The 461373-nt window shown below is 60.6% G+C and carries 376 protein-coding genes, 4 pseudogenes and 1 riboswitch (2 of these 381 cut by a window edge); of the genes and pseudogenes, 203 read left to right on the top strand and 177 right to left on the bottom strand.

Annotated features, from left to right (window positions below):
- The 4 genes in view from efeU to efeO (OH720_RS15495) are tightly spaced (at most 27 nt apart) and all read left to right on the top strand, a layout consistent with a single transcriptional unit that may run on beyond the window.
- On the top strand, nt 1–803 hold the 3' portion of the coding sequence (efeU, locus tag OH720_RS15510; RefSeq protein ID WP_272606349.1) for an iron uptake transporter permease EfeU. 37 nt of this gene lie to the left of the window's left edge; 803 of the gene's 840 nt are visible here — the last part of the coding sequence; its start codon lies beyond the left edge, outside the window; its stop codon occupies nt 801–803.
- Nucleotides 804–811: 8 nt separating this feature from the next.
- Complete coding sequence (gene efeO / locus OH720_RS15505; RefSeq protein ID WP_272606348.1) at nt 812–2002, top strand: iron uptake system protein EfeO; 1191 nt, start codon at nt 812–814, stop codon at nt 2000–2002.
- 18 nt (nt 2003–2020) lie between these two features.
- Complete coding sequence (efeB, locus tag OH720_RS15500) at nt 2021–3319, top strand: iron uptake transporter deferrochelatase/peroxidase subunit (RefSeq protein WP_272606347.1); 1299 nt, start codon at nt 2021–2023, stop codon at nt 3317–3319.
- A 27-nt stretch (nt 3320–3346) separates the two neighbouring features.
- Nucleotides 3347–4171, top strand: a complete 825-nt coding sequence (gene efeO / locus OH720_RS15495; RefSeq protein ID WP_272606346.1) for an iron uptake system protein EfeO — start codon at nt 3347–3349, stop codon at nt 4169–4171.
- Between the two features lie 139 nt (nt 4172–4310).
- On the opposite strand, the gene pssA is transcribed toward efeO (OH720_RS15495), so the two are convergent.
- Nucleotides 4311–5654, bottom strand: coding sequence for a CDP-diacylglycerol--serine O-phosphatidyltransferase (pssA, locus tag OH720_RS15490; RefSeq protein ID WP_272606345.1), 1344 nt, complete (start codon nt 5652–5654; stop codon nt 4311–4313).
- Between the two features lie 215 nt (nt 5655–5869).
- Here pssA and OH720_RS15485 point away from each other — a divergent pair, with 215 nt between their 5' ends.
- Complete coding sequence (locus tag OH720_RS15485) at nt 5870–6433, top strand: TetR/AcrR family transcriptional regulator (protein ID WP_272606344.1); 564 nt, start codon at nt 5870–5872, stop codon at nt 6431–6433.
- Between the two features lie 56 nt (nt 6434–6489).
- Nucleotides 6490–6966: a nuclear transport factor 2 family protein gene (locus tag OH720_RS15480; RefSeq protein WP_272606343.1), complete on the top strand. Its 477-nt coding sequence runs from the start codon at nt 6490–6492 to the stop codon at nt 6964–6966.
- A 48-nt stretch (nt 6967–7014) separates the two neighbouring features.
- On the opposite strand, the gene sfnG is transcribed toward OH720_RS15480, so the two are convergent.
- Complete coding sequence (gene sfnG, locus OH720_RS15475) at nt 7015–8109, bottom strand: dimethylsulfone monooxygenase SfnG (RefSeq protein WP_272606342.1); 1095 nt, start codon at nt 8107–8109, stop codon at nt 7015–7017.
- Nucleotides 8110–8467: 358 nt separating this feature from the next.
- On the opposite strand from sfnG, the gene OH720_RS15470 reads away from it, so the two are divergent.
- Nucleotides 8468–9709: an acyl-CoA dehydrogenase family protein gene (locus tag OH720_RS15470; protein ID WP_272606341.1), complete on the top strand. Its 1242-nt coding sequence runs from the start codon at nt 8468–8470 to the stop codon at nt 9707–9709.
- 198 nt (nt 9710–9907) lie between these two features.
- Entirely contained in the window at nt 9908–10687 is a 780-nt protein-coding gene (locus tag OH720_RS15465; RefSeq protein WP_272606340.1) for a TSUP family transporter, read from the top strand.
- Here the strand turns inward: OH720_RS15465 and nudC are convergent.
- Both nudC and OH720_RS15455 read right to left on the bottom strand, forming a co-directional pair.
- Complete coding sequence (gene nudC / locus OH720_RS15460) at nt 10655–11485, bottom strand: NAD(+) diphosphatase (RefSeq protein WP_272606339.1); 831 nt, start codon at nt 11483–11485, stop codon at nt 10655–10657. The genes OH720_RS15465 and nudC overlap by 33 nt on opposite strands.
- Nucleotides 11486–11492: 7 nt before the next feature.
- The gene (locus OH720_RS15455; RefSeq protein ID WP_272606338.1) at nt 11493–12305 is read right to left on the bottom strand and encodes a crotonase/enoyl-CoA hydratase family protein; all 813 of its coding nucleotides are present in this window, start codon (nt 12303–12305) and stop codon (nt 11493–11495) included.
- Nucleotides 12306–12859: 554 nt separating this feature from the next.
- Here OH720_RS15455 and glgA point away from each other — a divergent pair.
- The 10 genes from glgA to OH720_RS15405 all read left to right on the top strand — a co-directional run bounded on the left by glgA (nt 12860) and on the right by OH720_RS15405 (nt 30676).
- A complete protein-coding gene (gene glgA / locus OH720_RS15450) occupies nt 12860–14446 on the top strand; it encodes a glycogen synthase GlgA (RefSeq protein ID WP_272606337.1) in 1587 nt (528 codons plus the stop codon).
- Between the two features lie 12 nt (nt 14447–14458).
- Nucleotides 14459–16255, top strand: a complete 1797-nt coding sequence (gene treZ / locus OH720_RS15445) for a malto-oligosyltrehalose trehalohydrolase (protein WP_272606336.1) — start codon at nt 14459–14461, stop codon at nt 16253–16255.
- The gene (gene malQ / locus OH720_RS15440) at nt 16252–18330 is read left to right on the top strand and encodes a 4-alpha-glucanotransferase (RefSeq protein WP_272606335.1); all 2079 of its coding nucleotides are present in this window, start codon (nt 16252–16254) and stop codon (nt 18328–18330) included. Before treZ ends, malQ begins: the two co-directional genes overlap by 4 nt.
- Nucleotides 18327–21101 (top strand): malto-oligosyltrehalose synthase, encoded by a 2775-nt coding sequence (locus OH720_RS15435; protein ID WP_272606334.1) that lies wholly within the window; start codon nt 18327–18329, stop codon nt 21099–21101. The genes malQ and OH720_RS15435 overlap by 4 nt, the downstream gene beginning before the upstream one ends.
- Nucleotides 21102–21122: 21 nt before the next feature.
- Nucleotides 21123–21446, top strand: coding sequence for a DUF2934 domain-containing protein (locus OH720_RS15430; protein ID WP_272606333.1), 324 nt, complete (start codon nt 21123–21125; stop codon nt 21444–21446).
- A gap of 117 nt (nt 21447–21563) precedes the next feature.
- The gene (gene glgX / locus OH720_RS15425; protein WP_272606332.1) at nt 21564–23723 is read left to right on the top strand and encodes a glycogen debranching protein GlgX; all 2160 of its coding nucleotides are present in this window, start codon (nt 21564–21566) and stop codon (nt 23721–23723) included.
- 188 nt (nt 23724–23911) lie between these two features.
- On the top strand, nt 23912–24670 hold the full coding sequence (locus tag OH720_RS15420; protein WP_272606331.1) for a PIG-L deacetylase family protein: 759 nt from the start codon (nt 23912–23914) through the stop codon (nt 24668–24670).
- An 880-nt stretch (nt 24671–25550) separates the two neighbouring features.
- Nucleotides 25551–26351 (top strand): endonuclease/exonuclease/phosphatase family protein, encoded by an 801-nt coding sequence (locus tag OH720_RS15415; RefSeq protein ID WP_272606330.1) that lies wholly within the window; start codon nt 25551–25553, stop codon nt 26349–26351.
- 230 nt (nt 26352–26581) lie between these two features.
- On the top strand, nt 26582–29296 hold the full coding sequence (locus tag OH720_RS15410; RefSeq protein ID WP_272606329.1) for an autotransporter family protein: 2715 nt from the start codon (nt 26582–26584) through the stop codon (nt 29294–29296).
- Nucleotides 29297–29608: 312 nt separating this feature from the next.
- Nucleotides 29609–30676, top strand: a complete 1068-nt coding sequence (locus OH720_RS15405; RefSeq protein ID WP_272606328.1) for an autotransporter domain-containing protein — start codon at nt 29609–29611, stop codon at nt 30674–30676.
- Between the two features lie 74 nt (nt 30677–30750).
- On the opposite strand, the gene glgB is transcribed toward OH720_RS15405, so the two are convergent.
- The 3 genes from glgB to OH720_RS15390 form a co-directional block, all read right to left on the bottom strand.
- A complete protein-coding gene (gene glgB, locus OH720_RS15400; RefSeq protein ID WP_272606327.1) occupies nt 30751–32985 on the bottom strand; it encodes a 1,4-alpha-glucan branching protein GlgB in 2235 nt (744 codons plus the stop codon).
- Nucleotides 32986–32987: 2 nt separating this feature from the next.
- Nucleotides 32988–36329 carry a maltose alpha-D-glucosyltransferase gene (treS, locus tag OH720_RS15395; protein WP_272606326.1) on the bottom strand — a complete coding sequence of 1114 codons (3342 nt, stop codon included), beginning with the start codon at nt 36327–36329 and terminating at the stop codon, nt 32988–32990.
- A 179-nt stretch (nt 36330–36508) separates the two neighbouring features.
- Complete coding sequence (locus tag OH720_RS15390; protein ID WP_272606325.1) at nt 36509–38503, bottom strand: alpha-1,4-glucan--maltose-1-phosphate maltosyltransferase; 1995 nt, start codon at nt 38501–38503, stop codon at nt 36509–36511.
- A 204-nt stretch (nt 38504–38707) separates the two neighbouring features.
- Here OH720_RS15390 and OH720_RS15385 point away from each other — a divergent pair, with 204 nt between their 5' ends.
- On the top strand, nt 38708–38875 hold the full coding sequence (locus OH720_RS15385; RefSeq protein ID WP_180201831.1) for a hypothetical protein: 168 nt from the start codon (nt 38708–38710) through the stop codon (nt 38873–38875).
- A 134-nt stretch (nt 38876–39009) separates the two neighbouring features.
- On the opposite strand, the gene OH720_RS15380 is transcribed toward OH720_RS15385, so the two are convergent.
- Nucleotides 39010–39519, bottom strand: coding sequence for an MgtC/SapB family protein (locus OH720_RS15380; RefSeq protein WP_272606324.1), 510 nt, complete (start codon nt 39517–39519; stop codon nt 39010–39012).
- 135 nt (nt 39520–39654) lie between these two features.
- Here OH720_RS15380 and OH720_RS15375 point away from each other — a divergent pair, with 135 nt between their 5' ends.
- The 3 genes from OH720_RS15375 to mapR all read left to right on the top strand — a co-directional run bounded on the left by OH720_RS15375 (nt 39655) and on the right by mapR (nt 43086).
- Entirely contained in the window at nt 39655–39888 is a 234-nt protein-coding gene (locus OH720_RS15375) for a DUF3203 family protein (protein WP_008055191.1), read from the top strand.
- 195 nt (nt 39889–40083) lie between these two features.
- On the top strand, nt 40084–41514 hold the full coding sequence (gene ccoG / locus OH720_RS15370; protein WP_272606323.1) for a cytochrome c oxidase accessory protein CcoG: 1431 nt from the start codon (nt 40084–40086) through the stop codon (nt 41512–41514).
- A gap of 162 nt (nt 41515–41676) precedes the next feature.
- A complete protein-coding gene (mapR, locus tag OH720_RS15365) occupies nt 41677–43086 on the top strand; it encodes a GntR family transcriptional regulator MpaR (protein WP_272606322.1) in 1410 nt (469 codons plus the stop codon).
- Between the two features lie 90 nt (nt 43087–43176).
- On the opposite strand, the gene OH720_RS15360 is transcribed toward mapR, so the two are convergent.
- The 7 genes from OH720_RS15360 to tpx all read right to left on the bottom strand — a co-directional run bounded on the left by OH720_RS15360 (nt 43177) and on the right by tpx (nt 56065).
- A complete protein-coding gene (locus tag OH720_RS15360) occupies nt 43177–43923 on the bottom strand; it encodes an SDR family oxidoreductase (RefSeq protein WP_272606321.1) in 747 nt (248 codons plus the stop codon).
- A gap of 91 nt (nt 43924–44014) precedes the next feature.
- A complete protein-coding gene (locus OH720_RS15355) occupies nt 44015–46096 on the bottom strand; it encodes a putative bifunctional diguanylate cyclase/phosphodiesterase (protein WP_272606320.1) in 2082 nt (693 codons plus the stop codon).
- 286 nt (nt 46097–46382) lie between these two features.
- The gene (locus tag OH720_RS15350) at nt 46383–47870 is read right to left on the bottom strand and encodes an efflux transporter outer membrane subunit (protein WP_272606319.1); all 1488 of its coding nucleotides are present in this window, start codon (nt 47868–47870) and stop codon (nt 46383–46385) included.
- Nucleotides 47867–50974 carry an efflux RND transporter permease subunit gene (locus tag OH720_RS15345; protein WP_272606318.1) on the bottom strand — a complete coding sequence of 1036 codons (3108 nt, stop codon included), beginning with the start codon at nt 50972–50974 and terminating at the stop codon, nt 47867–47869. Before OH720_RS15345 ends, OH720_RS15350 begins: the two co-directional genes overlap by 4 nt.
- Complete coding sequence (locus tag OH720_RS15340) at nt 50971–54075, bottom strand: MdtB/MuxB family multidrug efflux RND transporter permease subunit (protein ID WP_272606317.1); 3105 nt, start codon at nt 54073–54075, stop codon at nt 50971–50973. The genes OH720_RS15345 and OH720_RS15340 overlap by 4 nt, the downstream gene beginning before the upstream one ends.
- Nucleotides 54072–55388: an MdtA/MuxA family multidrug efflux RND transporter periplasmic adaptor subunit gene (locus OH720_RS15335; protein WP_272606316.1), complete on the bottom strand. Its 1317-nt coding sequence runs from the start codon at nt 55386–55388 to the stop codon at nt 54072–54074. The genes OH720_RS15340 and OH720_RS15335 overlap by 4 nt, the downstream gene beginning before the upstream one ends.
- A gap of 176 nt (nt 55389–55564) precedes the next feature.
- Nucleotides 55565–56065 carry a thiol peroxidase gene (gene tpx / locus OH720_RS15330; protein WP_020800095.1) on the bottom strand — a complete coding sequence of 167 codons (501 nt, stop codon included), beginning with the start codon at nt 56063–56065 and terminating at the stop codon, nt 55565–55567.
- Between the two features lie 231 nt (nt 56066–56296).
- On the opposite strand from tpx, the gene OH720_RS15325 reads away from it, so the two are divergent.
- A complete protein-coding gene (locus OH720_RS15325; protein ID WP_272606315.1) occupies nt 56297–56722 on the top strand; it encodes a YciI family protein in 426 nt (141 codons plus the stop codon).
- Nucleotides 56723–56883: 161 nt separating this feature from the next.
- Nucleotides 56884–57342 (top strand): annotated as a pseudogene (locus tag OH720_RS31700) (RHS repeat-associated core domain-containing protein); the annotation flags it as partial.
- Nucleotides 57343–57584: 242 nt separating this feature from the next.
- Here OH720_RS31700 and OH720_RS15315 read toward each other — a convergent pair.
- Nucleotides 57585–57857: a hypothetical protein gene (locus tag OH720_RS15315; protein ID WP_272606550.1), complete on the bottom strand. Its 273-nt coding sequence runs from the start codon at nt 57855–57857 to the stop codon at nt 57585–57587.
- Nucleotides 57858–57974: 117 nt separating this feature from the next.
- Between OH720_RS15315 and OH720_RS31880 the strand changes: the two are divergent.
- From OH720_RS31880 to OH720_RS15250, 14 genes and pseudogenes are all read left to right on the top strand, one after another.
- Nucleotides 57975–58076 (top strand): annotated as a pseudogene (locus OH720_RS31880) (DUF6124 family protein); the annotation flags it as partial.
- 286 nt (nt 58077–58362) lie between these two features.
- The gene (locus OH720_RS15310) at nt 58363–59154 is read left to right on the top strand and encodes a hypothetical protein (RefSeq protein ID WP_272606314.1); all 792 of its coding nucleotides are present in this window, start codon (nt 58363–58365) and stop codon (nt 59152–59154) included.
- Between the two features lie 9 nt (nt 59155–59163).
- Nucleotides 59164–60615 carry a DUF1254 domain-containing protein gene (locus tag OH720_RS15305; protein WP_272606313.1) on the top strand — a complete coding sequence of 484 codons (1452 nt, stop codon included), beginning with the start codon at nt 59164–59166 and terminating at the stop codon, nt 60613–60615.
- A gap of 43 nt (nt 60616–60658) precedes the next feature.
- Entirely contained in the window at nt 60659–61606 is a 948-nt protein-coding gene (locus OH720_RS15300; protein WP_272606312.1) for a SphA family protein, read from the top strand.
- An 8-nt stretch (nt 61607–61614) separates the two neighbouring features.
- Nucleotides 61615–62595 carry an AAA family ATPase gene (locus OH720_RS15295; RefSeq protein ID WP_272606311.1) on the top strand — a complete coding sequence of 327 codons (981 nt, stop codon included), beginning with the start codon at nt 61615–61617 and terminating at the stop codon, nt 62593–62595.
- Entirely contained in the window at nt 62592–63527 is a 936-nt protein-coding gene (locus tag OH720_RS15290) for a DUF58 domain-containing protein (protein WP_272606310.1), read from the top strand. The genes OH720_RS15295 and OH720_RS15290 overlap by 4 nt, the downstream gene beginning before the upstream one ends.
- Nucleotides 63524–64102, top strand: a complete 579-nt coding sequence (locus tag OH720_RS15285) for a DUF4381 domain-containing protein (protein ID WP_272606309.1) — start codon at nt 63524–63526, stop codon at nt 64100–64102. The genes OH720_RS15290 and OH720_RS15285 overlap by 4 nt, the downstream gene beginning before the upstream one ends.
- Nucleotides 64089–65081, top strand: a complete 993-nt coding sequence (locus tag OH720_RS15280; RefSeq protein ID WP_272606308.1) for a vWA domain-containing protein — start codon at nt 64089–64091, stop codon at nt 65079–65081. The genes OH720_RS15285 and OH720_RS15280 overlap by 14 nt, the downstream gene beginning before the upstream one ends.
- Before the next feature lies 1 nt (nt 65082).
- Nucleotides 65083–66663, top strand: a complete 1581-nt coding sequence (locus OH720_RS15275; RefSeq protein WP_272606307.1) for a VWA domain-containing protein — start codon at nt 65083–65085, stop codon at nt 66661–66663.
- Nucleotides 66660–68024, top strand: a complete 1365-nt coding sequence (locus OH720_RS15270; RefSeq protein ID WP_272606306.1) for a hypothetical protein — start codon at nt 66660–66662, stop codon at nt 68022–68024. Before OH720_RS15275 ends, OH720_RS15270 begins: the two co-directional genes overlap by 4 nt.
- A complete protein-coding gene (locus OH720_RS15265) occupies nt 68021–69049 on the top strand; it encodes an HAD family hydrolase (RefSeq protein WP_272606305.1) in 1029 nt (342 codons plus the stop codon). The genes OH720_RS15270 and OH720_RS15265 overlap by 4 nt, the downstream gene beginning before the upstream one ends.
- Before the next feature lie 70 nt (nt 69050–69119).
- Nucleotides 69120–70697, top strand: a complete 1578-nt coding sequence (locus OH720_RS15260; protein WP_008055158.1) for an arylsulfatase — start codon at nt 69120–69122, stop codon at nt 70695–70697.
- Between the two features lie 194 nt (nt 70698–70891).
- Nucleotides 70892–73405: a fused MFS/spermidine synthase gene (locus OH720_RS15255; RefSeq protein WP_272606304.1), complete on the top strand. Its 2514-nt coding sequence runs from the start codon at nt 70892–70894 to the stop codon at nt 73403–73405.
- Between the two features lie 198 nt (nt 73406–73603).
- Nucleotides 73604–75964, top strand: coding sequence for a tetratricopeptide repeat protein (locus tag OH720_RS15250; RefSeq protein ID WP_272606303.1), 2361 nt, complete (start codon nt 73604–73606; stop codon nt 75962–75964).
- A gap of 82 nt (nt 75965–76046) precedes the next feature.
- On the opposite strand, the gene OH720_RS15245 is transcribed toward OH720_RS15250, so the two are convergent.
- Entirely contained in the window at nt 76047–76526 is a 480-nt protein-coding gene (locus OH720_RS15245) for a DUF934 domain-containing protein (RefSeq protein WP_272606302.1), read from the bottom strand.
- On the bottom strand, nt 76523–78196 hold the full coding sequence (locus OH720_RS15240; protein WP_272606301.1) for a nitrite/sulfite reductase: 1674 nt from the start codon (nt 78194–78196) through the stop codon (nt 76523–76525). Before OH720_RS15240 ends, OH720_RS15245 begins: the two co-directional genes overlap by 4 nt.
- Nucleotides 78197–78533: 337 nt before the next feature.
- Here OH720_RS15240 and ccoN point away from each other — a divergent pair, with 337 nt between their 5' ends.
- Nucleotides 78534–79961, top strand: a complete 1428-nt coding sequence (ccoN, locus tag OH720_RS15235) for a cytochrome-c oxidase, cbb3-type subunit I (RefSeq protein WP_272606300.1) — start codon at nt 78534–78536, stop codon at nt 79959–79961.
- Complete coding sequence (locus tag OH720_RS15230; RefSeq protein WP_272606299.1) at nt 79961–80182, top strand: cbb3-type cytochrome c oxidase subunit 3; 222 nt, start codon at nt 79961–79963, stop codon at nt 80180–80182. Before ccoN ends, OH720_RS15230 begins: the two co-directional genes overlap by 1 nt.
- A 49-nt stretch (nt 80183–80231) precedes the next feature.
- Here the strand turns inward: OH720_RS15230 and OH720_RS15225 are convergent, their stop codons facing one another.
- The 4 genes from OH720_RS15225 to OH720_RS15210 form a co-directional block, all read right to left on the bottom strand.
- Nucleotides 80232–80726 carry a hypothetical protein gene (locus OH720_RS15225; protein WP_272606298.1) on the bottom strand — a complete coding sequence of 165 codons (495 nt, stop codon included), beginning with the start codon at nt 80724–80726 and terminating at the stop codon, nt 80232–80234.
- 92 nt (nt 80727–80818) lie between these two features.
- The gene (locus tag OH720_RS15220) at nt 80819–81340 is read right to left on the bottom strand and encodes a GNAT family N-acetyltransferase (protein WP_272606297.1); all 522 of its coding nucleotides are present in this window, start codon (nt 81338–81340) and stop codon (nt 80819–80821) included.
- A gap of 162 nt (nt 81341–81502) precedes the next feature.
- Nucleotides 81503–82480 (bottom strand): LysR family transcriptional regulator, encoded by a 978-nt coding sequence (locus OH720_RS15215; RefSeq protein WP_272606296.1) that lies wholly within the window; start codon nt 82478–82480, stop codon nt 81503–81505.
- Between the two features lie 73 nt (nt 82481–82553).
- Nucleotides 82554–82994 (bottom strand): carboxymuconolactone decarboxylase family protein, encoded by a 441-nt coding sequence (locus OH720_RS15210; protein WP_272606295.1) that lies wholly within the window; start codon nt 82992–82994, stop codon nt 82554–82556.
- 202 nt (nt 82995–83196) lie between these two features.
- Here OH720_RS15210 and pdxR point away from each other — a divergent pair, with 202 nt between their 5' ends.
- The 4 genes from pdxR to OH720_RS15190 all read left to right on the top strand — a co-directional run bounded on the left by pdxR (nt 83197) and on the right by OH720_RS15190 (nt 86570).
- Nucleotides 83197–84630, top strand: coding sequence for a MocR-like pyridoxine biosynthesis transcription factor PdxR (gene pdxR, locus OH720_RS15205; protein WP_008055140.1), 1434 nt, complete (start codon nt 83197–83199; stop codon nt 84628–84630).
- A gap of 100 nt (nt 84631–84730) precedes the next feature.
- Nucleotides 84731–85024 (top strand): antibiotic biosynthesis monooxygenase family protein, encoded by a 294-nt coding sequence (locus tag OH720_RS15200; RefSeq protein ID WP_180201869.1) that lies wholly within the window; start codon nt 84731–84733, stop codon nt 85022–85024.
- Nucleotides 85025–85219: 195 nt separating this feature from the next.
- Nucleotides 85220–85630, top strand: a complete 411-nt coding sequence (locus OH720_RS15195; RefSeq protein WP_008055137.1) for a cupin domain-containing protein — start codon at nt 85220–85222, stop codon at nt 85628–85630.
- Nucleotides 85631–85859: 229 nt separating this feature from the next.
- On the top strand, nt 85860–86570 hold the full coding sequence (locus OH720_RS15190; RefSeq protein WP_272606294.1) for an ATPase: 711 nt from the start codon (nt 85860–85862) through the stop codon (nt 86568–86570).
- 163 nt (nt 86571–86733) lie between these two features.
- Here OH720_RS15190 and OH720_RS15185 read toward each other — a convergent pair whose 3' ends face one another.
- A complete protein-coding gene (locus tag OH720_RS15185) occupies nt 86734–91623 on the bottom strand; it encodes an NAD-glutamate dehydrogenase (protein ID WP_272606293.1) in 4890 nt (1629 codons plus the stop codon).
- Nucleotides 91624–92256: 633 nt separating this feature from the next.
- Nucleotides 92257–93216 carry an RHS repeat-associated core domain-containing protein gene (locus OH720_RS15180; RefSeq protein WP_272606292.1) on the bottom strand — a complete coding sequence of 320 codons (960 nt, stop codon included), beginning with the start codon at nt 93214–93216 and terminating at the stop codon, nt 92257–92259.
- Between the two features lie 170 nt (nt 93217–93386).
- On the opposite strand from OH720_RS15180, the gene OH720_RS15175 reads away from it, so the two are divergent.
- The gene (locus OH720_RS15175) at nt 93387–93740 is read left to right on the top strand and encodes a hypothetical protein (RefSeq protein WP_272606291.1); all 354 of its coding nucleotides are present in this window, start codon (nt 93387–93389) and stop codon (nt 93738–93740) included.
- 170 nt (nt 93741–93910) lie between these two features.
- Here OH720_RS15175 and OH720_RS15170 read toward each other — a convergent pair whose 3' ends face one another.
- Entirely contained in the window at nt 93911–95305 is a 1395-nt protein-coding gene (locus tag OH720_RS15170) for a hypothetical protein (RefSeq protein ID WP_272606290.1), read from the bottom strand.
- 357 nt (nt 95306–95662) lie between these two features.
- On the opposite strand from OH720_RS15170, the gene OH720_RS15165 reads away from it, so the two are divergent.
- The 7 genes from OH720_RS15165 to OH720_RS15135 all read left to right on the top strand — a co-directional run bounded on the left by OH720_RS15165 (nt 95663) and on the right by OH720_RS15135 (nt 103135).
- Entirely contained in the window at nt 95663–96016 is a 354-nt protein-coding gene (locus OH720_RS15165) for a hypothetical protein (RefSeq protein WP_272606289.1), read from the top strand.
- Nucleotides 96017–96283: 267 nt separating this feature from the next.
- On the top strand, nt 96284–97243 hold the full coding sequence (locus OH720_RS15160; RefSeq protein ID WP_008055132.1) for an AAA family ATPase: 960 nt from the start codon (nt 96284–96286) through the stop codon (nt 97241–97243).
- A gap of 5 nt (nt 97244–97248) precedes the next feature.
- Entirely contained in the window at nt 97249–98193 is a 945-nt protein-coding gene (locus tag OH720_RS15155; RefSeq protein WP_008055131.1) for a DUF58 domain-containing protein, read from the top strand.
- On the top strand, nt 98190–98684 hold the full coding sequence (locus OH720_RS15150) for a DUF4381 domain-containing protein (RefSeq protein ID WP_180201875.1): 495 nt from the start codon (nt 98190–98192) through the stop codon (nt 98682–98684). Before OH720_RS15155 ends, OH720_RS15150 begins: the two co-directional genes overlap by 4 nt.
- Nucleotides 98677–99756 carry a vWA domain-containing protein gene (locus tag OH720_RS15145; protein WP_272606288.1) on the top strand — a complete coding sequence of 360 codons (1080 nt, stop codon included), beginning with the start codon at nt 98677–98679 and terminating at the stop codon, nt 99754–99756. The genes OH720_RS15150 and OH720_RS15145 overlap by 8 nt, the downstream gene beginning before the upstream one ends.
- Entirely contained in the window at nt 99753–101486 is a 1734-nt protein-coding gene (locus OH720_RS15140) for a vWA domain-containing protein (RefSeq protein ID WP_272606287.1), read from the top strand. Before OH720_RS15145 ends, OH720_RS15140 begins: the two co-directional genes overlap by 4 nt.
- On the top strand, nt 101483–103135 hold the full coding sequence (locus OH720_RS15135; protein WP_272606286.1) for a BatD family protein: 1653 nt from the start codon (nt 101483–101485) through the stop codon (nt 103133–103135). Before OH720_RS15140 ends, OH720_RS15135 begins: the two co-directional genes overlap by 4 nt.
- Nucleotides 103136–103141: 6 nt before the next feature.
- On the opposite strand, the gene OH720_RS15130 is transcribed toward OH720_RS15135, so the two are convergent.
- Entirely contained in the window at nt 103142–104725 is a 1584-nt protein-coding gene (locus tag OH720_RS15130) for an ATP-binding cassette domain-containing protein (protein ID WP_272606285.1), read from the bottom strand.
- A 376-nt stretch (nt 104726–105101) separates the two neighbouring features.
- On the opposite strand from OH720_RS15130, the pseudogene OH720_RS31875 reads away from it, so the two are divergent.
- Nucleotides 105102–105251 (top strand): annotated as a pseudogene (locus OH720_RS31875) (BatD family protein); the annotation flags it as partial.
- A gap of 99 nt (nt 105252–105350) precedes the next feature.
- Here OH720_RS31875 and OH720_RS15125 read toward each other — a convergent pair.
- Complete coding sequence (locus OH720_RS15125; protein WP_272606284.1) at nt 105351–106706, bottom strand: lytic polysaccharide monooxygenase; 1356 nt, start codon at nt 106704–106706, stop codon at nt 105351–105353.
- Between the two features lie 346 nt (nt 106707–107052).
- Between OH720_RS15125 and OH720_RS15120 the strand changes: the two genes are divergently transcribed.
- The 3 genes from OH720_RS15120 to OH720_RS15110 are packed head-to-tail and all read left to right on the top strand — an operon-like array spanning nt 107053 to nt 112528.
- Nucleotides 107053–108297, top strand: coding sequence for an exonuclease SbcCD subunit D C-terminal domain-containing protein (locus OH720_RS15120; protein WP_272606283.1), 1245 nt, complete (start codon nt 107053–107055; stop codon nt 108295–108297).
- Nucleotides 108294–111935: an AAA family ATPase gene (locus tag OH720_RS15115; protein WP_272606282.1), complete on the top strand. Its 3642-nt coding sequence runs from the start codon at nt 108294–108296 to the stop codon at nt 111933–111935. Before OH720_RS15120 ends, OH720_RS15115 begins: the two co-directional genes overlap by 4 nt.
- Nucleotides 111932–112528 (top strand): glutathione S-transferase, encoded by a 597-nt coding sequence (locus tag OH720_RS15110; protein WP_272606281.1) that lies wholly within the window; start codon nt 111932–111934, stop codon nt 112526–112528. Before OH720_RS15115 ends, OH720_RS15110 begins: the two co-directional genes overlap by 4 nt.
- Nucleotides 112529–112623: 95 nt before the next feature.
- On the opposite strand, the gene OH720_RS15105 is transcribed toward OH720_RS15110, so the two are convergent.
- The 9 genes from OH720_RS15105 to OH720_RS15065 all read right to left on the bottom strand — a co-directional run bounded on the left by OH720_RS15105 (nt 112624) and on the right by OH720_RS15065 (nt 119571).
- Complete coding sequence (locus tag OH720_RS15105) at nt 112624–112881, bottom strand: hypothetical protein (protein ID WP_272606280.1); 258 nt, start codon at nt 112879–112881, stop codon at nt 112624–112626.
- Nucleotides 112878–113090: a hypothetical protein gene (locus tag OH720_RS15100; RefSeq protein ID WP_272606279.1), complete on the bottom strand. Its 213-nt coding sequence runs from the start codon at nt 113088–113090 to the stop codon at nt 112878–112880. The genes OH720_RS15105 and OH720_RS15100 overlap by 4 nt, the downstream gene beginning before the upstream one ends.
- 115 nt (nt 113091–113205) lie before the next feature.
- Entirely contained in the window at nt 113206–113328 is a 123-nt protein-coding gene (locus OH720_RS15095; RefSeq protein ID WP_008066313.1) for a hypothetical protein, read from the bottom strand.
- Between the two features lie 200 nt (nt 113329–113528).
- On the bottom strand, nt 113529–113708 hold the full coding sequence (locus OH720_RS15090; protein ID WP_008066314.1) for a hypothetical protein: 180 nt from the start codon (nt 113706–113708) through the stop codon (nt 113529–113531).
- A gap of 155 nt (nt 113709–113863) precedes the next feature.
- Nucleotides 113864–115033, bottom strand: a complete 1170-nt coding sequence (locus tag OH720_RS15085; protein WP_272606278.1) for a lactonase family protein — start codon at nt 115031–115033, stop codon at nt 113864–113866.
- Complete coding sequence (locus tag OH720_RS15080) at nt 115026–115364, bottom strand: DUF5629 family protein (protein ID WP_272606277.1); 339 nt, start codon at nt 115362–115364, stop codon at nt 115026–115028. Before OH720_RS15080 ends, OH720_RS15085 begins: the two co-directional genes overlap by 8 nt.
- 148 nt (nt 115365–115512) lie before the next feature.
- Nucleotides 115513–117093: an aldehyde dehydrogenase (NADP(+)) gene (locus tag OH720_RS15075; protein WP_272606276.1), complete on the bottom strand. Its 1581-nt coding sequence runs from the start codon at nt 117091–117093 to the stop codon at nt 115513–115515.
- A 10-nt stretch (nt 117094–117103) separates the two neighbouring features.
- Complete coding sequence (gene araD1 / locus OH720_RS15070) at nt 117104–118096, bottom strand: AraD1 family protein (protein ID WP_272606275.1); 993 nt, start codon at nt 118094–118096, stop codon at nt 117104–117106.
- 152 nt (nt 118097–118248) lie between these two features.
- Nucleotides 118249–119571, bottom strand: coding sequence for an MFS transporter (locus OH720_RS15065; RefSeq protein ID WP_272606274.1), 1323 nt, complete (start codon nt 119569–119571; stop codon nt 118249–118251).
- A gap of 193 nt (nt 119572–119764) precedes the next feature.
- On the opposite strand from OH720_RS15065, the gene OH720_RS15060 reads away from it, so the two are divergent.
- Together OH720_RS15060 and OH720_RS15055 are read left to right on the top strand one after the other, a co-directional pair.
- Nucleotides 119765–121501 (top strand): IlvD/Edd family dehydratase, encoded by a 1737-nt coding sequence (locus OH720_RS15060; protein ID WP_272606273.1) that lies wholly within the window; start codon nt 119765–119767, stop codon nt 121499–121501.
- Between the two features lie 186 nt (nt 121502–121687).
- Complete coding sequence (locus OH720_RS15055; protein ID WP_272606272.1) at nt 121688–122407, top strand: FadR/GntR family transcriptional regulator; 720 nt, start codon at nt 121688–121690, stop codon at nt 122405–122407.
- 192 nt (nt 122408–122599) lie between these two features.
- On the opposite strand, the gene OH720_RS15050 is transcribed toward OH720_RS15055, so the two are convergent.
- The 8 genes from OH720_RS15050 to OH720_RS15015 all read right to left on the bottom strand — a co-directional run bounded on the left by OH720_RS15050 (nt 122600) and on the right by OH720_RS15015 (nt 133663).
- The gene (locus tag OH720_RS15050) at nt 122600–124984 is read right to left on the bottom strand and encodes an efflux RND transporter permease subunit (protein WP_272606271.1); all 2385 of its coding nucleotides are present in this window, start codon (nt 124982–124984) and stop codon (nt 122600–122602) included.
- A 28-nt stretch (nt 124985–125012) separates the two neighbouring features.
- Nucleotides 125013–126065, bottom strand: coding sequence for a WD40/YVTN/BNR-like repeat-containing protein (locus OH720_RS15045; RefSeq protein ID WP_272606270.1), 1053 nt, complete (start codon nt 126063–126065; stop codon nt 125013–125015).
- Between the two features lie 1080 nt (nt 126066–127145).
- Nucleotides 127146–129803 (bottom strand): aminopeptidase N, encoded by a 2658-nt coding sequence (gene pepN, locus OH720_RS15040; RefSeq protein WP_272606269.1) that lies wholly within the window; start codon nt 129801–129803, stop codon nt 127146–127148.
- Nucleotides 129804–129813: 10 nt separating this feature from the next.
- Nucleotides 129814–130644, bottom strand: coding sequence for a DUF2797 domain-containing protein (locus tag OH720_RS15035; protein WP_180201893.1), 831 nt, complete (start codon nt 130642–130644; stop codon nt 129814–129816).
- A complete protein-coding gene (locus OH720_RS15030; RefSeq protein WP_020799300.1) occupies nt 130641–130901 on the bottom strand; it encodes a YeaC family protein in 261 nt (86 codons plus the stop codon). The genes OH720_RS15035 and OH720_RS15030 overlap by 4 nt, the downstream gene beginning before the upstream one ends.
- Nucleotides 130902–130935: 34 nt before the next feature.
- Nucleotides 130936–131805, bottom strand: coding sequence for a rhomboid family intramembrane serine protease (locus tag OH720_RS15025; RefSeq protein WP_272606268.1), 870 nt, complete (start codon nt 131803–131805; stop codon nt 130936–130938).
- Nucleotides 131802–132776 carry a metallophosphoesterase gene (locus tag OH720_RS15020; RefSeq protein WP_442967316.1) on the bottom strand — a complete coding sequence of 325 codons (975 nt, stop codon included), beginning with the start codon at nt 132774–132776 and terminating at the stop codon, nt 131802–131804. Before OH720_RS15020 ends, OH720_RS15025 begins: the two co-directional genes overlap by 4 nt.
- Complete coding sequence (locus OH720_RS15015) at nt 132773–133663, bottom strand: NAD(+) kinase (protein ID WP_008062251.1); 891 nt, start codon at nt 133661–133663, stop codon at nt 132773–132775. The genes OH720_RS15020 and OH720_RS15015 overlap by 4 nt, the downstream gene beginning before the upstream one ends.
- Before the next feature lie 115 nt (nt 133664–133778).
- Between OH720_RS15015 and OH720_RS15010 the strand changes: the two genes are divergently transcribed.
- Entirely contained in the window at nt 133779–134729 is a 951-nt protein-coding gene (locus tag OH720_RS15010; protein ID WP_272606267.1) for a DUF1853 family protein, read from the top strand.
- A gap of 182 nt (nt 134730–134911) precedes the next feature.
- Here the strand turns inward: OH720_RS15010 and OH720_RS15005 are convergent, their stop codons facing one another.
- Complete coding sequence (locus tag OH720_RS15005; protein WP_272606266.1) at nt 134912–136015, bottom strand: DUF2855 family protein; 1104 nt, start codon at nt 136013–136015, stop codon at nt 134912–134914.
- 55 nt (nt 136016–136070) lie between these two features.
- Here OH720_RS15005 and OH720_RS15000 point away from each other — a divergent pair, with 55 nt between their 5' ends.
- Nucleotides 136071–136718 carry a TetR/AcrR family transcriptional regulator gene (locus OH720_RS15000; RefSeq protein ID WP_272606265.1) on the top strand — a complete coding sequence of 216 codons (648 nt, stop codon included), beginning with the start codon at nt 136071–136073 and terminating at the stop codon, nt 136716–136718.
- Between the two features lie 12 nt (nt 136719–136730).
- Here OH720_RS15000 and OH720_RS14995 read toward each other — a convergent pair whose 3' ends face one another.
- Complete coding sequence (locus OH720_RS14995) at nt 136731–137291, bottom strand: NADPH-dependent FMN reductase (protein ID WP_272606264.1); 561 nt, start codon at nt 137289–137291, stop codon at nt 136731–136733.
- A gap of 183 nt (nt 137292–137474) precedes the next feature.
- On the opposite strand from OH720_RS14995, the gene OH720_RS14990 reads away from it, so the two are divergent.
- Entirely contained in the window at nt 137475–137711 is a 237-nt protein-coding gene (locus tag OH720_RS14990) for a hypothetical protein (RefSeq protein ID WP_272606263.1), read from the top strand.
- Nucleotides 137712–137799: 88 nt separating this feature from the next.
- Complete coding sequence (locus tag OH720_RS14985; protein ID WP_272606262.1) at nt 137800–138693, top strand: LysR substrate-binding domain-containing protein; 894 nt, start codon at nt 137800–137802, stop codon at nt 138691–138693.
- On the opposite strand, the gene OH720_RS14980 is transcribed toward OH720_RS14985, so the two are convergent.
- The 5 genes from OH720_RS14980 to OH720_RS14960 form a co-directional block, all read right to left on the bottom strand.
- Nucleotides 138659–139273, bottom strand: coding sequence for a GNAT family N-acetyltransferase (locus tag OH720_RS14980; RefSeq protein WP_008062262.1), 615 nt, complete (start codon nt 139271–139273; stop codon nt 138659–138661). The genes OH720_RS14985 and OH720_RS14980 overlap by 35 nt on opposite strands.
- Before the next feature lie 14 nt (nt 139274–139287).
- On the bottom strand, nt 139288–141543 hold the full coding sequence (locus OH720_RS14975) for an Orn/Lys/Arg decarboxylase N-terminal domain-containing protein (protein ID WP_272606261.1): 2256 nt from the start codon (nt 141541–141543) through the stop codon (nt 139288–139290).
- Between the two features lie 189 nt (nt 141544–141732).
- Nucleotides 141733–142491, bottom strand: coding sequence for a DNA polymerase III subunit epsilon (gene dnaQ, locus OH720_RS14970; protein WP_272606260.1), 759 nt, complete (start codon nt 142489–142491; stop codon nt 141733–141735).
- 212 nt (nt 142492–142703) lie between these two features.
- Nucleotides 142704–143156, bottom strand: coding sequence for a ribonuclease HI (rnhA, locus tag OH720_RS14965; RefSeq protein WP_008062270.1), 453 nt, complete (start codon nt 143154–143156; stop codon nt 142704–142706).
- An 88-nt stretch (nt 143157–143244) separates the two neighbouring features.
- Nucleotides 143245–144003, bottom strand: a complete 759-nt coding sequence (locus tag OH720_RS14960) for a class I SAM-dependent methyltransferase (RefSeq protein WP_272606259.1) — start codon at nt 144001–144003, stop codon at nt 143245–143247.
- A 65-nt stretch (nt 144004–144068) separates the two neighbouring features.
- Between OH720_RS14960 and gloB the strand changes: the two genes are divergently transcribed.
- From gloB to fabI, 8 genes are all read left to right on the top strand, one after another.
- Entirely contained in the window at nt 144069–144836 is a 768-nt protein-coding gene (gene gloB, locus OH720_RS14955) for a hydroxyacylglutathione hydrolase (protein WP_272606258.1), read from the top strand.
- A 99-nt stretch (nt 144837–144935) separates the two neighbouring features.
- A complete protein-coding gene (locus tag OH720_RS14950; RefSeq protein ID WP_272606257.1) occupies nt 144936–146378 on the top strand; it encodes a transglycosylase SLT domain-containing protein in 1443 nt (480 codons plus the stop codon).
- 252 nt (nt 146379–146630) lie between these two features.
- Nucleotides 146631–148445: an extracellular solute-binding protein gene (locus OH720_RS14945; protein WP_442967315.1), complete on the top strand. Its 1815-nt coding sequence runs from the start codon at nt 146631–146633 to the stop codon at nt 148443–148445.
- Entirely contained in the window at nt 148442–150271 is a 1830-nt protein-coding gene (locus tag OH720_RS14940; protein ID WP_272606255.1) for an extracellular solute-binding protein, read from the top strand. Before OH720_RS14945 ends, OH720_RS14940 begins: the two co-directional genes overlap by 4 nt.
- A 4-nt stretch (nt 150272–150275) precedes the next feature.
- The gene (locus OH720_RS14935; protein WP_180201909.1) at nt 150276–151349 is read left to right on the top strand and encodes a microcin C ABC transporter permease YejB; all 1074 of its coding nucleotides are present in this window, start codon (nt 150276–150278) and stop codon (nt 151347–151349) included.
- Between the two features lies 1 nt (nt 151350).
- A complete protein-coding gene (locus OH720_RS14930) occupies nt 151351–152370 on the top strand; it encodes an ABC transporter permease (protein ID WP_180201910.1) in 1020 nt (339 codons plus the stop codon).
- A 1-nt stretch (nt 152371) separates the two neighbouring features.
- A complete protein-coding gene (locus OH720_RS14925) occupies nt 152372–153982 on the top strand; it encodes an ABC transporter ATP-binding protein (RefSeq protein ID WP_272606254.1) in 1611 nt (536 codons plus the stop codon).
- Between the two features lie 20 nt (nt 153983–154002).
- The gene (fabI, locus tag OH720_RS14920; protein WP_007937760.1) at nt 154003–154797 is read left to right on the top strand and encodes an enoyl-ACP reductase FabI; all 795 of its coding nucleotides are present in this window, start codon (nt 154003–154005) and stop codon (nt 154795–154797) included.
- A 44-nt stretch (nt 154798–154841) separates the two neighbouring features.
- Here the strand turns inward: fabI and OH720_RS14915 are convergent, their stop codons facing one another.
- The 4 genes from OH720_RS14915 to OH720_RS14900 all read right to left on the bottom strand — a co-directional run bounded on the left by OH720_RS14915 (nt 154842) and on the right by OH720_RS14900 (nt 161658).
- Nucleotides 154842–155969 carry an RHS repeat-associated core domain-containing protein gene (locus tag OH720_RS14915; RefSeq protein WP_272606253.1) on the bottom strand — a complete coding sequence of 376 codons (1128 nt, stop codon included), beginning with the start codon at nt 155967–155969 and terminating at the stop codon, nt 154842–154844.
- A 237-nt stretch (nt 155970–156206) separates the two neighbouring features.
- Nucleotides 156207–159863: an SET domain-containing protein-lysine N-methyltransferase gene (locus OH720_RS14910; RefSeq protein WP_272606252.1), complete on the bottom strand. Its 3657-nt coding sequence runs from the start codon at nt 159861–159863 to the stop codon at nt 156207–156209.
- A gap of 48 nt (nt 159864–159911) precedes the next feature.
- Nucleotides 159912–160577, bottom strand: coding sequence for a hypothetical protein (locus OH720_RS14905; protein ID WP_272606251.1), 666 nt, complete (start codon nt 160575–160577; stop codon nt 159912–159914).
- Nucleotides 160578–160803: 226 nt separating this feature from the next.
- Nucleotides 160804–161658, bottom strand: coding sequence for a LysR family transcriptional regulator (locus tag OH720_RS14900; protein ID WP_272606250.1), 855 nt, complete (start codon nt 161656–161658; stop codon nt 160804–160806).
- Between the two features lie 113 nt (nt 161659–161771).
- Here OH720_RS14900 and OH720_RS14895 point away from each other — a divergent pair, with 113 nt between their 5' ends.
- Nucleotides 161772–162197 (top strand): VOC family protein, encoded by a 426-nt coding sequence (locus tag OH720_RS14895; protein ID WP_272606249.1) that lies wholly within the window; start codon nt 161772–161774, stop codon nt 162195–162197.
- 140 nt (nt 162198–162337) lie between these two features.
- On the opposite strand, the gene OH720_RS14890 is transcribed toward OH720_RS14895, so the two are convergent.
- From OH720_RS14890 to OH720_RS14865, 6 genes are all read right to left on the bottom strand, one after another.
- The gene (locus tag OH720_RS14890; protein ID WP_272606248.1) at nt 162338–162910 is read right to left on the bottom strand and encodes a GGDEF domain-containing protein; all 573 of its coding nucleotides are present in this window, start codon (nt 162908–162910) and stop codon (nt 162338–162340) included.
- Between the two features lie 74 nt (nt 162911–162984).
- Entirely contained in the window at nt 162985–163566 is a 582-nt protein-coding gene (locus OH720_RS14885) for a hypothetical protein (RefSeq protein ID WP_272606247.1), read from the bottom strand.
- Nucleotide 163567: 1 nt separating this feature from the next.
- Nucleotides 163568–165736: a xanthine dehydrogenase family protein molybdopterin-binding subunit gene (locus OH720_RS14880; protein WP_272606246.1), complete on the bottom strand. Its 2169-nt coding sequence runs from the start codon at nt 165734–165736 to the stop codon at nt 163568–163570.
- A gap of 5 nt (nt 165737–165741) precedes the next feature.
- Complete coding sequence (locus tag OH720_RS14875; protein ID WP_272606245.1) at nt 165742–166197, bottom strand: (2Fe-2S)-binding protein; 456 nt, start codon at nt 166195–166197, stop codon at nt 165742–165744.
- A gap of 984 nt (nt 166198–167181) precedes the next feature.
- Nucleotides 167182–168336 carry an NnrS family protein gene (locus OH720_RS14870; protein ID WP_272606244.1) on the bottom strand — a complete coding sequence of 385 codons (1155 nt, stop codon included), beginning with the start codon at nt 168334–168336 and terminating at the stop codon, nt 167182–167184.
- A complete protein-coding gene (locus tag OH720_RS14865) occupies nt 168336–168584 on the bottom strand; it encodes a transmembrane sensor/regulator PpyR (RefSeq protein ID WP_272606243.1) in 249 nt (82 codons plus the stop codon). Before OH720_RS14865 ends, OH720_RS14870 begins: the two co-directional genes overlap by 1 nt.
- A 265-nt stretch (nt 168585–168849) precedes the next feature.
- Here OH720_RS14865 and OH720_RS14860 point away from each other — a divergent pair, with 265 nt between their 5' ends.
- Both OH720_RS14860 and OH720_RS14855 read left to right on the top strand, forming a co-directional pair.
- The gene (locus OH720_RS14860) at nt 168850–169353 is read left to right on the top strand and encodes a VOC family protein (RefSeq protein ID WP_272606242.1); all 504 of its coding nucleotides are present in this window, start codon (nt 168850–168852) and stop codon (nt 169351–169353) included.
- 33 nt (nt 169354–169386) lie between these two features.
- On the top strand, nt 169387–170220 hold the full coding sequence (locus OH720_RS14855) for an AraC family transcriptional regulator (protein ID WP_272606241.1): 834 nt from the start codon (nt 169387–169389) through the stop codon (nt 170218–170220).
- Here OH720_RS14855 and OH720_RS14850 read toward each other — a convergent pair whose 3' ends face one another.
- Complete coding sequence (locus tag OH720_RS14850; RefSeq protein WP_272606240.1) at nt 170221–170808, bottom strand: LysE family translocator; 588 nt, start codon at nt 170806–170808, stop codon at nt 170221–170223. It abuts the gene before it with no gap.
- 89 nt (nt 170809–170897) lie between these two features.
- Nucleotides 170898–172229 (bottom strand): aminotransferase-like domain-containing protein, encoded by a 1332-nt coding sequence (locus OH720_RS14845; RefSeq protein ID WP_272606239.1) that lies wholly within the window; start codon nt 172227–172229, stop codon nt 170898–170900.
- 88 nt (nt 172230–172317) lie between these two features.
- Here OH720_RS14845 and OH720_RS14840 point away from each other — a divergent pair, with 88 nt between their 5' ends.
- From OH720_RS14840 to OH720_RS14815, 6 genes are all read left to right on the top strand, one after another.
- Complete coding sequence (locus tag OH720_RS14840; RefSeq protein ID WP_272606238.1) at nt 172318–173214, top strand: DMT family transporter; 897 nt, start codon at nt 172318–172320, stop codon at nt 173212–173214.
- 90 nt (nt 173215–173304) lie between these two features.
- Nucleotides 173305–173925 (top strand): LysE family translocator, encoded by a 621-nt coding sequence (locus OH720_RS14835; RefSeq protein WP_272606237.1) that lies wholly within the window; start codon nt 173305–173307, stop codon nt 173923–173925.
- A gap of 32 nt (nt 173926–173957) precedes the next feature.
- Nucleotides 173958–174914, top strand: coding sequence for a Dyp-type peroxidase (locus OH720_RS14830; protein ID WP_272606236.1), 957 nt, complete (start codon nt 173958–173960; stop codon nt 174912–174914).
- A 70-nt stretch (nt 174915–174984) separates the two neighbouring features.
- Nucleotides 174985–176067, top strand: coding sequence for a bifunctional transcriptional activator/DNA repair enzyme AdaA (locus OH720_RS14825; RefSeq protein WP_272606235.1), 1083 nt, complete (start codon nt 174985–174987; stop codon nt 176065–176067).
- Between the two features lie 30 nt (nt 176068–176097).
- Nucleotides 176098–176910: an isocitrate lyase/PEP mutase family protein gene (locus OH720_RS14820; RefSeq protein ID WP_272606234.1), complete on the top strand. Its 813-nt coding sequence runs from the start codon at nt 176098–176100 to the stop codon at nt 176908–176910.
- A 4-nt stretch (nt 176911–176914) separates the two neighbouring features.
- Nucleotides 176915–177532 carry a DNA-3-methyladenine glycosylase family protein gene (locus OH720_RS14815; protein ID WP_272606233.1) on the top strand — a complete coding sequence of 206 codons (618 nt, stop codon included), beginning with the start codon at nt 176915–176917 and terminating at the stop codon, nt 177530–177532.
- Between the two features lie 168 nt (nt 177533–177700).
- Here the strand turns inward: OH720_RS14815 and OH720_RS14810 are convergent, their stop codons facing one another.
- The 3 genes from OH720_RS14810 to OH720_RS14800 all read right to left on the bottom strand — a co-directional run bounded on the left by OH720_RS14810 (nt 177701) and on the right by OH720_RS14800 (nt 180910).
- Entirely contained in the window at nt 177701–178798 is a 1098-nt protein-coding gene (locus OH720_RS14810; protein ID WP_272606232.1) for an extracellular solute-binding protein, read from the bottom strand.
- A 2-nt stretch (nt 178799–178800) separates the two neighbouring features.
- Nucleotides 178801–179925: an agmatine deiminase gene (gene aguA / locus OH720_RS14805; protein ID WP_272606231.1), complete on the bottom strand. Its 1125-nt coding sequence runs from the start codon at nt 179923–179925 to the stop codon at nt 178801–178803.
- A 100-nt stretch (nt 179926–180025) separates the two neighbouring features.
- Nucleotides 180026–180910, bottom strand: a complete 885-nt coding sequence (locus OH720_RS14800; protein WP_180201931.1) for a LysR substrate-binding domain-containing protein — start codon at nt 180908–180910, stop codon at nt 180026–180028.
- Between the two features lie 135 nt (nt 180911–181045).
- Here OH720_RS14800 and OH720_RS14795 point away from each other — a divergent pair, with 135 nt between their 5' ends.
- Nucleotides 181046–181534, top strand: a complete 489-nt coding sequence (locus OH720_RS14795) for a GFA family protein (protein WP_272606230.1) — start codon at nt 181046–181048, stop codon at nt 181532–181534.
- Between the two features lie 11 nt (nt 181535–181545).
- Here OH720_RS14795 and OH720_RS14790 read toward each other — a convergent pair whose 3' ends face one another.
- Entirely contained in the window at nt 181546–182154 is a 609-nt protein-coding gene (locus tag OH720_RS14790) for a tRNA-(ms[2]io[6]A)-hydroxylase (protein ID WP_272606229.1), read from the bottom strand.
- Between the two features lie 158 nt (nt 182155–182312).
- Here OH720_RS14790 and OH720_RS14785 point away from each other — a divergent pair, with 158 nt between their 5' ends.
- Nucleotides 182313–183176: a universal stress protein gene (locus OH720_RS14785; protein ID WP_272606228.1), complete on the top strand. Its 864-nt coding sequence runs from the start codon at nt 182313–182315 to the stop codon at nt 183174–183176.
- A 67-nt stretch (nt 183177–183243) separates the two neighbouring features.
- On the opposite strand, the gene OH720_RS14780 is transcribed toward OH720_RS14785, so the two are convergent.
- Nucleotides 183244–183714 (bottom strand): DUF1289 domain-containing protein, encoded by a 471-nt coding sequence (locus OH720_RS14780; RefSeq protein ID WP_272606227.1) that lies wholly within the window; start codon nt 183712–183714, stop codon nt 183244–183246.
- A 407-nt stretch (nt 183715–184121) separates the two neighbouring features.
- Here OH720_RS14780 and acnB point away from each other — a divergent pair, with 407 nt between their 5' ends.
- Nucleotides 184122–186722, top strand: coding sequence for a bifunctional aconitate hydratase 2/2-methylisocitrate dehydratase (gene acnB / locus OH720_RS14775; RefSeq protein WP_180201980.1), 2601 nt, complete (start codon nt 184122–184124; stop codon nt 186720–186722).
- A 200-nt stretch (nt 186723–186922) separates the two neighbouring features.
- Here acnB and OH720_RS14770 read toward each other — a convergent pair whose 3' ends face one another.
- Entirely contained in the window at nt 186923–188203 is a 1281-nt protein-coding gene (locus OH720_RS14770) for a serine/threonine transporter (RefSeq protein ID WP_272606226.1), read from the bottom strand.
- A 366-nt stretch (nt 188204–188569) separates the two neighbouring features.
- Here OH720_RS14770 and OH720_RS14765 point away from each other — a divergent pair, with 366 nt between their 5' ends.
- The 5 genes from OH720_RS14765 (at nt 188570) to OH720_RS14745 (ending at nt 192816) form a co-directional block, all read left to right on the top strand.
- A complete protein-coding gene (locus OH720_RS14765) occupies nt 188570–188953 on the top strand; it encodes a tautomerase family protein (RefSeq protein WP_110752056.1) in 384 nt (127 codons plus the stop codon).
- A gap of 29 nt (nt 188954–188982) precedes the next feature.
- Nucleotides 188983–189579 (top strand): TetR/AcrR family transcriptional regulator, encoded by a 597-nt coding sequence (locus tag OH720_RS14760; RefSeq protein WP_272606225.1) that lies wholly within the window; start codon nt 188983–188985, stop codon nt 189577–189579.
- Nucleotides 189580–189740: 161 nt separating this feature from the next.
- Entirely contained in the window at nt 189741–190706 is a 966-nt protein-coding gene (locus tag OH720_RS14755; RefSeq protein WP_272606224.1) for a 2-hydroxyacid dehydrogenase, read from the top strand.
- A 143-nt stretch (nt 190707–190849) separates the two neighbouring features.
- Complete coding sequence (locus OH720_RS14750; protein ID WP_272606223.1) at nt 190850–191917, top strand: phosphotransferase family protein; 1068 nt, start codon at nt 190850–190852, stop codon at nt 191915–191917.
- A 131-nt stretch (nt 191918–192048) separates the two neighbouring features.
- Nucleotides 192049–192816 (top strand): SDR family oxidoreductase, encoded by a 768-nt coding sequence (locus tag OH720_RS14745; RefSeq protein ID WP_272606222.1) that lies wholly within the window; start codon nt 192049–192051, stop codon nt 192814–192816.
- A 115-nt stretch (nt 192817–192931) separates the two neighbouring features.
- On the opposite strand, the gene OH720_RS14740 is transcribed toward OH720_RS14745, so the two are convergent.
- From OH720_RS14740 to OH720_RS14710, 7 genes are all read right to left on the bottom strand, one after another.
- A complete protein-coding gene (locus OH720_RS14740) occupies nt 192932–194950 on the bottom strand; it encodes a hypothetical protein (protein ID WP_272606221.1) in 2019 nt (672 codons plus the stop codon).
- 219 nt (nt 194951–195169) lie between these two features.
- A complete protein-coding gene (locus OH720_RS14735) occupies nt 195170–197194 on the bottom strand; it encodes a hypothetical protein (RefSeq protein ID WP_272606220.1) in 2025 nt (674 codons plus the stop codon).
- 596 nt (nt 197195–197790) lie between these two features.
- Complete coding sequence (locus OH720_RS14730; protein WP_008059297.1) at nt 197791–198042, bottom strand: DUF1652 domain-containing protein; 252 nt, start codon at nt 198040–198042, stop codon at nt 197791–197793.
- 181 nt (nt 198043–198223) lie between these two features.
- Entirely contained in the window at nt 198224–199711 is a 1488-nt protein-coding gene (locus OH720_RS14725; RefSeq protein WP_272606219.1) for a helix-turn-helix transcriptional regulator, read from the bottom strand.
- Between the two features lie 76 nt (nt 199712–199787).
- Nucleotides 199788–200681, bottom strand: coding sequence for a LysR substrate-binding domain-containing protein (locus OH720_RS14720; protein WP_272606218.1), 894 nt, complete (start codon nt 200679–200681; stop codon nt 199788–199790).
- A gap of 5 nt (nt 200682–200686) precedes the next feature.
- Nucleotides 200687–202891, bottom strand: a complete 2205-nt coding sequence (locus OH720_RS14715; RefSeq protein WP_272606217.1) for a xanthine dehydrogenase family protein molybdopterin-binding subunit — start codon at nt 202889–202891, stop codon at nt 200687–200689.
- Nucleotides 202891–203355 carry a (2Fe-2S)-binding protein gene (locus OH720_RS14710; protein WP_272606216.1) on the bottom strand — a complete coding sequence of 155 codons (465 nt, stop codon included), beginning with the start codon at nt 203353–203355 and terminating at the stop codon, nt 202891–202893. Before OH720_RS14710 ends, OH720_RS14715 begins: the two co-directional genes overlap by 1 nt.
- A gap of 118 nt (nt 203356–203473) precedes the next feature.
- On the opposite strand from OH720_RS14710, the gene OH720_RS14705 reads away from it, so the two are divergent.
- The 9 genes from OH720_RS14705 to OH720_RS14665 all read left to right on the top strand — a co-directional run bounded on the left by OH720_RS14705 (nt 203474) and on the right by OH720_RS14665 (nt 213987).
- Nucleotides 203474–204364 carry a LysR substrate-binding domain-containing protein gene (locus OH720_RS14705; RefSeq protein WP_272606215.1) on the top strand — a complete coding sequence of 297 codons (891 nt, stop codon included), beginning with the start codon at nt 203474–203476 and terminating at the stop codon, nt 204362–204364.
- A gap of 333 nt (nt 204365–204697) precedes the next feature.
- On the top strand, nt 204698–205627 hold the full coding sequence (locus OH720_RS14700) for an amidohydrolase family protein (RefSeq protein WP_180201946.1): 930 nt from the start codon (nt 204698–204700) through the stop codon (nt 205625–205627).
- 4 nt (nt 205628–205631) lie between these two features.
- Nucleotides 205632–206537, top strand: coding sequence for an amidohydrolase family protein (locus OH720_RS14695; RefSeq protein WP_272606214.1), 906 nt, complete (start codon nt 205632–205634; stop codon nt 206535–206537).
- A 141-nt stretch (nt 206538–206678) separates the two neighbouring features.
- Nucleotides 206679–208064, top strand: a complete 1386-nt coding sequence (locus tag OH720_RS14690) for a UbiD family decarboxylase (protein ID WP_272606213.1) — start codon at nt 206679–206681, stop codon at nt 208062–208064.
- Nucleotides 208061–208690: a UbiX family flavin prenyltransferase gene (locus OH720_RS14685; protein WP_272606212.1), complete on the top strand. Its 630-nt coding sequence runs from the start codon at nt 208061–208063 to the stop codon at nt 208688–208690. Before OH720_RS14690 ends, OH720_RS14685 begins: the two co-directional genes overlap by 4 nt.
- Nucleotides 208691–208783: 93 nt before the next feature.
- Nucleotides 208784–209830 (top strand): CobW family GTP-binding protein, encoded by a 1047-nt coding sequence (locus tag OH720_RS14680; protein ID WP_272606211.1) that lies wholly within the window; start codon nt 208784–208786, stop codon nt 209828–209830.
- Between the two features lie 88 nt (nt 209831–209918).
- Nucleotides 209919–211280: a nucleobase:cation symporter-2 family protein gene (locus tag OH720_RS14675; protein ID WP_272606210.1), complete on the top strand. Its 1362-nt coding sequence runs from the start codon at nt 209919–209921 to the stop codon at nt 211278–211280.
- 12 nt (nt 211281–211292) lie between these two features.
- On the top strand, nt 211293–212681 hold the full coding sequence (locus tag OH720_RS14670; RefSeq protein WP_272606209.1) for an amidohydrolase family protein: 1389 nt from the start codon (nt 211293–211295) through the stop codon (nt 212679–212681).
- 142 nt (nt 212682–212823) lie between these two features.
- Nucleotides 212824–213987, top strand: coding sequence for an XdhC family protein (locus tag OH720_RS14665; RefSeq protein ID WP_272606208.1), 1164 nt, complete (start codon nt 212824–212826; stop codon nt 213985–213987).
- Here OH720_RS14665 and OH720_RS14660 read toward each other — a convergent pair.
- From OH720_RS14660 to OH720_RS14650, 3 genes are all read right to left on the bottom strand, one after another.
- The gene (locus OH720_RS14660) at nt 213984–219833 is read right to left on the bottom strand and encodes a DUF3320 domain-containing protein (RefSeq protein WP_272606207.1); all 5850 of its coding nucleotides are present in this window, start codon (nt 219831–219833) and stop codon (nt 213984–213986) included. The genes OH720_RS14665 and OH720_RS14660 overlap by 4 nt on opposite strands.
- Nucleotides 219834–220032: 199 nt before the next feature.
- A complete protein-coding gene (locus OH720_RS14655; protein ID WP_272606206.1) occupies nt 220033–221307 on the bottom strand; it encodes a Zn-dependent hydrolase in 1275 nt (424 codons plus the stop codon).
- Between the two features lie 142 nt (nt 221308–221449).
- Complete coding sequence (locus OH720_RS14650) at nt 221450–222934, bottom strand: NCS1 family nucleobase:cation symporter-1 (protein ID WP_008059322.1); 1485 nt, start codon at nt 222932–222934, stop codon at nt 221450–221452.
- 541 nt (nt 222935–223475) lie between these two features.
- Between OH720_RS14650 and hydA the strand changes: the two genes are divergently transcribed.
- From hydA to preA, 3 genes are all read left to right on the top strand, one after another.
- Nucleotides 223476–224915, top strand: coding sequence for a dihydropyrimidinase (gene hydA, locus OH720_RS14645; RefSeq protein WP_272606205.1), 1440 nt, complete (start codon nt 223476–223478; stop codon nt 224913–224915).
- Between the two features lie 155 nt (nt 224916–225070).
- Nucleotides 225071–226438 carry an NAD(P)-dependent oxidoreductase gene (locus OH720_RS14640; protein ID WP_272606204.1) on the top strand — a complete coding sequence of 456 codons (1368 nt, stop codon included), beginning with the start codon at nt 225071–225073 and terminating at the stop codon, nt 226436–226438.
- Nucleotides 226439–227713, top strand: coding sequence for an NAD-dependent dihydropyrimidine dehydrogenase subunit PreA (gene preA / locus OH720_RS14635; protein WP_272606203.1), 1275 nt, complete (start codon nt 226439–226441; stop codon nt 227711–227713). It begins immediately after the preceding gene.
- Between the two features lie 122 nt (nt 227714–227835).
- Here the strand turns inward: preA and OH720_RS14630 are convergent, their stop codons facing one another.
- On the bottom strand, nt 227836–228456 hold the full coding sequence (locus tag OH720_RS14630) for a TetR/AcrR family transcriptional regulator (protein WP_272606202.1): 621 nt from the start codon (nt 228454–228456) through the stop codon (nt 227836–227838).
- Between the two features lie 268 nt (nt 228457–228724).
- Here OH720_RS14630 and OH720_RS14625 point away from each other — a divergent pair, with 268 nt between their 5' ends.
- The 7 genes from OH720_RS14625 (at nt 228725) to OH720_RS14590 (ending at nt 236027) form a co-directional block, all read left to right on the top strand.
- Nucleotides 228725–230023 carry an OprD family porin gene (locus OH720_RS14625; RefSeq protein WP_442967297.1) on the top strand — a complete coding sequence of 433 codons (1299 nt, stop codon included), beginning with the start codon at nt 228725–228727 and terminating at the stop codon, nt 230021–230023.
- 276 nt (nt 230024–230299) lie between these two features.
- Nucleotides 230300–231124, top strand: a complete 825-nt coding sequence (locus OH720_RS14615) for an NAD-dependent epimerase/dehydratase family protein (RefSeq protein WP_272606201.1) — start codon at nt 230300–230302, stop codon at nt 231122–231124.
- A gap of 50 nt (nt 231125–231174) precedes the next feature.
- Nucleotides 231175–232062, top strand: coding sequence for an SMP-30/gluconolactonase/LRE family protein (locus OH720_RS14610; protein WP_272606200.1), 888 nt, complete (start codon nt 231175–231177; stop codon nt 232060–232062).
- A 67-nt stretch (nt 232063–232129) separates the two neighbouring features.
- Nucleotides 232130–233101, top strand: coding sequence for a TRAP transporter substrate-binding protein (locus tag OH720_RS14605; protein WP_272606199.1), 972 nt, complete (start codon nt 232130–232132; stop codon nt 233099–233101).
- A gap of 79 nt (nt 233102–233180) precedes the next feature.
- Nucleotides 233181–233708, top strand: a complete 528-nt coding sequence (locus OH720_RS14600) for a TRAP transporter small permease (RefSeq protein ID WP_272606198.1) — start codon at nt 233181–233183, stop codon at nt 233706–233708.
- Nucleotides 233709–234989 carry a TRAP transporter large permease gene (locus OH720_RS14595; protein ID WP_180201964.1) on the top strand — a complete coding sequence of 427 codons (1281 nt, stop codon included), beginning with the start codon at nt 233709–233711 and terminating at the stop codon, nt 234987–234989.
- 132 nt (nt 234990–235121) lie between these two features.
- The gene (locus tag OH720_RS14590; RefSeq protein ID WP_272606197.1) at nt 235122–236027 is read left to right on the top strand and encodes an aldose 1-epimerase; all 906 of its coding nucleotides are present in this window, start codon (nt 235122–235124) and stop codon (nt 236025–236027) included.
- A gap of 100 nt (nt 236028–236127) precedes the next feature.
- Here the strand turns inward: OH720_RS14590 and OH720_RS14585 are convergent, their stop codons facing one another.
- A complete protein-coding gene (locus OH720_RS14585; RefSeq protein WP_272606196.1) occupies nt 236128–236934 on the bottom strand; it encodes a sulfite exporter TauE/SafE family protein in 807 nt (268 codons plus the stop codon).
- Between the two features lie 161 nt (nt 236935–237095).
- Between OH720_RS14585 and OH720_RS14580 the strand changes: the two genes are divergently transcribed.
- A complete protein-coding gene (locus tag OH720_RS14580; protein ID WP_272606195.1) occupies nt 237096–237959 on the top strand; it encodes an MBL fold metallo-hydrolase in 864 nt (287 codons plus the stop codon).
- Between the two features lie 13 nt (nt 237960–237972).
- On the opposite strand, the gene bkdR is transcribed toward OH720_RS14580, so the two are convergent.
- On the bottom strand, nt 237973–238461 hold the full coding sequence (gene bkdR / locus OH720_RS14575; protein ID WP_008059350.1) for a Bkd operon transcriptional regulator BkdR: 489 nt from the start codon (nt 238459–238461) through the stop codon (nt 237973–237975).
- A gap of 185 nt (nt 238462–238646) precedes the next feature.
- Between bkdR and OH720_RS14570 the strand changes: the two genes are divergently transcribed.
- The 5 genes from OH720_RS14570 to OH720_RS14550 all read left to right on the top strand — a co-directional run bounded on the left by OH720_RS14570 (nt 238647) and on the right by OH720_RS14550 (nt 244868).
- The gene (locus tag OH720_RS14570; RefSeq protein WP_272606194.1) at nt 238647–239882 is read left to right on the top strand and encodes a 3-methyl-2-oxobutanoate dehydrogenase (2-methylpropanoyl-transferring) subunit alpha; all 1236 of its coding nucleotides are present in this window, start codon (nt 238647–238649) and stop codon (nt 239880–239882) included.
- 1 nt (nt 239883) lies between these two features.
- Complete coding sequence (locus OH720_RS14565) at nt 239884–240942, top strand: alpha-ketoacid dehydrogenase subunit beta (RefSeq protein WP_008059354.1); 1059 nt, start codon at nt 239884–239886, stop codon at nt 240940–240942.
- A complete protein-coding gene (locus OH720_RS14560; protein ID WP_272606193.1) occupies nt 240943–242220 on the top strand; it encodes a dihydrolipoamide acetyltransferase family protein in 1278 nt (425 codons plus the stop codon).
- Between the two features lie 3 nt (nt 242221–242223).
- Nucleotides 242224–243606, top strand: coding sequence for a dihydrolipoyl dehydrogenase (gene lpdA / locus OH720_RS14555; protein ID WP_272606192.1), 1383 nt, complete (start codon nt 242224–242226; stop codon nt 243604–243606).
- A 242-nt stretch (nt 243607–243848) separates the two neighbouring features.
- Complete coding sequence (locus OH720_RS14550; RefSeq protein WP_008059358.1) at nt 243849–244868, top strand: branched-chain amino acid aminotransferase; 1020 nt, start codon at nt 243849–243851, stop codon at nt 244866–244868.
- A 66-nt stretch (nt 244869–244934) separates the two neighbouring features.
- Here the strand turns inward: OH720_RS14550 and OH720_RS14545 are convergent, their stop codons facing one another.
- Nucleotides 244935–245273, bottom strand: coding sequence for an FKBP-type peptidyl-prolyl cis-trans isomerase (locus OH720_RS14545; protein ID WP_272606191.1), 339 nt, complete (start codon nt 245271–245273; stop codon nt 244935–244937).
- A gap of 147 nt (nt 245274–245420) precedes the next feature.
- Between OH720_RS14545 and OH720_RS14540 the strand changes: the two genes are divergently transcribed.
- The 4 genes from OH720_RS14540 (at nt 245421) to OH720_RS14525 (ending at nt 249860) form a co-directional block, all read left to right on the top strand.
- Nucleotides 245421–246476, top strand: a complete 1056-nt coding sequence (locus OH720_RS14540; RefSeq protein WP_272606190.1) for a M4 family metallopeptidase — start codon at nt 245421–245423, stop codon at nt 246474–246476.
- Nucleotides 246473–246796, top strand: coding sequence for a protealysin inhibitor emfourin (locus tag OH720_RS14535; protein ID WP_272606189.1), 324 nt, complete (start codon nt 246473–246475; stop codon nt 246794–246796). Before OH720_RS14540 ends, OH720_RS14535 begins: the two co-directional genes overlap by 4 nt.
- 105 nt (nt 246797–246901) lie before the next feature.
- On the top strand, nt 246902–248710 hold the full coding sequence (locus tag OH720_RS14530) for a monovalent cation:proton antiporter-2 (CPA2) family protein (RefSeq protein WP_008059362.1): 1809 nt from the start codon (nt 246902–246904) through the stop codon (nt 248708–248710).
- 58 nt (nt 248711–248768) lie between these two features.
- Nucleotides 248769–249860 carry a DNA alkylation repair protein gene (locus tag OH720_RS14525; RefSeq protein ID WP_272606188.1) on the top strand — a complete coding sequence of 364 codons (1092 nt, stop codon included), beginning with the start codon at nt 248769–248771 and terminating at the stop codon, nt 249858–249860.
- Nucleotides 249861–250747: 887 nt separating this feature from the next.
- On the opposite strand, the gene OH720_RS14520 is transcribed toward OH720_RS14525, so the two are convergent.
- Entirely contained in the window at nt 250748–251644 is an 897-nt protein-coding gene (locus tag OH720_RS14520) for a LysR family transcriptional regulator (protein ID WP_272606187.1), read from the bottom strand.
- Nucleotides 251645–251764: 120 nt separating this feature from the next.
- Between OH720_RS14520 and OH720_RS14515 the strand changes: the two genes are divergently transcribed.
- Entirely contained in the window at nt 251765–253411 is a 1647-nt protein-coding gene (locus OH720_RS14515; RefSeq protein WP_272606186.1) for a GMC family oxidoreductase, read from the top strand.
- Nucleotides 253412–253625: 214 nt separating this feature from the next.
- A complete protein-coding gene (locus OH720_RS14510) occupies nt 253626–255248 on the top strand; it encodes an MFS transporter (protein ID WP_008059725.1) in 1623 nt (540 codons plus the stop codon).
- Between the two features lie 851 nt (nt 255249–256099).
- Here the strand turns inward: OH720_RS14510 and OH720_RS14505 are convergent.
- Nucleotides 256100–256468, bottom strand: coding sequence for a DUF427 domain-containing protein (locus OH720_RS14505; RefSeq protein ID WP_272606185.1), 369 nt, complete (start codon nt 256466–256468; stop codon nt 256100–256102).
- Between the two features lie 256 nt (nt 256469–256724).
- Between OH720_RS14505 and OH720_RS14500 the strand changes: the two genes are divergently transcribed.
- The 4 genes from OH720_RS14500 to OH720_RS14485 all read left to right on the top strand — a co-directional run bounded on the left by OH720_RS14500 (nt 256725) and on the right by OH720_RS14485 (nt 262275).
- Nucleotides 256725–258674 (top strand): DNA topoisomerase III, encoded by a 1950-nt coding sequence (locus OH720_RS14500; RefSeq protein ID WP_272606184.1) that lies wholly within the window; start codon nt 256725–256727, stop codon nt 258672–258674.
- A 203-nt stretch (nt 258675–258877) separates the two neighbouring features.
- The gene (locus OH720_RS14495) at nt 258878–260617 is read left to right on the top strand and encodes a dipeptidase (RefSeq protein WP_272606183.1); all 1740 of its coding nucleotides are present in this window, start codon (nt 258878–258880) and stop codon (nt 260615–260617) included.
- Nucleotides 260618–260846: 229 nt separating this feature from the next.
- Nucleotides 260847–261305, top strand: a complete 459-nt coding sequence (locus tag OH720_RS14490; protein WP_272606182.1) for an REP-associated tyrosine transposase — start codon at nt 260847–260849, stop codon at nt 261303–261305.
- 409 nt (nt 261306–261714) lie between these two features.
- Nucleotides 261715–262275 carry a lipid-binding SYLF domain-containing protein gene (locus OH720_RS14485; RefSeq protein WP_272606181.1) on the top strand — a complete coding sequence of 187 codons (561 nt, stop codon included), beginning with the start codon at nt 261715–261717 and terminating at the stop codon, nt 262273–262275.
- Nucleotides 262276–262365: 90 nt separating this feature from the next.
- Here OH720_RS14485 and OH720_RS14480 read toward each other — a convergent pair whose 3' ends face one another.
- From OH720_RS14480 to OH720_RS14470, 3 genes are all read right to left on the bottom strand, one after another.
- The gene (locus OH720_RS14480) at nt 262366–263619 is read right to left on the bottom strand and encodes an OprD family porin (RefSeq protein WP_272606180.1); all 1254 of its coding nucleotides are present in this window, start codon (nt 263617–263619) and stop codon (nt 262366–262368) included.
- Between the two features lie 94 nt (nt 263620–263713).
- The gene (locus tag OH720_RS14475) at nt 263714–265018 is read right to left on the bottom strand and encodes a CitMHS family transporter (protein ID WP_272606179.1); all 1305 of its coding nucleotides are present in this window, start codon (nt 265016–265018) and stop codon (nt 263714–263716) included.
- 173 nt (nt 265019–265191) lie between these two features.
- Nucleotides 265192–266274, bottom strand: coding sequence for a 4-oxalomesaconate tautomerase (locus tag OH720_RS14470; RefSeq protein WP_008059745.1), 1083 nt, complete (start codon nt 266272–266274; stop codon nt 265192–265194).
- A gap of 167 nt (nt 266275–266441) precedes the next feature.
- Between OH720_RS14470 and OH720_RS14465 the strand changes: the two genes are divergently transcribed.
- The 16 genes from OH720_RS14465 to OH720_RS14390 all read left to right on the top strand — a co-directional run bounded on the left by OH720_RS14465 (nt 266442) and on the right by OH720_RS14390 (nt 282823).
- Entirely contained in the window at nt 266442–267332 is an 891-nt protein-coding gene (locus OH720_RS14465; RefSeq protein ID WP_032831601.1) for a LysR family transcriptional regulator, read from the top strand.
- Between the two features lie 96 nt (nt 267333–267428).
- On the top strand, nt 267429–268100 hold the full coding sequence (locus OH720_RS14460; RefSeq protein WP_180206900.1) for a GntR family transcriptional regulator: 672 nt from the start codon (nt 267429–267431) through the stop codon (nt 268098–268100).
- 114 nt (nt 268101–268214) lie between these two features.
- Nucleotides 268215–269147: a 4-hydroxyproline epimerase gene (locus OH720_RS14455; protein ID WP_272606178.1), complete on the top strand. Its 933-nt coding sequence runs from the start codon at nt 268215–268217 to the stop codon at nt 269145–269147.
- Nucleotides 269144–270259 carry an NAD(P)/FAD-dependent oxidoreductase gene (locus tag OH720_RS14450; protein WP_272606177.1) on the top strand — a complete coding sequence of 372 codons (1116 nt, stop codon included), beginning with the start codon at nt 269144–269146 and terminating at the stop codon, nt 270257–270259. The genes OH720_RS14455 and OH720_RS14450 overlap by 4 nt, the downstream gene beginning before the upstream one ends.
- Nucleotides 270252–270488 (top strand): 2Fe-2S iron-sulfur cluster-binding protein, encoded by a 237-nt coding sequence (locus OH720_RS14445; protein WP_008059756.1) that lies wholly within the window; start codon nt 270252–270254, stop codon nt 270486–270488. Before OH720_RS14450 ends, OH720_RS14445 begins: the two co-directional genes overlap by 8 nt.
- Nucleotides 270485–271741: an NAD(P)/FAD-dependent oxidoreductase gene (locus tag OH720_RS14440; protein ID WP_272606176.1), complete on the top strand. Its 1257-nt coding sequence runs from the start codon at nt 270485–270487 to the stop codon at nt 271739–271741. The genes OH720_RS14445 and OH720_RS14440 overlap by 4 nt, the downstream gene beginning before the upstream one ends.
- Nucleotides 271742–271815: 74 nt before the next feature.
- The gene (locus OH720_RS14435) at nt 271816–272565 is read left to right on the top strand and encodes an AraC family transcriptional regulator (protein ID WP_272606175.1); all 750 of its coding nucleotides are present in this window, start codon (nt 271816–271818) and stop codon (nt 272563–272565) included.
- 230 nt (nt 272566–272795) lie between these two features.
- Nucleotides 272796–273614, top strand: a complete 819-nt coding sequence (locus OH720_RS14430) for an ABC transporter substrate-binding protein (RefSeq protein WP_272606174.1) — start codon at nt 272796–272798, stop codon at nt 273612–273614.
- Between the two features lie 10 nt (nt 273615–273624).
- On the top strand, nt 273625–275403 hold the full coding sequence (lhpI, locus tag OH720_RS14425) for a cis-3-hydroxy-L-proline dehydratase (RefSeq protein ID WP_272606454.1): 1779 nt from the start codon (nt 273625–273627) through the stop codon (nt 275401–275403).
- Nucleotides 275396–276061, top strand: a complete 666-nt coding sequence (locus OH720_RS14420) for an amino acid ABC transporter permease (RefSeq protein WP_180206907.1) — start codon at nt 275396–275398, stop codon at nt 276059–276061. The genes lhpI and OH720_RS14420 overlap by 8 nt, the downstream gene beginning before the upstream one ends.
- A 10-nt stretch (nt 276062–276071) precedes the next feature.
- Entirely contained in the window at nt 276072–276722 is a 651-nt protein-coding gene (locus tag OH720_RS14415) for an amino acid ABC transporter permease (RefSeq protein ID WP_180206908.1), read from the top strand.
- Nucleotides 276715–277437 (top strand): amino acid ABC transporter ATP-binding protein, encoded by a 723-nt coding sequence (locus tag OH720_RS14410; protein WP_272606173.1) that lies wholly within the window; start codon nt 276715–276717, stop codon nt 277435–277437. The genes OH720_RS14415 and OH720_RS14410 overlap by 8 nt, the downstream gene beginning before the upstream one ends.
- A 119-nt stretch (nt 277438–277556) precedes the next feature.
- Nucleotides 277557–278585 (top strand): trans-3-hydroxy-L-proline dehydratase, encoded by a 1029-nt coding sequence (locus OH720_RS14405; RefSeq protein WP_272606172.1) that lies wholly within the window; start codon nt 277557–277559, stop codon nt 278583–278585.
- Nucleotides 278586–278710: 125 nt separating this feature from the next.
- The gene (locus OH720_RS14400; protein WP_272606171.1) at nt 278711–279628 is read left to right on the top strand and encodes a dihydrodipicolinate synthase family protein; all 918 of its coding nucleotides are present in this window, start codon (nt 278711–278713) and stop codon (nt 279626–279628) included.
- 71 nt (nt 279629–279699) lie between these two features.
- A complete protein-coding gene (abaF, locus tag OH720_RS14395) occupies nt 279700–281094 on the top strand; it encodes a fosfomycin efflux MFS transporter AbaF (RefSeq protein ID WP_008059774.1) in 1395 nt (464 codons plus the stop codon).
- A 148-nt stretch (nt 281095–281242) separates the two neighbouring features.
- A complete protein-coding gene (locus tag OH720_RS14390; protein ID WP_272606170.1) occupies nt 281243–282823 on the top strand; it encodes an aldehyde dehydrogenase (NADP(+)) in 1581 nt (526 codons plus the stop codon).
- A gap of 32 nt (nt 282824–282855) precedes the next feature.
- On the opposite strand, the gene OH720_RS14385 is transcribed toward OH720_RS14390, so the two are convergent.
- Nucleotides 282856–283863 carry an Ldh family oxidoreductase gene (locus OH720_RS14385; protein WP_272606169.1) on the bottom strand — a complete coding sequence of 336 codons (1008 nt, stop codon included), beginning with the start codon at nt 283861–283863 and terminating at the stop codon, nt 282856–282858.
- A 305-nt stretch (nt 283864–284168) separates the two neighbouring features.
- Here OH720_RS14385 and OH720_RS14380 point away from each other — a divergent pair, with 305 nt between their 5' ends.
- Together OH720_RS14380 and OH720_RS14375 are read left to right on the top strand one after the other, a co-directional pair.
- The gene (locus OH720_RS14380; RefSeq protein WP_272606453.1) at nt 284169–285380 is read left to right on the top strand and encodes a patatin-like phospholipase family protein; all 1212 of its coding nucleotides are present in this window, start codon (nt 284169–284171) and stop codon (nt 285378–285380) included.
- A 39-nt stretch (nt 285381–285419) separates the two neighbouring features.
- Nucleotides 285420–285905 carry an adenosine-specific kinase gene (locus OH720_RS14375; RefSeq protein ID WP_272606168.1) on the top strand — a complete coding sequence of 162 codons (486 nt, stop codon included), beginning with the start codon at nt 285420–285422 and terminating at the stop codon, nt 285903–285905.
- A gap of 22 nt (nt 285906–285927) precedes the next feature.
- Here the strand turns inward: OH720_RS14375 and OH720_RS14370 are convergent, their stop codons facing one another.
- The 6 genes from OH720_RS14370 to OH720_RS14345 all read right to left on the bottom strand — a co-directional run bounded on the left by OH720_RS14370 (nt 285928) and on the right by OH720_RS14345 (nt 292287).
- Entirely contained in the window at nt 285928–286830 is a 903-nt protein-coding gene (locus OH720_RS14370) for a universal stress protein (RefSeq protein WP_272606167.1), read from the bottom strand.
- Between the two features lie 127 nt (nt 286831–286957).
- Complete coding sequence (locus OH720_RS14365) at nt 286958–287857, bottom strand: polysaccharide deacetylase family protein (protein ID WP_272606166.1); 900 nt, start codon at nt 287855–287857, stop codon at nt 286958–286960.
- 62 nt (nt 287858–287919) lie between these two features.
- The gene (locus OH720_RS14360) at nt 287920–288828 is read right to left on the bottom strand and encodes an NAD-dependent epimerase/dehydratase family protein (protein WP_272606165.1); all 909 of its coding nucleotides are present in this window, start codon (nt 288826–288828) and stop codon (nt 287920–287922) included.
- Nucleotides 288829–288867: 39 nt separating this feature from the next.
- Nucleotides 288868–289602, bottom strand: coding sequence for an SDR family NAD(P)-dependent oxidoreductase (locus OH720_RS14355; RefSeq protein ID WP_272606164.1), 735 nt, complete (start codon nt 289600–289602; stop codon nt 288868–288870).
- Between the two features lie 42 nt (nt 289603–289644).
- A complete protein-coding gene (locus tag OH720_RS14350; protein WP_336299070.1) occupies nt 289645–290925 on the bottom strand; it encodes an APC family permease in 1281 nt (426 codons plus the stop codon).
- A 447-nt stretch (nt 290926–291372) separates the two neighbouring features.
- A complete protein-coding gene (locus tag OH720_RS14345; RefSeq protein ID WP_272606162.1) occupies nt 291373–292287 on the bottom strand; it encodes a LysR family transcriptional regulator in 915 nt (304 codons plus the stop codon).
- Nucleotides 292288–292372: 85 nt separating this feature from the next.
- Between OH720_RS14345 and OH720_RS14340 the strand changes: the two genes are divergently transcribed.
- The 5 genes from OH720_RS14340 to OH720_RS14320 all read left to right on the top strand — a co-directional run bounded on the left by OH720_RS14340 (nt 292373) and on the right by OH720_RS14320 (nt 297332).
- Nucleotides 292373–293434 carry an LLM class flavin-dependent oxidoreductase gene (locus OH720_RS14340; protein ID WP_272606161.1) on the top strand — a complete coding sequence of 354 codons (1062 nt, stop codon included), beginning with the start codon at nt 292373–292375 and terminating at the stop codon, nt 293432–293434.
- Between the two features lie 65 nt (nt 293435–293499).
- Complete coding sequence (locus tag OH720_RS14335) at nt 293500–294039, top strand: flavin reductase family protein (RefSeq protein ID WP_442967294.1); 540 nt, start codon at nt 293500–293502, stop codon at nt 294037–294039.
- A 72-nt stretch (nt 294040–294111) separates the two neighbouring features.
- The gene (locus OH720_RS14330; RefSeq protein WP_272606160.1) at nt 294112–295503 is read left to right on the top strand and encodes a spinster family MFS transporter; all 1392 of its coding nucleotides are present in this window, start codon (nt 294112–294114) and stop codon (nt 295501–295503) included.
- A gap of 8 nt (nt 295504–295511) precedes the next feature.
- A complete protein-coding gene (locus OH720_RS14325) occupies nt 295512–295925 on the top strand; it encodes a GFA family protein (RefSeq protein WP_272606159.1) in 414 nt (137 codons plus the stop codon).
- Between the two features lie 33 nt (nt 295926–295958).
- Entirely contained in the window at nt 295959–297332 is a 1374-nt protein-coding gene (locus OH720_RS14320) for a DUF1329 domain-containing protein (RefSeq protein WP_272606158.1), read from the top strand.
- A 63-nt stretch (nt 297333–297395) separates the two neighbouring features.
- Here the strand turns inward: OH720_RS14320 and OH720_RS14315 are convergent, their stop codons facing one another.
- From OH720_RS14315 to OH720_RS14240, 16 genes are all read right to left on the bottom strand, one after another.
- Nucleotides 297396–298682, bottom strand: coding sequence for an OprD family porin (locus OH720_RS14315; RefSeq protein ID WP_272606157.1), 1287 nt, complete (start codon nt 298680–298682; stop codon nt 297396–297398).
- A 54-nt stretch (nt 298683–298736) separates the two neighbouring features.
- A complete protein-coding gene (locus tag OH720_RS14310; RefSeq protein ID WP_272606156.1) occupies nt 298737–300053 on the bottom strand; it encodes an MFS transporter in 1317 nt (438 codons plus the stop codon).
- A 65-nt stretch (nt 300054–300118) separates the two neighbouring features.
- Nucleotides 300119–300643: a gamma carbonic anhydrase family protein gene (locus OH720_RS14305; protein ID WP_008059817.1), complete on the bottom strand. Its 525-nt coding sequence runs from the start codon at nt 300641–300643 to the stop codon at nt 300119–300121.
- Nucleotides 300644–300655: 12 nt separating this feature from the next.
- Nucleotides 300656–301846 (bottom strand): CaiB/BaiF CoA transferase family protein, encoded by a 1191-nt coding sequence (locus tag OH720_RS14300; protein ID WP_272606155.1) that lies wholly within the window; start codon nt 301844–301846, stop codon nt 300656–300658.
- A gap of 25 nt (nt 301847–301871) precedes the next feature.
- The gene (locus tag OH720_RS14295; RefSeq protein ID WP_272606154.1) at nt 301872–302801 is read right to left on the bottom strand and encodes a hydroxymethylglutaryl-CoA lyase; all 930 of its coding nucleotides are present in this window, start codon (nt 302799–302801) and stop codon (nt 301872–301874) included.
- Nucleotides 302802–302907: 106 nt separating this feature from the next.
- Nucleotides 302908–303819, bottom strand: a complete 912-nt coding sequence (locus OH720_RS14290) for a LysR family transcriptional regulator (RefSeq protein ID WP_272606452.1) — start codon at nt 303817–303819, stop codon at nt 302908–302910.
- A 399-nt stretch (nt 303820–304218) separates the two neighbouring features.
- Nucleotides 304219–304905 carry an arginine deiminase family protein gene (locus OH720_RS14285; RefSeq protein ID WP_272606153.1) on the bottom strand — a complete coding sequence of 229 codons (687 nt, stop codon included), beginning with the start codon at nt 304903–304905 and terminating at the stop codon, nt 304219–304221.
- 179 nt (nt 304906–305084) lie between these two features.
- Nucleotides 305085–306032 (bottom strand): citrulline utilization hydrolase CtlX, encoded by a 948-nt coding sequence (ctlX, locus tag OH720_RS14280; protein WP_442967293.1) that lies wholly within the window; start codon nt 306030–306032, stop codon nt 305085–305087.
- A gap of 119 nt (nt 306033–306151) precedes the next feature.
- A complete protein-coding gene (locus OH720_RS14275; protein WP_272606152.1) occupies nt 306152–307585 on the bottom strand; it encodes an OprD family outer membrane porin in 1434 nt (477 codons plus the stop codon).
- A 157-nt stretch (nt 307586–307742) separates the two neighbouring features.
- A complete protein-coding gene (locus tag OH720_RS14270; protein ID WP_272606151.1) occupies nt 307743–308861 on the bottom strand; it encodes an ornithine cyclodeaminase in 1119 nt (372 codons plus the stop codon).
- Between the two features lie 383 nt (nt 308862–309244).
- Nucleotides 309245–310009 carry an ABC transporter ATP-binding protein gene (locus OH720_RS14265; RefSeq protein ID WP_272606150.1) on the bottom strand — a complete coding sequence of 255 codons (765 nt, stop codon included), beginning with the start codon at nt 310007–310009 and terminating at the stop codon, nt 309245–309247.
- A 16-nt stretch (nt 310010–310025) separates the two neighbouring features.
- Complete coding sequence (locus tag OH720_RS14260) at nt 310026–310736, bottom strand: ABC transporter permease (RefSeq protein WP_272606149.1); 711 nt, start codon at nt 310734–310736, stop codon at nt 310026–310028.
- Nucleotides 310733–311461: an ABC transporter permease gene (locus OH720_RS14255; protein ID WP_272606148.1), complete on the bottom strand. Its 729-nt coding sequence runs from the start codon at nt 311459–311461 to the stop codon at nt 310733–310735. Before OH720_RS14255 ends, OH720_RS14260 begins: the two co-directional genes overlap by 4 nt.
- A 106-nt stretch (nt 311462–311567) precedes the next feature.
- A complete protein-coding gene (locus tag OH720_RS14250; RefSeq protein ID WP_272606147.1) occupies nt 311568–311756 on the bottom strand; it encodes a hypothetical protein in 189 nt (62 codons plus the stop codon).
- A 348-nt stretch (nt 311757–312104) separates the two neighbouring features.
- Nucleotides 312105–312884 carry an ABC transporter substrate-binding protein gene (locus OH720_RS14245; protein WP_272606146.1) on the bottom strand — a complete coding sequence of 260 codons (780 nt, stop codon included), beginning with the start codon at nt 312882–312884 and terminating at the stop codon, nt 312105–312107.
- Nucleotides 312885–312935: 51 nt separating this feature from the next.
- Entirely contained in the window at nt 312936–314114 is a 1179-nt protein-coding gene (locus OH720_RS14240; RefSeq protein WP_272606145.1) for a M20 aminoacylase family protein, read from the bottom strand.
- Nucleotides 314115–314245: 131 nt separating this feature from the next.
- Between OH720_RS14240 and OH720_RS14235 the strand changes: the two genes are divergently transcribed.
- On the top strand, nt 314246–315199 hold the full coding sequence (locus OH720_RS14235) for a LysR family transcriptional regulator (protein WP_272606144.1): 954 nt from the start codon (nt 314246–314248) through the stop codon (nt 315197–315199).
- 149 nt (nt 315200–315348) lie between these two features.
- Here the strand turns inward: OH720_RS14235 and OH720_RS14230 are convergent, their stop codons facing one another.
- Nucleotides 315349–316227: a LysR family transcriptional regulator gene (locus OH720_RS14230; RefSeq protein ID WP_272606143.1), complete on the bottom strand. Its 879-nt coding sequence runs from the start codon at nt 316225–316227 to the stop codon at nt 315349–315351.
- 145 nt (nt 316228–316372) lie between these two features.
- On the opposite strand from OH720_RS14230, the gene OH720_RS14225 reads away from it, so the two are divergent.
- From OH720_RS14225 to OH720_RS14185, 9 genes are all read left to right on the top strand, one after another.
- Nucleotides 316373–317110 carry an AzlC family ABC transporter permease gene (locus tag OH720_RS14225; RefSeq protein ID WP_272606142.1) on the top strand — a complete coding sequence of 246 codons (738 nt, stop codon included), beginning with the start codon at nt 316373–316375 and terminating at the stop codon, nt 317108–317110.
- Nucleotides 317107–317433: an AzlD domain-containing protein gene (locus tag OH720_RS14220; RefSeq protein ID WP_272606141.1), complete on the top strand. Its 327-nt coding sequence runs from the start codon at nt 317107–317109 to the stop codon at nt 317431–317433. Before OH720_RS14225 ends, OH720_RS14220 begins: the two co-directional genes overlap by 4 nt.
- A 102-nt stretch (nt 317434–317535) precedes the next feature.
- On the top strand, nt 317536–318063 hold the full coding sequence (locus OH720_RS14215) for a Csu type fimbrial protein (RefSeq protein ID WP_272606140.1): 528 nt from the start codon (nt 317536–317538) through the stop codon (nt 318061–318063).
- 107 nt (nt 318064–318170) lie between these two features.
- Complete coding sequence (locus OH720_RS14210) at nt 318171–318701, top strand: Csu type fimbrial protein (protein ID WP_272606139.1); 531 nt, start codon at nt 318171–318173, stop codon at nt 318699–318701.
- A 19-nt stretch (nt 318702–318720) separates the two neighbouring features.
- Nucleotides 318721–319257, top strand: a complete 537-nt coding sequence (locus tag OH720_RS14205; RefSeq protein WP_272606138.1) for a Csu type fimbrial protein — start codon at nt 318721–318723, stop codon at nt 319255–319257.
- 4 nt (nt 319258–319261) lie between these two features.
- On the top strand, nt 319262–319762 hold the full coding sequence (locus OH720_RS14200; protein WP_272606137.1) for a Csu type fimbrial protein: 501 nt from the start codon (nt 319262–319264) through the stop codon (nt 319760–319762).
- Nucleotides 319763–319806: 44 nt separating this feature from the next.
- Nucleotides 319807–320595: a fimbrial biogenesis chaperone gene (locus OH720_RS14195; protein ID WP_272606136.1), complete on the top strand. Its 789-nt coding sequence runs from the start codon at nt 319807–319809 to the stop codon at nt 320593–320595.
- A 94-nt stretch (nt 320596–320689) separates the two neighbouring features.
- Nucleotides 320690–323047 carry a fimbria/pilus outer membrane usher protein gene (locus OH720_RS14190; RefSeq protein ID WP_272606135.1) on the top strand — a complete coding sequence of 786 codons (2358 nt, stop codon included), beginning with the start codon at nt 320690–320692 and terminating at the stop codon, nt 323045–323047.
- Complete coding sequence (locus OH720_RS14185) at nt 323044–324006, top strand: Csu type fimbrial protein (protein WP_272606134.1); 963 nt, start codon at nt 323044–323046, stop codon at nt 324004–324006. Before OH720_RS14190 ends, OH720_RS14185 begins: the two co-directional genes overlap by 4 nt.
- 49 nt (nt 324007–324055) lie before the next feature.
- On the opposite strand, the gene OH720_RS14180 is transcribed toward OH720_RS14185, so the two are convergent.
- Nucleotides 324056–325180, bottom strand: a complete 1125-nt coding sequence (locus OH720_RS14180; protein ID WP_272606450.1) for an agmatine deiminase family protein — start codon at nt 325178–325180, stop codon at nt 324056–324058.
- A gap of 481 nt (nt 325181–325661) precedes the next feature.
- On the opposite strand from OH720_RS14180, the gene OH720_RS14175 reads away from it, so the two are divergent.
- Nucleotides 325662–326678 (top strand): GlxA family transcriptional regulator, encoded by a 1017-nt coding sequence (locus OH720_RS14175; RefSeq protein WP_272606133.1) that lies wholly within the window; start codon nt 325662–325664, stop codon nt 326676–326678.
- A 127-nt stretch (nt 326679–326805) separates the two neighbouring features.
- On the opposite strand, the gene OH720_RS14170 is transcribed toward OH720_RS14175, so the two are convergent.
- The 3 genes from OH720_RS14170 to OH720_RS14160 form a co-directional block, all read right to left on the bottom strand.
- A complete protein-coding gene (locus OH720_RS14170; protein ID WP_008059874.1) occupies nt 326806–328146 on the bottom strand; it encodes an MFS transporter in 1341 nt (446 codons plus the stop codon).
- Nucleotides 328147–328372: 226 nt separating this feature from the next.
- The gene (locus tag OH720_RS14165) at nt 328373–329584 is read right to left on the bottom strand and encodes a M24 family metallopeptidase (protein WP_180206232.1); all 1212 of its coding nucleotides are present in this window, start codon (nt 329582–329584) and stop codon (nt 328373–328375) included.
- A 227-nt stretch (nt 329585–329811) separates the two neighbouring features.
- Entirely contained in the window at nt 329812–330891 is a 1080-nt protein-coding gene (locus OH720_RS14160; RefSeq protein WP_272606132.1) for a GlxA family transcriptional regulator, read from the bottom strand.
- Nucleotides 330892–331106: 215 nt separating this feature from the next.
- Here OH720_RS14160 and OH720_RS14155 point away from each other — a divergent pair, with 215 nt between their 5' ends.
- The gene (locus OH720_RS14155) at nt 331107–331553 is read left to right on the top strand and encodes a hypothetical protein (RefSeq protein WP_272606131.1); all 447 of its coding nucleotides are present in this window, start codon (nt 331107–331109) and stop codon (nt 331551–331553) included.
- A 59-nt stretch (nt 331554–331612) separates the two neighbouring features.
- Entirely contained in the window at nt 331613–332038 is a 426-nt protein-coding gene (locus OH720_RS14150; protein ID WP_272606130.1) for a transporter, read from the top strand.
- A gap of 60 nt (nt 332039–332098) precedes the next feature.
- Here the strand turns inward: OH720_RS14150 and OH720_RS14145 are convergent, their stop codons facing one another.
- Nucleotides 332099–332326, bottom strand: a complete 228-nt coding sequence (locus tag OH720_RS14145) for a YMGG-like glycine zipper-containing protein (RefSeq protein WP_008059889.1) — start codon at nt 332324–332326, stop codon at nt 332099–332101.
- Nucleotides 332327–332337: 11 nt separating this feature from the next.
- Nucleotides 332338–332715 carry a hypothetical protein gene (locus OH720_RS14140; RefSeq protein ID WP_272606129.1) on the bottom strand — a complete coding sequence of 126 codons (378 nt, stop codon included), beginning with the start codon at nt 332713–332715 and terminating at the stop codon, nt 332338–332340.
- Between the two features lie 345 nt (nt 332716–333060).
- Here OH720_RS14140 and OH720_RS14135 point away from each other — a divergent pair, with 345 nt between their 5' ends.
- Nucleotides 333061–333465, top strand: coding sequence for a DUF6632 domain-containing protein (locus OH720_RS14135; protein ID WP_272606128.1), 405 nt, complete (start codon nt 333061–333063; stop codon nt 333463–333465).
- Nucleotides 333466–333669: 204 nt separating this feature from the next.
- Here the strand turns inward: OH720_RS14135 and OH720_RS14130 are convergent, their stop codons facing one another.
- The 3 genes from OH720_RS14130 to OH720_RS14120 all read right to left on the bottom strand — a co-directional run bounded on the left by OH720_RS14130 (nt 333670) and on the right by OH720_RS14120 (nt 335688).
- Complete coding sequence (locus OH720_RS14130) at nt 333670–334041, bottom strand: hypothetical protein (RefSeq protein ID WP_272606127.1); 372 nt, start codon at nt 334039–334041, stop codon at nt 333670–333672.
- 98 nt (nt 334042–334139) lie between these two features.
- The gene (locus OH720_RS14125) at nt 334140–335081 is read right to left on the bottom strand and encodes a hypothetical protein (RefSeq protein WP_272606126.1); all 942 of its coding nucleotides are present in this window, start codon (nt 335079–335081) and stop codon (nt 334140–334142) included.
- Between the two features lie 142 nt (nt 335082–335223).
- Entirely contained in the window at nt 335224–335688 is a 465-nt protein-coding gene (locus OH720_RS14120) for a response regulator transcription factor (RefSeq protein ID WP_272606125.1), read from the bottom strand.
- A 497-nt stretch (nt 335689–336185) separates the two neighbouring features.
- On the opposite strand from OH720_RS14120, the gene OH720_RS14115 reads away from it, so the two are divergent.
- The 11 genes from OH720_RS14115 to OH720_RS14065 all read left to right on the top strand — a co-directional run bounded on the left by OH720_RS14115 (nt 336186) and on the right by OH720_RS14065 (nt 349477).
- On the top strand, nt 336186–337094 hold the full coding sequence (locus OH720_RS14115; protein ID WP_272606124.1) for a peptidylprolyl isomerase: 909 nt from the start codon (nt 336186–336188) through the stop codon (nt 337092–337094).
- Nucleotides 337094–338092, top strand: a complete 999-nt coding sequence (locus OH720_RS14110) for a HupE/UreJ family protein (RefSeq protein ID WP_272606123.1) — start codon at nt 337094–337096, stop codon at nt 338090–338092. Before OH720_RS14115 ends, OH720_RS14110 begins: the two co-directional genes overlap by 1 nt.
- Before the next feature lie 39 nt (nt 338093–338131).
- Nucleotides 338132–340348: a DUF3604 domain-containing protein gene (locus tag OH720_RS14105; RefSeq protein WP_272606122.1), complete on the top strand. Its 2217-nt coding sequence runs from the start codon at nt 338132–338134 to the stop codon at nt 340346–340348.
- A 68-nt stretch (nt 340349–340416) separates the two neighbouring features.
- A complete protein-coding gene (locus tag OH720_RS14100) occupies nt 340417–340548 on the top strand; it encodes a hypothetical protein (protein ID WP_272606121.1) in 132 nt (43 codons plus the stop codon).
- A 165-nt stretch (nt 340549–340713) separates the two neighbouring features.
- Entirely contained in the window at nt 340714–342426 is a 1713-nt protein-coding gene (locus tag OH720_RS14095; RefSeq protein ID WP_272606120.1) for a copper resistance system multicopper oxidase, read from the top strand.
- Between the two features lie 10 nt (nt 342427–342436).
- Complete coding sequence (locus OH720_RS14090; RefSeq protein WP_272606119.1) at nt 342437–343300, top strand: copper resistance protein B; 864 nt, start codon at nt 342437–342439, stop codon at nt 343298–343300.
- 364 nt (nt 343301–343664) lie between these two features.
- On the top strand, nt 343665–344711 hold the full coding sequence (locus OH720_RS14085; RefSeq protein ID WP_272606118.1) for an RHS repeat-associated core domain-containing protein: 1047 nt from the start codon (nt 343665–343667) through the stop codon (nt 344709–344711).
- Between the two features lie 412 nt (nt 344712–345123).
- Entirely contained in the window at nt 345124–346290 is a 1167-nt protein-coding gene (locus tag OH720_RS14080) for a DUF1624 domain-containing protein (RefSeq protein ID WP_272606117.1), read from the top strand.
- A 33-nt stretch (nt 346291–346323) separates the two neighbouring features.
- Nucleotides 346324–346518: riboswitch (cobalamin riboswitch) on the top strand.
- Nucleotides 346519–346662: 144 nt separating this feature from the next.
- Nucleotides 346663–347676 carry an ABC transporter substrate-binding protein gene (locus tag OH720_RS14075; protein ID WP_272606116.1) on the top strand — a complete coding sequence of 338 codons (1014 nt, stop codon included), beginning with the start codon at nt 346663–346665 and terminating at the stop codon, nt 347674–347676.
- A gap of 8 nt (nt 347677–347684) precedes the next feature.
- Nucleotides 347685–348689 carry a FecCD family ABC transporter permease gene (locus tag OH720_RS14070; RefSeq protein WP_272606449.1) on the top strand — a complete coding sequence of 335 codons (1005 nt, stop codon included), beginning with the start codon at nt 347685–347687 and terminating at the stop codon, nt 348687–348689.
- Nucleotides 348686–349477: an ABC transporter ATP-binding protein gene (locus OH720_RS14065; RefSeq protein WP_272606115.1), complete on the top strand. Its 792-nt coding sequence runs from the start codon at nt 348686–348688 to the stop codon at nt 349475–349477. The genes OH720_RS14070 and OH720_RS14065 overlap by 4 nt, the downstream gene beginning before the upstream one ends.
- A gap of 7 nt (nt 349478–349484) precedes the next feature.
- Here OH720_RS14065 and OH720_RS14060 read toward each other — a convergent pair whose 3' ends face one another.
- The 3 genes from OH720_RS14060 to OH720_RS14050 form a co-directional block, all read right to left on the bottom strand.
- Nucleotides 349485–350288, bottom strand: a complete 804-nt coding sequence (locus OH720_RS14060) for a helix-turn-helix domain-containing protein (protein WP_272606448.1) — start codon at nt 350286–350288, stop codon at nt 349485–349487.
- Nucleotides 350289–350413: 125 nt separating this feature from the next.
- Nucleotides 350414–351646 (bottom strand): ethanolamine utilization protein EutH, encoded by a 1233-nt coding sequence (gene eutH, locus OH720_RS14055; protein ID WP_272606114.1) that lies wholly within the window; start codon nt 351644–351646, stop codon nt 350414–350416.
- Nucleotides 351647–351727: 81 nt separating this feature from the next.
- Complete coding sequence (locus OH720_RS14050) at nt 351728–352492, bottom strand: SDR family NAD(P)-dependent oxidoreductase (RefSeq protein ID WP_272606113.1); 765 nt, start codon at nt 352490–352492, stop codon at nt 351728–351730.
- Nucleotides 352493–352650: 158 nt separating this feature from the next.
- On the opposite strand from OH720_RS14050, the gene OH720_RS14045 reads away from it, so the two are divergent.
- From OH720_RS14045 to OH720_RS14035, 3 genes are all read left to right on the top strand, one after another.
- Nucleotides 352651–353259, top strand: a complete 609-nt coding sequence (locus OH720_RS14045) for a trimeric intracellular cation channel family protein (protein WP_272606112.1) — start codon at nt 352651–352653, stop codon at nt 353257–353259.
- Nucleotides 353260–353324: 65 nt separating this feature from the next.
- A complete protein-coding gene (locus tag OH720_RS14040; RefSeq protein WP_272606111.1) occupies nt 353325–353690 on the top strand; it encodes a hypothetical protein in 366 nt (121 codons plus the stop codon).
- Nucleotides 353691–353862: 172 nt separating this feature from the next.
- Nucleotides 353863–354372: a YkgB family protein gene (locus OH720_RS14035; protein WP_272606110.1), complete on the top strand. Its 510-nt coding sequence runs from the start codon at nt 353863–353865 to the stop codon at nt 354370–354372.
- Between the two features lie 45 nt (nt 354373–354417).
- Here OH720_RS14035 and OH720_RS14030 read toward each other — a convergent pair whose 3' ends face one another.
- The 17 genes from OH720_RS14030 to OH720_RS13950 form a co-directional block, all read right to left on the bottom strand.
- Complete coding sequence (locus OH720_RS14030) at nt 354418–355263, bottom strand: AraC family transcriptional regulator (protein ID WP_272606109.1); 846 nt, start codon at nt 355261–355263, stop codon at nt 354418–354420.
- 28 nt (nt 355264–355291) lie between these two features.
- On the bottom strand, nt 355292–356107 hold the full coding sequence (locus OH720_RS14025) for an avidin/streptavidin family protein (RefSeq protein ID WP_272606108.1): 816 nt from the start codon (nt 356105–356107) through the stop codon (nt 355292–355294).
- Nucleotides 356108–356175: 68 nt separating this feature from the next.
- On the bottom strand, nt 356176–357540 hold the full coding sequence (locus OH720_RS14020) for an MFS transporter (protein WP_272606107.1): 1365 nt from the start codon (nt 357538–357540) through the stop codon (nt 356176–356178).
- A gap of 62 nt (nt 357541–357602) precedes the next feature.
- Complete coding sequence (locus tag OH720_RS14015) at nt 357603–358424, bottom strand: aspartate/glutamate racemase family protein (RefSeq protein ID WP_272606106.1); 822 nt, start codon at nt 358422–358424, stop codon at nt 357603–357605.
- Between the two features lie 21 nt (nt 358425–358445).
- Nucleotides 358446–359336 carry a hypothetical protein gene (locus OH720_RS14010; RefSeq protein ID WP_272606105.1) on the bottom strand — a complete coding sequence of 297 codons (891 nt, stop codon included), beginning with the start codon at nt 359334–359336 and terminating at the stop codon, nt 358446–358448.
- Between the two features lie 55 nt (nt 359337–359391).
- Nucleotides 359392–360777, bottom strand: a complete 1386-nt coding sequence (locus OH720_RS14005; protein WP_272606104.1) for an aminopeptidase P family protein — start codon at nt 360775–360777, stop codon at nt 359392–359394.
- A gap of 20 nt (nt 360778–360797) precedes the next feature.
- Nucleotides 360798–362456, bottom strand: a complete 1659-nt coding sequence (locus tag OH720_RS14000) for a hydantoinase B/oxoprolinase family protein (RefSeq protein WP_272606103.1) — start codon at nt 362454–362456, stop codon at nt 360798–360800.
- A gap of 12 nt (nt 362457–362468) precedes the next feature.
- Nucleotides 362469–364553 (bottom strand): hydantoinase/oxoprolinase family protein, encoded by a 2085-nt coding sequence (locus OH720_RS13995; protein ID WP_272606102.1) that lies wholly within the window; start codon nt 364551–364553, stop codon nt 362469–362471.
- 179 nt (nt 364554–364732) lie between these two features.
- On the bottom strand, nt 364733–367384 hold the full coding sequence (locus tag OH720_RS13990; RefSeq protein WP_272606101.1) for a LuxR C-terminal-related transcriptional regulator: 2652 nt from the start codon (nt 367382–367384) through the stop codon (nt 364733–364735).
- Between the two features lie 110 nt (nt 367385–367494).
- Complete coding sequence (locus OH720_RS13985; protein WP_272606100.1) at nt 367495–370188, bottom strand: LuxR C-terminal-related transcriptional regulator; 2694 nt, start codon at nt 370186–370188, stop codon at nt 367495–367497.
- Nucleotides 370189–370355: 167 nt separating this feature from the next.
- The gene (locus tag OH720_RS13980; protein WP_272606099.1) at nt 370356–371924 is read right to left on the bottom strand and encodes a long-chain-fatty-acid--CoA ligase; all 1569 of its coding nucleotides are present in this window, start codon (nt 371922–371924) and stop codon (nt 370356–370358) included.
- 149 nt (nt 371925–372073) lie between these two features.
- Nucleotides 372074–373225, bottom strand: a complete 1152-nt coding sequence (locus OH720_RS13975) for an acyl-CoA dehydrogenase family protein (protein WP_272606098.1) — start codon at nt 373223–373225, stop codon at nt 372074–372076.
- Between the two features lie 19 nt (nt 373226–373244).
- A complete protein-coding gene (locus tag OH720_RS13970) occupies nt 373245–374075 on the bottom strand; it encodes an SDR family NAD(P)-dependent oxidoreductase (protein ID WP_272606447.1) in 831 nt (276 codons plus the stop codon).
- A gap of 62 nt (nt 374076–374137) precedes the next feature.
- Complete coding sequence (locus OH720_RS13965; RefSeq protein WP_272606097.1) at nt 374138–374572, bottom strand: MaoC family dehydratase; 435 nt, start codon at nt 374570–374572, stop codon at nt 374138–374140.
- Between the two features lie 10 nt (nt 374573–374582).
- A complete protein-coding gene (locus OH720_RS13960) occupies nt 374583–375023 on the bottom strand; it encodes a MaoC family dehydratase N-terminal domain-containing protein (RefSeq protein ID WP_272606096.1) in 441 nt (146 codons plus the stop codon).
- Nucleotides 375024–375088: 65 nt separating this feature from the next.
- Nucleotides 375089–376276, bottom strand: a complete 1188-nt coding sequence (locus OH720_RS13955) for a lipid-transfer protein (RefSeq protein WP_272606095.1) — start codon at nt 376274–376276, stop codon at nt 375089–375091.
- 149 nt (nt 376277–376425) lie between these two features.
- Nucleotides 376426–377553 carry a CaiB/BaiF CoA transferase family protein gene (locus OH720_RS13950; protein ID WP_272606094.1) on the bottom strand — a complete coding sequence of 376 codons (1128 nt, stop codon included), beginning with the start codon at nt 377551–377553 and terminating at the stop codon, nt 376426–376428.
- A 247-nt stretch (nt 377554–377800) separates the two neighbouring features.
- Between OH720_RS13950 and OH720_RS13945 the strand changes: the two genes are divergently transcribed.
- Nucleotides 377801–380533, top strand: a complete 2733-nt coding sequence (locus tag OH720_RS13945) for a LuxR C-terminal-related transcriptional regulator (RefSeq protein WP_272606093.1) — start codon at nt 377801–377803, stop codon at nt 380531–380533.
- Between the two features lie 6 nt (nt 380534–380539).
- Here the strand turns inward: OH720_RS13945 and OH720_RS13940 are convergent, their stop codons facing one another.
- The gene (locus tag OH720_RS13940) at nt 380540–383041 is read right to left on the bottom strand and encodes a LuxR C-terminal-related transcriptional regulator (protein WP_272606092.1); all 2502 of its coding nucleotides are present in this window, start codon (nt 383039–383041) and stop codon (nt 380540–380542) included.
- 1273 nt (nt 383042–384314) lie between these two features.
- On the opposite strand from OH720_RS13940, the gene OH720_RS13935 reads away from it, so the two are divergent.
- From OH720_RS13935 to OH720_RS13915, 5 genes are all read left to right on the top strand, one after another.
- Nucleotides 384315–386147, top strand: coding sequence for a DUF1302 domain-containing protein (locus tag OH720_RS13935; protein ID WP_272606091.1), 1833 nt, complete (start codon nt 384315–384317; stop codon nt 386145–386147).
- Between the two features lie 27 nt (nt 386148–386174).
- Nucleotides 386175–387542, top strand: coding sequence for a DUF1329 domain-containing protein (locus OH720_RS13930; protein WP_272606090.1), 1368 nt, complete (start codon nt 386175–386177; stop codon nt 387540–387542).
- Nucleotides 387543–387735: 193 nt separating this feature from the next.
- Nucleotides 387736–389538 (top strand): acyl-CoA dehydrogenase, encoded by a 1803-nt coding sequence (locus OH720_RS13925; protein WP_272606089.1) that lies wholly within the window; start codon nt 387736–387738, stop codon nt 389536–389538.
- 177 nt (nt 389539–389715) lie between these two features.
- Nucleotides 389716–391827, top strand: a complete 2112-nt coding sequence (locus OH720_RS13920) for a 3-hydroxyacyl-CoA dehydrogenase NAD-binding domain-containing protein (protein WP_272606088.1) — start codon at nt 389716–389718, stop codon at nt 391825–391827.
- A gap of 53 nt (nt 391828–391880) precedes the next feature.
- Nucleotides 391881–392657: an SDR family NAD(P)-dependent oxidoreductase gene (locus tag OH720_RS13915; protein WP_272606087.1), complete on the top strand. Its 777-nt coding sequence runs from the start codon at nt 391881–391883 to the stop codon at nt 392655–392657.
- A 217-nt stretch (nt 392658–392874) separates the two neighbouring features.
- Here the strand turns inward: OH720_RS13915 and OH720_RS13910 are convergent, their stop codons facing one another.
- The 10 genes from OH720_RS13910 to OH720_RS13865 all read right to left on the bottom strand — a co-directional run bounded on the left by OH720_RS13910 (nt 392875) and on the right by OH720_RS13865 (nt 404845).
- Nucleotides 392875–394164, bottom strand: coding sequence for a DUF1214 domain-containing protein (locus OH720_RS13910; protein ID WP_272606086.1), 1290 nt, complete (start codon nt 394162–394164; stop codon nt 392875–392877).
- A 984-nt stretch (nt 394165–395148) separates the two neighbouring features.
- Nucleotides 395149–395919: an SDR family NAD(P)-dependent oxidoreductase gene (locus OH720_RS13905; RefSeq protein WP_272606085.1), complete on the bottom strand. Its 771-nt coding sequence runs from the start codon at nt 395917–395919 to the stop codon at nt 395149–395151.
- 49 nt (nt 395920–395968) lie between these two features.
- A complete protein-coding gene (locus OH720_RS13900; protein WP_272606084.1) occupies nt 395969–397060 on the bottom strand; it encodes an alpha/beta fold hydrolase in 1092 nt (363 codons plus the stop codon).
- On the bottom strand, nt 397061–397456 hold the full coding sequence (locus OH720_RS13895; RefSeq protein ID WP_272606083.1) for a phasin family protein: 396 nt from the start codon (nt 397454–397456) through the stop codon (nt 397061–397063).
- A 20-nt stretch (nt 397457–397476) separates the two neighbouring features.
- Entirely contained in the window at nt 397477–398793 is a 1317-nt protein-coding gene (locus tag OH720_RS13890) for an alpha/beta hydrolase (protein ID WP_272606082.1), read from the bottom strand.
- Nucleotides 398794–398928: 135 nt separating this feature from the next.
- The gene (locus tag OH720_RS13885) at nt 398929–400656 is read right to left on the bottom strand and encodes an ABC transporter ATP-binding protein (RefSeq protein WP_272606081.1); all 1728 of its coding nucleotides are present in this window, start codon (nt 400654–400656) and stop codon (nt 398929–398931) included.
- A gap of 58 nt (nt 400657–400714) precedes the next feature.
- The gene (spt, locus tag OH720_RS13880) at nt 400715–401917 is read right to left on the bottom strand and encodes a serine palmitoyltransferase (RefSeq protein ID WP_272606080.1); all 1203 of its coding nucleotides are present in this window, start codon (nt 401915–401917) and stop codon (nt 400715–400717) included.
- The gene (locus OH720_RS13875) at nt 401904–402164 is read right to left on the bottom strand and encodes an acyl carrier protein (protein ID WP_272606079.1); all 261 of its coding nucleotides are present in this window, start codon (nt 402162–402164) and stop codon (nt 401904–401906) included. Before OH720_RS13875 ends, spt begins: the two co-directional genes overlap by 14 nt.
- Nucleotides 402165–402200: 36 nt before the next feature.
- Entirely contained in the window at nt 402201–403118 is a 918-nt protein-coding gene (locus OH720_RS13870) for an NAD-dependent epimerase/dehydratase family protein (protein WP_272606078.1), read from the bottom strand.
- A complete protein-coding gene (locus tag OH720_RS13865; protein ID WP_272606077.1) occupies nt 403115–404845 on the bottom strand; it encodes a fatty acyl-AMP ligase in 1731 nt (576 codons plus the stop codon). The genes OH720_RS13870 and OH720_RS13865 overlap by 4 nt, the downstream gene beginning before the upstream one ends.
- Before the next feature lie 632 nt (nt 404846–405477).
- Between OH720_RS13865 and OH720_RS13860 the strand changes: the two genes are divergently transcribed.
- The 9 genes from OH720_RS13860 (at nt 405478) to OH720_RS13820 (ending at nt 413674) form a co-directional block, all read left to right on the top strand.
- The gene (locus OH720_RS13860; protein WP_272606076.1) at nt 405478–406407 is read left to right on the top strand and encodes an N-acetyltransferase; all 930 of its coding nucleotides are present in this window, start codon (nt 405478–405480) and stop codon (nt 406405–406407) included.
- On the top strand, nt 406391–407221 hold the full coding sequence (locus OH720_RS13855) for a nucleotidyltransferase family protein (RefSeq protein WP_272606075.1): 831 nt from the start codon (nt 406391–406393) through the stop codon (nt 407219–407221). The genes OH720_RS13860 and OH720_RS13855 overlap by 17 nt, the downstream gene beginning before the upstream one ends.
- An 18-nt stretch (nt 407222–407239) precedes the next feature.
- A complete protein-coding gene (lptF, locus tag OH720_RS13850; protein ID WP_336299069.1) occupies nt 407240–408367 on the top strand; it encodes an LPS export ABC transporter permease LptF in 1128 nt (375 codons plus the stop codon).
- Complete coding sequence (gene lptG / locus OH720_RS13845) at nt 408364–409446, top strand: LPS export ABC transporter permease LptG (protein WP_272606074.1); 1083 nt, start codon at nt 408364–408366, stop codon at nt 409444–409446. The genes lptF and lptG overlap by 4 nt, the downstream gene beginning before the upstream one ends.
- Nucleotides 409447–409599: 153 nt before the next feature.
- Nucleotides 409600–410706 carry a CDP-alcohol phosphatidyltransferase family protein gene (locus OH720_RS13840; protein ID WP_272606073.1) on the top strand — a complete coding sequence of 369 codons (1107 nt, stop codon included), beginning with the start codon at nt 409600–409602 and terminating at the stop codon, nt 410704–410706.
- A complete protein-coding gene (locus OH720_RS13835; protein WP_336299068.1) occupies nt 410696–411667 on the top strand; it encodes a diacylglycerol/lipid kinase family protein in 972 nt (323 codons plus the stop codon). The genes OH720_RS13840 and OH720_RS13835 overlap by 11 nt, the downstream gene beginning before the upstream one ends.
- 87 nt (nt 411668–411754) lie before the next feature.
- Complete coding sequence (locus tag OH720_RS13830; RefSeq protein ID WP_272606072.1) at nt 411755–412648, top strand: hypothetical protein; 894 nt, start codon at nt 411755–411757, stop codon at nt 412646–412648.
- A 40-nt stretch (nt 412649–412688) separates the two neighbouring features.
- Nucleotides 412689–412841, top strand: coding sequence for a hypothetical protein (locus OH720_RS13825; protein WP_272606071.1), 153 nt, complete (start codon nt 412689–412691; stop codon nt 412839–412841).
- Complete coding sequence (locus OH720_RS13820) at nt 412838–413674, top strand: metallophosphoesterase family protein (protein ID WP_272606070.1); 837 nt, start codon at nt 412838–412840, stop codon at nt 413672–413674. The genes OH720_RS13825 and OH720_RS13820 overlap by 4 nt, the downstream gene beginning before the upstream one ends.
- A 20-nt stretch (nt 413675–413694) precedes the next feature.
- Here OH720_RS13820 and OH720_RS13815 read toward each other — a convergent pair whose 3' ends face one another.
- A complete protein-coding gene (locus OH720_RS13815; protein WP_272606069.1) occupies nt 413695–414504 on the bottom strand; it encodes a phosphocholine cytidylyltransferase family protein in 810 nt (269 codons plus the stop codon).
- 210 nt (nt 414505–414714) lie between these two features.
- Here OH720_RS13815 and OH720_RS13810 point away from each other — a divergent pair, with 210 nt between their 5' ends.
- Nucleotides 414715–417075: an ELM1/GtrOC1 family putative glycosyltransferase gene (locus tag OH720_RS13810; RefSeq protein ID WP_272606068.1), complete on the top strand. Its 2361-nt coding sequence runs from the start codon at nt 414715–414717 to the stop codon at nt 417073–417075.
- A 149-nt stretch (nt 417076–417224) separates the two neighbouring features.
- Here OH720_RS13810 and OH720_RS13805 read toward each other — a convergent pair whose 3' ends face one another.
- Entirely contained in the window at nt 417225–419285 is a 2061-nt protein-coding gene (locus OH720_RS13805; protein WP_272606067.1) for a TonB-dependent receptor, read from the bottom strand.
- A 295-nt stretch (nt 419286–419580) separates the two neighbouring features.
- Between OH720_RS13805 and OH720_RS13800 the strand changes: the two genes are divergently transcribed.
- Nucleotides 419581–421212, top strand: a complete 1632-nt coding sequence (locus OH720_RS13800; protein ID WP_272606066.1) for a cyclic peptide export ABC transporter — start codon at nt 419581–419583, stop codon at nt 421210–421212.
- A gap of 141 nt (nt 421213–421353) precedes the next feature.
- Here the strand turns inward: OH720_RS13800 and fhuF are convergent, their stop codons facing one another.
- Nucleotides 421354–422043 (bottom strand): siderophore-iron reductase FhuF, encoded by a 690-nt coding sequence (fhuF, locus tag OH720_RS13795; protein WP_272606065.1) that lies wholly within the window; start codon nt 422041–422043, stop codon nt 421354–421356.
- 199 nt (nt 422044–422242) lie between these two features.
- Between fhuF and OH720_RS13790 the strand changes: the two genes are divergently transcribed.
- Both OH720_RS13790 and OH720_RS13785 read left to right on the top strand, forming a co-directional pair.
- Nucleotides 422243–423946, top strand: coding sequence for an ABC transporter ATP-binding protein/permease (locus OH720_RS13790; RefSeq protein ID WP_272606064.1), 1704 nt, complete (start codon nt 422243–422245; stop codon nt 423944–423946).
- Nucleotides 423947–424161: 215 nt separating this feature from the next.
- Complete coding sequence (locus OH720_RS13785; protein WP_272606063.1) at nt 424162–425625, top strand: sensor histidine kinase; 1464 nt, start codon at nt 424162–424164, stop codon at nt 425623–425625.
- Here the strand turns inward: OH720_RS13785 and OH720_RS13780 are convergent.
- The 8 genes from OH720_RS13780 to OH720_RS13745 all read right to left on the bottom strand — a co-directional run bounded on the left by OH720_RS13780 (nt 425622) and on the right by OH720_RS13745 (nt 433399).
- The gene (locus OH720_RS13780) at nt 425622–427025 is read right to left on the bottom strand and encodes a DHA2 family efflux MFS transporter permease subunit (protein WP_272606062.1); all 1404 of its coding nucleotides are present in this window, start codon (nt 427023–427025) and stop codon (nt 425622–425624) included. The genes OH720_RS13785 and OH720_RS13780 overlap by 4 nt on opposite strands.
- Nucleotides 427026–427098: 73 nt before the next feature.
- Nucleotides 427099–428466 (bottom strand): sensor histidine kinase, encoded by a 1368-nt coding sequence (locus OH720_RS13775; RefSeq protein WP_272606061.1) that lies wholly within the window; start codon nt 428464–428466, stop codon nt 427099–427101.
- On the bottom strand, nt 428463–429125 hold the full coding sequence (locus OH720_RS13770) for a response regulator (protein ID WP_008061647.1): 663 nt from the start codon (nt 429123–429125) through the stop codon (nt 428463–428465). The genes OH720_RS13775 and OH720_RS13770 overlap by 4 nt, the downstream gene beginning before the upstream one ends.
- An 11-nt stretch (nt 429126–429136) precedes the next feature.
- Nucleotides 429137–429781: a tetratricopeptide repeat protein gene (locus tag OH720_RS13765; RefSeq protein WP_272606060.1), complete on the bottom strand. Its 645-nt coding sequence runs from the start codon at nt 429779–429781 to the stop codon at nt 429137–429139.
- Nucleotides 429778–430587 (bottom strand): SDR family oxidoreductase, encoded by an 810-nt coding sequence (locus OH720_RS13760; RefSeq protein WP_272606059.1) that lies wholly within the window; start codon nt 430585–430587, stop codon nt 429778–429780. Before OH720_RS13760 ends, OH720_RS13765 begins: the two co-directional genes overlap by 4 nt.
- The gene (locus OH720_RS13755) at nt 430574–431248 is read right to left on the bottom strand and encodes a TenA family transcriptional regulator (RefSeq protein WP_272606058.1); all 675 of its coding nucleotides are present in this window, start codon (nt 431246–431248) and stop codon (nt 430574–430576) included. Before OH720_RS13755 ends, OH720_RS13760 begins: the two co-directional genes overlap by 14 nt.
- Nucleotides 431245–432732 carry an AMP-binding protein gene (locus OH720_RS13750; protein ID WP_272606057.1) on the bottom strand — a complete coding sequence of 496 codons (1488 nt, stop codon included), beginning with the start codon at nt 432730–432732 and terminating at the stop codon, nt 431245–431247. The genes OH720_RS13755 and OH720_RS13750 overlap by 4 nt, the downstream gene beginning before the upstream one ends.
- Complete coding sequence (locus OH720_RS13745; RefSeq protein ID WP_272606056.1) at nt 432722–433399, bottom strand: thermostable hemolysin; 678 nt, start codon at nt 433397–433399, stop codon at nt 432722–432724. Before OH720_RS13745 ends, OH720_RS13750 begins: the two co-directional genes overlap by 11 nt.
- Nucleotides 433400–433572: 173 nt before the next feature.
- Here OH720_RS13745 and OH720_RS13740 point away from each other — a divergent pair, with 173 nt between their 5' ends.
- A complete protein-coding gene (locus tag OH720_RS13740) occupies nt 433573–433998 on the top strand; it encodes a potassium channel family protein (RefSeq protein WP_272606055.1) in 426 nt (141 codons plus the stop codon).
- Nucleotides 433999–434053: 55 nt separating this feature from the next.
- Here the strand turns inward: OH720_RS13740 and OH720_RS13735 are convergent, their stop codons facing one another.
- A complete protein-coding gene (locus tag OH720_RS13735) occupies nt 434054–434938 on the bottom strand; it encodes a universal stress protein (protein ID WP_272606054.1) in 885 nt (294 codons plus the stop codon).
- A gap of 21 nt (nt 434939–434959) precedes the next feature.
- Nucleotides 434960–435874, bottom strand: coding sequence for a universal stress protein (locus tag OH720_RS13730; protein ID WP_272606053.1), 915 nt, complete (start codon nt 435872–435874; stop codon nt 434960–434962).
- A 175-nt stretch (nt 435875–436049) separates the two neighbouring features.
- Here OH720_RS13730 and OH720_RS13725 point away from each other — a divergent pair, with 175 nt between their 5' ends.
- On the top strand, nt 436050–436613 hold the full coding sequence (locus tag OH720_RS13725; RefSeq protein WP_272606052.1) for a GNAT family N-acetyltransferase: 564 nt from the start codon (nt 436050–436052) through the stop codon (nt 436611–436613).
- Nucleotides 436614–436690: 77 nt separating this feature from the next.
- Here OH720_RS13725 and OH720_RS13720 read toward each other — a convergent pair whose 3' ends face one another.
- The gene (locus tag OH720_RS13720; RefSeq protein WP_272606051.1) at nt 436691–438046 is read right to left on the bottom strand and encodes a dicarboxylate/amino acid:cation symporter; all 1356 of its coding nucleotides are present in this window, start codon (nt 438044–438046) and stop codon (nt 436691–436693) included.
- A gap of 106 nt (nt 438047–438152) precedes the next feature.
- Entirely contained in the window at nt 438153–439208 is a 1056-nt protein-coding gene (locus OH720_RS13715; RefSeq protein WP_272606050.1) for a tartrate dehydrogenase, read from the bottom strand.
- Between the two features lie 136 nt (nt 439209–439344).
- On the opposite strand from OH720_RS13715, the gene OH720_RS13710 reads away from it, so the two are divergent.
- A complete protein-coding gene (locus OH720_RS13710) occupies nt 439345–440253 on the top strand; it encodes a LysR family transcriptional regulator (RefSeq protein WP_272606049.1) in 909 nt (302 codons plus the stop codon).
- Nucleotides 440254–440267: 14 nt separating this feature from the next.
- On the opposite strand, the gene ptrR is transcribed toward OH720_RS13710, so the two are convergent.
- Nucleotides 440268–441164: a putrescine utilization regulator PtrR gene (gene ptrR / locus OH720_RS13705; protein WP_272606048.1), complete on the bottom strand. Its 897-nt coding sequence runs from the start codon at nt 441162–441164 to the stop codon at nt 440268–440270.
- Nucleotides 441165–441263: 99 nt separating this feature from the next.
- Here ptrR and OH720_RS13700 point away from each other — a divergent pair, with 99 nt between their 5' ends.
- Entirely contained in the window at nt 441264–442655 is a 1392-nt protein-coding gene (locus OH720_RS13700) for an aldehyde dehydrogenase family protein (protein WP_272606047.1), read from the top strand.
- Between the two features lie 78 nt (nt 442656–442733).
- Here OH720_RS13700 and OH720_RS13695 read toward each other — a convergent pair whose 3' ends face one another.
- Both OH720_RS13695 and nspC read right to left on the bottom strand, forming a co-directional pair.
- Entirely contained in the window at nt 442734–443978 is a 1245-nt protein-coding gene (locus tag OH720_RS13695; RefSeq protein WP_272606046.1) for a saccharopine dehydrogenase family protein, read from the bottom strand.
- 27 nt (nt 443979–444005) lie between these two features.
- On the bottom strand, nt 444006–445103 hold the full coding sequence (nspC, locus tag OH720_RS13690) for a carboxynorspermidine decarboxylase (protein WP_008061669.1): 1098 nt from the start codon (nt 445101–445103) through the stop codon (nt 444006–444008).
- 524 nt (nt 445104–445627) lie between these two features.
- Here nspC and OH720_RS13685 point away from each other — a divergent pair.
- On the top strand, nt 445628–445834 hold the full coding sequence (locus tag OH720_RS13685; RefSeq protein WP_272606045.1) for a hypothetical protein: 207 nt from the start codon (nt 445628–445630) through the stop codon (nt 445832–445834).
- Nucleotides 445835–446559: 725 nt separating this feature from the next.
- Nucleotides 446560–446889 carry a hypothetical protein gene (locus tag OH720_RS13680; protein WP_180203389.1) on the top strand — a complete coding sequence of 110 codons (330 nt, stop codon included), beginning with the start codon at nt 446560–446562 and terminating at the stop codon, nt 446887–446889.
- Between the two features lie 192 nt (nt 446890–447081).
- Here the strand turns inward: OH720_RS13680 and cynR are convergent, their stop codons facing one another.
- Complete coding sequence (gene cynR / locus OH720_RS13675; protein ID WP_272606044.1) at nt 447082–447963, bottom strand: transcriptional regulator CynR; 882 nt, start codon at nt 447961–447963, stop codon at nt 447082–447084.
- 121 nt (nt 447964–448084) lie between these two features.
- Between cynR and cynS the strand changes: the two genes are divergently transcribed.
- Both cynS and OH720_RS13665 read left to right on the top strand, forming a co-directional pair.
- Nucleotides 448085–448552 carry a cyanase gene (gene cynS, locus OH720_RS13670; protein ID WP_272606043.1) on the top strand — a complete coding sequence of 156 codons (468 nt, stop codon included), beginning with the start codon at nt 448085–448087 and terminating at the stop codon, nt 448550–448552.
- A 60-nt stretch (nt 448553–448612) separates the two neighbouring features.
- Nucleotides 448613–449272 carry a carbonic anhydrase gene (locus OH720_RS13665; protein ID WP_272606042.1) on the top strand — a complete coding sequence of 220 codons (660 nt, stop codon included), beginning with the start codon at nt 448613–448615 and terminating at the stop codon, nt 449270–449272.
- Nucleotides 449273–449315: 43 nt separating this feature from the next.
- Here OH720_RS13665 and OH720_RS13660 read toward each other — a convergent pair whose 3' ends face one another.
- Complete coding sequence (locus tag OH720_RS13660) at nt 449316–450818, bottom strand: aldehyde dehydrogenase family protein (RefSeq protein WP_272606041.1); 1503 nt, start codon at nt 450816–450818, stop codon at nt 449316–449318.
- 168 nt (nt 450819–450986) lie between these two features.
- On the opposite strand from OH720_RS13660, the gene OH720_RS13655 reads away from it, so the two are divergent.
- Both OH720_RS13655 and OH720_RS13650 read left to right on the top strand, forming a co-directional pair.
- Nucleotides 450987–451778 (top strand): N-acetylmuramidase domain-containing protein, encoded by a 792-nt coding sequence (locus tag OH720_RS13655; RefSeq protein WP_272606040.1) that lies wholly within the window; start codon nt 450987–450989, stop codon nt 451776–451778.
- A 277-nt stretch (nt 451779–452055) separates the two neighbouring features.
- Nucleotides 452056–452571, top strand: a complete 516-nt coding sequence (locus OH720_RS13650) for an HvfX family Cu-binding RiPP maturation protein (RefSeq protein WP_272606039.1) — start codon at nt 452056–452058, stop codon at nt 452569–452571.
- Between the two features lie 66 nt (nt 452572–452637).
- On the opposite strand, the gene OH720_RS13645 is transcribed toward OH720_RS13650, so the two are convergent.
- Nucleotides 452638–453612 (bottom strand): Nit6803 family nitrilase, encoded by a 975-nt coding sequence (locus OH720_RS13645; protein ID WP_272606038.1) that lies wholly within the window; start codon nt 453610–453612, stop codon nt 452638–452640.
- A gap of 95 nt (nt 453613–453707) precedes the next feature.
- Entirely contained in the window at nt 453708–454640 is a 933-nt protein-coding gene (locus tag OH720_RS13640; RefSeq protein ID WP_272606037.1) for a GlxA family transcriptional regulator, read from the bottom strand.
- Nucleotides 454641–454842: 202 nt separating this feature from the next.
- On the opposite strand from OH720_RS13640, the pseudogene OH720_RS13635 reads away from it, so the two are divergent.
- Nucleotides 454843–458330: pseudogene (locus OH720_RS13635) on the top strand (hypothetical protein).
- Nucleotides 458331–459171: 841 nt separating this feature from the next.
- Here OH720_RS13635 and OH720_RS13630 read toward each other — a convergent pair.
- The 3 genes in view from OH720_RS13630 to OH720_RS13620 are tightly spaced (at most 3 nt apart) and all read right to left on the bottom strand, a layout consistent with a single transcriptional unit that may run on beyond the window.
- Nucleotides 459172–460704, bottom strand: a complete 1533-nt coding sequence (locus OH720_RS13630; protein WP_272606036.1) for an ArnT family glycosyltransferase — start codon at nt 460702–460704, stop codon at nt 459172–459174.
- Nucleotides 460705–460707: 3 nt separating this feature from the next.
- Complete coding sequence (locus OH720_RS13625; protein WP_272606035.1) at nt 460708–460986, bottom strand: lipid-A-disaccharide synthase N-terminal domain-containing protein; 279 nt, start codon at nt 460984–460986, stop codon at nt 460708–460710.
- Nucleotides 460983–461373, bottom strand: the 3' portion of a protein-coding gene (locus tag OH720_RS13620; RefSeq protein WP_272606034.1) for a glycosyltransferase family 2 protein. It continues 350 nt past the right edge of the window; 391 of the gene's 741 nt are visible here — the last part of the coding sequence; its start codon lies beyond the right edge, outside the window — the gene reads right to left on this strand; its stop codon occupies nt 460983–460985. Before OH720_RS13620 ends, OH720_RS13625 begins: the two co-directional genes overlap by 4 nt.

The raw sequence follows: 461373 nt of genomic DNA, 5'->3' as shown, positions 1-461373 counted from the left end.
TTGAAGCCGCGTTGATCGTTGGCATTATCGCCAGCTACCTCAAGCAGACCGGCCGTGGCCAATGGATGCCCGCGGTGTGGATCGGGGTGTTCCTCGCCGTCGCGCTCGCGCTGTTGGTGGGCGGAGGCCTGGAGCTGGTCAGCGCCGAGTTTCCGCAGAAGCAACAGGAACTGTTTGAAGGCGTGGTCGGCCTGGTCGCGGTCGGCATTCTCAGTTCCATGGTGTTCTGGATGCGCAAAGTGGCGCGTTCGATCAAGCACTCGCTGCACGTATCCCTCGATAACGCACTGGCCGGTTCCAGGCACCAGGTGTTCGCGCTGATCGCCATGGTGTTTTTCGCCGTGGCCCGCGAAGGCCTGGAAACTGTGTTCTTCCTGCTCGCGGTATTCCAGCAAAGCACAGGCCCGGCGGCACCGATGGGCGCCCTGCTCGGCCTGCTGCTGGCCATCGTCGTTGGCTTGCTGATCTACGGCGGCAGCATGCGCCTCAATCTCGGCGCGTTTTTCCGCTGGACCGGCCTGTTCATCCTGGTAGTGGCGGCGGGAATCCTTGCCAACTCGGTGCAGGCACTGCATGAAGCCGGACTCTGGAATCACTTGCAGACCGTGCTCTTCGATTTCAGCGCCACACTGCCGATGGACGGCCCGTTGGGCTCGGTGCTGGCCGGGATGTTCGGCTACCAGGACGCCCCGACCGTCAGCACCCTGGGCGCCTACCTGATTTATCTGCTGGTAGCGCTGGCGATGTTCTTCATGCCCGCCGCCGTTCCCGCCAAACACTCTTCATCTGCTTCCAGCCAGTAAGGGCAACCATGCCAGATCAAACCCCACCCCGAGCCTTGCGTTGGGCGGTAGCCGGTTCGGTGATCGTAATGATCGCCGCCGGCGGCCTGTTCTACTATGCCGCACAAATGGCCGCGGCCAAGCGCCAGGCCAACCACGACCAGGTGCAGGTGCAGGTGACCATCGCCTCCCACAGCTGTGAGCCGAACGCCCTGACGGTGCCGGCCGGACGCGCCAGTTTTCGAATCGTCAACCGCTCGGATCGCGCCGTCGAATGGGAAATTCTGGACGGCGTGCTGGTGATCGAAGAACGGGAAAACATCGCGCCCGGGCTGAGCCAGGTGATCAACGCCAACCTGCTGCCCGGCGATTACACGATCACCTGCGGCTTGCTCAGCAACCCCCGCGGCACGCTGCACGTCACCCCGACGGCGGCGTCCGATGCAGCCGCCAAGGCCAGGCCCGCCATGCTGGCCTTTGTCGGACCGCTGTCGGAGTACCGCGTCTACCTGAGTAGCCAGGGCTCGGCACTGATCAAGGCGGTCACGACCCTTGAGCAAGCCATCGCAGCCGGCGACCTGCCCCAGGCGCAGGCGCTGTACCTGCCAGCCCGCGTCGCTTATCAGCGCCTGGCGCCCGCCGCGCAACGCCTGGCGCAATTGGACAACGGGATCAACGCCCGTGCCGACTACTTCGAAAAACGTGAACAGGATCCGCAGTTCGTTGGCTTCCATCGCCTCGAATATGCGTTGTTCCAGCAACGCAACCTCGACGGCCTGGCACCGGTCGCCCAGCGCCTGCTGACAGACGTCACCGCCCTCAAGCAACAGTTGCTGGCCCAGTCGCTGCCGCCAGAGCAACTGGTGAACATCCTGGTGCGCAATCTCGACAACCTCGCCCAGGTGCGCGCCGGCAGTGGCGAAGAAGAGCGCTACAGCCACAGCGACCTCAACGGTTTCGCCGGCAACCTTGACGCCAGCCGCAAGGTCGTCGAGCTGCTGCGGCCATTGCTGGTCAAGTCTGCAACACCCCTGCTGGCGAAAATCGACAGCGCCCTTGGCGATCTCGATGCCGAACTCGACGGATTCAAGGTCGACGAAGGTTATGCCAGCTACGACAGCGTCAGCGCCGAGCAACGCCAACAGATCGGCGACAAGGCCAAGGCACTGGCCGTCGCACTCGATGGGATAGATCCCGCCCTTGGCCTTTCCGGCCTGTAAGCAGAAGACGACTTTCAGATGAACGATTCAGAGCAATTCAACCTTCAGCGCCGCCGGTTACTGATGGGCATGGGAGCCGCCGGTGTCGCACTGGCAGGTTCGGCATTGAGCTGCCCGGCCATGGCCGCAAGCCCAGCGCAAGTGACCGAGGCACCCAGTAGCGAACGCACCCAGGACCGCCACGATGTTCATGGCAAACACCAGAGCGGCATCGTCACGCCACGCCCGGCGGCCGGCATGCTGGTGGCCTTCGATGTGCTGGCCAGCGATCGCGAGGACCTGGAGCGGCTGTTGCGCACCCTCGACCAACGCATCACGTTCCTGATGAAGGGCGGCCCGGTGGCCCAGGTCGATCCGAAATTGCCTCCCGTGGATTCAGGAATTCTCGGCCCGGTGGTGACCCCGGATAACCTGACCATCACCGTGTCGGTCGGCGCATCGCTGTTCGACGAACGTTTCGGCCTGGCCGCCGCCAAGCCCAAGCGCCTGGTGCGCATGGTCGGTTTTCCCAACGACGCCCTGGAGCCTGATTGCTGCCACGGCGACTTGAGCATCCAGTTCTGCGCCAACACCACCGATACCAACATCCACGCCCTGCGTGACATCGTGAAGAACCTGCCGGACCTGCTCTTGGTGCGCTGGAAGCAGGAAGGCAGCGTACCGCCCCAGGCCCCGGCCAAGCCCGGCGTGCCGGCCCAGAGCGCGCGTAATTTCCTGGGATTTCGCGACGGCTCGGCCAACCCCGATTCCAACAATGCCCAGACCATGGACCGCATCGTCTGGGTCCGGCCCGGCAGCGACGAACCGGCCTGGGTGGCCAACGGCAGCTACCAAGCGGTACGGATCATCCGCAACTTCGTCGAACGCTGGGACCGCACGCCGTTGCAGGAACAGGAAAGCATTCTGGGCCGGGTCAAGGCCTCCGGTGCGCCCATGGATGGCCAGCATGAGTCGCAAGTGCCGGACTATACCAAAGACCCCCACGGCAAGCTGACCCGGCTCGACGCGCACATCCGCCTGGCCAATCCGCGCACCACAGAGACCCAGGCCAACCTGATCCTGCGCCGGCCGTTCAACTACTCCAACGGTGTGAACAGGAACGGGCAACTCGACATGGGTTTGCTCTTCATCTGTTACCAGGCCGACCTGGAGAAAGGCTTCATCGCCGTGCAAACCCGGCTCAACGGCGAACCGCTGGAGGAATACCTCAAGCCGGTTGGCGGCGGGTACTTCTTCACCCTACCGGGTGTGACGGGCGAGCAGGATTTCATTGGCCGCTCGCTGCTTGAAGCCACGCAACCCAAGACCACAGCCTGACCACCACAACAAAGACGGAACCGCCCCATGAAAAAGTCGCCACTTGCGTTAATGCTGACCCTAGGCTTGCTCAACACCCCGCTTGCGGCATGGGCGGCAACGGCGCCGCTGGAGCTGGTGCAGCCGATTTCGGACTACAAGATCTATGTCACCGAGCAACTGGATGAACTGGCCAGTCACACCCGGCAGTTCACCGACGCGGTCAAGAAAGGGGATCTGGCAACCGCGAAAAAACTCTACGCCCCGACCCGCGTCTACTACGAGTCGATCGAGCCGATCGCCGAGTTGTTCAGTGACCTGGACGCGTCGATCGACTCCCGGGTCGACGACCACGAACAGGGCGTCAAGGCCGCAGACTTCACCGGCTTCCACCGCATCGAATACGCGCTGTTCGCGCAGAACAGCACCCAGGGCCTGGGTGAACTCGCCGATGGCTTGAACAAGGATGTGCAAGACCTGCAAACCCGCGTCGCCGGCCTGACCTTCCCGCCGGAAAAAGTCGTCGGCGGTGCTGCGGCCCTGCTTGAAGAAGTGGCGGCGACCAAGATCTCCGGTGAGGAAGACCGCTACAGCCACACGGACCTCTATGACTTCCAGGGCAATATCGACGGGGCGAAGAAAATCGTCGACCTGTTCCGTGGGCAGATCGGGAAACAGGACGCGGCGTTTGTTGCCAAGGTCGACAAGAACTTCGCCACGGTGGACAAGATCCTGGCGAAGTACAAAACCGCGGATGGTGGTTTCGAGACCTATGACAAGGTGAAGGAAAACGATCGCAAGGCGCTGGTCGGGCCGGTGAATACACTGGCTGAGGACTTGTCGACGTTGCGGGGCAAGCTTGGGTTGAACTGACCTTGTAGCGTCTGGACGGGCCTCATCGCTGGCAAGCCAGCTCCCACAGGTTCCGAGTCGACGCACAATTACGTGATCGACATTGAACCCTGTGGGAGCGGGCTTGCCCGCGATGGCGTCAGTGGCCGCGCTACAAATCTTAAAGGATGCGGTAAAGCAACCGCTCAATCCTCACCCTGCTCACCCGCTTGAGAAACTTCGCCACCCCCGCCGGATAATCCGGCAGGGTTTGCAAATCCTGGTAGCGCTCGATGCGCCGCGTGTGCTGGAAGATTTGCGCAAGCTCGGTGCGGCGCGGTTCCAGCAGTTCGTTGTGCGGATCATCGATCAGCAAGGCGTTTTCCAGATCCAGGCGAAACGCCCGCGGGTTGAGGTTGTTGCCGGTCAGCAAGGTGTAGCGCTGATCGACCCACATGCCCTTGAGGTGATAGGTGTTATCGCCGTCCTTCCACAGGTGCAGGTTCAACTGGCCGCTGTCGATGTTGCGCTGATGCCGCTTGGCAAAGCGACGCAGGCTGATCTCATAGAGATACGGCAGCGCCGAGATCACCTTGAACGGTTCGCTCGGCGGAATGTAGAAATCGTTGGCCGTCTTGTCACCGACCACGATGTCGATCTTCACCCCCCTGGCCAGCGCCCGGTTGATTTCCCGGGTCACGGCCAAGGGCAGGTTGAAGTACGGCGTGCAGATGGTCAGCTGCTGCCGGGCGCTGCCGATCAGCTCGCCGATCACCCGGCTCAACGGGTTATTCTTGCCGACGCCCAGCAGCGGGCTGACCGACAGGCCGCTTTTATCCGTGCTGCCTTGGGTGGTGTCGTAGGCCGCGTGCTTGAGACGGCTGCGCAGGTCGCCAATGTCGTTGCGCAGGCTGCGGGTGGTCGGCAGGTTGGGCAGGTCCAGGCGATGCACCGCCTTGGAAGCCATCAGGCCGTGCTGCACCAGGTGATGCATCGAGTCGGCCAGGGCGCGGTTGTACAGCAGGTGGTAACGGTCGTACCGGTATTTGTCGAACTGGTGCAGGTAGACGTTGTTCAGGCTCGCACCGCTGTAGATCACGCAGTCATCGATGACAAACCCTTTCAAGTGCAGCACGCCAAACAGCTCGCGGGTCTGCACGGGCACGCCATACACCGGCACGACGCTTTCGTGGGTGCGGGTCATTTCCTGATACCAGGCCGAGTTACCCGGCTGCTTGCCGGCACCGATCAGCCCGCGCTGGGCACGCAGCCAGTCGACGACCACCGCCACGTCCAGTTCCGGACGTGCCAGCTTCGCCGCGTGCAAGGCATCGAGAATTTCCTGGCCGGCCTCGTCCTGTTGCAGGTACAGCGCAACGATATAGATGCGCTGGGTGGCGCTGGCGATTTTCTCCAGCAGGCAACGGCGGAACTCGGCAGCGCCAGAGAGGATGGTGACGGCATCGGCGGTCAGCGGAAAACTGCGCAGTTTGGGCAGCAGGGGGCGTTTGAAAAGCGACGGCATAGGGCTCGCAATGGGTCGAATCCGAAGAGTTTGAGAGCTTACACCATGGATGGGTTTGGGTCTTGTTGATGTCTGCAAAGACGCCATCGCGAGCAGGCTCACTCCTACATTTGAAATGCGCTCCCCTGTAGGAGTGAGCCTGCTCGCGATAGCAATTTTACGAGCGGTACAAAATATAAATTGACTAAGGAGAACGATCGTTCCACTGTAGCCACATGAACAAGATAACCAGCAACGACACACGCGACATCATTCTGGATGTCACCGAAAAGTTGATCTATAAAAGTGGCATTGCCGCCACGGGCATGGATCTTCTGGTGAAAACCGCCGGCGTCTCCAGAAAAAGTATCTACCGCTACTTCGCCAACAAGGAGGAGCTGACCGTCGCCGCCCTGCAACGCCGGGACGAACGCTGGATGCACTGGTACCGAAGCGAAGTCGGACAGGCACAAACGCCGGCCGAACGCCTGCTCAACCTGTTCACCGTGCTCACGGCCTGGTTCGCCAGCGAAGGCTTTCGCGGTTGCGCGTTCATCAACACCAGCGGTGAAACCGGCGACCCGCAAGACCCGGTGCGCCTGGTTGCCAGGGACCACAAACAGAAGCTGCTCGACTACGTGTGCGAGCTGTGTACCGAATATGGCGCTGAAGATCCGCAGGTGCTGGCCAAGCAGCTGCTGATTCTGATCGACGGGGCCATTACCGTCGCACTTGTCATGGGTGACCACAGTGCAGCCGATAATGCGCAATGCATGGCGCGAAAGTTATTGGGCCTGTAATAACTTGATCAAGACCGACAACTTGCTTGAACTTTAATTTAATAGGGAGACATGAAATGTCTAACGCCGAAGTTCGTCCGCCATTGCCGCCATTTAACCGTGAATCAGCCATTGAAAAAGTTCGCCTGGCTGAAGATGGCTGGAACTCCCGCGATCCGGAACGTGTTTCGCTGGCCTACACCCTGGACACGAAATGGCGCAACCGCGCCGAGTTCGCCTACAACCGTGAAGAAGCCAAGGGTTTCCTGACGCGCAAATGGGCCAAGGAACTGGATTATCGCCTGATCAAGGAACTCTGGGCGTTTACCGACAACCGCATCGCCGTGCGTTATGCCTATGAATGGCACGACGATTCGGGCAACTGGTTCCGCTCCTACGGCAATGAAAACTGGGAGTTCAACGAAGACGGCCTGATGGCGCGGCGCTTCGCCTGCATCAACGACATGCCGATCAAGGAAAGCGAGCGCAAGTTCCACTGGCCGCTGGGTCGTCGTCCTGACGATCATCCAAGCCTGTCGGACCTGGGCCTGTAATCCAACACTGATCGTTCCCACGCAGAGCGTGGGAACGATCAGTCGTGTTCAGGCAACCGCTGTTTGCGGTTTTACCTGCGCTTTAGCTTCTAGCTGACGCACCAACGGCAACACCCGCTTGCCGAAATACTCCACTTCTTCCTGAAAGTGCAGGAACCCCGCCAGCACCAGGTCCACCCCCACAGCTTTCAATGCGACGATGCGCTCGGCGATCTGCTGCGGGGTACCGATCAGGTTGGTCTTGAAGCCGTCGTTGTACTGCACCAGGTCCTCGAACGTCGACTTGGCCCAGTTGCCCTCGCCTTCGGGCGATGCCCTGCCCGCTTGTTTCGCCGCATCGCCAAAGGCATTCACCGCCTGTGGATCGGCCTCGTCGATGATCTGCGCCAGCACCGCCCGTGCCTCTTCTTCGGTATCGCGGGCGATGACGAAGGCATTCACGCCAACCTTCACAGAATGATTATTCGCCGAGGCCTTGGCGCGAATGTCGTCGACCTGGGCCTTGATACCTTCCGGGGTATTGCCGTTGGTGAAGTACCAGTCCGACACCCGCGCGGCCATGTCCCGCGCCGCACGGGAACTGCCGCCCTGGAAGATCTCGGGCCGGCCCAGTGGCTTGGGCTTGAGGCTGTAGTTGTCGAAACGGTAGAAATCGCCGCGGAAGGTGAAGTTGTCTTCGGTCCAGACGCCTTTGAGTGAGCGAATGAATTCTTCGGAGCGGCGGTAGCGTTCGTCGTGCTCCAGCCAGTGTTCGCCAATGGCCTGGAATTCACCCTTGAACCATCCGCTGACGATGTTGACCGCCACCCGGCCGTTGGTCAGTTGATCGATGGTCGCCAGTTGCTTGGCCGCCAGCGCCGGTTGCCATGGACCCGGCAGGATCGCGGCGATGACTTTCAGTTTGCTGGTGGCGGCCAGCAATGCATGGCTGAAGGCGACGGACTCATGCTGGTATTCGGCGCCGTAGCCGGCGGTGAAACGGATTTGCGTCAGCGCATATTCAAAACCCGCCTCTTCGGCCAGTTGCGCCAGTTTGCGGTTGTAGTCGATGCCCCAGTGGGTGCGTTGCTCGATCTTGCTGACCACCAGCCCTCCGCTGACGTTCGGTACCCAGTAGGCGAATTTAACGGCTTGCTGACTCATTGGCGTGTCCTCGGGACATGGGGAATGTCCTTGGGTCAGAGCAGCAAGCGTGCCAGGACTTTCTTGAGCCGGGCAACAACCCCTTGTAGGAGCGAGCCTGCTCGCGATGGACTAACGAACGGCGCGTTTATCCAGTAGATACGCGTTATCGTTGACGACCATCGCGAGCAGGCTCGCTCCTACAATGATTTGGGGGTTTCTGGGGCAATTTGCTGCTGCACTGTTGGTACAGCAACAGTTTGAGCCAAATCCATCTCCACATGGCCCCGAAAATCCTGGCTGCTTCCTACGGCATGGACTGTGCAATCGCCCCTTGCATAAGCATCGTATTTTTCTGCCCAGCCAAGGAGCTGTTTCCATGACCGAACACCAGGTAATCAACCCGCTGTCCGTTGGCACTGACTATGAAGCGCTGGCCGCCAGGTTCCGCCCGATCTTCCAGCGAATCGCCGAGGGCGCCCTGGAACGCGAGCAGTCGCGCACCCTGCCCCATGAGCCGATCCAGTGGCTCAAGGACGCGGGCTTTGGCGCTGTGCGGGTGCCCGTTGAATACGGTGGTGGCGGCGCCTCGCTGCCGCAGCTGTTTGAACTGCTGATCGAACTGGCCGAGGCCGACTCGAACATCCCCCAGGCGTTGCGCGGTCACTTCGCCTTTGCCGAGGATCGCCTCAATTCGCCACCCGGTCCGGCCCGGGACATCTGGTTCAAACGCTTCGTCGAAGGTGACATCGTCGGTTGCGCCTGGACTGAAATCGGTAACGTGGCGATTGGCGACGTGGTCACCAAAGTGTCGCCCCACGGCGAGCAATGGCAGCTTAACGGCGAAAAGTTCTACAGCACCGGCAGCCTGTTCTCCGACTGGATCGACGTCTACGCCCAGCGCAGCGACACCGGTGGCGACGTGATTGCCGCCGTGCGCACGCGCCAGCCCGGGATCGTGCAGAGCGACGACTGGGACGGGTTCGGCCAGCGCACCACGGGCAGCGGCACCTCACGCTTTGTCGACGCCGAGGTGGACGCGCAAAACGTCATCGACTTCGCTACCCGCTTCAAGTATCAGACCGCGTTTTATCAGCTGGTGTTGCTGGCCACCCTGGCGGGGATCGGCCGTGCGGCGTTGCGCGATGTGTCCCGGCATGTGCGCGAACGCCAGCGCATCTACAGCCATGGCAATGCCCAGCGCGTCAGCGAGGACGCGCAGGTGCAGCAAGTGGTCGGCGAAATTGCCGCCTGGGTGTATGCCACGGAGGCCGCCACTTTGCGGGCAGCGCAGCCGGCGCAACAGGCTTATCTGGCGCGTTTCGCTGGCGATGAGGAAAGGGAGCGCGTGGCAAACGTCGCCGCGGAAATCGAATCGGCGAAAGCGCAGGTGGTGGTCACGGATCTGATCCAGCGCGCGTCCACGCAGTTGTTCAATGCGCTGGGGGCTTCGGACATTCGCCAGGGCAAGGCGCTGGATCGGCATTGGCGCAATGCGCGCACCGTGTCTTCGCACAATCCGGTGATCTACAAGTCGCGGATTGTCGGGGACTGGGAAATCAACCGGACCGAGCCGCCGTTCGTGTGGCAGATCGGCAATGGGCCCCAGCACAAAATCTGAACCCGCCCCCCCCGTAGGAGCCAGGCTTGCCGGCGAAGAACGATAACGCGGTGTAAAAGATACACCGCAGCGCCTGGTTCGCCGGCAAGCCTGGCTCCTACAAGGGTGCCGGACGGGTCGCCGCAAGAGTTGGATAAAGGTAAGATACCGGCCCTTCCCCGCAGCCCTTTGCTGCCCCCCGCCGATTAAGCCGATTCCATGCCTTTCGAACTCAGCGTTGACCTTACCACCCTGGCCATCCTGGCCTTTGTCGCTTTCATTGCCGGTTTCATCGACGCCATCGCCGGTGGCGGCGGTCTGTTGACCACCCCGGCCTTGCTGACCGCCGGCCTGCCGCCGCACCTGGTGCTGGGCACCAACAAACTCAGTTCGACCTTTGGCTCGGCCACGGCCAGCTTCACGTTTTACCGCCGCAAGTTGTTCCACCCCAGGCAGTGGACGCACGCCATTGTCGGCACCCTGGTCGGCGCGCTGACTGGTGCGGTCGTCGCCCACTACCTGCCCGCCGAATGGTTGAACAAGATGCTGCCGGTGATCGTGTTCGCCTGCGGCCTCTATCTGTTGTTCGGTGGCACGCCGAAGGCGCCGCTGGACAGCGACGCACCGATCAGGAAAAAGTGGCAATCGACCCAGGGCTTCACCCTCGGTTTCTACGATGGCGTGGCCGGTCCCGGCACCGGTGCGTTCTGGACCGTCAGCAGCCTGCTGATGTACCCGATCGACCTGGTGAAGGCCAGCGGCGTGGCGCGCAGCATGAACTTCGTCAGCAACATTGCGGCGCTGTCGGTGTTCGTGTTTTCCGGGCAGGTGGACTGGATCATCGGCCTGAGCATGGGCCTGTCGGTGATGGTCGGGGCCTTCTTCGGTGCTCGCACCGCCATCAGCGGCGGCGCGAAGTTCATTCGGCCGGTGTTCATCACCGTGGTACTGGGCCTGACCGTCCGGCTAGCCTGGCAACACTGGTTCAGCGTGGCCTAAGCGCCGCGCCACATAGGCGTCGATCAGGTAACGGGCGATCGAACGTGAAGCCGGCAACGGCGGCAGATTATTCACGTTGAACCACTGGGCGTCTTCGATCTCGTCCTCCTGGCAGACGATCTCGCCACCGGCGTATTCGGCATGGAAGCCGAGCATCATCGAGTGCGGGAACGGCCAGCACTGGCTGCCCAGGTACTGGATGTTCTTCACTTCGATCTGCACTTCTTCACGCACCTCGCGAATCAGGCAGTCCTCCGCCGATTCGCCTGGTTCGGCAAACCCTGCCAACGTGCTGTAGACCCCGGCGACAAAACGTGGCGAGCGTGCCAGCAGCACTTCATCGCCACGGGTCACCAGTACGATCATGCTTGGGGAAATCCGCGGATAGCTGCGCAAATCACACGGCTGGCAATACATCGCCCGCTCGCGCGGCACCTGGGTCATGGCCTGGCCGCAGTTGCCGCAAAAACGGTGCTCGCGGGCCCAGGTGCCGATTTGCGCGGCGTAACCCAGGACCTTGAACACCGTGTGATCGCCCTCGAGCATGAACGCGCGCAAGCCTTTCCAGTTGCAGCCCGGCACATCGCTGTGGGCGCGCAACTCCAGCAGATAGACAGGTTCGCCATCCAGATGGCCGATGCCGTGTTCGGCGAGTACCGCCAGGTCCTGGCGCTTGAGCCATTCGCGCGGGAACAGTGCGCCGTTGTCATCGAACAGGAAGCCTTCGGGGCTGCGCGCTACCGCCCAGCCGCCGGGCTGGTCGGTGTCCAGTACTGCCGTGGTCCAGCGTGGAGTCATTTTTCAATCAATCCAGAAATTCGGGTTTCTGTTTGCTCATATGGGCGGCCATGGCCACGCGCAGATCGGTCGATTGCAGCATGGCGGCGTTCCAGGTGGCGACGTATTCCAGGCCATCGTCGATGCGATGATCGCGCATGTAGCTGATCATCTCCTTGGTGCCGGTAATGGCAATCGGTGACTTGCTCGCAATCTCGCGGGCGATGCCCATGACGCCGTCGAGCAGGCTGGCGGTGTCGCTGTAGACGCGATTGACCAGGCCCATGCCCCGTGCTTCTTCGGCGTCGAAAGTGCGACCAGTGTAAGCCAGTTCGCGCAGCATGCCGTCCCCGACGATCCGCGGCAAGCGCTGCAGCGTGCCAACGTCGGCGGCCATGCCGATATCGATTTCCTTGATCGAGAATTGCGCGTCTTCGGCGGCATAGCGCATGTCACAGGCGGCGATCAGGTCGATGGCGCCGCCCAGGCAATAACCCTGGATGGCCGCGAGCACCGGCTTGCGGCAGTTGTCGACCGCATTGAAGGAAGCCTGCAGCTCAAGGATCTTGCGGCGCAGCAAGCGCGCATTGCGCCCCACGTCCTTACCCAGCTCGTTCGCCACGCCGGCCAGCATCATCAGGTCGATGCCGGAGGAGAAATGCTTGCCGGCGCCACTGAGCACCACCACGCGAACTTCATCGGTGTCGTCGATCCACTGGAAGATCTCGATGATCTCGGTCCAGAAGGCAGCATTCATCGAGTTGATCTTGTCTGGGCGATTGATCTGCACATGGGCGATTTTATCGACCAGTTCGACGCTGAACGCTGTGTACTGAGACATGCTAGTGATCCTTTACCGGGCAAAAAAGAAGCCCGAACTATAACAAGGCAGCCAGGCAGGCAGTAAGGCAGTGGTTCGGCCAAAAGCGGGACCTTCGTGCGCACCATAACAGTGCAACATGAACGCGACATGACGCACATTTATGTGACTGCCAAGTGACTTGTCGTCGCCAAAATGCAAAAAAACCTGCACTTCGTCGGCGCTTTGGCACCGAAACCATGCACGTTCGTACCTAAATAACCGATTGTCGAACAATTTTGCCATCCGGACTTTACCGCTCTAAGTTCTGGCCTAGACTGATTTCCGCGGGGGAGACCGGTCGGTCATAAAGTGGCAAAAAAGTCGAAACTTTTGCCCCACAGGATCGGTCGAGTGAAAAGAAGGTGCGTTGAGACTGGTGCAATCCTTGCAATGGTTAATTCACCCATTCTGCTTCAGCGCATTTGGGGAGCGCTTGCTCGCCGTTGCGTAGCGCTTTTGCGCGCGGCCACACCCATGGCCAGTAACACCGTTTGCCAGACCTAAGAATTAGATCAACAACACGGGAGATTCATATGACTAGTGCGGCATTGGATGTTCAGGGAGAGCTGGCTCATCAACAGGTCGGCGAATCAAGCGTCGTGACTGCTCGCAGTGCTCAACCGATCAGCGTTAGCGGTACCCGGACGCTGGGCCCGGTTGCCAGTCAGAATCCCAACAAGAAGAAAGTGTTGTTCGTCACCTCCGAGATTGCGGACCTGGTGAAAACCGGCGGCCTGGGAGACGTTTCCGCCGCGCTGCCACGGGCCATGGCGCATCTGCACGATGTGCGTGTCCTGATCCCGGGTTATCCGCAGGTGATGCACAGTGAAAACCCGATTCACATCATCGGCGAACTCGGTGGTCACGCGGCGCTCCCGCCGTGCAAGATCGGGCGCATGGACATGCCTGACGGTCTGGTCATTTATGTGTTGATCTGCCCTGAGCTCTACGAGCGCGAAGGTTCGCCCTATGGCGCCAACAACGGTCGCGACTGGCCGGACAACCATATTCGTTTCGCCCGCCTGGGCCTGGCGGCCGCCGATATTGCCGCCAACCTCGCACAAATCCACTGGTGCCCGGACCTGGTGCACGCCCATGACTGGCCGGCTGGCCTGGCCCCTGCCTATATGCACTGGCGCGGGCAGCGCACGCCCACCCTGTTCACCATCCACAACCTGGCGTACCAGGGCGTGACGAGCCTGGGCTCTTGCCCCGAGCTGGGCATTCCGCAACACGCCCTGCAACAGGAAGGCATGGAGTTCTACGGCAAGATGTCGTTCCTCAAGGCCGGCATGGCCTATTCGAGCCACATCACCACGGTCAGCGCGACCTACGCCCAGGAAATCACCACCCCGGACTTCGGCTGCGGTCTGGACGGCTTCCTCGCCGCCAAGACCCAGCAAGGCCTGCTCAGCGGTATTCCCAACGGCATCGACGAAAGCTGGGACGCAGCCACCGACCCGCACCTGTTCTGCCCCTTCGAAATCGGCGACTGGAACGGCAAGGCGGTCAACGCCGCCCACGTGCGCCAGTTGTTCGGCCTGCAAGACAGCGAAGGCCCACTGTTCGCCGTGGTCTCGCGCCTGGTCTACCAGAAAGGCCTGGACCTGACCGAAGCGGTCTCCGAATACATCGTCAAATCCGGCGGCCAGATCGCAATCATCGGCCGTGGCGAGCCGGAAGAAGAGCAAGCCATGCGCGAACTGGCCCTGCGTTTTCCCGGGCAGATCGGGGTGCGCATCGGCTTCAACGAAACCGATGCGCGGCGGATGTTTGCCGGCAGCGACTTCCTGTTGATGCCATCGCGCTATGAACCTTGCGGCCTGAGCCAGATGTACGCCCAGCGCTTCGGCTCGTTGCCCGTGGCGCGCAATACCGGTGGCCTGGCAGACACCATTGAAGATGGCGTCACCGGTTTCCTGTTCAATGAATCCACGGTGGACAGTTATCAGCAAGCCCTGAGCCGCGCGTTCAAGGTCTTCGCCTTCCCCGACCTGCTGCACGCCATGCGCTGCCGTGCGATGGCGGCACCGTTCAACTGGTGCAAGGCGGTCGAACCCTACGCCGAACTTTACGAACAGCTGGTGGCCAAGGCCTTGGGGAAATCGCACAAACAGTAAGAGGCTCTCGAAATGCCGTTACGGACCCTTGAGACCTGGCCCCACGGCGCAATCAAACTGGACCCGCAAAACACGCGATTCGCGTTGTGGGCACCGGATGCGTTCTACGTCAGTGTCGAACTGGAAAATGGACAGTCCTTGCCGTTGTTGCCTCAGGCCGACGGCTGGTTCGTGATCAACACCCGCTGCCCGGCGGGTACGCGATACCGCTACAGCATCGATGGCGAACTGGAGGTGCCCGACCCGGCCTCCCGCGCCCAGGCCGGGGACATCGACCAGCACAGCGTGGTGGTCGACCCGTTGGCCTACCCATGGCGGCACAGCACCTGGCTGGGACGCCCGTGGAACACAGCTGTGATCTACGAGTTGCACGTGGGTGCCCTCGGCGGCTTCCTGGCCGTCGAGCAACACCTGGCGCACCTGGTGGAGCTTGGGGTCACCGCGATTGAGTTGATGCCGATTGCGCAGTTTCCCGGCGAGCGCAACTGGGGCTACGACGGGGTGCTGATCTATGCACCCCAGGCCTCCTATGGCACGCCCGAAGAGCTAAAGCACCTGATCGACACCGCCCATGGCCTTGGCCTGGCGGTGCTGCTCGACGTGGTCTACAACCATTTCGGGCCGGATGGCAATTACCTGCATCGCTACGCCAAGGGCTTCTTCCGCGAAGACCAGCACACGCCCTGGGGGGCGGCCATCGATTTTCGTCGACGCGAGGTGCGCGACTTCTTCATCGACAACGCCTTGATGTGGTTGCTGGAGTACCGCTTCGACGGCTTGCGCCTGGACGCGGTGCATGCCATCGAAGACCCGGACTTTCTCCAGGAGCTGGCCCAGCGGGTGCGCCAGCAGACCGACCCGTCGCGCCATGTATGGCTGGTGGTGGAAAACGAACATAACCAGGCCAGCCTGCTCGAACAGGGCTATGACGCGCAGTGGAACGATGACGGCCATAACGCTTTGCACGTGCTGCTGACCGGCGAGACCGATGCCTATTACGCCGACTATGCAAACAACCCCACCGAACAACTGGCCCGCTGCCTGAGCCAGGGCTTCGTGTTCCAGGGCCACCTTAATCGCCATGGCGAAGCGCGCGGCGAGCCCAGTGGGCATTTGCCCCCCAGCGCGTTCGTGCTGTTCTTGCAGAATCACGACCAGATCGGCAACCGCGCCTTTGGTGAGCGCCTGCATCAACTGGCCCACCCCGACGCTTTGAAAGCGGCGACGGCGCTGTTGCTGCTGTCACCGATGATCCCCCTGATGTTCATGGGCGACGAGTTCGCCGCCGAGCAACCGTTCCTGTTTTTCACCAGCCACCACGGCGAACTGGCAGAGTTGGTGCGCGAAGGACGGCGCAATGAATTTGCCGCGTTCAGCGCGTTTGCCGACCCGCATAAACGCGAACAGATTCCCGATCCCAACGCGCCACAGACCTTCGAAGCGTCACGCCCTGCCCTCACCGTCAGCGAACCCTCGGCGATGTATGAGCTTTATCGCCACCTGTTGCAGATCCGTCATCGGCACATCGTCCCGAACTTGCCTGGCACCCGGGCGCGCAATGCCCAGGTGCTGGGCGTTGGTGCGGTGAGCGCATCATGGCGCCTGGGCGATGGCAGCCAGTTGCGCATCGACCTCAACCTCAGCGACACACCGCTACGCCACACCTCACCGGTGAACGCCAGCTTGCTGTTCGAACACCCGCCCGGGTCTGGCCAACAGCTGGATCAAGGCACCTTGCCCCCGTATTGCGCGCTGGTCAGCCTCACGGCCGCGGCCCCTTTGCTACCCCTTGATGGAGAGCGCCAATGAGTGATGCGCAACTGGAAATCCTCGCCACCCGGGCTGGCCTGGCAGTCGACTGGATCGACGCCAATGGTCGCCCGCAGAAAGTCGCGCCTTCGGTGCTGCGCAACGTCCTCACCGGACTCGGCCACCCGGCCGGCAGCGCCCAGGAAATCGACGCCAGCCTGCTCGAACTGCAACAGGTACAACAGACCCGGCACCTGCCGCCACTGATCACCGCCGATGTCGGCGTCGGTCTCAACCTGGCGCATTTTTTCGAGCCGCTGACACCCTGCGAGATTCATCTCGAAGATGGCTCGCAACTCAGTCTCAAACTGGATGCCGAGGCCGTTCTGCCGGGGCTGATTCCGGTGGGTTACCAACACGTCAACATCGACGGGCAAAGCTTTACCCTGGCCGTCGCGCCCGCCCGCTGCTACAGCGTGGGCGATGCGGTGGACAGCCCGATCCCGCGCGCCTGGGGACTGAGCGTGCAGTTGTACGCCTTGCGCCGTGCCGGCGATGGCGGTTTTGGTGACACCCAGGCGCTGGAAGACCTGGCGCGCGTGGCGGGTGAACGCGGCGCCGAAGCACTGGCGATCAGTCCGCTGCATGCCATGTTTGCCAGCGATACCCAGCGCTACAGTCCCTATTCGCCTTCAAGCCGTCTGTTTCTCAATAGCCTGTATTGCGCGCCCGGGGCGATTCTCGGTGAGCGCGCGCTGCGTACCGCGATCGATGCCACGGGCCTTGCCGCCGAACTCAAGCACCTGGAAGAACAACCACTGATCAACTGGCCAGCCGCCGCCGAAGCCAAGCATCGGCTGTTGCAGGCGCTGTACGACGGTTTCGTGCACGGCGAACATCCGCTGCATGCCGACTTCAGCAGCTTTCGCCATGCCGGCGGTGAAGCGCTGGAAAATCATTGCCGCTTCGAGGCCATTCAAGAGGCCCGCGCCGTGCGAGGCGAAAGCCTCGACTGGCGTGAGTGGCCGCAGCAGTGGCGCAACCCGCGCAGCGCCGCCCTGGCCGAATTCGCCGAAGAAAATTCCACACGCATCGGCTTCTTCGCCTTCTGCCAGTGGCTGATCGCCCGTTGCCTGGAGCGCGCGCAAGCGGCCGCCCGCAGCAGCGGCATGGGCATTGGCCTGATTGCCGACCTGGCCGTCGGTGCCGATGGCGGTGGCAGCCAGGCCTGGAGTCGCCAGGATGAACTGCTCGCCTCCCTCACCGTTGGCGCGCCACCGGACATTCTCAACCGCACCGGCCAAGGCTGGGGAATCTCCGCGTTTTCCCCCGAAGGCCTGGTGCGCAACGGCTTTCGCGCGTTCATCGAAATGCTGCGCGCCAACTTCGCCCATGCTGGTGGCCTGCGGATCGACCATGTCATGGGCCTGCAACGGTTGTGGGTGATCCCAAATGGCGCATCGCCTGCCGATGGCGCTTATTTGTATTACCCGCTTGACGACTTGCTGCGCCTGCTGACCCTCGAGTCCCATCGCCACCAGGCCATCGTCCTCGGCGAAGACCTGGGCACGGTGCCGGACGGTCTACGGGAAAAACTCAGCGCCCGTGCGATCCTCGGCATGCGCGTGTTGCTGTTCGAACAGGACAACACGCACTTCAAGCCGATCCTCGACTGGCCGGACAACGCCCTGGCCACCACCAGCACCCACGACCTGCCCACCCTCAATGGCTGGTGGCACGGCCGCGATATCGACTGGAATGCCCGCCTCGGCCTGGTGGATGCCAGCGCTGAAATCGAGTGGCGCCAGCATCGCGAGCGCGAGCGCGAAGGCCTGCGCCGGGCCTTGAGCCAGGATCCGCAAAACTTTCGCGAAGAGTCCCACGAAACCGACCAGGTCCTCGACGCCAGTGTGCGTTTCCTCGGCCACACCCGCGCGCCGCTGGTCCTGCTGCCGCTGGAGGATGCCCTGGGCATCGAGCAGCAGGCCAACCTGCCCGGCACCATCGATACCCACCCCAACTGGTCCCGTCGCCTGCCCGGCAACAGCGAAGCCTTGCTCGATGGCCCGGACGCCGCCCGACGCCTGGAACTGCTCGCCTGCGCGCGACTCCAGGCGGCCGAGCGTGACCAATGAGCCCGGTCGCTGTCGGGCCGCTACGGGCCACCCTGCGGCTGCAATTTCACAAAGGCTTTACCCTCGACGACGCCGTGCCGCTGGTGCCCTACTTCGCCCGTCTCGGCATCAGCCATGTCTACGCCTCACCGCTACTGAGCGCCCGCGCCGGCTCCATGCACGGCTATGACGTGGTGGCCCCGACCAACGTCAACCCGGAATTGGGCGGTGAACCGGCGCTGCGCCGCCTGGTCAGCGCGCTGCGCGGCCAGGACATGGGGCTGATCCTCGACATCGTCTCCAACCACATGGCGGTCGGCGGCAACGACAACCCCTGGTGGCTGGACTTGCTGGAGTGGGGTCGCCTGAGCCCGTACGGCGAGTTCTTCGATATCCAGTGGCACTCGCCCGACCCCTTGATGGAAGGCCAGTTGCTGTTGCCGTTCCTCGGTAGCGACTACGGCATCGCTTTGCAGGACGGCACCCTGGCGTTGCGTTTCAATGCCCAGCGCGGCGCCTTTCATGTCGAGCATTACGATCATCACTTTCCGATATGCCCCAGCCATTACGGCGAGCTGCTCAAGGCCGATGCCGAGCCGCTCAAGTTACTGGCAGAGCGCTTCAGCACCTTGAGCTATCAGACGGATGCCCACGGCCTGGCGACGCCCTTGAAGGAAGAGTTGCGCGAACTGGCCAGCGATCCCGCGATACTGCAGGCCATTGAACAAAACCTCAAAGCCTACGACTCGCAGACCGGCGAGGGTTTCCAAAACCTGCACAACTTGCTGGAACGCCAGAGTTACCGTCTCGCCAGTTGGCGCACCGCCGCGGACGACATCAACTGGCGGCGTTTTTTCGATATCAACGAACTGGGCGGTTTGCGCGTCGAGCGTCCAGCGGTGTTCGAGGCAACCCACGCGAAGATTTTCCAGTTGGTGGCGCAAGGGCTGGTCGACGGGTTGCGCATCGACCACATCGACGGCCTCGCCGACCCACGGGGCTACTGCCGCAAACTGCGGCGGCGCGTCGACAGCCTGGCGCCCGGCCGGCACCTGCCGATCTATGTCGAAAAAATCCTTGGCGAAGGCGAAACCCTGCACCGCGACTGGTCGGTGGATGGCACCACCGGCTACGAATTCATGAACCAGTTGTCGCTGCTGCAACACGACCCCGCAGGTGAGCACGCCCTGGGCGAACTCTGGCACCGGTACAGCGAGCGTCCGGCCGACTTCCGCCAGGAAGCCCAACTGGCGCGTCAGCAGATTCTCAATGGCTCGCTGGCCGGGGATTTCGAAAGCGTGGCCCAGGCTTTGTTGCAAGTGGCCCGGGATGACCTGATGACCCGCGACCTCACGCTGGGCGCGATCCGTCGAGCGCTGCAGGAGCTGATCGTGCACTTCTCGGTGTATCGCACCTACATCGGCGCCCTTGGGCGTTCGGCGCAGGACGAGGTGTTTTTCCAGCAAGCCATGGAAGGCGCCCGGCAAACCCTTGGCGAGGCCGACTGGCCAGTGCTCGAATGCCTGGCGGGGTGGCTAGGGGGCGAGCGCTGGCGAAAACGCCCGGCTGGCCGCCTGCGCAAACGGCTCAAGCATGCCTGCGTGCGTTTTCAACAGCTGACTTCACCCGCCGCCGCAAAGGCCGTGGAAGACACCGCGTTCTATCGCTCGGCGGTGCTGCTGTCGCGCAATGACGTCGGCTTCAGCACCGAGCAATTCAGTGCCCCGGTGGCTGATTTCCATGCCGCTTGCCTGCAGCGCCTGGAACCGTTTCCCGACAACCTGCTGGCCACCGCGACCCACGATCACAAGCGTGGCGAAGATACCCGCGCGCGCCTGGCGGTCTTGAGTGAACGCAGTCAATGGTACGTCGAGCAGATCGGCCTCTGGCGCGCCCTCGCCCGGCCCTTGCGTGACGACGATCAGATGCCGTCGGCGGGCGATGAGTTGATTCTCTATCAGGCACTGCTGGGCAGTTGGCCGCTGGACCTGCGCGCTGACGACCCATCGGCCCTGGAGGACTACGCGCAACGCATCAGCCAATGGCAACGCAAAGCCCTGCGCGAAGCCAAGCTGCAAAGCAGCTGGAGTACACCCAATGAAGCGTACGAACAAGCCAGCGAGAGCTTTGCCCGGCGCCTGCTGTTGGGCCCGGAAGGCGAATTGCTGCGCAACGCCCTCGGCAAGGCAGCCCGCACGATTGCCTTGCCTGGCGCCCTCAACGGATTGGCGCAAACCTTGCTGCGCATGACCGTACCGGGCGTGCCGGACCTCTATCAGGGCAACGACTTCTGGGACTTCACGATGGTCGATCCGGACAACCGCCGGCCGGTGGATTACGCCAGCCGCCAACAGGCCTTGCAGCATCCCCTGGATCTGCCTGGCTTGTTGGAGCAATGGCGTGACGGGCGCATCAAGCAAGCCTTGATTGCGCGGACTTTAAACACCCGTGCCGAGCACGCCGAGCTGTTTCGACGCGGGACTTACCAGGCGCTCGAAGTCATCGGCAGCCAGGCCAATCGGGTGCTCGGTTTTGTCCGTGAGTGGGAGGGTATCCGCGCCATCGTCATCGTGCCGATCCGTTGTTCGGCACTGCTGGAAAACAGTGCCGTGCCCCACGTGGACGCGCCGCAGTGGGGCGATACCCGGGTCAGCTTGACGTTCACAGTCGCCGACGAAAATCTGAAGGGACTTTTTTCAAGCGTCGCAGTCACAAAAAACAGGGAGCTGATGATCAGCGCCGCGCTGGGGGACTTCCCGGTCAATCTCTTTATCCAGGCTACACACATTTGAGTTCAGTTCAGGAGCAATGCAATGAGTACCGACGATAAACGCATCCGCGAGTTTGCCTATCAGATCTGGGAATCCGAAGGCAAACCCGAGGGCCAGGAAGCACGGCATTGGGAGATGGCGCGCAAACTGGCTGAAGCCGAAACCCTGGCACCGAAAAAGCCGGCAAAAGTGGCGGCGAGCAAGCCCGCCGTGAGTAAAGTCGGCGACGGCAAGCTCAATGGCAAGGCCGCAGCGCCAAAACCCAAGGCCAAAGCCAAGCCGGCTGCTGCCTCTTCGGTGATTCCGCCGGGGGAAAAAGCCGCCGAGAAAAAACCTCGCGCCGCGCGAAAACCGCCCGCCGTCTAAGCTTTTTCTACCGTTGTCGTGAAGGTTTTCCAGTGGCGAGTCCGCTCGCCACAGAGGGGTCTGCTCGCCCGCGAAAAAAACTGAGCCCCGTCACTGTCTGCCGTTACTGGAGCACTTATGACCCGTCCCAAGAAAGAAACGCCGCCTCCCCGCGCCGAGCCGTCGCGCATCCGCGAAGGTCTGCCCTTTCCGCTCGGTGCAACCTGGGATGGCCTGGGGGTCAATTTCGCCCTGTTCTCGGCCAACGCCACCCGGGTCGAACTGTGCATCTTTGATGACGCCGGCGAAGTGGAACTCGAACGCATCGAACTGCCGGAATACACCGACGAGATTTACCACGGCTACCTGCCCGACGCCCATCCGGGGCTGATCTACGGCTACCGCGTGTACGGTCCGTATGACCCGGCCAACGGCCACCGTTTCAACCCCAACAAGCTGTTGATCGACCCCTACGCCAAACAATTGGTCGGTCAGTTGAAATGGTCCGAGGCCTTGTTCGGCTACACCATTGGCCACCCCGACGCCGACCTCAGTTTCGACGAACGCGACAGCGCGCCCTTCGTGCCCAAATGCAAGGTGATCGACCCGGCGCACACTTGGGGCCACGATCATCGGGTCAGCGTGCCATGGGACAAGACGATCATCTATGAAACCCACGTGCGCGGCTTCAGCATGCGCCACCCCGCCGTTCCCGAAAACCTGCGGGGGACCTTTGCCGGGCTGATGGTCGACGAAGTGCTCGAGCACATCCGCAAGCTGGGCGTATCGACCGTCGAGCTGCTGCCGATCCACGCCTTCGTCAACGACCAGCACCTGCTGCACAAAGGCATGACCAATTACTGGGGCTACAACAGCATCGCGTTCTTCGCCCCCGACCCGCGTTACCTGGCCAGCGGCAAGATCGCCGAGTTCAAGGAAATGGTCGCGCACCTGCACGAAGCCAACCTGGAAGTGATCCTCGACGTGGTCTACAACCACACCGCCGAGGGCAACGAACAAGGCCCGACCCTGTCCATGCGCGGCATCGACAACGCCTCCTATTACCGCTTGATGCCTGAGGACAAGCGCTTCTACATCAACGACTCCGGCACCGGCAACACCCTGGACCTGAGCCACCCCTGCGTATTGCAGATGGTCACCGACTCCCTGCGCTACTGGGCCTCGGAAATGCATGTGGATGGCTTCCGTTTCGACCTGGCGACCATCCTTGGGCGTTATCACGACGGTTTCGACGAGCGCCACAGCTTCCTCGTGGCCTGCCGCCAGGACCCGGTACTGCGCCAGGTCAAGCTGATCTCCGAGCCTTGGGATTGCGGGCCCGGCGGTTATCAGGTCGGCCGCTTTCCCCCGGGCTGGGTGGAATGGAACGACAAGTTTCGCGACACCGTGCGCGCGTTCTGGAAAGGCGACGACGGCCAGCTGGCGGACTTCGCCAGTCGCATGACCGCTTCCGGCGAGATGTTCAACCAGCGTGGCCGGCGGCCCTATTCATCGCTGAACTTCATCACCGCCCACGACGGTTTCACCCTCAACGACCTGGTGTCGTACAACGACAAGCACAACGAAGCCAACGACGAGAACAACCAGGATGGCAGCAACAACAACCTGTCCTGGAACCATGGCGTCGAAGGCCCCACCGACGACCCGCAGATCAACGCCCTGCGGCATCGTCAGATGCGCAATTTCTTTGCCACCTTGCTGCTGGCCCAGGGTACGCCAATGCTGGTGGCCGGCGATGAGTTCGCCCGGACCCAGGAAGGCAACAACAATGCCTATTGCCAGGACAGTGACATCGGCTGGGTCAACTGGGACCTGAGCGAAGACGGCAAGGCCCTGCTCAAGTTCGTCAAGCGCCTGATCAAGTTGCGCCTGAGCTATCCGATCCTGCGCCGCGGGCGCTTCCTGGTGGGCAACTACAACGAGGACATCGGCGTCAAGGACGTCACCTGGCTGGCGCCCGATGGCAGCGAAATGACCACCGAGCATTGGCACGATGCGCACAATCGCTGCCTGGGCATGTTGCTCGACGGGCGCGCCCAGGAAACCGGGATCCGTCGCAAAGGCGCGGATGCCACGCTGTTGCTGGTGGTCAACGCCCATCACGACATCGTCAACTTCCTCCTGCCGGAGGTACCCGACGGCGGCTTCTGGACGTGCCTGATCGACACCAATCAACCGTCCATACGCGGCCAGGAGCGCTTCGATTTCGGGCGCGAGTACTCGGTCACCGGGCGCTCGCTGCTGTTGTTCGAACTGCAGCGCGAGGAAGAGGAGTAAAACAGCGCGTCGGAAAATTTGTGCCATGCATGCACATCCGGCGCGACGAATAGCGATACATGAGCAATACTCGATGCGCGGCTGTCCAGGGTCCGGAGCGCCGCGCTTCGCTATCAACCTGCCCTCACGGCTGCTACAGCGCTTGCTGTTGTGCACGAGTGGGGCGAACGGAACAAGGACGTAACGTCATGAAATCTGTGTCCATCAGTGACAGCGGCTGTGCAGAACAAATCTGGAACAGCGCCCCGCAACTGGCGAATATCCCGGTAATCGGTACCCAGTCCCTCCTCCCCCCCGGCGCCCGCGCCGTGGTGATCGCCCCCCATCCTGGCGACGAAGTGGTGACCTGCGGCGGTCTGCTGCAGTTGCTCAGCGCCACGGGCCACCCCTTGCAACTGATCTCGGTGACCGACGGCAGCGCCAGCCATCCAGGTTCGCAACAGTGGTCGGAGAAGCGCCTGAGCGTGTTCCGCTCCCAGGAAAGTGTCGAGGCCTTGCGCCGGCTCGGGTTGCCGATGCACAGCCTGAAATGGATACGTGGCGGCTTCACCGACCACACCCTGGCGGAGCATGAACAGGCGCTCACGCAATTCATCGCCCGTTATCTACGCCCGGGCGATGTGGTGTTCAGCACCTGGTGCGAGGATGGCAACAGCGACCATGACGCCGTCGGCCGCGCCAGCGCCAATGCTGCCACCATCGCCGGTGCCGTCTTCACTGAAATACCGGTCTGGGCCTGGCACTGGCCATCGCGAGACAGTACGTTGATCCCCTGGCACCGGGCACGCAAAGTGCGCCTGGACACCTGGACGGTGGCGCGCAAGAGCCACGCTACCCATGCTTACGCCAGTCAGCTCGATGGCGAGCCGGCCGTAGGGATTGCGCCACGGTTGCCGCGGGTGTTGCTGGAGCGGATGCGGTTGCCTTATGAGATTGTGTTTGTCTGAAAGGACGTAGGCGGTTGTCGGCGTACATATCCATTGCTGCGGTAACGGGTACCCTAGGGTTCGCGTGAAACCTTGTAGGAGCGAGGCTTGCCCGCGAAGGCGTCCTGGCAGGCGACCATTTTTTTTCAGGTGTACATATCCATTGCTGCGGTAACGGCCACTTATGGTTTCGCCCTTACGGCGAGTCCCTTTTTCAAACGCCAAAAAGGAACCAAAAGGCTTTGCCCCACCACTCGGTGCCTCGCTAGGGCTCGGCATGCCCTCACTCCGGCATTGCTCCGTGGGTCGCCGCGATGGGCCATCCCTGGCCCAGCGCGGCTAAACCGGCGTCCTGCCGGTTTCCCCACTGCGCAATGCCTGCGTTCGGCCAGCGTGGTTAACGGGGCGCCCAGATCAAAAACCAAAGCGAGGCGGCCTGACAGCCGACCTGACTTTTACGGATGTACCTGATCCCCTGTAGGAGCCAGGCTTGCCGGCGAACCAGGCGCTGCGGTGTATCTGTTGTACCGCGTTATCGTTCTTCGCCGGCAAGCCTGGCTCCTACGGGGGTCGGGTACACCCGTAAAAGTCAGGTCGGCTGTCAGGCCGCCTCGCTTTGGCGTTTGATCTTGATCTGGCTTTTGATTTTCTTGCCCCAGCGAGGGGCCGAACGCCAGGGGCAAGAGCCCTTGGTTACTTGGGGCTTTTCCAAGTGACTCGCCGTAAGGGCGAAACCAAAGGTGGTCGTTACCGCAGGAATGGATATGTACACCGGAAAGATAATTCACGCGAACCATACGGTGCCCGTTACCGCAAAAATGGATATATACGCCGAAAGCGCTGAACTGCACGCTCCCCCATCAGTCGCATACATAAGCAACCCGGATTCAGAGGAGTGAAAGTGAGCAGAGACTCTAATCAGCAGGCAGCAGGTTCAGTGCCGCTGGACAGCCCCACGGTCATCCATCGATTGCGCGTGCTCACGGTCAACACCCACAAAGGCTTCACCGCCCTCAACCGGCGCTTCATCCTCCCGGAATTGCGCGAAGCGGTACGCAGCACCTCAGCGGACCTGGTGTTCCTGCAGGAAGTCGTCGGTGAACATGAGCGCCATTCCTCGCGTTACAACGATTGGCCGCAAACCTCGCAGTACGAGTTTCTCGCCGACAGCATGTGGAGCGACTTCGCCTACGGGCGCAATGCGGTCTACCCCGACGGTCACCACGGCAATGCACTGCTGTCCAAATACCCGATCCGCGAATACCGTAACCTGGACGTCTCCATTACCGGCCCCGAGCGCCGGGGGCTTTTGCATTGCGTGCTGGACGTGCCGGGCCACGCCGAGGTGCATGCGATCTGCGTGCACCTGAGCCTGCTGGAAAGTCATCGCCAGTTGCAGTTGCAGTTGCTATGCCAGTTGCTCGAATCCTTGCCCGATGAAGCACCCGTGATCATTGCCGGCGACTTCAATGACTGGCAGCTGCAGGGCAACGCCGCCCTCTCGCGCCGCGACTACTTGCACGAAGCCTTCGAACGCCACCATGGCCGCCCGGCAAAAACCTACCCGGCGCGCTTCCCGCTGTTGCGCCTGGATCGGATCTACCTGCGCAATGCCAGTAGCCACAATCCGAAAATCCTCGGCCACAAGCCCTGGACACACCTGTCGGATCATTTGCCGTTGGCGGTAGAAGTACACCTGTAACGCGTCAAATCTGCTCCCTACCTGTCATTTGTGACAGTAGATACATCCAAAAACACTTGCTACGGTGCTCCCATCCGTTCGCTTGACGCGTGCGGACATGCCCCGTAGCCGTCGTTGCCTGAAGGGTATTTTGCCTTCCTGATGATGTCTCGCGACTCGCGCTGCCGATGCACTTGATGCCTTGCCCTTCTTGCAAGGCATTGGGTGTCGAATCTTGAGCGGAGACGCACATGGACCTTTGCAAAGCACTGCCCAGCGGCCGATACAGCGCCTGTGCCCTTTCGATCTGGTTGTGCATGGGCTGGTCCCTGCCTACCCAGGCGGCATGTACCCTTACTCCCACGGCCGGTAACGACAACCTGGTGTGCGACAGCGGCAACAGCGGGCCGCTGACGGACCTGTCCGGAAACAACAGCCTGACCTTTCCCGTCAATGGCACCGGGACGATCACAGGCAATGTATCGACCGGCATCGGCAAAGACACGGTCATCATGGATTCCGGCGTCATTACCGGGAACGTCAATCAGGGGGACGGTGACGATACGTTCAGCATCAGTGCCGGTCAGGTCACCGGAGCCGTGAACCAGGGCAATGGCGTCGACACCTTTCGCATGGATGGCGGGACCATCCAGTCGCTTGCCCAGGGCGATAGCCGTGACATATTCGAGATGACCGCAGGCACGATCATTGCCGCTTTCGAGGACGGTGACACCGCCAGAATGAGCGGCGGCACCATAGGCCGGGTCGACATGAAGCTCGATAACAATCTGTTCGATCTGTCTGGTGGGCAGATCCTCGGCAATCTGGTCACCGGTTTTGGTAAAGACACTATCATCGTTTCCGGTGGCAGGATTGGCGGCAACATCAGTGTCAGCGGTGGCAACGACAGCATTACGGTGACCGGGGGCGAAATCATCGGCGAGATCCGAGCCAGCGCGGGCGATGACAGCTTGACCTGGGAGGGCGGCGGGATCATCCGTTCGGCGATCCTGATGGGCGATGGCAATGACCGGGCAACCCTGCGCAATCTCAATGAGAGCCTCCTGGCCCAGACCCCAGCCATCGATGGTGCCAAAGACAGCGATCTGCTGACCTTCGATAACACCACCACCAGCGGAGCCGCGCGTTACGTCAACTGGGAAACCGTCAACCTGAGGAATTCCTCGCGATTTGTCCTGGACGGTAATTTTGTCCTGGGTGACAGCGCCACCGGCAGTGGTGTGTTCAACATCGACGGCAGCAGTGTCGTGACCTCGACCCAAGGCAGCCTCACCCCCTTCACCGCAGGCCAGCTGGCGACGCTGAACAACGCCGGGATCATTGACCTGAGCAGTGGTAATACCCGCACCACCGATACCCTGACAGTGCAAGGCAACTATGCAGGCAGCGGCGGCCAACTATGGGTGCAGAGCGTCCTCGGCGATGACAGTTCCCCCAGTGACAAACTGGTCGTCAAGGATGGAACCATCACCGGCAGCACTTCGATTGTCGTCAATAACCTCGGAGGCCTTGGAGCGCTGACCCAGCAAAACGGAATCCAGGTGGTACAGGCCCAGGGCACGGCAACCAGCGACAATGGCGCTTTCACCCTGAGCGCCCCGCTTTCGGCCGGAGCCTTCGATTACGTCTTGTACAAGGGCGGCGTCACCGCTGGCAGCGAAAACAGCTGGTACCTGCGTTCGTCCGTAGTGGCCACGCCACTGGTCGCGGTGCCCAATCCGGATCCCGCCTTGCCACCGATTCTGGTACCACCGCTCGTGGTGCCCAACCCGGATCCAGCCTTGCCGCCGATTCTGGTAGCCCCGGTCGCGGTGCCCAACCCGAATCCCGCTTTGCCACCGATTCTGGTCGCACCGGTCACGGTGCCTAACCCGGATCCCGCCTTGCCACCGATTGCGGTACCACCGGACGCGGCGCCGCTCGCGACGCCGGTAGCGGCCGTCGGCTCGCCGCCATTGCCGGCTCCTGAGCCCGGTGCTGCACCCATTGCCCTGTACCGCCAGGAAGTCCCGGTTTGGTCTGTGTTGCCACCGGCGGCCGCGCAGCTGGCCCTGACGACACTCGGCACCTTTCACGATCGCCAGGGTGACCAACGCCTGCTGAACGAGACCGGCGACTTTGGCGCGGGCTGGGGACGGGTCTACGGGAAAAACTTCGACCAGACCTGGTCCGGCACCGTCACGCCACGGCTCGACGGCTCGCTCAACGGCTTTCAGGTGGGCAACGATCTGTTCGGCTCGCAAACTTCCGGTGGGCAGACCCAGCGCACCGGTTTCTTCATCGGCCATACTCGGTTGAAGGGTGATGTCGACGGTTTCAACCAGGGCTTCCAGGACAAACGTGCAGGTAAGGTCGAGCTGCAAGGCGACAGCCTGGGGCTCTACTGGACCCTGATAGATCCCATGGGCTGGTACTTCGATACCGTGGCGATGTACACCTGGCTGAACCGCGACAGCCACTCCGATCGCGACCTTAAAATCGACAACGATGGCCACGCCATGACCTTCTCGGTCGAGGGCGGCTACCCCGTCAAAGTGGCAGACAACTGGGTGGTCGAACCCCAGGTGCAAGTCATCCATCAACAGGTTGACATAAATAGTCAGGACGACGGCATTTCCAAGGTGTCCTTCGATTCGGACCCAGCCTGGACCGGCCGCCTCGGCGCCCGGCTCAAGGGTCGCTACGAAGTCGCCGGCCTTCCGCTGGAACCTTACCTGCGCGTCAACCTGTGGCACACCGTCTCGGGAACCGACACGGTGACATTTGACGACAGCACCGAGATCAACACCGAACAACGCACCTCATCGGCGGACCTCGGCATCGGCGCGATCCTTACACTTGCACCGACTGTCAGCCTGTACTCCAACGCAGATTACAGCAGCAATATCGACAGCAACCCATTGCGTGGTATGAGCGGTAACCTGGGAATCAGGGTGAGCTGGTAAGTCCGAGCAAAGGCTCTAGCTCGCGAGTTTTTTGACGTTTTATCCAATAAACAAGCACTTAGGTATGCGTCGTAAATCAGTCACTTATATGATCTGAAATACCCCTACCATTTATCGGCCATTTTCTTGACGCAATGCCAGGGGTCCTCTTGACTTCACGTTACTACCCCGGAATCACCATCAGGAACAACCGATAACTCCCCGTAAAAAACGGGCGGGAATCGGCTTGCCCTAATTCATTCGGTCGCCCCTCACTCGGGGTAGGAGAGACGCCAAAGCGAGATACCGCATGCGATTGCAAGGTAGACCTCCATGAAAACTTCATTCACCCCTCAAGAGATCCGGATTAGTGTTTGCACCGTTTCAAGTACATTGCTGTTGTGTTCATCCATGGAAGTGCAGGCTTCCCCCACCGAGGAAGAAACCACCCCCTGGTACCGCCAGGACATCCCGACGCTTACCCTGCCTGCACCGACCACCCCTTATCCCGGCCACTTCAGCCCGATTGCCGATATACGCAGTTCAAGCCTGACCGTCGCAGAGGCTGCGCCCGCGGCCTGGGATCAACTGTATGGCCAGGCCTCGCGCCAGGCACAAACCGATGCCCTCGCCCAGGGTTTTTCCATTCCCGGCTCCGGCGAACTGAAAAGCCCGGCGCTTTTGACCCTGCAAAGCAATAACGGCCACACCCAGCGGGTCGGCCTGATCGGCGGCACCGCCGAGTTCCACGGCACCGGCAACGGCTTGCTAACCAATCGCGCGCAATCGGACCCGCGCAACGACACCCTCAACCTGCAAGGACAGAGCCTCGGCGCCTACTGGAGCCTGACCGGCCCCCAAGGCTGGCACGTCGATCTGTCGGCCAGCGGGGGTCGCGTCAATGGGTTCAGTCGCAATGAGCAAGGCGCCCGCCAAGCCACCGAAGGCAGCGCGGTGACCCTCTCGGTCGAAGGCGGCTTCCCGATCGGCATCAGTGAAAACTGGGTGGTCGAACCCCAGGCGCAATTGATCAATCAGCGGATCACCCTGGATACGCCCTATGCGGGTTCGGGCAACGCCTCCTCCAGCGAACTCAGCTCCTGGAGCGGCCGGGTCGGTGCCAAGTTGAAAGGTAGCTACGACATCAACGGCCTGCCCGTCGAACCCTATGTGCGAACCAACTTGTGGCACACCGTGTACACCGGCAATACCGTGACCCTCGACCAGGTCGACAAGATCAGCAGCAGCCGATACTCCTCGACGGTCGAACTGGGCCTGGGGTTGGTGGCCAGGGTGACGCCGACCGTGAGCCTGTACGTCAGCGCCGACTACAGCAGCGATGTGGATGACAATGATTTGAATGGGCTGATCGGCAGCCTGGGCGTGCGGATGCGTTGGTGAAAAAAATCTCCAGGCCCTTCGCGGGCCAGCCTGATCGACATGCGATCCGGCTGGCCCGCGAAAGCGGCCCCGGATCAGCCCGCCGGCCGTAACATCAACACCGCCAACGGCGGCAGGTTCAGCACCAGCGACAACGCCTGGCCATGGCTCGGCGATTCCTCGGCGGTTGCCCCGCCGCTGTTGCCATAGTTGGAGCCGGCATAGATCGACGAATCGCTGTTGAACACCTCGCTCCACTGCCCGGCAAACGGCACGCCGACCCGGTAAGCCTCGCGCGGTACCGGCGTGAAGTTGGCGACCACCAGTATCGGCTGGCCGTCCTTGCTCCAGCGCATCCAGGCGTAGACGCTGTTGATCGCATCATCGCCGATCAGCCACTGGAAGCCTTGCGGTACGTCGTCCTGTTCGTGCAGGGCCGGTTCTTCGCGATACAGGCGATTGAGGTCGCTCACCAGCTTCTGCACGCCTTTGTGCTCGGAGTACTGCAATAGATACCAATCAAGCTGCTGGTCGTGGTTCCACTCACGCCATTGGCCGAACTCGCAGCCCATGAACAACAGTTTCTTGCCCGGATGGGCCCACATGAAACTCAGGTAGGCCCGCAGGTTGGCGAATTTCTGCCAGCGGTCGCCGGGCATCTTGTCGATCAGCGAGTGTTTGCCGTGCACCACTTCATCGTGGGAAATCGGCAGGATGAAACGTTCCGACCAGGCATACACCAGGCCGAAACTGAGTTCGTTGTGGTGATGGGCGCGGTACACCGGATCCTGCTGGATGTAGTGCAGCGAATCGTGCATCCAGCCCATGTTCCATTTGTAGGCGAAACCCAGGCCGCCCTGTTGCGTGCCCTGGCTGACACCGGGCCAGGCGGTGGACTCTTCGGCGATCACCAGCGCCCCGGGGGCTTCCAGCGCGACGACGTCGTTAAGGTGACGCAGGAAGTCGATGGCTTCGAGGTTCTCGCGGCCGCCATGGCGGTTGGGCACCCACTCGCCGGCCTTGCGCGAGTAGTCGCGGTACAGCATCGACGCCACCGCATCGACGCGCAGGCCATCGACATGGAAATGCTTGAGCCAGTGCAGCGCCGACGCCAGCATGTAGCCGTGCACTTCGGTGCGGCCCAGGTTGTAGATCAGCGTGTCCCAGTCCTGGTGAAAGCCTTCCTGAGGGTTGCCATACTCGTACAGCGCGGTGCCGTCGAACTGGGCCAGGCCGTGGACGTCGGTGGGGAAATGCGCCGGCACCCAGTCGAGGATCACGCCGATACCCGCCAGGTGACAGTCATTGACGAAGGCGGCGAACTCGTCGCCGGTCCCGTAACGGGCGCTGGTGGCGAATTGCGAAAGCAGTTGATAGCCCCAGGAGCCGCCGAACGGGTGTTCCATGATCGGCATCAGCTCGATGTGGGTGAACCCCAGATCCTTCACATACGGAATCAGCCGCTCAGCCAGTTCCGGCCAGGTGTATTGCCGGGCCACTTCGCCCAGGTCGTCCAGCTCGCACTGCCAGGAACCGGCGTGCAGTTCGTAGATCGACAAGGGCGCCGTCCGGTGATGGCGTTCGCCCCGCGATTGCATCCAGTCCTGATCCTGCCAGTCGATCTTCAGAGGCGAGGCGACTTTCGAGGCGGTGTCCGGTGGCAGGCTGGTGGCCAGTGCCATGGGGTCGGCCTTGAGTGGCAGGATCCCGTCCTTGCCGAGGATTTCGTATTTGTAGGCCTCCCCCGCCTGCAGGCGGGGGATGAACAATTCCCAGACACCGGTAGGGTGGCGCAGGCGCATCGGATGGCGACGACCGTCCCAGGCGTTGAAGTCACCCACCACCGACACCCGCCGGGCGTTCGGCGCCCACACGGCGAACCGCACGCCATCGACGCCGTCAACGGTCTTCAACTGGGCGCCCAGGGCGCTGCTGAGGTCGCGGTGATTGCCTTCGGCGAACAGGTACAAATCCATGTCACCGAGCAACGGGCCAAAACTGTAGGGGTCTTCGGCAATTTGTTCGCCACCGGCCCAGCGGGTGCGCAACAGATACGGCTGCGCCCGCTGGAAGTGCCCGACGAACAGCCCTGGGGTCTGGGTCGCTTCCAGGTTGCCCAGCTCCTCCCCGGTTTCCTTGTCCACCACTTGCACGCTCAAGGCGCCCGGCAAATACGCGCGGATGAATTGTCCGCCGGCACCATCGCCGTGGGGGCCGAGAATGGCAAAGGGATCGCGATGCTCGGCCCGCACCAGCGCATCGATATCCCGCGCCCTGGGTAGCAGCGCTTCACTGTGATGATGACCCTGTTCCTTGTTCGAGAAACTCATGACTACTCTCCACCAAGATCGGAAAAGGGTTTAAGCCCACTCAATAATCCATATAAACCGTGCAATGGCACGGGCAGCCAGCCGGGGCGATTTTCCGCCTCGTAGGCCACTTCATACGCCGCCTTCTCCAGGCCGAACAATGCCAACGCGGCATCTTCGCCATCCGGATCTTGCCACGCATGGCCAAGCGTAGCTGCCGCCAGCCGATAAGCGTGGATAAATGCCTGTCTTGCCTCACTTAAATAACGATCGCCGACCCGTTGGCGAGCTTCCTGGGCATTAGCTGTGTTATCGACGTTATGCACGTTGATGGTCATCGCCGCCGCATAGTCGAAGGAGCGCAGCACGCCACTGACATCCTTGTACGGGCTGTGCTTGCCCCGACGTTCTGGCAGTGGTCGCGCCGGTTCACCTTCGAAGTCGATCAGGTACGCATCGCCCTTGATCACCAGCACCTGGCCGAGATGCAAATCACCGTGTACGCGGATCCGCAGTCCACCGGCGGTCTTTTTGGCCAGCTCCTGGACATGGCCGAGAATGGCCTTTTTGTTCTCCAGTAAACGGCTGACCAGGGTTTTGTCCGCCGGGTTCAGTTCATCTTGATGCTGCTTGAGCAACTTCAATGCATGCTCGATTTGTGCCACCACATCCTTGCCCGTCGCCGACGCATCCTTTTGCGTGGTGATGTGCGGATCAAAGTCGGGGTTTTCGCTGGCAGCCGCCAGCACCTGATGCATTTCACCCAGGCGCTGGCCGAGCATGGCAGCGAAATCCTTCAGCTCGCCCAGCGCGTTGTAGTGCTGTTCCTGCTCGGACATGGCGTCCGCGAGTTCGTCGCGCAACGCCCGCTCGAGGTTGTTCTGGGTCCACTCCCAGGCATCGCCCTGATTACTCAAGTAGCCCTGGGCGATCATCAGCAAGTTGTCCTCGCCCGCCGCATCCCGCCGCACCACCGCCCCCAACAGCGGCGAGATATTGCCGAAGCCGGCAGCGGTCAGGTAGGCGCTCATTTCCAGTTCCGGGTGCACGCCCGAGGCGACCTTGCGGATCAGTTTCAACACCAGGCTGTTGCCGACCACCACCGAACTGTTGGATTGCTCGGCGGACAGGTAACGCACTGCCGACTCCGCCGTCAGGCCCAGTTTGGCCAGCTCGGCCGTGGGTTCGAAACGGATCTCGCCGCCATCGGACGGCAAAACCGTGTGGTTGTGCATGCCTTGCAACACCGCACGGATGAAGTTTTCCAGGCTGAAGGCATCCGTGATCAAGCCGACCTGCGGGCCACGGCGCACCCGCGACAGGGCCAATTGCTGGGGCAATGCCGTGCCGACCTGGTCTTCGGCGATGAAGCCGAACGGCAGTTGGTAGCGGCTGGTCTGGCCACCGCCGGTGACTTCGATTTCACTCAGCAACACCGGATGCTGCGCATCGCCAAATCGCACACCGTAGGCCAGGTTGACCTGTTCGATGGCCGCGTCCTTGCCAGCGAACCAACGACGATTCTGCAGCCAGTTCGGCAGGATGCCCTGCTCCAATGTGGTGCGTGATGGCGCTTCGAGCAGTTCTTCCATGCGCTTTTTCAGCACAAGCGTGGTGAAGTCCGGCAGGCTTTGCGCCGGTTCCACGTGCCAACTCGGCATCTGGTTCTCCGCGGCCAGACCGAACCAGTAGAAACCGTAGGGCGCCAGGGTCAGGAGGAAATTCAATTGGCCAATGGGGGGGAACGCGTTACCGCCGAGCATCTCCACGGGCACCATGCCGACATACGCCGACAGGTCCAGCTCCACCGCCTGGGCGCTGCGCGAAACGTTGGCCACGCACAGAATGATCTCGTGCTTGCCGTCAGACCCGGTGTATTCGCGGGTATAGGCCAGCACGCGGCGATTGGTCGGCGAGAGCATTTTCAAGGTGCCACGCCCGAACGCCTTGGACTGCTTGCGCACCGCCAACATGCGCCGGGTCCAGTTCAACAGCGAATGCGGATCGCCGGCCTGGGTTTCGACATTCACCGACAGGTAGCCGTATTGCGGGTCCATGATCGGCGGCAGCACCAGGCTGGCCGGGTCGGCGCGGGAAAACCCGCCGTTGCGGTCGATCGACCATTGCATCGGCGTGCGCACACCGTCGCGATCGCCGAGGTAGATGTTGTCGCCCATGCCGATCTCGTCACCGTAGTACAAGGTCGGCGTGCCGGGCATCGACAGCAACAGGCTGTTGAGCAGTTCCACGCGCCGGCGATCACGCTCCATCAGCGGCGCCAGGCGCCGGCGAATCCCCAGGTTGATCCGCGCCCGCCGGTCGGCCGCATAGTAATTCCACAGGTAGTCACGCTCCTTGTCGGTGACCATCTCCAGGGTCAGTTCATCGTGGTTGCGCAGGAAAATCGCCCACTGGCAATTGGCCGGGATCTCCGGCGTCTGGCGCAAGATGTCGGTGATTGGAAAACGGTCTTCCTGGGCCAGCGCCATGTACATGCGCGGCATCAACGGGAAGTGGAACGCCATGTGGCATTCGTCGCCGTTCAGGCCCTTTTTATCGGTGTCGCCGAAATACAGCTGGGTGTCTTCCGGCCATTGATTGGCCTCGGCCAGCAGCATGCGGTCCGGGTAATGGGCGTCGATTTCGGCGCGGATCTGCTTGAGGACGTCGTGGGTCTCCGGCAGGTTCTCGTTGTTGGTGCCGTCGCGCTCGATCAGGTACGGGATGGCATCGAGGCGCAACCCGTCGATGCCCATGTCGAGCCAGTAGCGCATCACCGACAGCACCGCTTTCATCACCTGCGGGTTGTCGAAATTAAGATCCGGCTGGTGCGAGTAGAAGCGGTGCCAGAAGTATTGACCAGCCACCGGGTCCCAGGTCCAGTTGGATTTTTCGGTGTCGAGAAAGATGATGCGGGTGCCGTCGTATTTTTGATCGTCATCGGACCACACATAGAAATCCCGCGCGGCCGAACCTTTCTTGGCCTTGCGTGCGCGCTGGAACCAGGCGTGCTGGTCGGAGGTGTGATTGATGACCAGTTCGGTGATCACCCGCAAACCGCGTTTGTGCGCCTCGGCGATGAAGCGCTTGGCGTCGGCCATGGTTCCGTAGTCGCTGTGCACGCCGCGGTATTCGGCGATGTCGTAGCCATCGTCGCGGCGTGGCGAGGGGTAGAACGGCAACAGCCAGATGGTATTGACGCCCAGGTCGGCAATGTAGTCGAGCTTGGCGATCAGGCCGGGAAAGTCGCCGATTCCGTCGTTATTGGAGTCGAAGTAGGATTTGACATGAACTTGATAGATGACCGCGTCCTTGTACCAGAGCGGGTCCTTGATGAAGGTGGCTGCCTTGGGTTTCTTCGCCATTTGAAACTCCTGTCGAATTTGAAAAGCCGAACCGATCACCGGCCTCGAACGCGATGAGGTCAATGTGGGAGCGGGCTTGCTCGCGAAAGCGGTGTGTCAGGCGACATAAGCTTTGACTGTCCTGCCGCCTTCGTCGGAACGCCGCCCGGAGCAAGCCAGCTCCCACACAGAATTTCGGTTCAGGGGGTAATTCGCCAGATCCCGAACGGCTGAAACGCCGGATCGATGCGCATGAACTGGTACTTGCCATGCCAGGTCCAGCGATGGCCGTTCATCAAGTCTTCGCCCTGGGTGCTGGCATCGTCCGGCAAGCCCATTTCCCACAGCGGCAACTCGAAATTCGCCTCCTGGACGTTGTGCGGATCAAGGTTGACCGCCACCAGGATGAAATTGCTGCCGTCGGGGCTGCGCTTGCCGAAGTACAGGATGTTGTCGTTCCAGGCGTTATAGACCTTGAGGCCCAGGTGCGAGTGCAGCGCCGGGTTTTGCCGGCGGATGCGGTTGAGCTGGGCGATCTCGGCAATGATGTTGCCGGGCGCGTTGAAGTCCCTGGGGCGGATCTCGTACTTCTCGGAGTCGAGGTATTCTTCCTTGCCAGGTACCGGCGCCGATTCACACAACTCGAACCCCGAATACATGCCCCACAGCCCCGAACCCATTGTCGCCAATGCCGCGCGAATGAGAAAACCGGGGCGACCGGATTCATGCAGGAACGCCGGGTTGATATCCGGTGTATTGACGAAGAAGTTCGGCCGGTAGCATTCGCGCCACGGCGATTCATTGAGTTCGGTGAAATAGGTCGCCAACTCCGACTTGGTATTGCGCCAGGTGAAGTAGGTGTAACTCTGCGAGTAACCGACCTTGCCCAGCCGCGCCATCATCGCCGGGGTGGTAAAGGCTTCGGCGAGAAAAATCACCTCCGGATAAAGCGCACGAACGTCGGCGATCAGCCACTGCCAGAACGGCAGCGGCTTGGTGTGCGGGTTGTCGACGCGAAAGATCTTCACGCCTTCCTGCACCCAGCCGACCACGATGTCACGCAGTTCGACCCACAGGCTGGGGATCGCCTCGACGGCATAGAAGTCGACATTGACGATGTCCTGGTATTTTTTCGGCGGATTCTCGGCGTATTTGATCGTGCCGTCCGGCCGCCAGTTGAACCACCCGGGGTGCTGCTTGAGCCAAGGATGGTCCTGGGAACACTGGATGGCAAAATCGAGGGCGATCTCCAGGCCGTAATCCGCGGCCGCCGCCACCAGGCGACGGAAGTCTTCGCGGGTGCCCAGCTGCGAGTGAATCGCCTCGTGCCCGCCCTCTTCACTGCCGATGGCATAGGGGCTGCCTGGATCGTCGGGGCCGGCGGTCAGGGAATTGTTCGGGCCTTTGCGATAACTGCGCCCGATCGGGTGGATCGGCGGGAAGTACAGGACGTCGAAGCCCATGTCCTGGATCATCGCCAGCCGTGAATGCACGTCATTAAAAGTGCCATGGCGCGCCGGATCGTCGGTGATCGAGCGCGGGAACAGTTCATACCAACTGGCAAACTGCGCCAACTCACGCTCGACATCGACCGGGTACTCCGGGCTCAGGCTCAGGTAGGCACGATGATCGGCCTGGGCCATCAGCTCGGCGCTACGGGGGTGCAGAAACAGTGCAACCTGCTCGGTTTCGAGCAATCCCGACAGTTCGTGGTGCAACGCGGCCAATTGCTCGCTCAGCTGATCTTCGGCGCGTTCGGCGGCTTGCTGGACGTATAGGCGACCTTCCTGCAGCTCAAGACTGACCGGAACGGCGGCCAGGTGCTTTTTTTCCAGTTCGTAGCAAAAACTGGCGAATTGATCGATCCAGGCTTCGATGCAGAACACATAGCGGCCCTGGCTCTGCACCCGAAAGCGGCCTTGCCAGCCATTGTTGCCCAGATCGGCCATGACCTCGCTTTGCCAGGCATCATCGCCCTCGGCCTGCCAACGCACTCGTACCGCCAGCTTGTCGTGACCGTCGGCAAACACCTTGCTGGTCACCACCACGTCCTGCCCCACCACGGCCTTGACCGCAAACTGGCCACCTTCAAGGGTCGGCAGGGTATTTTCAATCACGATTCGCGGCAGCAGCAAGGCCTGGGAAAGTGGCATGTGCGGATTGTAGCTCAGTTCAGTCGGTTTTTCAGCCGTCATCGAGCATCACTCCTTTACGCCCCATGGACGCTCTTGTGTCTGTTTGTCATCGCGCCGGGCGATTGCCCCTGCAATGAACTCACTTAGGTTCCGAGCGCCAGCCGCCGGGAAAAGTTCAGCGCGATCTGCCGGAATCAAATCCTGCGCGCAGTGGTCAACCAACTTAAGCACGACTCACGCCATGTGCCACTGGAGGCATCAACGATGAACAATCCATTCCCCGCCGAAACCCCAGATCCGAACATCGATGACCCGGTGATACCACCCACCGATCCGCAGCCTGTGCCCGAGCAGGACCCGCCCGGCACTAACCCGCCACCCCGGGAAGAGCCGCCGACGACGATGCCACCGGTGATTGTGACCCCTGAATGAAGACAGTTGATCGCTCCCCCTGCCGCGCCGGGGGAATTCTGTAGGAGCGAGCATGCTCGCGATGGGCGTGAACGATGACGCTGGAAGCCTGACACCCCGAGGCGCTCTTGAGTTTTTCGCTGGCAAGCCAGCTCCTACAATTGGTCTTTGTCTTTGTCTTTCTCCAGCATCTTCACGATGCTGGGCATGACGCCGAGAATCAGCAACGCCAGCAACGTACTCAACACCGCCGTCGCCTCCCTTCCCAACCCGGCAGACACCCCAATGGCGGCGGTCATCCACAGCCCGGCGGCGGTGGTCAGGCCCTTGACGTGGCCTTCATCACCTTCCTGGTTTTTCAGGATGGTGCCGGCACCGAGGAAGCCGATACCGGCGATCACACCCTGGACGACCCGGCTCATGGCGTCGGCCTGGGAGCCGGACATCTGCGGCACCAGTACGAACAGCGCCGCGCCGAGTGCCACCAGCATGTGGGTGCGCACCCCCGCGGCCTTGCCCTTGTGCTCGCGCTCGAAACCGAGGATGCCGCCCAGTACCGCGGCCATCAGCAGGCGCACGGTGATTCGGGTCAATTGCGAGGCATCGCCGATGTCGGCGAATTCGGCTTGCAGGGTCACCCAGACTTCATGCCACCAGGCGTTCATGGCGCGCTCCCTCGTGAAGAGCCTTGCAAAGGGTCATGGAAGATTGACCGCGCCGACCATTAATCAGTTGCACAGAACGATGGCCGGCGCCGAGACCCTAATACTTCATCAGTCCTGGAAATCAAGGATCACGTCATGACCGTACGCATCGAGAACCAGACCTGCTTCTTTACCACCGAAAGCGGCGAGGAGATTCGCCTGTGTCCAGATGTGACCATCATCACCGATGACGTTAAAGCCATGTCGGCGGTCGACCTCGAAGGACAGCGTATCTACATCACCGAAGCAGAAGCCGACGCATTGACCGTAGCAGGTGCGGTGGACGGTCGCCGGCATTTGAAGGCCACAGACAGTGGTTCGGTGATTTGACTGCCCCGGATCAACACCCCTCCGAAAACGTCTGATACAGGCGCCCGGTCCCGTCGAGACAGGTGCTTCAACTTGTCGCAGGTGGGGTTTGCGAAGCCATCTGATCCGGTTTTTAAAGCAATACCTGAGTCTGTTATGCAAACAGATCGCCGCTCATAGTGCTCCTGCCTGATGGAGGCTGATGAGCGAAAGACCATGAGCGATAGAATCCCCGTCCGAACCCTGGAAAGCGCCCCCGTCGTCAAGACTTTCGAGCCTTCGCGACCAAAGATGAAGGCCAAGTACAGCGACAACCTGATCCACACCCGTAGCTTCACCGGCCTGTTCCGTTCCCTGCGCATCAGCGGCGCGGGTTTTCTGTTCCTGCTGTTCTTCGGCACCGTGTGGTTGAACTGGGGTGGCCGCCAGGCGGTGCTTTGGGATCTTTCCGAGAGCAAATTCCACATTTTTGGCGCGACGTTCTGGCCGCAGGATTTCATCCTGCTCTCGGCGCTGCTGATCATTGCCGCGTTCGGCCTGTTCGCGATCACCGTGTTTGCCGGCCGCGTCTGGTGCGGCTACACCTGCCCGCAGAGCTCCTGGACCTGGATCTTCATGTGGTGCGAGAAGATCACCGAAGGCGAACGAAACCAGCGGATCAAACTGCAAGCGGCGCCCTGGGGGCTGAACAAACTGCTGCGCCGTTCGGCCAAACACACCATGTGGCTGGCCATCAGCCTGCTGACCGGCCTGACCTTCGTCGGCTATTTCACGCCGATCCTACCACTGGCAGAAGCGCTGCTGACCTGGCAAATGGGCGGCGTCAGCCTGTTCTGGGTGCTGTTCTTCACCGGTGCCACCTACATCAATGCGGGCTGGTTGCGTGAGGCGGTGTGCATGCACATGTGCCCCTATGCGCGATTCCAGAGCGTGATGTTCGACAAGGACACCCTGACCATTTCCTACGACGTCGCCCGTGGCGAGCACCGTGGCCCACGCAAACGCGAGGTCAAGCCAGCCGAAGTCGGCCTGGGTGATTGCATCGATTGCCAGCTCTGCGTGCAGGTCTGCCCGACCGGCATCGACATTCGCGACGGCTTGCAGATGGAATGCATCGGTTGCGCGGCGTGCATCGACGCCTGTGATTCGATCATGGACAAGATGGGCTACGAGCGCGGGTTGATCAGCTATACCTCGGAGCACCAGTTGCAAGGCGGCAAGACCCACCTGTTGCGGCCACGATTGATCGGTTACACCGCCGTGCTGCTGGTGATGATCGCTGCGCTGGTGGTCGCGTTGATGGAGCGGCCGATGGTGTCGCTGGACGTGAGCAAGGACCGCGGCCTGTTTCGCGAGAATAGCCAGGGGCAGATTGAAAACATCTACAGCCTCAAGGTGATCAACAAGACCCAGCAACGCCAGGACTACCGCCTGACGCTGGTGGATGGCGACGGCTTCCAGCTGCAGGGCAAGACCGAACTGAGCCTGGCGCCGGGTGAGATTGTCGATGTGCCAGTTTCGGTGGCGATGACCACGGAGCGGCCGGGCAGCAGCTCGCAGAGCATCAGTTTCAGGATCGTCGACAGCGATGAGCCGGGCATCTTCAGCGAGGCGAAAAGCCGGTTTGTTGCGCCGATGAATCGTTAAGGCTTTAGACTGCGGTGCGTCATTCGCGAGCAAGCCCGCTCCCACATTAGATCGGTTTGTCTGGATGAACTCGGACAAATGTGGGAGTGGCGGTGCGACGATTCGACTTGATCGCGAAGAAGTCACCTCGTTTTTTTTGAATGACACCAATCCGGGCAATCGATGAAACGCTACGAAAAATTCGCCGATGATATCGCTGAACTGATCCGCACCGGCGTCCTCGGGCCCGGCCAGCGCGTGCCGTCGGTGCGCTATGCCAGCCAGACCCATGGGGTCAGCCCGTCCACGGTGTTCCAGGCCTACTACTTGCTCGAGCGTCGCGGCCTGATTCGCGCCCGTCCGCGCTCCGGCTACTTCGTCAACGCCCATGCACCCCGGCCGTTCTCCGAGCCGGAGATCAGCAGCCAGGTCAACGAATCCACCGAAGTCGACGTCAGCGAACTGGTGTTCTCGGTCCTCGAATCGATCAAGGACCCGAACACTGTAGCCTTCGGCTCGGCATTCCCCAGTCCGACCCTGTTTCCGCTGCAGCGCCTGTCCCGCTCCCTGGCCAGCGCTGCCCGGGACATGGATCCGCGCATGGTGGTCACCGACATGTCGCCGGGCAACCCGCAACTGCGCCGGCAAATTGCCCTGCGTTACATGGTTGGCGGCTTGATGCTGCCCATGGAAGAGTTGTTGATCACCAACGGCGCACTGGAAGCGCTGAACCTGTGCCTGCAAGCCGTGACTCAACCCGGCGACCTGGTGGCCATCGAGGCCCCGGCGTTCTACGCCTGCCTGCAAGTACTGGAACGCTTGAAACTCAAGGCCGTGGAAATCCCCGTGCACCCGCGCGACGGTATCGACCTCGGTGTACTCGCGCAAACCCTGGAACGCCACCCGATCAAGGCTTGCTGGTGCATGACCAGTTTCCAGAATCCCATGGGCGCGACCATGCCTGAAGCGAAAAAACGCGAACTGGTGGAATTGCTGCGTGTCCATCAAGTGCCGTTGATCGAAGATGACGTCTACGCCGAACTCTATTACGGCCAACAGGCGCCGAAACCGGCAAAAGCGTTCGATACCGAAGGGTTGGTGATGCACTGTGGTTCTTTCGCCAAGAGCCTGGCCCCGGGTTACCGCATTGGCTGGGTCGCTGCCGGGCGCTATGCGCAGAAGATCGAGCGGCTCAAACTCATGACCTCCCTTTGCGCATCGATGCCGGCCCAGGCAGCCATTGCCGACTACCTGCAACACGGCGGTTACGATCGGCATTTGCGCAGGTTGCGTTACGCCCTGGAGGAACAGCAAAGCGCCATGCTGTCGGCGATTGCCCGCTATTTCCCGGCGCAGACCCGCGTCAGCCAACCGGCTGGCGGCTACTTCCTCTGGCTGGAACTACCCGAGCAGATGGATTCCTTGAAGTTGTTCCAGATGGCGCTGGCCCAGGGCATCAGCATCGCCCCGGGGCCGATTTTTTCGCCGACGCAGCGCTTCAGGAATTGCATCCGGTTGAATTATGGCAGCCCCTGGGATGAGACTTCCGAGAAGGCGATGGAGACGCTGGGGCGGATTGTAAGATCCTTCTAAAAGCAAAGATCGCAGCCTGCGGCAGCTCCTACAAGGAAATGCAATCCCATGTAGGAGCTGCCGCAGGCTGCGATCTTTTGATCTTGATGTTTACCGGCCGCCGCCAAGATCGACAAAGGTCCCCGTCGCATAAGAAGCCTTGTCCGACAACAACCACACAATCGCCTCCGCGACCTCGTCCGGTCGCCCGCCACGGGCCATCGGAATCGCCGATTCGAGCTTGCTGACCCGATCCGGATCGCCGCTCAGGGCGTGAAAATCGGTGTAGATGTAGCCCGGACGCACGGCGTTGACCCGAATCCCCTCACCCGCCACTTCCTTGGACAGGCCAATGGTGAAGGTGTCGAGCGCGCCCTTGGAGGCTGCGTAGTCGACGTATTCGTTAGGCGAGCCCAAACGCGCGGCGACCGAGGATACGTTGACAATGCTGCCGCCCTGCCCACCGTGCCTGGGCGACATGCGCAAGATGGCGTGCTTGGCGCAGAGGACTGGCGCCAATACGTTGGTCTTGAGGATCTTGAGGATGCGGAATTCAGACATTTCTTCGACCCGGGATTTTTGCCCCACGGTGCCAGCGTTGTTCACCAGCGCCGTGACCCGACCCAGTTCGCTGTCCACCCGGTTGAACAGGGCGATGACTTCGTCTTCGATACTGACATCGGCCCGCACGGCGATGGCTTGGGCACCCAAGGCGCGGACCTGGTCCAGCACTGTTTGCGCCGCCTGTTCATCGGCCTGGTAGTTGATGCAGATCCGATAGCCTTGTTTGGCGGCCAACAGCGCAGTAGCGGCACCGATACCGCGACTTCCGCCGGTGATGACGATGACTTTGTCCATGCAAGCATTCCTCCTTCAAGCCTATGCAGTCGGGGGGAAGAATAACCGCCATTTGCGGATTTTGCATGGCACCGTCATCGGCCCGGCCTGTTCAGGCCAGTTCCAATTGCTCGCTGCGGTGGATTTCCTTCATGAAGCGTTCGGCCGGCAACGGGTGCCCCAGCAGGTAGCCCTGCAGCGAATCGCAACCGAGTTGGGTCAGGAAGTCCTGCTGCGAGCCCGTTTCCACGCCTTCGGCGACGATCCGCAAGCCCAGCGCCTGGCCGAGGGCGACAATGGCTGAAACGATGGCGGCGTCATCGCTGTCACGTTCCAGGTCGCGGACGAAACCGCGGTCGATCTTCAGCTCGTTGGCCGGCAGGCGCTTGAGGTACATCAAGCTCGAGTAGCCGGTACCAAAGTCGTCGATGGACAGGTCAACGCCCATGTCCGACAGCTCCTGCAGCACCGTCATGCTGGCATCGGCATCGCTCATGGCCGTGGTCTCGGTGATTTCCAGGGTCAGGCTGTTGGCCGGCAAACGGTGGGTGGCCAGCGCCTTGGCGACACTCTGCACCAGGCCCACATGGCAGAACTGCAAGGCCGAGAGGTTAACCGCGATGCGCCAGTTGGTGTAGCCGAGCACATACCATTCGCGCATCTGGCGGCAAGCTTCGTTGAGAACCCATTCGCCGATGGGAATGATCAGCCCGGTCTTCTCCGCCAGTTCAATGAACTTGTCCGGCAGCAGCATGCCCTGGGTCGGATGCTCCCAGCGCAACAACGCTTCGGCCCCCACCGGCCGGCCGTTGTGCGCATCGAACTTGGGCTGGTAGTGCAGGCTGAACTCGTTCTGGTCCACGGCATTGCGCAGGTCCTGCAGCAATTGCAACTGTTTGCGCGCGTTGCTGTTCATCGAGGCATCGAAGAAGCTGTAGCCGTTCTTGCCCGTGCCCTTGGCGTGATACATCGCCGCATCGGCGTTCATCAGCAATTCGTGAGCGCTCTGGCCATTGCCCGGATACAGGGCGATGCCGACGCTGGCGGAGATCTGCAGATCGTGCTCGGCCACCCGGAATGCTCGGGCGATCAGGCTCACCTGGCGGGCTGCGAGGTTCATCGCGTCGTCCGGCTCGCTCAATTGCACCAGCAGCACGAACTCATCGCCGCCGATGCGCGCGAGGGTGTCCTGGCCGCGCAGGTCTTCACGCAGGCGCAGACTGACTTCGCGCAGCAACTGGTCGCCCATATGGTGACCGAAGGCGTCATTGACTGGCTTGAAGCCATCGAGGTCGATGAACATCAACGCCAGGCAACCGCCCTCGTTATCGACCCTGGAGATGCCCTGATCGATGCGGTCGGCCAGCAACACTCGATTCGGCAGGCCGGTCAAGGTGTCGTGCAAGGCCAGTTGGGTCAGTTCGCGGTTGGCTTCGGTCAGCGACTGGGCCAGGCTGGCGGTTCGGGCTTCCAGGCGCGCATCGAGGATCGAGGTCAGCAAGGCGATGCTCAATACCGCAAGCGTGGTGATCAGTACCAGGTTGTCGAGGCCGTTGCCGCTCAAGCCGTTGCCCACTGAGCCGCAAAAACTGCCTTCGGGGAATTGCGCGGCGGCCATGCCGGTGTAGTGCATGCCGACGATGGCAATGCCCATGATCACCGCCGCGCCACCGCGGATCAGACGGACATAAGGCGTGTGCTGGCGCAGACGGAAGGCAATCCACAGTGCCGCGCCGGAGGCACCGACCGCGATCAGCAACGAGGCGCTGAACAGAGTCGGGTCATAGTCGATGCCCGGCTGCATGCGCATGGCCGCCATGCCGGTGTAATGCATGGCACTGATGCCGGCGCCCATGACCAGCGCACCGAACGCCAGCTGCCAGGCCGGCAGCTGTGCCTGACTGACCAGCCACAGGGCGAAGCCGCATGACAGGATGCCGATCAACAGCGACAGCAAGGTGATGGTGAGGTCGTACCCCAGGTCGATGGGCAGCTTGAAGGCGAGCATGCCGATGAAATGCATCGACCATACGCCGATACCCATGGCAAACGCGCCGCCCGCTGTCCAGCAATGCACCGCCCGGCCCTTGGCCGTGGCAATGCGCCCGGTCAGGTCCAGTGCAGTGTATGACGCGAGAATTGCCACACAGAGCGAAATGATGACCAGCGTTGGGGAATAACTACCGATGAGCATGGAAGTGTCTCGCAATCACCCCCGTACTGCTTCCATTCTCGGAGGTGTAAATCCGGCCGATTGTACTGATTCCAAATGAGAACGCACTCACAAAATGAGCAAAATGCCAGCAAGGCGATGAAACGCTTGTTTTAAGGTTTTACATTAAGTCCATCAAACCGAATCTGCACCGATTCTGTAGGAGCGAGCATGCTCGCGATGGAGGACAACGATAACGCGGGTTACCTGGATGCCCGAGTTATTGTTGACGAGCATCGTCGGAACGCCGCCCGGAGCCTGCTCGCTCCTACAATGAGGCACGTTGATCAGGGGTTAGCTGCCCGTCCCAGCCGCCACCCAGCGCGGCAATCAACTGCACACTGGCGATCAGGCGGCTCTGCAACAGGTCCAGGGTGCTGCGTTCATTATTCAATGCCGCGGCCTGGACCACGACCACATCGAGGTAGGCGATCACCCCCGCCTTGTACTGGTTCTCGGTCAGTCGCAACGACTCGCGGGCCGCGTCCAGCGCCTGTTGGCGCACCACCGCTTCGTCCTGCAGCACCTTGAGCTGGACCAGGAAATTCTCCACCTCGCGGAAGCCGTCGAGTACGGTCTGGCGGTATTTGGCTACGGTTTCGTCGTAGGCCGCTTCGCTGCGGTCCACTTCCGCCGAACGCTGGCCGCCGTCGAACAAGGTCATGGCCAGTTGCGGGCCGACCGACCAGAACCGGTTCGGCAGGCTGAACAAGTCTTTCGACGTGCTGCTGCTGTAGCCACCGTTCAGGCTCAGGGTCAGGTCCGGGTAATAAGCGGCCTTGGCCACGCCGATGTTGGCGTTGGCGGCGATGACCGAGCGTTCTGCCGAAGCAATGTCCGGGCGACGTTCCAGCAGTTGCGAAGGCAGGCTCAGTGGCACCTCGGGCAAGGCCGGGATGCTCTGGGTTTCCGCCAGGCTGAACTCGGCCGGTGGCAAGCCGATCAGCACGGCGATGGCGTTTTCCAGCTGGGCACGCTGCCAGATCAGATCGACCATGTCCGCCTCGGTGCCCTTGAGTTGCGTCTGGGCTTGGGCCACCGCGTCCTTGCCGGAAACCCCGGCGCGGTACTGGTTTTCGGTCATTTTCAGCGAACGCTGGTAGGCCGCGACGGTCGCTTCCAGCAAGCGTTTCTGCTCGTCCATCACGCGCAATTGCAGATAGTTCTGCACCAGCTCCGACTGCTGGCTCAGGCGCATCGCCGCCAGGTCGGCAAAACTCGCCTGGGCATTGGCGGTGTCGGCTTCCAGACCACGGCGCAATTTGCCCCAGACATCGGCCTCCCAACTGACCCCGGCCTGGGCGGTGTAGGTGTCGCGAATACCGCTGGACGAACTGGTCAGGCTGGAACTGCTGCTGCCGGTGCCCTGGCTGGAGCGGTTTTTCCCCAGGGTCAGGTCCACCGTTGGAAAAAACGCGCCCCGGGCGCTGCGCACCAAGGCCTGGGCCTGGCGGTACTGGGCTTCGGACTGGGCAACGGTCTGGTTGGCGCGGTTGAGTTGCTCGATCAGGCCATTGAGTTGTCGGTCGCCGTACAGCTCCCACCACGCACCGCGGGCCAGGGCGTCGCTTGGATTGGCCTGGGTCCAGCCGGCCGCTTCCTTGTACTGTGCAGATTCTGCAGTTTGCGGGCGCTGGTAATCCGGGCCGACGGCGCAGGCACTGAGCATCGCCACGCACAGCGACAGGCTCAGCAGCCGCGAGCCTCGGGCGGTGACCAGCGGTGTAGCCAGGTTGAACAGCGAACGGTCAGTCATAGCGGAGTTTCCAGAGCAGCATCGGTACGCACCCCACGCCAATGGTTGAAGCGATGGCGCAGTTTGTCGAGATAGAGGTAGACCACCGGGGTGGTGTAAAGGGTCAGCACCTGGCTGAAGATCAGCCCGCCGATGATGGTCAGGCCCAGCGGCTGGCGCATTTCCGCGCCCTCAGCACGGCTCAGGAGCAGCGGCAAGGCGCCGAGGATCGCGGCCAGGGTGGTCATCAGGATCGGCCGCAAACGTTGCAGGCAGGCGTTGCGAATCGACTCCAGCGGCGCCATGCCCTGATGACGCTCGAGCTGCAACGCCAGGTCGATCATCAGGATGGCGTTTTTCTTCACCACACCGATCAGCAGGAACAGGCCGAGCAACGAGATCAGGCTGAACTCGCCGCCCAGCGCATAGATCGACAGCAACGCGCCGACCCCCGCCGAAGGCAAGGTCGAGAGAATGGTCAGCGGATGAATATAGCTTTCATACAGCACGCCCAGCACCAGGTACACCGCCACGAGCGCGCCAAGGATCATCCACGGCTGGCTTTTCTGCGTCGCGGCGAAGGCATCGGCGGTGCCAGCCATTTTCGCGATGACGTCTTCCGGCAGGCCCACCGAGGCAATCGCCCGCTCGATGGCAGCACTGCCCTGCTCCACGGTCACGCCTGCGGCCATGTCGAAGGCAATGCTTTCCGAGGCGAACTGGCCTTCATGGCTGACCCGATCGTCTGCCAGGCTGTTCTCGTAATGGGCGATGGTCGACAGCGGAATCCGCGCGCCGTCCGCGGTGATCACCTGCACCTGTTTGAGCGTGATCGGGTCCTGGGCGTACTTGGGATTGACCTCCATCACCACCTGATACTGGTTGAGGCTGTCGTAGATGGTCGAAATCTGCCGCTGGGCGTAGGCGTTGTTGAGCACCGCCGTGACCATGTCCATGTCCACGCCAAGGCGCTTGGCCTGGTCGCGGTCGACGATCAGCGTCACCTGCTGGGCGCCGCGGCCTTCGCGAGCATCGATCGCGGTCAGTTCCGGCAACGCCTTGAGCGCGGTCACCACTTTCGGATACCACTCGCGCAGCGCACCCAGGTCACCGCTTTGCAGGATGTAGGAATACTGCGACGAGGTCTGTTCGCGGCCACCGCCAAACTGCAGGTCCTGGTCGGCCATCAGCATCAGCTGCGCGCCGGCGACCTTGGGCATTTCCTTGCGCAGGCGTTCGATGACCTTCTGCGCTGAAAGGTTACGTTCCTTGATCGGCTTGAGGCGCACCAGCATGAACGCGTTGTTGGTGCCGTTGCTGCCACCGATGAAACCGGCGACGCTTTCCACCGCGTCGTCCTTGAGCACGGCACGGCGGAAGGTCTCCATTTTCGGTTGCATCACACTGAACGACAAACCGTCATCGCCTCGCACGAAACCGATCAGCTGCCCGGTGTCTTGTTGCGGAAGAAATATTTTAGGAACAACGACATACAGCGCAATGTTCACGCCAATTGTCACCAACAGACTGAGCAGTGTCAGGCGCCGGTGGCGCAGCACCCAATCGAGGCTGGTGGCGTATTTGCCGACCATCCATTCGTTGGCCCGCTGACTCCAGCGCTGCAGGCGGTTTTCCTGGCCTGGCGTGTGCGGCTTGAGCCAGCGGGCACAGAGCATTGGCGTCAAGGTCAGCGAAACCACCAGCGACACCACGATGGCCGCCGCCAGGGTGATGGAGAACTCGCGGAACAGGCTCTCGATGATCCCTCCCATGAACAGGATCGACAGGAACACCGCCACCAGCGACGCGTTCATCGACAGCAAGGTGAAGCCGACTTCCTGGGCACCGAGGTACGCGGCCTTCATCGGCCGCACACCCGCGTCGATGTGCCGGGAGATGTTCTCCAGCACCACGATGGCATCGTCCACCACCAGCCCGGTGGCCAGGATCAACGCCATCAGCGACAGGTTGTTCAGCGAGAAACCATACAGGTACATCACGGCAAAGGTGCCAACCAGCGACACCGGCACCGCCAACGTCGGGATCAGCGACGCACGGAAGTTACCGAGGAACAGGAACACCACCAGGATCACCAGCGCCACGGCGATCAGCAGGGTCATTTCCGCTTCGTGCAGCGTGGCCTTGATCACCGGCGAGCGGTCCATGGCCAGGTTCAGCTTGACGCTGGCCGGCAGCACGGCCTGCAACGCTGGCAACTGGGCCTTGATCTCGTTGACCGTCTCGATGATGTTGGCGCCGGCCTGGCGGTTGATCACCAGCAGTACCGCCGAATCGTTGTTGAAGAAACCGCTGTTGTAGCGGTCCTCGACGCCATCGCTGACCTTGGCCACATCCTTCAGGCGCAGGGCTGCGCCGTCCGCGTAGTGGATGATCAGCGATTCGTAGTCCTTGGCCTTTTCCAGTTGGTCGTTGGCCTGCACCTGCCACAGGCGCTGATCGTCTTCGACCGAGCCCTTGGGCCGGCGCACGTTGGCATTGGCGATGGTGTTGCGTACATCGTCCAGGGCCACGCCGTACTGGTTGAGCGCCTGGGGTTCGAGTTCGATGCGCACCGCCGGCAAGGAGCTGCCGCCGATCTGCACTTCGCCGACGCCCTGCACCTGCGACAGGCTCTGGGACAGGATGGTCGAGGCCAGGTCATAGAGCTGGCCTTTTTCCAGCACGTCCGAGGTCAGCGACAGCACCATGATCGGTGCCTGGGACGGGTTGACCTTCTTGTAGGTCGGCATGCTGCGCATGCCGCTGGGCAGCAGGTTGCGCGAGGCATTGATCGCCGCCTGCACTTCCCGCGCCGCGCCGTTGATGTCGCGGTCCAGGTCGAATTGCAGGATGACCCGGGTCGAACCCTGACTGGAGCGGCTGCTCATGGTGTTGACCCCGGCGATGGCGCCGAAGGAACGCTCAAGCGGTGTAGCCACCGTCGACGCCATGACCTCGGGGCTGGCGCCGGGCAGGCTGGCCTGCACCACGATCACCGGGAAGTCCATTTGCGGCAGCGGTGACACCGGCAACAGGCCGAAACTCACACCGCCGAGCAACATGATCGCCAGGCTCAGCAGCATGGTCGCGACCGGGCGCTTGATGAAAGGTCCCGACAGGTTCATGGCTGCTCTACCGCGTCCGCTGGCTCAGGCTTGCGGCCCCAGCGCCGACCGAGACGGTCGAAGTACAGGTAGATAACCGGCGTGGTAAACAGGGTCAGCACCTGGCTCAACAGCAAGCCACCGACCATCACCAGGCCCAGCGGTTGCCGCAATTCCGCGCCGGAACCGGTGGCCAGCATCAACGGCACCGCGCCGAACAGGGCCGCCAGGGTGGTCATCAGGATCGGCCGGAAACGCAGCAGTGCCGCCTGATAGATCGCCGTTTCCGGGTCCACGCCCTGGTTGCGTTCGGCATCGAGGGCGAAGTCGATCATCATGATCGCGTTCTTCTTCACGATGCCGATCAGCAGGATGATGCCGATGATCGCGATCATCCCCAGGTCATTGCCACTGAGGATCAACGCCAGCAAGGCGCCGACCGCCGCCGAGGGCAAGGTCGACAGAATGGTGATCGGGTGGATATAGCTCTCGTAGAGCACGCCCAGCACGATGTACATGGTCACCACCGCCGCCAGGATCAGCAGCAAGGTGCTCGACAGCGACGCCTGGAACGCTTCGGCCGCACCCTGGAACTGGGTCTGCACGCCAATCGGCATGCCGATGTCCTGTTGCACCTGCTCGATGATCTCTACCGCATGCCCCAGCGCCACGCCGGGCGCCAGGTTGAACGACATCATCACCGCCGGGAACTGGCCGATGTGGGTGATCGCCAGTTGCGCCTGGCGCTCTTCGATATGCGCAAGGCTCGACAGGCGCACCTGCCCGCCATCGGTGGTCTTGACGTGGATCTGGTCCAGCGCCTGCGGGCCGATCTTCTCGCCGGACTGCGATTGCAGCACCACGCGGTACTGGCTGGCCTGGGTGTAGATGGTGGAAATCTGCCGCTGGCCGAAGGCGTCGTACAGCGCGTCGGTGATGTTCGACACCGACACCCCGACCCGCGACGCGGCGTCGCGATCGATCACCAGATAGACCTGCAAGCCTTTGTCCTGCAGGTCGCTGGCGACATCGGTCAATTCCGGGCGCTGGGCCAGCGCTTCGACCAGGCGCCCGCTCCACAGGCTGAGCAACTCGGAATCCGGCGACGACATGCTGAACTGGTACTGCGTACGGCTGACCCGATCCTCGATGGTCAGGTCCTGCACTGGCTGCATGAACAGGCGAATACCGATCAGTTTGTCCAGTTCCGGCTGCAAGCGAGCGATCACTTGCGTCGCGCTCAGGTCCCGGTCGTTGTGGGCATTGAGGTTGATCAGCAAGCGGCCGCTGTTGAGCGTCGAGTTGTCACCGTCGACGCCGATGTAGGACGACAGGCTCTCGACCGCCGGATCCGCCAGGATCACCTTGGCCAACTCCTGCTGGCGCTCGCTCATCGCCGCGAAGGAAATCGACTGCGGTGCCTCGGAAATGCCCTGGATCACCCCGGTGTCCTGCACCGGAAAGAAGCCCTTAGGCACCACCATGTACAGGAACACCGTCAACGCCAGGGTACCGATCGCCACCATCAGCGTCAGCGGTTGATGCTTGAGAACCCACTTTAACTTGCGCCCGTAAGCCGCGATCATCCAATCAATTGCCGCACCGCTGGCACGATAGAAACGGCCCTGCTCTTCTTCCTTGGGTTCACGCTTGAGCAGCCGCGCGCACATCATCGGGGTCAGGGTCAGGGACACCACCAGGGAGATGAGGATCGCCACCGCCAGGGTGATGGCGAACTCGCGGAACAGCCGCCCTACCACGTCGGCCATGAACAGCAGCGGGATCAGCACGGCAATCAGCGACAGGGTCAGGGAGATCAGCGTGAAGCCGATCTGCTTGGCGCCCTTGAGCGCCGCGTTCAGCGGGCTGTCACCCTCTTCGATGAACCGGGAAATGTTCTCCAGCATCACGATCGCATCGTCCACCACGAAGCCGGTGGCGATGGTCAGGGCCATCAGGGTCAGGTTGTTGACCGAAAAGCCCGCGAGGTACATGACACCGAAGGTGCCGATCAACGACAGCGGCACGGCCACCGACGGAATGATCGTGGCACTGGCCCGGCGCAGGAACAGGAAGGTCACCATCACCACCAGGGCGATGGCGATCAGCAATTCGTGCTGTACGTCCGTGACCGAGGCGCGGATGGTCTGGGTGCGGTCGGTCAGCACCGTGACGTCGAGGCCGGCCGGCAGGTTGTCGGTGATGCTCGGCAGCAAGGCCTTGATCCGGTCCACCACTTCGATGACGTTGGCCCCGGGCTGACGCTGGATGTTCAGCAGCACCGCCTGGTTTTCGTTGGCCCAGGCCGCCAGGCGCTCGTTTTCGGCACCGTCGACGATCTCCGCCACGTCCTTGAGACGCAACGGCGCGCCATTGGCGTAGGCCAGGATCAGGTTGGCGTAGTCATTGGGCGAGGTCAGTTGATCGTTGGCATCGAGCATCGAGACCCGGGTCGGGCCGTCGAAGTTGCCCTTGGGCTGGTTGACGTTGGACGCGCCGATCAGGGTACGCACGTCCGCCAGGTTCAGGCCATTGGCCGCCAGGGCTTCAGGGTTGACCTTGATCCGCACGGCCTGGCGCTGGCCCCCGGCGATGCTGACCATGCCGACGCCGCTGATCTGGGCGATTTTCTGCGCCATGCGGGTGTCGACCAGGTCATTGAGCTTGGGCAACAGCATGGTCTTGGAGGTGATGGCCAGGGTCAGCACCGGGGTGTCGGCCGGGTTGACCTTGTTATACACCGGTGGTGCCGGCAAATCCTTGGGCAACAGGTTGGTCGCGGCATTGATTGCCGCCTGCACCTGCTGTTCTGCGACGTCCATGTTGATGTCGAGGCTGAAACGCAGGGTCAGCACCGAGGCGCCACCGGAGCTGGTGGACGCCATCTGGGTCAGGCCGGGCATTTGCCCGAACTGTCGCTCGAGCGGCGCGGTCACGGCGCTGGTCATGACGTCCGGGCTCGCGCCGGGATACAGCGTCATGACACGGATGGTCGGGTAATCGACCTGAGGCAAGGCCGACACCGGCAGCAAGCGATAGGCGATTACGCCGGCCAGGATAATGGCCAGCATGCTCAGGGTGGTCGCTACCGGGCGAAGGATGAACAGCCGCGAGAGATTCATGCGCCGCCCTTTTTCGCCTTGTCGGTGGTCGCCGGCTCAGGCGCGTTGGCCGCCGATTTGCCCTGCAGGTGGCCCGCGGGGCTGGTCGGCACTTGCTGCGGGTCGTTGACCACTTCCACGTCGCTGCCGTCCTTCAGGCGGTCGGTGCCTTCCAGTACCACACGATCACCGGCGGACAGGCCTTCGGTGACCACGGTGTTTTCGCCGTCGCTGGCGCCGATTTTCAGCTGCCGGATCTTGACCTTCTTGTCGCCGTCCAGGGCATAGACGAACGTGCCGTTGGTGCCGAACTGGATCGCCGCCGATGGCGCAAGCACCACGCCTTTGAGGGTGTCCGCCAGCAGGCGCACATTGACAAACTGGTTGGGGAACAACGATTGGTCGCGGTTCTCGTAACGTGCCTTGAATTTCAGGGTACCGGTGGTGACGTCGATCTGGTTGTCCAGGCTCTGCAGCACGCCGGTGGCCTGCAGCTTGGTATCACCGCGATCCCAGGCTTCGGCCGGCAGCTTGGCGCCGCTGCGATAGCGTGCCAGCACCACATCGAGGCTGTTTTCCGGCAAGGTGAAGGCGACGCTGATCGGTTGGGTCTGGGTGATGATCGCCAGCGCCGTGGTGTCGTTGGCTGCCACCAGGTTGCCGACGTCCAACTGACGCAGGCCGACGCGTCCGGCAATGGGGGCGCGGATCTTGGTGAATTCGAGATTGAGCTTGGCGTCGTTGACTGCCGCCTGGTTGGTCTTGACCGTGCCTTGGAACTGACCGACCAGCGCCACGGCGGTGTCCAGGGTCTGCTTGGCGATGCTGTCCTCGCGGTACAGGCCGGTGTAACGCTCGACATCCACCTGGGCATTCTTCAACTGCGCCTGGTTCTGCAGCAGGGTGCCTTCCGCCTGGAGCAAGGCGTTCTGATAAGGACGCGGGTCGATTTCTGCCAGCAGATCGCCAGCCTTGACCATCTGCCCTTCCTCGAAATAGATCTTCATCAGTTCGCCGCCGACGCGACTGCGCACGTTGATGGTGTTCAGCGCCGTCACTGTACCCAGCGCCTTGTAATACAGCGGGAAATCCCCCGTGACTGCCGGCGCAACGCGCACCGGGACCGGCCCTGCCGCCCCGCCGAACCCTGGCCGCATCCCGCCGGACCTGCCGGTGTGGCCGGCCACGGCTTTCGGCTGCGCGCCCTCTTTCGGCGCAGCGCTGCCGGGCCAGAATTTCCAGCACAGGGCAGCGATGACCAACAGGACAAGCAGGCCAAACAGCCAGCGACGGGGACTACGGGAAGCAGAGGATTGCATTGAGTGATCAACCATTGGGCGCGTGGGCTTGTTTACATGAGGCTGAACGATAAGCACTGGCGGGTCTTAAGCAAAGCGCCTTTACCGGCAATTTACCTTCGGCTTACGTAACAGGAGATTTATCCAAGACACTGAAACACAAATGAAAACGGCCTGGACAGGGCCAGGCCGTTAACAATTGTAAAACTTACTTATTTCAAGACAGCAAGTGCAGCCTCGTAGTTCGGCTCGTCAGCGATTTCCTTGACCAGCTCGCTGTGCAGCACGTTGTCGTTCTCGTCCAGAACCACCACGGCACGGGCGGTCAGGCCCTTGAGCGGACCGTCGGCGATGGCAACGCCGTAGTTCTCGATGAACTCGGCACCGCGCAGGGTCGACAGGTTCTGCACGTTTTCCAGGCCTTCGGCGCCGCAGAAGCGGGCTTGGGCGAACGGCAGGTCAGCGGAGATGCACAGCACCACGGTGTTGTCGACGCTGCTCGCCTTGGCGTTGAACTGGCGCACGGAGGTGGCGCAGGTCGGGGTGTCGATGCTAGGGAAGATGTTCAGCACTTTGCGCTTGCCGGCAAAGTCTTTCAGGGTGACGTCGGACAGATTGCCGGCAACCAGGGAAAAGGCTGGCGCCTTGGAACCGGCTTGAGGCAGTTGGCCGTTGACTTGAACCGGATTGCCTTTAAGAGTGACTTGAGCCATGAACGGAGTCCTTCTGAACGTTGTGGTGGAGAATTTTGAAGAGGCAGAAGTTAACCACGAAATGCGCCGGTGACCTATGGGGTGGATACAAATTGTCATGTGTCGGTGCACAAAACCGGCACGGGGGCCTGCGCACGCCGAACTCTGAAAATTTGTTGACCCACCGCTGTCGATTCAACCGCAGATCATTCGACTATAAGTGAAGCATCCACATCCAGCGGAGACCACACCATGCGTTTCATGATCATCGTCAAGGCCAGCAAGGACTCTGAAGCCGGCATCATGCCCAGCACCGAACTGCTCACCGCCATGGGCAACTACAACGAAGAACTTGCCAAGGCCGGCATCCTCCTCGCCGGCGAAGGCCTGCAACCGAGCAGCAAAGGTGCCCGAGTGCGTTTCAGCGGCGACAAAAGAACAGTGATCGACGGCCCCTTCGCCGAAACCAAGGAACTGATCGCCGGCTACTGGCTGTGGCAGGTGAAGTCCAAGGAAGAAGCCATCGAATGGGTCAAGCGCTGCCCCAACCCGATGCCGGGTACTGAAGCCGAGATCGAGATTCGCCAGGTGTTCGAGCTGGAGGATTTCGGTGCGCAGCTGACCCCGGAGTTGCGTGAGCAGGAAGAGCGGGCGTTTGGGCTGGGGAAGAAGTGCTGAGATTTTAACTGACAGCGTAAAACCGATGTGGCGAGGGAACTTGCTCCTTCGCCACTGATATCTCCCACGAGGAACAACCTATCAGTTCTGCTAGTAGACATCGTCAACATTGCGGATGAAGATGAGCGTCCCGGTCCAATTGAAACTTGGTAGTGCAGGCGATGCGTGATACCAGACTTTGTATGTACTCTTACGACCCACTGAATCGGCTTATCGGGACGTCGCCCGTAGCAGACGCCGAATTTCAACGCTTTTACTGCAAAAACCGTTTGGCTACGGAAATTCAAGGTCAATTGAAACATTCGATCTTTCAAGACGACGATCAAATCCTGGCACAGAAAAATAGCAGCGGGACAACGGTCGATACCCTGTTAGTGACCACTGACCAGCAACGGTCAGTGCTCAATACAGTTAACACCAATATGATCCAACCCATCTCCTATTCACCCTACGGTTTCCAATCCGTTAACAACGGACTGCCAAGTCTGATAGGGTTCAATGGCGAAAGGCGCGATCCGATAACTGGACGCTATATCCTGGGGAACGGATATCGGCCATACAATCCGGTATTGATGCGGTTTGACATCCCGGACAGTTGGAGCCCATTTGGGAAGGGAGGACTCAATCCCTATGCGTATTGTTTGGGGGATCCGGTTAATCGGAGAGATCCGAATGGGCATGCTTCCTTATGGAGCTCTTTCATCCGATTTGCAGAGCAAGCTAACAAAAACCCGAGGAGTGTCGTAGCGCAGATAGTGGGAACAAGCGTTTCCAGACAGAGGGCCATTACACAAACTCCACTGCTGGACCCCATCAGCATGCCTCCATTCACCTACCACCCAATGGGCGCAAGCATGAGAACTCAGAACAGGTCTGGAATGACGGGTTCGCTCGAATCAATTGCGTCGAGCCACTCAACTAACTCGATGGAGTCGACGTCCTCAGCCTTGAGTGTTCGATCATTTGGCTCAAACAATTCAATCAGTTCGTTGGGATCAGCCAGTTCTACTGCTACAACATTCTCCAGGTCAAGACGAGGATCTGCCCCTACGGATTCGGATTGGTCGGGATCTGGTAGACGCCATGACAGCGAATGGGGATCAAATGAATCTTTAAGCTCGGTTCCGTCATACACATCTGAATCCGCCCGTCACGTGTCCTTTGAGGGCACGGTGAGGGCATACGATGCTCAAGGAAATGTTTCGCTCAATCGGGATACCGATGCCAGTCCGGTCTTGCAAATCAGGCGTCAATGAATGGGCCGCAGAGCCACACCCTGCCGGGTATTCAGCCGTCGATCGTGCTGGGAGAGATGGCAGTGAATCGGATGCTGAATAATCTTGACCCGCCTTAACCACCACTACCGCCTCGCCACAAAAAACCACAAGCCCGCCATCGTTCTCCTACCGATGGCGGGCTCTTTGTTTTCCAATCCCTTGATTCGTATTAACTTTTTAGTACACAAAAACATCGAAAAACTTGTACAAAAAACCAAAGAATTAATCCCTTGGACTGGCTAACCCCCATTTAGCTGCTAGGTTCAAAAGACATGTCCTACAGGCTTGATCAGAAAGAGACTACGTCGTAACGGCCGCCAAGTGCCGGGTTGTCCAAATGAGCCACCAAGGAATCGGGGAATCATGACAAACAAATTGGGGATGCACGCCTATCTTCTGATGGCTTCGCTTGCGCCTGTTTTGTGCGCCCATGCGGACAACGCCGAGACCGCCAACAAAAGCAACAACCCGCTGAACTTCGCGCCGGGCATGAGCGCCCAGGACTACTACACCCCCAGGTACTACGACTCCAATATCCATACCAACGACCTGCTGATACGCGGCACGCTGCCGATTGCGCCCAATGATTACATTGGCGTGCCGCAATTGATCCGCGCCACGGCGCCGATCAGTACCCACCCGGACCCGAACGGTGGCTACAGCACCGGCGAAGGTGACCTGAACCTGTTCGATATATTCCTGGTGAAGACCGAAGGCGTGCAGTTGGGCATCGGCCCGATGCTGACCGCCCCCACTGCCGATCAGGACGAACTCGGCACAGGCAAATGGCAAGGCGGCCTGGCCGCGGTCGCTATCGACTCTTCACCCCGCGGGCTGCTGGGCGCGCTGGTGCAATACCAGAGTTCGTTCGCCGGAGACCACGACCGGCCCCACGTCGAAAGCGCAACGATGCAGCCCTTCATCATCCATAACCTGGAAAAAGGCTGGTACCTGCGTTCCACCGGCATCTGGACCTTCGACCTGAAGAACGACACCCACTACATCCCACTCGGCTTGGGTGGCGGCAAAGTGTGGAAAGACGGGCCCAATATCCTCAACGCCTTCATCGAACCGCAATGGACCGTCGAGAAAAAAGGCGATGGCATGCCGCAGTTCACGCTGTTTGTCGGCCTCAACGCCACCTTCGGCAAATAAGGAATCCCTATGCACGGTGCGATTCGCGCAGCCGGTTTCAGCCTGATGACGATGTTCGTCAGTTGCGGGGTCGGTGCCCAGGAGCCGGATACCCGGATCGGCCAGATCGCCATGGAAGGTGAACTGCCGGCCCATGAATCCATCGCCAAGCTCTATGCCGAACTGGATTTCCAGCAAGCGACCCAGAGTTACCTGTGGGCGTTGCCGCTGGTGTCCTACGCGCAATGGCAGGGGGAGTTTCGCGACAAACTGGGCGCCCGCAGTGGCGACCTGATGGTGCTCGACAGTTACGAAGACAAGCTCGGCGTCATCACCGCCAACGCCACCACGCCCTACATCCTGGGTTTCGTCGATCTCAATGAAACCGGCCCGCTGGTGATCGAGCTGCCCCCCGGGCCGACCGCAGGCGGTGTTGGCGACTTCTGGCAACGCGCGATCATCGACATGGGCCAGACCGGCCCGGACAAAGGCAAGGGTGGCAAATACCTGGTGTTGCCACCGGGCGCCGAGCCACCGGCCGATGCTGGCAAGTATTACCTGGCCAAGTCGCAAACAATGAACGTGCTGGTGGGATTTCGCGTGCTCGATCCCGACCCGGCCAAAGGCAAGGCGTTGGTCGGACAATTCAGGATGTACCCCTACGCCAAGCGTGGGGAGCCTGACCAGACCCGACTGCTCTCCCCCGGCGGCAAAGCCTGGTCCGGCACCCAGCCACGGGCAATGGCGTACTGGGAACGCTTGCACCAGATCATCCAGAAAGAACCGGTCAACGAACGTGATCGTTTCTACATGGCCATGCTTGCCAGCCTGGGCATCGAGAAGGACAAGCCCTTCAACCCTGACGCCAATCAACGCAAGGCCCTGGAACAAGGTGCACAGATCGGCGAGCTGATCGCCAAGGCCAATACCTTCGCCAAGCGTTTCCCCGGCGCCCAATACTGGCCGGACCGCCAGTGGGACAAGGTGTTAAACATTACCGATCCTTCCCAGCGCGTTGCCTATTACGACCAGTTATGGGAACGCAGCGCCTGGTTCTACGAGGCGGTGACCAACACCAAAGGCATGGTCTCGAAAACCCCGGGGCTGGGCCAGACCTACCTCGGCGCCTATACCGATGCCAAAGGCAACTGGCTCGACGGCGGCAAAAGCTATCGCTTGCACGTCGGAGCCAACCCGCCGGCCAAGCAATTCTGGTCGATGACCGTGTACGACATCGACAGTCGCTGCCTGATCGACAACCCGCAGCGCAAGGCCGACCTGTCGTCGCGCCAGGACCTGAAAATGAACGCCGACGGTTCGGTGGACCTGTACTTCGGTCCCACCGCACCAGAAGGTTTCGAAACCAACTGGGTGCAAACCCTGCCGGGCAAACACTGGTTCAGCTATTTCCGCCTGTATGCCCCAACCCTGCCTTATTTCGACAAGAGCTGGAAACTCGACGACATCACGGCCGTGGAATGACGCCGAGTGTTGAATTAAACAAAACAGGTAAATGGAGTCGTTGATGGTCAGGGCTTTTGTTGTACGTCCGTTGTTGGCCTTGTGCATGGTCGGCGCCAGCCCGTTGCTGCTGGCGGCTGAAGGTGGCGGCGGCCGGCCGATGACCGGCCTGCAGGTATTTTCCAATGCCGGGATCGTGCCACCGGAACCCGGCTGGGTGATGTCGTTGAGCAGTTTCTGGTACGACGGCGAGCTCAAGGGCAATGCACAGGTGCCCATCGTGGGCGCCCTGAGTACCGGCCTGGACCTGAAAATCTCCTACACCATGGCCAACTTCACCCACGTCTGGGATACCGGCAAGGGCAGCTGGAACTACGCCTCGGCCATCGGCGTGCCGGTGCAGTACACCGACATCACCGCGAGCATCACCGGCCCGCGTGGCAGGACCCTGGGCACCGAAGACACTGCCACCCAGTTCGCCGACATGCTGGTGACGCCCATCGCCGCCGGCTACCACCTCGACGAGGTCAACCATCTTTCGCTCTCGCTGCCGATCTACGTGCCGACCGGCGCCTACAACGATGATCGCCTGGCCAACGCCGGCCAGAACAATTACACCTTCATGCCCACCGTGGCCTTCACCCACCTCGACGGTAAGGGCGGCGAGTTCACCCTGTCCGGGGGGCTTGAGTTCTACACCGAGAACGACGCCACCGATTATAAAAACGGCGACATCTTCACCCTCGACGCGCTGTGGACCCACGGTTTCGGCAACGGCTGGAACGCCGGTTTGGCGGCGGGTTACATCCAGCAGCTCACCGACGACACCGGGTCAGGTGCCGATAGCGGTTTTCGCGGACGTTCGGTGGGTGCCGGCCCGACATTTGGCTGGCAGGGCAAGTTCGCCGATGCCCAGGCCAACTTCAATGCTCGCTGGATTCCGGAGTTCGACACCAAGAACCGGCCCGAAGGCAACGGTTTTTCGATCAACCTGACGTTGGCGTTTTTCTAGGAGCAAGCATGAGCGCACTCACCGACCTCAACGCCCTGCAAGCCAGCATCGCCGAAGCCGTGCTCGGCCAGGACCAGGTGATCCGGCAGATCCTCGTCGGCCTGCTGGCTAACGGGCACTTGTTGCTGGAAAGCCTGCCGGGGCTGGCCAAGACCCGCACCGTCAAGGCGCTGGCCAAGCACCTGGACGCGAAGATGAGCCGTATCCAGTTCACCCCCGACCTGCTGCCATCCGACATCACCGGCGCTGAGGTGCTGCACCAGGTCGAGGGTAAAAACGAGATCCGCTTCCAGCCGGGCCCGCTGTTCGGCAACCTGATCCTGGCCGACGAAATCAACCGTGCGCCGGCCAAGGTCCAGGCCGCGCTGCTCGAAGCCATGGAAGAACGGCAGATCACCGTGGCCGGCAACAGCCATGCGCTGCCGGAGCTGTTCATCGTGGTTGCGACCCAGAACCCGATCGAACAGGAAGGCACCTACCCGCTGCCGGAAGCGCAGATGGACCGCTTCCTGATGAAGGTGCTGCTCGACTATCCGAGTGCGGAAAACGAGAGCCAGGTGCTGCGCCTGCTGCGCGAAGAAGAACAGGCCCTTGGCGCCAAGACCGCCGCGGTGCAAGGCTTCGCCCTGGCCCAGGACGTGATCTTCGCCGCACGCCGGGAAGTCAGTGCGGTGCACGTGTCCCCGGCCATCGACCGCTACCTGATCGACCTGATCAACGCCACGCGTCACCCCGCCGACTACGATGCCGACCTCGGTCGCTGGATCGCCATCGGTGCCAGCCCGCGCGGCGGCATCGGCCTGGACCGCTGTGCCCGCGCCGATGCGTGGTTGCAGGCCCAGGACTTCGTTTCGCCGGACAACGTGCGCGCCGTGGTGCACCCGGTGCTGCGTCATCGCCTGCAATTGAGCTACGACGCAGTGGCGGACGGCGTGACGGCCGACCAGGTACTCGACCGTTTGCTCGACAAGGTTGCGATCCCGGCATGAACATCGATGGCCTGGTCTACGTCTCTCTGGCGCAATTGATGGCCCTGGAGTTCAAGGCCCGTGACCTGAGTTTTCTCGCGCGTCAGCCACAAGGCAGCATTCTGGCCGGCAACCATGCCTCGCGCCTGCGTGGCCGTGGCTTGAACTTCGATGAACTGCGCCGCTATCAGCCGGGAGACGATTTGCGCCACCTCGACTGGCGTGCGTCGCTGCGCACCGGCAAACCGGTGGTGCGCACCTTCACCGAAGAGCGCGATCGCCCGGCGCTGATCCTGGTCGACCAGCGCATGAGCATGTTTTTCGGCTCGCAACGCAGCTTCAAATCTGCCATCGCCGCCGAACTCGGCGCTTTGGCGGCGTGGATGGTGTTCAACGCGGGGGATCGGGTTGGCGGCCTGGTGTTCAACGATCAGCGTATCGACGCGATAGCCCCGCTGCGCAGTCGCAAGCGGATCGAAGCCTTGTGCAGCCGTATCGCCCAGCAGAATCAGGAACTGAACGCGGCCAACCCGGACGCCGAAGGCGAAGACCAGCTCGACAAGGTCTTGCAGCAGTGCCTGGCGCTGGCCGGACACGATCATTTGATCTGCATCGTCAGCGACTTTGCCGGTGCCGGCGAGCGCACCTTGCAGCTGATGCGCCAACTGTCGGCGCACAACGATGTGATTGCCATGCAGGTCTACGACCCCTTGGCGTTGAACCTGCCGAAAAATGGCCGCCTGTTGGTCACCCAAGGCCAGCTGCAGGTTGAACTGGCGGTGGAGCGGCGTCAGGTGCATCAGCCGTTGGGCGACTTTCTAAGTGGCCGGCTCAAGGACGTGGCCACGTTGCTGCGGCGCAGCCAGGTGCCGTTGATGATGTTCAGCACCGCCACCGAAGCGCACGAACAACTGCGGGCCGAGCTGGGCAAGCAAGCGGGAGCGCGGCGATGAACCCGAATGTCCCGAGTATTGAGCAACTCAAGGAGATCGCCCTGCCAGCGCCGGTCAGCTACGCGCCGCAGACCTGGGGATGGTGGGTGTTGCTCGCAGTGTTTGTCGTCGCGGTTGTACTGCTGGGTGCGCGGCGTTATTGGCAATGGCGACGGGACCGTTATCGGCGGGAGGCGTTGCTGCGATTGGCGCAGCTGCAAAAGCGCAGCGATGACCTGAATGCGTTGCGTGAGCTCCCAGAGCTGCTCAAGCGTGTGGCCATCTCCATGCCCAACACAAAACCTGTAGGAGCGAGCCTGCTCGCGATGGGGCCCTCACATTCAAAATCCTTGCCGACTGATCCAACGCTATCGCGAGCAGGCTCACTCCCACAGGTGACCGCGCTAGGCGGGAAGGATTGGCAGGCCTTTCTGCAGCGCCACAGCAAAGAGCCCCTGCCCGCCAACTTCAGCCAAGAACTGTCGCAACTCGCCTACGCCCCTGATGCAGTGCTGCGCGCCATGCCGAACGAGCAACGCCAGCAATTGTTCGACACCTGCAAACTTTGGGTGGAGCGTCATCATGTGGCAGCTTGATTACCCCTGGCTGTTACTTCTGCTGCCGTTGCCGTGGCTGGGTTATCGCTACCTGCCCGATTACCGTGAAGCGCGCAGCGCCGTGCGCGTGCCGTTTTTCAGTGCCATGAGCCGCGCAGTCGGCCAGGTGCCGAGCCAGGCCGGTACGCGCACCAACTCCTGGCAATTGCTGCTGAACCTGCTGGTGTGGGCACTGTTGCTGCTGGCGGCGGCCCGGCCGGTGTACGTGGAAAAGCCCATCGAGCGCCAGCAACCGGTGCGCGACCTGATGCTGGCCATTGACATCTCCCAGTCCATGGAAACCACCGACTTCACTGACGCCAATGGCCAGAAGATCAATCGCCTGGCAGCGGTCAAGGAAGTAGTGCATGGCTTTATCGACAAGCGTAAAGAGGATCGCCTCGGCCTCATCGTGTTCGGCAGTGGCGCGTACCCCCAGGCGCCCTTGACCCTCGATCATGCCAGCCTGTCGTTGTTGCTGGACGACACCGGCATCGGCATGGCCGGCCCCAACACGGCGATCGGTGATGCCATTGGCTTGAGCCTGAAACTGCTCGATCAGGCCCATGAGCAGGAAAAAGTCGTGATCCTGCTCACCGACGGCAACGACACCAGCAGTGCGATCACCCCGGACCACGCGGCGCAAATGGCCGCGGCCAAAGGCGTGGTGATTCACACCATCGGCATTGGCGATCCTGACGCCTCCGGTGAGGCCAAGGTCAACTTGCAGGGCCTGCAGCAGATCGCCACGGCGACAGGCGGCAAGTTCTTCCGCGCCGAAGACCGCAACGCGCTGGATCAGGTCTACAGCACCCTCGACACACTCACCCCGCATCAAGTGAAAACCCTCAGCCACCAACCCAAGCGAGACCTGTTCTGGTGGCCGCTCGGGGCGGCGATCGCCCTGCTTGCGCTCTACCACCTGTGCGCCATGCTACTGCCGCGCTTGTCCATCGCTCGTCAGCGCCAGGAGGCTTGAGATGGAGATCAACCTCAGCGACTTCCATTTCCTGCGCCCACTGTGGCTGTTGCTGCTACCGTTTGCTGCCCTGCTGCCGCTGCTGTGGCGTCGTAGCCGCAACTTGCAGCGGCGTTTGCGCAGCAACATCGCCGGGCACTTGCTGCCGCACTTGCTGATTACCCCCCGGGACCGGCAATGGTTACGCCCGGTGCACCTGGTCTGCGTGCTGTTGATGCTGGGGGCGGTTGCCGCCGCCGGGCCGACCTGGGAACAGGATCGTCCGGACTTCCTGGAAAACCGGGCGCCGCTGATCATCGCCATTGACCTGTCGCCGTCGATGGACGCCAGCGACGTTCAACCCAGTCGGCTGGAAGCGGCCAAGCACAAGCTGCACGACCTGATCCAGCGTCGTGCCGGCGTGCGCAATGCGCTGATCGCCTACGCTGGCAGCGCACACCTGGTATTGCCCCCGACTGACGATCCGGCCCTGCTCGACAGCTTCATTCAGGCCCTGGGCACCGAGCTGATCGGCAAACCGGGGAAAAATGTCGGGGCGGTGATCGATCAGGCCAAGCGCCTGCTGGCCGCGGAAAAATCCCCGGGCACCCTGCTGCTGATCACGGACGGTGCCGACACCTCGGCGCTGGCCGGCCTCGATAAACAACTGGATGGCAGCGACCTGCAAGTTCTGATCCTCGCAGTCGGCAGTGAGGACGGTGGGATCATTCGCGACGCCAATGGCCAGCCGCGCACCGACAGCAATGGCCGGCCGGCACTGGGCAGTTTTGATCAGGCCGCACTCAAGCAACTCGCGTCAGCCACAGATGCGCCGCTAGGCAGCCTGACGCTCAATGACGACGACCTGGATTGGGTGGAACTGCACGCCCAACAGCATTTCCAGAGCGCCAGTGATGAGCAGCATGAGCTGCACTGGAAGGACGCCGGCTACTGGCTGTGCTGGCCGCTGTTGCTGATCGCGTTTTTCAGTGTGCGCAAGGGCTGGAGCCTGAACTGGATGGCCGGTTTTGTGCTGGCTGCCGGCCTTGTCGTGCAGCCGGCCCCAGCACAAGCCAATGCGCTGACCGATGCCTTTTTCACCCCGGACCAGCAAGGTCGCTGGGCCTTCGAACATGAACATTTCCCGCAGGCCGCCGCGCACTTTGTCGACCCGTACTGGAAAGGCATCGCCGCCTACAACGCCGCGGATTTCGACCTGGCCCTGGCCAGTTTCGCGCGGCTGCAAACGCCCCAGGCGTATTTTTACCTGGGCAATATTTACGTGCGCCGCTTCAAGTTCGACGAAGCCATCGCGGCCTACACCCAGGCGCTGAAGCTGCAGCCGCAATTCCCTGAGGCCACGGCCAACCTGGCGCTGGCCATCGCCTTGCAGAAAGACACCGAAAGCGCCGAACAGAATGCCCCCGAGGTCAAACCGGACGACATCAAGATGGACAAGGCACCGGGCAAGGGCCAGAGCAAAGCGCTGCAAACCGAACAGGCGGCTTCGGATGCGCAGTGGTTGCAGAACCTGACGACATCGCCGGCGAAGTTCCTGAAGCAGAAGTTCAGCTTGCAGGATCAGGCAGGGGGCAAGCCATGATCAGCTCATCCCCTGTAGGAGCGCGGCTTGCCCGCGAACACGTCAGAACATTCACCACAAAGCTCGGCGCGCTGCTCCTTTGCATTACCAGCACCACCACCCTCGCCGCCGAACCCGAACTGCGCGTCCAGGCCAGCCTGCAACCCGCCGACACCGCCATGGTCGGCAGCCTCATCGAACTGCGCCTGGATGTGCTCACCGACACCTGGTTCACCAGCGCCCCCACCCTGCCCGACCTGAAATTGCCCGGCGCCCTGGTGCTGCCGTCCGATGGCCACGCCGAACACCTGAACCAGACGCTCGACGGCAAATCCTTCAACGGCATGCGCTACAGCTACTTGATCACGCCAAACGTCGCCCAGGCTTTCGATATTGCGCCGCTGACGGTACGGGCAACCCCGGGCCAGGCCACCCTCGAGCTCAGCGCGCAAAGCCAAGCGCTGCACTTCACGGCGACACAACCGCCGGGGTTCAAGCCCGGCGAGCCGGTACTGGTCGCCCAGGGGCTGCGTTTCACTCAGGACATCATCAAGCCGGCCACTGCGTTGCAAGTCGGCGATAGCCTCACCCGCCAATTGACCCTGCAAGCCGACGGCGCCCTGGGCATGTCGTTGCCGACGCCGGCGCTAGGGGATATCAGTGGTCTGAGTCGTTATCCGAAAAACCCGCAGATCAACAATCTGGACGACGGCCGCGGCAACTTCACCGGTGGCCAACGCATCGACAGCGTGACTTACCGCATCGACACGCAAGGCCAGCACAGCTTGCCGGCCATCGAGCTGAAATGGTGGGACACCGGCAGCCAGCAGACCCGCACTGCCCAGGTCCCCGCGGTGAGCTTCGACGCCGTTGCCAACAGCGCCTACAAACCGGTGTTCTCGATCACCGAAGACCTGAAAAAGCTCGGTCAGCAAAACCGCCTGCACCTCTCCGGTTTCGCCTTTGGCCTGCTGGCGCTGCTGTTGGGCGTGGCGCTGCTGGTGTGGTTGGCGCGCCCGTTCATTCATCGTGCGCACCTCGCCTGGCAGGCCCGGCGCAGTGCCCGTCACGCAGCCTGGCTGGAATCGTCCGAGTACGCCTGGCGCCAGATCCCGCCACAGCTGGAGGGCCAACCTGCGCAGCTGAGCGCCCTGTACCTGTGGACCCGGCGCCGGCGCAAGGGCCTGAAACTCACCGCCTTCGGCCCGCGCCTGCAAGCGTTCCTGCGTGCGTGCTACGGCCGGCAGCCGACCAAAGATCAAGCCCTGCTCCAACTCAAGCAATCCTTGACTACGCTGCATAGTCAGTCCGAACACAACGAAGAATCAGTCGCTAGCGCACTACGACCACTCAACCCCGTTCACGAGAAGGATTTCCCATGACGAACCCGATAGCGCACCGCCAGTTCCACGGGTTAAAGCTGCTGCTGGCACTGGCCTTGAGCCTGCCATTGCTGGTGCAGGCCGCCGAACCACTGCCGTCGTGGAATGACGGTCCGTCGAAAAAGAACATCATCGAGTTCGTCCAGGCGGTGACCGATCAAAACAGCAAGGACTTCGTCAAACCCGAGGACCGTATCGCCGTGTTCGATAACGACGGCACCTTGTGGAGCGAGCAGCCGATGTATTTCGAGTTGCTGTTCGCCCTGGAAGAGGTCAAGCGCACCGCGGCGCAGCATCCGGAATGGAAGACCACCCAGCCATTCCAGGCCGTGCTGGAAAACGATCACCAGGCCCTGGCCGCCAGCGGTCTTGACGGCATGATGAAAATCTTCGGTGCCACCCACACCGGCATGACCACCGAAGCCTTCGACGATTACGCCAAGACCTGGTTGAGCCAGGCCCGCCACCCGAAAACCGGCAAGCCGTACACCGAAATGATCTTCCAGCCGATGCTGGAAATGCTCGACTACCTGCGCCGCCAGGACTTCAAGACCTACATCGTTTCTGGTGGCGACACCGGCTTCATGCGCGCCTTCGCCGAAAAGGTCTACGGCATCCCGCCCGAGCAGGTGATCGGCACCACATTCGTCACCACGTTTGAATACAAGGATGGCAAGGCGTCGATCCTGCGTACCCCGAAACTGGCCCACAACGATGACGGGCCGGGCAAGCCGGTGAGCATCGACGCCGTGATCGGGCGCCGACCGATCCTGGCATTCGGCAACTCCGACGGCGACCTGCAAATGCTGCAGTGGACTGCGGCCGGGACAGGCAAGCGTTTCATGGGGCTGGTTCATCACACCGACGCCAAGCGTGAATGGGCCTATGACCGCCAGTCGCAGATCGGCCGTCTGGACAAGGCCCTGGACGAAGCAAAAACCCGTGGCTGGACCGTTGTGGACATGGCCGCCGAGTGGCGCCGGATCTATCCGTTCGATGCCGCCACACCTGAGCAAGTGCAATAAAAAAGCGTGACGCAGGACCGCAATGAACGTTTGTCGCACCCGAGCGACTCAAGCAAAAGGAGCAAGTCATATGACTGGCATACGCAAGTGGTTACCGAAGGCGGCCTTGCTGGCGGCTTCGGTGATGGCGTTCTCGGCGACAGCCGGGGCCGCGGATAAGCCCAATATTCTCGTGATCTTCGGCGATGACATCGGCCAGACCAATATCAGCGCCTACTCCATGGGTGTGGTCGGCTACAAGACGCCGAACATCGATCGCATCGCCAAGGAAGGCATGATGTTCACCGATTATTACGCGGAGAACAGTTGCACGGCCGGGCGCTCGACCTTCATTACCGGCCAGTCCGCACTGCGCACCGGCCTGTCCAAAGTGGGCATGCCGGGCGTGCCGGTGGGTTTGCAGGCCAGGGACGTGACCATTGCCCAGGCGCTCAAGGCCAAGGGTTACGCAACGGGTCAGTTCGGCAAGAACCATTTGGGGGACAAGGACGAGTACCTGCCCACCAACCATGGCTTTGACGAGTTCTTCGGCAACCTCTACCACCTCAACGCTGAAGAGGAGCCGGAACGCCCCTACTGGCCCAAGGACGATGCCGAGTTCGTCAAGGCAGCCTCTCCGCGCGGCGTGATCCACAGCTTCGCCGATGGCAAGATCGAAGACACCGGCGCGCTGACCAAAAAACGCATGGAAACCATCGACGACGAAACCACCGCCGCCGCCCAGGCGTTCATCGAGAAACAGGCCAAGGCGGACAAACCGTTCTTCGTCTGGATGAACACCACCCGCATGCATGCCTTCACTCACGTGCGCGAATCCATGCAGGGCCAGAGCGGCATGCCCGGTAACGAGTATGCCGACGGTATGCTCGAACACGATGGCGACGTCGGCAAGTTGCTGAAGACGCTGGATGACCTGAAGATCACCGATAACACTATCGTGGTCTACACCACCGACAACGGCCCGAACCAATGGTCCTGGCCGGATGCGGCAACCACCCCGTTCCGCAACGAGAAAAACTCCAACTGGGAAGGTGCCTATCGGGTTCCGGCGATGATTCGCTGGCCGGGCCACGTCAAGCCTGGCGAAGTGTCGACCCAGATGTTCTCCGGACTGGACTGGTTCCCGACCTTGCTGGCGGCTGTCGGCGATACCGATATCAAGGACCGCCTGCTCAAGGGCGCCGACCTGGGCGGGAAGAACTTCAAGGTGCACCTGGACGGTTACAACCAGTTGGATTACCTGACCGGCAAGGCCGACAAGAGTGCGCGTAACGAGTTCTTCTACTTCAACGATGATGGCGTGCTGGTGAGCATGCGTTACAACGACTGGAAGTTCGTTTTCTGCGAGCAACGTGCGCCGGGGGGCTTCAAGGTCTGGAGCGAACCGTTCACCTGCCTGCGCGTGCCGAAGATTTTCAACTTGCGCATGGACCCCTACGAGCGTGCCGATGTGGTATCTGACCAATACTATGACTGGCTTGCGAAGAACGACTATCTGATATTCCAGGGTATCTCGAAATCAGCAGCCTTCCTGCAAACCTTTGTCGATTACCCGCCTAGCCAACGCCCGGCGAGCTTCAGTATCGACCAGGTACAAGAAGAAGTTGACAAGAAAATCGCAGAAAAAATGAAAGCCGGTGCCAAGTAAGACCGCTTGACCGCCGCTCGCCTTCATTGGCGAGCGGCTCTATTTTAGACTTGGGACCGCGTCGTCCCCATCGCGAGCAAGCTCGCTCCCACAGGGATTTTGGTTGCACCGAAGATCTACTGTGGGAGCGGGCTTGCCCGCGATGAGGGTGGCGCAGTCGCAGATGCTTTTGAACTGGAACAAGGCAATCCGCAATGTCCTCACGTGTCGCCAGCAAGTCGTCGGCCATACCTGCCCCCCACGTCGCCTCCCCGGCGCTGTTGATCCCCGCCCTGTTGTTGTTCGTCTCCGGCGCCGCCGCGCTGGTGTATCAGGTGCTGTGGATCAAGCAGCTGTCGCTGGTGGTGGGCGTCGAGGTGTACGCCATTACCACCGGGATCAGCGCATTTTTCGCCGGCCTGGCCCTGGGTGGCTTGCTGTTCGGCCGCTGGGCGGACCGCTTGCAGCAACCGGTCCTGTTGTACGCCGGGCTGGAAGTGCTGGTGGCGGTGCTGGGTGTCGGCGCGACCTTCGCCATGAGCCTGGCGGCCAGTCCGTTTGCCTGGCTGGAGCAGCAGGTGGGCCTGTTGGCCTGGGTGTTGCCGTTTGCGCTGGTGGGCCTTCCGGCGTTGCTCATGGGTGGCACGCTGCCGGTGCTGGTGCGCTCCCTGGCCGCCGATCCGCAGCAATTGGGCAAGGCCGGTGGTCACCTGTACGCGGCCAACACTGCGGGCGCCATTGCCGGCACTCTGCTCGCCGCGTTCGTCCTGATCGCCACCCTCGGCGTGCGCGGCAGTGCCCTGGCCGCCGCGATGCTCAATCTGCTGGCCGCCGCCGGTGCCCTGTGGTTCCAGCGCCAGCGTGTCCTGGCCGTTGAAACCCCGGTCCACCACCACGCCGACAAAGCGTCGGATCGCCTGGCCCTGTGGTTGTATTCGATTGCCGGCGGCGTGGCCCTGGGTTACGAAGTGGTCTGGTCGCAGTCCATCGTGCAGTTCATGAGTACCCGCACCTACGCCTTTGCCGTGGTGTTGGCGACGTACCTCACCGGGCTGTTCCTCGGCAGCGTCCTGCTCGCCCGTCGGGTGGATCGCCTGCGCGATCCCTGGGGTGTGTTCGGCCTGCTGATCGCCGGTGCCGGCTTGATCGCATTGCTGGAAATTGCCCTGCTGGGGCGTTGGCTGGTGCTCGCGCAAAGCGCGGCCGAAGCCTGGGTGCTGTCATTGGGCGCCAGTGAATTGCTCGGCATGAGCACACGCTTCGCCGTGGCGGCGCTGAGCATTGTGTTCGTGCCGACGGTGCTGCTCGGCGCGGCGTTTCCCGTGGCCCTGCGCTTGAGCGTCGGGCGCGACCATGTAGGGCGCAATGTCGGTGAGGTGGTGGCGTTCAATACCCTGGGCGGTATCGTCGGGGTGATGCTCTGCGGCTTTGTGCTGATCCCGCTGCTGGGCCTGGTTCGAACCCTGGGACTGCTAGCGATCATCGCCGCGGGGATTGGCTACTGTGCCGTGCGCAAGGGCCACGGCGTGAAGAAGGGACGGCGTCAGGGTGTAATTGCGCTCGGCCTGGTCTCGGTGGCGCTGGCGCTGCTGACCCCGGTGGACAAACTGGCCAGCCTGCTGCCCGGCGCGCGCAACGGCACCTTGGCGTTCTACGATGAAGGTCGCGGCGGCACCGTCGCCGTGGTCACCCAGGGCAAGGGCCAGAGGGCGTTCCAGCGCTTGTATATCCAGGGTGTCTCCAACACCGGCGACGCCATGCCTTCGCTGCGCTACATGCGCATCCAGGCGCTGCTGCCCCTGTTGATCCACAACGGCGAACCCCGCTCGGCACTGGTGATCGGTTTCGGCACGGGCATCACTGCCGGCGCCATGACGCGCTATCCGGGCCTGGAGCAGCGTGTTGTCGCTGAACTGCTGCCGTCGGTGGTCAAGGCCGCGCCGCTGTTCAAGGGCAACTTCAATGCCGCCGCCGACCCGGGTGTCGATGTGCGCCTGCGCGACGGTCGCCAGGAACTGCTGCGCAACCCGCAGCGCTACGACTTGATCACCCTCGAACCGCCACCGCCCTCCGCTGCCGGCGTGGTCAATCTGTATTCCCGGGATTTCTATCAATTGGCTGCCAGCCGCTTGCACAAGCAGGGCCTGGTCGCGCAATGGTTGCCGCTGCCGACGCAGAACATCGACGACTCGCGCTCGCTGGTGCGCAGTTTCCTTGATGTCTTCCCCTACGCCACGCTGTGGACCAGCGAGTTCCACGAGATGCTGCTGGTGGGGTCGCTTGCGCCGATCGAGCTGGATGCCGCCAAAATCACTCAACGTTTCCAGCAGGACAGTGTGCGCAGCACCCTGCAAGACGTCGGTATCGGCTCGGCCGCCGCCCTGCTCGCGACCTGGGTCACCGATCGCGCCGGCCTGGAACGTTTCGCTGCTGATGCACCGGCCGTGACGGATGATCAACCGCGCATCGAATACGCGCCATGGGTTCGCGCCAAGGAAATCAGCCGCGTGTTGCCGGCCTTGCTGGACTTGCACCAACCGCCGGTACTGGTGAACGCCGATCAGGGGTTTACCGAGCGAATGAACACCCATCGGCAACGCCTGATGCAGTTCTACCGGGCGAGCCTGCACGCCTATGACGGTGACCGGGATGCCTGGGCCAGGGATGTGCGCGAGGTGATGCGCGGGGATGGGGGGAATCCATACTTTCGGTGGTTTGTCGGGGAGTAAATCGGCGCCTGTCAGACCGCTATCGCGAGCAGGCTCACTCCCACATGGAATGCGTTTTCCTGTAGGAGTGAGCCTGCTCGCGATGGGGCCATCAGCTTCACCACAACCATCATTTGACAGAAACCGGCCATCCGGCAAAGCTGCATCGAGCATGAACGCGCGCCTGACGGTAAACGCACCTGGACTACGGAAGTCGTAATGCCGAAACATAAAAATAAAGCAGTAGAGCCAAACCCTGATTCGCAACCGACCCTGATCCATCGATACCTGTTCCCCGTCACCATCGGCGCCTTGTTGCTGGCGGTCGCGGGCATCGGCTGGTTCCTGCTCAGCAGCCAACCGGCTCCGGTGAGCTACGCGCCGGTCAACACACCCGTCGCGCAACCCGCAAAAGTGCAACCGCAACCCGTCGCCGTGGCGCCGGCGACCATGGTCGACGAACAGCAATGCCAAGGCTGCCACAGTGCACAGGTCAAGGACTGGCAAGGTTCCCATCACCAATTGGCGATGCAGGAAGCCAACGCCCAGACCATGCTCGGCGACTTCAACAACGTCACTTTCAAGGGCGAAAACGAAACCACCCGGTTCTCGCGCAAGGACGACGGCTTCTGGGTCAACACCCCTGGCATCGACGGCAAGAACGCCGACTTCAAGGTCGCCTACGCCTTTGGCATCGCACCCTTGCAGCAATACCTGATCGAGGTCGGCGAAGGTCGCTTGCAAGCCCTCGGCATCGCCTGGGATACCGAGAAGCAGCGCTGGTTTCATCTCTATCCAGGCCAGGGTGTGACCTTCAAGGACCCGCTGCACTGGAGCAAGCCGAGCCAGAACGCCAATTTCATGTGCGTCGAGTGCCACACCACAGGCTACAAGCGCAATTTCGATGCCGCGAAAAACACCTTCGACAGCCAGTGGAACAGCCTCGGCGTCGGCTGCCAGGCCTGCCACGGCCCGGCCTCCAATCACCTGCAATGGACGACGAAAAAAGGCGATCTGCTCCACTCGGGTTTTGCCGTCGACCTCAAGGACAAAAACGCCACCGTCGAGATCGAAACCTGTGCCCGCTGCCACTCCCGTCGTGCACCACTGGGCGACGGCTTCACCGTGGGCAAGCGCCTGATGGACGATTACCTTCCAAGCGCCCTGACCCGCGAGCTGTATGCGTTGGACGGTAAGATCAAGGATGAAGTGTTCGAACACGGTTCGTTCGCCCAGAGCAAAATGTTCGACAAGGGCGTGCGCTGCAGCAACTGCCACAACCCCCACAGCACCGAGTTGAAGGCGCCGGGCAATGGCGTATGCCTGCAATGCCACAACACCGCTGGCAAGACCTCCATCGAAGGCGTCGACGGCAAGGGCCTGCAAGCGAAAAACTACGATTCCAACGAACACACCCGCCACACCATGGGCCAGCCGGGGTCGCAGTGCATCGATTGCCACATGCCCGGCAAGTTCTATATGGGCAATGACTTTCGGCATGACCACAGTTTCAGCATTCCCAACCCCGAGCGGGCGAAAAAGCTCGGCACGCCGGACGCCTGCCTGAGCTGTCACCAGGGCAAGGCCGGCGACAAGGTCACCGAGCAGTTCAAGCTCTGGAACACCTCCACCGCCGCCCAGGCCCCGCGTTACGACGAAAGCTTGTGGCTGATCCGCAACGGCCAGCCTGGCGCCGCGCAAGCCCTGTACGAGCAACTGCAGCGCAGCAACCTGCCGGCGATTCAACGGGCGACCCTGCTTGCCGAATTGCCGCTGTACCCCAGCGAGCAGGGGCTGAAACTGGCCACCCGGGACTTGAGCAACCCGGCACCGCAAGTGCGTGAAAGCGCCGTGCGGGCGATCAGCGCGTTCCTGCCGCCGCCGGAGCGTGCGCCGCTGTTGACGCCGTTGCTGAGCGACCCGGTCAAGGCTGTACGCATTGCCGCGGCCCGGGATTTGCTCAGCGTGGCGCGCAATGGCCTGGGTGCGGCCCAGGACGACTGGAACGCGGCCATCGCCGAGTACGAGACCGTGCAGAAGAGCCTGGCCGAACGCGCCGAAGCCAACCTCAACCTGGCCATGCTGTATCAGGCCAGCGGCCGCAGCGGCGAGGTCGAAGGATTGTTGCGCACATCGCTCCAGCGCGACCCGGACTTCTACCCGGCGCTGGTGACCCTGGTGCAATGGCTGGAAGCCAACGGTCGCAGTCAGGAAGCTCATGCGCTGCTGGCGCAAAGCCTGAAGGAACACCCCGACGCCGCACTGCTGCAACACACCCAGGGCTTGTCGCTGGTGCGTGCTGGCAAACCCGATCAGGCCATGCCCTTCCTGCGCAAAGCCGCGCAACTGGAACCGCAGAGCCCGCAATACGGCTATGTGCTGGCCGTGGCCCTGCATGACAGTGGCAAGGTCGATGCCGCGTGCGAGGAGCTGGAAAGGCTGTTGAAAGTGCAGCCAGCCAACCGCAATGCGCGGCTGTCGCTGATCCAGTACTACCTGGACAACGGCCAGGAACCTAAGGCCCAGGTGCTGTTGCAGGGCTGGAAGAAAATGAACATGGGGGATCCGGCGTTGAAATGATCGGGGGTTGATCCAAAAGCCCGCTCCTGTAGGAGCGAGGCTTGCCCGCGAAGGCGTCAGCCCTGCCACTGAATGACTTGAGTCAACGCCGCCGAAACAACGGCCGCGGCTCAATCACCGAGCGCCCATACGACACGCTCATCCCCGCCAGCCCCTTGAGCGCGTCCTCGGCCGATTTGTCTTCACGCACCGCAAAGCTGTCGAAACCACACTGACGCATATGACTGAGCTGATCGCGCAACACATCACCCACCGCACGCAACTCCCCGCGCCAGCCCAATCGGGTGCGCAGCAAATAGGCTTGGCTATAGGCCCGGCCATCGCGAAAACTCGGAAAATCCAGGGCGATCAACGGCAACTGGCCAAACCACTGTTCAAGCCCCTCCACCTCATCGTCCGGCCCCAGCCACACGGCGTGTTCCCGTGGACTTTCCATCCAGCGCGCCAACGGCAAGATCACTTTGCCCGTGGGCAAGGGCTGCTCCAGATCGCGGATAAGCGCCCACGGATCATCCAGGGCAATCCGCGCCCCGCCCTCCTCCAGACGCAACAGATTGTTCATGCCGACACCTCCAGCACTTTCGGATAAACCGCCTCCTTGAACGGCTCCAGGCCGATGCGCTGCAAGGTGTCGACAAACAATTCTTCACTTTCGCGGTATCGCACGAAGGTGTCGACGATCTGCTCGACCACCCCAGGCACCTGCGCGGCGCTGAACGACGGGCCGATGACCTTGCCCAACGCGCTGTGCTTGCCCTGGGCGCCACCGAGGGTGATCTGGTACCACTCGCTGCCATTCTTATCGACTCCAAGAATGCCGATGTTGCCGATGTGGTGGTGACCGCAGGCGTTCATGCAGCCGGAGATGTTGAGGCTGATGTCGCCCAGGTCATGCAGGTAATCAAGGTCTTCGAAGCGCGCTTGAATGGCTTGGGCGATGGGGATCGACTTGGCGTTGGCTAGTGCACAGAAGTCCCCACCGGGGCAGGCGATGATGTCCGTGAGCAAGCCGGCGTTGGCGCTGCCGAGGTTATGCTCGCAAGCCAGGCGCCAGAGCGTGAACAAGTCAGCTTTTGGCACGTCCGGCAATACGATGTTTTGCTCGTGGGCGATGCGGATCTCGCCAAAACCGAAATGCTCTGACCACTGCGCCACCGCCTCCATTTGCATGGCTGTGACATCCCCCGGCGGCGCGCTGCTGCCCGGTTTGGTCGACAGCACCACGCTGGCATAACCCGCTACCTTGTGTGCCTGGACATTGCGCTGCACCCAGCGGGCGAATGCCGGGGTCTGGGCCAGATGCGTGCCGAAATCAAGGCTGGTGTCCGCCTGCTCGCGATATTGCGGCGCAACGAAGGCACCGGCCACACGCTCGAACTCCTCAAGGGTCAGTTGCGCCGGGCCATCCTTGATGTGCGTCCACTCCTCCTCGACTTCCCTGGCGAACGCTTCGATGCCCAGGGCTTTCACCAGAATCTTGATCCGCGCCTTGTACTTGTTGTCCCGCCGGCCATGACGGTTGTACACCCGCAACACCGCCTCGACGTAGGACAACAGGTGCTGCCACGGCAAGTCCTGGCGAATCTGCAAGCCGAGGATCGGCGTGCGCCCAAGGCCACCGCCGACGATCACCCGCAGCAGCATTTGCCCGTCGTCGCCCGGGTAAAGATAGAGCCCGATGTCATGCATCATGATTGCCGCGCGGTCCTGCTCGGCCGAGCAAATGGCGATCTTGAACTTGCGCGGCAGGTAGAGGAATTCCGGATTGATGGTCGACCATTGCCGCAGGATTTCCGCCAGCGGGCGCGGGTCGATCATTTCGTCGGCCGCGACCCCGGCAAAGGCTTCGGTGGTGATGTTGCGCACGCAATTGCCGGAAGTCTGGATGGCGTGCATGTTGACCTGAGCCAGGCGTTCGAGAATGTCCGGTACCTCGGCCAGTTCGATCCAGTTGAACTGCATGTTCTGCCGCGTGGTGAAGTGGCCATAGCCGCGATCGTAATCCCGGGCGATGCTCGCCAGGGTGCGCATCTGCCGGGCGCTCAGGGTGCCGTAGGGAATAGCGACGCGCAGCATGTACGCATGTTTTTGCATGTACAGGCCGTTTTGCAGGCGTAACGGCAGGAACTCTTCCTCGCTCAGTGCTCCCGTCATGAAGCGTTCTACCTGATCGCGAAACTGCGCAACCCGCTCGAACACCAGTGCCCGGTCATAGTCGTCGTACTGATACATCCAAATACCTCATCAGGTTGAGCGTCCCCCCTGTAGGAGCGAGCCTGCTCGCGAAAAACCTGAGGGCGCCACGGGGTGTCAGGCTTCACTCGTTATCGTTCACGTCCATCGCGAGCATGCTCGCTCCTACAGGAGGGCGGTTTGAGGTAGTGACTATGGACCGACGCTGATCTGCATTACAGATTCAGCTGGCTTTGAAAAACCCGTATCAGAAGAAATCCAGCAGGGCTTAGGCCGCTTTGAATCTGATCCGCATAAATCAATTTTTCCTGAGTCTGTTTTGAATTTGCCGATGTTTTTACAGTTGCCCGACTTTGCAACCGTGGAAGCATTGATCATGAGCACAACAACAACCGGACAGGCCTACAACTACAAGGTCGTGCGCCAATTCATCGTGGCGACCGTGATCTGGGGCGTCGTGGGGATGGCGATGGGCGTGTGGATCGCCTCGCAGCTGGTGTGGCCGCAGTTGAACCTGGACCTGCCGTGGACCACGTTCGGGCGCTTGCGCCCGCTGCACACCAGCCTGGTGATTTTCGGGTTCGCCGGCAGCGCGCAATTCGCCGCCAGCTACTATGCGGTGCAGCGCACCTGCCAGGTGCGGCTGTTCTCGGACAAACTCGCCGCCTTCACGTTCTGGGGCTGGCAATCGGTCATCGTGGTGATGCTCATCACGTTGCCGCTGGGCTACACCACCACCAAGGAATACGCCGAGATCGAGTTCTCCGGGGCGGTGTGGATGACCCTGGTCTGGGTCGCCTACGCCATCGTGTTCTTCACCACCATGGTCCAGCGCAAGACCAAACACATCTATGTCGGTAACTGGTTCTTCGGCGCGTTCATCGTGGTGATCGCGATGCTGCACGTGGTCAATCACCTGGCGATTCCGGTGGATTGGTTCAAGTCCTATCCGGTGTATTCGGGGGCTACCGACGCCATGGTGCAGTGGTGGTACGGGCACAACGCCGTGGGCTTTTTCCTGACCACCGGATTCCTCGGGATGATGTACTACTTCGTGCCCAAGCAAGCGGGCCGGCCGGTATATTCCTATCGCTTGTCGATCGTGCACTTCTGGGCGCTGATCACCCTTTACATCTGGGCCGGCCCCCACCACTTGCACTACACCGCCTTGCCCGACTGGGCGCAATCGCTGGGTATGGCCATGTCGCTGATCCTGTTGGCGCCGAGCTGGGGCGGGATGATCAACGGCATGATGACCCTCTCGGGAGCCTGGCATAAGTTGCGCACCGACCCGATCCTGCGTTTCCTTGTGCTGTCCCTGGCCTTCTACGGCATGTCGACCTTCGAAGGGCCGATGATGGCGATCAAGACGGTCAACGCCCTCTCCCACTACACCGACTGGACCATCGGCCACGTGCACGCCGGCGCCCTCGGCTGGGTTGCGATGATCACCTTCGGCGCGACTTATCACATGGTACCGAAGGTCTTCGGTCGCGCGCAGATGCACAGCATCGGCCTGATGAACCTGCACTTCTGGCTCGCGACCATCGGCACCGTGCTGTACATCGCCTCGATGTGGGTCAACGGCATCACCCAGGGCCTGATGTGGCGCGCGATCAACGACGACGGCACGCTGACCTATTCCTTCGTCGAAGCCTTGCAGGCCAGTCATCCGGGGTTCGTGGTGCGTTTTGCCGGGGGTGTGTTGTTCCTCACTGGCATGCTGGTGATGGCTTACAACGTGTGGCGGACGGTGCGGATGTCCGACGTGGCGATGGCGGAAAGTGAGGCACAGATAGCCTGATGACTGAAATCGTACTGAATAGCCTGGGGGTGGTGTTCCTGTGGTTCGCCATCGAATACTGCCTGCGCCATCAGACTGCCGAAAGCCTGGACGATGCCAGCCTGATGCCGTTTGCCGATGACCCTGAGGTCGCACGGCGGGTCGAAGCCGCTACAGGCAAGCGCATAAATGCTGTCGCACCAGAAGAGCCCGCAAAGGGTTGGGGGAATATCGAAATTTGAGGCGATGCTTAGAGTGCCATCGCTGGCTTCCCAGCGATGGCGTCTCGGATCAAGCGCGTTCGCGCGGAATCAAGCTCTGCAACTGCTGCGCCAGAAAATCCGCGTCGAAGACAAACGTATCCGGGTCTTTAAGGCCATTGGTCTTGCGCCACTGCCAGCCATTGGACGGCGGCACGCACACCAGCGAAACACTGCCATAGCGCGCCGCGGTAAAGCCCATGACGGCCAGGGAAATCTGCCCGCCGGCACCCATCACATCCGGCACGAACTCCACCGGTTTGCCGGCGATCAGGATGCTCAGCTTTTCGGTCTTGAAGGTGGACGTTTCCACCGGAACACTTGGCCCGGACGCGACATACGTTTCGCGGCTCACCTCCAGCAGATTCGGCGCCAGGACCGGCTCCAGCCACTGCTGGATCTGATCGAACAACTCCCCGATGCGCCTGGCCCACTCGGCCGATTGCGTCTCGAACAGCTGCTTTTTGTGCGCTTCGCTTTCTGCGTAGTGACGAAGCATCTCGCCCAGTTGCCGTACGTCGTCCATTGCGGTGTTCCCTTGATTGAAGCGGTGTTGCGGACATTCAGCATGGCAGATGCGCGCCGCCCGCGTACGACTAAAAGCGCGAGCGGTATGGATCAATCGCTATTGGGCATGCGGCGCAAACGCGCCATGCTCAAGGTATCGACGTAGGCGCCATCCCGTACCGCATAGTCGCGAAACAGTCCTTCGGTCTCGAAGCCGAACTTGCGGTACAGGCCGATGGCGGCTTCGTTGTCGGCATACACGCTCAGTTCGACCCGCCGCAGGTTCATCCAGTTGTCGGCGATGTCCAGCGCCGCTGCCAGCAGTTGCGAACCCACGCCCTTGCCCTGCCAGGCTGGCGCCACGCCCATGCCAAAACTGCCGGCATGACTGCGTCGGATACGTGAAAACTGTTCAAGGCCAAGCTCGCCGACCACGACGCCCTGATGCAACGCGACCAGTTTGACCGAGCGTTCGTTGTCCGCTTCCAGGCGTTTACGCCAGACTTCGACGGACTGATATGGCATTTGCAACACTTGACGGGTGACCGCAGGGTCGTTGTACAGCGCGGTAACGCCGTCGAGGTGGGATTCGTCGAAGCGTTCGAGGGTGATGGCAGCGTCAGTGAGCGGCATGGGTGATTCATCCTTGATACAGACATGGCCGCCCACTCTACAACGCATCCATCATGGAAAAACACCCTGTAGGAGCGAGCCTGCTCGCGATGGTCGTCAACGATGACGTGGGATGCCTGACACCCCGCGGTGTTGTCTGGTTCTTCGCGAGCAGGCTCGCTCCTACAGGAACCACTCCCGCCGCTCTTCGAAGGTACTGAGAATCAACTCGACAATCATCTGTACCTGCGCATCCCCCACGGACTCGGCATTCACCGCCAGCCACACCTGGCGCTGCATCGGCGGCTGGAACAGCCCCGGCAAACCGATCAAGCCACGGTCGAAGTGGCTCATGTAGCCGGGCAACAGGCCGATGCAGGCGCTGCAACGGATCATCTCCAGCATCAGCGGATAGGAATGCGACTGCACGATCCCGGCCAGGCGCTGGTCGACCAGGTCGTTCCAGGGCCGAAAGCTGTCGATCTGCCGATCATGCTGCCACTGCACCAGCATGAAGTCGTCCAGGTCATCGAGGCTGTCGGGTCGCGAGGCGACCCGTGAATAGCGCTTGGCGATATGGGGGACGTAGTCGAGTCGCGCCAGGCATTGCGGCTCGCTGACGGCAAAACTCGGGCCCGGCTGCGGCGAGTCGGTACCCGCCAGCCAAACCACGACGTCGGCACTGACCGCCTGCAGGGACAATTCGCTGTCGAGGGTAATGATGTCCAGGCGCGCACTGGCATTGCGTCGCAACAACGCCACCAGATCACGACCGAGGATGTCGTGCAGGATCGTCTCGGCGACAGCCAGGCGCACAATGGGTTGCTCGATCACCGGCAGGTCGCGTTCATGCGCCAATGCGGTCAGCTGCTTGTGCAGTTGCAGGCCGTCACGACTGAGCACCAACCCGTTCTCGGAAGGGCTGAACAGCGAACACTGCAACTGCTTTTCCAGCTGCGCCAATTGCTTGCGCAACAGGGTTGCCTTGATGTTGAGGCGGCGGGCCGCCTGCATGAAGCAGCCGCAACGGGCGATCACGCTGAAGCACTGCGCCTGCAGCGGATCGAGCTGCGCCGCTCGGGTGCGCCAGGACGTGGTTTTTTCGAGGGCTGCGGGGTATTGCGCTACAGGCTGAGCGCCCCGGGTTTCCATGAATGACATCGATGACTCCCTGTCGATCTTTCACTGGGAGTTCCATCCTGCGCAATCTGCATGAACGACGTATGACAGCCGCTCAGGCGCTGGGCGCCTGGCGAAAACTCACGGCCAGTCGATTCCAGCTGTTGATGGTGGTGACCGCGATGGTCAGGTCCACCAGCTCACCCTCGCTGAACTGCTCCCGGGCTTGCTCGTAGACAGCGTCCGGCACATGGTCCTGCGAAAGCAGGGTCACCGCTTCGGTCCAGGCCAGGGCGGCGCGCTCGCGCGGGTTGAAGAAGTTGCTGTCGCGCCAGACCACGATGGAGTACAGGCGGCGGTCGGTCTCGCCCAGGCGCCGGGCGTCCACCGAGTGCATGTCGGTGCAGAACGCACAGCCGTTGAGCTGCGATGCGCGGATCTTGATCAGGTGCAGCAGCGCCTGCTCGATGCTCAGGCTGCTGGTCAGCGCTTCCATGGCGATCATCGCTTTCATCGCCTTGGGCGAGGCACTGTAGTAATCCAGGCGGGGGTTCATGACGCGACCTCATAGGGCGATGATGTGCCGCCAAGGTAGCCGTTGTTAATGCTGCGTTACATATCCAATTTAGCGAATTATCCGTGGACCACTTGGCCCAGACCAATTGGCGGTTTTTGCGCCACACAACTACTGCATAAACGCCAGTTGAGGTTAATCTGGCACTGCACACGCGCCTCAATTGCCATGGAGCCTTGCCGGTATGGAACTACACGTTGTCATTAACGGACGCAAGGACCTGGCGGGCCAGTTGTATACGCAACTGCGCAGCGCTATCGAATCGGGACGCCTGGCCGCCGGGACGCAACTGCCACCCAGTCGCCTGCTGGCCGAGCAACTGGGCATTTCGCGCAAGACCATCTCCGATACCTATGCCCAGCTGACCTACGAAAACTTCCTCACGGGGGTGATCGGCAAAGGCACCTACGTCAACGCCCGGGTCTCGAAAATCGAGCGCAAGCAGAGCCATTCGGAGCTCGCCGGGTGCGAGGTGATCGAATCCTGGCGCAACCTGCCGGTGTTTCTGCGTCATCCGACGCTGGAAGGCTCGCTGCGCTACGACTTCATTGGCGGCGCCACCAGCAAGGGCCAGTTTCCCCAGGACGACTGGCGGCGTTGTACGTCCCACGCCTTGCGCCAGATCGCCGGGTCCAAGGGTTTCTACAGCCTGCCCGAAGGCCTGCCGGCGCTGCGCAATGCCATCGCGCAGCACATCGCCTTTTCTCGCGGGGTCAATTGCCAGGATGAGGACGTGGTGGTGTGCAATGGTGCGCAACAGGCGCTGGATCTGATTGCCCGGGTGCTGATACGAGCGGGCAGCATCGTCGCCATGGAAGACCCCGGTTATCCCCCGGCGCGCCTGCTGTTCGGCACCCATGGCGCCACGGTGATTGGCGTGCCGGTGGACGCCGAAGGCATTGTGGTGGAAAAAATCCCCCTCGGAACGCGACTGATCTACGTCACCCCCTCGCACCAGTTCCCGCTGGGCATGCCCATGAGCCAGGAGCGCCGGGCCGCGCTGCTGGCACGCGCCCATGAACTGGGGGCGATCATTATCGAGGACGACTACGACAGCGAATTCCGCTATGAAGGCCGCCCCACGGACTCACTGCAGAGCATGGACGAGCGCGGGATCGTGGCCTATGTCGGGACCTTCTCGAAAACCCTTTTGCCAGAGCTGCGCCTGGGGTACGCGATCCTGCCGCCGGCGATTCTCGAGGCGGTGGTGCGCGCCAAACAACTCACCGACCTGCACACCTCCACCCTGCCCCAGTGGGCGCTGGCCAAATTCATCGCCGAGGGCTGCCTGCTCAAGCACATTCGTCGCTGCCATACGATCTACGCGGGCAGGCGTGAGCGGATCCTGGCGCGCATGGCCGGTGATCTCGCGCCCTGGCTTGAAGCGGTGCCGACCACGGCGGGTTTTCACATGGTGGTGCTGTGCAAGGTCGCGATCGACGTGCCTCTGGTGATCGAGCTGGCAAAAAAAGTAGAAGTCGGGCTCTATGCCATCGACAGCTTTTTCTACCAGCAAGCGCCCCAGGCGGGGTTTTTCCTCGGTTTTGGCGCCATCGAGACCCTGGACATTGACATCGCCCTGGATCGTTTCCGGGACATTTTGCAGCAGGTTGCCTAACGGATTGGTCTGCGATTTTATTCGGTGATTGGCTATTGGTGGTCCGCAGGTGCAGGCCTATCCTGCATAGGCGTTATCCCTCAATGAGGAGTGTGAGCCAATGTCCTACAAAGTGATCAATACCGTACAGGTTCAGGCCGTCGCCGGCCGCTCGGAAGAGCTGGGCAAGCAATTGCAAAAGATTGTCGACACCCTGCGCGAACTACCGGGCTGTGAATCCTATATGGTCGACCGCTGCCCTGAGGACAGTAATCGCTGGACTGTCAGCGCCCACTGGCAATCGGAATCGGCGATGCAATCGCATTTCAACAGTCCCCAGGTGCAAGGCTTCATCGACCTGATCGATTGCCAGCTGGCCAACGCCGTCGACTTCAACAGCTTTCCGATCAGATAAGACACGGTTAAAGATCGCAGTCCTTGGCCGCGTTTGCAGAGTATGGGTACCTCTGCAAACGTTCCGGGGACTGCGATCTTTTTCATTCCAGCGTCGTACATTGGTCCCCTGGCCTTCGCGAGAATTGGCTGTTTGTTTATCCCCCCCGGCGCAATAGATTGGTCCCTGACAACCAACCATTGCAGGTGATGAACCATGAACCTTTTGCGCTGCTCTCTCGCTGCCCTTGCCTTGACCGTTTGCGCTTCGGCGTTTGCCCATGAGGCCGGTGACCCTTCAGAAAAGGTCACGGTGTTGCAGGACCAGATGCTGAAAAACGCCCCAGGCAAAAAAGCCTTGATGATTGAGGTCGACTACAAACCAGGCCAGGCGTCCATCGCCCACAAACATGACGGCACCGCCATGGCCTATGTGCTTTCGGGATCGATCACTTCCCAGGTGAAGGGCGAAAAAGAGGTCACGTACAAGGCTGGTGAGTATTGGTACGAACCCGCCGGCTCAGAACACCTGGTCTCGAAAAATGCCAGTAAAACGAAACCTGCGAAGCTGTTGGTATTCATGGTGTTGTCGCCGGACGAAAAAGTGCTGGTCCCCTTGCAAAACTGATCGTTAAACCAGCAGCCATAAATAAAAACGCCCAAATGCTTGATTCAGGCGTTTTTATATCCACAGGCAATTAACCACCCTTACTTAAACCGAACAAAACTATTGGCCACCGTATAACTTCGCGAATTGGCTATTTCATTAATCAATACACGGTTTAGTCTGGAGTGACTGCCGACTCCATGCGGCAACTGTAACTTTCCGACCGAAGTTGTTTCACTGGAGAAACACCATGAAACTTGCGTTTGTCAGTACATTGACCATGACCGTGCTAATAAGCGGATGCTCAATACCCACGGCGCCTTCAGCGGTGACACCGCTGGACGGTATCTTCACGCAACCGGTGGGCCGCAGCAGCGCAACGCGCATCCCCAACGGCAGCGATGTAACCCTTGGCGTCGTCTACAGCCGCAATACCCAGGCCAACCGTGCCTACCTGCAAGACTACCAGGCCAATGCCGGCACCGGTTTCGGCCAGAGCCTGCTGGTGCAATCGATCCACGACGCCTACGTGGCCACGTCAAAACCGGATCTGGCGGTGGACTGGGTCAAGGCCTCCCTGCAGCGGCAATTTGGTTCGGTCACGGTGTACCCGGACATGCAAAGCCTGCAGGCGGCGAAACCGGATGTGGTGGCCGTCGTCGACAGCCGCAGCCAATTGATCACCTCGCGCAGTTCGGATGTCGAGGCCAATGTGAGTGTGGACTTCTATGACAAGAACCTGAGTTATATCGGCACGGCAAAAGGGCATGACGCGAAGGCGTTAAGTCCGGTGTGGGCGGACTTTAAACGCAGCGAAGAGATTATCGCCGACATTAACGAGCAACAGAATGTGCAAGTAAGGGCATTGCAAAAGTTTGACCAGTCGCTCAGTAATTTGTTGTCCAGGCCGACAGATAAAGTGTCGATGCTTGATGATAACAAGGGTCAGAAGTTGTATTGACCGAGAAGGCCTCTTCGCGGGCAAGCCTCGCTCCTACGGGTTCACCACAAACCTGTAGGAGCGAGGCTTGCCCGCGAAAGGGCCCGAACAGGCGCCACAAAAATATCGGGCAAAAAAAAAAGCCCCGCATCTCTCGATGCGGGGCTTTTCATTCAGCGCCTGATCAGGCCGCCGGTTCCAGCTCGGCGCTGGCATTGGCAGTGACTGGCACCACCGCTTGTCCACTCAACGCCAGGTCCAGCAACTCACGGTTGGCTACCGCGTACATGGCGTAGTCCGTACCGCTGGCGGCACGAATCTCCACCAGCATGGCGCGCCAGCGTCCGATCATGCTTTCGTGCTGCGCCATCCACGACGCCAGGCGTGTTTCCACGTCCTGGGTGCCGTTGCCCTCTTGCAGGACCGAGATGGTGATCGCACGTTGCTGCCAGTCGACGTCATCGCGGAACGCTTCACGGGCCAGGGCCTGCCAGTTGTTTTCCACCGGCAGGGCACTGATCTGTTGCAGGTACCAGGTGATGTCCAGCGCACTGCCCACGGCGAAGTAGGCCTTGGCCACGTCCGCAGGATCCTGGCCGGTCACGTCGGAGGCCTCGATGATCGGCAGCAGGGTGTACAGGTGCGTGGTGCCAGCCACCATGCGTGCCAGCAACTCCGGCACACCGGCTGCGACGTACGCCTGATAACGGGTCTGCCAGGTTTCGCGGATCTCGCCACTGAGCAGTTCGTCGAGCTTGAGGCCCAACGCCGCCAGGTGCGGACCGAAATGCGCGACGTCACGGGCAGCGTTCTGCTCGTTGCGACGGGCACGCAGGAACCAGCGCGTGGCGCGACGGCCCAGGCGCATCAGCTCGTCCATCAGCTCCAGTTGCACGTCGGCGGAAACCTTGTAGTCCAGGTTTTCGATCTGACGGAACCAGTGCGGGAGATGGAAAATGTCACGCACGATCACGTAGGCACCGGCCACGTTCGCCGGGCTCATGCCGGTCGACTCCTTGAGTCGCTGAACGAAGGTGATGCCCATGTGGTTGACCAGGTCGTTGGCGATCTGGGTGCTGACGATTTCGCGCTTCAGGCGGTGACGGCGCATGGCTTCGGAGAACTTGCTCACCAGGGTCGGCGGGAAAGCGGTTTCCATGTCGCGGGTCAGGTAGTCGTCGTCCGGCACCAGGGAGCCCAGCAGCTGCTCCTTGAGGTCGATCTTGCTGTAGGAGATCAGCACCGACAGCTCGGCACGGGTCAGGCCATGGCCCGCCGCGACGCGCTCGTTGATCGCTTCTTCAGCCGGCAGGAACTCGATGGCGCGATCCAGCTTGCCGCGACCTTCCAGATCGTTCATCAGGCGCTTGTATTCGGCAATCCGCGGCAAGGCGCGACGGGCCGCCAGGGACAGTGCCTGGGTCTGCTTGTAGTTGTTGCCCAACACCAGGCCACCGACTTCGTCGGTCATGCTCGCCAGCAACTGGTTGCGCTGCTTGTCGGTCATGTCGCCGGCCTGAACCACTTCGTTCAGCAGGATCTTGATGTTCACTTCGTGGTCGGAGCAGTCCACGCCACCAGCGTTGTCGATGAAGTCGGTGTTGGAACCGCCGCCATTGAGGCCGAATTCCACACGACCCAGCTGGGTCATGCCGAGGTTACCGCCCTCGCCCACCACTTTGCAGCGCAGTTCGTTGCCGTTCACGCGCAGTGCATCGTTGGCCTTGTCGCCGACATCGGCGTGGCTTTCGCTGCTGGCCTTGACGTAAGTACCGATACCGCCGTTCCACAACAGGTCCACCGGTGCCTTGAGCAAGGCGTTGAGCAGTTCGGTCGGGGTCAGCTTGTCGGCCTGGATGTCGAAGCGTTCCTGCATCTGCGGGGAAATCGCGATGCTCTTGGCGCTACGGGAGAAGATACCGCCGCCTTCGGACATGATGCTGGTGTCGTAGTCCGACCAGGCCGAACGTGGCAGGTCGAACAGGCGCTGGCGCTCGGCGAAGCTGGTCGCGGGGTTCGGGTTCGGGTCGATGAAGATGTGCAGGTGGTTGAACGCCGCGACCAGTTGCAGCTTGTCGGACATCAACAAGCCGTTACCGAACACGTCACCGGCCATGTCGCCGACGCCGACCACGGTGATGCTGTCTTCCTGGACATTGATGCCGCGCTCGCGGAAGTGGCGCTGTACGCCAACCCACGCGCCCTTGGCGGTGATGCCCATTTTCTTGTGGTCGTAACCGGCCGAACCACCGGACGCAAACGCGTCACCCAGCCAGAAGCCGTAGTCGATGGCGATGCCGTTGGCGATGTCGGAGAAGGTCGCGGTGCCCTTGTCCGCGGCCACTACCAGGTACGGGTCATCGTCGTCATGGCGCACGACGTTGGCCGGCGGCACCAGGGCGCCGTCCTTCAGGTTGTCGGTGATGTCCAACAGGCCGGAAATGAAGATGCGGTAGCAGGCGATGCCCTCGGCTGCGATCTCGTCCCGGCTGCCGCCCAGTGGCAGGCGACGCGGCAGGAAGCCGCCCTTGGCGCCCACCGGCACGATGACCGAGTTCTTCACTTGCTGGGCTTTTACCAGGCCCAGGACTTCGGTACGGAAGTCTTCTTCACGGTCCGACCAGCGCAGGCCACCACGGGCAACGTTGCCGAAGCGCAGGTGCACGCCTTCGACGCGCGGCGAGTAAACGAAGATTTCGAACTTCGGCACAGGCTTGGGCAGTTCAGGAATCAAGTGCGGGTTGAACTTGAAGCTGAAGTACGACTTGTTATGGCCGTTTGCGTCGGTCTGGTAGAAGTTGGTGCGCAGGGTGGCCTTGATCAGGTCCAGGTAGCGACGCAGGATGCGGTCTTCGTTCAACACCTGGACGTCGTCCAGTGCGGTCAGGATCGCATGTTCCAGACGCTGTTCCAGATCGTCGCTGCTGAGCTTGCGCGCCAGGTAGAAACGGGTCTTGAACAACCGGGTCAATTCCCGGGCGATGTCGGTGTGGTTGTTCAGGGTGCTGGCGATGTAGCCCAGGTCGAAGCCCAGGCGAATCTGCTTGAGGTAACGGGCGTAGGCACGCAGCAGCGCCACGTCGCGCCATGGCAGGCCGGCAGTCAGTACCAGGCGGTTGAACGCATCGTTCTCGGCATCGCCGCGCACGATGTGGACGAACGCGTCCTGCAGGGTGTCGTTGAGTTGCTGGATGTCCAGGTCCAGGCCTTCGGCCGCGGTGAAGGCGAAGTCGTGAATCCAGAACTCGCGGCCACTGTTGTGGCGCAGGCGGTACGGGAACTCACCCAGCACGCGCAGGCCGAGGTTTTCCAGGATCGGCAACACGTCGGACAGGGCCAACGGGGTATCGGCGTGGTACAGCTTGCAATGCAGCTCACGCTGGCCGACCTGGCCCAGCGGCTGGTAGAAGCTCATCACCAGCGGATTTTTTTCGTTGAGGTTCAGCAGGTGCTGCATGTCGACCACAGCCGAATGCGCGGCGAAACGCTCGCGGTAACCGGCCGGGAAGCCTTTCGGGAAGTCGGCCAGCACATTGGTGCCATGGGCCTCGCCGAAGGTTTCGACGGTCAGGGCCGAGTAATCGTCCTGCCAGCTGCGGCACGCCTGGATCACTTCGTTTTCCAGTTGCTGCGGGTCGATGTCGATGCGGTTTTTCGGGTCGACGCGCAAAATCAGCTGCACGCGGGCCAGCACGGACTCGGAGAAGAAGGTCCAGAACTCGCAATCCGAGGCCTTGAGGCGATCCATCAGCACTTGCTGGATCTTCTGCCGCACTTCGGTGGAGTAGATATCACGCGGCACGTAGGCCAGGCAGTAGCAGAAACGGCCGTACGGATCCTTGCGCAGGAACACGCGGATCTTGTTGCGTTCCTGGATCTGCACGATCGACATCACGGTGCTGAACAGCTCGTCCACCGGAGTCTGGAACAGGTCGTCGCGCGGCAACACTTCGAGCACCTGTGCCAGTTCCTTGCCCAGGTGAGCCTTGGCCTGGAAGCCCGAACGGCGTTCGATTTCCGCGACCTTGCGGCGGATGTACGGGATCACCCGCACGCTCTCGCCATACACCGAGGAGGTGTACAGGCCCATGAAACGGCATTCCTTGATGACCTTGCCGTTGGCATCGATTTCACGGATCGACACGTAGTCCGGGTAAGCCGGGCGGTGTACACGGCTTGGGTGCGCGGCCTTGGCGAACGACAGCAGGGTCGGTTCGCGCAGGTAGTTCACGGCGTAGTCTTCGATGCGCAGGTCGTCGTAGCTCAGGCCGGCGCGCAGCAGTTTGGTCAGGCCAAGGAAGGAATCCTTGTCATAGACGATGTGGCCGCCATCGGCTTCATCGCTGACCACGAACTCTTCGTAGCCCAGGAAGGTGAAGTGGTTGCCCACCAGCCATTCGAGGAAACCCTTGATTTCGCTCTTTTCGTCGGCATCGATGGCGAACTGGCTGTTGTCCAGGTTGGTGAGGATTTCCTGCACCTTGGCTTTCATCGGTTCGAAGTCGCTCACCGCGACGCGCACTTCGCCCAGCACCTGCTCCAGTTCCCGGGTCAGCACATTCAGTTCGGCGGTGTTGGCGCAACGGTCGATTTCCAGGTACATCAACGACTCTTGCAGCACGTCGTCGCCCTGGGTGCCTTTAGGCAGGATTTCCAGCAACTCGCCCTTGCTGCCGCGACGCACGCTCAGCACGGTGGTTTGCAGGGTGTGGATGCTGTAGCCGCGACGGTTCAGCTCGGTACGCACCGAGTCCACCAGGAACGGCAGGTCGTGGTGCAGCACTTCGACCGCGGTGTGGGTCGACTGCCAGCCGTGGCGTTCGTAATCGGGGTTGTAGACGCGCACTTGCGGTTGCGCGTGATCGAAGCGCTCAAGCAGGCGCCACGCAGAAAGGGTACAGCCAGCGAGGTCTGACAACCGACGTTGGGTCAGTTCATCCAGGGAAATGATGCCGAAGAATTGTTCAGCGAACAGCGCCACTTGTGGCAGTGCCTGTTCACTGATGTGCTGCGCCAGTGCCGCTTGCAGTTGGTGCTGGAAGTCGGCTTTGCTGGCTGCGGTGAAGAACGCCATCTGTGGTACTCCGCTTGGGCTTGTTATTGATGGAAGCGTCGCGTGCAAAACCCCTGTCAGGGGCTACCCGTCACCCCGTTCCTGATTCTCGGGCAGAGGAAACAGGGTGACAGGTGGGTGAAGCTAAACGAGACACTCGGGTCACATTCACCTTCCGTGAATGGGCATCTGCAAAAGCGACTGGGCTGCGGGCAACGCAATGCCTTTACGGGTGCTCATCCGTTGCGCAGCTTAACGAGTGCGGCAAGGTCGATGCTTGCGGTGCTGCGACATATTCGGTCAACGGTATGCTGCTCTGGACTCGCGCAACGAACAACATTAGCAGCCACTTGGCAAATTGGGCGTTTTATCCCGAATTTACGGTACTGACGTACCAGAAATGACCGATGAGGTTGATCGGGTTCTCCTGTTGCCCCGTTTTGGCGGTTCCTGCGTCACAATTGCTACTACCCGATGCTCACCTCCTTGCTACATCTTTCAGATCAGTTGTCTCGGACATCACGAATGAGTTTTGTAGGTTGAAAGCTGACGGGATCGTAGGAGGCACCAAAAAATTTAGACCGCCTTGATTCAGAGTTCTTATTGATTCTGAAATACTCGGTACGAGTAGAGGATTCTCCGACTTTTAGTTTGCTAATCCGAGTCGACACCACCCCCCCCTAAAAACCTTCCATTATATGCCTTTACGTTAACACCTGAAAAATCTGCAAACAGTTGACCGAATGGTGCATTCGACGGATTCAGTTGATGTTCGAACACACTTCCAGAATGGCAGGTTAACAGACGAGCACTATCAAAATCTTCAAACCTAAAACCGCTATCGTTTATATATTCAGCAAGGCTTCGGGGACCTAAAAAGGTACCTTGCTCCCTCTTAACCCCTCCTGATGCTGTCCCATGCCCATGGATATTCAGCCTGCGGCCACCTTTATATTCATCTACAAAAACACTCAACCCTTCGGAAATTCTTGTGAAATTTTTTACCGGCCTAACATGATCACCGTATATAAACGATAGATACTGGGCTTTGATTTTAGTATAAACATTGGTAACAGCTGAAAAAACATGCCCCGTAGGATCTGACCGATTAACCGGATCCCCCGCGCAATACGCATACGCGTTCAACCCCCCTTTACCAAACGGACTTAAATCATCTGGGCTATTGAATCGCATCAACACAGGATTAAAAGATCGATAGCCATTGCCCAACAAATAATGCCCGGTCACTGGATCCTGCCTTTGACCATTGAAACCCAATAAACTGAACGAGCAGCTTTCACAGAAGCGATGTCCGTAGGGCGCGTAGGCGTTGATTTTCTGCAACCTCGCTTGAAGCGCATTGAAGACAGAGCGCTGCAGATCAGTGGCCAGCAAAGTACTATAAACGCCACTGCTCTGACGCTGCTGTTGCGCCAACAGTTGATCGCCATGCTGAACAATCGACAGGTGCTCACTCCCATCTATCTCGGTGACCAGTCGGCTGTCGCAGTAGAAGCGCTGACACTCCGGATTACTGAATTCAACATGACTGACCAACCGATCCAGTGCGTCGTATCGATAATGGATCAAATGTGTTTTCCGCGTACTGGACATGACGGGCCTCCGAAACCGGGATAGGTAAACGCCCCTAACTGTCGATCGTCGCGACGAAAACAACAACTAACAGAACTGCTAGCTTTAACTCATTCCAACAAAATTTCGTTGAGGCTGGCAAAAATAAAGCTTTGCCCGCCAACACCGCACCCAGCGCCAGGACTTCCCAAATGCAAATGACGGCCGCACTCTTGATCGTCAACCCGTGCGACGACGAGGAAGACAACATGGCCATGCTCTGCTGTCACAGCGAAAAGGGCGAAATGTTCCTGATGAGCCGTTACCGGGATGAAGACGAGCTGGAAATCACCCTCGATGGCGAGCCTTCGACCCTGGAAGGCGTGAAAGTCACCCTCAGCCCCACCCTGCTGAAGATCGAAATCGCTGCTGCGGATGCCGATGCGTTGAATGGGGATGATGTGCTGGAAATCACCTTCAACCCGGACATGGTGGATCTGGCGGAAGTTGAACTGACCCTGAAGAACATCCTTGACGGTACCGGCACCTTTATCAGCCAGATTTGAGGTGTTTGATCGGCCCTCATCGCGAGCAGGCTCACTCCTACAATTGAGCGGCGTACACCGTCACTGTAGGAGTGAGCCTGCTCGCGATGGGGCCGGCACTGGACTGGCCTAATGATTTTGGACACTTCAATCGGACGCTATTTGGGCGCATTGAAGGAACCTCGACCGATTCAGTCGATCAAGTCTTCGATCGCCTGAAATTTGCTCACTGTCGCGCAGTCGTAACAGAGCATTTGAATCGTCATCCGGTCCATGCTGGCATCGACGTTGCTCGATTCACACTCGCGGCAGAACAGCTGCAGATGCCCGGTAGGATCCGCCCCACAAGCATCGCCGGAGAAAAACCGCGGCACCAGTTCATCACGCCAGTAGTGGCCGGGGGACTTGGAAAAACCGGCTCCGCTGTCCTTCAGCACCACGTCGTACAGGATTCGGTGCAAGGACGACTGCGGCACTCGCGAATCGCGATAGGCGGTTTTGCGCCAGTTTCGCGCCTTGGCGTCCTGCGCCGTGCCCAACATGTTGCCCGGGATGGTGTTGCAAGCGTGGTTTCGGCCCTTGGAGTTGCCGGTGGCATAAAAATGCGCGGCATTCTTCACCGCCAATCGCGCAAAGTAGTAGACATGGCTCACCGAGAAGTCCTGTAGAAGCTGGCCGACAACGGTTTCGGCACGCCCTCGGGCACTGAACACAAAGCTCACTTCGCTGGCCAGTACCTGGATGTACTGAATCGACTCGTCCCGGGCCAGGCTCAACATCAAGGCATACAGCTCGCTTTTCCAGGACGGCTGAACACTGCCGGACAGTTCCTGGTACAACGCCTGGTACAGTACGTCGCGAGTGCTGCGTACGCCGGTTTCCAGCGCGACATTGGGTAGCCAGCGCACGCAGGAAAAGTCTTTGATCAGGTAGCCGGCCGCTCGATCGAAGGCCTTGATGTCGCCATCCAGATCGACGTTCAGCACGCCGGCCTCGTACAGGTTCCTCACCAGCGCTTCACTGGCCTCATCAGTGGGCGCCAACGGTTCGCTCCGCAACCCGGCGTCGAGCGAGGCAATGCGCTCGGCGCCAGCGACATGGCCGTCGTCCAGCAAGGCGAGCAATGTCAGTTTCTGGACGAAACCCAGCGACGCATAAGGCACTGACGGACGTGACGTTGCGTAGCGTTTCTCCAGCTCAAGACGATCGCGTTGCGCCTGGGCGGCGATTTCCTGCTGGCGCAGCTTGTAGCACTCATTGCAGGTACAGGGCTTGGTTCGCCCATAGTGGCCGGGCTCATGGTGATAGTGCTCGCAACGTACGCACTTGAAATGGTTACGAATTGAGACAGGGGTACCCTTGGCGTGCCGACGCACCCACATGGGCAGGTCGCAATAGGGACAGGTCAGGTCCTTGCTGATAATCGGCGGCAATATTTTCAACAGACTGCGGACTTCAGGCGCAATGTTGAACTCGATTTTCAGATCGGCACTTTTTTCACCGTTCAGATAGCGCTGGTACAGTTGCTCGATTTGTTCCTCGGACAGGTGCTTGATCTCATCCGCCCATTCGAAATACTGACTCATCGAAAGAGGTCCTTTTTTCATGATTGACTGCGCAATCCTTTGCGTCTGGGCGAGCACGCTAAGGGATTGAATGACGCCAACACAAGTAAAAAACCGGCGGGAGGGGCGTTATTTTTAGCTCTTGCAAACGTCCTGCGACAGGCCCGGAAATTTCCTAGGGCAAGTTAGGAAAATTCTGTGAGAAGTACCTTTCACCATTCACAAAGTCGAATTTTAGAGGCTTCTCGATACATCAGACTGATAATGGAAATCGGTTTTTTCCCTCCGTTCCAGCACCTGAGGCAGCAGAAATTCCCACAGGCTGGCAGAATTGCTTTTTTGTCACGTTCATCACGCTCGCCGAGCCAGGAATTCCCCATGCAAATGACCACCGCCCTCTTGATCGTCAACCCGTGCGACGACGAGGAAGACAACATGGCCATGCTCTGCTGTCACAGCGAAAAGGGCGAAATGTTCCTGATGAGCCGTTACCCGGATGAAGACGAGCTGGAAATCACCCTCGACGGCGAGCCTTCGACCCTCGACGGCGTGAAAATTACCTTAAGCCCTACCCTGCTGAAGATCGAAATCGCCGCCACGGATGCCGATGCGTTGAATGGGGATGATGTGCTGGAGATCACCTTCAACCCGGACATGGTGGATCTGGCTGAAGTTGAGGAAACCCTGAAGAACATCCTTGACGGTACCGGCACCTTTATCAGCCAGATTTGAGGTGTTTGATCGGCCCTCATCGCGAGCAGGCTCACTCCTACAATTGAGCGGCGTACACCGTCACTGTAGGCGTGAGCCTGCTCGCGATGGGGCCGGCACAGCCACCCAATCACTCCCCGCCAGCCAAATCCCACATTTTCCCCAATCATTTCCCCCACTTTGCACAAAATGCCGTTAGTCGCCGCCCCCCGCGATGGATTAAAGTAACGCCCCCAGCCCTGGCGTTATATGAACGTCTTCGGTCACCCTTTCCAGGAACAGTCATCGATGGAACATCGTGAAGCGCTGCTTGCGCTGCGAACCTTTCTTTCAACGCAGATTCTCGGCCAGGAAAAACTCATCGAGCGCTTGCTCATCGCCCTGCTTGCCGACGGCCACATGCTGGTCGAGGGCGCCCCAGGCCTGGCCAAGACCAAGGCCATCAAGGAATTGGCGGAAGGCATCGAAGCACAGTTCCATCGCATCCAGTTCACCCCCGACTTGCTGCCCGCCGACATCACCGGTACCGAGATCTATCGTCCGGAAACCGGCAGCTTCGTGTTCCAGCAAGGTCCGATCTTCCACAACCTGGTGCTGGCGGACGAAATCAACCGCGCCCCGGCCAAGGTGCAGTCGGCGCTGCTCGAAGCCATGGGTGAGCGTCAGGTCAGTGTCGGACGCAGCACCTATGAGCTTTCGCCATTGTTCCTGGTGATGGCCACGCAAAACCCGATCGAACAGGAAGGCACCTACCCGCTGCCCGAAGCGCAGCTCGACCGTTTCCTGATGCACGTGAAAATCGGCTTTCCGGACGCGGCAGTCGAACGCCGCATCCTGCAACAGGCCCGTGGCGAAGCCTTGAACGGCGAAACCAAACCCGAGCGCCGGGTCAGCCAGCAGGCGATCTTCGCCGCACGCAAGGAGATTCTCGGGCTGTACATGGCCGACGCCGTGGAGGAATACCTGGTGCAACTGGTCATGGCCACGCGCAACCCGGCCAAGTTCGATCCGGAAATGGCCGAATGGATCGCCTACGGCGCCAGCCCCCGCGGTTCGATTGCACTGGATCGTTGTGCCCGGGCCCACGCCTGGCTGGCCGGTCGCGACTTCGTCAGCCCCGAAGACATCCAGGCGGTACTGTTCGATGTGTTGCGCCACCGCATCATCCTGTCCTTTGAAGCCGAAGCCGCCGGGATCGACCAGGACCGGGTGGTCCAGCGCATTCTCGACGTCGTAGCTGTCGCTTGAGTCCGATGAACGCCCTCCTGCCGCCCCAACCGGGCATCCGCGTCACGCTCGCCGAGCTGATCGAGATGCGCCATCGTGTGCGCGAAGTGCAGCTGTTTTCCACACCGAGCCAGCGCAGCCCGCTGATCGGCCTGCACCATTCCAAGCTGCGTGGCCGTGGCGTGGATTTCGATCAGGTGCGGGTCTACCAGGCCGGCGACGATGTGCGCAGCATCGACTGGCGCGTCACCGCCCGGACCCAGGAGCCCCACACCAAGCTGTTCCACGAAGAGCGTGAACGGCCGATCTTCATCATGGTCGAGCAAAGCCGTCGCCTGTTTTTCGGCTCGGGACTGATGTTCAAATCGGTGCTGGCCGCCCAGGCCGCGAGCCTGATTGGCTGGGCCGCCCTGGGGCATAACGACCGGGTTGGCGGCCTGGTGTTCGGCGACAACGAGCATTACGAAATCAAGCCAAGGCGCAGCAAACAGAGCCTGCTGCAGTTGCTCAACCGCCTGGTACGGGTCAACCAGTCGCTGCACACCGAAAGCGAGCCCGCTGGCGATGCGTTCGGCATTGCCTTGCGCCGCGCGCGCGAAGTGTTGCGCCCTGGCAGCCTGGTGATCGTGATCTGCGATGAACGTGCCTTGTCCGGCAACGCCGAACAACAGCTGAGCCTGTTGTCGCGCCATTGCGACCTGTTGCTGCTGCCGGTGTCCGATCCACTGGACCATGCCCTGCCCGCCGCCGGACTGTTGCGCTTCGCCGAGCGTGGCGCGCAACTGGAGCTCGACACGCTCAATTTCGACCTGCGCCAGACCTATCGCGCCCAGGCCGAAGACCGCATCGCCCGCTGGGAGTTGCTGGCGCAGAAGCTGCGGGTGCTGCTGATGCCGTTGAGCACGCAGAGTGAAATGGTCGAGCAACTGCGCGAGTACCTCAACCCACAGAAGCCGGGAAAAGGTCGATGAACGGTCTCGAGCAACTGCAACCACTGATTTCCCCGCCCCCCGTGGCTTTCTGGCCGCCGGCACCGGGTTGGTGGTTGCTGCTGTTGTTGCTGCCAGCCATTGGCTTCGGCCTGTGGAAACTGCGCCACCTGTTGCCTGGCAAGCCGCCGGTCGCGCCCGTCGAACAGCCGCTGGACCCGGTACGCGTGGCCGCACTGGCGGAATTGGCGCGCATGCCCAAACCTTACGATGGTGCGCCGGCAGGGGCCTGGCTGCAGCAGCTCAATGGCCTGCTCAAGCGCCTGTGCCGCAACCATTACCCCTATAGCCAGAGCCATACCCTCAATGGCCGAAAATGGCTGGCGTTCCTCGACAACCGCTGCCCCGCTGCCGGCCTGACCCGCTGGATGGTGCTGGTTGAAGGCGCCTACAAGCCCGAATGCAAGCTCGACGACAAAGCCATCGCCGGCTTGACCCAGGCCGTCGACACCTGGATTCGCAAACATGTTTGAGTTCGCCTGGCCGTGGATCTTCGCCCTGCTGCCGCTGCCCTGGTTGATGCGCGTTGTGTTGCCGGTAGCCGACAGTGGCGAACCGGCGCTCAAGGTCAGTTTCCTCAGTGACCTCGAAGGCCTGGCCCGGCGCCGCGCCCGCGCCAACCTGCCCGCCTGGCGCCAGCAGGCGCCGTTCCTGCTGCTGTGGTTGCTGCTGCTGAGCGCGGCCGCGCGCCCGCAATGGCTCGGCGAACCGCTGCCGATTGCCGCCAGTGGGCGCGACCTGCTGGTGGCGGTGGATGTGTCCGGTTCCATGGACTTTCCCGATATGCAGTGGCAGGACGAAGAGGTCAGCCGCCTCACGCTGGTCCAGCATTTGCTGGGCGACTTCCTAGAAAGCCGCGACGGCGACCGGGTCGGCCTGATCCTCTTCGGCAGCCGGGCCTACGTACAGGCGCCCCTGACGTTTGACCGGCATACCGTGCGTGTCTGGCTCGACGAGGCGCGCATCGGCATCGCCGGCAAGAACACCGCCATCGGCGACGCCATCGGCCTGGCCGTAAAGCGCCTGCGGCAACGGCCGGCACAAAGTCGCGTGATGATCCTGGTCACCGATGGCGCCAACAACGGTGGCGAAATCGATCCGCTCACCGCCGCCCGCCTGGCGGCCAGGGAAGGTGTGAAAATCTACCCGATCGGCATCGGCGCCGACCCGGAACAAAGCGGCACTCCGGGTTTCCTGGGGATCAATCCGAGCCTGGACCTTGACGAACCCACCTTGAAAGAAATCGCCGACGCCACCGGTGGCCAGTACTTTCGCGCTCAAGACGGCAAGCAACTGCAAGCGATCAAGGCCACCCTCGACCAACTGGAACCTGTGACCCAGCAACCGACTCAGGCTCGCCCGGCCCAGGCGTTGTATCACTGGCCACTGGCGCTGGCGTTGTTGCTGAGCATGCTGCTGGTGGTGCGCGTGCTGTGGCCGGATAACCCGCTGCATCGACTGTTCAACAAGGACCTGTTCTTGCAAACGCAATTGCCTGACTGGCGCCAGCGCCTCAAACGCCTGCGCCTGCGGAGACGCCGATGAGCGATCTCTGGCCGTACTGGTTCCGCCCGTGGTGGCTGTTGTTGCTGCCGCTGCTTGGCTGGCTGCTCTGGCAACTGTGGCATCGGCAGAAACGCGCCGGGCGCTGGCAGATGATCCTGCCACCGGCGTTCCATGCGGTGTTGCTCAGTGGCGGCAGCGGCCGCGAAAGCAAACTGCCGTGGGTTGCCTTGGGCGTGGCGTGGTTGATCGCCGTTCTCGCCTTGCTCGGGCCGAGCTTTTCCCGCGTCGAACAGTCCAGCCAGAAACCCGCCGACCCGCTGGTGGTGATCCTTGAGCTGACCCCGGAAATGCTCGCCACCGACGTTCAGCCAAACCGCCTGGAACAGGCCCGGCGCAAACTCTTCGACCTGCTGCAAAGCCGCAACGATGCACAGACTGCGATCGTTGTCTTTGCTGGCAGCGCCCACACCCTGGTGCCGCTGTCGGACGACCTGTCCACCAGCCGCAACCTGCTCGATGCGCTCAAGCCGTCGTTGATGCCCGAAGCCGGCCATCGAGCCGACCTGGCGGTGCTCAAGGCCCTGGCACTGTTGGAGCAGGCCGCACTGGGCGACGGCAGGATCCTGTTGATCGGCACCACCCTGAGCGAACAGGAGCGCCTGGGCATCCGCCAGGCCTTGAGCGGCAAATCGACGCAATTGCTGATGCTTGGCATCGGCACCGCCGAAGGCGCGCCCATTACCCAGGAAGATGGCAGTTTCCTCAAGGATGAACAGGGAGCGATTCTGGTGTCGCGCCTGGACGAGCCCGGCTTGAAATCCTTCGTCAACGACCTTGATGGACGCTATCGCCACGCACGCCTGAGCGATGCCGACCTGCGCGCCCTCGGCATGTTCGACAGTCCGCGCAACCTGCGCGACAACGGCCAGACCCTGCGCCTCGACACCTGGGCCGACCAGGGCTACTGGCTGCTGTTGCCGTTGCTGTTGCTGGCCGCGTGCGCCGGTCGGCGCGGCTGGTTGCTCTGTCTGCCACTGTTGCTGGCGCTGCCGCAGCCGGGTTATGCCTTCGACTTCCAGGACCTGTGGCTGCGCCCCGACCAGCAGGGCGCGCTCTTGCTCAAGCAAAAACGCCCGGCCGAAGCTGCGCGGCACTTCGAAGATCACCAGTGGCAAGGCGTTGCCCTCTACGAAGCCGGCGACTACAGTGGCGCCGCCCAGCGGTTCGCCGAAGGCGACGACGCCCATGCCCACTACAATCGAGGCAACGCCTTGGCCAGGAGTGGCGAGCTGGAGGCGGCACTGGATGCTTACGAACAGGCCCTCGAACGCCAACCGGATTTGCGCCCGGCGCTGACCAACAAGGCCTTGGTGGAAAGCCTGCTCAAGCAGAAGGCCGCAACCCCACCCCCTGACAAAGCCGCCGATGAGGCGGCCAGCGATGCCGAGCAGCAAGCACCACCCAGTGACGCTGCGCAACCGTCGCAAAGCGGTGAACCCGAAACGGCTGGCGAACAAGCGCAGGCAAGCACCGAGCCTTCCGCCACCACGCCCCCGCGCCCCGGCACCAATGAGGTCCCGGGCAGCGAACTGGGAGACGAACAGCACACCGTTGCGCCCATGCGCCCGGCCAGCGACAGTATCGAGGGCGAGCAGCAGCAGGCACTGGAGCAATGGCTGAGGCAGATCCCGGATGACCCGGGGGAATTGCTCCGGCGCAAATTCTGGTACGAACAGCAACAACATCAGGATCAGGGAAAAACTCGATGACCCGCTTCACCGCCTTCACGCTTGCCCCGCTGCCCGCCTTGCTGCTCTGCGTCATGCAGACCCAGGCAGCCGAGCTGGTCGCCAGTGTCGACCGGGCTCGCCTGAACTCCGGCGAGACGATCGAACTGACCCTGGAATCCAACGACGTGACCCAGTTCGGCAAGCCCGACCTGACGCCCCTGGAGCCACTGTTCGAAGTGCGTGGCACCCGCCAGGTCAACCAGTTGAACACCCTCAACGGCGACAACCAGGCCACCACTCGCTGGATCATCACCCTGCTGCCCTTGCAAAATGGCACCGTGGTGATTCCCGCGCTCAAGTTGGGCGAAGTCCAGAGCCAGCCAATCACCGTGCAAGTGGTCGAAAGCGATCCCCAGGCGACCCCAGACAAACAGGCGCCGGTGTTCATCGACGCCAGCCTCGATCAAACCAGCGTGTACGTGCAGGCCCAGGCGGTCCTGACCTTGCGCATCTACCATTCGGTGTCGCTGTACGACGACAGCAGCCTGCCGCCCTTGCAGATTCCCGACGCCCGCATCGAACAGCTGGGCGAGTCGCGCACCTACGAGAAAGACATCAACGGCCTGCGCCACGGCGTCATCGAGATGCGCTATGCGATCTACCCGCAACACAGCGGTGAGCTGATCATTCCGGCGCAGATATTCAATGCCGCGCTGGTGGACGCGCAACCCGTCCAGGACGCCAGCGTCCAGATGCCGAAATCCGGCAAATTGATGCGCGTCAGTTCCGGCCAACTGCTGTTGACGGTCAAGGCCAAACCCGCCACCTACCCCGCCGACCTGCCCTGGCTGCCGGCTCGCAGCCTGACGCTCAGCGAAAGCTGGAACCCGGAACCGGAACACGTTCAGGTCGGCGATTCGCTGACCCGCAGCCTGACGGTCAAGGCCGAAGGCCTGGCCAGCTCGCAACTGCCACCCCTGCCCGGCACCGAGGCCGCTGGCCTGCGGCGCTATCCCGATCAACCGGTGCTGGGCAACCAGAACAGCGAGCGCGGCCTGGTCGGCAGCCGCGAAGACCGAGAAGCGCTGGTGCCTTCGCGCAGCGGCGCCATAGACTTGCCTTCGGTCGAAGTGGTCTGGTGGAACACCTTCGAAGACCATCTGGAGCACAGCAGCCTGCCCGCCCGAACCCTGCAGGTGGCCGCCAATCCCAGCCTGATGGTCGACACCCCGGCCGGCACCTCGGCGCTCGACAGCAGCGCCAGCAGCGAAACCCTCTGGCGCTGGAAACTCAGCAGCCTGATCCTGGCCTGCACCACCCTGCTGGGGTTCGGCCTCTGGTGGCGAGCGCGCTCGCAACCGGCGATCCAGCGCGCGGCACAAACCGGCCCGAGCCCACGCACCGTGCTTGACGACCTCAAGCGCGCCTGCCAGGCCAACGACTCCCACGCCACCCGCCAGGCGCTCGACGCCTGGGCCCGCCAGCAACCGGAAACCCTGGCCGACATGGCCGCCCGCTTCGTCCCGCTGTCCGACGCCCTCGACGGTTTGAACGGCGCGCTGTACAGCGAAACCGGCCAGCACTGGCAAGGGGAAGATTTGTGGCGGGCGATTCGTACGATCCCGATCGCGGAACGGGTTCAGGATCCGGTTGGGGACAGTGGGTTGCCGCCGTTGTATCCGAAGTGATTGGTTTTAGCTATTGAGATGAAATTCGGTATCTAGATGAATAGCGTGTAAAAAAGCGCAATCGTGGGAAACCACGATCAATGCCCCTTGATACTGATTTAGCATTTGCTCCAGCGCGATTCTGCTGGGCAGGTCCAAATGGTTGTCCGGCTCATCCAGCAACAGCAATTGCGGCGGTCGCCGTGCATATAGCTGCGCAGCCAGGGCTATTTTCAGGCGTTCGCCACCACTCAATTGGCAGGTCTTGAGCACCGCACGATCCGCATCAATGCCCATCTGCGCCAACCGGGTTCGCGCCTCGGCCTCGGGCAACTCCGGATTACTCTCGTAAAGCCATTGCACCGCCGTGCGTTCGGGGCACTGCAACCCGGCGTGTTGATCCAGCCAGCCGACATGGCAACTGCGTATGAGTTCGCCTTCGCGTTCCCGCAGTTGGCCGGCAATCACTCGCAACAGGGTCGACTTGCCGCTGCCGTTGGCGCCCAGGATCGCCATGCGCATAGGCCCGGTCAGCGTCAGGTTGATCGGTGCCGCGTAACCGAACGGGAGAATCACGTCGTTGAGTTGCACAATCAGCTTGCCATTGGGCACTACGCTTTCTGGGGACAACATCATCCGTTGAATGTCCGGCGCACATCTCGCGCGAGCCTCGGCGATCCGTTGTTGCTGCTGCTCCAGGGCCACCTGTTGATTGAGGCGCAATTTTCCCTGACTGTTTTCACTTCGCTCTTTCTGGGCGTTGGTGATCAACTTGGTCTGATTGCCGTCACGGGCCTTACGGTCGCCGCGGGCATTACGCCGTTGCTGACGCTCCATCTGCACGACCATCTCACGTTGCTCACGCTTGGCCTGCGCCCGCTCCCCTTGCAATGCCGACTGGAACGACTGCTGTTCCTGCTCGCGTGCCGTCGCGTACTGACTGTAGTTACCGCCATAAACCGCCAGCCCCAAGGACGAAAGCTCGACAATTTCGTTCACGTGCTCCAGAAGTCCGCGGTCGTGGCTGATCAACACCAGGCCGTTGGGCCAGCGATCGATCTGCTGCGCGAGCTTGTGCTGCTGATCAATATCCAGGTGATTGCTGGGCTCATCCAGAATGAGCCAGTCGGCCCTGGATAACCACGCCCCCAGCAGCGCCACCCGTTGCCGTTCGCCACCACTGAGTGCGTCAGTGCGCGCCTCGGCATTCAAGTGCCCCAGGCCGATCTGCTGCAGCTGCGCCTCAAGGCGTGTGGCGCAATCCCATTGATCGACTGCCAGCAAATGGTCGTCATCGTCGACACTCCCTTGGGCAATGCGCTCCAGCGCCGCCAGAATATGGTCGACCCTGGCCAGCGCGGCAACGTTGGGATAGCGCTCCGGTTCCAGTAACTGCGCCACGACGTAAACCCGCCCTTCGCGACGGACGATGCCGCTGGTGGGCAGCTGCTCCCCCGTCAGGAGCCGGCCGAGCAAGGACTTGCCACAGCCATTGGCGCCGACGATTCCCGTAGCCCTGGTACTGAAGGTGTGGTTCAAGTGATCGAACAGCACGCGCCCGTCGGGCAGGTTGAATGACACTTGATCAAGTTGGAGTAACCGTTGAGTCATGACGCTTCCTTGAACAATCGGCCTGTTTGAAGCCTCGACGAAGACCTGAGGGGCCATAAAGTGCGAGCCGCACAGCGAGCGTCTGACCGTCACGAAAGGGAATTTCACCTAGATGTTGCGTCTTGAGAAACGACAACGCCCGGCCGAGCGGATATCGGCAACATGCGATACAAACAGCTATCGCAGGCGTAACGACAACATCAGATAAACAAACTAACTGCCGAATACAAACCAATCAATTGTTCTAGAAAGGAACCATGACAAATGATTAACTTTCAGCGAACTCCGTAGTACACCTCCTACAAATGTGCATCAAGAAGTCAGCGTTCGACTACCAATCAAGTGGAGGCACTCACCCATTTTTAAAACAACAGGCCTCGACGACCTGAACGGCGCGCTATACAGCTAAACCGGTCAGCATTGGCAAGGGGAAGTTTTGTGGCGAGCGATTCGTACGATCCCGATGGCAGAACGGGTTCAGGATCCGGTTGGGGACAGTGGGTTGCCGCCGTTGTATCCCAAGTAAGATCAAAAGATCGTAGCCTGCGGCAGCTCCTACAGGTTATCCGCCGTGTAGGAGCTGCCGCAGGCTGCGATCTTTTAAGCCTTTGCAGCCGTCAACAGGTCAGGCGTGTTCTTTCCAAAGCACATTGTCGCCCTCCCCAGGGGCCCAATCCGCTGTATGTGCCGTATGCGCTTGAATGCAGGTCCAGTTCTTTGCGGCGTGGCTCACAATGTCATTTTTTGCATACTGAGTACCCAGCTTCCACGCCGGATGCTCGCCCCCGTCACCCTGGGTTCTGACGCTAAGGACGTTACTGGACAACGAGAGTTTGTTGTTCAGGTCACGCGCTTTCACAGAGTAGCGGTATTGGGTGTTTGGTGTCAGACCAGCGTCGTCAAAAGAGGTCTGAGTAGCGCTCACGGTTTTGATGTGACTGTCATCCCGATAGATCAGGTAGTCCACTATTGGCGCCGTGCCGGTGGATGCCCCCCACATCAGGCTGACGCTTTGCGCAGTCTGGCCCATGCTGTGCAAGTTAGTCGGAGCCGTGGGACCCTCTCCACCTTCGGGCAAGGTGTGCACTTGAATTGGCCGGCTTCGTGCGGAAACCTTGCCCTGATCATCGACTGAGCAGATGTCATAGTTGTACTGAGTTTCAGCCACCACGCTCTTGTCGGCAAACGTAAGATTTGGCGACTCTACCTCGACTAAAAAGCCGCCGTTGCGCCAAATACGGTAGGAGACAATCGGAAACGGACCGGTTGCTGCATTCCACTTCAACAGCACCTGCTTGTCAGTGACATTTACAGCGGACAGCCCGGTTGGGGTATCGGGAAGTTCTCCTCCCCCGTCGGGCGGCACAAAGTTCAGATCGATCACCTGATAAAAGGCCATCGAAGTGTTCGCCACTTCCCAAACAGCCAGGCATACATGGTAGCCATTGCGCCTGGGCAGAGGAACGCCATGGATGGTCGGTGACTCGGGCAACATTGCCTCACCATGGGCCCAATGCGGTTGCAGGTTGATTTGCACCGTGTAAAACGGCACTTCTTCAAACTGGCTGCGCGACAGGACCTTGTCCGGATCCCAACCCTCCTTCGTCATGAAGTAGTTCCAGCGCCGAGCAGCGTGCTTGGCGCTGAAATGCCATGAAATATCAAGCGTTTCACTGCTTCGCACATCATGTTTTTGCCAGTGACTTCCAGGCTCATCCAGCCAAGCCCCGGCCTGTTGACCTGCACTGGCAATTTTTCCGTCCGGAGGCGGCGAGACGTTGGCGTCGTCATCTTTGGCAAAAACATCCCTGACTCCGCCGGTCGTCAGGGGAAAAAACTTGCCACCCTCGCGCTGATTCAAAGCCCCTTCGTCGAGTCTCCCTGCGAGCCATTCAAAATGTGCCCGTGAGGAGGGGGAAAAAACATGGCCATGACGCGGATTGTTGCTTCTGCTGATGGTGTTCGGACGACGCTGTGACATTGTATTTCTCCATTAACAATCGTTGCAGCTTGGATAAACTACGGATCACATGTAACGCCCCAACCACTTCAGTCACTGCTCGACCGACCTCGCCGCTCTTCTAATGAAAGGCAGTCCCTTGCACTGTAAGGCTCCATGCTCAAATCCATTGAATACCCGCCTTGCTACAGCGCCTACTGACAGATCTGACAGTGAGGACAGACGGTCGCTGGCTCTCATCACCCAATGCCGACGTTCCGGCCTTTGAAGGTGTTCTGCAACAACAGTCGTTTGCCAGTAAACTCTCTCCCCTTTCGCCGCTGTCATTTGTCTTTGCGGCCATCACTTCATGTAGCGGAGTTGCCCCTTGCGTCTGTTCCACACCTCCGACTGGCACCTCGGGCAGAATCTGCACGGCCAGGATCGCGATTTTGAGCACGGCTGTTTTCTCGACTGGCTGCTGCGCCAGCTCAAGCTGGATCAGCCAGATGTGCTGCTGATCGCCGGCGACATCTTCGACACGGTCAACCCGCCGGTCAAAGCCCAGGAACGTCTTTACGATTTCATCGTCAGCGCCCATGAGCAGCAACCGTTGCTGACCATCGTGATGATCGCCGGCAACCACGATTCCGGTTCGCGGATCGAACTGCCCGCGCCCCTGATGCGCCGTTTGCGTACCCACGCGTTGGGCCGGGTGCTGTGGCTGGATGACGGGCAACTGGACGCCGAACGCCTGTTGTTGCCACTGCCCGATGCCCGGGGTGAAATCGCCGCCTGGTGCCTGGCGCTGCCGTTCCTGCGCCCAGCCGAAGTGACCGGCGCACATTTGGGCGACGACTACCTGCGCGGCATCGGCCAAGTTCACGAATGGCTGATCGCAGCGGCCAATGCCAAGCGCCAGCCCGGCCAGGCGCTGATCGCCATCAGCCATGCGCACATGGCCGGCGGTTCGGTGTCGGAGGATTCCGAACGCAGCCTGATCATCGGCAACGCCGAGGCCCTGCCCGCCAGCCTGTTCGGGCCGACCATCAGCTACGTCGCCCTGGGGCATTTGCACAAGCCACAGAAGGTCAACGGCGAAGCGCGCATTCGCTACAGCGGCTCGCCGATCCCCTTGTCGTTCTCGGAGATCGGCTACCAGCACCAGATTCTCGACATCACGCTCGACGGCGAAACCCTGGTCAGCGTCGAACCGAAACTGATCCCCCGCGCCGTCAACCTGCAACGTATCGGCCCTGCACCCCTGGCGGACATCCTGCTGCAACTTGCCGACCTGCCCATCATTGACCTGCTGGCCGACTACCAGCGCCAGCCCTGGCTGGAAGTGCGGGTGCGCCTGGACGAGCCGCAGCCGGACCTGCGCCATCAAGTGGAAACCGCCCTGCAGGGCAAAGCCGTGCGCCTGGTGCGCATCGCCGCCGAATACGCGGGCAACGGCAGCCGTGAAGGCGCCGATGACAGCGCCGGGTTGATCGAGCTGGACCAGCTTACGCCCCAGGAACTGTTCAGCCGCGCCTGGCAGGACAACTACGGCAGCGAGGTCGATGAGCAAACCCTCAAGGACTTTGCCGAGCTGCTGCAAGACGTGCAGATGGAGGACGAACAGCCATGAAGATCCTCGCCATCCGCCTTAAGAACCTCGCCTCCCTGGCCGGTCCGTTTGAAATCGACTTCACCGCCGAACCCCTGGCCAGTGCCGGACTGTTCGCCATCACCGGCCCCACCGGCGCGGGCAAGAGCACCCTGCTCGACGCGTTGTGCCTGGCCCTTTTCGGCGCCGTGCCGCGCCTGAACAACACCGGGCGCGACGCCAAGGTGCCGGACGCCGATGGCGAAATCGGCACCGGCGACCCACGTACCCTGCTGCGTCGCGGCACCGGCGAAGGCTATGCCGAAGTGGATTTTGTCGGCGTCGACGGCCGACGTTATCGCGCGCGCTGGGAGGCCAATCGCGCCCGGGAAAGGGCCGGCGGCAAGCTGCAAGCCAGTCGCCAGAGCCTGCGCGACCTCGATCAGGATCAGCTGCTGGCCAGCCAGAAAGGTGAATACAAGACCCAACTCGAGGCCACACTGGGCCTGAATTTCGAACAGTTCACCCGGGCCGTGCTGCTGGCGCAGAGCGAGTTCAGCGCCTTCCTCAAGGCCGATGACAACGACCGCAGCGAACTGCTGGAAAAACTCACCGACACGGCGCTCTACACCCGGTTGGGCCGCCGAGCCTTCGAAAAGACTCGCGAAACCCGCGAAGCGCACAAACTGCTGCAGGATCAGGCCAGCGGTGTCACGCCGCTGGCACCTGAGGCGCGCGCCGAGCTCGACGAGCGCTTCAACGCCGCGCAACAGCAGCTGAAATTGCAGCAGGCGCAGCTCAAGCAGCTTGAGCTGCAGGACGCCTGGCTTAAAGAACTGCGCCGTTTGCATGACGCGCAACTGGCCGCGGCCGAACAACTGCACAGTGCCCAGCACACTTGGGAAAGCCTGGCCGGCGAGCGCTTGCAGCTGACGCGTCTCGAACAACTCGCGCCGCAACGGCATCAGTTCGCCCGCAAGGCCGAGGTCGATTCATTACTGACGCCCCTGGCAGAGCAGATAGCCCAGCATACCCGGCAACAGGGCGAACTCAGCGAGCGTCAGGCACTGCTGGAACAGCAACTGGGCGCAACCCGAATCGCCCTGGGCGAAGCACAGCAACGGCAAACCGACTGTGCGCCGCTGTTGCGCCAGGCTTTTGAGGAGCAAAGCACCCTTGCCCGCCTGGCCAAGGACGCCGCCCTCAGCGCCGAAGCCCGGCAGGCCGCCGAACAGGCCTGCACCCAGGGCCAGAGCGCGATTAAAACCTTGCACGAGCAACAGGCCCGGGCTGCCGAACACTTGCAACGCATGGCGGCCGAGCTTGCACAAAGCGCTGATCTGGCGCCGTTGAGCGATGCCTGGAATGCCTACCGTGATCGCCTGCAACAGCTGATGTTGATCGGCAATCGCCTGAACAAGGGCCAGGCGGAACTGGCGAACCTCGAACAGAACGCCGTGCGCACCGCGCAAGCCTTCACTGCGCAGAAGCAGCAACTGGAGGTGCTGTTCAAGGAGGCCGGCGCCGAGCCGGATGCCGTCGCCGAGCAGATCGGCATCCTCGGTAGCCTGTTGCAGGACAACCGCAAGCAACTGCGTGCCATCGAAGACTTGACCCGGCTGTGGGACAGCCAACTGGACCTGGACCGGCGCGGCGCCGAGTTGCAACAACGCCAGGTCGCTGCGCAACAAGAGCGCGAGCGCCTGACCCAGGACGGGGTAAAGGCCAAGGCTGAACTTGCCGTCGCCGAGCAGACCCTGACTGTCACCCGCGAACTGCTGGAGCGCCAGCGCCTGGCCCGCAGCGCCAGCGTCGAGGAACTGCGCGCGCAGTTGCTCGATGACCACCCGTGCCCGGTCTGCGGGAGCCATGAGCATCCTTATCATCAGCCCGAAGCCCTGTTGCAAAGCCTGGGTCGCTTTGATGAAAGCGAACAGGCAAGCGCACAAAAAAACGTCGATGAGCTCAAGGAAAAGCTGGGCGAACTGCGTGCGGAAGTGGGCGGCCTGATCGCCCAGCAAAAGGAACTTCTTCAACAGCAGGAGCAACTGGCAACTGCGCAGCAATCCCTGGCGCCAAGCCTTCAAGCGCATCCGCTGGCCACCACGCTGCTTAATCAGGACGCCGACAAACGCAGCGCCTGGCTCAGCCAGCAAAACAGTCAGCTGAATCAAAGCATCACCCAGGACGAACAACGGCAAACCGCGCTGCTCACCCTGCAACAGGACGCGGCACGCCTGACCCAGCAATTGCGCCATGCCGAGACCGCACATCAGAGCGCGGCCCAGCATCTGGACAATCAGCAGCGTGAACTGGGCAATGACCGTCAGCGCCTGGACGAAGAACTCAGCGCCTTCGCCAGCCTGCTGCCAGCCGATACCCTGGAAGCGCTTCGTACCGAGCCCGCAGCAACCTTCATGTTGCTTGACCGGCAGATCGCCGAGCGCCTGGGGCAACTCGATCAGCAGAAGGAAGAGCTCGCTGAGCAGCAACAGCGTCAGCAAAACCTCGAGAAGGAACAGGATCGCCAGCAGACCCGTGTACAGCAATTGCAAACCGCCGAGCAGCAGTTCACAGCGCTGGCCAGCCAACAACAGGCGAGCCAGCACGCGCTCGGGCAATTGCTCGGCTCGCACGGCAGCGCCGAGCAGTGGCAGCAGCAGCTTGAGCGGGATGTGGAACAGGCGCGCCACGCCGAAGCCACCACCGCCACGGAACTGCAAAATGTGCTGACGCAACTGGTGCGCATCGCCGCCGAACTCAAGGCGCAGCAAGAGCGTTTGCACACGCTGGAAAGTGAACACCGCGAACTCGTCGGGAAAATCGCCGAATGGCGCGCCCGTCACCCGGAGCTGGATGACGGTGGCCTTGAAGACCTGCTGCGGGTCGACGACGCCCATGTGAGCGAACTGCGCCAACGCCTGCAACACAGCGAAAAAGCCATCGAACAAGCCAGTGTCCTGGTACAGGAGCGCGACAAGCGATTGCTCGATCACAAGGCGCAACACAACGGCAACCTGGATGACGAGCAGCTCGCCAGCGCGCTCAGCGAGCTGCAAAGCCAGTTCACTGTCAGCGAGCAACGCTGCGCCGAGCTGCGGGCCGAACAGGCTGAGGATCAGCGCCGGCAGAACGCCAATCAGGCCCTGGCGCAACAGATCGCCGACGCGTACACCGAGTACCAGCGCTGGGCTCGCTTGAACGCGCTGATCGGCTCGGCCACGGGCGACACCTTCCGCAAGATCGCCCAGGCCTACAACCTCGACCTGCTGGTGCACCATGCCAACGTGCAATTGCGCCAACTGGTGCGACGCTACCGCCTCAAGCGCGGCGGCAGCATGCTGGGCTTGCTGGTGATGGACACCGAGATGGGCGACGAACTGCGCTCGGTGCATTCGTTGTCCGGCGGCGAGACCTTCCTGGTGTCGCTGGCCCTGGCGCTGGGCCTGGCATCGATGGCCTCGAGCACGCTGAAAATCGAATCGCTGTTCATCGACGAAGGTTTCGGCAGCCTCGATCCAGAGTCCCTGCAATTGGCCATGGACGCCCTCGACGGCTTGCAGGCCCAAGGGCGCAAGGTCGCGGTGATCTCCCATGTGCAGGAAATGCATGAGCGGATTCCGGTGCAGATCCAGGTCCGCCGCCAAGGCAACGGCTTGAGCACCCTGGAGGTGAAATGATCACGCTCTATTCGTTCCGCCGCTGCCCGTACGCCATGCGGGCACGCATGGCGCTGCGCTACAGCGAAGTGGCCGTGGACATTGTCGAAGTCAGCCTGAAGGCCAAACCCGCGGAGATGCTCGCACTGTCGAGCAAAGCCACGGTGCCGGTGTTGAACATAGACGGCCGGGTCATCGATGAAAGCCTGGAAATCATGCGCTGGGCGCTGGCTTGCAACGACCCGCAGGACTGGCTGCTTAAGGATGATCCGCAAGGACAGCTCGCCATTGCGGCGTTGATCGAGGAGAACGATCAGGTCTTCAAGGTGTATCTGAACCGCTACAAGTACGCCGAGCGCTATCCCGAACAGCCGATGGCGTTTTACCGCGCCGAGGGCGAGGTGTTCCTGGGTAAGCTGGAGGAGTTGCTGGACGGTCGCGATTATCTGCTGGCAGACCACCCAACCCTGGCCGACGTGGCGTTGATGCCGTTCATACGGCAGTTCGCCCATGTCGATCGCGAGTGGTTTGCGCAGACGCCGTATCGACGACTGCAGGCTTGGCTACAGCGGTTTCTGGTGTCGACGTTGTTTACATCGGTGATGGCGAAATAAAACACGATCCCCCCCTGTAGGAGCCAGGCTTGCCGGCGAAGGCGATCTCGACGACGCCTTCGCCGGCAAGCCTGGCTCCTACAGGGGGGGGCGGTTCAGGCCAATACTTCGCACATGCCAATGGCCGAGCAATCAACATGGAACGGTCCGAAAAAACCTTCATCGGGCGTGATCGGCGGGTTGCCGGCCAGCATCCCCATGGCCTTGGCTGTCTCGATGTTACGCGCGATGTTGTGGTTGGCCTCAATGGCCCGTGCCACCCCGCCTATTGACCCGTGCCCGATCCCCAGCAAGGAAAAACCATTGGTTATGAATGCCAGGAAGGCGATAATAAGAAGTTTGCAACGGTTCATGCTCCGCCCACTCCTGCGAGTTCAGCCGGATCGACCATCGCCTGTTGCGCGCGATGTTCAAACTGGATGCCAGGGTGTGCGACATGGATCGGCGGTTCGACGGCCTGCTGCGACTGCGGCGAAAGGCTGACAACCAGCACCATGACCAGGTAAAGACCGATTGCCACATAGGCGCCGTGTTTGGCAGAGGTGATGATCGTGCTGGCCATGATGAACTCCGTGGACATGTTTCAGAGTCCACAGAATCAATCAAAAAAGCACCGGTAACCAACGAGTCTGCTTTATAGCAAATATCAACTTCGTTGATCATTAAGCCGGTCTATCTCAGTCTTCAATAAAACTGATCATGCGCTCGCGGGCAGCGTCGGGTTCACCGGGAATGGGCCCGGCAGACAGGATCGGGGTCGAATAGAGGAACAGCAGCACCACGGCAAGACGCATCGTCATTTTGGCAATCCTTTTCTTCAGAAGGAGGAGTCAAAAAATCAGCGTCAAATTTAGAGGCATGGCCACCTGATATCAAGCATCGGCGGCCAAGTTGTCGCAAATGCGTTATGCAGGAGCGACATCACTTCAACGCCTTTCGCTGCCTGGGCCTCGATTGGCAAGTGACTTCGCTCCTGCATAAAGGCTGCAGGGCTTGAATTTCAGTGTTGGGCTTTGTGATCCAGGGCGGCGTAGAAGTTGGCGCTCTGTTGCAGGTATTTCTGGGTGTAGCTTTGGGCGTGGGTTTTCTTGTCGCTGATTTCAACGTTGGCGCTGGCTGGCAGGGCCACGGTGGCGGAAATGGCGGAAGCGGCGATTACGGAGAAGAGATTGAAGTTCATGCGGTATTCCTCGGAGTCAGTTGGCTTGCTTGCCCGGTGGGGCCGTGAAGCAAACTTAACCCTCGAGGGTTAGCAGCTTGAAATGCTTTGTGACACTTCCAGATATCACCCTCATTGATAGAAGGATGCAGGCCCCATCAGCCGGGGCCTGCGGCCTATTGACGCACCAGGAATTTCAGGTCGCTGGGTGCATCCATCGGCAGTTTTTGCACAGTTTTGCCCAGCAAGCCGGTCTTGGCATCGCGCTCGACGACGACAATCTGGTTGCTTTTCTGGTTGGCAATCAGCAGGAACTTGCCGCTCGGATCGAGGCTGAATTCCCGTGGATGATCGCCCTCTACCGCGCGCCGTTGCAGTTCCTTGAGATGGCCCGTCGCCGGGTCGATGGCGAACACCAGCAACTGGTTGGCGGTGCCACGGTTGCTGACATAGAGGAACTTGCCGTCCGTTGACGCATGCAGCGCAGCGGCGGCCTTGTCCGACACGGGCTGACCGGCAGCCAGGTCGACGCTCTGGGTTTGCTCAAGCTTGCCGTCGCGGTAATCGAACACCGCCACTTGCGCGCTCATTTCCATGGTCAGCCAGGCGTGCTTGCCATCGGCACTGAACAGCAGATGGCGCGGCCCGCTACCGGCTGGCAGTTGAACGAACGACGGTGTAGCCGGGGTCAGCGGCAAGTCAGGATTGGCCTTGGGGTCGAAGCGGTAGACAAAAACCTTGTCCGCCCCCAGGTCGTTGGAAAACACGTATTTACCATCAGGCGAGGTGATCGTCGAATGCACGTGCGCCGACATCTGCCGCTCGGGATTGACCCGGCTGGCCGGATGGCTGCTCATCTGCACCACCGGTTTGAGCGTGCCATCGGCTGCCACCGGCAACACCGCCAGGGTGCCACCCGGGTCTTCAGCCACCGAGTAGTTGCTGACGAACAAATGGCTGGCTTCCAGGCTCAGGCTAGAATGCGTTGGCTCGTTACCGAGGCTTTGCACCTGATTGATCCGAGTTAGTTCATGGGTCTTGGGGTCGATCGCATAACTGCTGACCCGCCCGACCGGATCGGTCTGGCCCGGGCCATTTTCATTGACCACGAACAAGCGCTGCCGGTCAGTGGACAGGGTCAGCAAGGACGGGTTTTCGCTGTTGATCACTTGCAGCGGCCTGGCGTCGATCTGCCCCGTCGCACTGTCGAAGTTCAGGCGATAAATGCCCTGGCTTTGACCGCCCGTGTACGACCCCACGAGCAGTTGATAGTCATCGGCGGATGCCTGCTGAACACCCATTGCGCCGATGCTGCCGGCGATCAACAGCGGCCAGAGGTTACGCATCCTGTTGATCGTCGTCTTCGTTGTCGCCGCTGATGACGTCGCCCACGCACACCAGGCGGTGTTCGCCGTCGTTATCGTTGATCAGCCAGCTTTGCAGGGTGGTGTCGAAGGTCGCGGCCTGGACCTGTGCCGGGGTGAATTCCCAGTGCTTGGCCGCTCGACCGTCCATGCATTCGATGTGCAGGTTGTCGTCGACATCGAGGGCGAATTCGAAGGCGTGCAGCCCGTCGATTTCCACCATCCCGCAATGTTCGAGGGCGTTAAGCAAGGTGTCTGTTACGGCAGTCATGGCAGTCAATCTTTGAGTGGGAAAAACGCAATGATAGCTCATGCACCTACCGATCGTTCCACACGAACCTGTGGGAGCGGCGGTGCGACGATTCGACTTGCCCGCGATGGCACTATGTCAGTCGATATCAATGTTGACTGTGCCGACGCTATCGCGGGCAAGCCCGCTCCCACAGGGTTCGTTGTGAATCTTAAAGGGCGTCGCGCGACGGCTTGCCATCCACCAGGCGCTGGATGCGCAGCGGATTGGCATTCTTCAGCGCGTCGGGCAGCAGGCTGTCAGGGTAATTCTGGAAGCACACCGGGCGCAGGAAGCGGTCGATGGCCAGGGTGCCCACCGACGTGCCGCGCGCATCCGACGTCGCGGGATACGGCCCGCCATGGACCATCGAATCACAGACCTCCACGCCGGTTGGATAGCCATTGAGCAGGATTCGCCCGACCTTCTGCTCCAGCAACCCCGTCAGCTCGCTGAACTGCTCCAAGTCCGCCGGCTCGCCGATGATCGTCGCGGTCAATTGACCGTGCAGACCGTTCAGCGCGGCGCTCAGTTGTGCCTGATCCGCCACTTCGACTACCACGGTGGTCGGGCCAAACACTTCCGCTTGCAGCACTTCATCGCCCTCGATCAGCAAGCTGGCATCGGCCTTGAACAGTTGTGGTTGCGCCTGACGCCCTTGTTGCGGGCTACCCGCCAGGTGCTCGATACCAGGATGATCGAGGAGCTTTTGCAAGCCTTTTGCATAGCTGTCCAGGGTCCCGGCGTTGAGCATGGTCTGCGCCGGTTGATCGGCCATCATGTCGGCCAGTAACTGGAGGAATGCGGTGAACTGCGGCGAACGGATGCCAATCACCAGCCCAGGGTTGGTGCAGAACTGACCGCAGCCTTGCACCACCGAAGCCGACAGGCCGCGGGCGATGGTTTCCGTGCGCGCTTGCAGTGCCTGGGGCAACACGATCACCGGGTTGATGCTCGACATCTCGGCGAACACCGGGATCGGTTGTGGGCGCGCCGCCGCCATGTCGCACAGCGCGCGACCACCGGTGAGCGAACCGGTGAAACCCACCGCCTGGATGGCCGGGTGCTTGACCAGCGCTTCACCGACTCCACCGCCGTAGATCATGTTGAACACGCCGGCCGGCATCGCGGTTTTTTCTGCCGCGCGGATGATTGCATCGGCCACCTGCTCGGCCGTGGCCATGTGACCGCTGTGGGCCTTGAACACCACCGGGCAACCCGCGGCCAATGCCGACGCGGTGTCACCACCGGCGGTGGAAAACGCCAAGGGGAAATTGCTGGCCCCGAACACCGCCACCGGGCCGAGCCCGATACGGTATTGGCGCAGGTCTGGACGCGGCAAGGGTTGACGCTCAGGCAGCGCCTGATCGATACGCGCGCCGTAGAAATCGCCGCGCCGCAGCACATTGGCGAACTGGCGCATCTGCCCGCTGGTGCGGCCACGCTCACCGATGATCCGTGCGGCAGGCAATGCGGTTTCGCGGCACACAAGGCTGACGAATTCATCGCCCAGCGCATCCAGTTCATTGGCGATGGCATCGAGGAATTGCGCGCGACGCTCGGCACTCAAGGTGCGATAAGCCGGGTACGCTGCAGCGCCAGCCTGGGCGGCGGCATCGACTTCCTCGGGCGTGGCCTGAAAGAAATCGTGGGGCAATGCCTCACCGGTTTCGGCGTCGACGCTGTGCAATTTCACGCAGCCCAGCGCACTGCGCTGGCCGCCGATGTAGTTGTGACCAAGAATTCGGGTCATGCATGATTCCTCAAAGTGTGCCGACAGTGCCGGGTTCGAAAGCTGCATCGACTGCAGCGATGCCATTGATCAACGGCGCGCCGAATTCGCCCTGGCTGATCTCGAACACATCGCCCGGTTGCGTGCGAATGCCGTCGGCGAAGGACAGGGTCGCAGTGCCGAAGAAGTGAATGTGCACGTCACCCGGGCGCAGGAACTGGCTGTATTTGAAATGGTGGTATTCAAGGTTCGCCAGGCTGTGGCACATGTTGGCCTCGCCACTGAGGAACTCGTTTTGCCACAGCACCTGGCCGTCGCGCAGGATGCGGCTGGTACCGACCAGGTGTTGCGGCAGCTCGCCGACCCGCAGCTCCGGGCCATAGCTGCAACTGCGCAGCTTCGAGTGAGCCAGGTACAGGTAGTTCTTGCGCTCCATGACGTGATCGGAAAACTCGTTGCCGACTGCAAACCCGAGGCGATACGGCTTGCTGTCGTGACCGATGACATACAGGCCGCTGAGTTCAGGCTCTTCACCGGCGTCTTCGGCAAAGGGTGGCAACGGGAACGGCTGGCCGGGGCGCACAACGATGCTGCCGTCGCCCTTGTAGAACCATTCCGGCTGCACCCCCGCCTGACCGACTGCGGGCTTGCCGCCCTCCACGCCCCACTTGAAAATGCGCATGGTGTCGGTCATCGCGGCTTCGTCACCGGCCTGCTGGTGCATCTTGTCCCGGGCCGAGGCGCTGCCCATGTGAGTCAGGCCGGTGCCACTGACCAGCAGGTGCGCCGGGTCCGGGTGATCCAGCGGTGGCAGGATGCGCAATTGTGCCAGCAGTTCGGCGTAGTCGTGGCTGAGGCCCAACCCCAGGCTCTGCACCTGTTGCTCCAGATTGACGCCCGCTTCGATCGCCGCCAGCGCCAGGTCGCGAACCGTGCGCGCCTCACGAACTTCCAGGACTTGCGCCCCCTCGACCACGCCGACACGGCGCTCGCCGTTACTCAATTCGAATTGAACCAAACGCATGAAATTTCTCCTGTTTAATCGAACGCCACAGGACCCTGTGGGAGCTGGCTTGCCAGCGATAGCGATCTATCTGACACATTGACGGTGAATGTGCTGCAGCCATCGCGGGCAAGCCCGCTCCCACAGGGTCAGTGGTGATTTCGTGTTTTGTGTCAGGTACGGGTAGCCCCACGCGCACTCGCGGCAAACTCATCCGCCGGCAACACATGCTTGCGCTCCAACTGGCGATACACCACGCCGGTCAACACCAGGCCGAACAGCATCACGCAGGACAGGAAATACAGCCCCGACGCCAGGTTGCCGGTGTACTCCTTGAGCGCGCCGATCACGAACGGGCCGATGTAGCCGCCGAGGTTGCCCACCGAGTTGATCAGGGCAATCCCCGCCGCAGCGCTCGCGCCGGCAAAGAAGCGACCGGGCAAGGTCCAGAAAATCGCCGTGCAGGAAAACAGGGCGAACGCCACCAGGCACAGCGCCATCAATTGCAATACCGGAAAGATCAGCCAGGCACTGAGGAACAGGCCGATCGCGCCCAGTACATAAAGCACCGCCAGATGGCCGTAACGATCATTCAATCGATCGGAGCTGCGCGGGATGATCAGCAGGCCGATGATCCCGAAGACATAGGGCACCGATGACACGAACCCGGTCACCAGGTCGCTACCGCCAAACTGCTTGATCAAGGTCGGCAGCCACAGGCCAAGGCCATAGATGCTCAGGGTCACCGGCAGGTAGAACAGCGCCAGCAGCAGCACGCGCTTGTCCTTGAGCGCGTGCAGCGGGTTGCCGTGACGGGTCTGGCCGTAGGCCTGCAGGTCTTTTTGCAGCTCGCCGGACAGCCAGTCCTTCTCGGCCTGGTCCATCCATTTCACCTGTTGCGGCCCATCCGGCAACCAGCGCAGTACCGGCCAGGTCAGCAGGATCGCCGGGGTGCCGATGACGATGAACAGCCACTGCCAGCCGTGCAGGCCGAGCACGCCGTCCATGCCCAGCAGGCCGCCGGACACGGGCCCGGTGATCATCATCGCGATGGGTTGGGACAGGATGAACAGCCCCAGGATCTTGCCGCGGTGGCGCACCGGAAACCACTGGGTGATGTAGTAGAGAACGCCCGGAAAGAACCCGGCTTCCGCCGCGCCGAGCAGAAAGCGCATCAGGTAGAAGCTGTTCGGCCCCTGGACGAACGCCATGCCGATGGTGATGGCGCCCCAGGTGACCATGATCCGTGCGAACCAGCGCCGCGCGCCAAAACGGTCAAGCATCAGGTTGCTGGGGATTTCCAGGAGGAAATAGCCGATGAAGAACAGCCCTGCACCCAATCCGTACGCCGCATCACCGAGGCCGATGTCGGCGCCCATGTGCAATTTGGCGAAGCCCACGGCGGAGCGATCCACGTAGGCGATCAGGTACAGCAGGATCAGGAAGGGAATCAGTTTCAGCGTGATGCGACGTATCAGCCGCAGTTCCTGGCTCATGAGATCGGTCTCCGATTGTTGTTTTTATAGAACCTCGGGGGACGCCTCTCACAGTTGACCGTCAGGGCCATCCCTCCGCTGAAAACGACTATATAGTAATACTATTTAACCAACAACACTTCCAAATAGGCGAATTTGCGCTTATGTTACGCTTCAGTTCGAACAATATAGTCATACAATAAGAGAATCGATCATGTCTGATAAGAAACCCACCCTGCGCTCCGCCCAATGGTTTGGCACCGCCGACAAGAACGGCTTCATGTACCGCAGCTGGATGAAGAATCAGGGCATCGCCGACCACCAGTTCCATGGCAAGCCGATCATCGGCATCTGCAATACCTGGTCGGAACTGACCCCGTGCAACGCGCACTTCCGCCAGATCGCGGAACACGTCAAGCGCGGCGTGATCGAGGCCGGAGGCTTCCCGGTGGAGTTTCCAGTGTTCTCCAACGGTGAATCCAACCTGCGCCCGACCGCCATGCTGACCCGCAACCTGGCGAGCATGGACGTGGAAGAAGCCATTCGCGGCAACCCGATCGACGGCGTGGTGCTGCTAACCGGTTGTGACAAGACCACCCCGGCGTTGCTGATGGGCGCGGCCAGTTGCGACGTGCCAGCGATCGTCGTCACCGGCGGGCCGATGCTCAACGGCAAGCACAAGGGCAAGGACATCGGCTCGGGCACCGTGGTCTGGCAACTGAGCGAACAGGTCAAGGCCGGCACCATCACCATCGATGACTTCCTTGCGGCCGAGGGCGGCATGTCCCGCTCGGCCGGTACCTGCAACACCATGGGCACCGCCTCGACCATGGCCTGCATGGCCGAAGCGCTGGGCACCTCCCTGCCCCACAACGCCGCGATTCCCGCCGTCGATGCCCGCCGCTATGTGTTGGCGCACATGTCCGGCATGCGTGCCGTGGAAATGGTGCGCGAGGATCTGAAACTGTCGAAGATCCTGACCAAGGAAGCCTTCGAAAATGCGATCCGGGTCAACGCCGCGATCGGCGGTTCGACCAACGCCGTGATTCACCTCAAGGCCATTGCTGGCCGCATCGGCGTGGAGCTGGACCTGGACGACTGGACCCGCATCGGTCGCGGCATGCCGACCATCGTCGACCTGCAACCGTCCGGGCGCTTCCTGATGGAAGAGTTCTACTACGCCGGTGGCCTGCCAGCGGTATTACGCCGCCTTGGCGAAGCCAACCTGATCCCGAACCCCGACGCCTTGACCGTCAACGGCAAATCCATCGGCGAGAACACCAAGGACGCGCCGATCTATGGCGAAGACGAGGTGATCCGCACCCTCGACAACCCGATCCGCGCCGACGGCGGGATCTGCGTATTGCGCGGCAACCTGGCGCCACTGGGCGCGGTGCTCAAGCCCTCCGCCGCCTCGCCCGAATTGATGCAGCATCGCGGGCGGGCCGTGGTGTTCGAGAACTTCGACATGTACAAGGCGCGGATCAACGATCCGGAGCTGGACGTGGATGCCAACTCGATCTTGGTCATGAAAAACTGCGGGCCCAAGGGTTATCCGGGCATGGCCGAAGTCGGCAACATGGGCTTGCCGGCCAAGCTGCTGGCCCAGGGCGTGACCGACATGGTGCGCATTTCCGATGCGCGCATGAGCGGTACCGCGTATGGCACCGTGGTCTTGCATGTCGCCCCGGAGGCAGCGGCTGGCGGACCTTTGGCAGCGGTGAAGGAAGGTGACTGGATCGAACTCGACTGCGCCAGCGGCCGTCTGCACCTGGACATCCCGGATGCCGAGCTCGCAGCGCGCATGGCTGATCTGCAACCGCCACAAAAGTTGCTGGTGGGCGGCTATCGCCAGCTGTACATCGACCATGTGCTGCAGGCGGATCAGGGCTGCGACTTTGACTTCCTGGTTGGCTGCCGTGGTGCCGAAGTACCCCGCCACTCTCACTAACACCCCAGAACCCTGTGGGAGCGAGCCTGCTCGCGATGACGGACTGACAGCCAACCTAAATGTTGAATGTTTAACCGCCATCGCGAGCAGGCTCGCTCCCACATTTGATTTTGCACCCGCCTCAAGATCGTGCCGTGCCTGTTATCATGCGCGGTATCTCCATCGCACAGGACCGCGCCGTTCCCCATGGATTACCGCAAACCCTCCGACCGCAAAAGCATGCACTCGCGCATCGTCCAGGAACTGGGCATGCAGATCGTCTCGGGACGTTTCCTGCCGGACGACAAACTGCCCGCCGAAGCCCTGCTCTGCGAGGAATATGCCGTCAGCCGGCCGGTGTTGCGTGAAGCCACCCGTGTCCTGGTCGCCAAGGGCCTGGTGTACTGCCGTCCGCGGGTCGGCACGGTGGTCAAGCCGCGCAAGGAATGGCACATGCTCGACCCGGACGTGCTGCATTGGCTGATGCAAAGCAGCCCGCAGAACCAGTTCTTCGACCTGCTGACCAGTGTGCGCAGCATCATCGAACCGGCCGCCGCCGCCCTCGCCGCGCAGTTCGCCACCGATGCGGACATCGCCTCCATTGGTGAAGCCTACCAACGCATGGAAGCGGCACCGACACCCGAAGCCTTGCTGCAACCGGACCTGGATTTCCACAGCCGTATTGCTGACGCCACCCACAACGACTTGCTGGCCAACCTGTGCAACATGCTCTCGGTGGCGATCGCCGAGGCGTTGAAGCATTCCAACCAGCGGCCGAACCTGCATGAACTGGCGTTGCCTCGGCACAAGGCGATTCTCACGGCGATTGAAAACCGCGATGCCTTGGGTGCGCGGCATGCAACGCTGGTGCAGCTGGATGATGCGCGCAGTGCGTTGAATGTGGTGCTGGGTAGCGATCCTTCCTGACCACCACAGATTCAAATGTGGGAGCGGGCTTGCTCGCGAAAGCGGTGTGCCAGGCGACACATGTATTAGCTGACACACCGCTTTCGCGAGCAAGTCGAAACGTCGCACCGCCGCTCCCACAGGGGACTGATGTGAATTTGAGATGTAAAAAAGCCGCAACCAAGGTTGCGGCTTTTCTATTTCAGCCAGGGATCAGTGAGCAAACAACGAATTGCCCTTCTGCCCCGCCAACTTCTCCGGCTTGATCAGGAACCGCGCCAGTGCCGGCAGCAGCCACAGCGCACCGAACATGTTCCACAGCAGCATGAAGGTCAGCATCAGGCCCATGTCGGCCTGGAACTTGATGGCCGAGAAGATCCAGGTGCACACGCCGATCGCCAGGCACAGGCCGGTGAAGAGCACGGCCTTGCCGGTGGATTTCAGCGTCTGGTAGTACGCCTCCTGCAACGGCAAGCCGGCACGCAGGAAGCTTTCCAGGCGGCTGTAGATGTAGATGCCGTAGTCCACGCCAATGCCCACGCCCAGCGCCACGACCGGCAGGGTCGCGACTTTCACGCCGATGCCCATGAAGGCCATCAGGGCGTTACCCAGCACCGACGTCAGCACCAGCGGCAAGACGATGCACAAGGTCGCCGCCCAGGAACGGAAGGTGATCATGCACATGACCGCGACGCAGATGTACACCAGGATCAGGATGGTCAGTTCGGACTTCTTGATCACTTCGTTGGTGGCCGCCTCGATCCCCGCGTTACCGGCAGCCAGGATGAACTCCAGGTTCTCGGTGTTGTGTTCCTTGGCGAATTCCTGCACCGCATGCACGGCACGATCCAGGGTTTCGGCCTTGTGATCATTGAGGAACACCAGCACCGGTGCCAATGAACAGCTGTTGTTGTACAGGCCATCGGCACGGGCGATGGAGTTGTTCAACACGTCAGGGTTACGCGACAGGGTTTCCCATTTCAGGTTGCCCTCGTTCATGCCCTTGATCATCTGCTTGGACACGGTGACCAGCGAGATCGCCGACTGCACGCCCTCGGTGTTCTGCATCTTCCACATCAGCTCGTCGATCGGCGCCATGGCTTCGTAGCGCGAGCAGCCTTCGGACTTGGTCTTGACCATCACCACCAACACGTCGGAACTGGTGGAGTAGTTGCTGATGATGAAGTTGTTGTCCTTGTTGTAGCGCGAGTCCGGACGCAGTTCCGGTGCCCCTTGGTCGAGGTCACCGATCTTCAGGTTCTGGCTGTACCACAGGCCACCGCCAAAGGCGACCAGCGCCAGGAGAATGGAAACCGGGGCAACCTTCGCGCTGGCAAAGTTCGACAACAGGCGCCAGAACGGGTGCTCGCGGATCGCATCCTTCTTGCTGCGAGCCACGGCGCGCTTGCTGATGCCGACGTAGGAAATCGCCACCGGCAACAGGATCAGGTTGGTGAACACAATCACTGCCACACCGATGGAAGCACCGATGGCCAGCTCACGGATCACACCGATATCGATGATCAGCAACGTGATGAAACCCACCGCATCAGCGAGGATCGCGATCATCCCCGGCAGGAACAGCTGGCGGAAGGTGCGCCGCGCCGCCGTCAGGGCGTTTTCCGCCTCACTGGATTGCAGCGCAATACCGTTGATCTTCTGCACGCCGTGGGAAATACCGATGGCGAAGATCAGGAACGGAACCAGCATCGAATACGGATCGAGCCCGAAACCGAAGAAGTGCATCAACCCCAGCTGCCAGATCACCGCCACCAGCGTGGTACTCAACACCGCCACCGTGCTGCGCATGCAGTTGGTGAACCAGTACAGCAGGATCAGGGTGATGACGAAGGCGACACCAAAGAACATCACCACCATCACCAGGCCGTCGATCAGGTCGCCGACCTTCTTGGCGAAACCGACGATATGGATCTTCACGTTGGGGTTCTGTTGCTCGAACTTGTCGCGGATCTTCTCTTCCAGCTCGTGGGAGAACTTGCGATAGTCCAGCGCCAGCAACTTGCCCTGGTCCTGTGGGTCCGGGTAGGACTCCAGCAGCGGGATGTCGACGATGCTCGACTTGAAGTCGTTGGCCACCAGTCGCCCGACCTGCCCGGACTTGAGCACGTTGTTGCGCAACAAATCGAGGCTTTGCTGGGAACCGTTGTAGCTCTGCGGGATCACTTCACCGCCGGCAAAGCCCTCCTCCGTCACCTCGGTCCAGCGTACGCTCGGGCTCCACAGCGACTTGAGGCCGGATCGGTCAACGCCGGAGATGTAGAACACCTCGTCGTTGATCTGCCGCAACGTCTCCATGTACTCCTTGGAGAAGATGTCGCCGTCGGTGGCTTCCACGGAAATGCGGACGGTGTTGCCCAGGTTCGCCAGATCGTTGCGGTGCTCCATCATCTTCTGAATGAACGGATGCTCGAGCGGGATCATTTTTTCAAAACTGGTGGACGGGCGGATCAGCGTTGCCTGCCAGAACAGGAAAACACTGACCAGCAGGCAGATGAAGATCACTGCCGGGCGGTTGTTGAAGATCAGGCGCTCAAGAAACGTCGCCTTGTCCTGATGATGGGTGCTTAAGGATGTCATAGCTACGCCTTCTTATTATTAACCCGGCTCATTTGCCCAGCTCAGCGCCATTTGGCGAAGTGGCGCGAACGCCGCCCTGTCCAGCCAGAATCAGATTGCCGTTCCCCGCGGCCACTACCGATGAGAGCGAGATCCGATCCCGACGGTTGAAGACGCTGAAGGTTTCACCGTTGTCGCTGCTGCTGATCACCGAACCGCCGTTGCCGACGATCACGATGGAACCATCGTCAAGCAATGTACCGCCGGACAGACCGAACTCCAGGTCTCCGCGTTCGGCCTTGAGCTCGACCTGCTCCCAGGTGCTGCCGAAATCCGTGGAGCGGTAAAGATTGCCGCGCAGGCCATACGCCAACAGCGTGTTGGGTTGCGCGGTGCCGATCACACCGAACAGCGAACCCTCGTACGGACCTTCGAGTTTTTCCCAGGTCTGTCCCCAATCGGCCGAGCGGAACATGCTGCCCTGCTCGCCGACGATGAACAGGCCAGCATCCTTGACCGCCGTGATGGCGTTGAGGTGGAACTGGTCTTCGTTGTCCAGGCGATCGCTGACGTCTTCCCAGTTTTTCCCACCGTCGGTGGTGGCCATCAACGCACCGTAGGCGCCCACGGCAAAGCCGCTGTTGGCGTCCTGGAACCAGACGTCGAGCAGCGGCGATTCGCGTTTCAGGTCTTCGAATTGCTTGGTCCAGGTGATACCGCCATCGTCGCTGGCGAGAATCTGCGCGTCATGACCGACGGCCCAGCCACGCTTGTCATCGACAAAGAACACCGAGGTCAGCAGCTGCCGGGTTGGCACCTTGGCCTGGGTCCAGGTCGAACCCTGGTCATCGGAATACAGAATGTGCCCGCGATCCCCGACCGCCACCAGGCGCTTGCCGGCGTGCACGACATCGAGCACCAGGCTTTTGCTGGCCTTGGCCGATTCAACGGAATAAACCACGTCGGATGCCGGCGCGTCAGCGGCCAGCACCGGTGCCGACCACACGGCACAGCCCAACAGCGAGAGCGCTGTAGCCAGCAACGCGAACTTGCGCAATGCCGGCGGGCGGCAGATACCCACACCCATGACAGGCTCACTCATAGACCTTCCCCCTTTATTATTGTTAGGTCGTTCAACCTTTCAGGGCGCCGAACGGGTTGTTCACGGGATGACCTTAATCAAAGCATAGTCTTGAAACCCGCAATCCAGAGCCCCTTCGGAAGCTGGCTTATCCTATCGGTGTTTTTCGACGGCTGACAATCGACGGCACGTTATGTTTTGTTAACCGGAGGGGGGATGGGGGATTTCTGAATGATTGGGTATTTGGAGGGGTGATTGTGGTGTTGGTGGTTGGTGTACATATCCGTTTCTTCGGTAACGGCGACTTATGGTTTCGCCCTTACGGCGAGTCACTTGGAAAAGCCCCAAGTAACCAAGGGCTCTTGCCCCTGGCGTTCGGTGCCTCGCTAATGCTCGGCATGCCCTCGCTCCGGTCCTGCTCCGTGGGTCGCCGCGATGGGCCATCCCTGGCCCAGCGCGGCTAAACCGGCATCCATGCCGGTTTACCCACTGCGCAGAACCTCCACTCGGCCTCTCGATGTGGCAAGAAAATCAAAAGCCAAAGCAACAGCCAAAGCGAGGCGGCCTGAAAGCCGACCTTATTGCAGGTCTGTCCGCGATTCCCCTGTAGGAGCCAGGCTTGCCGGCGAAGAACGATAACACGGTACAAGAGACACACCGCAGCGTCTGGTTCGCCGGCAAGCCTGGCTCCTACAGGAGATTGGGTGCATCCGCCAGAACAGGTCGAGTGTCAGCTCGCCTCGCTTGCTTTTGATTTTGATCCACCCGCCCCATCGGGAGGCTGAGTGGAGGTGTTCATCCGGGGAGTGGCGCGCAGCGCCGTTCGACGCAGTCGAACACGCTGCATGTAGGTGCAGCGAAGCCAACCGGAGGGCAGTGTCCCCGGATGGATACCGGAGCGAAGGAACCCCGAGCCCCAGCGAGGGGCCGGACGCTCGGGGCGAGCCTTTTTTTGCTTACTTTTTTTTGGCGTTTGAAAAAAAAGTGAGTCGCCGTAAGGGCGAAACCGCCAGCCGCCGTTACCGAAGGAATGGATATGTACTCAATCAACCAGGAACCTGGTCGGCCCAAAGGCCGCCAAGTCCAAGACCAGACCGAGGATCAAGCCAAACTCTTGCTGACCACCTCAAACACATCACTCGACAATTGCCCCGAACCCCGAATCCGCTCCAGCTCCCCTTTCATCAACGCCTGACGAGCATCGTCATACTTGCGCCAGCGCGTCAAAGGCGCCAACTGCCGGGAAGCAATCTGCGGATTAAAGCCGTTCAACTCAATCACCAAATCCGCCAGGAAGCGATAGCCGGATCCATCCGCCGCATGGAAGTTGATCAGGTTCTGCCCGGCAAACGCGCCGATCAGCGCCCGCACCTTGTTCGGGTTCTTGATGTTGAACGCCGGGTGCTGCATCAATGCCTTGACCCGATCCAGGCCACCCGGCAGCACACTGCCGGCCTGGACGCTGAACCACTGGTCCATGACCAACGGGTTGTCCTTGAAGTGCTCGGCGAAGCTGGCCAGCGCCTTGGCTTTCTGCTGTTCGAACGGCGAGTTGACCAACACGGCGAGCGCAGTCAGGCGTTCGGTCATGTTGTCGCACGCATCGAACTGTTCCAGCGTCGCCGCCAGCACTTCGGGCTTACCGCTGAGCATCAGGTACGACAGCGCGATGTTCTGCAGTGCGCGACGGGCGAAATGCTCGGCTTCGGCCACGTAGGGGGTCTGCTTCGACAGCTCGCGGTTGGCCTGGTAACGCAGCCACAAGCCTTCGAACAACGCATCGGCCAGTTGCTTGCGGGCAAACTCGCGGGCGGTGTGAATCGCCTCGACATCGGCCACTTCGCTGATTTCCGTCAGGTACGCTTCGCTTGGCAGCGAGAGCATTTCGGCGACCATCGCCTGATCCAGCGTCTCGTCGGACAGCACGGTACGCAAGGCCGAAACCAGACGCTGATCCAGCACCAGCGCTTCGCCCTTCTGCTGCTGGGCGATCAGTTCCTGCAGCACCTGCACCGACAGTTGCTGACCGGCATCCCAACGGTTGAAGCCGTCGCTGTCGTGCTGCATCAGGAACATCAGCTGGTCGCGGTTGTACGGGAAGCTCAGTTTCACCGGGGCCGAGAAACCGCGCAGCAACGAAGGCAGCGGCTGTTCGGCGATGTCAACGAAGGTGAACGTCTGCTCGGCTTCGGTTACCGAAAGGACCCGGGAAGTCCCTTGTGCCGCCGCTTCACCGGCAAGACGCAGGGCAACTTCAGCGCCCTGGCTATCGAGCAGGCCGAGTTCGACCGGAATCACGAACGGCAGTTTTTCAACCTTGTCCGGGGTGGGCGGACAGCTCTGGCGGAAGGTCAGGCTGTAGGTTTTCGCGGCGGCGTCATAAGACTCGCTGACCGCCAAACGAGGTGTACCGGCCTGGCTGTACCAGCGCTTGAACTGAGTCAGGTCGACGCCATTGGCATCTTCCATGGCCTTGATGAAGTCATCGCAGGTCACGGCCTGGCCGTCATGGCGCTCGAAATAAAGGTCGCTGCCTTTGCGGAAGCCTTCGGCACCGAGCAGGGTGTGGATCATGCCGACCACCTCCGAACCCTTCTCGTACACGGTCAGGGTGTAGAAGTTGGAGATCTCGATGAAGCTGTCCGGCCGTACCGCGTGAGCCATGGGACCGGCGTCTTCGGCAAACTGGTGGGTACGCAGGTAGGCCACGTCCTGGATGCGCTTGACCGTCGCCGAGTTCATGTCGGCGGAGAAGCCGGAATCGCGGAACACCGTGAAGCCTTCCTTGAGCGACAACTGGAACCAGTCGCGGCAGGTCACGCGGTTGCCCGACCAGTTGTGGAAGTATTCGTGGGCCACGATGGCCTCGACCCGCTGGTGCGCGGCGTCGGTGGCGGTCTCGGCCTTCGCCAGCACGGCGCTGGAGTTGAAGATGTTGAGCCCCTTGTTCTCCATGGCGCCCATGTTGAAGTCGTTCACGGCAACGATCATGAAGATGTCCAGGTCGTACTCGCGACCGTAGACCTCTTCATCCCAGCGCATGGATTTCTTCAGGCTGTTCATGGCGTGCTGGCACTTGTCGATGTTTTCCGGCTCGACATAAATGCGCAGCGCTACGTTACGCTCGGTCATGGTGGTGAAGCTGTCTTCGACGCACCACAAATCACCGGCCACCAGCGCGAACAGGTACGCCGGTTTCTTGAACGGGTCTTCCCAGGTCGCCCAGTGCCGGCCGTCTTCGCCAGGACCGCTGGCGATCGGGTTGCCGTTGGACAGCAGCACCGGGTAGCTGTGCTGTTCGGCGACCACCGTGGTGGTGAACGTGCTCATCACGTCCGGACGGTCGAGGTAATAGGTGATCTTGCGGAAGCCTTCGGCCTCGCACTGGGTGCAGAACATCGTGCCGGACTTGTACAGGCCTTCCAGCGCGGTGTTGGTTTCCGGGTGAATCCGGACGCTGGTGTCGACCGTGAAGGTGGTGCTGGTCGGCTGCAGGGTCAGGTGATTCTCGGTCAATTGGTAGTCAGCAATGCCCAGCTCGCGGTCGGCCAGGGTCACCGACAGCAATTCCAGCTGCTGGCCATCGAGCACCAGCGGCGGCAGGCCTGGGCCGCGCTCGGGGTTGCGGCGCATCACCAGTTGCGCATGGACCAGGCTGTGGTCCTCGAACAACTCGAAGGTCAGGTGCGTTTCGTCGATCAGGTACTCGGGCGCCTGATAGTCCTTGAGGTAGATCATCTTCGGTTGTTCGGTGCGCATGCTGGAATCCTTAACTATGCACGGCGAGCTGGTAAGCCGTGTATTTACGAATGTTGATCACGCCGGTGTCGAAAATCAGGTATTGGCCCTTGATCCCCATCAGCGTGCCTTCGGCAATCGGGTTCTTGTCCAGGTTGAAGCTGACGATTTTCGCCGGATACTGCTCCACCGGAAAGCGGATTTCCAGCGGTTCGACGTCGGAAATAGCCTGGATCGCCTGTAGGCCGAATCGCTCCTGCAAACCTTGCAGGCCTTCGGCGCAGCTGTCGAACAACTGGTCACGGATCTGCGGCAGGTCCACCGATACCGCGTCGCCCTTGAGCAAGGCACGCCAATTGGTCTTGTCCGCCACCTGGCTACGAAACAGGTCTTCGACGAAGCCCGATTGCTGACGGGTCGCGACGCGCATGATCGGCAACGCCTGGCTGGCGCCCTGGTCGATCCAGCGGGTCGGCAACTGGGTGGCTCGAGTAATCCCGACTTTCACCCCGGAGGAGTTCGACAGGTAAACGATGTGATCGGTCATGCAGAACGTCTGGCCCCACTCCGGCTCCCGGCAGGTACCGGCGTCAAAATGGCAGCGTTCCGGGCTCATGATGCACACGTCACACTGGGCCAGCTTGGTCATGCACGGATAGCAGTAACCCTGGCTGAAACTGGTTTTGGTCTTGCGTCCGCAATGGGTGCAGTGGATCGCCCCCAGATATTCCAGGCGCACCGTGGTGCCGATCAATGGATTGACCGGAACCTCGACGTCGCCCAGGCGAAAGGCATATTGCACGTTCGGCCCGTCCAGGCGCGCCGACATTTTACTGATTGCACCGCGGCCAATCTCAATCAATGGATGGCATCCGACTTGAACAGGATATTGGGTACTTGAATCGATTTGGAGCTGCACTCCTGCGGGCCCATGTAGCCAGTACGCTCTTCTTCAGGCAGGTTCTTGATTTCCCAGGCGATCATCGCTTGCAGCGACAGTTCGCGTTGTTCGGCGGTGAGCTTGCCACCGTCGGACCATTTACCGATTTCCACCGCCAGTTTCAGGCTCTGGTAGATATCCGGGGTGATGTTCTTGATCATTTCGTTAAAAGAGGACATTGGGTCTCCGCGCTCTTTGAATCACATAACAGTTTTAGGCGGCCAGTTTACGGCGGTTGTACAAACCACCCAACAAACCGGTCAAGCATCCGACGAGCAGCCCGCCGACGTGGGCCGCGTTGGCAATTTCGCCGAAGCCGATCATCGAGACCAGCCCGGACAGGCACAGCAGTAGCCATATCAGCATCATCGCCAACACCCCACGGGGCAGGCGATAGGCGCTGTTGGGCGACAGGATCTGAAAAATCCAGCAATGCCCGAGCAGGCCGTACAGCACCCCGGACAACCCGCCAAACAGGGTCGGGCCGCTGAACGCGAACTGGGCATAGTTGGACACCAGGCTGAACAACAAGGTCAGGCCGATGAGGTTGATACTGCCCTGGCGTGATTCGATACGTCGCCCCAGCTCCCAATACCACATGCCGTTCATGGCCAGGTGCAGGATGCCGAAGTGAATCAGCATCGGTGTCACCAGGCGCCACCACTGCCCCTCTGCCAGGCTGTCGGCCAGTGGCACGAAATGGATGTACTCGCCGACCACGCGAAAATCGAGAAACGTCAGCCAGCGCAGGGTGCTCAGGTTATCGCCCAGCAGCGTCAGCGCGCCGACGACCAGGGTCAGCAGCAGCACAGCCGCAGTGGCTTTGCCATGGCGAACTTGATCGGCGAAGTTCGGCCGGCGCGTCGACTGTGCGATCGGAATGTCGAGTTTGTGCTCCGGATCGCCCTCGGGATAGCGTTCGTACAACACGCGCACGTCGTCGCTGATGTTGGCCGGCACCCAGAGCACCTGCTCGCCCGCTTCCTCGCTGACCCGATGCGGCACCTGCATGCGTTGCAGCAACTTGACGAACCCGCTCAGGTCCACCGCCAGCGGCAGGCGCAAGACTGCGACCCGGCTCATTGCAACACCTCCGGTCGCTCGACATCGACCCAGACGAACTTGTGCGGATCGAGTCGGGTTTCCTGGTCCAGTCGATAGGCCACCAGTTTTCCGTAGAGCACCGCACTGTAGTCCAGGCACGCCAGGTTCGGACGGATCGGCGCCGGTTTACCACTGCGCCAGTAATGGCCGACGAACAGCAACGGCTCATCGGCGCCGTAGCGCAGCAAGTTGTTTTTTTCGGTTGAGGACAGTGGCGTTCGGGCCACCGGGTCGGGCAAGGCGTCGGGCTGGAACACGATGTCTCCGTAGGTTTGCGGGTCGTCTTCCCAGAATTTGGTACGGAAGAACGAGCGTGTCAGGCCATCGCCGCTGGTCATGGTCAGGCCATGGGGCAGGCGCATGTCGGTGCCACGCAACAGGCGGTCGAAAACCGTGCAGGCGAAACTGCCGGGTACGGCCGAGGACTGGAGGAAGTGCTCATCGACGCAGCCATCGGGGAACAACGCCCGCAACGGTTCGATCAGGCCGGCGTCCCAACAGGCATGCACCACCCGGAAACGTCCGGCATCGATAAACAACGGCAGTTCATAGAACCACTGCTGGAAGTCATGCCAGTCCGCCGGATGGTGTTCGAATTGGGTCAGGGTCTCATGCAACAGGCGCGCATGGCGCGGGGTGTGCTCGCGCACGTACTGCTTGCCGCTGCCGGGCAATGCCGGGGTCACCCAGCCCAGGGCGTTGAACTCATGGTTACCCATGATGCACAGTGCCTGTCCGGCCTCGACCATGTCGTGGACGATGTGCAGCGCCTCGCGAATTCGTGGGCCGCGGTCAATGATGTCGCCGACGAACACCGCCATGCGCGAGGCATGGCGCCAGACGCCGGCTTGCTTGTGATAACCGAGCCGGTCGAGCAAGTGCTCAAGGGTCAGAGCGCAACCGTGCACGTCACCGATCAGGTCGTAGCTACGCGCGGGATCGAGCATCAGTCGCCTCCACCACCCAACCTGCTGCCCCAACCAAGCTTGGTCCGGCACACTTCATAGTAGTTGTGGTCGAGCGGGTGGATCAGCCGCAACTTCTGGGCTTTCTTGCTGATGGTGATGGTGTCGCCGGGCGCACAGGTAAAGTGGTTCTGCCCGTCACACGAGACTTGCGGGTAAATCTGCATATCCTTGGACACGACGATTTTCAGCTCACTGTTGCCATCGACCACAATCGGCCTGCCTGACAAGGTATGGGGGTACATCGGCACAATCACAATAGCGTCGAGCTTGGGATGCATGATCGGGCCACCGGCAGAGAGCGCATAGGCCGTGGAGCCGGTGGGCGTGGAGACGATCAGGCCGTCGGCCTTCTGGCTGCAGACGAACTGGCCATCGATGTACAGTTCGAACTCGATCATGCGCGTCGATTTGCCGGGGTGCAGCACCACATCGTTCAGCGCATCGCCTTGGCCAATGGCTTCGGCGTGGCGACGAACTTCAGCTTGCAGCAGGAAGCGGTTCTCCACCAGATAGTGCCCATCGAGCACTTCGGCGACCTTGATTTCCAGCTCGTCAGGGCGGATGTCGGTGAGAAACCCCAGGCTGCCCCGGTTGATACCGAGCACCGGGATATTATGCTTGGCCAGCGCACGGGCCGCGCCAAGCAGGCTGCCATCACCGCCCACCACAATCACCATGTCACACACTTCGCCGAGCATCTTGCGCGACGAGGTTTGCAAACCGTGGCCCGGCAGGACTTCGGCAATGGTGTCTTCGAGGATCACGTGCAGGTGACGATCGAGCAGAAACCGTTTCAGTCGGCGGACGGTATCCAGCACCTGGGAACTGCCCAGGCGACCGATGATGCCGATATTACGAAATTGCTCCATGGGGCTCCTAATGAAGGGCAGCGACGGTGAAAAGGACGATTATGGGTGAAAGCGCGGCATAGACAAAATCCTTTCAGCCTCAAGGTGTTCTTACGATTCGGGCTATGCTCGCAAGATGATCCTATTTCCAGATTTGCTGCAGTTACCCCACCAGTTGCGCCACCCCGAAGTGCGCGACCTGGCGTGGGTCATCCTCGCCCCGCCGATGCTCAGCGCCACGCCCTGGCCGCAGCGTCATCCGCTGGCCGGCAGCGACTGGGTGCAAGCCCCGGAACACCTGGAAACCTGGTTGCGCAAACTCGACCGGGACAGTTACGGCTTGCTGCATTGGCTGGCCCAGGCCCGGACCCGACGCCTGGGCCTGTATTATGAACGGCTTTGGCAGTTTGCCGTGCAGCATGCGCCCGGTATCGAGCTGATTGCCGCCAACATGCCGATCCGCCGCGAAGGTCACACCCTGGGCGAATTGGACATGCTGTTGCGCGATCGCGACGGCGTGCATCACCTGGAACTGGCGATCAAGCTTTACCTCGGCCCGCAGAACGGCGACGGACACGACCCCGCGCAATGGCTCGGCCCGGGTTGCCACGATCGGCTGGACCGCAAACTGGCACACCTGAGCCAGCATCAGTTGCCGATCTCCGCGCGTCCGGAGAGTCGCGAAGTGCTGGCGGCGCTGGATATCCGGCAGTTCAGCGCGCATTTGTGGCTGGGCGGCTATTTGCTCTATCCGTGGCCCGGGCACGCCGCAATGCCCAATGGCGCGCATCCACAGCACTTGCGCGGGCGCTGGTTGCATCAAAAGGACTGGACGAAATTTTTCGCGCAGAGTCCGCCCGGTCGCTGGCAACCCCTGCCCCGCCATGCCTGGTTGGCTCCGGCGCACTACCCCAAGGAGCAGGCCTGGGACGCTGAACAGCTGGAGGCCTGGTTAAGCGATCTGGAACCGCTGGCACCGGCGCAATTGCTGGTGCGACTGACGGAAAATGCCCACGGCGATTGGGAGGAAGCGGAGCGCTTGTTTCTGGTGTCGGATCTTTGGCCGAATGTGCCGGGGCAAAGTTGAGTTTCATTGCTGACTGAACTGGCCCCATCGCGGGCAAGCCCGCTCCCACAAGGATCTTTGGTGCAAGGAGATCCTGTGGGAGCGGGCTTGCCCGCGATGGGGTCGATTTGATCTGGATGGATAACCACAATGCCCGAACCGCTAAAGTCACCAAAAATCAACAACACCACAACATCACCCCATCACAACCGAATCACATGCCCCTCCACCGGCGCGACCTGCCCATGGAACAGGCGAGAAATAACTGCCTGAGCCGCTTCATAACCCTGACTTTCCATCACCTTCAACAACGGCGGTTCATTGGCCGTGACTTTGCGGAAAAACTGCCGTAGCCCCTCGCCGATATGCTGACTGACCCCTTCCGGTCCCCAATCGGCATTGCGCTTGCGGATCTGGATCGGCGCAAAAAAGAACACCGGTTGCGGGCCCTCGATGGCGGTCAATCGCGCCTCATCGGTGCTTTGTGCCGAGCCGGCAAAGCAACTGTAGACCAACTGCCCGGCGAAATGCCGGTGCACCTGGTCACGCAATTCAAGGTCGCCGGAAAAATCCACATACAGTGTTGGACGATCATTGGGCAGGCTCGCCAAATCCGCGTAAGACACTGTTCGCTCGTAACAGCCAAGGGCCTCGACAAAGGCTTTGTTGCCGGCTGAAGTCAGCGCCACACGTTCCAGGCCGGGATGATTGCCCAGGCAGACCGCGGTGCCGTAGGCGGTTTTGCTCGAAGCGCTGGAGAGCACCAGTCGAGTGGCGCCAAAGAACTGCTTGTCCTGCAAAAAGTCCGCGAGCATTGAAGAAGTCAGGAACAGCGGTTTCAGCAAAATCTGCAGGTTTTCGGTTTCCGCGCTGTAGTACGAATCCCAACTGCAACGGGTGTATTGGTTGTAGGCGGAGGTCAACCCTTGTCGATGCTCGGCCCCGTCGTAGAAACCACGTTCGGTAACCCGTTCCGGACGCATCCACAGATGGCTGGCTAGCGGGAAATAGCCGTAGAAGCGTTCCCCGACCTTGATGCCAGGCACGTCCGAGGCCACGACATCGGCAAAGCCCCAGGCCGGGACGTGACCCCAGTCCGCCAAACCTGTAGGAAAGAAGCCCCAGTAGTTCATCGAATTGCCATAGGCGGCGTAGGTAATGTTATTGGTCGTCAGCGCGCAGCGGTCAATCTTCAAGATCACCTCGCCCGCCGCCGGAATCAGGCTTCGCTGCGCCTGCTCGATACGGCTTTGGTCCAGGGCGTTTTTACGGGTTATCAGGCGTGTTACCGTACTTGAACTTTCCATCCTTCAGTCTCCTGCTGCGCAAGTGTGGCGGGTAGCACCAGAGTAATGGCAGCCGATGAAGAGCGGGTTCGGAAACACCAAGGGCAGCATCAATCCCCGGGCAAAACCGCTGAAACGGCCGAGTCAGGCCCGGGCGATTTTCACCGTCGAGGCGATTTACCAGGCTTTTGTTCGGATTTGGCGAAGGGACGGTTGGTCCGGCTTGACCACCCGGGAAGTGGCGCTCGAAGCAGGCGTTGCGATCGGCACGCTGTACGATTATTTCCCGAGTAAGGAGGCTTTGCTTTCCGGTTACATCCGGCATCGACTGGATGCCTTGTTACGGCACATCGATGAAGCGGTGGTGCAAGCCAATGACCTGGACTGGCCGACCCGGATCAAACGCCTCATACGCCTGACCTGCAACCCCGACGATGAGCAACAGCCCTTGTTCAACCATGCCGTGCTGCTCATCGAACACCAGATTGCCGAGCCCAAGCATCATCGAAGGGTGTTCGACGAGTTATCGCAGAAATGGCGCGAAGCGTTCGCCGCCTGTAGCGACTTGCCTGTAGCCCCTTCTGCGGCAACCGTCGATGCCTGGGTCATCATGGCGTGGGGCGGACGGCGTTATTGCGTAACAGCGGAACCAGCGGCTGCGCAAACCACCGCCTGGTTGTCGGAAATGGAAACCATGATCTGTAGCCGATTGGCTAACAGCTAGTACTCCGAAGCATCAAAGCTTTTTGTGCTGTTCGACCCACTTGCCGTAGGCATCGATGAACTTCTGCAGGAACGGCCTGACGGACTCGGACAGGTTGCCCGCCTCGTCGAACGCGGAACCGGCGCCACTTAAGTAGGCTTCCGGTTGCTGCATCATCGGCACATCGAGAAACACCATGGACTGGCGCAGGTGGTGATTCGCACCGAATCCCCCGACCGCACCCGGCGAAACACTGATCACCGCACCCGGTTTGCCACTCCAGGCACTCTTGCCATAGGGGCGCGAGCCCACGTCGATGGCGTTTTTCATCGGGGCAGGCACCGAACGGTTGTATTCAGGGGTGACGAACAGCACTGCGTCGGATGAACTGACTTGTTGTCGGAAAGTACTGTAGGCTGCCGGCGGTGTAGCACCATCGATGTCTTCGTTGTAGAGCGGCAAATCGCCGATTTCGACGATATTGAGCTTGAGGTTGGCCGGCGCCAGGTCCGCCAGCGCGAGGGCAACCTTGCGGTTGATCGATGCTTTGCGCAGGCTGCCGACCACTACGGCGATGGTATAGACATTACTCATGGAATACGCTCGATTGTCCGTGGGAGGAGCCAGTAGTTATAGATGATCAGGCGCCGGTTCAGCCAATGAACACCGGTATATTCGCGTCCTGAACTATTTTTTTTTCGTAGGAAAACTTACCGTACTCGGTGGCGGTCTATCCAACCGCACATTGAGTGATTTATCTCCAGAGGTTCTAAGCAGATGGCAGCAGTACTCGTCGGTCAGTTCCATGCAAGAGACGCGGAAGGCCGCATTTATTCCGTACATGAGTTCCAGGAATCCACGCCATCGGCAGACGGTTTCGCAGGCGGGACGCCCGTCACCACCTACAAGCTGGCCATTGGCGATCGCGTGAACAAGCTCGATGAAAACGAATTCATGCTGGTGCAATCGGGCGTGACCATCATCCGTGAACCGGTCATGAACATCGTTTCATAACCCGTCGTTATGAGCAGAAGTCACAGGCGCAGACTTGGGTTAGGATTCAGTCACTGACTCCTTCACCTGCTGAACATGGACTTCACGCATGCGCTTACGACATATCGAAGTGATCCAGGCGCTCCTGCAGACCGGTCACCTGGGTACCGCCGCCGAATGGCTGCAGTTGCCGGTGGCCGAAGTCGAACGCATTTTGCGCGACGCTGAAGATCAGTTGGGGTTCATGCTGTTCGCAAGCGTTCGCGGACGCTTGCAGGCCACTCGTGAAGCGCGGGCGTTGCAGGTCGAAATCAATCGTGTCTACGATGCGCTCGAACCAGTGCAACGCCTGGCCAGCAGCCTCAGGCAATACCTGGCCCCGCCGTTACGCCTCATCTGCACCCCGCCCCTGGCCCAGCAATTGTTGCCGCAAAGTATCGCAGCGCTGCGCCGCCGCCTGCCCGACGCGCCTTGTACGCTCCTGAGCCAACCCACCCGCGAGATCGTCCGCAACCTGCTGCTGCGCGAAAGCGATCTGGGCCTGAGCCTGCATGATCCCGATCACGCCGACATTCATTGCCAGTCGATCGCCCAAGGCAAGCTGCAACTGCTCGCCCCTCACGGCTGGTTGCAACCCAAGCAGAAGTACATCTCGCTGCAGGACCTGGCCGGCCAGGCGATGGTGGGCCTTGAAGGCCATGACCCGCTCAGTCCGGCGCTGGAAAACAAACTGCATGCGCTGCGGCCGGCTCCGGTCATACAGACCCGGGTGCAAACTCACCAGATGATGCGCAGCATGGTCGAGGCCGGTGAAGGCCTGGCCATTGTCGACCCTTTCACCGCCCTGGGCGCCAAATCGGCCGGGCTCGATGCCTGCCCGCTGGCACCGGCCGTGCCGGTCACCCTCTACGCCCTGACCCTGAAGAATGGCGAGCCCTCGCCTGCCCTCCAGGCGTTGCTGGCGATCATCACGGAACAAGCCGCGGTGATGTTGGCGAACTGATCGGATTTTCCAGCGGGTTGTCGAACAATCGGTACCAGAACAGCGCCACTTCGGCGGTATTGGGGTCAATACCCCGATAACGCAGATGGTCGATGCCACCGATCACGTAGCCGCAACGTTCGTACAGCCGGCAGGCGCCCAGGTTGTTGTTCTGGGTTTCGAGCATGACGCCGGGCAGTTTCTTCTTGCGACTCCAGAACTGCGCCACATCCAGCAACGCCTTGGCCACACCGTGTCGCCTGGCGGGTGCATGCACCGCCAACTCGTCGATATGGGCAAAACCGTTCCAGTTGGTGCTGATCACCAGGTGGCCAACGGGCTCGTCATCCAGGTACGCCATGAAAATCGCACTGTCGGCGGCATCGCGAAAGCTGCTGAACTCTTCCGGATCGATGCCATAACACTTGCGATAAGGGGTGATGGGCGTGACCTGCCACTGCTCCACCGGCTGCCCAATTTCGGGAGCACCATAGGCGGCGACTTCAAAACTGAAATCACTGCCCCATATATAAGCGGCAAAGCCTTCGTCGGCCACGCGCACCGACAGCCCTGGGTAATTCGGATTCATGACCGGTTGCATACTGGGAAAGGTCCTCATTCCTTGATGCAATCGACGGTGTAGTGCCGCCCATTGCCCTCGTCTTCGTGTTGCAATCCGTGCACATCAGCGACGAATCCCGGGAAGCTGCTGTCGAACGTGCGAGCAAACGCCAGGTAGTCGATGATCGAGCGGGTCGCCTCGGTAAAGCGCTCTCCGGGCATGATCAACGGAATGCCCGGCGGGTATGGCACCAGCATGACGGCAGCGATGCGCCCCTCCAGGGCATCGATCGACACGGCTTCGACTTCGCCACGTACCAGATGATCATAGGCGTCAGCCGGCTTCATGGCGATTTGCGGCAACACCGTGTACATCCGCTTTAGATGTTTGGCCGTGGCATTGCTGCGATAACAGGCGTGCAACTGATCACACAAGTCTCGCAAGCCCATGCCCTGATAGCGCGCGCCATGCTGTTGCGCCACGCAAGGCAGGCAGTTGGCCAGGCTGACGTTGGCGTCATAGCTGCGTTTGAACTCCAGCAGTTCAGTCAGCAACGTGCTCCACTTGCCCTTGGTGATGCCCATCGAGAACAACACCAGGAACGAATACAGCCCGGTCTTTTCAACCACCAGCCCGCGCTCCCAGAGAAACTTGCTGACCACGGCCGCCGGAATCCCGCGATCGCTGAGCGCACCGCCCGCGGTCAGACCCGGCATCACCAGGCTGACCTTGATCGGATCGAGCAAGACATAATCGTCGCTCACCTCACCAAAGCCGTGCCAGTCATCCGCCGGTTGCAACAGCCAGTCCTCGGTCACCACCCGGTTAATGCCTTCCACCGACGGCGGCTGCCAGATGGAAAACCACCAATCGTCGGCGGCGATGTGCTGGCGCAGATTGGCCAGCGCCCGGCGAAAGCTCAGGGCTTCGTCGAACATCTCCTGCAACAGCGAACGCCCGGCCCCGCCCTCCATCATCGCCGACGCCACGTCCAGCGAAGCGATGATGCCGTACTGCGGTGACGTAGAGATGTGCATCATGAAGGCTTCGTTGAAACGGTCACGGTCCAGCTGCCGGGCGCCACCGTCCTGCACATGAATCATCGACGCCTGGCTGAACGCCGCCAGCAGTTTGTGCGTGGAATGGGTGGTGAACACCAGCGGGCTGTCTTCACTGCGGGACGTGCCCATGCCGTAGCGCCCGGCGAAAAACTCATGGAACGCCGCATAGGCGTACCAGGCCTCGTCAAAGTGCAAGACCTCGACGCTATTACCCAACTGCTGCTTGATCAGCTCGGCGTTGTAGCAGAGTCCGTCATAGGTCGAATTGGTCACCACCGCCAGCTTGACCTTCGGCGCCCGGCCCTTGGTCAACGGACTGGCGTCGATCTTGGCCTGGATCGATTCGCGGCTGAACTCACTCAGGGGAATCGGCCCGATGATCCCCAGTTCATTGCGTTCCGGGCACAGGTACAGGGGGATGGCACCGGTCATGATGATCGAGTGCAACACCGACTTGTGGCAATTGCGGTCCACCAGCACCAGGTCGTCGCGAGCGACCATGGAGTGCCAGACAATCTTGTTCGCCGTCGAAGTGCCGTTGATCACGAAGAAGGTGTGATCGGCGCCAAAATTACGCGCCGCCCGCGCCTCGGCTTCTGCCAGAGGCCCGGTGTGATCCAGCAGCGAGCCCAGTTCCGGCACTGAGACCGACAGGTCCGAACGCAGGGTGTTTTCCCCGAAAAACTGGTGGAACGCCTGTCCTACCGGGCTCTTGTGATACGCCACCCCGCCACCGTGACCGGGGGTGTGCCAGGAATAGTTGGAGTCGGCGGTGTGCTGCACCAATGCCTTGAAGAACGGCGGCAGCAGGCCATCCAGGTACTTGCGCGCCGCCCTCGCCACCTGGCGCGCGAGGAATGGCACGGTGTCCTCGAACAGGTAGAGAATGCCGCGCAACTGGTTGAGCTCGGCCATGGCGTCGGCGGGCGCGTTTTCCAGGGTCACTTGCTCGCCCAGGGCGAAGATGGGCAGATCCGGCGCACGCACGCGCGCCAGTCCGATCAGCTCGGCCATATTCTGTAACAAATGCGAATGGGCGCTGGCGTCTTCCGCCGCAATCAGCATGCACGAGAGGCCGTGATGGGTCGAAGCGACCAGCCGGCCTTCGGTGTAATCCATCGCCGAGACGATACTGAAACCTTCCTGCTCCAGTTCCCGGGCGATACCCCGCACGCGATCGCCAGCGACGGTGTCGGCCTTGATGTCGCGATGGACGATCAGGACCGGGAATTTCAGATCTTTATACATGGGGCTCAGTGTCCTGAGGCGGCAGGCCAGAGCCTGTCAATCACCTCAGGGTAGAGGGTTGGAGCGGATGTGGCGAGTGCGATGCACTGAAATGGGTCAGCTGATCGTAGTGAAGATCAAAAGATCGCAGCCTCGTTTCACTCGACAGCTCCTACAGAGCGAAACGAGGCTGCGATTTTGTCTATGGACCTACGCCGAAGCTTTGGCCTCAGCCAATTGCAACCACAGCGCCGGCCCACCGGCGGATTTGCTGATGATTTCCAGACGTGCCATGTGCTGGGCCAGCTCGTCTTCAGTGGCGCGAATGATGCGCGCCGGCTGGCGGTCGGCCGGCAGACGGCGGATTTCAGTAGCGGAGTTGTCCGCGCCCTCCCCGGAGCCATTGCCATCGGAGGCATTACCCGCCAGGGACAGGCTGGTCTGGCCGCCGGTCATGGTCAGGTAGACGTCGGCCAGGATCTCGGAGTCGAGCAAGGCGCCGTGCAGCTCACGGCCGGAGTTGTCGACGCCATAACGTTTGCACAAGGCGTCGAGGCTGTTGCGCTGGCCAGGGTGGCGTTCCCGGGCCATCATCAAGGTGTCGAGGATCGAGCAGTGCTGGGTGATGTCCGCACGATCGTGCTGGCCCATCAGGGCAAATTCGTTGTTGATGAAGCCAACGTCGAACGCCGCGTTGTGGATGATCAGCTGCGCGCCCTTGATGAACTCGAAGAACTCTTCGGCCACCTCGGCGAAACGCGGCTTGCCCACCAGGAATTCGTTGGTGATGCCGTGGACGCCGATGGCGCCTTCGTCACTTTCGCGATCCGGTTGCAGGTAAACGTGAAAATGCCGACCGGTCAGGCGCCGACCGATCAATTCGACACAACCGATTTCGATAATCCGGTGGCCGTCGGTCACCGGCATGCCGGTGGTTTCGGTGTCGAGTACAACGGATCTGGTGGCCATCGGGTGCTCAGCTCTCAATCGGTGAATCGGGCAAAAGCGGGGATGTTAACACGCTTGCCGGGAACTTCAGATACACCGAGTCGCGCCCATCGCGAGCAGGCTCGCTCCCACACTGGACCGCAGGTGAACGCAGGATTTGCGCTCAAGGAGATCAAATGTGGGAGCGAGCCTGCTCGCGATGGCCGCGACTCGGTACACCGGTTGAATTCGATTCAGGCCTGTTTGAAGCCTCGCACTTCATCCACGCCACGGTTGGCCAGTTGGTCGGCCCGTTCGTTGCCGTGGTGGCCAATGTGCCCGCGCACCCATTTCCAGGTGACGTTATGGCGATTGACCTGCTCGTCGAGCAGTTTCCACAGGTCGGCGTTCTTGACCGGTTCCTTGGCAGCGGTTTTCCAGCCGCGCTTTTTCCAGTTGGCCATCCACTCGTTGATGCCCTTCATCACGTACTGGGAGTCAGTCACCAGCAACACATCGCACGAACGCTTGAGCTCTTCCAGGCCGCGAATCGCGCCCATCAGTTCCATGCGATTGTTGGTGGTATTGGCTTCGCCGCCCCAAAGTTCTTTCTCAACGCCCTTGCACACCAGCAATGCGCCCCAGCCGCCAGGGCCAGGATTGCCCTTGCAGGCGCCATCGGTGAAGAGTTCTACGCTATCGCTCATGCCAATCTATCCAGAAAATGCAGTGGCCCGCCAATCGTTGATCGACGACGCCCGGGACCGGGGCAACCCCGGTCGAAAAAAGGAAATATCACGGTTCGATGTTGCGGCGATTGACCTTGGCCATCGGCAACGGGATCAGCTTGCCCATCGGCTCGCGACGCTCCTGACGGACAGGCCGCAGGCCGACCACGATCTTGCGTGCCACCAATAAATAGAAGCCGCCGCCGGACAATTGCCAGTCACCGGCCTTGCGCTCCCAACCGGCCAGACGGGTCTGCCAGGTGGGTGAAGCCAGCGGCGGACGATAGCACCCAAAGCGGCGTTTCTCCAGCGCGAAGCCCAGCAGGTTCAGCCAGTCGGCCACACGTGAGGGGGAAATGCAGCGCGCCTTGCGCAAGCCGTCATGGGCAAACACATGACGCAGCCCCCAGGTGCTCCAGGGGTTGATGCCGATGATCAGCAAATGCCCGCCGGGCCGCACACTGCTCGCTGCTTCGCGCAGCAAGCCGTGGGGCGACAGGCAGAAATCCAGCCCATGCTGCAGCACCACCACATCGGCGGCATGTTCGCTCAGCGGCCAGGCCTGTTCCTCGCAGACGATCTCGACCCCAGGCAACGGCGCCCCCAGGCGCACGTTGCGCTGCACCTGCGGCGCCGACGGCGGCGTCTGGGCTGATGGCCCGTAATGCACCAGGTAGCCACCGAAGAATCGCCCCAGCTCGTCCTCGAGCATTTGCCGTTCTTCGTCCAGCAGGAATTGCCCGAGGGGGCCGGACAGCCAGTCACGTGCTGCGCTGATCAATGCCAGCCAGTCAGGATCAGCCTGAGCGAACGCTTTATCGGTCATTGCATTCTCCAACGCGCCAGGAAGTTCTAAGATGCGCCATTGTTTTCCGCTTGGCGAATCCGACGATGATACAGATCACTGCCCTGCCCGCCTTCACCGACAACTACATCTGGTTGTTACAAGACCCCGACACCCGACGCTGTGCGGTGGTCGACCCGGGCGATGCCGCGCCGGTAAACGACTGGCTCACGGCCAATCCGGGCTGGGTCCTGAGTGATATTTTGATCACTCACCATCACCATGACCATGTCGGCGGCGTCGAACAGCTGAAAAAAACGACGGACGCAACCGTCTACGGTCCTGCCAGCGAAACCATCCCCAAGCGGGACATCGCGCTCAAGGATAACGATCGCATCAATGTGCTGGGCCATGACTTCGAGATCATTGCCGTACCCGGTCATACCCTGGGCCACATTGCCTATTATCGCCCCGGCCTGCTGTTCTGTGGCGACACCCTCTTCGCAGCGGGTTGCGGGCGCCTGTTCGAAGGCACGCCCAAGCAAATGTACACCTCGCTGTCGCGCCTCGCCGCGCTTCCCGAAGACACCCGGGTGTACTGCACCCATGAGTACACCCTGAGCAATCTGCGCTTCGCCGCCGCGGTCGAACCTGGCAACGCCGATACCCTCGAACGCCTGGCCAGCGTGACCCGTCAGCGAGAAGCCGGGGCCATCACCCTGCCATCGACGGTGGCCCTGGAAAAACGTACAAATCCGTTTTTGCGTACCGGCGAAACATCCGTTAAAGAAAAAGCGGATGAACGGACCGACACCGATAACTCCGCGCCCGATATGGTTTTTGCTGCGCTAAGGGCCTGGAAAGATACGTTCTGAGCAGTTTGCACCATGGTCCAAAAACTCTGAAAGGTTGACCGCAGAGGGCGTGCTTTCTAGAATCGCCCGACATTTTTGCCCGGAACTTACTTCCAGCCAATGTCGTCATCTATACGCAAAGCCATCAATTCGGACGCACTGACCCGCCTGGCGCAAGCCATAGCGGTGGCTGTGTCCGCGACATTGGCGGGCTGTTCCAGTCATGTGCCGCAGACCGATGCGGCACACGCACCGAATATTGCCGCGCGCGCCAAACAGAAACCCGTCTTCCTCACCGAAAAGCCCAGCCCGCAGATCCCGCAGGATGTCTGGGAGCGCATGCGCCAGGGCTTTCAGCTGCAGGACGGCCTGGGCGTCAACCCGCGCATCGAGCAACAGCGACTGTGGTTCGCCAGCAATCCGTCCTTCCTAGAAAACGCCGGCGACCGTGGCAGCCTGTACATCCACTACATCGTCGAACGCCTTGAAGAACGTAACATGCCGCTGGAACTGGCGCTGCTGCCAGTGATTGAAAGTGCCTACAACCCGATGGCCTATTCCCGCGCCAATGCGGTGGGCCTGTGGCAATTCATTCCTTCCACCGGGCGATACTTCAACCTGCGCCAGACCCGTTTCTATGATGGCCGTCGCGACATCACCGCCTCGACCACGGCAGCCATGGACTACCTGACCCGCCTGCACGACATGTTCAACGGTGACTGGCTGCTGGCCCTGGCCGCCTACAACGCCGGTGAAGGCACGGTCAGCCGCGCCATCGAACGCAACGAGCGACTCGGCCTGCCGACCGACTACTGGAACCTGCCGCTGCCCGCCGAAACCCAGGCCTATGTGCCGAAGTTGCTGGCGCTCTCGCAGGTGGTGATGGCGCCGGATGCCTACGGCGTGAACCTCAACCCGATCGCCAACGAACCGTATTTCCAGGTCGTCGAAATCAACCAGCGCATGGACCTGTCCAAGGTCGCCGCGGTGGCCAACATCGACGAAGACGAGCTGTTCCAGCTCAACCCCGCCTTCAAGCAACGCACCACTATCGACGGCCCGCAGCACTTGCTGGTACCCACTTCCAAGGCACAGCTGCTGACTACCAGCCTGCAGACCATGCGCCCGGAAGAGTTGATCAGCAAGAAGCAGCTCAAACCGGTTTTCGAAAGGTCGGACGATACCCAGCTGGCGGGCGTCAAGCGTAGCTATCGGGTCAAGCGCGGCGACAACCTGGGCTCCATTGCCAAGGCCAACAATGTCGACGTCAAGGACCTGCAACGCTGGAACAAATTGAGCGGCAGGAATCTCAAGGCTGGCCAGACCCTGGTCATGCAAGACACCGGCAAGCGCAACTCGGGGCGCATCAACACCGTGATCGCGGCCAAGTCCAAGACCAACACCGAGAAGTCGCAATCCCAGTACAAGGTGCAACGGGGCGATTCGCTATACATGGTGGCCAAGCGTTTCAACGTTGAAATGCAACACCTCAAGCGCTGGAATCCTCGTGTTGGCCAGGCCTTGAAACCAGGGCAGATGCTGACGGTTTCCAATCCGCATTAAAAAAAAGCCCCTGACTCCAGGGGCTTTTTTGTACCCGTGAAGTTTTGTGGTACATGCAATTCTGTAGGAGCGAGCCTGCTCGCGATGAGGGCTTGACAGGTTGCATCGGTGGCGACTGACATGCCGTCATCGCGAGCAGGCTCGCTCCTACAAAACCCCGCGTCTTTTTCCTGTCCATACAAGCTGTTACTGTACGATCCATAATGCCAAAGCCGCCCGGATCGGATCCCTTATTTGAAGCGTCCCCTCCTCCTGCTCCTGATCAGCCTGGCCTTGAGCTCTACCGCAAGTGCGACGATCAGCGAAAGCCATGGTTATGCGCAGTTCGGCACGCTCAAGTACCCGGCCAGATTTACCCATTTCGACTGGGTCAACCCGCAAGCGCCCAAGGGCGGTACGTTGCGGGTCATGGCATTTGGCACCTTCGATACGCTCAACCCTTACACCTTCAAGGGCACGAGCCCCGTTGCCACACCCAATTTCCTGCAGTACGGCATCAACGAGCTCAACGAGCCGCTGATGGTCGGCACCGGTCAATACGCGCCGCTCGGTGACGAGCCGACCTCTAGTTACGGCCTGATCGCGCAGTCGGTGGAATACAGCGAGGACCACAGCTGGGTAGTCTTCAACCTGCGCCCGCAAGCACGCTTCCACGACGGCACGCCGATCACCGCCTTTGATGTGGCATTCTCCTACCGCCTCCTGCTCAAGGAAGGCCATCCGCAATACCGTACCAACCTGCAGGAAGTGGCGCGGGTCGACATCCTCAGCCCGCAGCGCATTCGATTCGTCTTCAAGCGTGCTGGCAATCCCCTGCTGATCCTGCGCCTGGGGGAGTTGCCGGTGTTGCCGCAGCATTACTGGAAAGGTCGCGACTTCAAGGCCACCACCTTCGAGCCGCCACTGGGCAGCGGGCCGTATCGCATCACCTCGGTTACGCCGGGGCGGCAGATCGTGTTCGAGCGAGTCAAGGACTACTGGGGCAAGGATTTACCGGTCAATCGCGGCAAGTACAATTTCGACCGCATGGAAGTCGAGTTCTACCGCGACAGTGACGTGGCGTTCGAAGCGTTCAAGGCCGGCGAGTTCGACATCTACATCGAGCACCAGGCGAAGAACTGGGTCACCGGCTACAACTTCCCGGCGATTCGTCGCGGCGAGGTAATCAAGGCGCAGATCCCGCACCAGATCCCGACCCAGACCCAGGGCCTGTTCATGAATACCCGCCGCCCGACGTTCGCCCAGGACAGGGTTCGTGAAGCGCTGGGCCTGATGTTCGACTTCGAATGGACCAACCGCACATTGTTCAGCGGCGCCTACCAGCGCGCCATGAGTTACTACCCCAACAGCGAGTTCTCCGCCAGCGGACTGCCGGTCGGCCATGAATGGCTGTTGCTCAAGCCGTATCGCGAGCAATTGCCAGCCAGGCTGTTCACCGAGCCTTTCAGCCTGCCACAGACCCAGGGCCGCGGGATCCCCCGGGACACAATGCGCAAGGCCTTGACCCTGCTGGCCGAGGCCGGCTGGAAGCTCAACGGCCAGCGCTTGCAAAACGCGGCCGGGCAACCGCTGCGCCTGGAAATCCTACTGGTCAACCCGAACCTGGAGCGCATCCTGCAACCCTACGTCGAGAATCTGGCCAGCATCGGCATCGACGCCAGACTGCGCACGGTCGATCGCGCGCAGTACAAGCAGCGCCTCGATCAGTTTGATTTCGACATGATCCTGATGACCCTCAACCAGACCCTCAGCCCGGGCCTCGAGCAATGGCAGTACTTTCATTCCAGCCAGGCCACGGTCAAGGGCAGCAAGAACTACGCAGGCATTGCCAATCCGGTGGTGGACCACCTGCTCGAACAATTGCTCGCCGCCAAGACCCGCGATGAACAAGTCGCCGCCGGCAAGGCGCTGGACCGCACGTTGTTGTGGCAGCACTACATCATTCCCAACTGGTATCTCAATTATCACCGCCTGGCGTACCGCAACCGGTTCGCCTTCGTCACGACGCCGCCCTACACTCTGGGCCTGAGCGCGTGGTGGCTGAAATCTTCGGAGAAAGATCGATGAAATCCGCAAGTGGCCTGCTCGCCCTGTTGTTCGCAGGATGGGCCTTCGCCGCCCCGCAACATGCCCTGACCCTGTACAACGAACCGCCGAAATACCCGGCCGACTTCAAGCATTTCGATTACGTCGACCCGGAAGCCCCCAAGGGCGGAAAATTCCGCCAGGCGGGGTTTGGTGGCTTCGACAGCCTCAACCCGTTCATCAGCAAGGGCGTGGCGGCCAACGACATCGACCTGATCTACGACACCCTGGCCCGGCAGAGCCTGGATGAGCCTTTCACGGAATATGGCCTGATCGCCGGCAAGATCGAAAAAGCCCCGAACAATGACTGGGTGCGTTTCTACCTGCGGCCCGAAGCGCGTTTCCATGATGGTCATCCGGTGCGCGCCGAAGACGTGGTGTTCAGCTTCCAGACCCTGGTCAAGGATGGCGCACCGATGTTTCGCGGCTACTACAGCGACGTCGAAGACGTGGTCGCCGAAGATCCACTCACGGTGCTGTTCAAGTTCAAGCACAGCAACAACCGCGAATTGCCGTTGATCCTCGGCCAGCTGCCGGTGCTGCCCAAGCACTGGTGGGCGAGCCGCGACTTCAACAAGGGCAACCTGGAAGTCCCGCTGGGCAGCGGCCCGTACAAGGTCACCGAAGTGAAGGCCGGGCGCTCGGTGCGCTATGAACGGGTCAAGGATTACTGGGGCAAGGACCTGCCGATCAACCGCGGCTTCTACAACTTCGACGTGATGACCACCGACTACTACCGCGACAACACGGTGGCGCTGGAAGGCCTGAAGGCCGGGCAGTTCGACTACTGGCTGGAGATGACCGCAAAGAACTGGGCCAACGCCTACAATATCCCGGCGGTGACCGAAGGCCGGCTGATCAAGGAACAGATCCCCAACGGCAACCCCACCGGCATGCAAGGCTTCGTGTTCAACCTGCGCCGCCCGCTGTTCCAAGACGTGCGCGTGCGCCAGGCCCTGACCCTGCTGCTGGACTTCGAATGGACCAACAAGCAGTTGTTCAACGGTGCCTACGCGAGAACCCGCAGCTATTTCGAGAACTCGGAAATGGCCGCCACCGGCTTGCCGGATGCCGATCAGTTGGCGATCCTCGATCCGTTTCGCGGCAAGATTCCAGAGCAGGTATTCAGCGAGGCGTTCCAGAATCCCGTGACCGATGCCAGCGGCATGATCCGCACCCAGCAACGCAAGGCTTACCAACTGCTGCAAGAGGCCGGCTGGCGCATCGTCGACGACAAGATGGTCGACGCCACCGGCAAACCGGTGAGCATCGAATTCCTGCTGGCCCAGACCGAATTCGAACGGGTGCTGCTGCCGTTCAAGCGGAATCTGAGTGACCTGGGAATCGAACTGGTGATCCGTCGGGTCGACGTTTCGCAATACGTCAACCGCGTGCGCTCGCGGGATTTCGACATGATCGTCGGCAGCTTCCCGCAGTCCAACTCGCCGGGCAACGAACAGCGCGAATTCTGGATGACCGCGGCCGCCGACAAACCCGGCAGCCGCAATTCCATGGGCCTGAAAGACCCCGTGGTGGACCAGCTGGTCGAGCAACTGATCAATGCCGATTCACGCAAAAGCCTGGTGGCCCACGCCCGCGCACTGGACCGCGTGCTGCAATGGGGTTATTACGTGATCCCCAACTGGCACATCAAGACCTGGCGCGTGGCCTACTGGAACCACATCGGCCACCCCAAGGTCTCGCCTAAATATGACATCGGCATCAACACCTGGTGGATCAAGCCCGATGCGAAACCGGCCATAGAGATCGAAACCAAATTGCAAGCCGACCCTGCGGGCACGGAGTAATCAGATGCTGGCGTATATTTTTCGGCGACTGCTGCTGATCATCCCGACACTGTTCGGCATCCTGCTGATCAACTTCGTGATCATCCAGGCGGCCCCCGGTGGCCCCGTGGAACAGATGATCGCCAAGCTCGAAGGCTTCGAAGGCGCCACCAGCCGCATCGCCGGCGGCGGTGCCGAGGTGTCGGTGGCAGGCTCCGCCTATCGCGGCGCCCAAGGCCTGGATCCGGCGCTGATCAAGGAAATCGAGCACATGTACGGCTTCGACAAATCGGCGCCGGAACGCTTGTGGATCATGGTCAAGAACTATGCCTCCCTGGATTTCGGCGACAGCTTCTTTCGAGACGCCAAGGTCATCGACCTGATCAAGGAAAAGATGCCGGTGTCGATCTCCCTCGGGCTGTGGAGCACCCTGATCATGTACCTGGTGTCGATCCCGCTGGGGATCGCCAAGGCCACGCGGCACGGCAGCCACTTCGACGTCTGGACCAGTTCGGCGATCATCGTCGGCTACGCGATCCCGGCGTTCCTGTTCGCCATCCTGCTGATCGTGGTGTTTGCCGGCGGCAGTTACCTGGACTGGTTCCCGTTGCGCGGGCTGACCTCGAACAACTTCGACGAGTTGAGCATGGGCGGCAAGATCCTCGACTACTTCTGGCACCTGGCACTTCCGGTGACCGCATTGGTGATCGGCAACTTCGCGACCATGACCCTGCTGACCAAGAACAGCTTCCTTGATGAAATCAACAAGCAGTACGTGGTCACCGCCAAGGCCAAGGGCCTGACCAATCACAAGGTTCTGTACGGGCATGTGTTTCGCAACGCCATGCTGCTGGTGATCGCTGGTTTCCCCTCGGCGTTCATCGGCATCTTCTTCACCGGCTCGTTGCTGGTGGAAGTGATCTTCTCCCTCGACGGCCTGGGCCTGATGAGTTTCGAAGCGGCGATCAACCGCGATTACCCGGTGGTCTTCGGTACCCTGTTCATCTTCACCCTGCTGGGGCTGGTGGTGAAGCTGATCGGCGACCTCACCTACACCTTCGTCGATCCGCGCATCGACTTCGAAAGCCGGGAGCATTGAGATGAACCTGTCCCCTCTCAATCGCCGACGCTTCGAACTGTTCAAGGCCAACAAACGCGGCTGGTGGTCGATGTGGCTGTTCCTGATCCTGTTCGGCGCCAGCCTCGGCGCCGAGTTGATCGCCAACGACAAGCCGTTGGTGGTGCACTACGACAACGGCTGGTACTTCCCGGCCCTAAAGCGCTACCCGGAAACCACCTTCGGCGGCGAATTCCCGTTGGAGGCCAACTACAAGAGCCCGTACATCCGCGAACTGCTCAAGGCCAAGGATGCCTGGGTGCTATGGGCGCCGATTCCCTACAGCTACCAGAGCATCAACTACGACCTGAAGGTCCCGGCCCCCGCGCCACCGTCGACCGACAATCTGCTGGGCACTGATGACCAGGGCCGCGATGTGCTGGCCCGGGTGATCTACGGCTTCCGCATTTCCGTGTTGTTTGCCCTGACGCTGACGTTGCTCAGCTCGCTCATCGGTGTGATCGCCGGCGCGCTTCAGGGTTTCTACGGCGGCTGGGTGGACCTGGCCGGGCAGCGTTTCCTGGAGATCTGGTCCGGGTTGCCGGTGCTGTATCTGCTGATCATCCTCGCCAGCTTCGTCCAGCCGAACTTCTGGTGGCTGCTGGGGATCATGCTGTTGTTTTCCTGGATGAGCCTGGTGGACGTGGTGCGCGCCGAGTTCCTGCGTGGGCGTAATCTTGAATACGTGCGTGCAGCGCGGGCATTGGGCATGCAGAATGGCGCGATCATGTTCCGTCATATTCTGCCCAACGCCATGGTCTCGACCATGACCTTCATGCCCTTCATCCTGACCGGCGCCATCGGCACCCTGACCGCCCTGGACTTCCTCGGCTTCGGCTTGCCGGCCGGCAGTCCGTCACTGGGTGAACTGGTAGCCCAGGGCAAATCCAACCTGCAAGCTCCCTGGCTGGGCATGAGCGCGTTTGCGGTGCTGGCGTTGATGTTGAGTTTGCTGGTATTCATCGGCGAGTCCGCTCGCGATGCCTTCGACCCGAGGAAGTGAAATGAATCAGGACAATCTGATCGAAGTGCGCGACCTGGCCGTCGAATTTGTCGTTGGCGAGCGCTGCCAGCGGGTGGTCGAAGGTGTCAGCTTCGACATCAAGCGCGGCGAAACCCTGGCGCTGGTGGGTGAAAGCGGCTCCGGCAAATCGGTGACAGCGCATTCGATCCTGCGCCTGCTGCCCTACCCGCTCGCCCGGCACCCGTCGGGGACCATCGAGTATTCCGGGCAGAACCTGCTGAACCTGAAAGAGAAAACCATCCGCCACATCCGCGGCAACCGGATCGCGATGATCTTCCAGGAGCCGATGACCTCGCTCAACCCGTTGCACTCGATCGAAAAGCAGATCAACGAGGTATTGAGCACCCACAAGGGCCTGATCGGCAAAGTCGCGACCAAGCGCACCCTGGAACTGCTGGAAATGGTCGGTATCCCGGAGCCGGAAAAACGCCTCAAGGCCCTGCCCCACGAACTGTCCGGCGGCCAGCGCCAGCGCGTGATGATCGCCATGGCCCTGGCCAACGAGCCGGAACTGCTGATTGCCGACGAGCCGACCACCGCCCTGGACGTGACCGTACAGCTGAAAATACTCGAATTGCTCAAGCAATTGCAGGCCCGACTGGGCATGGCGCTGCTACTGATCAGTCACGATTTGAACCTTGTGCGAAGAATTGCGCATCGCGTATGTGTCATGCAGCGCGGTTGCATCGTCGAACAGGCATCGTGCGAAGAATTGTTCCGCGCGCCGCAGCATCCGTACACTCGGGAACTGCTGGCAGCGGAGCCCAGCGGCACACCGGCGAGCAACGTGATTGGCCCGCCACTGCTGGCGGTCGAGGACCTGAAAGTCTGGTTCCCGATCAAGAAAGGCCTGCTGAAAAAGACCGTGGATTACGTCAAGGCAGTCGACGGAATCAATTTCAGCCTGCCCCAGGGCCAGACCCTGGGGATTGTGGGAGAAAGCGGTTCCGGCAAGTCGACACTGGGTCTGGCGATCCTGCGCTTGATCGGCAGTAAAGGCGGCATCCGTTTTGAGGGCAAGCAGCTGGACGCCCTGACGCAGCAACAGGTACGGCCGCTGCGACGGGAGATGCAGGTGGTGTTCCAGGACCCCTTCGGCAGCCTGAGCCCGCGGATGTGCGTGAGCCAGATCGTCGGTGAAGGCCTGCGGATCCACAAGATGGGCTCCGAGGCCGAACAGGAACAAGCGATCATTGCGGCACTCAAGGAGGTAGGCCTGGATCCGGAAACCCGGAACCGCTACCCCCACGAATTTTCCGGCGGGCAACGGCAGAGAATCGCCATTGCCCGGGCTTTAGTGCTAAAACCGGCGTTGATTCTGCTGGACGAGCCGACTTCGGCCCTCGACCGCACCGTGCAACGCCAAGTGGTCGAGCTTTTACGATCACTGCAAAGCAAGTACAACCTGACGTATCTGTTCATCAGCCATGACCTGGCTGTCGTCAAGGCGCTGAGCCACCAGTTGATGGTGGTCAAGCAGGGCCAAGTGGTCGAACAGGGAGACGCGCAAAGCATTTTTGCCGCCCCCCAACATCCGTATACACAGCAGTTGCTGGAAGCCGCCTTTTTGGCACCAGCCACTGCGCAATAACCTGAAAAGAGGAGCAACACATGGGTTTTCTCGCCGGTAAGCGCGTACTGATCGTCGGTGTCGCCAGCAAGCTGTCCATCGCATCCGGCATCGCTGCCGCCATGCATCGCGAGGGCGCTGAGCTTGCCTTCACTTATCAGAACGACAAACTCAAGGGTCGTGTCGAAGAGTTCGCACAGGGCTGGGGTTCGAGCCCTGAGCTGTGCTTCCCGTGCGACGTGGCCAGCGATGCCGAAATCGCCAAGGTCTTCGAAGAACTGAGCAAGAAGTGGGACGGCCTGGACTGCATCGTGCACTCCGTGGGCTTCGCCCCGGGCGACCAACTGGACGGCGACTTCACCGAAGCCACCACCCGTGAAGGATTCCGCATCGCTCACGACATCAGCGCCTACAGCTTCGTGGCCCTGGCCAAGGCCGGCCGCGAAATGATGAAAGGCCGCAACGGCAGCCTGCTGACCCTGTCGTACCTGGGCGCCGAGCGCACCATGCCGAACTACAACGTAATGGGCATGGCCAAGGCTTCCCTGGAAGCCGGCGTACGTTACCTGGCCGGCTCCCTGGGCCCGGACGGTACCCGCGTGAACTGCGTATCGGCAGGCCCGATCCGCACCCTCGCCGCTTCCGGCATCAAGAACTTCCGCAAGATGCTGGCCGCCAACGAAGCGCAAACCCCGCTGCGTCGCAACGTCACCATCGAAGAAGTCGGCAACGCCGGCGCCTTCCTGTGCTCGGACCTGGCGTCCGGCATCAGCGGTGAAATCATGTACGTGGACGGTGGTTTCAACACCACGGCGATGGGCAACATCGAAGAGTGATCTTCGGTTAGCCATTAAAAAACCCGCCTTTTCAGGCGGGTTTTTTACATCATTTTCCTCACTGCCATAGCTTTAGCAACCGGTCTCGTGCTCATTCCAATGGCACCTACACCCAATAAGCCAAATTGAGTGGCGACTTGATCAACAGTCCTATTAGATTGCACTAAAGCACGGCGCGGCCGCGGAGCGGATTGTGCTCTGGGCGGTGCAGGGGGGGGAATGGATGCGACTTCGGCAGCACTTACTGATCTGGGCGGCAGATACTCTGTAAGTATGAGATTGTCAAACTGCGTATTCGGGATGCGATGGGTCGCTCCGGATTGCGCAATTGTTCGCAAGTCTGCATCGGGACGAAGACCCGGGCCATATTCAAGCACTTGAGGGCTACCGGTATGGTGGACGCCGAAAATTTGTGCATCGGGGCCGGCACGTCTCAAGAAAGCGTCTGCGACCTCAACATTTAACGTTGTATAGAGACCTGGCCCTAATAGCTCTCCGCCAACATGCATAGCTGCCCCTGAAAGCGTACCGCCATTATTGAGCTCGAGAAGCGGCGCTCTTTTCCCGACAAAATACCCAAAGAAGTTGCTGGGCAAATTTGAAGGTAACATTTCCAGCGCTTTGCTTGCCACGATAACCAAGTGCCCACTCGGATCCGTCCGCATCACTGGATTCCCCTGACAATACGCATACGCATTCATCCCCCCCTTGCCAAAGGGACTCCAACTGTCCGGACTGTTAAACCTCATCAACACCGGATTAAACGCCCGATAGCCATTACCCAGTAAATAATGCCCGGTCACCGGGTCCGGGCGCTCACCGTTGAACCCCAGCAGACTGGTCACGCCATTTTCATTTCGGCGGTGGCCGTAAGGTGAATAAGTCACTGGCTGTTGCGAGGCGCTGCTTTTGAATACATGCAGCACCGAACGTTGTTGATCGGTGGTCAGCAGAGCGACATCCAATCCATCGCCATTTCGATGTTGCTCCGCAAGCAACAGACCACCCTGCTGAACGATGGAACAACGGGCCGCTCCCTGTATCTCGGTCGCCAAGCGACTTTTGCAGTAAAAGCGCTGGTGCACAGGGGCATTTGGCTGGTCGTGACTGGTCACGCGATCCAGTGGGTCGTAGCGATAATGGCTGAGCAGGATTGGCAGTGACGAATCCATGGGAGCTCCTGTTTTACAAGTGCTGGGAGCCTGAGTGTTGACTGCAATGCCAAGAAGGACAACTATCAGAACTGATAGGTAGGGACCCATAACGCGATCGAAAAATCTTGTACGTGCACGGTGGCTTCAACACCATTGCCATGGGCAATCTCGTAGAGCAATCCCATAAAAACCCGCCAGCTGGCGGGTTTTTATGGAATTGCTCAACCTTGAAAACACCAAATGCTTGAGTGTCGTTCAAGTCCAATCGTAAGCGTCTCCATAATCGAGAAGGAGTTCATCCCCCTTCTTGATGTCTTGCCAGGCCACAAAAAACGTCATGTATCTTCCAACGCTAATGGATGCCACGTTTTCAGCGCCCAACGATGGCCTGCCTGGCGCGTTAGGACTATTGATCAAGCTTAAAATATTACCGCTGCCATGCGCGCTGATCGTTCCGTCATTTGAAAACGAGCTAAAGGCGTAACTATTCACAGGTTTATGGCCTTTTTCGGCAATCTCCTCCAGCAGGGTTTTGCTTCCAAAATGCAACTTCCCCGAATATGGACCCAGCACTTCAAATCTTTTAATGTCACGCTTCGCAACGACCGATCGACCACGCGCAGGCCCATGGGTCAGCACTTTAGTTTCCATGAGCTTATCAAACCTTGGTGCGAGGTTATTATCGTTTCGAATCCAGTCTTGCACGTCCCGGGTGATTGTTTCGTGCAATTTCGACTTTGCGGCCGCGGGCGTCACATTATCGAGTAGCTGATTCCAGTAGGTCACCACAATTTCATCAGCAGTTGCGGGGCGCCCTTTAAGTCCACTAGAACCTTCAGCTCTTAGCGTGAGGCTCTCTTTAACATTCTTCGGGTTCTGCAGAATCGGCAACGAATTGTCTATGTCATGACCCAGGTGAGGTCCGGCCTCAAGATCTGGCCGGGGGCGCTTGCTACTTCCGGGCGCACTCTCTTCTGCCGGACGTTTAGTGCCCAGACTTTTACGTGCGAAGGGCGGCCTGGGAATGGGCTCACCAAAGATAAGTAGCTCTTTTCCGGATTTTGTAAGATCACCTGTTTCGCCCACGTAAGTTTCCCAACGCATTGGATTCAGATTATTTTGCTCAGCAAAATCAACGGCAGTCAGCTTATTGTCTCGTGACTTGTATAGGGCCTGCCAAGCGCCCAGATGTTCATAGGTGATAGTGGTAAACTCCTCACCCTTAGCGTGTTTCATCAGCACCTTTCCAGCGACTTTAAGCTTGCCGTACTGGTCGATGTGCTCCATGAATGATGCAAGATTGAGGTTATGCCTGTTGGCAAATCCCTCTTGTGTCAATTGATCACGTCCCCGTTGAGATTGAGCTTGCCAGTGCCGCAAATGCCTGTCAGTGACCGCTGTGTGAACGCTCCTTGCTCTTTGGAGCATTTGTTGCCCGTCACTCGTGAGTCCGAGGCTCAACTGCGCATACTGTCTGAACTCCCGGGGGTCGAGTCGGTATTTGGCGGCGAATTCGCGCACGGCTGACTCTTCGAGTGAATTATTTAGTTGCTGCCATTTCACCAGGTGTTTGTGGGTGATCAAGTCATAGTCACCAGGCGCTCCTCCACTCAACCCGATCTTCTGCCACTGACCAGAGTCCGCTGACCATACCCGTAACTCGGTTTGCCGGTTGGTTTTGTAATTGACGATGTTGACGGAAACCAGATCGGCATTGAGATCGAAGTCATTTCGGATTTGATAGACCGCGATATTTCCGCCTTCATCTATGTTGCAGATGTAGTGTCGCTGGCCATCGACGCTTCGATAAATCCCTTTGCCATTGGGGCTGAGCCCCGCAATGCAGACTGCCGGCGCGGCATAATGACGGTAGGCCAGGTTGCTGATGGCTGTTCTCGGCGCCCGGTAACTCGGTCCGAAAATGTGCTGGGAGGATGAATCGATCAGCCGATAATCGTCTGACGCCAGGCTGCCGCTGTTGCGCATCGGGACATTATCGATACCGTCGACTTTGCTCAGCAGGTCACCGGTTCGCAGCGGTTTCCAGGTCGCTGGATTCACTGAAAGCAGATGATGAGCGACGGGGGAAACGATGTTCATCGATAATTTACTGAGTTGAGTGATGCCTCTATTGATTTGCCTCGCCCCTGCGCCAGCTAATTTGAGCGAGACGCTACCGCCCAGCATGAGCAATGTCAGCGGGCCGGCCAGCGGATTGAATTCCTGCAGGGTGGAGATCGCCAGCTGCCTGGTCAGTACAGTGAATCGAGGCAGCGCAACACGAATACCCGCTTTCCCGCCCTGGACTGCCAGGCGAGCTAAACCGGAGACGTATTTTCCGACTGGCACACCAAACGATACGATATCGGTAAACAGGGCCAGGCCACCCCGTTCAATGCTCTGAGGGTCGCCCGATGACAGGTCGTCTATCGCCCCCCAGACAGGCACCACCATTTTCCCCCAGAAAGAGCCTTCTTCCAGCAACGTTTGTACAAGGTCAGATTCTCGAGTGTCTTTTCTGGTTTGCTCCAGAAGCGCCACGTCGTCACAGTAGAACAGTTCCCTCGAGACCATGTCTGCCAAGTCCTCACTGCGCTGGGAATTGAGCAGCTTGGGACCAAAGGACTCTTCGCTGGGAGTGGCTGTGATGGGGGGAAACGTCCGGCCGACCTGCTCAGCGATCAGAAGGCGACCCTCTGAGGGTTTGCTCCCATCTTTATAGGCCGTCCAGTCGAAACCCAGTTCGGTTCCAAACCTGAACGTAGCTTTGCTGGGGCGCGAGCTACTGCCGGTTGACCGCGCTTCTATTGAGCCACCAACGAGCAAGTCACGGATGTCTTCGCGGGCACGGGCCACCCCAGCTCCCGGGAACACCTCCATGTAGTATTTATGATTACGGAAAACAGTTTCAATGATGAAACCTGCCCGCCCCCGGACGGCATCAGTGTTGCTCTTGGTTTCGTGTTGGATTTGCGTTTGAGGAAGAGGCTCTCTCAAGGAGTACACCTTGACTTCACCATTGACGATGCTGTGCCGATAGAAAGATGGAAGCTGGGTGAGAAGCCCCTTGATCAAGGTTTTATAGCCGGCCTTCGGCGTTTCGAGGGACGAATGGAACGCCTCTACAAACGCCTCATCCGAAGAGAAACGCCACCGGCTGGGCGGCTTCAGGACAAGGTTCTGGATCGCCTCGTTCATGTCGCGCTCATGCTCCTCCAGAACCGTTACTGCTCGCTCGATTTCTTCGGCCGAGTAACCCTGATGCTTGATTGCCAGCACCCCGTTGCTGACCGCCCATTGCACTGCCGGAGCCAGTCTGGATGAGGCAACCAGCGATTGGTGTTCAGGTGAAGTCGCACGATAATGTTCGGTCGGCAGGTTGAGCAAATGCTCGAAAGTCATGTGTTTTGACGAACCGCAAGCCATCGCCTCCGCCAACAGGAAACCGCTTCTGAAATTGACCCACGCACTGGAGCCGGTATAGATCAAGTCATCCGGAATATCACGGACCCAAAGCTCGGAAGAGGTATTCGCTTCGATGACGCGCATCACCAGACGCGCGACAGGCTCGAAAGTGTCCAGGAGGCGCATCAGATCCTTTACGATGTCATTGCGGATGAAAGAGTAGTTGACTCCCTGACCAGTGAACTGCTCCATATCATAGTGTGAATATAAACATTCCGGGCGAGTCGGCGGCGCCGCGATGCTCAGCCAAAGTGCGCGCCACACCAGTTTCGCCAATACCGGTTGCGGGCAGGTTTCTCCTTCCTTGCTGCCATACCAGTCCAGTGCCTTGACGAGCCTGCGGCCCAAGGCAAGGCTGTTGTCCGAGTTCATCAATTGTTCAAGAACAACCGTAGGTGTATGGAAAATTTTTTGTTCCAACTCGACTGTAAAAAAATGCTGGGTCAAGTAATTGATCAGCGATGTTGCATGCTCCGCTCGAACTTGATGAATAACCTAAAGTATGCACTTATCGTCGTATTCATCCATGATCGGATCAAGATCACTGAATTGACCGTCATGCCCCAGTACGAAAGCGGCGCGAAGCTCCTTCAGACGATCCAGCGCGGCCGTCCATTGAACGGCCGTCTGCGGCGACGATGGCGTAATCAAGTAATATTTCAAGACAAGGTCGAGCCGAATCGTACCATCGCTTCTGATGCCGTCGCCAATGATGCGATGGACGTCCAGAAGCACCGCAATATCGTGCTGCCAGTAAACCGGGATATCATCCAGCAGTAACTTTATGTTATCGACGGTGAGTACCAGGGCAGGCAAAGGCGTCTCTACCTTGGGGCTGCTCAACAAGGGCACGATAACATGATGCCAGAACCAATCCGTTTCGCTGGGGCGGATGGTTCCGTTTTTCTTATCTTGCAAGTACTGCTGAAACTCTTCATCTGCGTCAAGTTTTTTCAGAACCGCAAACGCCTCGGCGCAAACATCGCCCAGTGCGGAGTGGGTCGGCGGCGAGTAAAATAAATGTGTTGCCGCCGACGAAGAATAGCCATGAACAAGCAAAGTGCCGTTTATGAGCTGTTCAAGGTAACCCATTAAATGATCAATATCCCCCAGGCGCTTTTCTGGCCGTTTGAAATAGAACTCGGAAATAGCACTGTTCAAAATACAACCCTCATGAAATTCAATTCTGCTTTAGTATTTTTTATATTTAGCAGACATGAGATCACGACTCACTCTTCAATTCGTGACAATTCATTCACCCCCACAAACCGGTAACATCAAGAGAAAACCCAAGCCTAGGCCAGTTAAAAACTGTTACCTATGTGCTTGAACTTTTTTGTTACCTATATGGGTGAGTCATACCATGGGCAACATCGAAGAGTGATCTTCATAATAAACATCGGGAAAACAACTGTTGAATCGGCTGCTGTCGCTGGCTATACCGCTGCAACAAGACGATTTCGCGGTAGAAGGTCAGCTCACCCAACCGAATCACCCTGACCTTCGCCCCATGCTCCAGCCACAGGCCCGCCTCCGGCAGCAGCGAAACCCCCAACCCGCATTCGACCATTTTCACAATGGCTTCCAGTTCATCCAGTTCCAGGGCGACCTGCACATCGATCTGCCGTTCGCGCAGGAACCGCGTGACCAGGCGCCCGCCGAACGAGTTGCGGTCATAGCGCACATGGGGATGTTCGGCGAGCAACTTGAGCGGCTCGTCGCCTTCAAGGTTCGTCGGCACGATCAGCACGAAGGGTTCGCGGCGGATTACTTGCGCTGACAGCTCTTTGGGCAACTCGAATGGCGGCTTGATCAGGATCGCCAGGTCCACTTCGCCCGTGTCCACCTGGCTGAGCAGGTTGAGGGACACGCCCGGCACCAGTTTCGGCTCCAGGTACGGCGCCTGTTGGCGCAATCGCAATAGCGCCTGGGGCAGCAATCCGGTCTGCACCGTGGCCACCGCGCCTATCTTCAACTCGCCCCGGTACTCGCTGACGTCATCACTGACCGCCATTCGATTGAAGATCTCCAGCATTTCCCTGGCCATCGGCAACGCACGCTGCCCCGCCGCATTGAGCAAGGCCTGACGCCCGGTGCGATCGAACAAGCGAATACCGAGGGCCTGTTCCAGGTTGCGAATTTGCGCACTGACCGCCGACTGCGTCAGGCCGATGTGCATGCCTGCGGCGGCGAACGTGCCGTAGCGCGCCACCATGATGAATGTTTTCAGTTCCCGAAGCATGGCGGCCACCGATTGATCGAAAAATTTTGAGCTCGACGCAAAAACTATCGTCTTTCAATCAAAAAGCACAGGGCTAAACTCAGCTTCAACTCTCCACAATCGAGGCAAACCTGATGCAACTCTCGCCCTTTCACCTGGCCATTCCAGTGTATGACCTGGCCGCCGCGCGGCACTTCTACGGCAACGTGTTTGGCCTGGAAGAAGGTCGTTCCAGCGACCATTGGGTCGATTTCAACTTTTTCGGCCATCAACTGGTGATCCACCTGGCACCGAAAAACGCCTCGCAAGAAGCCGCCCACACCAACGCCGTCGACGGCCACGACGTGCCGGTGCCGCATTTCGGCGTGGTGCTGGGGATGGCGGAGTGGGAGGCGCTGGCCGAGCGACTGAAGGCATTGGAGACGCGTTTTGTGATCGAGCCGGGGATTCGTTTTCAGGGGCTGGTGGGTGAACAGGCGACGATGTTCTTGTTCGATCCGTGTGGGAATGCGCTGGAGTTCAAGGCGTTCAGGGATATTGGGCAGTTGTTTGCCAAGTGAAGAGATACATCGCCTGTCAGGACTCCATCGCGGGCAAGCCCGCTCCCACAGTGATCGCTGTCGTACACATTTTTTGTATGCACCAGAATACCTGTGGGAGCGGGCTTGCCCGCGATAGGGTCAGTTGATGCACCACACTGCTACCGGCCCAACGCTTTTTCAGCCTCAACCAACAGCTCTTCAACCGAACCATTAACCGCCGGGTCATGCTCGATCTGCCCGATACTGAAACGAATCTCATACCCGCGATGCGCCGTGGCCATGCGCTCATCGAGCATTTCTTCGAGCCGCGCCTTGATCGCCGCGATATCCACGCCTGCAGAACCGGTGAGCAAGGCCACAAACGTGGAGCCCTCCAGCCGCCCGATCACGTCGCTCTCACGAAAGCCGATGCGCAGTACATCGGCAAAGATTTTCAGCGCCTTGTCGCCTTCGGTGCGACCAAACAGGTAGTTGATGCGCTTGAACTCGTCGAGATTGAAGAACAGTAGCGTCGCCGGTCGGCCCAGTTGCTGGCAGGCGTCCAGGCCCAATTGAGCCAGGGCCAGGAAACCGTGCCGGTTGGGCAGCAGTGTCAACTCGTCCATGCTCGCCATCTGCACCCCGATCAGCTCTTGCTCTGCCTTGCGGGCCAGATCGCGCAGTAGCTCACGCTCCTGCTGTGGCGTCCCTGCACGTTCACAAGATTTGTGCGGTTTGCCTGAGATCAGCATCACATACTCCATGGGTGGGTATGTTGTTTAGAGTCCTCGATACCGGGTTTGACTCCATGTCGACTCGCCGTTGGTCAGCTACCCACTACCGGACACGGCCCGCCGGCGTCCGCCCAGCGCTTGAACTGCGTGACAAAAATATCGTGCGGCACCGGCACTGGCGCGCGATCACCGCCTGGATTCCAGCCCCATAGCACCAGTTTGTCTTCGCTGACGTGCTTGATCAGCGCCGCGAAATCGCGGTCACCGTTGCTCGCGCGGTCCTTGATCATGCTGCACAGCTGGTCGGGTGGCAGACCGATCCAGGCCATTTTGTGCGCCGCCGGCGGCAAGCTCCAATGCGGCGCGCCGGGTGGCGCTTTCGGGCCGTAACTGGCCGGCGGATTGGCCTCGGCATGGCAACTGGCGCAGGGCAAGCCCGCCGCTCCCTTGCCGTCCATGCCGCGCACGACATTCATCGCATGGGGCGTTCCCGCATCGAACTGCAAGGGCGCATCGCCGGGAATATGGCAGTTCTGGCAGCGCGGGCTCTGGAACACCTGGCGAACCGTGTCGAAGGCCTTCACCGCCTCCTTGTCATCGGCGAACAGCTCCGTGGCATAGATAAACAGGCAAATCAGCAGCACCGAACCGAGCAACCAGTGGTGTCTTTTCATCTCACACCCCCGACAATTGCAACGGTAGCTCACGCAGGCGTTGCCCGGTCAGGGCGTACACCGCGTTGGCCACTGCCGGCGCTGTGGGCGGCACACCCGCCTCGCCGATGCCGCCGGGTTTTTCCGTGCTGGGCAGGATATGCACTTCGACCACCGGCATCTCGTTGAGCCTCAGCACCTGGTAATCGTGGTAGTTGGACTGCACCACCCTGCCGTCCTTGATCGTCAGTTTGCTGTGCAAGGTGAAGCCCAGGCCGAAGGCGATGCACGACTCCATTTGCGCCGCGATGCTCTGCGGATTGACCGCGATCCCGCAGTCCACCGCACACACCACCCGGTGCACACGAATCGCCAGGTTGTCCTGGGAGACCTCGGCGACCTGGGCCACGTAGCTGCCAAATGACTCATGCACGGCCACGCCCAAGGCATGGCCGTCCGGCAGCGGCGCCTTCCAGTTGGCTTTCTCCACCGCCAGGTTCAATACGCCTAGATGCCGCGGATGCGCCTTGAGCAAGGTCCGTCGATACTCCACCGGGTCCTTGCTGGTCGCGGCGGCCAGTTCGTCGATCAACGATTCCATGACGAAGGCGGTGTGGGTATGCCCCACCGAACGCAGCCACAGCACGCTGATGCCGGTCTTCGGCGAATGCAGGTCCACCTGATGATTGGCCAGCCCCTGCAGATAGGGACTGTCCGCCACGCCCTCCACGGACGTCTTGTCGATGCCGTTCTTGACCATGGCGGCTTCGAGCGAGGTGCCGGCCATGATCGACTGTCCGACCAGCACATGCTTCCACGCCAGCGGCAGGCCATCCGCACCCAGACCGACGCGCGCCTGATGCAGGAATGCCGAGCGATAATAGCCGCCACGGATGTCATCCTCTCGCGCCCACACGGTTTTCACCGGCCCGCCCGCGGCTTTGGCGACCTGCACCGCTTCGGCGACAAAGTCCGAGGTCGGGTTGGCGCGCCGGCCAAAACCGCCGCCAAGGAACTCGGTATGGATCACGACCTGCTCGGGCTTGAGCCCGGTGATTTTGCCGGCGATCATCTGGTCCAGGGTCTGGAACTGCGTGCCGGTCCAGATCTCGCATTTGTCCTGGGTGATACTCACGGTGCAGTTGAGCGGTTCCATGGGCGCGTGGGCCAGGTAGGGCACGCTGTACTCGACATCGACTGTCTTGATCGCTTTGGCCAGTGCAGCCTGGGTATCCCCGGCCTGGCTGGCGGGCAGCCCGGGCGTGGCCGCGAGTTTGCGAAAATCCTCGAGCAACTTTTCACTGTCGAGCCCTGCGTTCGGCCCCAGGTCCCACTCGACGTGCAGCGCATCACGCCCCAGCTTTGCCGCCCAGTAATGATCGGCGATCACCGCCACGCCGGTCGGCACCTGCACCACTTTGTGCACGCCGGGTATCGCCAGCGCCTCGGCGCCTTCAAAGGATTTGACGCTGCCACCGAACACCGGCGAACGCGCGACCATCGCGGTCATCAGGCCGTCGAACTGCACGTCCATACCGAATTTTGCGCGTCCGGTGATCTTCTCCGGGGTATCCAGGCGCTTGGTGGGTTTGCCGATGATTTTCCAGTCCTTGGCGTCCTTCAGCTTGATCGACGCGGGGTCCGGCACCGGCAGCTTGCCGGCATCATCAGCCAGTTCGCCGTAGGTGGCGTGCTGGTCGCCGGCAATCACCACGCCCGACTCGGTGCGAATCCCGGAAGGCGCGACGTTGAAGCGCTTGGCCGCGGCCTCGACCAGCAGCAACCGCGCCGCCGCACCCGCCTGGCGGTAGCGGTCGAATTCCATCCAGGTCGAGGTCGAGCCGCCGGTGATCTGCATGCCACCGAACCCGGCCAGACCGTAATCGGCGGCGGAAGCCGGTGCGTGCTCGACGCGGATTTTCGACCAGTCGGCGTCCAATTCTTCGGCGATCAACATGGTCAACCCGGTCCAGATGCCCTGGCCCATTTCCGAGTGGCCGAGCAACACGATGACGCTGTTGTCATTGCCGATGCGCAGGAACGCATTGGGTGCGAACACGTCGCCCTGATTTTCCGCGCCCAGGGCAAAGCGATGGCCTCCGGGGATGACGAACGCCACCACCAGCCCGCCGCCCAGTACGGCGCTACCTTTGAGAAAACCTCGACGCGATAGCGGATCGATGCTGTTCATGGCCATCAACCCAATTGGGCGGCGCGTTTGATCGCGGCGCGGATTCTTGGATAGGTACCACAACGACAGATATTGCCCGACAACGCCTGATCGATGTCGCTGTCGGTCGGTTGCGGGATCTTGGCCAGCAAGGCCGCCGCCGACATGATCTGCCCGGACTGGCAGTAGCCACACTGCACCACATCAAGTTCCGCCCAGGCTTGTTGCACCGGGTGCGAGCCGTCGGTGGACAGGCCTTCGATGGTGAGGATTTTCTGCCCATGGGCCACGGCCGTGGCCGGTGTGATGCAGGAGCGCAAAGGCGTGCCGTCGACGTGCACGGTACAGGCGCCGCATTGGGCCATGCCGCAGCCGAACTTGGTGCCGGTCAGATGCGCGACATCGCGCAGGACCCACAGCAGCGGCATGTCTGCAGGGACATCCAGCTCCTGGTCCTTGCCATTGATATTGAAGGTCAGCATTGCGAAGGCCCTCAGACTCACGGTGTTCTGAAGTTGGCGCCGCTGTGGCGATCAGGAACCTACGCGCGCCTTGGGGTTATCCCTACAGCTAAGCGCAAATTGAACGGCAGGCCGAGGTGTATCGACCACCGGTCACAAAAACTGAGTGGCCTGCCCGCGAAGGCGGCCTCAATTTTGTTGACGGGGTACATATCCATTGCTGCGGTAACGGCGTCTTATGGTTTCGCCCTTACGGCGAGTCCCTTTTTCAAACGCCAAAAAGGAACCAAAAGGCTTTGCCCCACCACTTGGTGCCTCGCCTAGGCTCGGCATGCCCTCACTCCGGCATTGCTCCGTGGGTCGCCGCGATGGGCCATCCCTGGCCCAGCGCGGCTAAACCGGCGTCCATGCCGGTTTCCCCACTGCGCAATGCCTGCGTTCGGCCAGCGTGGTTAACGGGGCGCCCAGATCAAAAACAAAAGCGAGGCGGCCTTAAAGCCGACCTGACTTTTACGGGTCTAGGTGATCCCCTGTAGGAGCCAGGCTTGCCGGCGAACCAGGCGCTGCGGTGTGTCTGTTGTACCGCGTTATCGTTCTTCGCCGGCAAGCCTGGCTCCTACAGGAAATTGCGTACGGCTCCCGATCAGGTCGGCTTTAAGGCCGCCTCGCTTTTGCTGTTGCCTTGGCTTTTGATTTTCTTGCCCCATCGAGAGGCCGAGTGGAGGTTCTGCGCAGTGGGTAAACCGGCATGGATGCCGGTTTAGCCGCGCTGGGCCATGGATGGCCCATCGCGGCGACCCACGGAGCAGGACCGGAGCGAGGGTATGGCGAGCCCTAGCGAGCCACCGAACGCCAGGGGCAAGAGCCCTTGGTTACTTGGGGCTCTTCCAAGTGACTCGCCGTAAGGGCGAAACCCTAAGTGGCCGTTACCGCAGGAATGGATATGTACACAGTCAACAAAATCCAGGTCGGTTGTCAGGCCGCCTTCGCCGGCAAGCCGGGCTCCTACACCCTCGGCCTGAACAAAATACCGGTATAACGCCACAAAAACAGCCCAAACGCCACACACCAAAGCAACGCCGACACCCCCAATCCCCACCCGGAAAACGACACCAGCAACACCCGTGAAAGACCCGCCAGCAGCACCAGGGCAAACCCCACAACGATGACTTTCGAGGGCAGCAACGGCCGCCCGGTATGCCCCAGGCTAACCCGCGCAATCATCGCGAGAATCAACCCGCCAATACCGCCCACCGCCAACGAATGCGTGGCCAGGCTCTGCTGCGGCATCAGGCCCAGATGCCACAACGCCATGGCAAACACCGCCACCACCAGCCAGGCGTAAGAAAGATACAGCGACCACAACAGCGGCACACGCCACATACCGCGGTCATGCCAACGCCACAGGCGCAGCAGATGCAGACAGCCCATCAGTAAAAACAACGCCGCCAGCCAAAGCCTGGGCACGTCATTCAAACCGATGGCAAACGTCACCGCAGCCAGCATCCCGCTCACCAGCAGCACCTTGGTGGGTAATGGATTGGCCGCAGGCGTTGCTGGACGATTCAAGCCGCGCTGAATGAAGAACGGAATCACCCGCCCGCCAATCACGCTCATCAGCGCGCCGACCAGCCATAAGGCCGCCAATACACCATGCCGCTGCAAACCAGCGTCATCAGCCCAGAACCCCCACAATGTCATAACCTGACAACCGGCCAACAACGTGATCATCAGCAGGATCGGATAGTTTTCACGCTTGCCGGCGGCCACCAGATCACACCCCAGCACCCAGGCCAACAACGGCAAGAAAGGCAGCTGCAAAAGCAGCAACCAGGCAGGAGAAATCGGTAGGAACCAGGCCAGTCGAGCCAGCAACCAGATCAGCACCAGTCCGAGCAGTGGCCACCCGTTGAGCCCGCGGCGGCCAGTCCAGTTAGGCACCGCCGTCAGCAGGAACCCGGCGATGATCGCCACGGCGAAGCCGAACGGCATTTCGTGCCGATGCCAGGCGAGCATGCCGCCCAGCGGTTGCGCGCCGGGCAAGCGACCGTACAACCACAAGGCCCAGATCGCCACTGCCAGTGCGGCAAACGCGGCACCCGCGAGAAAGAACGGGCGAAAACCGAGGCTGAAGACGGGAGCAGCGGCCAGTTTGCGCATCAGGACACCGCCGCGTGCTGAGGTTTGCTCAGCCGGTGTTGGGCCAGCAGGCGCATGACGTAACCGATTTTCAGCAAGGTCGGCCCGATGATGGTCATGGCGTGCAACGATACCAGCGCCACGATCGACAGATGACCGCCGTAGAGGTAAGCGCCATAGATGCCTGCCAGCAACATTGCCAGGCCGATGCCCAGCACTCGATTGGAAAGGCGGAGAACATTCCGGGAATTGCTGAAGAAATGGAACACTTTGCGTACTCCTGTAGCCGTTCAGTTGTACGTTGGATGTATCAAGTCGCGTGCCAGGTATTTAGCCCTTGTAAATCAGGCACGTGAAGATGTCCGTGTCATAACGACTCATCGTGAAAATAGTCTTTATGACTCTTCAAGCAGTCATATCGACAACTTCCAGTAGAAATTCCTTACACACTCGGCGATCTACGGCACGGCCAGACCGCCGGAGGCTGGCTACGCTGATAATCCAGCATGCAAAAACCTGCCAAGGAGACCCGCCATGCTACACGTGCAAAAACTTACCCCCTGCCTGTGGTTCGATGGTCAGGCCGAAGAGGCCGCAAAATTCTACTGTGCGATCTTCGATCATTCGAAAATCACCGCCATCACTCACTACGGCGAGGCCGGAAAGGAGTTTCACGGCCGGGAAGTCGGTTCGGTCATGACGGTCAGCTTCGAACTCGACGGGCAGACGTTTACCGGTCTCAACGGTGGCCCGAACTTCACCTTCAACGAAGCGATATCGTTCCAGGTCAACTGCCAGACCCAGGAAGAAGTCGACCACTTCTGGGGACGCCTGTCCGCTGGCGGCCCGGTCGAGGCACAGCAATGCGGCTGGCTCAAGGATAAATTCGGCGTGTCCTGGCAGATCGTCCCGGTGGCGATGATGGACATGATCAAAGACCCAGACACGACAAAATCCCAACGCGCGATGCTGGCGATGATGCACATGAAAAAACTCGATATCGCCGAACTGAAACGAGCCTTCGAAGGCGAGAGCTAATACACTCAGGCGCTGATCTGCCAAGGACTGACCATGAAGCCCGCCAAACCCAGGGACGCCGACAAGGCCCCGCGCTTCTGGCGCGATGATGCCCTACCCTTCATCGAAGCCCGCTCCATCGCCGACGGGCGCGAGGTCTGCTACACGCGGCATGCCCACGAGCACTTTTCCATCGGTGCGATCACCGCCGGGCGCAGTACCTATGTCCATGAGCAATCGAACTTCGAGGTCGGTGCCGGCACCGTCGTGCTGATGAACCCCAGTGATGTGCATGCCTGCAATCCGATCGACGATCAGCCCTGGTCGTACCTGATGCTGTATGTCGACACCCCGTGGCTCACCGATTTGCAGCATCAGCTCGGGTTCGGCAACGATCAGGCGTTTCGCCGGTTCGCGGTCACCCATATTACGGACCGTGCGCTGTTCGTTGGCTTGCAGGCGCTGTATCAGGTACTGGTCGATGCGGAGCAAGACGTGTTACGCAAACACAGCGCGGCCGTGGAGTTTTTCACCGAGGTGCAGCTACGCTTGAACCCCGCCGAACAAGCACTGCGCGAGCCCAACTTCAAGCTCGAGCGCGCCGCCGACTTCATCCGCGAGCATTGCACGCAATTGCTCAAGCTCGAGGATATCTGCGAAGCGGCGCAGTTGTCGCCGTCCTACCTGATCCGCGCGTTCAAGCAGCATTACGGCATGACACCCCACGCCTTCCTGGTCAATCGGCGCATCCAGTTCGCCCAGGATCAACTGCGCAATGGCAGGCTGATCGCCGATGTGGCGCTCGAAGCCGGGTTTGCCGACCAGGCGCATTTCCAGCGGGCGTTCAAGCAGCATCTGGCGGCAACACCAGGGCAGTATCGTGGCTGACTAAGGCAACACCAGATACACCGCACTCACCGCCAATAACAACGCCATCACCCGATTGAACAAGCGCATGCCCGCCGGGTTGTGCAAGTAGCCGCGCAAGAACGTCCCGGCGTAGGCCCAGCAACCGACGGACAGGTAGCAAATCACCAGGTACACCGCCGCGAACTGCCACACCAGGCGGGCCTCGCCATCGGCGACGAACGCGCCCATGCCGGCCACGCAGGCCAGCCAGGCTTTCGGGTTGAGCCATTGCATGACCGCGCCGTAGAGCATCGACGGCGCACGGGCCGAGTCACTGGCTTGCAGATGCCCATTGTCCGCGGCCAGTTTGAACGCCATGTACAACAGGAATGCCACCCCGGCCCACTGCACCACTTGCGTCATGGCCGGCCACAACTGCAACAGCTCATGCAAACCCAACCCCATCAGCACCAGCAGCAACACGAACCCCAGCGTCGCCCCGGCCACGTGCCGCTGACTGGCGCGAAAGCCGAAGCGCGCTCCCGAACCCAACGCCACGATATTCACCGGCCCCGGCGTGATTGAAGCGGCCAATGCAAACGCCGCCATGGACATGATCAAACTCATCGCACACCTGCTCAGTCAATTGAACCAGACGTCAATGTAAGGAGCCCTGGGGTGCGCGTATTGAAGAAAACACCCCTCGGCGATTCCCGTCATGAGTAATAGCCGACCACCCTCTTCACCTTCACCAACGCCTGGCGTAGAGAGTCCATGTCCACCGACCCCAGCGCCAGGCGTATCGCGTGCGGGACATGCTGGGTGATCGCAAAAGGTTCGGCGGGCGACACCGACACCTGCTCGCGCATCAACGCCATGGCGATCTGGTCGGCCCGAGCGTCTTCGGCCAGGGGCAACCAGATGAAATACGAGGACGGATGGCTGATGGTCCGCAGCCCCGCCAGCACCTCACGGGCCAGGGCTTGCCGGGCCTGCGCGTCCGCGCGCTTTTGCGCCTCGAGCCTGCTGACAGTGCCGTCCTCAAGCCAAGCCGTGGCGATGGCGGTCATCACCCCAGGGGTGTTCCAGGTGGTCGCCATGATGGTGCGTTCGAATCCGCCAATCCACTGCGGCGGCGCAGCGACAAAACCGACACGCAACCCGGTAGCGACATTCTTGGACAAGCCGCTGACGTACACCGTTCTTTCCGGCGCTATTTCAGCCAGGGGTGGCGGTGCGTCTTCGGCCAGGAATGCGTAGGCCGCGTCCTCGATGATCGTCAGGTCATGCCGCCGTGCAATCGCCACCAGCTGCTCGCGCTGATCGGCGTCCATCACCCAACCCAGCGGGTTGTGCAAGGTCGGCATCGAGTACACGGCCCGTACCGATCGAATCCGGCACAGCTTGTCCAATGCAGGCAGATCAGGGCCCTTGTCCGTTACGGGAATGGGCAGGACTTCGAGATGCAGCGTTTCGGCCAGCGTCTTGAAGCCCGGATAGGTCAAGGCGTCTGCGGCAATCACATCGCCGGGCTTGAGCAAGGTCATCATCACCACCGCCAGGCCGTGCTGGGCGCCGCTGACGATCAGCACCTGTTCGGCCGGCACGTTCAGACCACGCTCGCCCAGATGGCAGGCGAACGCAGCCCGCTCATGCAGGCGCCCGGCGTGGGGCTGGTAGCGCAGGAGGGCTTCCAGGTCACCGGACAACGCGAGCTGGCGCAGGGCGTTGCGCAACAGATCAGCCTGACCTGGCAATGACGGATAGTTGAAGTTGAGGTCGATCATCCCCGCGGCCACCACCGACTGTGAAATGCCCTGGCCCGGCGGCAGTGAAGTCTCCCGGACAAAAGTCCCGCGCCCGGTTTCGCCGCTGACCAGGCCCATGCTTTCAAGCTCGGCATATACCCGGCTGGCGGTGACCAGCGCCAAACCATGCTCGGTGGCCAGTTGCCGGTGGGTCGGCAAGCGTGTACCGGGGGACAAACGCCCTGAGCGGATATCCGCGGCAAAGGCGTCAACCAGCGTTTTATAGCGGGATCGAGGCATGTGAAGATGTATCCATGACAATTTTTTGATTGTACCGATAGTCAGCCATAGGATGGTTTCGTGCAATCAAACAATGAGCGTGAGCGAGATGGAACGGACCTCAATTCTGCAAGACCGGGCGTTGCAAACCCATACCAGCGGCTGGATCAACGGCCTGATTGGAGTGGTGATCTTCAGCGGCTCGCTGCCCGCGACGCGGGTGGCGGTACTCGAATTCGATCCGGTGTTTCTCACGGTCGCCCGCGCGACCATCGCCGCGATTCTGGCCCTGTCCCTGTTATTACTGTTCAAGGAAAAGCGCCCCGGGCGACATCAACTGGTGCCACTGACCATCGTGGCGCTGGGCGTGGTGGTGGGGTTTCCGCTGCTGACCGCGCTGGCGCTGCAGTACGTCACGTCTGCACACTCGATCGTGTTCGTCGGCCTGCTGCCGCTGGCGACGGCGGTGTTTGGCGTCTTGCGCGGTGGCGAGCGCCCGCGGCCGGTGTTCTGGATCTTCTCGGTGCTGGGCAGTTTGCTGGTGGTCGGCTTCGCCGTTGCCCAGGGCCTGACGGCCTCGCCCCAAGGAGACATCCTGATGCTGTTGGCGATCCTGGCCTGCGGCCTGGGTTATGCCGAAGGCGCAAAACTGTCCCGCACACTCGGCGGCTGGCAGGTGATTTGCTGGGCGCTGGTGCTGGCGCTGCCGGTCATGGCCGCGCTGACCTGGTGGCGGATGCCTGCGACCTTGGACAACATCAGCCTGCCGGCCTGGTTCAGCCTGGCCTACGTGTCGCTGTTCAGCATGCTGATCGGCTTTGTGTTCTGGTATCGCGGGCTGGCACAAGGGGGCATCGCCGCCGTCGGGCAACTGCAATTGCTGCAACCATTTTTCGGCCTGGCACTGGCCGCCACCTTGCTGCATGAACACGTCAGCCCGGGCATGCTCGGCGTCACCGTGGCAGTGATCCTGTGTGTGGCCGGGGCGAAAAAATTCGCCAGCTAGCCACTGGTACGCTGCCTGCGTTCCTGACTGTATGGGTCAAGCCCTTGGGCGGCTGTGATAAAAATGCCGCTCCTGCTGTTGGAGCCGATCATGGACCTCACCACCCTCACCCTTTTCCTTCCGGCCTGCTTCGCCCTGAACATGGCGCCAGGCCCGAACAACCTGCTGTCGGTCAGCAATTCGACTCGCTATGGCTACCGCATTGCGTGCCTGGCCGGTATTGGCCGCTTGCTCGCCTTCGCCGGGATGATCGCTCTCGCCTCAGCCGGTCTGGCGGTGGTGCTGCAAACCTCGGAATTGTTGTTCTACGGGATCAAGATTCTCGGCGCCGCGTACCTGTTTTATCTCGCCTGGCAACTGTGGCGCGCCAACCCCGGCGTGGAAACCGCGGTCAGCGCCCCGCCGGTGGGAATGCTGGCGTTGGCCCGGCAAGAGTTTCTGGTGGCAGCCGGCAACCCGAAGGCGATCCTGATCTTCACCGCGTTCCTGCCGCAGTTCATCGACGCGAGCCATGCCATCGCACCGCAATTCGCGGTGTTGGGTGCACTGTTCCTGATCCTGGAATGGATCGCCATCGGCGCCTACGCTTACATGGGCCTGCACATGCGCCGCTGGTTCGCCAAACCGTCGGGCAAGCGGATGTTCAATCGCTGCTGCGCGGGGTTGTTGTCGGCGGCGGCTTCAGTGTTGCTGATGGCGCGTCGGGCCTGAACCAACATTTGCTTAGCAGGACGTAAATACCAATGGACGAATCAACGCCGGACGCTCAACCCATCTGTAGCCCCATCACCCGCAGCGCGATTTTTATCGTGGCAACCCTGGTTCCCGGCAGTGACGCCGCCAGCAAAGTGCGGGGCTGGTGCGCAGACATCGCGGCCCTCACGCGCTCGGTCGGCAAACGTGTGCCCTCCGGCAATCTGTCGTGCATCTGTGGTTTTGGCTCCGCGGCGTGGGACACCTTGTTCGGCCACCCGCGCCCTGCCTCGCTGCACGACTTCCGTGAATTCGGCCCAGAGGAACGTCGCGCCATTGCCACCCCTGGCGACCTCTTGCTGCACATCCGGGCGGAGCATATGGACCTGTGTTTCGAATTGGCCACGCAGTTACTCTCAGCGCTGGGCGGTGCGGTTTCGGTCATCGATGAAGTCCAGGGTTTTCGCTATTTCGACATGCGCAGCATCATCGGCTTTGTCGATGGCACCGAAAACCCCGTCGGACGCAAGGCTGTCGGTTTCACCATTGTGGGCGAAGAAGACCCGTTGTTTAGCGGAGGCAGCTATGTGCTGGTGCAGAAATACCTGCACAAGATGAATGCCTGGAACGCGTTATCCGTCGAGGCGCAGGAGCGGATTATCGGGCGAACGAAGTTGTCCGACATCGAACTCGACGACTCGGTCAAACCGAGCAATTCCCACAGCGCCCTGACGACCATCACCAAGGACGGCGAAGAAGTGAAGATCCTGCGCGACAACATGCCCTTCGGGCGGCCAGGCGCTGGAGAATTTGGCACTTATTTCATCGGCTATGCGCGCTCGCCCGAACCTCTGGAACAGATGCTCGAGAACATGTTTGTCGGCAAACCCGCGGGTAATTACGACCGCTTGCTGGATTTCAGCACGGCAGTCACCGGTGGCTTGTTTTTCGCTCCCTCGGCGGATTTGCTGGAAGCACTGGCGGATCGCGACCCTTCGCGAACCTGACGGCGAACGGGGGCAATTCTCTGTCGATTTTCCGGTGGAGGGGTTCTGCCATGCAGCTTAAGCTCAACCCATGAACCTACAAGACACGCTACTGCCGCCCCACGCCGAGATGGTTCGCGCCATGCTCGAACGCGACACCGCCTACGAGGGGGTGTTTTTTACCGCGGTCAAGACGACCGGTATTTTCTGCCGCCCCGGTTGCACCGCACGCAGCCCGAAGCCTGAGAATGTCGAGTTCTTTGCCCACGCCGATGAGTGCCTGGCGGCAGGATATCGCGCTTGCCTGCGCTGCAAACCCACGGACGCCGCTGCAATTGCGCCGCACTGGGTGCAGCGGTTGCTCAAGTCGGTGGACGCCGATCCCGAGCAGCGCTGGACCGACGCCCAGCTGCTGGCCGAAGGCATCGAGCCGCTGAAACTGCGCCGCTGGTTCAAGCAGCATTTCGGCATGACCTTTCATGCCTGGCTGCGCACCCGGCGCCTGGGCGTGGCCTTGGGCGGGATCAAGCAGGGGGATTCCATCGACAACGCCGCCTACGACTCCGGTTACGAATCCCTCAGCGGCTTTCGCGATGCGTTCCAGAAGTCTTTTCACATTACACCGGGCCGCGCCGCCAACAGTGAGCCGCTGCTGTTCACGCGCCTGACCACTGCGCTGGGGCCGATGATCGCCATGGCCGAACGTCGCGGACTGGTGTTACTGGAATTCCTCGACCAGCCCAGCCTGACCCGGGAAGTGCAAGCGTTGCAAAACCGCTTTGGTTACGTCGTGGCGCCGGGGCATAACGGGCATCTGCAGCAAATCGAACACCAACTGACTGAGTATTTCGCCGGTGAACGGACCGAATTCAGCGTTGCCCTGCACATGCCCGGTAGCGAATTTTCCCGCCAGGTATGGGCCGAACTGGCACTCATCCCCTATGGCCAGACCACCACCTACGGTGCAATCGCTGCCCGCCTGGGCAAGCCCGGCGCCAGTCGTGCGGTGGGCCTGGCCAACGGTCATAACCGCCTCTCGATTGTCGTGCCCTGCCATCGGGTGATCGGCGCCGATGGCTCGCTGACCGGCTACGCTGGAGGCCAACCGCGCAAAGCGTTCCTGCTCAGACTGGAAAACGCAGCAGTGCAGATCACCCAACAACTCGCGTTCTGATCCCACGCATTGCAAAAGGAAGGAATCTCGATGGACAGGCTTGATGATCAACTTCATAAGCTGCATCACGACGGTCTGCTGATCCTCACCAACGTCGCCGACGCTGTCGGGGCGCGGCTGGTGGAGCAACTGGGCAACAAGGCCGTGGCTACCAGCAGTGCGGCAGTGGCCTGGGTCCATGGTTACCCGGACGGCAACACCCTGCCCCTTGAGCGGTTGGTATCGACGGTCGAATCCATCGCCCGGGTGATTTCGGTGCCGTTGACCGTGGATATCGAGGCTGGCTACTCCGACGATCTGGCACGGGTTGCCGAGGTGGTGGATGCGGTCATCGCCGCCGGTGCGGTCGGGATCAATATCGAAGACGGTGCCGCGCCGCCTGAATTGCTCGTGCACAAGATTGAAATCGCGCGGCAGGTTGCTGATCGCCGCAACGTGAACCTGTTCATCAACGCACGCACCGACGTGTACCTCAGGAGCCTGGTCCCCGCCGAAGATCGCGTGGCGGAAACCCTTGGGCGCGCCGCGTTGTACCAAGCGGCGGGTGCCAACGGATTGTTCGCGGCTGGCGTTACATCGGAGTACGAGATTGCGGCGCTGTGCCGGGGCACCACGCTGCCACTCAATGTCCTCGGTGTCCCCGGTCTGCCGTCACTGCAAGAGTTGCAAACACTGGGCGTGCGCCGCTTGAGCGCCGGCTCCGGCATCGCCGAGTTCCTCTATGGCGCCATGGCCGCACTGGCAAAAAACTTTCTGCAGACCGGCAAGCTCGACATCCATGACCTCAAGGCATTCACCTATGGCGAAGTCAACGCGCTGCTGAAACCGCCGGGGAAAGCCTGAGCCCATGTCGGACGCTTACTTACCCGCCACCGAGTTTCTAGCGTCTCTTGATGAGGATTGGCGTCGGCACATCGAAGCCATCGGCCCGTGCCTGCATCAACCTCACGCGGCCCGCGATCCCTATGAATCGCTGGTGCGGGCGATTGCCTATCAGCAACTGCATGCCAAGGCCGGGGATGCAATTGTCGGCCGGCTGCTGGCGCTGTACCCATCGATGGCGTTTCCGCGGCCCGAGCAGATTGTCGCGACGAATTTTGATCGACTGCGCAGTTGCGGCTTTTCCGCCAGCAAGATCGCCACCATTCAATGTATCGCCCAGGCTGCACTGGAGGGCGTGGTGCCCGATTACGCCACGGCGCTGGCCATGGACGATGAAGCACTGATCGAACGCCTGGTCACCCTGCGCGGCGTGGGGCGCTGGACCGTCGAAATGCTATTGATCTACAGCCTGGAGCGACCGGACATTTTGCCGGCCGATGACTTTGGCGTGCGCGAGGGTTATCGGCGGCTCAAGGGGTTGGAGGTGCAACCGACGCGCAAGCAGATGATCGAGATCGGGTTGGCGTGGAGTCCGTTTCGGACTGTGGCTGCTTGGTATTTGTGGCGGGTGCCTGGCAAATAGACCGCGTTATCGTTCATCGCTTGTAGGAGCCAGCGGTGCGGCGATCCGACTTGCCGGCGAACCAGGCGCCGCGGTTTATCCGTAATACCGCGTCATCGTTCTTCGCGGGCAAGCCTCGCTCCTACAGGGCGATGACGTCGGACCCGCCAACACATCACCCAAAGCCAATCACAACCCCGACTTCAACCGGCTGAACGCCCGAATCAAAGCCCGGTTGAACGCCTTGCCATTGTCATTCTTGCTGTACAACGACGCCCGCACCGCCTGCGTCGGATAAGTCCCCGGATCATTGCGGATCGCCGGGTCGATCAAGGTATCCGCCGCCGTGATCGCATTGGCATAGTGGATGGTGTCGGTGATCGGCGCGATCACTTCGGGCGTCATCAAGTAATCCATCAAGGCCAGCCCCGCCTCGGGATGTGGAGCGTCCTTGGGAATGACCATGGCGTCAAACCAGATCAGCGTGCCCTCTTTCGGTATCCGGTACTGCAACGAAAACGGCTTTCCAGCCGCTTGTGCCTGGCCTGCCGCGATGGCCACGTTACCGTTCCATGACATCGCCACACAGGTATTGCCGTTGGCCAGGTCGCTGATATTCAGGTCGTTGTCGAAGTAGCGAATGTACGGGCGAATCTTCGCCAGCTGCTGTTCGGCCAGTTTCAAGTCATCGAGGCTCTGACGGTTGATGTCCAGCCCCATGTATTTCATGACCGCCGCGAACACTTCGTTAGGGTCGTTGAGCAGGCTGACCCCGCAATCGGCGAATTTCGACACCACCGCCGGGTCGAACAGCATTGCCCAGCTGTCCGTTGGCGCATCGGGCAGGCGCTGCTTGACCGCCTCTTGCTGATAACCTACGCCAGTGGTGCCCCAAGCGTAGATCCCGGCATATCGGTTGCCCGGATCGAACACCGCCATGTGCTGGCGGAACTCTTCGCCGACTCCGGCAAAGTGCGGTATCCGCTGCTTGTCCACGGTCTGGATCGCGCCGCTCTGGATTGCCCGCGACAAGTGCTGCCCCGCCGTCAGCACGAGGTCGTAGCCGCTGCGACCGGTCAGCAGTTTGGTTTCGACGGTTTCCAGGGAATCGAAGTGATCGGCGACCACATGGATACCGGTTTTTTTCTCGAAGTTGCTCAAGGTGTCCGGGGCCAGGTACTCGCCCCAGATATACAGGTTCACCACCGGCTTGGCGGTGTCGGCGGCCTGCACACACAGGGGTGCAAGCACCAGCAATAACGCTTGAGTCAGTTTGTGCAGGCCCATGTTCAAACTCCCTTTTTGTTGCAGGCAGCGCCGGCGTACTGCGGCATGGTGATGCACGCGACGTTGCCGCCACCGAGGAGAATTTCCCGGGAGTTCTCGATGCCGACGATCTTGTGCTGCGGGAACAGTTCGGCCAGGGTCGCCAGCGCCACCTGATCGTTGCGATCGCCGAACAGCGGCACCACGATCGAGGTGTTGCCGGCGTAGTAATTGATATAGGACGCGCAGATTTTCGTGCCAGCCTGACGGGTATGCGTGCTGTCCTGTTGATCCAGGCCCTCGGCCTCTTCGGCCGTCCACTCCAGCACATCCGGTTGGGGCAGCTTGTGCACGATCAGCTCGCGACCACGGCTGTCGCGGGTGCTGCGCAGGATGTCGTAGGCCTCCTGGTAGATTTCCCACTGCGGATCGTCGCGATTGTCGGTCCATTGCAGCACCACCTCACCGGGGCGCACGAAGCACGCCAGATCGTCGACGTGGCCGTCGGTTTCGTCGAATTTGCAGCCCCGAGGCAGCCAGATGACCTGCTCGGCACCCAGGTAATCGGTCAAGCGGCGAGTAACTTCATCCTTGCCCAGATGCTGGTTGCGGTTACGGTTGAGCAGGCATTGCTCGGTGGTGAGAATGCTGCCCTGGCCGTCGCTCTGGATGCCGCCGAGTTCGGCAATCAACGGCGCGCGATAGCGATCGAAGCCTTCGATTTCGAGGATTTTACTGGCGATCTGGTCGTCCTTGTCCCACGGGTAGTACAAGCCGCCGTCGAGGCCGCCGTAGGCGTTGAACTCGAAGTCGACGCCGCGCACTTCACCGCTGTGGTCGTTGACCACGAAGCACGGACCACTGTCGCGGAACCAGGTGTCGTTGCAGGTCATTTCCACCACCCGTACTTGCGGCGGCAACTGGCGGCGCGCGGTGGCGAATTGCGCGGCCGAGGCGCAGACGGTGACCGGTTCGCTTTGGCTGATGGCGGTGACGATCTGCACCCAGACTTTCTGCGCAGGCTTGGCGCCATTGCGCCAGACATCGGTGCGCTCAGGCCAGCCGAGCCAGCAGCCGGACTTGGTTTCGAATTCGCCGGGCAAACGGAACCCGTCGAGTTTGGGAGTGGAGTCGAGCAAACGTGCCATGGGCAAACCTCATCAGCGGGGATTGGAATGACCACAGGCTAAGGTCGCGCACGCCCTCCTCGCCAACGATGATTATTTCGGAATACTTGAACTCAACTCATCAATCGACCAGCTGATCGTTGAACCATTCGAGCATCTGCGCCACGGCGGGCCGCTCCAGGCGAACCCGCTCGCACACCAGCGCATATTGCCCCAAGGCGGTCATGCTTGAAGTGAATGGCCGCACCAGGCGACCGCTGAGCAAATCCTCCTGGGCTGTCAGGTTATCGCCCATGGCGACGCCCTGCCCCTGGGCAGCGGCTTCCAGCGCCAACCCGGCGTGGGCGAAATACAGTTGACGCTCGGGGCGCTGGTCACCGGCATGGCTGGTGAGCCAGGCGGTCCAGGTCTTGCCGTCCTGATCGTCATGCAGCAAGCAGTGGCGGGCCAGGTCCTTCGGGGTTTTCAGGGTGCCCTGGTTGAAAAGACCAGGGCTGCACACCGGGAAAAACTGCAGCGCGGGCAATGGCCGGACGAAATACGCACTGCTGTCCACTGGACCTGTGCCATAGGTGATGGCCAGGTCGATGTCTTCACCCGGTGCCGTGGCGTCGATGGGCTGCTCGTAGAGGTGCAAGGTGATGTGCGGGTAGCGCGCATAGAAATCCGAGAGACGACTCATCAACCACTTTTGCGCCAGCTCGGCGGTGACCGCCAGGCGCAACACCGCCAGGGACGAAGGGTCGCGCAGTTCGTCGCAGGCATCACCGATCAGTTCAAAGGCCTGCTGCAGGCTTTGCATCAGGCGTCCGGCGGCCATGGTCGGGCGAATCTGCCGGCCTTCGCGCACGAACAACGACACGCCAAGCTGTTCTTCCAGCTGGCGGATCTGATGGCTGACGGCGCTGTCGGTCACGCACAACTCTGCAGCCGCCCGGCCAAAATGAGCGTGACGGGCGGCGCATTCGAAGGTTCTAAGGGCTGCCAGGGAGGGTAATCGGCGCATAGGGTCGGGTCCGGGTTTGAAGGCGGTCATGCTGACTTGGCCATCGATGGCCGTCCAGTGGGACCGCGAAGGCGTCGGAAATCGCGCCGCAAATCTTCTAGGCTGAACCGTACAACTTTGCCACGGGAGATCCCCATGCATCTCGAAGGCTCCTGCCATTGCGGCGCGGTGTCGTTCAGCCTGACCAGCGCCCACCCCTACCCCTATCAACGCTGCTACTGCTCGATCTGCCGCAAGACCCAGGGTGGAGGTGGTTATGCGATCAATATTGCCGGCGACGCCAATAGCCTCAAGGTGCGCGGGCGCAAGAACGTCGCGATCTACCATGCCCTGCTCAAGGGCGAAGGCGAAAAGCGCGCCCATCGCAGCAGCGCCGAGCGGCATTTCTGTTCGCTGTGCGGCTCGGGTCTATGGCTGTTCAGCCCCGAATGGCCGGAACTGATCCACCCCTTCGCCTCGGCCATCGACACGCCGCTACCGGTGCCGCCGCAGCACACGCATTTGCTGCTGGACTCCAAGGCCCCCTGGGTCGAGACCGAAGTGAAGCCGGGCGATAAACAGTTCGAGGGGTATCCCGAAGAATCGATCGCCGAGTGGCATGAGCGGCTGGGTTTGAGCCGTTAAAGCAAAGATCGTCAGGCGGCCGCAGGCACACCGCTGTGGAAGCGGAACTCCACATCCGGCGATTCGATCAGTTCCTGCTCGGCGGCCCGCACTTTGTCGATCACCTGGGCGATGTCCTTGGCGTCCCCGTACTGGTACGCCAGCTTCAGGTAGCCCTGGAAGTGCCGGGCCTCGCTTTTGAGCAGGCCGAAGTAGAACTTGCCCAGTTCCTCGTCCAGATGCGGTACCAACGCCTCGAAACGCTCGCAACTGCGGGCCTCGATGAATGCGCCGACCACCAGGGTATCCACCAGTTTTACCGGTTCGTGACTGCGCACCACCTTGCGCAACCCCGAGGCGTAACGCCCGGCGGACAGCTGACGCAAGCCGATCTTGCGTTTTTTCATCAGGCGCATGACCTGTTCGTGGTGCACCAGCTCTTCCCGGGCCAGACGCGACATCATGTTGATCAAGTCGACGTGGGAGTGATATTTGGCAATCAGGCTAAGCGCCGTGCTGGCCGCCTTGAACTCGCAATTCTTGTGGTCGATCAACAAGGTGTCCTGATCGGCCAAAGCGGCCTGAACCCAGCCATCCGGGGTACGGCAGCCGAGGAACTCGTGAATTTCGGGAAGGATCATGGGGCTCACGGAAATAGGTATGAAACAAAGGGCGCCGATTATACCGGCCTGCCCGAAGACCACCAGTCACACCGTTGATATGCATCAAGCCACCGAATGCCGCGCAGGAACTATAGTTGTGCAACGCCATGCTTTTTCATTTTCAGGAGATCCCGATCATGCAAGCCATTCGCAGCATTCTGGTGGTCATCGACCCCGAGCATTCGGAAAGCCTGGCGCTCAAACGAGCCAAACTGATTGCCGGCGTGACCCAGGCGCACCTGCACCTGCTGGTCTGTGACCGCAAGCACGACCACAGCGCCATGCTGGGCGTCCTCAAGGCTGCCCTGTTGCAGGACGGATACAGCGTCACTACCGAGCAGGCCTGGAATGAAAGCCTGCACGAAACCATCATCGACGTGCAGCAGGCCGAAGGCTGCGGGCTGGTGATCAAGCAGCATTTCCCCGACAGCTCGCTGAAAAAGGCCCTGCTGACCCCGGTGGACTGGAAACTGCTGCGCAACTGCCCCACCCCCGTGCTGTTGGTGAAAACCGCAGGCTCGTGGAAGGACAAAGTGATCCTGGCGGCCGTCGACGTTGGCAACATGGAGAGTGAGCACCGCCATTTGCACAACAGCATCATCGACTACGGCTACGACATCGCCAGCCTGGCCAAGGCGCACCTGCATGTGATCAGTGCTCACCCGTCGCCCATGCTGTCGGCCGCCGACCCTACATTGCAGCTGAGCGAAACCATCGAGGCACGCTATCGCGAACAGTGCCAGGCGTTCCAGGCCGAGTTCGACATCGACAACGAACACCTGCACATCGCCGAGGGTCCGGCGGATGTGCTGATTCCGTTCATGGTGCACAAACTGCAGGCAGCGGTGACCGTGATCGGCACCGTGGCGCGCAGCGGATTATCGGGGACGTTGATCGGCAATACCGCCGAAGTGGTGCTTGATGCAGTGGAGAGCGATGTTCTGGTGCTCAAGCCGCAGGAGGTTGAGGATCACCTGGAGGAGTTGGCGGTCAAGCATTGAGATTTGCAGCGCCGGGTAAATCGCCTTCGCTCGTAGGAGCGAGGCTTGCCCGCGAAGCTTTTAAAAATTAACCGCCAAACGCGTCTTTCAAAAACCCCGGCGCAATGTAGCGCTGGTAATGCGCCTCGGAGAGCAGGAAAAACTCCCGATCGATGGCGTCGCGCAGTTCCGGCAGGTTCCAGTCGCGAAACTCTGGCAACAGCACCATCCCGTAGGCTTCCAGGTTGTTGATGACCCGCGCGCCCCGGGCGATCAATTGGTAGGCCCAGCAATACACGGACTGGTGTGGCACAAAGCGGATCTTGCGCTGCTCCAGCTGCATTCTCAGCAGCGCCGGGTCGAAAATTTCCACCTTGGCCGCCATCACCTGGGACAACAATTGCTCCAGACGCAGCCACACCGCGCGTTTTTCTTCCTCGTTGTAGCCGTTCCAGTGAATCACTTCGTGGTGGAAACGCTTGCAGCCACGGCACACCAAGTCACCGTAAACAGTGGAGCAAAGGCCGACGCAGGGGGTCTTGATGGTCTGATTGGGCATAGGTAGGCAAAACGCGAAAAGCAAAACAGGATGGCATGTTAGCCCTTTGTCTAACATTGATCACCCCTCAAAGTTTCAGTCGCCAACTTACCTTTAATTTTTTTTTGCCGTAGAATCAGCCTGCCTTTTTAGGCGCCAATGTCCGTTAGAAGCTGTTTTCAAAGCGTCACGAGCACAGTCGTTCCTTCAGAGCGGTGTTGGCGAAGGGTTTTTCCAGCGGGGAAAAGCCTTGCGCCAACCCTCATCAGCTCCCGTTCTGCAGGCGTAAAACTTTGAAAGCAGCTTCTGTAAGGAATTGTCGGTAATTCTGGCTAAGTGGCTCACAACGCCATGCAGCGCATGAGTACGGCAATTTCGGGATGAGCGTCCCGGACACCCATTTGGGACCACTGATGAGGGTAATAACTGTGCTTGAAGCCTACCGCAAACATATCGAAGAGCGCGCAGCACTGGGTATCGTTCCCCAGCCGCTTAACGCCGAACAAACTGCAGGCCTGGTCGAGCTGCTGAAGAATCCCCCGGCTGGCGAAGAAGCATTCCTCGTTGACCTGATCACCAATCGCGTTCCGCCTGGAGTGGACGAAGCAGCCTATGTCAAGGCCGGCTTCCTGTCCGCCATAGCCAAAGGCGAAGCCCAATCCCCCCTGATCGACAAGAAGCGCGCTGTTGAACTGCTCGGCACCATGCAGGGTGGCTACAACATCGTGACCCTGGTCAACCTGCTGGACGACGCCGAGCTGGCGCCAGTCGCTGCCGAAGAACTCAAGCACACCCTGCTGATGTTCGACGCCTTCCACGACGTGGCTGAAAAAGCCAAGAACGGCAACGTTCACGCCAAGGGCGTACTGCAATCCTGGGCTGACGGCGAATGGTTCGTCAAGCGCCCTACCCTGGCCGACAAGATCAGCCTGCGCGTGTTCAAGGTGACTGGCGAGACCAACACCGACGACCTGTCCCCTGCGCCTGATGCCTGGTCCCGCCCGGACATCCCGCTGCACGCCCTGGCCATGCTGAAAATGGCACGCGACGGCATCGTGCCTGACGCACAAGGCGTCACCGGCCCGATGAAGCAGATCGAAGAAATGCGCAACGCCGGCTTCCCGATCGCCTACGTTGGCGACGTGGTCGGTACCGGTTCTTCGCGTAAATCGGCCACCAACTCGGTACTGTGGTTCTTCGGCGACGACGTTCCCTACGTGCCGAACAAGCGTGCCGGCGGCTTCTGCTTCGGCAGCAAGATTGCCCCGATCTTCTACAACACCATGGAAGATGCTGGCGCACTGCCAATCGAATTCGACGTTTCCAACATGCACATGGGCGACGTGATCGACCTGTACCCGCATGCTGGTAAAGTCTGCAAGCACGGCACCGATGAAGTCCTGACCACCTTCGAAATGAAGACCCCGGTCCTGTTGGACGAAGTTCGTGCTGGCGGCCGTATCCCGCTGATCATCGGCCGTGGCCTGACCGAGAAGGCTCGCGCCGAGCTGGGTCTGCCACCTTCGACGCTGTTCAAGAAGCCTGAAGCACCGGCTGAAAGCACCAAGGGTTTCACCCTGGCGCAGAAAATGGTCGGCAAGGCTTGCGGCGTGACCGGCGTTCGCCCGGGCACCTACTGCGAACCGAAGATGACCACCGTGGGTTCCCAGGACACCACAGGTCCAATGACCCGTGACGAACTGAAAGACCTGGCGTGCCTGGGCTTCTCGACCGACCTGGTGATGCAGTCCTTCTGCCACACCGCGGCTTATCCAAAGCCGATCGACGTGACCACCCACCACACCCTGCCTGACTTCATCATGACCCGCGGCGGCGTTTCCCTGCGTCCGGGCGACGGCATCATCCACTCGTGGCTGAACCGCATGCTGCTGCCAGACACCGTCGGTACCGGTGGCGACTCGCACACCCGTTTCCCGATCGGCATCTCGTTCCCGGCCGGTTCCGGCCTGGTTGCGTTCGCCGCAGCCACTGGCGTCATGCCGCTGGACATGCCTGAGTCGATCCTGGTTCGCTTCAAGGGCGAACTGCAACCAGGCGTCACCCTGCGTGACCTGGTTCACGCCATTCCTTACTACGCGATCCAGTCCGGGCTGCTGACCGTAGAGAAGAAAGGCAAGAAGAACGCTTTCTCCGGTCGCATCCTGGAGATCGAAGGCCTGCCTAAGCTGACCGTCGAGCAAGCCTTCGAACTGTCCGACGCCTCGGCTGAACGTTCGGCTGCCGGTTGCACCATCCAGCTGTCGAAAGAGTCGATCGCTGAATACCTGCAGTCCAACATCACCCTGCTGCGCTGGATGATCGGCGAAGGCTACGGCGATGCACGCACCCTGGAGCGTCGTGCCCAGGCGATGGAAGCCTGGCTGGCCAACCCTGAGCTGCTGGAAGCGGACAAGGACGCCGAGTACGCCGAAGTCATCGAGATCGACCTGGCCGACATCAAGGAGCCTGTACTGTGCGCTCCGAACGACCCGGACGACGCTCGCCTGCTCTCCAGCGTTGCTGGCGAGAAGATCGACGAAGTGTTCATCGGTTCCTGCATGACCAACATCGGCCACTTCCGTGCTGCCGGCAAGTTGCTGGAGCAGGTCAAGGGTCAGCTGCCAACCCGTCTGTGGCTGTCGCCGCCGACCAAGATGGACGCTCACCAACTGACCGAAGAAGGCTACTACGGCATCTACGGCAAGGCTGGCGCGCGCATGGAAATGCCGGGCTGCTCGCTGTGCATGGGTAACCAGGCACGTGTAGAGCCGAACTCGACCGTTGTGTCGACTTCGACCCGTAACTTCCCGAACCGTCTGGGTGACGGCGCGAACGTCTACCTGGCTTCGGCTGAGCTGGCATCCGTGGCTTCCATCCTGGGTCGCCTGCCGACCGTCGAGGAGTACATGGAATACGCTGGCAAGATCGACAGCATGGCGGCCGATGTCTACCGCTACCTGTCCTTCGACCAGATCGCCGAGTTCCGTGAAGCTGCTGCGAACGCCAACATCCCGGTCGTTCAAGCCTAACGTTACAGAGCAATAAAAAACGCCGCCCATCGTGAGATGAGCGGCGTTTTTTTATGCCTTCAGGAACTCCGCGCTAATCGTTCCCACGCTCTGCGTGGGAATGCCTCAAGGGACGCTCCGCGTTCCAGCTCTGGAAAGGGACACGGAGCGTCCAGGGCTGCATTCCCACGCGGAGCGTGGGAACGATCAGAGTGACGGGGTCAGGCGGTCAGCGAATAGATCAACGCCGAGATAGCTACCAGGCCTACCGCCACCACAAACACGTTCGACGCCTGGCCACGATAGCGCGCCATGGCCGGCACCTTGCGGATGGCATACATCGGCATCAGGAACAGGATCGCCGCGATCACCGGGCCACCCAGGGTTTCGATCATGCCGAGGATGCTCGGGTTCAGCGTGGCGACGATCCAGCACACCACCAGCATGAATGCCGCGACGATGCGGTCCAGGGTCTTGGCTGCCGGACGCTTGCCGCTCTTGACGATCAGGCCCTTGAGGCCTTCGCTTGCACCGATGTAGTGCCCCAGGAACGACTTGGAGATGGCCACGAAGGCAATCAACGGCGCCGCGAAGGCGATGGTCGGGTTGCTGAAATGGTTGGCCAGGTACGACAGGATCGACAGGTTCTGTGCCTTTGCCTCGGCCAGTTGTGCCGGCGACAGGGTCAGCACGCAACTGAAGACGAAGAACAGCACCATCACCACCATCAGCAAGTGGGCGCGGGACAGGATCTGCGAACTGCGCTCCTCGGCGTGCTCGCCGTAACGACGCTTCTGATCCACGGCGAACGCCGAAATGATCGGCGAATGGTTGAACGAGAACACCATCACCGGAATCGCCAGCCACAGGGTGTGCAGCAACGCCGACGGCGCCGGTACATCGCTGGCGGTGGCCAGGATGCCGCCGTTCCAGTGGGGAACCAGGTACACCGCCAGGAACAGCAGGGCGACGATGAACGGGTAGACCATCAGGCTCATGGCCTTGACGATCAGCTGCTCACCACAACGCACCACCGCCAGCAGGCCGAGGATCAGCACCAGCGACAGCACGGCGCGCGGTGGCGGCATGATGTGCAGTTGATGCTCAAGGAAACTGCCCACGGTGTTGGTCAGGGCCACGCTGTAAATCAGCAGGATCGGGAAAATGGCGAAGAAGTACAGCAAGGTAATCAGCGCGCCGGCCTTGATGCCGAAATGCTCCTCCACCACCTCGGTGATGTCCGCGCCTTCGCGGCCGGACAGCACAAAGCGGGTCAGGCCGCGGTGTGCGTAGAACGTCATCGGGAACGCCAGCAATGTCAGGATCAGCAGCGGCCAGAAGCCGCCCAGGCCTGCATTGATCGGTAAAAACAGGGTTCCCGCGCCAATCGCCGTACCAAACAAGCCCAGCATCCAGGTGGTGTCCTGGCGATTCCAGCTCGAAAGAGTTGCGGGTGTCGCTGCTACAAAGCGTTCGTTAACGCTATTGGCCTGATCATTCATCCGGTGGGATCTCCACATTCCGGTCACTTGCCACCCGGCCGGGACGCGTCGGAATACCCGACAGGCAGCGCCCTGGCCGAAACAGGGGCGCGATTCTGGAGGATTAGTGAACAGAAGCAAAGACTTAGGTGAGGAACGGTGGTTCCAATTTGGAAAATTTACAACAATGCACAACCCTGTGGGAGCGAGCCTGCTCGCGATGGCGGCGGCGGATTCAACACCCGCGTTGGCTGATACATCGCTATCGCGAGCAGGCTCGCTCCCACATGGATTTGCATCAACTCATCGGTAATCGCCAATCCAGCATTGATAAAGGTCGTCCATCATGTATTTTTAACGAACCTGTCAACCCTCCGGAGTCATCCCATGCCACTGGTTCGCGTCGACCTCAAGAAACAGCAGGACCCCACCTACGCCAAACGCGTCGGACAACTGATCTACGCCGCCCTGCGCAGCGCGATTGGCGTGCCGGAGAACGACAACTTCCAGATCCTCGCCGAACACGACGAACAGCATTTCATCTTCGACCCCCAGTACCTGGGCATCCAGCGCACCGACAACCTGGTGGTCATCCAGATCACCCTGAGCGAAGGCCGAACCCTGGAGCAGAAAAAGCTGCTCTACAAGACCATCGTCGAAAGCCTCAACACGCAGCTGGCCGTGCGCCTGGAGGATGTTTTCATTAATCTGGTGGAAGTGAAAAAAGAGAACTGGTCGTTCGGCAATGGCATTGCCCAATACGCCCTCTGATCGCCAACTAATTGACCTGTGAGCCGCCCATGCCCCGCGTTTCCCGCAAACAAGCCGACCTCAACCGCGAAATCATCGTCGAGGCCGCCACACGGTTGTTTCGCGAACGCGGCCTGCACGGGATCAGCGTCGTCGATGTAATGGCGGCGGCGGGCCTGACCCATGGCGGTTTCTATGGTCACTTCCAGTCCAAGGAAGCGCTGGCCAGGGAGGCCAGCGAGCGGGCCTTCAAGGAGGTGGGTACGCGCTGGCGCGAACGAATCACCCAGGGCGACGACAAAGTGGCGGCGCGCCAGGCCCTGATCAAGCCTTACCTTTCGGTCTACAGCCGCGACAACCCCGGTGAAAGCTGCCCGGTGGTGGCCTTTGCCGGCGACATGTGCCACGAGCACGCCGAAAGCGGCTTGCGCGAGCCGTTCATGGCCGGCCTGAACCGGCTGCTCGATGCCCTGGGCGAACTGATGGATTCGGACGATGCCGCCGAAAAGCGGCAGCAGGCGCTGGTGCAGTATTCACTGATGGTCGGCGCGCTGACCCTAGCGCGGGCCACCCGGGGCGACGCCCTGTCGGAGGAAATCCTCGAGGCGGCCCAGACGTTTCTGATTGAGCCCCCTGCCCCGGCCTGAAAATTCGCTGGCATCAAAAATATTCCGTGGCTTTAAAAGATCGCAGGCTTCGCTAGCTCCTACACTGAGGAGCGAAGACAGTGAGATTGCCAAATTGGTTCGCAACCAGCACTCTCGACCGACGTTCGAGCCCGACTGTCCGCTGCCCACAGGAGCAAAGCATGCCTGCAACCGTTCTGGTACTGGTTGAAACCATCAATGATTACCTGCCCATTCTCGAACATCAGGGATTTCACCTGATTTTGGCGCCCACGCCCGCCGAGCGCGCCGAGGCCATCACCCGTCACAGCGGCCAGATCGACGCTGTCCTGACCCGCGGCCCGCTCGGTCTCTATGCCGATGAAATCGCCGCCCTGCCCAACCTCAAGATCATCTGCGTGATTGGCGCAGGCTATGAACAGGTCGACCTGCAAGCCGCCGCCGACCGGGGCATCACCGTGACCAATGGCGCCGGGGTCAACGCCTCCTCGGTGGCAGACCATGCCATGGCGCTGCTGCTGTCGCTGGTGCGCGACGTCCCCCGCTGCGACGCCGCCGTACGCCGGGGCGAATGGCCAAAAATCATGCGTCCGTCCCTGGCCGGCAAGCGCCTGGGCATTCTCGGCCTCGGTGCGGTCGGCATGGCCATCGCCAAACGCGCTGCCGCAGGTTTCGACATGACGGTGAGTTACCACAACCGCCAGCACCGCAGCGATGTGCCCTACAAGTTCTGCTCGACGCCCACCGAACTGGCCCGTGCCTCAGACTTCCTGATCGCTGCCACCCCCGGGGGCCTGGGCACCAAGCACCTGATCAACCGACAGGTGCTCGAGGCCCTGGGGCCCAATGGTTTTTTCGTCAACATCGCCCGTGCCAGCGTGGTGGTCACCGCCGACCTGATCACCGCGCTCGAGCAACGGCGGATCGCCGGTGCCGCACTGGATGTGTTTGATGCCGAACCCAAGGTGCCGGACGCCCTCAAGGTCCTGGCGAACGTCATCCTCAGCCCGCATGTGGCCGGACTCTCCCCCGAGGCCACCCAAGGCACCGTGGAACTGGTAGGACGCAACCTGGTGGCGTTTTTCTCCGGCCAGCCGGTGCTGACCCCCATCGAACTGCCGAAGGACATTACCCAAGCCGTCCAGTAAGATAATTCAAACAGGTGTATCAAAAGCAATGATTGCCCGGCAACACGCTCACCTATAAGGGGGATTCGAGGTTGTGGGTGCCGGGTGTGCGCATTAGATTAGCCAATAGTTTCAGGCCTCCAGAATAAGCAGAAGGGATAAGCATGACGCTTACTGACCAATCCACCCGCACCCGCACCGGCGAAGAACTCGATGCCAGCCTGATCGATCCCTACCTCAAGGCCCACATTCCGGGCTTGAGCGGCCTGCCACGGATCAGCCAGTTCCCGGGCGGTGCGTCCAACCTCACCTATTTGCTGGAGTACCCCGAACAGGAGTTCGTCCTGCGTCGTCCGCCGTTCGGCCACAAGGCCAAGTCCGCCCATGACATGGGACGCGAATTCCGCATCCTCAATCAATTGCGCGACGGCTTTCCGTATTGCCCGAAGGCCTACGTGCACTGTACCGACGAAGCGGTGATCGGCGCCGAGTTCTATGTAATGGAGCGCGTCAACGGCATCATCCTGCGTTCCGAACTGCCGCCCGAGCTAGGGCTGGACTCAGCGAAAACCGAAGCCCTGTGCAAGAGCTTCATCGACAAGTTCGTCGAACTGCACCGTGTCGACTACAACGCCTACGGCCTGGGTGACCTCGGCAAGCCTGACGGCTACGTAGCACGGCAGATCAAGGGCTGGAGCGATCGCTACGAGAAAGCCCTGACACCTGACGCGCCGCAGTGGGAAGCGGTGAAAGCCTGGCTCAACGACAAGATGCCGGCCGATCACCCGACCTCCAGCATCGTGCACAACGACTACCGCTTCGACAACGTCATCCTCGACCCGAACAACCCGATGCAAATCATCGGCGTGCTCGACTGGGAACTGACTACCCTGGGCGACCCGTTGATGGACTTGGGCAACACCCTCGCCTACTGGATCGAAGCCAATGATCCGGCACCGGTACAGTTGATGCGCCGTCAGCCCAGCCACGCACCGGGCATGCTCACCCGCCGCGAATTCGTCGACTATTACGCCCAGCGTTCAGGCATCGAAATCGACAATTTCGACTTCTACTACACTTACGGCCTGTTCCGCCTGGCCGGTATCGTGCAGCAGATCTACTACCGCTTCTACCATGGCCAGACCCAGGACAAACGCTTCGCGCAGTTCATTCACATGAACAAACTGCTGGAGCAGATGAGCTTGCAGGTCATCGACAAATCCAGCCTCTGATACCAACACGAACCTGTAGGAGCCCGGCTTGCCGGCGAAGGCGTACTTGAGGCCGCCTTCGCTGGCAAGTCGGATCGCCGCATCGCGAGCTCCTACAAAAGGCGATTTCGGCTCCATAACAAGGAAAAATCATGTCCAAGACTCAGTTGTTCGACCTCGACGGAAAGATCGCTTTCGTCTCCGGCGCCAGCCGCGGCATCGGTGAAGCCATCGCCAAACTGCTGGCCCAGCAAGGCGCCCACGTGATCGTCTCGAGCCGCAAACTCGAGGGCTGCCAGCACGTGGCCGACGCGATCATCGCCGCTGGCGGCAAAGCCAACGCCATCGCCTGCCACATCGGCGAGATGGAGCAGATCAGCCAGGTCTTCGCCGGCATCAAGGAACAGTTCGGGCGCCTGGACATCCTGGTCAACAACGCCGCGACCAACCCGCAGTTCTGCAACGTGCTGGACACCGACCTCAGCGCCTTCCAGAAAACCGTCGACGTCAATATCCGCGGCTACTTCTTCATGTCGGTGGAAGCCGGCAAGCTGATGCGCGAAAACGGCGGCGGCAGCATCATCAACGTCGCGTCGATCAACGGCGTCTCTCCCGGGATCTTCCAGGGCATCTACTCGGTGACCAAGGCAGCAGTCATCAACATGACCAAGGTATTCGCCAAGGAGTGCGCGCAGTTCGGTATCCGCTGCAACGCCCTGCTGCCGGGCCTGACCGACACCAAGTTCGCTTCGGCGCTGGTGAAGAACGAGGCGATCCTGAACACCGCGCTGCAGCAGATCCCGCTCAAGCGCGTGGCAGATCCGAGTGAAATGGCGGGAGCGGTGTTGTATCTGGCCAGCGATGCTTCCAGTTACACGACTGGGGTTTCACTGAATGTGGATGGCGGGTTCTTGTCTTGAATTGAGGGTCGGCAGCGCAATGCGTGCTGCCGTAAATCGACGCTGTCAGGTTAATGAAAGGAGCTCCGAATCAACGGAGCTCCCTGGCATTTCTTGCGTATTACCTACTGGAAATTCAGCTTGAGGGAACAAGCTTTACCAGTAACCGAATCATGGAAACCCGACCTGTTGGTTCGGTCGTTCTTGCCAAAAACTCAATCAGGCGCTCCTCTTTGGGATAGTACTTGACTGGCACGGAGCTTCCGGTGGTTCCGGCATCTCCAGTTGTTCCGTAACCAATGGGATGATCAGGCGCAATGAACTCGACCTTGACACCGGAAACCGGAACGCCTCCCTGCGTAGTCACCAATACTGAAGGGGTAAGGCCCCATCCTCCCCCAGGGAACAGTTCCGCACCGACTGTGCTTTTTGGTGGTAAAGGCTGAGAAATGCCAAGCGCCCTGAAGCGCATAATATATTGTCCAGCCGACAACGACACTGGAAGCTCCAGCGCCGGCAAAGGCGACCCTTCCAACTCCGCTTTCACGGAAAACTCGCCCTCTTCGCCAAGGCATGCCAGTGACCAGGTCGCTCCCAGGATTCGATCGACCGTCTGGGCAACCCCGATAGGCGGCGTAACTTCCACCCCCAGCCCAGGATTCTCTGTACCCCAGTTGAGTCTGACATCACCCTCAGGCGCACCACTTTTAGGCATCAGTGTAATGGTGTGCCGACCGTATCGAGTGGCAAGCGCTTGCTGGCCATCCGGCAAAGTCTTTCCATCGAACCGGACCTCGAAGAACTTCGAGATATCATCCTGCCCCAATCTGGAAACCGGCAGCTCGAGCGCTTTGGTCATGCCCTCGCCGGTCAGGCTCAGTTGAAACTTTCCAAAACCCTGTAATGGGGTCAAGACCCATCCATAATTAGACGTTTGCGGCAGGTCAAAGCCCGGTTCACACTTAAGGTCTCCAGGGTTGAACCCCTCCAGGTCTGCACAATGCAGCTGTAGCGCATGTCCCTCCAATGGGCTGCCTTTTTTAGGCCAGAGCGTAAGCAAATAGCTAGTGCCATGAATGAACTTCATACCCTCAACTGGGGGTTTGCCGTCAATAAGGACGTCGACCTCATCTTCCAGGTTGGGTGAGAGCACTTTGAGAATACCAAAACGATAGCCATAATGGGGGCTTGCTCCAAACCGGAGTTCTATCTCTACTCCGAATGTGCCACTCTTGCTGTTGGCCTGTGCCACCCATTCATGGGTGCTGGTTGTGGTCACCACCAGATTGCTTTGATCCAATCCGCTTACCGGTATGAGTTTCAGGAAAATCTGACTGCCCTTTAACGGATTATGCTCATGGAAGGTCAACTCGAAGTCACGAGGTACATCCCTGAACAACACAATCTCCTGCGAAAATGGCTTACCGTCTATCAGTAACTCTTTAAATTCTTCCGGTATTGAAGTCGATATCACTTTTCCGGGCAGCGTGGCGCCAGTGATAAAGCTTGTCCCCGAGAAATCAAGCTCGAAGGTACCATTGTTATTTTCGCCCCAGAACTCCCACGTATTCGGCGGGATACACGTCACCTGAAGGTCACCGTCGTTTAATCCGGTGATCGGGGTTGCTTTCATGCGTATCGGGTAGTACATCAACTGGCTGTCCTGCTTGTAAACCAAACTGATACGTCGGCTGGACTTATGAGGAGATTCCCTGTACATTAAAATCCCTCCCGCCACGCCGGGCGGAAAAGCAACACTGCCCACCATAATACTCTCCACTTCATCAAGGAGATTTGCCGCCATCACCAGGCACGTAAGTTTCCAGGGGAGATCGATATCCGGACTCTCAAGATCCAACCACACTCGCCCACGCTCGCCCCTGCTCAGCGTAATCTGCCAGTTGAATTTACCATCGACTTGATTAACGGGACTTCCGAAATTCGGAGAAGCTTTAACGTCCTGAAAGCCAGGATTTTCCAACTCCATACGCAGAACCCGCGCAATTGTGGTAGGAAGTTCGACGACTACAGAATTCTCTTTCAAATGGTGGAGGACAATATACTCTCCTTCCATAACCTCATTACCGTTGATGAACAATCTGGCTTGTTCCCAACCTTCTGGCTTCGCTAATACAAAATCTATTTCGTCGTTCATGGCAGTTTCTCGAAAATGGAAATGGCCAAGCGACTATCGCGAAAAAATGATGATTACATAACTGTCATATCTGACAGGTACGTAGAACATATTGCAATAAAACCAGATGGCGGGGCGGATTTTCTGCCCTGAAGCAGCAAGCTTGGCGCCTGAAATTGCTTTTTGGGGGTTAATGAAAGGAGCTCCGAATCAACGGAGCTCCCTGGCATTTCCTGCACATTACTTACTGGGAGTTCCGCTTGCGGGAATAAGCTTTACCAGTAACCGAATCATGGAAATGCGACCTGTTGGTTCGGTCGTTCTTGCCAAAAACTCAATCAGGCGCTCCTCTTTGGGATAGTACTTGACTGGCACGGAGCTTCCGGTGGTTCCGGCATCTCCAGTTGTGCCGTAACCAATGGGATGATCAGGCGTAATGAACTCGACCTTGACACCGGAAACCGGTACGCCTCCCTGCGTCACCAATACTGAAGGGATAAGGCCCCATCCTCCCCCAGGGAACAGTTCCGCACCGATTGTGCTTGCCGGTGGCAAAGGCTGAGAAATGCCAAGCGCCCTAAAGCGCATAATAAATTGTCCAGCCGACAACGACACTGGAAGCTCCAGCGCCGGCAAAGGCGACCCTTCCAACTCCGCTTTCACGGAAAACTCGCCCTCTTCGCCAAGGCATGCCAGTGACCAGGTCGCTCCCAGGATTCGATCGACCGTCTGGGCAACCCCGATAGGCGGCGTAACTTCCACCCCCAGCCCAGGATTCTCTGTACCCCAGTTGAGTCTGACATCACCCTCAGGCGCACCACTTTTAGGCATCAGTGTAATGGTGTGCCGACCGTATCGAGTGGCAAGCGCTTGCTGGCCATCCGGCAAAGTCTTTCCATCGAACCGGACCTCAAAGAACTTCGAAACATCCTCCTCCACCAATCTGAAAATCGGCAGCTCTAGCGCCTTGTCCATACCCTCGCCGGTCAGGCTCAGTTGAAACTTTCCTGCTCCCTGTACGGCGGTCAAGTTCCATCCATAGTAGGAAGTTTGCGGCAGGTCAAAGCCCGGCTCACACGTCAGGTCTCCAGGATTGTACCCCTCCAGGCCTGCGCAATGCAGCTGTACAGCTTGCCCCTCCAATGGGCTGCCTTCTTTTAGCCTGAGCTTGAGGAAATAGGTATTGCCATGAACGAACTTCATTCCCTCAAATGGCGGATTACCGTTAATGAGGACATCAGCCTCATCTTCCAGGTTAGCCGACAACAATTTTCCAGGGAGTTCAAGCTCGTAGTCATTCCTACTTGACGCTCCATTGCCGCCCCAAAGAGTCAGCACAAAAGTTCCGCTTCTGTTTGACCCGGTTATGTCCCATTCATATATTCCTGTCTGTTTCACATCGAACGCCGGTGAACTTCGAATATCGCCTGGGACAAGTGGAGGACTGACTCGCCCCTTCAACCAGAGCGGAACCTCCTTGATCAGACTGTCAGGATTGGGCGCGAAGGTTATGCGCACCGGGCGATCACGAAAATAAATATTTCCCATAGGCGAAATGTCTTTACCTCCGACTTTTATCTCCCCTTCCGCTTCTAAATTACTCGCCAACAACAGACAAGGCACTATAAGCGAGTTAGGGATACCCTCTTCCTCAACTATTAATTCGAACCGACCACTTACTGGTTTTCCGTACGCGAGAACACTCCAACCGCCCGTAACATAATGAATTTCCACATCACCCGCTTCAAGAGGAGGGAAGATGCGGTAACTCATCCTTAGCCCCTGCGCGTTAGCACCAGTTTTGTTAACCGAATAAAACACTTCCCCCCACGAGTGCCTTAACATGATGGGATGAGAAGGTAGAGGAACATTGCCCTTAAGCTGCAAACCCCAGTCATCGCCCAAATTGTCCGAGCGCACCACACAGGGATGCCGCCATTCCACGACCACGTCATGGCTCGAAAAAACCAGGACGATATTGCCACTCTTGTTATCGTCTACCGACGTCACTTTCCAACGGAATGCTTTGTCGACTGGATCAACAGGGACGTCGAACGCCGGGGAAGCGGTGAGGGCCAGGTCGCGGGAATCCTCTTTCTTGAGCGATATTTTCCCCGTAAAGGTCTCGGGCATTTCCACCCTGATTTCATGCTCCTGCCCACGCCACAGCATAATGGGCCCTTCGACCAGCTTGTCGTTGAAGAAGAATTTGGCTTCTTCCCAACCGTTTTGCTGAGCTGTTACGAATGTTTCTTCATTGGTCATGATGGTTTCTCGATTATCGAAATGACCAATGGACTATCTAGAAAAAATAACAGGTTGATAACTGTCACAATTGACAGTCACGCTAGAGAAAATCGCGATAATAACGCTAACCTGCCGCACTTCTGCCCCCTGTAGGAGCGAGCCTGCTCGCGATGGACGTCAGGGCGCCGCGGGCTGTCAGGCAACCCGCGTCATCGTTAACGTTTTTCGCGAGCAGGCTCGCTCCTACAGGATATGTTTATTGCGTGACACACCGCGTCACGGTGGTTTCTCGCGTCACCTGCCCTTCCGCCCGCATTTCGCCCATCACCTGGGTGTTATCGGAGGTCTGGCAGGTGGTTTCAGGTGGAGGGGGTGGCGCGGCAGGTGGCGGTGGCGGCGGACTGGAGCAGCCACCGAGAATCACGGCACAGAGTGCGACTGGTGTAATAAGGCGTTTCCCAAGACTTTTCATAGGATGACCCGCGCAAAAAGAAGTACACATGGGTGTGACAACACAACACCGCCGTAAAGTTCACGGCGCAGTTGCAGAAAAATCACTTTTGTACTTTTTTCTCGCGTATTCAGTGGTCCTGGCGTACCAAACCTGGCAATTCCTACACCACCGGGTCCGGGCGTTGCAGGCTGTTGCACTGCAACTCATAGCGCAGTTCTTCGATGAGCGAGGCCACAGCTTCAGCGGACTGCAGCATGGCCACATTCAAGCCGCTGACCACCAGATCGACTTGTCCTGATACGGGATGGTAGAGCTTGATGGTCAACGAATGATCGCCGCTGACATTGCACTCGCAGGCCAGGGGCGAAAAGGTCCGCTCAAGTTGCGTGCGCAGCTGGGATACGTGGATCATCGCGATAACCCACTACGGCAAGTCACATGGTGGGTAGAGCGTTCATCGTGCATGGCTGTTCCTTTAGCGACCAGAGGTGGACGAGTGATCACAAAACGTCATTCGCCCGCTCTTAGCCTAAGGTTTGCCACCTGCTTGCCAGAACGTGAATTTGCACCCCATGGCCTGGTGCATTTGCACCTTATCGTTGCCCCTTCGGGCGCCATGCACTGGAAAACAACCCACGCTCGCGCGCCCAGACAATCGCCTCGCTGCGGCTATGCACATCGAGTTTGGAATAGACCGTGGCGACGTGGTTGCGCACGGTGTTGGTCGACAGCTTCAGGCGCGTGGCGATTTCCTTGTCCGCCAGGCCTTCACAGATCAACTCCAGCACGTCGCGCTCCCGGGGGGTCAGGTCGGTATAGGACACACTGGGCAACTGCGGCGCATTGACGTTCTTCACGTTAGCCAGTTTTTCGATCAGCGTGCGACTGAACCAGGAGGCATCCTTCATCACCTCTTCAATGGCAGACACCAACTCAAGCTCGGTGCGTTTGCGCTCGGTGATGTCCATCATCACCAGCAGGTAGCAGGGGCTGTCCTGGATATTCACGGTATCGGCGCAGACGGCGCAATCGAACAGTTCGTTATCTTTGCTGCGCACACGTACGTCAACGCGGTCCAGGCTGCCGGTTTTCTCCAGTGCAGAGAAGAGCCGCGTCCGTGCCCCTTTGTCATGGAAGAAATCGATCTCGGCGATGGTTTTTCCGACCACTTCTTCGGGCGAGTACGCGAGGGTAACGAGAAACGCATCATTCACATCCATTACCACCTGATCGCCTGCGCTGCACACCAGGGTCGGCACCGGCGTCAGGCGAAAGGCCTTGGCAAACCGCTCCTCACTCTGGCGCAGGGCAACTTCGGCCTTGTGCCGGGGCTCCATGTCGACGAAAGAAAACAGCATGCAGGCCTCGTCATTGAGCTCAAGGGGCTGGCCGGCGACTATCACTTGCTTGCTGCCACCGTCGGCCAGGCGCAACTGGGCCTGCATCTGCGTTATGGTCGCGCCTTCGCGCAGGTGCTGCTTGGCCAGTTCCTTGTTTTCAGCCTGTTCCAGCACGTCCAGCTCATAGGTCGACGTGCCGATCACCTGGTCGCGGGCATAGCCGGTCATTTCAAGAAACCCGGGGTTGACCTTGATGTAGCGCAAATCACTGAGGCGGCAGATCACGGCCGGTGCCGGGTTGGCGGCGAAGGTTTTCTCGAAGCGTTGCTCGGCGCTGGCCCAGTCGGTGACATCGTCCATGATCAGCACCAGCGATTCCGGTTCGCCACGGCTGTCGGCCAGCACCAGGCTGCGCACGCGATGCACCCAGGTACGCTCCCCCCTCGTCACCTCTACCAGCACATCACTGAAGGTCTCGCCACGCGCCAACCGGCTAATCGGGTAGCTGTCGGCCGGTACCACGTGGTTATTGCGATAGCGCAGGGCGAACTGTTTGGCGTAGGCCTTGGCGTTGCTGCCCAGCTCGCCGATCTGGTCGACGCCGTGCATGGCCAGCGCTGCGTCATTGGCCCAGAGGATGCTCTGGTCGGGATCCAGCAGGATCACGCCGTCGGACAGACCGGCGATGATTTGCTGCAACTGGCGGCGATTGGTTTCCCTGGTCAAGACGTCCTGGCTCATTGCGACTCCACAAGTTGGGTGACCCTGTGAAGTTTCCGACCGCCCGTTTTTCGGATAGTGCAAAGCACTTTGTGCGTTAAGCCGGCCGATCTTGCAGGACCAGTTCGCGCAACGTATCGAGAAACAGCTTCAGTACCGGCGAATCATCGTCCGCACGGTAGGTGGCGTACAACGGCACCTCCGGCAACGCCGGGCTCAAACGCCGGAACACCAGGCCTGCCGGGGCCAGCTGTTCGATGGAGGCCGGCAACAAGGCCACGCCGAAACCGGCCCGGACCAGGCTGAGCAAGGTTTGCACCTCGATCACCTGCTGGCGGATCTGCGGCGTGAATCCGGCCTGGATGCAGCACTGATAGAGAAAATCGGCAAAGCGCGATTGCTTGAGCTCCAGCGCCACGAACGGCTCGGGCGCCAGGTCCGCAGGCGCCAGAAGCTGTTTTGCGGCCAACGGGTGATCGGCCGGCATCACTACCCGGATCGGCTCGTAGATCAGCAGTTCATTGCGCAACTGCGGATCGTCATAGCCGACCCGGAACACGCAGGCATCGATGCGTTTTTCCTTGAGCGCCTTGACCTGCGCCGCGGGTGTCATCTCATGCAGGCGCCAGGCCACCTGCGGATAACGCTCGCGAAACAGGTGCAAGGCCCGTGGCAGCACACCGACCATCACCGAACTGATCATGCCGATTTCCAGCTCGCCCAACTGGCCGCGGCCGGTTTGCCGCGTCAGGTCGAGGGCCCGGTTGAGCTGTTCGAACACCAGCGGCGCCTGCTCCTTGAGCATTTGCCCGGCGGCGGTCAGCTCGACCCGGTGATGACTGCGCTCGAACAGCGGCGTGCCCAGTTCCTCCTCCAGCAGACGAATCTGCTGGCTCAGCGGTGGCTGGCAGATGTGCAAGCGGGTGGCGGCCCGGCCGAAATGCAGTTCTTCGGCCAGCGCCATGAAGTAGCGCAACAGACGCAAGTCCATGGCGCCTAACCCAGGTTCAGCGGCGTGGAGCGCTGGCGCACGCCGGTCAGGCTGAACAGGGCATTGGCGATGGCCGGGGCCACCGCCGGGCTGCCGAGTTCACCGACACCCCCGGGCTTGGCCGGATCACCTTCGACCAGCAGGATGTCCAGCGCCGGCATGTCCGACATGCGCGCTACCCGGTAATCATGGAAGTTGCTCTGCACCACCCTGCCCTGCTTGATGTCCAAGCGATCGAACAAGGCGTGCCCCAGGCCCCACATCAGGCCGCCGTAGATCTGTTCTTCGACGCCGCCGGGGGAAACCGCCAGACCGCAATCGACGACACAGGTGAGTTTCTCGACCTTGATCGCCCCCTCCTGTTTCGACACCCGTGCAACGATCGCGATGAAACTGCTGTAGCCCTGGTGGGTAGCGATGCCCAATGCCGTGCCTTCAGGCAGGGGCTGGCCCCAACCGGCTCGCTCGGCAGCGCTTTTGAGCACCGCGACATGCCGTGGTCGCTCCTGCATGTTGGCCAGGCGCATGGCCAACGGATCTTGCCCGGCGCCGTGGGCCAGCTCATCCATGAAGCTTTCCACGGCGAACACGTTGGGGATGAAGCTCACTGAGCGATACCAGCCGCTGGGCACACCGGTTTCGTGCCTGACCCAGGAAAGGTCTAAGTGGGCCGGGCGATAGGCGAAATCCCACGCTGTGATGGCTTCCGTGGTGCTGTAGTCCATTTTATCGGGGCGCTCGAAGTAGCCCGGTTCCCATTGTTCCGGCGAGGCCGGTGACACGGCCTCCAGCTGCAACGCCGTCAAGCGTCCCTGGGCATCCAGCGCACCCTTGGCCCGATGGAGCGTGGCCGGGTGCATGAACAACGAACGCATTTCGTCTTCACGACTGTTCATCAGTTTCACCGGCACCCTGGTCTGCTGCGCCAGGTACGCCACTTCGAACAGCCAGTACTTGGCCTCCCGCGCGCCGAAGCTGCCGCCGGACACCAACTCATTGATGGTGACCTTGTCCTTGGCGATCCCGCACACCGTTTGCGCGGCCTCCAGGGCCGACGAAGGCACCTGCACGCCACCCCAATAAGTGATGGCGTTGTCCTTGACCTGTGCGGTGACGCAGATCGGTTCCAGCGGATTCTGCACCTTGTAGGGCATGCTGTACTCGGCTTCGAGCAGTTTCGCGGCGTTCGGCCATTGGCCGTTCACATCCCCGGCAGCCATCGCGGACACCCGTTGCGCACCTTTGTCAGCCAGCGCCGCAGCCTGGGCCTTGTGCAGTTCATCGCTGTCGAAATCGGCCAGTGGCGAGTCGCTCCATTTCACTTCAAGCAACTCGCGGCCCTGATGCGCGGCCCAGTAATGGTCCGCCAGCACCGCCACGCCTTCGACATTACCGCCGAGCACGTCGGGACGGCCCGGCACCTTGATCACCTTGCGCACACCCGGCACCTGCAGCGCCGCCGCGCTGTTTACCGACACAACGCTGGCCCCCACCACGGGCGCGCGTTGAATTACCGCCACCAGCATGCCCGGCAGCACCACGTCGATACTGTAGGTGAAGCGTCCGCAGACCTTGGCCTGGGCATCGCGCTTGTGCCGCAATTTGCCGATGTACTTGAACTGCGCCGGGTCCTTGAGCGTGACGTTGTCCGGTGCCGGCAGATGCGCGGCGACACCGGCCAGCTCACCGTAGCCAAGGCTGCGCTGGCTCGCTGCATGCACGACGCGGCCCTCCTCGGTGGTGCAACTGTCGGGGCTGACTTTCCACTGCCGGGCGGCTGCCGTGAGCAAGAGCGCGCGGGCCGTCGCCCCGGCCATGCGCAGGCGCTCGTACTCCAGCGACACGCTGGTGCTGCCGCCGGTGGAGAAGACTTTCCAGACCGGGTGAATGTAGGTTTCGAAGAACGGATTTTCCGGCGAGATCACCTGCACGGTCATCGGGTTGACGTCCAGTTCCTCGGCCACGCACGCGGCCAGCGCGGTGTGCGTGCCGGTGCCGGAATCGTGCTTGTGCACCACCAGTTTCACCGTGCCGTCGGGCAGGATGCGCACCCAGGCGTTGGGTTCGAAAGCAGAGGCCGGCGCCGGGGCCTTGGGGTCTGTCGCAGACAGGCCGCTGGGCAGGTAAAACGCGATGGCCAGGCCGCTGGCAGCGGTTGCGCTTTGCTTGAGAAATGCACGCCGCGAGAGTTCCACTTGGGAGATCGTCATCACGCCTCCTTCGGCGCGTTGGCCGCGCGCTTGATCGCCTTGTTGATCCGCCCGTAGGTTCCGCAGCGGCACAGGTTGCCGGACATGGCATTGCGGATCGAATCGTCGGTCACTTCTGCACCGGTGTTGAGCAACGCGGCGGCGGACATGATCTGACCGGATTGACAGTAACCGCATTGCGGCACATCTTCGGCAACCCAGGCCAGTTGCAACGGATGCTGCCCGGTCGGCGACAGGCCTTCGATGGTGGTGATGCTGTGCCCCGCCACGGCGGCCACCGGCAACTGGCAGGATCGAACAGCGACCCCGTCCAGGTGCACGGTACAGGCGCCGCACAGGCCCATGCCGCAACCGAAGCGGGTGCCGGTGAGTTTCAAATGGTCACGCAACACCCATAACAAGGGCATGGAGGGCGATGTCTCTACCAGCTCGCGTCGTTCGCCGTTTACCGTGAATTCGATCATTGTCAGGCTCCAAGAGAGCGGCCCGTCTTTGTGCAGGCCTGGTGCTCGATTATTGGGAGCCTTGGGAAAATCGGGCCAGCGACGATTTCTGCCATCCTGTGTAAGTAGGACTAACAGCATGTACAAGCGATACCCGTCGGTGCAGTCCATGAGTGCCTTCCTCCAGGCCGCCCGCAGCGGCAGCTTCTCCAGCGCCGCGCGCAAACTGGACCTGACCCACAGCGCCATCAGCCAGCAGATCCGCTCCCTGGAAGACTTCATCGGCCAGCCGCTGTTCGTGCGTGAAGGCGGCGGCAGCAACCTCACCGATGCCGGGCAGTTGTTCGCCAGTGTGCTGTCCGACGGCCTGGCGCAGATCGACCGGGCGCTGTCTTCGGTGAAAAACCGCAGCGTGGCGCAACGCCTCACGCTCGATGTGGACAGCGAACTGGCCCAGAGCTGGCTCAATCCGCGCCTGCCGCAACTGCTGGACCTTTTGCCCGACCATGAGGTGGTGTTGCTGTCGATGCCGCGCTCGGACCGCAGCACGTTCGAACGTGTCGACCTGTCCTTGCGCTACGGTTATGGCGATTGGGAAGACTGCGAGATGACGCAAATTTGTGGGGATCGGGTGATGGCGGTGGCCTCGCCCGAATTGCTTGAGCGGCATGGTTTGCAGTTACCGCTAAGTCCGACGCAGATCCTTGAGTTGCCGTTGTTGGGGTATACGCGACGGTCGTGGATTCCCTGGCTGGATGCGGCCGGCATGCCTCCCGTCGAGCCTTCGGCGCGGGTGATTTTCGATAATGCGGCGAACCTGATCGCCGCTGCCGAGGCCGGGGTTGGTGCCGGATTGGTTCGGGGTTTGCTGGCGGCGGATGCGTTGCGCAGCGGGCGTCTGGTGATGTTGAACGAGGCGCAGATCGCGGCGCATTACAACCTGTATGCGGTGTGGCCGCCGGGTCAGGCCGAGCGAGTGGCGCCGGTGGTTGATGCGGTCAAGCAGTTGGCCTTGCTTACTCAGGCCTGAGGCCATCGCTGGCAAGCCAGCTCCCACAGGAATCGATGGTGTTAATTGGATCTAAGACATACTGCAAAACCTGTGGGAGCTGGCTTGCCAGCGATGAGGCCCGCCCAGTCAACACAAAACCATATCGAACGCATATCAACCCCTCGCCCAATTAATATTGTACGAACCCCACACCCCCTTCCAATACTCCTCCCCAAGCAGCCAGCGTCCCGAGCCGGATGCGACCAGGCGAGGGAATGCGCGAGCCTTTGCGCATAGAAATGGCCGATTGCCCGGACGTGGCTGCTAGCGAACCGCAAGGTTCCCTTACCCGCTATCAGGAGATCGACTTCAATGATCATCGATATCAGTTGCTATCCCACCGATCTGGTGGACCTCGCCTGGAGGCATGACGGTGACCCGTTCACCGGCGAGCGTTTGCTGCAGATGATGGATGGCCCATACATGGTCAACGGCAAACCTCGCCGCATCGACAAAGCCTTCATCCAGCCCCCTCAGGGCAACACCATCTACACCTGGACCGACGGAGAACTCAGCGGGCGCGAATCCATCGACGCCTACATGGCCTACACGCTGAAAATGGTCCAGACCTACCCCGATCGCTTCATCGGTTGCTTCGTCTACAACCCGCGCTGCGGCGTGGAAAACGGCGTCGAGGCGATCGAGCGCTACGTCACGGAACACGGCTTCAAGATGGTCCAGATGCAGGCCAACATGCACGCCTACCGTCCTGACCGCGCCCTGGACTGGGTGCGCCCGGCCTTCGAGAAATGCGCCGAGCTGGGCATCCCGGTCAAGCTGCACACCGGCGACGGGCCGTACAGCATTCCCTCGGAATGGGTGCCGATGATCAAGGAGTTCCCCAACGTCGATTTCATCATGGCCCACTTTGGCGTGCAGACCGGCGGTGTCTACGTGTTCGAGCCGATGCAATGGGCGATGGAGTTGCCCAACGTCTACTGCGAATCGGGCTGGTGCCTGCAATCGCGGATCGTCGAGTTCGCCAAGGTCTTGCCCACCCACAAGATTCTCTTCGGCACCGATACACCGCCGAACGAACCGGGCATGTGGCTGCGCCTGCTGGAAGTGTTGTGCCACGAACCGCCGCAAGGCCTGAACCTCGACGAAGACACCCTCGAAGAGTACCTGGGCAACAACACCGCCCGGATGATCGGCCTCGAACCGACACCGCCGCCGCGCTCCGTTTCCGAAGCAGAGGCGCAACTCAAGCGTCCCGTCACCACGCAACTGGCCAGGAGCTGAACCGATGATCATCGATACCCATCTGCACCCCACCAACCTGGTCGACGAGGCCTGGCGACACACCGGCGAACCCTTCACCGGCGAGCGCATGCTCAAGCTGATGGACGGCCCGTACATGATCAACGGCAAGCCGCGCCGTATCGACATGGGTTTCATCCAGCCACCGCCAGGCAACACCGGCTACCGCGACGGCAACCGCCGTGGCCGTGAAGGCGTGCGTGACTACATGTCCTACGTCGCCGAGCTGTGCGTGAAGTACCCCGACCGTTTCATCGGCAACTTCAACTTCAACCCGCGCTGGGGACCGGAAAACGGTGCGGCGGAGCTGGAATTCCACATCAAGGAATACGGTTTCAAGATGCTCAAGCTGCACGCCAACATGCACGGTTATCGCCCGGACCGGGCGCTGGACTGGCTGCGTCCGGCAATGAAGGTGTGTGCCAAGTACAACATCGTGGTGCTGATCCACACCGGCGACGGCCCGTACACCATTCCGACCATGTTCTACCCGATCATCCGCGAGTTCCCGATGGTCAATTTCATCATCGGTCACTTCGGCATCCAGACCGGCGGCAACTACTCGTTCGAAGCGTTCTGGATGGCCATGGACACGCCGAACGTGTACTGCGAATCCGGCTGGTGCTTCCAGTCGCGGATCGTCGAGTTCGCCAAGGACCTGCCGCGCAACAAGATCGTGTTCGGTACCGACTCGCCGCCGAACGAACCGGGCATGTGGCTGCGCGAGCTTGAGGTGCTGTGCTCGCCCGCACCACAAGGCCTGGGCATCGACGAGGACCACCTTGAGGATTACCTGGGCAACAACATCGCAAGGTTGTGCGGTATCGAACCGACGCCGCCACCCAGGGACCTGGCCGAGGCGGACATTCGCCTGACCACCACCTACCTGTAACGACATGCAATATCCCCTGTAGGAGTGAGCCTGCTCGCGATAGCGGTCGATCAGTCACATTGATTTTGAATGGGCTGGCCTCTTCGCGAGCAGGCTTGCTCCTACAGGTACGCACAGCATTGTTTTTCACGAGGTGAAACCATGACCCTCTCGACGCTCGGCGATACCCAGGATTTTCACGATTTTCTAGACGCCTATCGCCGGCAATACCCGGACGACGTGCTCAGCGTCGCGCATTCCCTTTCAGCCGATCAGGATGTCACCGCCCTCGTCGATGCACTCGCCTCCCAGGGCCGCGATCCCTTGTTGATCTGCGAAAAAGTCGGCCACTTCGGCGCCCCGGTGGCCACCAACCTGTTCGCCTCCCGAACGCGCATCGCCCGAATGTTCGGTGTTGCCCCAGCGCAACTACACGAGACCTTCCAGCAACGCGCCAACAACCCCATCGCCCCGCGCTACGTTGAAACCGGCCCCGTGCTGGACGAGATCTTCGAAGGCGAAGCCGTGGACCTGGCGCTGCTGCCGATGCTCAAGCATTTCGCCAGTGATCGCGGCCCCTACATCACCAACGCGATCATCATTGCCGAGGACCCGGTCAGCGGCATCGCCAACATGAGCTACCACCGCTCGATGCGCCACGCCCGGCAGACGCTCGCCACCAGCCTGCACTCACGCGGCCACCTGTGGCGCATGCTGCAGACCGCCCGTGAGCGCGGCGAGGAATTGCGCGTGGCCATGGTGGTCGGCGCGCACCCGTTGTTCATGCTCGCGGCGGCGGCACGGCTGCCATTCGGCAGCGATGAGCGCGCAGTGGCGGGCGGTTTGTTCGGCGCACCGCTGGAACTGGTGAAAACCCCGCGCTACGGCATCGGCGTCCCGGCCTATGCAGAGTTTGTCCTCGAAGGCGCGATCGATCCGGCGGCCTATGCCGAAGAAGGTCCGTTCGGTGAGTTCAGCGGCTACTCCTCGGATCGCTCGACCAACAATGTGCTGCGGGTCGATACCCTGATGCGGCGCAAGGATGCCTGGCTGGTGGATGTGGTCGGTGGCCGCTACGCCGAACACCTGACCCTGGCGCGCCTGCCCCGGGAAGCCGAGATGAGCGAGAAACTCAAGGCGCGCTTCCCCGCCGTCACTGCCGTGCACTACCCCAATTCAGGCACCCATTTTCATTGCTACGTCGCCCTGGAGCAAAGCCGCGACGGCGAAGCGCGGCAGATCATGCTCGCCCTGCTCGGCTGGGACCCGTACCTGAAGACCGTGATCGCGGTGGACAGCGACATCGACATCAGCGACGACAGTCAGGTGCTGTGGGCGCTGGCTACGCACTTCCAGCCGCACCAGGACATCTTCGTCATCGATGGCTTGCCTGGCAGCCCGCTGGACCCGTCATCGTCCGTCGACGGCACCACCTCACGCATGGGCCTGGACGCTACCCGCGGTTCGGGATTCGACGGGATCAAGGCGCAGCTGGACCAGGACGTGCTCGACCGCGCCCGGCAACTACTCGCAGGCCTGCAATCATGAACCGCCAGCGCATGGTGGTCGGCATCAGCGGTGCGTCAGGTTTTATCTACGGCGTGCGCCTGCTGCAATTGCTCGCCGAGCTCGACATTGAAAGCCACCTGGTCATCAGCCGCGCCGCGCTGCTGACCATGGCCCACGAAACCGATTACAAACTGGCCGACGTCACGGCGCTGGCCAGCCATTATCACCGCGCTGACGACGTGGCCGCCGGGATCGCCAGCGGTTCGTTCCGCTGCCTGGGCATGGTGGTCGCGCCCTGCTCCATGCGCACCCTGGCGGAAATCGCCACCGGCACCTCCTCGGGCCTGATCGGCCGAGCCGCCGACGTCGCTCTCAAGGAACGTCGCACCTTGGTGCTGATGGCCCGGGAAACCCCGCTGACCCTCGCCCACCTGCGCAACATGACGGCTGTCACCGAGATGGGCGGCATCATCGCCCCGCCCCTTCCGGCCTTCTACGCCCGCCCGCGGGACCTTGCGCAAATGGTCGATCACAGCCTCGGCCGCGTCCTCGACCTGTTCGGCCTCGATGCTGGCACCGCAATGCGCTGGGGTGAACACACAAAACCCTGTGGGAGCGAGCCTGCTCGCGATAGGGCAATTACATCCAATATCCCTGTTGGCTGACACGCCGCCATCGCGAGCAGGCTCACTCCTACAAAAAAGCAGCATCCCTCCAAATTCATTGTGCACTGGTCAATTGTTATCAAGGAGCATCACATGAACACCCCCTTCAACGCCCCAACCCCCAACACCAAAATCCCGGTGACCATCCTCACCGGCTTCCTCGGCGCCGGTAAAACCACCCTGCTCAACTACATCCTCAAGCAAAACCACGGGCGCAAGATCGCCGTGATCGAGAACGAGTTCGGTGAGGTCGGCATCGACGGCGACCTGGTGCTCAGTTCCGAAACCGAAGAGATCTACGAGATGGTCAACGGCTGCGTGTGCTGCACCGCCGAGGTTCGCGAAGACCTGGTGCGCATCGTCCGTGAACTGGTGGCGCGGCCGGTGCGACTCGATCACATCCTGATCGAGACCAGTGGCCTGGCCGACCCGTACCCGGTGGCCCAGAGCTTTTTCATCAACGACCCGATCGCCGATGAAGTGGAACTCGACGCCATTGTCACCATGGTCGATGCCAGGCACATCGCCCAGCACCTGCACGACCTGCAACTCGATGGCGTGGACAACCAGGCGGTGGACCAGATCGTCTGCGCCGACCGCATTGTCATCAACAAGGTCGATCTGGTCAGTGACGCTGAAGTAGCGGCCCTGAGCGAGACCATCCGCGGGCTCAATGCCACGGCGGACCTGGTGACCTCCAGTTATGCCGAAATCGACCTGTCGAAAATCCTCGGCATCGGCGCCTTCGAATCCACGCAAAAACTCATGGAAATAGGTGCCGAGCACGATCACCACGCCGATGACCATCATCACGAACATGACGATCTCGATCATGACCACGATCCGAGCGTGTCGTCGGTGGGCATCGCCGTGGATGGCGCGGTGAACCTGGGCGACTTCCACCGCTGGATCACCCGCCTGCGTACCGAGCAAGCCGACAACCTGTATCGCATGAAGGGCGTGCTGGCGGTGGCCGATCAGGACCAGCGCTACGTACTGCAAGGGGTGCACAGCCTCGTCGAGTTCCGTGCCTCCACCCCATGGGGCGCCGAACCGCGCTCCAGCAAGATTGTGTTCATCGGCCGCGACCTGGACCGCGCGGCCCTGAACCAGGGCTTTGCCGCCTGCCTGGCAGGCTGAAAAAGGCATCGGAGCCGGTGGATGGCGGTTCCGGGCACAGAACGAATACCCCTCTTTACCGAATAACAACAGCTAGAGGTGATTCTCCATGTCGTCAGCCAATACCCCCGCAACGTCATCCATCCACCCCGTCGACCGGGTTCTGCCGGTACGGCAAATGCTCACCCTCGGCCTGCAACACATGGCCGTCTCGTACATCGGCGCCATCGCCGTGCCGATGATTGTGGCCAGCGCCCTGAAAATGTCCCAGGCCGACACGGTGGTGCTGATCAGCACCACGCTGTTCTGCTCGGGCATCGCCACCCTGCTGCAAACCGTCGGTTTCTGGAAATTCGGCGTGCGCCTACCGATCCTCCAGGGCGTGGCGTTCAGCAGCGTGGGCCCGGTGATCGCCATCGGCACCAACCCGGACGTCGGTTTCGCCGGAGTCTGCGGCGCGGTAATCGGCGCGGGCATTTTCACCATGCTGATCGCACCGTTCGTGGGTCGATTACGGCGCTTTTTTCCACCGGTGGTCACCGGTTGCATCGTCACTGTGATCGGCCTGCAGCTGTTTCCGATCGCCTATGAATGGGTCGGCGGCGGGCGCCATGCCAGTGATTTCGGCGCGCCAGCGTACCTGGCGGTCGCGGCGGTGGTGTTGCTCAGCATCCTGCTGGTCAACCGTTACGGCAGCCCGATGCTGCGCAACATGGCGGTGCTGGTGGGCATGCTGGTAGGCGCGGCGCTGGCCTACGGGCTGGGCATGGGCAGTTTTCACAGCGTGCAGGAGTCGCCGTGGCTCACCGTGCCCTACCCGTTCTACTTCGGCCTGCCGACCTTCAGCCTGATTCCCATTGCGACCATGGTGGTGGTGATGATCGTGCAGATGGTCGAATCCATGGGGCTGTTCGTCGCCATTGGGGACATCGTCGATAAACCGGTGGAAGAGAAGCAGGTGATCAACGGCCTGCGCGCCAATGGCTTGGCGAGCACCATCGCCGGGATGTTCGCGGCGTTCCCGTTCATTGCCTTCATGGAAAACGTCGGGCTGGTGATCCTCACCGGTGTGCGCAGTCGCTGGGTGGTCGCCATCAGCGGCTTGCTGATGTGCTCGGTGGCACTGGTGCCCAAGGCCGGGGCGATCATCGCCTCGATGCCGACCGCGGCCCTCGGCGGGGCCGGGATCGCCATGTTCGGCGTGGTCGCGGCAGCCGGGATCCAGACCCTGGCCAAGGTCGACTACGAGCGCAACCGCTACAACGTGCTTATCGTCGGTTTCACCCTCGCCGCCGCCCTGGTGCCGGTGCTGGCCCCGGCCCTGTTCAAGCAATTGCCCGAATGGTCGCAGCCGTTCCTGCACAGCAGCGTGGTGATCGCCTGCCTGGTGTCGGTGCTGCTCAACGCCACCCTCAACGGCGTCAGCGTGCCTGATGCCGCCACCAGCAAATCCGCCACCCACAGCCTCTGACTGGAGCCGACCATGACTCAACTGCAAAACATCCTGATCAAGAATCCTGTGGCGGTGATGACCGGCCTGCGTGGCCCGCGGGCCAGGGCCGGCGCCGTGGACATCCGCATCGTCGACGGGCGCATCGCCGAAATGGCCCCGGGTCTCCAAGCGCAACCCGGCGAGCGCCTGATCGATGCGCGCCACGCGGTGGTGTATCCGGGCTGGATCAACACCCACCATCACCTGTTCCAGAACTTGCTCAAGGCCGTGCCCGAAGGATTGAACCAGGACCTGCAAGGCTGGCTGGCCAGCGTGCCCTACCCGCGCCTCAACCGCTTCACGCCGCAACTGGCGCGGATCGCCGCACAACTGGGCATGGCCGAACTGCTGCTGTCGGGCGTGACCACCTGCGCCGATCATCATTACCTCTACCATGCCAACGGCACCACGGAGACCGGTGACCTGCTGTTCGACATGGCCGATCAGTTCGGCCTGCGTTTCGTGCTGTGCCGGGGCGGCGCGCTGGAGTCCGCCAGCGCCCATCCGGGGTTCTCGAAAACCGCGCTGCAACCGGAAACCCTCGACCAGATGGTCGGTGACATCGAACGGCTGAAGTCGCGTTATCACCAGGACACTCCGCACGCCATGCGCCGGGTAGTGGTCGCGCCGACCACACCGACGTTTTCTCTGCCGCCGACGCTGCTGCGCGAACTCGCCCACAGCGCACGCGGCCTCGGTTTGCGCCTGCACACGCACCTGTCGGAAACGCAGAACTACGTGAATTTCTGCCGCGAGAAATACAACTGCCTGCCGGTAGAGTTCGTCGCCGAACACGAATGGCTCGGCCCGGACGTGTGGTTCGCCCACGCGGTGCACATGCAACCCGGTGAAATCCGCATGCTCGCGCAAACCGGCACCGGCATTTCCCACTGCCCGGTGAGCAATGCGCGCCTCGGTAGCGGCGTCGCGCCGGTGCCGCAGATGTTCGAGGCCGGGGTACCGATTTCCCTTGGCGTGGATGGCGTGGCGTCAAACGAGTCCGGCAGCATGGTCGGCGAAGCGAACACCGCGTGGCTGATTCACCGGGCGCAGCAAGGCGCCTCTGCCACCACCGCCGAAGATGTCATCCACTGGGGTACGGCCGGCGGTGCCCGGGTGCTCGGGCTGGGTGCGGTCGGCACCCTGGAAATCGGCCAGGCGGCGGACCTGGTGATCTACGGTCTGGAGCATCCGCGCTTCTTCGGCTTCCACGACATTGCCGTCGCGCCGGTGGTGGCGGGTGAGCCGATTGCGGTGAAGTACAGCCTGGTCGGTGGCCGGGTGGTGGTCGATAACGGCGAGATCCCGGGGCTGGACATGCAGCGGATGCGGGCCGAGGCGTGGGATGGGGTGCGGCAGTTAATGAACATCGACAACTGATCCTCAAGCCACCCCGCTCCCCTGTAGGAGTGAGCCTGCTCGCGATAGCGGTGGGTCACCTACATCGATGTTGACTGATGTACCGCAATCGCGAGCAGGCTCGCTCCCACAGGGATCTCCACGATGCATAGGATTTATTGCCATGTCCGGCCTCAATGATCTTCTACAAGCCATCGACACCGCCGCCCACCACGGCGAAGAAAGCATCCTCGCCACCGTGGTCAAGGTGGAAGGCTCGGCCTACCGCCGTCCCGGTGCGCGGATGCTCATCCCCATTCACGGCCGCACCGTTGGCACCGTCAGCGGCGGTTGCCTGGAACAGGACCTGGCGAAAAAAGCCTGGTGGCTCACCGATTCCGGCGAACCGGTGGTGCGCCGCTACAGCACCGGCGCCACAGAGGATGAAGACGACGAGCAAAGCGCCCTGACCTTTGGCCTGGGTTGCAACGGCACGGTGTTCGTCATGCTCGAACGCCTTCGGGCGAAATCACCTTCCCCGGCCATCGAACTGCTGCGACGGGTGCGCGACCGTCAACAACCGGCCGCCATGGCCACGGTGATTGCCAGTTCCCGGGATGCATCGGCCCGGGTCGGTGACCGTCTGCTGTCAGACACCGAGGGCAGCCTGCGCAACCTGCAACTGAACGAGGCGATCCGCCGTGACCTGCACAAGACCCTGGCGCAGAAAAAGTCCTCGACACGGCTCTACTGCAACGCCCGTGGTGAGGTCGAAGTGTTTTTAGAGTACATCGCCCCACCGCCCCGCCTGGTGATTATCGGCGCGGGCCACGACGCACAGCCGCTGGTGCGCATGGCCAAGTTGCTGGACTGGCACGTCAGCGTCGTCGACAGCCGCAGCCACTTCGCCCGCGCCGAACGTTTCCCGCAAGCCGACGCCGTTATCCTCGCCAGCCTCGACAACCCGTTCGACCTGGCCCCGCTGATCGACGGCGCCTTTGTGGCGGTGATGACCCACAGCTACCGCCAGGACCGCCATTGGCTCGGACTGGCGCTGCAAGCCGCGCCCGCCTACATCGGCCAGCTCGGCCCCAGGGAGCGCACCGAACGCCTGCTGGCGGAAATCGGCCCGGGCCACTCGGCACTGCACTACCCGATGGGCCTCGACCTGGGTGGCGATGCGCCGCAGAGCGTGGCCCTGGCGATACTCGCCGAGATGACGGCGGTGATGCATCAACGCCAGGGCGGCATGCTCAGGCATCGGGGCAAACCGATTCACCAGGTGGATCTTGTGGTCAGTGAAAAGCTTGATCCGTCAGGTATATGCCCGCTGGCAGGTGCCACCTAGAGACCTGTTCCTGACTTCATCACCAACTCTATCCGCTCACGTGCCGCACTCGTCAAACGCTTCAAACCGAATGCCTTGGCGATCTCGTGCGGTCTGTCACCTGCCGAAATCAAGGACGCGACGACCAGTAATTCTTCAGCTGCAATCTCTTCTACTGACCGAGCATCATTTGACGCGCCGGCAATCCGATAACTATTCCAGCCAGCAACGTCGCTTTCAGAATGCCAGACGAACAGACCTTCGACGGGGTCGCTCCTCAGGTGATGATTTTTCTCCGTCAAATCCAGTACCCGTTCACGAATCAGACGTCCAGAGCGCTGAAAACCATGAGCCCTGGCAATCCGCTGAACCAACAACGAATCGAGTATTGGAGCTTCTTGAACTAACACATGGGCAATCAAATCTGAAAGAACAGCGTCGTACTCTTGAGAGTAAAACGCGTCGGCCTGAATCCGGTCACTCACATTCGTGAAGTCTGTGGCGCGATACTCGCCCTTCATTGCAGGCTTGGCGGGAGCAGCAAACGCGCCGGCAATCCTGATTTCCGCCTTCTCGTCAACGAGCCGATCCTGCGTGGAAGTACTGGCAATCTTCTCTGTCTGTTCAACGGTAGCTTCTGCCGACGGCGTCTGTACCAGGAGCAGATGAGGAACAGGTAGCTCTTGAGGCTGTGCTAGCGCCGGGACTGCGCGCGACTCACTCAACAGACTCTCGAGTGATGCATGCAAACGATCAAGTGCTCCAGACTTGTCAATCCACCATTCGGTAGACCACAGTCGAACCAGTTTCCATCCCAGTCCTTTAAGGATTGCGCCACGAACCTTGTCGCGATCTCTGGCTGTTGCTGCACTGTGATAAGTCGCGCCATCGCATTCGACACCGGCGAGATAGTCGCCCGGTCTATCCGGATGGACGATCCCCAGGTCAATTCGGAAACGTGATACACCAACTTGAGGCACAACCTGCCAACCCTTGCGTCTCAGCCCTTGAGCAACGGCTTCTTCAAATGGCGAATCATAGCCACCTACAGATCCCTGCACCGCCTCGGCAAGCGCCTTCGGGCCACGTTGGGCAAACTCGACAAAGTGCTTCAAATCCCGTACAGCCCGGGCGTTGGTGCGATTCAAATCGACCATTGACGAGTCGAAAGATGAAAAAACCAACATTTCCCTGCGCGCACGTGTAATCGCGACATTCAAGCGGCGCCACCCACCCTCTTTGTTCAAGGGACCGAAGTTCATCGACATGACCTGGGCACCGGGTTCGGTAGGACCGTAGCCAATACCCAACATGATCAGATCTCGCTCATCGCCTTGCACCGTCTCCAGGTTCTTGACCACGACAGGCTCAGCGATATCATCCTGGAAGAACGGCTCGATCTGCGGAAACTGCTGGCGCGCCCGGTCCAACAAATCGGTAATCAGTCTCTGTTGATCAGTGTTGAGCGTAATGATCCCGATGCTATGACCGGCAGCGACAAAGGCTGGGTCCAACAAACGCTTCACGGTTTCAGTAACGATAGCCTCGGCTTCTGCCTGATTGTGTCGCCCTTTACCCTTCGCATAAACGCCATCGACACGTCGCCATTCCACAGCGCTTGCGCGGGTCTCTGATGCCGGGAAAGTAATCAGGTTACTGTCGTAGTAACGGTGGTTTGAAAAAGCAATCAGACTTTCATGACGACTACGGTAGTGCCAGCTAAGGCTGTGGCTTGGAATACCCGCGCCGAGACACTCATCCAGGATACTTTCCATATCTTCCGACGTATCATCCTCTGTCGCGGACGCAGCACGATTGAAGAAGTTCGTCGGCGGCATTTGTCGGGGATCTCCCGCAATCACAACCTGCTTACCTCTTGCAATCGAACCAATGGCGTCCCACGGCGCGATTTGCGAAGCCTCATCGAAAATAACCAGGTCGAAAAGCGCCAGGTCCGTCGGTAGATACTGTGCAATCGAAAGCGGACTCATGAGCATGCAAGGGGCAAGCTTCGTCATGGCGTCCCCCATCTCGACAGCCAGTTGTCGCACGGGCTTGTGGCGTCGGGACTTCTGCAACTCGTGCTTGAGAATGCCAAAGCCACCCTGCTTGCCAATCTCGTTTTTCGACGGAATCACACCACACAGCTTCGCTCGTATGTACCGCACTGTGAGTTTGGACAAATCCTCATCAAGACGAACAAACGCCTCAATGTCGCTTGTGTGCTCGGCAGGTACGAAGTTTCGCAGCAACGGCTGCGCATCAATCATCACGGTCGCAAACCAGCGAGCGTAGGCAGTTTCGAAAGCATTGACAGTGCCACCTTCGGGCAATGCGTTCGACGCCAACGCATCACTTAAAGGTTGAAGCCCCGACGCGACCGCCTCCTCCCTGACTCGACACCAATCACACCAGGCCTTCAGCTTGGATTCCTGACGGATGATTGCATTGGCAGCCTCCAGCAGAGATTCGATTGTGAGCGTTTGCGCAATTGGCCGGTTGCCCAAGTCGTTGAATCGCTTGGCAGTTTCGTTGAAGTCAGCGAATGCATTTTTCAACTGCTGCAATGCCGAAGCAATAAATCCGCCACCGCCCAGTAACTCATTGGCTTTTACGACAAGCTTTTCAGTCGCTGCGCGCAAGGAAATCAAGTCTTCGGCAGACTCGGCTCTGGCGCTGATCATCGTCCTTAGACGTTCGCCCAGCTCGCACGCTTGAGCCATGGTTGGTGCATCACTGGACACGCCGTTCCATCCGGGCACGGAACTCACATCCGCAGCCAGGCCGTCCAGGGCGGTAAGCAGGTTACGCAGCTCGTTTAGCTTGAACAGGTCCGACTCGACTTGCGGAACTCCGACGGCGCCCCCTGCCATTGCCAGATTTTTAGCGACCTTCTTTTTACCAAGCGTCGCCAGGAACCAGAATCTGGCCTTCGCCGTATCCCAATCGTTTTTGACCTGTTCAAGTTTGATAGTGCGACAAGCGTCTGGCGCATACCGCAGGGACAGCGACTGCTCGATCTCTCGATATTCTGCGAGTAATTGAGCAGCTTTTTTGGCAGCACCGATCTTCGCGCTCGCGTTCAGCGTAAAGACAAATGAAAGATCAATGCCGTGGGTATCCATCAGGACCGCGACAAACTGGATCAGTCGTTCGATATCCTCGCTACTTGCAACCGCCAGTGGAAGGTCGGTTGCTTTCAGCAAACTGGTGCTGGCGACCTTGAGTCGCTCGATGGCGCCCGGAAGATCACTCGCTGCAGCAACAATTGCTTCCTGCCATCCGTTCGACCAATCCGTAGGGGCCAACAGTGAAAAGCTTGCAGACAGCTCTCGTGCAGCCTGGCTATTGAGATCGAGGCGTCTGGCGACATCGTGCAACCGAGCGTAAGCCTGGGCGTCGTGAGTTGTGCCCTCTGGCCATCCAATACGCGGTATCGAGGCATCGCCATCGCGAACAACCCGGCCAATGGCCTGGTGCACGGACAAACCGTTTGGTGCGCGGCGATGCATCAGCTCAACCACTTCATTGAGTCGATTTCTCAGCGTATGCAGCTTCGCCGTTTCAGCTGTCCACTCTTCAGCGGTCAGCGCATCACGAACGTCCCACGCTCGCTCGAGTTGCTTGAGCACTTCAACTTTCGACGTCTTGCTCGAATGGAGTTCAAGACAGAATTCGCCTAACCCCTGTTCTTCAAGTCGACGATAGACCACGTCCAGCGCCGCCATTTTCTCAGCGACGAACAAGACCCTACGACCCAGGGCAAGGTTGTGCGCAATCATGTTTGCAATGGTTTGGGATTTACCGGTACCGGGAGGCCCGTCGAGTACAAAGTCACAACCACTGGCCGAAGCGACCACGGCCGCCAACTGAGAAGAATCCGCCGGTAACGGTGTAAAAAGCTCGGCCGGGTTGACCTTCCTGTCCAGTTCGTTGGGTTGAGGAAAGTCACCCACCGTCGAATAACCTTCACCGCCAATGCTTCTTTCCAACAGGTGCTTGACCATGGGGCTTTTCAGAAGCTGTTCCGAACGCGCAGCCAGATCCTGCCACATCAGGTATTTCGCAAAGGAAAAAGTCCCCAGCACGAGCTCCGTGGTGACTTCGAATCCCGGCACATCCCTGATCGCGCGTCTGACCGTATTCCAGATGCCGGTTACATCGATACCGTTTTCATCGCTTGGAAGCTCCCCCTCCAACCCCGGGATGACCAACTCGAAATCGTGTCGCAGCAACTCGAGCAATGTCAGGTTGAAGCGCGGCTCATCTTCAAGCAGCGTCATGGTCACGCCCGACAAAGCACTTTTACGGTCAAGCTTCACCGGTAGCAAAATCAAGGGAGCCGAATAGGTTTTCGGATCGTCTGCCGACTTTTTCCATTTTAGAAAACCGAGGGCAAGAAACAGCGTATTTGCGCCCCCCTCATCAAGATCGCTCCGGGCTTTGCGATAGAGATCGATCAATGCAACTTCAAGCTTGCTCTTTTCCAGGGTGGCAAGTACTTCGCCTCGAGACAGCGCCGTCCTGGCATACTCATCGCGCAAACTTTCACTGTTCTGTTGCTCATACAGAGCCGCATCTCGCCCGCCCGCTTCGAGATCTGGCACCGAGACAATTCGAATACGCTTTCCGCTGGCAAGCTGATCCTCCAATTGCGCCGGTTCAGGACAAATCAGGCGGACACCCTTTGCGCTATCGGGCAAGTGCAGAAGTCGGTTGCGTGTGGTGAGGTCAAGAAGTTTGCGCTGCCAAAGTGTTAACTTGCCGGCGGGGGAATCTGCATCCGTAGATATCTCAATGTCGAAGCCAGGCAAAGGGGGAGCTTCTTCCAAAGACTCTGATACTTCTTGCGGCTCTTCAGCGGGACCAGACTTAGGCACAGACACCGACGACGCCAAAGGTCGGATGCGCTGCATACGCGCCCGATGTATATCAATGGCCATGATGAAGTCTTCATCATTGATTTGCCGCTCTGCATTGCTTATTGCCTGGCTGAAACCCGGCAAAGGAAAACGGGTTGCGAGCGTCGTTTCAAATACGAGCAATTCTTTCAAGTCGATACGCTTACGTACCGCGCTGGCTTCGTCCGTAATGAGCTGAGAGAACTCTTGTGGTTGAAGCCAGGCACCAACAAACGCATGCCCTTTGGTCATGATCAACAGCGCATTCAACCCGGCCTGCTCCAGAGCTGCCGCGAAAAGCAATGCCGTATCCAGGCACGTCGCTACACCGCCCTCCAGAACAAGGCCTGGCGTTCGAACCTTTTGCCCCTGGGTTTCAAAACTTGCGGGGGGTAACGCATAACTCAGTCTTAACCCGCACACAGCCGACCATATCGCGGAGGCCAGTTCCCATGTCCTGGTCCTGGATTTGCTTTCGTATCCGTCAATGCCATCTGCCTTTCCTGCACGACGCAAAACGTCCGATGCAGACTTCAAGATTCGATCGACCGCAGGGTCATTCGGCATGGCAAACGCGGGCAACAGCTCCGGCATGGAGTTAATACCGCCCCATTCATTTTTTGCCAGAAGCTCAACCGCAAATGATTGGCTGCAGAGCGTTTCCTCTTTGCAGCGAAGACGCAGAACGATGGTTGCCGCAAGACTTTCTGCAAGGTCAGCAAGATAGCCGGCATTAAGCGCCAGATTGCGCTCAGAGATATGAAGCGTCGAACCTTTACCCAGACGGTCCAGGCGCCACGTTTTACCTTCGAGAAAGGGAGGATCTGCCACAAGCTCCAGTTCAAGATCGTTGAAGTCTGCCTCACCGTGGTTGTGCACTGTCAGCTCTCGCAGAACCGGCACAGCATTTTGGTGGGAAGCGAAGCCAATCTTGTTGGCGATTACCCCCTCGATCTTGATGGTCATTAACCATTACTCCATGGTGAACTTGACAGCACGACTGTTAATACATGCACAAATGGCGGGCATACTCCCCGACACACAGGATTTTTGAAACCGCTTTTTTTGAATATCGTGGTTTTTCACCCAGCTATAAAAAAACGGCCGCAAGGCCGTTTCTTTAATTGAAGTAGTTACACACCCAATGGGGTTATCCGCTACCTGCTTAACTGACGCCAGCGATCGCCGCCGAAGCCGCCAGCATCGCCCGCAAGAGCACCGCACACCCGGCCGCCAGATCATCCGGAGCGGCGTTTTCGATTTCGTTGTGGCTGATGCCGCCTTCACAGGGTACGAAGATCATCCCGGCCGGTCCCAGCTCGGCAAGGAAGATTGCGTCGTGCCCTGCGCCGCTCACGATGTCCATGTGTGACAGGCCCAGCCCTTGCGCTGCGCTACGTACCGCTTCGACGCAACCCTTGTCGAAATACAGCGGCGGGAAATCTGCCGTCGGGGTCAGTTCGAAGGTCAGACCGTGTTCTTCGCAGATGGTTTCGATGACTTCGCGGACTTCGGCGATCATCGAGTCCAGACGCGCCGGTTCCAGGTGACGGAAGTCCAGTGTCATGCGCACTTCGCCCGGGATGACGTTACGCGAGCCAGGATAGGCTTGCAGACAACCAACGGTGCCACAGGCATGGGGCTGATGACTCAGGGCTGCACGGTTGACGGCACCGACGATCACCGCTGCGCCGACCAGTGCGTCCTTGCGCAGGTGCATCGGCGTGGGGCCGGCATGGGCTTCAACGCCGCGCAGTTTAAGGTCGAACCATTTCTGTCCGAGGGCGCCCATGACGACGCCAATGGTTTTGCGTTCATCTTCGAGGATCGGGCCTTGCTCGATGTGCGCCTCGAAATAGGCACCCACTGAGTGGCCGCTGACTTTGCGGGTTCCCGCGTAGCCAATGGCGTTGAGCGCTTCGCCCACCGTCACACCCTCGGCATCGACCTTGGCCAAGGTTTCCTCCAGGGTGAATTTCTCGGCGAACACGCCGGAGCCCATCATGCACGGGGCGAAACGCGAGCCTTCTTCGTTGGTCCAGACCACCACTTCCAGCGGCGCTTCGGTCTCGATGTTCAGGTCATTGAGGGTGCGCAGCACTTCGACGCCGGCCAGTACACCGAAGCAACCATCGAACTTGCCGCCCGTGGGCTGGGTGTCGATGTGGCTGCCGGTCATCACCGGTGGCAGGTCCGGGTTGCGCCCAGGGCGGCGGGCGAAAATATTGCCGACGGCGTCGATGCTGACAGTGCAGCCGGCTTCCTCACACCACTTCACGAACGTATCGCGGGCCTGGCGATCGAGGTCGGTCAGGGCCAGGCGACAGACGCCGCCCTTGACCGTGGCGCCGAGTCTGGCCAGCTCCATGAGCGACTGCCACAGGCGGTCGCGGTTGATGTGCTGATGGGTCGATTGCAGAACGTCTACGGCTGCGTTCATGGGGATCTCCTCAGGCTGTTCTTATGGTTTAGGCAATTGCGTGGTGTCTTTGAGGCCTCATCGCTGGCAAGCCAGCTCCCACAGGTATTGTGAACGCCCGAGAACCCTGTGGGAGCTGGCTTGCCAGCGATGGGGCCCGCCCTCACACCGCAGATTTTGCGACAGATGGGCTGGGCCGCATCGCGCACAACCCGTAATAAATCAACCCACCCAGGGCCGAGCCGGTAAACCAGCCATAGCTGTAGAACCAACTGAACACATCGCTGCCCAGGGACAGCAACGTCAACACCACCGGCACTCCGAAGGCGATAAAACCGTTCCAGTTCCACGCCGGATACACGTCGTCACGGTAAAGCCCGGCCAGGTCCAGCTGCTGCTTCTTGATCAGGAAATAGTCCACCACCATGATCCCGGCAATCGGCCCCAGAAGACTGGAATAGCCGAGCAGCCAGTTGGAGTAGACCGTTTCCAGGCTGAGGTCGGAAACGATCAGGCCGAGTTTCTTCAGCAGTTCATGGGCCATCAGAGCCAGCCCGACCAGCCCGGTAAGCATCACCGCCTTGGTCCGGTTGATCGCCTTGGGGGCGATGTTCTGGAAGTCGTTGGTGGGCGATACGATGTTGGCCGCGGTGTTGGTCGACAGCGTGGCGATGATGATCAGCGCCATGGCCAGCGCCACCCAGACCGGGCTCTGGATATGGCCGATCAGGGTCACTGGGTCGGACACCGTCACCCCCACCAGCTTCACCGAGGCGGCGGTCATCACCACGCCCAGGGAGGCGAACAGGAACATGGTCAGTGGCAGGCCGATGATCTGCCCGACGATCTGGTCTTTCTGACTTTTCGCGTAGCGGCTGAAGTCGGGGATGTTCAGCGAGAGCGTGGCCCAGAACCCGACCATCGCGGTGAGCCCTGCCGCGAAGTAACTGGCCACGCCCGCGCCTTCTGGACGCTTGGCCGGAATCGCCAGCAGCTCGGTCATCGACACGTTGGGCATGGCCCACACCAGCAACCCGACCCCCACCAGCACCAACAACGGTGCCGACAGGGTCTCCAGCCATTTGATCGACTCGGCGCCGCGAATCACCACCCACAGGTTCAGCGCCCAGAACACCATGAAGCCGATGACCTCGCCGGTGCCGCCCAGGGATTTCCAGCCCTCGAACACCGAGCCCAGGAACAGGTGGATCGCCAGGCCACCGAACATGGTCTGGATACCGAACCAGCCACAGGCCACCAGGGCGCGAATCAGGCACGGGATGTTGGAACCGAAGATGCCGAAGGACGAACGCAGCAACACCGGAAACGGGATGCCGTACTTGGTGCCGGGAAACGCGTTGAGCGTCAGCGGGATCAATACGATGATGTTGGCGAACAGAATCGCCAGCAGCGCTTCACCGACACTCAGGCCGAAGTACGCCGTCAGTACCCCGCCCAGGGTGTAAGTCGGCACGCAAATCGCCATGCCCACCCACAATGCCGTGATGTGCCATTTGTTCCAGGTTCGCTCGCGCACCTTGGTCGGTGCTATGTCGTGGTTGTAACGGGGACTGTCGAGGACATCGCTGCCGGCTTCCAGCTCGAACAAGCCGTCGCGCTCGTTCACTTGCGATCTGATCTGTTGCATGGCCGCTCCACTGATCTTTGAATTATTTTTGCTCATCAGGGGCTGGCGGCTTCAATAAACGTGCCGGTTGCCCCGCTTGCGCATCGGGCAGTTCCATAAACACTTTGTAAACAACTGATGTTTATCAGTTTTATTGGATCAACGGGGCAGCACTTGGTTAAAGGTCATGCCACTGGTCCGCCAAGTTGTCCGAACAGTCAGGACTCAATCTGGTGCATCGATGTTTTTCTCACGGTCGCGCATCAACCATAGACCATCCTCAAACGGCTGATTTCACATAAGAAATCTTGACCATATTTAGATCCTGTCAAGTGCGTCAAAATGGGGAGCGGCCGCACCATTTTGCTGATTTTGGCTATTTATCTTTATTTATCAGATAGTTAAAACATTCATAAGCTTATAAAAAATATTCTTGCTGATTCCCATAACTCGGACTAGCTTTTAATCCTGACAGCGATGACAGGAATACAACGGTTGACGCTGGCCTCATATAAAACATCTAGAACCGGCATCAGCCGGTCATGCCTGCGAGGAACTCGGAATGTCTCTGTTGATCCGTGGCGCCACCGTTATTACCCATGATGAAAGTTATCGCGCCGATGTGTATTGCGCAGACGGCGTAATCAAAGCCATTGGCGAAGACCTCGAGGCTCCCGCAGGTGCCGAGATACTTGACGGCAGCGGTCAGTACCTGATGCCCGGCGGCATCGATCCCCACACCCACATGCAACTGCCCTTCATGGGCACCGTGGCCAGCGAAGACTTTTTCAGTGGCACGGCAGCGGGCCTGGCCGGTGGCACCACGTCGATCATCGATTTCGTGATTCCCAATCCGCAACAGTCCCTGATGGAAGCCTTCCATCAGTGGCGTGGCTGGGCCGAAAAGTCGGCGTCCGACTACGGCTTCCACGTCGCCATCACTTGGTGGAGTGAGCAGGTTCGCGAAGAAATGGCCGAGCTGGTGATTCATCACGGGGTCAACAGCTTCAAACATTTCATGGCCTACAAGAACGCGATCATGGCGGCGGATGACACCCTGGTGGCGAGTTTCGAGCGCTGCCTGGAACTGGGCGCAGTGCCGACCGTGCATGCGGAAAACGGTGAGCTGGTGTATCACCTGCAACGCAAACTCATGGCCCAGGGCATGACCGGGCCCGAAGCGCATCCCCTATCGCGCCCCTCGCAGGTGGAAGGCGAAGCCGCGAGTCGCGCCATCCGCATTGCCGAAACCCTCGGCACGCCGCTGTATCTGGTCCACGTCTCGACCAAGGAGGCCCTCGACGAAATCACCTACGCCCGCGCCAAGGGCCAACCGGTCTACGGCGAAGTGCTGGCCGGGCATCTGCTGCTGGACGACAGCGTCTACCGGCACCCGGACTGGCAGACCGCCGCCGGTTACGTGATGAGCCCACCGTTCCGTCCTCGCGGTCACCAGGAGGCGCTCTGGCATGGCTTGCAGGCGGGCAACCTGCACACTACCGCCACCGACCACTGCTGCTTCTGCGCCGAGCAAAAAGCCGCCGGCAAAGACGACTTCAGCAAGATCCCCAACGGCACCGCCGGCATCGAAGACCGCATGGCCGTGTTGTGGGATGAAGGCGTGAACACCGGGCGTTTTTCGATGCAGCAATTCGTCGCGCTGACCTCCACCAACACCGCGAAAATCTTCAACCTCTACCCACGCAAAGGCGCGATCCGCGTCGGCGCCGATGCCGACCTGGTGCTGTGGGACCCACAAGGTACGCGGACGATTTCCGCCAAGACCCATCACCAGCAGGTCGACTTCAACATCTTCGAAGGCAAGACCGTGCGCGGTGTACCGAGCCATACCATCAGCCAGGGGCGCGTGGTCTGGGCCGATGGCGACTTGCGCGCTGAACGTGGTGCCGGGCGCTACATCGAACGGCCGGCATATCCGGCGGTGTTTGATTTGCTGAGCAAACGGGCTGAGTTGAATCAGCCCACTGCTGTTAAACGCTGAAAGCGGCCTCCGGCCTATCGCTGGCAAGCCAGCTCCCACAGGTTATGTGAACGCCCGAGATCCCTGTGGGAGCTGGCTTGCCAGCGAAGAGGCCAGTACAGCCACAAAAAATGCCCATCAGAGGCAGCACCTCAAATAACCGTGAGGCCCAAACCGTGATCAAGACCCTGACCCACCTCCCGCATCCCATTGAGAGCGCGGCCGCCCTCGCCGGCCATTTCACCGACCTGGCGCCGCCACTCAACGATCGCCAGGCTCACCTGGAAGCTTCGCGCTGCCTGTATTGCTACGACGCGCCCTGCGTGAATGCCTGCCCGAGCGAAATCGATATTCCCTCGTTCATCCGCAACATCCATCAGGACAACGTGCAGGGCGCGGCGCAGAAAATCCTCTCGGCCAACATCCTCGGAGGCAGTTGCGCCCGGGTCTGTCCGACCGAGATTCTTTGCCAGCAAGCCTGTGTGCGCAACAACGCCCATGAATGCGCGCCGGTGCTGATCGGCCTGTTACAGCGTTATGCCGTGGACAACGCACACTTCAGCCAGCACCCGTTCCCCCGTGCCGCCGCCACCGGCAAGCGCATTGCCGTGGTGGGTGCCGGGCCCGCCGGGTTGTCCTGCGCCCACCGCAGTGCGATGCACGGCCATGACGTGGTGATTTTCGAGGCCCGTGAAAAGGCCGGCGGCCTGAATGAATACGGGATCGCCAAGTACAAACTGGTGGACGACTACGCACAGAAAGAGCTGGAATTTCTAATGGAGATCGGCGGAATTGAAATCCGCCACGGCCAGAAACTGGGAGAGAACCTGACCCTCAGCGACCTGCATCAACAATTCGACGCGGTGTTCCTCGGCCTTGGTCTCGCAGCCAGCAAGCAGCTGGGCCTGGCCCATGAAGACGCGCCCGGCCTGCTGGCCGCCACCGACTACATCCGCGAACTGCGCCAGGCCGATGACCTGAGCCAGTTACCACTGGCCGACCACTGCATCGTGCTCGGCGCCGGCAACACCGCCATCGACATGGCGGTGCAAATGGCCCGCCTCGGCGCCCACGACGTCAACCTGGTCTATCGCCGTGGCGTCGAGGACATGGGCGCGACCCATCACGAACAGGACATCGCCAAGGCCAATCAGGTACGCCTGATGACCTGGGCCCAACCGGAAGAAGTCTTGCTCGATGACCAAGGCCAGGTGCGCGGCATGCGATTCGCCCGCACCCATCTGGTTGAAGGCCGCTTGCAAACCACCGGTGAAACCTTCGAGCTGGCCGCCGACGCGATTTTCAAGGCCATCGGCCAGGCCTTCGACAGCAGCGCCCTCGCCGATCCGCTGGCCCGGGAACTCAAGCGTCAGGGTGAGCGCATCCAGGTGGACGAAAACCTGCGCACCAGCATCCCCGGCGTGTATGCCGGCGGCGACTGCACCAGCCTCGACCAGGATCTCACCGTGCAGGCGGTGCAGCACGGCAAACGCGCCGCCGAGGCGATCAACGCTCAACTGATGCTCAACGTGGAGGCTGCATAAATGGCCGATCTGTCGATTGTCTTCGCTGGCATCAAGTCCCCCAACCCGTTCTGGCTGGCCTCCGCGCCGCCGACCGACAAGGCCTACAACGTGGTCCGCGCCTTCGAGGCCGGCTGGGGCGGCGTGGTCTGGAAAACCCTGGGGGAAGACCCGGCGGCGGTGAACGTGTCGTCGCGCTATTCGGCGCACTTCGGGGCGAACCGGGAGGTACTGGGTTTCAACAACATCGAACTGATCACCGACCGCTCCCTGGAGATCAACCTGCGGGAAATCACCCAGGTCAAGAAGGACTGGCCGGACCGCGCGTTGATCGTCTCGCTGATGGTGCCCTGCGTCGAAGAATCCTGGAAACACATCCTGCCGCTGGTGGAGGCCACGGGGGCCGACGGCATCGAGCTGAACTTCGGTTGCCCCCACGGCATGCCCGAGCGCGGTATGGGCGCGGCGGTCGGCCAGGTGCCGGAATACGTCGAGCAGGTCACCCGCTGGTGCAAGACCTATTGCTCATTGCCGGTGATCGTCAAGCTGACGCCGAACATCACCGACATCCGCGTGGCTGCCCGCGCGGCGCACCGTGGCGGCGCGGATGCAGTGTCGCTGATCAACACGATCAACTCGATCACCAGCGTCAACCTGGAGCGCATGGTTGCCAATCCGATTGTCGGCAGCCAAAGCACCCATGGCGGCTATTGCGGCTCGGCGGTCAAGCCGATCGCCTTGAACATGGTCGCCGAAATCGCCCGCGACCCGCAGACCCATGGCCTGCCCATCAGCGGCATTGGCGGCATCGGCAACTGGCGCGATGCCGCTGAATTCATCGCCCTGGGCAGCGGCTCGGTGCAAGTGTGCACGGCGGCGATGCTGCATGGCTTCCGCATCGTCGAGGAGATGAAAGACGGCTTGTCACGCTGGATGGACACCCAGGGCTACACCAGCATCGCCGAGTTTTCCGGGCGCGCGGTGGGCAATACCACCGACTGGAAGTACCTGGACATCAACTATCAGGTGATCGCGAAGATCGATCAGGAGGCGTGCATTGGTTGTGGGCGCTGCCATATCGCTTGTGAGGACACCTCGCACCAGGCGGTGGCCAGCCTCAAGCAGGCGGACGGTACGCATAAGTACCAGGTGATCGAGGATGAGTGTGTGGGCTGCAACCTGTGCCAGATCACCTGTCCGGTGCAGGATTGCATCGAGATGGTGCCCATGGAAAACGGCAAGCCGTTTCTGGACTGGAATCATGATCCGCGCAATCCGTACCATGTCGCGGTTTGAGTTCTGCGGCGTCTGAACTGACGCCTTCGCGGGCAAGCCCGCTCCCACAGGTTTTGTGAACGCCAGAGAAACCTGTGGGAGCGGGCTTGCCCGCGATGAGGCCATCAGCAACACCGAAGGCCTCAGGGCTCCAACCCAATCCCCCGCAAAATCACACTGGTCACCGTCTGCACCGCCCGCTCGAACTGCATGTCCGACAACGGCTGATGATCATTCAAAATATTTACCTGGTGATCAAAGTCGGCATAGTGCTGGGTCGAGGCCCAGATCATGTACAGCAGGCTTGAAGGCTCCACCGGCAGGATGCGCCCGTCGTCCACCCACTGGCGAATCTTCGCTTCCTTCATCTTGGCCCAGTCGTACAGGCTCGCGTCCAGGGTCTCACCCAGGGTCGGCGCGCCGTGGATGATTTCGTTGGCCCAGACTTTCGAGCCGTAGGGCCGGCTGCGTGAGTGGTTCATCTTGGCGCGGATGTAGCTGCTGAGCACTACACGGGGGTCGTCGAACATCTCGAAGCACAGGGCGTCCTGCTTCCACACTTCCAGCAGGTCGAACAGCACGGCGCTGTACAGTTCGGTCTTGGTGCTGAAGTAGTAATGCAGGTTGGAGCGCGGCAGTTGCACTTCGGCGGCGATGTCGGCCATGGCGGTGCTGCCAAAGCCTTTTTCGGCGAAGACCTTCTCGGCCCCCAGCAGAATTTTCTCGACGTTACTGCGACGGATCTCGATCTTGTGATTGCCCATGAGGGCTCCCTGACAACAACATTAAACAAGACTAGCATCCGCTCTAGCTCGCGGCGACAGGGCACAGGCAATCTTCGTACGACCAGGCTTGCACAGCTGGACTGCGCCTCACTTCGAACCTGCCGCTAAAGCACTCATCCTGCGCCCCCACAAAGTCATCGTATAACTTCCAATTGACAACCCCTGAAAATCCCGCAAATATCGCCGCCAACGTTGTACGACGACGTATAACAAAAATAAAAACAAAAAGCAGCAAGGGAGCGTCACAGTGAGCCAGCTCGTCCGCGATTCGTCCGCCCGTACCCCACGCCCATCCTTCACCCGCTTGCAGACGCTGAGCCTGTTCGGTTGCACCAGCCTGGCCCTCGCCCTGCCCGTCAGCAGCCAGGCCGAAGGCTTCACCGATGACGCCAAAGCCACGCTGAACCTGCGCAACGCCTACTTCAATCGCAACTACATCAACCCGGCCTACCCCCAGGGCAAGGCTGAGGAGTGGACACAGAACTTCATCCTCGACGCGAAGTCCGGCTACACCCAGGGGCCGGTCGGCTTCGGTGTGGATCTGCTGGGCCTGTATTCGCAGAAGCTCGATGGCGGCAAAGGCACCGGGGGTACGCAGTTGCTGCCGATCCACGGTGACGGCCGCCCGGCCGACAACTTCGGGCGCCTGGGCGTGGCGCTCAAGGGCAAGATTTCGAAAACCGAACTGAAGGTCGGCGAATGGATGCCGGTGCTGCCGATCCTGCGTTCCGACGACGGCCGCTCGCTGCCGCAGACCTTTCGCGGCGGCCAGGTGACCTCCACCGAGATCAGCGGCCTGACACTCTACGGCGGGCAGTTCCGGCAGAACAGCCCGCGCAACGATGCGAGCATGGAAGACATGTTCATGAACGGCAAATCGGCGGCCTTTTCCTCGGATCGCTTCAATTTCGGCGGCGGCGAATACGCCTTCAACGAGAAACGCACCCAGGTCGGCGTGTGGTATGCGCAGCTCAGCGACATCTACCAACAGCAATACTTCAACCTCAGCCACAGCCAGCCCATCGGCGACTGGACCCTTGGCGCCAACCTCGGCTACTTCATCGGCAAGGAAGATGGCAGCGCCCTCGCCGGCGACCTCGACAACAAGACCGCGTTTGCCCTGCTCTCGGCCAAGTACGGCGGCAACACCTTCTACATCGGCCTGCAAAAACTCAGCGGCGATGACGTGTGGATGCGGGTCAACGGCACCAGCGGCGGGACCCTGGCCAACGACAGCTACAACTCCAGCTACGACAACGCCCGGGAGAAGTCCTGGCAGGTGCGTCATGACTACAACTTCGTGGCCCTCGGCATTCCCGGCCTGACGTTGATGAACCGCTACATCAGCGGCGACAACGTGCACACCGGCACCATCACCGACGGCAAGGAATGGGGTCGCGAATCGGAACTGGCCTACACCGTGCAGAGCGGCGCGCTGAAAAACCTCAACGTCAAATGGCGCAATGCGAGCATCCGCAAGGATTTCAGCACCAACGAGTTCGATGAGAACCGGCTCTTCATCAGTTATCCGATTTCGTTGTTGTAACGCACCCCTTGTGGGAGCTGGCTTGCCAGCGATGAACCTGAGAACGCTGCTGGGTGTCAGGCTTCCAGCGTTATCGTTGACGACCATCGCGAGCAGGCTCGCTCCCACAGGTTCCGGGCCAGTCCAGAGATTTAATCCCGGCAGGAGGGAGACGACCCTCCGTCAATTTCCACTAATGTCGCGTTGACAAAAACCGGAAAGTCTACCGATACTTCAGCAAAGTCGTACGACAACCTACAACGACCGAATAACAACAATTGCTTGCCAGGGATTCCCATGACAACCACCGCAACCGCCCAAACGCCCTTCAATCGCCTGCTGCTGACCGGTGCTGCCGGTGGCTTGGGCAAAGTCCTGCGCGAGAGCCTGCGCCCGTACGCCAATGTCATTCGCCTGTCGGACATCGCCGACATCGCCCCCGCCATCGATGATCGCGAGGAAGTCGTACCCTGCGACCTCGCCGACAAGCACGCCGTGCACCAACTGGTCGAAGGCGTGGACGCGATCCTGCATTTTGGCGGCGTGTCGGTTGAGCGCTCGTTCGAAGAGATCCTCGGCGCCAACATCTGCGGCGTCTTCCACATCTACGAGGCGGCGCGCCGGCACGGCGTCAAGCGCGTGATCTTCGCCAGTTCCAACCACGTGATCGGCTTCTACAAGCAGGACGAAGTCATCGACGCCCACTCCCCTCGCCGCCCCGACAGCTACTACGGTTTGTCCAAGTCCTACGGCGAAGACATGGCCACCTTCTACTTCGATCGCTACGGCATCGAGACCGTCAGCGTGCGCATCGGCTCTTCGTTCCCCGAACCGCAAAACCGCCGGATGATGAGCACCTGGCTGAGCTTCGGCGACCTCACCCAACTCCTCGAACGTGCGCTCTATACCCCGAACGTCGGCCACACCGTGGTCTACGGCGCCTCCGATAACAAGGACATCTGGTGGGACAACCGCTACGCCAGTGCCCTGGGCTACGCCCCGCAGGACAGCTCCGAAGTATTCCGCGAAAAAGTCGAAGCCCTGCCGTTGCCAGCCGCCGATGACCCGGCGCGGGTTTACCAGGGTGGTGCCTTTTGCGCGGCAGGCCCGTTCGGCGACTGATCACCCCTGACCCGGATCCCCAGCACAACCAACCCAAGGAATGAGTTGCCATGTCAGCCGAACTGATTGTCGATGCCCGCAACGCGGTGGGTGAAAGCCCGGTCTGGGTCCCCGAGGAAAACGCCCTGTACTGGGTCGATATTCCCGCCGGGGGCCTGCAACGCTGGAGCGCACAAACCGGGCATGTGCACGCCTGGAAAACCCCGCAGATGCTCGCCTGCATCGCCCGTCACCCCGACGGCGGCTGGGTCGCGGGCATGGAGAGCGGGTTCTTCCATCTGCAGGCGCATGAAGACGGCAGCCTCGACAGCGCCCCCCTGGCCCACGTCGATCACGCTCGCCCCGGCATGCGCCTCAACGATGGTCGCTGCGACCGTCAGGGCCGTTTCTGGGCCGGCAGCATGGTGCTGGACATGAACGCCAATGCCGCGGTGGGCACGCTCTATCGCTACGACGCCGGGCAACAGGGGCCGCTGCAGGCACAGATGAACGGCCTGATCGTGCCCAACGGCCTGGCCTTCAGCCCGGACGGCAAGACGATGTACCTGTCCGACTCCCATCCATTGGTGCAGCAGGTCTGGGCCTTCGATTACGACATCGACAGCGGCACCCCTTCCAACCGCCGCGTGTTCATCGACATGAATCAGCACGACGGTCGCCCTGATGGCGCGGCGGTCGATGCCGAGGGTTGTTACTGGATCTGCGGCAACGATGCCGGGCTGGTTCACCGCTTCACCCCCGACGGTCGACTGGACCGTTCCCTCGCCGTACCGGTGAAAAAACCGAGCATGTGCGCCTTCGGTGGCAGTCGCCTGGACACCTTGTTCGTGACCTCGATTCGCCCGGGAGACGACCAGGATGAACAGTCGCTGGCCGGTGGCGTGTTCGCCCTGGACCCCGGCGTCAAGGGTTTGCCGGAGCCGCTCTTCAAGCAATGAATGCAACTGTTGGCGCTACACCGCTGTGCCTTGAATAACAAAAACAACAAATCTGGAGACACCCCCAATGGACTTCAAACGCACCTTGCTCGCCGCAGCACTCCCCCTGGCCTTCACCCTCAGCAGCGCCGCCCATGCGCTGGAAATCAAATTTGCCGACATCCACCCCGCGGGCTACCCGACGGTGGTTGCCGAAGAACAGCTGGGCAAGACCCTGGTCGCCGACAGCGATGGCAAGCTGACCTTCAAGATGTTCGCCGGCGGTGTGCTCGGCTCGGAAAAAGAAGTGGTCGAGCAGGCCCAGGTCGGCGCCATCCAGATGGCCCGGGTCAGCCTGGGCATCGTCGGCCCGGTGGTGCCGGACGTGAACGTGTTCAACATGCCGTTCGTGTTCCGTGACCAGGCGCACATGCGCAAGGTCATCGATGGCGAAGTCGGCGACGAGATCCTCGACAAGATCACCCAGTCCGAATTCAACCTCGTCGCCCTGGCCTGGATGGATGGCGGCACGCGCAACATCTACACCAAGAAACCGGTGCGCAGCCTGGAAGATCTCAAGGGCATGAAGATCCGCGTGCAAGGCAATCCGATGTTCATCGAAACCATCAACGCCATGGGCGGCAACGGCATCGCCATGGACACCGGCGAAATCTTCAGCGCCCTGCAGACCGGTGTGATCGACGGCGCGGAGAACAACCCGCCGACCCTGCTCGAACATAATCACTACCAGAACGCCAAGTTCTACAGCCTGACCGGGCACCTGATCCTGCCCGAGCCGATCGTGATGTCGAAGATCACCTGGAACAAACTCACCCCCGAGCAGCAGGCTCTGGTGAAGAAGACCGCCAAAGCCGCGCAGGCGCAGGAGCGCACCCTGTGGGATGCCAAATCGGCCAGCAGCGAAGAAAAACTCAAGGCTGCCGGCGTCGAGTTCATCACCGTCGACAAAAAACCTTTCTATGAAGCGACCGCCTCGATCCGCGAGAAATACGGCGCGCCCTACGCGGACCTGATCAAGCGCATCGAAGCCGTCCAGTAACCCTCCCTGCATTCAAGAAAGGCCCGGCACGTACTGACCTGGGTGACGGTCTGTGCGTGCCCGGTTACGGTGGAACCCGATGAAGAATCTACTGCTGCGTTTCAATGACAAGCTCTACATGACCTGTATCTGGGTCGCGGGGCTGTCCGTCCTGGCCATCGCGCTGATCATTCCCTGGGGCGTGTTTGCCCGCTATGTGCTCGGCACCGGCTCGAGCTGGCCCGAGCCCACGGCGATCCTGCTGATGATGGTCTTCACCTTCATCGGCGCCGCCGCCAGTTACCGTTCCGGTTCGCACATGGCGGTGGCCATGCTCACTGACCGCATGTCGCCGCAACTGCGCCAGGCCATGAGCGTGTTTTCCCAATTGCTGATGGCAACCATCTGCCTGTTCATGACCGTCTGGGGCAGCAAGCTGTGCCTGTCGACCTGGAACCAGTTCATGAGCGCCCTGCCGACCCTGCGCGTGGGCATCACCTACATGCCGATTCCCGTGGGCGGTCTGCTGACGCTGATCTTTGTCCTGGAAAAACTCTTGTTCGGTGACCAGAGCAACCGTCGGGTCGTACGTTTCGACCACGTTGAAGAAAACGAAGGGGCTGCCTGAATGGACGCTTTTATTCTGCTGGGCAGTTTTATCGCGTTGATCCTGATCGGTATGCCGGTCGCCTACGCGCTGGGGCTTTCCGCGCTGATCGGCGCGTTCTGGATCGATATTCCGTTCCAGGCGCTGATGATCCAGGTCGCCGGTGGCGTCAACAAGTTTTCCCTGCTGGCGATTCCATTCTTCGTCCTCGCCGGTGCGATCATGGCCGAGGGCGGGATGTCCCGGCGCCTGGTGGCGTTTGCCGGGGTGCTGGTCGGGTTCGTGCGCGGTGGCTTGTCGCTGGTCAACATCATGGCGTCGACCTTCTTCGGCGCGATCTCCGGCTCCTCGGTGGCCGACACCGCCTCGGTCGGTTCGGTGCTGATTCCGGAAATGGAACGTCGCGGCTATCCCCGTGAGTTCGCCACCGCCGTGACCGTCAGCGGTTCGGTGCAAGCGCTGCTGACCCCGCCGAGCCACAACTCGGTGCTTTACTCGCTGGCAGCAGGCGGTACGGTGTCGATTGCCTCGCTGTTCATGGCCGGCGTGGTCCCGGGCCTGTTGATGAGCGCGTGCCTGATGGTGTTGTGCCTGATCTTCGCGAAAAAGCGTGACTACCCCAAGGGCGAAGTCATTCCGATGCGCGAAGCGCTGAAGATTTGCGGGGAAGCGTTGTGGGGCCTGATGGCGATGGTCATCATTCTTGGCGGGATACTGAGCGGGATCTTCACGGCGACCGAGTCGGCGGCGATTGCAGTGCTGTGGGCGTTCTTCGTGACCATGTTCATCTACCGCGACTACAAGTGGAGCGAGCTGCCGAAACTGATGCACCGCACGGTGCGCACGATTTCGATCGTGATGATCCTGATCGGCTTCGCCGCCAGCTTCGGCTACATCATGACCCTGATGCAGATCCCGGCAAAGATCACCACGATGTTCCTGACCCTGTCGGACAACCGTTACGTGATCCTGATGTGCATCAACGTCATGCTGCTGTTGCTGGGCACCGTGATGGACATGGCGCCGCTGATCCTGATCCTCACGCCGATCCTGATGCCGGTAATTCTCGGCATCGGCGTGGACCCGGTGCAGTTCGGCATGATCATGCTGGTGAACCTGGGGATCGGCTTGATTACACCGCCGGTGGGCGCGGTACTCTTCGTGGGGTCGGCCGTGGGTAAGGTCAGCATCGAGTCAACCGTCAAGGCGCTGCTGCCGTTTTACGGCGTGCTGTTCCTGGTGTTGATGGCCGTGACCTACATTCCTGCGCTGTCGTTGTGGTTGCCGCATTTGGTGTTGTAACCCGTTTGATCTCGCAACGCTTTAACTGTAGGAGCCAGGCTTGCCGGCGAAGGCGTTCTCAAATACGTCTTCGCCGGCAAGCCGGGCTCCTACAAGGGCAATCCACGTATTCCCTCTTGATCGCTGGTGAACATGAAACCAACATTGCTCGAACTCGAAGACCCATTCACCCACCTCACCCTCGCCCCCGAACTCGGCGGCAGCATCGTCAACTGGTCCGTACGCAACACGGGCCAGCCGTTGCTGCGCCACGCCGATGAGCACGCCTTGAACACCGGCCTTCCCGGCAAGCTGGGCTGCTTCCCTTTAGTGCCGTGGTCCAACCGCATTGCCCAAGGGGGGTTCGACTGCCCGGATGGCTGGCAACCGCTGAAACCCAACAGCCTCACCGATCCCCTGCCGATTCACGGCAGCGCCTGGCAGCAGCCGTGGCAGGTGGTTTCCACAACCGCAGATGAAGTCGTGCTGCAACTCGATAGCAGCGAGCCCTTTGCCTATTGCGCCCGCCAACGTTTCCGTCTGAGCGAAGGCAAGCTGAGCATCGAATTGAGCGTCACCCATTTGGCCGAACGCGCGGCCTGGCATGGTCTGGGGTTGCACCCGTACCTGCCGCGCAGCGCAGGCACGCGGCTGCAGGCAACGGCTGGGCAAGTGTGGTTGTGCGACAGCGCCAAGCTGCCGACCGAGTTGGGTTCATTGCCCGCCGAATGGGATTTTCGGCAGCTCAAGGCACTGCCCGATACCTTGGTCGACAACGGTTTCTGCCAATGGGATGGTCACTGCCTGATCCAGCAACCCGATCTCGGTTACGAACTGGAGTGCCAGGCCACCGGCAGCGACTACTACCTGCTCTACTGCCCGGTAGGCCTGGGTTTTTTCTGCATCGAACCGGTCAGCCACCCGGTCAACGCGCACCACCTGCCCGGCCGGCCAGGGTTGCGCTTGCTGGAGCAAGGTCAATCGGCAGAATTGACGTTCACCCTGCAATACCGCCCCACACTAACTGTAGGAGCCAGGCTTGCCGGCGAAGAACGATGACGCGGTATTGCAGGTACACCGCGGCGCCTGGTTCGCCGGCAAGTCGGATCGCCGCCCGCTTGCTCCTACAGGCGAACGACGATGACGCGGTATTGCGGGTTCAGAGACCTGCCCGCAACAGCATGTAGCCGGCAACCACCAGGCAGACGCTGGCGAATCCAACCTGCAATGCCCGCGCCGGTACTCGTACGCAAAGCTTTCGGCCGATGACCATGCCGACGATGCTGGCGACGATGAAGGCAACCCCCAAGCCGTCGATGCGCACCCCGGCATGCAAGGCGCCGATCACGCCGATGGCCGAGATCAGGCTGATGACCATCAGGGACGTGGCGATGATGCCGCGCATCTGCACGTCGGTCAGCTGCTTGAAGGCCGGCACGATCAAAAAACCGCCACCCACGCCCAGCAAACCCGAGACCACACCGGTCACCGCACCGAGGGCCGCCAGGGTCGCGGTGCATTTGGCGGTCCAGGAAAAGCGCCCGGTCTGCTGGTCGAGCATGCAGTTCTTCTGGCCCCAGTTGGCGTGACCATGATCGCTGGGCCCCTCGTCCTTGCGCTCGCGACGCAACATCCGCGCAGCCACCATGACCATCAGCAGGCTGAACAGGATCATCAGGACTTTTTCCGGCAGCCGATGAGCGAAGTAGATGCCCAGCGGGGAAAAAATCGCGCCCAGCAAGGCAATCAACAGCGCCGCGCGATAGCGCACCAGGCCATGGCGCAAGCCGTCGATGGCACCGACCGCCGCCGCGCTGCCCACCGCGAACAGCGCAACGGGCGCCGCCGTGGTCATGCTCCAGCCCAGCCCCAACACCAGCGCCGGTACCGCCAGAATGCCGCCCCCGGCCCCGGTCAGTCCGAGCACCAGCCCCATGACCACCCCAAAAAGACTCGCCAGCAACATAGAACGCTCGTAATCCATGACAAAGGCCGGGAACGCCCGGTATCGATAGTGTGACAGGATAGAGCCCGCCGAATTTTTTTCATCAACTGAATGCATCGCGGGCTGGTCAGCGCAGGGAAAATGAAACTACCCTCATGACGTGCCCATGAAGAAAAACCCACATGCCTGCCCTGATTGAAGCTTTTTTTGACGATGCCTCGTCGACCTACAGTTACGTCATCTACGAAACCGATGGCGGACAATGCGCAATCGTCGACCCGGTGCTCGACTACACCCCGGCTGCCGGACGGACCGACACCCTGAAGGCCGACCGGATCATCGCTTTCGTGCGCGAGCACCGCTTGCAGGTGCAATGGCTGCTGGAAACCCACGCCCACGCCGATCACCTGTCCGCCGCGCCTTACCTGCGCCGGGAACTGGGCGGCAAGATCGCCATCGGCCAGTCGATCTGCAAGGTGCAGGGCGTGTTCAAGCGCCTGTTCAACCTTGAACCGGAATTTTGCGTCGACGGCTCCCAGTTCGATCACCTGTTCGCCCCGCACGAGTCATTCCGTATCGGCAACCTCAAGGCCACCGCCCTGCATGTGCCTGGCCATACCCCGGCGGACATGGCTTACCTGATCGACGGCGACATCATCCTGGTCGGCGATACCCTGTTCATGCCGGACGTCGGCACCGCCCGCTGCGACTTTCCCGGCGGCGACGCGCACCAGATGTTCACCTCGATCCACAAGCTGCTGGCCTTCCCCGCCAGCGTGCGCCTCTACGTCTGCCACGACTACCCGCCGGAGGGCCGCGAACCGCAGTGCATGAGCACCGTCGGCGAGCAACGAAAGAGCAACATCCACGTGCGCGACGGCATCGACGAAGCCGCGTTCGTCGACATGCGCACCCGACGCGATGCCGGGTTGGGCATGCCGACGCTGCTGTTGCCGGCGATACAGGTCAATGTGCGTGCGGGGAATTTGCCACCGGCGGAGGACAATGGCGTGGTCTACCTGAAGATCCCGATCAACAAATTTTAAGATCTTTTGATTTTCAGGTGCCCAGGGTCAACCCATTCGCCGGCAACGGCAGCGCTGTCTTATAACGCACCTGCTTGAGCGCAAAGCTCGAACGGATATTGGCGACGCCCGGCACCTTGGTCAGAAAGTCCATCATGAAGCGCTCCAGCGACTGGATGGTCGGCACCAGCACCCGGATCAGGTAATCCGGATCCCCAGCCATCAGGTAGCACTCCATCACCTCGGGGCGATCGGAGATCGCCTCTTCGAAATGCTGCAACGCCTCTTCCACCTGCTTTTCCAGGCTGACGTGGATGAACACATTGACGTGCAGCCCCAGCAGATCGGCATCCAGCAGGGTCACCTGCTCACGGATCAAGCCCAGTTCCTCCATCGCCTTGACCCGGTTGAAGCACGGCGTCGGTGACAGGTTGACCGAGCGGGCCAGGTCGGCGTTGGTGATGCGTGCGTTCTCCTGAAGACTGTTGAGAATGCCGATATCGGTACGGTCCAGTTTGCGCATGAGACAAAAACACCTGTTTTTTATGTTTATGCAGATTTTTTATCTGGAAATGATCTTGGGCGCAACGAAACAGAGAGAAATATTCTTCTTGGCCGGGCCTATGATTGTTGTAGGACAAGATTTCTTCCACAGAACGAAATCTGTCAGCTCACTACAAGAAATTCACAAGATCGAGCGTAGAAGCCATGACCCAAGCGTATGAACCGCTTCGCCTGCACGTTCCCGAACCCTCGGGCCGCCCCGGCTGCAAGACCGACTTCTCCTACCTGCACCTGACCGATGCCGGTACGGTGCGCAAACCCCCTATCGACGTTGAACCGGCAGACACCGCCGACCTGGCCCGAGGCCTGATTCGCGTGCTCGACGACCAGGGCAACGCCCTGGGGCCGTGGGCCGAAGGCGTGCCCGCGGAGATCCTGCGCAAGGGCATGCGCGCCATGCTCAAGACGCGGATCTACGACAACCGCATGGTGGTCGCCCAGCGTCAGAAAAAAATGTCGTTCTACATGCAGAGCCTCGGCGAAGAAGCCATCGGCAGCGCCCAGGCCCTGGCCCTGAACATCGACGACATGTGCTTCCCGACCTACCGTCAGCAGAGCATCCTGATGGCCCGTGAGGTTCCACTGGTGGACCTGATCTGCCAACTGCTGTCCAACGAGCGCGATCCGCTCAAGGGACGCCAGCTGCCGATCATGTACTCGGTCAAAGAAGCCGGTTTCTTCACCATTTCCGGCAACCTCGCCACCCAATTCGTACAAGCTGTAGGCTGGGCCATGGCCTCGGCGATCAAAGGCGACACCAAAATCGCCTCGGCCTGGATCGGCGACGGCGCCACCGCCGAATCGGACTTCCACACCGCCCTGACGTTCGCCCACGTATACCGCGCGCCGGTGATCCTCAACGTGGTCAACAACCAGTGGGCCATCTCCACCTTCCAGGCGATTGCCGGTGGTGAAGCCACCACCTTCGCCGGGCGTGGCGTCGGTTGCGGCATCGCCTCCCTGCGGGTCGACGGCAACGATTTCTACGCGGTCTACGCCGCTTCCGCCTGGGCCGCCGAACGCGCGCGCCGCAACCTCGGCCCGACCATGATCGAATGGGTCACCTACCGCGCCGGCCCGCACTCGACCTCTGACGATCCATCCAAATACCGTCCTGCCGACGACTGGAGCCACTTCCCGTTGGGCGATCCGATCGCGCGTCTCAAGCAGCACCTGATCAAGGTCGGCCACTGGTCCGAAGAGGAACACAGCGCCGTCAGCGCCGAGCTGGAAGCAGAAGTGATCGCCGCACAGAAAGAAGCCGAACAGTACGGCACCCTCGCCGGTGGCCAGATTCCAAGCGCCGCGACCATGTTCGAAGACGTCTACAAAGAGATGCCGGAGCATTTGAAGCGCCAGCGTCAGGAGTTGGGGATCTGACATGAACGATCACAACAACAATATCGAGCTGGAAACCGCCATGACCACGACCACCATGACCATGATCCAGGCCCTGCGCTCGGCCATGGATGTGATGCTTGAGCGCGACCAGGACGTCGTGGTGTTTGGCCAGGACGTCGGTTATTTCGGTGGCGTGTTCCGTTGCACCGAAGGCCTGCAGACCAAGTACGGCACCTCCCGCGTGTTCGACGCGCCGATCTCGGAAAGCGGCATCGTCGGCACCGCCGTGGGCATGGGCGCCTACGGCCTGCGCCCGGTGGTGGAAATCCAGTTCGCCGACTACGTGTACCCGGCCTACGACCAGATCATTTCCGAAGCCGCCCGCCTGCGTTATCGCTCGGCCGGCGAATTCACCGCGCCGTTGACCCTGCGCATGCCTTGCGGCGGCGGCATCTACGGTGGCCAGACCCACAGCCAGAGCATTGAGGCGCTGTTCACCCAGGTATGCGGCCTGCGCACCGTCATGCCGTCCAACCCCTACGACGCCAAGGGCCTGCTGATTGCCTCCATCGAAAACGATGACCCGGTGATCTTCCTCGAGCCCAAGCGCCTGTACAACGGCCCGTTCGACGGCCACCACGAGCGCCCGGTGACCCCGTGGTCGAAACACCCGGCCGCACAGGTGCCCGACGGCTACTACACCGTGCCGCTGGACGTTGCCGCCATTGCCCGTCCCGGCAAGGACGTCACCGTGCTGACCTACGGCACCACCGTGTACGTGTCGCAAGTTGCCGCTGAAGAAAGCGGCGTGGACGCCGAAGTCATCGACCTGCGCAGCCTGTGGCCACTGGACCTGGAAACCATCACCAAGTCGGTGAAGAAAACCGGGCGCTGCGTGATCGTTCACGAAGCGACTCGCACCTGTGGTTTCGGCGCCGAACTGGCCGCGCTGGTGCAAGAACACTGCTTCCACCACCTGGAAGCGCCGATCGAACGCGTCACCGGTTGGGACACCCCATACCCGCACGCGCAGGAGTGGGCGTATTTCCCAGGGCCGTCCCGTGTGGGCGCGGCGTTGAAACGGGTCATGGAGGTCTGAATGGGCACGCACGTTATCAAGATGCCGGACATTGGCGAAGGCATCGCAGAAGTTGAATTGTCTCAGTGGCACGTGAAAGTCGGCGACATGGTCGTCGAGGATCAGGTGCTGGCCGATGTCATGACCGACAAGGCAATGGTGGATATCCCGTCCCCCGTGCATGGCAAGGTGATCGCTCTTGGCGGCCAGCCGGGCGAAGTCATGGCGGTTGGCAGCATCCTGATCAGCATTGAAGTCGAAGGCGCGGGGAACGTTAAGGCGTCGGCTGCGCCAGCACCGGCGGCCGTCAAGGAAGCGCCGGTAGCCGCTGCGCCGAAAGTCGAAGCGGTGGTGGAAAACAAACCGGTGGCGGCACCGCGTCCGGCAGCCGTTTGCCAGGGCCCGATGGTCGCTCGCCAAGCCAATGAGCGTCCACTGGCCTCCCCTGCCGTACGCAAACATGCGCTGGACCTGGGCATTCAATTACGTCTGGTACGTGGCTCCGGCCCGGCCGGTCGTGTGCTGCACGAAGACCTGGATGCCTATCTGGCTCAAGGTCAGTCCAATGCTTCGTCGGTCAGCAGCGGTTACATCCAGCGCAACGATGAAGAGCAGATCCCGGTGATCGGCATGCGCCGCAAGATCGCCCAGCGCATGCAGGACGCCACCCAACGTGCCGCGCACTTCAGCTATGTCGAGGAAATCGACGTGACTGCCGTGGAAGAACTGCGCGCGCACCTCAACGAAAAACACGGTGCCACCCGCGGCAAGCTGACCTTGCTGCCGTTCCTGGTCCGCGCCCTGGTCGTGGCCCTGCGCGACTTCCCGCAGATCAACGCCCGTTACGACGACGAAGCCCAGGTCATCACCCGCCTCGGCGCGGTGCACGTGGGCATCGCCACCCAGGCCGATATTGGCTTGATGGTGCCGGTGGTACGTCACGCCGAAGCTCGCAGCCTGTGGGACAACGCGGCGGAGATCTCCCGCTTGGCCACTGCCGCCCGAAACGGCAAGGCCAGCCGCGACGAACTGTCCGGCTCGTCCATCACCCTGACCAGCCTCGGCGCGTTGGGCGGCATCGTCAGCACCCCGGTGCTGAACTTGCCGGAAGTGGCGATCGTCGGCGTGAACAAGATCGTCGAACGGCCGATGGTGATCAAAGGCCAGATCGTGATCCGCAAGATGATGAACCTCTCCAGTTCCTTCGATCACCGGGTGGTCGATGGCATGGACGCGGCGCTCTTCATCCAGGCCGTGCGCGGCCTGCTCGAACAACCCGCTACCCTGTTTGTGGAGTAAGTCATGCAAACTTTGCACACCACGCTGCTGATCATCGGCGGCGGCCCTGGCGGTTATGTGACGGCGATCCGTGCCGGCCAGTTGGGCATTTCGACCATTCTGGTGGAAGGCGAATCGTTGGGCGGCACCTGCCTGAACATCGGCTGCATCCCGTCCAAGGCGCTGATTCACGTCGCCGAGCAGTTCCATCAGACCCGGCATCACAGCCAGCAGTCGGCGTTGGGCATCACCGTGTCGGCCCCCACGCTGGACATCGGCAAAAGCGTCGAGTGGAAGGACGGCATTGTCGATCGCCTGACCACCGGCGTCGCGGCGCTACTTAAAAAGAACAAGGTCCAGGTCATTCAAGGCTGGGCGAAAGTGGTTGACGGTAAAACCGTCGACGTCGGCGACACGCGCATTATTTGCGAACACCTGGTGCTGGCCACTGGGTCCAAAAGCGTGAACCTGCCGATACTGCCGATTGGCGGGCCGATCATTTCCTCCACCGAAGCCCTGGCGCCGACGTCCGTGCCCAAGCGCCTGATCGTGGTCGGTGGCGGCTACATCGGCCTGGAACTGGGGATTGCCTATCGCAAACTCGGTACCGACGTCAGCGTGGTGGAGGCTCAGGAACGCATCCTGCCGGCCTACGACGCGGAACTGACCCAGCCGGTGCATGAAGAACTGAAGAAACTTGGCGTGAGACTTTACTTGAATCACAGCGTTCAAGGCTTTGATTCAAATACAAATACACTTCAAGTCAGGACGCCCGATGATCGTACGTTGAATCTGGAAACAGATCAGGTGCTGGTCGCTGTGGGCCGTAAACCGAACACTCAGGGCTGGAACCTCGAAGCGCTGAACCTTGCGATGAACGGCGCCTCGATCAACATCGACGACCGCTGCCAGACCAGCATGCGCAACGTCTATGCCATCGGCGACCTCAGTGGCGAACCGATGCTCGCCCACCGGGCCATGGCCCAGGGAGAGATGGTGGCCGAGCTGATCAGCGGCAAGAGCCGCGAGTTCAACCCCACCGCCATCGCTGCCGTGTGCTTTACCGACCCGGAACTGGTGGTGGTCGGCAAGACCCCGGACGAAGCCAAGGCGGCAGGCTGGGACTGCATCGTGTCGAGCTTCCCGTTCGCGGCCAATGGCCGGGCGATGACGCTGGAATCGAAAAGCGGCTTCGTGCGCGTGGTCGCTCGTCGGGATAATCATGTGATTGTCGGCTGGCAGGCAGTGGGTGTCGGGGTGTCCGAATTGTCCACGGCGTTCGCGCAAAGCCTGGAGATGGGCGCGCGGCTGGAAGACATCGGCGGCACCATCCATGCGCATCCAACCTTGGGTGAGGCGGTTCAGGAAGCGGCGTTGCGTGCCTTGGGTCACGCGCTGCACCTGTGATTCAGAACAATTGATGGCGGCAGGGATGGCCCCATCGCCAGCAGGCTGGCTCCCACATTTGGAATGCATTCTCCTGTGGGAGCCAGCCTGCTGGCGATTTCTTGAGGCCAACTCGATTTATCTGCCTGTCATCCGATAGTCCGGGCTGCGAAATGGGTCCGGAATGAAGTATTGTTGTCCCCATCCAGAAAACGTCAGAAACATTGAACCGTTTCGGCGGTTGTTAAGTGATAGAGGGTGTCATGGGTAACGAAAGCATCAATTGGGACAAGCTGGGTTTTGACTACATCAAGACCGACAAGCGCTATCTGTCGAACTGGCGTAATGGCGAGTGGGACGCAGGCACCCTGACCGAAGACAATGTGCTGCACATCAGCGAAGGCTCCACGGCCCTTCACTATGGCCAGCAATGCTTCGAGGGCCTGAAGGCCTACCGTTGCAAGGACGGTTCGATCAACCTGTTCCGCCCGGACCAGAACGCCGCACGCATGCAACGCAGCTGCGCGCGCCTGCTGATGCCACAGGTGTCCACCGAGCAGTTCATCGAGGCGTGCAAGGAAGTGGTTCGCGCCAACGAACGTTTCATCCCGCCTTACGGCACCGGCGGCGCGCTGTACCTGCGTCCGTTCGTGATCGGCGTGGGTGACAACATCGGCGTGCGTACCGCACCCGAGTTCATCTTCTCGATTTTCTGCATTCCGGTCGGCGCCTACTTCAAGGGCGGCCTGACCCCGCACAACTTCCTGATCTCCAGCTACGACCGTGCCGCCCCACAAGGCACCGGCGCGGCCAAGGTCGGTGGCAACTACGCCGCCAGCCTGATGCCGGGCTCCCAGGCCAAGAAGGCGCACTTCGCCGACGCCATCTACCTGGATCCGATGACCCACACCAAGATCGAGGAAGTCGGTTCGGCCAACTTCTTCGGGATCACCCACGACAACAAGTTCGTCACCCCGAACTCGCCGTCGGTGTTGCCGGGCATCACCCGCCTGTCGCTGATCGAGCTGGCCAAATCGCGCCTGGGCCTGGAAGTGATCGAAGGTGACGTGTTCATCGACAAGCTGTCGGACTTCAAGGAAGCCGGTGCTTGCGGTACCGCCGCCGTGATCACCCCAATCGGTGGCATCAGCTACAACGACCACCTGCACGTGTTCCACAGCGAAACCGAAGTCGGCCCGATCACCCAGAAGCTCTACAAAGAGCTGACCGGCGTGCAAACCGGCGACGTCGAAGCGCCAGCAGGCTGGATCGTCAAGGTCTGACCTGACGCTCCCCTGCAATGAAAATCGCCGCCCTCGTGTTCGAGGGCGGCGATTTTTTTTGCCCCATCAATCGTCCCGCGTCAGCACTTCCAGCAACTCGATCTCGAACATCAGGTTCGAATTCGGCGGGATCTTGCCCATCGTGCGCTCGCCATAGGCCAGGTGCGCCGGGACCAGCAATTTGCGCTTGCCACCGACCCGCATGCCCATCAGGCCCTGGTCCCAGCCCTTGATCACCCGCCCGGTGCCGATCACGCACTGGAACGGTTTGCCGCGACTGTAGGAAGAGTCGAATTCGCTACCGTCCTCCAGCCAGCCGCGGTATTGGGTGGTGATCAGCGCGCCCTTGACGGCGGCTTTGCCGTCACCCGGTTCAAGATCAATGATTTGCAGTTCGTCGTTCATGTTCTTAACTCACATCTACGGTGCCCGGGACTTGCGGGCGCGGATGCAGGTTTTCGCAGAAACCGCTGCCAATGGCAACCCGCGGAACCGAACGCCCCTGCGTCGTTCACATAAGTATCGACTTCGCGTTCAGAAAGGGATCCTCTGATGACCGGCCTGCGCAGTTTCATTCCACCCTACATTCTGCACCGCATCGTCGCGCACGGATCTGAACGCCAGCGCTCCAGCGCCATGACCACGCTGGCCCACGTGCGCACCCTGTGGCACCCACCCGGCCCACCGGTGCGCCCTGCGGCTGCCGCGATCCTGCCGGTGCCCGGCAAACCCGGCCAGGTGCAGCGCAGCGTGCACGATGCCCAGGGCAAGATGCTCCTGCCCGGCATGCCGGTGCGCCTTGAAGGACAGGCTGCGAGCGGCGATCCGGCGGTCGATGAAGCCTACGACGCGCTGGGGGCCAGCTACGATTTCTTCTGGAAGGTGCTGGGTCGCGATTCCATCGACGATAAGGGTTTCTCCCTGATCGGCAGCGTGCATTATGGCCAGGACTACGAAAACGCCTTCTGGAACGGCTCGCAGATGGTCTTCGGTGACGGCGACGGGGAAATCTTCGAGCGCTTCACCCGCTCGCTGGACGTGGTCGCCCACGAACTGACCCACGGCGTGGTCGAGAGCGAAGCGGGCCTGGTGTATGCCGACCAGTCCGGGGCGCTGAATGAATCGCTGTCGGATGTGTTTGGCGTCCTGACCAAGCAATATCTGCTGGGGCACACCGCCGACCAGGCGGACTGGCTGATCGGCGCGGATTTGCTGACGCCGCGCATCAAGGGCATCGGCTTGCGTTCGATGGCCCACCCGGGCACCGCCTATGACGACCCGCTGCTGGGCAAGGACCCGCAACCGGATCACATGCGCAAATTCGTGATCACCCAGGAGGACAATGGCGGCGTGCACATCAATTCAGGCATTCCCAATCGAGCGTTTTTCCTGGCAGCCAAGGCCCTGGGCGGATTCGCCTGGGAACACGCCGGGCGCATCTGGTACGACGCACTGTGTGACAAGCGCCTGGGCCACGAGACCTCCTTCAGTACCTTTGCCAAACTGACCGTTGAGCATGCACGCCGGCGCTTCACCGCCCATGAAGCCCAGGCGGTGCAGCGTGGCTGGTCGCAAGTGGGCGTCGATGCGACGCGGGAGGCACCATGAAAACCCTGCCAAACCTGGACGACCGGGCGGTTGTGCGCCTTTCTCGCCAGGGCGGCTTCGCCGCAATCCAGGCCCTGACGCGCCCCCGGGAGATTGCATTTGCCCAATGCGATATCGAGCAGCGCTCGCGCATCTGTGTACTGCTCGAAGGTTGCCTGCCGCTGGCCAGCCCGACCACAGGTAGCGGCGATCAGCGCTTTTACCAGATCGAGTTGCGCTACCGCGAAGGCGAGCAGGACGACCAGATGGTCTTGAAAGTGCCGGAAAACCAGGCCCCCGCTGAGCTTGTGCGACTCTGGGACGTGGGCCAATTGTTGTAGTGGCGCGGCATTGCCCGTTCGATAGCAGTGTCGCGCGATAGCCTTGAACCCAAACCTGCCTTTATCCTTGTCGACCCGCTTTACCGAGTTGATGGAGTTTTTCTCATGCCCCATGAAGGCAGTCTGTTACAAGCCGCAGTCGTATTTCTGCTCGCGGCCGTGCTCACCGTTCCCCTGGCCAAGCGCCTGCAATTGGGCGCGGTGCTGGGTTATCTGTTTGCCGGGGTGATCATCGGCCCCTCGGGCCTGGGCCTGATCGGCAATACGGAAAGTGTCGCGCACATCTCGGAACTCGGCGTGGTGTTGCTGCTGTTCATCATCGGCCTGGAATTGTCGCCACGACGGTTGTGGGTGATGCGCAAGGCGGTGTTCGGCGTCGGCCTGGCGCAAGTACTGCTGACCGGTGCGCTGCTGGGCGTGCTCGCGCTGTATGTCTTCGGCCAACCCCTGAACACCTCGATCGTGCTAGGCCTGGGACTGGCCCTGTCGTCCACCGCGTTCGGCCTGCAGAGCCTGGCCGAACGCAAGGAACTGACCAGCCCCCACGGTCGTTTGGCGTTCGCGATCCTACTGTTCCAGGACATCGCCGCGATTCCGCTGATCGCCATGGTGCCGCTGCTGGCTGGCAGCAGTGAAAACCTCAGCGCCGCCGACGACGTCAACCAGGGCCTGCGCGTGCTGATCAGCATCGCCATCGTGGTGGTCGGCGGGCGCTATCTGCTGCGCCCGGTGTTCCGCGTGGTCGCCAAGACCGGCTTGCCGGAAGTGTCCACCGCGACCGCGCTGCTGGTGGTGATGGGCACCGCCTGGCTGATGGACCTGGCCGGTATTTCCATGGCCCTCGGTGCATTCCTTGCCGGCCTGCTGCTGGCGGACTCCGAATACCGGCACGAACTGGAAGCACAGATCGAACCCTTCAAGGGCCTGCTGCTGGGGCTGTTTTTCATGAGTGTCGGCATGGGCGCCAACCTGGGCCTGCTGCTGCGCGAGCCCATCGTGGTGCTGGGGCTGACCGTGCTGCTGATCGCCGTCAAGTTGCCGCTGCTGTTTGTCGTCGGCCGACTGGCCGGTGGCTTGAACAAGATCAGCGCCATTCGCCTGGGCATCGTGCTGGCGGCCGGCGGTGAGTTTGCCTTCGTGGTGTTCAAGATCGGCCGTGATCATGGCCTGTTCGATCCGCGCCTGTACGACTTGCTGGTGCTGGCGATCACCCTGTCGATGGCGTTGACGCCGCTGTTGATGCTGTTGTGCGCCCGCCTGGTCAGCCCGAAGGTGCAGCCGGTGGAGGTGCCGGAGCAATTTCGCGCCATCGACGCCGATGAACCCCGCGTGGTGATCGCCGGCATGGGCCGCATGGGGCAGATCGTCGCGCGTATCCTGCGGGCACAGAACATCAAGTTCGTGGCCCTCGATACCTCGGTGGAAACCATCGAACTGTCGCGCAGCTTCGGCGGCGTACCTGTGTACTACGGCGACCCGATGCGTCCGGAAATCCTCAGCGCGGCCAAGGTCGCAGACGCGGAATTCTTCATCATCGCCACCGACGACCCGGACACCAACATCAAGACCGCAGAATTGGTGCACAAGCTCTATCCGCACATCAAGATCATTGCCCGCGCACGCAACCGCCAGCATGTGCATCGCCTGGTGGACCTGGGTGCCCACGCGGTGCGCGAAACCTTTTATTCCAGCCTGGAAATGAGCCGGCAGACCTTGATCGGCCTGGGACTGACCCACGAGCAGGCCGATGCACGGATCAAGCGTTTCAAGCATCACGACGAACAGGTGCTCGAAGCGCAGCACGCGATTTACGACGACGCGGTGAAGGTCAAGCAGACGGCGCAGGAAGCGCGGGCGGAACTGGCACGGTTGTTCGAGTCGGACCAGCTGGAAGAACAAGCGAAAAACAGTTGAGATGAATTTGCCGGCCTCTTGGCCGGCAACCCGCCCCCTATCACACACGGACTCCACCATGGCTGGCGAAACCGCTCTCAAGGAAATTTTCAACGCCGAACGCCTGCAGCACATCGCCGCCGAGATGACGGCGGTGTATCCCGGCTTCGATGCCAAGGGCTTCCTGGAACGGGCCAACCATGGCCTGGCCGACTTGTCGGTGATGCAGCGCCTGGCCCGCGTCAGCGAAAGCCTGCACGCGGTGCTGCCGCCGGGTTATGAAGCGTCGCTTACGGTATTGCGCGCCCTCGCCCCTCGTCTCAACAGCGGCTTTGTCAGCATGTGCCTGCCGCACTACGTGGCGACCTATGGCGCGGACCGGTTCGAACTGTCGATGGAGGCACTCAAGTACTTCACCGCGTTCGGCTCTTCGGAATTCGCCATCCGCCATTTCCTGCGTGGCGATCTGCAACGCTCGCTGCAACTGATGCATGACTGGTCGCTGGACGCCAACGAGCATGTCCGACGCCTCGCCAGCGAAGGTTGCCGGCCGCGCCTGCCGTGGTCGTTTCGCCTGGAGCAGGTCCAGGCCGACCCGCGACTGGCCGCCGGCATCCTCGACAACCTCAAGGCCGACACCAGCCTGTACGTGCGCAAGTCGGTGGCCAACCACCTCAACGACATCACCAAGGACCATCCCGACTGGGTGCTGGACCTGATCGAGGGCTGGTCGCTGGACAACAAACACACCGCGTGGATCGCCAGGCATGCCCTGCGCAGCCTGATCAAACAGGGCAACCTGCGTGCCCTGGCGATCATTGGCGCGGGTGGCAAGCCTGAGGTGCAGATCATCGATGTGCAGGTCAACCCGCCGGTGATCGGGCTCGGGGAAAAAATCACCCTGTCCTTTGCGGTCAAATCCACGGTACAGGACAGCCAGCGCCTGGTGATCGATTACGCCATCGACTACGTCAAGGCCAATGGCAGCACCTCGGCCAAGGTCTTCAAGCTCAAGGCCCTGACGCTGCCGGGCAACGCCACGGAGTCCATCGCCCGTGGCCAGCACATCAAGGAACTGACCACCCGCCGGCATTACGCGGGCAGGCATGCGGTGCATGTGCTGGTGAATGGGGAGCGGCTGGCCAGTACGGCGTTTGAAATCCTCGCCTGAAACACACCTCCGAAAACATGGGTGACATATGCCTCTACCAGCGTTGATCCAAGCCGCGTCAAAGCCTGTGGGAGATGGTTGTCTGAGTACATATCCATTGCTGCGGTAACGGCCACTTATGGTTTCGCTCTTACAGCGACTCCCTTTTTCAAACGCCAAAAAGGAAGCAAAAGGCATGCCCCACCACTCGGTGCCTCGCTAGGGCTCGGCATGCCCTCACTCCGGCATTGCTCCGTGGGTCGCCGCGATGGGCCATCCTTGGCCCAGCGCGGCTAAACCGGCGTCCTGCCGGTTTACCCACTGCGCAATGCCTGCGTTCGGCCATCGTGGTTAACGGGGCACCCAGATCCAAAGCAAAAGCGAGGCGGCCTTAAAGCCGACCTGATCTTTGCGGGTGCACCCGATCCCCTGTAGGAGCCAGGCTTGCCGGCGAACCAGGCGCTGCGGTGTGTCTGTTGTACCGCGTTATCGTTCTTCGCCGGCAAGCCTGGCTCCTACAAGGGGAACGCGTACGGCTCCCGATCAGGTCGGCTGTCAGGCCGCCTCGCTTTTGCGTTTGATCTTGATCTGGCTTTTGATTTTCTTGCCCCATCGAGAGGCCGAGTGGAGGTTCTGCGCAGTGGGTAAACCGGCAAGGATGCCGGTTTAGCCGCGCTGGGCCATGGATGGCCCATCGCGGCGACCCACGGAGCAGGACCGGAGCGAGGGTATCCCGAGCCTCAGCGAGGGGCCGAACGCCAGGGGCAAGAGCCCTTGGTTACTTGGGGCTCTTCCAAGTGACTCGCCGTAAGGGCGAAACCATAAGTGGCCGTTACCGCAGGAATGGATATGTACACCTGAAAGACAATCATCGGCAGCGATGACGCCTTCGCCGGCAAGCCGGGCTCCTACAGGTCCTCCACGCCCAGCAACAAATCCTGCTCACGCTCACACAACTCCACCACGTAATCCCACATCACCCGCAGCCGCACCGATTTGTGCAGCTCGCGGCGGGTGCTGATCCAGTAGCTGCGCTGGATGCTCTCCTGAGGGAATAACGGCACCAGCCCAGGATCGGCGCTGGCCATGTAACACGGCAGCACGGCAATGCCCAGGCCTGCGCGCGCAGCCTGTTGCTGGGCGATGACGCTGGTGCTGTGAAACACCACCCGCGGGTTGCGGCAAAAGCTGTTGAGGAACATCAGTTCCTGGCTGAACAGCAGGTCGTCGACGTAGCCGATCCAGGCATGTCGCCCCAGATCGTCACGATTGCGCAGCGCCGGCGCACGGTCGAGGTAGTCCTGGCTGGCGTAGAGCGCCAGGCGATAGTCCGTCAGTTTGCGCGTGACCAGCATGTCGGCGGCCGGGCGTTCCAGGTGGATGCTGATTTCCGCCTCGCGGTTGAGAATGCTGACGAAGCGCGGCACCGCCACCAGCTCCACTTCCAGCCCCGGGTAACGCTCGAACAGACCGTTCATGCGGCTGGCGAGGAACATGATGCCCAACCCTTCCGTCACCCCCACCCGAATCTTGCCCAGCGGCGCCGTGGATTGGGTGATTTCTTCCTGTGCCAGCAGCGCAACGTTCTCCATCGCCTCGGCGTGCTTGAGCAAGGCTTCGCCGGCCGGGGTCAGCTCGTATCCCTGGGCATGCTGCACGAACAGTGCCGTGCCCAGGCTCTTTTCAATGGCCTCGATGTGCCGCGCCACGGTGGCATGGGTGGTGTTCAAACGGCGCGCGGCGGTGAGCAAACGCCCGCTACGCTGTAGCTCGAGAAAGAACCGCAGGTCATTCCAGTCGAACATCGTCCATCCTTAGGTCAGCGTTGTTTAAAAACGAACAGCAGCTGGGTAAAAACTAACATTCTTTTAACGAAAGCTAACAACTAGGATGAAGCCCAACAAGAACAACAAGCGAGGTCAGGGATGCACGCTTCCCTTGATGAATACGACTACATCGTGGTCGGTGCCGGTCCGGCCGGTTGTTTGCTGGCCAATCGCCTGTCGGCCAACCCACAGCACCGCGTGCTGCTGCTCGAAGCCGGCGGCCGCGACAACTATGCGTGGATTCACATCCCCGTGGGTTACCTGTTCTGCATCGGCAACCCCCGCACCGACTGGTGCTTCAAGACCGAAGCGCAAGCCGGCCTGCAGGGGCGCACCCTGAGTTACCCGCGCGGCAAGGTGCTGGGCGGTTGCTCCTCGATCAACGGCATGATCTACATGCGCGGCCAGGCCGGCGACTACGATGGCTGGGCGGCCGACGGCAACCCGGGCTGGCGCTGGCAGGACGTGCTGCCGCTGTTCAAGAAAAGCGAAAACCACTTTGCCGGTGACTCCGAGTTTCATGGTGCCACCGGCCAATGGCGAGTCGAACGCCAGCGCCTGTCGTGGCCGATTCTCGATGCCTTCCGCAGCGCCGCCGAGCAGAGCGGCATTGCCAGCATCGATGACTTCAACCAGGGCGACAACGAAGGCTGTGGCTACTTCCAGGTCAACCAGAAGGCTGGCATCCGCTGGAATGCGGCCAAGGCGTTTCTCAAGCCCGTACGCAATCGTCACAATCTGACGGTGCTGACCGGTGTCGAGGTCGACCGCGTGCTATTGGAAAACGCCCGGGCCTCAGCGGTCAGCGCCCGTTGGCAGGGTCAGGCCAAAACCTTCAAGGCACGCAAGGAAATCATCCTGTGCGCCGGCTCCGTTGGCTCACCGAGCATTCTGCAGCGTTCGGGGATCGGCCCTCGCCCTCTGCTCAAACGCCTGGGCATCGGCGTTGTCCATGAACTGGCCGGCGTCGGCGGCAACCTGCAGGATCACCTGCAACTGCGCCTGATCTACAAGCTGGAAAACGCCCGCACCCTCAATCAGATCGCCGGCAGCCTGTGGGGCAAGATGGGCATGGGCCTGCGTTATCTGTATGACCGCAGCGGTCCGTTGTCGATGGCGCCGAGTCAGCTCGGGGCCTTTGCGCGTTCAGGGCCGGAGCAAACCTCGGCCAACCTTGAGTACCACGTTCAGCCGCTGTCGCTGGAGCGCTTTGGTGAGCCGTTGCACGCCTTCCCGGCGTTCACCGCATCGGTTTGCGATCTGCGTCCGCAAAGCCGCGGCAAGGTGGAGATCCGCTCGGTCGACCCACAGCAAGCGCCGCTGATCCAACCCAATTACCTGAGCCACCCGGAAGATTTGCGGGTGGCCGCCGATGCCATTCGCCTGACCCGGCGCATCGTGGCCGCGCCGGCCCTGAAGGCGTTCAAACCGGTCGAGTACCTGCCGGGCGACAGCCTGCAAAGCGAAGAACAGCTGCACGAAGCCGCCGCACGGATCGGCACCACCATCTTTCATCCGGTCGGTACCTGCCGCATGGGTAACGACGCAGACGCGGTGGTCGATGCCGAACTGCGCGTGCATGGCATCCCCGGCCTGCGCATCGCCGACGCCTCGATCATGCCGCGCATCACCTCGGGCAACACCTGTTCGCCTACGCTGATGATCGCCGAGAAGGCCGCACAACTCATTCTTGATCCCGACACAAGGAGCCTCACCCAGCCAAAGGAACTGGTCACACATCCGTGAACCTGCACGGACATTGTAGGAGCGAGCCTGCTCGCGATGAACCTGAGAGCAACGCGGGGTGTCAGGCTCCCCGCATTATCGTTGACCTCCATCGCGAGCAGGCTCGCTCCTACAGGTAACGGGTACACCTGATTTATGGATAAACGCGGCACCCGCCCACAAGGCCGGCGCCGACAGTGGAACAACAAAAACAATCACTGTGAGGGATACCGAAATGTCAGAACACGTTCAGCCCCTGGAAGCCGTGCGTAGCGCGGGCACCAGCCAGGAAACCCAGAAAGTCATCTTCGCCTCGTCGCTCGGGACGGTCTTCGAGTGGTATGACTTTTTCCTCTACGGCGCCCTCGCTGCGGTCATCAGCAAGCAGTTCTTCGCCGGGGTCAACGACACCACGGCGTTCATCTTCGCCTTGATGGCCTTTGCCGCCGGCTTCATTGTCAGGCCGTTCGGCGCCCTGGTGTTCGGGCGGTTGGGGGACATGATCGGGCGCAAATACACCTTCCTCGCCACCATCGTACTCATGGGCCTGGCCACCTTCTGTGTCGGCCTGCTGCCCAATTACGCGAGCATCGGCATTGCTGCGCCGATCATCCTCGTGGTGCTGCGCATGCTCCAGGGCCTGGCGCTGGGCGGGGAATACGGCGGTGCCGCGACCTACGTGGCAGAGCACGCGCCGATGGGCAAGCGTGGCTTCCACACCAGCTGGATTCAATCAACCGCCACCCTCGGCCTGCTGCTGTCGCTGCTGGTGGTACTCGGCTGCCGGTACTTCACGGGCGATCAGTTCGAAGTCTGGGGCTGGCGCATTCCGTTCCTGTTCTCGATCATCCTGCTGGGCATCTCGACCTGGATTCGCCTGAGCCTGCACGAGTCGCCTGCGTTCGTGAAGATGAAAGAGGAAGGCAAACTCTGCAAGTCGCCGATCCGCGACTCCTTCGGCAAGTGGGAAAACCTCAAGGTGGTGCTGATCGCCCTGTTCAGCATCAACGCCGGGCAAGCGGTGACCTTCTACGCGGCGCAGTTCTACGTGCTGTTCTTCCTCACCCAGTTCCTGAAAATGGACCCTGCGGTGGCCAACGGCTTGCTGATCGTCAGTGTGACCATCGGTGCGCCCTTCTTCATTTTCTTCGGCTGGCTGTCGGACAAGGTCGGGCGCAAACCCGTGCTGATGCTTGGCCTGTTGCTCGCCACCGTGTTGTACTTCCCGATCTTCAAGACCCTGGCCCACTACGCCAACCCGGCCATCGACCTGGCCAGCCGCCAGGCGCCGATTACCGTGCTCGCGGATCCGGCCACCTGCACCTTCCAGTTCGACCCGGTGGGCAAGGCGAAATTCGACAGCCCGTGCGACAAGGTCAAGACCTTCCTGGTCAAGCAGGGCCTGCCATACCAGAGCGCAGCGGCCCCGGCCGGCAGCGCTGTGCAGGTCAGCGTCGGTGACGTGAAGATCGACGGTTTCGACGAAGCGGCCCTGCGTGGCGCAGTGACCCTGGCGGGTTACCCGCAACAGGCCGACATGCAGCAGATCAACAAACCGATGATCGTGGCCCTGATCGTCGCGCTGATCATCATCTCCGCCATGTGCTACGGCCCGTTGGCGGCGCTGATGGTCGAGCTGTTCCCGACCCGCATCCGCTACACCTCGATGTCCCTGCCCTACCACATCGGCAACGGCTGGTTCGGCGGCTTCCTGCCGACGGTGTCCTTCGCCCTGGTGGTCTACACCGGCGACATCTTCTACGGGCTGTGGTACCCGGTGCTGATCACCGGGGTGAGCCTGGTGGTGGGCATGCTGTGCCTGCGTGAGACGCGTAACGTCGACCTGGATAAAAACTGACGCGAACCTAATGACCATGCCCTGCAATGCGGCGCATGGTCGTGGTTTGCCGGGTACATATCCATTGCTGCGGTAACGGCCACCTAGGGTTTCGCCCTTACGGCGACTCACTTTTGGAAGAGCCGGAGTGCCGGCCCAGCCAAAAGTAAGCAAAAGGCTCTTGCCCCACCACTCGGTGCCTCGCCTAGGCTCGGCATGCCCTCACTCCGGCATTGCTCCGTGGGTCGCCCAGATCAAAAACAAAAGCGAGGCGGCCTGACAGCCGACCTGACTTTTACGGGTGTTCCTGATCCCCTGTAGGAGCCAGGCTTGCCGGCGAACCAGGCGCTGCGGTGTATCTGCAATACCGCGTCATCGTTCTTCGCCGGCAAGTCGGATCGCCGCACCGCTGGCTCCTACAAGGGGAATGCGTACGGCTCCCGATCAGGTCGGCTTTAAGGCCGCCTCGCTTTTGCTGTTGCTTTGGCTTTTGATTTTCTTGCCCCATCGAGAGGCTTCGTTCCGGTTCTGCGCAGTGGGTAAACCGGCATGGATGCCGGTTTAGCCGCGCTGGGCCAAGGATGGCCCATCGCGGCGACCCACGGAGCAGGACCGGAGCGAGGGTATGCCGAGCATTAGCGAGGCACCGAACGCCAGGGGCAAGAGCCCTTGGTTACTTGGGGCTCTTCCAAGTGACTCGCTGTAAAAGCGAAACCATAGGTGGCCGTTACCGCAGGAATGGATATGTACACCTGAAGGAATAGCGTCGGCTGTGAGGCCGCCATCGTCGGAACGCCACCTGGAGCCGACTCGCTCCCACAGTAGATCGGGTACATCCGAGAGCGAATAGTGTCACCGCAAAAGCCTGTCCATCACTCATCAATATCGATCAACTCAAACGTCACCTGATCCGGATAGAACGCCACATACTCTTGAATCTGCCTGACAGACACCTTGGGGTTTTCGTAGCTCCAGACCGCATTGGCGCCTTCATGTCCCGGAACCTGCAGACTGAAATAACTGGCATCGCCCTTGTAGGGGCAATAGCTGGTGTGGTCGGTACGGGCGTAATACTTTTCATCGATGTCCTCGCGCGGCACGTAGTACACCGGAGGGTAATTGGCCTCCAGCAACACCAGCGCACGAGCGGACGCTGCCACCTGAAATCCGTGGAACTTCACCAGCAGGCAGCCAGGCTGCTCGGCGATGGTGATGACAGGGCTGGGACCGGAGCTTTTCATGGAAAACAATCCTCATGACAGAAATTGATCTGTAGGAGCGTGGCTTGCCCGCGAAGGGCTGCGCAGCGGCCCCAAAACCTGAGACCACGATGTATCAGGTATAACCCAGATTCCCCAACAACGATGGCCTCACAGCCAAACGGCCTGCGCAACCAAACGCAACTAAAAAACTGTACATCCATACAGATAAAGATTGCTCTCGCGCCCGACTCACGCCATCCTGTGCACTTGCGCACATTGATCGACGATGGTGGTTATGCGGCTGTACCTCTGTGAAAAACCTTCCCAGGCCAAAGACATTGCGGCTGTGCTCGGCGCGCGGCGGCGCGGTGACGGCTGCTGGCTGGGAACGGACGTCACGGTGACCTGGTGCATCGGCCACCTGCTGGAAACCGCGCCCCCGGATGCCTATGACGCACGCTACAAGCGCTGGGTACTGGCAGACCTGCCGATCATTCCCGATAAATGGAAAATGACCGTCAAGCCGCGCACGGCCAGCCAGTACAAGGTGGTCAAGCGCCTGCTCGGCGAAGCGCGCGACCTGGTCATTGCCACCGACGCCGACCGTGAAGGCGAAATGATCGCCAGGGAACTGGTGGAGCATTGCCGCTATCGCGGTCCGATCCAGCGGCTGTGGCTGTCGGCGCTGGACGATGCCTCGATCCGCAAGGCCCTCGCCGCACTCAGGCCCGGTGCGCAGACCTTCAGCCTCTATCATTCGGCACTGGGGCGCTCCCGGGCCGACTGGCTGATTGGCATGAACATGAGCCGGCTGTTCACCTTGCTCGGACGCCAATCCGGTTATCAGGGTGTCCTGCCGGTCGGCCGGGTGCAGACGCCGACCTTGCGCCTGGTGGTAGATCGCGACCGTAGCATCGCCGCCTTCGTGCCCGTGCCCTACTGGGCTGTCGAGGTGCAGCTACTGCATAACGGCACCACCTTCACGGCACAATGGCGAGCCGCTTCGGACGTGTGCGACGACCAGGATCGCTGCCTGAACCAGGCGCTGGCCCAACAAGCGGCAGCGGCCATGCTCGCCGCCGCCAGCGCCAGGGTCCTCAAGCTGCGCACCGAACGGATGCGCGAAGTGGCGCCGCTGCCATTCGACCTCGGCACCTTGCAGGAAGTCTGCTCGAAAAAGCTCGGGCTCGGTGCCCAGGAAACCCTCGACATCGCCCAGGCGCTCTACGAAACCCACAAGGTCATCACCTACCCGCGCAGCGACTGCGGCTACCTGCCCCTCAGCCAGCACAGCGAAGCACCGGGAATTCTCGCGGCGCTACGCCAGGCCGACCCGGCACTGAACGCCTTGCACGATTACCTGGAGCCCCAGCGTCGCTCACGGGCCTGGAACGATGCCAAGGTCAGCGCGCACCACGGCATCATCCCCACCGCCGCGGCGAAAAACCTCGATCGCCTGGTAGGCAAGCAGCGCGCGGTCTACACCTTGATCCGCGCCCGTTACCTGGCGCAGTTCCTGCCCAATCACGAGTTCGATCGCACCCAGGCCGACTTCGATTGCGCTGGCGAGGCCTTGCGTGCCGTCGGCAAGCAAATCGTCGAGCCCGGCTGGAAACGCGCCCTGCCCGAAGCCCTTGCGCCCGCCAAGGGCCGCGAAGCACCCGCCCCGCAAACCCTGCCCAACCTCAGGGAGGGCATTGATTGCGCGGTGGCCGATGTGCAACTCAAGGACCTCTGGACGCAACCGCCCAAACCCTTCACCGAGGGCGACCTGATCAAGGCCATGAAGAACGTCGCCAAGCTGGTGGAAGATCCATTGCTCAAGCAAAAGCTCAAGGACACCACCGGCATCGGCACCGAAGCGACCCGCGCCTCGATCATCCAGGGCCTGCTCGACCGTGGTTACCTGATCAAGAACGGCAAGGCGCTCGCCGCAACCCCGGCCGCTTTCAGCCTGATCGATGCGGTACCGCGCGCCATTGCCGACCCGGGCACTACGGCCATCTGGGAGCAGGCCCTGGACATGGTGCAGAGCGGGGAAATGAGCCTGGACGAATTCGTCACCAAGCAGGCAGCCTGGATGAGCAAGCAAGTCAGCCGCTGCGCCGGCCTGAGCCTGTCCATCAGCGGGCCGGCCAGCCCCGCCGGGCGAGGCGCGGCACCGTGGAAAAACAAGCGCAAGCCGGCCAAGCGCAAGCCTGCGACCGCCGGCAAACGTGGAGCAAAAGCAGCCAAGTCAACGTGATAAGCCGTGCGCCTGCGCGTTGTTGAGCCACGTTAAGCATTGCCAGTTCGGGGTTTTCATTTCTGCGCCGCTTTTGCATTTCTGTGCGACAGATCCCACTTCAGGGGCTCCCCACCCCATCCTTGCGGTGTTAGCTTGCGGATGTTTCTGATTAAACGATCAGATATTTCCTACAAACTGCCTGCAAAGGAATGCCCCCAGCAATGGACTTTTCACTCAAGCACTTGGCCGCAGCCACCCTGATGCTCGCCAGCCTGTCGTCGTTCACCAGCGTTGCACACGCCAACATCACCGCGCAACAGAGCGCGATCATCCTCAAGACGTTCAGTGATGACTCGGTCACGGATTTCAGGCAGTTCCTGAAAAACCTGGCCAAGAGCAACGTAGCCAAGGCCGACGAGCTCGGCCCGGCCATCAGTGCCTTCCTCGATAACAAGGCACTGCCCCCTGAACAGCAAAACGAAATCCATCGCCTGCTTGGCCTCTACACACGGATCAAGTACGGCAGCGCGGCGACCGAAACCCTGCGGGAACTGGTAGCCATCCCGACCGTGCGCGTGGACGGCGTTGCCCAGCACGACAATCCCGAGTTCATCAAGATCGCCGAGAAGATCAAGAGCCTGGCCGAATCGTTCAACCTGAGCTTTCGCAACATCGACAACCGCGTCTATGAAATCTCCCTGCAAGGCGCTGGCGACGAAGTCGTGGGGATTCACGCCCACGCCGACGTGGTGCCGGTGACGCCAGAGAACTGGGTGCTGCAGGACGGCACTCGACTCGATCCGTTCAAGGTCACCCTGGTGGGCGATCGCATGTATGGCCGGGGCACCGAGGATGACAAGAACGGCATCGTGGTCGCGCTCTACGCCATGAAGGTCATCAAGGAAGAGAAACTGCCGCTGGCCAGGAACTTCAAGCTGCTGGTAGACACCACCGAGGAAACCACGGGCGACGCCATCCCCTACTATTTCGAGCGCAACCCGACGCCCAACTATAATCTGGCGCTGGATGGCGGCTACCCGGTGGTGATCGCCGAGAAAGGCTACGGCACCGTCATGGCCAGCTTCGCCAAGCGCAAGGCTCAAGGCAAGGGCGCCGAAATCACCTCGATGACCGGCGGCCTGGCCACCAACCAGATTCCCTCGACCTCGGTCGCCACCCTGGTGACAGACAAACCCGCGGAACTGGCCGCCAGTCTGCAAAAGGCCGGTATCGAGTACGCCATGCGCAATGGCGGCAACTTCGACATCGCCACCAAGGTAGTCGGCAAGGACGTCATACTGACCGTCACCGGTGTGTCCGCCCACTCCTCCGAACCCGAGTCCGGCGTCAACCCGGTGGCCAGGATGCTGGACTTCATCAACAGCCTCGACGGCCAGGTCGCGCTAAAGCACAACCACATCACCGACGCCGCCCGCTATGCCGCCGACAATTGGGGCCTGGACTACCTGGGTGGCAAATTGGGGGTGGGTTTCGCCGATGAATTCATGGGCCCGCTGACCACGTCGCTGACCTATGTCGGGATGGATGACAAAGCCTTCAAGCTCGCGGTCAACCTGCGGGTGCCCAAGGGCAAGTCCCCGGAAGTGCTCAAGGCCGAAATCGCTAAGAAACTGGATGCCTGGAGCAAGAACAGCAAAATCGCACCGGCCTTCGACTACTCCATCGCCGAACCGATGTACCGCAACCCCGAGGGTGAATGGGTCAAGGCCCTGCTCGCCGTGGCCAGCGAAAACCTCGGCATGGAGCACAAGTTCGGCACCTCCGCCGGCGCCACCTCGGTGCACGAACTGCCCAACGGCGTACAATTCGGCCTGGCCATGCCGGACGTCAAATACACCGGTCACAACGACAACGAGTTCAAGACCACCGAGCAGTTCCTGCTCGACCTGCAGATCGTGACCGAAATGATGGGCCGTATCGGGCAGTTGCCGAAGCTTTGATTCTCCGGGTGGGGTCGCCGGCCTTGTAGGAGCCAGCGGTGCGGCGATCCGACTTGCCGGCGAACCAGACGCTGGGGTGTATCTGTTGCACCGCGTTACCGTTCTTCGCCGGCAAGCCGGATCGCCGCCCGCTCGCTCCCACAGACACATCAGGAACAACTGTTCACCATCGATCTTCCCCCGGCGTTCTAGCCTGAGCTGACAACGCCATGATCAAGGAAGATGCCCCATGCCAACCATTCGCCATGCACATCGACTGCGTATCGGGCGCTATTCAGCGCCGGGGCAGATCTATCTGGTCACGACCATCGTTCAGAACCGGAACCCCGTATTTAAAGACTTCATGCAAGGCCGCCTCGTGGTCGATGCACTGAGGAAAGCTCAGGAAGAAGATCTGGTGCTTTCGTTGGCCTGGGTCGTCATGCCGGACCATCTCCATTGGCTGTTCGAGCTCAAAAACAACACGCTCACTTGCATAATGGCGAGGACAAAATCACGCATCGCGCTAGCGTTGAATCGCTCGATCGGGCGCGACGGGGCACTCTGGCAACATGGCTTTCATGACCGAGCGATCCGCAGGGACGAAGACCTGCCGGCGGTGGCGCGCTATGTCGTGGCCAACCCGTTGCGAGCGGGATTGGTCGAGAAAATAGGGGACTATCCGTTGTGGGATGCCGTGTGGCTGTAGGAGCCAGCGGGCGGCGATCCGACTTGCCGGCGAACCAGACGCTGCGGTGTGTCTGTTGCACCGCGTTATCGTTCTTCGCCCGTAGGAGCCAGGCTTGCCGGCGAACCAGGCGCCGCGGTGTATCTGTAACACCACGTCATCGTTCTTCGCCGGCAAGTCGGATCGCCGCACCGCTGGCTCCTACAGGGGTACCATCGAACACTAACGCTGAACGCGCTCACCACTCAGTGGTCACAACAAGTGATGGCATCGCAACTGATCACTGGCCTCAGGCCTGCTTCCTTCAGCCGCGACGCTTGCGATTCACACATTCCAGGGCGCGCCGGATACCCTTCAGTGAGTTCGGATCCTGCCTGACGCAGGCGCCGACTGCTGCTGCCATCCAATGCTCCCTCATCGGAGTACGCAAATGACTCAATCCATACGGTTCTTCCTGACGGCCTTGCTCGCAGTAGCTGCATTGGCATCGGCCAGTCTCCTGAACACGGCAGGCGCCGCCACCGCCGAGGATCTCAATACCGACTCGCGGCAAGCGTTGCAGACGCTCTACAAAACCAATCCCTTTTCCGAAACCATCTCGCAAAAAGCCAAGGCCGTACTGGTCTTCCCGAAAATCATCAAGGCCGGCCTGGTATTCGGCGGCAGCTACGGCGAAGGCGTTTTGATGAAGGGCACGAAAGTCCAGGACTATTACAACTCCGTCAGCGGCTCCTGGGGATTGCAGGCAGGCGCGCAGTCCTATGGCTATGTGGTTTTCCTGATGACCGACAAAGCGGTGAAATACATCACTGAAACCAAAGGCTGGGAAATCGGTGTAGGGCCAACGGTGGTTGTGGTGGATGAAGGGGTTGCCAAGAACCTGTCCAGCTCGACGCTCAAGGACGACGCCTACGCGTTCATCTTCGACCAGCAAGGATTGATGGCCGGGATCAGCATCGAAGGCACGAAGATTTCATTGATCAAACGCTAGAGCCGGCCGTTCAGTTGATCGTTGGGCAAGCAATGGCAGCCTGTGCCTACGTGTCAGGCAAGGCTGCCACGCCATAACATCAAGGCCTGCTTACCAAAGCGCCATATCGTAGGTGAAATAAATGCGATTGCTGTCGCGCCCACGTGCGAAGTCCGCGCGGTAGACATAGTTGCGTAGCTTTACACCCACGCCTTTGAACGCACCGCTCTGGACCACGTAAGCCAGTTCGGTGTCACGCTCGGACTCTTTGATCTGGGTGTCGGACTTGCCATCGTTGCCCTTCAGGTATCGCGTCATGAACGTCAGGCCTGGCACGCCCATCGGTGCAAAGTCATAACCGTAGCTGAGCATCCAGGTTTTCTCGTCCTCCTCGATGAACTTGCCGATACCGGCGTTGCTGAACGAGTAGACCGTGGCACCGCTGATGTAGGGCAGCCCGGCATCGCCGCTGAGGGTTTGATAACCACCGCCCACTGTGTGCCCCGCCACCGTGTAGGACACCAGGGCACTGAGCATGTCGTTATCGATCTTCGAGGCATAGGCGCGGCCCGCGTCATGGCTGTTGAAATAGCGCAGGTCGCCCGTCAGGGTCCCGCGCCCTAACGCTATATCGTGCTGGATGCCGGCGAAGTCCTGGCGATAGAAATTTTCCAGCTCGCCGTGGAAGTAGCTCAGGCGCGTGTTCTTGCCGAGCTTGTAGTCGCCGCCGGCATAGGTGAAATCACCGCCCTTGTCGCCCGAATAGCCATCAGGAATGATCGGGACGCTGTCGGTGGAATCACGCTGTTTGAACCGATTCAGACGGCCGCCGGTCAGGGTCAGATTGTCGATATCCAGGCTGGTGACCTGGCCGCCCTCGTAGGTCTGCGGTAACAAGCGTGCATCGTTGTAGATCAGTACTGGCGTCTTGGGTAGCAGGGTTCCGTACCTGAGGGTGGTCTTGGCCAGCTTGATCTTCGCCGTGGCGCCGGCACTGGAGAACTCATCGGCGGCGCGTCCATCGTCGTGCACCGGTAGCAGCCCGGTACCGCTGCGGCCACGTCCCGAGTCCAGCCTCACCCCCAACAAGCCCAAAGCATCAACGCCCACGCCCAATGTCCCCGGGGTAAACCCCGACTGATAGTCCAGCAGGAAGCCCTGCGCCCACTCGGTACGCTCACTTTTAGCAGTGCTCGCCGCACGGGCACTCAATCCATGTTCATCACGAAAGTTTTCATTGAAGTACACATTGCGCAGCTGCAACTTCAGTTTGCTGTCGGCGATGAAATCGCTCGCATCGACAGCGGCAATCGGTAATACCCCCATGAGAGGTAAAAGCGCCCTGCTGATCAAAGAATGGGGCATGTCGAACTACTCTTGTTGTTGTTTTTCAGGATGCAGGTATCCGCGCGCCGGCAGTCGGCGCGTGAAACGCGTCTAGAGGTGAGTCAGGGGTGAATCAGGCGAACAGCGTCAAGGCACCGGTCAGCAGGGCTAAAGCTGTGATCACCAGGGAGGTGAGCACTGCCCATTTCACGGTGGCACGCTGGAAGTCGCCAATGTCGCGATCGACCATCCCGACCAGCAACAGGGTCGAAGCCACCAACGGGCTCATCAAGTGCACCGGCTGCCCCAGGACCGATGCCCTGGCAATTTCCACCGGGTCAATACCGTAGGCAGCAGCGGCGTTTGCGAGGATCGGCACCACGCCGAAGTAGTAAGCATCGTTGGACAGCACGAACGTCAGCGGCATGCTGGTAATCGCCACCACCAGCGGAAACAGATGCCCCCAGGACGGTGGAATCCACTCCACCAATGTCTGTGCCAGTGCATCGACCATTTTCGTGCCGGAGAAAATCCCGGCGAAGACACCGGCCGCGAACACCAGCAGCACCACGGTCATGGCGTTGCCGGAATGGGCGAGGATGCGTTCCTTTTGAATGTCCAGCTGCGGGTAGTTGATCATCAGCGCCAGGACAAAACCGATCAGGAACAAAATCGCCGAATGGGCCAGCCCCATCACCAGCGCAATCATCACTCCGGTCACCAACAGCAGGTTCACATAGGCCAGCTTCGGACGCTTGTACGGTGTGTCTTCAAGAATGGCCTTGATGTAGCAATCACCACCGCCGCTCTGCAGCTGCGTATTGCCGATTCGCTTGCGCTCGGCGCGCCCCAGCAAAAATGCCGTGAACACCACCCAGGCGGCACCGCCGATCATGGTCGGCAATAACGGGATGAAGTATTCCCCGGCATCCACCCCCAGCGCGGCAATCGCCCGGGTGGCCGGACCGCCCCACGGGCTCAAACCGCTCATGATGCTCAGCGACAGCATGGAAATCGTTGCCAGGATCATCGGGTTCATGCCGATACGCTTGTACAACGGCAACATCGCCGCACAGGTGATCATGTAGGTGGTCGTGCCATCGCCATCCAGCGCGACAGTCAACGACAGCAGTGCGGTGCCGATGGCGATTTTCATCGGGTCGCCATTCACCCGCTTGAGGATTTTGCGGATCAGCGGGTCGAACAGTCCCGAGTCGATCATCAAGCCGAAAAACAGGATCGCGAACAGCAGCAACGCGGCCGACGGCGCGACCATTTTCAGGCCGTCGAGCATCATTTTGCCGGTGGTCCCGCCAAAACCGCCGATCAGGGCAAAGACGATCGGCACAACGGTCAACGCAACGATTGGCGACAAACGCTTGGACATGATCAGGTAGGTGAACACTACCACCATGGCCAGGCCGAGTAAGGCGAGCATAGGGCATCTCTCTTGTTGTTATTAATGGCGAGGCCGACGCACAGGCGAACGACCCCGAGACTACCAGACGTTGCAGTGCGCTATGTCCGGTGGTGGGTAATGACGAGCGCGTTTCATGGCATCACCCATTTTTACAATTGTGCTGATACAAATACCCAGGCACCGTCAGATCACTAGCCGGCGAGTCGCTGGGAAATCGGGGCATAGACGAAACCGGAGAACAATCGTCGTGCCGTACGCACCACCGAGGCGCGGATGGTCTGACCGTTATCGCCGACGTAGGACAACACGACATCGATGCCGCCACTCGGGTGCTCGATACGCACCTGTTGCAGGCGCGGACCTGCGGTGTTGCCGAGCATCCGGGCCACTACGCTGCCCTCGCTGACACAGGCAGTCGCCACGCCGATGGAGCCGGTAATGGCCAGCGCGCGATGGCAGTTGTGGGGCATGAAGTAGCGAACCTGCAACGTGCCACCCGCCTTGGCCGGTGAAACCAGCACCGGTTTGGGGATGACCTTGTCGCTGACATCGCCCAGCCCCATCGCCCTGCCGGCCTGCAACCGCAAGGCTTCGAGCTGGCGCAGAAAATCCTTGTCGGCGTCCAGCTCGGCTGGGGTTTCATCGCCGCGCTTGGCCAGATGACGGGCCTCGATGATCAGCATCGGCATGGCCATGTCGATGCAGGTAACAGGCACCCCATCGAACACATCCAGGGTATTGCCGGTCGGGAAAAGTTTGCCGGTCTTGCTGCCGGCAGCGTCGAGGAAGGTCAATTGCACGGGTGCCGCACTGCCAGGCACGCCATCGATGACCGTGTCGCCCTCGTAGCTGACTTTGCCGTTGGGCGTGTGCACGTCCGAAGTGACGAAGGTGCCGGTGTTGAGGTTGCGAATGCGCACCCGGGTCAATCCGTTGCCCGCCTTGACCAGGCCCTGCTCGATGGCGAACGGGCCAACCGCGCAGAGCATGTTGCCGCAATTGGGCGCGGTGTCGACGCGACGTTGGGAGACCATGACTTGAACGAACAGATAGTCGACATCCGCATCAGGATGCAGCGACGGGCTGACGATCGCCACCTTGCTGGTTTGCGGGCTGCCGCCACCGATGCCGTCAATTTCCAGCTCATGGCCAGAACCCATCAGGTTGAGCAGCAGTTCGTCACGTTCTGCGATCGCAACCGGTAGATCCCAGGCGAGAAATACCGGGCCCTTGGAAGTACCGCCACGCATTAGCACACAGGGAATTCGTTGCATGAATACTGACTCTTGTTGATCAATCGGAGCAATTGATGTCTTGTGAGCAAGAGTCTCAGGCTTTGAAAATTGTTTCCAATGCAAATATCAGCCTGATTATTGCGTTTGACGAATGATAAATTTAGGATGATTTCGCTGGATCACCCTCGTCTGCTGAGATAAAACAATTGAATTATGAGCTCAATGACATCCGGTCTTTCGTGAAGATCGCAGAACTTGGGAGCTTCCACGAGGCTGCCGATGCATTGCATCTCTCTCAACCCGCGTTGAGTCGCAGAATGAAAAAGCTTGAAGAGGGGTTGGGAACAGCCCTCCTTGATCGCACGACAAGAAGGGTAAGCCTCACCAGCGTCGGGCGAGACTTCCTGCCCAAGGCACGACGTTTACTGGATGACTTCGACGACTCGATACTTAACATCCGGGAGCTGGCGGAGCGCCAGAGCGGCCGTGTCACCCTTGCCTGCATCCCGACCGCCGCCTTCTACTTCCTCCCTTCGGTCATCCGCCTCTACAACGAGCGCTATCCACAAATCCGCATTCGCTTGCTCGACCTGAGTGCGAACGAAGGGCTGGAGGCTGTCCTGCGTGGCGAAGCCGACTTTGGCATCAACATGATGAGCGGACAGCACCCGGACATCGAGTTCGTGCCGTTGGTCAACGAGCCTTTTGTTTTGGCGTGTCGACGCGATCACGAGTTGGCCGAACGCAGCTCGGTCACCTGGTCTGAACTCAGCAATTACCGGCTGATCGGGGTCGGTCGCCTGAGCGGCAACCGCATGTTGCTTGACCATGCCTTGTCAGGCTTGAGTTGGCGTCCACAGTGGTTCTATGAGGTGCAACACCTGTCTACGTCGCTAGGGCTGGTGGAAGCCGGATTAGGCGTTTCGGCAATGCCGAGCCTTGCAATGCCGGCTGTGGATCATCCAACGTTGGTCAGCGTCCCCTTGATCGAGCCCATTGTGAACCGATCGTTGGGACTGGTTTACCGCCGAGGCGCCTCACTGTCTCCGGCAGCGGAAAAATTCGTCTCGATACTGCTGGAACAGTGGGAGCAATGAGCTCAATCAGCGATACCCATCCGGTGCGCATAGTCGACGTCCTGGTCGATGAAATTCGTATACCATATCTCTAACTCAATCCGAACGACCGCCGCCGTGAACCCACCCAAATTCAACGCTCCCGACCTGGGCAATGCGCCTTCGACATCGGAAATCATCACCCGCCACCTGCGTGACGCCATCGTCGCCGGGCACTTCGCCGAAGACGAGCCTATTCGCCAGGACGACATCGCCCGGCAGTTCAACGTCAGCAAGATTCCGGTCCGCGAGGCCCTCAAGCGCCTGGAAGCCGAAGGCCTGGTGATGTTCCAGCGCAATCGCGGGGCAATGGTCACGCGGGTGTCCGATGCCGAACTGGCACAGATGTTCGAAGTGCGCATGTTGCTCGAAGACAAGGTGCTGCGCCTGGCCATCCCCAACATGACCGAAGCCACCTTCGCCCGCGCCGAAAGCATCTGCCAGGAATTCGTCGGTGAAGATGACGTGGGCCGCTGGGCCGAGCTCAACTGGGAACTGCACGCCTGTCTCTACGAGCCGGCGCAACGTCCATTCCTGGTGAGCCTGATCCGTTCGGTCAACGACAAGCTGGAACGTTACCTGCGGATGCAGATGAGCCTTTCCGCCGGTAAGGAGCGTGCCGACCACGAGCACCGGGAGATCGTCGAAGCCTGCCGCGCCGGTGACGTCGACCGGGCGGTGAAGCTGCTCGACGAACACATCGCCGGGGTCTGCAAGACCTTGTTCGAGCATCTGCCGCACCACCATTGACAGTCCGATCTACTGTGCCGATTTCGTCATCGGCGCAAGATAAAACCATCAAGCCGGCATCCCCTCGCACGGGCCACTCTTGCGTTCACTCATCTGAACGGACGTGGCCCTGTCATGAAACGCATCACCGTGATCGACTCCCACACTGGCGGCGAACCCACCCGCCTGGTGACCGCCGGCTTTCCCGACCTGGGCACCGGCAGCATGGCCGAACGGCTTCGGCGGCTGGCTGCAGACCATGATCAATGGCGCGCCGCCTGCGTGCTGGAACCACGGGGCAGCGACGTGCTGGTTGGCGCGCTGCTATGCGAACCAGTCGACCCCGCCGCCTGCGCCGGGGTGATTTTCTTCAACAACAGCGGCTACCTCGGCATGTGCGGCCACGGCACCATTGGGTTGGTGGCCTCGCTGACGCACCTGGGCAAGATCGGTCCGGGCGTGCACAGCATCGAAACGCCGGTCGGTACGGTGCAGGCCACCTTGCACGACGACCACTCCGTCAGCGTGCGCAACGTGCCGGCCTACCGTTATCGCAAAGCCGTGGTATTGCAGGTGCCGGGGATCGGCCAGGTGGTCGGTGATATCGCCTGGGGTGGCAACTGGTTTTTCCTGATCGCCGAACATGGCTTGCGCATCGCCAATGACAACCTCGAGGCGTTGACCGCCTACACCTACGCCGTGCAGCAGGCACTGGACGTTCAGGGGATACGCGGCGAAGACGGCGGGTTGATCGACCACGTCGAACTGTTCGCCGATGACGCCCGGGCCGACAGCCGCAACTTTGTACTCTGCCCCGGCAAGGCCTATGACCGTTCGCCCTGCGGCACCGGCACCAGTGCCAAGCTGGCGTGCCTGGCGGCCGACGACAAATTGCAACCGGGACAGATCTGGCGCCAGGCCAGCGTGATCGGTAGCGAGTTCGAAGGCTCCTACGAACGACAGGGCGAACGCATCGTACCGACCATTCGCGGTCGCGCCTTCATCAGTGCCGAGGCCAGCCTGATCATTGAACAGGACGACCCCTTTGCCTGGGGCATTCGCCCATGAACCAGGGCCTGGTGGCCGATGTGATCGTGATCGGTGCCGGTATCATCGGCGCCGCCTGCGCCCAGGCGCTCACCCGGCGCGGCTTGCGCGTGCTGGTGCTGGACGCGGGCCTGCACGGCGCGACGGCCGCCGGCATGGGCCACTTGCTGGTGCTGGACGACAATCTGGCCGAACTGGCCCTCAGCCAATACTCGCTGCAACGCTGGCGCGAACAGGCACCGCAACTGCCCGACAGCTGCGCCTACCGCTGCAACGGCACATTGTGGCTGGCGGCCAATGCCGAAGAAATGGAAGTGGCCCGCAGCAAATACCTGAACCTGCAGGCCCAGGGCATTGCCTGCGAGTTGATCGCCCGCAACGCCCTGCGTTCCCGTGAGCCCGAGCTACACGACGGCCTCGAAGGCGGTTTATTGATCACCGGCGACGGCATTCTCTACGCCCCGGCGACCGCCAACTGGATGCTCGACACCCCTGGCATCGAACAACGACGGGCACGGGTCAGCGAGGTCGATGGCAACCGCGTGCGACTCGAGGATGGCCAGTGGTTGAACGCCGAAGCCGTCATATTGGCCAACGGCATCCAGGCCAATGACCTGTGCCCCGAGTTGCCGATCGAACCGAAAAAGGGCCACTTGCTGATCACAGACCGCTACCCCGGCAAGGTCACCCACACGCTGGTGGAACTGGGCTACGTCACCAGCGCCCACAATGCCGCGGGACCGTCGACCGCCTGCAACATTCAGCCCCGTCCCACCGGGCAGCTGTTCATCGGCGCCTCGCGACAATTCGGCACCACCGACCCGCAGGTCGAAAGCTGGATGCTGGCGAAAATGCTCAAGCGCGCCAGCGAATACATGCCGGGCCTGGCCCAGCTCAATGGCATCCGCGCCTGGACCGGTTTTCGCGCCGCCAGCCCCGATGGCCTGCCGCTGGTTGGCCAGCATCCCAAACGCAAAGGCCTGTGGCTGGCGGTCGGGCACGAGGGACTCGGGGTCACCACGGCCCCCGGCACTGCCGATTTGCTGGTCGCGCAATTGTTCAACGAGACGTCGCCACTGGCGGCACAACCCTATCTGCCGCAACGCTTTCTGGGAGAGCCCCTATATGCCTGACTTGATCATGGACGGCCGCACCCTGAAGGTGGCCGAGGGCACGACGGTGGCCGCGGCCCTGGCACTGGCCGGCGACGGTTGCAGTCGCACTTCGGTCAGCGGAGAGCGCCGCGCACCGTTGTGCGGCATGGGCATCTGCCAGGAATGCCGGGTGACCATCGACGGTCGCCGCCGCCTGGCCTGCCAGACGCTATGCCAGCAGGGCATGCAAGTGCAGACCCGAGCATGAACGAATACGCCGACCTGCTGATCATTGGCGCCGGCCCCGCCGGCATGAGTGCCGCCCTCGCCGCGGCACCCAGTGGCGCACGCATTGTGGTGCTCGACGACAACCCGTTGCCGGGAGGCCAGATCTGGCGCGACGGGCCAAAGGCCAGCCTGCCGAATCAGGCCCGGCAGATGCGCGAGCGGCTGCACGCCCACAGCAATATCCGCCACCATGCCGGTACCCGGGTGATCGCCCTCGCCGGGGCCAGACAATTGCTGGTGGAAGACGCCGACCACGGCTGGTTGATCGGCTATGACCAACTGATTCTGTGCACCGGTGCCCGTGAATTGCTGCTGCCCTTCCCCGGCTGGACACTGCCTGGGGTGACCGGCGCGGGCGGACTCCAGGCGTTGATCAAGGGCGGCCTGCCGGTGCAGGACGAGCGTGTGGTGATCGCCGGCAGCGGGCCGTTGTTGCTGGCCAGCGCGGCCACCGCGAAACATAACGGTGCCCGGGTGCTGCGCATCGCCGAGCAGGCCGCTGCGGGCGCGGTCGCCGGGTTCGCCCTGCAACTGCCGCGCTGGCCGGGCAAGCTGGTGCAATCCTTCAGTCTGTTCGACCGCCAATACCGCACCGGCACCCACGTCGTGGCGGCCTTGGGCAACGAACGGCTGGAAGCTGTGCGATTGCGGCATCAGGGCAAAATCGTCGAATTGGCGTGTGATCGCCTGGCCTGCGGCTTCGGCCTGATTCCCAACACCCAACTCGGCCAGGCCTTGGGCTGCGCGCTCGATGGCTCGGCGCTTGCGGTGGATGTTTGGCAAACCACAAGCCGCGCCGACCACTACGCCGCCGGCGAATGCAGCGGTTTCGGCGGCAGTGAACTGGCGCTGGTCGAAGGGGCAATCGCCGGTCATGTGGCCGTGGGCAACACCGCGGCGGCACGGGATTTGTGGCCACGCCGGGCGCGCTGGCAGGGTTTCGCCAAGGCGTTGAACAGCGCCTTCAGCCTCGACCCGCAGCTCAAGTCGCTGGCGCAGCCCGACACGCTGGTCTGTCGTTGCGAAGACGTGCCCTATGCGGCATTGGCCGGACACACTGACTGGCGCGAGGCCAAACTGGCCAGTCGCTGCGGCATGGGCGCCTGCCAGGGCCGGGTGTGTGGCGCTGCCTTGCAGTATCTGTTCGACTGGCAACCCTCGGCGCCCCGGCCGCCGTTCAACCCGGCACGCATCGAAACCCTGATGTGCCTGGATGACACCCCGCCGGCGTAAACGCTCGCGCCGGGGTTTCGGGGGCGCTGCCGAGTCTTTATAGTCCCGGTAGTCGCCACCAGGCCCCCGTTGATATGTTCCCCTCACTCAATCACTTCAAACCCTGCGACCTGCCGACGCTGCTGAACAGTTTGCAGGCCATCGCGACGCTGCTCGATACCCTGACCGACGTGGTGTTTTTCATCAAGGACAGCGAGGCCCGCTACGTTTTCGTCAACCAGACCCTGGTTAGACGTTGTAGCTTGAAGCACAGTGACCAACTGCTGGGGCTGACAGCGGACCGTGTCTTCCCGGAGCGCTTTGGCCCGATTTACACCGAGCAGGATCGGCGGGTGCTGGCCACCGGCCGCGAATTGGCCGATCAACTGGAACTGCACCTGTATTTCGGTAACCAGCCGGTCTGGTGCCTGACCCATAAACTCGCGCTGCGCGATGAACAAGGGCGGATCGTTGGCCTGGCCGGCATCTCCCGCGACCTGCAACTGCCCCAGTCCAACCACCCGGCATTCCAGAAACTGGCCGCGGTGGACGCGCACATCCGTCGCCATTTTGCCCGACCTGTCAGCCTTGCCGAACTGACGGCAATCGCGGGCTTTTCGGTTGCGCAACTCGAACGCCATTGCAAACGGGTGTTCCAGCTCACCCCACGGCAGATGATCCACAAGTGCCGGCTCGAAGAAGGTACGCGGTTGTTGCTGAATACCGAGCTGCCCATCACCGAAATCGCACTGCGCTGTGGCTACACCGACCACAGTGCATTCAGCCGCCAATTCCGTGCCCTCACCAGCCTTTCGCCCAGCCAGTTCCGCGATCGTGGTCGTTAGAATGTTCCTTTAAGGGGCGCCTCGCACACAGGTTGCTCCCTTCTGTAACACCCACCTGCCTCGCGCCATGGTGCCGTTGCCCTGCTCCCGACGTCTGAACCGCCCTGACTCAAGGGCTGGAAAATATTTGCCTGGAAAAAGGCAAATCGGCACAACCGTTGCTATTGTTAATATCGTATACGAAATCCCCAATACGATATCTAACAGCACTTTCAGATAACGAGGCCTCTATGAAAAACCCCGCATTTGCCGTAGCCCTCAGCGCTGTTCTCACTTCCACCTTCATCGCCACCGCGCACGCCGACAAGCTCGACGACATTATCGGTTCCGGTAAGCTGCGCTGTGCCGTCACCCTGGACTTCCCGCCCATGGGTTTTCGAGATGCCAGCAACGCGCCGGCCGGTTTCGACGTGGACTATTGCCACGACCTGGCGAAAATCCTCGGGGTCGAGGCCGAAGTGGTCGAAACACCGTTCCCGGACCGTATTCCGGCGTTGATATCCGGGCGGGCCGACGTGATTGTCGCCTCGACCTCCGACACCCTCGAACGGGCCAAGACCGTCGGCCTCACCGTGCCGTACTTCGCCTTCCAGATGGTCGTGCTGACCCGCGACAACACCGGCATCAACAGCTTCGACGACATCAAGGGCAAGGCACTGGGCAATACCAGCGGCACCTTTGAAGCCATTGCCCTGGAGAACGATGTGAAGAAATGGGGCAGCGGCAGCTTCCGTGCCTACCAGTCACAAAACGACACCCTGTTGGCAGTGGCCCAGGGGCACATCGACGCCACGGTGGTCACCAATACCGTGGCCGCCGCGACGATCAAGTCGGGCAAATACAAAAACCTGAAGATCGCCGGCAACGCGCCCTACACCATCGACTATGTCTCCCTGGGTGCCAAACGCAACGAGTACGGCCTGCTCAATTACCTCAACCTGTTCGTCAACCAGCAGGTGCGCAACGGTCGTTACAAGGAGTTGTACGCCAAATGGGTCGGCACCGAGATTGCGCCGACCGACCTGACCGTGCCAAAGGTCTACTACTGAGATGTCCGGCATGCCCGGGGCCACTTCTCTGACGGGTCGCCGCCTGGTCCCGGGCTCTGCCCAGGGCGCCCTGTTGTTTGCCGATGTCGGGCTGAGCTTCTGGGGCGGAGTCGACCCCTTTCGGGGTGAGGTCATCGACCGTCACCATCCGCTCAGCGGCGAATACCTGACCGGTCGTGTGCTCGCCATTCCCAGTGGCCGCGGTTCGTGTACCGGCAGCAGTGTGCTGATGGAACTGATCAGCAACGGTCATGCGCCGGCCGCCCTGGTACTGGCCGAGGCCGATGAGATCCTGACCTTGGGCGTGCTGGTGGCACAGATGATTTTCGAGCGTTCCCTGCCGGTGCTGTGCATCGGCCGGGAGGCCTTTGCCGCCTTGCGCGGCAAGGCGTTTGCCCGAATCGACGGTGCCGGGCTGGCCGTGTTCGATCACATACCCGTCGACAATTGGCAACCCTGCGAAACGCCAATGCAGGCCCATGCAGCCAGCGCGTCAATGGTACTGAGCGAACTCGACCATGCGCTGCTCGACGGCGCGCATGGCAAAGCGGCGCAGATGGCCATGCAAGTTGTCCTGCGCATGGCCGAACTGCAAGGCGCTCTGCGTCTGATAGATGTCACCCAGGCACACATCGACGGTTGCATCTACACGGGACCTGCGAGCCTGCGTTTTGCCCAACAACTGGTGCAGTGGGGCGCGAAGGTTCGGGTACCCACTACCCTCAATTCAATCTCCGTAGACCAGCGCCGCTGGCGCGAGTTGGGCATCGACCCACTGCTCGGCGAGCCGGCCAGTGCCTTGGGCGACGCCTACATGGCGATGGGCGCACAGCTCAGTTTCACCTGTGCGCCCTACTTGCTCGACAGCGCACCGAAAGCCGGCGAGCAGATCGTCTGGGCCGAATCCAACGCGGTGGTCTACGCCAACAGCGTGCTCGGCGCGCGAACCTTGAAATACCCGGACTACCTGGATATCTGCATCGCCCTGACCGGCCGCGCGCCCCTGATCGGCTGCCATCTGGACGCGCCACGCAAGGCCCGCCTGCGCGTTGAATTACCAGAATTGGGTGAACTCGACGATGCGTTCTACCCCTTGCTCGGATACCACATCGGCGCCCTCGCAGGCAGTAGGATCCCGCTGGTATTCGGACTGGAACAACACCAACCGCACCTGGACGATCTGAAAGCCTTTGGCGCGGCGTTCGCCACCACGTCCGCCGCGCCGCTGTTCCACATCGCCGGGGTCACACCCGAAGCACTCGACCCGGCACAGGTGCTGGAACCGGATACCCCGCTGCCCGCGGCAACCATCCGCCTGGAGGACCTGCTCGTCAGTTGGCGTGAGCTCAACAGCGCCAGGGACAACCGCGTGGATGTGGTCTCGCTGGGTAACCCGCACTTCTCGCTCAGCGAGTTCGCCCGCTTGGCAGAGCTGTGTCGCGGCCGGGTCAAACACCCCGGTGTGGTGCTCGCCATCACCTGCGGTCGTGCGGTGCTGGAGCAAGCCCGTGACGCCGGGCATATCGCTGTGATTGAGACCTTCGGCGCCATCCTGGTGACCGATACCTGCTGGTGCATGCTCGGCGAACCGGTGATCCCGCCCACCGCCACCACCTTGATGACCAATTCGGGCAAGTACGCCCATTACGCACCCGGTCTGGTGGGGCGCACCGTGCACTTCGCCAGCCTGGCCGAATGCGTCGATGCCGCCTGCACTGCCACCGCCAGCGGGCGTTTGCCGCGCTGGTTGCAACCCGCCTTGCCGAGGGAGAACCACTCGCATGTTTGATTACACCTTCCAATGGCGCGCGGCCCTGCGCGCCCTGCCGGACATGCTCTCCGGCGCCTGGGTCACGTTCGAGACGGCTGCGCTGTCGATGATTTTCGGTGTGCTGATTGCCCTGGCCCTGACGGTCATGCGCGAAGCCAGGAACCCGCTGCTGCGCGGTATCGGCAACGGCTGGGTATCGATTGCCCGCAACACCCCGTCGCTGTTCCAGGTGTACATCCTGTACTTCGGCCTCGGCTCACTGGGGCTGCACGTCAGCTCCTGGCTCGCGCTGCTGGCCGGCATCACCTTCAACAACGCAGGTTACCTGGCGGAAAATTTCCGCGGCGGGCTCAAGGCGGTGCCCCACACCCAGGTGCGTGCCGCGCGCTCCCTGGGCATGAGTGCCTTCCAGACCTACCGCATGATCATCGTCCCGCAACTGCTGCGAATCGTCTTCTATCCGCTCACCAATCAAATGGTGTGGGCGGTGCTGATGACCTCGCTGGGGGTCATCGTCGGCCTTAACAACGACCTGACCGGAGTGACTCAGGAATACAACGTCAAAACCTTCCGCACCTTCGAATACTTCGCCATCGCAGCCGTGCTGTATTACCTGATTGCCAAGGCGATCGTCGCGGCAGCCCGGCTGATGGCCTGGCGGTTGTTCCGTTACTGAGGAGCTGTGCATGTTTTCCACCGAGTTTTCCGCCAATGACCTGTTGTTCCTGCTCGACGGCGCCTGGGTCACGCTGCAGTTGACGTTCTGGGCGATCATCCTCGGCTCCGTTGCCGGGCTGTTGTTCGGGTTGCTGCGGGCCCTGTTCCCACGGGTCAGCCTGCCGCTGGCCTGGGTGCTGGACGTGTTTCGCAGCGTGCCGTTGCTGATCCAGTTCGTCCTGTTCAACTCACTCAAAAGCATCGTCGGCCTGAACATCAGCGCCTTCAGCGTCGGTTGCATTGTGCTGGGGGTCTACACCGCTGCGTACTTCACCGAAATCGTGCGCGGCGGCGTGCTGTCGGTACCGTTCACGGTGCGCCGCGCCAGCCGCTCGCTGGGCCTGAGCTTCCTGCAGGATCTGCGCTGGATCGTCCTGCCGATGGCCACGCGCGTGGCCTTTCCCGGCTGGCTGAATCTGGTGCTGGGCGTGATGAAAGACACCGCGCTGGTGATGTGGATCGGCATCGTCGAACTGTTGCGCGCTTCGCAAACCATTGTGACCCGCATCCAGGAACCGCTGGTGGTGTTGTGCATCGCGGGCCTTATCTACTACGTCATGAGCCTGGTGGTCGCACGCCTCGGCGCTCGTCTGGAAAGAAGGTGGCAAGAAAATGATTGAGATCGACAACGTACATAAATCCTTCGGCAATCTCGAAGTGGTCAAGGGCGTGAACCTCACGGTGAGCAAGGGCGAGGTGGTGTCGATCATCGGTGGCTCCGGCTCTGGCAAGTCGACCTTGTTGATGTGCATCAACGGCCTGGAACCGATCCAGAAAGGCAACATTCGTGTCGACGGCGTCGAGGTCCATCACAACGCCACCGACCTTAACCGCCTGCGGCAGAAGATCGGCATCGTGTTCCAACAATGGAACGCCTTTCCGCATTTGACGGTGCTGGAAAACGTCATGCTGGCACCGCGCAAAGTGCTGGGTAAAAGCAAAGCCTGCGCCGAGGAACTGGCGGTACGGCAACTGACCCACGTGGGCCTGGGCGACAAACTCAAGGCCTTCCCCGGCAAGCTGTCCGGCGGTCAGCAACAACGCATGGCCATCGCCCGCGCCCTGGCTATGTCGCCGGACTACATGCTGTTCGACGAGGCCACTTCGGCGCTCGATCCGCAGTTGGTGGGCGAAGTGCTGGATACCATGCGCATGCTCGCCGAGGACGGTATGACCATGGTGTTGGTGACTCATGAGATCCGCTTCGCGCGGGACGTATCCGACCGCGTGGCGTTCTTTCGCAACGGCCTGGTGCACGAGATCGGCTCTCCGGATCAGGTGATTGGCAATCCGGTGCATGCCGAGACCGCGGCGTTCCTGAAATCGGTGAAATAGCTGATGGACCTATCGCGAGCAGGCTCACTCCTACACTGGGTCTGTGCCGCACAAAAAACCTCCTGTAGGAGCGAGCCTGCTCGCGATGAGGCCCTCACAAACAACACAAGGAGCAGAGAATGCGTTCATCGAAAGTGATTCATGTGGTCAGTTGCCACGCGGAAGGTGAAGTCGGCGACGTGATCGTCGGCGGCGTCGCACCACCGCCCGGCGCTACTGTGTGGGAACAATCGCGCTGGATCGCCAGGGACCAGGTCCTGCGCAACTTCGTACTCAACGAACCGCGTGGCGGTGTGTTCCGGCACGTCAACCTGCTGGTGCCCGCCAAGGACCCGCGGGCGCAGATGGCCTGGATCATCATGGAACCGGCGGACACGCCGCCGATGTCCGGCTCCAATTCATTGTGCGTGGCCACCGTGTTGCTCGACACCGGCATTTTGCCAATGACCGAACCGCAAACCCGGCTGGTGCTCGAAGCCCCCGGCGGCCTGATCGAAGCCGTAGCCGACTGCCGTGACGGCAAGGTCGAACGGGTGGAAATCAAAAACGTGCCGTCCTTCGCAGATCGCCTTGAAGCGTGCATTGAAGTGGAAGGTGTCGGCACACTCAAGGTCGATACCGCCTATGGCGGCGACAGTTTTGTGATTGCCGATGCCCAGGGCCTGGGCTTTTCAGTGAGCCCCGATGAAGCCGCCGACCTGGTGGCGGTCGGGCTGAAGATCACCCGGGCAGCCAACGAGCAACTGGGCTTTGTGCATCCGCTGAACCCCGAGTGGTCGCACATTTCCTTTTGCCAGATCGCCGCGCCGGTCGTTCATGAACAGGGCATTGCCACGGGCGCCAATGCGGTGGTGATTCAACCGGGCAAGATCGACCGCTCGCCTACCGGCACTGGCTGCTCCGCGCGAATGGCGGTGATGCATGCCAAAGGTTTGCTGGGCGTCGGAGAGCGGTTTATCGGTCGTTCGATCATCGGCTCGCAGTTCCACTGCCGCATTGACTCACTGACCGAAGTGGCTGGGCGCCCTGCCATCTACCCATGCATTTCCGGGCGGGCCTGGATAACCGGCACCCATCAATTACTGCTCGACCCAAGCGATCCGTGGCCACAAGGCTATCGACTGTCGGACACCTGGCCGGGCGCCTGAATACTCCATCGCTAACCCCCGACCAACGGCCAGGATAAATCCCGAAAACGTAGAAAAACCACTGGCTGATTTCTTTCACTTTTAATATCGTATACGAAATACAATAAACAACCCCGGAGGCAACAATGAGCAAGCGCATTAACTGGAGCGGCGTGTTCCCAGCAGTCACCACGCAATTCAACGATGACTTCTCCATCAACCTGGAAAAAACCCATGAGGTCATTTCCAACGTGATACGCGACGGTGTATCGGGACTGGTGGTGTGCGGCTCGGTAGGCGAAAACACTTCGCTGAGCGCTGCGGAAAAAATTGCCGTGACCGAAGTCGCGGTCGCGGCCTCAGGCGGCCGTGTGCCGGTGATTTGCGGCGTCGCCGAGTTCACCAGTGTGGAAGCGGCCAAGGTCGCCAACGCGGTACGCCGGGTCGGCGTCGATGGCGTGATGCTGATGCCGGCGCTGGTCTACGGTTCCAAGCCGTTCGAAACCGCCGAGCATTACCGTTACGTGGCGAAAAACGCCGACGTGCCACTGATGGTCTACAACAACCCGCCGATCTACAAAAACGACGTGACCCCGGACATCCTGATTGCCCTGGCCGACTGCGACAACGTGGTGTGCTTCAAGGATTCCTCTGGCGACACCCGCCGCTTCATCGACATTCGCAATGAAGTGGGTGACCGTTTCGTGTTGTTCGCCGGCCTCGACGACGTGGTGCTGGAAAGTCTCGCCGTGGGCGCTGAGGGCTGGGTGTCGGGCATGTCCAACGTGTTCCCCAAAGAAGGCGAAACCATCTTCCGCCTGGCCAAGGCCGGACGCTACGCCGAAGCCATGCCGATCTACGAATGGCTGATGCCGATCCTGCATCTCGACGCCCGTGCCGACCTGGTGCAGTGCATCAAGTTGTGCGAAGCCATCGCCGGTCGCGGCAGCGCCCTGACCCGTCCGCCACGCCTGGCCCTGCCGGAAGCCGATCGCGTCTTCGTCGAGCAGATCATGGCCAAGGCCCTCGCCAACCGTCCGCACCTGCCGGACGTCGGTCTCTGAGTGATTGTCGGGAGGGTCCATACGGGCCCGACCCGGCTGCCTGTTTTTGCGCCCCTACAGGAAACGCCAGCATGCCCAACGCTCAACACACTCAAAGCGCAACCACACCCTCGGGACTCAAGCGTGTCGTGGCCGCCGCCATGGCCGGCACCGTTGCCGAATGGTATGAATTCTTTCTCTATGGCACCGCTTCGGCACTGGTCTTCGGCCAGTTGTTCTTCCGCCAGACCGACAGCCCCATCGACGGCATCATCGCGGCCTTCGCGCTGTATGCCGTGGGCTTCCTCGCCCGTCCGCTGGGCGGGCTGGTGTTCGGTCACTACGGCGACAAGTACGGCCGCAAACGCCTGCTGCAATTAAGCCTGGTGGTGGTTGGCATCACCACCTTCCTGATGGGCTGCCTGCCCGGCTTCAACCAGATCGGCTATGCCGCGCCGGTGTTGCTGGTACTGCTGCGGTTGATCCAGGGCTTCGCCTTTGGCGGCGAATGGGGCGGTGCGATTTTGTTGGTGTCCGAGCACTGCCCGGACAATCGACGCGGCTTCTGGGCCAGTTGGCCGCAAGCCGGTGTACCGGCCGGCAACCTGGTGGCGACGGTCGCCCTGCTACTGTTGTCGTCGAACCTGTCGGAGGAGCAATTCCTCGCCTGGGGCTGGCGCGTCGCATTCTGGTTCTCGGCCGTCGTGGTGTTGATCGGCTACTGGATTCGCACCAGTGTCGATGACGCGCCGATTTTCAAGGAGGCCCAGGCCCGCCAGGCGCAGACCCGGCACCAGCAACTGGGCGTGGTCGAAGTGCTGCGCCACCACTGGCGCTCGGTGCTGGTCGGTATCGGCGCGCGGTTTGCCGAGAACATTCTCTACTACACCGTCGTGACCTTCTCGATCACTTATCTGAAACTGGTGGTGCACAAGGACACGTCAGAGATTTTGCTGCTGATGTTTGGCGCTCACCTGCTGCACTTCTTCCTGATTCCGTTGATGGGTTACCTGTCGGATCTGGTCGGGCGCAAACCGGTTTACCTGGTCGGAGCGGTACTCACCGCTTTCTGGGGATTCGTCGGTTTCCCGATGATGGACACCGGCAACAATTGGCTGATCATGGCGGCCATCACCCTGGGCCTGGCCATCGAGTCGATGACCTACGCCCCGTACTCGGCGTTGATGGCCGAGATGTTTCCGACCCATGTGCGCTACACCGCACTCTCGCTGTGCTACCAGGTGGCGCCGATCTTCGCCGGCTCCCTGGCCCCACTGATCGCCATCACCCTGCTCAACAAGTACCACAGCTCGACACCGATCGCGCTCTATCTGGTCGGTGCTTCGCTGATCTCCATCGTGGCCGTCGGGCTGACCCGGGAAACCCGTGGCAAATCGTTGCACACGGTAGATGCCGAGTCTGCTGCGCGGATTGCAGCGCTGGACCCGACTGCGGCGACCCCACGTCGCGCCGATTCACTGGCGTAAACCCTGTAGGAGCGAGCCCGCTCGCGATGGTCTCCAACGATAACGCGTGCATTCTGGATTCACGCGGTGCCCTTGAGTGCTTCGCGAGCAGGCTCGCTCCTACAGGGGGGTTGTATTACCCCCCCTTTTTTTTGACAGGAGCTTTTAGATGCCTGAGATCCTCGGTCACAACTACATCGGCGGCACACGTAGCGCCGCCGGCAGCATCGCGCTGCAAAGCCATGACGCAAGTACTGGCCAAGCCCTGCCCTTCTCGTTCATGCAAGCCACCGCAGATGAAGTGCACGCCGCCGCCCAGGCCGCCGCAGCCGCCTATCCGACCTTTCGCAACCTGCCGGCCAGCCGCCGTGCGGAATTTCTTGAGGCCATCGCCACGCAGTTGGAGGCGCTGAACGATGAATTTGTCGCCCTGGTGAACCGAGAGACGGCACTGCCGACCGCTCGCCTTCAGGGTGAGCGCGCTCGCACCAGCGGCCAGATGCGCCTGTTTGCGCAAGTCCTGCGCCGTGGTGATTTCTACGGTGCGCGCATCGACTGCGCCTTGCCCGAACGCCAACCACTGCCACGGGTTGATTTGCGCCAATACCGGATCGGCGTCGGTCCGGTCGCTGTGTTCGGTGCGAGCAATTTCCCGTTGGCGTTTTCCACCGCCGGTGGCGATACCGCTGCCGCCCTGGCGGCCGGTTGCCCGGTGGTGTTCAAGGCCCACAGCGGACATATGGCGACGGCCGAGCTCGTGGCCGACGCGATCATCCGTGCTGCCGAGCAGACTGACATGCCCAAGGGTGTGTTCAACATGATCTACGGGTCTGGCGTGGGCGAAACCCTGGTCAAGCATCCGGCGATCCAGGCTGTCGGTTTCACCGGCTCACTCAAGGGAGGCCGTGCCCTGTGCGATATGGCCGCTGCACGAGCACAACCGATCCCGGTGTTCGCTGAAATGAGCAGCATCAACCCGGTCGTGGTGTTGCCCGAAGCCTTGCAAGTTCGTGGCGAGAAAATCGCCGGTGAGCTGGTGGCATCGGTGGTCCAGGGCTGCGGTCAGTTCTGTACCAATCCTGGCCTGGTCATCGGCATCTCGTCACCGCGATTCGACGCATTCACTGCGCTGCTCAGTGGTTTGATGAGCGAGCAACCGCCGCAGACCATGCTCAACGCCGCAACCCTTGCCAGCTATAAAAAAGGCGTGCAAGCGCTGCTCAGCCATCCTGGGGTGACCCACCTGGCCGGTCAGGAACAGCTGGGCAATCAGGCCCGACCACAACTGTTCAAGGCCGACGCCAGCCTGCTGCTCAATAGTGACGCGCTGCTACAGGAAGAAGTGTTCGGCCCGACAACCGTGCTGGTGGAAGTCGCCGATGCAGGCGAACTGTTGCGGGTACTGCAGAGCTTGCACGGCCAGCTCACCGCCACCTTGATTGCTGAAGCCATCGACCTGCAAATCTGCGCGGGCGTCCTGCCTCTGCTGGAACAGAAGGTGGGTCGTGTACTGTTCAACGGCTACCCCACCGGCGTCGAAGTTTGCGATGCGATGGTGCATGGCGGCCCCTACCCGGCCACTTCCGATGCCCGTGGCACCTCGGTCGGCACCCTGGCCCTCGAACGTTTCCTGCGACCGGTGTGCTACCAGAACTGCCCCGACACCTTGCTGCCCGAAGCGCTGCAAAATGCCAACCCATTAGGCATCAATCGCCTGGTCAACGGCGCCCTCCAGCGCCAATCGCTGTAAACCAGACGGGCGCCATGGGCGCCCGCTTCCTTTCAATCCAGCAGCGCCTTCAAGTCCTCATACAACGCCTCGGGAATCTGCACCCCTTCCACCAGGCTGCGCGCTCGCGCCTCATAGCGTCGCTGCGACGGCAAGCGCGCGCCCTGTCCTTCGATTCCCTGGAACAACACTTCGGCCCTGGCCAGGTGCTCCTGGGTTGCATCGCCCAAAAAGCGCCGGGGATCCAGGGCGATGATCAGTTCGCCATGATAAGGCGATGACTTGCTGCCCGCGTCGTAAGCCAGTGATTCAGCGCTGGTCAGGTCGCCAATCAGCGGCCCGGCAATCAACTCCACCATCGCCGCCAGTGCCGATCCCTTATGCCCGCCGAACGTCAGCATCGCGCCGCTGTCGAGCACCACACTGGCATCGCTGCTCGAATGGCCTTGCGCATCCACGCCCCAACCTTCGGGGATCGCCTTGCCGGCACGTCGATGCAGCTCGATATCGCCGCGTGCGATGGCGCTGGTGGCAAAATCGAATACAAAAGGCTCTCGCCCTGCACGCGGCCAGCCAAAGGCAATGGGATTAGTGCCGAACAGTGGCAAGTGCCCCCCGGCCGGCGCAACCCAGGCATGGCTCGGATTACACGCCAACGCGACCAGGCCGGCCTGGGTCAGTTGCTCGATCTCCACCCATAACGCGGAAAAATGCACGCAGTGATTGATCGCCAGCGCGGCAATCCCGTTGGCACGGGTTTTCTGCGTCAACAACGCGAGCCCCGCCTGAAACGCCAGCTGCGAAAAACCACCCCCGGCATCCACCCGCACAATCGACGGCGCCTGGTCGATGACCCTCGGCTCGGCATTGGCCGACACCTTGCTCGCCCGCAGGGAATTGACACACCCAAGAATCCGGTACAAACCGTGGGAGGCGCAGCCATCACGCTCACCCGCGATGACCGTCGCCGCCACCGCTTGCGCATGGGCCAGATTAAAACCGTTGTGCAACAGGATCGATTCGGCCAATTCACGGGCTTCGATCAGGGTCAGTCGGATCATATTCATCTCCCAGGACAGACCGGTCAGGGTGATCCGGTCGAAGCCACCTGGCTTGATGCGTTTTTGCCCCTGGTGTGACGAAATCGGCATACCGCAGGAATGGATATGTACACCTGAAAGGCAATCATCAGCAGAGATAACGCAAAATGGCGCGCGCCCAATGAGTTTTTTTATCATCTAAACGAGCGCAGAATGAGCTACCCGGCGTTCGAGTGACGTGTCGCGGTCAATTGGCGAGTGGTCATCTCGAGCGCCATGGGCAACGAGCTCGCTTGCTGTCGACTGCAAGGGCCGGAGGAGGCGTTTTGAAACCATTCCCGCTCAAACCCGGCACCTCGACCCTGGACGTATTTCTTCAAGCGTGCCTGCCCCGCCGTGACGCTGTTCCGCCCACCTTGACGGAAAAAGCGGTCATCCCGGGCATTCCCCATGCCCGCTACAGGCTGGACCACGACCTGACGCCGTTCATTCAGGATGCGGTTCAATCCAACAAACGTGAGAGCGAGCTTCTCGCCCAGGCCGGGAAGCCGAACGATATCCTGCCGCCGGCCAGTATGCTGGCCGTTTCCGGCGGCGGCGATGCAGGCGCATTCGCAGCGGGACTGATTGCCGGGTGGACCACCCATGGCACCCGGCCCATGTTCAAGGTCGTCACGGGCATCAGCGCGGGAGCCCTGGTCGCCCCGTTCGCTTACCTGGGGCCGGAGTACGACGGCGTGATCCGGCACGTCTGCAATGGAGTCGGTCCAAAAGACATTTTTCATTCGCGAAACGTGCTGACCCGTTTCGCCAGCGACGGCATAGCGGACAGCAAGCCACTGTCGCGGCTCATCACAAAACACATCACTGCGCAGATTCTGGCGGCGATCGCGGCCGAATACGCCAAGGGCAGGATCCTGCTGATCGGCACCACGGACCTTGATGCAGGGCGCCCCGTCACCTGGAACATGGGCGCCATTGCCGCAAGCCAGGCGCCGGGCGCGCTCGAGCTGTTTCGCAGCATCATGATCGCGTCGATGAGCATTCCCGGGGCCGTCTCACCCGTCATGATCGATGTGGAGGTTGACGGCAAACAGTTTCAGGAAATGCACGTGGACGGCGGGGTCATCACTCAAGTGTTTCTTTACCCGCCTGGCACGCTGGTGAGGCTCAACAGGGCCGCCGGAGTCCCTTTGCGACTCGAACGTCATTTCTATGTCATTCGCAACGGGACACTGGAGCCGCAGTGGTCCGGGACCAAGCGCCGCACATTGAGCATCGGCGGTCGAGCCATCAGTGCATTGATTCAAACCCAGGGGATCAGCGACCTGGAGCGAATCTACCGCATGGCGCAGCAGGATGGCGCGCAATTCAACCTGGCGTACATCGGCTCCGACTTCAACGTTGCGCGCACCCAGAAATTCGATGGCGAGTACATGAAGCGTTTATTCGATTACGCCTGGCAACTCAGCGCGAAGGGCTATCCGTGGCACAAATCGCCGCCCTCGCAAAACCCCAGGCTACGTACCCATCGCTGAAAAACCCTGCCCGCAACATCGTGAAAGGAGGCGTTTAAAATGCAACTCATCACGTTGAAAATCGAAAAGCCGGAAGATACGAACTTCATCCTGGGCCACACGCACTTCATCAAGTCCGTCGAGGACATCCACGAAGCCTTGGTCAATGCCGTGCCGGGTATCCAGTTTGGCGTGGCCTTTTGCGAAGCTTCCGGCAAATGCCTGGTGCGATGGTCTGGCACCGATAGAGCAATGGTGGAACTTGCACAGAAAAATGCCAAGGCCATCGCCGCAGGCCATAGCTTCATCATTTTCCTGGGCGACGGCTTCTATCCGCTGAACGTGTTGAACACCCTCAAGATGGTGCCAGAGGTGTGCCGAATTTTTTGTGCAACCGCCAACCCGACTGAAGTGATTGTCGCCGAGACCGAACAAGGGCGAGCCATCCTTGGCGTCGTGGATGGTTTCTGCGCCCGTGACATTGAGGGCGACGACGACATCCTGTGGCGCAAGAACCTGTTGCGGCAGATTGGCTACAAGCAATGAATGCCGTTGATAGCCAATCCAATCACTGATCCGCAGCCCCCGTCACGGCGAAAATGTTGCAGGGCACCTGATACAGCACATGCTCCGTGGTACTGCCCACCCATTTGCCCAGCCCCTTGCGATGGGCATTGCCCATGACGATCACATCGGCCCGGTGATGCGCGGCAAAGTCGGCCAGCGCTTTGCCAGGTGACGCTTCAACAAAGTGTTGTCGCTCACCCGGCACGCCATAGTGGTCGGCCAGGGCGATAAAGGTCTTTTGCAGCGACTTGCGCACATCGCTGCTGAAACCTGGCATCGTCACGGCACCCGCGCCTGCGTCGGACATATGTGTGCGCGATGGATCGTAGGCATGCAGCAGATGCAGTTCGGCGCTGCATTGCATCGCCAATCCGTTTGCCGCCTGGATGATGCTGTCGTTGATACCGGTGATCTGCGTCTCAGGGTGTGACGGATCGACTGCCGCCACGACCACCCGCGGCAATGGACACCTGACCTCGCTGACCAGATGCACAGGCACGGGACATTCGCGCAACAGGTGCCAGTCCAGAGGAGTGATGAAAACGCGCTTGAGCGCTGACTCGTGTTGCACGTCCTTGATCAACAGATCGGCCTGCATTTCTGCCACATGCAGCAGTATTTCTTGCAACGCGGTGCGCGTAACAAGCACTTCGGTACTCACCTTGATCCCGCGCTCGCGGATCAGGTCGGCCTCATCCTCCAACCACTGTTGGTTCTCTTGCTGGCAGGCTTCACGAAAACGCGCCCCAGCGCTCTTCAAGCCCAGGAGGTGGGAGTCTTCGATAAACACCGTGATGTGCAGCGCCGCGCGTGTAGCTTGGGCAATGGCGACTGCTCGCTCCAGCGCCGGGGTGTGACGCATGGCGGGACCGGCTACCAGAAAGAGTCGTTGATACTGGCTCATGCAACACCTCCAAAAGTTTCGGGGCGTTTCACAACACCGACGATTCACGATCGCCTCAACTACCAATATACGCCTGGATTCCACTCATGGAGTAACGACCATCCCTCGATGGCCGCTTCCCCTTACATCAAATACCCTTATGAGCCTTAACGGGCCCCTGGTAATAAGGCAGCGTGTCAATCCGTGGTTGATAGGCACCCGTGGCTACGCTGCGCTGGATATGCGCGGCGATCTCATCCATCCGTGCAAACCAGACATCACCTTTGGCCATCATGTATTCGATCAACTTCGACACTTCATGCCAGCGCGACAAACGACCGGAAAGGAACGGGTGCCAGACAGGCACGAAGAGCGCGCCATACTCCCAGGCTGCATCGAACTCGGCCTTGAAAACCTCGACGGCGCGTTGCGGTGACTGAATCGGCATCTGGAAATCGAGGTCGATGCTGTGCATGTACTGCGGCCAGTCATCCAGCGCCCAGCTGGAGGGAAGTTCCACCAGCTCTCCCGCCCCGGTGCGCAGCAGATAAGGCACATCATCGCCCATCAACGAAGCGTCATAACTGAAGCCGCGTTCGATCAACAAGTCAGCCGAGTGCTCCGACATATTGTAGAGCGGCGCCCGCCAGCCCCGTGGGGCCTGGCCGGTGAAGCGCTTGATGGTGTCGCAACCGCGGTCGAGCCAGTAAGCCTCTTCTTCACGGGTCAGCTCGTTTGGATGCTCATGGATGTAGCCGTGATGGGCAATTTCGTGCCCGCCTTCGACGATCGCCTCGATGGCCTGGGGATATTGTTCGATGCACCAGGCCGGAATGAAAAACGTCTGTTTGATCTCGAAGCGTCGATAGGTTTCCAGAATCCTTGGAATCGCCACCTTGGGCCCATAGTGCAGCATCGAAATACTGGCAACCCGTGTCGCGGAATCCTTGGGGTGCGCCACATGCAGAATGCTGTCCGCATCCATATCAAAGGTAAAGGCGACGGCGCAGCGAGCACCGTTTGGCCAGACAATCGGATTTTCAATCATGCTTATTCACCGGTTGATGTTGAAAGTTTGCGAATCACCCACAACAGCGATCCAGTCCCCTATCAGTACTCGTGATCCATCAACCAGTTGGAATAATGCGTGAGCCCTTGTACAAGTGACCATTGTGCTCGATAGCCCAGCTCGCGCTCGGCTGCACTCAGGTCCCATTCCCCATGGCGATCGAGATGCCAATAACCGTCGCCCACTTCGATGCGCGCACCAGGAATGATTTTACGGATGATTTCAACGGCTTGATGCAGTGTCCAGGAACGGTCACCGGCAATGTTGAATACACCGCCTTTAAGGTCTCGAGTTTCAGCCGCCAACAGTACCGCACGCACCACGTCTTCCACATGGATATAGTGGAACCGATGATCCCCGCCGGACGGCAAGCTGAATGCTTCACCACGGTGAACGGTTTTAAGTATGTCCCTGAGCACTTGCGGCATCTTGTTTTCCGGGCCGTACACTTCCGCAATCCGCAGTGAGATCACCTCCATGTCATAAAGATCGTTGTAGACCCGGCCAAAGTGTTCGGTGGCAATCTTGGTGACACCATAGGGTGTCGTTGGGTAAGTCGGCGTCTGCTCGTTTATCACACCTTCGAAATGCCCATACACAGTTTCGGAAGAAAAATTCACCAACTTCTTGATACCCGCCAGGCGCATGGCTTCAAGCAAATGAATGGTGCCATCGATGTTTGCCGCCACCGTGGTAATGGGCAGGTCTATGGACAAGTCGGGATGGGACATGGCCGCTGTATGAATGACACGATCAACGCCATGTTCCTGGATAGTCCGGACAATTCTCGGTATATCGTATAGTTCCCCCTGCACAGGGGTCATGAACTCAGACTTGGCTTCGGAGTAGTCACGATTGTAACTAATCACCTTGACGCCTTGTTCGCTGAGCTTTTTCGTCAGGTATCTGCCCACATAACCCAAACCACCGGTAATCATTACAGCGCTCATTTTGTATCCTTCTTGTTATTAGTAGAATAAGAGCTACAACTAGATCGCAGCACCGCCATTGGGGCTGATGATCTGTCCAACCATGTAATCACCCGCGGGCCCGGCCAGGGCTTCGACCATCGCCGCGATCTCATCCGGTTTGCCGAAGCGCTTCAACGGGAGGCTCGCGCGGGTCTCATCGTTGTATTCGATGGTGTCGTTGATCAGCATGTCGGTTTCGATCGGCCCCGGCGCCACCGAATTGACCAGCACACCTTTGGGGGCCACTTCCTTGGCCACCGCTTTGGTCAGCGCGATCACCCCGCCCTTGGAGGCGCAGTAGGCGGCGTAGGTGGGAAAGCCAATCAGCCCCAGCTCCGAGCTGATGTTGATGATCCGCCCCTGCCCCCGTGCCAGCATGCCCGGCAACACGGCCTGCATGCAGGCCCAGGTGCCCCCGAGATTGGTGCTGATCATCTGCTCCCACTGCGCCCAGGTCGTCTGCTCGACGGTCGCCGACACCAGTCTCCCAGCATTGTTGACGAGCACATCGACCCTTCCATAGCGACTCTGCGCCTCGCGGATGATGCCGGCCGCGGCGTCGGGATTGCTGATATCCGCTTGAACGGTGAACCCGTCGCCACCGTTGTCTTCGGCAATCTGTAGCACGGCGTCCAGTTGCTCCTTGCTGTCAAAGTAATTGAGGACCAGGTGATCGCCACTTGCAGCAAAACGCTTGGCGATTGCCAGCCCGATGCCCCTTGCAGCGCCAGTGATAACGACTACTCGTTTCATAAGTTCTCCGTTGATTTTTTAAATGAACGCCGCGCGTGGGCATCAGGACTGTTGAACTTTGGAAAGTACGGGTTTTCTGGAGACGCGCGATTGCCAGACCAGAATCAGTGCGCCAGACAATATCGTCAGCGCGCCGAGGTACCAGGCGGTGTATTGATCTTCTGGGGAAACCGGATTTGCTCCAGCGGTATAACCGATGTATCCCAACACCAGGATGGCCAGGGACGCAGGGGCCGACAAAGCCAATGCGATGCCGAAGCGCTGGCGGCGGAAAGTCATGACGATAAAGGCAGCAATGGCGGCCATGTAGGACATCACCAGGGTGATGGTCACGACGTCGTAGTACCAGACGATCTTGTCCAGCGGTTTCCACCAGAGCAGGGAAATGGCGACGGCCGAGACAATCATGCTGGCGAGCCACGGCGACTTGGTTTTGTTGACGGCGCTGAGCGCCAGCGGCAAATGCCCTTCTTCGCTCATGCGATAGAGCGTACGCGCCGCCGCACTGGAAGATATTTGCATACCGGCACAGGCCGAAGTGATCACCACGAACAAGGCAATCCAGGCCATGGCCGGTGGCAAGTAGACGTTGGCGACAGCGGCGATTGGCCCGCCGTTGCCGTCTTCGATGATGGCCGCCAGTTTCTCCACGGGCACGGCGTACTGCCAGCCGATGGCTGCGAGGGTGTAAATGACAAAGGCGCTGGTCAGGACGAGCAACATGGAACGTTGCACGGTTCGAACCGGAATACGCGACTCCTCGATGTAGTTGATCGCCGAATCGAAGTTGGCGAGCATCCAGACGCCGAACAGCACCCCCGGCCCGATCGCCGACCAGCCATCCACCCCTTGCGGGGTATACATGGACAGAACCGACAGGTCCGGGACCTGCGGGTCGATGATGCCCATCAAGCCAAGCCCCGCGACGACGGTGATCTCGAAAATCAGGAAGATGCTGGCGATTTTCGCCGTGGCATTGACGCCTTTGCAGGAAATGGCCAGGAAGGTCAGCACCATGCCCGTGCAAATCAACTTGGCGTTAAGCGCACCCGCCAGGGCCGGAAACAGCGCCTGGATGTATTCGGTGCCGATGATTGCGCACATGGCCATCACGGCCGTGCAGGCAACAGCGTACGCCCAGCCGAGAATGGTCCCGACGCTGGTATGGAGAAATCGTGAGGTGAAGGTAAAGACGCCGCCCGCCGAGGGTGCCTGACGAGTGAGGGAGATCATGCAGAACGCCATGACCAGCATGGGGAAGAAGTACGCAATCAAGATGGCCAGTGGCGCATGGTGGCCGGATATGGAATAAAGAATCGACATCGAAGAGGCTGCAATCCAGCCAGGTGCATTAAAGCCAAGTGCGGAAAACGTTACATCCCTTGTGGTGAGCGTCCCCTTGTTTAGTGCCGTATCAAGTTCACGAACAGTTCCGTCACGGTCATAACCGATGATGTCATAGAAGTTCATTTTCAGGCTCTGATTGATAGCTATAGAAGATGTTGTAGCGTCAAATCGTCTGAATGGATTTGAACGCCGCTTTTATTATTCAACTAAGCAGAATGCAGATACTTACAAATTCAACAAGCCACATCCCGAAAGCCTATTCAGAATTGACTTGTAACTTTCTTATTTTTATCGCGCTCCAGATAACCTCGGTACTGAACCTTGATTGGGCGCCAGTATAGAAACAGCCAAAAAAAACCTACCATCAGGAATATCCGATATTTGCATCTGGATTCGCGAAGTAAGTATCGGTCTTCAGGCAGATCAGGTAACCGCGCAATCCTTTATCCGCTCCCGCAGCCATTTCAAGCCAGGATCGGCGTCGAACCTGGCATGCCAATAGGCGATCAATTGCGGTGCGGGGAAATCGACCGGAGGCTCGTGGCAGCTAAGGCCGAAAGTCTCTGCAAAAGCCTCGGCAATCGGCCCCGGCAGATTGCAGATATAACCCGTTTGCGCGGCAATCACGGGCATCGCCATGAAGTTCTGCACCAGTACGCCAACCCGTCGGGCCAGCCCTTGGGCCTGCAGTGCGTCGTCGATAATGTTGCCCTCCCGTTGGTGCACTTCGATCATCACTTGCGGCCGTTCCAGGTAGAGGTCCAGCGGAAAGCGTCCGGGCGGCAAACCTTCACGCTGCCAGATCAGCGTACGCAACGAAACCGTGGTGATCGCCTCCTCCCGCAGACCCGAACCCAGCGTCATGGACGTACTGATGACCAGGTCGATCTCGCCGTTTTCCAGCAGCGCTGGCAAGGCATTGTTCGGCGGCAGCGGCACAACCTCGATCATCACACCGGGTGCCTGGTCGGCAATGTGCTGGATCAGCCGCGGCAAGATCAGGAACTCGACGAAATCGCCGGAGGCAATGCGGAACTTGCGCTGCGCCACGGCCGGCAAAAATGGCGTAGAACCCTGCAGCACTTCGTCCAGGCGGCCCAGCGCTTCGCGCACGGGGCCGATCAGTTCGCTCGCGCGCGCGGTCGGTACCAGGCCATGGCGTCCATTGACGAACAGTTCGTCGCCCAGACGCTCGCGCAGTCGCCGTAGCGCATGACTGACCGCCGGCTGGCTGAGCGCCAGGCGTTCGCCAGCGCGGGTGACGTTTTGCGTGTCCCACAGGGTCGCGAAGACCACCAGCAGGTTCAGGTCGAGGGTACGTGTATTTACGTTATGCATACCTGAAATTCCAACTATTCATTTCCCTCACTGTACAGGCTTTGATGTAGTGGCTCCAACGTTTCCCCGGTACAAGAGCCCAAGCATGAACAATAAAAAATCCCTGCAGATGGGTTGGTTCATTCCAACGATTGGCGACACCTCTGCCTTCAGCGACCCGAGTAAAAGCATCCCGCAGTCCCTCGAGCATTTCGAGCGGGTAGCCGTCACCGCCGAACAGGCCGGATTCGACTACGTGCTGGTCCCCGTCACGCCCTTCTGCTGGGATGCCTGGGTCACCGCCTCCTTCGTCATCGCCCGCACCCAAAAGCTCAAGGCTCTGGTGGCGGTGAAGCCGGGCTTCATCCATCCGGTCGCCCAGGCCAAGATGTTCGCCACCTTCGACCAGCTGTCCAAAGGACGCATCTACATCAACCTGATCGCCGGCCTCAGTGAGAAAGACGCCCACGCCGAGGGCCAGATCGTCTCCAAGGAAGAACGCTACGAGCAGTTGGAAGAAGAAGTCGAGCTGATGAAACGCCTGTGGACCGAGGAAGGTGTGGAATACGCAGGCAAGTACCACCAGGCACACGGTCCGAAAGTCATACCGGCCCCCTTCCAGCAACCCCACCCGCCGTTCTTCCTCGGCGGCGGTTCGGAGCAGGCGGCCGAAATTTCCGCCAGGCACTCCGCCGTCCACCTGTTCTGGGGCGACTACCCGGAGCGCATCGCCGAACAGGTCAAGGACATGCGTGAGCGGGCTGCCAAATACGGCCGCGGTGAAGCCATCGAGTTCGCCATGCGCCTGCAGATCATCTGCCGGGAAACCGAAGAAGAGGCCTGGGCCGCGGCAGATGCCCTGGTCAACGGCGCCGATCCGAGCTGGACCGAGCAGGTGAAAACCATGATGGCCGAGTCCGTTGCCAACCAACGGATGAAAGAGCTCTCCAACACCGTCGGCCGCAAGATGACCCCGCACCTGTGGACCGGCATCACCGAAGTGCGCCCCGGTGCCGGTATTGCCGTGGTGGGTAACCCGCAACAGGTCGCCGACCAGTTGCTGGCATTCGTCGATGCCGGTTGCAGCGGTTTCTGCCTGTCCGGCTACCCGCACCATGAAGAAGCCGAGCGCTTCGGCCGTCTAGTGATGCCGCTGCTCAACCGCTGAGCCATTGCACTCCGATCCAATAACAATCAGCCGCCGGCACACCCGGAGGTAATGGAGTACCCCTCATGAACACCCAGCATTTCGATCCCAAGCAGTTCCGCCAGGCACTCGGCGCCTTCACCACCGGCGTGACCATCGTCACCACCCGCGGCGCGGATGGCCAGGACTATGGCTTGACCGCCAACAGCTTCAACTCGGTGTCGATCGACCCGCCGATGGTGCTGTGGAGCATCAACAAGGACTCCTCGTCGGCGCACGCTTTCACCGAAGGTTCGCACTTCGCCGTGCACATCCTGGCGACGGACCAGGAGCCGCTGTCAAACCGCTTCGCCAAAAGCGGCGCGGACAAGTTCAGCGGTCTCGATCTGCAACGCGGCACCCGCGACATACCGCTGCTGGACGGCTGCTCGGCGCGCTTCCAGTGCAAGACCACGTATCAGTACGAGGGTGGCGACCACATCATCCTGGTCGGTGAAGTGCTGGCCTTCGACCGCTTCGACAAGGCCCCACTGGTGTTCCACGGCGGTGGCTACCGACGCCTGTTGCCTGTCGCCGCGGACAACAACCTCTGGCAGCAGCCCGATGCCGTCGCGTCGGCCCGTTAAGGCAGTACCGCGCGGCGACGAGTGCGCCGCGTGGCCTCGACTACAAGCACAAGCCCACGAGGTAACCCGTCGATGACCAGCACGACGACCATCCCGGCGCCGGCCACGCCTTGCGCCACGCCGTTACTGCCCCATCAGGGCCGAGCCAGCTATGCCCTGGGCGTGCTGATGCTCGCCTATGTCTTTTCGATCATGGACCGGCAGGTCCTCAGCCTGCTGGTCGGGCCGATCCAGCACGCGCTGCACGTCAATGATGCCTGGATGGGCCTGCTGCATGGCTTCACCTTTGCCGCCTTCTATTCCCTGGCCGGCCTGCCGATCGCGCGCGCACTCGATCGTGGCAACCGGCGCCTGATCATCACGGTCGGTATTGGCTTGTGGTGCCTGGCCACCGCTGCCAGCGGCCTGGCCAGCGAGTTCTGGCACCTGTTGCTGGCTCGCGTCGGGGTGGCGGTCGGCGAAGCCGTGTTGTTACCGGGCGCTGTGTCGCTGATCAGCGACCTGTTCGTGCCACACAAACGCGGCCGTGCCCTTGGCGTATTTGGCGCCGGTGGCCCGATCGGCGTTGGCGGAGGTCTGCTCGCCACCGGGCTGGTGCTCGGCTACTTCAGCGCCCATCCATTGACCCTGCCCTTGCTGGGCACCCTGGCGCCTTGGCAAACCACACTGATGTCGATCGGCCTGCCGGGGCTGATCGTTCTGCTGCTGATGGCCGGTGTGCCGGAGCCACGACTCAATCGCACTCCACGGGCATCGCCGGCCTCGGTGGCGTCGGGCGTGCCACTGGGAGAAGTGCTGGCGTTCCTGCGCGCAAACCGGCGCACCTTCGTCGCCGTCGTGTTTGGCATGGGCTGCTATAACGCGGCGGTCTACGGCGGCGGCGCCTGGGTCCCCAGCTACCTGGTCCGCGAGTTCGGCTGGACTTACGCCAAGGCCGGCACCGTGATGGGCCTGATCATGTGCGTCAGCTCGCCCCTGGGTGTGCTCGGTGCCAGTTGGCTCGGTGAATACTGGCGCCGCCGCGGCGTCGCCAATGGCAACCTGCGCGTAGCGATCTGCGCCAGCATCGTTTTGCCGCTGTGCGCCACACCGCTGCTGCTGGCGCCCAGCGCCACGCTGGCACTGCCGTTCCTGGCGCTCAGCGCGGCATGCTGGGTCAGCCTGTTCGGCATCGGCCCGGCCTTGATCGTCGAAATAGCGCCCGCGCCGATGCGTGGACAGTTCATCGCGCTGTTTACCGGCGTACTCAATCTGCTCGGGGTGGGCATCGGCCCGCTGGCGATCGGCGTGATCACCGACTACGTGCTGGTCGACCCCGCCGCCATTCGCTACTCGATCCTGATCGTCACGCTGATCGCCTGCGTCCTCGCCTGCCCGCTGCTGCTCTGCGCCCGCCACAGCTTCAGGCATACCGCCAAGCGAGCCCGCGAATGGCAACCCGCTGAACTGACCCCAAACCGATGAGAACGCTCATGAACATGATCAAAGGCAGCTGCCTGTGCGGCGGCATCCACTACTCCAGCCACCTCGGTGCGCTGTCCACCGCGGTCTGCCATTGCAGCGACTGCCAGAAACAGACCGGCAGCGCCTTCTCGGTCAACCTGCTGGTGCACGCCCAAGGCTTTCGGGTCGAAGGTTCAAGCCTTGGCTGCTACTCCAAGGCCGGTGGCAGCGGGTTGCCGGTCAAGCGCTACTTCTGCACCCGATGCGGCTCGGCGCTGTACTCCGAAATCAGCGCGATGCCCGGCCTGTTGGCGGTCAAGGCCGGCACCCTGGTGCAGCCGGCCAACCCCATACCGGATATGCACCTGTGGTGCGCCTCGGCACGGCCGTGGGTGGTCATCGATCGCGCGCTGCCGTGCTTCGAACAGGCACCCACCGAGTGAAACACCACCGTTCCAACACTTGAGAGCGACTTCATGAAAACAACAAAAATAGTGATGAAAACCGGCGCCCTGGCGCTTTCGCTGCTGGCCACGGCCGTCATGGCCAAGGTCTCTCCCGAAGAGGCCGCACAGCTGGGCACGACACTGACGCCCATGGGTGCCGTCAAAGCCGCGAACGCCGACGGCAGCATTCCGGCCTGGACCGCAGGCTTGCCGACAACGGCTGGCACGGTGGACAGCAAAGGCTTTTTGAGCGACCCGTTCGCCAACGAAAAACCCCTGTTCGTCATCACGGCAGCCACCGCCGAGAAGTACAAGGACAAGCTGTCTTCCGGCCAATTGGCAATGCTCAAGCGCTACCCGGACAGCTACAAGATCCCTGTCTACCCCACTCACCGCACCGCAGCGCTGCCAACAGGCATCTATTCGGTCATCAAGGCCAGCGCGGTCAAGACTGAAGAAGTGGATGGCGGCAATGGCCTGAGCGGTTTTGCCGATACCCGTTACTACGCTTTCCCTGTGCCCAAAAATGGCATCCAGGTGCTGTGGAACCACATGACTCGTTATCGGGGCGGCAACCTCCACCGCCTGGCAACCCGCGTCCAGCCGCAAGCGGACGGGGCGTTCAGCATGGTCCAACTGGAGGACGAGATCTCTTACCCCAGCGAGCTGCCTGACCTGGACAAGAGCAAGGCCGATAACATCCTGTTCTACTTCATCCAGCGCGTGACGGGACCCGCTCGCCTGGCCGGCAACGTGTTGCTGCTGCACGAAACCATCGACCAGGTGAAGGAGCCGCGCGATGCCTGGCTGTACAGCGCCGGACAACGCCGCGTGCGCCGTGCGCCACAGGTTGCCTATGATGGCCCGGCCACGGCCGCCGATGGCCTGGCCACCGCGGACAACTTCGACATGTTCAACGGTGCGCCGGATCGCTACACCTGGGAACTGGTCGGGAAAAAGGAGCTGTACATCCCCTACAACAGCTACAAGCTCGATTCACCCAACCTCAAGTACGCCGACATCCTCAAGGCCGGTCATATCAATCAGGACCTGACCCGCTACGAACTGCACCGGGTGTGGGAAGTGGTGGCCAAGGTCAAGCCCGGCCAACGTCACATCTATGCGACACGCCACATGTACTTCGATGAGGACACCTGGCAACTGGCCGAGGTAGACCATTACGACGGCCGTGGCCAACTGTGGCGCGTCGGCGAAGGGCATGCCCAGCAGTACTACCATAAGCAGGCGCCGGGCTATACCGCCGAAACCCTGTATGACCTGCAGTCCGGTCGCTACTCGGTACTGGGCTTGAAAAACGAGGAAAAGCGCAGCATTGAGTTCGGCGCCGTCGCTTCGGCGAACAACTACACTCCGGCCGCATTGCGTCAGGCGGGTGTGCGCTGATTGCGTCATCCACATGAATTTGGCGGCTATCCAGCCGCCTTTTTCAAGCCCCTCAGACCTCGACTAAAACGCCAACGTGTAGCCCACGATGATGCGGTTTTCGTCCGCCGCATCCGCGAAATTGGAGCGCATCGTTGCGTTGCGCCAGCGCAGCGAAACATTCCTCAAAGGTCCTGACTGGACGATATAGCTGAGGTCGGTCGTGCGCTCCCATTCTTCACCCTCGCCGCCTGCGGCATTCAAGGCGCGGCCTTTGACGCTGCTGATACGCTGCGGATCGACCTGGTCACCCTTCACGTAACGTAAATTGAATGTCAGCCCTGGCAAACCCACGGCCGCAAAGTCGTAGTCATAGCGCATCATCCAGGCGCGCTCATTGGCCAGCGCAAAGGTGCTGATTTGTTGCTCGCTGAACAGGTAGGTGTCCGTTCCGCCGACGTAAGCGTAAGCCGTATCGCCACTGACCTTCTGGTAACCGCCGCTGAACGTGTGCCCTTGGATCGAATAGCCGACGTTGGTGCTCAAGGTCCTGTTATCGACTTTGCCAAGTAACTCACGCCCTGCTTCTCGCGTAGAGAAATAGCGCCATTCGGTGAACGCTTCGCCCGGCCCCATCCCGGTCTTGTATTTGAACCCGACGAAGTTGCGCTGAAACAGGTCTTCAAGCTGACTTGTGTGAACACTCAGCGTCAGGTTTTTCAGCGGCTGGTAATCGACCCCCGCGTAGTACAACCGGTCACTGGTCACCGTTGCCGAATAAGCCCCCTGCTGCGCCATCGCCGTCAGGTCTTCGAAATCCGTGGAGTCACGCAGCTTGGTGGCGTCGACCTCAAGCAGCGTGAAGGTAAACCTGTCCAGGTCCTTGCTGACCAACTGGGCGCCGTTGAACCACTGTGGAAACAGCCGACTGTAGTTCGACGCCAACAACGGCAGTTGTGGGCTGAGACCGCCCACGCGCACTTCTGTCTCGGACAACCGGGCCTTGAAGGCGCCGACGGCCTTTGAATAGTCATCCACGGCACGCTTGTCCGAACCCCGAGGCAACAAACCGGTACCGGAGCGATCCGGGCTGGAATCGAGCTTGATCCCCAGCATGCCCACGGCGTCCAGGCCAAAACCCACGGGGCCGGGTGTGAAACCGGACTGTAGCTTCAACATGAAACCCTGGGCCCATTCGGCGCGTCGGGACTGGGTGGCGGAATCACCGTGGAAATCACGATCAAAATAGAAGTTACGCAGTTCCAGGCTGCCCTTTGCATCGTCGACGAAACCTGCGTAAACCGCCGAATGCGAAGCGCAGCAAAGCGTCGCGAGCATCAGCGATGCCCGCTGGGTGTTGAATGAGGTCATGTTGGCGCCTGTCTTATTGTTGTTATCAGCAGTGAAGGATGCCGGGCAATCCGGTCAGACCTTGGGATTCCTGACGTAGCGCATCACCACAAAACAGGCAATCAGGATCATCGGTGCGATGGACAACATGCCCATGTAGCTGGTCCCGCTGACGTCGTTGATCTTGCCCACCATCACCGGCGCGACCATCCCACTGAGCTGGCCGATGGAGTTGATGGCCGCCGTCCCGCTGGCGATCGCCAGCCCCGAGAAGGTCGATTGCGGTATCGTCCAGAAAATCGGGATCGCGATGAAGGTGCCTGCCGTGGCCAGTACCAGCGCCGCCATCATGGCCCAGGATGAATCGGAGAACAGGCAGGCCAGCAGGTACCCCAGGGCGGCCAGCATCAGGCACATCACCAGGTATTTCTTGCGCTCGCCGGTGCGGTCCGAGAGCCGGGTCAGCCAGATCATGCCGATGCACGCCACGATGTAGGGCAGCGATGACAACATGCCGACCCAGAACACGCTGTGTACGCCGGACGATTTGATCAGGTGCGGCATCCAGAAATTCAGGCCGTAGGAAGCGGTCTTGATCACGAAGTAGATCAACGCCATGATCGCCACTTCCCGCGTCAGCAACACCCGCCACAATGAGCCCAGCACCGGTTTCTGGTTCTTCTTGTCATGCTCCAGGTTCGCCGCCAGCAGGTCCTTCTCGCCCCGGCTCAGCCACTTGGCCGATTCGATGTCCCGATCGAGCTTCCACAGCACCAACAGACCCAGCACCACACAGGGCAAACCGGACATCAGGAACAGCCAGTGCCAACCGGCAAGGCCAAGTACACCGTCCATCGTACCCAACAGAATCCCGGCCGCCGGGCCGCCCAGTGCACCCGCGAGCGGTACCGACAGGAACCACAGGCCGTTCATCTTCGCCAGGTGCTTTTTCGGGAACCAGCACGCGAGGTAGAACAGGATCGCCGGGCCAAAACCGGCTTCCATCACACCGATCAAAAAACGCAAGAAGTAGAGCGTGTATTGGGTGTAGGCGAACATCATCGCCGCTGTGGCCAGGCCCCAGGAGACCATGATCCGGCAGATCCAGGCCGGCGCGCCGTAGCGTTTCAGGCCCAGGCTGCTCGGCACTTCAAACAGTACGTAGCCAATGAAAAACATACTCGCCGCCAGGCCATAGGCCGCGTCGGTCAAGCCCAGTTCCTGCTGCATCTGGGTTTTGGCGAAACTGATGTTGATCCGGTCAAAATAGGAAAACAGAAAGCAGATGATGGCCAGCGGCATGATGCGCCAGGCCACTCGCCGATAGAGCAGAAGCTCGTTGATCGTTTCTTCGCTGCGCGCAACCGAGATTGCACCAGTCATGGCAACCATGATGTTTCTCCATTGTTGTAATTATTGGAGAGAGGCACGTCCTCAAGGACGTTGCTCAAAGGGGTTTAGCGGATTCGTACCAGTTTGTCTTTGTAAACCTGACCCTTGGTCACGTAGTCCCGGGCGTTACGGTGCATGCCGGCGATGGCTTCAGGCGTGAGCTCGCGCACGACCTTGGCCGGCGCGCCCAGAATCAACGAGTTGTCCGGGAACACCTTGCCCTCGGTGACAATCGCTCCGGCGCCCACCAGGCAGTTCCTGCCGATGACCGCCCCGTTGAGCACGACCGCTTGAATCCCGATCAGCGCACCATCGCCGATGGTGCAACCATGCAACATGGCCTGGTGACCGATGGTGACCCCCTCGCCTACCGTCAGCGCAAATCCGGGGTCGGCGTGCAGCACTGCACCTTCCTGCACATTGCTGTGTTGGCCGATGCGAATCGGTTCGTTGTCCCCGCGCAGCACGGCTTGGGGCCAGACGCTGACGCCCTGTTCGAGGGTGACATTGCCGATGACGGTGGCATCCTCGGCGACGAAGGTTTCAGCGTGAATGGCAGGAATGAGCGTGTCGAATTGATAGATAGCCATGGCAGATTCCCCTCAGGCCGCAACGTCGGTTTTCAGGACGCCCGCCGCACACAGTTCGGCAATGTGTTCATCGCTGTAACCCAGCTCGCGCATGACCTTGTGGGTGTGTTCGCCGATGCGCGGAATCGATCGGCGCGCCTGCAGGCGTTCGCCATCCAGGGACAATGGCAGCAAGGGCATGGCGGTAAACGTTCCGTCTTCCAGCTCAAGATTGGCCAGGCCGCCGCTTTGCAGCAGATGCGGATCTTCGAACAACTCCTCCGGACGACGGATCGGCGCAAACGGAATGCTGTTGGCCTCGAGTTCCACAGCCAGTGCCTGGGCATCCATGGTGGCAAAGACTTCAGCCAGGTGAGCCAGCAATCGTGGCCGCTGCAGGACACGATCGTTGTTGGTGGAAAGGCTTTGGTCGTCGAGCAATGCGGTCTGGCCCAGCACCTGGCACAAGGCGTTCCACTGCCCTTCGCCGGTGGCCGCCACGAACATCTGCTCACCGTTGGCGAATTCGAACACGTCGTAGATGGCCCAGGCACTGATGCGGTTCGGCATCGGCGCAGCCGCCTGGCCGGTCACGGCGTACTGCTGCATATGTTGCGCCGCGAGCAATACACAGTTTTCGTAAAGCGCGCTTTGCACCTCGCGGCCAACGCCGCTGACGTTGCGATCATTAAGCGCGGCAAGCACGCCGATGGCCCCGAACATGCCGCCCATGATGTCGTTCACCGAGCTGCCGGCACGCAAAGGCCGGCCGACCGGGCCGGTCATGTAGGCCAGGCCGGCCATCATCTGCACCACTTCATCGAGGGCCAGGCGGTTGTCGTACGGGCCGTTGAGGAAGCCTTTGTGCGAGGCATAGATGATGCGCGGGTTACGCTCGCGAATCGCTGCGTAACCAAAGCCCAGTTCCTGCATGCGACCGGGTTTGAAGTTCTCGATGAACACGTCAGCCGTGTCGATGAGCTCCAGCACGGCTTCACGGCCTTGCGCGGTATTGACGTCGATGGCGATGCATTGCTTGTTGCGGTTGAAGGTGCGGAAAAAGCCGGCACCGGCGCCCAGCAAACGGCGTGTGCCATCGCCACGGGTCGGTTCGATCTTGATCACCTCGGCACCGAGGTCACCGAGGATCATCCCGCAGGTTGGCCCCATGACCATGTGAGAAATTTCGACGACACGAATGCCGTCCAAGGGAAGTCTGGACATTGTTGTTCTCCTCGATCGGACAGGCTTAGGTGCGACTGGCAGCGAGCGCGTAATTAAGTGGCAGGCCGGCGCGGGCGATGCAGCCGTAGAGGGTCTCGCCTGGCAACGCCTCACGCAGCACATCCCGTGAGGCGATCAGCGAGGCCAGGTCGATGCCGGTGTCGTAGCCCATGCTCTGCAGCATGAACACCAGGTCTTCGGTGACGGTGTTGCCGGACGCCCCCGGCGCGAACGGGCAACCGCCCAACCCGGCCAGTGACGAATCGAGCTCGGTAATCCCTTGCTGCACGGCCACCAGGCTGTTGGCCAGTGCCAGGCCTCGGGTGTCATGAAAATGCGCGGCCCTGAGTTTGTCGCCCGCGATGGCCCGCACGGCCTGCAAGGTCGTCGCCACCTGGCCGGGATTGGCGTAGCCCGTGGTGTCGCCGAGCGAAACCAGATCACAACCGGCCTCAAGCACGTGACCGGTCAACTCGCAGAGGTCGCTCAATGGCACATCACCCTGGCGGGTGCAGCCGAAGGCCACCGACATTCCGGCAATCACCTGCACGTTGTGCAAGCCCAACTCGGTGCGCAGCTGGCACATCCGCCCCAGCTCCTCGACCATCTCCAGCGGCGTGCGACGCACGTTGGCCAGGCTATGGGCCGGGCTGACAGAAACAGGCGCAATGATGCGGTGGGCACCGGACTCAAGCGCATCGCGGCAGCCGCGCAGGTTGGGTGCCAGTACGGTGACGACCAGGTCCGGGTAGCTCAGGGCATGCGCCACGACCTCCTTGGCATCGGCCATCTGTGGCAGCAGTTTGGCGGGGACGAAGGAGGCGACCTCCATATGACGCACGCCCGCCGCATAAGCGGCATCGATCCATTGGCGCTTGGCGGTGGTGGGCATGATGGCTTGAAGGCTTTGCAAACCATCGCGCATACCGACTTCGTTGATTGTTATTGTTGTCATCAAAAGGCTCTCACGGTCTGAAGCGTGGTTTCAGATTAGAGAGCCATCGGTACAGCGAAAAGACGTGATTTACGGGCTGTTCCATCGTCAACCACGATGGATACGTTCAAGGTCGTGCTTGAAGCGCTGGAGCGCGCAACATCAGATGGTCCAGCAGCCTTCGCGCCGACAGCGATAGCGCATCCCGATCACGTACGCAGATCACGAACTCACCCAACGCCCACTCATCGGTCAGCGCAATGATGCTCAGGTCAAACAAGCGGGCGTATCGCGCAACCGCTTCCAGCGGAAACACCGCCAGCCCCAGACCGAACTGCGCCAGGCGGAACGCGGCATCGAACGACGACACATAGGAGCGAAAACGCAGCTCCTGGCCGTGTTGCGCGGCTTCTTCGCGCATGAAGTTGTTGAGCGTGGCGAACGCGGACAATCCCAGGTGATCGAAGGCCAGCGTCTCGGCGAACGCGATGCTGGAGCGACCCGCCAAAGGATGGTTGGCACCCACCACGACCGCCAGATGGTCTTGCCGATACGGCAGAAACTCCAGGTCCCCCACGGCCATCGAACGTCGACAAATGCCCAGGTCGGCATTGCCCTCAACCACCCCTCGCACCACATCAGGACTGAAACGCTCCTCGATGTCGACCTGGATCCTGGGATGCTCCAGCATGAAATCCGACAGTTCCTCCGGCAGGAACTCCATGATCGACGAGACGTTGGCCAATACCCGGACATGCCCACGGGCGCCTTCGGCGTACTCGCTGAGTTCGCTGTCCAGCCGCTCCATCGCCCGCGTCAACGACCGCGCGTGCCGCAGCAGCGCCACACCCGCCGGTGTCGGTTCAACCCCGCGTTTGCTGCGCTTGAGCAACGGCGTACCGAAGCGCGCCTCGATATCGGAAATCCGCTTGCTGACCGCCGACGGCGCGATAAACGCCCGCTCGCTGGCGCGTGCGATGGTGCCCTCATCGCAGACCAGGATGAACAGGCGCAAGGAAAAGTGATCCAGGTGTTGCATCATGCCCTGCCCTCAACTCGTCGCCTGGCACGGTCCAGGCGTTGCTCTTTCGATTTGCGTGAGGTTTTCGCAGATGCTCGGGATATGTGCAAGGGTTGCCTTGTGAGCCTGATCGGCAAGCCACTCGGAAATGTCCACGAAACCATGGGCGATTCATCTTCAACCTGCCCCTGGTGCAGGAATGTTACTGAAACGAGCTTACTGCTTGCCTCTTAGCGCAGCAGCAAGGTGAGGGTTAGATATCGAGGATGTGCCTTGCCCTGTTCCAACTCCAGGAAGCCGTCGACGGCAGGCTTGGTCAAAAGCTCAGGCGGTTCCAACTACTGACCGCCGCTCCTTCTGATCCGTCGACGGCAAACACTAACGCCCACACAGGACGATGAGTTGCATTGGAACAGTCTACTTGCCGTCCCGATACCAGCGCAGTGACATGCAGGACAGTCCAGCGTCGATTTTCTCGATTTCGGCGGTCCTGAGTGGCACGACCCTATAGCCCTCTTTGTCGAGAATTTCGATCGTGCGCGGGTAGTTGGCACCTACCATGACGACGTCGTTCACACGCAACACATTCGCCGCACCCTCTTCGCCTTCCGGAACGATGATCTGCCTAAAGCCTTCAAACACGCCGGTCTCGGCTAAACGGGCCGTGGAAATCACAGTTTCTTCGTCAACGAGTGAGGAAGCCGTCTTGAAATGCAGCACACCTTCCGGAGTCGCAACGATTTTGGCCTTTGCGCCGAGTTTGTCGATGCAAGAAACGAGCGCTTCGGCCCCAACCTTATCGGTCCGTGCGGACAGGCCAATCAAGACGCATTTCGGCGTGTACATCACATCCCCGCCGTCGGCATGCCCTGGGACAGGTAGTTCGAGCACGTTATTGAACATGTCGCGCAAGGCTCCCGCAATCTCCACGGTCTCATCGACCCGGCTTGCAGTGCCAGGACGGAGCAGAATGGCACCCTCGGTGAAAACGAGCGCCGTGTCTTCGACAAAGATGGAGTCCGGGAACGCCTCAAGAGGCGCAAGGATGGTCACATCGACACCTGCATTGCGCATGGCAGCAATATAGGCGTCGTGCTCGGCCATGACGCCCTCATACGTCGGACCACCCCTATCGTCGGCCCGCAGGCCGTTGACGACAGAGGTGGAGGGTTTACGAACGATTGCGGAGTTGAACCGATAGACTGATCTAGTTTGCGTCATCTGAATGCACCTATGTCCCTGTGAAGTTTGTTTATGCCGACCTACTCGGCCGTGATAGACGTTCATGCAGTCAGCGGCATACGCCGTGACAAGTGAATTCCCGCAAGCATGCACCGCACGGATCCACCCGCGAGCTCGATGGTCGAAACATCGAATGGCAGCAATTGCACAGACTGCTCAATTGCCGATATCTGCTCCAACTGCAGTGCCGCATGCGCCCGTGCCGATAGCGCAAGGATTCGACCGTTCCTGCCCTTCAGCTCGATGGCGTTGCCGGCGAAGTTTGCGATTTGCTCGGTCGAAAGCTCTACGACCTGACGACCAGTCTCCTCCAGTCTCGCAACGATTTCCTGTCGCCGTCCGGCGTCAGGGATCGACTGCGCCCCCAACAAGACGAAGTCGGTTCCGATGCACATAAGTACATTGGTGTGGTAAATCGGCTTGCCGTTATGATCGAAAGCATCAAAAATCATCGGTTCGAAATTGAAATGCGTGCAGAACCGTTCGAGCGCAACGTCGTTCGCTCGGTTGGACCGTACTGCGTAGGCGACGCGGGCAACGTGATCGAGCACCATCGCACCGGTCCCTTCGAGAAATACCTTGTCTTTCTCGAGACCTGAATAGTCGATAACGTCCTGAACCCGATACTCACTCTTGAGCATCTCGATGACATCACCGCGGCGTTCGCGTTGCCGGTTCTCCGAGTACATCGGGTAGATCGCGACATGCCCGCCTGAATGGGTCGAAAACCAGTTGTTCGGAAACACGGAGTCGGGTGTCGAGGTCGACTCGTCCTCGTAGAGATGGACTGTGATCCCGGCATCGCCAAGACCCTGCGCCATCTGCGTGACTTCCTGATACGCCTTGGCGGCCAGAACATCAGGCGTGTGCTTTTCGTCGCGCGACTGGAACGCATTGTCCGCTGCGGTCATTTGGTTCGGAGTGAAGTGATGAGGGCGGATCATCACTACGGCGCTCGGTGCCTGTACGGATAGTCTGCTCATCTTCATGCGCCGCTCTGTTGCTTATCCAATAGGGGAAGCATTTTCATCAAGAACCCTCTGCGTTGAGTTAAAGGACAAACGCCCAACGGCCGATTCGTCACTGAATCAACCTTTGGGCAGGTGCATTACAGAATATTGAACGGAATGGTGGTCACGAGACGGAACTCGTTGACGCTGCCATCTCCCTGGTTTTCACTGGCGCGGTGAGCGGTGTAGTTCGCGCGGACAGTGGTAGCCTTGAGTGGGCCGCTCTGCACGGCATAGGTCGCGCCGATGCCGTATTCGTCGTGGGTTTCGCCGTCCTGGGCCTGGATGCCGTCGTAACCCTTGCCTGCCACGCCGCCGTTGCCGGTGTAGTGGGTGCCGTCAATGCCCCAACCGCGAGCCTGGTAGATGATGAACTTCAGGCCCGGTACGCCGTATTCGGCCATGTTCAGGCCGTAGGCAACCTGGAACGATTTTTCGTTCGGGCCGTTGAAGTCCGACAGCAGGGAGTTGGCCAGGTAGATGCCGTTGGTTTCGTGCAGGTAGTCGAAGTACTCGTTACCGTTAATTTCCTGGTACGAGAAGGTCAGGGTGTGCGCCTGGTGGGTCAGGCCGAACGACAGGGAGTAGGCCTGGTTGTCGATGTCGCCGATCAGGGCCTTACCGGTTTCCGTGGTTTTGTAGTAGTTCAGGCCCGTGGTCAGGCTCAGTACCTGGCTATCGCCCAGTACGTGGGAGGCGCCGAAGTAGTACTGGTTCCAGATGTCTTCAGCCTGGGTCGCCCAGAGGCTGGTGGTCAGGCTGGCGAGCGGGTTGTAGGTGATACCGCCGGTGTAGACGTGGTCGGTTTCGACGATGCCGTTGGCGTATTCGGTGCGGAACCTACGCACGCTTTCTTCGGTTCGCGGTGAGTTGCGGTCGAAAGTGCCCAGGTCGAATGCCAGGTTGTTCAACTCTTCGCTGTGAACCGCGACCCCTTGGAAGCTCGAAGGCAGTGCACGGGTACCGATCACATCCACTTGCGGGCTGCTGAAGTTCATGCGGCCGGCAGTCAGGGTGGTGTTGGAGAAGCGCGCCTTGACGTTAGCCAGCCCCAGCTTGCTCCACTGACCCTGCGCATCACCACCCTCTTTGGTCAGGGTACGGTTGTTGCCCGCGCCTGGACGAGTGCCCGGTGCGCCACCGTTGTTGGACGCCAGGTCCTTGCGATCCCGTTCCAGCGCGACTGCGTTGTAGGCCGCTACTTCGGTGCTCAAGCCTACGGCGCCTTCAGTGAAGCCGGAGTTGTATTTGATGATGGTGCCTTGAACCCAGTTGATACGACGATCAGTGGAGGTGGGTACACCGTCTTTGCGGTAAATGAATTTGTTGCCGCGATGCAGTTGTTCGTTGGCGTACCAGTTACGTGTGGTGCCGGAGATCGATTGGCCTTCGACGAAGCCGGTGGCGTCGGCTTGTGCACTTTTGGTATTGACCATAACCGGTGTGAGCGCCTGGCTTTGGGTCTCGGCGTAAGCCGTGGCGGTGATACTGCTGATAGCCATGGCCATTAACGCACCGCTGCTGAGTTTCATGGGTAAAGCTCCTTACTTTCTTGTTGTATGCCAAATCGGCTATTGGGTTTAGAACTCATACAAAGCATCGCAATCGTTTGCTGTGCGCCTGATTGGCGAATTACGGCAATACGCTAGCGTGAGGGCACATTGCGCCCCCTGTGGTCTGGCTAATGGGTTACTGGTCGATACTGACTTGCGAGGACACGTTGTGGCCGAAGGGGCTGACTTTGAACCCTTCAACGTTGGCGCTTGCCGGCTTGGCGGCGCGCAGGATCATGCCGAAAAGATCGCGGGGCTCATCGGGATCAGCTAGAAGATCGAGTTCTTCAAAAAGTCCGGTCTCCTCGAGTCGGTCGCGGACGTATCGCATGGCCGAGAAATCCTCGATTGCGAAACCGACAGAATCGAATAGCGTGATCTGGTGCTCGGCGGTACGGCCGTATGCCTTGCCGGCGATCACCTGCCACAGTTCGACAACCGGATGGTCCGAGTCGAGTTGCTGGATCTCGCCCTCGATACGTGTCTGGGGTGTGTATTCCACGAAGATATCGGACCGAAGCAGGATGTCGCGATGCAGCTCTGTCTTGCCGGGGCAGTCGCCGCCAATTGCATTAATGTGGATGCCGGGACCGACCATGTTATCGGTGAGAATCGTCGCGTACTGCTTGTCCGCGGTCACGGTTGTCACGATGTTGGCCCCCTCGACCGCTTGTTCCGTGGAAGCGCAGGCCGTGATGTTGAAGCCCAAGCCTTCGAGGTTTTTCTTACAGCGGGCCGTGGCGGATGGATCAATGTCATAGATGCGCAGACGATCGATGCCGAGGATCTCCTTGAAGGCGATTGCCTGGAACTCCGACTGTGCACCATTGCCGATCATGGCCATGGTACGCGCGCCCTTGGGGGCCAGATATTTGGCAGCGACGGCAGACATGACCGCGGTGCGCAGCGCAGTGAGAATAGTCATCTCAGTCAGTAGCACCGGATAGCCACTGCCGACATCAGCGAGCACGCCAAAGGCGGTTACGGTCTGTCTGCCGAAGCGCGTGTTTTGGGGATGGCCGTTGACATATTTAAAGCCGTAGGTCTCACCATCACTGGTTGGCATCAACTCAATAACACCGTCAGTGCTGTGGGAGGCGACGCGCGGTGTTTTGTCAAAAGACTCCCAGCGCCGGAAATCTTCTTCGATGTAAGTGGCGAGTTCTTTGACGAAACGCTCCACCCCGATCTCGAGCACTAGCTTCATCATGTGGTCGACGCTGACGAAGGGGATGACATTGAGCTTTGCTTGCATAGGTTCGGTAACTCCCTGCTGAAAGGTTTGGCCAATGTGTTGCATCGACCGGTTGAATGCACAACTAAAAGCAGTCATTCGCTAAAGCACATCAAACTCCCCTAAGGCAATCCGGCTGAGTGCCACGCCCCCAACTTATGTCTTTGGCTATATCAACTAACACTCATACGCGGGGCATCGGCTAAGGTTGGCTCTGTGGGGGCAGACATGCTGCTTTCCGTTTCTTGATCCAACCCATCGACATGTCCGTAAAGGTGACCGCGCAATCACGCTTGAAAGTGATAGCGGGACGCCAACGCTGGCGAAATGCCCCGCACTGTTTTGCCAGGTACCCAGACTTTTTGCCGTATTGAGTAACTTACTCATCGCTCGATGGTTGGGACTTACTTCAAGTTGCCACTGAGAAATTGCTGCAGGCGTTCGCTTTTGGGGTTGCCTAATACGTCTTGGGGCGCACCCTGTTCTTCGACCCGTCCCTGGTGCAGGAACAGCACCTGGTTCGACACTTTGCGCGCAAAGCTCATTTCGTGGGTCACCATGATCATGGTGCGGCCTTCTTCGGCCAGGCCCTGGATCACCTTGAGTACTTCGCCCACCAGTTCCGGGTCCAGGGCCGAAGTCGGCTCGTCAAACAGCATGATCTCCGGCTCCATGCTCAGGGCACGGGCAATGGCGACCCGTTGCTGCTGCCCACCCGAGAGAAACGCCGGGTATTGATCGGCAACCCGTGCCGACAAACCGACCTTGTCCAGGTAGCGCCGGGCGCGATCCTCTGCGTCCTTCTTGCTCACGCCCAGCACCCGGCGTGGGGCCATGGTGATGTTGTCGAGCACGGTCATGTGGCTCCACAGGTTGAAGTGCTGGAACACCATCGCCAGCCGCGTGCGGATGCGTTGCAGTTCACTGGCGTCGGCCACGCGCATGCCGTGGTGGTCATGGACCATTTTAATCGGCTGGTTGTCCAGGCTCATGGCGCCGTCGTTTGGCGTTTCCAGGAAGTTGATGCAACGCAGAAAGGTGCTCTTGCCCGAACCACTGGCGCCAATCAGGCTGATCACATCACCGGTCTTGGCGTTTAGCGAAACGCCCTTGAGGACTTCATGGTTGCCGTAACTTTTGTGCAGGTTTTCAACGGTCAGTTTGTACATGAACAAGCATCCTGAATTAGTGAGCCGGGCCGAGGAAGGACAACCAACGGCGTTCAGCCAGGCGGAACAGGCCGACCAGGGAGAAGGTGACTGCCAGGTAGATCAATGCGGCGATGCCGAACGACTGGAAGGTCAGGAAGGTCGCAGAGTTGGCGTCTCGCGCGACTTTCAGAATATCCGGGATGGTCGCGGTGAAGGCCACGGTGGTCGCGTGCAACATCAGGATCACTTCGTTGCTGTAGTTCGGCAGCGAGCGGCGCAGGGCTGAAGGCATGATCACGTAGGCGTAAAGCTTCCAGCCAGTCAGGCCATAGGCCTTGGCCGCTTCGACCTCACCGTGGGCCATGCTGCGGATCGCCCCGGCGAAGATTTCCGTGGTGTAGGCGCAGGTGCTCAGGGCGAACGCCAGGATGGTGCAATTCATCGCATCGCGAAAGAACGCGTCGAGCATGGGCTGAGCACGGACTGCGGCCAGGCTGTAGATGCCGGTGTAACAAATGAGCAGCTGGATATACAGCGGCGTGCCACGGAACAGATAGGTGTAGAACTGCACCGGCCAGCGCACCCAGACTTTGCTCGAGACCCGGGCAATCGACAGCGGGATCGACATCACGAAGCCGAAGAAGAGCGAGGCACTGAGCAGCCAGAGGGTCATGGCCAGGCCGGTGATGTGATTGCCGTCGCGAAAAAGCAAAGGCTGCCAGTATTGCTGTAGAAGTTCGATCATCTCACGGCCTCCCGGGTGCCTGCGGCGTAGAAGATTTGCAGTCGATGCAAGACGTAGTTCGAAACGGTGGTAATCACCAGATAGAACAAGGCGGCCAGCATCAGGAAAAAGAACAACTGATAGGAGCTTTTACCCGCGTCCTGAGCCACCTTGATCAGATCGGCCAGGCCGATGATCGACACCAGCGCCGTGGCCTTGAGGATTACCATCCAGTTATTGCCGATGCCCGGCAGGGCGAAGCGCATCATCTGCGGGAACACCACAAAGCGAAAACGCTGGGCACGAGTCAGGCCGTAAGCAGTGGCTGCTTCCATCTGCCCGCGCGGTACGGCGAGGATGGCGCCGCGGAAGGTTTCGGTGAAATACGCCCCGTAGATGAAGCCCAGGGTGATGACCCCGGCACTGAAGGGGTTGATCTCGATATAGTCCCAACCCAGGGCTTCCGTCAGGCTGGTCAGCCAGGTTTGCAGGGTGTAGAAAATCAGCAGCATCAGCACCAGATCCGGCACCCCGCGGATCAGCGTGGTGTAGGCCTGTGCCGGAATGCGCAGCAGGGCAAATTTTGAAAGTTTGGCGCTGGCGCCGATCAGACCCAGGCCAACACTCACCAGCAAGCACAGGAAGGATAATTGAATCGTCATCCACGAGCCTTGCAGCAACAGCGGGCCAAAGCCCTTAAGACTGAAGCCTGACAGCCCCAGAATCTGCAATAAGTTTTCTAGCATTATGCAGCCCCTCATCGATCAAGAAGACGCCCAATCGGGATGGGCGCAATCTCTGTGTTTCCCAGGATTTCGTGGCCCCCTGAAAAGGGGCTTCGGTCAGAGTGACTCAGCCCCCATCACCGTTGGCAGGGTTGCTGAAACCATCCTTGAAGTCGCGATTGATGTACTGCAGGCGACTCAGGATTGAGAGCGTGCTGTCGTCAACGAAACCCTTGCCGCCGTCCTGGGATGCGGCCATCGCCATTGATAAGGTGCTTGCGGCAACAAACAGGGCAATAATGTTCCACTTGATCATACACATCGTGTCTTGCTCTTTTTTTATTATTAAGGCACCGCCACCCCATCAGTTTTACTTGGGGCGGCTATTTAATTGTTAAATGCGACTTTATCCACTTGCCCTCCTTGGCATACAACTAATAACACACCATCCAGCGCTCAACATTACAGCGGCTAGAAACCACCAAAGCCAACGATCAAGAACCATTTGCGTGGATGCGCCACGCACTGAAACATGCCGCTGACTTCAGCGGGTGAAATCCATAGTCTAAAACAAGCAATACATAATCGGTTTCAAACTACACATCAGTGATACCACTGCAATATATACTCCACTTCCTGGACGTTTTGATTCATCGAACCAGGATCACTTGCCGTAGATATCAAAATTGAAATATTTACTCGCCAGTTTGTCGTACTCACCCGACGCGCGAATGCTTGCAATGGCTGTATTGAGCTTCTCTCGAAGCGGATCGTCCCCTTTTCTGATTCCGATCGCGACACCGTCATCGGTCAAGCGCTTATCGGTAAGGGGCTCACCGGCAAAAGAAAAGCCTTTGCCCTGAGGCTTTTGCAAAAAGCCAAGATCACCTTGTACCGCCGGTTGAAAAGCTGCGTCCAAGCGGCCGTTGATCAGATCGATGTATATTTGATCCTGGCTTTGATAGGAAAGAATGTTGACATCGTGAGGACTCCATACTGACTTCGCAAATGTCTCTTGAGCCGAACCTTGCATAACCCCCACGGTTTTGCCTTTCAAGGACTCGGCGGTCGGTAGCAGATTTGAATGTTCTTTGGCGATAAGGGCCGATGGGCCGTTGTACAGTCGATGACTGAAGTCCACTTGTTTACGTCGCACCTCAGTGGCACTGAACGCCGATAAGATTGCGTCAAACTTCTTGGCCTTCAACGCAGGAATCATGCCGTCGAAAGGCTGCTCGACCCAAACGCAACGGACCTTGAGCTCGGCACAAATTGCATTACCCAGGTCGATGTCAAAACCACTCAGGGAGCCATCAGGTTGTTTGACTTCAAATGGCGGATAACTCGGGTCCACACCAAACCTGATTTCAGTATCGGCCTGAGCACTGGCCGCAATGCTGAGACCCAGTAATGCTGATGCAAAAAGAGTGTTGAGTCGGAACATAATCACCTCGTTATTAGATTTGGATTATCGGCAATAAGTGAGCTTCGCGGCTCAAGGATTCAACGGTAAAAATCTCTCGGTCAGTTTGACCCAGTACGTTGCTGCCAACGGCAGGCACTCATCATTGAAGTCATAACCGGGGTTATGCACCATGCAGCCGCCCTCGCCCTCGCCATTACCAATAATCAGGTAACTGCCCGGGCACTTCTCCAACAGGAAGGCAAAATCCTCACTGCCGGTCAGCGGCACCATATTCTCGATCAGACCCTCCTCCCCCAGCCATTCGAGCGCCACCTCCCGTGCCAGTGCGGTCTCCTCGACATGGTTGATCAGCACCGGATAGCAGCGGGTGTACTCAACATCGGCGGTCGCTCCGAAGCTCTTGGCCTGATACTGCGCCAACTCGGTAATACGGCTTTGCAGCAGATCCCGCACCTGCGCGTTGTGCGCTCGTACCGACAGGTGCATTTCGGCGCTATCGGGAATGACATTGCTCGCCTTACCCGCATGGATAGCACCCACCGTGATAATGGCTGTGTCGAGCGGATGGACGTTACGCGACACCACGCTTTGCAGCGCCATCACTATCGAAGCACTCACCACCACGGGATCGACTGCCTTGTGCGGCATCGCACCATGGCCACCCAAGGCGCGAACGCGAATGATGACGTCGTCGGCCGAAGCCATGTAAGGACCGGCCAGAAAGCCGAATTTGCCCACTGGATGGCCAGGCATATTGTGTAACGCGAACACCGCGTCGCATGGAAACAGTTCAAACAGACCGTCTTTGAGCATTTCATTCGCGCCGCCACCATTTTCCTCGGCAGGCTGGAAAATCATGTGCAGCGTGCCCTTGAACGGTTTGTACTCAGCCAGGTATTTCGCCGCAGCAAGCAACGAGGCGGTATGACCGTCGTGGCCACAAGCATGCATTTTGCCTTCGAGCTTGCTCGCATAGGCGAGGCCGGTTGCCTCTTGAATGGGCAGCGCGTCCATATCGGCCCGCAGGCCCAGGGCACGCCCCTCGCCATTGTGAAGGGTGCCGACCACGCCGGTGCCACCCAGTCCGCGATGCACGGCATAGCCCCAGCGCTGCAGGCAATCAGCGATCAGGTCACTGGTCACGAACTCCTCGAAACTGAGTTCCGGATGCGTGTGAATGCGGTGACGCAACTCAATCATCTCATCCTGAATATCGCGGATACCGGCTAATACGGCGTCGTGCTGCATAATGGGGTTCCTGGTCGGTGGAGGGGGGATTGGTTCCAAGCATAAGCAGGCATCTGCGACCCAGGGAGACCCAAATTGGTTACACTGGCAACCATTGGTTGCCCCCCTTACCATTATTTTGAGCAGTATCCATGAAAGTTCATTACCTGCAGGCCTTGGTTGCCGTAGCCGATACCGGCAGCATCCGTGCGGCGGCACGCCTGTTGGATCTATCCCATGCGGCCGTGACCAAGTCGTTGCGTGAGCTGGAAGCAATGGCCCAACTACCGCTGGTAATGCGAACCGCTCGAGGGATCGACTTCACCGAGACCGGCCGGATACTTCTGGAGCATGCGCGGTTGGTCGTCGGCCAGATCGAACGGGCCAATACGCAACTTGCGGAGTTGCGCGGCGAAATAACGGGTCGGCTGTCCATTGCGGTCACGCCGTGGATCATGCTGACCTTTCTGACCAAGGCGGTGCAGCACTTTCGTGAACGCATGCCCGGCGTGCAGTTGGAAATATTCGAGGGCTTGAGCGCTGTGGCACTGCCGCGCCTGCGCGAAGGCACACTCGATTTTGCCGTTGGAACGTTAACGCCGACCATGTCGCTACAAGAGTTCGACAGCACGCCGTTGATAACCTATGAAATGAGCGTCATCGCTCATCGCGACCACCCCTGCGCCAACGCGACGTCCCTGCATCAATTGCTGGATCAAGATTGGGTGGTCAATTACACACAGGCCGACTATGGCGCTTTCATGCAGGAGCTGTTCTGGCAACATGGCGCGCAGATTGACCGAGCGCGTTTGCACTGCGCCCACTCTACCTCACTGCTATTCGAAATGATGCGCCATGGGGGCATGCTCGCCCATTGCCCAAGCGTGATGATGGCCACCGAATCGATGCAGGGCTGGGTAACTGCGTTACCGTTGCAAGAGCGTTTCGATAGCAGCCAACTGGGCGTCATCACCCGTCGAAACGCCGTGCTTAGTAAGGCGGCGCAATGCTTCAAGGACTGCTTGCTAATGGAGATCAAGCGGCGCGCCCGGTCGGCGGCGGTGGCGGATCGGGCATTGTTTGATGTGCTGACGTTGTTGTTTTGATGGAGACCAACACTGGCCCTGTGTGAACGCCTGACCTGCTGCCAAGGCAACCCCGGTACTAAGACCGGTATGGGTCGGTTGCAGCTGAGCGGCCTGGTCGAGGCGCTGATCTATTTCTAAGCCCCTGGCAGCCGGGTTTCGCGGTGCCTTCATGCCAACTGCATCAACGCATCCTCCACCGCTGCCACCAAACGGTTGCTCCTGGCCCCTGGAAGCTTCCAGGAAGCGATGACCATGCCCAGTGGAACCGGTTGATCTAACGGTGCAACCAGTTCACCACTGTCCAGATAGCGCTGGACGAGGCTGCGCCGACCAATGAGCACGCCCGCTGCCAACAAGGCTTGCTGCACGGCGATGGAGTACAGGGAAAAACCGGGACCGCGGGCAACGAATTTCTGAGTCGGCATAATCGAGCGGGTCCATACCTCCCAGTCGCTCCATACCACATCCGCGATACAGCGCACGTTGGCCAGATCGCCAGGATCCTTGATCCCGGCAGCCAGGGCAGGCACACAAACCGGCAATAGCTCTTCGACGGCAAGCATGCGCTGCCCGCGCTCGAGCTGCTCGGTGTAGAACAGGCACAGGTCGAACGGGCTGCGTTTGAGGTTGGGCGGCTCGTCGACGGCGGTGACCGAAATTTCGATGGGTGCCAGCATTTCGGTAAGGCGTGGCAGCCGTGGTCCGATCCACAATTGCGCCAGCGCAGGGGACGTGACGATATGTACCCGCTGCGGCGCGGACAATTGCCGAAGGGTTCGGGCGGCGTCTTCGACCGCATCGAATGCCTCGATGAATTGTGCCTTTATGCTCTCGCCCAGTGCCGTCAGCCTGACGCCCTTCGCGTGTCGCTCGAACAAGGCGGCGCCATATTCATTTTCCAGCGCCTTGACCTGGGCCGCGATTGCGCCCGGGGTTACCTTCAACTCGCTTGCCGCCCGGGCGAAACCGCCAAGGCGAGCGGAGGCCTCGAAGGCGCGCAGTGCATTGAGTTGCAGGGTGTGCCTGATGGGTGAGTCGAGAAACATATGGCGAGCCTCATTTTTTCTAGGCCTAATATTTCAGAAATCTGCCGTTGTTCCCAGTGGGCGCGCGCATTATTTTGGTCAGGCAACCGCTCTGATACGGCTCTCTGCGCGCAACGATCAGGCTGATCACTTTCAAGGAACTCAAATGAACTATCGAAGTGGGACGCAGGCCTTCCTGCACGGTGCTCAGACCGCCTCCCCGCTCACCACCGGGGTCATTCCCTTTGGCTTGATCGCTGGCGTCAGCGCCGCCGGGATGGGGATGTCACTCACTACCACCATGGGCATGACGCTGCTTTTCTATTCCGGGTCGGCGCAGATTGCCGTACTTCAGCTGCTGCAAAATGGCGCCCTGCCAGTGACCATGGTGGTCACCGCACTGGTGATCAATCTTCGCTTCCTGATGTACAGCGCATCGTTGGCGCCGCACCTGCACCACTTGCCCCGGCGCAAGACCTGGCCGATGTCCTACCTGCTCGCCGACCAGGTGTTTGCTTTGTTCAGCCTGAGATCGGCCTGTGGCGACCTGGGGCGATACGCTTTTCACTACTACACCGGGGCGGCGATCACGATGTGGCTCGGCTGGACGCTTGCGGTGCTGACGGGGGTCATCCTGGGCGCACGCATCCCCGAAGCGTGGTCGTTGGGCTTTGCGATTCCGCTGTCATTCCTGGTGCTGCTGATCCCCAGTATCCGCAATGCTGCAACGCTGTGTGCCGCCGTGGCGGGAGGTGCGCTGGCGGTGCTGGCAGTCGACTTACCCTACAACCTGAGCATGCTGACGGCCTCCCTTGGCGGCGTCATCGTCGGTCTGACCGTGGAGCACCTGCGAAAAGACCAGGACACCGCGCAAGGCAATGACGCCGAACAGGAGGCATCATGAGTGAACTATCCCAGTGGGGCCTGTTCCTGCTGATCGGCGCCGGCACTTTCGCTATTCGTCTGTCGTTCATCGAGTTTTATGGAAGCCTGCGCATTCCACCGCTACTGCGCCGTGCCTTGCTGTACGTGCCCGCGAGCGTGTTGGCGGCGCTGGTGGTGCCGGCGGTGGTGTTGCCGGATCGACACGCGGCGTTCGACTGGAGCAATCCGCAAATTCCCGCAGCAATACTCGCAGGCCTGGTGGCCTGGCGAACAAAAAGCACCTTGCTGACGCTGGCGGTTGGCATGGGCGCATTGTGGGCACTGAAATATTGGGGCGTTTAAAAAACAGCGGTTAATGGATCCAATTTCCGTTCGATCACTGGCGATTTTCCCGAGCATTGCTACCCTCAGTCCTACAAGACATCCCTCACAAGGAGTGGGGCCGTGGATGGACGTGTGGTATTGGCAGTCTTGGGCGTAGGGCTCAGTGCAACCGTGTCGGGCGCCGAACTCCAGGTGCAGGTGCGGGTCGATGTGCAACGTGGCTGCCAACTGGTCGGGCAACAACGCAGCGCGGGTGTCGAGCAATTGGGCGTGCTGGACTTCGGCAGCAGCGCGCGCCTGGACGATCCCGCCGGGCCCCTCGGGGCGGCCCTGATGAACGAGCGCCTGCCAAGGCTCGAATGCAATCCCGATACCCCTTATCAATTACGTGTCGATGGCGGCCTGCACGGTGGCGTCGGCGACGTTCGCTACATGGCCGGTAGCGCCGAACACAGCATACCCATCCCCTATCGACTCTATCAGGACCCGGCGCGGCGTATTCCGCTGGCGGTGGATGTGCCTGTGAGCGGTCGCGTGCCGGATACCGGCTCGGTGGATCTGCCGTTGTACGCCCGCATCGAACCCCTGGCACAGATACCCAGGGTCAGCCGCTACTCGGATCTGGTGAAGGTGACGCTCACCTGGTAATCCCATGAGCAGTCGACAACCCAGGCGCAGTCCGGGTTGTACAGGGAAGGAGGCGTTCACGAATGAACGACCGTTTTTTTAATCCTGAGGGAATCGGGATTGGTGTCATGACCAGGTTCTGGAAGATTTACACCGTGGGCGCGCTGATGCTGCTGGCCGGTGTCGCACAAGCGGCCGTCAGCGGGCAGATTCAGGCGCGGCTAACCCTTATCGCCGGTTGCGAAGTGACTAACGGCGGCAATTCCGACGGCCCGGCCGGCGACTTCGGCACCCTGGATTTCGGCCAGCAAGGTCCAACGTGGAGCACCCCGATCAAGGCCAGCATCAGTGACGAAGCCAGCGGCAAATTGAACGTGGCCTGCAACCCCTCGGTCACCGGCTTCACCGTCACCATCGATGGCGGCACCCATGGCGACGGCACCACCCGGCGCCTGAGCAACGGCCGCCAGACCATCGCTTATCAATTGTTCCTCGATGCTTCCGGCAACCGCAGCTACAGCATCGGCCAACAACACAATTTCGCTGTCACCAGCGGGGCGCAGATACCGATTCCGGTATTCGGCTCAGTGGTGGCCAATACCCGCGCGTTACCCGCCGGTGTCTATTCCGACACCCTGACGGTAACGCTCGACTGGTAACCCGTAGAGGACGGACACCATGCGTACGTTTGCATCAAGGATAGGTTTGTCATTGCTTGGCCTGACGCTGGCGTCCGGCGCCCAGGCTGCCACCACGGTCACCGGCCAGATCACCTCCAGCCTGATCCTGATCAGCAGTTGCCAGGTCAATGGGGGCGGTGGTGACACCAATCTGAACTTCGGTGCCCTGAACTTCGGCACCGCCAACAGCCTGTTCACCACGGCCACCGGGCAAGTGCTGGGCGGAGGCGGCGGCGCGCTGTCGATTCTTTGCTCGGCTGGCACCACGCCAACGGTCAAGGTGCGCGCCGGGGCCCACGATGGACTATCGCCGGGCGGGACCCGGGCGTTGTACGACGGTGTCGCCAACTATGTGCCGTACGACCTGTACACCGATGCCGGGCACTCGCAGCTCCTGGCGATTGACGGGGTGATCAACCTCGCCGCCAGCACCGGCGTGGCGCAGACCGTGAATATCTACGGTCAGGCGGTGGGCAAGGCCGGTTTGCCGGCGGGCACTTACACCGACACGATTTCCGTCGAACTGACGTTCTAGCGCCATGAGTCGGCATGGCTGTGCGGCGCTGCTCCTGCTGGGTGCGGGTGTCCTGCCGTTGCCGCTCACGGCGGCGACCAGCCAGAGCTTCCAGGTCAGCGCCACGGTGACGGCCGGCTGCCTGGTGGTCGGTGGGGTTTCCAATTACGGCAGCCTGAATTTCGGCAGCCGCTCGGCGCTGGCCAGCGGCACGGTGCAAGTCGCACTGACCGGGGGCGTGCAGCTGCAATGCACGCCGGGCGTGACCCTGAATATGAGCATCGATGGCGGACAGTACAACAGCGGTGGGCGACACATGCAGCTGTCCACCGGCAGCAACCGGGTGGCGTATCAACTGTTTCGCGACGCGGCCTACAGCCAGTCCCTGGGGATCGGGCAAAGCGTGGCGGTGGCGTATGGCGATGCGAACAACATCAGCCTGCCGATTTACGGCCAGGTGCAGTTACCGGGCAATCAACCCGGGGGGACGTACAGCGATGTGCTGCAAGTGCAGCTGTCGTGGTGACGGGGCGAACCGATAAGGCCGGACGGACTAAAAGGAGCAGGCACATGTATTCACCTTCAGGGCGATGGTTGGTCGTCGGTCATACGCTGTTGGCACTGCTGTGGTTGGGGGCATCCAGGGTGCAGGCGGCCAGTTCGGTGCTGATCTGGCCGATCGATCCGGTGCTGGAGGCAGATCAACAGGCCAGTGCCTTGTGGCTGGAAAATCGCGGCAGCGAGACCGCCAACCTGCAGATCCGCGTGTTCGCCTGGAGCCAGAGCGGCTTCAGCGATCAATACCAGAACCAGCGTGATGTGATCGGCAGCCCTCCGGTGGCGAAGATCGAACCGGGCCAGAAACAACTGGTGCGCCTGACCCGCACCCGGGAAGTCCCGCCGGGCCAGGAGCTGGCCTACCGCATCATCATCGATGAAATTCCCTCGGCGAAACCACCGGAGGCGGACGACGGCAAGACCGCGGCGGCGATTCGTTTCCAGATGCGTTATTCGGTGCCGTTGTTCGCCTATGGCGCGGGCCTGTGGAGCAAGGAAGACACCACCCGCCAGCGCGACCCGAAAGGCATCGGCCTGCCGGATTTGAGCTGGCGCACGGTGGCCGTGGACGGTCGTCCGTATGTCGAGGTGCGCAACCAGGGTGCGGTGCATGCGCGCCTGACCGATGTGGCGCTCAAGCACGGCAGCCAGACCCGGCCGCTGGTGGACGGATTGCTGGGGTATGTGTTGCCCGGCGCGATCATGCGCTGGCCCGCGCCCGGCCCGGTAGCTGGCGACCCGGCGTTGCAGGTGCGAGTCAATGGCGCGCCGCAGGTGCAGAGTATTGCGCCGGCACGGTGACCGGCTTTTGATGCTGTTGTGGGAGCCTTTTGCCTGCTGTTGAATTGCAGGTGGAGTAAAGGAGATAAAGTCCATTGACGGACGGAAAGCGGTAATGAGCCAGGGTTGGGCTCGCAGTTTGCGGCGTCCGTTGTGGGCCATGGGCTGTGCGTGTTGCCTGGTGGTTTTTCATCACGCAGAGGCCGGTGACCTGCCGCCTCCGCCCAGCGGCATGGAGGCAGTTGCCGATGCGCAGTTGTTCCTGGAACTGGTGGTCAACCAGATGAACACCGGACGAGTGGTGGCGGTCGAGCAGCGCAACGGGCAATTTTTCCTGCCCGCCAGTGCGCTGCATGAAACCGGCATGAAACTGCCGCAAGACATCGGCGCCGAAGTCGGCCTCGACAGCTTGCCGGGCCTGCACAGCGAGTACGACAGCAACGCCCAGCGCCTGTTGCTGGAGGTACCGCCCGACTGGCTGCCGGAGCAGTTTATCGGCCGTCGCCAAAACTATCCGCGTACCGAGGCAATGAGCAGCTTCGGCGCCCTGCTCAACTACGACCTGTACCTCAACGACACCGATGATGCCAGCACTTACCTGGCCGCGTGGAACGAAGTGCGACTGTTCGACAGTTGGGGCACGCTGTCCAACACCGGGCAATATCGGCGCACCTTGTCCGGGGACGCGGTTGACACGCGCAGCAATGGTTACCTGCGCTATGACACCACCTGGCGCTATTCCGATGACGATCGGTTGCTGACCTACGAGGCGGGCGACCTGGTCAGCGGTGCCCTGCCCTGGAGCAGTTCGGTGCGCCTGGGTGGCGTGCAACTGTCGCGGGACTTCGGCGTGCGCCCGGACCTGGTGACCTACCCCTTGCCGCAGTTCGCCGGCGAGGCCGCGGTGCCGTCGTCGGTAGACCTGTTCATCAACGGCTACAAGTCCAGCAGCGCCGATCTGCAACCAGGCCCTTACACACTGACCAACATTCCGTTCATCAACGGTGCCGGCGAAGCCGTGGTAGTCACCACCGACGCCCTGGGACGCCAGGTCTCGACCACGGTGCCGTTCTACGTCACCAGCAGCCTGTTGCAAAAAGGCCTGTCGGACTTTTCCGTGGCGGCCGGCACCCTGCGCCAGGACTACGGCCTGCGGGATTTCAGTTATGGCCCCGGCGTCACCTCCGGCAGTTTGCGTTACGGCCTGAGTGACAACCTCACCCTGGAAAGCCACGCTGAAGCCTCGGACGCGCTGGCGCTCGGCGGCGTTGGCGGCAATGTGCAGCTGGGCAATTTCGGCGTGCTCAACAGCGCCGTCAGCCAAAGCCGTTTCGACGGGGAAACCGGACAGCAACTGAGCCTCGGTTACCAATACAGCAGCCAGCGCTACAGCTTTTCCTGGCAGCGCCTGCAACGGCGTGATCAATATGCCGACCTGACCGCGGTCGACAGCCCCTACACCACTCTCAGCAAACGCAGTGAACAGGCGACCCTGAGCGTTAATCTCGACACCTGGGGCAGCCTTGGCGCCGGGTATTTCGACGTGCGCGCAGCGGACGACTCGCGCACCCGCCTGCTCAACCTGACCTGGAGCAAACCGTTGTGGCGCAACACCAGCTTTTACCTGTCGGCCAACCGCGAGATCGGCGACAGCAACTGGGCGGTGCAGGCGCAACTGGTGATTCCCTTCGACCTGCGTGGCAGCCTGGCCATCGGCAGTGAACGCAGCAAGACCGGCCAATCGCAGCAGCGGGTCAACTACAGCCGCGCCGTGCCGACCGAGGGCGGGGTCGGCTTCAATCTCGGCTACGCCAAGGGTGACGGCCCCGATTACCGGCAGGCCGACCTGACCTGGCGTTTGCAGTCGGTGCAATTGCAGGCCGGGGTCTACGGCACCAACGATGCCGAAACCCGTTGGGCCGATGCCAGCGGTTCGCTGGTGTGGATGGACCGCCAGGTGTTCGCCGCGAACCGCATCGACGACGCGTTTGTAGTGGTCAGCACCGATGGCTACGCCGATATTCCGGTGCGCTACGAAAACCAGCAGGTGGGCCAGACCGATCGCAACGGCCACCTTCTGGTTCCGTGGAGCAGCGCCTACTACCGCGGCAAATACGAGATCGATCCGCTCAACCTGCCGGCTAACGTGCGCAGCCCGAACGTCGAGCAACGCATCGCGGTGCGGCGTGGCAGCGGCTATCTGCTGGAGTTTCCGCTAAGCCGGGTGATCGCGGCGAGCATCGTGCTGGTGGACGCGCAGCAGCAGGAGTTGCCCTTGGGCAGCGGTGTGGTGCATGAGCAGAGCGGCACGCAAACCGTGGTCGGCTGGGACGGCCTGGTGTACCTGGAAAACCTGCAGGCGCAGAACGATCTGCGGGTGACGTTGGCCGATGGCAAGACCTGCCACGTGCAGTTCGCCGCCGACCCGACGCAGGATCAGATCCCGCTGATCGGGCCGTTGGTGTGCCGATGAAGTGGCTGATGCTGCTGGCGCTCTGGCTGCCCGTCCCCGCCTGGGCCTTGTGTTCGGTGGTCAGCACTACGCCAGTGGCATTCGGTACATTGAGTTCGATTGCCGTGCGCACCACATCGCAATCCGGTTCCACGCTCAACGGCGGCTTGAGTTGCACCGGCTCGCTGTTGACGTTGCTGACCAGCGACGATCACTTCTGGGCCACGGTGACGTCGACCCAGAGCGGTTTGCGCGGTCCTACCGGCGACATCATCGGCTACACGATCTACGCCAACAACAGCACCAGCTTCCCGCTGACCCGCGGCACCGCCTACGACTTCGCACGCAACGGCATCATCGATGCGCTTGGCCTGCTCGGTGGCACGGTACCAAAAACCGTGCCGCTCTACCTCGGCACGACGATTGGCAGCAACGTGGCGGCCGGGGTCTACACAGAAACCCTGAGCATTTTCTGGAACTGGAACTACTGCTCGGGTATCGGCATCGGCAGCGTTTGTCTGGGGCGTGATATCAGTAGCGGCACTACGACGCTGACGGTGAACCTGACCGTGGCCAACGACTGCACCATCACTGCGCCGAACATCGCCTTCGGCAGCGCGCCGGTGGTCAGCGCCTTTACCGCGGTGACCGGGCAGACCATCAACCTGGCGTGCACCAAGGGCAGTGCCTACACCGTGGGGCTGAGCGATGGGCAGAATGCGGTCAGTGTCGGCGGGCGGCGTCGGATGATCTCGAGCGGCAATTATCTGGCCTATGACATCTTCAAAAGTGCCGGCACGACCCGCTGGGGGAGCGTGGGCAGTGCGCGAAGGGCGAGTTCCGATGCCGAGGTCAATCCGGGAAATGGACTGGGCACGGGGAGCCAGATCTTCAATTACAACGCGAAGATCTATACCGACCAGGCGACTCCGCCAGCGGGGACTTATCTGGACAGTGTGGTGTTGGATGTGGGGTTTTGATGTTTGCTAGCTGACCCGGATTTTGTGGATGTCCCCTGCTCGCTCCTGACTAAGCCAAAGGTTGGTGACTGGTCACACAGTGGATGCCGCCACCACCTGCGGCGATTGCGTCGATGTTGAGCTGCACCACCTCACGGTCCGGGTAGAGTTCAGACAACAGGTCAAAGGCTTTGGTATCGGCTGCCTTATCACCGAACTGGGGCGCAATGACCGCACCATTGATCACGAAGTAATTGATGTAGCCGGCGGCGAAGTCTGGACTCCTTTTGCTGAATTTGTTCTGACGTGGATTCATCGGTGGAGAGACTGTATGCACTTGCAGCCTGCGGCCGTCCGCATCAGTGGCATTTTTGAGAATATCCAAATGGGCAAGCGTCACCTTGTGGTCGTATGACTCAGGGTCGTTGTCGAGGTTGGCGATCACTACTCCTGGCTTGACGAAACGGGCGTAGAAGTCGACATGGGCATCGGTGATGTCCTTGCCTTTGATTCCAGGCAGCCAGATGATTTTGCGCAAACCCAGCCTGGCTTTCAGTTCTTCCTCTACCTCTGCCTTGCTCCAGTCGGGGTTGCGGTTGGTATTGATCCAGCTGCTTTCGGTCATGATCCCCGTGCCGTGGCCATCCACTTCGATACCGCCACCCTCGCCCACCAGCTCGCTGCGGATGTAGCTGGCATCAGCCTTCCTGGCAACCAGAGCGGCCAGTTGCGCATCATCGCCATGCCGCTGTTTGTTGCCCCAGCCGTTGAAGTTGAAATCCACGGCACCGAGCCCGCCTTCGTCATCAATGACAAAGTTGGCCCCGATATCGCGCATCCAGATATCGTCCAGTTCCGTGATGACAAACGTGATGTTGGCCGTCCCGCATTTTTCTTCGGCCAAATCCCGCTCGCTCTCGCGACAGAACACGGTTACCGGCTCATATTCGGCAATGGTGCGGGCGATCAGGCCCAGGGCGTCTTGCACGTTGGGCGTGAAGTCTTCCCAGATGGCCTCCTGCGCACCAAAGGCGACGAAGGCCCGCTGGTGTTTGTCGCCCTCATCCGGCATATGCCAGCTGCCCTTGACGGCCGCTTGCACTCGGGAGGCACTCAGGCCCAGTCCCATGGACGCGGCTGCGCCCAGACTGGCAACTACCGATACCTGTTTAATGAACTCGCGACGTGTCGACATGTATGTATCTCTCAATTCACCCGGGATCAATCGTTCACAGGTGACATCACCAGGAAGAATGACCCATGCAGTCTTGGCAGGCATGCTACGGCTGCAAAAACAGGTAAACAAACGATGTATTTTGCAGAGAAATGATTAGTGGTACTTATCAATATGCTCAATCACTGCACGCCTCTCGGCACCCTTTGAGGCTGTGAAGCTGCCCCCGGCTGGGCAGCTTCCACAAGGCAGCCGCAGAGTTGCACCTTTTTTTCTTGATCTCGCATGCCTTACTCCCACGTTATCCACGCCCCCCTCCAGCGAATCCAGACTCATGGCATCTTGCGTGCATATTCCTTTCGTCACGGTCTATTGACCGGACACTCGATGTAAAATCCTGAAGCCTGTAAACAGGGCTTACAATCACAAAAACGAGATGACGTTACCCGTGTTGGCAGCTTGCCGCGGAGCACGTCACTGATGCAGTCGAGGAGCGGTAATAATGGCGAAACTCCAGGTGGCGAAACCCGCCGCAGGACGCTCGGCGAATGAACAACAGCCCGTGAAAACCGTGGGTTTCCTGGTCATCCCCAACTTCACCACCATCGGCTTCGCCTCCGCCGTGGAAACCCTGCGCATGGCCAACCTGGCCGCGCGCAAACCGATGTTCCGCACCGTCATCATCGCCGCCAGCCTCGACCCGGTGACGGCCAGCAACGGCATGCGCATCCTGCCCGACCACAGCATCACCGATGCACCAAAGCTGGACATGCTGTTCGTTGTCGGATCAAACCCGATCGTCTCCAGTCACAGCAGCCGACCACTGCTCAATTGGCTACGCAAGCTGGCGCATGATCAGGTGCCACTGGGCGGGATTTGCACCGGCAGCCACTTGTTGGCGCGCGCCGATCTGCTCAAGGGCTATCGTTGCACGATTCACTGGGAAGACATCGAAGCACTGAAGGAGCGTTTCCCGGGGATCATCATTTCCAATCAGCTGTTCGAGCTGGACCGTGATCGCTACACCTGCTCCGGTGGCGTGGCCTCCATGGACATGACCCTGCAGTTGATCGCCCGCGAACCCGGTGGTCGGGACATCGCTGCCCACACCGCCGAGTTGCTGTTGTGTGACCGGATCCGGGGGGCGCAGGAACAACAGCGTGTGCCATTGCGGCAGAAGCTGGGTACCTCGCAACCCAAGCTCAGCCAGATGGTGGCGATCATGGAAGCCAATCTCGAGGAGCCGGTGGGCCTTGAGGAACTCGCGCGGTTGAACGAGGTGTCGGTGCGCCAGCTGGAGCGTCTGTTTCACAAGCACCTGCAACGCACGCCGAGCCAGTACTACCTGGAGTTGCGCCTTGCACGGGCGCGACAGCTATTGCTGCGCAGCGAATCGCAGGTACGTGACATCGCCCTCGCCTGCGGTTTCGTTTCGCCGGCGCATTTCTCCAAATGCTACAGCCGGTTCTTCGGTGTATCGCCTATTGGTGAGCGCAAGCAAGTGGCAGCCGTACATTGATACTGGCCGCACTGGCCTCATCGCGAGCAGGCTCACTCCTACATTGAACCGCGTCCGTCATTACAACTCGGTCAACTGTAGGAGTGAGCCTGCTCGCGATGGCGTCCCTGAGATCACCGTATGAAGGTCAGTCCTGCAAAGCCTTATGCGCCGTCTCCCGACTCGCCAGCATGGCAATCAACGCCACCGCCGCAGCCGCCAACAGATACCAGGCCGGGGCCATTTTGTTGCCGGTCAGCTGGATCAGCCAGGTCGCGATAAACGGCGCGGTGCCGCCGAACACCGCGTTGGCGATGTTGAAGCTGAAGGCAAAACCACTGAAGCGTACGCGGGTGGGGAATATCTCGGCGAGGAAGCACGGCAAGGTACCGTCGTTCATCGCCAGGATCGCGCCAAACGCTATCTGGATCATCAGAATGACGATCAGGGGCTGATTCTCCAACATCCCGAACAGCGGAAATGTCAGCGCCAGGAACAATACCGAAGCGGTCACCAGCATGGTCTTGCGTCCGAATCGGTCCGACAGCTTGCCCATCAGGAAAATCAGCCCGATATAGGTCGCCAGCGACACCGTCGACGCCAGGAACGAATCACTTTCGCTCATGCCCATTTCGGTGGACAGGTAGGTCGGCATGTAGCTGAGCAACAGGTAGAACGCCACGGCATTCAGGCAGGTCGCGCCGATCCCGATCATCACGCTGCGTCGGTGCACGGTCAGCAATTCGCGAACCGGAGCGTGGGTCGCGCACTCCTTCGCTTCAAGGCGTTTTTCCATCTCCAGGAACTTCGGCGTGTCTTGCAGACTCATGCGGATATAACGCCCCACCAGCCCAAATGGCGCTGCCAGCAGAAAGGGTAGGCGCCAGCCCCAGCTGTGCAGGTCCTCGACACTCATCCACGCATGCAGGCCGGCGACGAACACCGCACCAAACAGCAGGCCCGCTGCCGTGCTCGCCGGAACAATGCTGGTGTACAAACCGCGCTTGCCCTCGGGCGCATACTCGGCGAGAAAGGCCGAAGCCCCGGCGTACTCACCTGAAGCGGAAAAGCCCTGGAACAAGCGAATCAGCAACAACAGGGCCGGCGCCCACAGCCCGATATGGTTGTAGGTTGGCAGGATGCCGATGCAAAAGGTCGAGATAGACATGATCAGGATCGACCAGGACAGCGCACTGCGCCGCCCGTATTTGTCACCGAAATGCCCCCAGACCAGCCCCCCCAGCGGGCGGACGATGAACGACAGCGCGAACACTGCAAACGTCGCCAGTAGCGCGGTCGCCTTGTCGGTTTGCGGAAAAAAAGTCAGGGCGATGACGGTTGCCAGGTAGCCGTAGGCGGCATAGTCGAACCACTCGACGAAGTTGCCCATGAAGCTGGCACTGGCTGCGCGGCGCAGGGCCTTGCGTTCGGCCGTCTGTTCAAGTTTGTCTGCCATGGTTGGCGTCAGGTTTGCGGTTTGGGTGCTCATTGTGCACCTCCGGTGGTAGAGGTGCGGTTATCGAAATGAAAGCTCGGGACGTAGGACATGACAAAACCCTCTATTGTTTTACTTGGCAGGGTTAAGGCTCGGTAGATGCTGCGCGTTCTTGGGCGCGCATGCGTCGTTTTTTTCCGGTTTATCTCAGCCACCGGGAAGATTTTTCACCAATCGTCAAAGCAAGACGCCGCACAGGTTCACTGTGCGGCGCAGGGTCTTACTTCCTGATGATGTTGTGTTCCGGGCCATACGGGAACTTGGTGATGTTTTCCCCACCCTGCTCGTTGACGATCAGGATGTCGTGTTCACGATACCCGCCGGCACCAGGAAGGCCTTCGGGCAACATGATCATCGGCTCGATGGAGACCACCATCCCCGGTTCCAGCACTGTGTCGATGTCTTCGCGCAGTTCCAGTCCGGCTTCGCGGCCGTAGTAATGGCTCAGCGTACCGAAGGAGTGACCGTAGCCGAAGGTGCGGTATTGCAGCAGATCGTGCTCCATGAAGATCTCGTTCAATTGCAGCGCGATATCGCAGCAGCGCATGCCCGGCTTGATCAGCTTGAGGCCGGCCTCGTGCACTTTGACGTTGACTTCCCACAAGCGCAGATGCTCGTCGGAGCAATGGTCCAGGAACAACGTACGTTCCAGCGCGGTGTAGTAACCGGCGATCATCGGGAAGCAATTGAGGCTGAGAATGTCGCCCTTGTTGACCTTGCGCGACGTCACAGGGTTATGCGCGCCGTCGGTGTTGATGCCGGACTGGAACCAGGTCCAGGTGTCCATCAGCTCGGAATCCGGGAAGGTGCGGGCAATTTCCCGCACCATGGCCTGGGTGGCGTGCAGGGCCACTTCGTATTCCGGAACCTGGTCACGCAAGGCTTCGACGATGGCGGCACCGCCGATGTCCGCGATCCGTGCGCCATGACGGATGATCGCATGCTCTTCGGCAGACTTGATCATGCGCATGCGCATGCACGGTGCGGCGATGTCCACCAGTTCAGCCTGCGGATAGCGGCTGGCGAGCTTGTCGCGATTGAGCAGGTTCAGGTGGTCGAACTCGATACCGATGCGCCCGGCCTTGGGCAAGGCCTGCTGGATCGCGACGAAGTAGTTGTCGCGCTGCCAGTCGGTGTAGACGATGTTTTCAGTGCCGACGGTACGGCGCCATGGCTGGCCGCCATCGATGTTGGCGCTGATGGTCACGGCGCTGTCCTGGGTCACCACCAGCGCGTACTGGCGCCCGAAGGAGCAGTACAGGAAATCGCTGTAGTAGTTGATGTTGTGATAGGAGGTGAAGACGGCCGCGTCGATATTGTTCTGCGCCAGATAAGCCCGCAGTTTGGCCTGGCGGTTGGCATATTCCTGAGCCGAGAACGTCGGGCTTACCTTTTCGCCGTTCTTGATCTGGATGGTTTTCGGCATTTGCATGTCATTTATCCTTGTCATTGGTTGATCTACAGATGGCGCCAATCTGGCGGGCCGCTGAAGATCATTCGAACAGATGCAAACCAAGGTTTTTTGCGCGAATCCGACCTGTAGTTGGCCATATCCGCTGTTTGCGAAACGGCCAGCCCAGGCCCCTGCGCCAGAAACAAGAATGCCCCCGGCAAGCGCGGTGAAGGCCGCTTGGCGGGGGCATTGGCCAATGGGTAAGGTCAGTGCGGGAGCGACGGTGCGACGATTCGACCCGCTCTCGATGAAGCCGGTGCATTCAACGTTGAAGCCCGCTGACTGTGCGCTTTCGCCCCCATATGCTCACGAGGGTGCGCGCCGAAGTACTGGCGATAGCAGCGAAAGAAATGCTGCAGCGAGACGAACCCGCATTCCGTAGCGACATCCGACAGCGACAGCTCAGCGGCCCGCAACATCTGACGCGCCTGTTGCAGCCGCAAGTCCAGGTAGTGCCTGGACGGCGTGCAACCCAGGCTGCGCTTGAATAGCCGCTCCAGATGCCGCCGGGAAATACCCATGGTCTCGGCGAGTTCGTCGATGCCCAGCATTGGACTCAAATGCTCGCTCATCAACGCCAGTGTTGCCTGAAGTTTTTTCGGGACGTCCTGCACGGGCAGTAGCGGCCGGGCCTGGCGTCCTGCATGTTTTTCCATCCGTAGTATCAAGCCACGACCGTGGAACCTTGCGAGAAGCTCGTGCATCAACCCTTGAACAGCCTGCGGGCCGACACAAGTCAGGCGTTGGCGGTCGACGCAGAACGGAGCAGCCACCGGTGTCAACTTGCTGAAAGCGGCAAACTCCAGTGCTGCGGCGGGCTCTGGCAAGCTGCAACGGACACCCTCCAGGACGCCAATCTGCGCCAGCAACCAGCCTGCCTCGCCGAAGGCCCCGAGGCAGATCGGTTGCGCCGCCCAGTGGCTCAGCTGCTGGCGCAGGTCTGGATCAAGCTGCAGGTTATCGCCACCACAGAGGATCAACACATCGAGCGTTTGTGCCTGATCCAGTCGCGTGGTGGCGGTTGCGATGCCGTTGCTGGCGTTCAGTTGCTGCCTGTCCAGGCTCAGCATTTGCCACTGGCAAACAACCTGCCCTGCCAACTGGTTGGCCAGGCGCAGTGGCTCCAGTGCATTGGCCAGGGTGTACATATCGAAGGCTTCCATCAACCAGAAGCCGATACGCAGCATCGGTGGTTGTGGACGCTCGGATTCAGTCAGTTGCTCGCCTTGGCGGGAGCTTGCGGGGCCGACTCCAATCTTGAACCCGTCAAAAACACTGGTAGCCATCGTCGATCTCCGTGCCGCTTCAGAGGTGTCAGGAATTCACCCGATTGTCGGCATCAGGAACCATCAAGATGTGTCAGATTTCGACCCCTAAGTGCTCGTCACTACCAAAGACGAGCTGGATGTGTTGCTCGCACCAAGCCCCGAACCTTTCAAAGCCAATGCAGATGCACTACAACAATAGATAGAACCCTGAGGTCCTGACAGGAAGCACGCGAATGTGGATGAAACCCAAACTTTGCGTCGTCAGGCTGGCCCGGTTCGCATCCGCTTCGCTCATCATCGTTGCCCCCAGTGCAGTCGCGGAGGATCTCGAGCCCAGGTCCTACGCCAATACGCCGGTCGGTATCAATTTCCTGCTCATGGGCTACAGCGATCTCCAGGGTAACGTGACCGCCAACCCCTCCGTGCCACTCCAGAATGCCAAACTCAATATCAAGACTGTCGTGTTTGCCTTTGCCAGATCCCTGGACGTCTGGGGCCGCTCCGGAAAGTTCGATATCGTCGTGCCTGAGGCCAGGTTGACCGGCTCGGCGCTGTTTGCCGGTGAACCCAGGGAGCGCAATGTTACCGGGTTGATCGATCCAAGATTGCGCTTCTCGGTCAACTTGTATGGCGCCCCGGCGATGTCCCTGGCTGAGTTCCCCAGCTATCAAAAGATGTGATTATCGGCGCCAGCCTGGCAATTACGGCGCCACTTGGCCAATACGACTCGAGCAAGCTGGTGAATCTCGGCAACAACCGCTGGTCATTCAAGCCCGAACTTGGGATTTCCAAGCGCGTGGGACCGGTGACCCTGGAATTATCCTCTGCGGCAACCTTTTACACCGACAATAACCAGTACCTGGGTGACCGTACTTTTTCCCAGAACCCCACTTACCAGGCACAGGTGCATCTTATCTATGCCTTTAGCAACGGTGTCTGGGCCTCGCTGGATGGGACCTACTTCGCTGGCGGGAGTACCTCGGTCGACGGGATCGGTAACCACGACTTTCAGGAAAATACACGCTACGGGGGCACCCTCTCGCTGCCGTTGAACCGAAATAACTCGCTGAAGCTGTTTGCGAGTGAGGGTGCGCATACCCGTACGGGCAGCGAATACGATGCCATTGGCATAGTCTGGCAGTATCGCTTCGGCGGAGGGCTTTGAAGTTCGCGAGACATGATCCATGTCACAGCGAAGCCCTTGCCATAACTGGGATTGGCCCGCCTACTTCTGCTGCCGACTGCCTTTGATGTTGCCAGCAACCCCACCGGCGACGGCACCGATCGCAGCGCCAGTCCATCCACTGCCACCGGAGATCGCGGCAATGCCAGCGCCGGCCGCAGCACCGATGGCCGCACCGCTCACCGTCCCCTGCTGCTGGGCAGTCATCGAGGTGCAACCGATCACGCTCGCTGCGCTGAGGGCTGCGGCAAACAATAGAAACCTCTTCATGTGCACCTCCACTACTTATTCTGCTTCAGGCCGGGCACGACCATCTCGAACCAGATGGTCTCGAGGACGGGGCGTTTCACTCGGTCGGGATTGGCGGCATACCATTGGTTGAGCCTTTCGCGTACGGTATCGAGCGTTTGGCCCTTCAAGCCCCTGCCGAAACGTGGAATCAGGCTCTGCTCATCGGACGGCGGCTTCGCCCCGTAGTAGGCTGCCTCCACCTCGTAGGCATTGGCGATGCCGATGAGATAAACCTTCTTGAGCTGCTCCGACGACTGCACCCATTGCTCGCCGGTGATCATGGCAACCTGTTCGGCGCGGGCAATACCCGACGTCACCAGGGTCACCCAGGCCACCCCTATCAACATACCCCATCGCACTGCTTTCATCGCCTTCCCTCCTCGCCAGGTTGAACCTCGACGCCTATCGCTCGCTTCTTCGCCTCGCGCATCCATAATCAGCCGGTAACCCCGGGCCTACGGACAAGTTTAGATGCCTGCATGAAGGCCGCGATGTTTTTGACGCATGCTGGAATCGTTGCGACAACAGGCGCGCACAGAAAACGCGCCCTGAGCCTGCCGCCAATCGTCGATACGGCGGCGCAACTGAACTACCGCCAGTAAATCTTGAAAGCGCTGCTACCAGAGCTTGGAAAGTGACTTTGTAAGCTACCGTAAAGGTGTTATCACCCCACTTAAGGTCTATTTAGAGTCAGGCCCAAAGAGAGGTCCGCCATGACCGTAGTCGATCGCCTCAGGTATTTGCGCGTCGTTCTGGTTTTGGCTGGCCTCGCGTGCCTTGCGCTCCACCCACTGATGTTGTTCTGGCCGTCCGGCTGGGCCTGGCACGTCGGTCACTCGGACTACCCGATGATGATCGTTGGCATCTACGCCACACTTGGCGTGTTCTTGATCCTGGCCGCACGTGATCCATTAGCCAATCTGAGCCTGATCTGGTTCACCGTATGGTCTAGCGCCGTACACGGAGCAATCATGACCGTCCAGGCGGTCACCCAGCCGGGGCAAATGGGGCACTTGGCAGGTGACGTGCCGGCGCTCTTCATCGTGGCGGTTGCCTTGGCCATCTTGACGCCTCGTTCGCAATTGGCCGCTCGGCCCCGGACACACAATGGGGCCTGAGAGCAGGTTTGACTGACCGTGCCCCCCTACTGTGCGAGACCGGGCGAGTATCTCTTCTAAGACGGTACTCACCCGATTGTCGCTGGTCATAGCATCGTTGCGAAATGTGCAGCGGTCGCGCTCTACATCAAGTGACCGCGTTCGTTTGCAAGACAGGTCGGGGCCGCCGATTGAAGTCAACCGGTGGTCAGGTGCAGCGACTGCCTATCGGACAATAGCCGGCAGTAGCTTTCTGGTCTTGATGTACGTGTCACTATCGCACCAAGTGAAAAGCACTTGTCCATTTTCATTATGTTTATCGTAGGCGATTTTTGAGTCATCCGGGCCGTCGACCTGCACCATGGTGGCACCTGGAAATGCTCGTGCAATTCCCAATGATTTTTGCAACTCTTCAGCGTCGAATTTCCGGTCAAACTCGCCATCAGTGTTCCCGTGAAAACCGTAATATACCGTTATCGCCCCGGCATTTTTGATGAGTTCCTTGACTTTCTCCAGCTTTGGCGTGAATCCATCAACGTCAGTTTGGCCATCGTTGGTGAAAACGTTTTTCTCGTATCGAACAATTTCATCTGTCATGACAAACTCCTTGACTTGACGCTTCTATAAAATTAATTGACCAGTGGACTCTTTCGTCCTGAGTCAACTTGCAGGGTGGCTCATTCACTCAAGCACCTCTACAACATGACCAATTCCTTACGTTTTGCCAGCACGAGTGCGGCATTATTTTCCGCCTTCAACAACTTCTTCTGGTTGATCAGCTCGGCGGTCTCGGAAATTTTCGTGTTGATTTCCTTAATCATGTCTTCGAGGGCAATGAAGTCGGATTTGTAGTCTGCGATAGCAGCCTTCAGATCCCCCTTGTTCTTTGTCTTGTAGTCGGCAATCGCCATGCCATGAACTTGCTGGCTCAGATCTCCGACCGCCCCTTCAAGGTCATTTTGCTGGGAAATAAGGCCATTGATTCTGTCGAAGTTGGCAAGTGCACGTGCTCGATCGGCCGACATCCGAACATCGTAGATGTAGAAGTTTTGAACAATGATTTCACTATTGAAGAAATCTTTGCTACTGAACTTGTTCTCCATCACGCAAACGAACATGCTCATCCCTGGAATGATGTCCTTTTGCACAATCTGCTTGGACAAGTCGGTTTCCGTCCCGGTCTTGATGGCGGAAAGAATCCCTGTGATGGCCTGAAAGGCTGCATTGGCGATGATTGCTTCGGTTCCGGCCATCATTGTCAGAAGATTTTGCGTCGTCGGCGAGATGGTGCTTCCCTTGGCAGCGGGAGCTGTAGGAACCTTGTCGTCCTTTTCGCCTTTCGTCGGCGGCATGTCTATGGCTTTCCCTCCAAAGACAGCCGTGCGAACGTTTTCGATCATATCGACCACGTTGCTGAGCGACCACGTCGAAGCGGTAGCCAGGTGTTGGTACGACCCGCTTGCCAAAGGTTGGGCATCGTCCCATTTTCCGTCTGCGTAGAATTTCTTGATCTGCGCATCCAAAACTTTTTGGGCTTCTGCCGCAGTTTTGTCCAGTTCTGTATTTCTTTCATCGATGTATTTTTGAAATGCGGTGTTTTCCTGGCCTATTGCTTTGATGTCTGTTGAATGTCCCATTTGAATCAAACCTCTCTGCAGATCGTTGATAAGTAAATGGTGAATCCCCTCTTTGCGTCGCGGAACCCAACGGGTCCCGCAACGCACTTTCAATCTATAAGACGATAGCGAGACTTCAAATACCTCCGATGTCGTAGGTCGCCTACTCGTAAAGTGCAACAAGCTGCCCGATGCTGCGAAGATTTAGCTTGCGCAACAGATTCTCGCGGTGCTTGCGGACAGTGAGATCGGCGATTTCAAGCAGTCTGGAGATGTGCTTGCTTGTGTGTCCCTGGATTACCAGTTTCATCACCTGGAGCTCCCTGGCCGAAAGGACATCGTACAATGGGCGCTCGACCAACTTCGGCAAGTAGTTCTGCTGCCTGGCGTGTTCAATCAATTGCCTGGCATTCCGGAATCCCGCTTTGCGGAGCATGTTGCGACGGTGCGTCTTGACTGTAAACTTACTGATGGCAAGCTCGGATGCGATTTCCCGGCAAGATAAGCCCCTTGCCATCAAATGAAGAATTTCTATCTCGCGCCGTGTCAGCGGTGGCCGCTGGTCATTCATCGCACGGATCCGCCAGTAGCCGAAATGCCGCTGCATCACCCTGCTGAATAGATTCAAACAGGCTTATTGCCGCGACGAAGCGCAGCGCCAGCACTGGCTGAGGCGTTACGCAAGCACGCCACTGCGCCTCGGCCAAGGCGAGAAGAGCTGATCCTCCCTTACGATTCAGAAGGGGTTCGAGAAAGGCTTTTCCATGCACTTGAAGAAGCTCCCTGCCCCCAGATCGTTTTTATCCCAAGCTATCGCCTGGCGCTGGCTCGTACGGGTGATTCGACTGGACGCGTCGTTTGGGCCTCAGCAAAAAATGCACGGTAAGCTGCGTCCGCGAGAAAGTGGCCAGAGGGTTTGGCCTCTCGGGTACTGATCATTGGGGTAAGACGAAGGCAGCAACCGGCCAGAGGTGCAAGACTGGACGGCCCTGGAGAAATGGTTAATCCGATTGCTACTAAGCCTTAGTGCCTATCGTGATTAGCCTTGGTGGAAAGTTCCGGTACAGCAGTAATACTCCACTGTGCTGCGAAAACTACTCACAGTATATCGTGGGGCAATAAGTCATGAACTTGGGTGCATGTGAAGCGAAAGAATCTCGACTTCCGCTAATCAGGCGATGCCTTCGCCAGCCGTTATTGCACTTTCTAATCGCCGGTTTTGCGCTCTTTGTAGTGTACGGAGGTTTACACCGCTCAACCCTTGATCAAGATCCCCAACGCATCGAAATCACGCCTGAAGTTGTTCAGCGGATCGCGACTTCCTGGATGGCGCGATGGCAACGCCCCCCATCGGAGCAACAGTTGCAGGGCCTGATTGATGAGTATGTGAAAGAGGAAATCCTCTATCGCGAAGCACTGAAACTTGGCCTGGATAGAGACGACACGATTGTTCGCCGCCGACTGGCGCAAAAAATGGACTTCCTCGCCGAGGATGTAGCGTCACTTCGCGAGCCGGCACCCGGTGTACTGGAGGCCTGGTACAACCAGCATCAGGACCAATATGCCCCGCCGCCACTTTTGACCTTCCATCATTTGTTTTTCGCCTTGGACAAACGCGGTGCCGATGCGCAAGCGCAGGCTCAGTCCGCACTCAGTGGGCTGTCAGACAAAAACAGTGGTGAGGGCGATGCATTCATGTTTAAAAACGCCTACTCAGAACAATCCCGGGATCAGGTGGCGCGGGTCTTTGGCTCAACGTTCGCCACTTCATTGTTCAAGCAAACACCGGGTAGTTGGGTGGGGCCTGTGGAGTCGGGCTTTGGCTGGCATCTGGTCTGGATTGACGCGCTGGCCAAATCACCTCCTCCGCCCTTCGAAGCCGTGGCCCAGCAGGTCAAGTCCGATTGGTTGTCCGAACAACGCAGCGCATCGAAACGCGCGAATTTCGATGCACTTAAAGCACGCTATAAGGTCGAGGTCATGATACCGGCGTCCTCCGGTGCGATTGCCGCCACACCCACGGAGCGGCCGTGATGCGGTGCACGGTATGGCTGCTATTGATGCTCTGGTTCGCAGGGCTAACGGCCATCGCCCATGAGTCGCGCCCCGCTTACCTGGAACTCAACGAAACGGCCGCCGGGCGCTATGACGTACTGTGGCGCACGCCTGTGCTTTCTGGCATGCGATTGCCGATTGCGCTGCGGTTTGCCGAAGGTGTGCGCACTGTCGTAGAGCCTGTGGAAAGCGAACTGAACGACTCACTGATCGAGCGTCGGGTCATTGAAGCCGGTCCCGCTGGCCTGGTCGGGCAACGTATTGAATTCATCGGCCTGCAAGCGAGCATCACCGATGTGCTGGTGCGTGTCTCGCGCCTGGATGGCAGCCTGGCGACCACCCTCGTCCACCCCGCGCAACCCTGGATAGAGATCATGGCCACGCCAGGAACGTTTTCGGTGGCCGGTGCATTTCTGGTCCATGGCATCCAACACATCCTCGGAGGCTTCGATCACCTGCTGTTCGTCTTCGGCCTCCTGCTGCTGGTGGGCAATGGCTGGATGCTGGTGAAGACGATCACCGCATTCACCCTCGCCCATTCCATCACCCTGGCACTCGCTACACTGGGTGCGGTCCGGCTGCCCGGCCCTCCTGTGGAAGCGACGATTGCGCTGAGCATTCTGTTGCTGGCAGTGGAAATCGCCCGCAAGAACCGTGACAAAACCAGTTTCACCCTCCAGTGGCCATGGGTGGTGGCGTTCTGTTTTGGCTTGTTGCATGGCTTCGGTTTTGCCGGTGCGCTGGCGCAAATCGGTTTGCCGCAGCGCGATCTGCCGCTGGCGCTGCTCACCTTCAATATCGGCGTCGAGATCGGCCAACTGCTGTTCGTCGCCGTCGTGTTGAGCCTGCGCGCGCTATTACTGCGTTGTCGACTGCCACGACCTGCAGTCATGTATGCCCGACCGATTGCTTCTTACGGGTTGGGCACGCTGGCTGCCTTCTGGTTTTTCGAAAGAGTCTCGAGTTTCTTGTCCTGAGTTGCACCCAGTCATTGCCGTATTCCGGAGACGTGGAATATGAAAAACCCTACACACTTCAGCGCGCCCACACTGCTCGGTTGCGCCGTGCTGACGGTCAGCGCGCTGGCATTGGCAGAGGGCAACCCGGATCGTGAGGTTTACTTTGGCCAGACGCACTCGCACAGCTCCTGGTCGATCGATGCCTACCTGATCGGCAACCACCAGGTCGATCCCGAGCAGACGTACCAATACTCACTTGGGATGCCGATCAAGCATCCAATGGGGTTTGAAGTGCAACTCAAGGGTCGCCCGCTGGATTTCCATGGCGTGACCGACCACTCGGAATACGTGGGCGTGATCGCGCTGGCCAACGATCCGACGTCAGACTTCAGCAAGCTGCCCATCGCGCAAAAGCTGATTGTCAAAACCCCGGAAGATTTCAACCGCGTGTTCAAATGGATCGCCGGCAGCTTGAGCCACCCGATCAAGGAGCTGATTGATCCGAAGGTTGCCGGCAATATCTGGCAGCAGAGCATCGCCATCGCCGACAAGTACTATAAGCCCGGCAAGTTCACCACGTTTGTCGCCTATGAATGGACCTCCGCCCCCAACAATCAAAACATGCACCGCAATGTGTTTTTCCGCGACTCGAAGAAGGTGCCGGACCTGCCTTTCACCGCCCTCGATTCGGACAAACCGGAAGATTTGTGGGGCTGGATGGACGATCAACGCAAAAAAGGCAACGAGGTGCTGGCGATCTCCCACAATGCCAACCTCAGCAACGGCCTGATGTTTCCGGTGGACGTCGATGACCGTGGCCGCCCCATCGATGCCGCCTGGGCCGAGACGCGGATGCGCAATGAATCCCTCACCGAGATTCACCAGGTAAAGGGCACCTCGGAAACCCACCCCGAACTGTCGCCTACAGACGAATTTGCCAATTATGAAATCATGAGTTTCCTGCTCGGCCTCGACAACAGCACGTCGAAACTCAATGGCAGTTACATCAGGCAAGCCTGGCAAAACGGCATGGCGTTGCAGCAAGCTCGTGGATACAACCCCTACAAAATGGGCGTGGTCGGCGCCAGCGACTCGCACAATGGTGTGATTCCTTATTCGCAGAGCTACAACTTTGGCTCCCACGGCTTTACCGACAGCACCCCGGCGGCGCGTCTTTCCGACAAACAGAACTCGGGCATGATTGCCCTGCAAACCAGCACCTCCGGTCTGGCCGGCGTCTGGGCCGAAGAAAACACCCGTGAATCGATCTTCGATGCCATGAAGCGTAAAGAAGTCTATGGCACCAGCGGCGTGCGTATCCCCGTGCGCCTGTTTGGTGGCTGGGGTTTCGACAGCAGTTTGTGGAATGAAAAAGACTGGGTGCATGCCGCCTACGCCAAGGGCGTTCCCATGGGGGGTGACTTGCCGGCAAAACAGGGTAAACAGACACCGTCTTTCGTGGTGTGGGCGGTCAAGGATGTCGACGATGGCAACCTCGACCGAATCCAGATCATCAAGGGCTGGACCAAAAACGGCCAGGCCTTCGAGAAGATCTACGACGTTGCCTGGTCCGGTGATCGCCAACCGGACCAGGCCACCGGCAAAATCCCGCCGGTGGGCTCCACGGTCGATGTTTCCAAGGCGACTTACACCAATACCATTGGTGCCACCGAGCTGAAAAAAGTCTGGGTCGATCCGGATTTCGATCCGGCCCAACACGCGTTCTACTACGCCCGCGTGCTGCAGATTCCGACCCCGCGCTGGAGCACCTATGACGCGGCCAAGCTGCAAGTACCGCCGCCGGCCGACGTCTCGGCCACTGTCCAGGAGCGTGCGTGGACCTCGCCCATCTGGTACACGCCGACAGTTGAGGACAGCAAGCTTGTAGCGGCTGGCAAAACCATCGATCAGCTGAAATCCGAAGGCGCCAACGCACTCACTAATGAGCAACTGCAAGCCTACGTGGTGGGCAAAACCATCAAGGTGCGTAATACCGTCACCGGCCAGACGTTCGAGGTCGTCTATGGCAGCGATGGCCAACGCCTGGTCACCAGCGTCGATGGCAAGCCACCGACGCAAGGGGAGTATTTGAACATGCTGCATGACGGCCAGTTTGGCGTGCCGGCCAAATATGAAATCAAGGACGGGCACCTGGTGACAACAATCGGCGGCACACCCTTCGAGGCCACGGTATTCGAGCAAAACGGCACATACATGGCGGCTCGCAGCAACGAGTTCGGCTATGTGAATTATGAGGTTGAGGAGGTCAAGTAGCGCCGATTCTCTGCTTCTTTGGCGAGCCTTCATCGGCTCGCTTTTTTTTGCCCATGCAGGTTCTGCGAATGACTTGCAACACATCCTGGTTACTGCTGATCGCTGCCGGATTCCTGGAGATTTTCTTTGCGGTCGGGCTGAAATCCGCGAGCGGCCTTGAACGGCCCTGGCTGCTGGGCAACCTGATCCCCCTGCACTGACTGCCGTCACACATAACGAAGCTGTCAAAACCGTAATCTTCAACTCAGCCTCATGAAAGCTTGAGCCCATTAATCTCCTCCTCGAGCTGACTGGCTTTGCCCGTCTGACTTCGCCTCAGCGTCTCCTGTTTTCACTGTCATCCGACTGACCGGGAACCAAGCAGCATGCAATCTCAAACTTCAAGACGGACTTTTGTAAAGGGACTCGCCGCTGGCGCAATGCTCGGAGGCCTCGGGCTGTGGCGCTCGCCCGTGTGGGCGGTGACCAGCCCCGGTGAGGCGAATGTGTTGGCCGGTACCGACTTCGAGCTGTTCATTGGCGAAACGCCGGTCAACATCACCGGCAACCCGCGCGCGGCCATGACCGTCAACGGCGGCATTCCCGGCCCGTTGCTGCGCTGGCGTGAAGGCGACACGGTCACGCTGCGGGTGAGGAACAAACTCGATACCCAAACCTCCATCCACTGGCACGGCATCCTGCTGCCGGCCAACATGGACGGTGTGCCCGGCCTGAGTTTTCAAGGCATCGAACCGGGTGGCCTGTACGTCTACCAGTTCAAGGTTCGGCAGAACGGTACTTACTGGTATCACAGCCATTCGGGGTTCCAGGAACAATCGGGCGTCTACGGCCCGCTGGTGATCGATGCGCAGGAGCCGGAGCCGTTCCAGTACGACCGTGACTACGTGGTGATGCTCAGCGACTGGAGCGACGAAGACGCAGTCGGCTTGATGAAGACGCTGAAAAAACAATCGGATTACTACAACTACCACAAGCGCACCGTGGGCGATTTCATCCACGACGTCAGCGAGAACGGTTGGGGGGCCACGGTCGCCGATCGAACGATGTGGGCCGAAATGAAGATGAACCCCACGGATTTGGCCGACGTCAGCGGTGCGACTTACACCTACTTGTTGAACGGCCAGGCACCGGACATGAACTGGACCGGTGTTTTCCGTCCCGGGGAGAAACTGCGGCTGCGTTTTATCAACGGCTCCGCCATGACCTACTTCGACGTGCGTATCCCCGGTGTGAAAATGACCGTGGTCGCGGCAGACGGTCTACATGTCAAACCGGTAAGCGTCGACGAGTTTCGCATCGCGGTGGCGGAGACGTTCGATGTGATCATCGAGCCGACCCGGGATGTCCATACCCTGTTCGCCCAGTCGATGGATCGCACTGGCTATGCCCGCGGCACGCTGGCGGTGAAGCCAGGTCTATCGGCGCCGGTACCACCTCTGGACCCGAGACCGTTGCTGACCATGGATGACATGGGTATGGGCGGCATGGATCACGGCAGCATGGGCGGCGACATGAAGGGAATGGATCACAGCTCGATGCAAGGCATGGGCGATATGCAGTCCCATCCCGCAACGGAGCGCAACAATCCACTGGTGGACATGCAGGCCATGACCCCCTCGCCCCGGCTCGATGACCCTGGCCTCGGCCTGCGCGACAACGGTCGTCGCGTCCTGAGCTATGCCGACCTGCGCAGCAGCTTCGAAGACCCGGACGGCCGCGACCCCAGCCGCACCCTGGAACTGCACCTCACTGGCCACATGGAGAAGTTCGCCTGGTCATTCAACGGCGTGAAATTCTCCGATGCCGAACCCTTGCGCTTCAAGTATGGCGAGCGGGTTCGGGTGGTGCTGGTCAACGACACGATGATGACTCATCCCATTCACCTGCATGGCCTGTGGAGCGACCTCGAAGACGAGAACGGTGAGTTCATGGTACGCAAACACACCATCGACATGCCACCTGGCACCCGGCGCAGCTATCGGGTCACGGCCGATGCCCTCGGTCGCTGGGCTTATCACTGCCATCTCCTGTATCACATGGAAATGGGCATGTTCCGTGAAGTTCGCGTGGAAGAATGAGGCGCTACCCATGACCAGACTCACACTTGGCGCGTTGGCACTCGTGACCGCGAACCTGGCGCCCTCGTCGGCATTAGCCGCCACCGAAGGCATGCACAACATGGATCACAGTCAGATGCAGGGCATGGATCACAGCCAGATGCTGCCTGCTGCGCCCACCGAAAGCCGCACGCCGATCCCGGCGTTGACCGATGCCGACCGCGCCGCCGTATTCGTCAGCCCCGATGGCCATGAGGTCCATGACTCCACGCTCAACCATTACTGGCTTGCCGACAAACTCGAATGGCAGGACGCTAATAACGGCAGCGCCCTGGCCTGGGATATCTCGGGCTGGATCGGAGGAGACATCGACCGCCTGTGGCTGCGTTCCGAAGGCGAACGCACCAACGGCAAGACCGAAGAGGCGCAAGTCCAGGCCCTCTGGGGCCACGCCATCTCCCCGTGGTGGGACGTGGTAACCGGCATTCGCCAGGACTTCAAACCCGGCGACCCGCAAACCTGGGCGGCGTTCGGCGTGCAAGGCATGGCCTTGTACAACTTCGAATCCGAAGCAACGGCCTTCATCGGTGAAGGTGGCCAAGCGGCCGCGCGACTGAAAGGCGAGTACGACATCCTGCTGACCAACCGACTCATCCTGCAGCCAACCGCCGAACTTGATTTCTATAGCAAAGACGACCCGCAACGAGGCATCGGTTCCGGCCTGTCCAGCAGCGAAGCGGGCCTGCGCCTGCGCTATGAAATCCGCCGGGAATTTGCGCCTTACATCGGCGTGACCTGGAACCGCGCCTATGGCAAAACCGCCGACTATGCCAACGAAGACGGCGAGGATCGCAGCGACACACGCCTGGTACTCGGTGTTCGGCTGTGGTTCTAGAGCGCGTCAACCTGACCCGCAATATGAGTGCGCATGTCCGCCCCAATCCTCCCGTGTTCACCCAACTCCGTTACGCCGCGCGCGCCTCTGGCATTGCGCCCCTGGCCCTGGCAGTGCACATGCTTGCGACCTGTATGGCCTTCGTTGCCCCCCTGCCTGCAAGAGGCGGAACAGATTGAACAGGCAGAGACGGGAAGCTCTGTTACCCTGGTTTTTCCACCTCTTTTCCGTCTATCAGAGCAATAGGCAGTCAGCCACAAGTAATATTTATGAGACGGAACACTAGCAGTTCTGATAGTTCTACTGCGTAAGGAAACAGTTAATACTTCGGGGGGCAAGTGTACTAACCATTCGGAGCGCTCCCATGCCACAACTCCCGCATATCCTGCTCTGCCAGTACCGCTATGACCCTCTGGATCAGCTGACCGGCCACACCGTCACGGATACCGCTGAGCGCCAGCGCTTTTATTGCAGAAGCCGCTTGGCGACCGAGATTCAGGGGGTGCTGTACCTTTCAATAATCCAGAACGATGGCCAACTGTTGGCACAACGGCAAAGCGAGGGTGATTTGATTGGCACTGCTCTGTTGGCAACCGGGCAAGAGCGTTCGGTGTTGAACACGCTCAAGAGCGATTGTCAGCCGCAACCCTCCAACTACTCACCTTACGGCCACAGTCCGTTCGAAAGTGGCTTGCGGAGTCTGCTGGGATTCAATGGCGAACGGCCAGATCCGGTAACGAGGCACTACTTATTGGGGAATGGTTACAGAGCGTACAATCCGGTGTTGATGCGATTCAACAGCCCGGACAGCTGGAGTCCGTTCGGTAAAGGCGGGTTGAATGCGTATGCGTATTGCTTGGGCGATCCAGTGAATCAGACTGATCCAACGGGGCATGGCATTGATATCACCGGACTCGTACCTACGGTACTTCGATACAGAGGGAAACAGCCCCTCAAAATTGTACAGAAACATATACCTACCGAATCGATACCAGCCGAACCCTGGGGAAATTCATTTGATATCAGCAAAAGCACCATGAAGCTAGATGACTACGCAAGAGAAGCTAAAACAGCTCACGCCGAACAAAACACCATACTGCGTGAAATGCACGCCGAAATTAATTATAATTATGACTCAATATCGATACCGAAGAACAAAAGCTTCAATTTTTTTGATCAAGCTAGAAAACGAGTTCTTGACACGACAGTGAACCAATTTGGATATCCTGATCTCGCCTATCGAGAACTAAAAAAAATAGCCGGCCGTGGGAAAACCTCAAAAACAATCCGCAACTTTAAATACGGCAGCAACCATTCATTGCTAACAGAGTGGGAAGGCGACGTAATCGAAGCAAATAAAATATTAAAAGAAGTGGCAGCAAGAATAAAAACACTGAGAGAAGGAACATAGCTAAACGGCGGAACAAAAGGGACACCCATTAGCCGATTTTAAGTCAAGCCCAAGAGCAAACTCGCCCTTAGCTTTTAACTGCAGGGTTTCGCTTCATTGGCTAAGACCGAATCGTACCTGACCCCCATGTGGATCAAGCGGTGGTGATACAGAAACAAGCACTGCCCTGGCAGTTAACTGCCCCACAGAAACGTTGACTCCACCAGTGTGTCCAACACGTGTCACTTTACGCGTCAGGCATACGAGGCGAAGCTGGCAACGTCGGCAAAGCGCTCGATGTCAGCACTAGACAGGCACCGCAACATCCGTAGTAAAAACGCCCACAAGTCGGCACTGTATGTTACGTTATATCAACGCGCTAGCTGTTAATTGTTACCCGACAGCGTGACCCACCCCCTGCCTGCGACTCTCAATGACAAACCTTGTTCAGATCCCGCCCATCACCAGCCTGAGCCAACGCCTGATGTCCATCGATGCCCTCAGGGGCCTGGTGATCATTTTCATGCTGCTGGATCACGTGCGCGAAACGTTCTTCCTGCACCGCCAGGTCACCGACCCGATGCTCATCGACAGCACCGAGCCGACGTTGTTTTTCAGCCGCACGCTCGCCCATCTCTGTGCGCCGGTGTTCGTTCTTCTCACTGGCCTGTCAGCCTTCCTGTACGGTGAAAAGCACCAGGGCAAGCCGTCGATGTTCCTGTTCAAGCGTGGCCTGTTCCTGGTTGTGCTGGAGTTCACCCTGGTGAATTTCGCCTGGACCTTCCAGTTCCCGCCCACTGTGATCTACCTGCAGGTGATCTGGGCGATTGGCGTCAGCATGATTGCCCTCGCCGTATTGGTCTGGCTGCCTCTGCCCATCCTCTGTGTCCTGGGCCTGGCCATAGTCGGCGGGCACAACCTGCTCGATCCCCTGCACTTCCTGCCCGGATCGGCGCTGCACCTGCCTTGGGCGATTTTGCATGATCGCGGCTGGATCGAATTCTGCGAGCACTTGCGTTTGCGTACCTCCTACCCCGTGCTGCCGTGGATCGGGGTCATCGCCCTGGGTTACGGCATCGGCCCCTGGTTCGCACGCTCAACCTCCGCCCCCGTGCGCCAGCGCTACCTGTTGCTGGCCGGGGCCGGCGCATTGATCGGCTTCATCGCCCTGCGCCTGGTCAACGGTTATGGCGAGGCGCAGTGGGTGGTGCATGAAAGCACCACCCACACCCTCATGAGCGTGTTCAACATCACCAAATACCCACCTTCCCTGCTGTTTTTGTGCCTGACGCTGGGTGTGGGGCTGTTGCTGCTGCTTGGCTTCGAGCGGGCCCGGCAACGCCAGTGGATCAGCATCCTGGCGGTATTTGGCGCAGCACCGATGTTCTTCTACCTGCTCCATCTGTATGTGCTGAAAATGCTGTATGTGCTGAGCGTGGCGTTGTTCGGCCTGAACCAGGGCGACTACTTCGGCTTCGACGGCATAGGGGCCGTGTGGCTGACGGCCGTGCTCCTTGCGGCAATGCTGTATCTACCGGTGCGCTGGTTCGCTGCATTGAAGGCCCGTCGTCGCGATATCGGCTGGCTCAAATACTTCTGATCAGGCGATGGGTTCGCCTCGGGCGGCATGATCGACTACCATGCCGCCGCCGGTTCCCAAATGGGAATAATAGGGAATCCGAGATGCTGCCATCGCATCAAACGGAACTGCCCCCGCAACTGTAGGTGCCGAGCCTGCTCCTGAACTGCCACTGGGATCGATTCCCGGGAAGGCTGGAGCATGCCATGACGCATCAGTCAGGAGACCTGCCGGCCGCAACAATCACTAACCGGCGGGGTGTCCGGGAAGGACATCCTTGCGCGCGCGTCACTCAAGTGACCGGCCTTGCGCTGCTTTTTCAGCAGCGCTCGATGATGTGTTTTCCAGACCTTGCACCCTCGCTGCGTGTACGGTTCAAATGGAGATTGCATCATGCTGCTGCCGCGCTTTTTCGCCCTCGTCACAGGTTTGGGTCTTTCTGCCCTCGCCTACGCCTCCCCTACCCATTACCCGCTGACGATCGAGAATTGCGGCAGCACGCTGACGTTCGCCCACGCCCCTGCGCGTGCTGTGACGATCGGCCAGGCCGGCACTGAAATGCTCTTCGCCCTGGGACTCGGTGACAAACTGGTCGGTACTTCGCTGTGGTTCAATGACGTGTTGGGCAAGTACAAGGGGCAAAACGACAGGATCGAACGCCTGGCCGATAACGAGCCGAGTTTCGAGTCGGTGATCGGCAAACGCCCGGAGCTGGTCGCCGTCGAGCTTGAGTGGATGGTCGGCCCGCAAGGTGCCGTCGCTACCCGCGAGCAGTTTCACGAACTGCAGATTCCAACCTATCTCATGCCCTCGGACTGCGAGTCCAAGGACAACCTGGTGGGCGCCGACGGCACCCGCCTGCAGCCGTTCCGCATTGACAGCCTCTACAAAAGCATCACCCAGCTGGCCGAGATTTTTGATGTGCAGGCCCGCGGGCAGCAACTGAACGCGCAACTGCAGGCCAGCCTGGCCAAATCCATTGCCGCGGTGCAGGACAAAGACCTCACGCACACCAGCGCGCTGGTCTGGTTTTCCAGTGCCAGCCTGGATATCGATCCCTACGTCGCCGGGCACAAGGGCATTCCCGACTTCATGCTGGGCACCTTGGGCGTGCGCAATGTAGTGGAGTCCGACGAAGAGTGGCCAACGGTTGGCTGGGAAACCATCGCCAAGGCCAACCCGACGTTCCTGGTCATCGCCCGCATGGATCGCCGTCGTTTCCCGGCTGACGACTATGAAAAGAAGCTGAATTTCCTGCGCAGCGATCCCGTGACCCGCAACATGGACGCCGTGAAAAACAACCGCATCATCATTCTCGACGCCATGGCCATGCAGGCCAGCGTGAGAATCTTCGACGGTCTCGAAACACTGGCAACGGCCATCAACCGCTACGACCTGCCAAAATGACCGCGACCCTGATTCGCGCTCTGCTGGCGCTGGCGATGCTGCTTGTGGTCGTGATTGCCGGTGTGGCCATCGGTGAAACGCCCATCGAACCCGGTGTGGTGTTCCAGGTGCTGGCCAACAAACTGTGGGCGGCCGGGTATGCCCTCGATCCCATCGACGAAGGCATCGTCTGGAACTACCGCCTGACTCGCGCGCTGGTGGCGGCAGCGTGCGGGGCGGGCCTGGCGACCTGCGGGGTGATCCTGCAATCGCTGCTGCGCAATCCGTTGGCCGATCCCTACCTGCTCGGTATTTCCGCGGGGGCCTCAACGGGTGCGGTGCTGGTGGCGTTGCTGGGTTTGGGGGCCGGGGCGATTTCGATGTCGGTCGGGGCCTTTGCCGGTGCCGTCGCCGCTTTCGCCGTGGTTGTGTTGCTGGGCCGTGCCAGCGGTTCGCCTGGCAGCACCAGCCAGATCATCCTGGCGGGGATCGCCGGGTCGCAGCTGTTCAATGCGCTCACCGCGTTCCTGATCACCAAGTCGGCCAGCTCCGAACAGGCGCGCGGCATCATGTTCTGGTTGCTCGGTAATCTCAGCGGCGTGCGCTGGCCCTCGGTGTGGCTGGCCGTACCGGTTGCAATAGCCGGCCTTGCGGTGTGCCTGTGGCACCGCCGTGCACTGGATGCCTTCACCTTTGGCGCCGACTCCGCGGCCTCGCTCGGCATTGCGGTACGGCCTGTGCAATTTCTGTTGATCAGCTGTGCCGCCCTGGTGACGGCGGTCATGGTGTCGATTGTCGGCTCCATCGGTTTCGTCGGGCTGGTCATTCCCCACGCCGCCAGGCTGTTGCTGGGCACTCGGCATACGCGCCTGCTGCCGGCCAGTGCGCTGGGCGGTGCGGTGTTCCTGGTGGCCGCCGATGTGCTCTCGCGCACGTTGATCAAGGGCCAGGTGATTCCGGTCGGTGTGATTACCGCATTGGTCGGCGCGCCGGTGTTCGCGCTGATCCTGGTCGGTCGGAGGAATGCCCGATGAATGCTGTTGCCCCTGTTATCGACCAAGCCTCGCTGAGTTGCTCCAGCCTCGGATTCCGTATCCGCGACACTGAATTACTGCACGACATCCACCTGGACATTCGCCGTGGCGAAACCCTGGGCCTTGTCGGGCCCAATGGCTCAGGAAAATCCACGCTGCTCAAGCTGCTGGCCGGCGTGCGCCAACCCAGCCGGGGAGCCATCCACCTCAACGGCCAGGAGCTCAAGGCACTGTCACGGCGAACCATCGCCCAGACCCTGGCGGTGGTTGAACAGCACGCCGACACCCTGGACGCGATCAGTGTGTTCGATGCCGTGGCCCTGGGCAGAACGCCGTGGCTGTCGGCCTTGAGTCCTTGGTCGAAAGCGGACGAAGAGATCGTCCATCAAGCCCTGCGCGACGTCGATGCCACGCATCTTTGCCGGCGCACCTGGCGTAGCCTCTCTGGCGGCGAGCGGCAGCGCGTGCACATCGCCCGCGCCCTGGCCCAGCGCCCGCGGATCCTGTTGCTGGACGAACCGACCAATCACCTGGATATCCAGCACCAGCTGGCGATTCTGCAGGTGGTTCAGGCCTTGCCGGTGACCACCGTGATTGCCCTGCACGACCTTAACCAGGCACTCACCTGCGATCGTCTGGCGGTGCTGGAAAAAGGCCGCCTGGTGGCCCTTGGCAAGCCGCTCGAAGTGTTGACCCCGCAACGCCTGCTGGACACCTTCGGCGTCCACGCGCACTACCTCATCGACCCCTTCGACGGCGCGCACATCCTGCGCTTGCGTTCATCCTGACAGGCGTTCACAGGGGCCCGGTCAGATAGCCGATGAACAGGCGAAACAGCTCGGCGTTGGTGGAGATATCGAGGCGCTGGTAAATGTTGTGCTTGTGAACTTTAACCGTGCCTTCCGATATCTTCAGTGCCGCGGCGATCGACGTACTGCTGTGGCCCTGCAGGATCAGTTTGGCGATGTAGCGCTGGGTTTCCGTCAGTTGCCCCTTGAGGATGTGCACGAAAGCATCCTCCGATCTCGCATCCGTATTCTCAACGCCTGCATAAAAATCGCTGTGCCTGAGCCGGCAATGCAATTGCAGCAGGGAATCGATGACCGGTGCCAGGGTTTCCAGCGCCTTCATTTCCGTGCTCAGAAAGGCTCCATTCTTCAGGTTGCGCATCAGCGAATAGACAATCGCGACGCGTGGCTGGACGGGAATGATGAAACCTATTTCTTCAATCAGCGTACCGTACTCGGAAGACACACAGGGATGCAGGTCCTTGGAGATGGAAAAGCCCGATGAAAAGAAACTGTCGGGTGCCAGGTCACTCATCCGCCATAAACCGGCCGGGTGATTGTTGATACAGGCCACATAGAACGGGTCGAGCAGGTAGCCACCGCGAATATAGGCATTGAGCGTCTTTTCGGGGACCGACTTGTTGTAGCCGTTGTGGATCAATATCGGCGCGTGATTGAAGCGGAAGAGATAAGCGCAACTCATATCGAAACCCAATGAGTCTCTCAGGGCCAGATCAATAGCGGCTCCCAGTCGATCCGTGCCCACGGCGTTTATCAGGGTCGATAGCATTCTTGCGTCACAGGCTTTCATGTTCGCTCGCTTGCGCTCCGGAAATCGAGCCACCCCGGTGGCTCGAATGCATGCGCACGATAGCTGACAAGACACCAGCGCGATACGTTCGAACTCAACCAGGGAGCGCCCGGATGCCGCTGGTATCAGGTCGGTTCAGTGGCGGCACTGAGCCCACGCGCCGGGATGTCCTTCTCGCCAAGCTCCAGCGCCTTGGGTACCGCCAGCCAGTAAGCGAGCAACATGCCGATCAGGCCACCACTGAGTTTGCCGATGATCAGTGGAAGAATGAGCGAAGGCTGGAAGTTGGCGGAATAGGCCAGATGGTCACCAAAGGTGAACGCGGCGCACACCGAAAAGGCGATCACCAACACTTTGTCCTTGGGCGGCATGTCGGCGACCAATCGGAACATCGCCAGAATATTCGCGGACGCCGCCAGCAGACCGGCTGCTCCCACAGGAGAAAGGCCCAGCAGGGAAGCCACCTTTTCGATGGGCCGGGAAAGAAACCGCTTGATCAGATAGACCATCGGGAAGGCACCGCACAGCATGATGCCGACATAGCCTGCGATTTCGAGCGCGCGGAATTGATCTTCCTTGTCGGCAATGATGGGGGCGAAACCCCAGGTACCGAATACCGAGCTGAAAAACGAGGTGAAGTATTCGACGATCGAGGCCACCAATACCAACGTCACCGCCCCGTACACGACCTGCCCCAAGCGGAGAAACAGCTGCACCATCAAGTTGGGCAGATAGCGCAAGGCTGCCGCCAGCGCGACACAGAACAGAATCAGGGGCATCAGGTTGCGCACCAGCATCCCCAGGTTGAAATTCAGCGCCTGGGTGGCTTCACCCGCCGTGGCAATGTCGGGACGCACGCCCAGCCCGAGAAACTGCATGCTCATCGCGATAATGATGATGCTGAGCGGAATGCTCAACAAACCCGCCATGATGCCCAACGCCATGTACTTGTGGTCGGCCTTGTTGAGCATCGCCAATCCGACAGGTATCACGAAGATCACGGTAGAGCCGGACTGGAAGCCGGTAATGAGGCCCAGGATCCAGCCTTCGGGGCTTGAAGACAGGGCATGGGCCAACTGATACCCGCCAAGATCGGCGGCGATGAAAATCGGCCCGGCAATGCCGGCATCCGCGCCCATCGCCAGGAAAATCGGCGCCAGGACCTGGCTTATGAAGCTGGAAATAAAGGGAATGGCCGCCATGATGCCCGCGACGGGCAGGAAGATCGGGCCAATGCTGTTGATGCCTGCGTTGAATTCCTTCGCGAGTTCGGATTCTGTACTGAAGATCGATGCCAGGCCGCCAATAACGGCGCACACCATGATGATGTAAATGACATAGGTGCCTATATGTTCCATTGCTGCCTCTGCTATTAAGAGTTTATTGTTTGGCAGAATTGAGTTGCACAAGGTTTTATTATTGGCAGTCAGTCATCTGACTTAGAGTGCGGTGTATCCGTTGTCGACGAATAGATGCGTGCCGTTGACGAAGCTGGAATCATCGCTGGCCAGGAACAATGCGGCGGATGCCACTTCCGAAGGCTCACACAGGCGCCCCTGCATTGCGCCGATGGCCTCGTCGGAAGCGTCCACGCCGAAACGGCGCAGCAGGTCCAGTTCGCGCTTGCCATGGGCGGTGCTGATAAACCCCGGGCAGATGGCGTTGCTGCGAATGTTTCGATCGCGGAACTCCACCGAAATGGCCCGTGCGAACATATGGCACGCCCCTTTGGTGGTGCAGTACAAGACTTCCATGGGTGTGCCGACCACCCCGGAAATGGAAGACGTACAGATCACGCTGCCACCGCCCGCCTCGATCATGCCCGGCAGGACAGCCTTGGTGACGAGGAACATGCTTTTGACGTTGATGCTCATCAGGCGATCCCAGTCCGCCTCGTCGGTCTCCAGGAAAGGCCCGGCGGCAATCGTACCCGCATGGTTCATCAGCACAGTGATCGCGCCAAAACGCTCTTCGGCCTGCCTGACCGCGCGATGCACCTGATCGGCAACGGAGACATCCGTCGCCAGGAAACAGGCACTGCCGCCGGCAGCGTTGATTTGCGCAGCCACCTCTTCGCCCTGGCTGGTGGGAAGGTCGAGGATCGCCACCTTCGCGCCCTCTTTGGCAAACAATAACGAAACAGCCAGGCCACAGCCCCCTGCCCCGCCGGTGATCAATGCTACTTTTCCTGCCAGTCGCCCCATTTTTGTTTTCCTCAGTGATAATCCAGGTGCAGGTTTGCGATTTCAAGCTAAACGCCAGCGACCGGATGCGTCCATATATCAACCGATATATATGATCGCAACCAACTGTTTGATATGGTTTTTTTAGATTAACGGCTTGCGCGAGAAAGGAATTCAGAATGCTTTATTTCCAGCAAATGTTGGGCATTGCGGTGTTTTCCATCACCGGCGTGTTGGCCATCAAGAAAGCCGATGTGGATCTGTTCGGTGCCGTGGTGCTCGGCATCATCACCGCTATTGGTGGTGGCACGATCCGCGATCTGCTGCTGGATCAACCGATCTTCTGGATTGCCGACTTCAATTACATCTGGGTCGCCTTGTTCGCTGCGCTGCTGGCGTTTTTTTTGACCCAGAGACTGCAACGACGCTACCGTCTGCTGCTTTATCTCGATGGTTTGGCGGCTGCGCTATTCGCATTGTCGGCGACCGAAAAGGTCCTGGCATTGCAGCTTGCGGCACCCCTGGCGGTGATGATGGGCGTGCTGACCAGCATCGGCGGCGGTATCGCCCGGGATGTGCTGGCTGGACGCGTTTCGCTGCTGATGTCGCGAGAGATTTACGCCACGCCCCTGTTGTTGGGATGTACGCTCTACGTGCTGTTGCGAGACGTGTTCCCGTCGATCTGGATTGGCGGCTGGATTGCCTTGATTTTCACCTTCGGCCTGCGGTTCATGGCCATTTACAAACATCTTCAGATGCCAGCGATTTTTTCTACCAAGCAGGGATGATTCGTCCGATTCGCCGTGCAGCGAACGCTGGAATGGACCCTCTCAACTAAAAGGATTTAACGTTTATGGACATCAGCTTTTCTCAAGTCAGCGAGCGTTTGAACGATCGCCGATTCACCGTAGCAGGCAACACCCACGGGTTATCCGGTGCAGGCACGGTATTTCACTACCATGTCGAGGGCGATGCCGTTTGGGGTACGTATCAAGGCGGCAAGATCCGCATGGGCAACCAGGTCGGCCGCGTGACAGGCCCCGATACCATCGAGCTTCTTTTTCATTGCCTGACCACGGAGGGTGAAATTCTTTCCGGCTGGTCTCGTGGCACGGTGGGCGTTGATCACGAGGGGCGAACCACCCTGTCCTTCGTATGGGGTTGGTTGTCGGGCGCGACTGGAGGTGGGGAGTCGAGCTACGTCGAGCTTGTCGCGTAGCAAACAACTGGCTTCATGGTTTTTCACCTCGCCGAGTCAAGACGATCTGCACTGAATGCAATACGTTCTGACGCCACGGGCGTGGCATCAAAGGCAACACTGTCCGCACTCCCAACGCACACCGCGGAGGGTTGCTGATTAGTGTTCCCCACCACTCCTGGAAGCCTTGATCATGAAAACCTTAAGCATCGAGAATAGCAGCACCAACAACGTACAGATCCCTTCAACGCTCGGGATCAGAACCATGGCGCTTGGCACCTACGGCGTCTACTTTGCGCTCGCCGTCATTTACTTCTGGTTCGGCGGGATGAAGTTCACCCATTACGAAGCCGTCGGACTGGTGCCCCTGGTGAGTAACAGCCCTTTCCTGGGTTGGGTCTACGAGATTTTCAGTGTCGATACCTTCTCCAGCCTGCTCGGCATCCTGGAGGTCTCGATCGGTGTCCTGATTGCAGGTCGCCTGCTGTCACCCAAGCTTTCACTGATCGGCGGTGCGCTGTCGGCCGGACTGTTCTTCACCACCTTGAGCTTCATGTTCTCGACCCCCGGCGTGATTGAACCCGGCCTCGGTTTTCCGGGCATTTCGGTGGCACCGGGGCAGTTTCTGCTCAAAGACATCGGCTTGCTGGCCGCCTCGATCTTTGTCGCCGGCCATTCCCTGACCGATTTGCAAAGCCGTTGAACCGATGATCGACCCTGCGCAATGGCCTGGAGCAGTTCGATGCTTTCAGGCCATTGTCCCATCATCTTCCCCCGCCAGATCTTTCATCCAGTCCCGCGGGCTGTAGCCCGTCTTGCGTCGAAACGCGCGTGCCAGTGCCGAAGGGCTTTCATAGCCGACCTCGGCGGCGATCAGCGTAATCGACCGCCCTTCACGCAGGCGTTTCTGCGCCAGGCTGATCCGCCAACTCAACAGGTACTCGGCAGGCGTCTGTCCGATAACGTCCCGAAAATGCACCGCGTAAGCCGCGCGCGACATATTCGACTCGCTCGCCAGTTGCGCAATCGACCAGGCACGCTCAGGTGCGTTGTGCATCTGCACCAGTGAGCGCGCCAACCGCGGATCGGCCAGGCCAGCCATCATTCCGGTACGCAACTGTTGATGGTCAAGCAGATGCCGAAACAACAGGATGACCAGCAGTTCGAACAAGCGCTCCAGCGCTGCCTCCCTGCCACAATGCGCACCCGCCGCCTCGCCGAACATCCACTTCAGGGTATCGGCGAGCATGGGCAGTTCATCCAGGGACAACACAAGGCAATCGGGTAACGAAGCTGCCAACGGGTTATCAACCCCGCCCTCGAACTCCATTGAGGCACACAACAGTTGAGCGCCCTCGGACTCACCGGCAAACAGCTGATGCCGGCTGGGGCGTGGCATGAAAATCAGGCTGGGCCGCGTCAGCAGCATGTCCTTGCGATCGGCGCCCAGCAAGGTGACGCTACCGGCCTGCAGCAGATGGATATAGCCACGCCGCTCAGCGCCATCGTAGGACGCGAGGCCACACAACCTGCCGTTGTAAAACAGGTTTGCACGCACGCCGAACTGCGAAAACAAGGTGGACAGGCGATCCATGGGCGATCTCTTGGCCAGGCATAGACGCTCAGATCATAGCACCGGCGGTTTGTGCTCCGATCTCGCTCAAATGCTGTGCTTCGCGTTTGAATAGCACAGAGGCCATCCGGGTCTGGCTGTAGCTGTTACCGGGTGCAGTTGACTCGCTCGTCATTTCGAACAAGGACAGGCAACCGGTCGCCCCATCAAGCGCTCCCGACAGCCCAAGTACCTCTGAAGCCCCTGCGGCCGTCAGCGCAAGGGACTGCATCGCAATGCCGACAGGGGCTGAGTGCAGGTCGGTAAACCCTTCCACGGGCAGCGTGCCGGTCGACCGTACGAGGCGACCCGACACATAACCCAGGCCATTGTCGCAAGCGGCGAATACCTTCAACTCCAGTGTCGCGCCTTCGGCACTAATCCATCTCCCAGCCAAGGCATTGCCAGGCACTTCGTTTTTACGGCGTAGCGATCGCTCGGGCTCCTGCAGTGGCGCTCGTCTATAAGTCAATTTGTCGATATAACTGCCGGCCTTGACCAGGCCGCAGAAGTCACTGGAAGCAACCATATTGTGTGCCAAAACCAGCACTTCCTGATCGTCCTGAAGACTGATCTGGCCGCATAAACCGGAGTTCCAGTGCCAGCTCGGATCGTGACTTGCGTCATCGATGGCGTGCCACGAGATGCTCAATGCCACTGGCTGGCCCATCGCTGCAGTTGCCGCATTGCCAACCTGCACACCCTGGACTTCATAGGTGCCGACCGAACCCGTCGAAGATCGGTAGATGCCAATGAGGTTGGCGCCTGCTTCTTGCAGCGTCATGATCGACCCGTATTCGTTTTTCCAAGTACCTGCGGCAGACATTCATGCCTCCTTTATCATCAGAGGGCACCGCCACCGGCAGTGCCCATTGCGGGTTGCTCGCACGGGTATCAGTGCAACGGTTCACCTTCGGTTTCCGGCATGAGCAGTGCCAACAACACGCTGGCCAGCATGAAGCCGTTGATCAACGTCGTGGTCATGTTGAAGGACGTGCCATAGGCCACCAGCGCGCCAATCAAGCTCGGTGCCAGGATATTCGCCACGCGCTGGGCGAATACTGCCCAGCTATAGCCAAGCAGGCGCAGGCGGGTTGGATACAACTCACCAATCCAGGTGTCCCAGACGCCCCAGGCGCCCATGCTGAAAAAGGCCAGGGCAAAGTTGCTCAGATAGAGCATTTCCAGCGTCTGGGCATTGGCAAATCCATACCCGGCCAACACCGAGGCACCGATGAAAAACACCACAACCTGCTTGCGGCCCAGCCGGCCGGTGAGCCAGGAAGCCGCCATGTACCCCGGGATCATGCACAAGGCCGAGATGGCGATGAATCCATAGCTTTGCGGCAGACTCAAACCTCGCTGTTGCAACAAGGTCGGTAACCAGGTCTGCAACCCCCAATAGCCCCAGGAGAAGGTGAAATTGATCGCAATCTGCAACAGGCTGATTTTACTCATGCCTGCGCTGAATATTTCGCGATGCGTCCCCTTCAACGTTTTCTCGACCAGCAATTCACAGTCTTCAGGCACTCGTACCGCCCCTCGGCTGAGCCTGGCGATCACACTGCGCGCTTGCGCCTGGCGCCCCACCGAAGCCAGCCAGTACGGCGACTCCGGCACCCACCAGGCAATGGCGAAAGCCCAGAGGCTTCCCAGCGAACTGACCACGATGATGGTGCGCCAGCCAAAGGGCGTCAGCCAGATTGTCGCGCCCAACGCCAGCAACACACCCACTGGCCAGCCTGAAGCGAGGTACACGGTGCAGGTCCCGCGAACCTTGACCGGCAGTAGCTCCTCGAAATGGGCGAAAGTCACTACCATCATGCCGACGGCCGCCATACCGCTGAGTAGCCGCAACAGGTAGAACGTGGCGTAATCGGGTGCAAAGGCACTGATCAGGGAAATGACGCCATACAACGCCATGCTGAGGATGATCGAACGCTTGCGCCCGAGTCGCTCGGAGTACTTCCCCCATATCAGCGAACCTATCAGCATGCCCACGAAGATGGCGCCGATCAGGTTGCCGATCGCCAGTGAATCGAGCTGAAAATCCTTACCGATCAAAGGCGCGGTGTAGACGATGATCATCATCTCCCAGGCTTCGATGGCGAATACGAAGAACAGTCCCAGACAACTTTTCAAATGCTCCCGGGTCAACGGGAAATTCTCGAACACCTGGCCCACCGACATCCCCCGGGACGGCGAAGCGTCCCGCTGAGGGGTGGAACCAGCAACAACAACTGACGATAGTTGGCTCATGAAGGGTCATCCTGTTAGTCGGCAGGGCCGGCCCCTGGCCAAGCCCTGCATGCGGTAATGAATCAGGCCTTGACGCGATTGCCGATCGGGACTGGACCCTGGAACAGACCGAAGGCCGCGATCTCGGCTTCCGGTGGCGGTTCGCAGCTACCGACCCGGCTAGGCGCCCAACCGAATCGACGTTTCATGCCCGCCAGGGTTTCGGCCATCTTGAACGCCGCTACCACCGGGTCGATGACCGGGACGCCGATCTCGGCTTGTACATGCTCGAAAAAGCCGAACTCGATGGTGCAGCCCAGAATGATGGCTTCGGCACCGTCCTCTTCCACTGCACGCCTGGCTTGTTCAATGATGCGTCGACGGGTCAGCGCGTGGTCTCTCTGGAACTCATCGACCCCCATTCCCAGCGGCCGCATGGAAGCCAGCCTGTCACCGGCACCGCAGGCCCTGACCCGTGCACTCATTTGCTCGATCCACTTGTTGCGCCCAACGATGATCGAATAACGGTTGGCCAGATTCGCCGCCACTTGCAGGCTGGCCTGACAGGGACCGACCACGATCGTTTTACCGGAAATCTCGCGGGCATCGTCCAACACCGGATCGTAGAAACAGCCAAGTACCAGGGCATCGACGTCCCGCTTGGCGCAATCTCTGGCAATGCGCACGCTGCGCTCATAAATCAGTGCTTCGTAGCTGCGATATTCCAGGTGTGTGGGGCTGGGGTGCATGTCCAGGGACACCACTTCGATCTCGGTCGAAGGCTGCTTGATGGAATGCAGCAGTTGCGCGATGGGTTCATCGAATGTGGCATTGCCGACAGGGTTCAACCAACGTACGGAAACGGGAACATCCTGCGGCTCGGCAGCGCTTGAAAACTGGCTCATTTGTTCGATTCCTTCTGAGAGTTAGAAGCTCTTTACCAACGCCATGGTCAGCGAGTTGGAGTACGGCAAGTTGTCGGTGTGGTAGTAATCGAAGTTCAGGTTGGCCGACACGTAGATGCCCTCCTTCGCCCAACCTGTGTAGGTCATGGAAGGACCGACCTTGCCTTCGCGTGATTCTTCAAAGTCCGAGGCCGTGCGATTGTTGATGTTGTAGACATGGTGCACACCGAGCCACAGGGTGTCGGTCACCAGATAGCCGGCCGCGATATCGCCCAGCCACAGGCTCACTCCGCCGCGCAGGTGCTTGGGATCGCCTTCGCCAAAGTCCGTGGTATTGCGGTCTTTCTCGGCGTAGTAGATGCCGGCTGGGGTGAATGTCACAGCGAACTTGCCGATCTGCAGGTAGTTGGCCAGGCTCAAGCTGTAGGCATAACGGTTGAAACCGGCGCCGAAACCATCCACATCGTGATTGCCATTGGGGAACTCGACCATTAGCGTCGGGCTGGTCCAGAAGGTCACATAGTCCGAAGACGCATAGGGTTTGGTCGGTTCAATGACGTTGTAGTAGTACTCGATACCGATGTTGGGCGAGGCAATGCCCCAACCGTTGTCGCTGCCGCCACCGTCGGTGCTGGAATAACCGGGTACGGCACCCACCCAGAATTCGAACTGGTCACGGTGGGTACCGGTAAAGCCGGTTTCGGTGAAGTACGCCAATACTGTATTGGAGCCGGCCCGCACATCATCTTCGGCGGTGCGGTTGATCACGGGAAACGATTCGACCGCCCATGAGCCGGGAACGCCAGGCTGGGCAAAGCCGATGAATTGATCGGCATGCGCCGTTGCAGCCAGGCCCAACGTCAGGCCGAGCGGAAACAGCGCGCCTGAGCACGACAAATTGCGAAGTTTCATCACTGGTTTTCTCTTGTTGTTTTAGCAATGGGCGGTCCGGGAGGGCCGCCTTCCCTCAGGACATGGCGGCTTCGACTTCGCCCACCCGCTTGGGTATGTGTGGTCCCAACACTCTGGCCGACGTTGTGCCTATCGCGACCACGTCTTCGACGCGCATACCGCCGAACCCGGCATAGGCCTTGAAACGTTCGTAACAGATCATCCCGGCATGACGTTTTTGCGCATGCCACTGCTCGATCAGGCCGGGGATGAAATAGATCCCAGGCTCTACCGTCAGCACCATGCCGGGCTGCAGGCGCTTGCCCATGCGCAGGTTGCACAGACCAAATTGCTGGCTGCGCGAGACGTCACTGTCGTAGCCAACGTGATCCTCACCCAAGGCCTCCATGTCATGAACATCCAGTCCCAACTGATGCCCCAACCCGTGGGGGAAGCAGATCGCATAGGCGCCGGACTCCACCACCTGAGCCGTGTCTCCCTTGAAGAATCCCAGCTCGCTCATACCCTCGACCATTTGCTGCGCTGCCAGTCGATGCACATCGGCAAACGCAAGACCCGGGCGCAGGGTGGCGATGGCTTCTTCCTGGACCTGGACCAGTAGCGTGTACAGCTCGCGCTGGTGCGGCAGGAAGCGCCCGCCGACGGGCAATGTGCGTGTCACGTCGCTGGCATAACCCAGCAGGGTCGAGGCACCCGCATCGTTCACCACCAGGTCGCCCGCTTCCAGGCGAGCGCCATGCTCGAGGTTATGCAGGATCTCGCCACGCCGGCTGAACACCGGCTGGTAGGCTTCCTGCAATCCGTGACGTCCCAGCACGCTGCGCATGGCTGCCACGACCTCGTACTCCAACACACCGGGGCGAGTGGCGCCCATCGCGGCCAGATGCATCTCCCTGGCAACGGCCATGGCCTGCTCGATCTGCTCTATTTCGCTGCCATCCTTGATCTCGCGCAGGGCTACCACTGCCGCGATCAGGACCGGCGAGGCCGCGCCGGCAACCTCGTGCGGCGACGACGCCAGCAGCTGTGCCAGCAACAGTGTGGTTTCAACGCGATAAGGCGGCAGAAAATGCACCGTACGTCCACGTTTCAATGCCTTTTCAACCACGCCTTGCAATTCGGCCGAAGGCTTGACGGTTGCACAGCCCACCGCCGCGCATTGCTGCGCCAGCGGCTGCCCCTCGCCCAACCAGATCCGGTCTTCGAAACGGGTCTCGTCACCGAATACGGCTTCCCCACCGCCATCGAGATCAATGACGGCGCTGAGCCCTGGCCGGCTTACGCCGAAAAAATAGGCGAACGTGGAGTCCTGGCGAAACGGGTATACGTTATGAGCAAAGTTGATCGGCGCATCGAGATTGCCCGGCAACAGCACCAGGCCGCCCCCCAGCCGTTCGCGCAATGCCTGGCGACGCTGAATGTAGGTATTTCTGGAAAACATGCTTGCCGACTCCTTGCTCTTCACGGCGTCACGCCATAGACAGTGCTGGCAGTCTCGGCGCTGATGTAGCCGTTTTTCAGGTCGTCGATGACCGCCTCACGACTACGCTGCCTCGGGTCGCCATAACCACCACCGGCACCGGTACGCACGCGGATGATGTCGCCTGCATTCAGGTTCACGCCACTGGCCATGGCATGACGCTCACGCTCACCACTGGTACGTATGACCTCGACGTAGTTCGGTGAACCCTCGGCACCGCCTTCCAGCCCCCAGGGCGAGACGACAGAGCGGGTGTACCCGCAAGTCAGGAAAGTGCCATCGCTACGTACCCGATAATCGATGCGAATGCCCTGCCCGCCCCTATACTCGCCATGACCGCCGGGTTCGTCATTGAGCGCCATGCACTCGACGTACAAGCCGTAGCGCGCCTCGCAGACCTCCACCGGGCAGTTATAGGTTTCACCGTGCAACCCGGAATACACCGCATTGTTGCCATCGCGACCCTGTTCAGCGCCCCAGCCGCCAATTTCAGGTTCAACCAGGGTGAACATACGTCCCGTGTCCGGATTCATCCCGCCGATGATGGTTGCGCAGACCGAAGCGAAGTTTCCAGCCGGCAAGCGTTCGGGCATGTGCCGGGCAAGGCAGCGCAGAATCAGGTCATGCACGCGGATCAGGTTTTCGAAGTAGAAACCTTCAGCGGCCGGGGCCTGAGCGTCGAACAACGAGCCGGAACGGGTCAGAACCTCCAGGGGGCGGAATGTACCGCCGTTGGTCACCCCCTGTGGCGCAGTAACCGCCTTGAACGCCATTTGTGCCGCGACCACGGTGCCATCGCGACTCAAGTTGGTGGGGCCAACGGCCTGGGCCGGATTGTCGCGCAGATCGACGATCATTCGCGTTTCGGTGATGTCGACCACCACCTTGAAGACCTGGCCGTCGTCTTGCACCTCTTCCATGCTGAAACGGCCAAGGGGCGCACCCTGCAAGGCCTTGAGCGATACCTTCTCACCCAGTTCCATGAAGTCCTCAACCGCCGTCAGGAACAGTTGCGTGCCATATTTGCTGCTCAGCTCGACAATCCGTGCGGCGCCACTGCGTGCTGCCGCAATGGCCGCCCAGAGGTCGCCCTCCATGAAGTCGGGCATGCGTGTGTTTGCCTTCAGGATCTGCATCACCGAACGGATCGGCTGACCTTTGGAAATCAGCTTGACCGAGGCCAGGCGCAAGCCTTCCTGGAATATTTCGGTCGCCTCGGTAGACAGTGAGCCGGGCACCATGCCACCGACATCGTTCCAGTGCGCGATATTCGCGGTCCAGGCGATGATCTGGCCGTCGGCGAACACCGGCATTGCCAGAACCACGTCGTTCAGGTGGGTTACCCCGCCACTGTGCGGATCGTTAGTGATGAAAAGATCGCCGTCCTCGATGTCGCCCGCCTGCGGATGCTCCACAAGAATTTGCCGAACCGCCTTGTCCAGCACGCCGACGAATGCCGGGATACCCGCCCCCGAACTGGCAATGTTGCCTCTGGCATCGGTGATACCGGTGCCCATGTCGAGCACTTCGTAAATCACCGGGCTCATGGCCGCCTTGCGCATGGCGGCGAACATTTCATCGGCAATCGCCTGAAGGGAGTTCTGGATGATTTCCAGGGTAAAAATATCAACGCTGCTCATCGCCCTGCTCCGTTAGTTGCCGATTGAAATGTGAAGGTTGCCGAGACGATCGACCCGCACGCTGTTACGCGGATGCACCACGATCGTCGTTCCCGCATCTTCGATCACTGCGGGACCGTCGAAGGTCATGCCCGGTTCGAGTTTGGCGTAGTCGTAGATGCACGCTTCGTGTCGACCTTCGAGGGCGTAGTCCACCAGGCGACGCCCCTTGAGCGCTGCCACCAGCAATGCACCGGTCACTGGCAAATCATCGAGATCGAGCTTGCCTATCTGCGCGACGGCAACGATATGGAAGCCGACAATCTCCAGCGGTGCGTCCAGCCGATAGCTGTATTGCTGCTCGTACAGGCCATGGAAGCGTCGGGCAATTTCCTCCCAGTGCCCGGCGATGCTTTCACTGGCCTGCAATGGCACCTCGACAGAGTGTTCCTGGTTCTGGTAACGCAGCTTGCAGTGGACCGAAAGCTCGACCTGTTTCGACTCGAGTGCCTGGTCTTCGAACTGCCCTTGCGCCGAGGCAATCATCTGCTCAAGGAAGCCCTGCGCTTCAAGCAGGGCGCCTTCACGAGCGCATTCGAAGAAGCGGTTGACGAACATGTCCCGACGCAAATCCGACATGGTCATGCCCCATGCCGAAAACACCGAAGCGCCACGCGGGATGATCACCTTCTGCACACCCAGCTCCTGACCCAGCGCCACCGCGTGCATGGCCCCGCCGCCACCGAACGCGATCAGGGTGAATTCCCTCGGGTCATAGCCCCGATTCAGGGACACCAGCTTCAGCGCATTGACCATGTTGTCATTGGCAATGCGCACTATTCCGCGCGCGACCTCCACGCAAGACAATCCCAACTGTTCGCCCAGTGAACCGAGCGCACGCTCCACAGCGGGCATGTCGGCTTCAAGTTCACCGCCGCAGAAGTAATCCTTGTTGATGCGCCCGAGCACCAGATTGGCATCGGTGGTGGTCGCCTGTGTGCCGCCGTTGCCATAGGCCGCGGGACCCGGCTGGGCTCCCGCCGATTGCGGACCGACATGTAGCTTGTCGAAGTCATCGACCCAGGCGATGGAACCACCGCCGTTGCCGATCTCCACCAGGTCCACCACCGGCACCATGATCGGGAAGCCGGCGCTGATGCGGTCACGCTCGATCCAGTAGTCGGTCTTGATCGTTACCTGGCCGTCGCGGATCAGAGAACATTTGGCCGTGGTGCCACCGATGTCCAGCGCCAGCAGATTGGGCTCATCGATCAGACGGCCCAGTTCGGCGGCGGCCCAAAAGCCGCTGGCCGGACCGGATTCGACCATGGTGATCGGGGTTTCACGGGCATGGGCAACCGTGTCCACACCGCAGTTGGACTGCATCACATACAGCGGCGCCTTGTAGCCGCCGGCACGCAGCCCCTGCTCCAGGTCACTGAGATAACGGGCGGCAATCGGTTGCACATAGGCAGACAGCACGGTGGTGCTGGTGCGCTCGTATTCACGCCATTCGCGGGTGATCTGGTGCGACGCCACGACCGACACTTGCGGCCAAAGGCGGCGAACTTCGGCGAGCACTGCCAGCTCGTGCTCGGGATTGGCGTAGGCATGCAACAGGCAAACCGCCACCGCCTCGACCTCTTCGCGACGGAAGTCATCGAGTATTTGCTCGAGTCCGCTCAGATCCAGCGGCTCGCGCTCCTGCCCATCGCAATGGACCCGGCCGGCAACTTCCCGGCGCAGATGACGTGGCACAAACGGTGTCGGCTTGACCCATTTGAGGTTGAAGAAATCGGGCCGGTTGGCGCGGGCGATCTCGAGAATGTCGCGAAAGCCCTGGGTGGTGATAAGGCCCGTACGCACACCACGGCGCTCGGTCAGGGCGTTGATCACTACCGTGGTGCCATGGGCAAGGAAGTCGACATCCGAAAGGCACACATCCGCCTTGCGCAGTACGTTGAGAATGCCCTGTTCAAAATTGGGGGGAGTCGTGTCTGATTTTGCCGTGCGAATCGTCTGTCTGCCACTGACCGGATCGGTCTCGAAATAGACCAGGTCGGTGAATGTGCCACCTACGTCGGTCGCTACGCGCACGGTCTTGCCGTTCGTACCCACAGTGTATCTCCTAGCATGATTGTTTTTATTCGCAACAGGAGGTGCTTCAGACCCCTTGCCGCTCGGGCAATGAATCGCTGTTGCAATCGATGCTATGAATCCACCGCAAACGCTTCAACGCTGCCGGCGGGTAGGTGCGGATCAGGTGGGAACACCACCTACCCGGATGGGTAGGTTGGTCAGAGGCGAGGATCGATGAGGCCTTGGCGCAGGGCGGCATTGATCGCCGCCGAGCGGTTTTCGACTTCGAGCTTGCGAAATATCTGCTTGAGATGAAACTTCACGGTGTTTTCGGAGATGTCCAGCGCCTGGGCGATGGTCTTGTTCGATTGACCTGCGGCCAGTAAGGCCAGCAGCTGCGTTTCCTTGGCACTCAGTTGCGCGCGCGGACGAACCGGATGGGCTCGCCATCCACGCAAACGGGTAATCAGTGCGGACATTGCGGGGAATGTGTCCGGCATGGCCTCGAGCATGGGCAAGATTCCCGGCCCGGCCTCCAGCAGCAGGCCCGTCATGCCTTGCCGCAGAATGGGCGCCAGCACGGCATTGGTCTCCTCGACGGTCACCTCGCCGTGGGCCTTGCGCCTCGCCAGCAAAGCCATGATGCGCAAGCGCCAAACGGGCAGCGTCAAGCCTTTTTTCTGCAGGGCATCTATATCACGCTCAAGCCGGGCAAGCGCGGCAGCGGAGGCGCCGCCGGCCAATTGCAACCGTGCCATGGCCAGTGCGACAGCCTCCCGGTTGCGCCAGTCAAGGTCATCGGCACACACATCGTCCAGGCCAGCGTCCTGAGCCTCCTGACGGGCTTGGTTCACAAGCCCCGATTGCACCAGCAGGTCGATTCGCCATGCGTGAACCAGCCGAACCAGGCGATCGAGTTGCCGCTCCTTGGCGATCCTGGCCACCTTTTCGAGCTCGATCAGTGCCGGCTGCGTACCCAGCGAACGCAATACGGTCCGCCAGGAGACTTCAGCGGTGGTGGCGAAAACATCCAGCCAGCCATCGGTGTGTTCAAGTGAGTCCCAGCCTTCGCGGGTCCAGGGCAACGCTTGGGTCCAGTCGCCTTGCCAATACAGATGCTGAGCCTTGAAACAGCCTACCACCGCCTTGAGCGAGCTTTCACTGCCGAAATTGTCTTGCGCCATGGCCAATGCTTCGTCGATCACTTTTGCTGAGGCGCCCACTTCTCCGGCCAGTGCCAGGACTTGTGCTTCGTGGATCAGGCAATAGTTCTCCCCCAGAGGACTTGCCACCATGCGCATCTGCACCCGCGCCGCGCGAGCCATGCTCAGGGCTTGCGGCAGATTGGCGTGCACCAGCAAATTCATCACCCCCACGCATTGCAACGTGGCTTGAGCCAATGCACTCCCTGCCCAGCCCTCACCACCAGGCCAGTCTCGCTCGGCACCGAATTGATCAAAATAGGCACGCGCCAACGCCTGGATCACTTCAAAATCGCGCTCCAGGCGATCATCACCACGCACGGCAATTTGTGCCAGGCGCAGCAGTTCGGTCGATAACGCCCGATTACCCAGCTTGGCGTGAAGATAGGCTTGCATCAGCAACAGATCCGGTTCACTGCCGCGGGTCCGGTCGTCGAACTGTTGCAACAGGCTCTGCGCATAGCTGATTCCCTTGCGCAGCACCAACTCCCAACCCCCTGCCCGCACGACCAGATTGACTGCCAGTGCGGTATCGTCGGCACGCAATGCATGGGCGACAGCCAGCACCCAATCTGTTTGCACCGCCAGCCATTGCGCAGCCGCCCGATGAATGCGTTGAGCCCGTGCCGCCTCAAGGCGCGGGCGCAGAAAATCGCTCAATAGCAAGTGATAACGAAACCAGCTGCGACTGGCGTCCAGAGGCACCAACAGGGCTTCGAACGCAGACAGTTGCGCGAGTAACGAAGCACTGTCTTCGCGTCCCCGTACGACATCTGCCAGCTCAGCGTTGAAACGCTCCAGCAGCGAAGTCTCGAGGAGAAATGCACGGCAATCTTCAGGCAGTGTTTCGAAAATCTGCTCGGTCAAATACTCGGCCACATCGGTAACGCGACCGGAAAACGACTGCAATCCAAACACCGAACCATGGGCGCCACTGAGCCAGTGGTGCGCCAATTGCACGGCAACGGCCCAGCCTTCGGTCTTCTCGTGCAAACTGGCAAGCGCGGGTTCACCCAGATCGGTTCCAAAAATCTGTGCGGCCTCTGTCTGCGAGAGCGCCAGATCCCGCGGCCCCAACTCGTGGACCAGGCCTTGTGACTTGAGCCTGGCCAGAGGCCAGGCCGGGCGCATCCGACTGGCCACGATCAGATGCAACCACTGACTCCCGCGCTCTAGCAGCGTGAGCATCACTTCATCGACTCCGCTGCTGGACGCGCGATGATAGTCGTCGATCATCAAGGTGACGCGGCGGCCATGATTGGCAAGCACCTGCAACAACGCGGCTACCGTGCGCTGCGGGCGCACATCCAGAGCCTGGGCCTGGGCCAGCGCCGCCAAACCGCCTACATCCAGTCCTGCCTCTTCTAGCGCCCATATCAGATACGCCAGAAAACGGTTCGTTTGCGCATCGGCTTCATCCAGGGACAACCAGGCCAATGGTTCGGTGTCCTGCTGTTGCATCAGGAAGGTTCGCCACTGCGCCAGCAGGGTTGTCTTGCCAAACCCGGGCGCAGAGATCACCAGCGTCAAGGGCTTGTTGCGATGCAGGCCCAAAGCGCCCAGCAGATCGTTGCGAGGCACGGCTTCAAGTTGGGCCTGCGGAGGTGCCAGCTTGCCCACCCACATCCACGCGCCAGGTGAGTTTAAGTCTTGGCGATGATCATTCATGCTGCAGAACCGAGGCTGAGAAGAAGAACCGACTGCCTGTCGACGGAGCCTGTATTGCCACGGGAAGATGCTGGACTACTTGAAGTAAAGTCAAGCCCTGAGCCCGGAACCTACGAGACTCTCTCGTCGCGCCTGCCACGGGCGACGATAATCGCGTCATAGCGGCTTGATACGCCGAATTTGAAAAAGATGTTCTTCAGGTTCCACTTCACGGTTTGCAAGCTGAGATTCAACGCCAAGGCAATGCGCTTGTTGGACATCGATTGTTCCAGCAGATCGATGATGTCCTGCTCGCGTCGGGTCAGTGCCACCTGTTCGCGCGTGGCGCCCATGGCCACCGACGACGTTTCACGGCTGTCGCCTGATGACGGCTTCGGCGCTGGCAGGCCGAGTTTTTCGTGATAGGCGCTGAAATCCGCATCGCCCTTGAGTTCAAGCCTTGGCAGCAAGGCATGGAACGCTTGCCCCTCATCCAGGAACGTACGCACCAGGCCCAACCGGTAGCCGCTGGCAACCGCCGAGCGCAACGACTCCAGGGCCTCGTCGCTGCGCTCCAGTTCATCCAGCGCGAAGGCGCGGAGCAATTCGACTTTTACCCGCCATTGCACCCTTGCCAGCTCACTGGCAAAACGATCGACAATGTCCAGCGCCTGCAACGCCGCCTCGGGTTGCCGTCGTGCCAACGCCAGGCGCGCCTTCGACAAGGCCGCCAGGGTCATGACCTCGGCATCGCAAGAGGACGCTCCCCGATGGTTGCGCGCAAGATCGTCGAGCAGCCCCTGCAGCGACTCGGCATGGCGCCAGTCGCCGCACTTCAAGGTGATGCGCAGCTGTTCATCGATCATCCTCGCGGTACCACGATCAAGACCCAGGGCACGAAAATGCTGCTCCTTGTGGACCAGGTACTCCAGCGCGCTACGTGGCGAGTCTTGCAGGTCCAGCAGGCGTGCGTGGCACAATGCAGCGCCGATCATGTATCCCGGTGCGGAGAACCGCAGGATATCCAGACGATTGGCCAGCACCTCGCGCGCCTCGTCAAGACGGTCGAGCTCATAGAAAATCTCGGCCATGATCGCGGCGCTGCCACAGGCGCTCACCGAGCGGCGCCCGTGCAAGGACTGCGCCTGGGCCAACACCAACGCGCCCATGCGCTCGGCCTCCAGCACCTTGCCTTCCAACAGCATCGCCGAGGCCATGGCGGCCATCCCCATCAACGCCATTTCGTCATTGCTGTTGCGCAGACAGCGCCCGGCAGTGCCATTGAACAGGCTGCGCACCTCATTGTGGCGACCGGCAAGTCCCAGGCAAGTGATCATCATGCCCACGCGCACCTGCTCCATGAACGGATGGTTGGCGAACTGCTCGGCAAGCGAGTCCAACAAGGCCAGGCAGGTCGTTTCATCATCGCCGTGCATGGCCAGGGACGCCTTCAACAACTGCAACTGATCCGTCCACCGGGGCGCTTGCGGCACGCTCTCGAATGCGCTTATCCAGGCCCGCGCCTTGCTGGTCAGCACCGTGAGGACCGCGCCCCAGATGCCCAACAACATCAGCGACGGGTGCCTGCTCAACTCATGCAAGGGCACCTGTTCGAGCCAGCGCATGAACTGGCTCAGATGACTGACGCTGCGATAGGACGGTTGCACGCGCTCCAACAGCTGCACCACCACAGTGAAATCGTTGCAGTGCAGCCCATGGCGAAGCGCTTCCGGCACCAGCCCGGCCTGTTCGAACCATGCTGCCGCGCGCTGGTGCAATGGCGCGATATCCGCACTGCTGGCCTGCAGGCGCTGGGTGAGGAACTCGACGAACAACGGATGCAGGCGATACCACTGGCGATTGCCCGGCAGATCGACTGGCTGGATGAACAGATTGCGTTCTTCCACCGCCGCGATCAACTGCGCCGCCTGCGCAGAGCCGGTGACATGCGCGGCGACATCGACATTAAAGCGCCGGAGGATGGAAATTTTCTGCAGGAAATCGAACAGTTCCGTGGGCAAATCCGCCACCACATCTTCGGACAAATAGGCTTTGAGGGCCGCGCTGTCGGGCAACAATGCCGCGCGCTTGACGCCTTTTTTCGGGTTAGCCTTCAAGGCGATGGACATCAACTGCAGGCCGATCGGCCAGCCATCGGTGAGGTCGTGGATGGCGTGCGCGGCATCCAGGTCCACGCCCTGGTCCAGATGCGCCTTGAGGAAGGCCAGGGACTCCGCGAAGTTGAACGACAACCCCGCACAATCCACTTCGCACAGCTCGCCCATGGCCCGCAGGCGGCCCAACAGCAAGGGCGGCGTACTGCGCGAAGCCAGCACCACGTGCAAGTGATGCGGTGCATCGTCGATCAGCGCCTGCATCAACTGGGCGATACGCACATCCGCTGCCTGCTGGAAATCATCGAGCATCAGATACAGCTCACCGCTCATCCTGGCCAGCGCATTGATCAGCAGCGACGCCATCGCCTGCGTGCTGATGGCTTCCGGCCCGGCTAACAGCAGCAGGTCGCCATCCAGGGGCAGGCCCGCCTGGCGCAAGGCACCGAGCAAACTTGCGCAAAACGCCTCCAGCCGGCAGTCGTCCGGCGACAACGACAACCAGGCCACCTGGGCGCCGTTTTTTATCAGCTGCTGGCGCCACTGAGCCATCAAGGTGGTTTTGCCAAAGCCGGCGCTACCGGTGACCAGCTGCAGGCGACATTGACGTTCTCGCTGCAACCTGGCCAGCAACTGTTCACGGGATACGGCCTGGCTGCCGATTCGCGGCGGGGCGAATCGGGTGGTGGTCTGCACTAAGTGGGTGTTCATGGGAGCGTGCTCGGTCCGGCGGTACTGAGCACGCAATGGGCCCAGGACGGTGATTGCAATGAGCGTTGCCACCGATGGCAGGCAACGCGTCAGAGCCTAGCCACAATGAGGTCCCTCACCCATCGCTCAAACGAATGAGTTTGGCTGACGTGGGCTTGAACGGGGGTTCAGGCGATGTTGCGATCATGGTTCGCCCAATAGGGTTGGCGCAGTTCGTTCTTGAGGATTTTGCCCACGGTGGACAATGGCATCGCCTGGCGGAACTCGACACTGCGCGGGCATTTGTACCCGGCAATGCGCGCGCGGCAATGGGCAACGATTTCCTCCTCGGTGGCCACGGCTTGCGGCTTGAGCACGATCACCGCGTGCACCGTCTCGCCCCACTTTTCGCAGGGGATGCCGATGACCGCGCTTTGCGCCACGGCCGGATGGCTGGCAAGGGCATTTTCCACTTCGGCGGAGTAAATGTTCTCCCCGCCACTGACGATCATGTCCTTGAGACGATCGACGATGTACACGAAACCTTCCTCATCCATATAGGCACCGTCACCGGTGTGCATCCAGCCGTCCTTGAGCACTTGCGCCGTGGCAGCGGGATTGTTCCAGTAGCCGAGCATCACGTTCGGGCCGCGCACCACGATCTCGCCGACGGTGCCGCGAGGCACTTCGCGGCCCTCGTTGTCGACGATTCGCAGTTCGACACAGCTGATCGCCCGGCCGGCCGAATACATCTTGCCGCTGGCCTGGTGTTCGGGGCTGTGATACTGCGCATCGAGCATCGTGCCGCCGGTAGTCAGTTCGGTCATGCCATAACCCTGGAAAAACCGGGCAGTGGTAAACGCCTCGCAAGCCCGGTCCAGCAGTGCGGGGGAAATCGGTGAAGCGCCATAGATGATGTTCTTGATCGAGCTCAGATCCAACGCGCTCAAGGCCGGCTGGGCGTCGCGCGCATCCAGCATCATCTGGATCATGGTCGGCGCGAGCATGGCATCGGTCACGCCTTCCTGGCTGATCAGTTCGAGTGCAGCTTCACCGCTGAAGGCCGGTAGCACCACGTGAGTGCCACCGCAGATGAGCATGGCGGACATGCCGCCAAAATCAGCCAGATGGAACATGGGCATCGCATGCAGAAACTTCGACTCGCTGCCGTAAAAACCTTTGCTCAGGCTGGCCAGCGCGGCGAATGCCAGGTTGTCCTGGCTGATCATGACGCCCTTGGGGAAACCGGTGGTGCCGCCGGTGTAGAAAATGCCCAGCAAGGCATCGCCACTACGACGCACATCGTCGACGGCCTCTGCCTCGGCCAGCAAGGCTTCGTAGGACAGCATGCCCTCGGGTGTTTCCTGATCGCCGGCATAGATCACGTGGCGAATGGTCTTGGCCTGGCGCGCGATCATGGCGCCCATGGTGCTGAAGGCGTCATCGACGATAAGGATGGTCGAATTCGAATCGTCCAAGGAGTAGACGATTTCCACCACGCTCCAGCGGGTGTTGACCGGGTTCAGCACGCCGTCGGCCCAAGGTACGCCGAGGCTGTACTCGATGTAGCGCTGGGAGTTGCGCGACAGCATGGCGACGCAATCACCGCTCGCCAGACCGAGCTTCTTCAACGCACCGGCCAGGCGGGCAACCCGCTCGCCCAGCGCGGCAAATGACAGGCTGCGGCCCTGATAGCGGATGGCGGTTGCATCCGGGCGCTGCTGCATGTGTCGGTGCAATCCTTGGGTGATGTACATCTGAGCCTCCAGAATCTTGTTGTTATAAGTAAAGCAGTTGCCTCTCCTGTAGGAGCGAGCCTGCTCGCGATGGTCGTTAACGAATACGCGTACTTACTGATTCAACGCGGTGTTCTGAAGTCCATCGCGAGCAGGCTCGCTCCTACAATTTAGAGCGAACGCCCCACCAGCTCACGCTGGATTTCGTTGGCACCGCCGTAGATACGCGCCACGCGGGCGTCGGCGAACATCCGGGCGATCGGGTATTCGTTCATGTAGCCGAAGCCGCCGAAGAATTGCAGGCAGCGGTCCATGACCTCGCCCTGGCGGTCGGTCAGCCAGAACTTGCCCATCGACGCCGTGGTGGTATCGAGGGTGCCATCAACCCAGCGCTGGATGATCAGGTCGCCGAAGGTGCGCGCGGCGGTGACCGTGGCCTTGACGTCCGCGAGGGTAAAACGGGTGTTCTGGAAGTCCAGGATCGCCTTGCCGAACGCCTTGCGTTCCTTGGTGTATTCAACGGTCAGCGCCAGGGCGCGCTCCATCGCGGCAACGGCCTGGATGGAGATTTCCGCTCGCTCGTATGGCAATTGCTGCATCAACTGATAGAAGCCCTGCCCCTCGACGCCGCCCAGCAGGCAATCGGCCGGCACTTCGCATTCGTCGAAGAACATTTCCGAGGTGTCTTGCCCCGGCAGGCCGATCTTGTCCAGGCACTGACCACGGACGAAGCCCTTGGTGTTGGTGTCGACGATAAACAGCGAGATGCCCTTGGAGCCCTTGGCTTCCAGGTCGGTCTTGGCGATGACCACCACCATGTCACTGTTCTGGCCGTTGCTGATGAAGGTCTTCGAGCCGCTGATGACGTACTTGTCACCCTTTTTCACCGCGCGGGTGCGCACGCCTTGCAGGTCGGAACCGGTGCCCGGCTCAGTCATGGCGATGGAAGTGATGCACTCGCCGGAGGCGATTTTCGGCAGCCACTGCTGCTTCTGCGCTTCGGTACCACTGGCGAGGATGTAGTGCCCGACAATGTGGTTGATGCTCAGGGCGATGCTCATCACACCGGCATAGGTCAGTTCTTCCATGGCCACGGCGTAGTGCGCCGGGGTGCCATCGGCGCCACCGTACTGCGACGGCATGTCCGGCAGGATCATGCCCATCTCGCCGCAAGCCAGCCAGGCGCTACGATCGGAGCGGTGCTGCTCGCGCCACTTGTCTTCGTGGGGGAGCAGCTGTTCGCGGACAAAGCGGCGAATGCTGTCACGGAAGGCGCCAAGGTCCGCGTCCATCCATGGGGATGTGTAGTTTTCCAGTTGCATGACAAATCTCCTCAATGGATCAGACAGTGCCGAGGCCGCCGCCGCAGACCAGGACCTGGCCGGACACGTAGTCCGATTCCGGGATGCAGAACAGATACACGGCGCCGGCCGCTTCATCCGGGGTACCCGGGCGTCCCAGCGGGCACATCATCTTGCCCGCTTCGATCGCCGCGGCCTGGATGCCGACCTTGATCTCGCGACCTTCGATGTTCACGGTCTTGCTCGCGTCGCCGGCCAGGGCCTGGGTCATGCGGGTTTCGATGTGACCGTAGGCCACGGCATTGACGTTGACCTTGTGACGGCCCCACTCCTTGGACATGGTCTTGGTCATGCCCAGGATCCCGGCCTTGGCCGTCGAGTAGTTGGCCTGCCCTGCGTTGCCGGCAGCGGCGATGGAGGAAATGTTCACCACCTTGCGCGGCACCACGCGGCCTTCGGCGGCTTCTGCCTTGGCGGCGGCGCTGATCACCGGGTAGGCCGCGCGCAGGATGCGGAACGGCGCGGTCAGGTGGCAATCGATGATTGCGTACCACTGTTCGTCCGACATTTTCTGGATGACGTTGTCCCAGGTGTAGCCGGCGTTGTTGACGATGATGTCGATGCCGCCGTAGTTGTCGACGGCGGTCTTGATGAAGCGGTCGGCGAAATCGACAGCGGTCACGCTACCGACGCAGGCCACCGCCTCGCCACCGGCTTCGCGGATTTCCGCCACCACTTCTTCGGCCGGGCCGGCATCGAGGTCGTTGACCACTACGCGGGCGCCATCGGCGGCGAGTTTCAGGGCGACGCTGCGTCCGATACCGCGGCCGGAGCCGGTGACCAGGGCTACTTTTCCTTCAAGCTTTTTCATCATTTGGTACCTGTATTTTTTGTTATCGTCTGCTGGGTTCAGACTGGGGTTCAATTCGCAATTCAGTTCAAGGCCACGACCGCTTCTCCCACCAGCTTGTCTTCGCCGTACTGGTTGCTGCACTTGATTTCCAGACGCACGAGGCGCTCACCGCCTGCTTCGAATTTCTGCGCCACCCGCCCGGTCAGGTGCGGGATGTGGCCGATCTGGGTGATGCCGGTGAAGCGCACTGACAGCTTGCGGATCTGCGGTTGCGGCACCCAATGGGTCAGCAGGCGGCCGAGGTAGGCGGCCGAGAGCATGCCGTGGGCGAACACATCGGGTACGCGCGCCTTGCGGGCAAAATCAATGTCGATGTGGATCTCGTTGTGATCGCCCGACGCACCGGCGTAGAGCGCCAGCATCGTGCGGTTGATCGGACGCAGCTTCATCAGCGGCACTACGTCGCCTTCCTGGACATCGCTGAACTGGGGCGCGATTTTTGCGAGTTGGGTCATGGGTTATTCCTCAGCGCTGCACGAGCGAAGAACGAAGATCGGCAATGTGTTCGCCGTCCTGGTTGGTCACGCGGGTTTCCTGCACCACGAACTGCAGCGCCCCGCCCTTCTTCTCGTACACGTCGGCAATGCGGGTTTCGAACGTCAGCACGTCACCGGCAAAGGCCATGCGGTGATAGTTGAACTCCTGCTCGGCGTGGAGGATGCGGCCCAGATCAAAGCCCATGATGTCTTCGACGATGGCCTGCGGGTTGCGCCCTTCGCTTTCCAGGCACAGCAGGAACGTCGGCGGTACCGGCAGCGCTTTATGGCCGGCGGCTTTTGCGGCTGCCTCGTCGGTATAGACCGGGTCAGTCTCGCCAATGGCCTTGGCGAAAAAACGCAGGCGACCTTTTTCCACTTCACTGGTGGTGACGCCAAGGGAACGGCCGATCAGACTCTTGTCTGCCATTTCAATTGATTCCTGTGGGTGATCAGGTCATCGCGCCCCATCGAGGTGCGCGAGCCAAGGTTGGGTCAGCCGCGACCGAAGAGCGTCACGACACCGGCGCCGCCCAAGCCGAGGTTGTGCTGCAACGCATGTTGCAAACCTTCGACCTGGCGTGCGCCGGCGGTCCCGCGCAGTTGATGGGTCAGTTCAAAGCACTGCGCCAGGCCCGTGGCGCCCAGCGGGTGGCCTTTGGAAAGCAGGCCGCCTGACGGGTTGATCACCACTTGGCCGCCGTAGGTGTTGTCGCCGTCCATAACGAACTGTTCGCCACCGCCCACCGGGCAGAAGCCCAGGCCTTCGTAGGTCAATAGTTCGTTGTGGGCGAAGCAGTCGTGCAGTTCGCAGACGCGGATATCCTCCGGGCCGACGCCGGCTTTTTCGTAGACTTCATTGGCGGCCTGGCGGGTCATGCCCACGCCGACCACGCTGATCATCGATGGTGGCTCGAACGCGTCCGGTTTGTCGGTGGCCAGCGCCTGGGCGAGGATGGTCACGTCGGTGCGCAAACCGTGCTTCTTGGCAAAGCGTTCGGAGACGATGATCGCCGCCGCGCCACCGCAGGTCGGTGGGCACGCCATCAGGCGGGTCATCACCCCTTCCCACACCACCTGGTCGGCCATCACTTCTTCAGTGGTGACCACCTTGCGGAACACCGCCAACGGGTTGTTGGCGGCATGACGGCTGGCCTTGGCGCGGATCGCGGCAAAGGTTTGCATCTTGGTGCCGTACTTTTCCATGTGCTCCTTGCCCGCACCGCCGAAGAACATCAGCGCGCCGGGCATGCCGACGCCTTCCGGGAAAGCTGCGGCGGAGGCATCGAAGCCCTTGCCCATGGTCAGGGGACGGTCGGTCCAGAAATTTTTCAGGGCACCTGGCTGCATCTGTTCGAAGCCGAACGCCAGCGCGCAATCGACAGCACCGCTCTCCACGGCCTGGCGCGCCAGGTACAACGCGGTCGAACCACTGGCGCAGTTGTTGTTGACGTTGATCACCGGAATTCCCGTCATGCCGACTTCGTACAAGGCCGACTGACCGCAGGTGGAATCGCCATAGACATAACCTGCATAGGCCTGCTGCACCAGCTCATAACCGATCCCGGCATCCTGCAGGGCCTGGCGTACCGCCTGTGCGCCCATCTCGACGTAGGAGCCACTGGCGCCTGGCTTGGCAAACTGGATCATGCCGACGCCAGCGATGTAGGTTTTCTGTGACATCACGTTCTCCCCGAATTGATTGACGGAGCCTTGGGTCGTCTCGCGACCCTGCGGCTCCATGGCGTCATGGTTGCGTACCCACCCCGGGGCTGTATCCCGCTCGCATGGAGTGGTGAGGGGTGGGTTTCGGGGTTCCTGCGCTGTCGTTATCAGGCAATCGCTCCGGCCGCGCGCAGCGCGCCGATACGGGCATCGTCCAACCCCAATTCGCGAAGAATGTCGAGGGTGTGTTCACCATTCTTCACCACGCTTCCCGCGGTTGCGGGTGTACGGCTCAGCCGTGGAGCCGGTGCGGGATGCGTCACGCCGTCGGTCTGCATGAAGGTCTTTCGGGCCTGATGGTGCGGATGCTCGAGGGCCTCGTTGAAATCCAGCACAGGGGCGAAACAGACGTCGGTGCCGTCCATCAGCTCGCACCATTGATCGCGGGTGCGGGTGAGGAACATCGCCTCGAGTTTGCTGCGCAGGGCCGGCCACTGCCGGCGGTCCCACTGGCGCTCGAACGCCGGGTCTTCGATCTGGCACAGCTGCATCAGCAGGCGATAGAACTGCGGTTCGATGGAACCGATCGAGACAAAGCCACCCTCGGCGCAGGCGTAGCAACCATAAAAAGGCGCGCCGCCATCGAAGATGTTTTCCCCACGCCCCCGCCACTCCCCGCTTTGCTTGAACTCGTAATACATCGTGCTGAGCAACGCGGCGCCGTCGCTGATTGCCGCGTCCACCACCTGCCCCTTGCCGGACTTTTGCGCCTCCAGCAGCGCACTGACGATGCCAAAGGCGAGGAACATCGCACCACCGCCCATGTCGCCCGCCAGATGCAGCGGCGGTGTCGGCTCGCGATCGGCATGGCCCATGGCATGCAGCGCGCCGGTGATAGCGAGGTAGTTGAGATCGTGGCCGGCAACGCTGGCGAGTGGGCCGGTCTGGCCCCAACCGGTCATGCGCCCATACACCAGGCGCGGGTTGCGTTGCAGGCACGGTTCCGGTCCCAGGCCCAGGCGTTCCATGACCCCCGGCCGAAAGCCTTCGATCAGCACGTCGGCGCCTTCGATCAACTGCATCAGGACGTCGACCGAACCCGGCTTGCGCGGATCAATCGCCAGGCTGCGTCGGCCCCGGCTGATCACACTGCCGTCGCCGTTGAGGAAGCCTGACACCAATCGGTCGATACGGATCACTTCGGCCCCCATGTCGGCCAGCAACATGGTGGCGAAAGGCGCGGGCCCGATCGCGTTCATTTCGACTACTTTCACACCTGCCAGTGGTCCTGCCATCGCTTATCTCTCTCATTGTTGGATGCTTGGCTGCATGCGCAGTCCAGCGCGAAAGGCTAGCCACCCCGACGGGTGGAACAATCGCTCGAACGAGTGAAGTTCCCCTCGCGCCCGCCGACCGATTGCGCAACGCGGTCTTGCCAGCGGATACGGGCATGGCACTATGCGACAGATAAAAACTGCGAAAAGAGCGGGCTTAAGCAGCGCTTTGTTCACGCATCATGTGATTGGCCCGCTGGAGAAACCCATGCCTGACCGCCCGAATCTTCTGGCACGCCTCACGCTCGTCCCGACCCTCGACGACTCGGCGGATGAGCGACTTGCTGCGGGCAGTGCCGCTGATACGTCCCTCCACGCAGCGCACATCCACCCGGAAAAATTTCGCATTCCGGGTTCGGCGGCCAGCCACCTGCAACGTGCTCATCTGCTGGATCGCATGGATAACCCGGACCCTGCCCGGCTTATCCTGATCGAGGCCGCGGCGGGCTTTGGCAAAACCACGTTGCTGCGTCAGTACCGGGAGCGCTGCCTGGCCCAGGGTCGCCAGGTGCTGTGGTTGACACTGGACGGCGCCGACAATGATCTGCGACGCCTGGCAGCACACTTGCACATCGCCTTGCAGGCGCTCGACGGTGACCAGAAATCGAGTGACCTCAGCCCTCAGGCGTTGCTCGACAAACTGGCCGAACGGGCACCGCCCTTCGCGATTTTTCTCGACGATTTCGAAACGCTGGAGTCTGCCCAGGCACTGGATTTCGTGCAGCGCTTGCTGAAGGCCCTGCCCAATGGCGGGTTGCTGGTCATCGCCTCGAGAACCACACCGGATATCGCCCTGGGCCGTTTGCGCGCCCATGGGCAAATGCTCGACATCGGCACCGACGCCCTGCGCATGAGCCTGGGCGAGACCACGACCTTCATCCGAGAAAAGTGCGGCCTGGCCCTTGAAGATGCCGAGATCGCCGCGCTGCAGCAACGCACCGAAGGCTGGATCACCGCGCTGTACCTGAGCACCCTGTCACTGCGAGGGCGAAAGGCGCCAAGGGATTTCGTCGCCTCTCTGTCCGGCGCGAACCTGGAGCTGACCGATTACCTGGCCGAGGACATTCTCGAGCGGCAAACCGAGGAATGTCGGCAGTTCCTGCTGTGCAGCAGCGTCCTCGAGCGCTTCAGTGCAATGCTCTGCGATGCGGTGTTTGCCCGTGGCGACAGCCAGGCGATGATCGACTACCTGCAACGCGCCAACCTGTTCATCCAGGCCACGGATGAACACCTGCAGTGGTTCCGTTACCACCCCCTGTTCGCCGACTTCCTGCGACGCGCACTTGAGCGCCAGCATCCCGGGCAGGCCGAAAAACTGCACGCCGCGGCTGCCCGTTGGTACCTGGATAACCATCAGCCGGTGGCTGCGATCGAACACTGCCTGCTGGCGGGTGACACGCAGGGTGCAAGCCAACAGATCGACCGCCATTTGGACCCGTTGATCGATGCCGGCCGCCTGCGTCTGTTGCTGCGCTGGTTCGAACAGATTCCTGCCCGGCAGCTGGATGCCTATCCCCGGCTGGTCCTCGCCCATGCCTGGACACTGGTGCTCGATCGCCGCTACCAGGACGCCATGCAGCGCATCGAGCACCATCGCGCCAGCCCGCAGACCGATACGATTCGCTGCCTGTTGCAGGTGTTTACCGATCAGATCGATGCGGCCTACACCACGGGCCTGGCGCAGATTGAACGCATATCACCGCAAGACATCCTGCAGTACGGCATGCTCGCCACGACGCTGGCCTACTGCATGGTCGCGACCGGTCGCCATGAGCAAGCCAGAAGCCTGTTGACGCAGATGGTCAGCCAGGGGGCGCAGAACCGTTCGGTCATCGTCGACACCATTGTCGTTTGTGTGGAGTCCATCCTCGACCTGATCCAGGGACGCCTGCAACGCGCCGGCGCCCGGTTGGACGCCGCCAGCGTGGCTCAGGTACAAAGCCCCGAAGGCAAATGGTCCGGTGGCAGGCCCTCGCTGGATATCCTGCGGGCACTGACCTACTACGAAAAAGATCAGCTGCCCCAGGCCCGGCAGCTGCTGGTGGATATCCCCCCGCACGCTTTGGACAGCGGCGGCCCGGACCCGATGATCGTGCGCCATATACTGCTCGCCAGAATCGCCTGGCAACAGGGTCAACATGACACGTGGGTGCAACAGCTGGCGGAACTTGAGCAATTGGGTCGGCGCAGCGGGTCGGTGCGCATGCACTGTGCGGCGTGGCTGGAACGCGCCCGTGTCGCCACCCTGGAAAACCGGCCGGATATCGCGGCACAGGCGCTGCATAACGCCGACCTGGCGGGACATTGGGATCGACCCGACCTGTTGCTGTACAGCTGCGATAGCGACACCCCATTCATCGCCCGTCAACGCCTGCGCATCCTCAAGGGTGAACACGATAGCGCCGCGGCGGCGTTGCAACCGGCGATTACCCAGGCACTGGAGCGCCAGCAGCACCGGCGGGCGTTGAAGTTGCGCTTGCTGTATGCGCTGGCACTGGAAGGCCTGGGCAGGCACAAAGAGGCGCTGGACACCCTGACCAAGGCCTTGCTTCTGGCGAGTGACGAAGGTTTCATCCGCACCATTGTCGATGAAGGCCCGGCCCTGGCAAAGCTGCTGCAGCGATGGGCCGTGTCCTTCCAGGCGCAATGCAAGAACCTCGGTATCGACCCGGTTTTCCTCAGCGACCTGCTGCAACGCGCCAGCACCTGGGGCGCATTGCCTGAGGCTGAGGTCGACGATCTCGAATCCCGGCTGACGACTCGCGAGTTCCATGTCATCCGGCTGTTGGCTGCCGGCAATCGCAACCGCGCCATTGCCGAGCAGATGCACTTGTCCGAGCACACGGTGAAGACTCACCTGCGCAACGTCAGTGCGAAACTGGGGGCCCGCAGTCGCACAGAGGTCGTCGCCATCGCGCGCGCCAAGGGTCTGCTCGATTGATGGCTGTCAGGCCAGGAGCCCCATCGCCTTGGCCCGCATCACCGCCTGCGTACGGCGCTTGACGCCCAGTTTGTGATTGATATGCACGGTGTGGGCCTTGACGGTATTGAGCGATATGAACAGCTCGTTGCTGATTTCCTGATTGGACAGTCCTTGCGCCACCAACTGCAATACGCCAATTTCCCGGGGCGTCAGCTCCGTGGCAGGTCGGGGTGCGTTGGCAGATGCTGGCTGGTGGTTGGCCAGCAGATTGTAGGGCGCAAGCGGTGCCTCAGGTAACACAGGCGCCGAACCGGGTTCGGCTCCGATACGCGCCAGTGCCACTTGCACTTCCCTGGTCAAACTGCCGAAACGTCGGCGTTCGCAATCCGCGAGCAACGCCTCCAGGCGCTGGCGCGCAGCCTGCATTTGACCGGTACCTTGTTCGCCCAGCGCAACCATCAGCTCGATGCGCTGGCGCAACGAAGGTGCATGCAGGGGTGGCAACTGCAGCGAGTCTCCCTCGACACCGGCCTGGGCTGCCCGCGCCATCGACAACATTGGCGCCCATGCGCCTTGCCGCGCCAGCAAGCGCAGATGCTGGTAGACGATGATCGACTGGTAGCAGTTGTGCTTGATCTTCGCGCACTGCATGGTCCGTGTTGCGCTGCTCAAATGAAGCCGGGCCTGTTCAAAATCACCCCGGCAGGCCTGGACTTCCGACAAGCCGATCAGTGCATGCAAGACATAGGGGTCAGCGCTTTCCGTGCCGTACTCCAAGGCCCTGCTCAGCGCGTTTTCGCTGGCATCCAGGTCGCCACGCAACAGGTACAACTCGCCCTGCAACAGGCGCAAACGGCCAAGCAACAGGCTGTGCCGGCCACTCAATTGCGTGACCAGGTGCAGGCATTCCTGGACCAGTGTCTCGGCTTGTGCCAACTCACCGCCGAGAATCAACTGGCGGATACGATCGGCGTTGATCAGCACCTCGCTGGCCAGGCAACCCTGATGTCGCGCCAAAGCCAGGCAGGACTGCAGCAGGCGCTCGGCCTGCGTGGTCTGGCCGGCGGCCATCGACACCCGTGCCAACGTGGAATAGCACAGGAACGACGACTGCCAGTCACGCAATTCCAGGTGCTGCAAGGCCGATTCACAATTCTCGAATGCACCGGCGGCGTTACCCAACAACCCCTGCAGGGTGCCCTCCAGCGCCTGCCAGTTGGCCAGGATGCGGGTGTTCACCGAGGCCTTGGCCTGCGGGGAAATCCTTGCAAGTCGAGCGATGCAGGTTTGTGCTTCGTCCAGCCGCCAGCTGCTGAGCAACGCCCTGGCATTCATGTAGATCAGGTTGGGCGTGCACTCCAGCAAACGCAGCGGCAGGCGCGCACGCCAATCGAGCCAGGTGAACAGGTTGCGCTCGATCAGCAGCCAGTCCAGTGTCAGGCGCTCCATGTAACAGGCCGCCACATCCACATAACCGATGGACAGCGCCAGCTCGATGGCCTCGTCGACAAACCCGTCGTTGCACAGCAGGCGGCAGGCGCTCAAGCGCAAATGGTTGGCGCCCGCTGTGCTCAACTCGCCCTGTAGTGCCTGCGCCACGGCAGGCAACAGGCGGTACCAGTGCGCCTCGTCATCCAGTGGCGCGAAGAATGACTGCGATTGCAGCAAGCGGTGAAACACGCATCCGGCGTCGATGTCCGGCCAGAGCTGCTGACACAGCGGCATCGACACCCTGGGCAAATGGGCGATGCCGAGCAACAGCTTGCGCTCATCGGCGTCAACCCGGGCCAGCAGTTCGCCGCCCAGGTAGTCGCGCATCCACAACTCCCCTGCCCGCTCCTGACGGCCTGAGGGGTTGAGCAACAGGAAGGCTCCGGCGCACCAGCCATGGGTCTGGCGCCACAGTCTGTCGCGGGTCGAAGTCTCTGCTGCCGGATCAAGCAAACGGACCACCTGCTCGAACTCCTCGCGGTCGAAAGCCAATTGCCCGGCACCAAGCTCCAGCAATTGCCCTTCCAGCATCAATCGCGCCAGTTTCCAGTTTGGCCTTTGCCTGCTACTGACCCAGAGTTGCACCGCCCCTTGCGAGCGCAGCAAGCGCTCGATCCATCCATCGAGTTCGGGACACGATTGGGCCGGATAATCATCCAGCACCAGCCACCAGGGGTTCTCGTTGTGTTCCAGCCATGCCAGCAGCGCACGCGGATCGCGGACCTCAGGCGCCTTGTCCTTGAGGCTGGCGACCAGTCGTTGGCAAAACTGCGCAAGCGTCAGCGCGCGCCCTTCCAGATCAAGCCACAGATAATGCTCGGGGTTGTGCTGGCGCAGGCATTCGTTGAGCAGGGCCGTCTTGCCATAACCTACCGGTGCGCACAAAAGACGCAACCGCTGCGCACTCTCAAGCAGTGTTTCGACCAGCCGGCGCCGTGGCAGATGCACGGGCGGCAACCGGGGCGGGTTCGCCAATCGAGAGGCGCAGGCGTCGACAGGCTTGCTTTCATTCCTGCGCGTCATTGAAAGGAGCATGGGCTCGTGGCCCTCCTGATATCGGCCATGGTCCATCACCCTTCGCTTGGGATAGGCGTTGGGGGTCGGGACAAGATTTGCGGCCATCTTCGCGCGCGTGGGACGGCTTACCTATCCGCCATTCGAGGTATTTTGTGCGGCGCCCTTTTTTTGGTCGGGAGTGTGTATATATCCATTGCTGCGGTAACGGCCACCTATGGTTTCGCCCTTACGACGATTCACTTTGTAGAGCCAGCGGTGCGGCGATCCGACTTGCCGGCGAAGGCGTCATCGCTGCCGATGATTGTCTTTCAGGTGTACATATCCATTCCTGCGGTAACGGCCACCTAGGGTTTCGCCCTTACGGCGAGTCACTTGGAAAAGCCCCAAGTAACCAAGGGCTCTTGCCCCTGGCGTTCGGTGCCTCGCTAATGCTCGGCATGCCCTCGCTCCGGTCCTGCTCCGTGGGTCGCCGCGATGGGCCATCCATGGCCCAGCGCGGCTAAACCGGCATCCTTGCCGGTTTACCCACTGCGCAGAACCTCCACTCGGCCTCTCGATGGGGCAAGAAAATCAAAAGCCAGATCAAGATCAAACGCCAAAGCGAGGCGGCCTGACAGCCGACCTGATCGAGAGCCGTACGCGTTCCCTCTGTAGGAGCCAGGCTTGCCGGCGAAGAACGATAATGCGGTACAACAGATACACCGCGGCGCCTGGTTCGCCGGCAAGTCGGATCGCCGCACCGCTGGCTCCTACAGGGGGTTGGGGGTATCCGGAAGAGTCAGGTCGGCTTTAAGGCCGCCTCGCTTTTGTTTTTGATCTGGGTGCCCCGTTAAACCACGATGGCCGAACGCAGGCATTGCGCAGTGGGGAAACCGGCAGGACGCCGGTTTAGCCGCGCTGGGCCAGGGATGGCCCATCGCGGCGACCCACGGAGCAATGCCGGAGTGAGGGCATGCCGAGCCCTAGCGAGGCACCGAGTGGTGGGGCAAAGCCTTTTGCTTACTTTTCGGCGTTTGGAAAAGTGAGTCGCCGTAAGGGCGAAACCCTAAGGGGCCGTTACCGCAGCAACGGATATGTACTCCAACAACAAGTCCCCCAGGCCTGTTACCTTCTGCAACAACTACCATCACACCACACAGATCCAGCGATTCGACCAGGAGAAAAAACACCCACTCCAAGGGAGAAATAACACTTTCAGGTAATACGCAAAATCACCTGATCAGGCAATTCAGGCCTCGGCCACAGCTGCATAGGATGCCCACTCCACAACATCCTGTAGCAGAGAAACCGCATGACAAAAAAAACAAAGCGCGGCGTCTTCCAGCCCAGTCTGCTGGCCGTAGCGGTAATGGTTGCCATCGGCGCGAGTACTCAAGCTCACGCGGTTGAATTCAACATCGGGGAGATTCAAGGCACGTTCGATTCGTCGTTGTCGGTTGGCGCCAGCTGGTCCACCACCGATCCGGACAAGCAGTTCATTTCCAACTTCAACTCCCAGGGCGTGACCGGTGGCGAGTCGTCCTCGCGGACCACCGACGACAATCGCCTGAACTTCAAGAAAGGCGAAACCTTCTCGAAGATCTTCAAGGGCGTGCATGACCTGGAGCTGAAATACGGCGACAGCGGCGCCTTCGTGCGCGGCAAATACTGGTACGACTTCGAGCTGATGGACGAGCATCGGCCCTTCTATGACATCGACAACAGCGGCCGTGACCGCGCGGCCAAGTCGTCCGGGGCGATGTTCCTCGACAGCTTCGTCTACCACAACTATTCGTTGGGCGATCAGGTCGGCAACGTGCGCCTGGGCAAGCAGGTGGTGAGCTGGGGCGAGAGTACGTTCATCGGCAACTCGATCAACAGCATCAACCCGGTCGACGTCGCCGCGCTACGCCGTCCGGGTGCGGAAGTGAAGGAAGGCCTGATTCCGGTCAACCTGCTCTACGTGTCCCAGGGCCTGGCTGACAACATCACCGCCGAAGCGTTTTACCAGCTGGAGTGGGACAAGTCGGTACTCGACAACTGCGGCACCTTCTTCGGCACGGACGGCGTGCCCCAGGGCTGCAACGACCGCCTGGTGGTCGCCGGCCGTGATCTGCCACCGGGAGTGGCGCAGAACACAGGCGGCCTGGCGGCCATCGCCGCGGGCACGGACAACGCGTTCATTCCGCGCCTGAAGGACAACGATGCGCGCGACAGCGGCCAGTATGGCATCGCCCTGCGCTGGTACGTGCCGGAAGCGAACGACACCGAGTTCGGCGCCTATGCACTGAACTACCACAGCCGCAACCCGTACCTGAGCATCAACCAGATGAGCAGTGCGGCAGGAGGTGTGACCTCGGCACGCAGCGTGCGGTATTTCATCGATTACCCGGAAGACATTCGCCTCTATGGCCTGAGCTTCCAGACCAACGTTTCCGGCGTATCCCTGGGCGGTGAAGTCAGCTACAGGCCGAACATGCCACTGCAACTGAACACCGCCGACCTGTTGTCCGCCGCGACCTTCGGCGCCACCTCACCGCTGATCACCACCGGTTTCGCCGGTCGCAACCTCGGTGCCGAGGTCAACGGCTACAAGCGCATGCCGGTGACCCAGGCGCAAGTGACCGCGACCCAGTTCTTCGATCAGGTGCTGGGAGCCAGCCGCCTGACCGTGGTCGGCGAAGTGGGTTACAACCACATCAATGGCCTGGGCAAGGCCGACGGTAGCGACTTGCGCTTCGGCCGCAGCCCGTCCTTCGGTTCCGGCGAACTGCAAGGCGCAGCAGGCCCGGCCACCTGCGCCGGCACGGCCGTGGGCACACCAGCAGCCAGCAACCCGGCGCAGGAATGCAACGACCATGGCTTCTACACCAGCAACAGCTGGGGCTATCGCCTGCGCGGAAAGCTCGACTACCAGAACGTGATCGCCGGCATCAACCTGTCGCCCAACATCGCCTGGTCCCATGACGTTGAAGGTTACGGCCCGAACTTCGAAGAGGGTTCCAAAGCCGTCAGCCTGGGCGTGGATGCCGACTACCAGAACACCTACACCAGCAGCCTCAGTTACACCAATTACTTTGGCGGCGACTTCAACACCAACGTCGACCGCGACTACGTCGCGCTCAGCTTCGGCGTGAACTTCTGACGCACCACTGGCCGAGGAGCCCGAACAATGAAAACAACATCCATGCTGCGCGCCAGCGCATTGACCCTGTCGTTATTGGCCACCAGCGTCCTGGCCGCTGTTTCACCGCAGGAGGCGGCTCAACTGGGCACTACCCTGACACCCTTGGGCGCCGAAAAAGCCGGCAATGCCGACGGCAGCATTCCGGCCTGGACCGGTGGCCTCAAGCCCGGCGCCGCCCCGCTTGACCGAGGCTTTCTCGGTGACCCGTTCGCCGCCGACAAGCCGCAGTTCGTGATCACCGCGGCCAACGTGGAGCAATACAAGGACAAGCTGACCCCGGGCCAACTGGCGATGTTCAAGCGCTACCCGGACAGTTACAAGATTCCCGTGTACAAGACCCAGCGTACCGCCGCCAATCCCCAGGAGATCTACGAGATTGCCAGGAAAAGCGCGGTGACCACCCAACTCATCAACGAGGGCAGCGGCCTGGAGAATTTCAGCCAGACCCGCTACTACCCGTTCCCGATTCCAAGGAGCGGCGTCGAGGTCTACTGGAACCATACCAACCGTTATCGCGGTGGCAACATGCAGCGCCAGGCCGCTCAGGCCGCACCGCAAACCAACGGCTCCTACTCGATTGTCGAGTACCAGGACGAGCTCGCCTTCCCGCAACTGATGGAAGGGATCGAAGCGGGACAGGCCGACAACGTCCTGTATTACTACAAACAGGAAATCACCGCCCCTTCACGCCTGGCCGGTAGCGTGGTGCTGATTCACGAGACCATCGACCAGGTCAAGGAACCGCGCCTGGCGTGGGTCTACAACGCCGGCCAGCGCCGGGTACGCCGTGCGCCGCAAGTGGCCTACGACGGCCCGGGCAACGGTTCCGACGGCATGCGCACGGCCGACAACACCGACTTGATGAACGGCGCGCCGGACCGTTACGACTGGAAGCTGATCGGCAAGAAGGAACTGTACATCCCGTACAACAACTTCAAGCTGCAATCACCCAAGTTGAAGTATGACGACATCATCAAGCCGGGCCATATCAACCAGGACCTGACCCGCTACGAGCTGCACCGTGTATGGCACGTCGAGGCCACGCTAAAGCCTGGGCAGCGTCACGTCTATGCCAAGCGCGACCTGTACTTCGATGAAGACACCTGGCAGATCGCCGAGGTCGATCACTATGACGGTCGCGGTCAGCTCTGGCGTGTCGGCGAAGGCTATGGTGCCAACGATTACGAACGCGGCGCCGCCGGCTACGCGATGATGGGGATTTATGACCTGATCGCCGGCCGCTACAACGTGCTGGCGATGATCAACGAATCCAAGCAGGCGCCGCTGTTCGGCAAGTCCGCCAAGATGACCGACTTCACACCGGCCGCGCTGCGCATCGCTGGCGTGCGCTGATACGCCAATCCTGTCGAGTGGGCGGTGACATTTCGCAACCGGGATGCACTGCCCACTTGGGCAACCCGCAACGTCCGGGCCTACCCCAAAGGAGGGGGATAAATGCCCGGCACATGCCTCTATTGTGAACGCCTGTAACGGGCCACGAATTCCTTCCATGGCCCACACTCGACACTGTCTGACGAGAGATGCCATGACTGACCTGCTGCTCAACGAACGCGAACTGCGCTTCCAGCTTTATGAGCTGCTCGAGACCGAAGCGTTGCTGCAACGTCCGCGCTACGCGGACCACGACCGCGGCGTGTTCGACGCTTCTCTCACCACCGCCCGCCAGATCGCCGCCGAGCTGTTCGCCCCGCACAACCACAAGGGCGATGCCAACGAGCCGACCTTCGATGGCGAGCGGATTCACATGATCGCCGAGACCAAAGTCGCCTGGGATGCCTTTGCCCAGGCCGGCTTCCTGGCCGCGCACCACGATTTCGCCGATGGCGGCCTGCAACTGCCCGAAGTGGTCCTGCGCGCCTGCATGGCCTATTTCAACGCGGCGAACATCTCCACGGTGGCCTATTCCTTCCTGAGCATCGGCGCGACCAATCTGCTCAAGGCCTTTGCCGGTCCACAGTTGCGCGAGCGTTTCCTGGCGCCGATGCTCGACGGCCGCTTCAGCGGCACCATGGCCCTCACCGAACCCGGCCAGGGTTCGGCGCTGGGCGACCTGCGCACCCTGGCACGCCCGGCCGAAAACGGCACTTACCGAATCTTCGGCCAGAAGATGTTCATCTCCGGTGGCGATCACGAACTGACCGAGAACATCGTGCACATGGTGTTGGCCCGCATCGAAGGCGCGCCGGCCGGTACCAAGGGTATTTCGCTGTTCCTGGTGCCCAAGTTCCTGGTCAATGCCGACGGCAGCGTCGGTGCGCGCAACGACGTGGCCCTGGCCGGCCTGCTGCACAAGATGGGCTACCGCAACACCACGTCCACGGTGCTCAGTTTCGGCGAGCATGACGGCGCCGTGGGTTACCTGGTCGGTGAGGCGCATCAGGGCCTGAGCTACATGTTCCAGATGATGAACGAGGCCCGCATCGGCGTCGGCCTGGGGGCCGCCAGCCTCGCCTACCAGAGCTACATTCACGCCCTGGACTACGCCCGCCAGCGCCCACAGGGCCGCCTGCCCGGGAACAAGAACCCGGCGGCGCCCCAGGTGCGCATCGTCGAGCATGCCGATGTGCGCCGGCTGCTGCTGCAACAGAAAGTCTATGCCGAGGGCAGCCTGGCGCTGTGCCTGTATGCCAGCAGCCTGGTGGAGGATGCCCACACCGCCGGCACGCCGCTTGAGCGCAGCAACGCCGCTGAACTGCTCGACGTGCTGACGCCGGTGGTCAAGACCTACCCTTCACGCTACGGCCTGCTCGCGTCGGAGATTGGCGTGCAGGTACTTGGCGGTGCCGGTTATACCCGCGAATACCCGTTGGAACAGTACTACCGCGACAACCGCCTGAACCCGATCCATGAAGGCACCGAAGGCATCCAGGCGATTGACCTGCTGGGCCGCAAACTGGGAACGCGCGGGGGTGACGGTTATCGACTGTTCATCGCCGAAGTGCTTGCCACCCTGCTCGCCGCCAACAGCGATGCACACTGCGCGCCGCTCGCAGCACTGCTGGCCGATGCCTTGAGCGTACTTGAGCAAGTCACCGCCAGCCTGCAAGCGCAGGTGGCGGCCGATGCCAATCTCGGCATGGCCAATGCCACGCCCTATCTGGACCTGTTTGGACGGGTGGTGGTCGGCTGGATCTGGTTGCGCCAGGCCCTGCTGGCCAGCCGCGCCCTGGGGACGGGCGCAGGCGTTAGCGACGCGGATTTCTATCAAGGCAAGTTGCAGGCCGCGCATTACTTCATGACCTGGGAACTGGCTGCGCTGGAGTCCCAGGGGCGCCTGCTCACTGAAGCCAACCATGTCGCCTATTACATGCAGGACCGCTGGTTCTAACGCCTCTCCCCCTGTAGGAGCGAGCCTGCTCCGGGCGGCGTTCCGACGATGGTCGTCAACGATAACGCGTGCTTTCTGGGTTCACGCGGTGTTCTGGAGTCCATCGTCGGAACGCCGCCCGGAGCATGCTCGCTCCTACAGGGGGTCGGTGATAACAATAAATTTCAGGAAAGCATCATGAGCAACTTGGTCACCTACCACGTCGAAGACAATCTCGCCCTGATCGGCCTCGCATCAAAGCCCGTCAACGCACTGGGGCAACCCCTGCGCGCGGCCATTCTCGAGGCCTGTGAGCTCGCCGCCAGCGACCCTGACATCTCGGCGATCATTGTGCACGGTGCAAACGGCTTGTTCTGCGCCGGTGCCGATATCAGCGAATTCGGTCTGCCCGGGTCGTTCGCCGCCCCGTCCCTGCCCGACCTGCTGCTGCGCCTGACCCAGATCGACAAGCCGCTGATTGCCAGCATCGGCCGCTTCGCCCTCGGTGGCGGGCTGGAACTGGCGCTGGCCTGCGGTTACCGCATCAGCGCTGCCGACAGCCGCCTCGGCCTGCCGGAAATCAACCTGGGCCTGTTGCCCGGTGCGGGCGGGACCCAGCGTTTGCCGCGATTGATCGGGGCCGAACCGGCACTGGAGATGATGATGTCCGGCCAGCCTGTCAGCGCGGGCCGTGCCCTTGAGCTCGGCCTGATCGATCGCCTGCTCGGGGAAGGCGACTGCCTGCTCGACGGCGCACACGCGTTCGCCCGCGAACTGATTCGCGAAGGCGCACCGGCGCGTCCTGCAGAACGTCACGCCAATCCGGCCGCCGCCCTGCCCGATGGCTATTTCACGGACTATCGCGCCAGCCACGAACCGCGCTGGAAAAACCGTCTGGCACCCCGGTTGGTGCTGGCGGCCGTCGAATCGGCCTGCGTGCTGCCATTGCAGGCCGGTCTGCAGCGCGAAGTCGCGCTGTTCAAGGAAGCCGAAGCCTCGACGCAATCCCAGGCCCTGCGCCATGTGTTTTTCGCCGAGCGCGAGGCCGGCAAAGTGGCCGGGGTCAGCGCGTCCACAGCCTTGCGCCCGGTAGCCCGGGTGGCGGTGATCGGCGCGGGGACCATGGGCGGTGGCATCGCCATGAACTTCGCCAACGTGGGCATTCCCGTCACGCTGCTGGAGCTCAAGCCCGACGCGCTGGAGCGCGGGCTGGGGCAGATCCGCAACAGCTACCAGATCAGCCTGCAACGCGGCAAGCTGACCCAGGAACAGCTTGACCAGCGCATGGCCTTGCTCACCGGCACCCTAGAGTATGCCGACATTGCCGAGTGCGACCTGGTGATCGAGGCGGTGTTCGAAAGCCTGCCGATCAAACAGCAGGTGTTCCGCACCCTGGATGAGGTGTGCAAGCCGGGGGCGATTCTGGCCAGCAACACTTCCACCCTCGATGTCGATCAGATCGCCGCGGTCACCCGCCGCCCGCAAGATGTCATCGGCCTGCACTTTTTCAGTCCGGCCAATGTGATGCGCCTGCTCGAAGTGGTTCGCGGCAAACTCACCGCGCCCGAGGTGCTGGCGACCACGCTGAAGCTGGGCAAGACCATTGGAAAAATCCCAGTGGTGTCCGGCGTGTGCTTCGGCTTCATCGGCAATCGCATGCTCGAACCCTACTCCCGCGAAGCCCATCGCCTGGTGTTGGAAGGCGCGACGCCTGCGCAGATCGATCAGGTGCTGACTGACCTGGGCCTGGCCATGGGGGTGATGGCGATGCACGACCTGGCCGGCATCGACGTCAGCTTCCTGGTGCGCGAGTCGCGCCGTGAGGCGATTGCCCATGACCCAAGTTATTGCCGTCTGGCTGACGAACTGAACGCCCTCGGTCGCTTCGGCCAGAAGACCAAGCGTGGTGCGTACATCTATGAGGGCCGCGAGCGCAAGGAAGACTTCGAGGTCATCACCCTGGCCGAACGCATCGCTGGCGAACTGGACATCCCGCGCCGGCCAATCACCACGCAGGAGATTCATGACCGCTGCCTGTTCATGCTGATCAACGAAGGCCTCCAGCTGCTCGACGAAGGCATCGCCGAACGCAGTGGCGATATCGACCTGGTGTGGATCAACGGCTACGGCTTCCCGGCCTGGCTCGGTGGGCCAATGCACTACGCCGAGCAGATCGGCCTGGACCAGGTGCTGGCCGGCATCCGCCATTACCGCAAGGCCCTCGGCGAATACGGCGAGATGTGGTTCCACCCTGCCCCGCTGCTGGAGCGCCTGGTTGCTGCCGGCAAGACCCGCATCGAACGAATCTGAGTGCGGATCGGCCGCCCTGGGTGGCCGAACCACTCCCGAACAGGAGCAATACGATGAAAGAAAACCTCGGTTTTTCCCTGAAAGGCAAAACGCTGTTGGTCACTGGCGCCTCCAGCGGCATTGGCGCGCATCTGGCGCACGTGGCCAGCGCTGCGGGTGCGCGCGTGGTGCTGGGCGCCCGGCGTGTCGAGCGCTTGCAGCAGCTGGCAGACGAGATTCGCCAGACCGGTGGTCAAGCGCTTGCCGTGGCGTTGGACGTTACCGACCGGGACAGCGTTGAAGCAGCGTTTGATGCCGCCGAAGCTGCTTTCGATGTGGTGGACGCGGTGCTCAACAATGCCGGAATCGGCAATGGCCAGCGGGTGCTGGAGATCAGCGAGGCGGATTGGCGCGCGATGCTGTCGACCAACCTCGACGGCGTCTGGCGCGTTGCCCAGTGTGCCGCGCAACGGCTCGCCAAGGCACAGCGTCCCGGCAGCATCGTCAACATCGCCTCGATGCTCGGCCTGCGCGTGGGGACCGGCTACAGCCACTACTGCGCGGCGAAGGCCGGCGTGGTGCAACTGAGCAAATCCCTGGCGCTGGAACTGGCGCGCTACCAGATCCGCGTGAATGCGATTGCGCCGGGTTACTTCAAGACCGAAATGACCGGTGACTGGTTCGACACCGAAGGGGGCCAGGCGTACTTACGCGACACCGTGCCGATGCGGCGCCTGGGAACTTTACAGGAACTGGAAGGCCCGTTTCTCCTGCTCGCGAGCGAGGCCGGCGCCTTCATGACAGGCGCGGTGCTGGCGGTGGACGGTGGGCATCTGGTCGGCAGCCTGTAAACGCAAGCTCCCACGGATGTACTCGCTCCCCTGTAGGAGCGAGGCTTGCCCGCGAACCAGACACCGCGGTGTATCAGTAATACCGCGTCATCGTTCTTCGCCGGCAAGTCGGATCGCCGCACCGCTGGCTCCTACAGGCGAACCAGACACCGCGGTGTATCAGTAATACCGCGTTACCGTTCTTCGCCGGCAAGTCGGATCGCCGCACCGCTGGCTCCTACAGGACCTTGACCAGTGGCGGCGGGAAGTAAGTACCGTTGGCCACGCCGTCCAGCGGGCCGTAGAAACGCATCGTCAGGCGGTAGACGCTGCCCTTGGGCGTGGGAAGCCAGTTTCCCGGCGGCGCGTTCTCCGGTTTCTCGGCAGCAAAATACAGCGTTAGCGAACCATCCGCCCCGCGCTGGGGCTTGGTCTGCTCATTGAGCAGATAGCGTTTCTCAGGGTTGGGCAGCACGCGAAAAAGCACGTTGTCGACGGCAATCACCGACCAGAAATACTTGGCAAACCGGGTCGGCAAGGCGTCGGCCGGGAACGTCAGCGTATAGACGTTGTTGCCATTGAGTTCGGCCCCCGTCGAATCGCTGCCACCGCGATAGTAGAGGACCTCGGGCTTGATGTTGGCCCAGATCCCGCCATGGTTGACCAGGGTCCGAGCCAGATAGTCGAGCCCGTATTCTCCGACGACCCCCGGACGTGCCCAGCCATTTGCAGAGGTGCCATGGCCGATGAGTCGACCGGCCTTGCCGATCTGCGCGAAGGCGACGGTGCGAATGATCTTGTCGACACGCGCCCGTTCGGCAGGATCGCTGATGGCCTTGGCCACCGCGAGTGTTGTCTGTTGCAGCGGCTCCAGGCCGACGCTGAGATCCGGCTCGCTATCGAGTGCAACTGGCGCGGCATCGAAGGCTTCGACGCCGGGCAGCGTCTCCAGCTCGAAGATCGGCGTCTTGGGGATCTCTGGCAGCTTGGGACTGCCGGTGGCCGCGAGCTTGAACTGATGCTGCAGGGCAACGGCGGCATCCGGGTCGTCGCCCAGCGCCACACGCGCCAGGATCCGCGCCTGTTTGACCGGCAGATCGATGCGGCTGGTCAGGCCGTCTGGCAACTTGACCTTGGCGCCTTTGAGGCACACGGCAAAATCGCCCGACGACTGCCTGGGGAACACCCGCTCGTTGATGTTGGCGAGTGTCTCGCCCCAGCCGTTGAGAAACTGCACGGTAAAGTAGCGATCCTGGATTTTCGGCACCGAAACGATGGTGCAGCTGGACTCATCGACCGCGACCCAGGCTTCCGAGTAGGCCACATCAAGGTTGGGGTTGGGCCAATCGACTGCTCCGGGGGTGCGGTGGAGGATTTCATTCCATTTGAAACCTTCCTGGAAATCCAGTTGTTGCTGGCGCGTCACGTGCAGGCGGCCGAGCAGGTAAATGTACGAATTGGCGATGTCCTGATCGCCGGGTTGCATCTGATCTGCTGCAGAGCTGTTGCCTGCGGTGAATAGCATCATGCCGAGCAACGTTATTGTGCGGGAAAATCCTGAGCGATCCATCGTTTACTCCACCTGAACAGCGGGGGGTCTTTAGTGTTGTGCTGTTCAGTTAAGCATGAGTTTTATTTAAGAACTGGATTGGGTGTATATCCATTGCTGCGGTAACGACCACTTATGGTTTCGCCCTTACGGCGAGTCCCTTTTTCAAACGCCAAAAAGGAACCAAAAGGCTTTGCCCCACCACTCGGTGCCTCGCTAGGGCTCGGCATGCCCTCACTCCGGCATTGCTCCGTGGGTCGCCGCGATGGGCCATCCCTGGCCCAGCGCGGCTAAACCGGCGTCCTGCCGGTTTACCCACTGCGCAATGCCTGCGTTCGGCCATCGTGGTTAATGGGGCACCCAGATCAAAAGCCAAAGCGAGGCGGCCTGACAGCCGACCTGACTTTTGCAGATACCCCAATCCCCCTGTAGGAGCCAGGCTTGCCGGCGAACCAGGCGCTGCGGTGTATCTGTTGTACCGCGTTATCGTTCTTCGCCGGCAAGCCTGGCTCCTACGGGGGGAACGCGGACAGACCCGCAATCAGGTCGGCTGTCAGGCCGCCTCGCTTTTGCGTTTGATCTTGATCTGGCTTTTGATTTTCTTGCCCCCTCGAGAGGCCGAGTGGAGGTTCTGCGCAGTGGGTAAACCGGCATGGATGCCGGTTTAGCCGCGCTGGGCCATGGATGGCCCATCGCGGCGACCCACGGAGCAGGACCGGAGCGAGGGCATGCCGAGCCCTAGCGAGGCACCGAACGCCAGGGGCAAGAGCCCTTGGTTACTTGGGGCTTTTCCAAGTGACTCGCCGTAAGGGCGAAACCCTAGGTGGCCGTTACCGCAGGAATGGATATGTACACCTGAAAGAAAATGGCCGGCTATGAGGACGCCTTCGCCGGCAAGCCGGGCTCCTACAGGATTTGCGCCCGCCTTCAGGACGATACCTTGGGCGACCACCCACCCAAACCCTAGAGTCCCGAAACAAGATGCCCACCATCCACCGTAATCACCGACCCCGTCATCCAGGACGAAGCCTGCGTCGACAGCAGCAATAACGCACCATCCAGTTCCTGCGCAGTCCCAAGCCGGCGCAGGGGGATGCGCTTGATGAGGGCCGCACCCTGTGGCGTGTCCCAAGCGGCTTGCGTCATCTCGGTAGAAATGTAGCCGGGTGCGATCGCATTGACCCGAATACCATCACGGGCCCACTCGAGCGCCAGGCTCTTGGTCAGGTGCACGACGGCCGCCTTGGAAGCCGAATAGGCCGCGACCCCCGGCATCACCCGCTCCCCCTGGATCGAGGCGATGTTGACGATGATCCCGCCCTGCCCCTGGGCTTTCCATAGCCGCGCCACTTCCGTGGACACCAGCCAGACGCCGCGAAGATTGGTGGCGATGATGTCGTCGAACTCATCGATCGGCTGGGTCATCGCGGCCCCTTCATGGCCGACGCCCGCATTGTTGACCAGCACATCCAGGGGCTTGCCGGTTGCGTTGATCGTGGCGACGGCCTGCGCCACCGAGGATTGCGACGCAACGTCCAGTTCGACGACCGTCACCTGTTCGGCGCCGAGCGCCGAAAGCTCGACGGCAAGAGCCTCCAGCCGTGAGGTACGGCGCGCGCCGATCACCACCTGGGCACCGCAACTGGCCGCCAATCGGGCGAAATGATTGCCCAGCCCCGAAGACGCGCCGGTGATCAAAATCCGTTGTCCGCTGAGCATCGCACCAAGGTTCATCGCAGTTCTCCACTGTTGAGTTTGTTCGTTGTCGGGAAGGTTGAAAGCCTTACAGGGAGCGCTGCCCCAGCCATTCATCGAGTGCCGGCCACATGCGTTGTTTCGCAGCCGGCCCAGCTATCAGGCTGACATGGCCGCCCGGCAACACCAGTTCCTGCTTGTCCAACGATCCGACCTTCTCCACTAACGGTCGGGCACAGGCTGGAGGCACCAGCGAGTCGTGCTCGGCGATCACGTGCAGCAAGGGCACCTTGATGTTTGCCAGATCGATCTTGCGGCCGGAAATGTGCAAGCTGCCCTCATGCAGGCTGTTGTTCCACATCAACTCCTTGATGACCTGGCGGTAGTACTCACCGGCCAGCGGCAAGTGATCGTTGCCCCAGCCCACCATCATCCGGTGGTGCCTGACGTAGGCGTCGTTCCACATGTTGTCCCACAGCCGCAGTTGCCCGGCGATGCGGCTGGCGGGGCGCTGGAGGTCGATCGCCGCCATGATCATCTCGCCGGGGATGATCCCCACGGTATCGACCAGCTTGTCGATCTCGAAAAAACGTTGATTGGCGATGCCTCGCGACCAGCTCATCTGCGACCAGTCCACCGGCGTCGTGAAGCACAGGAGGTTCTTCAGCGGGCCGTCGACATGCAGCGCCGCATACAGGGTCGAGAGCACGCCGCCCATGCAGTAACCGGCCAAGGTCACCTGATCGACCCCGGCGTCTGCCTGTACCCGGGCCATGCAGTCGGGAATGAAGTCCAGCACGTAATCTTCAACCCGCAGCGTGCGCTCAGCCTGGGTCGGTGCATTCCAGTCCATCACATAGACGTCGTAACCGCGATCGAGGAGAAACTCGATCAGGCTCTGGCGCTCGGCAAGGTCGAAGATGTAGGCCTTGTTGGTGGGGGCCATCACCAACAGCAATGGCACCCGATACACGTCCTGGCAGGTCGGGTGATACCGATACAGGCCCAGCGTGCCCCGCCGGTGCAATAACGTCCGGGGCGTCTTGCCCATTGCGGGGCCGGGCGAACCGAGGAACTCGAGCCCCTTGAGCCGACGCTGGACCATCCGGTCGACCTCGGTACAGAGTCGGCCCGCGAGGGCGCGGACGTGACCTTGATGCGGTTGCGTTGCAGCCATCATTCAATCCTCCTTGGGCGCACGCCGGGTAGCCGGTTTAAGGGTTCGTTTCACTGTTTTCGGCGCAGGCGGCGGTGATGGCTGACGGGCGCGTGACGGCCGAGGTACAAGCGCATCATTGAGGGGCGCTGGCAGCAGTCGATCGAGCTTGTCTTCGATGCGCTGCACAGCGGTTGCCAGCGCATCGACTTCAGACCGGCTGGGCAGCTCCAGGCGGCGCAATGCACTGGCGAACGACCGGTCGAACACATGCTGGACACCCAGCGATACCTTGGAAAACTGGTTGACGGCCTTGGCGACTTCCGCCGACTCGAGCTTTCTCGCAGCCAGCGAGTTGATTTCGCCCTCGACCAGGCCGATTGCTTCACGCCAGATATGAAATGGATCAAGAATGCCCATGGCAATACTCCTGCTCAGCTTTACGCTTGTGGATAGGTCTGGTGCGCGATCCGCCGATCGAGCCGTGCGCTCAGCCGGCGGCGCATCAAAGACAAGGGCGCGCTCCAGGGCCGCAGTGCCACCCGCAGGGTGCTGGCACAAACCGGAGAAACCTGGCGCAGGAGCGTGCCGGTCCAGCGTTCGGTTGCGACCGAGACCATCAGGCTCGACGTCGACAGCTCCCCCATCGCCGCGCACAGGCGTGAGGGTTGCGCGGCTGCCCTGTCGGCAATTTCCAGCGTGCGATCCGGCGCGGGCTCGGTGCGAAAGGCACCCGCCAGTGACTCGCCGATACGTCGCAAGGCGTCACCGCCGGCGCCGATGACGGCGTCGAAATTCAGGAAGCCATGGAACTGGCCCGCGTAATGCAAAAGCTCCACCGGCACCCCGGCTGCACGCAAGCGAGCGCTATAGTCCAGCCCGTCGTCGCGGATCGGGTCGAACCCCGCACTGATGACCAGCGCCGGTGGCAAGCCCCGCATATCCTGACTGCGACGCGGGGACAGCCAAGGTTCTTCGGGATTGAGCGAATGGAGTGAGCCGGCCACAGTCTGATTGATCTGCGCCAGCAGCCTGTCCGTGATCATGAAGCCTTCGGCATTCTCTGCGAATGAAGGAAACTCCTGCACCAGGTCGGTCGCAGGATAAGCCAGCACCTGCAGGCAGAGCGCCGGTCCGCCGTTACGCAACGCTTGCTGGGCCACGGCAGCGCAGATATTGCCACCCGCCGAATCGCCGCCGATGGCCAGTCGCGAGGTATCGATACCCAGCGTCGCGCCGTTCTCGGCAATCCATTGCAGCGCTGCGAGACAATCCTCGCGCCCCGCTGCCAGATCATGCTCCGGCGCCAGTCGATAGCGCACAGCGATGCTGATGCAGTTGGCGTTGCGGGTCGTGCTGCGGCAAATCGATTCGCAGGTATCCAGGCCACCGACCACAAATCCGCCGCCGTGGCACCAAAGGAACGCAGGCAGCAGCTGATCGGTTTCATGAGGTTTGAAAATACGTAACTCGATGGGCCCGCCCGGGCCGTCGATGACCGTCTCGATCACGGTGGCGACCGGGGGCTGTTGCCCCAGGGCCAGCGAGCTCAGGCGCCAGACTTCACGCAATGCGCGCAGCGAATAGTGCTCGACCGGGCGCAGGCGCGTCGCCATGTTGAGAATGCGCAGAAAAGCCCGGGCATCGCGATCGGGACGATCCGCTCGACGCACGTGCGGCATGCCGATGACCCGAGTCCAGACTTGCTGGGTGTTCTTGCGTCTTTTTCCTGCGGGTAAACCACTTGGCGCTGTCATTCAATGTCCCTCGAATGTGTCCTGCCAACAGCCTACCCATTACTGCCTGTCCACTCTCCCCCTCACGTGGATGGGGGTGACGCCCCCCCCCTGCTCTTTTGATCAAACTGCGTATCCAGCGTAGATGTCCAGACTTCAGGCTTTCGCCTCGTCAGCCCGGGTGCCGTCCGGATCGACGGCATTGTGTATGGCCAACACCTTGCCGTCTCGCACCTCGAGAATCTGATCAGCAATGCGGATCATGGCAGGGCGATGGGATACCGCGATGACAGTGATGCCAGGGGTCAGATTTTTCAGCACCTGGCATATCTCGACCTCCGATTCCGGGTCGAGTGCACTGGTGGCTTCGTCCAGGATCAGAAGCCTGGGGCGATGGGCCAGGGCACGCGCGATGACGATACGCTGCCGTTGACCGCCCGAGAGTTTGGCACCGCGCTCGCCTACGATCGATTGCAGCCCGCCAGGACACTCCTGCACAAACTGCCATGCACCGGCCTGGCGGAGCGCGCGCTCGGCGTCGGCGGCATTCAAGGCCTTGTCTCCCAACGTGACGTTCGCCAGGACGCTATCGTGCAGCAGCAAGGTTTCTTGTGTGACATAGCCGATCATTCGGCGCCAGGCCCTCCTGTCAAGGTCATGCAAGTCACAGTCGTCTACCCTGATGCGTCCAGCCTGCGGCGCGAGCAGCGAACAGATCAGGTCGAGCACGGTGGTCTTGCCTGCACCGGAAGGACCGATCATGGTGGTGAATGAACCGACCGGAAAGTTCAGCGACACGCTGTCAAGGACCTGCCGCCCCCCGTAGCCAAAGCTGACATTGTCGAAAACGATTTGCCGCTTCAGGGAAGGCGTGCAAGTCCCTCCGACAGGTTCGGCATCGGCGATAGCGTTGTCGATCGACTCGTTGATGGCCCAGTAGGCGCTCTCCTGCGCGGCCATCCGGTGATAGCGCTGCTGCGCCTTGTGCAGCAGCCCCAGCATGCGCACCACCACGAAGATCAGCACCATCACCGAAGACAGCGGCATACCGCCGATGACCAGCCCCGCGTAGAGACCCGCCGCGGCAAGGATCGCAAGCATGGGTTCCTGCAGGGCCCTCAGTGTTTCGCGGCTCATCACTTCGCGTTCCAGTGCCGTGTTCAGCTCGCCGGCGTGACCGCGCAGCAAAGAATCGGCGATGTCATCGCGGGCCATGGCTTTGAGCGGTTTCACCGAAGCAAGCGTGTCTGTCAGGTAGACCAGCAGCTCGCGCATCAGTCGGGTCTGGCTTTTGCCCACCCGCCGCGATGTCTTTACCAGTCCCCGCACAGCCACCAGCAGCACAAAGCCGATCAGCAATGACAGGATCGCCGCCTGCCAGGAGACAAAAAGCGCAATGATCGCGTAGGCCGCGGCCTGGATACCCAGCGCCAGCATATTGGCCGCGTGCTCATAGGCGGTGGAAGCGCGGTAGGCTTCGGTTGCCACGGCGTTGGCCAGCGCTCCGGCGGGTTGGCGTAGATAATATTCCCAGCGGCTGCCCAACGACGCCTTGATCAGGTCAATACGCAGGTCGGTTGCCACATGCGCCACGGTGTAGCCGACCTGTCGATTGCCCAGCAATATCAGCAGGTTACTCAGCGTCATGCCCACGACGATGATCACCAGCATGTTCGCGATCGTGGGTTCCAGGCCTATCGAGTCCATGATCGCGAAGACCTGGACCGCCAGCTTTGAATGGGGCTGGTCCTCAAGCACGGCCGATATCAGGGGCAGCATTGCGCTCAGGCTGACGCTTTCAACCACCCCTGCCAACAGCAGACTCAGGAGCATCAGCACGGTGCGGGCCGGATAGGAGCGGCCAAAGGCAAAAATAATCCGCATGACTGTCGTTCACTATGACGTAGGTAAAGATTAGCTCACCGACAGCTCGCGACACTCATCAAGCGCCCGCTGTGACCAGGCCCATCGGGCCACGCAGTGAAGCGAAGGCCTCGATGATCCGGTCTATTTGTTCAGGTGTATGGGCTGCACTGACGCTGCAACGCACCAGGGTGACGGCGCCGGGTGTCGCGGGAGGAAGGACCAGATTGACATAGACGCCCCTCTCCATCAGCCCCCGCCAGACGGCCAGGCCCTCGTGAGGCGACTTCAGCATGACGGCAATCACGGGGCTGGCCTGCGGCCCCAACTGGTAGCCTGACTCTGCCAAACCTTGATAAAGCCGCCGGGCGTTCGACCACAGCTGATGCCGCAGCTCCGGGCGTTCCTTGATGGCCGCAAGCGCCGATCTTACCGAGGCAATCGCCGAGGGGGCGGGTGAAGCGGTAAAAATATAGGGTCTGCTGGCGTAGCGAAGCAGGTCCATTTGCCCGTCATGACAGGCGGCGAATCCGCCGACGGCGCCCAGGCTCTTGCTGAACGTGCCCAACAGGATGTCCACCTCCGAGTCCACGCCCAACTCCTCGGCCAGCCCTCGCCCGTTGGCCCCCAGGACGCCAAAGGAATGCGCCTCGTCAACCAGCAGGTAACCGCCGAGGCGACGCTTGACCTCGACTATTTCCCTGAGCGGAGCCTGGTCACCGAGCATGCTGTAGATCCCTTCCACCAGGATGATCGCTTCCCGCGCGCGGTCGCCGAGGCGGACCATGCGCCGTTCCAGATCAGCGACATCGTTATGGCGAAAACGGATGATCTCCGCACCTCCCAGCTTGCAGGCGTCGTAGATGCTCGCGTGGCAGTCGGCGTCAAGCAGCACCACCTCGCGCGCACCCGCCAGCGTTCCGATGACGCCCAGGTTGGCGACATACCCGGTCGAGAACACAATGACGGAACGCCGCCCCAGGAAATCAACCAGTTCGTCCTCCAGCGCGCTGTGCCCGGCATAACTGCCGTTGGCCATGCGAGAGCCGGTGGTGCCGGTGCCTTCAAGCTCCAGTGAGCGCTGCGCCGCCTTGATGCTATCGGGGTCGAACGTCAGCCCGAGATAATTATTGGTGCCGGCCAGAATGACCCTTTGCCCCTGAATACAGCCCTCGGTTGGGGAATACATCTCATCGATGCGAATTCCAAAAGGATGGATCTGTGAGTCACAGAGACTGGCGCGCTCGGCGGCCAGCTTGCCGAACTTGTCAAAGAGTCCCATTGGCGTGCTCCATCAGGTTGAGAATGGCGTCAGCCAACTGCTTAGGTGTGCGCACATCCATCAGGATATTGAGATGGATCGAGATGTCGAACTCGTCTTCCAGTTCCATCAGCATGTCCATCACCTTGATCGATTCCATTCCCAGGTCCTGGGCCAGGTCGGTATTGGGGTTGATTGGCGTTCCTGGAGGTGCGAACCGCACGATGAGCATCATCACCCTTTCGAGTATCGTTTCTTGTGTGATCATCGAAGGTCTCCTTGGGTTCAGTGGCTCTTCGCGCGTTCAAAACAGGTGATTGCGCAACGCTTGCGGTAACAGAATCCGGGGCTCCCAGCCCAATGTCGCGCTAATGCGGGCATTGCTGCAAGTCCAGTCAGGGTGCATCAGTTCATTGACCTTACCGGGGGTCAGCATAGGCGCCTGCCGGGTGAAACGAGACAGCACCAGGTTAGCCCGTGCGATTGCTTTCAATACCGAGGCAGGCACTACCGCTTGCCGTACCGGCGCATTGCGGATGTCGGTGGCGATGCTGGCCAGGCTTGCCCAGTCGTACCCCTGCACCCGGCCGTCACATAACTCAAAGGTCTGCGATTGCACGACAGGTGAATCCAGCCACTGCATGACGGCACTGACCAAATCGTCCACGTGGAGAAAGCTGAACTGTGAATCGTCTCGACCGAGGGTCACCAGCCAGCCGCGTAGAAGCCACTCGAACACCGGACGCAACTCGCGATCGCCCGGTCCATACACGGCGGTCGGCCTGAAAATACACACGGGGATCGCCCCGGCAGCGGCCTTGACCTGCCGTTCACCTTCGAGTTTGGAAGCGGCGTACCAGGACAATGTCGGATGCCTGGCGGCAAGGGACGAAATCAACAGGAAACGCTCGCAACTGCCACCCAGCCGCGTCGCCTCCATCAAGCGCTTGCTGCCCTGCACATTGACCGCGTCGAAGTCTCGGGCATTCCTGCCCCGGACCTTGCCTGCGCAATGAATGACGGCATCCGCCCCCTTGGTGAGCTCGGCGAGGGCCTGCCGGTCTTCCAGTGTTCCCCTGATCCACGTTGTTCCATCCTCTGCCGTTCCTCCCCTGGTGCGAGCCAAGGCACGGACCTCCACACCACGGGTGACGAGTCGTTCGCGTAGGACACTGCCTATGAAGCCAGTCGCGCCAGTGAGCGAAACAACGCGAGCACTCACGTCTCCTCCAGTGCCGGATAAGGAAGGTCGGTGTTCGCCTGGGCCATGAATCGTTCCAGGGCTTCGGCACGGGAAGGTTTGCCCGAGGAGGTTCGAGGCAGCGAGTGAGGCGGTACAAGGTGCACGTCAGTAGCCAGGCCGAACTCACTGATGATCTTCGCGACCAGGGTACGGACCAGGCGTTCGCGAATTTCCGGTTCACGGATGCGACATTGAACCTGGACCACCACCTGAGGCTCATCATCGCCGGGCACGACAAATACGATGGCATCGCCCGGTCTCAGTTCGGCTTCGGACTCCACCAGGTATTCGATATCCTGCGGCCAGATGTTTCTACCGCGGACAATCAGCAAATCCTTGCGCCGTCCGGTGATATGGAGTTCGCCTCGGGACAGGTACCCCAGGTCGCCGGTGTCCAGCCAGTCGGCTTTCAAGGCCATCTGCGTGCTTGGCGAGTCATTGAAATATCCTGACATTACGCTGGGACCCTGAACGAATATATGCCCCACTTCCCGCTCCGCCAGCACCAGCCCCGCAGCATTGCGGATTTCCACACAATGACCGGGCAAAGGGGCGCCACAGTTGGTAAAGGTGCAGGTTGCCGAATCATCGGCCGTGCACACCTGCGCCCTGAACTGATGCTCCAATACCTGGCGAACCACATGATCCACCTGCACCCCTACCCCGCGGCGGGCAAAGCTGACGGCAAGTGTGCTTTCCGCCAGACCGTAGCAAGGCGTGAAGGCGGCCGGATCGAATCCGGTATCAAGAAAACAATTGGCGAAACGGCTTAACACCGATGCCCGAATCGGTTCTGCACCGATCCCCGCGACACGCCAACAGCGGAGATCCAGCGCAGCTTTTTCCAGGTCCCGGACTCGCCGGGTACACAGGTCATAGCCAAACGGCGGAGATACCGAGACAGTCACCCGATTCTGGCTGATAAGCTTGAGCCATTGCCCGGGCCGGGTGGCAAAATCCCGGGTGTGCAAGTAGTCGACAGTCAGTTGCGCTGCCATAGGCGCCAAGACAAAACCCACCAGCCCCATGTCATGATAAAAGGGCAACCAGGAGGCACATCGGTCCCCTGCGCGAACACCGACACCGTCCACGACGATGCCCCTGATGTTGGCCATCACCGCACGCTGGGTAATGATCACGCCACGAGGAAAGCGGGTACTGCCGGACGTGTATTGCAAGTAGGCGATGTCCTCCGGCAAGACGCTGGGAAGCGCCTGCACCGCAGGCAATTCGCCCAATTTCTGAACAGACCCGACGAACACCTGGCGGGTGTCCCCCAGCGCTTCGCGGATATAGGGAAGCCATTCCTCCAACCCTAAAACGGCCGCGGGTGTGCAGTTGGCGAACAGCCCTTTCAACTTGTCCACGTAAGGACGATGGCTTCCCAGGCTGGACGGAACCAGAAGCGGAACGGCGATCAGGCCGGCGTATTGGCAGGCAAAAAAGGACTCGATAAAGCTGGGGTGCGTATCGGCGATCAGCGCGACCCGATCGCCTTTCTTCAACTTGAGCCCAAGTAGCCGCTGTGCAATCGCGACCGCATTACTTCTGAGCGTCGCGTATTCGAGCGCTGCATCCAAGTGGCAATGCCTGTCGTAGAAGTTCAAGCCGGTATGACCTGAAGCGGCATAATCGAGTGCTTCCACCAGCGTGGAAAAGTCCGCTAGACGTTGGGTGAGTGCCTGGTTTGAAAGGGTCGCAGACATAACAAAACACCCATCCATTTAGCCAAGTAAGGACAAGTCAAATAGCGGAATGATCACCTGCGCCAGTAAAACACGTGCCGTTCTACTGCCCTCAAAACCGTTTCCATGGGGTCCTGGCCCCAGGATATCCGGCTTAGCCTTTTCAATTAATTACAAAGCCTAACGCAATACTAATCGGCATCTGGGTGAGCGCAAATTTTTTCCCGGGTGAGCGACGACCGGCGAGTTTCGAGCATCGCAATAGCACCTCGTTCTCAAACACGACGATTGTCGCAAAGTGCGTTGATTACTAAGCGCTTACTGAAGCACAGGCACCTATATTTGCTGCACGCGCACCGTGCGCCAATACTTCAGCTACGCTCTGCCAGGCACTAAGAAAGAGATGCGAGTTCAACTGCTATGGACTTTTGTGGCCAATGATGATCAATAAGAAGTTGCCAATCATTACGCGCCCTGTCCTCTCACGCCTGGATCTCGAGACATTCATCAGTTTCCCGGGGACCCTGTATCGCAACGATCCTTGCTGGATCGAACCTATCCATTACGAGCGCCATGAACTCCTTTCTGCAAAGAATCCGGCATCCCCTCATCTGACATGGCAGGCGTGGCTGGCCTGGTCGGGAACTGAAGTCGTGGGGCGTATCACCGCACAGGTCGACACCCTTCACCGGCAATTGCACGGCGACGATTCGGGGCACTTCGGGATGCTGGAAGCCGTGGACGACCCCGCTGTTTTCGACAGCCTGTTCGCGGCGGCAGAGGCCTGGCTGCGTGAACGTGGCGCTGCACGCATCACAGGCCCCTTCAACCTGACCATCAACCAGGAAAGCGGGCTGCTGGTGGAGGGATTCGATCATCCCCCGTCCGCCATGATGGGACACGGACAGCGTTTTTATGACCAAAGGCTCGCTGCCCTGGGCTACCGGCAAGCCAAGGATCTGCTCGCCTACTGGATGCGCACCGACCAATTGCATTTCCCACCGGCCTTGTCGGCGATGATGGCGCGCGAGCGCAAACGCGTGGTGATCAGGCCCCTGGCCCCCCGTCAGTTCCGGCGAGACATGCGCATTCTGCGAGAAATTTTCAATGACGCCTGGAGCCGTAACTGGGGTTTCGTACCCTTCACCGAATCCGAATTCTACGAGCTTGGCAGCCAATTGCGGCTACTGGTCCCCAAAGACCTGCTGTACATCGCCGAAGTCGACGGCGAACCCTGCGCGTTTATCGTGGCCATGCCGAACATCAACGAGGCGATCGCCTCGCTCAACGGGCGCTTGCTGCCCTTTGGCTGGCTGCGGCTGCTGTGGCGGCTCTATGTCAAGGGCCCGCGGACTGCACGCGTGCCCCTGATGGGCGTCAAGCAGACTTACCAATTCAGCCGATTGGGGCCTGCACTCGCCTTGCTATTGATCGAAGCGCTCAAGCCACCCTTCGTTAAACGCGGCATAGAAGCCCTGGAAATGTCCTGGATCCTGGAATCGAATGCGGTCATGCGCAAGATTCTCGATCAAATCGGTGCCACCTCCTACAAGCGCTACCGGATCTATGAAAAACGAATTTGAGGTCCGTCAGTTCACCGCTTTGGTCCTGGCGGCTGACAGGGGCCCGGCCGATCCCGTTGCCGCCATGGCCGGGACTTGCTGCAAGGCATTGGCACCGGTGGCGGGTGTACCCATGGTCCGTCGCGTAGTCGAGGCGTTGGCAGCCACTGACCGTATCGACCGAATCGTGCTCGTGGGCCCTGCGCGCAATTTACTGGCGCAAGATGCCTCGATGACACGACTGCTGGACACCGCCACAGTCAGTTGGCTGGAACCCGCCAGCTCCCCTAGTGCCAGCGCGGCGCTGGCGCTGGCGCGCCAACCGGCAGACAGCCCCGTGTTGGTGACTACAGCGGACCATGCGCTGCTCTGCCGGGAGATGGTCGACTATTTTCTACAACAAGCGACTGCAAGCGGCCATGACTTTGTGGTGGCGGTGACACCACTGGACACCGTGCTGGCTCGTTTTCCAGGCACCCGCCGCACCGGCATCCGGCTGCGCGGTGGCCCGTATTGCGGCAGCAACCTGTTCGCCTTCATGACAGACGATGCTCGACGCCTCGCCAGCTTCTGGCAACGGGTCGAAAACGATCGCAAGCATCCCAGGCGGGTCGTCGCCGGCGCTCTGGGCTTTGCGGGAATACTGCGCTATCTGTTGGGTCGGTTGACCCTGGAACAAGCGCTGCAACAGCTTTCCGACAGGTTGGGAGTGAGTCTCGGGGCGGTGATCATGCCCTTCGCGGAGGCCGCCATCGATGTCGATTCACCGCTGGATTATCAAATGGTGGAGAGGTTTCATGCCCAGAGAAATCAGTCGATACCGAACGATACCTGATGGATCTGGACGGCAGGAATGCCCGATCGCGCGAGCACGGTCCGGGCACGGCGCAAGGTCAGGATCCAGGACATGTTCCTGATCGAACGGTACGTGATCGCCGAGATCCGCCGGCCGGTGATCGTCATGGTCAGCATCCTGGTGTTTATCTTTGCCAGTTATTCCGCAGAGCGCTATCTCGCTGACGCCGTCGAGGGAACGCTCGCGATGCAAGACGTGCTGGAGATGGTGTTCTACAAGGTCCTGATTGCCCTCGAAATGCTGGTGCCGGTGGCTTTATATGCCTCGGTGACCCTGGCGGTCGGACGCCTGTGCCATGATTCGGAGATCATCGCGATAGCGGCTTCGGGTGCAAGCCCGCTACGGATCTACCGGGCTGTCCTGCTGCTGGCCATACCGGTCTCGCTGGCGGTGGCGATGCTTTCGCTCTATGGGCGCCCCTGGGCTTATACGCAGGCCTATGTACTGGAACAGCAATCACGAACGGACCTGGACGTCAATCATCTGCAAGCGCAGCGATTCAACCTGAACAACGACAACGGCAGGATGATTCTGGCGGAACGGATCGACCGGACCGATGGCCGGCTCCACGATGTGCTGATCTATGATCCGGGTGACTCGAAAACCCGTGTATTTCGCGCCGAACAAGCGCGCATCCTCGATCCGGATCCAGACGATCCGATCGTGGAGCTTACGCAAGGCCATTCCTATTTGCTCAAGCACAGTGCTTCACGGGACATTTCGGAAAAGTTCGAGCACATGCGACTGCACTTGCTGCCCATCGAACGGGCCGCCGAAGGTAAGCGCAAGGCGGCTCCCAACGACGTGTTGAAGGCTTCCAGCGCGCCTTCGGACAAGGCCGAATTGCAATGGCGCCAGACGCGGGGCGTAAGCGCTACGATACTTGCACTGCTCGCCATTCCGTTGAGCCGCACCCGCCCCCGGCAGGGACGATTCGCGACCCTGCTGCCCGTGACCGCGGTCTTCGCCTTGATCTACTACGCAGCGGACATCTGCAAGACGATGGTGGGCAACAGCACCCTGCCCTTGTATCCGGGTTTGTGGACCGTACCGTTGCTGATGAGCCTGGCCCTCCTGGTTTTCCTGGCGCGTGACCTGGCAAATTTTCGGTTCGGCTACCGATGAAAATCCTCGATCGCTACATTACCCGCCATGTTTTCTTCGGTTTCGCGGCGGCGGCAGCGCTGCTGCTACCGTTGTTCAGTACGCTCGACCTGGTGGGTGAACTTGACGACGTGGAGCCTGGCGGGTACCGGTTGAGCCAGGCCATCGAAGTCGTGTTCCTGACGCTGCCACGCCGCGTGGTCGAGCTTGGCCCCTTTATCGCCCTGCTTGGCGGCATTGCCGCGCTGGGTCAATTGTCAGCCACCCGGGAACTGACGGTCATGCGCGCCACCGGGCTGTCGATTGCCCGGATCGGGTTCACGGCGACGCTGGCCGGCCTCGCTTTGGCGCTGTCATGGGCGGCGCTGGATGAATGGGTGGCCTCTCCCCTGCAGCAAAATGGCCTGGAACTGCGCAACGAAGCGATCGCCGCCGGCGCGCAGGCCAGCAACGATCAAGGCAGTGTATGGGCTCGACAGGACGATCAGATCGTACGTATTGGCAATCTTGCGCACAAACGGTTGCCGGTCAATATCGAGATTTTCAGGTTCGACAATGAGCGTTCACTGGTTTCCTACATCTTTGCAGAGTCGGCGGACATACTGGAAGCAGGCCAATGGCGTTTGAACAAGGTCCAGGTGAAACAGTGGGACCAGGGCGCTGAAACGACGCAACAACTCGATCATATGCCTTGGCACTCGATTTTTGGCGGAGCACGGTTGGGCGAGATCACGCTGCCGACCGAAAGCCTGTCGGCTCGCCAGCTCTATCGCTACATCGCGTACCTCAAGGGCTCCGGCCAGCCCTCGGCGCAATACGAAATGGCGATGTGGCAAAAGCTCGGGCGCCCGATCCTGACCCTGGCGATGATCCTGTTCGCCATCCCGTTTGCCTTTGCACAACCGCGTTCGCCCAACCTGGGTGCACGGCTGGCCTTGGGTGCGTTGGTCGGGTTAATGGTCTATGTCAGTAATCAGATCATCGTAAACCTCGGTCTACTGCTAAAAATGAACATCCTGATCACTACGTTGGGGCCGGCACTGGTCTTGCTCGCCGTGGCTATCGTGATGGTGGGGTATCTCGACCGGGGCAGTCATTGAAACCGTCATGCTGTTCAATGGACAGGGCGTTGGCGCCCGCTCCTTCAATCAACGTGATTCGGCACAGGCACAACCATGAAGACTCCCGTTTACCTGATCTGTAGCTGCCCGGTTCGGCTGTGGGGCCTGACTTCCAGGGAGCGAGTGGGCCGTATGCTCGCAAAGTTTCCCGACGCCTATCTGTGCAACGCGCACGATCCGTTGCCGGCCCAGGGCGAGGTCGTCCTGCTGCGCGAGGATTACCTTTACGATGACCGCGTGCTCCAGGGGCTGCTGGCAACACCTGAGGTCGCGCTACAGGACCCGCGGACCGGTGCCATCGTCGCGGCCCACACCCATGTCGAACGCCTCGCACACTCGCCCAGCCTGGACAGCGACGCCGTCGCCGGATTACGCAAAGTGGTTCCCGGCACCGTGGCCACCGCGATGCAGACACAACTGCGCAAATTCGATCCGCCGTGGGTCGCGCAAATCACCGCCGCCAATCAGGCTCATCTTGAGAAGTCGCTGTTCAACGGTTCCTACAAAGGCGTCACCGACTTCATCACCCGGGCGATCTGGCCTGTCCCGGCTCGCTGGGCCACCGTCTGGTGCGTGCGGCGGGGCCTCAGTCCCAATCAGGTGACTGCGGCAAGCTATGTCCTGGCCATCGCCGCAGGCTTTCTGTTCTGGCATGGACTATTTGGTGCTGGCCTGCTGGCTGGCTGGTTGATGACGTTCCTGGATACGGTGGATGGCAAGCTGGCACGCGTCACCGTGACCTCCACTCGCTTCGGAAACATTTTCGACCATGGCCTGGACCTGATTCACCCGCCGCTCTGGTATATCGCGTGGGGATTGGGCTATGAGGCCACCTGGGACTCGGACATACCCCTCGACCCGGTGCTCTGGGCCATTTGCCTGGGCTATGTCGCGGGTCGGCTGTGCGAAGCTGCGTTCAAGTTCGCTGCGCCTTTTTCGCTGTTTCTCTGGCGCCCGTTCGACTCACTCAACAGGCTGGTCACCGCGCGGCGTAATCCCAATTTGCTCATATTGACCTGCTTATGGGCGGTGGATGCCCATGACACGGCGTTGATTTGGGTGGCCGTCTGGACCTGCCTCTCGACGCTGATCCTGGGGGTTCGCTCAATGTCCGCCATTGTCTTGAAGCACCGGGGACAGCCGCCCCAGCCCTGGCTTAGCCGCATCGACATGGCCGCCGAACGCGACCGCTTGATCGTGCGGATGTTCGCGCCCCGCTCGGGCCTCAATGATGCATGAAGCCTGCGCGCGGCCCGGGAAAGTCGCGATTGTGCTCAATCCTTGCAGCGGCACCCTGCGACGCGCCTTGCCCAGGTTCCGCCTGCTCGCTCGCAACGTACCCGGTGCGGTCATGCTCGAAGCGACCACGTCCCAGGAGATCGCCCATGCCGTGTGCCATTTCCAGCTGAGGGAAAGTGACCTGTTGGTGATCCTGGGCGGCGACGGAACCCTGCAAGCCGCCCTATCCATTCTGCTGGGTCGCGAGCCTGCAGGCCTACCCACCGTTCTGGTTATTCCGGGCGGCACCACTAACATGAGTGCGATCGATCTGGGCGCGCGCCTGAGCGCCGAAAAGGCCCTGAGGAGCTTATCCGCCTGGCTCGCCGGGAATTGCGCCGCGCCAAAAATCGTATCGCGCGCGGCGCTTCGGGTGGATGGCTCGCTGTACCAAGGGCCGCGATTCGGAATGTTCTTCGCCATTGGTGCTGTTGTGAACGGCGTGCGCTACTACCATCGGGAGCTGCGGCCCAAGCGCGTACCCGGGGCACTGGGGCCGTTGCTGGCTTTCGGCCGAATGCTGCTCTCAGCGCTGAGAAAATTGCCACACGATCTATTCCCGGCATTGCCTGCTCGCCTGGACACCCATCGCGGCGTCTGGGAAGGCGACTGGCTGTTGGTGTTTGCCACGACCCTGAACAGGCTCCTGGCCGGGAGCAGGCCTTATTGGGGCACCGAACAGCAGCCTGTTCATTTAACCGCCATTGCGCATCGACCCAGGCGACTGGCCCTCATCCTGCCGTTCCTGCTCCGGGGGCGGGCCTGCTCGATGATCAAAGAGCAGGATGGTTACTACAGCCACAATTTCACCCGGATGGATCTCGGTGGTGCCGACGAGTACGTGCTGGACGGGGAAATTTTTGCAGCACAGGGCACGATCACGCTCGCCGCCACGGACCCGATCCGCTTCATGACCTTTTAGGACAATTGAGATCCCATGCGAGCCACTGATTCTCCCCCGCCCCCAGCGGACCTGCTCGAACTGGTCAGGGAGCAATGCGCGCAGCCGATGCCCGGCGAGCTGGACAGGATTGTCCAGGCATTGCACATACGCCTGGGTGACGCATTGGTGGCGCTGCTGGTCTACGGTTCATGCCTGCGCAACGGCGACCTCACCGATGGCATTGTCGACTTTTATGCGCTGGTCGACAGCTACGCTCACGCTCATCCAAAGCGCGTGCAGCAACTCGCCAATGCTTGGCTCCCTCCCACTGTGATCCTCGTCAGGACGCCTGCGCCCGATGGGCAAATACTCCATGCCAAATGCGCCCTCCTGTCGCTGCAGGACTTCGAGGTGGGTACCCGTTCGTGGTTTCAAAGCTACCTCTGGGCCCGTTTCGCCCAGCCCTGCCGACTCGTTTATTTCAAGGACGAGGATACGCAGGGGCGTATCCATCTCGCATTGGCTCAAGCCGTGGTGACGCTGATGGGCCACTGCGTCGCCAATCTACCGGATCGATTCGACAGCTACACACTATGGGTTAGGGCACTGTCGCTGACATACGGGGCCGAGCTGCGCCCCGAATCAGCCGATCGCCCCGGGCAGCTCGTCAGGCATGACAGGACCTATTATTCGCGCATTACCCGAGCCGCCGCGCCTGCTGTGAAGCACTTGGCAAGCTGTGCGGGCGAAGAGGATAGTTATCGCAACCTTAGCCCCGCCGCAACGCGTCGAGATAATGAGCGAGCGTGGAGATTAAGGCGGGTTCAGGGGAGAACCTTGAACGTAGCGCGGCTGGTCAAATCCTTCTTCACCTTCGAAAACGGTGTCGACTACCTGATCTGGAAGCTGGAGCGCCACTTGGGTGAATCCGTCGTCGTGACCCACAGGTTGCGCCGCTTCCCCCTGATCTTCGGTTGGCCGCTGCTCTGGCGACTGCTGAAAAACCGCCGGTTACGCTGATGAAGTCGCTCCTTGCCAACGCGAACCACAGAGGCAACCCATGAACAGAGGCGAAGATCGCCCCAGCGCCCGATCTCCAAAGCGCATGCATCAGCCCAGCGTGGCGCTCGGGTTGTGGATTATCAAGCGCCTGGAAAAAGTCGTCCTGCGCAGCCGAGCCCTGTCGGGTATAGAGGATTACCAGCCACGATGACCCGTCTCCTGCATATTTCCGATACGCATTTCGGCACGGAACAGCCCCCCGTCATGCAAGCCTTCGAAACGCACGTCAAGGCTCACGGTGCCGACCTGGTCCTTTTCTCAGGGGACATCACGCAGCGCGCCAGGCGTGAGCAATTCGCCTCGGCGCAGGCATTCATCAAGCGCATCAAGGACTACGGAGTACCGCAAGTCCTGACGATACCCGGCAACCACGATATTCCCATGTACAACCTGTTCGCGCGGATTTTTGCACCCTATGGGAATTATTACCGGTACATCGACAGCAATCTCGCGCCCATCTTCGAGAATGACGATGCCCTGATCATCTGCTTGAACACGACACACCCTAAACGGCGCAAAGCGGGCAAGGTTACGGCCCGGCAAGTCGAGGAAGTGGCTGAGCGGCTACAGAAATGCGATCCGCAAAAACTGCGCATCGTCGTCGCTCATCAACCGTTCGGCTCAATCGTCGCCAGCGACCGACGCAACCTGCAGATCGGCGCCAGGGCTGCATTGGAACGCTGGGCCTCGGCAGGGCTCGACCTGGTGATGGGGGGGCACATTCATCTTCCCTATGTGCTGGCACTCAGCACGCAATATGCCGGACTGTCCAAGGAAATCTGGGGGGTTCAGGCGGGAACCACGCTCTCGTCACGTCTACGCGGCAATGCGCCCAATTCGTTCAACCGACTCTATCTGGATAAACGAACCCGGCACGTCAGCATCGAACGCTGGGAGTATTCTGTCTCCCGCAGCGCGTTTGAACGCAGCGTCGAATCTCATTGTGACTGTCGGCTGTCTACGGTTGTGAGCCCAATCGATTGAAGGGGCTTGAAGTTCCCACGTCAGGAGCGCTCGTTCTCGCCCTGAACGCAGGAGGTTTCTGTGCCACGCTTGCGGTCTACCCAGGGCCTGACCAGCACTTGTGCTGCCCTGAGGTCGGCAGGATAGTCCAACTCAACCCAGCCCAACCCTTCGATTGACTGCGCGAAAACCTGTCCAGTAGTCCCTGCAAGATGATCGATGATGCTCAAATACCACATTTGCAGGGCTTCAGGACGGCGCATGCTTTCTTCCAGCGCACTTCGAAACAGCGGCCCTCCTCCCGTCTGGAAATGCATCATGCCAATAGACTCCCCGTCGACATAATCGAGCGGGATCTGTTTACTGATGGCGCTGATTCGATCACCGACGAGTTGAACTTTCATATCGTCGCTGTCGTAAGCCGGTTTCCTGTCGACCGCGAGTGTAATTGCCCTGGCAGGCGCATCAAGTAGACGCTCCAGGACTGGCTGGTCGAATAGTGTATCGCCATTTAGCAGGATGAAATCGTCATGCATTATCTGGCGAGCCATCCAGCAACTGGCCAGGTTATCGGCAACTTCAAAGAACGGGTTGTAAATCGTAGAAATGACACCTGGCCCGTAACGTTCGTTCAACACCCGCTCGACCTGCTCTGCACCATAACCGATCACCGCGGTTATCCGGCTTATCCCGGCGGCCATCAGCGCATCAATCTGCCATTCTATGACCCGCTGCCCACCCACCTCGATCAGGCACTTGGGGCTGTTCGTCGTATAGGGAAGAAGCCGTCGTCCTTGTCCGGCGCTCAACAAGATTGCTGCAGTACGGGTGCGTTGTTCGAATAGACCCATTTGTCCCGGGCTCCTGTTTAAGGATTTGAACTAGCAGGACCTGCGATCATTTAAAGACTTGCTTGCTAGACTAGAACAATCCATTCGCTCAGTTAAACCTTTCGACACCCGCCCATCGCCTCGACTGAAAAAAACACCACTCGGAAACTTTATCCTCGACTCTCGTATTTCGCTCTATGCTTGGGTGGTTAATTTTCCGAGGACACGCCCATGCGCTTGGAGGGTTCAGCACAGTCATCCTCAAGCATCGACACCCGCGATCCCGTCGCCGAAGCGAACACTGGGGATCAGGTGGCGATCCCCCGCATCGAGCCGATCGTCCTGGCAGCCCGAGCCGGTGCCCCGCAGGCACCCGCCGTGCGCATATTCCTGGGTACCGAACCTGCGCAGTACCGTGCCGAGCGCATGTTCGTCTATGCGCTGGAGCAGGTGCGAAACCCGGACCGTCGTTATGAAATTTACCGGATGACGGGCCTGCCCGGTTTCGACCAGGCGGGCTGGCGTACCGGCTTCACCAATTACCGCTTCGCTATCCCGGACCTGGCTGGGCGCCACGGTCGCGCGCTCTATAATGACGTCGATCAGATCTACACCGCCGACCCGGCCCCGCTGTTCGACCAACCGATGGGCGAGCACGGCTATCTGGCGCTCGCGCCCAGAGAGACCGCCGTCATGCTCATCGACTGCGAGCGGATGCACCGCTGCTGGAACATGAAAGCTGCCACCACGACCAGTAAAAAGAAACTGCACGCGCTTGCAGCCGAGATACCGGGCTGCTTCGGGATACTGGATGCGATTTGGCACGCACGGGACCTGGAATACAAACACGGCGAGTCCCGGTTGTTGCATTACACGACGCTGCATCTGCAGCCCTGGAGACCGCTGCCCGCGCAATACAGCTATCAGATCCATCCCTACGGCGAAATTTTTCTCAGCCTTGAGGAAGCGGCAGACGCTGCCGGGTATGAGCTCTACACGGCCGCACAACCCAGTCCCCGATTCGTCCACGCCAGCCAGGAAATCACCACGCAACCGGCGCTTATCCCGGAAGATGTCAAACTGCTCAGTCACAAGCTGCAGTGTGCGAAGCTCGGGCTGATCGGACCATGGCAACAAGCGCAGGCACACGGCCCAACAGTCAGGCAGTTCGATATTGAGCAGCTTCGCCAGGTCGATCTACCCCCTCAGGATTTCATCGCGGCCCATGGCCTTGAAAAGCTGGCGCCGCAAGACCTGCCCTGGGTCATCGATCGCCTGTTCAGCCTGGCCACCCGATTGCTTTACATCAAGGCAAGGCTCAGTGGCGATGGTTCGATGATCAGCTCTGTCAGCGGCTGGCGCCGACTCCTGCGGCGCATCGCGCGGCGCTATCCGGATCGTTGCTGGCAGCTCGATTGCGAGGATGAGAAGGGTCGCACGCAGCGCTTTGTCGCGGACTATGCGTTGCGGCGCAAGACGGCCGACAGCCCCAAGGTCTGGGTGCTGCTGAGCAATCATGCAGGTGACAATGCACAGCTGATGGCCATGGCCGACGCGTTGGGCTGGCCTTACGAATGCAAACGCATCACCATCCCACCTCGCCCTTATCTGCTCGACGCCCTGCTGGGCACCTGGTTGCCCAGACGGCCAGTACCGGGCCTGAGCGCACCCTGGCCAGACATGGTCCTGAGTGCGGGACGGCGTTGCGCCCAGATTGCCCAGTGGATCAAGCATCGCTCCAAGGACACGACACGACTGGTCCATGTGGGACGTGCCCAGGTCCCCTTGTGGCGCTTCGACCTGGTGTTGTCGACGCCGCAATATGGGCTTGCCCTGGCGGACAACGTAGTGGACCTCCCTGCCCCGTACATGAACCCGCGCACGCTGGATCAGGCGCAACTGGAGCTATGGCGACAGCGCTTCACTTCACTGCCGCGCCCCTGGATCGCCGTCCTCGTGGGCGCAAGCGCCGCACCTTATTGCATGGACGCCGATGCTGAGGTTCGACTCGGCCGTGAAGCCAATGCCGCGGTCAAGGCCCTGGGCGGCTCGATTCTGTTATCGACCAGTCCGCGCTCATCGGCAACGACCACCGATGCGGTGCTGACTGCCATTGACGTTCCATGCTGGGCGTATCGATTCGGTGAGACGCCAGACAATCCCTATCCTGCATTTCTCGCGCTGGCGGATGGATTTATCGTCACCGGCGACAGCCTTTCAATGCTGACAGAGGCCTGCATGACCGGACGTCCGGTCGCGGTATTTCCGTTGCCCATCCAACGCAAGGGCAAAGCCCGGCTTCGCCATGCTCTGGAGCAACGACTGGGGGTCATTGACCGCACAACGGGAGTACGTGGCACACCCAAGCAACAGGAAGGCTTCAGCAGATTCTATTTCAAACTCGTGTCGGGCGGACTGATAAGGCGGGAGCGGCAATTCGAGCAGGCGCATATCGCGCTTGGCGTCATGCCCTTGTCACAAGGGACCTTGCAGCCGCCAATGCTTTCTCCACAACTGCTGAAAAGCGCCCGCGAACGCGCCATCAACGCCATTCGCGGACTGATAACCGGCGAACGCCCGCAAAGTGATTGATCCGACTAAAGCCATGGCGGCCGCGAAGTTTGTACAGAACAAAGCAAATGACACACCGAACCCTGCATCGACGCCTGGAACGTTTCAGGTCACGACAGCCATGAAACCGGATGCGGGCAATCCTTTTCCCGCGTCCATGGGGTGTCGCTTTACATGTCGTAGCGCAGGATCAGGCCCGCTGTGCGCGGGGCGCCGACATCGATGATGTCGCCACTGCGGTTGTTGGTGACGTATTCCTTGTCGAAGGCGTTTTTCACGTAGCCAGAAACCGAGACGTTCTTGGTGAGTTTGTACTCGGCGTTGAAGTTGGCCAGCCAGTAGGCGTCGGCCTTGCGCTCGCCGGTAACCTGGCCCGCGTCATCGAACTCGTACTCAGACGGTGAAGTGCTCTGCCAGACGACATCGGTGTTGAGGGTCACACGGTCGTTCCAGCGATAGGTCGCGCCCAATGCCATCTTGTACTTGGGCGAAAAGAGGAAGTCTTCGCCGCTCATGTCCCGGCCGTCGCTGGTGACGAAGTCCTTGTACTTGCCGTCGGTCACCGAAGCACCGGCATTCAGGGTCAGCTGTTGGCCGAAGTCTTTTTCAATGGAGACTTCCAGGCCCTTGATATCACTGCTGCCGGCGTTGAATACGTCAAGAAACTCGGTTTGCGGGTTCAGCACACTGACCTGCTGGTCTTTCCAGTCGGTGTAGTACAGGTTGGCGCGGGTACGCAGGGTCTGGTCCATGAACGAACCACGGTAGGACAGTTCGTAGTTGGTGGTGAATTCCGGATCGTAGGACTCGTGACCGCTGCCGGCACGGACGTTGACGCCGCCACCGCGATAACCTCGCTGCACCATGAAGCCCAGGTATTGGTTGGCAGCCAGCTCGTAGTCGAGTCCGAGTTTGGGCAGGACGGCATCAGAGGTCTGCTTGTCTTTGCCAGGCTGCGAGAAATCATCTTCCTTGACGTCGGTGTCGTTGGTCTCGTGGTCGTAGCGCAGGCCGGTGATCAAGGTCCAGCGCGGGGCGAAGGTCCAGTTGACTTCACCGAACACGGCCTTGTTCTCGATCGTCGTATCACCCTTGACCGTGCCGAACGGATCGCCCTCGAAGAACAAGCGGTCGTGGAAATTGTTGGTGTTGTGGCCGTAGTAGAGGCCGGCAAAACTCTTCAACGTCTCCGAGTTGTAGTTCAGGCGCAGTTCCTGGCTGAACAGGTCGCCATATTGCTTGCGCAGCACCACCTGGTTGTCGACGGAGGTCTGGTCGAAGTCCAGGCGAGCATCGTAATCGGAGTCGGTGTTGGCCGTGAGGCTGGTGATGGACCAGTCGTCATTGAGGCGGTAGTCGACCTTGGCACTGACGGTGTCCTGCTTGAGTTTGTCGTAGGCGTCGGTGTTGGAGTCGATTTTGTAATAACGAATCCTGTCGCCTTGGCGAACGACCGCGTTATCGCCCTTGCGGTTTTCAGCATGGGCATAGGTCAGCAGCACATCAAGATCATCGTTCGGCAGGATCAGCAGCTTGCCACGGTAGTTCGCGGTGCGGGTCTGGTTGGCGTCGTTTCCGTTGAAGAGGTTGTCGATGTAACCGTCACCCTCCTGATAATCCACGGCGATACGGCCGGCGATCTTGTCGTCGACGATCGCGCCGCCACCGGCCAGCGCACCCCCGCGCTCACCATAGGTACCGCCATTGGCCATCGCCGAAAGGCTCGGTTCGAAGGTTGGATTTTTGGTCTGGATGACCACGGCACCGGCCAGGGAGTTGCGGCCCTGGGTGGTGGATTGCGGGCCGAGGAATACTTCGACCTGCTCGACGTCCCACAGCGGCATCGGGCTCAGGGTCAGTGCACGGTTGGGCTGCACGGCGCCGTCGACGAATACCGAGACCGCACCATTGAGTGCAGCCGGGCCCTGGTCATCGTAACCGGAGACCGGCACGCCACGGATACCCCAGTTTTCGTTGCCGGACGTGTTGTAGACACCCGGGGTGCGAGCGAAGACATCGACCAGGCTATGGTCTTCCTTCTCGCGCAGCTGCTTGTCGGTCACCACGGCGACACTCGACTGGGTCTGCTCCAGGGTGCGGTTGATTTTTTCACCCGTCACCGTGATGGGCGCAATTTCCAGTGAGCTCGATTGCTCGGCCGCCCATACGCCGTTGGACAGGCAGACCGCCGAGCCCACCGCCAACGCCATTGTAGTTTTTTTGAAATTCACGCCCCGCTCCCCTGCGACAGATATTTTGTGTTTTTTCTTACGTCCAGAACGCCGTTTTCCTACAGCCGGCGGGAGTTTAATCCAAAGTAATGCTTAAACAAACACTATTGATAAATCCTCTCATTTGTATTTAAAGTGCCACTTCGTATCGGATCGAATACATTACGCTCGCCCCCCTTTTGCCTCGTGTTCAGGGTTCGCAGCCTTGCATTCACAACGGTTAAGCTGACCGCTACCTTGCAGCAGCAACGGGTTGCCCGCCTTGATGGCGCCCGCACTGACGGAGCCGCGTGAAATGGATTTGTTGTTACTCATGGCCAGACGTTCGTGGCGCGCTTTATTGGTCGCGACGCTGACGGGGCTGGCCTGTGGCCTGGCAGCGGCGGGCCTGATTGCCAACATCAACCACAGCCTGATGGTGTTCGACCAACTGCGACCGGCAGACGGCCTGTACTTTGCCGGCCTGGTGGTGCTGGTGGCGGTCTCGCGGGTGATCTCCGACATCAGCCTGCTGCGCCTGGGCCAAGGCGCGGTTCACGATATGCGCCTGCATCTCAGTGCCAGGCTGATCGATACCCCTTACGCGCAATTGCAGCGCCTGGGCAAACACCGCTTGCTGGCCATGCTCACCGACGACACGCAGACGATCAGCCAGGCGGTAGAGTGGGTGCCGATCCTGCTGGTCAATGCCGGCATCATTGCCGCCTGCCTGGGTTACCTGGGCTGGCTAAGCCTGCCGCTGCTGGGCTTGACGCTGTTGCTGATCGCCCTGGGTAGCCTCAGTTTCAACTGGCCGCAACGGCGGGCACTGACCTCGATCTCCCAGGCTCGCGAGCTCAAGGATCAGTTGTTCGATCACTACCGCCTGCTCACCGACGGCACCAAGGAATTGCAGCTCAACCACCCGCGCCGGCAACACTTCTTCACTCGCCTGTTGCTCCCCGCGAGCCAGCAGTACCGTCGGGATTTCGTGCATGGCATGAGTATCTATGCCGTGGTGCTCAACTGGGGCAATGCGGTGTTCTACCTGCTGATCGGCGTGGTGCTGTTCGCCGCGCCGCACTTCATCGAGCTGAGCGCCAGCCTGGTCACCGGCTACATCCTGGCCATCCTCTACATGATCACCCCCCTATCGGAGCTGATGCATGCCCTGCCCACCCTGGGTCGGGCCAGCGTGGCACTGAACAAGATCCGCGCCCTGGAAGGCCAACTGCAAGGTGCCAACGAGACCCTCGACACAAGCACCGCAACCCGGGTTCGCCGCCTGGTGTGCCAGCAGGTCACCCACACTTACTACCGCGAACGCGAGGACGGTCATTTCACCCTGGGCCCCATCGACCTCGCCCTCGACGCCGGTGAAGTGGTGTTCATCACCGGCGGCAATGGCAGCGGCAAAACCACCCTGGGGTTGTTGCTGACCGGCCTTTACCAGCCGGAGAGTGGTGACATCGTGCTCGACGAGAGCGTGTCCTCGGCCGGTGACAACCACCGTTACCGTCAGCACTTCTCGGCGATCTTCACTGACTTTTGCCTGTTCGAAAACCTGCTGGATGGTGACGACCCGCAACGGTTGCAGCAGGCACAGGAGTACCTGACCCACCTGCAACTGGACCACAAGGTGCAGATCGAGGCAGGCCGGTTGACGACGTTGGCGCTGTCCACCGGGCAACGCAAGCGCCTGGCGCTGCTCAGTGCTTACCTGGATGATCGCCCCTGCTATCTGTTCGATGAATGGGCGGCCGATCAAGACCCGGTGTTCAAGCAGTTTTTCTACAGCAGGATCCTGGCGGACCTGCGCGAGCGCGGCAAACTGGTGATCGTCATTTCCCATGACGATACCTACTTCGGCCTGGCCGACCGACTGATTCGCATCGAAAACGGCATGCTCAGCGATATCACGCCCCGGGCGGAATGCATTCCCCTGTAGGATCGAGCATGCTCCGGGCGGCGTTCCGACGAAAAACTCCAGAGCGACGCGTTTATCCAGACAGGGCGCGTTATCGTTGACGTCCATCGCGAGCAGGCTCGCTCCTACAAGTGCTCTGCAAGCCAGAAAGGATCGAGGCGCTCAATCGTCCTGGTAGATGTAGTGCAGGTAGCTGACCTGTTCTGCCACCGGCAGGCGATGCAACTTGGGGCAGGACTCACAAAGCACTGCCGGTTCGCCTTCGACGGGTTCGTGCAACTGGTAATGCAGGCAGCAATGCCGCCGCAATGGCAATCGCGGGACAATCTGCGGTGCCGGTGATTCGACCATGCGTTGCAGGCCCCGCAACTTCAGGCGCCCATCGTTGACGATCGCTTGCTCCAGCCACTGGTGCGCCTCGGCGAAGCCGTCCCTGGAGAAGTCGGCATCCATTCTGGCGAAGGCGCCGTCCCAGATGGCGACCATGTTGCCCCACAGGACTTTCGGGGCCAGGCCTCCGGCGGCGGCCAGGGTGACGAACAGCGGCGCCAGGTGCTCGTGGATCAAGCGCGACCAATAGGCCGCGCGGTCTTGCGGGGCCAGTTTCGCTGGCTGCACAGCCAACCCCACGGCCTGGGGTTGTCCATCATCGTGCAGCAGCACCGCCTCTCCTTCCCAGAAATCGAGCGCTGCCTGGCGGGTAAGTACACAGGCGAATGCGGCCGGCAAAACGATGCTCATGTAGTTCATCGACCACTGCGAAACCACGGCAGCACGGTTCACCCCCGGATAAAGCAAGGCGAACCGGGTCAGCAAGAGTTGCAGCACGGCGGGGTCGGCAAGCCGACTCAAGGCGATGGAGGGCTGATCACCCGGCTCATTGCAGATGACCTGCTGGATCGGCGGCCAGGCCTGGGTCAGCCATTGTGGAAATTCGATAACGGGACTCCCATGACTATCCCTGTTTAATGCAAACGATTAGCATTGGCCGATCCTATCCGTCCTCTCCTGCAAACTCAACGTCATCAGCGACCGGGCTCACAAGGACCTCATGCAAACACTCCGCAACTTCTGGCGTCTGGCAAGGCCTTTCTGGGCATCCGAACAAAAGTACCCGGCCCTGCTGCTGTTGCTGGGCACGGTGCTGATGACCCTGTGCCTGGTGGGGGTCAACATCCTCACCAACTTCTGGAACCTGCACTTCTACAACGCCCTGCAGGACAAGGACTACGAAGGCTTTCTCCTCGGCGGTGTGCAGTTCATCGCGCTGCAGGTGGGCACCGCGGCGTTTACCGTCGCCGCGTTTCACTTCCAGCAAAAGCTGACGTTGCGCTGGCGCCGTTGGGCGACCCGCAACATGCTCGGTCAATGGCTGGGCTACCAGCGTTACCAGAAGCTGAAGCTGACCGAGACCGACGTCGACAACCCTGATCAGCGGATCGCCGAGGACATCGACCTGTTCATCGTCAAGTCGCTCAAGTTGAGCCTGGGATTGCTGACGTCGGTGGTGTCGCTGTTTTCCTTCCTGCATATCCTCTGGCAGGCTTCCAGCCTGGTCAGCGTGCCGTTCGCCGGCCAATCACTGGTCATCCCGGGGTTGCTGGTGTGGATCGCCCTGGTCTACGCGCTATTGGGCACGGGCCTCGCGTTTTGGCTGGGGCGTGCATTGCCGCGGCTCAACTTCATGCAACAGCGGCGCGAAGCCGACTTTCGCTTTTCCTTGATGCGCTTGCGGGAAAACGCCGACTCGGTTGCCCATTACCGCGGCGAAGCCATGGAAAATGCCCGGTTCAACCAACGCCTGGAAGCGGCGCTGGAGAACTTCTGGGCACTGGTGAAAAAGCAGAAGTTGATCATGGGTTACTCGACCTTCTACTTGCGCAGTGCCACGGTCATCCCGATGTTCATCATGGCGCCACAGTTTTTTGCCGGTGCGTTTCCTCTGGGTCGCCTGACCCAGATCAGCGCCGCCTTCGGCGAAGTGCATGCGGCCATTGCCTACCTTGTCGAGGTGTTCCCGGAACTGTCGGCCTGGAAATCGGTGATCGACCGGCTGATCGGTTTCCAGGAGCGCCTGGACAAGGTCGACCTCAAGGCGGGGGTCAACATCGGGCAGCAGTCCGATGGCCTGCATATCAAGGACCTGGACATCTGGCTGCCAAACGGCCGGACTCTGCTCGAAGGCTTCAACCTGTCACTCGAGCCCGGTGACAGCCTGCTGATCAGCGCGCCGTCCGGCCACGGCAAGTCGACACTGATTCGTGCGCTCACGGGGCTTTGGCCCCATGCTCGCGGTTCGACCCGTTACGACCGGGCGCGCACCCTGACACTCTCGCAAAAACCTTATCTGCCGCTGGGCAGCTTGCGCGATGCGCTCTGGTATCCCCTGCCCCCCCATCGCGATCACGACGTCGAACTGCGCCTGGCCATGCAACAAGTCGGCCTGCAACACCTGGGCGAACAACTGGATGAGGAACAGGATTGGGCCCAGACCTTGAGCGTCGGCGAACAGCAACGCTGTGCCTTCGTTCGGGCGCTGATGGTCCGCCCCAGCGTGCTGTTCCTCGATGAGAGCAGTTCGGCACTGGATCATGCGAACGAAACGCGCTGCTATCAGTTGCTCAAACAGACACTGCCGGAGTCGATCCTGATCAGCGTCGGCCACAATGCCTCGCTGGAACGCTTCCATCGGCACGTGCTGGAACTGCAAAGCGAAGCCCGGTGGTTGCATCGAAAGGTGGTGCAGCCTGTCTGACGGCGCGGGCGCGCAACCGCTCTCCGACGCTCAGGGGAAACTGCCCCCACATATGGGTTTTAGTACCCGCTTCGGGCCCGGTGTTTCCCTGGTGAGACGGTTGCCAGGCGCACCGCGCAAGCGCGGCACTGCATTGGCATGGATACTGCTGATCATCCAGGACTTGGTTGAGTGGTTGAAGCTGCTGGAATGCAGCATACCCTGGAGTACTCCCTATGCCTGCAATCGACGTGCTGTATAAACGTTTTCGCCCTGGAACAGTTGACTCGATTGCACCCACTCAACAATTCAATCTCCTGCGCTGGTTTTCCATTGCCAGCTTCCTTCTCGTCAGTGTGATTGCTTTTGGGCTGGGCTCTTTGTCGACGAGTTTCCTGGTCGCGGAAAGCCTCGAGCGCGATGCACTGACGTCAGCACAGTTCATCCAGACCATCGCAAAGGGTGACATACGCCATCACGGACTGGCGGGTATGCAGATCGGGGAGTTGCTGGCATTCACTCAACAGAAGACGATGCCGCAAGACCAGAAGCAGATCGCACAGCCCATCAGCTTCGAATTCCTGGACTATCTTGCGCAGCTCCCGAACTCGCTCCTGATCAATATCTATTCCCCACTTCGAACAGTGGTCTGGTCAACGAACAAGAAGCTGGTTGGGCGAGCATTCCTGAATGACGAGCTTGAGCAGGCATTCAGTTCCAAGGAGCGGATATCCACCAAGTACAGCAATGTCGATGCAGACCGCAGCGAACAGAAATTCCTGCACCCCCCGAAAGAATTTTTCATCGAAAGCTACATCCCTATCGTCGATGACCAGGGGAAAATTCTGGCGGTGGTTGAAATCTACAGGGAGCCTGCGGACCTCATTGAACGCCTCAACCACGGGCACTGGCTAATCTGGTTGTCCACCATGGGCGGTCTGATGGTTTATTTCGGGATTTACTGGATTGCCCGACGAACATCGATCCAGCTGGCGTCAAAAGAAGCTCAAGTCGTTGCCAACAAAACCTACGTTGGCTTGGGCGAAGTGTCCACGGCCATTGCCCATAGCCTGCGTAACCCACTGGCTTGCATCCGTTCAAGCGCAGAACTGGCAAATGACATGGACGGCCAGCCTGCAAGCAAGCACCTCGACGATATTGTCGGTCAGGTGGACCGGATGTCGCGATGGGTACAGGAATTGCTCCTGTGCCTGGGCCCGATCCGCGGCGAGGCAGAGCTGGTGGATCCGATGGAGATGGTACAGGTCGCACTCGACAGCTTCAGCGCGCAACTGAGTGCATCAAAAATCCAGGTGGCGTTCAAAAATCAATCCACGCCCCGGGTCATCAGCAATCCGCTGTTGCTCTCGCAAATTTTAAGAAGCGTCATTGCCAATGCCATAGAGGCGATGCCGACCGCCGGAACCCTGAACATCGAGGCTCGCCTGGATGATGCCCAACAATGGCTGAACCTGACCATCTGCGACACCGGGGGTGGATCTTCCCGGCAACAGCAACTGATGGCCTTCAAATCTTTCTACACCACCCGACAAGGCAGGCTGGGTATTGGCTTTATCATGGTGAGGCAGATCATGGAATGTTTCGGCGGCGACGCGCGCCTGACAATCCAGGAAAAACAGGGAACATCGGTGCACTTGAGTTTCAGGGTCCAGGACGGGAAAGCCAAACCACCGCACTAATCCTTGGCCCGTGCACGCTGCAACACCGCCTCCCCCGCCTGGGGCGGCAGTCGCAGGTTGTCCAGCAAGGCGATGGCGGCAATTACCGCCACACACAGGAATGTCAGCTGGAAGTCGGCAGTCTCGGCGTGCCCTGCGGTGCCATGGATGTTCATGGAAAGGCGCAGTAGCAACGCGCCGATGGCCACCCCCATCGCCATGCTCAACTGGAAGAACATGCTGAACAGGGTTGAAGCGTCGCTCATCTGTTCCTTGGGGATTTCGGCAAAGGCCAGTGTGTTGAACACGGTGAACTGCATGGAGCGTGACAGGCCACCGACGAACAGGATGAACAGGATCAGCGCCGGACTCATGCGCTCATCCAGCAGCGCGCACGCCGCTATCGCCAGGACGCCAAGGATGCCGTTGACCATCAGCACCGGACGAAACCCCCAACGCTGCATCACCCAGGTTGTGAAAGGTTTCATCGCCAGGTTGCCGGCGAACACCGCCAACACCAGCAACCCCGCATCGAACGCAGAAAGACCGAAAGCCAGTTGAAACATCAGCGGCAGGAGAAACGGCAAGGTGCTGATGGCGATCCGGAAAATCGAGCCCCCGCACAGGCAAACGTTGAAAGTACGAATACCGGTTACACCCAGCGCCAGCAGGGGTTGCGCATGCCGACGCATATGCCGCCAGGCGAAAATGCCGAGAACCACACCGGTGCCACTCAGTGCCAGGCCTTGTAGCACATCGTCACGACTTTGCCCGAGCATCTCCACGCCATACAGCAAGGCAGCGCTGGCGATACCCACCAACAGAAAGCCACTGAAATCGAACGTCCTCGCACTGGCGTCGTCCCGTTTAGGCAGCAAGGCCAGCGCGGCAACCAGGGCCAACACGCCCAATGGCAGATTGAGATAGAAAATCCACGGCCAGGAAGCGTGGGTGACGATGAAACCGCCCACGGGAGGGCCAAGTACCGGTGCGACCAGGCCGGGCCAGGTAATGAATGAGATCGCGCGCACCAGGTCTTTCTTCTCGGTGCTGCGCAGCACCGCCAGGCGCCCCACCGGGACCATCATCGCGCCGCTGATGCCTTGCAGCACGCGAGCCGCGACAAAGGTTTCGAGGCTGTCACTCAACCCGCACATCAACGAAGACAGGGTGAACAGGACGATCGCCGAACTGAAGACCAGGCGCGAGCCGAAACGGTCAGCCAACCAGCCGCTCATGGGGATGGACACCGCCACGGCGAGCATGTAGGCGCTCATGCCAATGTTCAGGTCCACCGCCGCGACGCCGAACGTCCTGGCCATGTCAGGCAACGCGGTAGCGATCACCGTGGCATCGAGGTTCTCCATGAAGAACGTGACGGCTACCAATAGAGCAATCCATGTTGAGCGGCGCTGGGACATCGGTCATTCCTGTTTGACTATGTAATTGCTCGACTGGCTAACCTGGGCACTTTGCGTCATGTAAATGACAACGTCAAAAGCGCCGGATTTCCAACGAAGCGCGCAATCCACCCTGCTCGCGATTCTCCAGCCTGACCTGCCCACCCAGGCGATCGGCAATGGCCCGAACGATGGTCAGTCCCAAGCCTGCTCCCTGGTCATTTGCCCGGCTGTAGAATCGCTCGAACAGCCGCTCGCGGTCCTCTTCCTTGATCCCCGGCCCGTCGTCCTCCACGGACAGTTCATAGCCCTGTTCCGTTTTGGCCAGCCTGACAGTGATCAACCCATGCGCAGGCGAGAAGTTCGCCGCATTGGTCACCAGGTTGTTCAAGGCAATATCAATGGCCGCAGGATCGACTTTTACCTGGCCGACGTCGCCGCTGACATCGAACACCAGTTCCAGGTTTTTGCCCAACAACCAGGGCGTCAGCTGAATCAGGCTGTCGCGAACCGTGGCCGCCAAGTCAATGTGTTCGGGCGGTTGAATGCCTGCCTGGGGTTCGATGCGCGCCATCGTGAGCAATTGGTTGACCAGTCGGCTGGTACGGTCCACGCCGGCGATCAGGTGTTCCAGCGATGCGCGGCGCTCCGCCTCGCTCCCCGCCTCCATCAGGTTTTGCGCATGCACCCTGAGTACAGCCAGCGGCGTGCGCATTTCGTGGGCGGCGTCGGCGATAAAACGTCGCTCACGCCCCAGTACTTCCTGAATCTGCGCGAGCACGCGGTTGAGCGCCGCTTGCATGGGCTCCAGCTCGCTGGGCAGTGGCGACAGGTGCAACGGCTCCAGTGAGCCGCTGTGCCGTGCACGCAGGGTCGCCGCCATGTTCGCCAGCGGCTTGAGACCCCAGCCGATGGCCAGCCAGACCATCACCGCAAGCAGCAGGCTGCCCAACACGTTAGGCCAAAGGGTATGGCGCACGATCCGGTCGACCAGGTCCGCCCGTACGTCGTCCCGTTCACCGACCCAGATCCGCAGGTGACTCTGCTTGTCTTCCAGCAGGAACGCGCGCCAGTGGCGGTTGTTCAGGTCCACCACATCGCTGAAGCCGGGAATGGAGGGGGCAACAGTGAAAGAGGGAGCGCTGGCGGTGTGCACCAGCACTTCGCCCTGGGAATTGAAGACCTGAAAGGCAATCTTCCTTTCATAGGGGTGGCCGTCACCCCTGGGCACCGCTTCGCTCAAGGCTTTGTTGAACGCCTCATACAACTCTGCGTGCTCCTTGCTGGCCAGTGGCATGCGCAGCACGCCCTGCAGCAATCGCGCGTTTTGCGCGAGTTGGGCATCGTACACTTCGGCAATTTCGTGATGGCTGTCGTACAGGTTCAAGGCGCTGATCACACCGAGACCCGCGAGCATCAGGCCGATGATCAGCGTCAGGGTGCGACGGCGGATCGACGTCACCGACGCTCCTCCACCAGATAACCGACGCCGCGAATGGTGCGGATCAGGTCGGTGGAGAACTTCTTGCGCAGGTGATGGATGTGCACTTCCAGGGTGTTGCTTTCAGCCTCCTCGTTCCAGCCGTAGAGCAACTGCATCAAATGGTCGCGGGTCATGACCCGGCCTGGCGGCGAAAGGAGTTCGTGCAGCAGTTGATACTCCTTGGGCGTGAGCGCCACCGGCTCGCCCTGGTAGCTGACTTGCTGGGTGCCAGGGTTGAGCCTGATGCCAGCGTGCTCTATCAACACCTGCGCGCGCCCGGCGCTGCGCCGCAACAGGGCCCGCAGGCGCGCCTTGAACTCGGCCAGGTCGAACGGCTTGATCAAGTAATCATCCGCCCCGGCGTCGAGCCCGGCAATGCGGTCTTCGGTGGCATCCCGGGCCGTGAGAATCAGCACCGGCAGGTTCGAACCGCTGTCGCGCAAGCGCCGCAGCACTTCGAGCCCGTCCATGCGCGGCAGGCCAAGGTCAAGCACCGCCAAGTCAAAGGTTTCGCTGAGCAGTGCATGCAAGGCGCTGCTGCCGTCTTGCAACCAGTCGACGGTATAGCCTTCGCGCCCCAGGGCTTGATGAATGCCTTCACCGAGGGCTACATCATCTTCAATCAGTAGTAAGCGCACGCGGGCTCCTGTCAGCCAAGTTTCTTGTTCACGTCCACCAGCAGCGTTTCGATCTCTTTACGACGCCCGGCATCGGCAGTTTCCCGACCGGGACGCGGGGCTGCCAACAGGGCTTTTTGCAACGCGGCCCTGGCCTCAGCGTAGCGCTTTTGACGGTAGAGGTGGTCACCCCAGAAGTACAGGCTGTCGATGCCATTGGGGTTCATCTGCAAGGCGACCTTGAGCAGTTGCTCGGCTTTGTCCGCGTCACCGAAACCGATCGGCCAGCCCGGCACCCGGTCATACAGCGCACCGAGGCTGGTGTACGCCGAACCTTGCAGGGCCTTGGGGTCCAGGGTCAGGGCTTTTTCCAGATACGCCTTCGCGTCCTTGACCTTGCCCAGGGCCCCGAGGCCCCCTTGGGCTCCGGCCCAGCTGCTGGTGACGATGCCGGACCAGATCCAGGCCTCGGCCACCGATTGGCGTTCCTGGGTAAACGCGGCCGTCTGGGTGGCGAGCGTTTCGAAGGCGGCGGTGCGTTGTCCCTCTGGCAACTCGTACTGAATATGCGCCCAGCTCTGCTGGATGCCATTGAGACGTTGCTGGTCGGCGGCGTCCAGGGCCCAGACGCCCTGGCTCAAGGCACCCAGCAGTAAACACGCGGCAAATTTTTTCATGGCTCGAGGTTCTCGTTGTCTGGCTTCTGACTCAGGCGGCGAATCAGCGGCAATTGCTTGCGCAACCCCCGATCCACCAGGTTGGGCAACAGGCTGTTGAGGCGCACGAAAAAGCGCTCCGGCCAGCCCAGGTACAAGTCGCGGCGGTCGCCGGCAATGGCGTGGATGACCGCCGAGGCGACGGTCTGCGGGTCGTCGACGCTGGATTTGAGTGCGTCGTTCAAGGCCTGCGCCGCCGGGCTGTTCATGCTCGTGCGGGTGGCGCGCGGAGCGACGTACAACACACCGACCCGGGTGTCCGCCAATTCCCGGCGCAGGGCTTCGGAAAACCCGCGCAGGGCGAATTTGCTGGCGCAATAACTGGCGTAACCGGCATAGCCAATCGAGCCGTAGGTGGAACCGACGTTCACCACCATGGCGCTGCCGGCCTGCTTGAGCAGTGGCAGCAAGGTTTTGGTCAGGCACACCGGCGCACTGATGTTCACCGCCAGCATCGCGTTGATTTCGCTGTCATCAAGCTGTTCGAGCATGGCGAAATGGTTGACCCCTGCCGCATTGATCAAAAGGTTGATCCCGCCCAATACTTCGGCGGCGGCCAGCACCTTGCGCCGGTCGGCCTGCAATGTCAGGTCGGCGCCCACCCAGAACAGCCTGTCCCGATAGCGTTCGAGCAAGGGCTCCAGCGCCTCCCGATGCCGGGCCACGGCCAGCACCGTGGCGCCACTGGCGCACAAGGCAGTGGCGATCGCCAGGCCAATGCCGCCGCTGGCGCCGGTCAGTACCACGCGAGCCTCAGACAGGCGCATGCGGATTCTCCCCGTCACGTGGCAGGCCACGGAACATGTCGGCGTAAAGCCGGTAAACCACTTTGGAGGCGTGGATGACGGCGGCCTGATCGCCCGGGTCGTCCAGTTTGTTCATGAGTCGGCGGTAGGTTTGCATATGCTCGATGTCCAGCGAGCCGTGGGAATCGAGGTAGCTGAAGGCGCTTTGCGGCAGCCCCAGGCGCTCGCGAATGCTGCCGGCGGCATGGGTGGCCAGGGCGATGCTGGTGCCTTCCAGCACATTGACCATGCCGAACAGCCCCACCGGGTTGCCCCGGGCAATCAGGTCGTAGAGAAAGCTGACCATCAGTTCGATGGCCAACGAAGGCTGGCCGTCGCGCACCGCTTCCTTGTCACCGCCACTGGCCTGGATGTCATCGAGTACCCATTGTTCGTGGCCGTATTCATCCTCGATGTACTCACACACGGCTTCACGCAGCCACTCCAGGCGCGACGGTAGGCGTGCACCGCAGGCCATCATCAGCGGTACGGTGTGGCGCACGTGGTAGTAGGCCTGGGCCAAAAAGGCCCGGTAGCTCTCCAGGCTGACCTTGCCTTCGAGGGCATCGACGATGATCGGCAGATTGAACAGCGTGTTGCGCTCCTGGTGGGTGGCCTCTTGCAGCGTGTCGAAAAAGCTCATTGTGCGGGTTCCTCGAAAAGTGCCGACTCAGTCAGCTGCACCCGGTATCGCTCGACGATGGCGTCGCGGCGTGGTCGACCGTTGGCCGTCAGCAGGCCATTGGCAGCGGTGAAGGGTTGTTCCAGGCGGGTCCAGTGCCGGATCCGGGCGTAATCGGGCAAGGCCGCGTTGGCCTCGGCCACGGCGGCGGCCAATTGCTCGTCCGGGCAGTCCGCACGGTGCGGCCAGAGCAATGCATGGATGCCCGGCAGGGCTTCGCCATGGACGAAGGCCTGGGCGATGTGACGGCGCTGGGTCAGTTCGGCTTCGACCCACTCCGGGTTGACGTTGCGCCCGAAACTGGTGACGAACTGATGTTTCTTGCGGCCCTTGAGGTAAAGAAATCCCTCCTTGTCGAACTCGCCGAGATCACCGCTGGGCCACCACTCATCAGCGTGCGGCGCCTCCCCCAGGTAACCCAGCAGGGTCGAACCCTTGATCAGCACTTCGCCGTCGTCGGCCAGGCGAATCTGCACATGGGGCAAGGGCCGGCCGACGCTGCCAGGACGCAGGGCTTGCGGTGTATTGAGGCACACCACCGAGGCACACTCCGACAATCCGTACCCTTCGTAGACCGGTACGCCTGCGCGTTGGGCGCGATGCAGCAAATCCAGGCTAACCCGCGCACCGCCCACGGCGGCAAACCGTAGATGTTCTGGATCGAAGGCTTTCTGCTCGGCCGCGCTGACCAGCATCAGCAGCAACTGCGGCACCAGGATCAGGCTCTGGGGCGATCGTTTGGCCAGGCATTCCAGCAATTGCGGCACATCCACCCCACTGGCGCCCTGGACACCGAGGGTTTCCTGGCTGGGCAGGCTCAAGGTCGCGCCGGCATACAACGCGGCATAACAACCGATGTTCTCGAGCAAAATGGCGAGCGGCAGCAGGGCCAGATGATGCCGGGGATGGCAGCTTCGACTGGCCTGATCCAGTTCGCGGGCGACCCGCAGAATGCTCTCGGCGCTCAAGCACACGCCTTTGGGTGTCCCCGTGGTGCCGGAGGTGAAGGTCAGTTTGGCGGTGCCTTCGGGCATCCGCTTCGAGTCACTGAAGGTGCGGCGCCAGAATCCAGCGGTATTTTCATAGTCATAGCCGGCCGCTTGCAGCTGCGCCGCCAGTTGCGGTTCGGCGATCACCCTTTCGGCCTGGCTTTGTTCCAGGCAATGACGGCGCTGCGCCGGGCTGAAGAAAGACGGCAGCGCGACACAGGTCAAGCCTTCGAACAGCGCGGCCAGGTCCCAGAGCATCGCCTCGACGCCATTGTCCAACGCCAGGGCAAGCACCTCGATGTGTTCATCGCGCAGTCGTTGCTGGCGGTCGATCACTTCGGCGTACAGGGTTGTGTAGTCCAGTTTCGACTGATCGCCCCACAAGGCAATGCCATTGCCCTTGCGTTCGGCGTGTTCGCGCAGCGTCTGTTTGAAACGCACGACTTCAGGCGACATGGCAACAACCCTCGATGGACGAAGGCAAACCCAGTCGACTGAACAGGCCCATGTTGCGTAAATGAACGAACCCGCTGCGAATATTGCCAACGTGAACCCAGGGTTTGCTTTCGTAGTAACTGCCCCAGGCATGGCGGTCCTCGCCCAGGCGCGCTGGATCGGCGGCACACAGTGTCACCGGCTTCAAACCCAGGCGATGGAAACTGTTTACCAGGCCAATATTGCCGGTGAACGCCACCCACTCCAGGCCGCCCATGGCCAGCACGTAGGTCATCGCGATGATGCTCATGCGCGCACTGCCCGTGTCGGCGGCCGCCAAATTGCCGACTTCGACGATGGCGGATCGGCCTACGGTACGGTCCGCTGCGGCGCTGATCAGCGGATCGATCGGCTCGTCCAGATAGCCCTCCAGAAACAGCGGTTGCGTGCCGGCCAGTCGCACCCCGGCCACCGCACACAAGGCACCGGACGCATCGCTCATGCCAAACAGTTCTGGCATGAAATGACGGATGTCGGCGCCGTGGGCCTTGCGAAACCGTTGCTGGATGAAACCTTCGAACACGGACCGCTGCGCGTCGCCGGGCAAGGCCCTGAGCAGGCTCATGGGCGGTGTTTCGGCTTGGCCGAAATACAGCGGCAACTGCACGTTCCAGTTGAATTCGGACATTGGAAAACACCTCCCCCGGATCAATTGGGGAGCAGTATCAAAGGGATTTCTTAACGAAGTCTGAAGGTGATGAGGCTATTGATCGCTACGCTTGGCTCAAGGCCGGTTGATTTTTATCGCCTGCCGGCTCGAGAGTGTCCCTTTCAGTCGGATCGACACCCAGGAGATTTGCCATGCTGGCAGTCACGCTGATCAATGCGCTGGTGGTGATCCTCGCCGTCGTGATCCACTACGAATGTCTGCTGCGCCTCAACGACTGGCTGCCCCGGCTCAAATTGTGGAGCCGCTTCAGGATTGTCGTCGGGGTATTTGGTGCCCTGCTGGCCCACGCTGCAGAAGTCTGGTGTTTCGCGCTGGTCTATTACCTGATGGTGCACTCCGGTCGTTGGGGCAGCCTGACGGGCAACTTCGACGGTTCGCTGATGGACTGCGTGTACTTTTCCTTCACCACGTACACGACCATCGGCTTCGGCGATATTTCACCGCTGGGCGACCTCAAGTACCTGACCGGGCTTGAGGCCCTGACCGGGCTGGTCCTGATTACGTGGACCGCGTCCTTCCTCTTTCTGGAAATGCAGAAGTACTGGAAGCGCAAATAATCACGTTTGCCAGGCGTAGCAGGCAGTGTGCGATCAATTCACGCCTCCATTCGATCTAAACCGCAAGAACGCAGCACGGCACTTGATACAGGATATGCTCGGTGGTGCTCCCCAGAAGTTTGCCCACCCCGTGGGACTGGACCCTGCCCATCACGATGACATCCACGTCATGCTCATTGGCGAACTCACTTAGCGCCGACACCGGATGCCCCTGGATGAAATGTCGACGATCAGGGGGAACGCCGAAGCGGCCGGCCAACCTCAGGAAGGACTTTTCCAGGTCTGTGCGTAGCTCTCTGGTGAGGTCGCCGAGCGTCAGCCCGCCCATGTCCGCCAGATAACCTGCCGCGATATCGCAGGCGTACAACAAATGCAACTCGGCTTCACACTGCAGGGCAAGGCTTGCGGCCTGCTTGATGATCTGCTCATTCAGTTCGTCGTCGGCTGACTCGCTGTCCGACACCTCGACGGCTGCCACCACCCTGCGTGGCAACACGGCGCCACTGCGACGCAGCAGAAACACCGGTACTGGACAATGGCGCAGCAAATGCCAGTCCAAAGGCGTGAAGAAGGCCCGCTTGAGCGCCGATTCATGCTCGATTTCCTTGATCAACAGGTCGGGTTGCAGCTCTGCGACGTGATCAAGGATGTCCTGTTTCATGTCCTCGGCCCAAACCACCTCGCAGGTCACGTCGATACCTGTGCCCCGCAGGTTTTTTGCCTGAGCCTCCAGCCAGGCTTGATGGTCCTGGAGGTAGTGCTCCCGAGCGAGTTTTCGATCGCCTTCTTCAAGCAGCGATAGCCATTTGAATGAGGGAATCAGCGCTGCGATATGCAGACTCGCGCCACTCGCCCTGGCCAGCGCTGCAGCACGGTTAATTGCTGAGGGATGGCGCAGGGCCGGGTTGATGATAAGCAGTAACCGTTGATATTGGCTCATGACAGGTCTCCAGTCAGATCATCATTCAAAGCTGGCACGCTGCCTGACTGCCAGCAGACTCCCCGGCACCGAGTATAGTGCCCGCTCTGTATTGCTGCCGATCAGCCGTTCGAGCCCCACCCGGTGCACAGTGCCCATCACCACCACGTCGGCCAGAAACTCCTCGACGAATTCACTGATCACCGGCACCGGCAGCCCCATGACGAAATGGCGTCGTTCAGGCGGCACGCCGTAGCGCTCCGCCAGTGTGATAAACGCCTGGTGCAAGGACTGACGCATCTCCTCGAAGCAGTCGACGCCCCAACCGCCCCCGGCCATTGGCGCGTCGCTGTTGAACATGGGCGACAAGTCATAGGCGTACAACAGGTGTAACGGCGCATCGCATTGCAGGGCCAGGGCATTGGCTGTCTGGATGATGGTGTCATTCAACCCGCTGATTTGTGCCGTCGAATCGTACGGATCCACGGCCGCCACGACTCGGTGGGGCAAGCTGTAGCGGACGTGGTTAACCAGATGCACGGCAACCGGGCTTTCGCGCAACAAGTGACAATCGAGTGGCGTGATGAACACCCGCTTCAGCGCGGGTTCAAGGGTCACATCCTTGATCAGCAGGTTGGGCTTCAGGTCTTCGACCGTCTTCAAAATGTCCAGCAGCGGATGGGTGGTGAAGACGGCCTTGACCGTGACCTCCAGATCCAGGTCGCTGAGCCGGTCGAACTCTTCGGCCTCCCAGCGGCGGTAGCGACGCCAATAGCGCTGTTGCTCTGCGTCGTCGACTTTGTCCTCCCACAAACGCGCCACGGGCGCCGGTTCGACAAAGGCCCGCACATCCAGCGCAGCCCCGGCGGCCTTGGCCAGGGCGACTGCACGCTGCATGGCGGGGGACTGCCGCAGGTTTTGATCGGCGATCAGTAGCAACCGTTGATATTGGCCCATCACACACCTCCGTTCGATCCCGGTCATCACCTGCCGGCATGTTTCAACATTGCGCGCTTGTACCTCCTGCGAATTGATCTGGATCAAACTCCAGTGCAGACAGCGGCGTAGAAAGGAATCAAACACGAACGTTTTTCGCTTGGCCCCCTTCAAACCCCACTGGAGGAATAACCCCATGCAAACCGTCAAAGACCACAATGATCGGGCCGCGGCCGCCTACGCCGCCGTCGACGGCCAATACTGGATCGAAGCGCTCAAGGATGGCCGCCATGTGCTGATCCGGCCGCTGGCGCAAAAGGATCGTGAGCGTGAATATGCTTTCATCAAGCGCCTGTCTCCCGAATCCCGGCACATGCGCTTTCTCGCGCAGGTCAACGAGCCTGGCGCGGCGCTGCTCGACCAGTTGATGGACACCGACAACCAACAGCGCGTGGCCTTCATCGCCCTGGCCCACGACAACGGTGAACTGGTCGAGATCGGCGTCAGTCGTTATGCGGCCACCGGCGAACATGAATGTGAATGCGCCGTCACGGTTGCCGATGACTGGACGCATCTGGGCCTGGGCCTATTGCTGATGGCGCATTTGATCAAGGCCGCCCGCCGCAACGGTTATCACCAGATGTATTCGGTGGATGCCGCCAGCAATATTCCGATGCGCGACCTGGCCAAGGTGCTGCACTTCGAGACGTACAATGATCCCCAGGACAGCCGCCAGGTCATCCATCGTCTTTACCTGTAAACGAATCGCCCCGCGATGGTCCATCGCGGGGCGATTCTCGGGATTGCAGCATTCGTCCGGCTTGAGCGCCCTGCCCCTTACGCCCTCGTGGCTTTCTCCATATTCGCGCGCAAAGGGTTGATGGCTAACGATGGCGCCACGGCGGCACTCTCTGCCGGCGCGGCCTCTGGCGTTTTGTCTTCGGCGTCGCCATTGAGGGCCTTGTGCATTTTTACCGTGTCCAGCGCTCCGACCCATTTGGCGATGGCCATGGTGCCCACGCCATTGCCGATGGTGTTGGTGATCGCCCGCGCTTCCGACATGAACCGGTCGACCCCCAGCAGCAACACCATGCCCGCCACCGGAATCGTGCCGAGTGACGAGAGCGTGGCCGCCAGGATGATGAAGCCTGAGCCGGTGACGCCCGCCGAGCCTTTGGAGGTGAACATCAACACCGCCAGCACGATCAACTGATCCGTCAGGGTCAGTGGTGTGTTGGTGGCCTGGGCGATGAAGATCGCGGCGATGGTGTAGTAAATCGCCTGGCCGTCCGGGTTGAAGGTCAAGCCCGAGGGAATGATCATCCCGGCCACGGGCTTGGAAACGCCGGCCTTTTCCATCTTGGCGATCATCTGCGGCAACACCGACTCCGAAGAGCTGGTGCCGAGCACGGTGAACAGTTCTTCCTTGATGAACTTGAGGAACTTCCACAGGCTGAAACCGCTGTAGCGGCAGATCGGCCCCAGCACAAAGATCACGAACACCGCGCAGGTCAGGTAGACGCAGGCCATCAGTTTGCCAAGGGAGAACAGCGAGCCGAAGCCGTACTTGCCGATGGTGAACGCGATGGCGCCGAAGGCACCGATGGGCGCCAGGCGCATGACCATGTTGACGATGCGGAACATGCCCTGCATCAGGCTATCGAGGGTGTCGACGAAGACTTTTCCGCGTGGCCCCACATACGCCAGCGCGACACCGAGCAGTATCGAGAACAGCAGGATCTGCAGGACATTGCCCTTGGCAAAGGCGTCGACAATGGTGTCGGGAATGATGTTCATGATGAAGTCCATGAACGAGGCGTGCTTGACCGCGGTGGTATAGGTGGCGAGGCTTGAAGTGTCGAGGGTGGCGACATCGATGTTCATGCCGGCGCCAGGCTTGAAGACATCGACCACCACCAGCCCGACCACCAGGGCCAGGGTGGACACCACTTCGAAATAAATCAACGCGCGAAACCCGACGCGCCCCAGCTCCTTCATGTTCTCCATCTTGGCGATGCCGGTGACCACGGTCAGGAAGATCACCGGGGCCAGGAGCATCTTGATCAGTTTGATGAACGCATCGCCCAAGGGTTTGAGCGCAGTGCCGGTCTCGGGAATGAACACCCCGACGATGGCGCCGAGAATGACGGCGATGAGCACTTGTACGTAGAGTTTGCCAAATATTCTTTTCATGACAGGGCCCTGATTTTTTATTGTTGTCAGGAAATGCCGAGGAGTCGGACCCAGTGGTCCGCCCCTCGGCGTTGTGCCGCAGTACTCTTTGAATCGCTGGAAAATATCAGCGGTTGATCAAGGCGATGATGGCCTCGGTGATCTGTCGGGTGGTGGCGGTACCGCCCAGGTCCGGGGTATGCAGGCCGCTTTCAGTCACGGCTTCGATGGCCGACATCAGCTGCTTGGCCGCAGCGGGTTCGCCCAGGTGTTCGAGCATCATCGCCGCCGTCCAGAAGGTCGCGATCGGGTTGGCGACCCCTTTGCCGGTGATGTCGAAGGCCGAGCCGTGGATCGGTTCGAACATCGAGGGGAATTTGCGCGAAGGGTTGAGGTTGGCGGTCGGCGCGATGCCCAGGCTGCCGGACAGCGCGGCCGCCAGGTCGGAGAGGATATCGGCGTGCAGGTTGGTGGCGACGATCACGTCCAGTGTCGACGGCTTGAGCACCATGCGCGTGGTCACTGCATCCACCAGTTCCTTGTCGATCTTCACGTCTGGGAAGTCCTTGGCAACCTCGTAGAAGATCTCGTCCCACAACACCATGCCATGACGCTGGGCGTTGGACTTGGTGACCATGGTCAGGTGCTTGCGTGGCCGGCTTTGCGCCAGTTCGAAAGCGAAGCGATGGATGCGCTCCACCCCGGCACGGGTGAATACCGAGACCTCGGTGGCGACTTCTTCCGGCAAGCCCCGGTGCACGCGACCGCCGTTGCCGGAGTATTCGCCCTCGGAGTTTTCACGCACCACCACCCAGTCGATCTGGTCGCCGTTGTGCAGCGGGCTTTTCACCCCCGGCAGCACGCGCGCCGGACGCACGTTGGCGTATTGATCGAAGCCCTGGCAGATCGGCAGGCGCAGGCCCCACAGGGAAATATGGTCAGGTACGTTGAGCGCACCGACGGCGCCGAAGAAAATCGCGTCGAAGGTTTTCAGTTCTTCCAGCCCGCCTTCGGGGATGTAGTAACCGTTTTTCAGGTAGTTGTCCGAGTTCCAGTCGAAGTGTTTGAAATCCAGTTCGAAGCCGGACTTTTTCGACAGGGCCTGCAGCACCTCGACACCCGCTGCGATCACTTCAACACCGATGCCGTCACCTGGAACCGCAGCAATTTTGTATGCGCTCATCGTTAACTCCACTCTCTTCACGTTTTTGTTGTGCCTGTTGAACGGGGTGTTCAATCAGGGGGTGAGCGGAGTATATGTAGTGAGTAAATGAGCGTGAGTTACCAAAAATAACTACATAGATGAATTTGAGTTACGAATGGACCAGACCCTGGATTTGTCTTTTTTCTACCTGCTGGCCAACAAAGGCAGCCTGGCAGCCACAGCCCGAGAGCTGGGTGTCACGCCGCCGGCCGTGAGCAAACGCCTGACCGCCCTTGAGGCACGGCTCGGCACACGCCTGGTCAATCGCACCACGCGGTCGATGAGCCTGACATCGGAAGGCGAGCTGTATTTCTCCCACGCCGCGCGGATCCTCACCCAGATCAACGAGCTTGAGCAGTTGGTCAGCAGCAGCCGCGCCACCCCCAAGGGGCTGATCCGGGTCAATGCCTCCCTGGGCTTTGGCCGGCGCTACATCGGCCCTGCCCTGGCGGCGTTCTTCGCGCAATACCCAGAGGTGGAGATACAGCTGGAAATCAGCGACCACCCGCTGGATCTGGCGACCCACGGATTCGATTTGGGCATACGTTTCGGCACCCTGCCGGACGCCGCCTTCCATGCGCGCAAGATCGCCTCCAACCGCCGCCTGTTGTGTGCCTCGCCGCTCTACCTGGAAAAATACGGCACGCCAAAAAAGCTCGCCGAGTTGCAGGATCACAACTGCATTTTCATCCGCCAGAATGAGTCACCCTATGGGGTCTGGAGCTTCAACAACGGCGGGCGAAAGGACAACATCAAGGTGCATGGCGCCTTGGGTTGCAACGATGGCGAGGTGGCGCTGAACTGGGCGCTGGATGGCTTTGGCATATTGCTGCGGGCCGAATGGGACATCGCACGTTATGTGCGCAGCGGCCGCTTGCGCCTGGTGCTGGAAGACCAGACCCCCACCCGCGCGGACGTGTATGCGGTCTATCCGCAACAGCTGCATTTATCGGCGAGAGTGCGCTGCCTGATCGACTTTCTGATCGAACGCTTCAAGCACATCGATAACATTGAGGACAACTAGCGCCTGAACCGGCGCTATGCCCCCTCCCCTCTACTCACCTGATTTATTGCTTCACAGCGCTCCTCCAGCAAGCGCACGAACATGGTCAGGCTCTGCGACACCGTGCCCCTGCGCCATACCAGCCAGGTGCGCAAATAACGGAAGGACTCGGACAACGGCCATACGCTGACCGTGCTGCAGCCGGGCATGCTCTGCAGCATGCTGCGAGGCATCAGGGCCAGGCCGGCGCCCGCGCTGACGCAGGCGAGCATGCCGTGATAGGACTCCATTTCAAAGATCTTGCCCGGCACTGCCGCGTCCTTGGTGAACCAGCTTTCGAAGTGGTGGCGGTACGAGCAGTTGGAGCGGAAGGCATAGATGTTTTCGCCGTTCACGTCCTGCGCGCGATGGATCGGGCTGTGGTTGAGTGGCGCAATCAGCACCATTTCTTCTTCGAATGCCGGCACGCCCTCCAGCGCCGGGTGCAGCACCGGGCCATCGACAAACGCGGCGGTCAGGCGGCCTGCCAGCACCCCGTCGATCATGGTCCCGGAAGGTCCGGTGGACAGGTCCAGTTCGACCTTGGCGTACTGCTGGTTATAGGCCGCCAACAGTTCGGGAATCCGCACCGCCGCGGTGCTCTCCAGCGATCCCAGGGGAAATGTGCCCTGGGGTTCTTCACCGGCTACCGTGGCGCGGGCTTCCTGGACCAGGTCGAGAATCCGCCGGGCGTAGTCGAGGAAACTCCAGCCGGCCGGCGAAAGGCGCAGGCGGCTTTTTTCGCGGATGAACAGGTCGACGCCCAAATCCTGTTCCAGTTGCTTGATCCGCGTGGTCAGGTTCGAAGGCACCCGATGGATGTGCTGCGCGGCCACGCTGATGCTGCCGTGCTCGGCGACAGCCTTGAAAATCTCGAGCTGAACCAGATCCACATCATTCTCCAAACGTGAACAAGACGCTCATTATTATTCAGTTTCAAGAAAACATACAGCACCGTAACCTGAGCGCATTCCTACCCGCAGGACGGTGCCATGACCAACATATCCAGCCTTACCCACGCCATTTCGATCAACCCGGCCACCGGTGAACAGATCGGCCACTACCCTTTCGAATCCGCAGCGGCACTGGACGCCGCCCTGTCGCGTTCCGCCAGCGGGTACCGTGCCTGGCGCCGCGTACCTCTTGCACAACGCGCACAGCGCTTGATTGCCCTGGGCCAAGCCTTGCGCGACAACGCACAAGCCATGGCCACCATGATCACCCTTGAAATGGGCAAGCCGATCGCCCAGGCCCGCGGTGAAATTGAAAAATGTGCGCAGCTCTGCGCCTGGTATGCCGAACACGGCCCCGCCATGTTGAGCGCTGAACCGACCCTGGTCGAAGGCGGCAAGGCACGCATCGAATATCGCCCGCTGGGGCCGATTCTCGCGGTCATGCCGTGGAACTTCCCGATCTGGCAAGTGCTGCGCGGTGCGGTGCCGACGCTACTTGCTGGCAACACCTACGTGCTCAAGCACGCGCCAAACGTCATGGGCAGCGCCTACCTGCTGCTGGATGCCTTCAAGCAGGCGGGCTTTGCCGAAGGCGTCTTCGAGGTCATCAACGTCACTCCGGACGGTGTTTCCACGGCGATTGCCGACCCGCGCATCGCCGCTGTCACCCTGACCGGCAGCGTGCGAGCCGGCATGGCAATCGGCGCCCAGGCTGGCGCGGCGCTGAAGAAGTGCGTGCTGGAGCTGGGCGGTTCCGATCCGTTCATCGTGCTCAATGATGCCAACCTCGACGACGCCGTCAAAGCGGCCGTGATCGGTCGTTACCAGAACACCGGGCAGGTCTGTGCGGCGGCCAAGCGGCTGATCGTCGAGCAAGGAATAGTCGAAGAATTCACCCGGCGGTTTGTCGAGGCCACGCGCAAACTGGTGGTCGGCGATCCACTGTCCGCCGAGACGTACATCGGCCCGATGGCCCGCTTCGATCTGCGCGATGAACTGGATCAACAGGTGCGTGACACCCTGGAGGAAGGCGCGAGCTTGTTGCTGGGTGGCATGAAGGCCCAAGGCTCGGGCAACTTCTATGAGCCTACGGTGCTGGCCGGTGTCACTGACCAGATGACTTCATTCAAACAGGAACTGTTTGGCCCGGTCGCTTCGATCATTACCGCCCGCGACGCCGCGCATGCGCTGGAACTGGCGAACGACAGTGAGTTCGGCCTGGCGGCCACCGTCTACACCGGCAATGTCGAGCTGGCTGAGCAGATGGCCAGTGAACTGGAAACCGGCGGGGTATTCATCAACGGCTACTGCGCCAGTGACCCGCGCGTGACCTTCGGTGGCGTGAAGAAAAGCGGATTCGGTCGCGAGCTGTCGCACTTCGGCGTGCGCGAATTCTGCAATGCGCAGACGGTGTGGCTGGATCGCCACTGATCGAACCCAACAACCTGGCACACACAAAAACGCCGCTCAATGAGCGGCGTTTTTTTTTGCATCACAGGTGTGCAAGCCTCAGGCTTTGCAGTCCCAGGCACGGTCGCCGTGCTCGTCCTTGATGCGGGTCGGCAGGCCCATCACGTCCAGCGCCTTGAGGAACGGCTCGGCTGGCAGCTCCTCGACGTTGACCATGCGCTGCACGTCCCATTCGCCGCGGGCTACCAGCAGGGCTGCAGCCACCGGTGGAACACCGGCGGTATAGGAAATGCCCTGGCTGTCGGTTTCGGCAAAGGCTTCCTCGTGGTCCGCTACGTTGTAGATGAACACTTCGCGCGGCTGGCCGTCCTTGGTGCCCTTGACCAGGTCACCGATGCAGGTCTTGCCGGTGTAGCCCGGTGCCAGCGAGCTTGGATCAGGCAGCACGGCCTTGACCACCTTGAGTGGCACGACTTCCAGGCCCTCGGCGGTCTTGACCGGTTGCTCGGAGAGCAGGCCGAGGTTCTTGAGCACGGTGAACACATTGATGTAGTGCTCGCCGAAGCTCATCCAGAAACGCACGTTGGGCACGCCGAGGTTCTTCGACAGCGAGTGCACTTCATCGTGACCGGTCAGGTACAGGTTCTGCGAACCGACTACCGGCAGGTCGTCGGTGCGCTTGACTTCGAACATGGTGTTGCTGGTCCACTGGCTGTCCTGCCAGCTCCACACCTGCCCGGTGAACTCGCGGAAATTGATTTCCGGATCGAAATTGGTGGCGAAATATTTGCCATGGGAACCGGCATTGACGTCGAGAATGTCGATCGAATCAATGCGGTCGAAATACTGTTGCTGGGCCAGTGCCGCATAGGCATTGACCACACCCGGGTCGAAGCCCACGCCGAGGATGGCGGTGACGTTCTTCTGCTGGCATTCCTCGAGGTGCTTCCACTCGTAGTTGCCATACCAGGGCGGCGTCTCGCAGATCTTGCCCGGCTCTTCGTGAATGGCGGTGTCCAGGTAGGCCACGCCGGTATCGATGCAGGCACGCAGCACCGACATGTTGAGGAAAGCGGAACCGACGTTGATGACGATCTGCGATTCGGTTTCGCGAATCAGCGTCTTGGTCGCCTCGACGTCCAGGGCATTGAGGGTGAATGCCTTGATTTCAGCGGGCTGTTTGAGGCTGCCCTTGGCCTTGACGCTGTCGATGATGGCCTGGCATTTGGAGATGTTGCGCGACGCGATAGCAATACGACCGAGTTCGTCGTTGTGCTGCGCGCACTTGTGGGCCACCACCTTGGCGACACCTCCTGCACCAATGATAAGTACGTTCTTCTTCAATTTTTCTCTCTCTCCTTCTCAGCCAGCTTACGAGAGGCTGGACATATAGTCGTTGTAACCGAACTCACGAACCACCTCGACACTACCGTCGAGTTGTTTCACTACGATGGACGGCATTTTCAGCCCGTTGAACCAGTTCTTCTTGACCATGGTGTAGCCCGCAGCGTCGACGAACGACAGGCGGTCACCGATGGCCAGCGGGCGATCGAACTGGTATTCACCGAAAATGTCGCCGGCCAGGCAGGATTTGCCGCACACCATGTAGGTGTGCTCACCCTCGCTCGGGGCCAGCTTGGCATTCAGGCGGTAGATCAGCAGGTCGAGCATGTGCGCTTCGATGGAGCTGTCCACGACCGCCAGGTGCTTGCCGTTGTAGAGGGTGTCAAGCACGGTGACTTCCAGCGACGCACTCTGGGTGATGGCCGCTTCGCCCGGCTCCAGGTAAACCTGTACGCCGTACTTTTGCGAGAACGCCTTGAGGCGCGCGCAGAACTCATCCAGCGCGTAGCCTTCGCCGGTGAAGTGGATACCGCCACCCAGGCTGACCCACTCGACCTTGTGCAGCAGATGGCCGAAACGCTCTTCGATGGTGCACAACATTGCATCGAACAGGCCGAAATCGCCGTTCTCGCAGTTGTTGTGGAACATGAAGCCGGAAATCTGCTCGATGACCTGCTCGATCTTTTCCGGATCCCACTCACCCAGGCGGCTGAACGGCCGTGCCGGGTCGGCCAGCAGGTAATCGGAGCTGCTCACCTGCGGGTTGACCCGCAATCCACGGACCTTGCCTTCAGATGCTTCAGTGTAGCGCTGTAGCTGGCCGATGGAGTTGAAGATGATCTTGTCGCAGTTGTCGAGCATCTCCTCGATTTCGTCATCGGCCCAGGCGACGCTGTAGGCGTGAGTCTCGCCCGCGAACTTCTGCCGGCCGAGCTTGAGCTCGTACAGCGACGACGACGTGGTGCCGTCCATGTACTGCTGCATCAGGTCGAACACCGACCAGGTGGCGAAGCACTTGAGTGCCAGCAGGGCCTTGGCCCCGGACTGCTCGCGCACGTAGGCAATCTTTTCCATGTTGCCCAGCAGCTTTTGCTTGTCGATGAGGTAGTACGGCGTTTTGATCATTTCGAGGCCTCCGGCAAGGCCAGCCAAAAAAAGGATGCGCATTGTGCCCGCACTGGCCACATATCGAAAGAGCAGAAGTGCAGTTCGTCGGCCAGGGATCTGCGCGGCGACCCCGCAAGATCGCACACATAGGCGACAAAAAGATGACGCTGCGGCCAATTGCCATCTTTTTGCGATCTCGCCGACGACCGGTCTAACACGGCACAAAAAACGACTATCGTTGTTAGTGACAGGTCACTGGTGACCGAATGTCACCGCTACGATACCAGACTCACTAATCGCCCGTTCAGACTGGGGACAAAGTAAGGCGAAACGCTTGGCAAGGTGTTTTAACCCGACCACAGGCCTCGCCCATAACCTTTCGTCGCAAATGAAATCGACCCTGGTAAACCCAGCCTTCTCTGGCTTGGGGATTGCACCGGCCCGCGTTAGCCAGAGCGAACGACATAAAACTGACGCGATGGCCATCCAATCAACGCTAAAGGACTCCAGCAATACGCTTGGTCAGTCACCGGAGATGTAACGTGTCAACTCTCAACGAAATCGCAGCGAACCACGCGAGAATGGCTAAGGCAAAGGAACAGGAGTCGACCGGACTGAGTGACCGACAACCGCACATTGTAGGAAGCATTGAAATTCCCTCCCCCGTCGAGCAACCGCATATCCCTCTGCACCTCATCGCCGCAGCCCAGGACAACAACCTCGCCCAGGTATCGGCCTTCGTAGCCTGACGGCGCTCGACACCAGAGATTACCCTGCGCCAGCCATTGCAGGAGCCCGGCTCGCCGGCGAAGAGACCCGAACGCGCGATGCAGTATTCGAGGACGCCTTCGCCGGCAAGCCTGGCTCCTACAGTTGATCGGGTACATCCACGAGCGACGGCTTGGCTGTCAGACCGCCATCGCTGACAAACCAGCTCCCAGGTGTAGACGCACATACCCGCCTGCACCCCTCCCTTTCTAATTCCAAAACAGCTTTGTCGGACAATATGTAGTGTCTAAAAATATTCACTACAAAACCGTTGACGCCTTCGATTTGCCCTTGCATGATGCAGACGTCTCCCCGATCGGGAGTAGCAACACGCTTGAGCAAGCTCGTCTGACCGCCGAGCTGTTTTTTCCGGATACACGCTGCCCACAAGGCAGATTGAAGAAGCTGACCTGGCCTGAACGTCCAGTACAAGGACGAGAAGCGCTGGCGATCCATCCTCATGATGCTTGTGGCCGACCCTCAAAACGTCGGCAGGGGCCAAAGGTTATCGCCGCTTCTCTTCGTTGTGACGCTATTGCGTAGCAGTTATTCAACACGACTACATGCAACAGACGCGGTACCCCGCCGATTTCGGCGGACGACTGCTGACGTCCTGGTTTCGGTGCCAGGGATCAACTAACCGATGGGCTACTTGTATTAGCGAATCAACTTTGAAAGATCACCAAATGGTCAAGGGGGCTTTATCATGAACCTGAACAATCAACCTACTATCGAAGAACTGGCTCGTATGTTCGCGGCGCAAAAAGACAGCCACGACAGCCATATCCTGTGGATCAGCAAATCGGGCCAGGTGCATATCGACTGCCTGTCGCCGCATGCCCATGAAGCAGAGTTCGACCAGAACAACCAGAACCTGCTCGCCCGACTGAAAATGTACCGTCGCGGCCATGGCTATGTCGGCAAGAAAGCCGCCGCCGACAAGGACTTCATCGGTAATGTCCTGCAAACGCTGAAACAGGCCTGGGACTCGCTGCAGAACCAGAACGAAGTTCGGGTGATTGACCGGTTCTACTGATTAATTAGTACCTCAATACAAGAAAGGGCCTGCTCCGGATAAGAGCAGGCCCTTTTTTAATGCCTTTCCTGCCCCCCAATTAACCACTGTAGGAGTGAGCCTGCTCGCGATAGCGGAGTGCCAGGCGCCAAATTTGTTGAATGTAAGTCCGTCATCGCGAGCAGGCTCACTCCTACAGTGGTTACGGGGTGCTCATGAGAACTCAGTTCCCAACAGCAGATCCATGAACGCCACCGACGCCGCACTGTGATAATTGTTCTTGCGTCGAAGCAGCGCTGCCCCGCGTTTGGGCCCCTCACCCACCAACGGAATCCTGCGCAACGCACGCTCTGAAGTGGCAATAGGTTCCGGGAGGATCGTGGCAATGGCGGTGTGCTGTATGACTTCCAGCAAGGTGTTGACCGAGTTGACCTCAATGAGCACCTTGGGCGTGATCTGCGCGGTGACGAAGTACTCATCAATGCAGGTACGGGTGATGAAGTCCGCGGTCAACAGCGCAAACTCCAACTGTGCCATTTCTTGTGCGCTCAACGCAGCCTGGCTTTCATACAGGGGGTGAGCCCTGCCCACCATCAGCCCCAGGGTTTCGGTAAACGCCGGGATCGATTCGATGTCGGCATTTCTCACCTGATCGAACGCAATCGCGATGTCCAGCGAATCATCCGCCAGCCCCGCCTCGATGTCGGCCATCGACAACTCGAAAATCTGCAGATGGATGTTCGGGTACCGCGCCACGTAATCGCGCACTAACGGCCCTGCCAGATAGGCCATGAAGGTGGGCGTCATGGCCAGGCGCAAGGTGCCACGGGACAGGTCCTTCACGTCATGCAGCGCCCGCTTGCCCGCCTCAAGTTCCACCAGGACCCGGCGGGCGCATTCGATATAGGCCTCGCCCGCGTCAGTGGGCTTGACCGTGCGCGAGGTGCGGTCGAACAGGTTGACGCCGAGGGTTTCCTCCAGTTGCCGGATCTGTTGCGACAGGGTCGGTTGGGAAACGTGCAGCGCCTCGGCGGCGCGGGTGAAGCCGCCGTGGTCGGCGACGGCCAGCAAATAACGCAGATGACGCAGCAGCACGGGATCACCCTCTATAGGCAGCACTTATACATTGCATTGTATATCGGTCTTGGACGCTATGGGTTGATCGGCAGAAGATGGCTTCACCCCCGAAACATCACACTGCAACAGGAGAAAAACCATGCAACAGTCCCACGCCTACAACGATCCCAGCCTGGCCCTGACCACTGAAGTACTGGATGCCAAGGCACGTAAAAACCTGTCCTGGCAGGACCTGGCTGAAGGCACCGGCCTTGGCCTGGCCTACGTCACCGCTGCCCTGCTCGGCCAGCACCCGCTGCCGGAAAGTGCCGCCAAGGTGATTGGCGGGAAACTTGACCTGGACGCCGACGCCATCGCTCGCCTGCAGATCATTCCGCTGCGCGGCAGCCTCTCGGGTATCCCGACCGACCCGACCATCTACCGCTTCTACGAAATGATCCAGATCTACGGCACGACGTTGAAGGCCCTGGTCCATGAACAGTTCGGCGACGGCATCATCAGCGCGATCAACTTCAAGCTGGACATGAAGAAAGTCGAAGACCCGGAAGGCGGTCACCGCGCCGTGATCACCCTCGACGGCAAGTTCCTGCCGCTGCGCCCTTTTTAAGTGGATACCGGCCCGCGCTGTGCCGCGGGCCACACCCGACTCACCCCTGAGGACGCAAACATGCAAGCGCTCATCGATGGTTTCCTGAAGTTCCAGAAGGACGTCTTTCCGCAACGCACCGACCTGTTCAAACACCTGGCCACCACGCAACACCCCGGCACCTTGTTCATCACCTGTTCCGACAGCCGTGTCGTGCCGGAACTGCTGACCCAGCAAGAACCCGGCGAGCTGTTCGTCATCCGTAACGCCGGCAACATCGTGCCCTCCTACAGCCCCCATCCGGGCGGTGTGTCGGCCACGGTGGAATACGCGGTCGCCGTGCTGGGCGTGACCGACATCGTGATCTGCGGGCATTCCGACTGCGGTGCGATGACGGCGGTGGCCAAGTGCAAATGCATGGACCACCTGCCCGCCGTCAGCGGCTGGTTGCAACACGCCGAGTCGGCCAAGGTGATCAACGAATCGCGACCCCACGCGGATGAGGCGGCCAAAGTCAGTTCGATGGTGCGTGAGAACGTCATCGCGCAACTGGCCAACATCCAGACCCACCCGAGCGTGCGCCTGGCCCAGGAGAAAGGCCTGTTGAACCTGCATGGATGGGTGTATGACATCGAGACCGGCTCGATCGATGCCCTGGATGCCGGCAGCCGCACGTTCGTGTCGCTGGCCGAGCACCCGACGACTTGCGCCGTGCATGGCAAAGCCGTCGAGGCTGCCTGAGCTTGACCGCAGCGACCGCCCGGGCAGCCGCTGCGCAAGATTTTTAGCGTTTGACCGACAGATCAACCTGGGTCATGCGACTACGAATGGTAAACACGCCATCGCCCGAGAGAATCGCGCTACGCGCAAACAGGCGCCCATTTTCCCAGTTCGACAAGCCCAGTTCCGGCTTGTCGAGTGCGTACTGGCCATCGACCCAACGGGTAATCCCGTTGCCGACAAAGGGCGCGTTGACCGCGTTGTAGAAGCGCTCCTGGATCGCCGCCTCTTCACTGAGCAGCGACACGGTGAATTGCGGGCTGTAGCGGTTGAACAAGGCGATGGCGCTGTCCAGGTCGTCGACGATCTTCAGGCTGACTTCCGGGGTTTCTTCCCACTCCCACTCGCGACCCAATTGATCTTCCGGCAAGGGCTCGGCCAGTGCTTCGGTGCGGTAACCTTCGGCGCGGTAGACCTCGACGGTTGCGCTTTGCCAAACGGCCGGCAGGAACGCTTCGCTGCCCTCCACGATGTGCAACTTGCAGCCCTGGCCGCGTGCCTTGCCTGCCTGTTGCAGCGCGTCGAGAAACAGCGGCACCAGTTCGGCGGCGCGATCGCGCTGGATCAGGCAGACGTTGAGGGTGTTGCAGACCTTGCGGTCGAGGGAGTTGCGCACCACGGCGGCGAAGCGCGTGGCATCGGCGTCGGTGTCGGCGATCAACCAGGCACCGCCGGTGCCATGCAGGCTGACGGCGGTGCCGGCCTGTTGCGCGATACTGCCCAATTGACTGACGGCGCGCCCCGAACCACGAGCCACGGCCAGCGACAGTCGTCGGTCGGCGAACATCGCCCAACCGGCGGCGTGATTGACGCTTTCCACCAACGACACCGCACCGGTTGGCAATCCAGTCTCGCTCAGTGCCGGGTTCAGTGCGTGAGTGACAATGGCCTGTGCCGTGCCCAACGCATCGCTGCCAATGCGCAGCACCGCAGTGTTACCGGTGCGCAACACACCGGCGGCATCGGCGAAGACGTTCGGCCGGCCCTCGAAGACGAACGCGACGATGCCCAGCGGCGAGACCACTTGCTCGACTTTCCAGCCATCGTGCTCGACGCAACTGATCACTTTGCCGCGGGTGGCCGACGCATCGCGCCAGGCGCGCAGGCCGGCAATCATGTCGCGACGCATGCGTTCATCCGCCAGCAAACGCGTGGTCGAACGACCGCGGGCCTTGGCCCGTTCGATGTCGGCCTGGTTGGCGGCCTCGATCAAGGCCCAGCACTCAGGCGTCTCCAGGCGTTGGGCGAACACATCGAAGAAGGCGCTGATGGCCTGGTCCGACACCGTCGTCATCGCCTTGAACGCCGCTTCCGCGCGTTCGATTGCCAGCGCTGCCGCTTGCTGGTCAGCCACCGGGATCAGCAACAGTTCGCCGCTGACCTGCTCCACCAACAGGTGGTCACCAGGCGCAAAGCGTGCCGCCAGTTCGGGGCTGACCACAGTGACACGATTACCGGCAAAAGGGATCGGCGTGCCAGCGACTAGACGTTCGAGCGCAAGAGACATGAAGCGGTATCACCATGCAATGGGCGGGCTGAAAATGTATAGCAAAAGCCGCCGAGCGTCATCCGCCCCCCCCCCCCTGCACCGATGATCGCAATCCCGCCGGTGCCGGCCTGGCGCACCTACGCTTAAAGCGTACCCCTCGCGTTTGCTGTTTCGAAGGAGGCCGTCATGAGCGATAAATTCAGAAGCCATGGCGCAGCCCTTGACGACGAAGGTCTGGAAAATGCCCTGGACCTGGCCAAAGTCAGCGCTGCACAACTGTGGGCTGTTCTGGCAGTAGAAACCTCCGGCAACGGATTCTTTTCCGATCGCCGTCCGAAAATCCTTTTCGAGCGTCACGTCTTCAGCCGCTTGACCCAGCAGAAGTTTGACGCACAACACCCCGATATCAGCAGCAAAAGCCCTGGCAACTATGGTGCGTCGGGGGACCACCAGTACGACCGGCTCAACCAGGCGATTGAGCTGAACCGCAATGCGGCGCTGCAAAGCACGTCCTGGGGGCTGGGCCAGATCATGGGGTTCAATTTCGCCTCCACAGGTTCTGCGAACGTCGAGTCGATGGTCAAGCGCATGGTCCTGTCCGAGAACGAACAACTGCTGTGTACGGTCGGCACGTTGATCGGTGGCGGTTCCATCGCCGCGCTACGGGCCAAGGACTGGGCAAACTTCGCCCGTCGTTACAACGGCCCCAACTACGCCATCAACAACTACGACTTGCGGCTCAGTGCCGCGTATCAAAAGTTCTCCTACGGCGGCACGCCCGACCTCAGGATTCGCACCGCGCAAACCTACCTGACGTACCTGGGCTGGCACCCCGGCACGATTGACGGCATCGTCGGCAAACAGACCCGCGATGCAATGAATCTGTATCAGGCCAAAGAAGGCCTGGAACTGACCACGGTGCTCGATGACGAGACGCTGGAGCATCTGCGCAGCAGGATTCTGGCGATGCCGCTCTGATCCCGCACCAGGTACATCCCCTGTGGGAGCGAGCCTGCTCGCGATGAGGTCTTTCCAGTCGACATCAATGTGACTATCAGACCGCTATCGCGAGCAGGCTCGCTCCTACAGGGGGGTGTTGCCTTCGCTACGTATCAAAGTGTGTACAGCCCCGCCCCTGACACATCAGGCCTTCAAATCCCCGCGCCAACGACACACCGCAGATACACCCGGTTGATGAAATACGTCCCAACGGGCACACCCCGGTCCGACATCCCTGCCTTGAAGGAGATCAACCATGAACGCCACTATTTCATCGGCCGTGAAAGGCCTGCACCTGAACCTTGACCGTGCCGGCAGTTGGATCGCGCCACTGACCTTGAGGGTGTTCCTCGCCTGGGAATTCTTCGAGTCGGGCCTGGAAAAATTCAATGGCGAAAACTGGTTCGCCGACATCCAGGACCGCTTCCTGTTTCCGTTCAACCACCTTCCTGCCACGCTGAACTGGGAATTGTCGATGTGGGTCGAGCTGATCTGCGCGCTCGCCCTGCTGGTGGGCCTGGCCACGCGGTTCTCGGCGATCAGCCTGATCGTGGTGACCATCGTGGCGACCGCCGCGGTGCACTGGCCGGCCGACTGGTCGACCTTGAGCGAACTGGCCCAGGGTTACTCCATCAGCAACAAAGGCTTCGGTAACTTCAAGCTGCCGCTGATCTACCTCGCCGCCCTTGTGCCGCTGCTGCTTTCGGGCCCTGGTAAGTTCAGCCTCGATGCGTTGCTGGCCCGGTTTTTCTGGCGCCGCAATCGGCACTGAAACGAAACCCTTAACCAATCAAACAAAAGGGGACCTCAATGAGGTCCCCTTCCTTTTGCCTGCAAATTATCGAAGCAATTCTTCCACCGCCTCAATCCCCGCCAGTTGCGGATGCTCATTGCGCTCATGCACATGGGCATGCGGGGTGCGGTCGATCAGCAGGCTCAGCAGTTCCGGGCGGCTGTAGTGGCCGCGCGAATCCATCATGCGCTTGCGCTTGTCGATCAGGCTCATGTCGAGGTCGACGATCACCTCGCCTTCACCCTCGGTCAACGCTCCCAGCACCACGCCGTCCGGGCTGATGATTGCCGTGTAGCAACCGCCGGAGATCGGACCGATCGGGCAACCGGTGTCGGCCATGATCTGCGCCTGTTGCTCAGGGTTGAGCCAGGCGGTGGAGTTGACCACGAAGCAGGCCGCTTCCAGGGCGTGCTGACGAATGCTGACTTCCATCTGCGAGGCGAACAACGGTCCTGCGAACGAGCCGGGGTACATCGAGGCGTGGATCTGCTCGCCATCGGCCATCAACGCGTAACGGGCCAGCGGGTTGTAATGCTCCCAGCACGCCAGTTGGCCGATGCGCCCGACCGCACTGTCGGTGGCGCGCAGGCCAGAACCATCGCCCATGCCCCAGATCATGCGTTCATGGTAGGTCGGGGAGATCTTGCGACGGCTCTGGATCAGTGTGCCGTCGGCGTCGAACAGCAACTGGGTGTTGTACAACGTACCGCCATCTCGTTCGTTGACACCGATGGACACGACCATGCCGGCCTCCCTGGCCGCGGCGCCGATGGCATCGGTCGCCGCCGACGGTACCGTCACGGCCTGGTCCAGCAGCTTGAGATGTTCAGCGCCCATGGCAAAGGGCGCCTGGACGAAGGAGAAATACGGGTAGTACGGCACGATGGTTTCCGGAAACACGGCCAACTGCACGCCCTGCCCGCCGAGCTCGAGAATCTTCTCGACGACTTTATTGACGGTGCCTTCTCGGCTGTAGAGCACGGGGCTGATTTGTACGGCGGCGGCTTTGACGAAGGTCATGGCGGTAATCTCATTGAGGGAACGGGCTTCAACGAGATAAATATTACGACAATCATATTTAGTCTTGAATGTCGTATACACCACCTTTTAGGACATCATCCCCGATTGGCCCGCTGAATCACCTGCGGAGGCTGCCCGAAAGCACGCAGAAACGCCCGACGCATGCGCTCCCTGTCACCAAATCCGGTTTCGGTGGCCACCACATCGATCGAGTGCCGGCCGGTTTCCATCATCAACCGTGCGGCTTCCACCCGCAGGCTTTCGATGGCCTTGGCCGGCGATTGCCCGGTTTCGGCATTGAACACACGGCTGAATTGTCGAGGGCTGAGATTGACGGCGTTGGCCAGTTCCTCAACCGACAATTCGGACTTCAGATTCTGCTTGGCGTAAGTCAACGCCGCCTGGATGCGATCGGTCCTGGGCTGCAACTCCAGCATCACCGAAAACTGCGACTGCCCGCCTGCCCGGCGGTGATACACCACCAACTGCCGGGCTACCCGCCGAGCGACTTCGGCCCCCAGGTCCATCTCGACCAGCGCCAGCGCCAGGTCGACACAAGCGCTCATGCCCGCGGCCGTCCAGAGGTTGCCATCGTTGATGAAGATGCGGTCCTCCTCGACCTTGATCCTGGGGTACGCCCGCTGCAGCGACGCGGCGTGACACCAGTGGGTGGTCGCCCGTCGCCCATCGAGCAAACCGGCCTCGGCCAGCGCAATGGCCCCGGTGCAGATCGAACCCAGGCGACGGGTGTTCTGGCTGGCGCGACGCAAAAATTCGACCATGCCGGGTGATACCGGGCGAATCAAATTGTCGCCCATCACCAGCAACGTATCGAACGAACGCTGGCCGAACGCCGTGGTTTCTACGGCAAAACCGGCGGAGGTTTGCACCATGCCGCCGTATTCGGACAGCAAGACCATGCTGTACACCGGCTCCTGCATCGCGTTATTGGCCAGTTCGAACGTGGCACACATGGCCAGGCCCAGGACCTGGAATCCCGGGTAAACGATGAGTCCGATGTGTTGCATGGTGGTTGTCCAGAATGACCTTAAAGGTTGCATGACCGGTTATTCAGCCAGAGCACCTCACTCTACGCCTGCCACCGTAATGCGGGTGAAAAGCCGCTCGACGGCAATTCGGCCAGACAATCGCCCATTAAGGCCATGCCCCTTCATTTATTGGGTCTATAAATAACAGTACAGCGGTGGCCGCAAACAAGAGGCACAGGCCATGGACAGCAAGGATTCGGGCACAAATCTGGCCTTCTGGCTGCCAGGCAGTGCGGTCATCCTGAGTCTGGTGGTATCGATGTTCGCCCTCACCCGCGAACCCTTCCTGGAGCCGCGCCCCATCGGTGCCCAGTTCCAGGCCCAACTGCCCATCGAAGCCCGGCTGTGGCAGGACCCTTTCGACGCCGTGGAGCGTTATCGCAAGAAGCTCGCCGACAGCAAGAACCCGGACGCCGAGAACGTTTGCAGCCCCGATCTCTCTCCCCTGGGCGCATCACAATCGGCGCCCGACATCATGGTCGCGCTGGTCGAGGGCGGCCCTTACGCCGATGAGGTCGAACGGCGTCGGCGCATTCGCTATGCCTTGCTGGCCGGGTTCAAGAACTCCCATCGGGTGCCCGATCAGGAGCAGTACATTCACTGCCTGAAATTGGCCGCCAACCTGTCAGTCGAGGCGCCGCAAAAAAGCGCTTTCGTCGATATGCCCTACGAAGTGTTCGTGTCCAATCCCTTCGATCCACCGCTGGCGCTTGAAGGCAAGCCAACACCGCCCGAGCGCACGATCGTGTTCTGGCTGAAACAGGACGCGCTCGGCTCGACGCCGCTGCAACGGCTCGAAACCCTACGCGACAGTCTGAACCAAAAAGTCGCCATGGCCTGCGCGCCAGCCCCCTGCGCCGAACCACCGGCCAACGCCGTGCTGAAGGTCATCGGCCCCTCGACCTCGACCGTGCTGCGCGACATGTTCCAGGACCAGGACATCGGCAAGGCTTCGGCGAACATCGAAATCTACTCGCCGCTGGCCACGGCCGATAACGAGACGCTGGATCGCGGCTACCAGAAGCTTTCGCCGCCCCTGCAAAACCGGCAACCCATGAAGTTGCTGCGCACCGTCAGCGACGACGGCACCATGACCCAACTGATGCTCGAGGAATTGAAGTTGCGCCGCGTCGACCCGGCCGCTGGCGTACGCTGCGGTGAGGGCAAATTGAGCCGGATCGGTTCCCCCTGCACCGGCAATCTGCGCCGCAGCGCCAATCGCATCGCGTTGATATCCGAGTGGGACAGTTTCTACAGCCGCGCCCTGATCGAAAGCTTCAAGTTGCAGGTGGCCAGGGACGCCCGACTCGGCGACGGTGACAACCATAAGGGTGCTGTCGAGCAGTGGATTTTGCGCTTCAGTTACTTGCGCGGTCTCGACGGACGCCTGCCGGAAGAATCGGCGAGCACCGATAAAACCGCCACTTCCAATGTCAGTAAAAACACCCCTGGCGCGGCCGCAATCGACCTCAGCCCGCTGGAGAAATCCGACGGCAATTCCCAGCTCGACTACCTGCGACGCCTCGCCGACCACATCGCCAGCGAAGACGCGGCTTATCGACGCGATGGCGAAAGCGGCATCGGTGCCATCGGCATCCTCGGTGTCGATGCCTACGACAAGCTGCTGGTGCTGCAGGCACTCAAGAGCCGGATGCCCTACAAACTGTACTTCTCGACCGATCTTGACGCGCGCATGCTGCAACGGGGCCAGGCGCAAACCACGCGCAACCTGATCCTCGCCGCGCCCTATGGCCTGACGCTGACCCGTGCCCTGCAACAGGACGTGCCGCCGTTTCGCGACAGCTTGCAAACTGCCGTGTTCGTCTCGGTACTGGCCGCGTTGGCGCCGCAATCGTTCGATGCCAAACGCGCGAAGTTCGACTACTCGAAATCGGAGCTGCTCTCGCCAGGCATCTATGAAGTGGGCATCAGTGGCTTCATTCCCCTGGCCACGCGACTGGGCGCCTCGCGCCCGACCAGTTGCCAGGCTCCCACCCAAGCCCAGTCGGAGCGCGGCATACTGCCCCACGACCTGATGGCGCTGCGCTGCCTGCAAGATCCCTCGCCGCCGCCCTACCCTGAGCCCTCCAGGTCACTGCGCGAGCGTTTCAAACACAGCCAGTCGTTCTTTTGGGCGGGGCCCTTGACGCTCACCCTGCTGACCATCGCCGCGTTCATCCTCTGGTGGCGCATCGAGGGTCCCCAGGATGAACACGACACGCGCCTGGCGTGGGTACGCGGCGTTCCTATCACGCTGTTCATGGTAGCGGCGGCCTGCGCCTTCATCGCCACGCGCTACTGGCACGCGGAGTTCCTGTGGTTCACCTTCGTGCTGGTGCTGCTGGGCATCCTGTCGTCGAACCTGCTGCGCCGCTCCACGCGGCGACTGGCGCTGGCCCAGGACGCGACGGCGAGTATGACCCCGGGTTCATACGATGCCTGGGCGTGGTACATCGTGGTCCCGCTGGTGGTGTTCATCCTCGCGCTGATGCTGGCGTACCAGATGCGCAGCACCCTGACCGACAACGGCCTGGGCGAGCCGATGTTCCTGCTCGAAGGCATCAGCGCCTGGCCGACCGTGGCACTGCGCCTGCTGGCCGTGCTGATCTCGCTCTCGGCATTGACCTGGGGCTGGCGCAAGCTGCGCATCAACCGCGCCGACATCGAAAGCGCCTTCCATTTGCGCCTGCACATGCGCAGTACCAGACGACGCTGTGGGGCCAGGTACAGCGTCTGATCCGCCGCGGCAAACGCTGGAGCCTGCGCCGCTGGTGCAATGAACTGGGCCATTGGCTGCTGCTGATTTTCTTCCCGCTGATGAGCGCCAACGAAGACTGGTCGAAGTCCTGCGCGGCCGCCCAGGCCCGCTGCACGGACGGACGCAAGATGATCGTCATTGCGCGCTTCTGGGGTGAGCACTGCATCTGCGGTTCATTCGGTGCCCGCCTGTTGCGGGCGATGCTCGCCACTTGGGCCTACGTCGTGGTCACCAGCGTGCTGTTCGTGATCTGGCCCATGGAAGGCTCACCCGTGCGCGGCGCCTCGGATTGGTGGATGTTGAACTGGCTGGTTCCGACCCTGACGTTCCAGCTCCTGGTGTTCTGGGTCATGGACGCCAACCTGTTGCTGACGCGCTTCATCCGTCATTTGAGCAAGCACCATGCGATCTGGCCAGGGACTTTGCAGGCCGAGCACAAGAAAATCTTCGGCATGCTCAAGCATCCCTGCATCGATGAGTGGGTGGATCTGCAGCTGATCGCCAAGCGTACGTCGGCGGTCAACCGGCTGATCTACGCCCCGACCGCGGTGCTGTTGATCCTGCTGGCGTCACGCAGCAGCCTGTTCGACAACTGGCCGACGCCGCCAGGGCTGATGATTTCCTACCTGCTGACCGCGTTGCTGCTGCTCAGCTCCGCGCTGACCCTGCGCCGAGCCGCGGAAAAGGCCCGCACGCTGGCCTTGCAACGAATCGACGCCTATTTGCTGGAAACACCGGAATCAACGCCCGGCTATGCCAAGTTCAAGATGATTCGCGAGCGGGTTTCTACGCTCAACACCGGTTCGTTTTCGCGTTATTCCGAGGATCCGTTGATTCGTTCGCTGCTGTTGTCGCTGACTGGTATCGGCGGCTCGGCGATTGTCGATGCGTTGAATTATGCGAAGTTTTGATCAGTTGCTGCTCATAAGAATTGGATGGGGTGTATATCCGTTGCTGCGGTAACGGCTACTTATGGTTTCGCCCTTACGGCGAGTCCCTTTTTCAAACGCCAAAAAGGAACCAAAAGGCTTTGCCCCACCACTCGGTGCCTCGCTAGGGCTCGGCATGCCCTCACTCCGGCATTGCTCCGTGGGTCGCCGCGATGGGCCATCGTGGTTAACGGGGCACCCAGATCAAAAACAAAAGCGAGGCGGCCTTAAAGCCGACCTGACTCTTACGGGTGTACCTGATCCCCTGTGGGAGCCAGCCTGCTGGCGATGGACGTCAACGATAACGCGCCCTGTCTGGATGAACGCGTTGTCTGGACGCTCATCGCCAGCAGGCTGGCTCCCACAGTTGGATCGCGGACAGATCTGCAATCAGGTCGGCTGTCAGGCCGCCTCGCTTTCGCATTTGATCTTGATTTGGCTTTTGATTTTCTTGCCCCATCGAGAGGCCGAGTGGAGGTTCTGCGCAGTGGGTAAACCGGCATGGATGCCGGCTTAGCCGCGCTGGGCCAAGGATGGCCCATCGCGGCGACCCACGGAGCAGGACCGGAGCGAGGGCATGCCGAGCCTTAGCGAGGCACCGAACGCCAGGGGCAAGAGCCCTTGGTTACTTGGGGCTCTTCCAAGTGACTCGCCGTAAGGGCGAAACCCTAGGTGGCCGTTACCGCAGGAATGGATATGTACACCTGAAAGACAATCATCGAATGTCAGGACGCCTTCGCCGGCAAGCCGGGCTCCTACAGAGAGCGAAACCCTGGGTGGCTGTAACCGCATTTACACCCAATCCAAAAATGCATCAGCTTCGCTAGGGAACGGACACTTGTACCTGCGGACCAGCCCAGGAAAACCGATACACCGACGACGATTGCGCACGACACTGCCCATTATCCGCATCCACCCCGACAATCGACCAGCGCGCCCGGGAATTCTCCCCAAGTTCCCGCGCAGCCTCAGGCTTAAAGCAGCGAACCAGCACGTCGTCCGGCACCAGGGCGTAATCCAGCGGGTGTTCACGCAGCCATTGCGCGGCTCTTTCGACGGTGGAGTCGAGCATACCGAAGTGCACGATCGGCTGGCGGGCGAACAGCCAGTGCCCTTCGCTCCAGTTGACCAGGACCAGGTCCGCGCCATGGGTCATGCCGTTGGCCTGCGCCATTAGCGCTTGATTGGGGTTGATCCCGTCCCTCACCGGTTCTACAAACCCCCGGGCGAACCACAGCACCAACCAGGTCACGACCAATGCCGGGAACACTCTGCGCAAGCGCGGGCGCGGTCTGAACCAACGCAGCAGCAACCAGGGCACCAGCGGCGCCGCCACCAGCACCAGCCCCGGTAACGCCGGGTAAATGTACAACTTGCGCTTGCCGCTGCTGATACAGAAGAACAGCACCACCAGCGCCACCCAGCCGAGCAACACCAGCACCCGGCCATCGTGTTTTTGCAGCTGGCGGCGCCAGGCCGGCACCAGCCACGGCAACACCAATACCAGCGGCAGCCAGTACTGCGGAATGACGTTGGTGAAGAAGTACCAGAAAGGTTCACGGTGATGCCAGGCGGCGGCATAGCGTCCGGCGGTCTGGCGCAGGAGGATTTCCCGCGCATAGGCGATTTCCTCAGCCGTGCCATTGAGTGCAATGGACAAGGCCAGGGGCAGCAGCCAGATCGCAATCGCCGCCAGCATGCACACAAGCCCGAGCAACCATCTACGCGCCTGGCCCGGCATCGCCACCACCCCCGGCCAATCCTTGCGCACCGCATAGGCATAGGGAATCAGCAGCAACGCCGGCAGAAAGCCCACGCCCTTGGTGATCACGCCGATGCCCATCGCCGCGCATCCCACGTAGAACCAACGCCAGGCGGGGCCGACCATTAGATGTCGCGCCAGCCCGTAAAGGCCCAGGGTGGTGAACAGAATCAGGAAACTGTCGATCTGCCCGGTGCGCAGGATGCTGTAGGTCTGGTAGGTCGCCAGGTACAACAGTGCTGCGATGCGACCGATGCGCTGGCTCCAGAGCCGACGGCCCAGATCGTAGACCATTGCCGTCACCGTTGCCGCCGACAACAGCCCGGGAATGTACAGCGCGATGTTGGGCAGGCCGGTCAGCCAGACGAAGAACGCCACCGTCCACATGAAGATCGGCGGCTTGTCGCCGTAGATCTCCCCGGCCCTATGTGGAATCAGCCACGAGCCGTTGTGCAACATCTCCAGGGCCACGCCCAGGAAGCGCTCTTCATCGACGTTCTGCGCCTGGCGCAAGCCCAGCCCGGCGCCGATCAACAGCAAGGCCAACAGCATCAGGACCAGGCATTCGACCCGGGGCGAGAGGGTTCGGCGCATGGTTCAGTCCTTGAGTTTTCGGCTTTTGGCAATCAGTTGCAGGTTGCGCAGGTACACGATTGAGCCAAACGCCTGCCCGGCGATGAACACCGGGTCCTGGCGGTAAATGGCGTAGGCAAACAGCAAGGTGCTGCCGACGATGCTCAGGTACCAGAAGCTCACCGGGATGACGCTGCGCTTTTTGTATTCGCTGTACAGCCACTGCAAGACGAACCGTCCGGTAAACGCGATTTGTCCGGCAAAACCGATCACCAGCCACAGGGCTTCACGGGTCATGGTCATCCTTCCAGCTCCTGGGCGTGGGTGTTCAGCCGCGTGCGCCTGATCAACCACCAGACACCGACCAGGTCAAGAATGCCCACCAGGGCACGGTCGAGGTTGCCGTACTTGGACACCCCGGCGGTGCGTGCTCGATGGTTGACCGGATAATTGATCATTCGGCCGTTGTGGCGCTGGATCAATGCCGGAATGAATCGATGCATGTGGTCGAAATACGGCAGGCGCAGGAACGCCGCGCGCTCGATCAGCTTCAGGCCGCAGCCGGTGTCCGGCGTGGCGTCCTTGAGCAGGCGCCGGCGCAGGCCGTTGGCGAAACGCGAAGCCCAGCGCTTGCTGGCGGTATCGCGGCGGTTGGTGCGGTGGCCGGCCACCAGTTGCACGTCGCCCCTG

The organism is Pseudomonas sp. WJP1 (genome assembly GCF_028471945.1).
Classification (GTDB): domain Bacteria; phylum Pseudomonadota; class Gammaproteobacteria; order Pseudomonadales; family Pseudomonadaceae; genus Aquipseudomonas.
The sequence above is the reverse complement of the archived record's forward strand: the minus strand, read 5'-3'. Positions and strand labels throughout refer to the sequence as shown.

Coding starts and splice junctions, on each gene's coding strand:
- efeO (WP_272606348.1), top strand. CDS start 812: ATGCCAGATCAAACCCCACCCCGAGCCTTGCGTTGGGCGGTAGCCGGT.
- efeB (WP_272606347.1), top strand. CDS start 2,021: ATGAACGATTCAGAGCAATTCAACCTTCAGCGCCGCCGGTTACTGATG.
- efeO (WP_272606346.1), top strand. CDS start 3,347: ATGAAAAAGTCGCCACTTGCGTTAATGCTGACCCTAGGCTTGCTCAAC.
- pssA (WP_272606345.1), bottom strand. CDS start 5,654: ATGCCGTCGCTTTTCAAACGCCCCCTGCTGCCCAAACTGCGCAGTTTT.
- OH720_RS15485 (WP_272606344.1), top strand. CDS start 5,870: ATGAACAAGATAACCAGCAACGACACACGCGACATCATTCTGGATGTC.
- OH720_RS15480 (WP_272606343.1), top strand. CDS start 6,490: ATGTCTAACGCCGAAGTTCGTCCGCCATTGCCGCCATTTAACCGTGAA.
- sfnG (WP_272606342.1), bottom strand. CDS start 8,109: ATGAGTCAGCAAGCCGTTAAATTCGCCTACTGGGTACCGAACGTCAGC.
- OH720_RS15470 (WP_272606341.1), top strand. CDS start 8,468: ATGACCGAACACCAGGTAATCAACCCGCTGTCCGTTGGCACTGACTAT.
- OH720_RS15465 (WP_272606340.1), top strand. CDS start 9,908: ATGCCTTTCGAACTCAGCGTTGACCTTACCACCCTGGCCATCCTGGCC.
- nudC (WP_272606339.1), bottom strand. CDS start 11,485: ATGACTCCACGCTGGACCACGGCAGTACTGGACACCGACCAGCCCGGC.
- OH720_RS15455 (WP_272606338.1), bottom strand. CDS start 12,305: ATGTCTCAGTACACAGCGTTCAGCGTCGAACTGGTCGATAAAATCGCC.
- glgA (WP_272606337.1), top strand. CDS start 12,860: ATGACTAGTGCGGCATTGGATGTTCAGGGAGAGCTGGCTCATCAACAG.
- treZ (WP_272606336.1), top strand. CDS start 14,459: ATGCCGTTACGGACCCTTGAGACCTGGCCCCACGGCGCAATCAAACTG.
- malQ (WP_272606335.1), top strand. CDS start 16,252: ATGAGTGATGCGCAACTGGAAATCCTCGCCACCCGGGCTGGCCTGGCA.
- OH720_RS15435 (WP_272606334.1), top strand. CDS start 18,327: ATGAGCCCGGTCGCTGTCGGGCCGCTACGGGCCACCCTGCGGCTGCAA.
- OH720_RS15430 (WP_272606333.1), top strand. CDS start 21,123: ATGAGTACCGACGATAAACGCATCCGCGAGTTTGCCTATCAGATCTGG.
- glgX (WP_272606332.1), top strand. CDS start 21,564: ATGACCCGTCCCAAGAAAGAAACGCCGCCTCCCCGCGCCGAGCCGTCG.
- OH720_RS15420 (WP_272606331.1), top strand. CDS start 23,912: ATGAAATCTGTGTCCATCAGTGACAGCGGCTGTGCAGAACAAATCTGG.
- OH720_RS15410 (WP_272606329.1), top strand. CDS start 26,582: ATGGACCTTTGCAAAGCACTGCCCAGCGGCCGATACAGCGCCTGTGCC.
- OH720_RS15405 (WP_272606328.1), top strand. CDS start 29,609: ATGAAAACTTCATTCACCCCTCAAGAGATCCGGATTAGTGTTTGCACC.
- glgB (WP_272606327.1), bottom strand. CDS start 32,985: ATGAGTTTCTCGAACAAGGAACAGGGTCATCATCACAGTGAAGCGCTG.
- treS (WP_272606326.1), bottom strand. CDS start 36,329: ATGGCGAAGAAACCCAAGGCAGCCACCTTCATCAAGGACCCGCTCTGG.
- OH720_RS15390 (WP_272606325.1), bottom strand. CDS start 38,503: ATGACGGCTGAAAAACCGACTGAACTGAGCTACAATCCGCACATGCCA.
- OH720_RS15385 (WP_180201831.1), top strand. CDS start 38,708: ATGAACAATCCATTCCCCGCCGAAACCCCAGATCCGAACATCGATGAC.
- OH720_RS15380 (WP_272606324.1), bottom strand. CDS start 39,519: ATGAACGCCTGGTGGCATGAAGTCTGGGTGACCCTGCAAGCCGAATTC.
- OH720_RS15375 (WP_008055191.1), top strand. CDS start 39,655: ATGACCGTACGCATCGAGAACCAGACCTGCTTCTTTACCACCGAAAGC.
- ccoG (WP_272606323.1), top strand. CDS start 40,084: ATGAGCGATAGAATCCCCGTCCGAACCCTGGAAAGCGCCCCCGTCGTC.
- mapR (WP_272606322.1), top strand. CDS start 41,677: ATGAAACGCTACGAAAAATTCGCCGATGATATCGCTGAACTGATCCGC.
- OH720_RS15360 (WP_272606321.1), bottom strand. CDS start 43,923: ATGGACAAAGTCATCGTCATCACCGGCGGAAGTCGCGGTATCGGTGCC.
- OH720_RS15355 (WP_272606320.1), bottom strand. CDS start 46,096: ATGCTCATCGGTAGTTATTCCCCAACGCTGGTCATCATTTCGCTCTGT.
- OH720_RS15350 (WP_272606319.1), bottom strand. CDS start 47,870: ATGACTGACCGTTCGCTGTTCAACCTGGCTACACCGCTGGTCACCGCC.
- OH720_RS15345 (WP_272606318.1), bottom strand. CDS start 50,974: ATGAACCTGTCGGGACCTTTCATCAAGCGCCCGGTCGCGACCATGCTG.
- OH720_RS15340 (WP_272606317.1), bottom strand. CDS start 54,075: ATGAATCTCTCGCGGCTGTTCATCCTTCGCCCGGTAGCGACCACCCTG.
- OH720_RS15335 (WP_272606316.1), bottom strand. CDS start 55,388: ATGGTTGATCACTCAATGCAATCCTCTGCTTCCCGTAGTCCCCGTCGC.
- tpx (WP_020800095.1), bottom strand. CDS start 56,065: ATGGCTCAAGTCACTCTTAAAGGCAATCCGGTTCAAGTCAACGGCCAA.
- OH720_RS15325 (WP_272606315.1), top strand. CDS start 56,297: ATGCGTTTCATGATCATCGTCAAGGCCAGCAAGGACTCTGAAGCCGGC.
- OH720_RS15310 (WP_272606314.1), top strand. CDS start 58,363: ATGACAAACAAATTGGGGATGCACGCCTATCTTCTGATGGCTTCGCTT.
- OH720_RS15305 (WP_272606313.1), top strand. CDS start 59,164: ATGCACGGTGCGATTCGCGCAGCCGGTTTCAGCCTGATGACGATGTTC.
- OH720_RS15300 (WP_272606312.1), top strand. CDS start 60,659: ATGGTCAGGGCTTTTGTTGTACGTCCGTTGTTGGCCTTGTGCATGGTC.
- OH720_RS15295 (WP_272606311.1), top strand. CDS start 61,615: ATGAGCGCACTCACCGACCTCAACGCCCTGCAAGCCAGCATCGCCGAA.
- OH720_RS15290 (WP_272606310.1), top strand. CDS start 62,592: ATGAACATCGATGGCCTGGTCTACGTCTCTCTGGCGCAATTGATGGCC.
- OH720_RS15285 (WP_272606309.1), top strand. CDS start 63,524: ATGAACCCGAATGTCCCGAGTATTGAGCAACTCAAGGAGATCGCCCTG.
- OH720_RS15280 (WP_272606308.1), top strand. CDS start 64,089: ATGTGGCAGCTTGATTACCCCTGGCTGTTACTTCTGCTGCCGTTGCCG.
- OH720_RS15275 (WP_272606307.1), top strand. CDS start 65,083: ATGGAGATCAACCTCAGCGACTTCCATTTCCTGCGCCCACTGTGGCTG.
- OH720_RS15270 (WP_272606306.1), top strand. CDS start 66,660: ATGATCAGCTCATCCCCTGTAGGAGCGCGGCTTGCCCGCGAACACGTC.
- OH720_RS15265 (WP_272606305.1), top strand. CDS start 68,021: ATGACGAACCCGATAGCGCACCGCCAGTTCCACGGGTTAAAGCTGCTG.
- OH720_RS15260 (WP_008055158.1), top strand. CDS start 69,120: ATGACTGGCATACGCAAGTGGTTACCGAAGGCGGCCTTGCTGGCGGCT.
- OH720_RS15255 (WP_272606304.1), top strand. CDS start 70,892: ATGTCCTCACGTGTCGCCAGCAAGTCGTCGGCCATACCTGCCCCCCAC.
- OH720_RS15250 (WP_272606303.1), top strand. CDS start 73,604: ATGCCGAAACATAAAAATAAAGCAGTAGAGCCAAACCCTGATTCGCAA.
- OH720_RS15245 (WP_272606302.1), bottom strand. CDS start 76,526: ATGAACAATCTGTTGCGTCTGGAGGAGGGCGGGGCGCGGATTGCCCTG.
- OH720_RS15240 (WP_272606301.1), bottom strand. CDS start 78,196: ATGTATCAGTACGACGACTATGACCGGGCACTGGTGTTCGAGCGGGTT.
- ccoN (WP_272606300.1), top strand. CDS start 78,534: ATGAGCACAACAACAACCGGACAGGCCTACAACTACAAGGTCGTGCGC.
- OH720_RS15230 (WP_272606299.1), top strand. CDS start 79,961: ATGACTGAAATCGTACTGAATAGCCTGGGGGTGGTGTTCCTGTGGTTC.
- OH720_RS15225 (WP_272606298.1), bottom strand. CDS start 80,726: ATGGACGACGTACGGCAACTGGGCGAGATGCTTCGTCACTACGCAGAA.
- OH720_RS15220 (WP_272606297.1), bottom strand. CDS start 81,340: ATGCCGCTCACTGACGCTGCCATCACCCTCGAACGCTTCGACGAATCC.
- OH720_RS15215 (WP_272606296.1), bottom strand. CDS start 82,480: ATGTCATTCATGGAAACCCGGGGCGCTCAGCCTGTAGCGCAATACCCC.
- OH720_RS15210 (WP_272606295.1), bottom strand. CDS start 82,994: ATGAACCCCCGCCTGGATTACTACAGTGCCTCGCCCAAGGCGATGAAA.
- pdxR (WP_008055140.1), top strand. CDS start 83,197: ATGGAACTACACGTTGTCATTAACGGACGCAAGGACCTGGCGGGCCAG.
- OH720_RS15200 (WP_180201869.1), top strand. CDS start 84,731: ATGTCCTACAAAGTGATCAATACCGTACAGGTTCAGGCCGTCGCCGGC.
- OH720_RS15195 (WP_008055137.1), top strand. CDS start 85,220: ATGAACCTTTTGCGCTGCTCTCTCGCTGCCCTTGCCTTGACCGTTTGC.
- OH720_RS15190 (WP_272606294.1), top strand. CDS start 85,860: ATGAAACTTGCGTTTGTCAGTACATTGACCATGACCGTGCTAATAAGC.
- OH720_RS15185 (WP_272606293.1), bottom strand. CDS start 91,623: ATGGCGTTCTTCACCGCAGCCAGCAAAGCCGACTTCCAGCACCAACTG.
- OH720_RS15180 (WP_272606292.1), bottom strand. CDS start 93,216: ATGTCCAGTACGCGGAAAACACATTTGATCCATTATCGATACGACGCA.
- OH720_RS15175 (WP_272606291.1), top strand. CDS start 93,387: ATGCAAATGACGGCCGCACTCTTGATCGTCAACCCGTGCGACGACGAG.
- OH720_RS15170 (WP_272606290.1), bottom strand. CDS start 95,305: ATGAGTCAGTATTTCGAATGGGCGGATGAGATCAAGCACCTGTCCGAG.
- OH720_RS15165 (WP_272606289.1), top strand. CDS start 95,663: ATGCAAATGACCACCGCCCTCTTGATCGTCAACCCGTGCGACGACGAG.
- OH720_RS15160 (WP_008055132.1), top strand. CDS start 96,284: ATGGAACATCGTGAAGCGCTGCTTGCGCTGCGAACCTTTCTTTCAACG.
- OH720_RS15155 (WP_008055131.1), top strand. CDS start 97,249: ATGAACGCCCTCCTGCCGCCCCAACCGGGCATCCGCGTCACGCTCGCC.
- OH720_RS15150 (WP_180201875.1), top strand. CDS start 98,190: ATGAACGGTCTCGAGCAACTGCAACCACTGATTTCCCCGCCCCCCGTG.
- OH720_RS15145 (WP_272606288.1), top strand. CDS start 98,677: ATGTTTGAGTTCGCCTGGCCGTGGATCTTCGCCCTGCTGCCGCTGCCC.
- OH720_RS15140 (WP_272606287.1), top strand. CDS start 99,753: ATGAGCGATCTCTGGCCGTACTGGTTCCGCCCGTGGTGGCTGTTGTTG.
- OH720_RS15135 (WP_272606286.1), top strand. CDS start 101,483: ATGACCCGCTTCACCGCCTTCACGCTTGCCCCGCTGCCCGCCTTGCTG.
- OH720_RS15130 (WP_272606285.1), bottom strand. CDS start 104,725: ATGACTCAACGGTTACTCCAACTTGATCAAGTGTCATTCAACCTGCCC.
- OH720_RS15125 (WP_272606284.1), bottom strand. CDS start 106,706: ATGTCACAGCGTCGTCCGAACACCATCAGCAGAAGCAACAATCCGCGT.
- OH720_RS15115 (WP_272606282.1), top strand. CDS start 108,294: ATGAAGATCCTCGCCATCCGCCTTAAGAACCTCGCCTCCCTGGCCGGT.
- OH720_RS15110 (WP_272606281.1), top strand. CDS start 111,932: ATGATCACGCTCTATTCGTTCCGCCGCTGCCCGTACGCCATGCGGGCA.
- OH720_RS15105 (WP_272606280.1), bottom strand. CDS start 112,881: ATGAACCGTTGCAAACTTCTTATTATCGCCTTCCTGGCATTCATAACC.
- OH720_RS15100 (WP_272606279.1), bottom strand. CDS start 113,090: ATGGCCAGCACGATCATCACCTCTGCCAAACACGGCGCCTATGTGGCA.
- OH720_RS15095 (WP_008066313.1), bottom strand. CDS start 113,328: ATGACGATGCGTCTTGCCGTGGTGCTGCTGTTCCTCTATTCGACCCCG.
- OH720_RS15090 (WP_008066314.1), bottom strand. CDS start 113,708: ATGAACTTCAATCTCTTCTCCGTAATCGCCGCTTCCGCCATTTCCGCC.
- OH720_RS15085 (WP_272606278.1), bottom strand. CDS start 115,033: ATGCGTAACCTCTGGCCGCTGTTGATCGCCGGCAGCATCGGCGCAATG.
- OH720_RS15080 (WP_272606277.1), bottom strand. CDS start 115,364: ATGAGCTATCATTGCGTTTTTCCCACTCAAAGATTGACTGCCATGACT.
- OH720_RS15075 (WP_272606276.1), bottom strand. CDS start 117,093: ATGACCCGAATTCTTGGTCACAACTACATCGGCGGCCAGCGCAGTGCG.
- araD1 (WP_272606275.1), bottom strand. CDS start 118,096: ATGCGTTTGGTTCAATTCGAATTGAGTAACGGCGAGCGCCGTGTCGGC.
- OH720_RS15065 (WP_272606274.1), bottom strand. CDS start 119,571: ATGAGCCAGGAACTGCGGCTGATACGTCGCATCACGCTGAAACTGATT.
- OH720_RS15060 (WP_272606273.1), top strand. CDS start 119,765: ATGTCTGATAAGAAACCCACCCTGCGCTCCGCCCAATGGTTTGGCACC.
- OH720_RS15055 (WP_272606272.1), top strand. CDS start 121,688: ATGGATTACCGCAAACCCTCCGACCGCAAAAGCATGCACTCGCGCATC.
- OH720_RS15050 (WP_272606271.1), bottom strand. CDS start 124,984: ATGACATCCTTAAGCACCCATCATCAGGACAAGGCGACGTTTCTTGAG.
- OH720_RS15045 (WP_272606270.1), bottom strand. CDS start 126,065: ATGAGTGAGCCTGTCATGGGTGTGGGTATCTGCCGCCCGCCGGCATTG.
- pepN (WP_272606269.1), bottom strand. CDS start 129,803: ATGCGCACCGAACAACCGAAGATGATCTACCTCAAGGACTATCAGGCG.
- OH720_RS15030 (WP_020799300.1), bottom strand. CDS start 130,901: ATGTCCTCTTTTAACGAAATGATCAAGAACATCACCCCGGATATCTAC.
- OH720_RS15025 (WP_272606268.1), bottom strand. CDS start 131,805: ATGAGCCGGGTCGCAGTCTTGCGCCTGCCGCTGGCGGTGGACCTGAGC.
- OH720_RS15015 (WP_008062251.1), bottom strand. CDS start 133,663: ATGGAGCAATTTCGTAATATCGGCATCATCGGTCGCCTGGGCAGTTCC.
- OH720_RS15010 (WP_272606267.1), top strand. CDS start 133,779: ATGATCCTATTTCCAGATTTGCTGCAGTTACCCCACCAGTTGCGCCAC.
- OH720_RS15005 (WP_272606266.1), bottom strand. CDS start 136,015: ATGGAAAGTTCAAGTACGGTAACACGCCTGATAACCCGTAAAAACGCC.
- OH720_RS15000 (WP_272606265.1), top strand. CDS start 136,071: ATGAAGAGCGGGTTCGGAAACACCAAGGGCAGCATCAATCCCCGGGCA.
- OH720_RS14995 (WP_272606264.1), bottom strand. CDS start 137,291: ATGAGTAATGTCTATACCATCGCCGTAGTGGTCGGCAGCCTGCGCAAA.
- OH720_RS14990 (WP_272606263.1), top strand. CDS start 137,475: ATGGCAGCAGTACTCGTCGGTCAGTTCCATGCAAGAGACGCGGAAGGC.
- OH720_RS14985 (WP_272606262.1), top strand. CDS start 137,800: ATGCGCTTACGACATATCGAAGTGATCCAGGCGCTCCTGCAGACCGGT.
- OH720_RS14980 (WP_008062262.1), bottom strand. CDS start 139,273: ATGCAACCGGTCATGAATCCGAATTACCCAGGGCTGTCGGTGCGCGTG.
- OH720_RS14975 (WP_272606261.1), bottom strand. CDS start 141,543: ATGTATAAAGATCTGAAATTCCCGGTCCTGATCGTCCATCGCGACATC.
- dnaQ (WP_272606260.1), bottom strand. CDS start 142,491: ATGGCCACCAGATCCGTTGTACTCGACACCGAAACCACCGGCATGCCG.
- rnhA (WP_008062270.1), bottom strand. CDS start 143,156: ATGAGCGATAGCGTAGAACTCTTCACCGATGGCGCCTGCAAGGGCAAT.
- OH720_RS14960 (WP_272606259.1), bottom strand. CDS start 144,003: ATGACCGATAAAGCGTTCGCTCAGGCTGATCCTGACTGGCTGGCATTG.
- gloB (WP_272606258.1), top strand. CDS start 144,069: ATGATACAGATCACTGCCCTGCCCGCCTTCACCGACAACTACATCTGG.
- OH720_RS14950 (WP_272606257.1), top strand. CDS start 144,936: ATGTCGTCATCTATACGCAAAGCCATCAATTCGGACGCACTGACCCGC.
- OH720_RS14940 (WP_272606255.1), top strand. CDS start 148,442: ATGAAATCCGCAAGTGGCCTGCTCGCCCTGTTGTTCGCAGGATGGGCC.
- OH720_RS14935 (WP_180201909.1), top strand. CDS start 150,276: ATGCTGGCGTATATTTTTCGGCGACTGCTGCTGATCATCCCGACACTG.
- OH720_RS14930 (WP_180201910.1), top strand. CDS start 151,351: ATGAACCTGTCCCCTCTCAATCGCCGACGCTTCGAACTGTTCAAGGCC.
- OH720_RS14925 (WP_272606254.1), top strand. CDS start 152,372: ATGAATCAGGACAATCTGATCGAAGTGCGCGACCTGGCCGTCGAATTT.
- fabI (WP_007937760.1), top strand. CDS start 154,003: ATGGGTTTTCTCGCCGGTAAGCGCGTACTGATCGTCGGTGTCGCCAGC.
- OH720_RS14915 (WP_272606253.1), bottom strand. CDS start 155,969: ATGGATTCGTCACTGCCAATCCTGCTCAGCCATTATCGCTACGACCCA.
- OH720_RS14900 (WP_272606250.1), bottom strand. CDS start 161,658: ATGCTTCGGGAACTGAAAACATTCATCATGGTGGCGCGCTACGGCACG.
- OH720_RS14895 (WP_272606249.1), top strand. CDS start 161,772: ATGCAACTCTCGCCCTTTCACCTGGCCATTCCAGTGTATGACCTGGCC.
- OH720_RS14890 (WP_272606248.1), bottom strand. CDS start 162,910: ATGCTGATCTCAGGCAAACCGCACAAATCTTGTGAACGTGCAGGGACG.
- OH720_RS14885 (WP_272606247.1), bottom strand. CDS start 163,566: ATGAAAAGACACCACTGGTTGCTCGGTTCGGTGCTGCTGATTTGCCTG.
- OH720_RS14880 (WP_272606246.1), bottom strand. CDS start 165,736: ATGAACAGCATCGATCCGCTATCGCGTCGAGGTTTTCTCAAAGGTAGC.
- OH720_RS14875 (WP_272606245.1), bottom strand. CDS start 166,197: ATGCTGACCTTCAATATCAATGGCAAGGACCAGGAGCTGGATGTCCCT.
- OH720_RS14870 (WP_272606244.1), bottom strand. CDS start 168,336: ATGCGCAAACTGGCCGCTGCTCCCGTCTTCAGCCTCGGTTTTCGCCCG.
- OH720_RS14860 (WP_272606242.1), top strand. CDS start 168,850: ATGCTACACGTGCAAAAACTTACCCCCTGCCTGTGGTTCGATGGTCAG.
- OH720_RS14855 (WP_272606241.1), top strand. CDS start 169,387: ATGAAGCCCGCCAAACCCAGGGACGCCGACAAGGCCCCGCGCTTCTGG.
- OH720_RS14850 (WP_272606240.1), bottom strand. CDS start 170,808: ATGAGTTTGATCATGTCCATGGCGGCGTTTGCATTGGCCGCTTCAATC.
- OH720_RS14845 (WP_272606239.1), bottom strand. CDS start 172,229: ATGCCTCGATCCCGCTATAAAACGCTGGTTGACGCCTTTGCCGCGGAT.
- OH720_RS14840 (WP_272606238.1), top strand. CDS start 172,318: ATGGAACGGACCTCAATTCTGCAAGACCGGGCGTTGCAAACCCATACC.
- OH720_RS14835 (WP_272606237.1), top strand. CDS start 173,305: ATGGACCTCACCACCCTCACCCTTTTCCTTCCGGCCTGCTTCGCCCTG.
- OH720_RS14830 (WP_272606236.1), top strand. CDS start 173,958: ATGGACGAATCAACGCCGGACGCTCAACCCATCTGTAGCCCCATCACC.
- OH720_RS14825 (WP_272606235.1), top strand. CDS start 174,985: ATGAACCTACAAGACACGCTACTGCCGCCCCACGCCGAGATGGTTCGC.
- OH720_RS14820 (WP_272606234.1), top strand. CDS start 176,098: ATGGACAGGCTTGATGATCAACTTCATAAGCTGCATCACGACGGTCTG.
- OH720_RS14815 (WP_272606233.1), top strand. CDS start 176,915: ATGTCGGACGCTTACTTACCCGCCACCGAGTTTCTAGCGTCTCTTGAT.
- OH720_RS14810 (WP_272606232.1), bottom strand. CDS start 178,798: ATGGGCCTGCACAAACTGACTCAAGCGTTATTGCTGGTGCTTGCACCC.
- aguA (WP_272606231.1), bottom strand. CDS start 179,925: ATGGCACGTTTGCTCGACTCCACTCCCAAACTCGACGGGTTCCGTTTG.
- OH720_RS14800 (WP_180201931.1), bottom strand. CDS start 180,910: ATGCGCCGATTACCCTCCCTGGCAGCCCTTAGAACCTTCGAATGCGCC.
- OH720_RS14795 (WP_272606230.1), top strand. CDS start 181,046: ATGCATCTCGAAGGCTCCTGCCATTGCGGCGCGGTGTCGTTCAGCCTG.
- OH720_RS14790 (WP_272606229.1), bottom strand. CDS start 182,154: ATGATCCTTCCCGAAATTCACGAGTTCCTCGGCTGCCGTACCCCGGAT.
- OH720_RS14785 (WP_272606228.1), top strand. CDS start 182,313: ATGCAAGCCATTCGCAGCATTCTGGTGGTCATCGACCCCGAGCATTCG.
- OH720_RS14780 (WP_272606227.1), bottom strand. CDS start 183,714: ATGCCCAATCAGACCATCAAGACCCCCTGCGTCGGCCTTTGCTCCACT.
- OH720_RS14770 (WP_272606226.1), bottom strand. CDS start 188,203: ATGAATGATCAGGCCAATAGCGTTAACGAACGCTTTGTAGCAGCGACA.
- OH720_RS14765 (WP_110752056.1), top strand. CDS start 188,570: ATGCCACTGGTTCGCGTCGACCTCAAGAAACAGCAGGACCCCACCTAC.
- OH720_RS14760 (WP_272606225.1), top strand. CDS start 188,983: ATGCCCCGCGTTTCCCGCAAACAAGCCGACCTCAACCGCGAAATCATC.
- OH720_RS14755 (WP_272606224.1), top strand. CDS start 189,741: ATGCCTGCAACCGTTCTGGTACTGGTTGAAACCATCAATGATTACCTG.
- OH720_RS14750 (WP_272606223.1), top strand. CDS start 190,850: ATGACGCTTACTGACCAATCCACCCGCACCCGCACCGGCGAAGAACTC.
- OH720_RS14745 (WP_272606222.1), top strand. CDS start 192,049: ATGTCCAAGACTCAGTTGTTCGACCTCGACGGAAAGATCGCTTTCGTC.
- OH720_RS14740 (WP_272606221.1), bottom strand. CDS start 194,950: ATGAACGACGAAATAGATTTTGTATTAGCGAAGCCAGAAGGTTGGGAA.
- OH720_RS14735 (WP_272606220.1), bottom strand. CDS start 197,194: ATGACCAATGAAGAAACATTCGTAACAGCTCAGCAAAACGGTTGGGAA.
- OH720_RS14730 (WP_008059297.1), bottom strand. CDS start 198,042: ATGATCCACGTATCCCAGCTGCGCACGCAACTTGAGCGGACCTTTTCG.
- OH720_RS14725 (WP_272606219.1), bottom strand. CDS start 199,711: ATGAGCCAGGACGTCTTGACCAGGGAAACCAATCGCCGCCAGTTGCAG.
- OH720_RS14720 (WP_272606218.1), bottom strand. CDS start 200,681: ATGGACTTGCGTCTGTTGCGCTACTTCATGGCGCTGGCCGAAGAACTG.
- OH720_RS14715 (WP_272606217.1), bottom strand. CDS start 202,891: ATGACGATCTCCCAAGTGGAACTCTCGCGGCGTGCATTTCTCAAGCAA.
- OH720_RS14710 (WP_272606216.1), bottom strand. CDS start 203,355: ATGATCGAATTCACGGTAAACGGCGAACGACGCGAGCTGGTAGAGACA.
- OH720_RS14705 (WP_272606215.1), top strand. CDS start 203,474: ATGTACAAGCGATACCCGTCGGTGCAGTCCATGAGTGCCTTCCTCCAG.
- OH720_RS14700 (WP_180201946.1), top strand. CDS start 204,698: ATGATCATCGATATCAGTTGCTATCCCACCGATCTGGTGGACCTCGCC.
- OH720_RS14695 (WP_272606214.1), top strand. CDS start 205,632: ATGATCATCGATACCCATCTGCACCCCACCAACCTGGTCGACGAGGCC.
- OH720_RS14690 (WP_272606213.1), top strand. CDS start 206,679: ATGACCCTCTCGACGCTCGGCGATACCCAGGATTTTCACGATTTTCTA.
- OH720_RS14685 (WP_272606212.1), top strand. CDS start 208,061: ATGAACCGCCAGCGCATGGTGGTCGGCATCAGCGGTGCGTCAGGTTTT.
- OH720_RS14680 (WP_272606211.1), top strand. CDS start 208,784: ATGAACACCCCCTTCAACGCCCCAACCCCCAACACCAAAATCCCGGTG.
- OH720_RS14675 (WP_272606210.1), top strand. CDS start 209,919: ATGTCGTCAGCCAATACCCCCGCAACGTCATCCATCCACCCCGTCGAC.
- OH720_RS14670 (WP_272606209.1), top strand. CDS start 211,293: ATGACTCAACTGCAAAACATCCTGATCAAGAATCCTGTGGCGGTGATG.
- OH720_RS14665 (WP_272606208.1), top strand. CDS start 212,824: ATGTCCGGCCTCAATGATCTTCTACAAGCCATCGACACCGCCGCCCAC.
- OH720_RS14660 (WP_272606207.1), bottom strand. CDS start 219,833: ATGACCATCAAGATCGAGGGGGTAATCGCCAACAAGATTGGCTTCGCT.
- OH720_RS14655 (WP_272606206.1), bottom strand. CDS start 221,307: ATGAACGCAGCCGTAGACGTTCTGCAATCGACCCATCAGCACATCAAC.
- OH720_RS14650 (WP_008059322.1), bottom strand. CDS start 222,934: ATGCAACAGATCAGATCGCAAGTGAACGAGCGCGACGGCTTGTTCGAG.
- hydA (WP_272606205.1), top strand. CDS start 223,476: ATGTCTCTGTTGATCCGTGGCGCCACCGTTATTACCCATGATGAAAGT.
- preA (WP_272606203.1), top strand. CDS start 226,439: ATGGCCGATCTGTCGATTGTCTTCGCTGGCATCAAGTCCCCCAACCCG.
- OH720_RS14630 (WP_272606202.1), bottom strand. CDS start 228,456: ATGGGCAATCACAAGATCGAGATCCGTCGCAGTAACGTCGAGAAAATT.
- OH720_RS14615 (WP_272606201.1), top strand. CDS start 230,300: ATGACAACCACCGCAACCGCCCAAACGCCCTTCAATCGCCTGCTGCTG.
- OH720_RS14610 (WP_272606200.1), top strand. CDS start 231,175: ATGTCAGCCGAACTGATTGTCGATGCCCGCAACGCGGTGGGTGAAAGC.
- OH720_RS14605 (WP_272606199.1), top strand. CDS start 232,130: ATGGACTTCAAACGCACCTTGCTCGCCGCAGCACTCCCCCTGGCCTTC.
- OH720_RS14600 (WP_272606198.1), top strand. CDS start 233,181: ATGAAGAATCTACTGCTGCGTTTCAATGACAAGCTCTACATGACCTGT.
- OH720_RS14595 (WP_180201964.1), top strand. CDS start 233,709: ATGGACGCTTTTATTCTGCTGGGCAGTTTTATCGCGTTGATCCTGATC.
- OH720_RS14590 (WP_272606197.1), top strand. CDS start 235,122: ATGAAACCAACATTGCTCGAACTCGAAGACCCATTCACCCACCTCACC.
- OH720_RS14585 (WP_272606196.1), bottom strand. CDS start 236,934: ATGTTGCTGGCGAGTCTTTTTGGGGTGGTCATGGGGCTGGTGCTCGGA.
- OH720_RS14580 (WP_272606195.1), top strand. CDS start 237,096: ATGCCTGCCCTGATTGAAGCTTTTTTTGACGATGCCTCGTCGACCTAC.
- bkdR (WP_008059350.1), bottom strand. CDS start 238,461: ATGCGCAAACTGGACCGTACCGATATCGGCATTCTCAACAGTCTTCAG.
- OH720_RS14570 (WP_272606194.1), top strand. CDS start 238,647: ATGACCCAAGCGTATGAACCGCTTCGCCTGCACGTTCCCGAACCCTCG.
- OH720_RS14565 (WP_008059354.1), top strand. CDS start 239,884: ATGAACGATCACAACAACAATATCGAGCTGGAAACCGCCATGACCACG.
- OH720_RS14560 (WP_272606193.1), top strand. CDS start 240,943: ATGGGCACGCACGTTATCAAGATGCCGGACATTGGCGAAGGCATCGCA.
- lpdA (WP_272606192.1), top strand. CDS start 242,224: ATGCAAACTTTGCACACCACGCTGCTGATCATCGGCGGCGGCCCTGGC.
- OH720_RS14550 (WP_008059358.1), top strand. CDS start 243,849: ATGGGTAACGAAAGCATCAATTGGGACAAGCTGGGTTTTGACTACATC.
- OH720_RS14545 (WP_272606191.1), bottom strand. CDS start 245,273: ATGAACGACGAACTGCAAATCATTGATCTTGAACCGGGTGACGGCAAA.
- OH720_RS14540 (WP_272606190.1), top strand. CDS start 245,421: ATGACCGGCCTGCGCAGTTTCATTCCACCCTACATTCTGCACCGCATC.
- OH720_RS14535 (WP_272606189.1), top strand. CDS start 246,473: ATGAAAACCCTGCCAAACCTGGACGACCGGGCGGTTGTGCGCCTTTCT.
- OH720_RS14530 (WP_008059362.1), top strand. CDS start 246,902: ATGCCCCATGAAGGCAGTCTGTTACAAGCCGCAGTCGTATTTCTGCTC.
- OH720_RS14525 (WP_272606188.1), top strand. CDS start 248,769: ATGGCTGGCGAAACCGCTCTCAAGGAAATTTTCAACGCCGAACGCCTG.
- OH720_RS14520 (WP_272606187.1), bottom strand. CDS start 251,644: ATGTTCGACTGGAATGACCTGCGGTTCTTTCTCGAGCTACAGCGTAGC.
- OH720_RS14515 (WP_272606186.1), top strand. CDS start 251,765: ATGCACGCTTCCCTTGATGAATACGACTACATCGTGGTCGGTGCCGGT.
- OH720_RS14510 (WP_008059725.1), top strand. CDS start 253,626: ATGTCAGAACACGTTCAGCCCCTGGAAGCCGTGCGTAGCGCGGGCACC.
- OH720_RS14505 (WP_272606185.1), bottom strand. CDS start 256,468: ATGAAAAGCTCCGGTCCCAGCCCTGTCATCACCATCGCCGAGCAGCCT.
- OH720_RS14500 (WP_272606184.1), top strand. CDS start 256,725: ATGCGGCTGTACCTCTGTGAAAAACCTTCCCAGGCCAAAGACATTGCG.
- OH720_RS14495 (WP_272606183.1), top strand. CDS start 258,878: ATGGACTTTTCACTCAAGCACTTGGCCGCAGCCACCCTGATGCTCGCC.
- OH720_RS14490 (WP_272606182.1), top strand. CDS start 260,847: ATGCCAACCATTCGCCATGCACATCGACTGCGTATCGGGCGCTATTCA.
- OH720_RS14485 (WP_272606181.1), top strand. CDS start 261,715: ATGACTCAATCCATACGGTTCTTCCTGACGGCCTTGCTCGCAGTAGCT.
- OH720_RS14480 (WP_272606180.1), bottom strand. CDS start 263,619: ATGCCCCATTCTTTGATCAGCAGGGCGCTTTTACCTCTCATGGGGGTA.
- OH720_RS14475 (WP_272606179.1), bottom strand. CDS start 265,018: ATGCTCGCCTTACTCGGCCTGGCCATGGTGGTAGTGTTCACCTACCTG.
- OH720_RS14470 (WP_008059745.1), bottom strand. CDS start 266,274: ATGCAACGAATTCCCTGTGTGCTAATGCGTGGCGGTACTTCCAAGGGC.
- OH720_RS14455 (WP_272606178.1), top strand. CDS start 268,215: ATGAAACGCATCACCGTGATCGACTCCCACACTGGCGGCGAACCCACC.
- OH720_RS14450 (WP_272606177.1), top strand. CDS start 269,144: ATGAACCAGGGCCTGGTGGCCGATGTGATCGTGATCGGTGCCGGTATC.
- OH720_RS14445 (WP_008059756.1), top strand. CDS start 270,252: ATGCCTGACTTGATCATGGACGGCCGCACCCTGAAGGTGGCCGAGGGC.
- OH720_RS14440 (WP_272606176.1), top strand. CDS start 270,485: ATGAACGAATACGCCGACCTGCTGATCATTGGCGCCGGCCCCGCCGGC.
- OH720_RS14435 (WP_272606175.1), top strand. CDS start 271,816: ATGTTCCCCTCACTCAATCACTTCAAACCCTGCGACCTGCCGACGCTG.
- OH720_RS14430 (WP_272606174.1), top strand. CDS start 272,796: ATGAAAAACCCCGCATTTGCCGTAGCCCTCAGCGCTGTTCTCACTTCC.
- lhpI (WP_272606454.1), top strand. CDS start 273,625: ATGCCCGGGGCCACTTCTCTGACGGGTCGCCGCCTGGTCCCGGGCTCT.
- OH720_RS14420 (WP_180206907.1), top strand. CDS start 275,396: ATGTTTGATTACACCTTCCAATGGCGCGCGGCCCTGCGCGCCCTGCCG.
- OH720_RS14415 (WP_180206908.1), top strand. CDS start 276,072: ATGTTTTCCACCGAGTTTTCCGCCAATGACCTGTTGTTCCTGCTCGAC.
- OH720_RS14410 (WP_272606173.1), top strand. CDS start 276,715: ATGATTGAGATCGACAACGTACATAAATCCTTCGGCAATCTCGAAGTG.
- OH720_RS14405 (WP_272606172.1), top strand. CDS start 277,557: ATGCGTTCATCGAAAGTGATTCATGTGGTCAGTTGCCACGCGGAAGGT.
- OH720_RS14400 (WP_272606171.1), top strand. CDS start 278,711: ATGAGCAAGCGCATTAACTGGAGCGGCGTGTTCCCAGCAGTCACCACG.
- abaF (WP_008059774.1), top strand. CDS start 279,700: ATGCCCAACGCTCAACACACTCAAAGCGCAACCACACCCTCGGGACTC.
- OH720_RS14390 (WP_272606170.1), top strand. CDS start 281,243: ATGCCTGAGATCCTCGGTCACAACTACATCGGCGGCACACGTAGCGCC.
- OH720_RS14385 (WP_272606169.1), bottom strand. CDS start 283,863: ATGATCCGACTGACCCTGATCGAAGCCCGTGAATTGGCCGAATCGATC.
- OH720_RS14375 (WP_272606168.1), top strand. CDS start 285,420: ATGCAACTCATCACGTTGAAAATCGAAAAGCCGGAAGATACGAACTTC.
- OH720_RS14370 (WP_272606167.1), bottom strand. CDS start 286,830: ATGAGCCAGTATCAACGACTCTTTCTGGTAGCCGGTCCCGCCATGCGT.
- OH720_RS14365 (WP_272606166.1), bottom strand. CDS start 287,857: ATGATTGAAAATCCGATTGTCTGGCCAAACGGTGCTCGCTGCGCCGTC.
- OH720_RS14360 (WP_272606165.1), bottom strand. CDS start 288,828: ATGAGCGCTGTAATGATTACCGGTGGTTTGGGTTATGTGGGCAGATAC.
- OH720_RS14355 (WP_272606164.1), bottom strand. CDS start 289,602: ATGAAACGAGTAGTCGTTATCACTGGCGCTGCAAGGGGCATCGGGCTG.
- OH720_RS14350 (WP_336299070.1), bottom strand. CDS start 290,925: ATGTCGATTCTTTATTCCATATCCGGCCACCATGCGCCACTGGCCATC.
- OH720_RS14345 (WP_272606162.1), bottom strand. CDS start 292,287: ATGCATAACGTAAATACACGTACCCTCGACCTGAACCTGCTGGTGGTC.
- OH720_RS14340 (WP_272606161.1), top strand. CDS start 292,373: ATGAACAATAAAAAATCCCTGCAGATGGGTTGGTTCATTCCAACGATT.
- OH720_RS14335 (WP_442967294.1), top strand. CDS start 293,500: ATGAACACCCAGCATTTCGATCCCAAGCAGTTCCGCCAGGCACTCGGC.
- OH720_RS14330 (WP_272606160.1), top strand. CDS start 294,112: ATGACCAGCACGACGACCATCCCGGCGCCGGCCACGCCTTGCGCCACG.
- OH720_RS14325 (WP_272606159.1), top strand. CDS start 295,512: ATGAACATGATCAAAGGCAGCTGCCTGTGCGGCGGCATCCACTACTCC.
- OH720_RS14320 (WP_272606158.1), top strand. CDS start 295,959: ATGAAAACAACAAAAATAGTGATGAAAACCGGCGCCCTGGCGCTTTCG.
- OH720_RS14315 (WP_272606157.1), bottom strand. CDS start 298,682: ATGACCTCATTCAACACCCAGCGGGCATCGCTGATGCTCGCGACGCTT.
- OH720_RS14310 (WP_272606156.1), bottom strand. CDS start 300,053: ATGGTTGCCATGACTGGTGCAATCTCGGTTGCGCGCAGCGAAGAAACG.
- OH720_RS14305 (WP_008059817.1), bottom strand. CDS start 300,643: ATGGCTATCTATCAATTCGACACGCTCATTCCTGCCATTCACGCTGAA.
- OH720_RS14300 (WP_272606155.1), bottom strand. CDS start 301,846: ATGTCCAGACTTCCCTTGGACGGCATTCGTGTCGTCGAAATTTCTCAC.
- OH720_RS14295 (WP_272606154.1), bottom strand. CDS start 302,801: ATGACAACAATAACAATCAACGAAGTCGGTATGCGCGATGGTTTGCAA.
- OH720_RS14290 (WP_272606452.1), bottom strand. CDS start 303,819: ATGCAACACCTGGATCACTTTTCCTTGCGCCTGTTCATCCTGGTCTGC.
- OH720_RS14285 (WP_272606153.1), bottom strand. CDS start 304,905: ATGGCCGAGCACGACGCCTATATTGCTGCCATGCGCAATGCAGGTGTC.
- ctlX (WP_442967293.1), bottom strand. CDS start 306,032: ATGAAGATGAGCAGACTATCCGTACAGGCACCGAGCGCCGTAGTGATG.
- OH720_RS14275 (WP_272606152.1), bottom strand. CDS start 307,585: ATGAAACTCAGCAGCGGTGCGTTAATGGCCATGGCTATCAGCAGTATC.
- OH720_RS14270 (WP_272606151.1), bottom strand. CDS start 308,861: ATGCAAGCAAAGCTCAATGTCATCCCCTTCGTCAGCGTCGACCACATG.
- OH720_RS14265 (WP_272606150.1), bottom strand. CDS start 310,009: ATGTACAAACTGACCGTTGAAAACCTGCACAAAAGTTACGGCAACCAT.
- OH720_RS14260 (WP_272606149.1), bottom strand. CDS start 310,736: ATGATCGAACTTCTACAGCAATACTGGCAGCCTTTGCTTTTTCGCGAC.
- OH720_RS14255 (WP_272606148.1), bottom strand. CDS start 311,461: ATGCTAGAAAACTTATTGCAGATTCTGGGGCTGTCAGGCTTCAGTCTT.
- OH720_RS14250 (WP_272606147.1), bottom strand. CDS start 311,756: ATGATCAAGTGGAACATTATTGCCCTGTTTGTTGCCGCAAGCACCTTA.
- OH720_RS14245 (WP_272606146.1), bottom strand. CDS start 312,884: ATGTTCCGACTCAACACTCTTTTTGCATCAGCATTACTGGGTCTCAGC.
- OH720_RS14240 (WP_272606145.1), bottom strand. CDS start 314,114: ATGCAGCACGACGCCGTATTAGCCGGTATCCGCGATATTCAGGATGAG.
- OH720_RS14235 (WP_272606144.1), top strand. CDS start 314,246: ATGAAAGTTCATTACCTGCAGGCCTTGGTTGCCGTAGCCGATACCGGC.
- OH720_RS14230 (WP_272606143.1), bottom strand. CDS start 316,227: ATGTTTCTCGACTCACCCATCAGGCACACCCTGCAACTCAATGCACTG.
- OH720_RS14225 (WP_272606142.1), top strand. CDS start 316,373: ATGAACTATCGAAGTGGGACGCAGGCCTTCCTGCACGGTGCTCAGACC.
- OH720_RS14220 (WP_272606141.1), top strand. CDS start 317,107: ATGAGTGAACTATCCCAGTGGGGCCTGTTCCTGCTGATCGGCGCCGGC.
- OH720_RS14210 (WP_272606139.1), top strand. CDS start 318,171: ATGACCAGGTTCTGGAAGATTTACACCGTGGGCGCGCTGATGCTGCTG.
- OH720_RS14205 (WP_272606138.1), top strand. CDS start 318,721: ATGCGTACGTTTGCATCAAGGATAGGTTTGTCATTGCTTGGCCTGACG.
- OH720_RS14200 (WP_272606137.1), top strand. CDS start 319,262: ATGAGTCGGCATGGCTGTGCGGCGCTGCTCCTGCTGGGTGCGGGTGTC.
- OH720_RS14195 (WP_272606136.1), top strand. CDS start 319,807: ATGTATTCACCTTCAGGGCGATGGTTGGTCGTCGGTCATACGCTGTTG.
- OH720_RS14190 (WP_272606135.1), top strand. CDS start 320,690: ATGAGCCAGGGTTGGGCTCGCAGTTTGCGGCGTCCGTTGTGGGCCATG.
- OH720_RS14185 (WP_272606134.1), top strand. CDS start 323,044: ATGAAGTGGCTGATGCTGCTGGCGCTCTGGCTGCCCGTCCCCGCCTGG.
- OH720_RS14180 (WP_272606450.1), bottom strand. CDS start 325,180: ATGTCGACACGTCGCGAGTTCATTAAACAGGTATCGGTAGTTGCCAGT.
- OH720_RS14175 (WP_272606133.1), top strand. CDS start 325,662: ATGGCGAAACTCCAGGTGGCGAAACCCGCCGCAGGACGCTCGGCGAAT.
- OH720_RS14170 (WP_008059874.1), bottom strand. CDS start 328,146: ATGAGCACCCAAACCGCAAACCTGACGCCAACCATGGCAGACAAACTT.
- OH720_RS14165 (WP_180206232.1), bottom strand. CDS start 329,584: ATGCAAATGCCGAAAACCATCCAGATCAAGAACGGCGAAAAGGTAAGC.
- OH720_RS14160 (WP_272606132.1), bottom strand. CDS start 330,891: ATGGCTACCAGTGTTTTTGACGGGTTCAAGATTGGAGTCGGCCCCGCA.
- OH720_RS14155 (WP_272606131.1), top strand. CDS start 331,107: ATGTGGATGAAACCCAAACTTTGCGTCGTCAGGCTGGCCCGGTTCGCA.
- OH720_RS14145 (WP_008059889.1), bottom strand. CDS start 332,326: ATGAAGAGGTTTCTATTGTTTGCCGCAGCCCTCAGCGCAGCGAGCGTG.
- OH720_RS14140 (WP_272606129.1), bottom strand. CDS start 332,715: ATGAAAGCAGTGCGATGGGGTATGTTGATAGGGGTGGCCTGGGTGACC.
- OH720_RS14135 (WP_272606128.1), top strand. CDS start 333,061: ATGACCGTAGTCGATCGCCTCAGGTATTTGCGCGTCGTTCTGGTTTTG.
- OH720_RS14130 (WP_272606127.1), bottom strand. CDS start 334,041: ATGACAGATGAAATTGTTCGATACGAGAAAAACGTTTTCACCAACGAT.
- OH720_RS14125 (WP_272606126.1), bottom strand. CDS start 335,081: ATGGGACATTCAACAGACATCAAAGCAATAGGCCAGGAAAACACCGCA.
- OH720_RS14115 (WP_272606124.1), top strand. CDS start 336,186: ATGAACTTGGGTGCATGTGAAGCGAAAGAATCTCGACTTCCGCTAATC.
- OH720_RS14110 (WP_272606123.1), top strand. CDS start 337,094: ATGCGGTGCACGGTATGGCTGCTATTGATGCTCTGGTTCGCAGGGCTA.
- OH720_RS14105 (WP_272606122.1), top strand. CDS start 338,132: ATGAAAAACCCTACACACTTCAGCGCGCCCACACTGCTCGGTTGCGCC.
- OH720_RS14100 (WP_272606121.1), top strand. CDS start 340,417: ATGACTTGCAACACATCCTGGTTACTGCTGATCGCTGCCGGATTCCTG.
- OH720_RS14095 (WP_272606120.1), top strand. CDS start 340,714: ATGCAATCTCAAACTTCAAGACGGACTTTTGTAAAGGGACTCGCCGCT.
- OH720_RS14090 (WP_272606119.1), top strand. CDS start 342,437: ATGACCAGACTCACACTTGGCGCGTTGGCACTCGTGACCGCGAACCTG.
- OH720_RS14085 (WP_272606118.1), top strand. CDS start 343,665: ATGCCACAACTCCCGCATATCCTGCTCTGCCAGTACCGCTATGACCCT.
- OH720_RS14080 (WP_272606117.1), top strand. CDS start 345,124: ATGACAAACCTTGTTCAGATCCCGCCCATCACCAGCCTGAGCCAACGC.
- OH720_RS14075 (WP_272606116.1), top strand. CDS start 346,663: ATGCTGCTGCCGCGCTTTTTCGCCCTCGTCACAGGTTTGGGTCTTTCT.
- OH720_RS14065 (WP_272606115.1), top strand. CDS start 348,686: ATGAATGCTGTTGCCCCTGTTATCGACCAAGCCTCGCTGAGTTGCTCC.
- OH720_RS14060 (WP_272606448.1), bottom strand. CDS start 350,288: ATGAAAGCCTGTGACGCAAGAATGCTATCGACCCTGATAAACGCCGTG.
- eutH (WP_272606114.1), bottom strand. CDS start 351,646: ATGGAACATATAGGCACCTATGTCATTTACATCATCATGGTGTGCGCC.
- OH720_RS14050 (WP_272606113.1), bottom strand. CDS start 352,492: ATGGGGCGACTGGCAGGAAAAGTAGCATTGATCACCGGCGGGGCAGGG.
- OH720_RS14045 (WP_272606112.1), top strand. CDS start 352,651: ATGCTTTATTTCCAGCAAATGTTGGGCATTGCGGTGTTTTCCATCACC.
- OH720_RS14040 (WP_272606111.1), top strand. CDS start 353,325: ATGGACATCAGCTTTTCTCAAGTCAGCGAGCGTTTGAACGATCGCCGA.
- OH720_RS14035 (WP_272606110.1), top strand. CDS start 353,863: ATGAAAACCTTAAGCATCGAGAATAGCAGCACCAACAACGTACAGATC.
- OH720_RS14030 (WP_272606109.1), bottom strand. CDS start 355,263: ATGGATCGCCTGTCCACCTTGTTTTCGCAGTTCGGCGTGCGTGCAAAC.
- OH720_RS14025 (WP_272606108.1), bottom strand. CDS start 356,107: ATGTCTGCCGCAGGTACTTGGAAAAACGAATACGGGTCGATCATGACG.
- OH720_RS14020 (WP_272606107.1), bottom strand. CDS start 357,540: ATGAGCCAACTATCGTCAGTTGTTGTTGCTGGTTCCACCCCTCAGCGG.
- OH720_RS14015 (WP_272606106.1), bottom strand. CDS start 358,424: ATGAGCCAGTTTTCAAGCGCTGCCGAGCCGCAGGATGTTCCCGTTTCC.
- OH720_RS14010 (WP_272606105.1), bottom strand. CDS start 359,336: ATGAAACTTCGCAATTTGTCGTGCTCAGGCGCGCTGTTTCCGCTCGGC.
- OH720_RS14005 (WP_272606104.1), bottom strand. CDS start 360,777: ATGTTTTCCAGAAATACCTACATTCAGCGTCGCCAGGCATTGCGCGAA.
- OH720_RS14000 (WP_272606103.1), bottom strand. CDS start 362,456: ATGAGCAGCGTTGATATTTTTACCCTGGAAATCATCCAGAACTCCCTT.
- OH720_RS13990 (WP_272606101.1), bottom strand. CDS start 367,384: ATGAATGATCATCGCCAAGACTTAAACTCACCTGGCGCGTGGATGTGG.
- OH720_RS13985 (WP_272606100.1), bottom strand. CDS start 370,188: ATGAACACCCACTTAGTGCAGACCACCACCCGATTCGCCCCGCCGCGA.
- OH720_RS13980 (WP_272606099.1), bottom strand. CDS start 371,924: ATGTACATCACCCAAGGATTGCACCGACACATGCAGCAGCGCCCGGAT.
- OH720_RS13975 (WP_272606098.1), bottom strand. CDS start 373,225: ATGCAACTGGAAAACTACACATCCCCATGGATGGACGCGGACCTTGGC.
- OH720_RS13970 (WP_272606447.1), bottom strand. CDS start 374,075: ATGAAAAAGCTTGAAGGAAAAGTAGCCCTGGTCACCGGCTCCGGCCGC.
- OH720_RS13965 (WP_272606097.1), bottom strand. CDS start 374,572: ATGACCCAACTCGCAAAAATCGCGCCCCAGTTCAGCGATGTCCAGGAA.
- OH720_RS13960 (WP_272606096.1), bottom strand. CDS start 375,023: ATGGCAGACAAGAGTCTGATCGGCCGTTCCCTTGGCGTCACCACCAGT.
- OH720_RS13955 (WP_272606095.1), bottom strand. CDS start 376,276: ATGTCACAGAAAACCTACATCGCTGGCGTCGGCATGATCCAGTTTGCC.
- OH720_RS13950 (WP_272606094.1), bottom strand. CDS start 377,553: ATGGCAGGACCACTGGCAGGTGTGAAAGTAGTCGAAATGAACGCGATC.
- OH720_RS13945 (WP_272606093.1), top strand. CDS start 377,801: ATGCCTGACCGCCCGAATCTTCTGGCACGCCTCACGCTCGTCCCGACC.
- OH720_RS13940 (WP_272606092.1), bottom strand. CDS start 383,041: ATGCTCCTTTCAATGACGCGCAGGAATGAAAGCAAGCCTGTCGACGCC.
- OH720_RS13935 (WP_272606091.1), top strand. CDS start 384,315: ATGACAAAAAAAACAAAGCGCGGCGTCTTCCAGCCCAGTCTGCTGGCC.
- OH720_RS13930 (WP_272606090.1), top strand. CDS start 386,175: ATGAAAACAACATCCATGCTGCGCGCCAGCGCATTGACCCTGTCGTTA.
- OH720_RS13925 (WP_272606089.1), top strand. CDS start 387,736: ATGACTGACCTGCTGCTCAACGAACGCGAACTGCGCTTCCAGCTTTAT.
- OH720_RS13920 (WP_272606088.1), top strand. CDS start 389,716: ATGAGCAACTTGGTCACCTACCACGTCGAAGACAATCTCGCCCTGATC.
- OH720_RS13915 (WP_272606087.1), top strand. CDS start 391,881: ATGAAAGAAAACCTCGGTTTTTCCCTGAAAGGCAAAACGCTGTTGGTC.
- OH720_RS13910 (WP_272606086.1), bottom strand. CDS start 394,164: ATGATGCTATTCACCGCAGGCAACAGCTCTGCAGCAGATCAGATGCAA.
- OH720_RS13905 (WP_272606085.1), bottom strand. CDS start 395,919: ATGAACCTTGGTGCGATGCTCAGCGGACAACGGATTTTGATCACCGGC.
- OH720_RS13900 (WP_272606084.1), bottom strand. CDS start 397,060: ATGATGGCTGCAACGCAACCGCATCAAGGTCACGTCCGCGCCCTCGCG.
- OH720_RS13895 (WP_272606083.1), bottom strand. CDS start 397,456: ATGGGCATTCTTGATCCATTTCATATCTGGCGTGAAGCAATCGGCCTG.
- OH720_RS13890 (WP_272606082.1), bottom strand. CDS start 398,793: ATGACAGCGCCAAGTGGTTTACCCGCAGGAAAAAGACGCAAGAACACC.
- OH720_RS13885 (WP_272606081.1), bottom strand. CDS start 400,656: ATGCGGATTATTTTTGCCTTTGGCCGCTCCTATCCGGCCCGCACCGTG.
- spt (WP_272606080.1), bottom strand. CDS start 401,917: ATGGGACTCTTTGACAAGTTCGGCAAGCTGGCCGCCGAGCGCGCCAGT.
- OH720_RS13875 (WP_272606079.1), bottom strand. CDS start 402,164: ATGATCACACAAGAAACGATACTCGAAAGGGTGATGATGCTCATCGTG.
- OH720_RS13865 (WP_272606077.1), bottom strand. CDS start 404,845: ATGTCTGCGACCCTTTCAAACCAGGCACTCACCCAACGTCTAGCGGAC.
- OH720_RS13855 (WP_272606075.1), top strand. CDS start 406,391: ATGAAAAACGAATTTGAGGTCCGTCAGTTCACCGCTTTGGTCCTGGCG.
- lptF (WP_336299069.1), top strand. CDS start 407,240: ATGCCCGATCGCGCGAGCACGGTCCGGGCACGGCGCAAGGTCAGGATC.
- lptG (WP_272606074.1), top strand. CDS start 408,364: ATGAAAATCCTCGATCGCTACATTACCCGCCATGTTTTCTTCGGTTTC.
- OH720_RS13840 (WP_272606073.1), top strand. CDS start 409,600: ATGCTCGCAAAGTTTCCCGACGCCTATCTGTGCAACGCGCACGATCCG.
- OH720_RS13835 (WP_336299068.1), top strand. CDS start 410,696: ATGATGCATGAAGCCTGCGCGCGGCCCGGGAAAGTCGCGATTGTGCTC.
- OH720_RS13830 (WP_272606072.1), top strand. CDS start 411,755: ATGCCCGGCGAGCTGGACAGGATTGTCCAGGCATTGCACATACGCCTG.
- OH720_RS13825 (WP_272606071.1), top strand. CDS start 412,689: ATGAACAGAGGCGAAGATCGCCCCAGCGCCCGATCTCCAAAGCGCATG.
- OH720_RS13820 (WP_272606070.1), top strand. CDS start 412,838: ATGACCCGTCTCCTGCATATTTCCGATACGCATTTCGGCACGGAACAG.
- OH720_RS13815 (WP_272606069.1), bottom strand. CDS start 414,504: ATGGGTCTATTCGAACAACGCACCCGTACTGCAGCAATCTTGTTGAGC.
- OH720_RS13810 (WP_272606068.1), top strand. CDS start 414,715: ATGCGCTTGGAGGGTTCAGCACAGTCATCCTCAAGCATCGACACCCGC.
- OH720_RS13800 (WP_272606066.1), top strand. CDS start 419,581: ATGGATTTGTTGTTACTCATGGCCAGACGTTCGTGGCGCGCTTTATTG.
- OH720_RS13790 (WP_272606064.1), top strand. CDS start 422,243: ATGCAAACACTCCGCAACTTCTGGCGTCTGGCAAGGCCTTTCTGGGCA.
- OH720_RS13785 (WP_272606063.1), top strand. CDS start 424,162: ATGCCTGCAATCGACGTGCTGTATAAACGTTTTCGCCCTGGAACAGTT.
- OH720_RS13780 (WP_272606062.1), bottom strand. CDS start 427,025: ATGTCCCAGCGCCGCTCAACATGGATTGCTCTATTGGTAGCCGTCACG.
- OH720_RS13765 (WP_272606060.1), bottom strand. CDS start 429,781: ATGAAAAAATTTGCCGCGTGTTTACTGCTGGGTGCCTTGAGCCAGGGC.
- OH720_RS13760 (WP_272606059.1), bottom strand. CDS start 430,587: ATGCGCCTGTCTGAGGCTCGCGTGGTACTGACCGGCGCCAGCGGCGGC.
- OH720_RS13755 (WP_272606058.1), bottom strand. CDS start 431,248: ATGAGCTTTTTCGACACGCTGCAAGAGGCCACCCACCAGGAGCGCAAC.
- OH720_RS13750 (WP_272606057.1), bottom strand. CDS start 432,732: ATGTCGCCTGAAGTCGTGCGTTTCAAACAGACGCTGCGCGAACACGCC.
- OH720_RS13745 (WP_272606056.1), bottom strand. CDS start 433,399: ATGTCCGAATTCAACTGGAACGTGCAGTTGCCGCTGTATTTCGGCCAA.
- OH720_RS13740 (WP_272606055.1), top strand. CDS start 433,573: ATGCTGGCAGTCACGCTGATCAATGCGCTGGTGGTGATCCTCGCCGTC.
- OH720_RS13735 (WP_272606054.1), bottom strand. CDS start 434,938: ATGAGCCAATATCAACGGTTACTGCTTATCATCAACCCGGCCCTGCGC.
- OH720_RS13730 (WP_272606053.1), bottom strand. CDS start 435,874: ATGGGCCAATATCAACGGTTGCTACTGATCGCCGATCAAAACCTGCGG.
- OH720_RS13725 (WP_272606052.1), top strand. CDS start 436,050: ATGCAAACCGTCAAAGACCACAATGATCGGGCCGCGGCCGCCTACGCC.
- OH720_RS13720 (WP_272606051.1), bottom strand. CDS start 438,046: ATGAAAAGAATATTTGGCAAACTCTACGTACAAGTGCTCATCGCCGTC.
- OH720_RS13715 (WP_272606050.1), bottom strand. CDS start 439,208: ATGAGCGCATACAAAATTGCTGCGGTTCCAGGTGACGGCATCGGTGTT.
- OH720_RS13710 (WP_272606049.1), top strand. CDS start 439,345: ATGGACCAGACCCTGGATTTGTCTTTTTTCTACCTGCTGGCCAACAAA.
- OH720_RS13700 (WP_272606047.1), top strand. CDS start 441,264: ATGACCAACATATCCAGCCTTACCCACGCCATTTCGATCAACCCGGCC.
- nspC (WP_008061669.1), bottom strand. CDS start 445,103: ATGATCAAAACGCCGTACTACCTCATCGACAAGCAAAAGCTGCTGGGC.
- OH720_RS13680 (WP_180203389.1), top strand. CDS start 446,560: ATGAACCTGAACAATCAACCTACTATCGAAGAACTGGCTCGTATGTTC.
- cynS (WP_272606043.1), top strand. CDS start 448,085: ATGCAACAGTCCCACGCCTACAACGATCCCAGCCTGGCCCTGACCACT.
- OH720_RS13665 (WP_272606042.1), top strand. CDS start 448,613: ATGCAAGCGCTCATCGATGGTTTCCTGAAGTTCCAGAAGGACGTCTTT.
- OH720_RS13660 (WP_272606041.1), bottom strand. CDS start 450,818: ATGTCTCTTGCGCTCGAACGTCTAGTCGCTGGCACGCCGATCCCTTTT.
- OH720_RS13655 (WP_272606040.1), top strand. CDS start 450,987: ATGAGCGATAAATTCAGAAGCCATGGCGCAGCCCTTGACGACGAAGGT.
- OH720_RS13650 (WP_272606039.1), top strand. CDS start 452,056: ATGAACGCCACTATTTCATCGGCCGTGAAAGGCCTGCACCTGAACCTT.
- OH720_RS13645 (WP_272606038.1), bottom strand. CDS start 453,612: ATGACCTTCGTCAAAGCCGCCGCCGTACAAATCAGCCCCGTGCTCTAC.
- OH720_RS13640 (WP_272606037.1), bottom strand. CDS start 454,640: ATGCAACACATCGGACTCATCGTTTACCCGGGATTCCAGGTCCTGGGC.
- OH720_RS13630 (WP_272606036.1), bottom strand. CDS start 460,704: ATGCGCCGAACCCTCTCGCCCCGGGTCGAATGCCTGGTCCTGATGCTG.
- OH720_RS13625 (WP_272606035.1), bottom strand. CDS start 460,986: ATGACCATGACCCGTGAAGCCCTGTGGCTGGTGATCGGTTTTGCCGGA.